This window comes from Roseivirga pacifica, assembly GCF_900111145.1.
GTDB lineage: Bacteria > Bacteroidota > Bacteroidia > Cytophagales > Cyclobacteriaceae > Roseivirga > Roseivirga pacifica.
Genome location: NZ_FOIR01000001.1, coordinates 238,185 through 699,557, shown reverse-complemented (window position 1 = coordinate 699,557; position 461,373 = coordinate 238,185). Strand labels below are relative to the sequence as shown.

Annotated in this window: 430 protein-coding genes, 3 tRNA genes and 1 riboswitch (1 of these 434 cut by a window edge); of the genes, 197 read left to right on the top strand and 236 right to left on the bottom strand. The window is 42.2% G+C overall.

Going from position 1 to position 461,373, the window contains the following annotated elements; translation table 11 throughout:
• Nucleotides 1–165 precede the first annotated feature (165 nt).
• The 10 genes from BMW98_RS20385 to BMW98_RS03215 form a co-directional block, all read right to left on the bottom strand.
• Complete coding sequence (locus BMW98_RS20385; RefSeq protein WP_162844665.1) at nt 166–306, bottom strand: hypothetical protein; 141 nt, start codon at nt 304–306, stop codon at nt 166–168.
• A gap of 213 nt (nt 307–519) precedes the next feature.
• Complete coding sequence (locus tag BMW98_RS03250; protein WP_090256949.1) at nt 520–1,311, bottom strand: cation efflux transmembrane domain-containing protein; 792 nt, start codon at nt 1,309–1,311, stop codon at nt 520–522.
• A 7-nt stretch (nt 1,312–1,318) separates the two neighbouring features.
• Nucleotides 1,319–1,525 carry a GDCCVxC domain-containing (seleno)protein gene (locus tag BMW98_RS20575; protein ID WP_090256948.1) on the bottom strand — a complete coding sequence of 69 codons (207 nt, stop codon included), beginning with the start codon at nt 1,523–1,525 and terminating at the stop codon, nt 1,319–1,321.
• A gap of 16 nt (nt 1,526–1,541) precedes the next feature.
• Entirely contained in the window at nt 1,542–1,628 is an 87-nt protein-coding gene (locus tag BMW98_RS20690; RefSeq protein ID WP_353956743.1) for a hypothetical protein, read from the bottom strand.
• Between the two features lie 29 nt (nt 1,629–1,657).
• Entirely contained in the window at nt 1,658–2,278 is a 621-nt protein-coding gene (gene merTP, locus BMW98_RS03240) for a mercuric transport protein MerTP (RefSeq protein ID WP_090256947.1), read from the bottom strand.
• Nucleotides 2,275–2,649: an ArsR/SmtB family transcription factor gene (locus BMW98_RS03235; protein WP_090256946.1), complete on the bottom strand. Its 375-nt coding sequence runs from the start codon at nt 2,647–2,649 to the stop codon at nt 2,275–2,277. The genes merTP and BMW98_RS03235 overlap by 4 nt, the downstream gene beginning before the upstream one ends.
• 74 nt (nt 2,650–2,723) lie before the next feature.
• The gene (locus BMW98_RS03230; protein ID WP_090256945.1) at nt 2,724–5,228 is read right to left on the bottom strand and encodes a heavy metal translocating P-type ATPase; all 2,505 of its coding nucleotides are present in this window, start codon (nt 5,226–5,228) and stop codon (nt 2,724–2,726) included.
• Between the two features lies 1 nt (nt 5,229).
• Complete coding sequence (locus BMW98_RS03225) at nt 5,230–5,661, bottom strand: Fur family transcriptional regulator (RefSeq protein ID WP_068215923.1); 432 nt, start codon at nt 5,659–5,661, stop codon at nt 5,230–5,232.
• Between the two features lie 12 nt (nt 5,662–5,673).
• A complete protein-coding gene (locus BMW98_RS03220; RefSeq protein ID WP_090256944.1) occupies nt 5,674–6,879 on the bottom strand; it encodes an efflux RND transporter periplasmic adaptor subunit in 1,206 nt (401 codons plus the stop codon).
• Nucleotides 6,880–6,916: 37 nt separating this feature from the next.
• Nucleotides 6,917–11,329, bottom strand: coding sequence for a CusA/CzcA family heavy metal efflux RND transporter (locus BMW98_RS03215; protein ID WP_090256943.1), 4,413 nt, complete (start codon nt 11,327–11,329; stop codon nt 6,917–6,919).
• A 21-nt stretch (nt 11,330–11,350) separates the two neighbouring features.
• Here BMW98_RS03215 and BMW98_RS20380 point away from each other — a divergent pair, with 21 nt between their 5' ends.
• Nucleotides 11,351–11,527 carry a hypothetical protein gene (locus BMW98_RS20380; protein WP_157717485.1) on the top strand — a complete coding sequence of 59 codons (177 nt, stop codon included), beginning with the start codon at nt 11,351–11,353 and terminating at the stop codon, nt 11,525–11,527.
• Nucleotides 11,528–11,650: 123 nt separating this feature from the next.
• Here BMW98_RS20380 and BMW98_RS20670 read toward each other — a convergent pair whose 3' ends face one another.
• Nucleotides 11,651–11,968, bottom strand: a complete 318-nt coding sequence (locus BMW98_RS20670) for a DUF6660 family protein (RefSeq protein WP_317038743.1) — start codon at nt 11,966–11,968, stop codon at nt 11,651–11,653.
• A gap of 286 nt (nt 11,969–12,254) precedes the next feature.
• Between BMW98_RS20670 and BMW98_RS03205 the strand changes: the two genes are divergently transcribed.
• Entirely contained in the window at nt 12,255–14,621 is a 2,367-nt protein-coding gene (locus BMW98_RS03205; RefSeq protein ID WP_090256942.1) for an ABC transporter permease, read from the top strand.
• Between the two features lie 427 nt (nt 14,622–15,048).
• Here BMW98_RS03205 and BMW98_RS03200 read toward each other — a convergent pair whose 3' ends face one another.
• The 3 genes from BMW98_RS03200 to BMW98_RS03185 form a co-directional block, all read right to left on the bottom strand.
• Nucleotides 15,049–15,396 (bottom strand): hypothetical protein, encoded by a 348-nt coding sequence (locus BMW98_RS03200; protein WP_139177378.1) that lies wholly within the window; start codon nt 15,394–15,396, stop codon nt 15,049–15,051.
• A 772-nt stretch (nt 15,397–16,168) separates the two neighbouring features.
• Nucleotides 16,169–16,480: a type II toxin-antitoxin system RelE/ParE family toxin gene (locus BMW98_RS03190; protein WP_090256939.1), complete on the bottom strand. Its 312-nt coding sequence runs from the start codon at nt 16,478–16,480 to the stop codon at nt 16,169–16,171.
• Nucleotides 16,480–16,713: a type II toxin-antitoxin system ParD family antitoxin gene (locus BMW98_RS03185; protein ID WP_090256938.1), complete on the bottom strand. Its 234-nt coding sequence runs from the start codon at nt 16,711–16,713 to the stop codon at nt 16,480–16,482. The genes BMW98_RS03190 and BMW98_RS03185 overlap by 1 nt, the downstream gene beginning before the upstream one ends.
• 108 nt (nt 16,714–16,821) lie before the next feature.
• On the opposite strand from BMW98_RS03185, the gene BMW98_RS03180 reads away from it, so the two are divergent.
• Nucleotides 16,822–17,691, top strand: coding sequence for a hypothetical protein (locus tag BMW98_RS03180; protein WP_090256937.1), 870 nt, complete (start codon nt 16,822–16,824; stop codon nt 17,689–17,691).
• A gap of 205 nt (nt 17,692–17,896) precedes the next feature.
• The gene (locus BMW98_RS03175) at nt 17,897–18,859 is read left to right on the top strand and encodes a hypothetical protein (protein ID WP_090256936.1); all 963 of its coding nucleotides are present in this window, start codon (nt 17,897–17,899) and stop codon (nt 18,857–18,859) included.
• On the opposite strand, the gene BMW98_RS03170 is transcribed toward BMW98_RS03175, so the two are convergent.
• Nucleotides 18,856–19,425: a hypothetical protein gene (locus tag BMW98_RS03170; protein ID WP_090256935.1), complete on the bottom strand. Its 570-nt coding sequence runs from the start codon at nt 19,423–19,425 to the stop codon at nt 18,856–18,858. The two genes, BMW98_RS03175 and BMW98_RS03170, sit on opposite strands and share 4 nt — an antisense overlap.
• Nucleotides 19,426–19,774: 349 nt before the next feature.
• On the opposite strand from BMW98_RS03170, the gene BMW98_RS03165 reads away from it, so the two are divergent.
• Entirely contained in the window at nt 19,775–20,059 is a 285-nt protein-coding gene (locus BMW98_RS03165; RefSeq protein ID WP_139177376.1) for a helix-turn-helix domain-containing protein, read from the top strand.
• A 5-nt stretch (nt 20,060–20,064) separates the two neighbouring features.
• Here BMW98_RS03165 and BMW98_RS03160 read toward each other — a convergent pair whose 3' ends face one another.
• The 4 genes from BMW98_RS03160 to BMW98_RS03145 form a co-directional block, all read right to left on the bottom strand.
• Nucleotides 20,065–20,424, bottom strand: coding sequence for a type II toxin-antitoxin system RelE/ParE family toxin (locus tag BMW98_RS03160; protein WP_090256933.1), 360 nt, complete (start codon nt 20,422–20,424; stop codon nt 20,065–20,067).
• A 2-nt stretch (nt 20,425–20,426) separates the two neighbouring features.
• Nucleotides 20,427–20,687: a ribbon-helix-helix domain-containing protein gene (locus tag BMW98_RS03155; protein WP_090256932.1), complete on the bottom strand. Its 261-nt coding sequence runs from the start codon at nt 20,685–20,687 to the stop codon at nt 20,427–20,429.
• A 108-nt stretch (nt 20,688–20,795) separates the two neighbouring features.
• Nucleotides 20,796–22,016 carry an MBL fold metallo-hydrolase gene (locus tag BMW98_RS03150; protein ID WP_090256931.1) on the bottom strand — a complete coding sequence of 407 codons (1,221 nt, stop codon included), beginning with the start codon at nt 22,014–22,016 and terminating at the stop codon, nt 20,796–20,798.
• 1 nt (nt 22,017) lies between these two features.
• Entirely contained in the window at nt 22,018–22,485 is a 468-nt protein-coding gene (locus BMW98_RS03145; protein WP_090256930.1) for a hypothetical protein, read from the bottom strand.
• A gap of 460 nt (nt 22,486–22,945) precedes the next feature.
• On the opposite strand from BMW98_RS03145, the gene BMW98_RS03140 reads away from it, so the two are divergent.
• From BMW98_RS03140 to BMW98_RS03095, 11 genes are all read left to right on the top strand, one after another.
• Nucleotides 22,946–23,161, top strand: a complete 216-nt coding sequence (locus BMW98_RS03140; RefSeq protein ID WP_090256929.1) for a hypothetical protein — start codon at nt 22,946–22,948, stop codon at nt 23,159–23,161.
• A gap of 55 nt (nt 23,162–23,216) precedes the next feature.
• Nucleotides 23,217–24,377: a DUF4221 family protein gene (locus BMW98_RS03135; RefSeq protein ID WP_090256928.1), complete on the top strand. Its 1,161-nt coding sequence runs from the start codon at nt 23,217–23,219 to the stop codon at nt 24,375–24,377.
• Nucleotides 24,367–24,819: a hypothetical protein gene (locus BMW98_RS03130; RefSeq protein ID WP_090256927.1), complete on the top strand. Its 453-nt coding sequence runs from the start codon at nt 24,367–24,369 to the stop codon at nt 24,817–24,819. Before BMW98_RS03135 ends, BMW98_RS03130 begins: the two co-directional genes overlap by 11 nt.
• Before the next feature lies 1 nt (nt 24,820).
• A complete protein-coding gene (locus BMW98_RS03125; protein ID WP_162844664.1) occupies nt 24,821–25,969 on the top strand; it encodes a 6-bladed beta-propeller in 1,149 nt (382 codons plus the stop codon).
• 290 nt (nt 25,970–26,259) lie between these two features.
• Nucleotides 26,260–26,670, top strand: a complete 411-nt coding sequence (locus BMW98_RS03120; RefSeq protein WP_090256925.1) for a hypothetical protein — start codon at nt 26,260–26,262, stop codon at nt 26,668–26,670.
• 188 nt (nt 26,671–26,858) lie between these two features.
• Nucleotides 26,859–27,287, top strand: coding sequence for a single-stranded DNA-binding protein (locus tag BMW98_RS03115; RefSeq protein WP_090256924.1), 429 nt, complete (start codon nt 26,859–26,861; stop codon nt 27,285–27,287).
• A gap of 59 nt (nt 27,288–27,346) precedes the next feature.
• Nucleotides 27,347–29,164 (top strand): ParB/RepB/Spo0J family partition protein, encoded by a 1,818-nt coding sequence (locus BMW98_RS03110; protein WP_090256923.1) that lies wholly within the window; start codon nt 27,347–27,349, stop codon nt 29,162–29,164.
• A gap of 60 nt (nt 29,165–29,224) precedes the next feature.
• A complete protein-coding gene (locus BMW98_RS03105; RefSeq protein ID WP_090256922.1) occupies nt 29,225–30,139 on the top strand; it encodes an ArdC family protein in 915 nt (304 codons plus the stop codon).
• Entirely contained in the window at nt 30,136–30,870 is a 735-nt protein-coding gene (locus BMW98_RS03100) for an N-6 DNA methylase (RefSeq protein ID WP_090256921.1), read from the top strand. The genes BMW98_RS03105 and BMW98_RS03100 overlap by 4 nt, the downstream gene beginning before the upstream one ends.
• A 21-nt stretch (nt 30,871–30,891) precedes the next feature.
• Entirely contained in the window at nt 30,892–31,059 is a 168-nt protein-coding gene (locus tag BMW98_RS20375) for a hypothetical protein (protein WP_162844663.1), read from the top strand.
• Nucleotides 31,043–31,516, top strand: a complete 474-nt coding sequence (locus BMW98_RS03095; RefSeq protein WP_090256920.1) for a JAB domain-containing protein — start codon at nt 31,043–31,045, stop codon at nt 31,514–31,516. The genes BMW98_RS20375 and BMW98_RS03095 overlap by 17 nt, the downstream gene beginning before the upstream one ends.
• A 7-nt stretch (nt 31,517–31,523) precedes the next feature.
• On the opposite strand, the gene BMW98_RS03090 is transcribed toward BMW98_RS03095, so the two are convergent.
• Complete coding sequence (locus tag BMW98_RS03090) at nt 31,524–34,199, bottom strand: SIR2 family protein (protein WP_162844662.1); 2,676 nt, start codon at nt 34,197–34,199, stop codon at nt 31,524–31,526.
• 82 nt (nt 34,200–34,281) lie between these two features.
• On the opposite strand from BMW98_RS03090, the gene BMW98_RS03085 reads away from it, so the two are divergent.
• A complete protein-coding gene (locus tag BMW98_RS03085; protein ID WP_090256918.1) occupies nt 34,282–35,034 on the top strand; it encodes a hypothetical protein in 753 nt (250 codons plus the stop codon).
• Nucleotides 35,035–35,230: 196 nt separating this feature from the next.
• Here BMW98_RS03085 and BMW98_RS03080 read toward each other — a convergent pair whose 3' ends face one another.
• Nucleotides 35,231–35,602 carry a hypothetical protein gene (locus tag BMW98_RS03080; protein WP_139177374.1) on the bottom strand — a complete coding sequence of 124 codons (372 nt, stop codon included), beginning with the start codon at nt 35,600–35,602 and terminating at the stop codon, nt 35,231–35,233.
• 120 nt (nt 35,603–35,722) lie between these two features.
• Between BMW98_RS03080 and BMW98_RS03075 the strand changes: the two genes are divergently transcribed.
• Nucleotides 35,723–35,983 (top strand): pyocin activator PrtN family protein, encoded by a 261-nt coding sequence (locus tag BMW98_RS03075; RefSeq protein ID WP_090256916.1) that lies wholly within the window; start codon nt 35,723–35,725, stop codon nt 35,981–35,983.
• Here the strand turns inward: BMW98_RS03075 and BMW98_RS03070 are convergent.
• The gene (locus BMW98_RS03070; protein ID WP_090256915.1) at nt 35,970–37,031 is read right to left on the bottom strand and encodes a tyrosine-type recombinase/integrase; all 1,062 of its coding nucleotides are present in this window, start codon (nt 37,029–37,031) and stop codon (nt 35,970–35,972) included. The two genes, BMW98_RS03075 and BMW98_RS03070, sit on opposite strands and share 14 nt — an antisense overlap.
• A 553-nt stretch (nt 37,032–37,584) precedes the next feature.
• On the opposite strand from BMW98_RS03070, the gene BMW98_RS03065 reads away from it, so the two are divergent.
• The 4 genes from BMW98_RS03065 (at nt 37,585) to BMW98_RS03050 (ending at nt 42,166) form a co-directional block, all read left to right on the top strand.
• The gene (locus BMW98_RS03065) at nt 37,585–38,664 is read left to right on the top strand and encodes a hypothetical protein (RefSeq protein WP_090256914.1); all 1,080 of its coding nucleotides are present in this window, start codon (nt 37,585–37,587) and stop codon (nt 38,662–38,664) included.
• A gap of 150 nt (nt 38,665–38,814) precedes the next feature.
• Nucleotides 38,815–39,267, top strand: a complete 453-nt coding sequence (locus BMW98_RS03060; protein ID WP_090256913.1) for a three component ABC system middle component — start codon at nt 38,815–38,817, stop codon at nt 39,265–39,267.
• Nucleotides 39,264–41,126: a DUF3732 domain-containing protein gene (locus BMW98_RS03055; RefSeq protein WP_090256912.1), complete on the top strand. Its 1,863-nt coding sequence runs from the start codon at nt 39,264–39,266 to the stop codon at nt 41,124–41,126. Before BMW98_RS03060 ends, BMW98_RS03055 begins: the two co-directional genes overlap by 4 nt.
• Before the next feature lie 2 nt (nt 41,127–41,128).
• The gene (locus tag BMW98_RS03050) at nt 41,129–42,166 is read left to right on the top strand and encodes a nucleoid-associated protein (RefSeq protein ID WP_090256911.1); all 1,038 of its coding nucleotides are present in this window, start codon (nt 41,129–41,131) and stop codon (nt 42,164–42,166) included.
• Nucleotides 42,167–42,182: 16 nt separating this feature from the next.
• Here BMW98_RS03050 and BMW98_RS20735 read toward each other — a convergent pair whose 3' ends face one another.
• From BMW98_RS20735 to BMW98_RS20370, 4 genes are read right to left on the bottom strand one after another with little or no spacing between them, the layout of a single operon-like run.
• Nucleotides 42,183–42,605 (bottom strand): type II CBASS E2 protein, encoded by a 423-nt coding sequence (locus BMW98_RS20735; RefSeq protein WP_090256910.1) that lies wholly within the window; start codon nt 42,603–42,605, stop codon nt 42,183–42,185.
• Nucleotides 42,589–43,764 (bottom strand): nucleotidyltransferase domain-containing protein, encoded by a 1,176-nt coding sequence (locus tag BMW98_RS03040; RefSeq protein ID WP_090256909.1) that lies wholly within the window; start codon nt 43,762–43,764, stop codon nt 42,589–42,591. The genes BMW98_RS20735 and BMW98_RS03040 overlap by 17 nt, the downstream gene beginning before the upstream one ends.
• Before the next feature lie 2 nt (nt 43,765–43,766).
• Nucleotides 43,767–44,531 (bottom strand): SMODS-associated NUDIX domain-containing protein, encoded by a 765-nt coding sequence (locus tag BMW98_RS03035; protein ID WP_121505220.1) that lies wholly within the window; start codon nt 44,529–44,531, stop codon nt 43,767–43,769.
• Nucleotides 44,532–44,538: 7 nt separating this feature from the next.
• A complete protein-coding gene (locus BMW98_RS20370; RefSeq protein ID WP_090256907.1) occupies nt 44,539–44,712 on the bottom strand; it encodes a hypothetical protein in 174 nt (57 codons plus the stop codon).
• A gap of 135 nt (nt 44,713–44,847) precedes the next feature.
• On the opposite strand from BMW98_RS20370, the gene BMW98_RS03025 reads away from it, so the two are divergent.
• Genes BMW98_RS03025 through BMW98_RS03010 form a run of 4 tightly spaced genes read left to right on the top strand, consistent with a single transcriptional unit; the run spans nt 44,848 to nt 47,077 of the window.
• Complete coding sequence (locus tag BMW98_RS03025) at nt 44,848–45,435, top strand: hypothetical protein (RefSeq protein ID WP_090256906.1); 588 nt, start codon at nt 44,848–44,850, stop codon at nt 45,433–45,435.
• Nucleotides 45,428–45,838, top strand: a complete 411-nt coding sequence (locus BMW98_RS03020) for a hypothetical protein (protein ID WP_090256905.1) — start codon at nt 45,428–45,430, stop codon at nt 45,836–45,838. The genes BMW98_RS03025 and BMW98_RS03020 overlap by 8 nt, the downstream gene beginning before the upstream one ends.
• Nucleotides 45,839–45,844: 6 nt before the next feature.
• On the top strand, nt 45,845–46,621 hold the full coding sequence (locus BMW98_RS03015; RefSeq protein WP_090256904.1) for an ImmA/IrrE family metallo-endopeptidase: 777 nt from the start codon (nt 45,845–45,847) through the stop codon (nt 46,619–46,621).
• 30 nt (nt 46,622–46,651) lie between these two features.
• A complete protein-coding gene (locus BMW98_RS03010) occupies nt 46,652–47,077 on the top strand; it encodes a hypothetical protein (RefSeq protein WP_090256903.1) in 426 nt (141 codons plus the stop codon).
• A gap of 192 nt (nt 47,078–47,269) precedes the next feature.
• On the opposite strand, the gene BMW98_RS03005 is transcribed toward BMW98_RS03010, so the two are convergent.
• On the bottom strand, nt 47,270–48,481 hold the full coding sequence (locus BMW98_RS03005) for a site-specific integrase (RefSeq protein WP_090256902.1): 1,212 nt from the start codon (nt 48,479–48,481) through the stop codon (nt 47,270–47,272).
• Between the two features lie 107 nt (nt 48,482–48,588).
• Between BMW98_RS03005 and BMW98_RS20365 the strand changes: the two genes are divergently transcribed.
• Together BMW98_RS20365 and BMW98_RS03000 are read left to right on the top strand one after the other, a co-directional pair.
• A tRNA-Leu gene (locus BMW98_RS20365) sits at nt 48,589–48,678 on the top strand.
• Nucleotides 48,679–48,731: 53 nt separating this feature from the next.
• Nucleotides 48,732–48,953: a GIY-YIG nuclease family protein gene (locus BMW98_RS03000; RefSeq protein WP_090256901.1), complete on the top strand. Its 222-nt coding sequence runs from the start codon at nt 48,732–48,734 to the stop codon at nt 48,951–48,953.
• A 160-nt stretch (nt 48,954–49,113) separates the two neighbouring features.
• Here BMW98_RS03000 and BMW98_RS02995 read toward each other — a convergent pair whose 3' ends face one another.
• From BMW98_RS02995 to BMW98_RS02960, 8 genes are all read right to left on the bottom strand, one after another.
• Nucleotides 49,114–49,722, bottom strand: a complete 609-nt coding sequence (locus BMW98_RS02995) for a YkgJ family cysteine cluster protein (RefSeq protein WP_090256900.1) — start codon at nt 49,720–49,722, stop codon at nt 49,114–49,116.
• A gap of 77 nt (nt 49,723–49,799) precedes the next feature.
• Nucleotides 49,800–51,041 carry a purple acid phosphatase family protein gene (locus BMW98_RS02990; RefSeq protein WP_090256899.1) on the bottom strand — a complete coding sequence of 414 codons (1,242 nt, stop codon included), beginning with the start codon at nt 51,039–51,041 and terminating at the stop codon, nt 49,800–49,802.
• An 89-nt stretch (nt 51,042–51,130) separates the two neighbouring features.
• The gene (locus BMW98_RS02985) at nt 51,131–51,838 is read right to left on the bottom strand and encodes a hypothetical protein (protein WP_139177372.1); all 708 of its coding nucleotides are present in this window, start codon (nt 51,836–51,838) and stop codon (nt 51,131–51,133) included.
• Nucleotides 51,839–51,862: 24 nt separating this feature from the next.
• Nucleotides 51,863–52,621 (bottom strand): LytR/AlgR family response regulator transcription factor, encoded by a 759-nt coding sequence (locus BMW98_RS02980; RefSeq protein WP_090256897.1) that lies wholly within the window; start codon nt 52,619–52,621, stop codon nt 51,863–51,865.
• A complete protein-coding gene (locus BMW98_RS02975) occupies nt 52,618–53,640 on the bottom strand; it encodes a sensor histidine kinase (RefSeq protein ID WP_090256896.1) in 1,023 nt (340 codons plus the stop codon). The genes BMW98_RS02980 and BMW98_RS02975 overlap by 4 nt, the downstream gene beginning before the upstream one ends.
• A 20-nt stretch (nt 53,641–53,660) precedes the next feature.
• Nucleotides 53,661–54,359, bottom strand: coding sequence for a hypothetical protein (locus BMW98_RS02970; protein WP_139177370.1), 699 nt, complete (start codon nt 54,357–54,359; stop codon nt 53,661–53,663).
• Nucleotides 54,360–54,373: 14 nt separating this feature from the next.
• Nucleotides 54,374–55,018 (bottom strand): hypothetical protein, encoded by a 645-nt coding sequence (locus BMW98_RS02965; protein WP_090256894.1) that lies wholly within the window; start codon nt 55,016–55,018, stop codon nt 54,374–54,376.
• Between the two features lie 697 nt (nt 55,019–55,715).
• A complete protein-coding gene (locus tag BMW98_RS02960; protein ID WP_090256893.1) occupies nt 55,716–57,890 on the bottom strand; it encodes a TonB-dependent receptor in 2,175 nt (724 codons plus the stop codon).
• Nucleotides 57,891–58,158: 268 nt separating this feature from the next.
• Here BMW98_RS02960 and BMW98_RS02955 point away from each other — a divergent pair, with 268 nt between their 5' ends.
• The gene (locus BMW98_RS02955) at nt 58,159–59,292 is read left to right on the top strand and encodes an ATP-binding protein (RefSeq protein WP_338060831.1); all 1,134 of its coding nucleotides are present in this window, start codon (nt 58,159–58,161) and stop codon (nt 59,290–59,292) included.
• A gap of 2 nt (nt 59,293–59,294) precedes the next feature.
• Here BMW98_RS02955 and BMW98_RS02950 read toward each other — a convergent pair whose 3' ends face one another.
• From BMW98_RS02950 to BMW98_RS02940, 3 genes are all read right to left on the bottom strand, one after another.
• Entirely contained in the window at nt 59,295–60,047 is a 753-nt protein-coding gene (locus BMW98_RS02950; RefSeq protein ID WP_090256891.1) for a LytR/AlgR family response regulator transcription factor, read from the bottom strand.
• Nucleotides 60,044–61,090 carry a sensor histidine kinase gene (locus BMW98_RS02945; protein ID WP_090256890.1) on the bottom strand — a complete coding sequence of 349 codons (1,047 nt, stop codon included), beginning with the start codon at nt 61,088–61,090 and terminating at the stop codon, nt 60,044–60,046. The genes BMW98_RS02950 and BMW98_RS02945 overlap by 4 nt, the downstream gene beginning before the upstream one ends.
• Nucleotides 61,091–61,291: 201 nt before the next feature.
• Nucleotides 61,292–61,987 (bottom strand): LiaF transmembrane domain-containing protein, encoded by a 696-nt coding sequence (locus tag BMW98_RS02940; RefSeq protein ID WP_162844661.1) that lies wholly within the window; start codon nt 61,985–61,987, stop codon nt 61,292–61,294.
• Between the two features lie 1,428 nt (nt 61,988–63,415).
• On the opposite strand from BMW98_RS02940, the gene fumC reads away from it, so the two are divergent.
• The 5 genes from fumC to BMW98_RS02905 all read left to right on the top strand — a co-directional run bounded on the left by fumC (nt 63,416) and on the right by BMW98_RS02905 (nt 69,582).
• On the top strand, nt 63,416–64,816 hold the full coding sequence (gene fumC / locus BMW98_RS02925; RefSeq protein WP_090256886.1) for a class II fumarate hydratase: 1,401 nt from the start codon (nt 63,416–63,418) through the stop codon (nt 64,814–64,816).
• A 39-nt stretch (nt 64,817–64,855) separates the two neighbouring features.
• On the top strand, nt 64,856–65,509 hold the full coding sequence (locus tag BMW98_RS02920) for a hypothetical protein (RefSeq protein WP_090256885.1): 654 nt from the start codon (nt 64,856–64,858) through the stop codon (nt 65,507–65,509).
• Nucleotides 65,510–65,599: 90 nt separating this feature from the next.
• Nucleotides 65,600–67,300: a single-stranded-DNA-specific exonuclease RecJ gene (recJ, locus tag BMW98_RS02915; RefSeq protein ID WP_090256884.1), complete on the top strand. Its 1,701-nt coding sequence runs from the start codon at nt 65,600–65,602 to the stop codon at nt 67,298–67,300.
• Between the two features lie 20 nt (nt 67,301–67,320).
• Entirely contained in the window at nt 67,321–68,052 is a 732-nt protein-coding gene (gene lptB, locus BMW98_RS02910) for an LPS export ABC transporter ATP-binding protein (protein ID WP_090256883.1), read from the top strand.
• Complete coding sequence (locus tag BMW98_RS02905) at nt 68,053–69,582, top strand: GH3 auxin-responsive promoter family protein (RefSeq protein ID WP_090256882.1); 1,530 nt, start codon at nt 68,053–68,055, stop codon at nt 69,580–69,582.
• Here the strand turns inward: BMW98_RS02905 and BMW98_RS02900 are convergent.
• From BMW98_RS02900 to mazG, 3 genes are all read right to left on the bottom strand, one after another.
• A complete protein-coding gene (locus tag BMW98_RS02900; protein WP_090256881.1) occupies nt 69,579–70,208 on the bottom strand; it encodes a redoxin domain-containing protein in 630 nt (209 codons plus the stop codon). The genes BMW98_RS02905 and BMW98_RS02900 overlap by 4 nt on opposite strands.
• A gap of 552 nt (nt 70,209–70,760) precedes the next feature.
• Nucleotides 70,761–72,527: a chloride channel protein gene (locus BMW98_RS02895; protein WP_090256880.1), complete on the bottom strand. Its 1,767-nt coding sequence runs from the start codon at nt 72,525–72,527 to the stop codon at nt 70,761–70,763.
• Nucleotides 72,524–73,336, bottom strand: a complete 813-nt coding sequence (gene mazG / locus BMW98_RS02890) for a nucleoside triphosphate pyrophosphohydrolase (protein WP_090256879.1) — start codon at nt 73,334–73,336, stop codon at nt 72,524–72,526. Before mazG ends, BMW98_RS02895 begins: the two co-directional genes overlap by 4 nt.
• Nucleotides 73,337–73,423: 87 nt before the next feature.
• Between mazG and BMW98_RS02885 the strand changes: the two genes are divergently transcribed.
• The 4 genes from BMW98_RS02885 to BMW98_RS02870 all read left to right on the top strand — a co-directional run bounded on the left by BMW98_RS02885 (nt 73,424) and on the right by BMW98_RS02870 (nt 76,619).
• Nucleotides 73,424–73,654: a hypothetical protein gene (locus tag BMW98_RS02885; RefSeq protein WP_090256878.1), complete on the top strand. Its 231-nt coding sequence runs from the start codon at nt 73,424–73,426 to the stop codon at nt 73,652–73,654.
• A gap of 95 nt (nt 73,655–73,749) precedes the next feature.
• Nucleotides 73,750–75,135, top strand: a complete 1,386-nt coding sequence (gene glmM / locus BMW98_RS02880; RefSeq protein WP_090256877.1) for a phosphoglucosamine mutase — start codon at nt 73,750–73,752, stop codon at nt 75,133–75,135.
• Between the two features lie 11 nt (nt 75,136–75,146).
• Nucleotides 75,147–76,286, top strand: a complete 1,140-nt coding sequence (locus tag BMW98_RS02875; RefSeq protein WP_090256876.1) for a cysteine desulfurase family protein — start codon at nt 75,147–75,149, stop codon at nt 76,284–76,286.
• 15 nt (nt 76,287–76,301) lie between these two features.
• Nucleotides 76,302–76,619 (top strand): hypothetical protein, encoded by a 318-nt coding sequence (locus BMW98_RS02870; protein WP_090256875.1) that lies wholly within the window; start codon nt 76,302–76,304, stop codon nt 76,617–76,619.
• Between the two features lie 94 nt (nt 76,620–76,713).
• Here BMW98_RS02870 and BMW98_RS02865 read toward each other — a convergent pair whose 3' ends face one another.
• The 4 genes from BMW98_RS02865 to lepB (BMW98_RS02850) form a co-directional block, all read right to left on the bottom strand.
• Nucleotides 76,714–77,943 (bottom strand): M14 family metallopeptidase, encoded by a 1,230-nt coding sequence (locus BMW98_RS02865; protein ID WP_090256874.1) that lies wholly within the window; start codon nt 77,941–77,943, stop codon nt 76,714–76,716.
• Between the two features lie 75 nt (nt 77,944–78,018).
• Nucleotides 78,019–79,395 (bottom strand): M28 family peptidase, encoded by a 1,377-nt coding sequence (locus BMW98_RS02860; protein ID WP_090256873.1) that lies wholly within the window; start codon nt 79,393–79,395, stop codon nt 78,019–78,021.
• A 77-nt stretch (nt 79,396–79,472) separates the two neighbouring features.
• Nucleotides 79,473–79,898: a hypothetical protein gene (locus BMW98_RS02855; RefSeq protein WP_090256872.1), complete on the bottom strand. Its 426-nt coding sequence runs from the start codon at nt 79,896–79,898 to the stop codon at nt 79,473–79,475.
• Nucleotides 79,898–81,088 (bottom strand): signal peptidase I, encoded by a 1,191-nt coding sequence (lepB, locus tag BMW98_RS02850; protein WP_090256871.1) that lies wholly within the window; start codon nt 81,086–81,088, stop codon nt 79,898–79,900. The genes BMW98_RS02855 and lepB (BMW98_RS02850) overlap by 1 nt, the downstream gene beginning before the upstream one ends.
• A 180-nt stretch (nt 81,089–81,268) precedes the next feature.
• On the opposite strand from lepB (BMW98_RS02850), the gene BMW98_RS02845 reads away from it, so the two are divergent.
• From BMW98_RS02845 to BMW98_RS02815, 7 genes are all read left to right on the top strand, one after another.
• The gene (locus BMW98_RS02845; RefSeq protein WP_090256870.1) at nt 81,269–81,901 is read left to right on the top strand and encodes an ABC transporter ATP-binding protein; all 633 of its coding nucleotides are present in this window, start codon (nt 81,269–81,271) and stop codon (nt 81,899–81,901) included.
• Complete coding sequence (locus BMW98_RS02840; protein ID WP_090256869.1) at nt 81,901–83,154, top strand: ABC transporter permease; 1,254 nt, start codon at nt 81,901–81,903, stop codon at nt 83,152–83,154. Before BMW98_RS02845 ends, BMW98_RS02840 begins: the two co-directional genes overlap by 1 nt.
• Nucleotides 83,147–83,623: a hypothetical protein gene (locus tag BMW98_RS02835; protein WP_262922750.1), complete on the top strand. Its 477-nt coding sequence runs from the start codon at nt 83,147–83,149 to the stop codon at nt 83,621–83,623. Before BMW98_RS02840 ends, BMW98_RS02835 begins: the two co-directional genes overlap by 8 nt.
• A gap of 28 nt (nt 83,624–83,651) precedes the next feature.
• Nucleotides 83,652–83,879, top strand: a complete 228-nt coding sequence (locus BMW98_RS02830; protein WP_090256868.1) for a hypothetical protein — start codon at nt 83,652–83,654, stop codon at nt 83,877–83,879.
• Nucleotides 83,839–84,168, top strand: coding sequence for a type II toxin-antitoxin system RelE/ParE family toxin (locus BMW98_RS20685; RefSeq protein ID WP_090256867.1), 330 nt, complete (start codon nt 83,839–83,841; stop codon nt 84,166–84,168). The genes BMW98_RS02830 and BMW98_RS20685 overlap by 41 nt, the downstream gene beginning before the upstream one ends.
• A gap of 73 nt (nt 84,169–84,241) precedes the next feature.
• Complete coding sequence (locus BMW98_RS02820; RefSeq protein ID WP_090256866.1) at nt 84,242–84,661, top strand: hypothetical protein; 420 nt, start codon at nt 84,242–84,244, stop codon at nt 84,659–84,661.
• 46 nt (nt 84,662–84,707) lie between these two features.
• On the top strand, nt 84,708–85,439 hold the full coding sequence (locus tag BMW98_RS02815; protein ID WP_090256865.1) for a hypothetical protein: 732 nt from the start codon (nt 84,708–84,710) through the stop codon (nt 85,437–85,439).
• 30 nt (nt 85,440–85,469) lie between these two features.
• On the opposite strand, the gene BMW98_RS02810 is transcribed toward BMW98_RS02815, so the two are convergent.
• The 7 genes from BMW98_RS02810 to BMW98_RS02775 all read right to left on the bottom strand — a co-directional run bounded on the left by BMW98_RS02810 (nt 85,470) and on the right by BMW98_RS02775 (nt 90,226).
• Nucleotides 85,470–85,907 carry a c-type cytochrome gene (locus tag BMW98_RS02810; RefSeq protein ID WP_090256864.1) on the bottom strand — a complete coding sequence of 146 codons (438 nt, stop codon included), beginning with the start codon at nt 85,905–85,907 and terminating at the stop codon, nt 85,470–85,472.
• Nucleotides 85,900–86,538: an SCO family protein gene (locus BMW98_RS02805; protein WP_090256863.1), complete on the bottom strand. Its 639-nt coding sequence runs from the start codon at nt 86,536–86,538 to the stop codon at nt 85,900–85,902. The genes BMW98_RS02810 and BMW98_RS02805 overlap by 8 nt, the downstream gene beginning before the upstream one ends.
• A gap of 1 nt (nt 86,539) precedes the next feature.
• On the bottom strand, nt 86,540–87,082 hold the full coding sequence (locus BMW98_RS02800; RefSeq protein WP_090256862.1) for a CopD family protein: 543 nt from the start codon (nt 87,080–87,082) through the stop codon (nt 86,540–86,542).
• Between the two features lie 55 nt (nt 87,083–87,137).
• Nucleotides 87,138–87,968 (bottom strand): MOSC domain-containing protein, encoded by an 831-nt coding sequence (locus BMW98_RS02795; RefSeq protein WP_222843595.1) that lies wholly within the window; start codon nt 87,966–87,968, stop codon nt 87,138–87,140.
• 18 nt (nt 87,969–87,986) lie between these two features.
• Nucleotides 87,987–88,580 carry a leucine-rich repeat domain-containing protein gene (locus BMW98_RS02790; RefSeq protein WP_090256860.1) on the bottom strand — a complete coding sequence of 198 codons (594 nt, stop codon included), beginning with the start codon at nt 88,578–88,580 and terminating at the stop codon, nt 87,987–87,989.
• A gap of 457 nt (nt 88,581–89,037) precedes the next feature.
• A complete protein-coding gene (locus BMW98_RS02780) occupies nt 89,038–89,646 on the bottom strand; it encodes a TIGR04282 family arsenosugar biosynthesis glycosyltransferase (protein ID WP_090256858.1) in 609 nt (202 codons plus the stop codon).
• A 94-nt stretch (nt 89,647–89,740) separates the two neighbouring features.
• A complete protein-coding gene (locus tag BMW98_RS02775) occupies nt 89,741–90,226 on the bottom strand; it encodes a rhodanese-like domain-containing protein (RefSeq protein WP_162844659.1) in 486 nt (161 codons plus the stop codon).
• A gap of 91 nt (nt 90,227–90,317) precedes the next feature.
• Here BMW98_RS02775 and meaB point away from each other — a divergent pair, with 91 nt between their 5' ends.
• Complete coding sequence (gene meaB / locus BMW98_RS02770) at nt 90,318–91,310, top strand: methylmalonyl Co-A mutase-associated GTPase MeaB (protein ID WP_090256856.1); 993 nt, start codon at nt 90,318–90,320, stop codon at nt 91,308–91,310.
• Nucleotides 91,311–91,318: 8 nt separating this feature from the next.
• Here the strand turns inward: meaB and BMW98_RS02765 are convergent, their stop codons facing one another.
• Nucleotides 91,319–92,161 (bottom strand): DUF3298 and DUF4163 domain-containing protein, encoded by an 843-nt coding sequence (locus BMW98_RS02765; RefSeq protein ID WP_090256855.1) that lies wholly within the window; start codon nt 92,159–92,161, stop codon nt 91,319–91,321.
• A complete protein-coding gene (locus BMW98_RS02760) occupies nt 92,158–92,625 on the bottom strand; it encodes a DUF6702 family protein (RefSeq protein ID WP_147407713.1) in 468 nt (155 codons plus the stop codon). The genes BMW98_RS02765 and BMW98_RS02760 overlap by 4 nt, the downstream gene beginning before the upstream one ends.
• A gap of 114 nt (nt 92,626–92,739) precedes the next feature.
• Between BMW98_RS02760 and BMW98_RS02755 the strand changes: the two genes are divergently transcribed.
• Both BMW98_RS02755 and BMW98_RS02750 read left to right on the top strand, forming a co-directional pair.
• A complete protein-coding gene (locus BMW98_RS02755; protein ID WP_090256853.1) occupies nt 92,740–93,324 on the top strand; it encodes a HupE/UreJ family protein in 585 nt (194 codons plus the stop codon).
• A 21-nt stretch (nt 93,325–93,345) separates the two neighbouring features.
• On the top strand, nt 93,346–95,682 hold the full coding sequence (locus tag BMW98_RS02750) for a M1 family metallopeptidase (protein WP_090256852.1): 2,337 nt from the start codon (nt 93,346–93,348) through the stop codon (nt 95,680–95,682).
• Between the two features lie 96 nt (nt 95,683–95,778).
• On the opposite strand, the gene BMW98_RS02745 is transcribed toward BMW98_RS02750, so the two are convergent.
• From BMW98_RS02745 to pdhA, 8 genes are all read right to left on the bottom strand, one after another.
• On the bottom strand, nt 95,779–96,213 hold the full coding sequence (locus BMW98_RS02745) for a VOC family protein (protein ID WP_090256851.1): 435 nt from the start codon (nt 96,211–96,213) through the stop codon (nt 95,779–95,781).
• A gap of 93 nt (nt 96,214–96,306) precedes the next feature.
• A complete protein-coding gene (locus BMW98_RS02740) occupies nt 96,307–96,516 on the bottom strand; it encodes a hypothetical protein (RefSeq protein ID WP_090256850.1) in 210 nt (69 codons plus the stop codon).
• A gap of 15 nt (nt 96,517–96,531) precedes the next feature.
• A complete protein-coding gene (locus tag BMW98_RS02735) occupies nt 96,532–97,095 on the bottom strand; it encodes an RNA polymerase sigma factor (RefSeq protein WP_090258194.1) in 564 nt (187 codons plus the stop codon).
• On the bottom strand, nt 97,088–97,471 hold the full coding sequence (locus BMW98_RS02730) for a hypothetical protein (protein ID WP_090256849.1): 384 nt from the start codon (nt 97,469–97,471) through the stop codon (nt 97,088–97,090). The genes BMW98_RS02735 and BMW98_RS02730 overlap by 8 nt, the downstream gene beginning before the upstream one ends.
• A 147-nt stretch (nt 97,472–97,618) precedes the next feature.
• On the bottom strand, nt 97,619–98,938 hold the full coding sequence (locus BMW98_RS02725) for an aspartate kinase (RefSeq protein ID WP_090256848.1): 1,320 nt from the start codon (nt 98,936–98,938) through the stop codon (nt 97,619–97,621).
• 9 nt (nt 98,939–98,947) lie between these two features.
• Nucleotides 98,948–99,424 (bottom strand): 6,7-dimethyl-8-ribityllumazine synthase, encoded by a 477-nt coding sequence (ribH, locus tag BMW98_RS02720; RefSeq protein WP_090256847.1) that lies wholly within the window; start codon nt 99,422–99,424, stop codon nt 98,948–98,950.
• 68 nt (nt 99,425–99,492) lie between these two features.
• Nucleotides 99,493–100,176, bottom strand: a complete 684-nt coding sequence (locus BMW98_RS02715) for a tetratricopeptide repeat protein (RefSeq protein WP_090256846.1) — start codon at nt 100,174–100,176, stop codon at nt 99,493–99,495.
• 56 nt (nt 100,177–100,232) lie between these two features.
• Nucleotides 100,233–101,264, bottom strand: coding sequence for a pyruvate dehydrogenase (acetyl-transferring) E1 component subunit alpha (gene pdhA, locus BMW98_RS02710; RefSeq protein WP_090256845.1), 1,032 nt, complete (start codon nt 101,262–101,264; stop codon nt 100,233–100,235).
• 91 nt (nt 101,265–101,355) lie between these two features.
• On the opposite strand from pdhA, the gene recF reads away from it, so the two are divergent.
• Complete coding sequence (gene recF / locus BMW98_RS02705) at nt 101,356–102,462, top strand: DNA replication/repair protein RecF (protein WP_090256844.1); 1,107 nt, start codon at nt 101,356–101,358, stop codon at nt 102,460–102,462.
• A gap of 12 nt (nt 102,463–102,474) precedes the next feature.
• Here the strand turns inward: recF and BMW98_RS02700 are convergent, their stop codons facing one another.
• Nucleotides 102,475–108,996, bottom strand: a complete 6,522-nt coding sequence (locus tag BMW98_RS02700) for an alpha-2-macroglobulin family protein (RefSeq protein WP_090256843.1) — start codon at nt 108,994–108,996, stop codon at nt 102,475–102,477.
• Between the two features lie 132 nt (nt 108,997–109,128).
• Here BMW98_RS02700 and BMW98_RS02695 point away from each other — a divergent pair, with 132 nt between their 5' ends.
• From BMW98_RS02695 to BMW98_RS02660, 8 genes are all read left to right on the top strand, one after another.
• A complete protein-coding gene (locus BMW98_RS02695; RefSeq protein ID WP_090256842.1) occupies nt 109,129–109,629 on the top strand; it encodes a DinB family protein in 501 nt (166 codons plus the stop codon).
• A 324-nt stretch (nt 109,630–109,953) separates the two neighbouring features.
• Nucleotides 109,954–110,295 (top strand): PadR family transcriptional regulator, encoded by a 342-nt coding sequence (locus BMW98_RS02690; RefSeq protein WP_090256841.1) that lies wholly within the window; start codon nt 109,954–109,956, stop codon nt 110,293–110,295.
• Nucleotides 110,288–112,945 (top strand): FtsX-like permease family protein, encoded by a 2,658-nt coding sequence (locus BMW98_RS02685; RefSeq protein ID WP_090256840.1) that lies wholly within the window; start codon nt 110,288–110,290, stop codon nt 112,943–112,945. Before BMW98_RS02690 ends, BMW98_RS02685 begins: the two co-directional genes overlap by 8 nt.
• A gap of 138 nt (nt 112,946–113,083) precedes the next feature.
• The gene (locus BMW98_RS02680) at nt 113,084–115,444 is read left to right on the top strand and encodes an ABC transporter permease (protein WP_090256839.1); all 2,361 of its coding nucleotides are present in this window, start codon (nt 113,084–113,086) and stop codon (nt 115,442–115,444) included.
• 81 nt (nt 115,445–115,525) lie between these two features.
• Nucleotides 115,526–115,783 carry a DUF4212 domain-containing protein gene (locus tag BMW98_RS02675; RefSeq protein ID WP_090256838.1) on the top strand — a complete coding sequence of 86 codons (258 nt, stop codon included), beginning with the start codon at nt 115,526–115,528 and terminating at the stop codon, nt 115,781–115,783.
• Between the two features lie 2 nt (nt 115,784–115,785).
• Entirely contained in the window at nt 115,786–117,462 is a 1,677-nt protein-coding gene (locus BMW98_RS02670) for a sodium:solute symporter family protein (protein ID WP_090256837.1), read from the top strand.
• A 203-nt stretch (nt 117,463–117,665) separates the two neighbouring features.
• Nucleotides 117,666–119,567, top strand: coding sequence for an acetate--CoA ligase (acs, locus tag BMW98_RS02665; RefSeq protein ID WP_090256836.1), 1,902 nt, complete (start codon nt 117,666–117,668; stop codon nt 119,565–119,567).
• A 52-nt stretch (nt 119,568–119,619) separates the two neighbouring features.
• Complete coding sequence (locus BMW98_RS02660; RefSeq protein WP_090256835.1) at nt 119,620–119,874, top strand: hypothetical protein; 255 nt, start codon at nt 119,620–119,622, stop codon at nt 119,872–119,874.
• 56 nt (nt 119,875–119,930) lie between these two features.
• Here the strand turns inward: BMW98_RS02660 and BMW98_RS02655 are convergent, their stop codons facing one another.
• The 4 genes from BMW98_RS02655 to BMW98_RS02640 form a co-directional block, all read right to left on the bottom strand.
• On the bottom strand, nt 119,931–120,815 hold the full coding sequence (locus tag BMW98_RS02655; RefSeq protein WP_090256834.1) for a DMT family transporter: 885 nt from the start codon (nt 120,813–120,815) through the stop codon (nt 119,931–119,933).
• Nucleotides 120,816–120,911: 96 nt separating this feature from the next.
• The gene (locus BMW98_RS02650) at nt 120,912–121,385 is read right to left on the bottom strand and encodes a YcxB family protein (RefSeq protein WP_090256833.1); all 474 of its coding nucleotides are present in this window, start codon (nt 121,383–121,385) and stop codon (nt 120,912–120,914) included.
• A gap of 97 nt (nt 121,386–121,482) precedes the next feature.
• Nucleotides 121,483–122,352 (bottom strand): carboxylating nicotinate-nucleotide diphosphorylase, encoded by an 870-nt coding sequence (gene nadC, locus BMW98_RS02645; RefSeq protein ID WP_090256832.1) that lies wholly within the window; start codon nt 122,350–122,352, stop codon nt 121,483–121,485.
• Between the two features lie 41 nt (nt 122,353–122,393).
• On the bottom strand, nt 122,394–122,765 hold the full coding sequence (locus BMW98_RS02640) for a DUF4783 domain-containing protein (protein WP_162844658.1): 372 nt from the start codon (nt 122,763–122,765) through the stop codon (nt 122,394–122,396).
• Nucleotides 122,766–122,923: 158 nt separating this feature from the next.
• Between BMW98_RS02640 and gpmI the strand changes: the two genes are divergently transcribed.
• Both gpmI and BMW98_RS02630 read left to right on the top strand, forming a co-directional pair.
• Nucleotides 122,924–124,441, top strand: a complete 1,518-nt coding sequence (gene gpmI, locus BMW98_RS02635; RefSeq protein ID WP_090256830.1) for a 2,3-bisphosphoglycerate-independent phosphoglycerate mutase — start codon at nt 122,924–122,926, stop codon at nt 124,439–124,441.
• Nucleotides 124,438–125,010 (top strand): hypothetical protein, encoded by a 573-nt coding sequence (locus tag BMW98_RS02630; RefSeq protein ID WP_090256829.1) that lies wholly within the window; start codon nt 124,438–124,440, stop codon nt 125,008–125,010. The genes gpmI and BMW98_RS02630 overlap by 4 nt, the downstream gene beginning before the upstream one ends.
• Here BMW98_RS02630 and BMW98_RS02625 read toward each other — a convergent pair.
• Nucleotides 125,007–125,933, bottom strand: coding sequence for a universal stress protein (locus tag BMW98_RS02625; RefSeq protein WP_090256828.1), 927 nt, complete (start codon nt 125,931–125,933; stop codon nt 125,007–125,009). The two genes, BMW98_RS02630 and BMW98_RS02625, sit on opposite strands and share 4 nt — an antisense overlap.
• A 145-nt stretch (nt 125,934–126,078) precedes the next feature.
• On the opposite strand from BMW98_RS02625, the gene BMW98_RS02620 reads away from it, so the two are divergent.
• Together BMW98_RS02620 and BMW98_RS02615 are read left to right on the top strand one after the other, a co-directional pair.
• Nucleotides 126,079–126,399, top strand: coding sequence for a DUF6787 family protein (locus tag BMW98_RS02620; RefSeq protein ID WP_245733471.1), 321 nt, complete (start codon nt 126,079–126,081; stop codon nt 126,397–126,399).
• Nucleotides 126,400–126,415: 16 nt separating this feature from the next.
• Nucleotides 126,416–126,832 (top strand): Fur family transcriptional regulator, encoded by a 417-nt coding sequence (locus BMW98_RS02615; RefSeq protein ID WP_090256827.1) that lies wholly within the window; start codon nt 126,416–126,418, stop codon nt 126,830–126,832.
• On the opposite strand, the gene BMW98_RS02610 is transcribed toward BMW98_RS02615, so the two are convergent.
• The 5 genes from BMW98_RS02610 to BMW98_RS02590 all read right to left on the bottom strand — a co-directional run bounded on the left by BMW98_RS02610 (nt 126,829) and on the right by BMW98_RS02590 (nt 130,537).
• Nucleotides 126,829–127,041, bottom strand: a complete 213-nt coding sequence (locus BMW98_RS02610; RefSeq protein ID WP_090256826.1) for a hypothetical protein — start codon at nt 127,039–127,041, stop codon at nt 126,829–126,831. The two genes, BMW98_RS02615 and BMW98_RS02610, sit on opposite strands and share 4 nt — an antisense overlap.
• A 64-nt stretch (nt 127,042–127,105) precedes the next feature.
• A complete protein-coding gene (locus BMW98_RS02605) occupies nt 127,106–127,402 on the bottom strand; it encodes a type II toxin-antitoxin system RelE/ParE family toxin (protein WP_090256825.1) in 297 nt (98 codons plus the stop codon).
• Nucleotides 127,399–127,803, bottom strand: a complete 405-nt coding sequence (locus BMW98_RS20570; RefSeq protein WP_245733470.1) for a type II toxin-antitoxin system ParD family antitoxin — start codon at nt 127,801–127,803, stop codon at nt 127,399–127,401. The genes BMW98_RS02605 and BMW98_RS20570 overlap by 4 nt, the downstream gene beginning before the upstream one ends.
• Nucleotides 127,775–129,316, bottom strand: a complete 1,542-nt coding sequence (locus BMW98_RS02595) for a sodium:proton antiporter (protein WP_090256824.1) — start codon at nt 129,314–129,316, stop codon at nt 127,775–127,777. Before BMW98_RS02595 ends, BMW98_RS20570 begins: the two co-directional genes overlap by 29 nt.
• A gap of 153 nt (nt 129,317–129,469) precedes the next feature.
• Complete coding sequence (locus tag BMW98_RS02590) at nt 129,470–130,537, bottom strand: anhydro-N-acetylmuramic acid kinase (protein ID WP_090256823.1); 1,068 nt, start codon at nt 130,535–130,537, stop codon at nt 129,470–129,472.
• Nucleotides 130,538–130,786: 249 nt separating this feature from the next.
• On the opposite strand from BMW98_RS02590, the gene bamG reads away from it, so the two are divergent.
• From bamG to rsmI, 10 genes are all read left to right on the top strand, one after another.
• Nucleotides 130,787–132,163 (top strand): BamG family beta-barrel-assembly machinery protein, encoded by a 1,377-nt coding sequence (gene bamG, locus BMW98_RS02585; RefSeq protein ID WP_139177368.1) that lies wholly within the window; start codon nt 130,787–130,789, stop codon nt 132,161–132,163.
• A gap of 13 nt (nt 132,164–132,176) precedes the next feature.
• Nucleotides 132,177–133,496 carry a hypothetical protein gene (locus BMW98_RS02580; protein ID WP_090256821.1) on the top strand — a complete coding sequence of 440 codons (1,320 nt, stop codon included), beginning with the start codon at nt 132,177–132,179 and terminating at the stop codon, nt 133,494–133,496.
• A 68-nt stretch (nt 133,497–133,564) separates the two neighbouring features.
• The gene (lptC, locus tag BMW98_RS02575) at nt 133,565–134,119 is read left to right on the top strand and encodes an LPS export ABC transporter periplasmic protein LptC (RefSeq protein ID WP_090256820.1); all 555 of its coding nucleotides are present in this window, start codon (nt 133,565–133,567) and stop codon (nt 134,117–134,119) included.
• The gene (locus tag BMW98_RS02570; RefSeq protein ID WP_090256819.1) at nt 134,103–134,312 is read left to right on the top strand and encodes a hypothetical protein; all 210 of its coding nucleotides are present in this window, start codon (nt 134,103–134,105) and stop codon (nt 134,310–134,312) included. Before lptC ends, BMW98_RS02570 begins: the two co-directional genes overlap by 17 nt.
• A complete protein-coding gene (locus tag BMW98_RS02565) occupies nt 134,312–135,595 on the top strand; it encodes a hemolysin family protein (protein ID WP_090256818.1) in 1,284 nt (427 codons plus the stop codon). The genes BMW98_RS02570 and BMW98_RS02565 overlap by 1 nt, the downstream gene beginning before the upstream one ends.
• 81 nt (nt 135,596–135,676) lie before the next feature.
• On the top strand, nt 135,677–137,788 hold the full coding sequence (locus BMW98_RS02560) for a peptidylprolyl isomerase (RefSeq protein ID WP_090256817.1): 2,112 nt from the start codon (nt 135,677–135,679) through the stop codon (nt 137,786–137,788).
• Between the two features lie 68 nt (nt 137,789–137,856).
• A complete protein-coding gene (locus BMW98_RS02555) occupies nt 137,857–138,120 on the top strand; it encodes a DUF493 family protein (protein ID WP_090256816.1) in 264 nt (87 codons plus the stop codon).
• Nucleotides 138,120–138,809, top strand: a complete 690-nt coding sequence (locus tag BMW98_RS02550; RefSeq protein ID WP_090256815.1) for a class I SAM-dependent methyltransferase — start codon at nt 138,120–138,122, stop codon at nt 138,807–138,809. Before BMW98_RS02555 ends, BMW98_RS02550 begins: the two co-directional genes overlap by 1 nt.
• A gap of 1 nt (nt 138,810) precedes the next feature.
• Nucleotides 138,811–139,041: a 4a-hydroxytetrahydrobiopterin dehydratase gene (locus BMW98_RS02545; RefSeq protein ID WP_090256814.1), complete on the top strand. Its 231-nt coding sequence runs from the start codon at nt 138,811–138,813 to the stop codon at nt 139,039–139,041.
• Nucleotides 139,041–139,718, top strand: a complete 678-nt coding sequence (gene rsmI / locus BMW98_RS02540; protein ID WP_090256813.1) for a 16S rRNA (cytidine(1402)-2'-O)-methyltransferase — start codon at nt 139,041–139,043, stop codon at nt 139,716–139,718. Before BMW98_RS02545 ends, rsmI begins: the two co-directional genes overlap by 1 nt.
• Nucleotides 139,719–139,733: 15 nt before the next feature.
• Here rsmI and BMW98_RS02535 read toward each other — a convergent pair whose 3' ends face one another.
• Nucleotides 139,734–140,330 (bottom strand): RNA polymerase sigma factor, encoded by a 597-nt coding sequence (locus tag BMW98_RS02535; protein WP_090256812.1) that lies wholly within the window; start codon nt 140,328–140,330, stop codon nt 139,734–139,736.
• A gap of 49 nt (nt 140,331–140,379) precedes the next feature.
• Here BMW98_RS02535 and BMW98_RS02530 point away from each other — a divergent pair, with 49 nt between their 5' ends.
• The 8 genes from BMW98_RS02530 to BMW98_RS02495 all read left to right on the top strand — a co-directional run bounded on the left by BMW98_RS02530 (nt 140,380) and on the right by BMW98_RS02495 (nt 148,323).
• Nucleotides 140,380–141,099: a C39 family peptidase gene (locus BMW98_RS02530; protein WP_090256811.1), complete on the top strand. Its 720-nt coding sequence runs from the start codon at nt 140,380–140,382 to the stop codon at nt 141,097–141,099.
• Nucleotides 141,096–142,547, top strand: coding sequence for a RimK family protein (locus BMW98_RS02525; protein ID WP_090256810.1), 1,452 nt, complete (start codon nt 141,096–141,098; stop codon nt 142,545–142,547). The genes BMW98_RS02530 and BMW98_RS02525 overlap by 4 nt, the downstream gene beginning before the upstream one ends.
• Nucleotides 142,544–143,812: a carboxylate-amine ligase gene (locus BMW98_RS02520; RefSeq protein ID WP_090256809.1), complete on the top strand. Its 1,269-nt coding sequence runs from the start codon at nt 142,544–142,546 to the stop codon at nt 143,810–143,812. Before BMW98_RS02525 ends, BMW98_RS02520 begins: the two co-directional genes overlap by 4 nt.
• Nucleotides 143,791–144,501, top strand: a complete 711-nt coding sequence (locus tag BMW98_RS02515; protein WP_090256808.1) for an N-formylglutamate amidohydrolase — start codon at nt 143,791–143,793, stop codon at nt 144,499–144,501. Before BMW98_RS02520 ends, BMW98_RS02515 begins: the two co-directional genes overlap by 22 nt.
• A 176-nt stretch (nt 144,502–144,677) precedes the next feature.
• A complete protein-coding gene (locus BMW98_RS02510) occupies nt 144,678–145,463 on the top strand; it encodes an inositol monophosphatase family protein (protein ID WP_090256807.1) in 786 nt (261 codons plus the stop codon).
• A complete protein-coding gene (locus BMW98_RS02505; RefSeq protein WP_090256806.1) occupies nt 145,460–146,392 on the top strand; it encodes a WD40 repeat domain-containing protein in 933 nt (310 codons plus the stop codon). The genes BMW98_RS02510 and BMW98_RS02505 overlap by 4 nt, the downstream gene beginning before the upstream one ends.
• A 35-nt stretch (nt 146,393–146,427) precedes the next feature.
• Nucleotides 146,428–146,595, top strand: coding sequence for a FeoB-associated Cys-rich membrane protein (locus tag BMW98_RS02500; protein WP_090256805.1), 168 nt, complete (start codon nt 146,428–146,430; stop codon nt 146,593–146,595).
• Nucleotides 146,596–146,715: 120 nt separating this feature from the next.
• On the top strand, nt 146,716–148,323 hold the full coding sequence (locus tag BMW98_RS02495; RefSeq protein WP_162844657.1) for a TlpA family protein disulfide reductase: 1,608 nt from the start codon (nt 146,716–146,718) through the stop codon (nt 148,321–148,323).
• On the opposite strand, the gene BMW98_RS02490 is transcribed toward BMW98_RS02495, so the two are convergent.
• From BMW98_RS02490 to BMW98_RS02465, 6 genes are all read right to left on the bottom strand, one after another.
• Nucleotides 148,320–149,501, bottom strand: coding sequence for a PHP domain-containing protein (locus BMW98_RS02490; RefSeq protein WP_245733469.1), 1,182 nt, complete (start codon nt 149,499–149,501; stop codon nt 148,320–148,322). The genes BMW98_RS02495 and BMW98_RS02490 overlap by 4 nt on opposite strands.
• 160 nt (nt 149,502–149,661) lie before the next feature.
• Nucleotides 149,662–150,798, bottom strand: a complete 1,137-nt coding sequence (locus BMW98_RS02485; protein ID WP_090256803.1) for a formimidoylglutamase — start codon at nt 150,796–150,798, stop codon at nt 149,662–149,664.
• Between the two features lie 91 nt (nt 150,799–150,889).
• On the bottom strand, nt 150,890–151,498 hold the full coding sequence (locus tag BMW98_RS02480; RefSeq protein ID WP_090256802.1) for a porin family protein: 609 nt from the start codon (nt 151,496–151,498) through the stop codon (nt 150,890–150,892).
• A 72-nt stretch (nt 151,499–151,570) separates the two neighbouring features.
• Nucleotides 151,571–152,428: a sugar phosphate isomerase/epimerase family protein gene (locus BMW98_RS02475; protein ID WP_090256801.1), complete on the bottom strand. Its 858-nt coding sequence runs from the start codon at nt 152,426–152,428 to the stop codon at nt 151,571–151,573.
• A 166-nt stretch (nt 152,429–152,594) separates the two neighbouring features.
• Entirely contained in the window at nt 152,595–154,406 is a 1,812-nt protein-coding gene (locus BMW98_RS02470) for an alpha-L-fucosidase (protein ID WP_090256800.1), read from the bottom strand.
• A 149-nt stretch (nt 154,407–154,555) separates the two neighbouring features.
• Nucleotides 154,556–154,628 (bottom strand) — tRNA-Met (locus BMW98_RS02465).
• 90 nt (nt 154,629–154,718) lie between these two features.
• Here BMW98_RS02465 and era point away from each other — a divergent pair.
• Nucleotides 154,719–155,606 (top strand): GTPase Era, encoded by an 888-nt coding sequence (era, locus tag BMW98_RS02460; RefSeq protein ID WP_090256799.1) that lies wholly within the window; start codon nt 154,719–154,721, stop codon nt 155,604–155,606.
• Between the two features lie 68 nt (nt 155,607–155,674).
• Entirely contained in the window at nt 155,675–156,982 is a 1,308-nt protein-coding gene (der, locus tag BMW98_RS02455) for a ribosome biogenesis GTPase Der (RefSeq protein ID WP_090256798.1), read from the top strand.
• Here the strand turns inward: der and BMW98_RS02450 are convergent, their stop codons facing one another.
• Nucleotides 156,983–157,654 (bottom strand): DUF4136 domain-containing protein, encoded by a 672-nt coding sequence (locus BMW98_RS02450; protein ID WP_090256797.1) that lies wholly within the window; start codon nt 157,652–157,654, stop codon nt 156,983–156,985.
• Between BMW98_RS02450 and BMW98_RS02445 the strand changes: the two genes are divergently transcribed.
• Nucleotides 157,653–158,252 (top strand): hypothetical protein, encoded by a 600-nt coding sequence (locus BMW98_RS02445; RefSeq protein WP_090256796.1) that lies wholly within the window; start codon nt 157,653–157,655, stop codon nt 158,250–158,252. The genes BMW98_RS02450 and BMW98_RS02445 overlap by 2 nt on opposite strands.
• 65 nt (nt 158,253–158,317) lie before the next feature.
• Here BMW98_RS02445 and map read toward each other — a convergent pair whose 3' ends face one another.
• Together map and hemH are read right to left on the bottom strand one after the other, a co-directional pair.
• A complete protein-coding gene (gene map / locus BMW98_RS02440; RefSeq protein ID WP_090256795.1) occupies nt 158,318–159,082 on the bottom strand; it encodes a type I methionyl aminopeptidase in 765 nt (254 codons plus the stop codon).
• A 33-nt stretch (nt 159,083–159,115) separates the two neighbouring features.
• A complete protein-coding gene (gene hemH / locus BMW98_RS02435; RefSeq protein WP_090256794.1) occupies nt 159,116–160,135 on the bottom strand; it encodes a ferrochelatase in 1,020 nt (339 codons plus the stop codon).
• Nucleotides 160,136–160,371: 236 nt separating this feature from the next.
• On the opposite strand from hemH, the gene BMW98_RS02430 reads away from it, so the two are divergent.
• Nucleotides 160,372–161,583 carry a bifunctional alpha/beta hydrolase/OsmC family protein gene (locus tag BMW98_RS02430; RefSeq protein WP_090256793.1) on the top strand — a complete coding sequence of 404 codons (1,212 nt, stop codon included), beginning with the start codon at nt 160,372–160,374 and terminating at the stop codon, nt 161,581–161,583.
• A gap of 27 nt (nt 161,584–161,610) precedes the next feature.
• On the opposite strand, the gene BMW98_RS02425 is transcribed toward BMW98_RS02430, so the two are convergent.
• Nucleotides 161,611–162,153, bottom strand: a complete 543-nt coding sequence (locus BMW98_RS02425; protein WP_139177366.1) for a DUF2911 domain-containing protein — start codon at nt 162,151–162,153, stop codon at nt 161,611–161,613.
• 132 nt (nt 162,154–162,285) lie between these two features.
• On the opposite strand from BMW98_RS02425, the gene BMW98_RS02420 reads away from it, so the two are divergent.
• Nucleotides 162,286–163,836: a glycine--tRNA ligase gene (locus tag BMW98_RS02420; protein WP_090256791.1), complete on the top strand. Its 1,551-nt coding sequence runs from the start codon at nt 162,286–162,288 to the stop codon at nt 163,834–163,836.
• Here BMW98_RS02420 and BMW98_RS02415 read toward each other — a convergent pair.
• From BMW98_RS02415 to rho, 12 genes are all read right to left on the bottom strand, one after another.
• Nucleotides 163,833–164,195, bottom strand: a complete 363-nt coding sequence (locus BMW98_RS02415; protein WP_162844656.1) for a type II toxin-antitoxin system RelE/ParE family toxin — start codon at nt 164,193–164,195, stop codon at nt 163,833–163,835. The two genes, BMW98_RS02420 and BMW98_RS02415, sit on opposite strands and share 4 nt — an antisense overlap.
• Nucleotides 164,195–164,455 (bottom strand): type II toxin-antitoxin system ParD family antitoxin, encoded by a 261-nt coding sequence (locus BMW98_RS02410; protein WP_090256789.1) that lies wholly within the window; start codon nt 164,453–164,455, stop codon nt 164,195–164,197. Before BMW98_RS02410 ends, BMW98_RS02415 begins: the two co-directional genes overlap by 1 nt.
• A 70-nt stretch (nt 164,456–164,525) precedes the next feature.
• Nucleotides 164,526–165,572: a PA0069 family radical SAM protein gene (locus tag BMW98_RS02405; RefSeq protein ID WP_121505219.1), complete on the bottom strand. Its 1,047-nt coding sequence runs from the start codon at nt 165,570–165,572 to the stop codon at nt 164,526–164,528.
• A gap of 190 nt (nt 165,573–165,762) precedes the next feature.
• A complete protein-coding gene (locus BMW98_RS02400) occupies nt 165,763–165,921 on the bottom strand; it encodes a DUF1328 domain-containing protein (protein ID WP_090258190.1) in 159 nt (52 codons plus the stop codon).
• A gap of 173 nt (nt 165,922–166,094) precedes the next feature.
• The gene (locus BMW98_RS02395) at nt 166,095–166,970 is read right to left on the bottom strand and encodes an aldose 1-epimerase (RefSeq protein WP_170836500.1); all 876 of its coding nucleotides are present in this window, start codon (nt 166,968–166,970) and stop codon (nt 166,095–166,097) included.
• Nucleotides 166,971–167,370: 400 nt separating this feature from the next.
• Entirely contained in the window at nt 167,371–168,153 is a 783-nt protein-coding gene (locus BMW98_RS02385) for an HAD-IIA family hydrolase (protein ID WP_090256786.1), read from the bottom strand.
• Nucleotides 168,154–168,168: 15 nt separating this feature from the next.
• Nucleotides 168,169–169,122: a Gfo/Idh/MocA family protein gene (locus tag BMW98_RS02380; protein WP_090256785.1), complete on the bottom strand. Its 954-nt coding sequence runs from the start codon at nt 169,120–169,122 to the stop codon at nt 168,169–168,171.
• 645 nt (nt 169,123–169,767) lie between these two features.
• Complete coding sequence (locus BMW98_RS02370; protein ID WP_162844654.1) at nt 169,768–170,130, bottom strand: response regulator; 363 nt, start codon at nt 170,128–170,130, stop codon at nt 169,768–169,770.
• 62 nt (nt 170,131–170,192) lie between these two features.
• Nucleotides 170,193–170,582, bottom strand: coding sequence for a response regulator (locus tag BMW98_RS02365; protein ID WP_090256782.1), 390 nt, complete (start codon nt 170,580–170,582; stop codon nt 170,193–170,195).
• Nucleotides 170,583–170,635: 53 nt separating this feature from the next.
• Nucleotides 170,636–172,672, bottom strand: a complete 2,037-nt coding sequence (locus tag BMW98_RS02360) for a tetratricopeptide repeat-containing sensor histidine kinase (protein WP_090256781.1) — start codon at nt 172,670–172,672, stop codon at nt 170,636–170,638.
• A 13-nt stretch (nt 172,673–172,685) separates the two neighbouring features.
• Nucleotides 172,686–173,297 (bottom strand): response regulator transcription factor, encoded by a 612-nt coding sequence (locus BMW98_RS02355; RefSeq protein WP_090256780.1) that lies wholly within the window; start codon nt 173,295–173,297, stop codon nt 172,686–172,688.
• Between the two features lie 127 nt (nt 173,298–173,424).
• Entirely contained in the window at nt 173,425–175,044 is a 1,620-nt protein-coding gene (rho, locus tag BMW98_RS02350) for a transcription termination factor Rho (RefSeq protein ID WP_090256779.1), read from the bottom strand.
• Between the two features lie 252 nt (nt 175,045–175,296).
• Here rho and serS point away from each other — a divergent pair, with 252 nt between their 5' ends.
• The 3 genes from serS to BMW98_RS02335 all read left to right on the top strand — a co-directional run bounded on the left by serS (nt 175,297) and on the right by BMW98_RS02335 (nt 179,522).
• Nucleotides 175,297–176,568, top strand: coding sequence for a serine--tRNA ligase (gene serS / locus BMW98_RS02345; protein ID WP_090256778.1), 1,272 nt, complete (start codon nt 175,297–175,299; stop codon nt 176,566–176,568).
• Between the two features lie 120 nt (nt 176,569–176,688).
• Entirely contained in the window at nt 176,689–179,043 is a 2,355-nt protein-coding gene (locus BMW98_RS02340) for a T9SS type B sorting domain-containing protein (protein ID WP_090256777.1), read from the top strand.
• Nucleotides 179,044–179,063: 20 nt separating this feature from the next.
• Nucleotides 179,064–179,522, top strand: coding sequence for a GNAT family N-acetyltransferase (locus BMW98_RS02335; protein WP_090258189.1), 459 nt, complete (start codon nt 179,064–179,066; stop codon nt 179,520–179,522).
• Here BMW98_RS02335 and BMW98_RS02330 read toward each other — a convergent pair.
• Nucleotides 179,519–179,821 (bottom strand): DUF4286 family protein, encoded by a 303-nt coding sequence (locus BMW98_RS02330; RefSeq protein WP_090256776.1) that lies wholly within the window; start codon nt 179,819–179,821, stop codon nt 179,519–179,521. The genes BMW98_RS02335 and BMW98_RS02330 overlap by 4 nt on opposite strands.
• A gap of 72 nt (nt 179,822–179,893) precedes the next feature.
• Between BMW98_RS02330 and BMW98_RS02325 the strand changes: the two genes are divergently transcribed.
• The 9 genes from BMW98_RS02325 to BMW98_RS02285 all read left to right on the top strand — a co-directional run bounded on the left by BMW98_RS02325 (nt 179,894) and on the right by BMW98_RS02285 (nt 187,335).
• Nucleotides 179,894–180,544 (top strand): carotenoid biosynthesis protein, encoded by a 651-nt coding sequence (locus BMW98_RS02325; RefSeq protein ID WP_162844653.1) that lies wholly within the window; start codon nt 179,894–179,896, stop codon nt 180,542–180,544.
• Nucleotides 180,545–180,629: 85 nt separating this feature from the next.
• Nucleotides 180,630–181,064 carry a sterol desaturase family protein gene (locus BMW98_RS02320; protein WP_090256774.1) on the top strand — a complete coding sequence of 145 codons (435 nt, stop codon included), beginning with the start codon at nt 180,630–180,632 and terminating at the stop codon, nt 181,062–181,064.
• Between the two features lie 5 nt (nt 181,065–181,069).
• Complete coding sequence (locus BMW98_RS02315) at nt 181,070–181,981, top strand: MerR family transcriptional regulator (RefSeq protein WP_090256773.1); 912 nt, start codon at nt 181,070–181,072, stop codon at nt 181,979–181,981.
• 241 nt (nt 181,982–182,222) lie between these two features.
• On the top strand, nt 182,223–182,729 hold the full coding sequence (locus BMW98_RS02310) for an RNA polymerase sigma factor (RefSeq protein ID WP_090256772.1): 507 nt from the start codon (nt 182,223–182,225) through the stop codon (nt 182,727–182,729).
• A gap of 16 nt (nt 182,730–182,745) precedes the next feature.
• A complete protein-coding gene (locus tag BMW98_RS02305) occupies nt 182,746–184,221 on the top strand; it encodes a phytoene desaturase family protein (RefSeq protein ID WP_245733468.1) in 1,476 nt (491 codons plus the stop codon).
• A 21-nt stretch (nt 184,222–184,242) separates the two neighbouring features.
• On the top strand, nt 184,243–185,079 hold the full coding sequence (locus BMW98_RS02300; protein ID WP_420820073.1) for a phytoene/squalene synthase family protein: 837 nt from the start codon (nt 184,243–184,245) through the stop codon (nt 185,077–185,079).
• A gap of 66 nt (nt 185,080–185,145) precedes the next feature.
• Complete coding sequence (locus BMW98_RS02295; protein ID WP_090256771.1) at nt 185,146–185,991, top strand: 4-hydroxy-3-methylbut-2-enyl diphosphate reductase; 846 nt, start codon at nt 185,146–185,148, stop codon at nt 185,989–185,991.
• Between the two features lie 15 nt (nt 185,992–186,006).
• Nucleotides 186,007–186,711: a fatty acid desaturase gene (locus BMW98_RS02290; protein WP_090256770.1), complete on the top strand. Its 705-nt coding sequence runs from the start codon at nt 186,007–186,009 to the stop codon at nt 186,709–186,711.
• Nucleotides 186,712–186,759: 48 nt separating this feature from the next.
• On the top strand, nt 186,760–187,335 hold the full coding sequence (locus tag BMW98_RS02285) for a hypothetical protein (protein ID WP_139177364.1): 576 nt from the start codon (nt 186,760–186,762) through the stop codon (nt 187,333–187,335).
• A 450-nt stretch (nt 187,336–187,785) separates the two neighbouring features.
• Here BMW98_RS02285 and BMW98_RS02275 read toward each other — a convergent pair whose 3' ends face one another.
• The 4 genes from BMW98_RS02275 to BMW98_RS02260 form a co-directional block, all read right to left on the bottom strand.
• Nucleotides 187,786–188,298: a hypothetical protein gene (locus BMW98_RS02275; protein WP_139177362.1), complete on the bottom strand. Its 513-nt coding sequence runs from the start codon at nt 188,296–188,298 to the stop codon at nt 187,786–187,788.
• A gap of 153 nt (nt 188,299–188,451) precedes the next feature.
• On the bottom strand, nt 188,452–189,126 hold the full coding sequence (locus BMW98_RS02270; RefSeq protein WP_090256766.1) for an ABC transporter ATP-binding protein: 675 nt from the start codon (nt 189,124–189,126) through the stop codon (nt 188,452–188,454).
• Nucleotides 189,127–189,269: 143 nt separating this feature from the next.
• Nucleotides 189,270–191,675 carry an ABC transporter permease gene (locus BMW98_RS02265; protein ID WP_090256765.1) on the bottom strand — a complete coding sequence of 802 codons (2,406 nt, stop codon included), beginning with the start codon at nt 191,673–191,675 and terminating at the stop codon, nt 189,270–189,272.
• Between the two features lie 40 nt (nt 191,676–191,715).
• Nucleotides 191,716–192,942, bottom strand: coding sequence for a Pycsar system effector family protein (locus BMW98_RS02260; protein WP_090256764.1), 1,227 nt, complete (start codon nt 192,940–192,942; stop codon nt 191,716–191,718).
• Between the two features lie 263 nt (nt 192,943–193,205).
• On the opposite strand from BMW98_RS02260, the gene BMW98_RS02255 reads away from it, so the two are divergent.
• From BMW98_RS02255 to BMW98_RS02245, 3 genes are read left to right on the top strand one after another with little or no spacing between them, the layout of a single operon-like run.
• Nucleotides 193,206–194,078: a hypothetical protein gene (locus BMW98_RS02255; protein ID WP_090256763.1), complete on the top strand. Its 873-nt coding sequence runs from the start codon at nt 193,206–193,208 to the stop codon at nt 194,076–194,078.
• 44 nt (nt 194,079–194,122) lie between these two features.
• Nucleotides 194,123–194,953: an SdiA-regulated domain-containing protein gene (locus tag BMW98_RS02250; RefSeq protein WP_090256762.1), complete on the top strand. Its 831-nt coding sequence runs from the start codon at nt 194,123–194,125 to the stop codon at nt 194,951–194,953.
• A gap of 55 nt (nt 194,954–195,008) precedes the next feature.
• A complete protein-coding gene (locus BMW98_RS02245; RefSeq protein ID WP_139177360.1) occupies nt 195,009–198,692 on the top strand; it encodes a metallophosphoesterase in 3,684 nt (1,227 codons plus the stop codon).
• On the opposite strand, the gene BMW98_RS02240 is transcribed toward BMW98_RS02245, so the two are convergent.
• Entirely contained in the window at nt 198,689–201,718 is a 3,030-nt protein-coding gene (locus BMW98_RS02240) for a PAS domain-containing protein (RefSeq protein WP_090256760.1), read from the bottom strand. The genes BMW98_RS02245 and BMW98_RS02240 overlap by 4 nt on opposite strands.
• A 113-nt stretch (nt 201,719–201,831) precedes the next feature.
• On the opposite strand from BMW98_RS02240, the gene BMW98_RS02235 reads away from it, so the two are divergent.
• The gene (locus BMW98_RS02235; RefSeq protein ID WP_090256759.1) at nt 201,832–202,599 is read left to right on the top strand and encodes a response regulator; all 768 of its coding nucleotides are present in this window, start codon (nt 201,832–201,834) and stop codon (nt 202,597–202,599) included.
• Here BMW98_RS02235 and BMW98_RS02230 read toward each other — a convergent pair.
• The 4 genes from BMW98_RS02230 to BMW98_RS02215 form a co-directional block, all read right to left on the bottom strand.
• On the bottom strand, nt 202,596–203,510 hold the full coding sequence (locus tag BMW98_RS02230) for a hypothetical protein (RefSeq protein ID WP_139177358.1): 915 nt from the start codon (nt 203,508–203,510) through the stop codon (nt 202,596–202,598). The two genes, BMW98_RS02235 and BMW98_RS02230, sit on opposite strands and share 4 nt — an antisense overlap.
• A gap of 85 nt (nt 203,511–203,595) precedes the next feature.
• On the bottom strand, nt 203,596–204,012 hold the full coding sequence (locus BMW98_RS02225) for a c-type cytochrome (protein ID WP_090256757.1): 417 nt from the start codon (nt 204,010–204,012) through the stop codon (nt 203,596–203,598).
• Nucleotides 204,013–204,034: 22 nt separating this feature from the next.
• Nucleotides 204,035–205,270: a diaminopimelate decarboxylase gene (lysA, locus tag BMW98_RS02220; protein ID WP_090258186.1), complete on the bottom strand. Its 1,236-nt coding sequence runs from the start codon at nt 205,268–205,270 to the stop codon at nt 204,035–204,037.
• 102 nt (nt 205,271–205,372) lie between these two features.
• The gene (locus BMW98_RS02215; protein WP_090256756.1) at nt 205,373–206,365 is read right to left on the bottom strand and encodes a T9SS type A sorting domain-containing protein; all 993 of its coding nucleotides are present in this window, start codon (nt 206,363–206,365) and stop codon (nt 205,373–205,375) included.
• A gap of 165 nt (nt 206,366–206,530) precedes the next feature.
• Here BMW98_RS02215 and BMW98_RS02210 point away from each other — a divergent pair, with 165 nt between their 5' ends.
• The 3 genes from BMW98_RS02210 (at nt 206,531) to BMW98_RS02200 (ending at nt 209,630) form a co-directional block, all read left to right on the top strand.
• Nucleotides 206,531–208,069, top strand: coding sequence for a sensor histidine kinase (locus tag BMW98_RS02210; RefSeq protein WP_162844652.1), 1,539 nt, complete (start codon nt 206,531–206,533; stop codon nt 208,067–208,069).
• A complete protein-coding gene (locus BMW98_RS02205) occupies nt 208,062–208,766 on the top strand; it encodes a response regulator transcription factor (RefSeq protein WP_090256754.1) in 705 nt (234 codons plus the stop codon). Before BMW98_RS02210 ends, BMW98_RS02205 begins: the two co-directional genes overlap by 8 nt.
• Before the next feature lie 141 nt (nt 208,767–208,907).
• Nucleotides 208,908–209,630 (top strand): 1-(5-phosphoribosyl)-5-[(5-phosphoribosylamino)methylideneamino]imidazole-4-carboxamide isomerase, encoded by a 723-nt coding sequence (locus BMW98_RS02200; RefSeq protein ID WP_090256753.1) that lies wholly within the window; start codon nt 208,908–208,910, stop codon nt 209,628–209,630.
• A 26-nt stretch (nt 209,631–209,656) separates the two neighbouring features.
• Here the strand turns inward: BMW98_RS02200 and BMW98_RS02195 are convergent, their stop codons facing one another.
• Together BMW98_RS02195 and BMW98_RS02190 are read right to left on the bottom strand one after the other, a co-directional pair.
• Nucleotides 209,657–212,038, bottom strand: a complete 2,382-nt coding sequence (locus tag BMW98_RS02195) for a TonB-dependent receptor (RefSeq protein WP_090256752.1) — start codon at nt 212,036–212,038, stop codon at nt 209,657–209,659.
• A 95-nt stretch (nt 212,039–212,133) separates the two neighbouring features.
• On the bottom strand, nt 212,134–212,523 hold the full coding sequence (locus tag BMW98_RS02190) for a hypothetical protein (RefSeq protein ID WP_139177356.1): 390 nt from the start codon (nt 212,521–212,523) through the stop codon (nt 212,134–212,136).
• Between the two features lie 122 nt (nt 212,524–212,645).
• Here BMW98_RS02190 and BMW98_RS02185 point away from each other — a divergent pair, with 122 nt between their 5' ends.
• Nucleotides 212,646–212,981 carry a tRNA-binding protein gene (locus tag BMW98_RS02185; RefSeq protein WP_090258185.1) on the top strand — a complete coding sequence of 112 codons (336 nt, stop codon included), beginning with the start codon at nt 212,646–212,648 and terminating at the stop codon, nt 212,979–212,981.
• Nucleotides 212,982–212,986: 5 nt separating this feature from the next.
• Nucleotides 212,987–215,413: a bifunctional UDP-N-acetylmuramoyl-tripeptide:D-alanyl-D-alanine ligase/alanine racemase gene (locus BMW98_RS02180; RefSeq protein WP_162844650.1), complete on the top strand. Its 2,427-nt coding sequence runs from the start codon at nt 212,987–212,989 to the stop codon at nt 215,411–215,413.
• Here BMW98_RS02180 and BMW98_RS20360 read toward each other — a convergent pair.
• On the bottom strand, nt 215,410–215,577 hold the full coding sequence (locus tag BMW98_RS20360; RefSeq protein WP_162844649.1) for a hypothetical protein: 168 nt from the start codon (nt 215,575–215,577) through the stop codon (nt 215,410–215,412). The genes BMW98_RS02180 and BMW98_RS20360 overlap by 4 nt on opposite strands.
• 45 nt (nt 215,578–215,622) lie before the next feature.
• On the opposite strand from BMW98_RS20360, the gene BMW98_RS02170 reads away from it, so the two are divergent.
• The 3 genes from BMW98_RS02170 to feoB all read left to right on the top strand — a co-directional run bounded on the left by BMW98_RS02170 (nt 215,623) and on the right by feoB (nt 219,353).
• Nucleotides 215,623–216,948 (top strand): HTTM domain-containing protein, encoded by a 1,326-nt coding sequence (locus tag BMW98_RS02170; RefSeq protein ID WP_245733467.1) that lies wholly within the window; start codon nt 215,623–215,625, stop codon nt 216,946–216,948.
• Nucleotides 216,949–217,016: 68 nt separating this feature from the next.
• Entirely contained in the window at nt 217,017–217,238 is a 222-nt protein-coding gene (locus tag BMW98_RS02165) for a FeoA family protein (protein WP_090256748.1), read from the top strand.
• A 12-nt stretch (nt 217,239–217,250) separates the two neighbouring features.
• Complete coding sequence (gene feoB / locus BMW98_RS02160; RefSeq protein WP_090256747.1) at nt 217,251–219,353, top strand: ferrous iron transport protein B; 2,103 nt, start codon at nt 217,251–217,253, stop codon at nt 219,351–219,353.
• Here the strand turns inward: feoB and BMW98_RS02155 are convergent.
• Genes BMW98_RS02155 through BMW98_RS02145 form a run of 3 tightly spaced genes read right to left on the bottom strand, consistent with a single transcriptional unit; the run spans nt 219,346 to nt 222,455 of the window.
• Complete coding sequence (locus BMW98_RS02155; RefSeq protein WP_090256746.1) at nt 219,346–220,821, bottom strand: carboxypeptidase-like regulatory domain-containing protein; 1,476 nt, start codon at nt 220,819–220,821, stop codon at nt 219,346–219,348. The two genes, feoB and BMW98_RS02155, sit on opposite strands and share 8 nt — an antisense overlap.
• Nucleotides 220,822–220,829: 8 nt before the next feature.
• Complete coding sequence (locus BMW98_RS02150; RefSeq protein WP_090256745.1) at nt 220,830–221,828, bottom strand: FecR family protein; 999 nt, start codon at nt 221,826–221,828, stop codon at nt 220,830–220,832.
• 45 nt (nt 221,829–221,873) lie between these two features.
• Nucleotides 221,874–222,455, bottom strand: a complete 582-nt coding sequence (locus BMW98_RS02145; RefSeq protein ID WP_162844648.1) for an RNA polymerase sigma-70 factor — start codon at nt 222,453–222,455, stop codon at nt 221,874–221,876.
• Nucleotides 222,456–222,582: 127 nt separating this feature from the next.
• On the opposite strand from BMW98_RS02145, the gene BMW98_RS02140 reads away from it, so the two are divergent.
• From BMW98_RS02140 to purE, 3 genes are read left to right on the top strand one after another with little or no spacing between them, the layout of a single operon-like run.
• Nucleotides 222,583–224,379, top strand: a complete 1,797-nt coding sequence (locus BMW98_RS02140; RefSeq protein WP_090256743.1) for a MutS-related protein — start codon at nt 222,583–222,585, stop codon at nt 224,377–224,379.
• A 53-nt stretch (nt 224,380–224,432) separates the two neighbouring features.
• Nucleotides 224,433–225,569, top strand: coding sequence for a 5-(carboxyamino)imidazole ribonucleotide synthase (locus tag BMW98_RS02135; protein ID WP_090256742.1), 1,137 nt, complete (start codon nt 224,433–224,435; stop codon nt 225,567–225,569).
• On the top strand, nt 225,566–226,075 hold the full coding sequence (gene purE / locus BMW98_RS02130; protein WP_090256741.1) for a 5-(carboxyamino)imidazole ribonucleotide mutase: 510 nt from the start codon (nt 225,566–225,568) through the stop codon (nt 226,073–226,075). Before BMW98_RS02135 ends, purE begins: the two co-directional genes overlap by 4 nt.
• A 7-nt stretch (nt 226,076–226,082) precedes the next feature.
• Here the strand turns inward: purE and BMW98_RS02125 are convergent, their stop codons facing one another.
• The 3 genes from BMW98_RS02125 to BMW98_RS02115 all read right to left on the bottom strand — a co-directional run bounded on the left by BMW98_RS02125 (nt 226,083) and on the right by BMW98_RS02115 (nt 229,731).
• Nucleotides 226,083–226,307 (bottom strand): hypothetical protein, encoded by a 225-nt coding sequence (locus BMW98_RS02125; RefSeq protein ID WP_090256740.1) that lies wholly within the window; start codon nt 226,305–226,307, stop codon nt 226,083–226,085.
• 73 nt (nt 226,308–226,380) lie between these two features.
• The gene (locus BMW98_RS02120; protein WP_090256739.1) at nt 226,381–229,110 is read right to left on the bottom strand and encodes an AsmA family protein; all 2,730 of its coding nucleotides are present in this window, start codon (nt 229,108–229,110) and stop codon (nt 226,381–226,383) included.
• Between the two features lie 87 nt (nt 229,111–229,197).
• Nucleotides 229,198–229,731, bottom strand: a complete 534-nt coding sequence (locus tag BMW98_RS02115) for a PepSY-associated TM helix domain-containing protein (protein WP_090258183.1) — start codon at nt 229,729–229,731, stop codon at nt 229,198–229,200.
• 214 nt (nt 229,732–229,945) lie between these two features.
• Here BMW98_RS02115 and BMW98_RS02110 point away from each other — a divergent pair, with 214 nt between their 5' ends.
• Nucleotides 229,946–230,803, top strand: a complete 858-nt coding sequence (locus BMW98_RS02110) for a hypothetical protein (protein ID WP_139177354.1) — start codon at nt 229,946–229,948, stop codon at nt 230,801–230,803.
• Nucleotides 230,804–230,806: 3 nt separating this feature from the next.
• Here the strand turns inward: BMW98_RS02110 and BMW98_RS02105 are convergent, their stop codons facing one another.
• The 9 genes from BMW98_RS02105 to BMW98_RS02065 all read right to left on the bottom strand — a co-directional run bounded on the left by BMW98_RS02105 (nt 230,807) and on the right by BMW98_RS02065 (nt 247,489).
• Complete coding sequence (locus BMW98_RS02105) at nt 230,807–233,047, bottom strand: OmpA family protein (RefSeq protein WP_090256737.1); 2,241 nt, start codon at nt 233,045–233,047, stop codon at nt 230,807–230,809.
• Between the two features lie 89 nt (nt 233,048–233,136).
• The gene (locus BMW98_RS02100) at nt 233,137–235,452 is read right to left on the bottom strand and encodes a patatin-like phospholipase family protein (RefSeq protein WP_162844647.1); all 2,316 of its coding nucleotides are present in this window, start codon (nt 235,450–235,452) and stop codon (nt 233,137–233,139) included.
• Between the two features lie 77 nt (nt 235,453–235,529).
• Complete coding sequence (locus tag BMW98_RS02095) at nt 235,530–236,819, bottom strand: peptidoglycan DD-metalloendopeptidase family protein (protein WP_090256735.1); 1,290 nt, start codon at nt 236,817–236,819, stop codon at nt 235,530–235,532.
• A gap of 87 nt (nt 236,820–236,906) precedes the next feature.
• Nucleotides 236,907–238,925, bottom strand: coding sequence for a protein-disulfide reductase DsbD family protein (locus BMW98_RS02090; RefSeq protein WP_090256734.1), 2,019 nt, complete (start codon nt 238,923–238,925; stop codon nt 236,907–236,909).
• Between the two features lie 13 nt (nt 238,926–238,938).
• Entirely contained in the window at nt 238,939–240,327 is a 1,389-nt protein-coding gene (locus BMW98_RS02085) for a dipeptidase (protein ID WP_090256733.1), read from the bottom strand.
• Between the two features lie 77 nt (nt 240,328–240,404).
• On the bottom strand, nt 240,405–245,093 hold the full coding sequence (locus BMW98_RS02080; RefSeq protein WP_139177352.1) for a hypothetical protein: 4,689 nt from the start codon (nt 245,091–245,093) through the stop codon (nt 240,405–240,407).
• Nucleotides 245,094–245,124: 31 nt separating this feature from the next.
• A complete protein-coding gene (prmA, locus tag BMW98_RS02075) occupies nt 245,125–245,955 on the bottom strand; it encodes a 50S ribosomal protein L11 methyltransferase (protein ID WP_090256731.1) in 831 nt (276 codons plus the stop codon).
• Complete coding sequence (gene tpiA / locus BMW98_RS02070; protein ID WP_090258182.1) at nt 245,955–246,716, bottom strand: triose-phosphate isomerase; 762 nt, start codon at nt 246,714–246,716, stop codon at nt 245,955–245,957. Before tpiA ends, prmA begins: the two co-directional genes overlap by 1 nt.
• Before the next feature lie 368 nt (nt 246,717–247,084).
• Nucleotides 247,085–247,489, bottom strand: a complete 405-nt coding sequence (locus BMW98_RS02065; RefSeq protein ID WP_090256730.1) for a hypothetical protein — start codon at nt 247,487–247,489, stop codon at nt 247,085–247,087.
• A gap of 99 nt (nt 247,490–247,588) precedes the next feature.
• Between BMW98_RS02065 and BMW98_RS02060 the strand changes: the two genes are divergently transcribed.
• A complete protein-coding gene (locus BMW98_RS02060; RefSeq protein WP_245733466.1) occupies nt 247,589–248,161 on the top strand; it encodes a regulatory protein RecX in 573 nt (190 codons plus the stop codon).
• Between the two features lie 20 nt (nt 248,162–248,181).
• Complete coding sequence (locus tag BMW98_RS02055) at nt 248,182–248,652, top strand: hypothetical protein (protein ID WP_090256728.1); 471 nt, start codon at nt 248,182–248,184, stop codon at nt 248,650–248,652.
• Nucleotides 248,653–248,662: 10 nt separating this feature from the next.
• On the opposite strand, the gene BMW98_RS02050 is transcribed toward BMW98_RS02055, so the two are convergent.
• Complete coding sequence (locus tag BMW98_RS02050) at nt 248,663–249,838, bottom strand: lipoprotein N-acyltransferase Lnb domain-containing protein (RefSeq protein WP_090256727.1); 1,176 nt, start codon at nt 249,836–249,838, stop codon at nt 248,663–248,665.
• An 87-nt stretch (nt 249,839–249,925) separates the two neighbouring features.
• Between BMW98_RS02050 and BMW98_RS02045 the strand changes: the two genes are divergently transcribed.
• Nucleotides 249,926–250,948: an SPASM domain-containing protein gene (locus BMW98_RS02045; RefSeq protein WP_090256726.1), complete on the top strand. Its 1,023-nt coding sequence runs from the start codon at nt 249,926–249,928 to the stop codon at nt 250,946–250,948.
• Nucleotides 250,949–251,017: 69 nt separating this feature from the next.
• Here the strand turns inward: BMW98_RS02045 and BMW98_RS02040 are convergent, their stop codons facing one another.
• The 5 genes from BMW98_RS02040 to BMW98_RS02020 all read right to left on the bottom strand — a co-directional run bounded on the left by BMW98_RS02040 (nt 251,018) and on the right by BMW98_RS02020 (nt 256,335).
• Nucleotides 251,018–251,743, bottom strand: a complete 726-nt coding sequence (locus BMW98_RS02040) for a pentapeptide repeat-containing protein (protein ID WP_090256725.1) — start codon at nt 251,741–251,743, stop codon at nt 251,018–251,020.
• 145 nt (nt 251,744–251,888) lie between these two features.
• Entirely contained in the window at nt 251,889–252,377 is a 489-nt protein-coding gene (locus BMW98_RS02035) for a DUF4920 domain-containing protein (RefSeq protein WP_090256724.1), read from the bottom strand.
• 63 nt (nt 252,378–252,440) lie between these two features.
• Nucleotides 252,441–252,767, bottom strand: a complete 327-nt coding sequence (locus BMW98_RS02030; protein ID WP_090256723.1) for a hypothetical protein — start codon at nt 252,765–252,767, stop codon at nt 252,441–252,443.
• On the bottom strand, nt 252,764–253,879 hold the full coding sequence (locus tag BMW98_RS02025) for a DUF4249 family protein (protein ID WP_090256722.1): 1,116 nt from the start codon (nt 253,877–253,879) through the stop codon (nt 252,764–252,766). The genes BMW98_RS02030 and BMW98_RS02025 overlap by 4 nt, the downstream gene beginning before the upstream one ends.
• Entirely contained in the window at nt 253,879–256,335 is a 2,457-nt protein-coding gene (locus tag BMW98_RS02020; RefSeq protein ID WP_090256721.1) for a TonB-dependent receptor, read from the bottom strand. Before BMW98_RS02020 ends, BMW98_RS02025 begins: the two co-directional genes overlap by 1 nt.
• 198 nt (nt 256,336–256,533) lie before the next feature.
• Between BMW98_RS02020 and BMW98_RS02015 the strand changes: the two genes are divergently transcribed.
• The 5 genes from BMW98_RS02015 (at nt 256,534) to BMW98_RS01995 (ending at nt 262,508) form a co-directional block, all read left to right on the top strand.
• On the top strand, nt 256,534–259,173 hold the full coding sequence (locus BMW98_RS02015; RefSeq protein WP_090256720.1) for a WG repeat-containing protein: 2,640 nt from the start codon (nt 256,534–256,536) through the stop codon (nt 259,171–259,173).
• An 11-nt stretch (nt 259,174–259,184) separates the two neighbouring features.
• Nucleotides 259,185–260,816, top strand: a complete 1,632-nt coding sequence (pafA, locus tag BMW98_RS02010; protein ID WP_090256719.1) for an alkaline phosphatase PafA — start codon at nt 259,185–259,187, stop codon at nt 260,814–260,816.
• Nucleotides 260,817–261,023: 207 nt separating this feature from the next.
• Complete coding sequence (locus BMW98_RS02005) at nt 261,024–261,263, top strand: GIY-YIG nuclease family protein (protein ID WP_090256718.1); 240 nt, start codon at nt 261,024–261,026, stop codon at nt 261,261–261,263.
• A tRNA-Ala gene (locus BMW98_RS02000) sits at nt 261,254–261,330 on the top strand. The genes BMW98_RS02005 and BMW98_RS02000 overlap by 10 nt, the downstream gene beginning before the upstream one ends.
• Before the next feature lie 77 nt (nt 261,331–261,407).
• A complete protein-coding gene (locus BMW98_RS01995) occupies nt 261,408–262,508 on the top strand; it encodes an adenylate/guanylate cyclase domain-containing protein (protein ID WP_222843594.1) in 1,101 nt (366 codons plus the stop codon).
• Nucleotides 262,509–262,628: 120 nt separating this feature from the next.
• On the opposite strand, the gene BMW98_RS01990 is transcribed toward BMW98_RS01995, so the two are convergent.
• On the bottom strand, nt 262,629–263,096 hold the full coding sequence (locus BMW98_RS01990) for a C40 family peptidase (protein ID WP_162844646.1): 468 nt from the start codon (nt 263,094–263,096) through the stop codon (nt 262,629–262,631).
• Nucleotides 263,097–263,235: 139 nt separating this feature from the next.
• On the opposite strand from BMW98_RS01990, the gene BMW98_RS01985 reads away from it, so the two are divergent.
• On the top strand, nt 263,236–263,850 hold the full coding sequence (locus tag BMW98_RS01985) for a CAP domain-containing protein (RefSeq protein ID WP_162844645.1): 615 nt from the start codon (nt 263,236–263,238) through the stop codon (nt 263,848–263,850).
• A gap of 8 nt (nt 263,851–263,858) precedes the next feature.
• Nucleotides 263,859–264,458 (top strand): hypothetical protein, encoded by a 600-nt coding sequence (locus BMW98_RS01980; RefSeq protein WP_139177350.1) that lies wholly within the window; start codon nt 263,859–263,861, stop codon nt 264,456–264,458.
• 83 nt (nt 264,459–264,541) lie between these two features.
• Here the strand turns inward: BMW98_RS01980 and BMW98_RS01975 are convergent, their stop codons facing one another.
• From BMW98_RS01975 to BMW98_RS01935, 9 genes are all read right to left on the bottom strand, one after another.
• Entirely contained in the window at nt 264,542–265,732 is a 1,191-nt protein-coding gene (locus BMW98_RS01975) for a M20 metallopeptidase family protein (protein WP_170836499.1), read from the bottom strand.
• A complete protein-coding gene (locus BMW98_RS01970) occupies nt 265,729–266,256 on the bottom strand; it encodes a hypothetical protein (protein WP_090256715.1) in 528 nt (175 codons plus the stop codon). The genes BMW98_RS01975 and BMW98_RS01970 overlap by 4 nt, the downstream gene beginning before the upstream one ends.
• Nucleotides 266,249–269,599 (bottom strand): preprotein translocase subunit SecA, encoded by a 3,351-nt coding sequence (gene secA / locus BMW98_RS01965; protein WP_090256714.1) that lies wholly within the window; start codon nt 269,597–269,599, stop codon nt 266,249–266,251. Before secA ends, BMW98_RS01970 begins: the two co-directional genes overlap by 8 nt.
• Nucleotides 269,600–269,662: 63 nt before the next feature.
• Nucleotides 269,663–270,436, bottom strand: a complete 774-nt coding sequence (gene dapF, locus BMW98_RS01960) for a diaminopimelate epimerase (protein ID WP_090256713.1) — start codon at nt 270,434–270,436, stop codon at nt 269,663–269,665.
• Nucleotides 270,437–270,514: 78 nt separating this feature from the next.
• The gene (locus BMW98_RS01955) at nt 270,515–270,937 is read right to left on the bottom strand and encodes a hypothetical protein (RefSeq protein WP_139177346.1); all 423 of its coding nucleotides are present in this window, start codon (nt 270,935–270,937) and stop codon (nt 270,515–270,517) included.
• 105 nt (nt 270,938–271,042) lie between these two features.
• Nucleotides 271,043–271,405 (bottom strand): 50S ribosomal protein L19, encoded by a 363-nt coding sequence (rplS, locus tag BMW98_RS01950; RefSeq protein WP_090256711.1) that lies wholly within the window; start codon nt 271,403–271,405, stop codon nt 271,043–271,045.
• 85 nt (nt 271,406–271,490) lie between these two features.
• The gene (gene trmD, locus BMW98_RS01945) at nt 271,491–272,168 is read right to left on the bottom strand and encodes a tRNA (guanosine(37)-N1)-methyltransferase TrmD (RefSeq protein WP_090256710.1); all 678 of its coding nucleotides are present in this window, start codon (nt 272,166–272,168) and stop codon (nt 271,491–271,493) included.
• A complete protein-coding gene (gene rimM, locus BMW98_RS01940; RefSeq protein WP_090256709.1) occupies nt 272,158–272,700 on the bottom strand; it encodes a ribosome maturation factor RimM in 543 nt (180 codons plus the stop codon). Before rimM ends, trmD begins: the two co-directional genes overlap by 11 nt.
• A 9-nt stretch (nt 272,701–272,709) precedes the next feature.
• Nucleotides 272,710–273,273 carry a 30S ribosomal protein S16 gene (locus BMW98_RS01935; RefSeq protein ID WP_090256708.1) on the bottom strand — a complete coding sequence of 188 codons (564 nt, stop codon included), beginning with the start codon at nt 273,271–273,273 and terminating at the stop codon, nt 272,710–272,712.
• 256 nt (nt 273,274–273,529) lie between these two features.
• Here BMW98_RS01935 and BMW98_RS01925 point away from each other — a divergent pair, with 256 nt between their 5' ends.
• From BMW98_RS01925 to lpdA, 3 genes are read left to right on the top strand one after another with little or no spacing between them, the layout of a single operon-like run.
• Complete coding sequence (locus BMW98_RS01925; protein WP_090256706.1) at nt 273,530–276,280, top strand: 2-oxoglutarate dehydrogenase E1 component; 2,751 nt, start codon at nt 273,530–273,532, stop codon at nt 276,278–276,280.
• 11 nt (nt 276,281–276,291) lie between these two features.
• Nucleotides 276,292–277,830 (top strand): 2-oxoglutarate dehydrogenase complex dihydrolipoyllysine-residue succinyltransferase, encoded by a 1,539-nt coding sequence (gene odhB, locus BMW98_RS01920; protein ID WP_090256705.1) that lies wholly within the window; start codon nt 276,292–276,294, stop codon nt 277,828–277,830.
• Nucleotides 277,831–277,866: 36 nt separating this feature from the next.
• Complete coding sequence (gene lpdA / locus BMW98_RS01915; protein WP_090256704.1) at nt 277,867–279,267, top strand: dihydrolipoyl dehydrogenase; 1,401 nt, start codon at nt 277,867–277,869, stop codon at nt 279,265–279,267.
• Between the two features lie 3 nt (nt 279,268–279,270).
• Here lpdA and BMW98_RS01910 read toward each other — a convergent pair whose 3' ends face one another.
• On the bottom strand, nt 279,271–279,738 hold the full coding sequence (locus BMW98_RS01910; RefSeq protein ID WP_090256703.1) for a hypothetical protein: 468 nt from the start codon (nt 279,736–279,738) through the stop codon (nt 279,271–279,273).
• Nucleotides 279,739–280,059: 321 nt separating this feature from the next.
• Here BMW98_RS01910 and BMW98_RS01905 point away from each other — a divergent pair, with 321 nt between their 5' ends.
• Nucleotides 280,060–281,709: an LVIVD repeat-containing protein gene (locus BMW98_RS01905; protein ID WP_090256702.1), complete on the top strand. Its 1,650-nt coding sequence runs from the start codon at nt 280,060–280,062 to the stop codon at nt 281,707–281,709.
• Between the two features lie 76 nt (nt 281,710–281,785).
• Here BMW98_RS01905 and BMW98_RS01900 read toward each other — a convergent pair whose 3' ends face one another.
• Nucleotides 281,786–282,196, bottom strand: a complete 411-nt coding sequence (locus BMW98_RS01900) for a hypothetical protein (RefSeq protein WP_139177344.1) — start codon at nt 282,194–282,196, stop codon at nt 281,786–281,788.
• A 196-nt stretch (nt 282,197–282,392) separates the two neighbouring features.
• Between BMW98_RS01900 and carB the strand changes: the two genes are divergently transcribed.
• Together carB and BMW98_RS01890 are read left to right on the top strand one after the other, a co-directional pair.
• The gene (carB, locus tag BMW98_RS01895) at nt 282,393–285,206 is read left to right on the top strand and encodes a carbamoyl-phosphate synthase large subunit (protein ID WP_090256700.1); all 2,814 of its coding nucleotides are present in this window, start codon (nt 282,393–282,395) and stop codon (nt 285,204–285,206) included.
• Nucleotides 285,206–285,469: a DUF4834 family protein gene (locus BMW98_RS01890; protein ID WP_090256699.1), complete on the top strand. Its 264-nt coding sequence runs from the start codon at nt 285,206–285,208 to the stop codon at nt 285,467–285,469. The genes carB and BMW98_RS01890 overlap by 1 nt, the downstream gene beginning before the upstream one ends.
• 55 nt (nt 285,470–285,524) lie before the next feature.
• Here BMW98_RS01890 and BMW98_RS01885 read toward each other — a convergent pair whose 3' ends face one another.
• From BMW98_RS01885 to BMW98_RS01870, 4 genes are all read right to left on the bottom strand, one after another.
• Complete coding sequence (locus BMW98_RS01885) at nt 285,525–286,418, bottom strand: response regulator (RefSeq protein WP_090256698.1); 894 nt, start codon at nt 286,416–286,418, stop codon at nt 285,525–285,527.
• A gap of 55 nt (nt 286,419–286,473) precedes the next feature.
• Nucleotides 286,474–288,912, bottom strand: coding sequence for a tetratricopeptide repeat-containing sensor histidine kinase (locus BMW98_RS01880; RefSeq protein ID WP_090256697.1), 2,439 nt, complete (start codon nt 288,910–288,912; stop codon nt 286,474–286,476).
• Between the two features lie 314 nt (nt 288,913–289,226).
• Nucleotides 289,227–290,294: a 3-oxoacyl-ACP synthase III family protein gene (locus BMW98_RS01875; RefSeq protein WP_090256696.1), complete on the bottom strand. Its 1,068-nt coding sequence runs from the start codon at nt 290,292–290,294 to the stop codon at nt 289,227–289,229.
• A gap of 1 nt (nt 290,295) precedes the next feature.
• Entirely contained in the window at nt 290,296–290,877 is a 582-nt protein-coding gene (locus tag BMW98_RS01870) for a TetR/AcrR family transcriptional regulator (protein WP_090256695.1), read from the bottom strand.
• A 179-nt stretch (nt 290,878–291,056) separates the two neighbouring features.
• On the opposite strand from BMW98_RS01870, the gene accD reads away from it, so the two are divergent.
• On the top strand, nt 291,057–291,902 hold the full coding sequence (gene accD, locus BMW98_RS01865) for an acetyl-CoA carboxylase, carboxyltransferase subunit beta (protein WP_090256694.1): 846 nt from the start codon (nt 291,057–291,059) through the stop codon (nt 291,900–291,902).
• Between the two features lie 60 nt (nt 291,903–291,962).
• Here accD and BMW98_RS01860 read toward each other — a convergent pair whose 3' ends face one another.
• On the bottom strand, nt 291,963–292,991 hold the full coding sequence (locus BMW98_RS01860) for a BF3164 family lipoprotein (RefSeq protein ID WP_090256693.1): 1,029 nt from the start codon (nt 292,989–292,991) through the stop codon (nt 291,963–291,965).
• Nucleotides 292,992–293,294: 303 nt separating this feature from the next.
• Nucleotides 293,295–293,420: riboswitch (SAM riboswitch) on the top strand.
• A gap of 159 nt (nt 293,421–293,579) precedes the next feature.
• Here BMW98_RS01860 and BMW98_RS01855 point away from each other — a divergent pair.
• The 5 genes from BMW98_RS01855 to BMW98_RS01835 all read left to right on the top strand — a co-directional run bounded on the left by BMW98_RS01855 (nt 293,580) and on the right by BMW98_RS01835 (nt 299,575).
• Entirely contained in the window at nt 293,580–294,647 is a 1,068-nt protein-coding gene (locus BMW98_RS01855) for a homoserine O-acetyltransferase family protein (RefSeq protein WP_090256692.1), read from the top strand.
• On the top strand, nt 294,648–295,925 hold the full coding sequence (locus BMW98_RS01850; RefSeq protein ID WP_090256691.1) for a homoserine dehydrogenase: 1,278 nt from the start codon (nt 294,648–294,650) through the stop codon (nt 295,923–295,925). It begins immediately after the preceding gene.
• Nucleotides 295,926–296,051: 126 nt separating this feature from the next.
• Nucleotides 296,052–297,356 (top strand): NADH:ubiquinone reductase (Na(+)-transporting) subunit F, encoded by a 1,305-nt coding sequence (gene nqrF, locus BMW98_RS01845; protein ID WP_090256690.1) that lies wholly within the window; start codon nt 296,052–296,054, stop codon nt 297,354–297,356.
• 199 nt (nt 297,357–297,555) lie between these two features.
• Nucleotides 297,556–298,194, top strand: a complete 639-nt coding sequence (locus tag BMW98_RS01840; protein ID WP_090256689.1) for a Crp/Fnr family transcriptional regulator — start codon at nt 297,556–297,558, stop codon at nt 298,192–298,194.
• Between the two features lie 172 nt (nt 298,195–298,366).
• Nucleotides 298,367–299,575 carry a hypothetical protein gene (locus BMW98_RS01835; RefSeq protein WP_090256688.1) on the top strand — a complete coding sequence of 403 codons (1,209 nt, stop codon included), beginning with the start codon at nt 298,367–298,369 and terminating at the stop codon, nt 299,573–299,575.
• A gap of 52 nt (nt 299,576–299,627) precedes the next feature.
• Here BMW98_RS01835 and BMW98_RS01830 read toward each other — a convergent pair whose 3' ends face one another.
• From BMW98_RS01830 to BMW98_RS01815, 4 genes are all read right to left on the bottom strand, one after another.
• Nucleotides 299,628–300,353 (bottom strand): LytR/AlgR family response regulator transcription factor, encoded by a 726-nt coding sequence (locus BMW98_RS01830; protein ID WP_090256687.1) that lies wholly within the window; start codon nt 300,351–300,353, stop codon nt 299,628–299,630.
• Complete coding sequence (locus BMW98_RS01825) at nt 300,343–303,147, bottom strand: sensor histidine kinase (protein WP_090256686.1); 2,805 nt, start codon at nt 303,145–303,147, stop codon at nt 300,343–300,345. Before BMW98_RS01825 ends, BMW98_RS01830 begins: the two co-directional genes overlap by 11 nt.
• Before the next feature lie 233 nt (nt 303,148–303,380).
• Nucleotides 303,381–306,065: a carboxypeptidase regulatory-like domain-containing protein gene (locus BMW98_RS01820; protein WP_090256685.1), complete on the bottom strand. Its 2,685-nt coding sequence runs from the start codon at nt 306,063–306,065 to the stop codon at nt 303,381–303,383.
• 33 nt (nt 306,066–306,098) lie between these two features.
• The gene (locus BMW98_RS01815) at nt 306,099–306,953 is read right to left on the bottom strand and encodes a GLPGLI family protein (protein ID WP_162844643.1); all 855 of its coding nucleotides are present in this window, start codon (nt 306,951–306,953) and stop codon (nt 306,099–306,101) included.
• A 129-nt stretch (nt 306,954–307,082) separates the two neighbouring features.
• Between BMW98_RS01815 and BMW98_RS01810 the strand changes: the two genes are divergently transcribed.
• Nucleotides 307,083–308,597 carry a sensor histidine kinase gene (locus BMW98_RS01810; RefSeq protein WP_139177342.1) on the top strand — a complete coding sequence of 505 codons (1,515 nt, stop codon included), beginning with the start codon at nt 307,083–307,085 and terminating at the stop codon, nt 308,595–308,597.
• Complete coding sequence (locus tag BMW98_RS01805; protein ID WP_090256682.1) at nt 308,584–309,264, top strand: response regulator transcription factor; 681 nt, start codon at nt 308,584–308,586, stop codon at nt 309,262–309,264. The genes BMW98_RS01810 and BMW98_RS01805 overlap by 14 nt, the downstream gene beginning before the upstream one ends.
• Nucleotides 309,265–309,269: 5 nt before the next feature.
• Here BMW98_RS01805 and BMW98_RS01800 read toward each other — a convergent pair whose 3' ends face one another.
• Nucleotides 309,270–310,796, bottom strand: coding sequence for a serine hydrolase (locus BMW98_RS01800; protein ID WP_090256681.1), 1,527 nt, complete (start codon nt 310,794–310,796; stop codon nt 309,270–309,272).
• A gap of 112 nt (nt 310,797–310,908) precedes the next feature.
• Nucleotides 310,909–311,733, bottom strand: a complete 825-nt coding sequence (locus BMW98_RS01795; protein ID WP_162844642.1) for a universal stress protein — start codon at nt 311,731–311,733, stop codon at nt 310,909–310,911.
• Nucleotides 311,734–311,972: 239 nt separating this feature from the next.
• Between BMW98_RS01795 and BMW98_RS01790 the strand changes: the two genes are divergently transcribed.
• Nucleotides 311,973–313,145 carry an MFS transporter gene (locus tag BMW98_RS01790; RefSeq protein ID WP_090256679.1) on the top strand — a complete coding sequence of 391 codons (1,173 nt, stop codon included), beginning with the start codon at nt 311,973–311,975 and terminating at the stop codon, nt 313,143–313,145.
• Here BMW98_RS01790 and BMW98_RS01785 read toward each other — a convergent pair.
• Nucleotides 313,140–314,225 (bottom strand): glycoside hydrolase family 43 protein, encoded by a 1,086-nt coding sequence (locus BMW98_RS01785; RefSeq protein WP_090256678.1) that lies wholly within the window; start codon nt 314,223–314,225, stop codon nt 313,140–313,142. The genes BMW98_RS01790 and BMW98_RS01785 overlap by 6 nt on opposite strands.
• 163 nt (nt 314,226–314,388) lie before the next feature.
• Between BMW98_RS01785 and BMW98_RS01780 the strand changes: the two genes are divergently transcribed.
• The 3 genes from BMW98_RS01780 (at nt 314,389) to BMW98_RS01770 (ending at nt 318,716) form a co-directional block, all read left to right on the top strand.
• On the top strand, nt 314,389–315,873 hold the full coding sequence (locus BMW98_RS01780) for a xylulokinase (protein WP_090256677.1): 1,485 nt from the start codon (nt 314,389–314,391) through the stop codon (nt 315,871–315,873).
• An 11-nt stretch (nt 315,874–315,884) separates the two neighbouring features.
• A complete protein-coding gene (xylA, locus tag BMW98_RS01775) occupies nt 315,885–317,210 on the top strand; it encodes a xylose isomerase (RefSeq protein ID WP_090256676.1) in 1,326 nt (441 codons plus the stop codon).
• An 84-nt stretch (nt 317,211–317,294) separates the two neighbouring features.
• Nucleotides 317,295–318,716 (top strand): sugar porter family MFS transporter, encoded by a 1,422-nt coding sequence (locus BMW98_RS01770; RefSeq protein ID WP_162844641.1) that lies wholly within the window; start codon nt 317,295–317,297, stop codon nt 318,714–318,716.
• A 476-nt stretch (nt 318,717–319,192) separates the two neighbouring features.
• Here BMW98_RS01770 and BMW98_RS01765 read toward each other — a convergent pair whose 3' ends face one another.
• On the bottom strand, nt 319,193–319,555 hold the full coding sequence (locus BMW98_RS01765; protein ID WP_090256675.1) for a coiled-coil domain-containing protein: 363 nt from the start codon (nt 319,553–319,555) through the stop codon (nt 319,193–319,195).
• Between the two features lie 57 nt (nt 319,556–319,612).
• Nucleotides 319,613–320,515 (bottom strand): mechanosensitive ion channel family protein, encoded by a 903-nt coding sequence (locus BMW98_RS01760; RefSeq protein ID WP_090256674.1) that lies wholly within the window; start codon nt 320,513–320,515, stop codon nt 319,613–319,615.
• An 87-nt stretch (nt 320,516–320,602) separates the two neighbouring features.
• Here BMW98_RS01760 and BMW98_RS20625 point away from each other — a divergent pair, with 87 nt between their 5' ends.
• From BMW98_RS20625 to BMW98_RS01725, 8 genes are all read left to right on the top strand, one after another.
• A complete protein-coding gene (locus BMW98_RS20625; protein ID WP_262501580.1) occupies nt 320,603–320,734 on the top strand; it encodes a hypothetical protein in 132 nt (43 codons plus the stop codon).
• A gap of 22 nt (nt 320,735–320,756) precedes the next feature.
• A complete protein-coding gene (locus tag BMW98_RS01755) occupies nt 320,757–321,554 on the top strand; it encodes a DUF6503 family protein (protein WP_090256673.1) in 798 nt (265 codons plus the stop codon).
• Nucleotides 321,555–321,712: 158 nt separating this feature from the next.
• Nucleotides 321,713–322,765: a WD40/YVTN/BNR-like repeat-containing protein gene (locus tag BMW98_RS01750; protein WP_090256672.1), complete on the top strand. Its 1,053-nt coding sequence runs from the start codon at nt 321,713–321,715 to the stop codon at nt 322,763–322,765.
• A gap of 288 nt (nt 322,766–323,053) precedes the next feature.
• Nucleotides 323,054–324,592, top strand: coding sequence for a hypothetical protein (locus tag BMW98_RS01745; protein WP_090256671.1), 1,539 nt, complete (start codon nt 323,054–323,056; stop codon nt 324,590–324,592).
• 155 nt (nt 324,593–324,747) lie between these two features.
• Nucleotides 324,748–325,773 carry a sensor histidine kinase gene (locus tag BMW98_RS01740; protein WP_090256670.1) on the top strand — a complete coding sequence of 342 codons (1,026 nt, stop codon included), beginning with the start codon at nt 324,748–324,750 and terminating at the stop codon, nt 325,771–325,773.
• Entirely contained in the window at nt 325,770–326,828 is a 1,059-nt protein-coding gene (locus BMW98_RS01735; RefSeq protein ID WP_090256669.1) for a histidine kinase, read from the top strand. Before BMW98_RS01740 ends, BMW98_RS01735 begins: the two co-directional genes overlap by 4 nt.
• Nucleotides 326,825–327,604: a LytR/AlgR family response regulator transcription factor gene (locus tag BMW98_RS01730; RefSeq protein WP_090256668.1), complete on the top strand. Its 780-nt coding sequence runs from the start codon at nt 326,825–326,827 to the stop codon at nt 327,602–327,604. The genes BMW98_RS01735 and BMW98_RS01730 overlap by 4 nt, the downstream gene beginning before the upstream one ends.
• A gap of 132 nt (nt 327,605–327,736) precedes the next feature.
• Nucleotides 327,737–329,869 carry a carbohydrate binding family 9 domain-containing protein gene (locus BMW98_RS01725; RefSeq protein WP_170836498.1) on the top strand — a complete coding sequence of 711 codons (2,133 nt, stop codon included), beginning with the start codon at nt 327,737–327,739 and terminating at the stop codon, nt 329,867–329,869.
• Between the two features lie 14 nt (nt 329,870–329,883).
• On the opposite strand, the gene BMW98_RS01720 is transcribed toward BMW98_RS01725, so the two are convergent.
• The 8 genes from BMW98_RS01720 to mutY form a co-directional block, all read right to left on the bottom strand.
• Complete coding sequence (locus tag BMW98_RS01720) at nt 329,884–330,261, bottom strand: ASCH domain-containing protein (protein WP_090256666.1); 378 nt, start codon at nt 330,259–330,261, stop codon at nt 329,884–329,886.
• Nucleotides 330,258–331,793, bottom strand: a complete 1,536-nt coding sequence (locus BMW98_RS01715) for a PIN domain-containing protein (RefSeq protein WP_090256665.1) — start codon at nt 331,791–331,793, stop codon at nt 330,258–330,260. Before BMW98_RS01715 ends, BMW98_RS01720 begins: the two co-directional genes overlap by 4 nt.
• A complete protein-coding gene (locus BMW98_RS01710) occupies nt 331,794–332,312 on the bottom strand; it encodes an ATP-binding protein (protein ID WP_090256664.1) in 519 nt (172 codons plus the stop codon).
• A 78-nt stretch (nt 332,313–332,390) separates the two neighbouring features.
• Complete coding sequence (gene recG, locus BMW98_RS01705) at nt 332,391–334,484, bottom strand: ATP-dependent DNA helicase RecG (protein ID WP_090256663.1); 2,094 nt, start codon at nt 334,482–334,484, stop codon at nt 332,391–332,393.
• Between the two features lie 101 nt (nt 334,485–334,585).
• Complete coding sequence (gene gldD, locus BMW98_RS01700; RefSeq protein WP_245733461.1) at nt 334,586–335,149, bottom strand: gliding motility lipoprotein GldD; 564 nt, start codon at nt 335,147–335,149, stop codon at nt 334,586–334,588.
• Between the two features lie 27 nt (nt 335,150–335,176).
• The gene (gldE, locus tag BMW98_RS01695) at nt 335,177–336,511 is read right to left on the bottom strand and encodes a gliding motility-associated protein GldE (protein WP_245733459.1); all 1,335 of its coding nucleotides are present in this window, start codon (nt 336,509–336,511) and stop codon (nt 335,177–335,179) included.
• A 21-nt stretch (nt 336,512–336,532) separates the two neighbouring features.
• A complete protein-coding gene (locus BMW98_RS01690; RefSeq protein ID WP_090256662.1) occupies nt 336,533–336,979 on the bottom strand; it encodes a single-stranded DNA-binding protein in 447 nt (148 codons plus the stop codon).
• A gap of 37 nt (nt 336,980–337,016) precedes the next feature.
• Complete coding sequence (gene mutY / locus BMW98_RS01685; protein ID WP_090256661.1) at nt 337,017–338,072, bottom strand: A/G-specific adenine glycosylase; 1,056 nt, start codon at nt 338,070–338,072, stop codon at nt 337,017–337,019.
• Nucleotides 338,073–338,227: 155 nt separating this feature from the next.
• Here mutY and BMW98_RS01680 point away from each other — a divergent pair, with 155 nt between their 5' ends.
• The 3 genes from BMW98_RS01680 to BMW98_RS01670 all read left to right on the top strand — a co-directional run bounded on the left by BMW98_RS01680 (nt 338,228) and on the right by BMW98_RS01670 (nt 341,103).
• Complete coding sequence (locus tag BMW98_RS01680; RefSeq protein ID WP_090256660.1) at nt 338,228–338,530, top strand: HU family DNA-binding protein; 303 nt, start codon at nt 338,228–338,230, stop codon at nt 338,528–338,530.
• A gap of 24 nt (nt 338,531–338,554) precedes the next feature.
• Nucleotides 338,555–339,373: a tetratricopeptide repeat protein gene (locus BMW98_RS01675; RefSeq protein ID WP_090256659.1), complete on the top strand. Its 819-nt coding sequence runs from the start codon at nt 338,555–338,557 to the stop codon at nt 339,371–339,373.
• Nucleotides 339,374–339,546: 173 nt separating this feature from the next.
• On the top strand, nt 339,547–341,103 hold the full coding sequence (locus BMW98_RS01670) for an Rne/Rng family ribonuclease (protein WP_090256658.1): 1,557 nt from the start codon (nt 339,547–339,549) through the stop codon (nt 341,101–341,103).
• Between the two features lie 48 nt (nt 341,104–341,151).
• Here the strand turns inward: BMW98_RS01670 and BMW98_RS01665 are convergent, their stop codons facing one another.
• Entirely contained in the window at nt 341,152–341,796 is a 645-nt protein-coding gene (locus BMW98_RS01665; RefSeq protein WP_090256657.1) for a porin family protein, read from the bottom strand.
• Nucleotides 341,797–341,840: 44 nt separating this feature from the next.
• On the opposite strand from BMW98_RS01665, the gene BMW98_RS01660 reads away from it, so the two are divergent.
• Entirely contained in the window at nt 341,841–343,127 is a 1,287-nt protein-coding gene (locus BMW98_RS01660) for a gliding motility protein GldB-related protein (RefSeq protein WP_090256656.1), read from the top strand.
• On the opposite strand, the gene BMW98_RS01655 is transcribed toward BMW98_RS01660, so the two are convergent.
• From BMW98_RS01655 to BMW98_RS01640, 4 genes are all read right to left on the bottom strand, one after another.
• A complete protein-coding gene (locus tag BMW98_RS01655; RefSeq protein ID WP_090256655.1) occupies nt 343,093–344,322 on the bottom strand; it encodes a glycosyltransferase family 4 protein in 1,230 nt (409 codons plus the stop codon). The genes BMW98_RS01660 and BMW98_RS01655 overlap by 35 nt on opposite strands.
• Nucleotides 344,323–344,405: 83 nt before the next feature.
• A complete protein-coding gene (gene nth / locus BMW98_RS01650) occupies nt 344,406–345,059 on the bottom strand; it encodes an endonuclease III (protein ID WP_090256654.1) in 654 nt (217 codons plus the stop codon).
• A 17-nt stretch (nt 345,060–345,076) separates the two neighbouring features.
• Nucleotides 345,077–345,310, bottom strand: coding sequence for a hypothetical protein (locus BMW98_RS01645; protein ID WP_090256653.1), 234 nt, complete (start codon nt 345,308–345,310; stop codon nt 345,077–345,079).
• Nucleotides 345,285–345,884 (bottom strand): RNA polymerase sigma factor, encoded by a 600-nt coding sequence (locus BMW98_RS01640; protein WP_090256652.1) that lies wholly within the window; start codon nt 345,882–345,884, stop codon nt 345,285–345,287. Before BMW98_RS01640 ends, BMW98_RS01645 begins: the two co-directional genes overlap by 26 nt.
• A gap of 275 nt (nt 345,885–346,159) precedes the next feature.
• Between BMW98_RS01640 and uvrA the strand changes: the two genes are divergently transcribed.
• Nucleotides 346,160–348,973: an excinuclease ABC subunit UvrA gene (uvrA, locus tag BMW98_RS01630; RefSeq protein ID WP_090256650.1), complete on the top strand. Its 2,814-nt coding sequence runs from the start codon at nt 346,160–346,162 to the stop codon at nt 348,971–348,973.
• A gap of 129 nt (nt 348,974–349,102) precedes the next feature.
• Entirely contained in the window at nt 349,103–349,414 is a 312-nt protein-coding gene (locus BMW98_RS01625) for a GIY-YIG nuclease family protein (protein ID WP_090256649.1), read from the top strand.
• Between the two features lie 209 nt (nt 349,415–349,623).
• Here the strand turns inward: BMW98_RS01625 and BMW98_RS01620 are convergent, their stop codons facing one another.
• The 3 genes from BMW98_RS01620 to BMW98_RS01610 are packed head-to-tail and all read right to left on the bottom strand — an operon-like array spanning nt 349,624 to nt 355,002.
• Nucleotides 349,624–350,571, bottom strand: coding sequence for a pyridoxal-phosphate dependent enzyme (locus BMW98_RS01620; protein ID WP_090256648.1), 948 nt, complete (start codon nt 350,569–350,571; stop codon nt 349,624–349,626).
• A 50-nt stretch (nt 350,572–350,621) separates the two neighbouring features.
• Entirely contained in the window at nt 350,622–353,429 is a 2,808-nt protein-coding gene (gene polA, locus BMW98_RS01615) for a DNA polymerase I (RefSeq protein WP_090256647.1), read from the bottom strand.
• A gap of 46 nt (nt 353,430–353,475) precedes the next feature.
• Nucleotides 353,476–355,002 (bottom strand): S41 family peptidase, encoded by a 1,527-nt coding sequence (locus BMW98_RS01610; RefSeq protein WP_090256646.1) that lies wholly within the window; start codon nt 355,000–355,002, stop codon nt 353,476–353,478.
• A gap of 562 nt (nt 355,003–355,564) precedes the next feature.
• Here BMW98_RS01610 and BMW98_RS01605 point away from each other — a divergent pair.
• Nucleotides 355,565–357,043, top strand: coding sequence for a DUF5723 family protein (locus BMW98_RS01605; RefSeq protein WP_090256645.1), 1,479 nt, complete (start codon nt 355,565–355,567; stop codon nt 357,041–357,043).
• A 155-nt stretch (nt 357,044–357,198) separates the two neighbouring features.
• Here the strand turns inward: BMW98_RS01605 and BMW98_RS01600 are convergent, their stop codons facing one another.
• Genes BMW98_RS01600 through BMW98_RS01590 form a run of 3 tightly spaced genes read right to left on the bottom strand, consistent with a single transcriptional unit; the run spans nt 357,199 to nt 358,414 of the window.
• A complete protein-coding gene (locus tag BMW98_RS01600; RefSeq protein WP_090256644.1) occupies nt 357,199–357,561 on the bottom strand; it encodes a hypothetical protein in 363 nt (120 codons plus the stop codon).
• Entirely contained in the window at nt 357,558–358,001 is a 444-nt protein-coding gene (locus BMW98_RS01595; RefSeq protein WP_090256643.1) for a DinB family protein, read from the bottom strand. The genes BMW98_RS01600 and BMW98_RS01595 overlap by 4 nt, the downstream gene beginning before the upstream one ends.
• Nucleotides 357,998–358,414 (bottom strand): hypothetical protein, encoded by a 417-nt coding sequence (locus BMW98_RS01590; RefSeq protein ID WP_090256642.1) that lies wholly within the window; start codon nt 358,412–358,414, stop codon nt 357,998–358,000. The genes BMW98_RS01595 and BMW98_RS01590 overlap by 4 nt, the downstream gene beginning before the upstream one ends.
• 62 nt (nt 358,415–358,476) lie before the next feature.
• Between BMW98_RS01590 and BMW98_RS01585 the strand changes: the two genes are divergently transcribed.
• The 4 genes from BMW98_RS01585 to BMW98_RS01570 all read left to right on the top strand — a co-directional run bounded on the left by BMW98_RS01585 (nt 358,477) and on the right by BMW98_RS01570 (nt 361,997).
• Nucleotides 358,477–360,168, top strand: a complete 1,692-nt coding sequence (locus BMW98_RS01585; RefSeq protein ID WP_245733457.1) for an amidase — start codon at nt 358,477–358,479, stop codon at nt 360,166–360,168.
• 47 nt (nt 360,169–360,215) lie between these two features.
• Nucleotides 360,216–360,989, top strand: coding sequence for a type III pantothenate kinase (locus tag BMW98_RS01580; protein ID WP_090256641.1), 774 nt, complete (start codon nt 360,216–360,218; stop codon nt 360,987–360,989).
• Nucleotides 360,979–361,224: a hypothetical protein gene (locus BMW98_RS01575; RefSeq protein WP_090256640.1), complete on the top strand. Its 246-nt coding sequence runs from the start codon at nt 360,979–360,981 to the stop codon at nt 361,222–361,224. Before BMW98_RS01580 ends, BMW98_RS01575 begins: the two co-directional genes overlap by 11 nt.
• A gap of 212 nt (nt 361,225–361,436) precedes the next feature.
• A complete protein-coding gene (locus BMW98_RS01570) occupies nt 361,437–361,997 on the top strand; it encodes a hypothetical protein (protein WP_147407712.1) in 561 nt (186 codons plus the stop codon).
• Nucleotides 361,998–362,132: 135 nt separating this feature from the next.
• Here BMW98_RS01570 and BMW98_RS01565 read toward each other — a convergent pair whose 3' ends face one another.
• A complete protein-coding gene (locus BMW98_RS01565) occupies nt 362,133–363,629 on the bottom strand; it encodes a M28 family peptidase (protein WP_090256638.1) in 1,497 nt (498 codons plus the stop codon).
• A 24-nt stretch (nt 363,630–363,653) separates the two neighbouring features.
• On the bottom strand, nt 363,654–365,282 hold the full coding sequence (locus BMW98_RS01560; protein WP_090256637.1) for a M14 family metallopeptidase: 1,629 nt from the start codon (nt 365,280–365,282) through the stop codon (nt 363,654–363,656).
• A 123-nt stretch (nt 365,283–365,405) separates the two neighbouring features.
• Here BMW98_RS01560 and BMW98_RS01555 point away from each other — a divergent pair, with 123 nt between their 5' ends.
• Complete coding sequence (locus BMW98_RS01555; protein WP_090256636.1) at nt 365,406–366,305, top strand: MBL fold metallo-hydrolase; 900 nt, start codon at nt 365,406–365,408, stop codon at nt 366,303–366,305.
• 136 nt (nt 366,306–366,441) lie between these two features.
• Here BMW98_RS01555 and BMW98_RS01550 read toward each other — a convergent pair whose 3' ends face one another.
• The 10 genes from BMW98_RS01550 to BMW98_RS01505 all read right to left on the bottom strand — a co-directional run bounded on the left by BMW98_RS01550 (nt 366,442) and on the right by BMW98_RS01505 (nt 375,346).
• Complete coding sequence (locus BMW98_RS01550; RefSeq protein WP_090256635.1) at nt 366,442–366,891, bottom strand: hypothetical protein; 450 nt, start codon at nt 366,889–366,891, stop codon at nt 366,442–366,444.
• A 73-nt stretch (nt 366,892–366,964) separates the two neighbouring features.
• On the bottom strand, nt 366,965–367,498 hold the full coding sequence (locus tag BMW98_RS01545; RefSeq protein ID WP_090256634.1) for an RNA methyltransferase: 534 nt from the start codon (nt 367,496–367,498) through the stop codon (nt 366,965–366,967).
• 163 nt (nt 367,499–367,661) lie between these two features.
• Nucleotides 367,662–368,321, bottom strand: a complete 660-nt coding sequence (locus BMW98_RS01540; RefSeq protein WP_090256633.1) for a hypothetical protein — start codon at nt 368,319–368,321, stop codon at nt 367,662–367,664.
• 153 nt (nt 368,322–368,474) lie between these two features.
• The gene (locus BMW98_RS01535; protein ID WP_090256632.1) at nt 368,475–369,386 is read right to left on the bottom strand and encodes a Cbp1 family collagen-binding glycoprotein adhesin; all 912 of its coding nucleotides are present in this window, start codon (nt 369,384–369,386) and stop codon (nt 368,475–368,477) included.
• Nucleotides 369,387–369,678: 292 nt separating this feature from the next.
• Nucleotides 369,679–372,204, bottom strand: coding sequence for a M14 family metallopeptidase (locus BMW98_RS01530; RefSeq protein WP_090256631.1), 2,526 nt, complete (start codon nt 372,202–372,204; stop codon nt 369,679–369,681).
• Nucleotides 372,205–372,294: 90 nt separating this feature from the next.
• Entirely contained in the window at nt 372,295–372,900 is a 606-nt protein-coding gene (locus BMW98_RS01525) for a hypothetical protein (RefSeq protein WP_090256630.1), read from the bottom strand.
• Nucleotides 372,887–373,831 carry a BF3164 family lipoprotein gene (locus BMW98_RS01520; protein ID WP_170836497.1) on the bottom strand — a complete coding sequence of 315 codons (945 nt, stop codon included), beginning with the start codon at nt 373,829–373,831 and terminating at the stop codon, nt 372,887–372,889. Before BMW98_RS01520 ends, BMW98_RS01525 begins: the two co-directional genes overlap by 14 nt.
• 195 nt (nt 373,832–374,026) lie before the next feature.
• The gene (locus BMW98_RS01515) at nt 374,027–374,323 is read right to left on the bottom strand and encodes a hypothetical protein (RefSeq protein WP_090256628.1); all 297 of its coding nucleotides are present in this window, start codon (nt 374,321–374,323) and stop codon (nt 374,027–374,029) included.
• Nucleotides 374,324–374,423: 100 nt separating this feature from the next.
• Nucleotides 374,424–375,053, bottom strand: a complete 630-nt coding sequence (gene lepB / locus BMW98_RS01510) for a signal peptidase I (protein WP_090256627.1) — start codon at nt 375,051–375,053, stop codon at nt 374,424–374,426.
• 86 nt (nt 375,054–375,139) lie between these two features.
• Nucleotides 375,140–375,346 carry a hypothetical protein gene (locus BMW98_RS01505; protein ID WP_139177338.1) on the bottom strand — a complete coding sequence of 69 codons (207 nt, stop codon included), beginning with the start codon at nt 375,344–375,346 and terminating at the stop codon, nt 375,140–375,142.
• 67 nt (nt 375,347–375,413) lie between these two features.
• Between BMW98_RS01505 and BMW98_RS01500 the strand changes: the two genes are divergently transcribed.
• Nucleotides 375,414–375,965: a 2'-5' RNA ligase family protein gene (locus tag BMW98_RS01500; RefSeq protein ID WP_162844639.1), complete on the top strand. Its 552-nt coding sequence runs from the start codon at nt 375,414–375,416 to the stop codon at nt 375,963–375,965.
• A gap of 81 nt (nt 375,966–376,046) precedes the next feature.
• Here BMW98_RS01500 and BMW98_RS01495 read toward each other — a convergent pair whose 3' ends face one another.
• Nucleotides 376,047–376,748: a head GIN domain-containing protein gene (locus BMW98_RS01495; protein WP_090256624.1), complete on the bottom strand. Its 702-nt coding sequence runs from the start codon at nt 376,746–376,748 to the stop codon at nt 376,047–376,049.
• A gap of 184 nt (nt 376,749–376,932) precedes the next feature.
• Between BMW98_RS01495 and BMW98_RS01490 the strand changes: the two genes are divergently transcribed.
• Nucleotides 376,933–378,267, top strand: a complete 1,335-nt coding sequence (locus tag BMW98_RS01490) for an NAD(P)/FAD-dependent oxidoreductase (RefSeq protein ID WP_090256623.1) — start codon at nt 376,933–376,935, stop codon at nt 378,265–378,267.
• Nucleotides 378,268–378,269: 2 nt separating this feature from the next.
• Nucleotides 378,270–379,688 carry a 4Fe-4S binding protein gene (locus BMW98_RS01485; RefSeq protein ID WP_090256622.1) on the top strand — a complete coding sequence of 473 codons (1,419 nt, stop codon included), beginning with the start codon at nt 378,270–378,272 and terminating at the stop codon, nt 379,686–379,688.
• Here BMW98_RS01485 and BMW98_RS01480 read toward each other — a convergent pair.
• The 5 genes from BMW98_RS01480 to BMW98_RS01460 are packed head-to-tail and all read right to left on the bottom strand — an operon-like array spanning nt 379,685 to nt 381,971.
• The gene (locus BMW98_RS01480) at nt 379,685–379,981 is read right to left on the bottom strand and encodes a cupin domain-containing protein (protein WP_090256621.1); all 297 of its coding nucleotides are present in this window, start codon (nt 379,979–379,981) and stop codon (nt 379,685–379,687) included. The genes BMW98_RS01485 and BMW98_RS01480 overlap by 4 nt on opposite strands.
• Nucleotides 379,978–380,430, bottom strand: a complete 453-nt coding sequence (locus BMW98_RS01475; RefSeq protein WP_090256620.1) for a hypothetical protein — start codon at nt 380,428–380,430, stop codon at nt 379,978–379,980. Before BMW98_RS01475 ends, BMW98_RS01480 begins: the two co-directional genes overlap by 4 nt.
• Nucleotides 380,420–380,821: a group III truncated hemoglobin gene (locus BMW98_RS01470; RefSeq protein ID WP_090256619.1), complete on the bottom strand. Its 402-nt coding sequence runs from the start codon at nt 380,819–380,821 to the stop codon at nt 380,420–380,422. Before BMW98_RS01470 ends, BMW98_RS01475 begins: the two co-directional genes overlap by 11 nt.
• A gap of 59 nt (nt 380,822–380,880) precedes the next feature.
• Nucleotides 380,881–381,471 (bottom strand): Crp/Fnr family transcriptional regulator, encoded by a 591-nt coding sequence (locus BMW98_RS01465; RefSeq protein ID WP_090256618.1) that lies wholly within the window; start codon nt 381,469–381,471, stop codon nt 380,881–380,883.
• A gap of 17 nt (nt 381,472–381,488) precedes the next feature.
• Complete coding sequence (locus BMW98_RS01460; RefSeq protein ID WP_090256617.1) at nt 381,489–381,971, bottom strand: DinB family protein; 483 nt, start codon at nt 381,969–381,971, stop codon at nt 381,489–381,491.
• Nucleotides 381,972–382,124: 153 nt separating this feature from the next.
• Between BMW98_RS01460 and BMW98_RS01455 the strand changes: the two genes are divergently transcribed.
• Nucleotides 382,125–383,129 carry a DUF4407 domain-containing protein gene (locus BMW98_RS01455; RefSeq protein WP_090256616.1) on the top strand — a complete coding sequence of 335 codons (1,005 nt, stop codon included), beginning with the start codon at nt 382,125–382,127 and terminating at the stop codon, nt 383,127–383,129.
• Between the two features lie 38 nt (nt 383,130–383,167).
• Here BMW98_RS01455 and BMW98_RS01450 read toward each other — a convergent pair whose 3' ends face one another.
• From BMW98_RS01450 to BMW98_RS01415, 8 genes are all read right to left on the bottom strand, one after another.
• Nucleotides 383,168–383,905, bottom strand: a complete 738-nt coding sequence (locus BMW98_RS01450; RefSeq protein WP_090256615.1) for a DJ-1/PfpI family protein — start codon at nt 383,903–383,905, stop codon at nt 383,168–383,170.
• Between the two features lie 13 nt (nt 383,906–383,918).
• A complete protein-coding gene (locus BMW98_RS01445; RefSeq protein ID WP_090256614.1) occupies nt 383,919–384,368 on the bottom strand; it encodes a carboxymuconolactone decarboxylase family protein in 450 nt (149 codons plus the stop codon).
• A gap of 74 nt (nt 384,369–384,442) precedes the next feature.
• Nucleotides 384,443–385,039, bottom strand: coding sequence for a Crp/Fnr family transcriptional regulator (locus BMW98_RS01440; protein ID WP_162844638.1), 597 nt, complete (start codon nt 385,037–385,039; stop codon nt 384,443–384,445).
• 119 nt (nt 385,040–385,158) lie between these two features.
• Complete coding sequence (locus tag BMW98_RS01435; protein ID WP_090256612.1) at nt 385,159–385,647, bottom strand: hypothetical protein; 489 nt, start codon at nt 385,645–385,647, stop codon at nt 385,159–385,161.
• Between the two features lie 105 nt (nt 385,648–385,752).
• Nucleotides 385,753–386,175: a PaaI family thioesterase gene (locus tag BMW98_RS01430; protein WP_090256611.1), complete on the bottom strand. Its 423-nt coding sequence runs from the start codon at nt 386,173–386,175 to the stop codon at nt 385,753–385,755.
• Nucleotides 386,176–386,416: 241 nt separating this feature from the next.
• Nucleotides 386,417–388,045 (bottom strand): L-glutamate gamma-semialdehyde dehydrogenase, encoded by a 1,629-nt coding sequence (pruA, locus tag BMW98_RS01425; RefSeq protein ID WP_090256610.1) that lies wholly within the window; start codon nt 388,043–388,045, stop codon nt 386,417–386,419.
• Nucleotides 388,046–388,122: 77 nt separating this feature from the next.
• On the bottom strand, nt 388,123–388,815 hold the full coding sequence (locus BMW98_RS01420) for a YjjG family noncanonical pyrimidine nucleotidase (protein WP_162844637.1): 693 nt from the start codon (nt 388,813–388,815) through the stop codon (nt 388,123–388,125).
• Nucleotides 388,816–388,826: 11 nt separating this feature from the next.
• Nucleotides 388,827–389,210 (bottom strand): ArsR/SmtB family transcription factor, encoded by a 384-nt coding sequence (locus tag BMW98_RS01415; protein ID WP_090256608.1) that lies wholly within the window; start codon nt 389,208–389,210, stop codon nt 388,827–388,829.
• A gap of 123 nt (nt 389,211–389,333) precedes the next feature.
• Here BMW98_RS01415 and BMW98_RS01410 point away from each other — a divergent pair, with 123 nt between their 5' ends.
• Nucleotides 389,334–389,999 carry a carboxypeptidase-like regulatory domain-containing protein gene (locus BMW98_RS01410; protein WP_090256607.1) on the top strand — a complete coding sequence of 222 codons (666 nt, stop codon included), beginning with the start codon at nt 389,334–389,336 and terminating at the stop codon, nt 389,997–389,999.
• 129 nt (nt 390,000–390,128) lie between these two features.
• Here BMW98_RS01410 and BMW98_RS01405 read toward each other — a convergent pair whose 3' ends face one another.
• Nucleotides 390,129–390,851, bottom strand: a complete 723-nt coding sequence (locus BMW98_RS01405) for a DUF6503 family protein (protein WP_090256606.1) — start codon at nt 390,849–390,851, stop codon at nt 390,129–390,131.
• Nucleotides 390,852–390,940: 89 nt separating this feature from the next.
• On the opposite strand from BMW98_RS01405, the gene BMW98_RS01400 reads away from it, so the two are divergent.
• Genes BMW98_RS01400 through BMW98_RS01390 form a run of 3 tightly spaced genes read left to right on the top strand, consistent with a single transcriptional unit; the run spans nt 390,941 to nt 393,431 of the window.
• Complete coding sequence (locus tag BMW98_RS01400; RefSeq protein ID WP_090256605.1) at nt 390,941–391,657, top strand: CPBP family intramembrane glutamic endopeptidase; 717 nt, start codon at nt 390,941–390,943, stop codon at nt 391,655–391,657.
• The gene (locus BMW98_RS01395; protein ID WP_162844636.1) at nt 391,657–392,640 is read left to right on the top strand and encodes an SDR family oxidoreductase; all 984 of its coding nucleotides are present in this window, start codon (nt 391,657–391,659) and stop codon (nt 392,638–392,640) included. Before BMW98_RS01400 ends, BMW98_RS01395 begins: the two co-directional genes overlap by 1 nt.
• A complete protein-coding gene (locus BMW98_RS01390; protein ID WP_090256603.1) occupies nt 392,640–393,431 on the top strand; it encodes an SDR family NAD(P)-dependent oxidoreductase in 792 nt (263 codons plus the stop codon). Before BMW98_RS01395 ends, BMW98_RS01390 begins: the two co-directional genes overlap by 1 nt.
• Nucleotides 393,432–393,499: 68 nt before the next feature.
• Here the strand turns inward: BMW98_RS01390 and BMW98_RS01385 are convergent, their stop codons facing one another.
• Both BMW98_RS01385 and BMW98_RS01380 read right to left on the bottom strand, forming a co-directional pair.
• Nucleotides 393,500–394,000, bottom strand: a complete 501-nt coding sequence (locus BMW98_RS01385; RefSeq protein WP_090256602.1) for a DinB family protein — start codon at nt 393,998–394,000, stop codon at nt 393,500–393,502.
• Nucleotides 394,001–394,250: 250 nt separating this feature from the next.
• Entirely contained in the window at nt 394,251–394,652 is a 402-nt protein-coding gene (locus tag BMW98_RS01380) for a hypothetical protein (RefSeq protein WP_090256601.1), read from the bottom strand.
• Nucleotides 394,653–394,758: 106 nt separating this feature from the next.
• Here BMW98_RS01380 and BMW98_RS01375 point away from each other — a divergent pair, with 106 nt between their 5' ends.
• Nucleotides 394,759–395,241 carry a hypothetical protein gene (locus BMW98_RS01375; protein ID WP_090256600.1) on the top strand — a complete coding sequence of 161 codons (483 nt, stop codon included), beginning with the start codon at nt 394,759–394,761 and terminating at the stop codon, nt 395,239–395,241.
• A 32-nt stretch (nt 395,242–395,273) separates the two neighbouring features.
• Here BMW98_RS01375 and BMW98_RS01370 read toward each other — a convergent pair whose 3' ends face one another.
• Genes BMW98_RS01370 through BMW98_RS01345 form a run of 6 tightly spaced genes read right to left on the bottom strand, consistent with a single transcriptional unit; the run spans nt 395,274 to nt 401,292 of the window.
• A complete protein-coding gene (locus BMW98_RS01370; protein WP_090256599.1) occupies nt 395,274–396,608 on the bottom strand; it encodes a DUF58 domain-containing protein in 1,335 nt (444 codons plus the stop codon).
• Entirely contained in the window at nt 396,605–397,597 is a 993-nt protein-coding gene (locus tag BMW98_RS01365; protein WP_090256598.1) for an AAA family ATPase, read from the bottom strand. The genes BMW98_RS01370 and BMW98_RS01365 overlap by 4 nt, the downstream gene beginning before the upstream one ends.
• Entirely contained in the window at nt 397,584–398,780 is a 1,197-nt protein-coding gene (locus tag BMW98_RS01360) for a DUF4350 domain-containing protein (RefSeq protein WP_090256597.1), read from the bottom strand. The genes BMW98_RS01365 and BMW98_RS01360 overlap by 14 nt, the downstream gene beginning before the upstream one ends.
• Nucleotides 398,777–399,463, bottom strand: coding sequence for a DUF4129 domain-containing protein (locus BMW98_RS01355; protein WP_090256596.1), 687 nt, complete (start codon nt 399,461–399,463; stop codon nt 398,777–398,779). The genes BMW98_RS01360 and BMW98_RS01355 overlap by 4 nt, the downstream gene beginning before the upstream one ends.
• A complete protein-coding gene (locus BMW98_RS01350) occupies nt 399,450–400,364 on the bottom strand; it encodes a DUF7847 domain-containing protein (protein WP_090256595.1) in 915 nt (304 codons plus the stop codon). The genes BMW98_RS01355 and BMW98_RS01350 overlap by 14 nt, the downstream gene beginning before the upstream one ends.
• Nucleotides 400,342–401,292 (bottom strand): stage II sporulation protein M, encoded by a 951-nt coding sequence (locus BMW98_RS01345; protein ID WP_338060830.1) that lies wholly within the window; start codon nt 401,290–401,292, stop codon nt 400,342–400,344. The genes BMW98_RS01350 and BMW98_RS01345 overlap by 23 nt, the downstream gene beginning before the upstream one ends.
• A 62-nt stretch (nt 401,293–401,354) precedes the next feature.
• Here BMW98_RS01345 and BMW98_RS01340 point away from each other — a divergent pair, with 62 nt between their 5' ends.
• Entirely contained in the window at nt 401,355–402,065 is a 711-nt protein-coding gene (locus BMW98_RS01340; RefSeq protein WP_090256593.1) for an RDD family protein, read from the top strand.
• 2 nt (nt 402,066–402,067) lie between these two features.
• On the top strand, nt 402,068–402,298 hold the full coding sequence (locus tag BMW98_RS01335) for a cytochrome b5 domain-containing protein (RefSeq protein ID WP_090256592.1): 231 nt from the start codon (nt 402,068–402,070) through the stop codon (nt 402,296–402,298).
• 546 nt (nt 402,299–402,844) lie between these two features.
• Here the strand turns inward: BMW98_RS01335 and BMW98_RS01325 are convergent.
• Entirely contained in the window at nt 402,845–403,630 is a 786-nt protein-coding gene (locus tag BMW98_RS01325) for a zinc metalloprotease (protein ID WP_090256590.1), read from the bottom strand.
• 131 nt (nt 403,631–403,761) lie between these two features.
• Nucleotides 403,762–405,006: a dipeptidase gene (locus tag BMW98_RS01320; RefSeq protein WP_090258174.1), complete on the bottom strand. Its 1,245-nt coding sequence runs from the start codon at nt 405,004–405,006 to the stop codon at nt 403,762–403,764.
• Nucleotides 405,007–405,242: 236 nt separating this feature from the next.
• Between BMW98_RS01320 and BMW98_RS01315 the strand changes: the two genes are divergently transcribed.
• The 4 genes from BMW98_RS01315 (at nt 405,243) to BMW98_RS01300 (ending at nt 407,418) form a co-directional block, all read left to right on the top strand.
• Nucleotides 405,243–405,650, top strand: coding sequence for a hypothetical protein (locus BMW98_RS01315; RefSeq protein WP_090256589.1), 408 nt, complete (start codon nt 405,243–405,245; stop codon nt 405,648–405,650).
• A 302-nt stretch (nt 405,651–405,952) separates the two neighbouring features.
• Nucleotides 405,953–406,375, top strand: a complete 423-nt coding sequence (locus BMW98_RS01310; protein WP_090256588.1) for a hypothetical protein — start codon at nt 405,953–405,955, stop codon at nt 406,373–406,375.
• Between the two features lie 138 nt (nt 406,376–406,513).
• On the top strand, nt 406,514–406,930 hold the full coding sequence (locus BMW98_RS01305) for a hypothetical protein (protein WP_090256587.1): 417 nt from the start codon (nt 406,514–406,516) through the stop codon (nt 406,928–406,930).
• An 86-nt stretch (nt 406,931–407,016) separates the two neighbouring features.
• Nucleotides 407,017–407,418: a hypothetical protein gene (locus BMW98_RS01300; RefSeq protein ID WP_139177336.1), complete on the top strand. Its 402-nt coding sequence runs from the start codon at nt 407,017–407,019 to the stop codon at nt 407,416–407,418.
• Nucleotides 407,419–407,574: 156 nt separating this feature from the next.
• On the opposite strand, the gene BMW98_RS01295 is transcribed toward BMW98_RS01300, so the two are convergent.
• From BMW98_RS01295 to BMW98_RS01285, 3 genes are read right to left on the bottom strand one after another with little or no spacing between them, the layout of a single operon-like run.
• On the bottom strand, nt 407,575–408,123 hold the full coding sequence (locus BMW98_RS01295; RefSeq protein ID WP_090256585.1) for a hypothetical protein: 549 nt from the start codon (nt 408,121–408,123) through the stop codon (nt 407,575–407,577).
• 50 nt (nt 408,124–408,173) lie between these two features.
• Nucleotides 408,174–408,461 carry a winged helix-turn-helix domain-containing protein gene (locus BMW98_RS01290; protein ID WP_090256584.1) on the bottom strand — a complete coding sequence of 96 codons (288 nt, stop codon included), beginning with the start codon at nt 408,459–408,461 and terminating at the stop codon, nt 408,174–408,176.
• On the bottom strand, nt 408,451–409,032 hold the full coding sequence (locus tag BMW98_RS01285) for a hypothetical protein (protein ID WP_090256583.1): 582 nt from the start codon (nt 409,030–409,032) through the stop codon (nt 408,451–408,453). The genes BMW98_RS01290 and BMW98_RS01285 overlap by 11 nt, the downstream gene beginning before the upstream one ends.
• Nucleotides 409,033–409,146: 114 nt before the next feature.
• Between BMW98_RS01285 and BMW98_RS01280 the strand changes: the two genes are divergently transcribed.
• Nucleotides 409,147–409,983 carry an N-acetylglucosamine kinase gene (locus BMW98_RS01280; RefSeq protein WP_090256582.1) on the top strand — a complete coding sequence of 279 codons (837 nt, stop codon included), beginning with the start codon at nt 409,147–409,149 and terminating at the stop codon, nt 409,981–409,983.
• A gap of 103 nt (nt 409,984–410,086) precedes the next feature.
• Here BMW98_RS01280 and BMW98_RS01275 read toward each other — a convergent pair whose 3' ends face one another.
• Nucleotides 410,087–411,622, bottom strand: a complete 1,536-nt coding sequence (locus tag BMW98_RS01275) for a M20/M25/M40 family metallo-hydrolase (RefSeq protein ID WP_090256581.1) — start codon at nt 411,620–411,622, stop codon at nt 410,087–410,089.
• A gap of 46 nt (nt 411,623–411,668) precedes the next feature.
• Between BMW98_RS01275 and murQ the strand changes: the two genes are divergently transcribed.
• Nucleotides 411,669–412,475: an N-acetylmuramic acid 6-phosphate etherase gene (murQ, locus tag BMW98_RS01270; RefSeq protein WP_090256580.1), complete on the top strand. Its 807-nt coding sequence runs from the start codon at nt 411,669–411,671 to the stop codon at nt 412,473–412,475.
• Between the two features lie 6 nt (nt 412,476–412,481).
• Entirely contained in the window at nt 412,482–413,054 is a 573-nt protein-coding gene (locus BMW98_RS01265; protein WP_090256579.1) for a hypothetical protein, read from the top strand.
• An 84-nt stretch (nt 413,055–413,138) separates the two neighbouring features.
• Here BMW98_RS01265 and BMW98_RS01260 read toward each other — a convergent pair whose 3' ends face one another.
• The gene (locus BMW98_RS01260) at nt 413,139–413,852 is read right to left on the bottom strand and encodes a pirin family protein (protein WP_090256578.1); all 714 of its coding nucleotides are present in this window, start codon (nt 413,850–413,852) and stop codon (nt 413,139–413,141) included.
• Between the two features lie 218 nt (nt 413,853–414,070).
• Between BMW98_RS01260 and BMW98_RS01255 the strand changes: the two genes are divergently transcribed.
• Genes BMW98_RS01255 through BMW98_RS01245 form a run of 3 tightly spaced genes read left to right on the top strand, consistent with a single transcriptional unit; the run spans nt 414,071 to nt 417,577 of the window.
• Nucleotides 414,071–414,772, top strand: coding sequence for a glycosyltransferase family 2 protein (locus BMW98_RS01255; RefSeq protein ID WP_090256577.1), 702 nt, complete (start codon nt 414,071–414,073; stop codon nt 414,770–414,772).
• Complete coding sequence (locus BMW98_RS01250) at nt 414,772–416,259, top strand: cellulose synthase family protein (protein WP_090256576.1); 1,488 nt, start codon at nt 414,772–414,774, stop codon at nt 416,257–416,259. Before BMW98_RS01255 ends, BMW98_RS01250 begins: the two co-directional genes overlap by 1 nt.
• Nucleotides 416,252–417,577 carry an MptA/MptB family glycosyltransferase gene (locus BMW98_RS01245; protein ID WP_090256575.1) on the top strand — a complete coding sequence of 442 codons (1,326 nt, stop codon included), beginning with the start codon at nt 416,252–416,254 and terminating at the stop codon, nt 417,575–417,577. Before BMW98_RS01250 ends, BMW98_RS01245 begins: the two co-directional genes overlap by 8 nt.
• On the opposite strand, the gene BMW98_RS01240 is transcribed toward BMW98_RS01245, so the two are convergent.
• Both BMW98_RS01240 and scpA read right to left on the bottom strand, forming a co-directional pair.
• The gene (locus BMW98_RS01240; protein ID WP_090256574.1) at nt 417,569–418,696 is read right to left on the bottom strand and encodes an N-acetyltransferase; all 1,128 of its coding nucleotides are present in this window, start codon (nt 418,694–418,696) and stop codon (nt 417,569–417,571) included. The genes BMW98_RS01245 and BMW98_RS01240 overlap by 9 nt on opposite strands.
• Before the next feature lie 104 nt (nt 418,697–418,800).
• Entirely contained in the window at nt 418,801–421,968 is a 3,168-nt protein-coding gene (gene scpA / locus BMW98_RS01235; protein ID WP_090256573.1) for a methylmalonyl-CoA mutase, read from the bottom strand.
• A 270-nt stretch (nt 421,969–422,238) separates the two neighbouring features.
• On the opposite strand from scpA, the gene dnaA reads away from it, so the two are divergent.
• Complete coding sequence (dnaA, locus tag BMW98_RS01230) at nt 422,239–423,663, top strand: chromosomal replication initiator protein DnaA (protein WP_090256572.1); 1,425 nt, start codon at nt 422,239–422,241, stop codon at nt 423,661–423,663.
• Here dnaA and BMW98_RS01225 read toward each other — a convergent pair.
• The 5 genes from BMW98_RS01225 to BMW98_RS01205 all read right to left on the bottom strand — a co-directional run bounded on the left by BMW98_RS01225 (nt 423,660) and on the right by BMW98_RS01205 (nt 431,679).
• Nucleotides 423,660–424,346 (bottom strand): potassium channel family protein, encoded by a 687-nt coding sequence (locus BMW98_RS01225; RefSeq protein WP_090256571.1) that lies wholly within the window; start codon nt 424,344–424,346, stop codon nt 423,660–423,662. The genes dnaA and BMW98_RS01225 overlap by 4 nt on opposite strands.
• Nucleotides 424,339–427,452, bottom strand: a complete 3,114-nt coding sequence (locus tag BMW98_RS01220; RefSeq protein ID WP_090256570.1) for an efflux RND transporter permease subunit — start codon at nt 427,450–427,452, stop codon at nt 424,339–424,341. Before BMW98_RS01220 ends, BMW98_RS01225 begins: the two co-directional genes overlap by 8 nt.
• A 30-nt stretch (nt 427,453–427,482) precedes the next feature.
• Entirely contained in the window at nt 427,483–428,568 is a 1,086-nt protein-coding gene (locus BMW98_RS01215) for an efflux RND transporter periplasmic adaptor subunit (RefSeq protein ID WP_222843592.1), read from the bottom strand.
• An 8-nt stretch (nt 428,569–428,576) separates the two neighbouring features.
• The gene (locus BMW98_RS01210; protein WP_090256569.1) at nt 428,577–430,931 is read right to left on the bottom strand and encodes a TolC family protein; all 2,355 of its coding nucleotides are present in this window, start codon (nt 430,929–430,931) and stop codon (nt 428,577–428,579) included.
• A 169-nt stretch (nt 430,932–431,100) separates the two neighbouring features.
• On the bottom strand, nt 431,101–431,679 hold the full coding sequence (locus BMW98_RS01205) for a hypothetical protein (RefSeq protein WP_139177334.1): 579 nt from the start codon (nt 431,677–431,679) through the stop codon (nt 431,101–431,103).
• Between the two features lie 211 nt (nt 431,680–431,890).
• On the opposite strand from BMW98_RS01205, the gene BMW98_RS01200 reads away from it, so the two are divergent.
• On the top strand, nt 431,891–432,778 hold the full coding sequence (locus tag BMW98_RS01200) for a helix-turn-helix domain-containing protein (protein WP_090256567.1): 888 nt from the start codon (nt 431,891–431,893) through the stop codon (nt 432,776–432,778).
• A 102-nt stretch (nt 432,779–432,880) separates the two neighbouring features.
• On the opposite strand, the gene BMW98_RS01195 is transcribed toward BMW98_RS01200, so the two are convergent.
• Entirely contained in the window at nt 432,881–434,362 is a 1,482-nt protein-coding gene (locus BMW98_RS01195; RefSeq protein WP_162844635.1) for a trypsin-like peptidase domain-containing protein, read from the bottom strand.
• Nucleotides 434,363–434,825: 463 nt separating this feature from the next.
• On the opposite strand from BMW98_RS01195, the gene BMW98_RS01190 reads away from it, so the two are divergent.
• The gene (locus BMW98_RS01190; RefSeq protein ID WP_420820072.1) at nt 434,826–435,980 is read left to right on the top strand and encodes a 1-deoxy-D-xylulose-5-phosphate reductoisomerase; all 1,155 of its coding nucleotides are present in this window, start codon (nt 434,826–434,828) and stop codon (nt 435,978–435,980) included.
• Between the two features lie 5 nt (nt 435,981–435,985).
• Nucleotides 435,986–437,320, top strand: a complete 1,335-nt coding sequence (rseP, locus tag BMW98_RS01185; protein ID WP_090256565.1) for an RIP metalloprotease RseP — start codon at nt 435,986–435,988, stop codon at nt 437,318–437,320.
• Here the strand turns inward: rseP and BMW98_RS01180 are convergent.
• Entirely contained in the window at nt 437,317–439,371 is a 2,055-nt protein-coding gene (locus tag BMW98_RS01180) for an OmpA family protein (RefSeq protein WP_090256564.1), read from the bottom strand. The genes rseP and BMW98_RS01180 overlap by 4 nt on opposite strands.
• A gap of 182 nt (nt 439,372–439,553) precedes the next feature.
• Between BMW98_RS01180 and lon the strand changes: the two genes are divergently transcribed.
• From lon to hslU, 3 genes are read left to right on the top strand one after another with little or no spacing between them, the layout of a single operon-like run.
• Entirely contained in the window at nt 439,554–442,019 is a 2,466-nt protein-coding gene (gene lon / locus BMW98_RS01175; protein WP_090256563.1) for an endopeptidase La, read from the top strand.
• A gap of 35 nt (nt 442,020–442,054) precedes the next feature.
• Nucleotides 442,055–443,086, top strand: coding sequence for a type IX secretion system protein PorQ (gene porQ / locus BMW98_RS01170; RefSeq protein ID WP_162844634.1), 1,032 nt, complete (start codon nt 442,055–442,057; stop codon nt 443,084–443,086).
• Entirely contained in the window at nt 443,079–444,485 is a 1,407-nt protein-coding gene (hslU, locus tag BMW98_RS01165) for an ATP-dependent protease ATPase subunit HslU (RefSeq protein ID WP_090256561.1), read from the top strand. Before porQ ends, hslU begins: the two co-directional genes overlap by 8 nt.
• 73 nt (nt 444,486–444,558) lie before the next feature.
• Here the strand turns inward: hslU and BMW98_RS01160 are convergent, their stop codons facing one another.
• The 3 genes from BMW98_RS01160 to BMW98_RS01150 all read right to left on the bottom strand — a co-directional run bounded on the left by BMW98_RS01160 (nt 444,559) and on the right by BMW98_RS01150 (nt 445,860).
• Nucleotides 444,559–445,020 (bottom strand): hypothetical protein, encoded by a 462-nt coding sequence (locus tag BMW98_RS01160; protein WP_090256560.1) that lies wholly within the window; start codon nt 445,018–445,020, stop codon nt 444,559–444,561.
• Between the two features lie 5 nt (nt 445,021–445,025).
• The gene (locus tag BMW98_RS01155) at nt 445,026–445,235 is read right to left on the bottom strand and encodes a hypothetical protein (protein ID WP_090256559.1); all 210 of its coding nucleotides are present in this window, start codon (nt 445,233–445,235) and stop codon (nt 445,026–445,028) included.
• Between the two features lie 127 nt (nt 445,236–445,362).
• Nucleotides 445,363–445,860: a SixA phosphatase family protein gene (locus tag BMW98_RS01150; protein WP_090256558.1), complete on the bottom strand. Its 498-nt coding sequence runs from the start codon at nt 445,858–445,860 to the stop codon at nt 445,363–445,365.
• Between the two features lie 80 nt (nt 445,861–445,940).
• Between BMW98_RS01150 and BMW98_RS01145 the strand changes: the two genes are divergently transcribed.
• On the top strand, nt 445,941–446,132 hold the full coding sequence (locus BMW98_RS01145) for a cold-shock protein (protein ID WP_090256557.1): 192 nt from the start codon (nt 445,941–445,943) through the stop codon (nt 446,130–446,132).
• Nucleotides 446,133–446,241: 109 nt separating this feature from the next.
• Here the strand turns inward: BMW98_RS01145 and BMW98_RS01140 are convergent, their stop codons facing one another.
• The 3 genes from BMW98_RS01140 to BMW98_RS01130 all read right to left on the bottom strand — a co-directional run bounded on the left by BMW98_RS01140 (nt 446,242) and on the right by BMW98_RS01130 (nt 449,268).
• A complete protein-coding gene (locus tag BMW98_RS01140) occupies nt 446,242–447,087 on the bottom strand; it encodes a hypothetical protein (protein ID WP_090256556.1) in 846 nt (281 codons plus the stop codon).
• Between the two features lie 66 nt (nt 447,088–447,153).
• Nucleotides 447,154–448,101, bottom strand: a complete 948-nt coding sequence (locus tag BMW98_RS01135; RefSeq protein ID WP_090256555.1) for an aldo/keto reductase — start codon at nt 448,099–448,101, stop codon at nt 447,154–447,156.
• A 138-nt stretch (nt 448,102–448,239) separates the two neighbouring features.
• Nucleotides 448,240–449,268 carry a glycosyltransferase family 15 protein gene (locus BMW98_RS01130; protein ID WP_090256554.1) on the bottom strand — a complete coding sequence of 343 codons (1,029 nt, stop codon included), beginning with the start codon at nt 449,266–449,268 and terminating at the stop codon, nt 448,240–448,242.
• A gap of 235 nt (nt 449,269–449,503) precedes the next feature.
• Between BMW98_RS01130 and BMW98_RS01125 the strand changes: the two genes are divergently transcribed.
• From BMW98_RS01125 to BMW98_RS01100, 6 genes are read left to right on the top strand one after another with little or no spacing between them, the layout of a single operon-like run.
• Nucleotides 449,504–450,487, top strand: a complete 984-nt coding sequence (locus BMW98_RS01125; protein WP_090256553.1) for a glycosyltransferase family 2 protein — start codon at nt 449,504–449,506, stop codon at nt 450,485–450,487.
• 8 nt (nt 450,488–450,495) lie between these two features.
• Nucleotides 450,496–451,317, top strand: a complete 822-nt coding sequence (locus BMW98_RS01120) for an ABC transporter permease (RefSeq protein ID WP_090256552.1) — start codon at nt 450,496–450,498, stop codon at nt 451,315–451,317.
• Between the two features lie 5 nt (nt 451,318–451,322).
• A complete protein-coding gene (locus tag BMW98_RS01115) occupies nt 451,323–452,051 on the top strand; it encodes an ABC transporter ATP-binding protein (protein WP_090256551.1) in 729 nt (242 codons plus the stop codon).
• Nucleotides 452,052–452,071: 20 nt separating this feature from the next.
• Nucleotides 452,072–453,010 (top strand): sulfotransferase domain-containing protein, encoded by a 939-nt coding sequence (locus BMW98_RS01110; protein ID WP_170836496.1) that lies wholly within the window; start codon nt 452,072–452,074, stop codon nt 453,008–453,010.
• Nucleotides 453,011–453,062: 52 nt separating this feature from the next.
• Nucleotides 453,063–454,499: an MBOAT family O-acyltransferase gene (locus BMW98_RS01105; protein WP_090256549.1), complete on the top strand. Its 1,437-nt coding sequence runs from the start codon at nt 453,063–453,065 to the stop codon at nt 454,497–454,499.
• A gap of 6 nt (nt 454,500–454,505) precedes the next feature.
• On the top strand, nt 454,506–455,465 hold the full coding sequence (locus tag BMW98_RS01100; RefSeq protein ID WP_139177332.1) for a hypothetical protein: 960 nt from the start codon (nt 454,506–454,508) through the stop codon (nt 455,463–455,465).
• On the opposite strand, the gene BMW98_RS01095 is transcribed toward BMW98_RS01100, so the two are convergent.
• Genes BMW98_RS01095 through BMW98_RS01080 form a run of 4 tightly spaced genes read right to left on the bottom strand, consistent with a single transcriptional unit; the run spans nt 455,462 to nt 459,574 of the window.
• Nucleotides 455,462–456,571, bottom strand: a complete 1,110-nt coding sequence (locus BMW98_RS01095; protein ID WP_090256547.1) for an O-fucosyltransferase family protein — start codon at nt 456,569–456,571, stop codon at nt 455,462–455,464. The two genes, BMW98_RS01100 and BMW98_RS01095, sit on opposite strands and share 4 nt — an antisense overlap.
• Nucleotides 456,568–457,413 carry an FkbM family methyltransferase gene (locus BMW98_RS01090; protein WP_162844633.1) on the bottom strand — a complete coding sequence of 282 codons (846 nt, stop codon included), beginning with the start codon at nt 457,411–457,413 and terminating at the stop codon, nt 456,568–456,570. Before BMW98_RS01090 ends, BMW98_RS01095 begins: the two co-directional genes overlap by 4 nt.
• On the bottom strand, nt 457,410–458,507 hold the full coding sequence (locus tag BMW98_RS01085; RefSeq protein ID WP_090256545.1) for an O-fucosyltransferase family protein: 1,098 nt from the start codon (nt 458,505–458,507) through the stop codon (nt 457,410–457,412). The genes BMW98_RS01090 and BMW98_RS01085 overlap by 4 nt, the downstream gene beginning before the upstream one ends.
• A complete protein-coding gene (locus BMW98_RS01080; RefSeq protein WP_139177330.1) occupies nt 458,504–459,574 on the bottom strand; it encodes an O-fucosyltransferase family protein in 1,071 nt (356 codons plus the stop codon). The genes BMW98_RS01085 and BMW98_RS01080 overlap by 4 nt, the downstream gene beginning before the upstream one ends.
• Before the next feature lie 247 nt (nt 459,575–459,821).
• Here BMW98_RS01080 and BMW98_RS01075 point away from each other — a divergent pair, with 247 nt between their 5' ends.
• Nucleotides 459,822–460,787 carry an NAD-dependent epimerase/dehydratase family protein gene (locus BMW98_RS01075; RefSeq protein WP_090256543.1) on the top strand — a complete coding sequence of 322 codons (966 nt, stop codon included), beginning with the start codon at nt 459,822–459,824 and terminating at the stop codon, nt 460,785–460,787.
• 11 nt (nt 460,788–460,798) lie between these two features.
• Nucleotides 460,799–461,373, top strand: partial view of a glycosyltransferase family 2 protein gene (locus BMW98_RS01070; RefSeq protein ID WP_245733456.1) — the 5' portion only. Its footprint extends 226 nt past the window's final position; only the first 575 of its 801 coding nucleotides appear in the window; its start codon is at nt 460,799–460,801; its stop codon lies off the right edge, out of view.

The following is a 461,373-nucleotide window of genomic DNA, read 5'->3' as shown; positions in this document are numbered from 1 at the left end:
GAAATGGAGGAGGTAAATTATGATAATATCTTAATTGGCTAAAATCCCTTTCCAGTTTCTGCTCTGTGAGGGAAGTAGCTGCATGAAATAACAACACCTTCGTTGCCGATTGGAAAGTATAACTAGGTACTTTCTCTTTTATTAGTTGCGAAAAAAATTGAGACGTTACATCACCACAACAGTTATCATCCCCATGTGTTCCATGGCTATGATCTCCAGAATGCCCACCGTCATCATGGCTATGCTCATCAGAATGATGAGTAGAAGCACTTGCTTTAAGAGATGTTGGTTCGATTCCAATTTCACAGAATAGGTTCAACAGGAAAACCCCCAAGATGGTAAACATCAGGGAGTAGCTCAGGCCAAACTTTTTTCTATGCAGGGTATTGATCATTGTATCAAATATACGGAGCAAAGGTGATTTTAAAAAATGTTAAACGATTCGGCCTTAATAAGGATAAAAATTAAAATGGGGACTCAAGGGGGATTTTGACTTTTTCTTCCGATACACCTACTTTTTTACCTCGCCAATTTCAATATCCTAATTGCCCCTCGCATCACAAAGGCGAAAACAATGCCTCCAATCGCCAGATCCGGCCATTTGCTATCCAGAAAATAAACCAATACCCCAGCCAGAATCACTCCTCCATTAACGATGATGTCATTGGAGGTAAAGATGGCACTGGCCTGCATGTGGGCTTCCTCACTCTTGGCTTTGTTAATCAGCCAGAGGGAGACCAAGTTTCCAATGAGGGCCAGTATTGAGATTATGACCATCCATTGAAACAAGGGTGTTTCGCTTTCATTGAAGAACCTGCGCAATACTTCTGAAAAGCCTAGGAGTGCCAATCCTATTTGAAAATAACCACTGATTCTGGCTACCTTTTTCTTACGAGATATGGCTGCACCAACAGCAAGTAAGCTCAGGCCGTAAACAATGGAATCAGCCAGCATATCCAGTGAGTCGGCCACCAAGCCCATAGAGCGGGATATCCATCCGGTAGTCATCTCTACTACAAAGAAAGCGAAATTGATGCCCAGCACCCACCAAAGTATTTTTCGCTGGTGCGATTCGTCAGCAACTAAAGGCATATCAGCTTCTTCCGTAGCCTCCAGCCTGTCTTTGAGGTTGAGTTCGCTAATGGCTCGATGGATTTTTCCAACTTCTTCAGTGTGATATACCTCCAGTTTGCGATTGGGGATATCAAATAAAAGTCGCTTTACCTCATTATAAGGTTCCAGCTTCATCCGGATCATCTGCTCCTCAGAAGGGCAGTCCATTTTGGTGATATGGAAGGTACTTTTTTTCATAGCTTTTTTAGCAACAACCCTTGTCTCGCTGAATGGGCGGACATTTTTCCGAACCATAGCTGCAAAATACACAGCAGTCCCCTTGCTTTGGTTTCAGAACGGTTTTACAGTTTTCGCACTTATAGAAGAATTGACAAGCGTCAGTTGGCATTTCCTCTACTTTTTGATGCCCGCAGTTTGGACAAGTGATTTTTGATTTTAAGATGACCTTCATTTTTCTATAAGCTTTTTTAAACCATATGTGATATGTCGGAAGAAAGGGTTGGGTAAGAGAATACCATGCTTTTCAGTTGGCTGGTTTTCAAGCCAGCGTTCATCGCCATTGCAAACAGGTTAATGGTTTCTTCTACTTTTGGCCCGTAACCTTATAGCCAGTTGAGTTAATTGCCTTTTCAATTTGTATGTTGCTGGTCCTTGTTTGGTCAAATTCGACAATTGCATTTCCATTTTCGTAGGAAGCATTGACTGATATTATTCCGTCAAGTTTGTTCACTTCATGTTTTACGTGTTCTGCACACCCGTTGCAGGTCATGCCGCTGATTGTAAACTCAATGGTTTGTATATCCGCCTTGTCAACAACCATTATTTGTTTATTATACTTTGGGTAGAAAACATCGGCATACAGAGGAAATGCAAGCATGAGTGCTGCAAAAACAGTAACGATTCCCAGAAATGTTTTGGATTGCCAAAAAGAAGGTTTTCCTGCCTTGCCGGCAGGCAGGTCATCGTCCTCGCAAGCACATTCTATCTCTTCTTGTGATTGGGGTTTCAATCTCTGATACCAGGCAAAGCCAAGAACCAAAACGGTCAAACCAATTAAATACGGCCTGAAAGGCTCAAGCCAGGAGAAAGTTGAAGCAATCCCGCTTGTTCCCGCAATAAGGGCTAAGACCGGTGTTATACAGCACAATGAAGCTGCAATAGCTGTCACGAGCCCGGCTCCGGCTAGTTTTTTATTTGATCTCATATCGTTTCCAATATTTGGTTTTCATCAAGAATGTTGAAAAACGGGATCATCAGTTCTTCGTAAGTTTTTGTCAAAGAGTAAAAAATGGTTTGTGCTTCCCGTTCAGTCTGAATGAGCTTTCTGTCTTTCAGTTTACGTAAATGTTGGGATACCGCTGAGATGTTCATTCCAAGAATGTCACTCAGGTCGCAGACACAAAGCCGTTTTTCTTCGTAAAGTAGGTATAGGATTTTTAACCTCACATTGTTACCCGCCAAAGCTAGTCCGTTGGATAAATAGTGGAATGTGTCATTAAGCTCTGAAACCCTGTCTTTACAGCGGCTTATTTGTTCAGGGTCTGCCTGTTGTCTTACGCAAGAGTTGTGATCCATGCTTACAAAGGTAGTTTATTTGCTTATTTAAGCAAATTCTTAAATACATTCCTCAAGAGGGCAATAGAGAATCCTTAGTTTCTCTTATACCCCAACAACCTCAGCGCATTAAATACCACTACCAAAGTGGAGCCTTCATGGATGAGTACTGCAATACCGATATTGGCAAAACCGAAAACCGTGGCGGGTATCAACAAGGCTACTATTCCCAAACTAACCCAGAGGTTTTGCTTGATAATGCCTTTGGCCTTTCTGCTTAAACCGATAGCAAAAGGTAAAGTCTCAAGCTTGTCGGCCATCAGGGCAATGTCGGCTGTTTCCAGGGCTACATCACTGCCTGCTGCTCCCATGGCAATACCTACGGTGCTATTGGCCATGGCCGGGGCATCATTTACGCCATCACCTACCATCGCCACTTTGGATTCTTTTTCCCTGAGTTTTTTGATGGCTTCTACTTTTTCTTCAGGCAGCAAGCTGCCCCAGGCATCCGTGAGTCCAATCTCCTTGGCCACTGCATCGGCTACTTTCTGGTTATCTCCCGTAAGCATGATCATACGCTTAATTCCGATTTTTTTGAGTTGCTCCAGGGTATTTTTAGCTTCCTTTCTAGGGGTATCCATCAGGGCAATGATGCCAATGTATTCGTCATTTTGACGGATCAGCATGGTAGTATTGCCATCTGACTCAAGTGACTTTACTTTTTCTTCTATTTCATTGGATGGCTTTTTGTCGTCCAGGGATTCAAACAGGTCCAGGTTGCCGATGTACACTTTGTCATCACCCAGGGAGGCCTTAATCCCTTTGCCAAGCACCGCTTCCAGGTCTTTCGCCTCGGGTATGTCAACACCATCCAATCGCTCTTTCCCATCCCGAACCACGGCTTTGGCCAGTGGATGGTCACTGAGGTTTTCTACGGCTACTGCTATTTTCAACAGTTCTTCCTCGTTTACATCACCCAAAGCAACTACTTTAGTGAGCTTGGGCTTACCTTCAGTTAGCGTTCCGGTTTTGTCAAAAGCCAGGGCGGTGAGTACCCCCAGATCTTCCAGCGGACGGCCACCTTTGATCAGCACCCCGCCTTTGGCTGCCCGGGCTACTCCGCTCAGCACTGCGCTCGGAGTGGCTATGGCCAAAGCACAAGGGCTGGCTGCCACCAATACGGCCATTGCACGGTAGAAGCTTTCGCTAAAGCTCTCATCTATGACCAGAAAAGCGAAATTGAGCAACACGACCAGTACCAATACGGACGGTACAAAATACTTCTCAAATTTATCAGTAAGCCGCTGCGTAGGTGATTTCTGGGTCTGGGCTTCATTAACCAGCTTGACCAGTCGCGAAAGCGTAGAGTCCTTCGCCACTTTAATCACTTTGATTTCCAGCGTATTGTTGCCATTGATGGTACCCGAAAAAGCTCGGTTCTCGTCTTTGATGTCTTTTTCCTGCGACCAGTCTTTTTCGGGATTATCCACCGGTTCTTTATCTACCGGCACACTTTCCCCTGTTATCGGGGCCTGATTAACACTACTTGTACCGCTGACCACCACCCCATCGGCTGAGATTTTGCTATTGGGCTTCACCACGATGATGTCACCGATGCTCAATTCCTCAATACCGACTTCTTCGGTCTTACCATTTCTCTTGAGTAATGCTGTTTTAGGAGCGAGCTCTGCTAAAGCAGCAATGGATTTACGGGCTTTGTTCATGGCGTAGTGTTCCAGCGCATGGCCCATACTGAAAAGAAATAGCAATAAGGCACCTTCTGCCCATTCGCCTAAAATTGCTGCACCAATGGCTGCCACCAGCATGAGAAAGTCAATTTCAAAACCTCCTTTGGCCACTGTTTGAATGGCTTCTTTGGCCGTAAAATATCCGCCAAAGAAATATGCTCCGATGTATAATGCGAGGCTCACCCAGGAAGGCACAGCCTCTACATAAGACAATCCAAAGCCAATTCCGAGCAATGCTCCACAGATAATGGAAAAAATCAGCTCCGTATTTTTACCGAAAATGCCACCATGCGAATGTTCATCATCTTCACCTTCCTCATGGTCATTGCGGTCTTTTTCTTCATTTTTTCGCACTTGTTCATCGTCTTCAGCAGTCTTTCTTATGTACCGTTCGACTTCTACTTCTGTGGTAATGATGTCTAGGCCGTCTTTACGCAATGATTTAAGGATTTCGGCTTCATCTATTTTTGCGGTTTCAAATTCTAATCCAATCATGCCCGAAGCAGACACTGATGATTGAAGAACACCATCTAATCTATTGAGTGTTTCTTCAATTTTTCTAGCATGACGGGTATGACGAATTCCTTCGACTTCAATCATTCTATGCCCATATTTATCACCAATGGAAGCCCCAGCCCGTTTAGCTAATTTTTGAATCTGATCAATCGAAATTAGTTCGTGGTTATAATGAATGCAAAGCTGTGGCACACCATTATCTGTTACATCAGCCACATGCACTTTTTCCAGCCCGTTTTTACCCTGAAGTTGCTCGATGAGTTTTTCTACGCATTGGTCTTTTTCATCAGTCACTTCGGGAAGTATCAGGGGAATTTTTATCTGTAGTTTTTTCATGTTAGTTGTTTTTTGGAATGGTTGAACAGACATCACAAACTCCTTTCACTACCAGGTTGGCTTCCTCCGGTTGATATCGTTCAGGCAATTCTATATTGGGTATTTTGTAGCTGGTCAGGCATTTGGTTTGTCCGCATATTCTACAGTGAAAATGCAAATGCAAATCCCTTTCTATTTCACATTTACAACCATCTTCGCACAAAGCATACTTGGGCACACCGGTACCATCATCAATACTATGTACCATCCCATTTTCTTCAAACACCTTCAATGTTCTATAGAGGGTTGTCCGGTCAGATTTCTCAAATGCCTCATAGATATCTGTAAGGCTCACGGCAGCTTCTCTTTCAAGCAAGTATTCCAAAACCAGCAGGCGCATGGCTGTTGGCTTGATACTGTGTGATTTTAAATTTTCTTCTAATGCTCTGATCATGATTTTTCTATATTAATGGCCATGCTCAGTTGAGCCTTTTTTCATTTCTGCAATTAGATAATAAGCATTGTTCCAGGCTACCCTCGCTCCCTGCGGCAAAGGTTCCAACAGGTTGATCTCTACCCAACCATCGTTGCTAACACCAGTTCTTATTTCTATCGCCCTAAATTCCCATTCTGTTTCTTCTTCTTTTCGTGCTTCAGCCAGAAAGATGTAGGGCTTACCTTCCTCTTCAATAATGGCTTCTTCCGGTAGCGCCTTAACTGTTTTACTTTCAGTATGGATTTTTCCATTGATGTACATACCCGGTATTAGAAAATCTTCTTTGCTTTTTATTTCGGCATGCACATGCACCGCCTTGGGATTTTGCTCAAATTTTTTACCTACCGAATAAATTTCTGCCGAAAGCTGAGAGTCCGGCACAGATTCTATGGTAAAGGAAATTTTCTGTCCTTCTTTCACTTTATATACATCTTTCTCAAATACCATAAGGTCGGCATGCACATGATCTGTATTAACAATCATGAACATTTTGGTTTGGGGTTCTACAAACTGCCCTATCTGTATCAGCACTTTTTCAATGTTGCCACCAATGGGGCTGACTACCGGCACATTTTGGTAAATGTCACCTTCTCTCACTGTTTTAACATTGATACTCAATTGTTTTAACTGAGCCTCTAGTCCTTTTACCTCACCCTGTATAGACTGATAATCGGCCAGGGTTTCCTGATAGGCTTTTCCCGAACCTACTTCTTCTTCATATAGCCTTTTTTGCCGCTGCATTTCCTTCTCAAGGTATTGCAGTCGACCATAAGCTTTAACATAATTGGTTTGCAACTGGGTAATATTAGGATGAGAAATGTAGGCCAATACCTGCCCTCTTTTAACCTTATCTCCTTCGATTACTTTAATTGAAGTCACGTTTGCACCAAGTATGGCCGTTACCGTGGCCTCATACTGAGGGGGGACTTCCAGTTGCCCGTTGGCTTCTACTGTGCCGGTCAGCGCCCGGGTAGGCAAGCTGTCCACTTTCATCCTGAGGCTGTTAAACTTGAGAGCCGACAAATGAACCACTCCCATTTCTTCTTCACCATGACCTCCTTCCTCTTCGGTATGGCTTTCTTGTTTATCCTCAGTGTCAGCCGACTTGCTGCCGCAGCCCGTAAATACCGATACCATAAGTGCCAGTGCCACTATATATATGATTTGCTTTTTCATTGTGCTTCTATTTTTATATCTGATGATCAGTTTACTTTTAGTTTGATGTTCTTAAGTAGTATTCCAATTGGTAGCGGCTATCCAGGTAACTACCAAAGGCATTCCAGGAATCAACTTCTATGCGAATGGCATCCCGGATATTTTGCAGGAAGGTCACATAATCAATAGCCCCTTCCCGGTAAGCCAAAATAGCTCCGTCCCGTTGCTCCTGAGCCAGCGGGAGTGCTTCATCCCGGTAGTAGTTCCATGAATTCAGCCACTTCAGGTATTGTTCTCTCATGTTCTGATAGGCGGCATTCAGTTCCAACTGGTTTTGGCGCAGGTTTTGACCGGCAATATCCCGTTGGATTTTGGCCGACTGTGTCCTGCCCAGCTCAGGTCCGAAAAACAAAGGGATTCTGACACCTACCTGGTACTGATAAAATCCAGATTGCCCGGCAATCTGCTGTCGCCCATACTGCCCCTGTAATTGAGGCAAGAACTGCGAACGCCTCTCTTTTATGGTGGCATCCGCTACATCTACCTGTTGCTTTGATACATTCAGCAAAGGATGGTTCATCAATGAATCAGCTACATAATTGAGCGGTTCGTCCAATTGACTGGTTGGGACATCCGGTACGGTATACAGCGTGTCATTGGCAAACCAAAGGTTCAGGCGCTGTAAGGCACTCAGATAATCCCGATATGCCTGCTCTTTTTGTATCTGTACCTGATTGGCCTGGTTGGAAGTAGCCAGATATTCCAGTTTAGATGTGGCTTCCGTTTCCAAGCGAATCCTGGCCGCTCTTTCAATATCTGAAAATACCGAATCCAACTGTTCATAAACCTGGTAGTTGTTTTTGGTAGCATAAACCCTAGCCCAGGCTTGGCTTACTTCCCGCTCCAGTTCAATGACGGATAGGTCAAGTGCCTTCTCGGCAAGTGCTACCCGTTCTTTTTGCAATTTCAGCTTTGGGGCTATTCCAAACACATCTATCTGTTGTTGTTGAATTCCAAATTGTGTGTAAACTCCATCAGAGCCATTGCCCACTTCTTCCTTTCCGGTAAATACCTGCGTATTCCCAAAGTCCCAGGCTGTTTTCTTAAGCACTTCCTGGTTTTCTATCTCTAGTCTTGCCGATTGGATTTTCGGATAGCTTTCTACCGCTCGTTTTCTGGCCTGATCCAGCGTGATCGTTGGCAAACTGTCTTGTGGTTGTTGTTGGTTTTGGGCATTGGCCAAGGCAGGCAGCCCGAATAGACCTCCACAAACCAGCAGTACAATAATCACGTTGGCATTTGGCCCTTTCAGGCTTTTTCTTTTGTCACTTCTGCTTTCCACAAAAGTGTAAAGCACCGGAAGCACCACCAATGTGAGCAGTGTAGCTGTAAGCATTCCGCCAATTACCACTGTGGCTAACGGCCTTTGTACCTCAGCTCCGGCAGAACCTGAAAATGCCATCGGTAAGAAGCCGAATATATCTGTAGTAGCTGTAAGCATGATCGGCCTGATCCTTTCTTTGGTACCGGTAAGAATGCGGTCTCTGATGCTAGTGACCCCTTCTTCTTTCAGGGAATTGAATCGGTTAATCAAGACCAAACCATTCAACACCGCTACTCCGAAAAGAACGATAAAGCCCACACCCGCTGAAATGCTAAATGGCATATCTCTAATCCATAAGGCAAATACACCACCGATGGCTGCCAGTGGAATGGCGATGTAAATCATGATAGATTGTGAAAAGGATTGTAAGGCGAAGTACAGCAGCACAAAAATCAGGAAGAGCGCAATAGGCACTACGATCTGCAACCGGCTTTTCGCCCGCTCCAGGTTTTCAAATTCACCGCCATAAGTGATGTAATAGCCAGGAGGCAAGTCTAGTTGTGCATCCAGTTTGTCCTGTATATCATTGACCACTGATTCCACATCACGGCCTCTGGTATTGACTCCAACATAGGTTCGTCTATACGTGTTATCACGGGAGATCTGCATGGGGCCCGGCACATAGCTGATATCTGCAACTTCTTTAATAGGAACTTGTGTACCATCCGGCAAATCAATATAAAGTGTACGCAAGTCGTCAATGCTCTTCCGGTGTTTTTCATCAAAGCGGATGACCAGATCAAACCTTTTTTCTCCCTCAAAGATTACTCCGGCAACACCACCGGCAAAAGCAGAACTTACATACTCATTGAGCTTTTGAATATCCAGGCCGTATTGTGCAATTTTATCTCGGTTATAACGAACGGTCATTTGGGGGAGTCCTGATGTCCGTTCAGGGTTCACATCACCGGCCCCGGGCACGGTAGAAATGATATCGGCCATTTCCTGCACTTTTGCAGAAAGCACTTCCAGGTCTTCGCCATAGAGTTTTACTGCTATGTCTTCCCGTACTCCTTCCAACAACTCGTTAAAACGCAACTCAACGGGCTGGGTGAATACCAGATTTACACCAGTCAATTGCTCATCCAGCTTATTCTTGATGGCCTCAATCAGTTCATCTTTGCTTTCTGCTGAAACCCATTTGTCTTTATCTTTTTCTAATATGAGGTACATATCCGCAATATCCATGGGCATGGGATCAGTAGGAATATCCGCCACTCCGATTCTGGCAGTTACTGTTTTTATTTCAGGGAAACTTTCCAGCAACAGGTTCTCAATCTTGATGGATACTTCTTTTGATTCGCTTAGTGAACTTCCGGGCCTGATGAGTGCCTGCATGGCGATATCTCCCTCATCAAGCTGAGGAACAAACTCACCTCCCATCCGTGAAAAAATGAATCCGGCTATTCCCAGCAGAACTATAGCTACGATAATCACTATTGCTTTAAAACGCAGGGCACTTTTTAGCAGGGGCAGGTAGGCTTTTTGAATACCACCAATGATTTTATCACTTACCCTTTCCAGCCAGCGTTCAAACCGGCCAAACCAGTTCTTTTTATTTTGAATGGGCTTCATGAATAAAGCCGACATCATAGGCACATAAGTCAGGCACAGGATAATGGCACCAATCATGGCAAACCCAAAGGTGTAGGCCATGGGCTGGAACATTTTACCCTCCACACCGGTGAGGAATAAAATAGGGGCAAATACAATAAGAATGATAATCTGTCCGAAGAAAGCCGAACTCATCATGGTACTTCCTGCATCATAAGCCACTTCATCCATCACACCCTGATTGAATTTGATTTTACCGGAGCGGATGCGCTTCTGGATTTCGTATACCGTACCTTCAATAATGATCACCGCCCCATCTATGATAATCCCAAAGTCAATAGCCCCCAGGCTCATGAGGTTGGCCCAGACATTAAACTGTTTCATCAGGATAAAAGCAAAAAGCAAGGAAAGCGGAATAGTGGTGGCGGTGATAATGCCACCACGGACGCTACCCAAAAGTATTACCAGAGCAAAAATCACAATTAATGCGCCTTCCAATAGGTTGGTTTTTACGGTATCTGTAGTTCTGGAAATAAGGTCACTTCGGTCTATGATTGAGTTAATCGCTAGCCCTTCGGGAAGTGACTTTTCTACCTCAACCATTCGCTCTTTTACATTTTGGATCACCGCATTGGGATTAGAGCCTTTCAGCATCATAATAATGCCCCCGACAGCTTCTTTTCCATCCTGTGTGAAAGCTCCGTAACGTACCTGACTCCCAAAATGAACTTTTTCAGCCACGCCCCCTATGGTTACAGGAATACCGTTTTCATTTTTAATAACGATTTTTCTGATATCATCCAGAGATCGCACCAAGCCTTCTCCACGTATAAAATTGGACATTCTGTTCTTCTCAATGTAAGCCCCACCTGTATTTACATTGTTTCTGGCCAGTGCCTCATACACTTGAGAGATGCTCACATTCTGTGCATTGAGTTTTTCCGGGTTGATGGCCACTTCATATTGCTTGATATAGCCCCCGAATGAATTGACTTCAACTACTCCATCCAGCAATGTCAATTGGCGCTTGACAATCCAATCCTGAATGGTCCGTAACTCCATAGGAGAATACAGTGAGTCAAAACCCTCTTGCGGTTGAATGGTGTATTCGTAGATTTGGCCTAAACCAGTAGAAATAGGACCCATTGATGGGCTTCCGAATTTCTCTGGAATGGTTTCTTTTAATTCGTTCAGTTTTTCCTGCACCAGTTGCCGAGGCAGATAGGTACCCATATCGTCTTCAAACACAATGGTCACTACCGATAGGCCAAACCTGGAAATAGACCGGATTTCATCTACCCCCGGTAGGTTGCCCATTGCAAGCTCTACAGGATAGGTAACAAACTGCTCTATATCCTCGGTGGCCAGGTTAGGAGAGACAGTGATTACTTGCACTTGATTGTTGGTGATATCGGGAACAGAGCCCAGGTTGACCGTGGACATGGAGTAGATACCTACCCCGATGAGGGCCAGCGTAAGCAAGCCCACAATGAATTTATTCTTTATTGAAAAAGAAATGATTTTATTGATCATACGAGTTATTAATTATTTGACATGGACAGAAAAGAAGTGATGGACACGAGCCACCATCGCTGCGAGCAGGATGAGGCAGAACAGCACAATGAAAAACCATTTGATTGCCCATTTGGCAGTGATTTTATTCCTTCTCTTTTTTCTTTTTTTCCTATTCAGTTTTTTCAAGCTGTACAAATAGTATTGAACATTGAATGAAAGGATGCCTTTGAGAAAAGACATCTGAAGGAGTGCTAACAGGCTATCAGAATGACTGCTGACTTGAAATCTTGTTTAAAGACTTTTTCGATGAGACATACTTCTCCTCCTAAACACTGAAAATTATGACCTTGGAGGCTTGAGGAATTCAGAGATTTCAACACTTCTGAAATCTTGAAAATAAGATGAGAAAGTCACAGGTAATTTAACAGGCAGCGTGAAGTTGTATGCTGATATTGATAGAAAATGAGCGTGGCAGCAGTGACATACACATATCGGAGAACATCCATCCCAACTACTCTGCTGGTTATTATGGTCACCATCATTGCCCTCAAAAATTGAAACTGTGTCTTCTTTAGTGTCTAAGGGTTGCGTGTCCGCACATGCTAGCCCTGCGAGAGCCATAAAGTAAAAACTTAATATGAAGCACCCTATTTTCATTTCACGCAAATATACGCGGCTAAACAATGCAATGGCATTGCAAAGTCTAGATTCGACATTGATTTCTAACCTAAACTTTTTCTAGATCTATCTTCTTTTGGAATCATATTGCATTTCAGATTAAGCTGTTTTTCCGTCTGGGAGTGAAATTACTCATTACATCAATGGGAAATTGAAAAGTCACACGTAGATGCTTCAGTTAATAAAGAGTTGCTTAAATTGACCTGCCTAAAAATTATCATCTCAAGTTTTAAGGAGTATTTTTTATATCTTCTAAGAATAAATCATGCTTTCAAATGCAAGATATTTTATCCGCACATCCATTAGGCAAATTTTTGGTAAGAGACTCGGGTATAGCGCAATCCATATTTTAGGGTTAAGCGTGGGGCTTGCCAGTTTTTTAGTGGCCTCCCTATATAGTATAGATGAAGTTTCCTATGATAAGTTCCATCCATCACACGACAGAATATACCGATTGGTTGTAGACTGGGATGGCGATGGGGTTCAAAGAAACTGGGCGAGGTCCAGTTTTCCCGTTGGCCGAGTTGCAGATGGCGCAATTCCTGAAATTACTGAAAGGGTGAGAATAAGGAAGAACCCCGGTACTGATCTGATTACAATCGGTAAGGTTCCTTTCTATGAACCAGATTTACTGATGGTTGAACCAGAATTTTTTAACCTCTTTGGATTTCAATTGATAGCGGGTAATGTTGATGATGTATTGGCAGAAAAGAACGGAATTGTTTTAACACAAGAGATCTCCCGCAGGTATTTTGGTGACGAAAATCCTATCGGAAAGATCGTGCGTTTCGATGATCGGTTTGATCTTAAAGTGACTGGCATAGCGAAAAACCCTCCTTCTCAATCTCACATCCAATTCAATGTGCTTGTTTCGTTCAATTTATTGGATGATATTTTTGCAGATTCACGACTAAACCATTGGGGGCAATTCGATCATTACACCTACCTCAAGATTGCTGATGGCTCCATAAAAATGGATGTTGAAGCAAAAATGACGGGCTTTTTAAGCTCACAAGCACCTGAATGGGTCTCAGAGAAAATAACACTTAAACTTCAACCTATTGAATCCATCCATTTAGGCTCTAACCGCCAAAGTGAGTTGAGACCAAATAGCAACAGTACCTATTATTTGGTTTTTATTTCAGCCGCTCTTTTGATTTTGGTTGTCGCCTCTTTCAATTATATCAACCTGTCATACGCCATATATATGTCGCGTATCAAGGAGATAGCAATTAGACAGATTCTAGGGTCTAAAAAGACAGCACTATTGATCAGCCTTGTTGCCGAATCTGTTTTGGTGAGCATGTTGGCTTTGGTTATTGGGATGACCACAGTTAGCCTTTCCATCGAAGAAATAGGCCAGTTAACGGGTAAAAACCTAACTCAATTCTATGAGCCGTGGTTCTGGCTGCTTGCCATTTTAATAGCACTGGGTACCGGGGTGCTTTCGGGTATTCCACCAGCGTTCAGGCTATTGCGAAACAATAACCTTGCGGTTGATAAAGGACTGAAACCAAAGGCGAAAAGTGCCCATTGGCTAATTTTCACACAATTGGGCATATCCTCTCTGCTCATTATGGCCATGCTGGCGGTTACCCAACAGCTAAACTTTCTACAGGAGACCTCTCTTGGCTTTAACGGGGCTTCCATTTTGGTGATACCAATTAAAGACCGTACTCATAATGCAGACTACAAGACAATATTGAGTGAGATTGAGTCCGTTTCAGGAATAGACGGTGCCTCATTCTCATCCTCCACACCGGGAAGCAGTAATGCATTGACCTATACCTACACCATTTCTGGTGCGAATAAGGCTGATGTGGCCCTCACAACTGTAATAGCAGATGAATCTTTTTGTAAGCTCTATGATATTAAGCTGATCAGGGGACGCTTAAACTCCCTTTCATCAAGCGATGGACATGTGGGAATACTTTTGAACCAATCAGCAGTCGACTTTCTGGAGCTTGATGAACCAATAGGCAAACAGGTGAGTGGCAAAATAACAGGTGAAATTGTGGGGATTGTAGAAGATTTTCAGGTTAATTCTTTGCACAATTTGGTTGAACCGGTCATCATCTACAATTTTCTACCTACGCTCCGTTATGTGTCGGTACGCTCGACTACCGGATTTAATAGGGAGAAAATCGACAACCTGGCCGAGGTTTGGTCAAAGAGGTATGAAAAATATCCGATGGAATACAGTCTTCTGGAAGATGACAATTTAAAGCTCTATAGCTATGAAAAGGGCGTTTTACATTCTATTAATATTTTGGTCTGCGTTGCCGTGTTTATTGCTGTTATCGGACTGATTGGTCATGCAACACTTTTAAGAAAAAGCAAGGCACGGGAATTCAGTATACGCAAGGTCCTTGGAGCCAGCCCACTTCTTGTTTTAAGAAGTACCGCTGGAGTTGTTTGGAAATATTTGCTCTTTGGAGCCATGTTGGTTTGTTCATTAGGCTTTGTGGCCATAGAGTTTTGGTTGCATAACTTCCCTTATCGACCGGAAATTGATGTTTGGGTCTATGTGGCTCCTGTAATTATTGTGTCAGTCTTGTTTTTGGTTATTGTAGGAGCCTTGTTGGTCAGACAAGCAGGTAACAATCCGATTAAGTATTTAAGGGATCTATAGACCATAGATAATCAATCCCTTTGTTAGGAAATATTTGGTTGTCCTGCAAAAAAATGTTCGAACCTTTCTTACTCATATTATTAAGCAGTCTCCGTCAGTTAACAGCAAGACTCCTTCATAAAATCAGGGCTCAAAAAGGCTATGCATGTTTATTGCGTTTCCTCTTGGTTTATTCCTTGTACTTAGCAATTGGCGGCCTAAGGAAAGAAAATGGGGAGGTGTGAAGGTAATGTCAGGAATCTTTGTCAGTCTAGGGTTAGTTAAGTTAAAAAGTTGGATGCCTTACGCGTGTAGTGGAAATGATAAATTGATCAACTGAATTTTTCGATATCCTTTATTTCAAATAAGTTGTTTATCCATGCCATTTTTTAATAAGTGGGCTACTCTTTTGCCACACTTTGTTTGTGACTGCAGGACATGGATAGCATCAAACTGGGGTATATAAGTCTCTTCTAAGGAGGTTAGATGATTTATAAATAATTGTTGAAAGATCACTTGGGATACCCTGGTAAAAATCAGCTTTGTCCTTTTGGACAGCCTTGCTCCTAACAGCTAAGATTACAAGCATTAGAACAAAGCCTTTGGTGAGTAAGGCTGGCGGTAGAGACTGTTTTGTTTGCCCTTCTAATTTTGTGCAGAGCTCTTCGAGCCATTTTTTGGGGTGATAGCCATCGCTTTCGTTTATTTCTTTTAAAGAAACTTTTAGACAAATGTTCACCTCCTCTGAATCTAAGGAGTTGATCCATTTTGGTAGTTGAATTTGCTCATATCTCAAAAAAGCCTCAAAATTTGAAAATATGCTGAGGGCATCTTTTTGACTGGTTGCTAACCACTTGGATACTAGCGCATATGTTAGGTGCTTCAGGTGTTCTGGCGAAAGTGAGTCGAACGAAAAATTACTATTCATTTTGGTTCAGTTCTGATGGGAGAGTAACCTACAGGAGTTAATCAATGTTAGATGCTCATGTTAAATTTCACCCTAGCGAGTTGAGTTTTTGAATTAGCCCATTTAATTAGCCAAGCACCTAATAATTTGATATACACTTGATCTAGCCTACTATGACAATTATCGAAGGCGCGAAGTTCTCCCCACCCTCCTTTTCTGTATCAAACAGGAGTCCCTCTGAGCGAAGTGTTACTATCTATAGAAGCTGAGTATGTAGCTACTTTAATTTAAGTTATATCAACATTAATACCTAGTCATTTCAGGCTTAAGCTCATAAAAGCAATCCCTCTTATTTAAACTAACGGAATTGTCTAATTCATAGGTGGAATTATGCTTTTTTAAAACGTCAATGTTTATCATTCAAAGCCCTATCAGATGGAACTCCACAGTTTCAAAACCAATTCAATATGAGCTTTTTTTGCCGTTAAGTCCGAGCCATTCTTCCCTATGATTCTATATATCGTTCCAGAGGTAAGTCCCAGTTCACGTGCTTCTTTATTTCCCTTCAAAATCCGTTGCGGCCCTATTCCCGTACGCTCAATTTCTGATTTAATAAGGTCTTGGATTTCTTTTGTAATGGGCATATAGCCATTTCTTATTTTCACTCATTTTCCCCCAGGAAGTTGATCATATCACGGCTTCCGTGCAGAACACGGATAACGCGTATATAATCATCGTTAACAGAGTAGAAAACGACATGCGCTTCCTTGGCTATGCTTCTTAAACCTGCCTTAAGCTCAGGTCGCAACCGGCCTAACTCGGGATTGTCCAAAAGCATGTAAAAAAGCTCATCAAGACCGCTTAGGTAAGCTACAGCTTGATCCATTCCAAATTCTTGTACTGTGTAGTCGAATATGTCTTCAAGGTCGTGGTCAGCCGATTGAGAAAGCACATAGTGCCTTAATTGCCCCATCAATGCTGCCCCTCTGATTTTTTTGCCTGAATTATATCCTGAACGCTCCTTTTGCTGTCAGGGCTGTTCCAGCCTTTTTCTATTTCCAGTCGCAAATCTCTGATTACTTTGTCACGGTAGAGCTGATGCAAGCGAAGGGCATCACGCACCAATTCGCTGGCATTCTGATAATCGCCTGATCCGATCTGTGCGGCTATATATTCCTGTTGTTTGTCTGTAAGGCTAACATTCATAATGACTCCTTTGTCTATACTTCAATATATCAAATATGTCCAAAATTAGCAAATATGGATATAATCTAAAACTGGACGTCCGCCCCTTTATTATGGTAATATACTTCGATGAAACAAGCTGCTCGAAAGTATCTAAAACCAATTTTCAAAGCGATTTCCAAGCACGGCTTGGGCAATCCCCATACGCCATATGAGGCCGAATTGCTTTGTGCCGGAGTAAAGCCGGTGGCAATTATGTCGCCCAATGATATTGATGCCAAAATGCAGGCGCACATTGATTCAGGGGCTATTGTTAAGGTTGGAGAGAAGTCATTCGAAAAGACTTATCGCATCTATCACACCCCCAAAGTGAAGGATAGCGCAGCGCAGGTTTCAGGGATTCTAAAGTCTTTCTTTAAAACAAGGGTTCAGCCAGATGCGAATGATGTGAGTTTGGTTATTGATTTCTATAACCTTCCAAAAGATGGTAAAAAGGCCGAGGACTGGGCGCAAATATTACATGCGAAAATATCAGCGTTCCAAATGGCACTCTATGAGACGAAAACCACCCCAAATATGATTGCTGTGCTAAAAGGCTCCATTCCTGCATTAGAACCGATCCGGGTCGATGAAGGCATGCCGATAAGCGATGAACTGGAACAATCCGTGGAGCGCGGTGATTTAAACGCAAGTGATTTTCAGATAGAGGAACTGGTGCAGGTTTATGCGCAGAGCAATAAGGTTGCCGAGGGAAAAGAGCTATATGCGCGCTATTACGGTGTCGGGGAAGAGAATTATCCACCTTTGCATGGCCTTAACAGCCACAAACGAATTGCCCAATTGTTGGGATTTACCGACAATGACTTTGCGTGGTTTGCTGGTGCCAAATACCAAAACCCATTGATAAAATCAGTGCTACTCCGCACAGAGGATATCCGCAAATGGGCCAGAAAACAGTATTTATTGTCCGATGCTCCAAATGAGCTCAGGAATGAATAATTAGCCCACGCCAACACCCCTGGAACACCCTTAAGCATTAGATAAAATTTTAGACAAATACGGTGGTTTAATAACCTTTTGTAAACCATTGAAAATCAAAAATAAATAGATAAAATTTTAGATAATATTAAATCCGTATTTACCTCACTTTGTTACCATTGTTGTGTCTGAAAAGAACAATTGGGGCAATTGTAAGGGGAAAACAATGTCTAGCAACGATATCAATAAGGCCCAGCAAGAGGCTGATAAACTAAGCAGGCAACAATTCGACTTGACCTTGAATGGTCAGGCCGAGAATGCCGGTATTCGTGAGGTGTCTTCCGCAGCTGACGGTAATGCGAATGACACACTGGGTTCAAAAGAGAAGAAGCAGAAAATGAGCTGGGACATGCTTCAGCTTATCACCGATTTCGAGAATGATATCGGGGACATGCTGGATAACTTAAAGGATCTGCGCGATGAAATGAACCGGGTCGGAAACCGTATCAACAAAGATAGGGCAGCCCTTGAGAGCGGAAACATGGATGCCATCACTTTCCAGTTAATGAGTGAGCACGACTATTCTCAGGGTAAGATTGACGGCATGAACGATTGGCAAAAGACCGAAGCGTTAAGGGGGCATTTAGAAAGTGATGTACTGACATTCGGTCAACTCAAGGAACAATACATCAAAGAGGAACAGGCGCTGCAGCAGAAATTGAACAGCGATGAATTTCATGCACTCCCTCAAGAAGCCCAGGAGCGTATGAAAGAACTCTATAAGGCGGAGAGCCAAGCCCGGATTGTAGAAATCGATGCACAAGCAGGCCATCTTGATCGAGAACGGGCAATGACAGAGGTTCGGGTGGAGAATGATGGAAACTCATCACTGTTTAGCGGAGTTGTTGATACGAAGAAGGCTGATGAATACTCAATGGCCACAGAGCCAGATGGATTTGATGATTTTGCTGCTTTTGATGAATTTTCTTCCGTCTCTTCTTCTTTTGCCGACACATTAGATGAAGACAATCAATTTAGCCCTTCTGCGGGCAGCATTACCCAATCATTCAATCAGGCCGGTGGCTTAGAGGGCAAAGTGCCTGATAATACGGTGACTGAGGAATTGGAACAACAGGTACAAGATGCCACATACGGTGGCCAGTCTTTCAATAAGGGTATGAATTTCTAGTTATTCTCTAAATTATTAGAAGCAACAACCTGATTGGATTCATCGGGCTTTGTTGTATTTAGTGTGATTAGGCCGTTTTTCTCTGCGTGAATCTTGGTGATGACAGGAATCAACTTGACCATTTGTGTCGGGTGAAGCACACCATCACCATCCTGATACGCTCCACCATTCTTGTCGTAGGTATAGCCATTGGTATAAACGGAACCGAATGTATGACGGTCACCACCATCTTCGTCATAAACGACCGAGATATCAGTGGGGAATTCCGTACGCTTAGGGTCTCTAAACATAACTTGTAACATACGTGCGTATTGTTCAGCCGTGTAACGATCATCCTTTTGACCGCCCGAAATATGAATGACCAAGGCTGAGTTTTTAATCGATAATGTTTGGGCTTCACCGGCACCACCCGTTTTAATAACAGGAGTGTAAGAGCGAATTTCGGTTTTGGCGGCGTTGTTAAACGCAACGGCATTACCGTTATCATTGCTCTGTGCCTGAGTATTCAGGGTGAATATCAGCCCTAATGCGGCTACGCCTGTTGCTATCTTTTTTGCGGGATTCATAATCCTTATCCTTTTTACTATATTATTTGTATCATTTATTGACTCGTTTGCGCAACGAAATCATTAAAACCTCTTAAAATCTTAATCATTCTTGTGTGTGCAGTTTTGGAAGATAGGGGAGCCGCATTTTGTGACTCCCCCGACCATTTTCCAGGCTTTGCACATCACACGCTTTAGAGATAGTTATATCCCTTGCCCTGACAGTCTGGACAGGTCACCATTCCTTTTGAAGGACTATGAATGCTACCTGTTCCCTTACACATTGTACATTTCACTTTTTTCATGATGTTGTGTTTAAGTAGTGACTTATAAGACACAAGGTAGGTAATTTTTATCACTAGTGACACATATGTCGCTGACTTTTATGACTCTTTTCTTCTCCTTGATCGGAAAAATGCAGGACGAAAAGGCTATGGATGACCAGCTTAAGGCGATTGGAAATCGGTTGAGGGAATTAAGGGTGAACGGGAAGTACAAGTGTGGTTATGCTGTGTTCGCAATTCAACATGCCAATATTCAGCCGAGACAATATTGGCGTCTCGAAGCGGGAGAAGCAAACTTCACTATAAAGACCTTGCTTAAAGTTCTGGATGTTCACGAATTGTCGCTTGAAGAATTCTTCAAGGGGCTGTAAGCGCTTTAATCTCTCTTACTGGATAGTTTTTGATAAAGGAAAGCGGCCTCTTCCTCTAACATTGGCTCCAAATGCCCTAGTCTATCTAGCAGGTTCATTGAAAGATGCTTGATCGTTAAAATAAAGATGTCGCTTCCAATCATATCGCAAATCAACCAATGTGAGCCCGATTGATAAAGCTTGAAGCGGTTGGATATTTCTGGCTTTGCGAGAAGTAGCTTGGGGTTTTCTTGAAGCAGGAGCAATGAATCCTGTATCTGATCCAAATAGCGCTCAGCCGTTTTCACGCCCCATTTCTCAACAGAGTATTCATAGATGTCTTCGATATCCAGAAATGCCCGGTCTGTTAAGTGAATCTGCGGCATTTCTATTTAGAGCCTTTGAAAGCTTTCAAGTCCTTACGCAAATCACCGGAGAACTTTGTGGTACGACCATGAATAGCATCTTGATATCCTTCAATAATTGATGCTCTTAGCTTGGAAGCCTCTTGGCGCTCTCTGTCATGTCGAATGAGATCCCTCACATACTCACTTGGGGTCGAGTAAAGTGTCCCTTCTCCTGATTGCGAGGCAATAAATTGCTTCATTTCATCGGTTAAAGGGATATTTAGTGATTTTGACTTGTTCATTTGAAACCTTTCATTCGTATACAAATATACACGATTATTCAAATATTGTCAATATATGAATGACTTGCTAGATGCTAGAGATACCATTAGCAAACTATATCCAATCGCCTATCGATCACCCCTCCTCCATATCTCTGAGCCATCGGATAGGAAAATCATGTCTCCGTCATTGTTCGTAATATACAGAGCGGCTTTAGAGGATACGACCTCCCATTTGCCCGAGCTTCTGTTATACGCTTCAAGAGAGGTTTCCATACCGTTTCGTTGCCCCAGATAAGGAATAAGATTGTTGACTGTAACCATTCTTGGATGTTTATGGCTAACATTTGTTCCGACCGTTTCCGCACCACAGGAAATGGCTGCTATTGTTGGTGTAACAACATTGAGAAACGTTGTATCGCTAGAAGAATGGGAACCGTGATGGCCTACCTTAAGAAAGTCTACATCAAGCAGGGCTGCAGTCTCTGGATCATTCATGAGTTTATGCTCCATTTCTCTTTCCGCATCCCCTGTGAACAGGAATGATGACCCACCGTAATCGACCCTTACTATGACAGAATAGTCATTGGGATCCATACCCTCTTCGTCATAACCTGCAGGCCTTAATATTCGTGCATTTACATCTTCTCTAGGACAAAAATCAATATCTGGGATGACACTGTCATTCAGTTGTTTTCTGTTAATATTAGCGTCTATGATTTTTTGCTCCAATGAACCATATGTGCCAGATGTGTTTTTCATCCCATTATCAACATAAAGGCTGACCTGATACTCTGAAAGCACCCAACTCATACCGGCAATATGGTCTGAATGCGGGTGTGTGGAAATGGCCACTTCTATTGGATTGTTCTCTTGCTGAAATGCTGAAATGTAGTTTCTGAATTCTGTTTGAGAGCCTGGGTAGCGAAAGCCTGCATTGAGCTCAGCTGCATCGATTAACATTTCATGATTACCATCGGGACATCGGATAATAATTGCATCACCCTGCCCCACATTAATGACGTGAACCTCTAAATTCCCTGATGTCGTGAGCTCATTGGTTGTTTGGGGAGTAATTGTTTCTGCCGGAATATCACCTTTTATGATCCGAACCCAGGATTTATAAATGAACCCTGTCTTTCCTAGGGGCGTGGTAACTTTTAAATAACCCGTCCCAATCAGCTCGTTAGATAATAGAGGCAACAAGGTGCCTGCCTCAACCCTTTCTATAATGGTTGCTGAACTATTGCCTTCAGCCCTGATAACCGCGTCCCTTGAAACCTTTACATAGTCTGCTTTTAAAGCAGAACTAAAACATACTGCAATTAGAATAATTAGGGGAGCTCTCATCTTAATGGGTTTGTGTGTTAAACTCTTTTCTTCTACGCTCTACATCGCTTCTGAAATCAAGAACATCATTAAACAACTTGATCGACCCTTTACTTCCACCGGCAATGATCAGACCTGTGATGAAGTACCCTAGCTCAGGAGAAAGACTTTCATCTTTCATAAGAACTGCAATCGCATCAAAATCAATGTTCCAAACCAATATGATAGACACGATGATCGCCACAATTTCCTTAGCCCCTTTCTTTTTCTTCTTGGGTTTTGAAGGTGGTGTAATACGGTCATCTGAAGGTGTGTTGTCTCCCTTGTTGCGTTGATCTTCCTGACTAAACTCAGGGTCATACCAAGCAATAAAAAAGGAGGATTCAAAAATTACGGAGAGTGCGCGCTCTACTAAAAGGGACAAAACCACGATTAGCACCAAGACATCGAATAGCACAGAGAAATCGACTGCAAATTCTAATAAGTCCATGATTGTGAGTTTATTGTCTAATAAATTTCGTGGTTCCAATCCTTAAAACCAATACCCTAAAAACGGTATTAACGATCTACTGCATAATTCATTAAACCAGAACTTTATGTGTTAGTCATGTGAGACTTAGGGCCTATAGTATATCAGTTACAGAATACATTTCAAACGACCAGTGTATAGACTGATTATTTTAAAATAAAATATATAACAATGGATATGTCTGTTATATAAAACAAATCCTGCTAAAATTTGGATGATATCGGTCTATTTTATAGTTTTAAATACTTACAATAACACAAAGTATTTGACTTAATGACAGCTTTTGTTTGAGAGTCTTGGATTAAAAATACACACAGTTTTCCTTAGAGCTAAGTTTTGTGTTCATACCATTCTTTGATGAAATCATGGGGATTGCCGAACCCCCTTTAACACAGTAGGCACAACATTAAACCAATTAAAAATGAAAAAACATTTAAAAAAAGTTGCATTAGGCTTTGCCGTTGCTGGACTTTTCGCATTCACTAATTCCTTTGCTTGTGATTGGAATCCATCAGACCCTAATACAAGACGCGGTACTTGCACTGGAGGTGGTGAAGGAGGTGGTAATTATTGTGAACTTATAGTTACTCCTTATTACAGCTGTACAGTTGTGCAAATTATAGAGGTTGAGGAATAAACAATTATTAGACTAGAAACTGGGCACATCAATCATTGGTGTGCCTCTTTATTTTATGAAAAAACTTATCAGTGTTTCGTTTCTGCTTTATATCGTTTTGAATTGTTTTTCATGTGGAGAGTCCACTGATGATGACCATTTTGATTCAAAAGTGATTTTATCCAAAGTAGGTCAAATTGAGCTTAGTTTAGATTCTTTAACCGCTAATGTGGTGACATCTTATTTCCATTTAAAAACGGATTCAACAGACTACTTTGCTTTACTCAATATCTACACCAATTCCATTTACTTGTATGACCTTGAAACCAGCCTGCTGGATAGAATAATCTCATACCCAGAGGAAGGCCCAAATGGCGTTGGAAAGTTTACTAATGTAACAGAGTTCGTTATGGACGGAGACACAACCTTTTTTTATGATAGAACAAAAAAAGTGTTGTATGTTTCGGGAGCCGATAAAGAACTCCTTTTAAAGCATCCTTTTGGTATGATGAACCCTGAAAGCCCATATGGTATGTGGGGGGACTGGATATCAAAAACGGATAGGAATATCTATAACCTGTCTGGAGCTGTAGTTAAATACTCATTTCAAGATATTCCGTATGGCTTGGACTCGCTTGAGTTTGAATTAAATTTGATGACCAATGAAGTTAAAAAGTCTTTTCTTCCCATCCCTATAGAATATGTCAATGGAAGCTGGTTGACAGAGTCATTGAGGTACTACAGGGTGTTTGATTCAGGAGATCGTTCTTTTATTTATAGTTGGCCAATAAGTGACAGTATTTTTGTTAAGGCACCCGATAATAAAATTTCATCGTTTTATCTGGGATCTGACAAGGTGAAACAAAGGATACCCCTTCCTCAGAATAAAGAAAAGGTACTAATGGATTTTCAAAGGAAGGCATCATTCTTATATGAACAAGGCTCTTATGCAAATCTTTATTACAGTCCTGAACAGTCTCTTTTCATGCGCTTTGCTTATTCTGGGGTCAAGGATGGACAAGTTGATGCTAACGCCCCATATGCCGATACAACATTGTATGAAAAATATATAATTCTGGGTGATGAAAACTTTAATAAGGTTGGAGAATTCAGGTCAAATCAATATTCACCCAATGCTGTACTGTTTAGAGAGGGGTATATTTACCTTCTTAGAAATACAGATGATGAAGATCACTTAGTATTCGATAAATTTGAACTAATTAGTAATGAGAATTAGGTTAATTTTATTCACACTACTGTTGTTCTGGGGGCTTAATGGTTGCTCTCTTAAAGAAAAGGCAATCAATGAGTTTGAAAGTAAGTGCGGTCTTTTGGGAATTGAGGAAGAACTCTCAGGCTTTAAATATGTTCTGCTATTGCCAGGGGAAGGGTGTTCTGGTTGCATTTCATCAACAGAAAAGTTTGTTAAAACCCTTGATTCTTCAGATGAGATACTCGTGATTTTTACGAGCATTCGTTCCAAGAAGGTCTTAAAGCTCAAAACTGGGATTAATCTTGACCAAGAATTCTTAGTGTTTGATGAGAATAGTATTTTGAATGAAGGAAGGACATATAGCATTTATCCAACACTGTTTAATTTAGAGAAAGGCAAGGTGTCTTCTTTTGATTATATCAGCCCCAACTCCCCGATTAACTTAAATGATTTAAAATCCAATTAGTTTGAGATCAGCAACTCGTAATGTAGTCATTTCTTTATCTATCATTACAATTCTTTTTATAAATCAGGCGTGCCAGTTTGCCCAAGAAAACACCAAAAACACTGCTTCAGAAAACTATAAGATAGAGAATGACTTGATTGATAATCCGACCCCACTTGATATGGTGGTTGAACAAGTGCATATTCTTTATCTAAATTCCAATGGCTTACTTTCAGGGCCATTGAGTGCTCTTGAATATAATGGGTTGCATTATGTCGCAGACCTTGGGGCGCCGAATGTATATATTTACAACAAAGAGGGTAAAAAGATTGGAGATTTTAAGTCTTTAAACTCTGGGGAAAATGAAGGCACATTCTTTTTTATCAGTCAGTTTTGGAGGCATAATGAAGAGTTATATTTATATGACGCCACATCAGCTAGTATTTATATATTCGATATTAAAGGGCTTTTTAAGAAGAAGATTCGTGTAAAAATAACTAATGCGACAAGTGTCATTGGTGATGATGGGAATTATTACTTTGATATGAACAGAATGCCGCCATTTGGGTTGAAAAACAGCCTTCACAATATCGAAGTATTTAATAACCAAATGGAGCACGTAAAGTCATTAGATCCTTTTAAGTACCAGCTGCCATTTAATACTGGGGCAGGTCTTTCAAATTTCAACAAATTAGATGACCAATTATTTTACCATCAACCACATTCGGAAACCATATACCGAATTTCTAAAAGAGACCTCAAACCGGCATTTAACATAGATTTTGGAGAGAGCTGGCTCTTGAGGGATGAAACATTACTTGATGGTCTTTCGCAGAATGAGTTTTTGAAATTAACCAATAATCCTGAGAAGGTTGCTTCTTTCAATTCTTGGGTTTCAACAGATTATTTGCTACTTCAGCCTTTAAAGAAAGGGCATATAAACCATATACTTATTGATAGAAATGATGGTCTGATTCAGGGTTTTATTTTTGGAACAGACAGTGTCCCCTTTACTGTTCTTGAATGGGTTAACAATAGACTCTTAGTGAGCGCTAACCCAAAACAATTAAAGCAAATTTTATCTACTCTTAGGGGTTCAAACATCCCATTCAATGAGAGTGGTGAAAGTTTGACGGGTTCCTTTGGGTTAATTTGGATAGAATTTAAGTAGTATCTATTATAAGTTTCGGCATCGCTGGTTTTGAGTGAAATTACAAATCTTGTTGTTTCATATCTTAGTGTGTAATGAACTCTTGTCTTCTCTTTACTTTGAGCAGGTTAAATTGCTCCAAACTTTAAAACACATTTGTCATTATAAGCACCTAATTCAAGGCTCTTAAGTTCAACACACAATCGTAGGAATATTTTCCCCTTTCTTCTTGACGTATCAGTCTGATGCAGTTAAACACACCTTCTCGACTGCGTCTAGGAAAATAATCCCAAATCAAAAAGGAATAAACAATGACAAACACTATGTACTTCGGAGAGCTCGTGGCCAAGATATCAGGGTATATGCACCACGATCCATGTATTCTCAAAATGCTACATCAAAACCTAAAGAAATCTCAAGGCAATCATGCAAAGGACGAGTTATGGACGATTTGCTCTGATGCGGCCATGGTCTTTGATAAGATCGAAGACCTCAGCGGGGAGCATTTTGTTGATTGGCATAAAGCCCTTGATACCTACATTCAGAAATTGTTGAACTTTCTATTAAAAGGAACGATACCGGCAATGACAGACTTTGTTGCCTTGGTCTCCAATTCAATCGAAGAATGCCGGGTCACACAATGCGACAAGAGCGGTAAAACACTCGAACACGACTATTCTCATCATACTTTAGGGAGTTCCCCCTCGCGCAGGCAAGGCTGATACGAGCTGTTCAAACCGTATCCCCGCTTTTCCGCACCCTTCGGGATTGTGCAAAGCGGGTGATCCCCCTCGGTTTGTCCAGGCCTTGTCCCTTGCTCACCCCCTGTTCGCCACATGGCAGGGGTTATGGCGACCCCATAACCCTTTTACCAAAGGGATTTTTAACCAACGACATAAAGGAGAAAAACATGTCAAACACTGAAACCAACGAAAAACAATCACTAGAAAACCTTTTTGCGGATACCAACATCAGCATGAAGTCAGGCCACCTTGTAAAAGATGCCGAACTGATCGGTGATGGAAAATTTGCCAAGTTCAGAATTGCAACAAACAAGGAGTTTTTGGACACAGAAGGCAAAGTTCGAAATATGGCCAACTATTTCAATATTATAGTCTCAAGCAATCTCAAGGATGCTTTTGCCATAGCACAGAGCCTCAAGAAAGGTGATTGGGTCTATATCAAAGGTGAAGACAGCTCACGCTCCATCGACACCGTTGAAGGCTACAAGGATACGGGCGTCACCACATTTGCCTATAAAGTGGTTTTGAAGAAAGAGAAAACCGAACAAGTTCCTGATGAAGGCGAAGCCTCAGAAGCTAATCCACAACCAGCCTAAACCTAAAAGGGAAAGTCATTTTAATGGCTTTCCCTCTTTTTTGAAGAAAGGAAAATCAAATGCAACAACAAACCCCCTTGAACAAACTACAAGTAGCACCGGAAAACTCGCGCAAAACCAATGTCACCGCAAGGCAAGAAGAACTAAAAGCCTCTATCAAAGCTTATGGACTGCTACAGCCCTTGTTGGTCAGGCCTGCGGATCAAAAAGGGCATTTTTTTGTGGTGGACGGGCAAAGAAGACTTTTGGCACTGAAAGCCCTCGCAAAAGACAAGGTCCTGAAACCCACAATTTCGGTCAAGTGTGAGCAGATTGACCCCGAAATAGCGCAGGAACTTTCATTGACTGCCAATGTCCAAACACAGGCCATGCACCCCGCAGACCAGTTTGATGCATTTTTTGAGATGAGCCAAAAGAACATTTCTATTCGCGATATATCGGCACGTTTCGGAATTTCAGAAAAAACGGTCAAACAAAGGTTGAAACTGGCCAGCGTTTCGCCACAATTTCTTGCACAGTACCGCGAAGGGGAAATGTCGCTTGAACAACTGGAGGCCTTTACCCTGAGTGAAGATCAGGAAAAGCAAGAAACCGTTTGGTCACAATTGAACGACTGGCAGAAAAACCCACATCAAATCAAGGCCATGTTGACCGAAAAAAAGGTCAGCTCCAGTGACCACCGTGTCAGGTTCATCACCCTCGAAGCCTATAAAAAGGCTGGCGGCCATATGGAGGCGGATTTGTTTTCCGAAGACATTTATCTCTCAAACCTAGAGCTTATCGAAAAGCTTGTCAGCGATAAAGTCTCCAAAACCGCCAAAGCAGTGGAAGCTGAGGGATGGGGCTTTGTTGAGGTTTCATCAAAATATGAATATGACTTCGTACAGCAATATAACCGTATCTGGCCTGAACCAGTTGAATTGGGAGATAAGGATGCTGAAAGGCTCAAGGCCGTTGAAGACGAAATCGAGCGCCTTCAAGATATGTACAACGAAGCTGACGCTGACAATCAAGACGGGCTTGATGAAAAGTTGGACACCCTTGAAATCGAGAAGGAGCAACTCGAAGAGAAAAAAGAGGCTTATACCAAAGAACAAAAGGCAAATGCCGGAGCTTATGTGTCTTATCGTCATGGTGAAATCTTTATCACACGCGGACTTGTTGAGGCCTCCGCCCCGACCAGCGCCAACAAGAAAGAGGCAAGACCGAAAAAGGAAATTTCAGAGCGTTTGCTTGAACGCCTGACAGCCCACAAAACACTTGCCTTGCAGGACGTCTTGAGCAATTCACCACAGATTGGCTTTGACCTCATGCTGTGCGAAATGGTGAAAAACACTTTTCAGGACAATTTGGGGCAGAGCGGCTCATGCTTTCACCTCCGAATGGATTCGGCAAGCCTTCCACGTGATGATGAAAGCCTGAAAGACAGTTTTGCGACCGCAAACAGGCAAAAAGCCTTTGAAAAATGGGCTTCGATCCTCAGGACCGATAATGGGGCTGTGCTCTATGAAGCCGTTTCTTCTATGAAACAAGAGCAGAAAATGAAGTTGCTGGCCTTTTGCTTTGCGGGTTGCCTTGATGTGGTCATTCCCCCAAAGGCACATTTTACCCAAAGCCGACAGGACACGGTCAATTGGCTGGCCGATCTTCTTAAACTGGATATGACACAATACTGGAAACCGACCGCGGCACTTTATTTTAACCATATCGCCAAGGACAACATTTTGAATGCTGTCAAGGATGTGAAAGGCGTGAAGGTAGCCGACACACTCAAAAAGCTCAAAAAAAGTGAACTGGCCAAAGAGGCAGAAAACAGGCTCGAAAACAGCGGTTGGTTGCCCACCCCCTTACAGGTAGGCCTTTACGAGCCGGAATGATCAACCGAACCAAGGAGGGCAAGCTTTGCCCTCCTCTTTTCCCGAAAGGAACAATACACCATGCCCCGTGAAGCCCCCAGAACTGATATTCACCAGAAAGTCACAGATCAAATCATAAGCCTACTCGATCAGGTTGACTTGAACAATTATCAGCCACCCTTTGCGAGCCTTGCCGCAAAAGGTTTACCGGTAAACCCAACCACAAAAAATCACTACCAAGGGATCAATATCCTAAACCTTTGGTTTAACCAACAAGCCAAGCAGTTCAGTTCGAACCATTGGGCGAGTTTCAAGCAATGGAAGGACAAAGGCGCGAATGTCAAGAAAGGGGAGAAAGGCACACAGATCATTTTTTACAAAAGTCTGATCAAAACAGAAGAGAACAGCAAAGGCGAAACTGAGACCCATAAAATCCCGATGCTCAGGCTATACACCGTTTTCAATGCCAATCAGGTCGAGAATATTGAGCCGGACACGACTCCAGCGGATATTCAGACTGATAATGTTGAGCACATATCCTTAGTCGATGAGTTTTGCAAAGGCACAGGGGCAGACATTCGCCACGGTGGAGACGAAGCCTATTTCAGCCCGATGGAAGACTATATCCAGATGCCTGAGACACGGCTTTTTCTGGATAGCGAGCAATCCACCGCCACAGAAAACTACTATTCCACCCTCCTCCACGAACTGACCCATTGGACAGGAGCAAAGCATAGACTTGAGCGCGACTTGGCTCACAACCAAAAGGAGCGCGAAAAATATGCCTTTGAAGAACTGGTTGCCGAACTCGGTGCCGCCTTCCTCTGTGCACATCATGGCATTGCTCAAAGCCATCCCCCCAATCATGCCCTTTACATCAAGAGTTGGTTGAAAGCCTTGAAGGATGACAAAACATTCATCTTCAAAGCATCTGCACAAGCAGCCAAAGCCGTTGATTATCTCGATAAACTGGTCATGGGAGAAACCCAACCATGACCGATTACTTTAATGAATTGACCAAGCAAATGAACCAATTGGGCAGAAGGTATGATTTAGCACGTGTTTTCAACGACCTTTTGACCATGGGGATCTGCTCATATCATTCCACCAACATCAAAAGCCGGTTGCAGGAAAAGGACGAGGTGAATGAACGCCTCTACCTTGAAACGATCAAGCCCTACAAAAAAGAAGAGCTTGAAGAATTCACCAAGGCCTTAAGCCTTATACAACTGAATGTCTATGAAAATCAATATTCCGATATTCTAGGAGAATTCTTCATGCAGCAGATAACAAGAGGCCAGAACGGGCAGTATTTCACGCCCGAGCCTGTGTGCGACATGATGGCAAAAATAAACCTTGAAGGCATTGAGGGCGAAGGCAAAAGGATTCAAGACCCTGCCTGCGGATCAGGTCGCATGCTTTTGAGTGCGGCCAAGATTAACCACCGCAATTATTTCTACGGTGCAGACAATTCAAGCACCTGCGCAAAAATGGCAACCCTGAATTTCTTTCTTAACGGGCTAAAGGGTGAAGTCGCATGGATGAACTCTTTAAGCATGGAGTGGTTTGGAGGCTGGCATATCAACATGAATGGGCTTGGCATCACACCCATTGAAAAGGAACAATCTCAACTCTGGCTTGAGCCCCCGAAAATCAAGACACCTGAATTTGACAAAAAAGTTCAGGCCAAGACCACAGAGCCACCCCATCAGCTCACACTTTTCTAAATCAAAACGAAAGGAAAATGAATGAAAACCTACATCGCCAAGGCTGAAATGTGCACTTACCTACAGGTCAAAATCATAGCCAACTCGGAGGAGGAAGCCTATCAAAAAGCAAAGGAGCTGTGCGGTAGCAAATTCACAGAAATTGAAGGTACCGGAAACTGGGAGGTCTACAATGTCGAAGAAGAATAAGTTCGAATTGTCCAACAAGTTCGAAGAAGTGAAGCTTGTGTATCGAAATAAAACCCGAGCAAGTGAACGACCAAAAATTGATTGTGCAGAAAGTGCTTACAAAATATTGCGAGCTCATTGGGATGATGATCAGATCTCATTGGTCGAGGAAGCAAAGGTTATGTTTCTCGATAATCAGTTAAGAATGATGTCAATAGCAACAGTCTCAAAAGGAGGTATGTCAGGCACAGTGATCGACCTTAGGATCGTATTTGCTACCGCCCTCAAAAGGAGGAGCTCAACAATTATCCTTGCCCATAACCATCCTTCGGGCCTTTTAAGGCCGAGTAGTGCCGATATTTCCCTCACCAGGAAATTCCATGAAGCCGGTCGCATATTGGAAATCACTCTTGCCGACCACCTTATTGTCAGTGAAGAAGGCTATTACTCTATGGCAAATGAAGGGTTAATTCATTAATCACAGTCTACAACCAACAATTCCAATTTTCTTTTGTTTCTATCCGATTGTTTTTACTTAGCTCCTCTACTTGAGACTTAAAAAGGTTCAATACAAACTTTATATTACTCGGCTCATTTAAATAAACCGGATCAATTTCCTGTGAAAGCCCCCATTTATAGTAATAAATAGCCTGAAAATCGTCATTCACTGATTTTTGAGTAAACTTTCCGTTATCCATAGAGGCAAAAATGGTCATATGATGGTTATGTTGCTCTACGGGTGAATACAATATTCTCAAATGATTCTTAATCCACTCGTCATTATTTTTGTCTTTGAAGAAATCAGAATCGACCTGCTCGAAATTATGTCTCGTTATCTGCATCTGAGCTTTGTAAAGCTCAGAATTTTCGTCAGTGCTCGATTTTGATTTTCCTTTTCGATTCTCCTGAGCAATTAAAAAAACGATAGCCTGAGGATTGTTCTCTTTGATTAAGGGTAGGAATTTAGCCACTCTTAAGCCATAATCTGCCACAACCGCAATATGCGTTAATCTATGCTTCGTAATTGCCAAATAGTAAGTGGCGTTGATTGACAGCTCCGTTGGCAATAGGTCTACGACACTATACTTCTCGAAAATATGATATCGAGCACTGCGATACTCTGATTTGATTTTAGCATTATCTGAAAAAAATAGGTTTCGGAATGCACTTTTCAAACCTTGAACACATATTGCTCCCTGCTGGAAAGTATCATCCGTCATGTGACTAAAATATTTTTTTAGAGTAACTGAAAACCCTTTTTTACTTTGTAAATAGTAGTCTACTACCTTGTCAATTACGGTTTGTATATCCTCTGATTTCTCATTGAGCCTAGGTAAAAACCTAGTGCTAAATTTATTTTGTGGGTTTCTAGGAAAGAAGTCTAAAGAATTTAGTAATTCGTTGAATGTCTTTGGCTTCTTTTTTTCTTCGGTACTTAGTTCATAATATTTTGAATAAAGGAGACCTACATAACCATCCATCAATGAGAAAGAGTTAACCTTTCCATGATTAGTCGCGGCAATTATTAAAACCTCAATTAAAACTCTATCCTTATAGTAGTCTGACCTATGAAAATAGGATGGGAGTTTTATCTTGTTAAAATCAGAAAATGATCTGCCTTTAAGATCGTAATTGTTTGCGACACATCTAAATAGCTTATTCCCAAAGATTTTAGATATTATGAGATGCCGATATATTCCTCTTGGTTTGAATTCATTGTTGAAAAATTGACTTATTTGATCAAATAGAGATAAGAATATTGTATCAAGGCTATTATAAAAATCTTTAGAATGAAAGTCCCTTGAAATTTCCAACTCCCCATCTTCTGGAATGTGTGATTCATGTGGTATTCCTACATAACGAGGGCAATAAGTATCCAACAAATGATCTTTTGATTGTTTGTGTCTTTCGTGAGACGGTACAAAAATATCAAACAGGTCTTCTTTCTTCCTTATATCAACCTCAAACAAATCATCATCATCATCTTTGTTGTGATAGAAAAAATTGAAGATTTGAGAATCAGCATTTAATGTTTCACTAAGTATTTCATTGAATTCAATACTTTTTAGTTCGAATCCAACCGTTATCAGATTAATTTTTTTCTTAGGTTTTTCACTAGACGTTTTTAGAAAGTCTGTGATCATTATCCTCATATCAGAAGGTAGCTCATGATATTGATCCTTAGTAAACCGTAAACTACTTTTATGGCTAGCTGTTCCATGTGGTTTAATGTAAAGCGGTTGCCTTAATCGCCCATCCTTAACTAAGTCTTTTAACGGCTTACAATCACCATCAGACAAGACTTTATCATAACTATTAGCTCCAATTTCTTCATCAAGGATTTCGTCTAATAGCTCATCAAAATTAAAGTTTATAATTGCATCGATAAACCTATGCTTAAGCAAATGAGCCACAAGGTGATAAAAAAGGGTTGGGCCATTTGAACACTGATATAATTTTTGGATTGCATCTCGAACTTGAGATAATGGAATAATCTCAGCTAAAATGCTTAAAGAAGTTTCGAAATCAATAGCTTGCTCTTTGTCATACTCTGATTTCATAAGTCGAGCTTTTCTGACCTCAGAGTAATATTTTTGACCTAGACTATTGAGGTAACTGTTTTCATTCCAAAGCTCTCGAATTATGTGGTCGTTAAGTGTTTTGTTATCTAGCTCAGAAGATAATTCCTTATTAATCACATTTAGATTTTTACTCTTCTTCGCCTCTTCTCGGGTGTTACTATCTATTCCGTGCCAGCACTTATAGAATTTTAGAAAGTAATTAAGGTTTAAGGATTCTTTAATCGGCTCACCAGAATTTTTACGACGCCGTTTTGGGTGAATTATTTGGTCAGTAATTATTATTCTTTTTTCGATTTCTTCCTGAGCATCACTTGCTAAATACAGATCTGAAAATGCGTTTTGAGAAGCTCCCGCACCGATCACGAGAATATTTCTTGTTTTCCCCAAATGGTCTTTGACTCCTTCCGGGGTCTGAATACGGTTCAATTTTTTTGTGAAAACATCTTCTCGAAGCTTGGCCTCTTCAATTTTAAATTTCGATTTGCGATTGTTACAAATATCTAATGAAGTGCCATAAAAGTGATTAAGTGCTAATTGAGAAGCTAAATACTCTAAGCTCTTGTGCGGAAAGTAATTCATATCGTATAGTTTATCACTTGACATATTAACACCCCTTGTGATTAATATCAATTTTTAATCCATCAATAGGGAGTATTATGAAGTGCCTAAAATTCTTGAAGAATTTGAAAACTCAAGTTCAAATGACAAGTTTGAAGGACTTAACCAATACATCGCAAAACTCTCTAAAAAGGGAGAATATGCGATTAATGCATGCTATATAATTGCCTTGCACGATCTGTGTAAAGATCTTCCTAAAGAGCATTTACAACATCAAGAACTCATTGATATCGTACCAAGGTTGGCAGTTAATTTTTTCAGCTTCTTCAGAAGCCACCTTCCTATAGACACCCTTGCAGGAAAGTCTGAAATCTTTGAAAAGAGGTGCTTGGCCGGAGATTTTAACTGGAGACCTGAAAAATTTATTGAGATCATAGAAATGTTTGATCCAAAGTCGATCTTCAAAATACTGACCGAACTTAAAAACGCTAATACTCTACTATCCTTGAATTGCTCAACCAGCTACAAGTATTGGGGTCAACGTGAAGATGAAATGGAAGGTGATATAGATAAACTTATCGGGAAAATGTCACCTGAAGATCAATATACCTTTATTCGAGAGAATGTGTCCGTTGTATTAGAGCAATTAATAGGTAAAGACTTCATTGACGGACCGATACTTAGCCGCTACCGAGGCTTGGTGAAAGATTTTAAATGTCATTTAGATGATAAGAATTACTTGGACAGGTTGCTGGGCAACAAGTTTTACTCTAAACAGAATCCACACTTAAAATGGCTTAAGCTCTACGATGATGAAAAGTACAAAGAAGCGTGGGATTTAGAGTTTGGACTCTAAAAATCTTACCTGCTAAGAAAATCTTCGGATCTGAAGAGGTGCAAATAAATAACAAGTTATTAAGCTCAACTCGTGAAATGTGAGTCATCAATGAGCTCCCATAGAACGGTTCATAGACTGTATACTGCACCAATTGCAAAATGAGAACCGCATTACTTTTCTACACACAGACATCACGTCTAAGACGATCAATCGCTTAGAAGAATATTGGATCAGATATCGTAAGTGAGTCGGTACATCCTTCAATTTTCTTTTCCATCTCATTGTAAAAGGCATCGTCAAACTCTTTCAACATATCCTTCAATCTGTATGCGTCTGCTTTACTATTTTCATTGCTAGCATCAGAATTCAAAACGGTTGTTTGAAATAATTTTGAGCTTAATTGAATTTCGATCTTCTTACCTTCACAGAAAAAACTGCTTATCGAATTGTGGAATTTCAAAAGGTATTCATCTTTAACTATAGGACTTTTATCTGCTGATATTTGCTTATTTTCATAGGTAAACCTTCTCCTACCTCTCCACTCTACGATAACTTCTTGAATGGCTTTTAATGCTTCTTTATTCATGGAATTTTGATTTTGTTTATTCCTAAGATACTTTGTACCATCATTAGAACAAATTATGTACATCTCATTGACCCAAATTAGATTTAGGAGTATAATCCTAACAGTGAAAATGAGGTATGAATGAATAAAATTGAAATGATGCTATTAATGAAATTTGAGTCGCCTGTAATACCATTAGACAAAATATGCTATGATTATTTTGGTTGTAACAAAAACACAGCGAAGCAAAGGGCTAAATCAGGCACACTCCCTATCCCTGCCTTCAGGCTTGGTAAATCTCAAAAGCTCCCATGGATGATAAATATTCAAGACTTGGCTTACTTCATTGAAGAAAACTCTAATGAAGCGAAGAATGAATGGGTTGGAGTTATTTCAGAGTAAGTCGGTCTGGGTTAAGGTCTGTATAAATTCGCCAAAGAGTATTCAAATCCTTGTGGCCGGTGACCTGAGCAACTTGATCGACAGAATAACCTAATTCAAATAGCCTAGATGCTCCCTCTCTTCTCAAATCATGATAACGCAAGTCGGAAATTTTCAGATCATTTCTTACTCTCTGAAATCCAGCCGTTACTGAACGAGAATTATAAGGAAAAATTCTGTTATCCTTTTCATTTCTCTTTTGCCTCACTACGATCTTAAGAGCATCCCCTAAAAGAGGTACTTTCATATGATTGCCGATTTTCTTCCTAGGGTCCTTTCTATTGCGCACCCAAACCCAACTTTCATCAACATTCAAGTCTTCCCACACAATCGAACATACCTCAGATATTCTCATGCATGATAGAATTGAGAAATCCAGAATATCTGTGAAGGGTATAGACGAATAGGTGTGCCCCTGCCTTACGGCCAATCCTTTTCTGAGCTTTTGAAGCTCATTATTTGACGGCCTTCTTGTTCTAATATTTGACTTCCCAATTAATCCCAGAATTCGTAGGGTTGGCATTGCCTCTACGATTGAAGAGGCATTAACATCTATTTCATATAGCGCCTTTGCAGATTTCAAAACTGCTCTTATATGGCTTATGTCACATGCAATGGTAGCCGGAGATGCGCCACCCGATTTTCTTTCCTTACAAAAATCCACGATATGCTTTGGCTTAAGATTTGAAAGCTTTGTGCTCGCTATATTAAATTCCTTAATTGCTTCTAAAGAGTATCTTTTAGAACGCCCCATACCTATGTGTTCATCAGATAGATATTTTTCCAATAAGTCTCTAAGAAGTAATAAGGATGTATGATTGTTTGAGAAATCTTGACCTTGGGAAATGCTCTTTTCAATCAGATTAACCTGAAGCTTTCCCCATGCTTTTGCGGATGCTTTATTTTTAAAGGTCTTGTTTTTGGATTTACGCTCATCACTTTCCGGCTGAACCCACCTAACCTGACAACAATATTTACCATTTCGAGGAGAAACACTAAAGTACGGCACTAGCTAATATTCCTTCGGTTATTACACTGCCTACTGTAGGCAATATGTAGGCAAATTGTCAAGAAAATGTACTAAAATGTGTGAAAATGTATGAAAACGGATAAGAACAAAAAAGCTCAAAAAACCCAGTATTCAAGCACTTTAGTAGGAAACATTAAGAACAAGCACATTTCCGTTGCGCCGATGATGGATTGGACAAGTTCTGCAAATAACCTATTGAAATAAAACAATTCTGAAAAAGCTGTAGGCAATATGTTGGCAAAACTCATCCATCATATAGATTGAGTTACACTGTGGGGGCCTAGTTACAATTTACATATTAACTGAAAAGTAACTGTCCTACACATCCTTAAGTTTGTTGTTTAAATTCTTTAAACTGCAACATTTGTTCTTGGACTTCTTTCAAGTTCGATTAAAATTATTGAAATTATGTCTTGAATGCTGGGGTTCTCTAGCATGTTTGAGGTTGGGGTTGAGTTTTATGAAACCCTTCGATTTGGTTATGTGAATTGAAGCTAAACCCTTTCGGGATTATCGCATGCAAAACAATTAAATGACGAATACACAATCAATACAAAAACAACATACCGCTGCGGCACAGGGAATAGGGTTTGATTATCAGTTTTACTTATTTATGTATCTATCACTTGAACTTCGTTATGGCCAAAAAATTGGTTTTGAAGTCAAGGATGATATTCACATAGATCTTCCTGATGGGAGTACAATTCTATTCCAAGCCAAACACACAGTGCTAACAGGCTCGTACGATAAATCACAAAACCTTACTGAATTAGACGTAGACTTATGGAAGACTATAAGCAATTGGGTTGATTTTATAAAGTCTAGTGATGACCACGAAAAGTTCTTAAACTCTCACAATTTTGTTTTAATCACGAATAAAAGCGATGGAAACAATAATTTTATCACTTCCTTACTTCAATTCAAAAATGATGAGAATCTAGAAGTGCTAGTTAATTTTCTTAAAGAGCTATTAGGCAAAACAGAGAATAGCACAATCAAAAAGAACATAAAGAACATCTTGAGTCTAGGTAAACGAAAAATGAAACGCTTCTTTAAGAAGCTAACTATTGATACTGAAGTCGATAATATTACCGAAAGAGTCAAACAACAAATATGGGGTAAATGCAATCAAGCTGAGCTTGTTGATCCAATTTTTGAAAAATTATCCTCAAACATGCATGAGGCAAAATACTTGGGTATTAAGGGTCGCAAACAGTTTGAAATTACTTTCGATGATTTTTCAAAAAGATTTGGAAGGTGTTTTCGACCAGCGTTTCAAGATAAACCACTGCCTAAAAGAGAACTTCGTATTCACTTAACTGAGGATTTAGAGAGCCAAACTTTCATTAAACAGCTATTGGATATTGGTGAGGTAAAAAGTGGATCTAAATATATCGAGGAGTATACTGCAAAAATGCTCAAGACACTTAATCATTTTTCATACTGGGTAGACGAAAACTTTGTTTTACCTACGGAAATGGATGACTTCAGAAAGAATAGTATTGAAATCTGGGCTAATGAATTTAAAGCGAAATATAGGCGGATTGAGCGTAAACTTGAAACCGGGGCTTCACTTGGAGACTTGGAATCTGAAATTAGAGACTTAGGTTAGCGACCTAATTGATAGCTTGCGAAAAGAAGACCTTCAAATTTCTGAATTCCCCAATCTTGGAATTGAGTTTAGCAACGGTCATTTCTATGCGTTATCCGACAAATTAGAAATAGGTTGGCACTTTGATTGGGAAAGAAAATATCAAAAAACATGAAAGAAGTATATTACACATACAATAACGAAGCTCTATCTAGCTGTATATTCTTATCTGTTCTTAGTAAAACTGACAAACTAGAAATGGGTATCGCACCTCTAATATTACCATTGCTTTTGGACGATAGAAGCGTAAATTATATAAATAACGTGGAGGACAGTGAAATATCGTTGAATATCTTGATTGAGCAACAACCTAGATTGTTCACTTCATTTAATCAAAGGTTCTTGTCTTTACTCCCTGTCATGATCAATTCACTCATGATTCTTAAGCAAAGTGGTCAAATAGAAATTGGAACACATATAGAAGCCCGTAACAGTATCTTACTTAAGGATGATAATTTGGGAGAGAGGTATACGAAAATTGAAAAGGCCATACCTGCGGTTCTTTATATGTTTAGCCTACTTAGTATTTCTGAATTATATAGCCTCTTAAAAATACAATTATGAGATTCGTCCTTCATGAGATAAAATTATGGTTTCAGAATGGTGATGATCCAAAGAGTTACAAGTTTTTAGCTGATAGAGTTAATGTAATTACAGGTGATGCAACAACTGGTAAAACGAGTTTCTGGAGTATAATTGACTATTGTCTCCTTTCTGGCAAGGTTAATATAGCAAATACCATTTATGAAAAAGTCGAATGGTTTGGCATACACCTTAGTGTCGATGATAAGGAAGTTTCTATTGCCCGAAAAAGCCCAAAGAGAGGCACTGTAGCAGCAGATGTATTTTTCGATTCTAAGGCACTTCCTGAGACCCCAGAGGTAAATAGTACTATACCTGAAATAAAGACATTCCTAGATGCTGAATTTGGTATCGATGATTCACTGCGATTCCCCTTCGGCAAGGATTTGGGACAGTCATCATTCAATATTTCCTATAGGCACTTTCTTCTTTTCAACTCTTTAACCGAAACCGTTATAGGTGCCCCTGAAACGTATTTTGATACAACGTTCTATGGGAAGACTGAATATGATGATGCCCTGACCCACATATTTAATTTAATTATTGGGGTGAATGATATGGCAATTATCAAAGCCAAGGAAAGACTTGTGGAAATTGAAGCTGAATTGAAGAAAATCCAGAGACAACAAAACAAAAATGTTAGAAAACAGAAATCATTCGAAAGCTCTGTATTAGCCCTCTTTAATAGATGCAAACAATATAATTTTATTGAATACACTACCTCCTTTAGAGACCCAGAATGGGCAATATCATTCATGAATGATATTGTAAGCACAAATAAAGAAGTAATTCAGAATTCTAATTTGTTTGAGGAGATAGAAAATTTGGATAAAAGACGAATTCAGATTCAAAGTGAAGTCAACTCAATTGACCGGTATCAAAGGGAGCTTAAATCATACTACAGGAACCTAAAAAAATCTTCTGATAGTCTTCAACCCATTGAATTTTTAAACTCTAAACTCTCTGATCAACTTGTTGATTCTTATGAGACAAGAGTGTTCGTAGACACTCTGGAAGAATCTCTTCAAAAAATTAAGGCCAGTCTATCAAGGAAGGTTACTCCTTCACCGGAACCATCAGGTAATTTAGCTGAACTTAAGAAAGAGTTGGAGGACGTTACAAAAAGGTTGGCTGAACTTCTTGAAATAAGGAAAGACTACTTCTCAAGAGGAGAGAAGTTTATGATTCTTGGCGAAATTAAACATGCTCTTCAAAATCTACCTCTTTACGACCCAAAACCCATAGATGAAGTACAACTTAATAACTTGAACGAAGAAAAAGGTCAGCTTGAAAAAATCCCTGCTGAATCCTCTCAAATTAAGCACAACATGAGGTCTATGTTAAATGAGAGTATCCAAAGAAATTTCAATTTATTGAATTCTCTTCCAGCTTATCAAAATAGCCGAATTGATTTCAATCCAGAGAGAATGATTCTACAGTTGTATCCAGAAGGACAACTGTTCCCTCTAGATAATGTGGGAAGTAAATCAAATTATATGTTCATGCATCTTTGTGTCTACTTGGGTCTCCATGAGCATATGATTAACATTGAGCAAACTCATGTACCGCAGTTTCTCTTTATTGATCAGCCTAGCATTCCATATTATACAGGTGATAATGACAAAGGAAATGATGATAAAACAAAATTGCTTGATGCCTTCAAATTACTAAACACCTTTCTGGAATATATAATAGTGGATAAGCAGGATCATTTTCAAATTTTTATGGTAGAACATGCTCCAAGAGACTACTGGGAAAATAATGATTTACAATACTTCCATACCGTTGATGAATTTATTAATGGAAAAGGCTTAATTCCAAATAATGTATATAGCAGTTGATTATGCATGTCTTTAGACCTGGAGAATTTCAAAAATTCATCGTTCATCATATTGGAAATAAAAGTAACGGGGACGGGGCACGCTTTTCCGAGACCCTCACTGACACTTCGCGCATTAATGGTTGCTTAAACCAATTGATCGAAAGTAATTTCAAATCGGAGGAACTCTATCAATTTCACTTTATTCATGATGTGGAATTGAACCCCATGAATCATTTTGCGAGTTTAGTCTTTCAGAATTCGGACTCATTTATTGAGCAATCCAAGAATATTGGCAGACTCCTTTATGACAAAAGTACTCACCCACAAATTAAGGGTGGTGAACTGTGTCTGTTCTATTTAAAGGATTGTCAACTTAATGATGATATAGTTGACTGTATTGGTTTATTCAAGTCCGAAACAAAGGACACAGTCCTAAAAATTGATGTTACAAATGACGGATATGGCTTGACTGACGTCAAAGGCATAAATACTCGAAAAATCGACAAAGGCTGCCTTATTTTTAATACTGAAAGCCAAAATGGTTATTTAATTTCGCTTATAGACAATACAAATCGAAACACTGAAGCTCAATATTGGAAGGATGATTTTTTGGGCATTCAAAACAAGAAAAACGAATACCATTATACCAACCAGTTTTTAGGCTTAACCAAACAGTTTGTTACCAAGGAACTTTCTGGAGACAATGGAATAGAAAAGGCAGATCAGATCAATTATTTAAATCGTTCAGTAGAATATTTCAAGAATCATGAGTGTTTTGACAAAACTGAATTCGAAAATCAAGTCTTTCAGAATGCAGATGTAATTGAATCATTCAACAAGTTTGACCAAATCTACCGAGAACAAAATGAAGTTACTTTTTCCAATGAATTTGGCATCTCAAAACAAGCCGTCAAGAAACAAGCTCGTTCATTTAAGAGTGTTCTAAAGCTTGATAAAAATTTTCACATATACATTCATGGTAACAGAGATATGATTGAACAGGGAGTAGATTCAAAAGGAAGGAAATACTATAAAATCTACTATGACGAAGAGAGCTAAAAAACATAAAAAAAGCCTAATGCTTTATCTCCTTACCGAGCCAAACGCCGTATTTTTTCCACTGTTCATAAAATACGATCCATTCCGATATCCAGGGAATCATTTCAAATAGGTTAATCTTTTTGAAAGCAATTTGATCGATCAGCGGATGATAAAGACATAGAGAAAGGTCATAATAGAGATGAATATCTCTATGAAATTTTATTTTATAGTCATTTATATAAATCCTATCGTATCTAAATTTATTAAATGGAGAGTATGATATTAAAATTTCATAATTCTTACCATTTACATCTAAAATGCCCTTCCCTATTAAAGATTTTCTATCTGAACTAATCATTAACCTCAACCAATCAAAGTGCTGTTCTGCTAGAAACTTTTGAAAGCTTAAGAACAAATGGCAATTGTTCTGGTGTTCTTTTCTAATACTCTCCTCCATAGCTGTGATGGGTCCCATTTTTAACACCTCTCTCCCTATTAATTTGTCCATTAGAATCTGTATATGCCATGCCTCCGTTTATGAGACTACTGGATTTTGTAAGAACATCATCCGTACTTTTTGAGAAACTCATGAACTGTTCATTTAATGATTTCTTGTAGACCCCTTCTCCAAAAAGCTCGATATAGTCGTTCTTACTGGTTTCAAAGGAACCTTTTAACTTCTGCCATTTTGAATAAAGGTGTGTAATAAAGCGATTGAAGCTTTCATAGTGTTTATTTGTCCAGGAGTCCGTAAAGTCCTCATCCTTGTTAACTGGATTAAGAACTTTGAACCTGTGACCACTCCTTATTGAATCAGTATAGCTGCCCGTCACTCTTGTAAGAATATGATCCATCGCATCAAAAATTGAGCTTTCACCTTGATAGAATCTGGCAGCTAAAGTGGTAATAACTATACTGGATACCCTATAATCTCGATTCTCATAATAGATATCTCTATACCTCTTTAACAGCTGAACCACACGTTGAAGAGGTGTTTTCATATAAAGCTCTTGAGGGAGTGGCTCTGTATCAATCTGGGCTTCCAAAAGGACATCAGCATACCTTTTCAACATTGGTTCCTCTACTGAGTTAGCAATATTTAAGAACCATTTAGCGAAGCCCTTTGGATTCCCTGACGACCAATTCTTAAGGGCCTTTTCGGGAATTTTAATTATTTCCTTTTCAAAAGCATTTGGCATACAGGCAGGTAGAATGTCCATATGAAAGTCTCCCTTGTAGTTTAACCTGATACAACGTGTTTTCTTCTCCATAATCTCCTTATAATAGGAGTCCTTTTGCAGTGCTTTTACAAGCGCGTTGTATATTTCTTCTGGGGAATGATTGAAATACGGATCATAAATGTGTAATACTGTATCTAAATCAAAATCTTCATTGTTGATTGGCTTTACGGTTGCTTCTATACGCTTTGATCCCTGTGCATAAATTTCAATTTGGAATCCATCAAAAAACTCTTCATCGCTCTCAAGTAGTTTCGACACAGCGTTGTAAGCGGAATCCATTCTATCTAAACGAGTTTGGTCAAGTTGTAGCTCTTGAGCAATTCTTGCTAAGAGTTCTTCCCGTTGTAGATCATAATTCTTAAATATATCTATCATGGTTAAAAGCTTTGATTGATTAATAACTTAGCATGTTGTCCGATGCGAGCAATTTGTTTACCGCCTGCCATAAGCCGTAGCTGTTCTATGTCGTCACAACTCACCACAGCATATCCTTTTGTGATATCTAGTTCTTGATTAGCTAACTCTATTAAGGATAGTTTTTGTGCTTCATCAGGAATCATCTCAAAAATGTCATAAGTCAAAATCTCATAACAACTGAAGTAATCGCTCCATGACAGCGTTTTAGAAAACCGTCTAATATGTTTAAAGTCAAAGTGCGAAAAAGTTTTAGAGTCAAGAATACCTGTCTCCAATAGCTCCTCATTAAATTCACGCTTTGGGTTTTCTTCTCTTTCCCTACGGCTTTCAAACCAGTTAAGTACTTCACTAGCATATCGGCCTTCAACGGAAAATCTTAGGTCTGATGAGCTTTTTTCATCAACATCTAATCCGTTTCGCGAGCTGTCGGGTTTATATCCCCAATTATTAAACAGACTATCATCTCCATAGCGTTTATAGGCCCCTCCGACTGGCTGCAATTGATTCTCAATTCTCCTGTTAAAAACAAGCAGGTATTTGTTTGTACCAGGAATTTGTATCTTGAAAAGACCGCTCATTGAGAAACGAATACTCATGTTTTTGTACTTACCAAACTTTGTCTTCCTCAGCAGGTTAATGTGATTGCGATTTTCCCATACGACAGCGGCTCCCCTGGATAGGAGCGGTTTTGCTGCAGTAAGTAATATTGTCGAAGCTACTCCCATAATCTGTTTAGTTTTCTTTTCGAACCCCTTTGAAGGGAGTCCCATCCTTTTTTCCATCCATAAACTTGCCAGTGCCGGTATCTCTTTTAGTCCACTGTCCTGTTTTTGGGTTAAGGGTCTGAGACCTACCTCTCACTTGCCCTTTTCTGGCGTTATCGCCATATGGTTTATTTGTTGCCATTGTCGCTATTTTTTCTTTCTTTAAAGTTTAATCGAAATCATGTTTTGACCTCTACTATCTAATGCTGACCATTTAAAAAAATTTACAAGACAGTTTGTGTTTTTTTTAACGTTCTCAGCATTTGTTATTGAAAGGATGGAAGTATCCAACAATATAATATCAAAAAATGGCCTTCAGGAGGCTGCTCAAAAGGAAGATTGGGAACAGCTTTGGATTAACCTTATTGCCTTCTCTATAAAGCGCCTGATTACTCGATATGGAATTAAAGGAAGTAAGGATGAATTGTTAGCACTAGCAGAAAAAAAGCTGAGTGAGGTCTTATCTCTTACACTTGTTGAAGGCACTCGAAATTGGAATACAGATGAATATCCAACATTCAAGGATTTCTTGGAGAGCGTCATAGATAGCCATATCAATAACTCATTTAGAAAGGCTTCACCAAAGGAAAGTCCGGATTTGGATATACCTGATGCCTCTAATGACCTGAGCCCCGAGGACTCAGTATTATATAAGGAGCTAAGAAGTGAAGCCTATGACTTCCTCCTTGAAAATGGTGCATCAGATGATGAACTGATGATATTTGAATGCATGGCAGACGGTATAATTAAACCTAAAGCCATTAGAAAGGATCTTGGTATGAGTGAAACTGACTTCCATAATGCTTGGAGACGATTGAAACCAAGAATTTTGAAATTAAGAAAGAAACTGTCCAGTCATGACTAAAAATTTAAGCATATCGCTTTTCGAAAAGTTTGATGAGCTATCGGCCAATGTAATTATGGAGGATTTAGATGCTGCAAAGGAATTCTTGGCTGAGTTGAAAATTGATTCTGAAAAAGTAAGTTTAAAAGGCGTAAATGAGATTAATAAAGCACTATTTCTTGCTAAAGCCAAGGCTAACCAGGCACGTGATACATCCCTTTTAGAGAAGTTGCGTTCTAAGATTAAAGAATCTATAGAACACAATGCCACTTTAGCTGGAGAAGTTTTAAAGAATACCTTGTCTGAAAGAAGAGCCTCATTTCAATTCAGAAATCTTGAAAAATGGTCAGATGACGAACTTCGGGAAGTATTAGGAGATGCAGATATAGCAAAGCTTTTAGAAGATTTAGAAGACCTAGAGTAAAGCACAATGGAATTAGGCCAAATTGCAGCTAGAAAGCTTATGAATCAGCACGGTCTTCAGGATTTGTCAGAAACTCCCTTAGAGCTTGTTGCTGCCGGTTTGGGGGCTACTGTCGTTGAAAAACCAATGAACTCTGCAGACGGAAGAATTGTTTTTGGTAACCGTAAGACATTAATCACTATAAACTCAAACATAGAATTTTTAGGAAAAAAACGCTTTACATTAGGACACGAAATTGGACACCTTTGCATGCATAGGGATCATTTTTTAATGCACAACGATACAGATGCGACTCTAGAATACTTCAAGTCTGGTAATCAGGAGACAGAAGCTAATGAGTTTGCGTCCGAATTGATTATGCCGGAAGCAAAATTTAGAGAAATATCCGACCAGTATGAGTTCGGCCCTGATCTCTTAAGGTTTTTAGCAGACTATTTTAAGAGTAGTATTACTTCTGTAGCATACAGGTACTTCAAATACGGTAATCACCCTATTTGCCTTGTTTATAGTTTTGCTAACAAAGTAAAATATTGGATGCGTCCAGATAATTATGACCACTTCATAAAAGACTGTAGGAATTTAACCCCACCGTCAGACTCTGTGGCAGCAGAGTATTTTAATAATGGTATAATTTATAGTAAGAATGAGAGTCAACAAGAGGTTTGGAAGTCAACTTGGTTTGAGTTGAAAAATTGGGAAAATGATTCTGACTTCTCTTTTTATGAATATTGCATTGTAACTCCAAAATACAATACGGTTCTTAGTGTTATATGGGAAGAATGAATACCCCACTATTTAATATTCTAAATTAGCATGGAGAGTAAAAATATCGGCTTATCAGGAACCGGGAACAGCCCCGAACATCAGCTTTTAATTGCTGATTTAGTTACTTTCTTGAACAATCGCCTTGCAAATAATAAGAGGTATAAGAATATAGTTGCGACTCCAGAGACACCATACTCTGGTAAAGTGCCAGATTTACTAATATGGAATAGGCGTAAAGGCATAGATAGTACTTCAATAATAATTGAAATTTGTTGGGACTCAGAGCTGGAGAAGGACAAAGCGAAAGTACTCAATCTAATATCCAATAATTTAGGTATCGTAGAGGCTTTTGTGATAACATTTGATACTCTTCAGTGTTACAAGGTTTGGAGAAAAAAGGATGGTAAGGTTTCAAGATTCCAGCGAAGAACCACAATTACATCGCTGAATTCAGATTTTAGTAAGATTCTGTAGGGTTTGGGGTTCCTGAAATGGGATAATGAAAGTCGTCAACTTAAAAAATTTCAAGCCTAAAGTAGAACCCGTATTGAGGTTGCCAACAGGACAAGCATAAAGCCAGACAGCTTATCAAGAAATCGTTGCAACCTTTTTTAGGTCTAATGTTGCTTTGTAAGTGCTGGGTAAGATTAGTCTGTTTTCTTTCTTTTAGAATTCCACTGTTTGATTCAACGCTTCATCTGCATCTTTGTGTTTAAAATTCGATTGATACCCTATCGTGGTTGTAACAACCGTATGTCTATAGAGTTTTTGAAGCATTTGAATAGGTATACGGTCGCCTGAAATATTGCCGAACGTATGTCTAGCTATATGCATTTTCAGTGGTTTTGTTAAGCCAATTTCCTTGGCAATATTCTTCAAGTGTGTATTGAACTTCCTGTCTGCATTCTTAATTCTCTTTTGAGTTAAATCTCGATCACGCAAATCTGTCATTCTTAACTCGGGAAAAATTGTCGGCGAGATGTCGTTGCTTCCGGGTTCGTAAAGGTTAATTACCTGAATAGCTTTGGGTGGTAGCTTCAAAGAGTCTGCTTTATTATTTTTTCCCATGGAATAATAGAGCCTCCCATTTTCCACATCAGTCCACTTGATTCTTAGAGCATCTGATACTCTCATTCCTGCCAAATAGAAGCAAAATAACCATACATTCTTAGCATGCCATGCAGGACTGCCTGTTTTAAGTGATAAGCCCTCAAGTTGCTTAACTTCTTCTTCATCTAAACCAAGCTTCGTGGTTTCGGGGAATTTTATAACAATTTTACCTTTCCCAAAGGGATAGTATTTTCTATCAACTAAACCATCGGTAATGGCTCTATTATACAAGGTTCGGATGGGGATTAAGTGGTTTATTATAGTTCTATCAGAGACTTTTCTAGTTGAGGATAAATAAGCTTGATACTTCCTTAATAAACTCTCATTTATCTCACGGAAGGTGATGTCGCCTTTGTTGAATTCTCGAAAGCGGTTGATTAGTGGCGTTTCTGCAGAAACTCTATTGTGTTTTCCTTGAAGCTTGAGTTCGTGTAAATAAATTTCAGAAAGCTTAAAGAATGATTTGCTTCCATAGTTGCCTTTAACCTGTTCTTTAATGGTTTTTGCCGAACTAAATGGTTGTGTTGTCTCTAGCTCTAGAAGGTTCTCATTTGCCGCAGATATTTTTTTAGCTAGCAAATTATTTAAGCGCCTTGAGTTTGGGTGCGACTTCTTAACCCTTTTTAGTTTTTCATCCCAATGTTTTTCGAGTACATATTGACCGGTGTAGATATAGGAGGACTTTCTTTCTTTGGTTACCCTAACTGCTAGAGGGTACTCCCCCTGTTTATTTGGTTTTTTTCGAAGAACTGCAACTATTGAGGCCATGAGATAACTTAGGTGTTTTTAATGGGTACAACATAGGTACAACATTTCTCGGTTTTACTCAAATTCATACATATCAAAGTGTACTAATTATAGCTATTAAGCACTATATAGAGCTATTTTGAACTGTATGGAACTGAATAACGCAAGACTTAAAATCTTGTGAGCATCTGCTCGTGCGGGTTCAAGTCCCGCCTCTGGTACATTAAAGCCTTCTTGAGAAATCGAGGAGGCTTTTTTGTTATATTCCCATGTGTTTTGGGTTTATGCTATTTCAAGTATTCGTAGAAATTATATCTATGTTGGTTTAACATCAGATTTAGACGGTAGAATTGATAGACACAACAAAGGGTATGAAAGAACAACAAAGCCTTACGCCCCTTTCAAACTGATTTATTCAGAGACGCATTCGACTAGAGCTGAGGCTAGAAAAAGAGAAAAGTATTTTAAATCGGGAGTTGGTAAAGAGTTTTAATCTAAAATCTTGTGAGCATCTGCTCGTGCGGGCCTGCCTACCGTGGGAAGGCCTGTCTACCGACAGGTAGATTCAAGTCCCGCCCCTGCCTTTGCCGGCAGGCAGGTCTGGTACATTAAAGCCCCTTTTTAGGGGCTTTTTTGTTTTTATTCCCTTGTGCTTAAGCCACCTTTCTTCCTTTCAGTGGAGGCCTTCTTCTATACGCATAATGAGCCAATACATATTCCAGCGCCTTTTTAATTGCATCGTTTATAGGGAGTCTTTGAGTGCCTAACTCAGGATCGATAGACCGTAGCCTAAAGTAGTAGTCGCTCATAAATGGCGGGTTCTCTCCCTTGGTTATGGCAGCATCTACTGCTGCTACTTTTTCGGCTTGGCTTAGTTTAATGGTCCTGCAGGTAACAAACTTTGGGTTGCCCAGTTTGTCCCTCATTGCGGCATAACCGAAAAGGCGGCAAATTAAGCCGCGGTAGTTGTATTGGTCGCAAGTTCCCTTGTCGAGGCTCAGGGCTTTTGGCCGAAACAAGCTGCAGTACGGTCCCGTGTTTTGTGTAAGCTCAATGTAAAAGCCTTCTATTCGTTTGGTTAAGAATAGGTCCAAAGCCAATGGAAGAAACTCTAGGGGACTGGCCTCAATATCGGGGTTTAAGCAGCATTTGCCGCAGCCTGCCAAGCATTGAATTTGTGAACGATTCTGAAAGATCTTGATTTCACTATCGAGTACAGCAAAAACCTTTTCCACCGCCCTCACTTTGCGCACTACCGACATAAAAAGCGCGCAAATATAGAAGAGGGGTTTGCTTTTTGATTCAGCCGTGAGCCGAATAATTTTCGGTTTAAACGTGCTTAGTTCTTCTCAATACTAAACCTATCTACCACCTGATTACCCTCTGTAGTAATGGCCGTTCCGGTGAGTACTTTGCCATTTACATCGAGCTTTAGAAAGGCCCAATCGTGCGTGTAGGCCGCTACAAGATTTGGGTAGTCGCAGTTTTCAGGACTTGGCTCCCATGGAGTTGGGTCGGAGCCAATGCCGCGCAATTTACCTCCGCTACCCACGGTTATGCTCACGAAACCAGTTGGGTTAGAATAAATGGAATCTTGCAGCACTTGTTCCATCGTTGGGCCGTTGGCGTTCATTGGTCTAAGCCTTTCATAGGTGTGGGCATGGCCATTCAAAACTAGGTCAACATCGTATTCATCGAATAGCGTGTAAAGGCTTACCACAGCTTCGTAATCGTCTTTATAGGTGCAAGACCTGCCATTGTGGTGGAGGAAAACCACGCGCCATTCAGCCGACTCGGGAATATTGGCAAGATCTTCTTTCAGCCATTCTACTTGTTTGTCATAATCATGCATTTCGCCATTCTTGGTGTCTAGTGCAGTAAAATGAACGTTTCCGTAATCGAAGCTATAGTAATGCTCGTTACCCGGTAGCTTCCACTCCTTCATGTAGTTTTGTTGCGGCTCATGCCAGTCGTGATTTCCCAAAACGGTGAAAACAGGCACATACGGGAACACCGAACCGAAGTACTGAAAAAGATTTTCATCATACACTTCGCTTTTTCCATCAGGGTAAATAATGTCGCCAAGTAACAGGCCAAACCTTAGGGAATCGACAAAAGGAGCCAGTGCTTCGCCCAGTTTATCTGGTGTTCCGCCATCATCTACCGGCTCGCCAATATCACCCACGGCAAAGAAGGAAAACACCGAATCGGTGGCAGACACGGGAGAAGTAAAGTGATAAGGAGACTTGTTTAGTGGGCTTTCGTGGTCTGTAAAAACCGAGTATTCATAAATGGTGTTTGGCTTGAGTTGCTTTAAAACAACCTCATTTTCTATCAGGTTGGTGTTGGTTTTTCGAGTCAAGCCTTTTGCTGTTTGCCAGTTGTTTTTGCCTTTTACCCTGTAATCAACACGCGCTTCTTGCCCAATGTTGGTTCTCCATAAAATGGATACGCTATCGGCAATAGCGCTTTGTAAATAGGGTTTTCTAACCAGCTCAGGCAACACTTCACTTTCCTTTTTAGGGGAACAAGAACAAAATAGAATTAGAAGGAGACAGAAAGAAATCGCAAGTCTTTTCATGAGGTTGAAGCCAAAAGTTGAAATTCAAAGCTAGTGGCTACAATGCGTTTGAAGTAGCGGCTGTTGTTAAGCTTTTGTCACGATTTCGCTCAGCGTTTTAACTTTAAAGTGCGCCTGTAAGGCGGCTGAGTATCGTCTTGCGATGGATAGAATACACCTTCTACCACCTTTCTTTTGGTTTGAAATAAGTAGACAATGCCGTATTCCTGGTCTTGCGCTTCGGGCGAAGATGGAGGCAAACTGTATTCAAAAGCTTTCATTGGCCCGAGATCGATTGGCTTGTAGGTGAATGGGGCATCGTTTGGTTGAAGGCTGAAGCGCAGGGTTTGGCCATCAAAGGCTTGATCTGTTACCGATGCCTCCCAGCCAAAGCCTAATAGTGCTGGTTCATCGTATTTCTTTTCATCAAACGGATCGAAATGGTATTCCGTTGGTCGGTCGTCTAAGGTTGAGCTCAGAATGATTTTTTGCTCATTGAATACACCAAAAAGGGTGTCGAGCTGGCCATAAAGGTAAATGCTATCACGAACGGTTTTAATTCCCCAGCTTTCTTCTCCTTCCCAAGAATAGCTTACGATGTCGTTGTTCTCGAATGAGAAAGTCATTAAACCTGGAGAGAATAAGAAGGTAGAATCCTGTGGCACTTCATCGGCCAATGCGTAGCTGCCATCTTCTTGCACCATGGTAAAAATGGGCTGTTTGGCTTTTACATAGGCCATTAGCCAAGTGCCTTGGGGTTGTTGGGCAAAAGCAGAAAAGGAAACGAAAAGAGCCATTAAGGCGATAGTATTGCGCATGCCTGAATATACGGCAAGTTTAGTTTAACGGTCGAGCCATTTCTTAAAATCCTGCACTTTTTCGCGGCTTACAATGGCGTCCATGCTGTCGTCATGCTGAAGGATAAGGCGCAAACGGCTGTTCGAATAGGTTACTATGTCTTTAATGGCTTCTAGCGAAACCAAGTATTTGCGGTTAATGCGAAAGAACTTTTCTGGATCTACTAACTGCTCCACCTGCTCCAAAGTATAGTCGATTATGTAGCGGTTTTTCTCCAGTGTTTGTAAATAAGTAGCCTTCTCTTGACTAAAGAAATAACCAGCATCGGTTGTAGCAATGGTTTTAATATGCTCACCAATTTTCACCACAAAACGCTCTTTGTACTTTTTGGTCATTTGCTGCATGGCCTGTTCAATCATGGCGAGGTTTAAGGTCGGTGCCTGATTGTCCGCATACAACTTTTGATACTTGTCCAGTGCTGCCTCAAGCTCATTTGGGTCAATGGGCTTTAATAAGTAATCCACACTGTTCAACTTAAAAGCACGGATGGCATATTCATCGAAAGCGGTTGTGAAAATAATGGGTGATTTTACCTGGACTTGCTCTAAGATCTCAAAGCTTAACCCATCAGCCAATTGAATGTCAAAGAACAGTAAATCAGCACTATTACTGCCGAGCCATTCTACTGCGCGTTTTACAGAATCGAGCTGAGCGACAATCTGTGCGTTAGGCAGTGTTTGATTGAGCAAGGTGGTTAGCCGCTTGGCGGCCATGTTTTCATCTTCAACAATTAAGATGTTCATAAAGCTAATTTTAGTAAAGGAAGTTTTACAATAAATTTTGACGGGCCATCTATTATCTCAACTGCTTTTTCACTTAGAAACTCGTACCGCGCTTTAATATTTGCTAAACCCATGCCCGAAGATTCTTCAATTGGAATGTTCTTTTTTTGCAGGTTGTTTTTCACCACTAAGTACTCGTTTTCGATGCTTACGTCAATCGTTAACGGGTCGTCTTGAGCAACCACATTGTGCTTTACTGCATTTTCCATCAGCATCTGTAGTGCGATGGGGGGAATCATGTCTTTTTCGTGCCCGGTAATATCTATGTTCACTTTTAGCTTGTCGTCAAACCGTGCGCTTTGAAGCACCAAATACGACTCTACAAACTTTAGCTCCGTTTCGAGCGGAACGAGTTCTTGCGAACGAGTGTCGAGAACATAGCGATAAACCTTGGAAAGCTGGCGGATAAAATCGGCAGCACGGTCTTGGTCTTCGTAAACCAGGTTGGTAAGGGCGTTCAGGCTGTTAAAAAGAAAGTGTGGGTTCACCTGATTTTTAAGCGACTCATACTTGGTAGCCATTTGCTCTTTTTTAAGCTTTTCGGCATCGAGCGCGGCTTTTTTCCAGTTGTTAAGAAAATGTGCAGCGTTTAAAAAGAAACTGATAACAAAGGTTACGCCTACGGCAACGAGTGCAATTTCGCCTATATCGTAAATGCGAATGCCAGAAAGGACCCAAACAAGTATGTACAAGAAATAGACAGCAGCGGGCGAATAAACAATTACGCCAACAATGCCCCAAATGAATCGTTTTTGAGGGTTTTCGAGCCAGGGAATTTTGTAGGAAATGAAATCGGAAAGATGACCGTTACCTTGCCAAAGCAATACCCACATAAGCCCTGTAAACAGCATGGAATACCTTTCAGACCATGGGTCTGCCCAGCAATTACACCAGAAGAATACGGTTAACGATCCGAATAGGAAGATCAGAAAGGTATCCCTAATCTCTTTTTTCCAATTGATGGTTTTCAGGTAACTCATTGACTAAAGCTAAGTAAAAATCAGTTTTGTGAAACCGCGTATTTGCCAAGTTTAAATTGCTTGCGGTATTTATTCGCCCAAAAAGACATAAGCGGTATGCCTACAAAGGCCGGTAGCACCCATAACGACCAGCTGTAATTGTTGGGCATGTTGAATATTTCTCCGTTCTGAACCAAAAAGGCAGTAATGCTGGAGATTAAAGCGCCACACATTGAGTTCATGTGCGCAAACCACCACCACATTCTTTCTTGACTATTTACCCTCAGAAAGCCTCTCAGGTTTAAAGCACCAGTTTGGGCAGTGAAAAATCCGAAGAACAGACAGAGGTAGGCGATCATTTGACCTGTACCACGCGTGGCAAAAATATTAATGCCTACCCCGAAAAGGCTTAAGCCAAACAGAGTGGTGATAATGGCTGCGGCCCAATCGTACCACATGGGTTTTAGGCTGTGGCGTAACTTGAGTACGCGCACACCAGAAAAATTCATGTAGTAGCTGAATACGGCAATTATGAGTAGGAAGAAGTTGAAGCGAACAAAGGAGATGATAAGCAATGCGCTAACAAGGATCCAGGTCATTGACCAATAGAAAACCTGACCTACTTGTCTGTGCAACTTCCCTCCCTTTTTACCTATAAAGGCGGCAGCCAGGCCCGAAATTAGAGTGAGGCTACCGGCTACCACGTGTGATATGATGAGTATTTGAGAAAACAGTTCCATGACCTTTGGGCTGCTTAGTTATTACATTTTTGTGCCATTTCTTTGGCCACATCTACTCCCCAGGTTGGGTCGAAACTCTGACCTTGCTTTTCGGCTTCGAACAACGGCTCTGATTTTTTAGCCAGCGCACAAGCATTTTCTACTGGTGACCCGAAGAACTCTGCCATTCCGTATTGCATTTGAGCCAATAGTACCATTGCGCGTGGGTTTTCTTTATCCATTGCCAATGCTTCGTTAAGCGTTTGCATAACCTTTGGCGATAGCATTTGGCCGCGTGTGTTTGGGTCGGCAGCTAATTGCGCTAGATAAACGAAGCCTTCTAGTGCTTTAACCTCTGAGTTTTTTGGTTGAAGCTCCAAAGCCTTGTCTACATGTTGTTTTGCCTGCTGAATGTATTCGTCTTTGGTTGAAATGCCATCGGCCATTAGCCCAATGCGTGTGTAGGAAAGTGCGGCATAATAGGGAGCGTACCAATCGTCTTTGGCTACGCCTGCAATGCGTTCGAACTGGCCAGCGGCAGACTGTAGGTCTTCAATAGATTGCGCAGCGCCAAGGGTTTGTAATCCTTTTACCATCGCATTGATGTAGGCTTGCTGGTTTTGTGCTTTTAGACTAAAACCGGCTACGATTAATCCGAGAATGATGATCAACTTTTTCATTGTATTGAGTTTTGATTGTTTGCTAAATGATTATGAACCAAAGATGCAGGCTGGCGCGCTCCTATATAAATAAGACTTACCGAACCGTAGAATTTGCAAGATGAGTTGTAGGAGGGGTTTGATGTTGATTGATAAAGCATCCAACCCCCCATGTCTGCGGCATGCAGGTCTACCTTTACTTGGAGGAGGGGAATAGGCCTAGTTTGTTTTCAGTTAAACAGATTATATAAAGTTATTCTCTTACTAAAAGTGGTTTCCTTGCAAGGGGCACATCTATGAAATTCTATCCAAGAATTTTTGCACAAACACTCCTCCTTGGTGAAGGAGGTTGGGAGGATTGGCTTTTGAAGTAGAATATTTTGTTCTAATCCCCCTTTTCCAAAAAGGGGGAATTAGCTCTGCTAGATTGAAGAGCAGAACTTAAGATATTTCTATTAATACTTTTTGGTTAAACGCCTTGCTCTAGGAAACTACTCGTAATAAAGAGTAGTTGCTCGAACTTTCTAAACCTAAAAGAGGCTGTCTCAAAAGCCAACTATTTTCGTCATTCTCAGCCTGCCTGCCGAAGGCAGGCTTGACTGGGAATCTCATTCAAGCTCTAAGTCTAGTTTGAGGAGATTCCCGATCGGTGTCGGGAATGACGTTTAGCTTTTGAGGTAGCCTCCCAATTACTATTCAACTAATTTTTGATAACCGACTATAGGTTGTCCAGTTGGTTTTCTGTGCCATCTTTGGTGAGTGTGATAAACAGGCCGAAGAAAACGAATCGTTTAGCCGACTGAATGATCTCTTGGCTTTCATAAACACCATTGCCATTTGCTTGGTCGGCAAATTCATAACCGAATACATTGTTTCTACCCAACACATTGGATGACGACATGTATAGGATGATGTTCTGTTTAATGAGCACAGCTGCATTCAAACTCAGGTCGGAGTAGAACGGACTGCTGTCGTTCATAAAACCTGGTTTGTTCGGGTTGTGAAACATGCGTTCGCTGGCATAAGAGTAAGTAGCACCAAATTGGGTCCTTAGCGGCTGCACAAAGTGCTTTATAACAAAGCTGAAATTGTGTTTCGCCAAGTAATTCGGCACACCTTTTTCCGGGTAGTTCAAATACATGCGCTCAGCATCCGTATAGCTGTAGCTTACCCAATAATCGGTTTCCTTAAATGTGTCGCCATCTCTCCAAAACACGTCAATTCCCTGTGCATAACCGCTGCCAGCATTGGCGTAATTATTCGGGTTAAAATCGTTTGGCGTATTGTAAGTAACCAAATCATCATAGTCCTTTTTGAAAGCCTCTATTCTCAAAATGCGATTTGCTTTTATACGCTGATAATTCAACACCCAATGCGTAGCCATTTCGGGTGTTAGGCTGTTATTTACTACGGAATAGTTGTTCTGTGCCTGCTGGTAAAACTGCCCATGCGCAAAAGAGAACTGCCCGAATTCACTCACTTTGTACGATGCAGCAAAGCGTGGCGCATTGTAATACTCGCGCAACAGAGATGAATAAGTAGAGCGCAAGCCAGCACGGAAAACCAGTTTGTTAGAAGCGAAATAGTCTACTTCCATAAAGCCCACGCTTAGGTCATCATGAAAATTCATGGAGCCACTTTCCGCTTCGGAGCCAGCATAAACCTGCTTGAATTTTTTGGTGTATTGTTCCGAACCAAAGTTTACGGAAACCTTGTCGCTGGCATCCCAATTAAATGCGAGTTTAATGTGTAAACCATCTTCGGTGGCGGTGTAATTGTCTTGATTTAAATCGAACTTGTCTCTATTGTAAGTGTAGGTAACGCCACCACGTACGCTCCATTTTTTATGTAGAATGTCTTTGTACGAAGCATTGATGTAACGGTATTTGTTATCGAGCCCTACGGTGTCCTTATCCCCACCTTTATTCACATTTGGCTGGCGCAAAGCCATGTACGAATTGTCGAAGTTGGTGTAGACTTTCAAAAGTCCGTCCTTATTAAATTTTTGGCGGAAAACTATTTCGCCAATGGCGCTGTGTGGTGCGGTTTTCCAATCGAAGTTTTGGGAAATTACTTCCTGATAAGGTCTCAAATCGGTGTATTGTACTTTGCCCGAAACAGAGGTTTTATTCTCATTAAATAGCTCTGTATGGCTAATATCGGCCCCCACCGACATTACCGAGATTTCGGTTTTGTCTTCATCGGCAATATCGAAAGAGTTGAGGATAAGCACCGAGCTCAGCGCTTGACCGTATTCTGCAGAGTAACCACCCGTGCTAAAGTTGGTGCCTTTGAACAAAAACGGGCTAAAACGACCGCGCGTTGGTACATTAGGTACGGTGCTGTTAAAAGCATTGCGAACCTCAAGGCCATCTATAAAAACTTTGGTTTCGTAGCCTTCGCCACCGCGCACGAACAACCGACCAGACTCGCCCACAGTTGTGGTTCCTGGCAATGTGTTGAGTGCCCCCATAATGTCGCCTGCTGCACTAGCGGTAGTCACAATGTCTAGGGGCTTGAGCACAGTGGCGCGTTCATCGCTGGCATCGTAAGCTCCGGCCGTTATGGTTACGCCATCCAATTTGTTGATACTCTCCTTCAAGACTATCTCAATGGTCAGCACATCGCCTTTAATATCGATGGTCTTTTTGAAAGGCTCAAAGCCAATAAAGCTGGCAATAAGCTGCTGAGCGCCTGTTTCTGTTGTTTTGAATTCGAATGATCCGTCTGGTTTGGAGTTGGTGCCATCAAAAGTGTTTTCGATGTAAACATTGGCTCCAGGAATGGAAGTTCCGTTTTGATCGGTTACGGTTCCCTTTATAGTTGTTTGTGCAATTAACTGATTAACCAGAAGTAAAAGTATGGCTGTAATAATGGTGCGTTGACTTAGCATAATGTTTTGTTTTTGACAATGCTAAGGTGCACCAAAGCCCAGCGGCTTCTAAAAAGGACTTACCGAACCGTAGAATTAGGTGGATGAGTTGATGGATTTAATATGTATAGAAAGTATATCAAAACTATACACGTCACTGACGACATGTATAGAATTTGCGATTTTCTATACATGTCATGAAAGTAATCGCACCAATAATCCAAAATTATTATGTTTATTTTGGATTGAAATCCAATAATATTATGATTATTTTGGAGTCAAATCCAAAATGATGATAAATCGCTTCCAGCTTTCTTACGCTAAGGATAGGCTTTTCAATGGAAAAGCACTGATTATTTACGGTCCTAGACAAGTAGGCAAGACTACTTTTGTTGAGCTATTACTTCAAAATATTAAAGGTCAGAAAGTACTGTCACTAAACGGGGATGACTCTGATACCCGAGAACTACTGTCAAATCCGAATGTCACTTTATTGCAGTCAATCATTGGTGATAATACATTACTTTTTATTGATGAAGCTCAGAGAATTGATAATATCGGTATCCTAATAAAGATAATAGTCGATAGAATAAAGATTGTTCAGGTTATAGCCACGGGTTCTTCTTCCTTTGAATTGGCAAACCATATTAACGAGCCACTAACTGGAAGAAAATACGAAATGCTACTACTCCCTTTTTCATTTCAGGAATTGGTTAGCGATAGTGACCTGATCACAGAGAAAAGAAAGCTAAATGAAAGGCTGGTTTTTGGTTCATATCCTGAAATTGTAATGAAACCAGCAAAAGCCGAAGAGCACCTTAAGCTTCTAACGGATAGCTACCTTTATAAAGATATCTTCACATTAGACAGGGTAAACAAACCCCAATTGTTACAGAAAATAGTAAAGGCACTTGCTTTACAAGTTGGAAGTGAAGTAAACATAAATGAACTCGCACAACTTGTCAGAGCAGACAACAAAACAGTAGAAAAATATATATCTCTACTCGAAATGTCTTTTGTTATTTTCACTTTGCCTGCATTGAGTAGAAACGTTAGAAACGAAATTAAAAAAGGTAGAAAAATCTACTTCTATGATAATGGGGTTTTGAATACTGTAACAGCTAACCTAGCTCCTGTCCAGAAAAGAACAGACATTGGTGCACTTTGGGAGAATTACTTAATTAGCGAAAGAGTAAAAAGGCAATATCAACTTCAAATCCCAAGTCAAAACTACTTTTGGAGAACGACACAACAGCAAGAAGTGGACTTTATTGAAGAAACTGGTTCGGAAATGAATGTTTATGAATTTAAATGGAGTCCTAAGTCTAAAGCCAAGATTCCAACTACTTTTTCAAAGAACTATCCTGCAGCAAATAGGGCTGTAATAAACTCCGAAAACTATTATGAGTTTTTACTTCACTAACCCTAATACTTCAAAACCTCTTTCAACTTGCCATGGCCACTGCGGCTTACGGGTAGTTGAGCACCACTTTTCAGGGTGAGCAGATAAGAGTCTTTTTCGTAGAGTTCCAGCTTCTCAATCATCTTTACATTCACCATATGCGAGCGGTGAATGCGCACAAATTCGCCATCGGGAAGGCCGTCCTCTAAGTGCTTCATGCGCATCAACTTTAAGAATTTGCCGGCCTCGGAGTGAATGGCTACGTAATCGTCTTGCGCTTCAAAGTGATGGATTTGCTCAATGGGCAAGATTTGGATTTTGTTGCCTGTTTTTACTACAATGCGGTCCAGTTGTTCTTGCTGATCTCTGCGGGTTTCGGTGAGCGATTTAATCTCTTTGCTTACATTTTCCCTTTGGTCAATCTTTGCCTTGGCTTTTTGCACAGCTTCATCAAAACGGCTTTCTGAATAGGGCTTTAGTAAGTAATCGGTAGCATTTAGCTCGAAAGCCTTAATGGCGTACTGGTCGAAGGCAGTGCTGAAAATTACCGCTGGTGGTTCGTCTAGCAGCTCCAACATTTCAAACCCAGTGATCTTTGGCATTTGCACATCTAGAAAAATCAAGTCGGGCTGGTGTTCCTGCACGGCCTTTAATCCTTGAAAGCCATCGGGGCACTCTGTCACCACTTCTATTTCGGTATGCTTGGCCAAATAGGCTTTTATCAGCTCTCTGGCTAAATTCTCATCGTCAATAATTATGGCTTTAATCGTGCTCATGCTAGCTGTGGTATTTCAAGGCGTACTGTAAAAATATGATCTGTTTTGTGAATAAAAACTGCTTGCGAAACGCCATAGATCAGGCGAATTCGGTCGCGGATGTTCTGCAGCCCAATTCCCTTCCCTTTTTTGGTTACAGCATTGGGGTCGTACTCATTACTTACCGATACTTTCAGAATGTTTCCTTCGCAGCTTGCCCTTAGCTGGATGTTGATTTTTTCCAGGCTTTCGTAAATACCGTGTTTAATGGCATTTTCAAAAAGTGGTTGAAGAATAAGGTTGGGCAGCACCATTTTCTTGCAGGCATTGTCCATGTCGGTTTCAACACTGAGTCTGTCGCCAAAGCGCACCTTTTCAATTTCCAGGTAAAGTAGAATGTTGTTCACCTCATCTTCTAGTGTATTCATTTGGTCATTCTCTTTGCCAAGTGAATAGCGCAAAAAGTCTGAAAGCTTCACGATCATTTCGCGTGCTTTTTCGGGCGAAATAATGGTGAGCGATGAAATAGAGTTGAGGCTATTGAAAATAAAGTGTGGATTGATCTGCGACTTGAGCATTTCCAGCTCCGAGCTTTTCAGCATAGACTCCAACTGCGATTGGCGAGTACTTTTCTCCGTCAGGTCATCGTAGTAAAGAATGAGGTAATAGACCAAAGTAATTACCGCATAGTAAAGCACACCCAGCGCCACGCGCCATGGTAGCGAGTCGGCCAAAAACAGCGTGTACTCATCATTTACAGAAAGACTTTTTAGAATTGTTTGGCTTAGAAAAACTACCAGAGCAACAGAAATGGCAGCCGCAGCAATGTGGCTAATAAGCAGGTTTACCAATTGCGATTTTTGGTACGAACTATACCGCACATTGAACCAGTAGGCCAGCCCTACGCCCATAAATAAACCATTAAAAATGGCGCTGTCTATGGCCGATTGTTTCCACGTAAATCCATAGAAGAAATACAGAGCAAAGGTGAAAACACCTCCTGTAAGCAGCCAGAGGACTGCATATACAATAATGTTGTTATTTCGGATAAAGGGATGGTTCATAAAAAATCCGCGCTAGGCGGAAATTAGTAAAAAGTAAGAAGCTTTTACGAAAAAAGAGGCTGTCTTCAAAAGCCGATTGTTTTCGTCATTCTCAGCTTGACTGGGAATCTCATTCTAGCTTTAGTTCAACTTGAAGAGATTCCCGATCGGTGTCGGGAATGACGTTTAGCTTTTGAAACAGCCTCTTGGTTGTTGATTTGGCTATTTCACTTCGCCACCACCAAAGAGTACCAGTCCTTTAATTACCAGTTCTTTTCCGGTATTGGCTTCGTTTTCGTTGATGATCTTACGTTCATCGGAGAAGCCGCCAAAAATGGCTGTCACTTTTACTTTCACGTTCATATCTGCCGGAACCCTAATATCGCAGCCTCCAAAGAGAACAAATACATCCAAAACATTCGTGCCGTGGTCTAGGTCTGCGTTGATAAGGTTTAGCTCCGTACCTCCGAAAATCGAAGTGAGTTTTCCGCCTTTAAAAGTCTTTGAGGTTACTACTCTTTCCGCCCCGCTAAAAACAGCGAGCTCGTCTACAAAGTCTACCTCGTTTTCAAAACTTTTTTTTTCGTAGTCGTCTTTTTTATTTCTACGCGTTATCAGCGATACGCCAATGGCTACAAATACTAGCGGCCATAATCTGAAAATATCTCTGAAATCGAAGTCCCAATAGTATTCATAGGCCATTTCATCTAGTAGGAATATGCCACCAATAATGATCAGTGTAATTCCGAAGCCTACTTTTTCTCTTACTGTAGAAAGGAAAATACCCACTACAATAAGGATGGTGTACCAACCGAATAGGTAATCTGGCAAACTAAAGCGTAAAATATCCAGATTGTCTAGTGTTAAGAGCACTCCCAATAGTAGGAAGATGCCCCCTGTAACCATCCGTTTGTTCATTTTTGAGTCCATGTTTTAAAAATTAATGTTGCTTTTGAGTTTTTAGTGGCTGTTGTGAGCCTTTGCCTTTGGGCTGAATTACTGCGACCAAACAGTAAATCGTTGACCAAGTTGTTTTGTTGTTTTTGACTATTCAAATGTACGCCAAGTATGCCCCTTAATGTTGACGCAAATCGGTAAACGAACGCCAGCCATCGGTAAACGAACTTTTCATTCGACCATGTTTTGCCCTCAAATGGATATATCGGTGAATTGCGCCTTGTTAGCTAACTTTTGTTGTGAGGTTTTTTGAGTGTTATTGGAACGAGGGGCTTGGAGTGGCTTTAAGGTTACTTCTTTTGCGGGAGTAAAACTGTTCTGTGAGGAAAGTATTCAAAATGTGTAAGCACTAGTTAGGTTAGTGGACTAGTGAGCACAGATGGAGATTCATCTTGGGGGAGCGAATAATGGCAAGATTGTGAAGAATAAAACAAAGGTTAGAACAACATAAACCCAAAATGCAATGGTCCTTACCCTCTCTCTCCTTTTATCACTAATAAAAAGTCGCTCATAATTCTTGTACTTCCCTTTAAACAAGAATAAAAAATAATTCGAAGACATAAAAAGCATGGCTATAACGGTTGCACTAGTTCTGGTAAAGTACAAATCAACTTTAAGAAGCTGATTTAATAGAACAAAGGCTGTCATTATATTAAGGAACATCAGTACACAAATAGAGCAAAAAGCAATCAAGTGCGGTATTCCTCCATCTGTAGAATGTTTAGATTCTACTATTGTCGCATACTTATAAAGTTTGAAAAATATATATCTATAAGCCCGTGTCATTTCACAATTAAAAGAATCATAATTTACTTAAATCCAATCAATTACATTGTTCTTCTTATCTAATAAGAACCAAATTGAAAAGTCCAATTGGTCGATAGTATAAGTTATTTCAACTAGCTTTTCTTTGCCTGCAGATAAGTGATGCTTAACTATGATAGGGAGGGTGTGAAAAAGAAGGCAACCAATGTCGCAAAAGTCAAAACTATAAAGGCACCTAGCGTAAAGTTAAGTTTTCTTTGTCTTAGATCCTCGGTGCCATCTTCATTTTCAAAGTACAATTTCAAGGGCTTTCTTTTTCTCCGATAATAAAATGCCCATCTAAAAAGTCCCCCAATAATAACAACTACTCTTCTTCCTATTACTCCCATAATTACCTCTGAATCTCTAGTTTAGATGTAAGCCGTAATCATTCTACTTTATTTGCTTTTCTCAACTACATCAACAAACCTCTTCCTCGATTGCATCGAGGATGTTCGAGATGTGGGTTTGTAACCCACAAGATAATACCCACAATTCCACAAAGCAGACAATTGCGCACATTTCCTTTCTAAAAGCGCCTTGCAGTGGCTACATTTGTTGCCCATCTAAAACCATTCAGATCTTATGGAATTCAGAATTGAAAAAGACACCATGGGCGAGGTTAAAGTACCTGCCGATAAATATTGGGGAGCACAAACCGAGCGTTCTCGCAACAACTTTAAAATTGGGCCAGAAGCCAGCATGCCGCTAGAGGTGGTTTATGGCTTTGCTTATTTAAAGAAGGCTGCAGCGCACACCAACTGCCAGCTGGGTGTTCTTACTGAAGAGAAAAGAGATTTGATCTCGGCCGTTTGTGACGAGATCTTAGAAGGAAAGCATGACGATCAATTTCCATTGGTGGTTTGGCAAACAGGTTCGGGTACACAGTCGAACATGAATACCAACGAGGTAATTGCCAATCGCGCACATGTAATAAACGGTGGTACATTAGGCGAAGGCGATCGTGCTATTCACCCAAATGACGATGTGAACAAATCGCAATCGTCTAACGATACTTACCCAACGGGCATGCACATTGCTGCCTATAAAATGATAGTGGAAACTACCATTCCGGGTGTTGAGCAATTAAGAAATACCCTTAAGGCCAAGTCTGATGCCTTTATGAAAGTGGTGAAAATTGGTAGAACGCACTTGATGGACGCTACGCCACTTACTTTGGGTCAGGAATTTTCTGGCTACGTTTCTCAGCTAGACCATGGCTTGAAAGCATTGAGAAATACATTAGATCACCTTTCGGAGTTGGCGCTTGGTGGTACTGCAGTAGGTACAGGAATCAACACCCCAGAAGGTTATGCAGAATTGGTGGCTGAGAAAATTGCTGAGTTTACCGGTTTGCCTTTCGTAACTGCCGAAAATAAATTCGAAGCACTTGCAGCCCACGATGCTTTGGTGGAGGCACACGGAGCCTTGAAGCAACTGGCTGTTTCGCTAAATAAAATCGCTAACGACATTCGTATGTTGGCTTCTGGTCCTCGTTCTGGAATTGGCGAGATCATTATTCCTTCAAACGAGCCGGGTTCATCTATTATGCCGGGCAAAGTTAACCCTACGCAGTGCGAGGCCATGACAATGGTTTGTGCCCAAGTAATGGGTAACGATGTGGCTGTAACTATTGGTGGTACGCAAGGGCATTACGAGTTGAACGTATTCAAACCTGTAATGGCTTACAATGTATTGCAGTCGGCTAGATTGATTGGCGATGCATGTGTTTCTTTCGAAGAGAATTGTGCCATCGGAATTGAGCCAAATTACAAGAGCATTGAGTCGCACTTAAACAACTCATTGATGCTTGTAACTGCCTTGAATACAAAAATTGGCTATGAAAAGGCAGCTAAAATTGCCAAGACCGCTCATGAAAATGGCACTACTTTAAAAGAGGAGGCTGTAAACCTTGGCTACCTTACTGCAGAGGAATTCGATGAGTGGGTACGCCCTGAAGATATGATTGGTAGCTTGAAAAGCTGAATTTAATATCCTAATTTGTCGTAATTATCAGCTAGAAAGATGAAAAACACCAGACCATATATTTTGCTTTTAGTCGGAGTATTTGTGGCCACTATTGCATTGGCGCAAAGCTCTGAGCAACGTCCGCTTACCAGAAAAGAAAAGAAAGAGTGGAAAAAGCGCAAGAAGAAGATGTCGGTAGAAGACTTCCGAACGCTTTATGAAGAAAATTCTTCGCAAAAAGCAGCACTCGCTGCGCAAGAAGGCGAAATCAATTCTTTAGAGGAGCAAGTAACGTCTAAGGATCTTCAGATTAGCGATTTGCAAAAGCAAGTAACCCGCATGCAAGCAGCTTACCAAGCTGCTCAGCGCGAGCTCGAAAACCTAAAAGCACAACTAAAGCAACCGGCCTATAATCCGAATATGGTAAATGGCGAAGACTTTAGTGTTGGTGTGGTATTCAAAGTTCAGGTAGGTGCTTTCCGCAAAATGGATCTTGAAAAGTATGCTGAAACCTCTAAGGAGTTTAGTGAGGAAGAAGCACAAGAGCTACGCAAGTATGTAATTGGTAACTTCAGAAACTATGAAGATGCCAACGTGCTTAAGAGATATTTAAGGGAGATGGGTGTTGAAGATGCCTGGATCGTTCCTTACAAAGACAACCAACGCGTTCCTCTCAAAGAGGTGATAGATCTTCCTGAAGGGTCTAAATAAGTTTTACAGTTTTTTGTTTTGAGCAGTGCCCAAAAGCGTGGCACTGCTTTTTTTATGCGTGTGAAAATATTTATTTGTTAACTTGGAGTTATGCAAAAGCGCTGGATTTTTGAAGAGGAATTTGATGGTGATGTAGTAAGCACTTTGCAACAAGAGTTAAACGTTTCGGAGAGCTTAGCAAGAGTTTTAAATCAGCGTGGAATTGGCGATTTAGATGGTGCAAAGTCCTTCTTTAAGCCATCGCTCGAGCAACTGCACGATCCATTTCTAATGAAAGATATGGATATAGCCGCCAAGCGCTTGTCCACAGCAATTCATCAGGGCGAATCTATTTTAGTTTATGGAGATTACGATGTAGATGGTACTACGGCCGTGGCTACTTTCTTCGGCTTTTTATCAGAATTTTACGACAAGCTAGCCTTTTACATTCCCGATAGATATCAGGAAGGTTACGGTGTTTCTGAGCAAGGAATTGAATATGCTGCTGAAAACGGCTTTTCGCTAATAGTAACGCTCGATTGCGGGATTAAAGCTGTTGACCGTGTTAATCAGGCAAATGCTTTAGGTATAGATGTAATCATTTGTGATCACCATATGCCGGGCGATGAACTGCCCGCTGCTACGGCAGTGCTCGACCCCAAAAGAACAGATTGCGATTACCCCTATAAAGAGCTTTCGGGTTGCGGTGTAGGCTTTAAGTTGTTGCAAGCCTATTGCCAATTGGAAGAAATTGAGGAAAACAGGCTCTTGCAATACCTGGATTTATTGGCGGTAAGTATTGCCTCCGATATTGTGCCTATTACCGGTGAAAATCGCGTGCTGGCTTACTTTGGTCTGCGCAAACTCAATGCTGCGCCAAGGCCGGGGCTTCAGGCACTTGTTAATCTTTGCAAAAGTAGGAAGGAGCTCACCATTTCTGGTATTGTATTTGGGATTGGTCCGCGTATAAATGCTGCAGGCAGAATGGACCATGCCGGAGCTGCCGTGGACCTGCTATTGGCCAAAACAATAGATGAGGCCGAGGCATTAGCCGATGCCATTAACGATAAGAATGACGAGCGAAGAAACTTTGATAGTACCATTACCGAGGAGGCCTTGGACATGATTTCATCTAGCGAAACCATGTTGAATGCCAAATCTACCGTGCTTTTCAAAAACGACTGGCACAAAGGCGTAATCGGTATTGTGGCTTCTCGCTGTATCGAAAAGTACTATAAGCCAACCGTAATCCTTACCGAATCGAACGATATGGTTACCGGTTCGGCTCGTTCGGTTCACGGTTTTGATGTGTATTCGGCCATTACGGAATGTTCTGAGCTATTGGAGCAGTATGGTGGCCATATGTATGCTGCAGGTGTTACCATGCCATCGGAAAATGTAGATGCCTTTAAGAAGAAGTTCGAGGAGGTGGTTTCGAGCAGAATTACCCAAGAGCAGCTTAAGCCTGTAATTACTATTGATACGGTGATTTACCTGGACGAAATCAACGAACGTTTTTTCAATATCATCAATAAAATGGGGCCGTTTGGTCCTAAAAACATGCAGCCAGTATTTGTGGCTGAGAATGTACATGCAACTAATGCCAAGGTGCTAAAGGGAGAACACCTAAAGTTCACGGTGAACCAAGAAGGTACCGATGCCGCCATTGAGGCCATTGGTTTTGGCTTTGGTGAATATGTTGATCTGATTGATAGTGGTATGCGTTTTCACCTCGCATTTACCATTGAAGAAAATGATTTCCGTGGCATCAAATCGCTGCAGCTTTTTGTGAAAGATATTAAGTTCGACTGATTCCATTATTTTTACGCCCTATGAAGCTGAGCGCAGAGCACCTCATTAAGATTTATAAGAAAAGAAAGGTTGTTAACGACATCTCAGTAGAGGTGAAACAAGGCGAAATTGTTGGTTTGCTAGGGCCGAATGGTGCTGGTAAAACCACTTCTTTCTACATGATTGTGGGCCTGATTAAGCCAAATGAAGGTCATATATTTTTAGATGGAAAGGACATTACGCCACAGCCAATGTTTAAGCGTGCCCAAATGGGTATTGGCTATTTGGCGCAGGAGCCTTCGGTTTTCAGAAAGCTAACTGTTGAGCAAAACATTATGGCTGTTCTGGAAATGACGGACCTTTCCAAACAAGAGCAAAAAGAGAAAATGGAATCTTTGCTCGAAGAATTTAGCTTAACTCATGTAAGAAAAAATTTAGGTCGTGTGCTTTCGGGTGGAGAAAGAAGAAGAACGGAAATAGCTCGCGCTCTGTCAGTTGACCCTAAGTTTGTGTTGCTCGATGAGCCTTTCGCTGGTGTAGATCCAATTGCTGTTGAAGAAATTCAGACCATAGTTGCTAAACTAAAAGACCGCAATATTGGTATATTAATAACCGACCATAACGTTCAAGAAACGTTGTCGATTACTGACCGTGCTTATTTAATGTTTGAGGGCAAGTTGCTAAAAGCAGGTACTGCCGAAGAATTGGCAGCCGATGAGCAGGTGAGAAAAGTATACCTAGGAAAACACTTTGAACTAAAACGAAAGATCTGATTGGCAATCATTAATTCCATCATCACTTGGGTAATGAAAAAGCGGATGCACGACATCGAGCTTTTTATGAAATACCCATTGGAAGTACAAGACGAGTTATTTACGAAACTTATTTCCGAAGCAAAAAACACTGAATTTGGCAAAACACATGGATTCGCTGAGGTTTCTAACCAAGAACAGTTTAGAAAGCAAGTGCCTGTTTTTGCCTACGAAGATATTCACCCTTACATAGAACGTAATATGAAGGGAGAGCAAAACCTGCTTTGGCCTTCGGATATTAAGTGGTTTGCCAAGTCATCGGGTACTACCAATGCCCGCAGCAAATTTATCCCTGTTTCTTACGAGGCGTTAGAAGACTGCCACTTTAAAGGTGGAAAAGACATGCTCTCCATTTACTGCAACAATTTTCCTGAAACGGAAATGTTTGATGGAAAGGGGCTAACTATTGGCGGTAGCCAGCAAGTCAATCAGTTCGATAGCGAAAGCGAATCGTTTTATGGAGATGTGTCAGCGGTTATCATGTCTAATTTACCGTATTGGACGCGTTTTGTGCGTACCCCAAGCTTAGACATAGCCTTAATGGATGAGTGGGAGGAGAAGATTGAGAAAATGGCCAACCACACCATAGAAGAAAATGTAACGAGTATTTCTGGTGTGCCTACTTGGACAATCGTTTTACTACAGCGCATTTTAGAGATAACCGGTGCTAAACACATTAAAGAAGTGTGGCCAAACTTAGAGGTGTTCTTTCACGGAGCGGTTGCTTTTGGCCCTTATAAAGGTATTTTCAAAAAACTTACTGGGCCAGAAGGCATCAGTTATCTAGAGACATATAATGCATCGGAAGGATTTTTCGGTATTCAAGACCAAAAGAACTCAGACGAAATGCTGCTGATGCTGGATTATGGCGTTTACTACGAGTTTATTCCTTACGAGGAAATACATAAGGACGATCCGAAAGTAATCGGGCTTGGCGATGTGAAAGTTGGTGAGCAATATGCCATCCTTATTTCGACCAATGCGGGTCTTTGGCGATATAAAATTGGCGATACGGTTCAGTTTACCTCAGTAAGTCCTTATCGCATAAAAATTTCTGGCCGTACCAAACACTTTATAAATGCCTTTGGTGAAGAAGTGGTGGTGGAAAATGCCGAACGCGCAGTTTCAATAGCTGCTGAGCAAACCGGTGCTGAGGTTATCAACTTTACGGCTGCACCAAAGTATTTTGGTGAGAACGAAAAGGGTGCCCACGAATGGGTGATTGAGTTTACAGATGAGCCTAACGATTTAGAAGAGTTTACTAAGGCTTTGGATGCATCGTTGCGTAAGATCAACTCCGATTACGATGCTAAAAGGCACAAAGGATTGGCGCTCAGTTTGCCAATAGTGCATAAGGCCGAGCCTGGCTGTTTCTACCGATGGATGAAAAAGCGAGGCAAGCTTGGTGGTCAAAACAAAGTGCCGAGGCTTTCCAATACTCGAGAATACCTTGACGATTTGCTGGAAATGCTACAAGGAGCAGAGGCTTAATAGGTAATGTGGCAGCCAATGCTTTTGGTTTGCGGCTGTCGCAATGTTCTGTTAGCAAGAATATCATCCATTGCTTCTTCAATATACTTACGGGTAACAGAGGCTGGTCTGCGGCTGTTATTATCAATGCTGCCAGAGTAAATGAGTCTTAAACCATCTGTGGTTCTTACCAAAATAAGTGCCTGCGGACTGCTCTGCACTTGGAACGACTTGGAAATGGAATTGTCCATGTCTATCAGGTAGTCGTAAGTAATTGCATTCTTTTTAATGTAGTCTGGCAATGCGCTGGTAGAAAGCTCAAACGATTCTATTTCCGCTTCGATGGCTATTAGCGGGTAGCCCATCTCACGGTATTTAGTATCGAGTGCTTGGATTCTCGATTCGTATAAGTTCACATATGAGCACTGCTGATTGGTAAATACGATGATGTAGCCTTTGCTGTCATTGTCGAACGCATTGATCATTTGGCCATAAGCATTGGGCAAGCTAAAAGGCTCCACTTTGTCGCCAATGCTGTACGACTGCTCGTTTTGCGCAAAGGATTGAAAACTTAAGGTAAGCGCTAAGCAGAGGGCGGTAGTTTTAAGCCACCTACCTAAACCAATCATGTGTGTATTTTCTATCATAAATGAATTGGTTGAAATTGGGTATGAAGATAATGATTTCTATTGAAGGCGCAGGATGTTCAAACATAGCAATTGTACTATTTTAAGTTGACTTACAGCGATACACTTAAGTGTAATACACAGAACTTAAACTGCCGATAATATTACTAACTTTTGAGAGATAAGCGGGTAATATACGCTTAATGAGGCTCCTTTAAGCTTTTGCAAAATCCCGCTGTGGGAAGTTTCAAATTGGGAAGTAGGAACAATGCAATTTGTGCATTCTAAAATTAAGCCTATGCGCTTAGTTTATGGCTGCTAAAATGCCTTTAAAATGGCCTGAATATTAGACAAAAAAAAGAATCAATTTTTGCGGATAGTTTTTTTCCACATTTTCGCTTTTTTATCCACAGTTTTCCACTGATTCAATGTAACTACCTGTTATTCAGTTGATTATGTGTGATTATTTAAAGTCGATTTCTGTTGATAACTTTATGAAGGGTTTGCTTTTCTCAGGAATGTAGTGTATAATTTAATGTGCTGAGCATGTGATAGTTATTGCCCTCTTTCTGTCTACTCTTTGTTCTGGCGCTTAAGCTGAATGCGGTAGGCGTTAAAGATCCTAGACTTGGAAACAATTCCCACGTATTGGCCATTATCTACCACAGGTAAATTCCAAGCACCCGTCTTTTCGAACTTACTCATCACTTCTAGCATTTTATCCTGAGAATTAACAATGTCTGGTGGCTTATGCATTAGCCTGGCCACAATTACATTTTTCTGAGATTCAGCATCAAACATCATCTCCCTAATATCGTCAAGCGTGATAATGCCTTTTAGGTGGTTTTCCTCATTCACTACGGGGAAAATGTTTCGGCTCGACTTCTTTACTATGGCTACCAAGTCTTCTAGTTTTTGCTCTGGGTGAATGGTCAAAAGGTCTTTTTCAATCAGGCGTGTAATCTGCATCATGCTGAGCACTTGCTTATCCTTGTCGTAAGGAATTAGGTCGCCCGATTTAATGAGTTTACTAGCGTAAAAAGAGTACTTCTCAAAATAGCTACTGGTACTAAATGCAATGGCCGAAACGAGCATTAGCGGTAAAAACAACGTATAGCCCGAGGTGATCTCCGCAATTAAGAATATGGCCGTAAGTGGGGCGTGCATTACTCCGCTCATTACTCCACACATGCCCACCAAAGCAAAGTTGCTAATAGAAAGCCCCTTGCCCAAGTTGAGCAAGTTGGTAAACGTGGCGAAAACAAAGCCCGTAAGTCCACCAACAAACAATGAAGGCGCAAAAATACCACCATTACCACCAGCGCCAATGGTTAGCCCAGTGGCAAATGGTTTTATAAGCAATACCAACAATGCAAAAACAAGCACCACCCATTGGTCATTAAACTCATTAAGCCAGCGGTTCTCCAGCAATATTTCATGGGCACGGCCATTCAAAATAAGCTTTATAAACTCGTAGCCTTCACCATAAATTGGGTTGAAGAAGAGGATGATGAGGCCTAGGCCCAAGCCACCAACAATTGCGCGAACATACACCGACTTAACTCCGCCAATAAACTTTTCGGCAAAAAGCGTGAACCTTGTAAAGTAAACCGAAGCCAATCCGCACAGAATACCAAGTGCTATGTAAAACGGAAAGTCAGAAGCTAAAAAGGGGTCTGTAAGGTTAAAAGAGAAGAGTACATCTTCACCCAAAAGCAGCATAGAAACCATAGAGCCAAGTACCGAAGCGATAAGCAGCGGAATGAAAATGCCCACTGTAACATCTGTGAGAATTACCTCTACGCTAAAAATAACCCCCGCAACGGGCGAGTTAAAGATTCCGGAAATAGCCGCTGCCGCACCACAACCAATCAACAGTGTGCGTTGCTTGTAATTTAGGTGCATTAGCTTACCAATGTTCGAGCCAATGGCCGAGCCTGTAACCACAATAGGCGCCTCTAGCCCCACAGAACCACCAAAGCCAACGGTAATGCCAGAGGTAATCATACGGCTGAACATTTTGTTCTGGCTGATTTTACTCGATTTTTTGGAGATAATATAAAGTATGGTGGTAACACCATGGCCTAGCTGCTCCTTAAGAATGTTTTTGGCTAAAAAAGCGGTGATGAAAATACCGATAAGCGGAAGTACAATATAGAGCCAGGGTAAGTTCAGTCCCTCAAAAGTGGCTTGCAAAAAGTGTACGGTGCTCTTAAGCGTAACTGCTGCCAAGCCGCCAACTATACCGGTTATGCCACCCAAAATAATCACAAAGCTTTTGGTGCTTAGGTGTCTTATTCTCCAAACAAGAAATTTCGAGAGTAGGTGTTTAAAACTCATTTCAGTTTTTTGGCTTCTTCCCAGTAAACATCCATTTCAGCTAGACTCATTTCTCCTATGTCTTTTCCCGCAGCTTTGGCTGCCTTTTCTAAATATTGAAAGCGCTTAATGAACTTAAGGTTAGTGCGTTCTAGGGCTTCTTCAGGGTCAATATCGATAAATCGAGCGTAGTTTACCAATGAGAAGAGCAGGTCGCCAAATTCACCCATGGCTTTCTTTTTATCAACCTGTTGCCCGTTTTCAATGTTGAATTCATTCTTGAATTCTTGCATTTCCTCCTCAACCTTTTCCCATACTTGTTCTTTCTCTTCCCAATCGAAGCCTACTCCTCGGGCTTTGTCCTGAACACGCACTGCTTTTACCATAGCCGGTAGCGATTTGGGTACACCGCCTAAAACCGACTTATTCCCTTTTTCTTTCAGCTTGATTTTCTCCCAATTGGCCTTTACAGCTTCCTCATCATTGGCCTCCACATCGCCATAAATGTGCGGATGACGGTGCACTAACTTATCGCAAATGGCATTTAGCGCATCGGCAACATCAAATTTGCCTTGCTCATCGGCTATTTTCGAATAGAAAACCATGTGTAGTAGCAGGTCGCCAATTTCTTTCTTTACCTCTTCCAAGTCTTCGTTCAGAATAGCATCGGAAAGCTCGTAGGTTTCTTCAATTGTGAGGTGGCGTATACTCTCCAGTGTTTGTTTTTTATCCCACGGGCAGTTAAGTCGCAGCTCGTCCATTATGGTGAGTAAGCGGTCGAATGCCGCTAGTTTTTCCTGTCTTCGTGCATCTTTGGCCGGTTCGATCATACGCTTAAAGGTATAGTAGAGAAACTTCTGGCGCAAAGGTAGTGTTATGAGGCCAAGTATGTTATTTTTGCACCAAAATACTCGGGTATGACAACGTTAATTTTGACATTGGTTTTAGTAGGATTGTTTTTTGTAGGGATGTCTGTTCGTCTTATCCTGCTTAAGAATGGTGAGTTCAAAGGAACTTGCGCCTCTCAAAGCCCATTTCTGAATAAAGAAGGCGTAAAATGTGGTTTCTGCGGAAAGGAAGTGAACCCAGGAGAATCTTGCGGAAACCCAGGCAACGAGGTAGATAAAGTATTAGCGAAATTCAAATAATTTCAACCCTCTCCCACCATTTGTTTTCTAAACCCATATTGGGTCTTTAGTAGAGTAGTTTTTACTACTTTTGTCCCACAATAAATTCGACCAAGGTGACATTAATCAAATCAATTTCCGGTATTAGAGGTACTATCGGAGGAAAAGTAGATGAGGCCCTAACACCAATTGATGCAGTAAAATTTGCTGCGGCATTCGGTACTTGGGTAAAGGAAAAATCAGGTATCTCAAAAATCGTTATTGGCCGCGATGCACGCCCTTCAGGCGAAATGATCTCGAATTTGGTGAGCTCTACGCTTATCGGTTTGGGTATCGATGTGATCGATTTGGGGCTATCCACCACGCCAACTGTTGAAATGGCCGTGCCTGCCGAAGGTGCTGGTGGAGGAATAATCCTTACCGCAAGCCACAATCCTGTGCAGTGGAACGCGCTTAAACTTTTAAATGCCAAAGGCGAATTTATAAGTGGCGATGACGGAAAGGAAGTTTTAGAAATTGCCAAAGCCGATAAATACACCTTTGCCGAAGTGAAGAAACTGGGCAAAATCTCAAAGAACGATACTTACATTGCTAAGCACATAGAAGAAGTGCTTAAACTACCTTTGGTAGATGTTGAGGCCATTAAGAAAGCGAAATTCAAAGTAGTTATCGACTGCGTTAATTCTACTGGTGGCATTTCCCTACCACCGCTTTTGAAGGCACTTGGCGTAGAAGTAATCGAAGAACTTTACTGCGAACCAAACGGCCATTTTCCGCACAACCCAGAGCCACTGCCTGAGCACTTAGGGCAAATCTGTTCTGTGCTAGAGAAGGGGCATCACGATTTGGGTATTGTAGTAGATCCAGATGTAGATAGACTTTGCTTTATAGATGAAAACGGTGTGCCGTTTGGCGAAGAATACACCTTGGTGGCTGTGGCAGACTACATTTTATCGAAGCAAAAAGGGAATACGGTTTCCAACCTATCTTCTACCAGAGCTTTGCGCGATGTTACTGAAAAACATGGTGGCACTTACCAAGCCGCTGCAGTTGGCGAGGTAAACGTGGTTACTAAAATGAAAGAAACCAATGCCATAATTGGTGGCGAAGGCAACGGAGGTATTATTTACCCAGAGTTGCACTATGGCCGCGATGCATTGGTGGGCATAGCGCTATTCCTTACACACTTGGCTAATTTTGGCAAGCGTGTATCCATGTTGCGTGCGAGTTATCCTAACTACTTCATTTCGAAAAACAAGATTGACCTATCTCCAGATATTGATGTAGACAAGGTTTTGGTTGAAATGAAGGAGCGTTATAAAAAGCAGCCAATCAACACTATTGACGGTGTGAAAATAGAATTTGACAAAGAGTGGGTACACCTGCGCAAGTCGAACACTGAGCCAATCATAAGAATTTATGCAGAGTCGGAAAGCCACGCTACAGCCGACCATTTGGCAAACAAAATAATTGCAGATATTAAAGAGATCGTTTCGAACTAAATAGCTTAGTCATGAAGGTATATTTTGACAATGCGGCAACTACTCCATTAGACCCCGAGGTATTTGAGGCTATGAAGCCTTTAATGCTCGACATGTACGGCAATCCATCTTCTACCCATGCTCACGGTCGTGAGGTGCGTACGCAGATTGAACACGCCCGTAGAAAGGTTGCCGAATTGTTAAATACCATTCCGAGCGAAATCTTTTTTACCTCTGGCGGAACCGAGGCTGATAATACGGCTTTGCGCTGCTCGGTCGATGAGTATGGCATTGAGCATATTATTACTTCCGAAATTGAACACAAAGCCGTTGGCCAAACCGTAGATCGATTAGTGGCCGAAGGAAAAGTGCGTGCAAGTTTTGTCAATCTGGATGCACAAGGGCATGTAGATATGGCGCATTTGGAATCGTTGGTAAAGGACAATCCGAAAACCATGATTTCGCTAATGCACGCCAACAACGAGATTGGTACCCTAAATAACATTGAAGCGATTGGTGAATTGGCCGCTGAACATGGTGCTCTTTTCCACTCGGATACGGTGCAAACGATGGGGCACTACGCACACGATTTGAAAAAGCTTAAGGCTGACTTTATAGTAGGCGCTGCCCATAAATTCCATGGCCCGAAAGGAGTTGGATTCCTTCGTGTAAACAAAAACAGACCAATTGGTAGGTTTATTGAAGGTGGAGGCCAAGAGCGCAATCACCGCGGAGGTACTGAAAACGTGTATGGTATTGTGGGCTTGGCGAAGGCACTAGAGATTGCTTACCGCGAAATGGATGAGCACCAAAGCCATGTGCAGGGCCTAAAAAGCAGCATGATTGAGCAGCTAAAAGAAAAGGTGCCGGGCGTTGATTTCAATGGCGACATAAAGCCAGAAAATAGTCTTTACACAGTGCTGAATGTGAGTTTTCCCGAGCATGAGGATAACGACATGTTGCTTTTCAATCTTGATATTAATGGCATTTCAGCTTCTGGTGGTAGTGCTTGTTCTAGCGGTGCTAATACAGGTTCACACGTGCTTACAGGTATAAAAGCAGATCCTAACCGTCAAGGTATCCGTTTCTCTTTTAGCAAATACAGCAAGCAAGAAGAAGTTGACTTTGTTGTGGCTAAAGTGGTTGAAATTCTGGAACCAGCCGTTGTTTAATCCGTTGCATTAAACATGAACTGGAAAGCGGCTTTTCTAATCATTATTTTCCCCTTAATGTTTGCTTGCTCCTCGGACGATCAGGAGCCACAGGCGGAATTCGTTTCGGGTACGATTGTAGATGCTGCCAATGTAGGTGCTTTGTTTAACTGCGAATGGTTGGTAGAAATTGAGGGCACCTATTACGTGCCCAAATACCTGAATAATGGTTATAAAGAAGATGGCCTAGAAGTGCTTTTGAAAGTAGCATTTCTAGAAGAACTGGCCGATTGTTCCACCACCAATCTCCAGCCCAATTACATTAGAATAGAACAGATTAGGCCTGCGGAGTAAAGGTCTATTATCTCTCTTCTAAAGCATTTTTCCTCTTTGATAAGAATTTGAGCTTCCATTCTCCTCCTAATTTTAGGAGGAGCTGGTTTAGATATCAATACTTATTCAAAAGCAGCTTCATCATTTCTTGGGCGCCAACTTGGCCTTTTTCTTTGATTAAATCGCGAGGGGTTTGATCGCCAATTTCGTAGGTAATGCCCTCTGCTCCGAACTGGCTGTAGAACCAGTTTTTAGAAACAGGAGAAGTTACAGCAAATGGGCTAATGCGTCCTTGATCTTCTGGCACACGCTCAAAAATATTGCCAATCCATTCTCTGGAAAAACCTTGAATTGATGACTGCACCGTGTCTTCGTAGATGTAGTATATGTCGGACCAAGTGGAATGGAAATCTAGGCCTAGCTTTACCTCTGCTTGGGTTTCATTCACTTTGGCTATAATGTCTTCGCAAATCTGTCTTACTTCGGGTTGACGATAGTAGGCCCAATCGCGGTTAAGGTCAATTCCACCTTCATTGTGGCGCCAATGGCCCAAATCCACTCCATCAGGGTTTAACATTGGGTAAACCAGTAACCTGTATTGATCGAGAAACTGATTGCTCAGTTTGGTGTCACTAATTATTTCTTCCAGAAAGGCCATCATAGCTAGGTTACCGGTAACCTCTGGTGGGTGCTGGCGGCTCAACACTACCACAATATCTTTATCTTCTTTGCTGCCATTAGTAATGTCCATATGCAGTAAGTCGCGGCCCAAACGAGTTTTTCCAATTACGGAGTGTTCAATTTTATCGCTTTTTAAAGAGGAAGTCCATGCTTTCATATCACTTGAGCTGATGATCTCTTGTGCGGCCACCCACAGGGTGTCAGGGCTAATGGAAAGGTTCATGGTAAAGGTAAGCGAATCTACTCCAGATGAGAATAAGGTGCTATCCATTGGTGTCCATGTTTTGCCATCAGCGCTCAACTTAGGCCAGTAGCGATGACGCCCTTTGCCATAGTTTATGGTCACTTTTACGTCCTGCTCTTCTTCGGCATAAATCCGAAAAGCGTACCATGGGCTCATATTGATAGGGCTATTTTCTGGGTTGATCTGCACCTGATAATGATTGGCTTCAATTTTCGAAAAGTCATTCATTCTGGCGGCATCAAATAGGTTGTCAGCTGTTACGCCATCGCCCATTATGGTATAAGTTCTTTTTTCTTGTGGGTCAATTGGATGGTCGCTGGTGTCAATCTTATCGGGGTATTCAAACTCAGTGAGTTTATGCTGCTTAGAACAAGCTAAAGTGGTGATGGCGAGCGCCAGCAGAATTGTGGTCTTTTTCATAGTAGGGTAATTCGGTTAGTGGAAAGTAGTCTCACCAACCCTTCATTCAAAACGAAAGGTTGATGAGAGGCAGACTTAAAGTCCGTATTGGTCAATAAGGTAGATAACTGAGGCCATAGCGGCCGCTCCAAGCTCTAGTTCGCGTTGGTTTACCGTTTCAAAATTATCGATGCCAGTGTGGTGATACTTAAAATAGCGCTGGCTATCAGGTATGTACCCAATTAGTGGAACATCCTGCACCCTTAGCGGACTAATATCGGCTCCACCGCCACCATTTTTAAACTGGAAAATGTTGTATGGCTCAAAGAGCGATTTCCAGCCCATGAATTTCTTTAGCTGCTTGTCGGTACCTGTCATACCAAAACCAATCGGTAAGAAACCACCTCTGTCCGATTCCATGGCAGCAATGTGTTTTTCGCCATTTTCTGCAGCTAGCTCAGCGTACTTTCTTCCACCACGTAAACCGTTTTCTTCATTCATAAACATTACTGCACGCAGTGTTCTTTTCGGTTTGTAGTTCATTGCCTTGAAAAGGCGAAGCACTTCAATGGACTGCATACATCCGGCTCCATCATCATGCGCACCTTCCGATAGGTCCCAAGAGTCTAAGTGGCCACCAACTACAATGATTTCGTCAGGCTTTTCAGTTCCTCTTATTTCCCCTACAACATTGTAAGAAAGTACTTCCGGCAGCATTTGAGCGTGTGTCTCAAAGTAGAATTTCAGTTCGTCATCGTCCTTCAAAAGACCGCTCAGCAAATCGGCATCGTTGGTGCTAATGGCCACAGCAGGAATTTTCGGAACATTGAGCGCATAGTTGGTACTGCCGGTATGCGGAACATCATCTTTGAACGAGCTCATTGAGCGAACAACCACGCCAATGGCTCCATACTTTGCTGCTTCCGAGGGGCCAGCTCCGCGTTGGTTTACCGCCCCGCTGTAAGCCGCAAATGTGTCCATTAACTTAGGGTCCATTGGTCGGTTAAAGAATACGATCTTACCCTCTACGGCTGCTCTTCCTAGTTTTTCCAACTCATCAAAATCCTGCACTTCAACAACTTCGGCTACGGTTCCGTCAGGTCCAGTGCCAATAGAGTTGCCAAGTGCAACCACTTTTATGGGCATTGAGCCAATTTTCTGTGAGTTTACAATTCTGCCCTTTTCCTGCTTGCCACGCACCCAGTGGGGCACCATTACCGGTTGTAAGAAAACAGTGTCGAAACCATAGCTCATCATTTGCTGGCGAGTCCATTCTACGGCAGCTGCTGCACCTGGTGAACCGGCCAATCGTGGGCCAATGTTTTTGGTAAGAAAGTGAAGCATTTGATAGCTTTCACCTCTTTCTAGGGCTTCGTCAAAAATGGCGCGAACCATTTTTGTGTCTTTGTCTGACTGTGCTTTTAGAGTAAAAAATGTGCAGATGAGTGCACTGAATAGTAATAGCTTTTTCATAAGGTCGAATGAGTAAAAACCTAAAATAAGTGTAAATCAGGTTTTGACCTAATGCGGCTACTCCAGAAAGGCTTGGTTTAGTCGGTAACCTCGGCTTTACTCATTACATACATAAGGCGCGATGGATCATCGGCATTTAGGCTAAGTGTACCCGTTACTTTCACCCTGTCTTCTGTAAAATCGAACCCTTCTGTGGTAAAAACTTCCACTACCGTTTCGGGCCCTGCGCCACCACAGAAAAAGCAGTTGGCAAATGGCAAGGCCGAAAGCACAAAGTAATTTTCACCTCTAAGTTCGTCCAAAGGAATCATCCAGCCTTCAAGCGAAATCTCTTTGCCATCAAGAGCTTTTACCTCTTCGCTAAAAGTTGGGTAGTCAATTTCAAAATTCATTAACTCATCAAACTTCTTTTCAATGGTTACTTTAGCTAATGTTTTCCAAGTGCTTTTTTCTTGCACAGGGTTTATGAAAAGTAGTGATAGAGCGACTAACAGTATGCGCATTATTTAATTAAGTCTAGAATTCTGTTGAATCTAATTTTCTCGAAGAAGCCAGCGTTCGGGTTGGTTCTGTCAACAGACCAGAAGATGAAAAGCGGCTTGCCAACAATATGATCGTATGGCACAAAACCCCAAGAGCGAGAATCTTCTGAGTTGTGGCGGTTGTCACCCATCATCCAGTAGTAACCTTGCTTAAAGGTATATGTCTCAATTTTTTGGCCGTCAATTAATACTTCTCCAGGCTTGATCTCTACATTATCGTTTCCATCAAAAAACTCAATAATGTTTCGGTACAAATCGATGTTTTTCTGAGTCAATTCAATGGTCATGTCTTTGGCAGGCATAACGAGCGGCCCAAAGTTATCAATGGTCCAATCAAAGTCTGTTATTGGCTGATATGCCGTGTATTCTGAAGAAAGGTAGCCTTGGCGTTTAGGGAAGGCGGTGTCGCCTTCGCCCTTATTGTAAACTACTTTTTCAACACTTTTTACAAAGTTGTAAGCGGCTAGTTTGTCGGCTCTTGCTTGTGTGGTGTTCATAAAGAAGCCGATTTTTCCATTGTAAGTATATCTTGGTTCAGCATCTGTAGCGTAGGTGTCGCCAGGGTTTGTGTCGTAGTAATCTGTAATGCCAAGCTCTCTCATATACCTAGCGTTTACACCCCTGTCTGTTTCTACAAAGTAGCTGGTGAGCATTTCTGGTGGGTTTTCAAGTGCCTCACCATTTATGTAAACCTGCTGATCCACTATTGTAAGTGTATCGCCCGGAACGCCCAAACAGCGCTTTACATAAAATGTCTTCATATCTGTTGGGTGCGCCATGTCTGGTGGGTAGTTGAACACTACAGGCTCGCCTCTTCTTGGCTTTCTGAAACCTGGTAGCCTAAAAGAAGGCAACTGAATAATGTCTGAATAAGAAGGAACGCCAGAACCCCAGAAGGTTTGGTGCGCTAAGGGGAATTGGATCAAGGTTTTTGGAGTTCGAGGGCCATAATGCACCTTGCTCACAAACAGGTGGTCGCCAATGAGCATGGAGTTTTCCATGGACCCCGTAGGAATGGCGTATGCCTCAATAAATAAGCCTCTGATGATGGTAACCGCAATCAGTGCGAAGAGTACATCGTTAAAAAGCTCTCTGAAGAATCCCTTTTTTTGTCTTTCTTCTTTCTTCTTTCGCTTCAGAAAATCAAGCATGATAAAAAGTAATTTGGGCGTAAATGTATTATTTATTTGGCAAACTTTTGGGGATGGCCGCGTTCTGTTGGGCTAAATTACGATGAAACCTCTTTTAAGGTTTTTCAGTAATCATTTATCAGCGGTTTTCAATCTTCAAATGCCTTGCGTTATTTAGCCGCTGTAAATAAACATCCCTAGATGATATTTATCGAAAACCTCAATTTTGGCTATTCAGACCACAAAGTGCTTTCTATTCCAAAAATGGAAATTAAGGAAGACCAGCAATTGTTAATTCTTGGTAAAAGTGGAAGCGGTAAAACTACGCTGTTGCACATTTTGGGTGGCTTGCTCGCCCCAAATGAAGGCAAAGTAGTTATCGGCAAAACCGATATTTACAAACTTTCGCAAAGCCAGCGAGATAAATACCGCGGCCAAAATATTGGTCTAGTATTTCAGAAGGCGCATTTGGTGAGTGCACTCAATGTAGGCGGTAACCTTTTATTGGCGCAGTATCTGTCTGGTGCTGCACAAGATAAGGGGCGTGTAAAAGAGGTTTTGGAAGAACTAAACTTGGGGCATAAAGTGAGGAGCAAGGTAAAAGCATTGAGCCAAGGCGAGCAGCAAAGGGTAACCATTGCGCGAGCTTTGCTTAACAGGCCTCGGGTGATTTTGGCCGATGAGCCAACCGCCAGCCTAGACGATGACAATGCCTTTAAAGTAATTGAATTGCTAAAGAGGCAAGCCCAGAATTATGGGGCTGCACTGGCCATAGCCACGCACGACCAGCGTGTAAAAGACGAATTTGAAGTACAACTTAACCTGAACATGTAATGAACCTATTCTCCTTAAGTTGGAACTACATAAAATCAAAGCCACTCAATACACTGCTGAATGTTTTGCTATTGAGTTTGGGTATTGCCATTATTTTGGTGCTCATTCTTTTGAGCAGTCAACTGGAAGAAAAATTAGCTAAGGACAAACGAGGAGTAGACTTGGTGGTAGGTGCAAAGGGTAGTCCTCTGCAACTTATTCTGGCCAATGTATATCATATCGATTTTCCTACCGGTAATATCAAGCTGGCCGAAGCCAAGTCGCTTACCCGCAACAGGCTTATTGAATCAACCATTCCGTTGGCTTTGGGTGATAATTACCAAGGCTTCAGAATTGTAGGGACTAATCACGATTACATAAATCTTTACGAAGGAAAAATTGCTGCTGGCGAACTTTTTAAATACAATTTAGATGTTACGCTAGGATCGAATGTGGCCAAAAGACTTGACCTAAAGTTGGGAGACCATTTTCATGGGGCGCACGGCATGTCGGTAACCGATTTGGAGCATGACGAAAAGGACTACATTGTTGCCGGTATTTTGGAACCGTCTGGCAGTGTGTTGGACAACCTTATTCTTACAAATATTGAAAGTGTTTGGGCCGTGCATGAGCATGAAGAAGAGCATGCGCACGAAGAAGGCGAAGAACATGCTCATGAAAAGGTACTGGGTAGCGCCTACGAAACTGGCTTGCCAGCTGGTGATGAGGGTGCAGAAGTGACCTCTTTATTGGTCAAATTCCGTTCGCCAATGGGGGCTGTAACCTTGCCACGCATGATCAACAGCCAAACCAATATGCAAGCCGCTTCTCCGGCTTTTGAAACGCAGCGCTTATTTTCCTTGTTAGGTATTGGTGTAAACATGCTTCGCAGCTTTGCTTACATCATTATTTTCATTTCGGGGCTAAGTATCTTTATATCGCTCTACAATGCGTTGAAAGATAGAAAGTACGATTTGGCAATTATGCGTTCATTGGGCGCATCGCGTAGCAAGTTGTTTGTGCATGTGGTGCTAGAGGGCATTATCATTACCACTTTGGGTGGTTTGCTTGGCTTGCTTTTTGGCCACGGCCTTATGGAATTGCTTGCCGGTTATTATGAGAAGTCGGACGAAGTTGGCGTAACGGGCCTTATTTTTGTTCAGGAAGAACTATATGTATTGCTTATAAGTGTAGGTGTGGGTATTGTAGCATCGTTGCTACCGGCCTTCAACGCATACAAAACAGATATTTCAAAAGTATTAGCAGATGATTAACCTAAGAACAGTATTGATGCTTTGCCTTTTTGGTTTAGGACTTTCGGCCACCAAAACTCAGGCGCAAGAAGTAAAAATGAAGGGAGCAGCGCTTTGGAAGACCTTAGCCGATGTGAGCTTCGAAATTAAGAAAGATGAATATGGAGACCTTTACGTTCCTGTTTTTAGTGAAGCCATAAATGGTGTAGAAGGCGAGGTAGTAGAGGTTGAGGGTTTTATTATTCCTTTTGATGGAATGTTTAAGCCAACTGAGCTGATTCTTTCTTCGCTACCTATTAGCGAGTGCTTTTTCTGTGGTTCGGGTGGGCCAGAAACCGTGATGGAAATTTCTATGAAGGAGAAGATAAAGTACACAACCAAGCGCGTAAAAATTAGAGGGAAACTAAAGCTAAATGCCGATGATCCTGACCAGCTAATGTACTTGCTTACAGACGGGGTATTTGTTGGCCTTGCAGATGATAGTTATTAATTAACCATCTGTTTTAGTAAATTCAAATATGGATACCCAATCGATAAAACTTGATTTAATTCAGTGGTTAACAGAGCTGAAGGATGCGGAAGTGCTAAAGCAGGTACAACTAATCAAAGAAAATGAGGATTGGTGGAATCAGATTTCCGATCAGGAAAAAGAGGCTATAGACTACGGCTTAAAAGAACTTGAAGAAGGCAAGGGCATTCCGCATAATGTTGTTATGGAAGAGACTCGCAAGAAGTATGGTCTCTAGAATTATTGAGTGGTCGCCAAGGGCTCGAAATGAATTCGACAAAATTGTAGCATATTTAATTAACAAATGGGGTAAGAGTTCGGCAATCAAGTTTATAAATCGGGTAGAAGAAGTCCTAGCCCACATTAGTAAATCACCAAATATCTATCCGCAAAGTGGGCAAAGAAAGCATGTTCGCAGGTGTGTAGTTGCAAAACAAGTTAGCTTGTATTTTAAAGTAGATGAATTAAAAATAGAGCTAGTTACTTTCTTTGATACTAGGCTGAACCCCTCCAAGAAAAAACTCTAAAGAACTTTCTTAAATCCCTTTATTTCTTCCAAAATACTTATTGAGCCATTACCTTTGCCGCAAATAAATCGGCATGAAAAAGGTTTTAGCAGTATTGGCAATTTTTGTTTTTGCAGTGGCTTGTGGCGAGTCGTACAACACGCAAGAACACATCGATAAGGTATTTAATGTACACGATGAAGTAATGCCAAAAATGGGTGAAGTAATGGCCTTAAAAAGGCAAGTACTTGAGAAAGCCTCTGCCCTAGAAGAAGCCAATGGCGATAGTACCAAAGTAGCTGAGCTAAAAGATATAGCCGATAAACTTGAAACCGCCAATGACGGTATGATGAAATGGATGCGTGCTTGGCAAGCCAACGCTCAACCGCATATTAATGAACAAACTACCGTAGAGGAAAGAAAAGCCTTTTTGAATAGTGAAATGGAAAAGGTTGAGAAAGTCCGTGAGGATATTAATTCTTCCATTGAAGCAGCAAAATCTGTACTTAAGTAAACTTTTTCCGACTCAAATTCTTTTATTGTCGTAAGCTTTATAGGGCATGCGGCAATATTTATCATATGGTGGGCTGCTAATTATTGCAGTTTTGACTACTACCTGCAGTGGTTTCGATCGTGCTGTGGTTGCTAATGCCTTTGAGCAACGCGTGCCGATTTACAAGTGCCCCAGCCAAATTCCAGTAAGAGATTCTGATCCGCTCCAGGTTTTTGGCTTTAACATGGACAAGGAAACTAGCATTGACCTTTTGACTCCCCAAGTCATGCTGGGCTCGAGGCACCTCAAAACCAAAGATGATTCAATCTATTTCGATAGAATGCGAGTACTCATCGCTTCGCGCATCGAAAATAAGTTTTTAGGCGAAAAATGGTCTGGAGAGCTTATTCCCTACTCCATGCCCCAAACGGTTGATAGCGAGACCGGCCGTAATGTACTTTGGGACGAAATGACCAACAAAGTAAGAAACAAAGTTGGCGTAGATTACAACTTGTGGTCGGTAGGTAAGCAAATTCTTAATACTGATAAGCCAGGTTATACTGCCATGGTGCTAATCAACGGCCAAATTGGTTACGATAGAGATAACCAAAACATGAATGAGGTTTACTTTTATATAATGGATAATGAGGCTAAAAAGGTAGCCTATGCTGACTATCTTGCTTACACTTGTGATATACGCAATACGGATGCATTGGACAGGGTACTTAATTACACCTTTTTAAAGTTTATGGCCGCCCGATATCCTGAGTTTGTGGAAAAGACGGAGACTCCTCAATAAAGCGGACACCCCTTTTCGCTCTCAATAGATTTACTGCTCTTTTAAAGCTTCCTGTACTTCTGGCAAGGTCATAATGTCGGCCTCGTTGCCCCAGGTGTTCGAAACGTAAGCAAGAATTTGAAGAATCTCTAATGGGGTTAACTGCGGGTTTGCAGGCATGGGTTGGTTGTACTCCGTGCCATTTACTGCGATAGGCCCCTTTTGCCCATACTTCATAATTTTAGCCGCTCTGCCAAGGTCTTCCATCAGGTAGTCCGATTCGGCCAAAGGCGGGATCAGTCGGCCAAGTCCTTCGCCATTATCCATATGGCAGTTGTTGCAATACTGGGTGTAAAGGCGCTTGCCATTGGTAAAGTACTTCAGCTCTTTGGTGTTCAGCCTGTCCTGAACGCCTTCGTTTTCTGACTTGGCTCCACCACAAGCGGAAAGTAAACAAGCTATCAACAAAGCCATTGCCAGCTTATTCATACTCAGCCAATAGTTTAGGAATGTCACTCATTAAGGCATCTACCTCAAGTTTTTTGGTGCCATCGTAGTAGCCACGAATTCTGCGCTCTTTGTCAACTAAAATAAAGGCGCCACTATGAATAAAACCGCCCGGAGCAGCACCATCTTCGCCAACAGGTACCATATAGCCAGCTGCGCTCCCCATTTCGTAAATTTCGTCTTTATTGCCAGTTACAAAGTGCCAAACCTTGTTGTCCATTACACCAATTTTCTCAGAGTAATCTTTTAAGTAAGCCACTGTGTCGTGTTCCGGATCAATAGTGTGCGAAAGAATGGCAAAGTTGGGATTGTCTTTAAACCTGTCGTAAATGCGCAACATTTGCTGTTTCATAACTGGGCAAATGGTTGGGCAAGTACCGAAGAAGAAATCGGCTACGTAAATCTTATCCTCAAAGGTCTTTTCATTTACAATGGCGCTGTCCTGGTCTACAAACTGAAAGTTTGGAATAGTATGATAAATGGTGTCAATTTTACCATTTACCTCCTTAAACTCTTGGCGGCCCATTATGGGTAATTTTTTGGAGCCACTACCACCGCAGCTTACTACCAAAACCAATAGGCCAACTACAAATGCTTCTTTCCACAATTTCATATCAGCTATTCTTTTTTTCTCTAATGCGCTTATAAATTTTAATGGCAATCATTAAGGCTACCGTTACCAAAATAAAGCCCAAAGTACCCTTTATCCAGTCGAATTGATTCTTGAGAACGATAATGAAAACGACAGAAATAAGGATGAGGGTTGCGCCCTCATTTATAATTCTTAGTTGGGTTGAAGAGTATTTTGCTATGCCGTTTTGCAGTTGCTTATAAATGCGATGGCAATAGAAATGATACACATAAAGTAAAAACACAAAAGTGAGCTTAATGTGCATAAATGGCAGCTTTAGCATTTCTGGAAATTGGGCGATCATGGTGCCCCCTAGAATGAGCGTGATAACTGCCGAAGGCCAGGTAATGATGTACCATAGCCTGTTGGCCATTAAGTTGAGCTGTTTGGCTAAAATAGTCCGCTCGGGCTCGGCCTTGGCCAGTGCTTCAGTTTGATATACAAAGAGTCTTACAATGTAAAACAAGCCCGCAAACCAGGTTACAATAAAAATAATGTGCAGCGATTTGATATACGGATCAGCCATGCTGGCGCAAAGGTAAGCATCAAAGGCTTAGAGTGTAGGTAAAAAGGCCGTTATTCTATTGAATTGCCGCTTCTTTCCGCTCTTTCACTTCCACAGCATAGCCGACTTTCAGTTGCCCGGCAGAAGCAGGAATAAAGTTTTCACCAAAAAGGATTTTGCTCCCAGTTTTGCGATAAGTCGCCAGTGTTTTGAGCGGCTCTTTGCCCTTTTCTGCTGTTTCAGGATTTACGGTAGTGAGTACACAACGTGCGCAAGGTTTTACTCCGTGTAGCGTTAGGCCGTTAATTACAATCTCTTTCAGCGTATCTTCTTCGTGTGGCGCCAAACCTTTTAGCACAATGTTAGGGCGGAAACGATTCATTGAAAGCGGTTCGTTCACTTTGCTGTTGAGCAAGTCCAAAGACTCTTCCGAAATAATAAGTATGGGGTAACCGTCTGCAAAGCTTACTTGGTCAGCTTCAGACACCGCATAGTGTTGGTCTGCCTGCCGGTTGCTGTCTTCATGCATGTAGCACAATCTTACGGGCATTTTCAGGTAGTCAGAAAAGAAAGTATCTGCTGCTTCTGAAACAGGTTTGGCCAAGCAGCTGTCGTCCCAAACGGTTACTTCAAATGGGGTGGTATTAGGCTCTTCCATGCTAAAGTCGAGTAGTTCCTCACCCGTTTGGCTATGGCTAATGTGTATTTCATTGCCTTTAATTTCTTGCTTAAGCAGTGCCAAACTCGGATGCTTTCTTTGGCTGATAAAAGTGCCGTTTTCATCAACCAACATCCACCTCCTGTCGTTTGCCAAACCCCGGTTTGTAACATCAACAGTGCTAAGGTGAATACCTTTTAAAGATTTGATAGGGTAGATTATAAGGTCGCTAATGTGTGGTGTCATCATATTAATTTCCTTTAACTTTTATTTTTTTAACTCCTTTTCCAGAGATGGATTCCAACCATAGAATTCAATACCTTTCTTCTTCATTTTATCTCTTAATTCCTTGTTTGCCCAAAACCATACATTTGTGGATAATACTGTTTTCGAGCTTAAAATCACTTCAAAAACTTGGTCTAAGAGCGCTTTCTTCTGACTAGCATTAATCTTCTCGGGAAAGGTTAGTATAATTTTATTTAATGCTTTTAACCCAGATAATCCACTAATGTCAATCAACTTTCTGTTATTCTCAATGCGAATTTCAGACAGCCTGCTGAGTTCGGATAAGTTAGGTAGCTTTTCAAGTTGTGACATGCCCTCAAGGGTTAAAGACTTTAAATTCTTAAGCCCATTAAGAAAGTCGTAATTGGGTATTTGTCTGGTTCTACTAATTTCTAGACTTTCTAATTTGGTCAGGTTGAAAATCCCATCTAAATCTTTATAGCTCCCAAAAAGTAAGTTTAAATGTCTCAAAGAGCTCAAATCCTTAATGAAGTTTAGACTCTTCATTTTGATTCCTCTTAAAGTCAATGTTTCGAGACATGGTAAGTGCTGAATGTTTTCAAGCCCTTTCTTCATTCCATCAATGTAAACCGATTCAAGCTGTTTAAATTCTTTTATGAAAGAAAGGTCAGTCGTGGTTGACTTTGTTTCTTCTATTCCTAAACTCTTGAGTTCCTTGTTGAATAGAAGAGGGGTAAAATCTTTAGTGTTGTACGAGGCAATTGAAACTCAGTCTGACTGAAGGGATTAACTCATAAAATGAAAAATTTAATTTTTCATGATTTAGCACTCTCAAACCTATGTCAGGATTTTTTTCGAACAGCTTGTTTAATGACTGCCAAGTACTTTTAGATGGCTGCGTAAATTCATACAACTGAATAGAATGAATGCCCTTTTCAGATAGAATTTTAGAAATGTCACTATCATTAATGTTGGACAAGATGTTTATGTTGCCATCAAAGTTTTTCCATTTGCCTTTTCTCTTAAAGGTTTCAAGAAAGCTTGGTTTGGAGAACATACCTAGTCTTATGGATTATTCAATCTTCAAAATTTCATCGGCCCAATTGCCCAAATCTGCTTCCACATCTACATCGTTTAGAGTCGTGAGCTGATGTGCCTGCAAGTTAAGATTTTCGGCATCTTTTAGAGTATCGGCTGCTACGCTTTCTGTACTCCAGGCTTTGTTCGCAAAAAGCTCGGGAATTAATTTTTTCATTCCGAGCAGATAGTAGCCGCCATCTTCAGAAGGGCCAATAACCAAATCGTTTTGGGCTAATGCCGCAAAAGCTTCTTCAAGAATTTCCTGTGTTATGTCGTAACAGTCGCTGCCGATAATGCATACTTGTTCGTAGCCGCTGTCAAATGCTTGCTGAAAAGCATGTTGCATTTTTTCGCCCAAACCAGCACTTATCTGTAATTGCTTGCTGTAAACATCATGCTGCCACAAATCATTTTCATTGATAAAATCATTGTAGTGCACCTGTTTGTCGCAGGTTAAGCTTATGGTTTCGGCCTTGGTTTTAGCCAAAAGTGCACGGTAAACTTCCATGGCCTTTTTATTGCCAATGGTTTTGGCCAAACGCGTTTTCGCCTTACCCTCAATAGGGTTTTTTACGAATATTATGAGTGCTGATTTTTTCATTTAACATTTCAATTAATCAAGCCTAAAGGGAAGTTCCGATACTTCTTAATCCCTTTAGGGAATTCAAGGGTTTTGGGGAATATTTAGGGCAATCTTAATAAACGGCTTCTCCCTTTCTTAAAAGCGGTGCAAACCATTTGGAATAAGTGTGTACTTGATTGGTCAATGCTCCGCTTTCGGTTATTACCTCACCACCCTTGTTTACCCAGTGGATTATGCCGCCCTTTAGGTCATAAACCTCTTTAAACCCCGCTTTTGAAAGTTTTTTGGCCAGTTTGTTACTGCGTACATCTACGGTGCAATACACAAACACAGGTTGGTTTTTATCGAGCTGCTGGGTAAGTGATTCTGTAAATCTTATGGCGTTTGGAATATGGCTGGTTTCAAACTCTCTGGCTTCGCGAACATCTACAATCTGAACACGGCTATTTTCCAGCAAAGCACTGGCCTCTGTTTTATTTATTCGCTGAATATTCCCCATAGTTGCCAAGGTGTAAAAGCCGCGATTTCTCACTACCCAAATGGTAAAGAAGAGGATTGCGAAAACAATAAAGGATTTGGCAAATCGCGATCGAAACATCTTCACGAATTTACGAAGCGCTTGCCTAAATGGATGTTCCATTCCCTATATTTCGAGTGAATTGTCAGAAGAGCATCAAAATTAAAGCGATTTGAAACGCAAAAACCGACTTTCTAAAGCAGCATATGTTGAAGGGATACTGGCAGGAGACCGTTTGGTCTTGAGCCGTGCCATTACTTTGGTGGAAAGTACCAACCAAGCCGACCTGGCTTTGGCTGATGAGGTTTTGAGCGATGTGTTACCGCATACGGGCAAAGCCATGCGCGTAGGCATTACAGGTGTGCCTGGCGTAGGTAAAAGTACCTTTATCGAAGCTTTTGGCAGTCATTTAACAAGCAATGGCCAACAACTTGCGGTGCTCACCATAGACCCCAGTAGCCAAAAAACCAAAGGGAGCATTTTGGGCGATAAAACCCGAATGGAAGAGCTGGCCCGCGACCCCAATGCTTTTATTCGTCCGTCTGCTTCGGGTAGTACTTTGGGTGGTGTAAGCAACAAAACCCGAGAAGTGATGCTGCTATGCGAAGCTGCCGGATTTGATGTGATTTTGATAGAAACAGTTGGGGTCGGTCAATCCGAAACCTTGGTACATGGCATGGTAGATTTCTTTTTGCTGCTTATGCTGGCCGGTGCTGGCGATGAACTACAAGGCATAAAGAAAGGCATAATGGAAATGGCACATGCTGTAGTAATCAACAAGGCCGATGGTGATAACCTAAAGCCTGCCAAGCGCGCCAAAGTAGAATATCAGAATGCGCTTCATCTCTTTCCGGCCGATCCTTCAGGCTGGGTTCCACAAGTAAAAATTTGCTCTGCACGAGATAAAACGGGAATTGCCGAAGTATGGGAAATGATGCAAAAGCACTCTGAACAAGTAACCACCAACGGTTTTTTACAAAGTAACAGGCAAGCACAGCAACTCAGTTGGTTTAAAGAAAACGTGCAAGAACTGTTGGGTAGCAAATTCTACCGATCGGAGCAAGTGAAGGCTGAGCTGGAGATACTCACCCAAAAAGTTAAAGCCGGAGAGGTTCCGGCTTTAAAGGCAGCTCATCAGCTGGTTGATGTTTTTTTTGGAGGTTAAAACTGCTTTTATTCTTCACCCACCAAATTACCTAGTACTCCGTTTTTATTCAGCAGCTTAACGTAATCGGTTAACTTTAATTCAAGCTCTGTTGGGCCTAGTGAGTATGGGCCTATTTCATAAGCATTGAAGTAGAAGATCAGGCTCTTATTGATGATTGCAAAGTTGTTGTTCAACCTAAACTCTCCATCTTCAAACCAGTAGCCCTCCTCTTCCAAAGAACGACTTGGCGGAATTTTCTTCAACATTCTGAATTCTATTTCGGCCGATTCGTTTAGGTTTTCTTCATAACCATCAATCATAACTTGGTCGAGCGTAATTGGCTCGCCTGTTTTTAGGTTGTAGCTACGGTAAATCTGCTGTCCGTTGGGGTGGGCACCACCGGTGTATGTAAAAATGGTAGTGGCTATGCTAATGAATTCAGGGGCTTGGTATAGAATATCGCCATTTACCTCAACCAGCCAGCTGCTTTCATAGTCTTCGAACTCCTTGATTAGACTATCGTAAGAGGTTCCCAAGTCATTCATTAGTACTTCGAATGTTTCGGCTTGCGAATCGCCCATCATTACAAAGCTGAAAATCTCGTTTTGAATGTCTTGATTGATTTTCTGGCTCACCTCATCGGGTACCATGCCGGTAATTACCGGGTACTCAATGTTAAACTCTACACATTGCTTAGATGCCTCATTGGTGGCACAGGGGCCACTTTTTTCATCAATTTTCTTAACCTCGTATTCTACATACTTGGGAACGGGCTCGCCTTCAATTTCGCGAACAGGCTCTTTTTTAGAACCAAATTGACAACTAGAAATTGCGCCTAATAATATGGCTGCTAGAAATGCTTTCTTCACTTAGTAAAATTAAAAGTATAGTGTTTCGTGTCTCTGTCCAGTTTATAGCTTCTCTGCTTTTTACCCGACTTAAAGTGGATAATGTTTTGCTGATCTTCAAAAACCTCCATCAGGGTAACGTTTGTTACCTCAGCTTCTTTTATTGCGGACACACCTTCTACCTCGTAGTAGCACCAGCGCGCATCGCTCTCTACCTCAGACCCCAGAAAGGTAAACTCAACCTGCTTACCCTCTAGCAAAATGAACACTTTTGACTTTAAGTATTCACCAATAAGGCTATCAAGCTTAGCAGCATCGGTAGGATTGTAGGTGTCCACATACTCCATGTTGTAGTGCTTTTTTAGGCCCTGCTCAAGATCGTCAATGAATATGCGTTGGCTTATTTGCAGCGATTGCGTATCGGGGTTATGCTCAATATCTGTCACGCTTACGTGAAAGGGGTGCACTCCTAAGAATGCTGTCAAAATAACCGAATATAACAGTTTGAGGGGCATGCAACTAACTTTTATGGGTCGATTCAAAATTAACGGTTATTATTGCAATCCTTGTAGAAAGAGACCATTAATTAACCGCAATATATGAGCCAATTCGGCATATACTTCGACTTAGGAAGAGAACATATTCTCGACATCAACGGGTACGATCATATTCTATTTGTTATTGCCCTATGTGTAATTTACCAGCTGCAAGACTGGAAGAAAGTGCTTATCCTTGTTACCGCCTTTACCATTGGACACTCCATTACCTTGGCGCTTAGCACCTTGCAGATCGTAAGCTTCAGAACAGACATTGTGGAGTTTTTGATTACGGTAACCATATTTATTACGGCTTTTGTAAACCTTTTCAGGACCAAAAGCGCCTTAACTCCCTCTAATTTTAACATCAATTACTTCTTTGCCTTGTTCTTTGGGCTTATTCATGGCCTTGGTTTTTCAACCTATTTAAAGAGCATGCTGGGCAGAGAAGACAGCATAGTAACACCTTTGTTGGCCTTTAATTTAGGCCTTGAATTGGGGCAGCTAATCATAGTACTATTCTTTATGGTTGCGGCCTTTGTGTTCGTAAGTCTTTTCAATGTTTCGCGAAGAGACTGGAACTTAGTAATTTCATCGGCTGTGGCGGGTATTGCCCTCACATTGATGATTGACGCAAGATTTTGGTAACAACAACTACTTAATTTTAATATGAAAAAACTGACCTATTTAATCATTGCGATGGGCTTTTTTGCCACTGCCACTTATGGGCAGGTGGTAAATAGCAACCATGGCAAGCGCTTTGAGCAGTTAGAAAGAATGCTACGTGACCCTAGTGTGTACAGAACAGCTTCTGGTGCACCAGGGCCTAAATACTGGCAGCAAAAGGCTGATTATAAAATTTCGGCTACTTTGGACGATGAGAACCAAAGACTGACAGGTTCTGAAACTATTACTTATTACAATAATTCGCCAGATCCGCTAGAGTACCTTTGGTTAGCTTTGGATGAAAATGTAAGACAACCAGATAACGATTCTTACAAGTTCGACCCAAGCAGCATTCGCCCAAGAATGTCTTATGGCCAAATTGATGCTTTAGATGGACACGACAACGATTGGGGTTTCCACATTACCAAAGTGGCAGATGCCAAAGGGCAGCCAATGACGTACATCATTAACCAAACAATGATGCGTATTGACTTAGCCAAAACGTTGAAGCCAGGCGAAAAAATAAGCTTTAACATCGATTGGTGGTACAATACTACCAACCGTTCTGAGTCTGGTGCACGTGGCGGTCACGAGTACTTTCCTGAAGATGGCAACTACATCTACACCATTACGGGCTGGTTCCCGCGTATGGCTGTTTACTCCGACTTCCAAGGTTGGAACAACAAGCAGTTTACCGGTCGTGGTGAGTTTGCCCTAACCTTTGGCGACTACGATGTAGAAATGACAGTACCTGCCGACCATATTGTGGGTTCTACAGGTTCGTTGCAAAATGCTAAAGAAGTACTTACCAGCGAACAACAACAAAGATGGGCGCAAGCACAGAAAGAGTTTGTTGAGCCTGTGAAAATCGTTACGCTTGAAGAAGCAAAAGAGAACGAGAAAGAAGGTACTACAGCCACTAAAACATGGAATTTTAAAGCAGAAAACGTGCGTGACTTCGCATGGACTTCTTCTAGAAAATTTGTGTGGGATGCTATGGCAGCCGACATTGAAGGTAGAGAAGACCACCCAATGGCCATGTCTTACTACGCTAAAGAGGCTTATGGAATTTATGAGCGTTACTCTACCAAAGCTGTAGCACATACGCTTAAAACCTACTCTAAATACACCATTCCTTACCCATACCCTGTGGCTATTTCTGTAGAAGCTTCGAACGGTATGGAGTACCCAATGATCTGCTTTAACTACGGTAGAACATTGCCTGACGGTACTTACTCTGAGGCGACCAAATATGGTGCTATTGGCGTAATTATTCACGAGGTGGGTCACAACTTCTTCCCTATGATTGTGAACTCTGACGAGCGTCAGTGGACATGGATGGACGAAGGCTTGAACACTTTTGTGCAGTACTTAACCGAGCAAGAGTTTGACAACAACTACCCGCACAGAAGAGGTCCTGCAGCTAAAATTGCGCCTTACATGGCTTTGCCAAAAGATCAGTTGGAGCCAATTATGACCAACTCTGAAAACATTATTGGTTTCGGTAACAACGCTTATGCTAAAGCCGCTACTGGTTTGAATATTCTTCGCGAAACCATTATGGGTCGTGAATTATTCGACTTTGCCTTTAAGCAGTATGCTAAAAGATGGGCGTTTAAGCACCCAACGCCAGATGATCTTTTCAGAACTTTGGAAGATGCATCGGCAGTAGACCTAGACTGGTTTATTAGAGGCTGGTACTTTACTATTGACAACGTAGATATTTCGGTAGACAATGTGAAGTGGTTTAAGTTAGACACTAAAAATCCTGATGTTGAATACCCAATTGCTGAAGCAGCATTTAAAGAGGCTAATACGGATGTTGCCGATAAGCGCAACAGAGAAGAAGGCTTGGAATTCTATGTAGAAGAGGACGAGAGGCTTCAGGATTTCTACTATTCTTACAACCAATTTGAAGTGACTGACGAAGCAAGAACTGCTTACCAGCGCTTTACAGCTACACTTTCCGATGAAGAAAAGGCGCTTTTAGGCGATGATAAAAACTTCTACGAAATTGAATTTAGCAATGTTGGTGGCCTTGTAATGCCAATTATTATTGAGTGGACGTACGTTGATGGTTCTACTGAAGTAGAGACTATTCCTGCTTACATCTGGAGAAAAAATGAGGATAAAGTGACCAAAGCCTTCATGAAGGATAAAGAAGTTGCGCAAATCCGCATTGACCCTTACAGAGAAACCGCAGATACTGACGAAGCCAATAACTACTGGCCAAGAAACAACCAACCAACTCGCTTTGAGCTATACAAGAGCCGAGGTGGAGGAGCAAGGGGTCAATCTTTCGGGGCTAACCCAATGCAAAAAGCAAACGGTGGTAACTAATTGCTTTCATAAAACACTAAATAAAAAGAGGCCGCAATTGCGGCCTCTTTTGTTTCCCTTATGGTTTAAGGGATGAATTGAATCATGGGTAAAATCTTATTGCTTTTCGTTAAAGCTTATCATCCAGTTAATGCCAAACTTATCGGTTAGCATGCCAAAGTAGTCGCCCCAAAAAGTTTGTTCCATTGGCATTTTTACTTCTCCGCCAGCGGAGAGCTCATTAAAAAAGTTATCGGCCTTGGCCTTGCTATCAGTGCTAATGGAGATTGAAAAGTTGTTGCCCTGAATATGAGAAGCAGCCCATTCGCCACCAGTATCGCTACCCATTAACACCGTTTCTTGGCTAATAGGTAGACTCACGTGCATAATCTGATCTTTCATTTCATCGGGCATTGGTGGCATACCTTCTTGTGGTGGCATTTCCCCAAAGGTGCTTTCCGAGGCGAATTCTCCGCCAAAAACCGAAAGATAAAAGTCGAATGCTGACTTACAGTTGCCATTAAAAGTGAGGTAAACGTTGATTGTTGTCATAATGAAAATGTTTGAGTTTGATTGTTTCAATCAATTTACCGAATCTCTTTACCAATTCCTCGGTCCATTTTGTGTTAGAATGTACCGAGTTGGTTACTCTAGCTCATTGCACTCAAAGCCTTGACTGTTCAAAATGGTAATCACTGTTTCAGGCATTAGGTCTACTGTTTCTACTCGCAAAATTCTATCTGTGTCCTCCAGATCGAAATTCCAGGCCTCGTAGGGCAGCAAAATGTTGAGAAAGGCGCCAACGAGGCTAACCTGTTTTTCACTTTTTACCGATGTTTTAAAAACGTGTATCATTGTTAGTGATAATAATTATTGGTTGATCAGCTCTTCGTAGGTAGACTTTAGCCGTTTACGAAGGTACTTTACTGCGTAGTGTTTTCTTGATAATAGTGTGTTTACAGGCACCCCTGTAGTTTCAGCAATGTCTTTTACCGGAAAGCCCTCCATTTCGGTTAATTCAAATATTTCGCGCTGCTCTACTGGTAGTTCGGCCAGTGCTTGCTCTAGTTCTTGCCACATGAGCGAGCGTATGTATACATTTACCGGGCTATCGGACTCTTCCGTTTGAGGAAATAGGGACGAAATAATATCACCGTCTTCGTCATAATCTGCCTCCATGGGCAAGCTGCTCTCTTTCCGCTTCTTGCCTTTATTAATAATTAGGTTTTTGGCCACACGAAACAACCAGCCCGAGATATTCTCAATGGGGTTGTGGGTTGTCTCCATGGTTTTAACAAACTGGAAAAACACATCCTGGGCAATATCATCCGCATCTTCTTGCGAAGTAACCCTGGTTTTAATGAAAGAGCGAATACGAGGCTGGTGCTCTCTAATTTGCCTTTCAAGGTTTTCCCTATGTTCGCTATTACTCACTGTCAGAACCATTCTTTTCTTTGGTGTCTGAATCTGCAAAGCAGTTGCTGCGGTGTTCCATCCACTCCGCAAATCGTTTTTTCTTAAACCACTCTTTGCGCTCTTCTGAGCTCATTTTCATCCATTTTTCACGGCCTTTTTGGTCGCCCCATTTATGTTTATGGGTATGTTTCTTTTTGCCTCCCATTCCTGAGAAAAGAATTCTGGATAGAATGAACAAGCCCAATGCTTGCCAGAAGTTAATGGTTGTAAGGCCAAAGATTTCGGGCATTAGCCAGTTCCATAGCAGCATAATTACCGAGCCGAACAAAAACAGGGCAACAGCCCCAAATAGCGGGTAAAAGAAGTACTTGTATTTATGTATAACCTTTTTCATTGTCGTACTATTAAAATGTGCGCTTGCTTAGGTAGACAAATGAAAGAGGAAAATATTTTAAGCTTTTTGATTTTTTGTAAAAAAAGAAAGGCCGGCTCCAAAGCAAAACACTTCTGAACCGGCCGCTCATTATAAAATTATTAGCTCCTAAAGCCCAAAAAGGTGCTCATTCAATGTTTTGAGCGAGGTTACTTTGTGCTCTTCATCTGTCAAAAGCGAAATGTTATGTCGGCTACCACCGTATGAAATCATACGGATTGGAATATGTGAAAGCGATTCGAAGATTTTGTTCACAATTCCCTTTTGCTCTGCTACAAAGTTGCCCACCACACAAATAATGGTCTGCTTATAGTCTACTTCAACCTGACCAAACTGATCGAGTTCCTTCACGATTTTCTTCAGGTTGGTGGCATCATCTATGGTTACAGATACAGCCACCTCAGAAGTGGTGATCATATCGATAGGCGTTTTGTACTTCTCAAAAATCTCGAAGACTTTTCTCAAGAAACCATAAGCCAAAAGCATGCGCGAAGACTTGATCTTAATAGCGATAATGCCATCTTTTGCCGCCACGGCTTTCACATCGTCCGAAATGGTTGACTGGCTAATCATGGTGCCTTTCGCTTCGGGCTGCATGGTATTCAGCAATTTTACCGGAATACCGTATTTCTGTGCTGGCCAAATGGATGCTGGGTGCAAAATTTTAGCACCAAAATATGCGAGCTCGGCAGCTTCATCAAAGCTTAGTTCGGCAATAGGCATGGTTTTATCCACAACCCTAGGGTCGTTGTTATGCATGCCATCAATGTCCGTCCAAATTTGTACTTCTTCTGCACGAATGGCCGCACCAATTAGCGAAGCGGTATAGTCGCTACCTCCACGCTGTAGGTTATCTATTTCGCCTTTGTGGTTCTTGCAAATGTAACCTTGCGTTACAAACAACTTGCAATCGCTGTGCTGTGCTAGTACTTCTGGCAATTTAGTTTCTGTAAAAGCCAAATCAGGCTCGCCATCCTCATTGGTACGCATAAAATCTAACGCAGCCAATAGCTCCGCACGAATACCTCGCTCCTCTAGCAACAAGGTGAAAAGCTTGGTAGACATTAGCTCTCCTTGTGCCAAGATATCGCGCTGAAGCGCCTCGTTGTAAGAAATCTTAAGGGTAATGAGTAAAAACTCGAAGTGCTCCTCAATAATCTCTTCGGCCTCTTTTCGCTTAGCTTCGTTTGATAGCAAATCGCCAATGAATGCCTCATAGTGATTTCTGAGTGTAGCTATTTTCTCTTTGGCCTCTTGCTTGTTATCTGCTGCTAACGATTCGCCAATACCCACTAGGGCGTTGGTGGTGCCAGAAAGCGCAGAAAGCACAACAAGTTTTGGGTTGTCATCGCGGGTAATCAACTCAGCGATTGACATCATTCGCTCCGGCTTGCCTACCGAAGTACCTCCAAACTTTAATACTTGCATGGTTTTAAATTAGAAACCCAACATTTTAATAGCAGTAATAGCAGCTTCATCGCCTTTGTTGCCATGTTTTCCTCCTGCTCTGTCAAGGGCTTGTTTTTGCGTGTTTGGTGTGAGCACACCAAAAATTACTGGCTTGTTGTACTTAAGCGACACATTGGTGATGCCTTGGGCTACAGCATCGCAAATAAAGTCGAAGTGTTTGGTTTCACCCTGAACCACACAACCAATGCAAATTACTGCATCAATATCTTCTTGCTGAGCCATCCACTGGCCACCCAAAGAAAGCTCAAAGCTACCCGGAACGGTCTTTCTAACAATGTTTTCCTTTTTAGCTCCATGGGCCAATAGGGTTTCGTAAGCACCGTTGTAAAGTGCTTCGGTTACCTCTTCATTCCATTCAGACACTACAATACCGAACTTCTTTTCGGCAACGTTTAGCACGTTTGTGCTGCTGTATTCGCTTAGGTTTTTAATGCTTGATGCCATGATTTTAAATAAAAAAAGGTAAGACTTCCGCCTTACCTTATATAGTTAATGTTTTCTGTTACTAATCATTAACGACCGGCAAGGGCTTCTAATCGAGCCTTGTGTTTTCGAGCGGTCTTAATTTCTGCTGCCTGCTTGTACTTTTCAATTACAGTTTCGCATGCTTCGATAGCGTTATCGAAGTCAGAAGCTTTTTCGTAAGCCAAAGAGGCACTCAAAAGATAACCTGGAGAGAAGTACTGATCGTCTACAGTATTCGCAGCTTTTGTGTAAGTATCGCCAGCAGTGCTGTAGTTACCAAGCTCCATGTAAGCATCGCCCAAAAGCTTTTGCGCTCTTGCTTGTACAATTACTTCTGATGTAGAGAAATCCTCTAGGTAGTTAACAGCCTCTTGATAGTTACGCATTTTTAGGTAGCTAGCACCAGCATAATAGTGCGCCAAATTGGCTACTTCGGTACCGCCATAAATGTCTATGATTTGAAGGAAACCAAGGTTTCTTCCATCACCATCCAATGCAAATTCTAAGCTGTCTTTCTCGTAATAGTATTGTGCTTGGAAGATCTCGTTTTGAGCGTCTTCGTTACGCTGGTCATTTCTGAAGTTTAAAAAGAAAATAACACTTGCTCCCACAAGTACTACTAAACCTACTATCGCTCCGATAAAACCAATTGGGCCAACCTCGTTTTTGAACTTGTCAATTGCGCTGCCGCCTTTTGGTTTTTGCTCTTCTGAAGAAGTATTCTCCGCCATCTCTTGAAAATTAGGTCGCAAATATAAATAAAATGTTGAAAAATAAAGCCTTAAGCTTATTCAGTTATATAAGGATAGTCTTCCTGAACGTAAACATCTTTGAAAGCTTCGCTAGGATCTGGGTATGAAGACTCTTCAGCGAATTTAACGCACTCTAGTACGTCATCCTTAATTTTTTTGTCAATGCCCTTCAATTCGTCTTCAGTAGCCCACTTGTTGTCAAGAATTTTAGCTCTTACATATTCAATTGGGTCTCTGTCTTTGTACTCCTGAAGTTCCTCTTTGCTTCTGTATTTAGCAGGGTCCGACATTGAGTGGCCTTTGTAACGGTAAGTTCTGAACTCCAACAAAGTTGGTCCGTCACCTCTTCTGGCGCGATCTGCAGCTTCTTCTACCGCTACGTGAACGTTCTCAGGGTTCATGGCATCTACAGGAGCAGACGGCATGTCGTAAGATTCGCCCAAAGTGTAAAGCTCTCTAACGTTAGACGTACGCTCTACTGAAGTACCCATAGCGTAACCGTTGTTTTCAATCACAAAGATTACAGGCAACTTCCATGTCATGGCCATGTTTAGCGCTTCGTGGAAAGCACCTTGGCGCACAGCACCGTCACCCATCATACAAATACAAAGCTTACCAGTTTTATTGTACTTTTCTGCAAAGGCAATACCAGCACCCAATGGCACCTGACCACCTACAATTCCGTGTCCGCCAAAGAAACCATTCTCTTTATCGAACATGTGCATAGAACCACCTTTACCTTTAGAAATACCGGTTTCTTTAGCCATTAGCTCGGCCATAATAGCCTTAGGGTCGGTACCCAATGCCAATGGCTGGCCGTGGTCGCGGTAAGCAGTAATCCACTTATCACCTTTTTCTAAAGCGGTTACAGATCCACTAGAACAAGCCTCTTGGCCAATGTACAAGTGACAAAAACCTCTAATCTTCTGCTGGCCATAAAGCTGACCCGCCTTCTCCTCAAACCTTCTTTGTAGAAGCATGTTTTCAAACCAAAACATGTAAGTCTCTTTTGAGAACTTTTCCTTCTTTTCCGCTTTTGCTTTAGTAGTTTTTTTCGTTGCTGCCATGAGCGATTATTTGAAAGGGTTTAACCCCGACTAATTCAATTATTTAAATAGGAGTGCGAAAATAAGACAAAAACGTTCAACTTTGAAATTAATGCACCTGGAATCCATCAGACTTAGCAATTTCAAAAACTATTCAGAAGCTGAACTGGCTTTTTCTCCGCAAATCAACTGCTTTTTGGGGCCAAATGGCAGTGGCAAAACTAATTTGCTCGATGCCATTTTTTACCTCGCATTCACCAAAAGTGCAGAGCAATCGCAAGACGCCCAATGTATTTTACATGGCGAGTCATATTTCTCAATTCTCGGTAGGTTCAACCTAAATGAAAAGCAGCGCAAGGTTTTGTGTGCTTTACAAACGGGCAAGAAAAAGCAAATTAAACTAGACGATAAGCCTTATAAAAAAGCTAGTGAACATATTGGAAAGTTTCCGGCTGTGCTAATTGCACCAAACGATACGGATGTAATACGTGGTGCTAGCGAGGAACGCAGAAAGTTTTTTGATGCCATTATTTCTCAGGTCGATGCTGTGTACCTGAATAACTTGATAGCCTACAACCATGCGCTAAAGCAGCGCAACAGCTTGCTTAAGCGCTTTGCCGAAAACGACCGTTTCGATAAAGACCTACTTGAACCATTTACCCTGAAGTTGATAGAATTGGGAGAAGCTATTTATAAGGTAAGGAAGGATTTTGTGCAGTTTTTCACCCCTTATTTGGAAAGGCACTATCAGGTTTTGAGTGAAGAAAAGGAACAGGTTTCCATGGTTTACCAGTCTCATTTTCATCAGTCGGTTAAGGAACAGTTCGAGGCAAGTTTGCAAAAGGACCGCGTACTGAAACGCACCAATGTTGGCGTGCATAAAGACGATTTTGACTTTGAAATGAATGGTAGGGCAATAAAGAAGTTCGGATCGCAAGGCCAGCAAAAGTCTTACTTAATAGCACTCAAACTCGCCAATTTCGACTTTTTGAAAGCGCGTACCGGAATGAAGCCGCTGCTGTTGCTTGATGATATTTTTGACAAACTGGATGACTTCCGCATTGCAAAGCTCATCGAAATGGTAGCCTCCGAATCATTTGGTCAAATATTTATTACCGATGCCCGCCCAGAACGTTCCATCAACTTTGTAAAAGGCATCGATCAGGAATCGAGGTTTTTTAAAGTGGAGGAAGGGAAAGTTCAAGCGTTCGATTATTAAGTCCTTAACGGTTTATTGTTTGATTACTTTCAAGATGCCTCCTTTACTTCTCGCATTAAATTCTGGAGCGTACATGCTCTCAATAGTAGCTGGAGCTCCTGAAAATGTACCAGCATTATTTATGACTACATCGTAGCTCAATTGATGCTGTCCTTTACTTAGTTCATCGAAAAAGAAGTGCGTGCTAGCATCTTTGGTGCTTTGGTAGGCCCAAACATTGCCAAATCGCTGATGGCCAGAAAGCACATCTAGTGGCTCAAAGCTGGCCGAACGCCCATCTTTCAAATGGATAAAGTCCATGTCTCTATCTATAGAAATTAGCAGCTGAACTCTAACTTTATCGCCAACCTTTAGGTTTGTGGACGGGGTGACTTCTTTTTGATCACCATTTTGCTCGATTACGTAAAGGCGTTTGTCCACTTGCAGTGCACCGCCTTGGCGAACTATCTCGTCTGAATTCTGTAAAAACTGGTAATGCAATGCACCCCAAACTGGTGTATCATTCATTTTGCTAATTTCAACGCCCCCTAGCTCAGCTGAAATTTCCTCTGATGCCCATGTTTTTTCAATAAACAAATCGCTAGTTGAGCTGCTTGTGTCAATATTCTCACTTCCTACTTTTATGGACCTCAACTGCGCTGGTTCAGAAGAATTTGAGTTTTGAAGCACAGCATAAATAGCCAAAGTAGTTGCTTTGGTGGTTGGCCAGGCATTCACCCTCTTGTGTTGTAACAGCCATTGGTTCAAAAGCTTTGATCGATTAAGTTCTGGAGAGATTTCTTCAAAGGCTTCCATAATAATAGCATGAGTTTCTATTTGCGCACTAAACCAGCCTCCGTTGAATTCGTTTTCGAGCCAATACATGCCACGCTCCTCGGAAAATGTGGCATTTTCGTCTAGTGACCTTATAAGTTTTTTAGCTAGGGTATTTTTGTCAAATCTTTTGAAAACAAGAGCGCTCATGGCCTTTAATTGCAAGCTTTGGTCATTCCATTTTCGCTCTAGTAAACCAAGGTAATAGTCTAATGCTATTTGCAATTCAGCCGTTGGCACAACCTCCATAAAGTAGCTTCTGGCATATAGATAATAAATTATGGCTGGGTTAAGATAGGTGCTTGTGGAGTCTCGTGAATTACGATTGTAACCAGAAATAAAGGCTTCATCCAAGTAGCTCAACCCGTTATATGCGAGTTCTTCTAAACCCAGTGAATCCAAAGAAAAACCGAGTGACCTCATTTGGCCAAGACCGGAAACAATGTGGGTTGTAATTGTTCGGTTAGGAAAACGGCCACCTTTGAACCAAGGAAAAGCACCGTTCGACATTTGCATTTCCTTTAGAGAAGCGACCGCCTCGTTCAGGTTTACATTGAGAGAGTCGTAATTGATTAATCTGGCAATTGAAGCCTTTCTTTCTGCAGCCGATTGACCCGCTTTTAGCCAAGGTGTTTCCTCAAGTGCCAATTGTTTTAGTGTGGCATTTCTGGTAATGGGTGTTTCTTGTGTTTCAAGTTTTGACCAATCGCCAACGAGACTTTCTAGCTGCGGGTGTTCCTTTAAAATTTTGTTACCTAGAGCATTTGCAAAGATTCTGGCAAATGTTTGTTCGCTGCATTCAAAAGGGAATTCAATCAGATAAGGTAATGACTGAATTACATTCCAAACCGGATTTTTTGTCAGCTCGAATTTCAAAGAAACATCTGTGACGTTAGCCGGTTTATTTAGCAAAGCTGGTAGTTCGAAGGTAAAACTACTATCAGCCGCAGCGGCCCAAATAGGTATACTTTCTGTGACTAAAATCTTTTGGGGTAAAACAGGTAAATAGTTTTCCTCGCCATCGCTAAAATTGTCCGTTGCGGCTACAACTCTGTACTGAATTCCATTTAAGCCTTCTGGCACTGCAATTTTCCATTGTACTTCTACACTACTGTTTGCCGCTATATCGGTTTGTTTTACTGGTTGGTCTTGCTGAGATAAAAGCTCAATTGGCTGGTTGGTAAACGGATCTGTAGCTGTAAACTGGGCCGTGGCTCGAATGGCACTGTCTTGCATATTCACCACTTTAGCACTTACAAGCAGCGAATCTCCAACTCGAATAAATCGTGGAAGGTTTGGTACAACCATCAATTTTTTGCGGGTTTGGATTGTACTTACAAGCTTTTTTGTCTCATACTTTTTGGTATGTGCCAAAAGCTGAAGCTTCCATTCAGTGAGTGACTCTGGCGTTTCAAAACTGAAGTTAACATTGCCCTTAGCATCTGTTTTTAGGTGAGGATAAAAAAAGGCGGTTTCTCTAAAATTGGTTCTTGCCGGAACCGCATCTAATAGCTCTTTTTGTTTTGTAGCCGCTTTTTTGCTGGTAATTATTACAACTCCGTTGGCTGCGCGTGCCCCGTAAATGGATGTTGCCGCAGAGCCTTTTAACATAGACATATCGGCAATTTCATCAGGACTCAATTGACTTGCATCCACAACAACCCCATCGACAACAAACAATGGTTGGTTTGCTGCACTCAATGAGCTAGCACCTCTAATGGTTAAATTAGATGAGTTACTGGGTGACCAGTTAACTCCGGCTACTTGAACTTGGAGTGTTTCAGGTTCTTCTTCAAAGACAATATCAAGAGATTCTTCATCGGCAACTTCCATTAAGAGAACTGAGCTGGTTAGAGACTTCTTTTCTTGCTTACCATAACCAACTACTACAACCTCGCTTAATTTTTGTGTATCGGGTGAAAGCATAATATCCAGGTAATTATCCTTGGCTATTTTGACCTGAACACTTTTGTAGCCTAAAAATCTAAAGATCAGCACATCGCCTTCTTCTGCATTGATTGAGAATTCACCTTTTCTATTTGTTGGAACAACGTTGTTAGTGTCTTCAATAACTGCTGCTCCTGGTAGTTCGGCACCAAACTCATCTCTTACTACTCCCTGAATTTTGCCTTTGGGAATACTCGCATCAACCCTAGAAATGAGGTGACTTTTGCGGCTGGTTATATAGGTAGTTAGGTAGTTAGACTGTGCACTTTTTGGATCAGTAAAACTATAGCCGAATGCTTCGAACGCTGGCGTCCTTTTAAATGTAATGTCGGGATAATAGTTGTATAGGAGTGATTGACCATTTGTCTGGCGGAAGCTACTACTTACACTAAACCTGCTATAAACGTTATAACCACTGATGGCCATTGGAGTAGCGCGCCAGTTATGCGGAACAAATTGGTCGAGCGATGCATCGTACATTGACGCGAGCACTTCAGCTTCAACATTTTCCTTTTTGGCTCCAGTGATATTAAAGCTCCATGTTTCCTGCTCACCTGCTTCCAGTAAACTTCTAAAAGAAGAGGTTTCTATATTCAGTTCTGTTGTAGGCTCAGGAACATTAATAGAAAGTGACCCGGTTTCTGCGTGATTTGTGCCGACAGCCATGTAGTGAAATTTGAAACCTCCCAAGTCGTATTCCTCAATAGGAATTCGGATGGTCCTTTTCCTATTTTTTAAATGAAACACATATTCCTTTTTAGGACCCTTTCTGCGTGTAGGCAATACGTATACCGTTACTTCTTCTGCATCTGATGCAACAGTAAGATTGGCATTTTCTCCTACTTTATAAGCCGTTTTGTCGGCAGTGATGTTGATAAAACTAGGTGTTAGTCGTTCCTCTAAATTTTCCAGTAGGTCGAAAGTTGTGGTTACCTGTTTTTCACTTTTGGAGGACGGAGTATATCGAGCATAGTATTTAGCCGATTTCCAGTCGTTTATTTCTTCAACAGTAACTTTGGCTTCGCTTAGACTTACAGCTTTAATAAAAATTAATGTGGTATCGGGGATTAAAAGAGGCTCATCAAATGGTTCATTTGGAAAATATTCCTCAAAGCTTTCTTGCGACATAAGTGGCATGTCTGGAGCGTCCCAAGCACGCTCGAAAAGGAACGCCTGATTAAAGTCTAGCCTAAAGATTTCAAGCTTTCCTTCAGTAGTTGTCGGTTCTCCATTCAGGCTGTTGCTGATAATATTTACGGTTAGACTCCCATCACTTTTAACCACTGGTTGCTTTAGCATTAGGGTAGTGTTTGCACTATGAAAGCCAACCATTATTGTTTTGGTTAATTCATGTGATTCCCCATTAAGGTCAGTAACAGTGAAGCTTGCTTCATATTCATATTCGGGCCATTTGGTCTTATTTACACCGTCCTGTAAACTAGTAGGAAAGGTTATGGTAAAGGTTCCATCAGGATCAACCGTAAGCTCACCATCTAGAATGAGTTTTTCATCGTTATGCCAATTGTTCTCCCAATAATAAGCGGCTGGGTCGGGCGCTGTTCTATAGCCTTTTTGGTGAACTGCATATTTTACTTTTGCACCGCTAATACTATTGCCTGCAAAGGCTGTGGCTTTGCCACTAAAAGACACGCTGTCGCCCAAAACGTATGCTGAGTCTATTGCATTTGCAGTGACTTCAAACTTAGGTCGCTTGTAGTTTTCCACGCTAAAAGTCTCCCAACCATCATTAAAATTATCCGTACGGTACTCAAAAAAATCGCTCGGTCTATCACCTTCTTCTACCTCTATGGTGAATTCTCCTGTTAGCGTATTCGTAGGAATTTTCAATGAATCGGAATACGAACCGAATTCATTTGTGATATGATACTCTTCGTATATGGTTTCATCATTTGCATCGTAGATGCTCACCAACACTTGCTCGTTGGCAACTATTCCTCTTTCAGCCCCTTTTCTTTTGGTAAGTAATCCCTTAAAGTAAACCGTTTGACCAGGCCGATAAATCGACCTATCGGTAAAGATCTGAGACATTACATCATACAACTCCTCTTCATCCTCATCGAAATATCGATTGTAATAGAGGTTGATATTACCGAAATAGGCCGTGTCGCCCGCATAAACTACCCGTGCAGTATTGTTGTAATTATTCGAACCTCCATTCACCATAATACGCCCGTTATTATCGGTTTTGAATGCTGTTTCTTCACCTTTTCTAAGGCTGAAAGTAACTTCAGCGTTGGCTAGCCCTTCTCCAGAAAGCCTATCGGCAATAAGAAATTGGTTCTGAGTTTCTGAGCCAATGTCGAGCAAGGAAAGATTGGTGACTTGAAAATTAGAAATAGCGCTAAGTTTATTTTCCTCATTGTTGAAAACTGCCAAAGCGTATTGGCCTGGGGGGAGTGGGTCGACTAATATTTCAGTGGAGTGCAGTTGATAGTCATGAGTTTCTGGAAGGCCATAGGCTTTCGCACTAAAAACATCAATTTTGTTTAATAGGCTATCAATGTTTGATTGATTATATGATCTACTTAAAAAATCAAGTTGTCCCTTATCTACTTTGTACAGTTTAAGGTTTATTCTTCTTAAGTTCCTAAAAGTTAATAGAAAGCGGGAGTAGGTGTTCTTCGGTACAAAAGCCTGTTGTTTGAGTTCCAGCTCAGTCCGTTCAATTTTTTGAATCAGTTTTTTTGCTTGAGTCGCCTCGAAGCTTTCAGGACTGGTTTCAAGTACTTCAGTAGCTAGCAGATGAGCCTCTTCAAGTACATTATCGTTAATCGAATGTTTGTTTTCAAAATCGTACATGCTGCTTTTCTCTTCGTTCACAGCAACAAGCAGCTGAGCAAGCTTTATCTTAATGAGGTCTTTTTCGAGGGTGTCATCCTGAAGTAGATTACGGTACGATTCAATAAATTTTTCTACTTCTTCACCATAAGAAATGTCCTCCAAAATTTGCAAGCGCATTAGCTCCCAGTAGGTGGCTAAGTTTTTATTACCAGAATTTCGGCTGTCCAGTGACCGCATTTGAAGAAGATAGAAGCCGTTTGCTTTATTAAAGCTATCGGACGGGGTAAAATCAATTTGTGAAAACTCCTTCCAGTCAAGAAATTTGCGGAAAGATGACTCATAAAAGTCTGTATAACTTCTTCCATTACTATTCAGGTAGAAGTCAATTGCTTCTGCAGTAATCCAGTCTTTTAGGCTAAGAAAGTCATACGCATCCCAGCTGGGATATTCGAAAAGATCAGCTAACAGTTTATTATCTAGCTTAATATCAGAGCTACCGGCTAAGGCCTTCTGAAACTCATGATGAATTTGATTTAGAAACTGCTGTTCACCCCAAAAGTTAAAATCGGTAGTGTCTGTTTCTTCTAAGTCGTTACTATTGATTTTATAGGTGTTTCTCTCTAAATAATCCTTTAAGGATTTTGCTTTCAAATAATGATACAGCCTTTTGTAAGGCTCATCTGATGTTGCAATAAGGCTATCAAGTCGCTCAAGCACTTTTTGTTGTGCATTTTCTTCAAGCAACAACTGATATTTATTCTGATAGATACTGGCTCTGAAAAGTTCTTTTTGGTAATTCCCCCTTTTTGCCACCGCATAAATTGAATCTACTTTTACCCAGGCAGACTTAGTTAAACCATCATTTTCCAAGCGATAAACAGACCTCCAAGCTTGTTCGAAGCTTATATTTTGGGCATTTAATGAAAGTAGGCTTATAAGAAAGAGTGCTAGTGTGCAAATTGTCTTTTTCATAAAAGAGTAGTTCAAGGCTGTTATTAATATAACAAATCACACACGCAATGACCTAACCCTTTAGTTTAATTATGACAAAACCTTTTAAGTAAGCACTTACGTATAAACGAGTTAACCAAACAAAACTCAAATATGAAAACTCGTCAAAAACTCGCAGTGCTGTTAGCTGCATTTACCCTTGTTATTTTTGCAAGCTTTATGTCGGTGGCACCAGCCAAAAAAGGTGGCTACGATTGGATGAAAGCCCGATTAGACGCTTCGAAAACATACACCATGGCCGTACTTGAGGCCATGCCCAAAGATGCCTACACCTACAAACCCAATGAAGATCAGCGAACTTTTGCGGCCCAAGCTTACCATATTGTCTATAGTATTGATTATTTTCATCGCGCCTTTGCTAATGGAGGCAACGCCCAATGGCAACCCGGAGATGAGGAAGCCATGTCGAAAGCCGAGCTTATTGATTGGGCAAACAAGAAATTCGATGAAATGAATGATTTCATCTTAAAGCAAGAAACTAATGATAGATTGACGGCTGGCGTAATGTCCTACCTCGATCATAATGCGCACCATCGCGGGCAAATTGTCACTTATTTGCGCATGAAGGGCATTCAACCACCCAACTATCAGTAAAGCACTCATCTTCAACCTTAACTATTGCGTCAACCTTACCAGGGTTGGCGCTTTTTTTATGTCCATTGGTTGAGGTTCATAGTCTATGAACAGCCACACTACATTGGTGACAACACAAACAACTAAAAAACAACTGCCACTTTTGGTGTCCTCACCAAAAGCATGAACCCCAAATTCCAGTTTAAGTGACACGGCCCAACCACGTTGGTGTTGTCACCAACGAAGGAAGGAGCAAGACCCTATTCTAAAGTTTTCTCTTGAAGCAAAATTCATAAATGTAGATTTTGTAAATTATAATTTCTACATTTACGAAAATTGATTGCAATGAAAGGGACGCAACTTGGTGAATTTGAAGAACTGGTACTGCTAATTGTTGGCGTGCTTTACCCAGAAGCATATGGGTTGAACATTCGTACAGAGATTATAAACCAAACCAACCGAAAGGTGGCCATTGGCGCTGTGCACTCGGCACTAAGTCGTTTAGAGGAGAAAGGATTTTTAGAATCGAAACTAGCGGACGCCACGCACGAACGAGGTGGCCGTAGAAAGCGCCTTTTTAATATTACTGCTGCAGGAAAAGGAGCCTTGGAAAAGAACCACGAACTAAGGAATTCACTTTTCAACCAGATTCCTGAATTGGCATTAAAAGGCTTGAAAATTGGCTGATCAAAACCCGCTATATCAGCCGCCAAAACTGGCAGAAAGAATCTTAAGCCTTTGCTGCAAAGGAAGGTTGCTCGAAGAAATTGAGGGCGACCTGTTTGAATACTATCAAATTGAGCGAGAAGAAAGGTCCAAGTTCAGGGCAAACATTAACTATTGGTTTCACCTCCTGAATTTTCTTCGCCCGTTCGCACTCAAAAAACTCGGTCAAAACTCAAATACTATCATTATGTACAGAAGCTACTTAAAATTCGCTTGGCGCGGAATGATGCGTCAGAAACTCCAAACGGGCTTTCATTTGCTTGGGCTAATTTTGGCCTTTACCGTTTGCGGATTTATTTACCTGCATGTGCAGTACGAAACCTCGTACGACAAGCACCACCAACATGCCGATGATATTTATCGGATTGCTTTTATGAATAGCAATCCGCAAACAAGAACTCCACACCCAATGGCACAGGCCATGGTAAATGATTTTCCGGAGGTAAAAAGGGCGGTAACCCTATCGCCAATTTATGGCCCTGGCATGACCAAGCAGCCTGTAATACTAACCCAAGATGCTACCAATGTTACTCACGAGGTGGCAGAAGGCTACTTTGCCGACACCACGTTTTTCGATGTTTTTAGCTACGAACCAGTATTCGGAAACCCTAAAGATGCACTTACAAAAGAGTGGGCAGTAGTACTTTCTGAATCTACAGCCAAACGATTTTTTGGCGAAGAAGACCCCATAGGGCAAAGGCTTTCTTTTAACGGAATGGTAGATCTTTTGGAAGTGGCCGCAGTAGTGAAAGATGCCCCGAAAGCTTCGCACTTTCGATTCAATTTTATGCTTTCTTACGTAACGCTTAAGACCTTGCCGTTTAACGAGCCGTGGCTTTCTTGGGATGATTTTGGGCACTTTAACTATGTGCAGTTGCAAAGCGGTGCAGATGCCGAGGCGCTAGAAGCGAAAATTCCAGGCTGGGTTACCACTTACCTCAATTGGTCTGGAGGTGACTTGGAAGCCTTACAAAATGGCGATGATCGTTTTGCCTTGCAACCGATTAGAGACATCCACTTACACTCTAATTTGCTTTGGGAGCTAGAAGCCAACGGCAGCTACACCTACTTGCTGATTTACGGTGTGAGCGCCATTTTCATTTTGCTTATTTCCATTATCAACTTTGTTAATTTAAGCACCGCCAAGGCAGCTCAGCGACTTAAAGAAATTGGTGTAAAGAAAACGCTTGGCGCGAACAGAAGAGAAGTTTTTAACCAGTTTATGACCGAGGCCTTTGTAACCACTTTTCTGGCTTTGGTATTGGCAGTTCCTGCAATGATATGGCTTGAGCTACCATTTAATAGATTGGTTGATGGCAACATTGAAGTACAAAACCTATGGACTGCCGATGCTGTTTTGGTACTATTCGGCATTACTGTTTTTACGGCAATTGTCAGTGCGCTATACCCGTCTTTTTATCTTAACTCTTTTGAGGCGGGGAGTATTTTGCGTGGCCTAAAGCTAAGTAAACTCGGTGGTTCAAACATTCGAAACGGGCTATTGGCGGTACAGTTAGTCGCTGCCATTTTAATGATTAGCGGAAGTCTTATCATCAAAAATCAGATTGAGTTTATTAATAGTAAAGACCTTGGTTTTGAAAAGGAAAACCTCATGGTGATGGATATATCGGGCGAGCCATTCAGCAATAAAATAGAAACGCTAAAAACAGCATTGGCAGCGGTACCAGGTATTTCAGGTGCCTCCGCGGTTTCAAATGTGCCTGGCGGCCAGTTCAATCAACATTCATTTTACCTAGAAGCGCAGCCAGATGTAGAAGTAGATTCGTACGAGATGTTTGCCGATGAAAATGCAGCCAAAGTGCTTGGCATTGACGTGTTGCAAGGCAGAATGCTTGACAAAGCTTTTGCAGCAGACTCGGCCGGAACAGCCTTTGTTTTGAATGAAACGGCCATAAAAGCACTAGGCATAGAAGATGTTGTTGGCAAACCACTGGTTTGGGCAGAAAACGACAATAAAGTAAAAGGAACAATAGTGGGTGTGGTTAAAGACTTCAACTACAATTCGCTGCACGTGCCAATTAGGCCACTAATTATGATGGTTGCCGAAAACAACTACAACTATTTAGTGGCTAAGGTAAGCCCACAAAACCTTCAGGCAACCATTGTATCGGCCGAAAAAGCCTTTAAAGAAGTAATGCCAGAAGTGGATTTTAGCTTTAGGTTTTTGGATGGGCAAATTGAAGATTTATACCGCGAAGAAGCGCGCACCCTGAGGATTACCATTATTCTTTCGGCTATCTCTATTTTTCTTGCTTGTGGAGGTTTACTAGGCATTATTTCCATAGTAATAAAGCAGCGTGTAAAAGAGATCAGTATTAGAAAAGTACTTGGTGCATCGGCCAGACAAATCCTTTGGTTGGTTAATTTTAAGTACCTACTTATTGCGCTTTTGTCACTGGCCTTGGCTGTGCCTATTTCAATTTATTTAATGAAAGATTGGCTCAGTAGCTTCACGTACCAAGCAGGAATTAGCCCATTGGTTTACGGTCTAACAGCACTTGGCGTAGTGCTGCTCATTGGTATGACAATTAGTGCCATTTCCATGCGCGTAATCCGGGCTAACCCCGCCCAAACACTTCGAACAGAATAGGTTTTTTAGGGGCTGCTGCAACCACTCCTGAGTTTTTGAAGTCATTGGTGTAATGATTGATTTAGAAGTTCGTCTTCTTGGTCAAGGTCAAAAAAGGTCAACGCTGCCCAAGGCAAGCAAACTCAAAACAAAATCGCCATGTTCAAAACAATCATCAAAACCGCCCTTCGTGTGTTCTGGAAGGAGCGCGCTTATGCATTTCTAAATATTCTTGGGCTTACCGTAGGCCTTACAGCCAGTATGCTTTTGCTGGTATATATAGATGGGGAGCGCTCGGTAAATCAATTTCACGAAAAGATAGACCGGATGTATCAAGTAATGGAGCACCAGAATTACTCCGGCACTATTTTTACCACTACTGCCAACCCTGGCCCATTAAAAGATGCCCTGAAGGCAGAAATGCCCGAAGTGGAACACTTTGCCCAGTTTACGTGGGAACAAGAACGGCTCTTTAAACTGGATGGTCAAAGTTTTAAAGAAAGTGGACGTGTGGCCAGCGAGGATTTCTTCCATGTTTTCTCCACCAAATTTATCGAAGGAACTAAAGAGAATTCGCTTACCGAGCCTTCTGTATTGTACATTTCGGAAAGTCTGAAAAAACGCATGTTTGGCGAAAGACAGGCGCTGGGCGCTTCTGTAACAGTAAATGGCTGGGGCGAATACAAAATAGGCGGTGTATTCGAAGATATTCCGAAAAACACCACATTGGAGTTTGACTTTGTAATACCATATGCCCCTTGGGGAGAAAGAAATGATTGGTTGGAAGACTGGGGTAACAACGGCATTAGAGGCCTTTTAACCTTAAACCAAGGTGTTGATTACAAGCAATTCAACGAGAAGATTAAAGGCTTTGTAAAAGAGAAAAATGAAGGATCGGTTGTAGAGCTTTTTGTGCATCCGTGGAAGGATGTTTACCTAAAAGGCAGCTTTGAGGACGGTCAACAAGCGGGTGGCAGGATAACCTATGTAAGGCTTTTTACTGCGGTGGGCATATTTATATTGGTAATTGCCTGCATCAACTTTATGAATTTGGCCACGGCCCGTTCTACCAAACGAGCTAAAGAGGTGGGTGTAAAAAAGGTAGTAGGTTCTTCAAAGGCTCAGCTCATTTTACAATTTATGGGCGAATCGGTAATTATGTCTACCATTTCGGCACTGTTGGCTGGCTTGCTCATTATGCTGCTAATGCCATCGCTCAACGAATTGATTGACAAGCAACTCACCTTCTCATTTTCGGATCCCAACCAAATGGGTACGCTCTTAGGCTTAGGTTTAATTGTTGGGCTGCTAGCAGGTAGTTACCCTTCACTTTTCCTTTCCAACTTTAAACCGGTAAGTGTTTTAAAAGGCAGTTTTAGAATTTCGGGTTGGTCCAACGGCATACGCAAAGGCTTGGTGGTTTTCCAGTTTTTGATTTCTACATTTCTAATTATTGCCACGCTCATCATTCACGATCAGGTGAATTTTGTGAAGAACAAAAACCTTGGTTATCAAAAAGAAAACATTGTTTACTTACCAATTGAGGGTGACTTAGCCAATGAAGAAAGTGCCTATTTGTTTATGTCTCGCGTGCTGGACAACCCAAATTTTAGCAATGTTACTGTGGCCAGCAACACACCAATAAGCATTGGCTCGTCAACCTCGGGCGGCTACAGTTGGGAAGGAAAAGCTGAAGACAGCGAAACACTTTTTAACGTGCTTCAGGTAGGCAATGGCTTTATAGAAACCTTAGGAATGGAAATACTTGAAGGAAGGGCTTTCGACCCCAGCCTTAAAAGTGACACCATGAATGTGATTATTAATGAGCAAACGGCTAAAGCCATGAATGTGGAAAATCCGTTGAATTATCCTGTTACTTTTTGGGGGCGAACCGGAAAAGTAATTGGTATTGTAAAAGATTTCCATTTTAGCTCGCTTCATAGCAGCATAGACCCTATAGTAATTAGCCTTAGGCCAGAAAGTGCTTCTTACTTTATTGCCAAAATGAGTACTAATAATACGGAGGAAGGCATTCAGTATTTGGAAAGCCTAACGGCCGAAATGAACCCTAATTACCCTTTTAATTATCGCTTTTTAGATGAAAGTTACGAGAACCTTTACCGAAGCGAAACCACAGTTGGCGTGCTGGCCAATGCCTTTTCGATTATCGCCATTTTCATTTCGTTACTAGGTTTATTCGGCTTAGCCAGCTTTGCTGCAGAGCAGCGCATTAAGGAAATTGGTATAAGAAAGGTGCTTGGGGCAGGCATTGTAAACCTAATAATGATTATGAGCCGAGGCTTTATTGGCTTGGTTGGGTTTGGCTTTATAATCGCAGCCCCACTTGCCTATTGGTTTATGGACGATTGGCTGAATGATTTTGAATACCGCATACAAATTGGTGCTTTTGCCTTTCTACTGGCTGGTTTTGCATCATTGATTATCACCATTATCACGGTGAGCTTCCATTCGGTAAGAGCAGCTAGGGCAAACCCCGTTAAAAGCTTGAGGTATGAGTAGGCTTTACTCGAGCCACATGTGATACTCGGTAATCTTAAAAAAGTGTATCTTATGAGTTGATCTTTTCAACCGAGATACACCATGGATAAAAACCTGAAAAAATACTGGCGTACTAATTTGCGCTACCTAGCCATACTGTTATCAGTATGGCTAGTTGTTTCTTATGGCTGCGGAATTCTGTTTGCCGACCAACTTAACCAATTCCAATTAGGCGGTTTTCCGCTTGGTTTTTGGTTTGCCCAGCAAGGCGCTATTTATGTTTTTGTGATACTGATCTTCGTATATGTGAGGCTGATGAACAAGCTTGACAAGGCATACGATGTAGACGAAAAGGAATAGCCATGGATACGCAAATCTGGACTTACGTAATTGTAGGCGTTACTTTCCTCATTTACATTGGCGTGGCTATTTGGGCCAAAGCCGGTAGCACCAAAGAGTTTTATGTGGCAGGTGGTGGTGTTCACCCCATTGCCAATGGTATGGCAACCGCTGCCGACTGGATGTCGGCCGCCTCGTTTCTTTCTATGGCTGGGCTCATCTCCTTTATGGGGTTTGGCGGTGCACAATACCTTATGGGTTGGACGGGCGGCTATGTGTTGCTCGCACTATTGCTGGCTCCCTACCTCAGAAAATTCGGCAAGTTTACCGTGCCCGATTTTATTGGCGATAGATACTATTCTAAACAAGCCCGATTGGTAGCACTTATTTGTGCGCTCTTTGTTTCGTTCACCTATGTGGTAGGCCAAATGAAAGGCGTGGGCGTGGCCTTTGCCCGCTTTTTAGATGTTGACTATACCACGGGAGTGCTAATAGGCATTGGTATAGTATTCTTTTATGCCGTTTTGGGTGGAATGAAGGGCATTACGTACACTCAAGTGGCGCAGTTTTGCGTGCTGATTTTCGCATTTACAGTTCCTGCCGTATTCATTTCCTTTCAAATGACAGGCAACCCAATTCCTCAAATGGGTTTTGGGGGTACCACAAAAGGTGGTGCTTATTTACTAGAAACGTTGAATGAGCTTTCTGTAGAGTTAGGCTTTGCCAAGTACACCGAGGTGAACAAAGGGAATCTTACCAACATGTTCTTTATAACTGCGGCACTCATGTTTGGCACAGCTGGTTTACCGCATGTGATTGTGCGGTTTTTCACCGTCCCCAAGGTTAAAGACGCACGGATTTCTGCAGGTTGGGCACTATTGTTTATCGCCATACTATATACCACGGCACCTGCGGTGGCTGCTTTCGCCAGAACCAACTTGATCAATACTATGTCAGAACGTGCCTATAATGATGTACCAGAATGGTTCACCAACTGGGAGAACACAGGACTTTTAGGTTTCGAAGATAAAAACGGAGATGGCCGCATTCAATATGTTGCCGATGCCGAAAAGAACGAGTTGACCATTGATAGAGACATCATCGTGTTGGCGAACCCAGAAATTGCCAAGCTACCGGCATGGGTAGTGGCGCTAGTGGTGGCAGGCGGATTGGCGGCTGCACTTTCTACTGCGGCAGGCTTGTTATTGGTAATTTCCACCTCTATTTCGCACGATTTGCTCAAAAAGTATCTGAAGCCAGATATTTCTGAAAAAGGCGAGTTAAAAGCTGCACGTATAAGTATTGCTGTGGCCGTGGTGGCGGCAGGTTTGGCGGGTTTAAATCCTCCTGGTTTTGTGGCAGAAGTAGTTGCCTTGGCTTTTGGTTTGGCTGCTAGTTCCTTCTTTCCCGCGATCATTTTGGGCATTTTCGATAAAAAGATGAATAAGGAAGGTGCCATTACTGGAATGGTTGTAGGCGTACTTTTCACCACCTGCTACATCTTTTACTTCAAACCACAATTGGGTGGAGGCGGCACTCCCGATGGCTACTGGTTTGGCATTTCGCCAGAGGGCATCGGTACGCTTGGCATGTTGATCAACTTTGTGGTAGCCCTAGTGGTATCGCGGTTTACCCGTCCTACTCCACAGGCCATAAAAGAGTTGGTTGAAATGATACGATACCCCAGAATGTATGACTAATACTATCATTATTACGAGCGGTGCTTTGGTTTGAATCAGTTTGCAATAAATTAAATCAGCCTTCAGTCATTAGAATTTGATTGGAAAACGTTTTCACTCAGATAGGCCAAACCACTGATAAGAGAAGAATAGAGCCTTCTCAGCGAATTAGATTTGACCTCCGGTTCAAATCGCGTATATTTTTCAAGCATTAAATAATACCTATGAGCCATAAAATTCAAACCCTATCCGGATACATTCACGAGTACCAAAAAAGCGTGCTTCAGCCCGAGGCATTTTGGGCGCGCATTGCTGAGTCTTTTCATTGGAAGAAAACTTGGGACAAAACCCTCGATTGGGATTTTGAAGGACCGGATGTAAAGTGGTTTGTAGATGGTAAACTGAATATTACTGAAAACATTTTCGAGCGATACCTGCATACCAAAGGCGATACCCCTGCCATTATTTGGGAACCGAATGACCCTAAAGAAGACAATAGAATTATCACCTATCGCGAGCTGTTTGAGTTAACAAACCAGTTTTGTAATGCGCTCAAAGCGCAAGGCATTCAAAAAGGCGATCGCGTAATTATTTACATGCCTATGGTGCCCGAAGCGGCCATTGCCATGCTGGCCTGTGCGCGTTTGGGTGCTGTGCATTCCGTGGTTTTTGCGGGTTTTTCCAGCAGCTCACTAGCCGACAGAATTAATGACTGTGAGGCCAAAATGGTGCTTACTTCCGATGGTAACTTCCGCGGTGCTAAGCAGATTCCGGTAAAAGCTGTGGTGGACGAAGCCATTGAAAATACCCCGAGCATCGAAAAGGTGATTGTGCTAAAACGTACTGGCGAGGAAGTGACAATGAAGGCCGATCGCGACATTTGGTGGCACGATGCTATTGCGGGTCATTCAGCAGCTTTCAAAGCGGAAGAAATGGACTCGGAAGACATGCTCTTCATCCTTTACACTTCTGGTTCTACTGGTAAACCAAAAGGTGTAGTGCACACTACAGGCGGCTACATGGTGTACACGCAATATTCGTTCGAAAACGTGTTTCAATACACGCAAGGCGATGTGTACTGGTGTACTGCTGATGTAGGTTGGATCACAGGCCACTCTTACATAGTTTATGGGCCGCTATTGGCTGGTGCAACCACACTAATGTTCGAAGGTGTGCCTACTTTTCCTCACGCTGGTAGGTTCTGGGAAATTTGCGACAAGTATCAGGTAAATCAGTTTTACACCGCCCCAACGGCCATTCGTGCCTTGCAGGCCCATGGTTTAGAGCCTTTAGAGCCGTATTCCTTGCAGTCGCTTAAGGTAATTGGTTCGGTAGGTGAACCGATTAACGAAGAGGCCTGGCACTGGTATCACGATCATGTTGGCAAAGGAAATTGCCCGTTAGTCGATACTTGGTGGCAAACCGAAACAGGTGGAATTATGATTTCTGCCCTAGCGGGAATTACCCCGAATAAACCGGCTCATGCTTCGCTGCCGCTGCCGGGTATTCAACCAGTAATTGTAGATGCAGAAGGCAATGAGCTAACAGGCAACAATGTGGAAGGAAACCTCTGCATTAAATTCCCGTGGCCATCGATTTTACGCACCACTTATGGCGACCATGAAAAGTGCAAAAACGTGTACTTCTCTACCTATAAAGGCATGTACTTTACAGGCGATGGTGCCAAACGAGATCATGATGGCTACCTCAGGATTCTGGGCCGTGTAGATGATGTGATCAACGTTTCCGGTCATAGAATGGGCACTGCCGAAGTTGAAAATGCCATTAACGAGCACCCTAAAGTAATAGAGTCGGCCGTGGTTGGTTTCCCGCATGAGGTAAAAGGCCAAGGCATTTACGCCTACGTAATCTGCGATATGGAAGGTAGAACAGAAGAAAGCTTGAAGAACGAAATAAAGGATACGGTTAGAAAAATTATTGGGCCTATAGCTAAGCCGGATGAAGTGCAAATTGTACCTGGTTTGCCAAAAACACGTTCGGGAAAAATCATGCGCAGAATCCTTCGAAAAGTAGCCAGCAAAGACCTGTCAAACCTAGGAGATACCTCCACATTGCTTAACCCTGAAGTGGTTGACGACATTATTAAAGGGGCCGGATTGAAGTAGTATTGGGTGGATGATAGTATCTGGTATTGAGTAAATAGTATGGGGGCTGGTTATGGCTATTAAGGAAAAGTCTGTTGAAGAGATTAAAGCTGAAATTAAACTAAAGAAAGGCTCTGATAAGAGAAAGCTTATTGGTTTAGCTAAAGTGGCAGGTGGATGTCTTATTCTAAGGGCTATCCTTTATATAGTTTCTCCACAACTTACCGGGCTGCTTACCTCAGCTTTATGGTTTCCGCTGGGAATATTGATTCTGGCATTTCCTTTCTATGCATTTGAAAAGCTGCTAGATAGAATAAAGCCTGATTGAATCTTTAAGGGATGGGTTTAGGTTAAAACTACCTTGCTGCAGTAGGAATTTAGTGCCTACTTTACAGATGTACTTTTTAGCTTCTTTCTACTCCTCGAAATAACGCCCAACACATTTGCAGAGATAATTAGTCCCGCACCAATTACTTTGGAGGTTCCCATAGGTTCATCTAAAAAGAAGTAACTGCAGGTCATGGCGATTGGCGTGCCTAGGTAAAAAATTAAACTTGTGGTTGTTGGCTCTAGCATGGTTGTGGCTCGCAGCCAAAGTGTATGGGCCACTACCGTGCAGAGTGTACCTAAAATAATTAAGTACCACCAGTCTGTGGTACTGAGCGTCCAGTTGGTTTTATGGGTGAAAAGCAAAAAGACCGGTAACGCAAATGCATATTGACCGAAAGCACGCGAAAACGAAGAAATTGACTGATGTTTTTGCTGTAAAAAAGGAAGCCCTGCAAAGAGTAAACCACTTACTAAGCCAATAAGAATACCGGCCGTAAGATTGTTCTTCAATGTGAATTCGGGTACAATAAAGAAGATTCCCGTAACGGCCAATAGCACTGTAAACAAGTCCATAGCCTTAGGCTTTTGCCCTTTAATTATCCAGTTAAGGTAAATCATGTGCAGGCCAAAGGAAGAGACCGCCAAGATACCCATGGAAGGTGTGGCCAACTTAATGCTAATGAAATAGGTGATCCAATGAACTCCGAAAAGCAAGCCGATAAACACCAAGGCTTTCCACTCAGACTTATTAAGCTTTTTGAGCTTGCTAGGCTTAGCCATTACAAACAGAAAACTGCTGCCAATTACTAGCCTTACTAAACCAATGGTGTAGGCGTTAGCCGATACTTCTTTTATAAAGAGCGGTGTAATACCAAAGATTAGCACGGCCAAAAGTCCTTCTATGTAGTAGCGAGAGTTCAAGTGATTGATTTCTGCCACAAAGCTAATCCAACCAGCCGAGATAAAAGGTTATTGGATAAAAAAAGCACAGCCTTTTGGGCTGTGCAGGTAAGTTCTTATTGAAAAAGTTATCCTTTATTTAATGTACCCTTTTCGCTTCAAAATTGTTTCAACAAATTTTACTTCGTTTTGAGTTTTGAAAACGTTGTGAGGGAAAAGCATCAGCTGTGCCTTGCTCACCACTAGTACAATTTGATTTTTATCAATCCAAGCTTTCTTAATCTGTTCCCATTTCATAGGCATGCCTTGCTTAGAGTTGAGTTTAATTAAGATTTGTCGGCTATCAATTTCGTAAGAAAGCTTTTCGAAAAGCATTTTACTTTGCTCTAGTTGCGTTACACCCGCAAACTGAATTACCCAGAAAAGAATGTACAGGGTTAGTGCAATTAGCGCACCGATCCACCACCAGTTTGACGGCACCACGAATGTCATGGCCGAAATAGCAATGGCGATTAGGAATACCCACCACTGATCACTCAGCACATTTTTCAACCCGGCCTTCATATAGGCTTTCTTATCGAGTGCGTATTTCTTCGTTTTAACTATCATTTTTTGGAATTTCTAAACACAGTGTCTGAAAAGGAACACAAACATAATGATCAAAACCAAGGCTTCAACCAACATGACTAAAAAATTCCGTTTATTCTTATTTTTCAAATGAATCGGCCTTTAAACTGATATCCAGACTCTTTATAGAGTGGGTTAAAGCACCAACGGAAATATAGTCTACTCCGGTTAGCGCAACGGCCCGAATGGTGTCAGCGGTAATTCCACCGGACGCCTCGGTTTCTGAGCGGCCATCTATAAGTGCCACAGCATGAGTCATTTCCTGCGGGCTCATGTTGTCCAGCATAATGCGGTCTACGCCACCTACTGCCAATGCTTCTTCTACCTCTGCTAGGTTACGCGTTTCCACTTCAATCTTTAAGTCCCTTCCTTCAGTTTTTAGGTACTGCTTGGTAGCATTTACAGCCTGGGTTATGCCCCCGGCAAAATCATTGTGGTTGTCTTTCAACATAATCATGTCGTACAAACCATACCGATGATTTACGCCACCTCCTAGTACCACAGCCCATTTTTCGAGCATACGCATGTTGGGGGTGGTTTTACGCGTATCTAGCAATTTTGCTTTAGTACCGCGAATAAGTTGTGTCAATTCGTGTGTTTTTGTGGCAATGCCGCTCATGCGTTGCAGGCAGTTTAAAAAGAGCCTTTCTCCGCTTAAAATGGCTCTGGCATTTCCCTTCAATCGGAAAATCACATCTCCCTTTTTTACTAAATCGCCATCCTTTACCAAGGCAGTAAGTTCCATGGCAGGGTCGAGCTTATGAAAAATAACGGCTGCTAACTCGAGACCAGCAATCACGCCATCTTCTTTCATTAAAAGGTAGCCAGAACTAACCGCTTCAGCCGGAATTGAAGCCAACGAAGAGTGATCTCCGTCACCCAAGTCTTCGGCTAAAGCGCGGTCAACAAATTCGTGTAAATCCTTATCAGTTACATAGGTAGGTCTCATGCTACAAAAGTAGCACAAACGAGGAGAAGCGCAGAATTAGGCTAGCGTTCTTTGGTGAATTCGAGGCGGTAAACCTTAAATTCCTTGCTGAATTTTTTGGCCCTTACCACCACACGGTAGCTCACCGATGAAGTTTGATAAGAACCAATAGCGTAGATTATTCCACCTGCGTTGTTGTTACCTTGATGTACAAACTCGCAGCTTTCTGCCGTATTGTCCTGAAAAAATTGTTTCAGTACTACTTCGGCTTGGTTCTTACTGTACTCGTTTCTTTCGCCATCAAGCTTTATCTCAACTTTGTTATGAAGGTGCTTAGAAATCTCGCGTGAACTGCTCGATTTAAGGGCTTCTTCTACCAAATCAATAATCTCTGCCTCTTGAGCAAAGGCACTTGTGGCTCCAAAAAGGAGCATTGTTACTAAAAAATATCTATAGACTGAAGTCATTTCTTTCTGTTCGCCAGAAGGTTAACGAAAATGATGCCAATGTTCGTTCTTACCAGTAATGGAAATTTAAATTAATACAATGCCCCGTGCCATACAAACCCCTCATTAATATTTATATTTATGGCATGAATAAGCGTGTATTATTAATGATTCTGGATGGCTGGGGGTTGGCGCAAGACACCACTGTTTCGGCCATCGACAAAGCAGAAACTCCATTTATAGATAGTCTTTATACTAAGTATTCTCACAGCAAATTGGAAGCTTCCGGTTTGGCGGTTGGTTTGCCCGATGGACAAATGGGTAACTCAGAAGTTGGCCATATGAATATTGGCGCTGGCCGTGTTGTTTACCAAGATCTGGTAAAAATTAACAAAGCTGTGGAGGAAGGCACTCTGGCGCAGAACGAAACATTGAAAGCAGCCCTCGCTAAAGCGAAACAAAGCGGAAAAAGAGTTCACCTAATCGGTTTAGTATCCGATGGTGGTGTGCACAGTCACATTGGCCACCTTAAGGGGCTAATGAGCATTTGTGCCGATGCTGGAATTGATAATGCTTTTGTACATGCCTTTACCGATGGTAGAGATACCGACCCTAAAGGTGGCTACAATTACATGAATGATGTAATTAACCATGGCGAAACTACCGGTGTAAAAGTAGCTTCGATTACGGGGCGTTATTATGCCATGGACCGTGATAAACGCTGGGAGCGTGTAAAATTTGCCTACGATGCTATGGTTAATGGCGTAGGTGCCGAAACGGAGGATTTGCTCGTAAGTATTAAAGCCTCTTACGATGAGGGTGTAACCGATGAGTTTATCAAACCGATTATTCAAACCGAAAACGGTGCCCCAATTGCGAAAATTGAAGAAGGTGATACCGTAATCTGCTTCAATTTTAGAACAGACCGAGGCAGGCAAATTACCCAAGCCTTGACTCAAGAAGACTTTGCTGACTTTGGTATGAAAAAACTGGCGTTGGACTATGTAACAATGACCAACTATGACGATACCTTCAAGGGCGTTCAGGTAATTTTTGACAAAGACAATTTGGAAAAAACTCTGGGTGAGGTTTTGGCAGACAATGGCAAAAAGCAGATAAGAATTGCAGAAACTGAGAAATACCCGCACGTAACGTTCTTCTTTAGTGGAGGTAGAGAAACTGAGTTTGAAGGAGAGAAACGCTTACTTTGCCCATCGCCAAAAGTGGCTACTTACGATTTGCAACCAGAAATGAGCGCTGCAGATATTAAAGATGCCATCATTCCTGAATTGGAAGCAGGATCTGTAGATTTTACTTGCCTAAACTTTGCCAATGCCGACATGGTTGGCCACACTGGCGACTTTAATGCAGCAGTAAAAGCTTGTGAAACGGTAGACGCTTGTGCCAAAGAGGTGATTGATGTAGCCTTGGCTACTGGCTACACTACCATTGTGATTGCCGACCACGGTAATTCCGATATTATGGTAAACCCTGACGGAAGCCCAAATACTGCCCATACCACGAACTTAGTACCGTGCATTTTGGTTGATGAAGAGCTACGTCCTGAATTGAAAGATGGTAAACTGGGTGATTTGGCACCAACCATTTTGAAATTGATGGGTGTAGAAATTCCTGCAGAAATGACAGGCGATATTTTACTATGATCAGAAAAACATTAGCAATATTTCTACTGGTCGCTTTGTTTGGCTGCGCTCCTAAAGAGCAAAATGCTGAAGCAGAGCGACCAGACCTTTATTTCGACATTGAGCAATTGCTCGATGAGCAGCAGGGGCTGTTAGCAGCTGAAACACTTACGCTAAATAAACGCGTAACCATTAACGGTGAAACGGAGAGCTTTGAAGCCGTAATTGCCAATGAAAAAGAATGGAAAAGCCAGTTTCAACTGTTCTATGCGGCCAACATTAACAAGTTTGGCCTAGTAGACGCATATAATAAGGAGACTCTCGCTGTTGGCGATGGCATTACCAAAGACATTTATACCAGCAAAAGCCCTAAAAATTTGGTGCAAGTAATTGAATGTGCGTATCAAAATGAGTCACTCACCGAAGTGCGTGTTCAAACCAAAGACAACAACATCATTTACCAGGTAGAAAACGAGTATTTGTTACGATTTAACCAAGGCCTGCTTACTAGCTACACCATTACGGCTAATGAGTCGATGATTTTGAAAAAGGATATGCAAATGGAAATGGTGGCAGAAATTGTCCACTAAATTCTGAACAAGGCTTCAAGCAAGCCGATATTCTCATCTCTCTTTTTTACCAGCAATAACGGAATATCATTGTCTTCCATTACCAGTCTTTCCGCTACACTACCAATAAGCATTGAAATAGCGCCAGAGCGACCTTTAGAGCCTAGCACAATCATATCGGCCTTTTCTTCAACTGCGGTGCGATAGATTTTATCTGCCGGATGCGGGTCATCATCCAGTGCGTAAGTGTGCTCGTAGTCCACGCCATCAAGCTCCATATTGCTAAAGAATCTGTCGCAATCCTTTTTGGTGTTTTCCAACATAATATCGGCAAATTCCTCGTAGGTTTTTCCCGACTTATAATAGCCTGTTGGCACACGGTAAACGTGGTTACTCAATAGTTTGCAGCCAAAGTGCTTCTGAATATCAACCCCTAACATAAAGGCCATTTCCGAGTACTTAGAGTAATCAATCGGAATAAGTAGCTTTTCTAGTTTGAGAATTGGCTTTTCAGGCACAAATAGAATGGATGCCGAGGCGCTTTTGGCAATCTTTTTAGAGTGAAGCCCAGAGCCAGTCAATTCAGCCTTTCTACCCAAAAGAATAAGATCCACCATTTTTACTTTTGAGTACTTAAGCACCTCGTTGGTAATGTTGCCTGTGGCTACATGTACTTTTACATCGCAGGCATCGGGTGCATCAAAAAACTCTTTAATGGTCTGATTCATCTCCGTTTCAAGCGTCTCGTCCACAGGAGCCATCATATCACCATACTTCTCATGAATTTCCTGAGGTAGCTCAAGCGAGGTGGTAACGTGTAAAAAATAAACCGAATCGAAATTAAACGCACGTGCTATCACACTGGCATAACTCACCACGGACTCGTCCATTTTTGTCAAATCCATGGCTACTAGCATTCTAGAATAATCACTTAGTCGGTTCATAGTTTTTGGTGGTTAAGAGTCCTAAGATATTGAATAATCATGCGCTAGACTACATTTGCCACTATTTTTTGGATGGAAGGCGAATCGCTCCAAAAGTTTTATAATTCTACAAGATGCTTACCTTTGTTCGGTAAAATTAAAAGCCGTGGCAAAGCAGAGTTTTTTAGAAAGAATGAAAGAGAAATGGGGGCTTGAGTCGCTATTTCAAGTGGTGTTGATTTTGGTGGTGTTTGCGCTGACCGGTTCTTCTGTACTTTTTCTTAAAAAAGTGATTTTCAGTTTCCTAGGCCTCGATCATTTTCATGGTTGGAAGGGAACGGCCCTCTATTTGATCTTCATATTCCCACTGTACCAAATCTTACTTTTGGTGTATGGATTTATTTTTGGACAGTTTTCGTTCTTTTGGGAGAAAGAAAAGAAACTTGGCAGAGCAATTAAACGTCTGTTTGTCAAGAGTAATACTTAATGTTTACATTTAAGCAGTGAATACGCAGATCAAACAAATATTAAAAGACCACTCGTTGCGCCACACGCAAGGTCGTGCCGATATTATTAGTGTTTTCTTGAACAAGAATGTGGCCATTTCGCATAGCGACATTGAAGCGGAAATGGACAGCCAGTATGACCGGGTGACCATTTACCGTACCCTAAAGTCTTTTTTAGAAAAGGGGTTAATTCATAAGGTGCTTGACGATACTGGCACCATGCACTATGCCCTTTGCGATGATGCCTGCTCTGAAGTGGAGCATCAGCACGATCATATTCACTTTAAGTGTAACAACTGTGGTGAAACTACCTGCCTTGAAAATGTGCATATTCCTAAGGTGAGTTTACCTAGCGGGTTTTCTTACGAGGAAAGTAACTATCTAATTACCGGCACTTGCGACAAGTGTAACTAAACGGGGATATCTTCTTTTTGCTTTAAATCGCTGTGCCAGATTATACCAGGCGGTAAATCTAGTATCGGGGTTTTTGGAGCATTCCTTTGGCCACCATCATCTCCACCTATGTTCGGCCTTTTGCGTTTTCGCATTAGCCTAAAGGCTAAGTAAACCAGTATTACATAAGTAAGCCCACTTAAAAACATATCGTAGTAGAAGCCATTCATACTATAAGATACTCGCTTTTAAACAGAATTGTTCCTGAAAGACCAGAGGTATTTGATAAGGTGCTTATTCAATGTGCTTTTTTACATCCATTCGTTGGTGGAGAATTCTGACAATTTCGACCACCTCACCTTCGGCTTTTCGGTAGAATACCAAATGAGATTTAACTGGTGAATATCGATAGTTGTGCCGTGCGTGCTCCAGCGATTTTCCAGCATAGAAATTTTGAGCCACAAACTCTATTTCATCAATAATTTGCTGGTAATACCTGTCGGCTTGTGCTTTGGACCATTTCCTAAATGTAAACAGCCAGATATTATTTAAGTCGTTAATAGCCTGTGTGCTTATCCGGTATTTTCTCATTGATGTTTTTGATGTAGCTGCTTAAGATTTTCTTGAGGATCAAAATCATCAACAAAGCCACTTTCTTCACCAGTTACCAAAGCTTTTATGAGCTCTTTTTCTTTCGCTTCTTCCTTTTCTAATAAACGAAGAGCAGAACGTACAACCTCACTTACAGAACTATACTTACCTGATTTAACTTCAGCTTGAATGAATTCTTCGAAATGACTTCCAAGTGAGATAGATGTGTTTTTGCCCATTTTTATAGCTTTTATTAAAAGTACCAAATTTTGGTAACGAATACAATCGCTTTGGGTTGAGCCAAAAAAGGGGACTAAACAAAAAAACCGGCTTAACACCGGTTTTTCTTTTAAAGCTTTTTTTGAGCTGCGCTTAAAGCACAAAGAATACCAACCAAACAATAAAGAAGATTGGTAATAGAATTGGCACCGAGTACCTAAGGATATAACCAAAGAAAGATGGCATATGGATACCAGTTTGCTCTGCAATTGACTTAACCATAAAGTTTGGTCCATTGCCAATGTAAGTCATGGCGCCAAAGAATACGGCTCCAACTGCAATGGCTGTAAGGTTGACAACCGAATCTGCAAAGGTACCTCCGGCAGCATAAGCCTGAACATCTGAGATGGTGCTAATGTCGCCACCCTGGGAGGCTAAAGCAGCAGCCAAGAAGTTCAAATAAGTTGGCGCATTATCTAAGAACCCTGAAAGAAACCCTGTTCCCCAATAAAGGGAGTTAGCATTGATTAAAGAAGCACCAGTTTCCGATTGTGCAAACTCACTTACCAATGCTAAGGCAGGCATCATAGTACCGAATATTCCGATAAAGATAAAAGCTACCTCACGGATTGGCTCAAAGTTGAACTCGTTACCATTAATGGCATCCTTATTCGCGAATTTGAAAGAGAAGAACCCTACCGCGAACATGATCAACTCACGAAGAAAAGAGAATTTCTGTCCATCGTATACAATTGCTGGCACACCTTCAATTACGTTCGGATCTAAAAATACCGAAGCAATTACAACTGCAAGCCAAAAGAAATTCTTGGTGCCTATAATGGTGATTTTATTCGTAAAAGTGGTTTCCTGAACTAGTGGATCAACCTCTTTATTCCTATTATCGAAGAAGTAGAAGATTACGGCTAAAAGAGCCAACGCAAAAGCCCACTCCACAAAGTTGTGTTCTACGGTCCACATAAATGGCACTCCTTTTAAGAACCCTAAGAACAGTGGTGGGTCACCAATTGGTGTTAAAGCGCCTCCAATATTACTCACCATAAAAATGAAGAAGATAATATGGTAAGGCTGAATTCTACCTTTGTTCAACCTTATAAAAGGTCTGATTAATAGCATTGAAGCTCCCGTAGTACCAATTAGGTTGGCAATAACAGCCCCAACCAATAGCAGAATTACGTTGGCCATTGGTGTAGCACGCTTGTCCACATTAATCATTATACCCCCAGAAGCAATATATAGGGAGCTTAAAAGTGCAATAAACTGCAGGTATTCTGCCAAAGCGTGAACTGGACCATGTGTATCATGTAATACAAATAGGTAATACAATACCACAATACAGGCCAAACCAACTGCTATAATTGGATAGTTCTTATGCCAAAAATGTTCGTAGAAAAGCGGGCCTGTGGCAATCATACCCAATAGCAGCACAAAAGGAATTACCGTCCAGCCCGGAGGTGCCCCGTGTGCATCTCCTTCGTGTCCGCCTTCTTCATGTTCGGCAGCCTCCCCATGCCCTTGGTCCTCTCCGTGTTCTTCCGTGCCGTGCTCACTACCGTGCTCGTTTTGCTCAACGATTGCATTGGTTTCGGAAAAAAAAGGAGCGGCAACGATCTGGTTTTGAGAAAATACAGTAAGAAGTATTACTGCTAAATATGTGAATAAAGCGCTGCGTCTCATGTAGATTGATGTGAATCGCTAAAATAGACTTCTTAGTTAAGATTTCAAATCCCGTTCATGTAGTCGGGAGAATTGGTGAAGCTTGCTAAATCTTAATGTGCTTATAATCAGATTGTAAGCGAATATTCGGAAAGATTAAGATTATGTTTCGTTTCAGAAACCAATGAGTTTTCCACCCGAATTATTGCGTTTTGCCCCAGTTACAGAGGCCAAACAATTGGGTTGGTTTCTTACTCTTAGCACCCCTAAATAGGCAAAAACCAAGGCTTCTTTAAAGCTGATAAGCTCTTCAGTTGGTACAATTACCTGACCTTTAAAGTGGCTTTTCAGCCTTTCAATAAAGTGTTGGTGAAAAGCACCGCCACCGGTTACCAGCATGCTACCTTCCGCTTTACTGCTTCCAGCTTTGGCAATTTCTATGGCAGCATACTCACAATAGGTGCACATTAAATCCTCTGGACTGTTTTTGCTTGGTTCCACCAGCGGTTTCCAGTTCTTTTCGCAGTCTTCGGCACCTAAAGATTTTGGTCCTAACTCATTATTATAAGGTATAGCTTGTAACTGCTGTAAAAGTTCTGGAACGATTTGCCCTTGGCTGGCGAGCCTTCCATCTGCATCATAGCTCAACCCTATTCGTTCGGCCAAGCTGTTTAACACCATATTAAAAGGGCAGATGTCAAAGGCAATCATTTCCTCATTTTGCTTAGTGCTAATGTTCGCTATTCCGCCAAGGTTTAAGCAAAAATCAAATTCATGAAAAAGGTCTCTATCGCCAACAGGAACTAGCGGAGCGCCTTGGCCGCCAAGCGAAACATCGAGCGAGCGGAAATCATTGACCACAGGAGTTTTAGTGATTTGATGAATAAACTCACCACTCCCAATTTGCAGGGTTATGCCTTTTTCGGGCTGATGAAATATGGTATGACCATGTGAAGCAATAAAGTCAATTTGGGACAGCTTTTCTCCCATTGATAATTTTATGGCCTCGCCAATAAACTCACCAAGTGTTTGGTCCAAATCTTTTATTTCAGAATCTGTTAGCCTGATCCCCCTCTTTAATTGGCCCACTATGGTTTCAGGATAAACCTCCGTTTTGGCTTCTTCAATTTCGAATGACCAAAGGTTGTTGTGCAACTGAAAATTGGCTAACACAATATCGAGGCCATCGAGCGAGGTGCCCGACATGACGCCTATAACCTTATAACTATCTCTGTTCTCCATTCTGTAGCAAGGTACAATGAAAGCGGCTATTTAGCAGATGTTAAAAAAGTGTAAATCGGCCCAATGGGTTAGTGGTTCTGCTTTCAAAGCTTGTATTTAGGGTGATGATTTAGGCGCAATGCCTCAAATACAATAGAATTAAATAAGTTCTAAATAGTGGTGAATTGGGCAGATGTATGCCATACAGGTTTTCAAATCGCCCCCTTCTCCCAATTAATGTTAAAAAATCCTGATTTAAAGACCATTAAGATGGCAGCAAATGTCAAATTGTTTGAATCTAAAATAAAATCTGACATCTTTGTAGCCCTCGAAAAAGTGCTGGTTGGATTGAATCGGGTTAACTTTACAATGCTTAGAAGTCAGAAATTTATAGCTGCCCTACTTTTGGGCTTTTTTGTATTAATGCCTGCTATGGCACAAAATACGCAGTCGGCCTACTCGGTTTATGGTGTCGGAGACCCTAACTGGGGCGGATATTCTCACAACTCTTCAATGGGCGGTTTGGGTGTTACCTACAATAACAGGTTCTATACCAATAACATTAACCCAGCCCTTACAGCAACTACCAACGAGGCCATTTTCCAGTTCGATGCAGCCTTAGATTATAGGACTCACGCCAATGGTGTTGAAAAATATAGCGGAACTACCGCGGGGTTTAAAGATCTTTCAATCAACCTGCCTATAAAGCTTACTAAGTGGAATATCGGAATCAATTTGAGCCCATATTCCAATGTAAAATATGCCTTTACACAGTCTGAGCCGGGGCCAGAAGGTTCTACTGCAATTACGGAAGTGTCGGGTGTTGGCGGCCTTGATGAGGCTGCGGTAACCAATGCTTTTCGTTTTGGTAACTTATTAATTGGAGCAAAAATTTCGTATATTTTTGGTTCTATTCAAGAAGAAGACCGCTTCTACCTTGAAGGATTAAGACCTACTTCATTTGGTACTTCGGTAGTAAATGGAGTGGTTAACTTTGGCCAAATTACGGCATCGGGTGGCTTTGTTTACAAAGCGCCAATTTCAGATTTAAGTAGATTAAATATTGGAGGTTTCTATAATCCTGAAGTAACTTTAAAGGAAACTGCTTTCATCACTTTAGAGAATCAGGCTTCTGGTGGTAATGTATTCAGTACAGATACACTGGTAAATAATTTGGAAACTCAGGTGCTTGTGCCAGAGCGATTTGGTTTTGGTATTAGCTACGAGCGATTTCAGAAGTTAGCCATTGGAGTAGATTTTCAAACTCAGGACTGGACAAAGTACAGAAGAGTTAATGGAACAGAGGAGCCAAACTTCGGTCAAGCCTTTAGAATTGCCGTTGGTGGAGAATTACTCCCAAATTTCCAATCTCCTAAGTATTTGGGAAGAATTAGTTATAGATTCGGGGTTCATTACGAAAGGACTCCTTATTTGGTTAATAATGACGAGGTTAATGATCTTGGCATAAGTTTTGGAGCAGCATTACCGTTGAACGCCTTTTGGGGGCTTAGCCACATAAATGTTGGCGCAACCATAGGGCAGCGTGGTGATACTTCGAACGGAAAAATAAGAGAAGATTACATTAAGGTATATTTAGGATTCAGTTTACAAGACGTAACCTGGTTCGCAAGACAGAAATTTAACTAAAACTACTAGAATCATGAGATTAAAAGCTCTTTTAATAGTGGCTTTTTTGGCGGTTGGTTTTGTGGCAAACGCCCAATTCAACTTTCCAGAAGATCCAGAACAAAGATCAGAAGCGCAAACTTTGTGGACCCTATTTGACGATAGCTACAAGCAGGGCAACTACGAAGCAGCAAAAGCTCCTTTAGAAAAACTGATCACCAAATTCCCGAAATTGAGTAGTTCTGTTTACATCAACGGAATTAAAGTTTGGGACGAATCGGTTGAGTCGGCTAAAGACGATGCGGCAAGAATAGCTGCAGCAGATAAAGTAATGCAGTTATATCAGTTGCGTTACGATAACTTCCCAGGTGATGAAGCAGAAGTAATTGACCGTCAGGCTAACCATGCATTTAGATACTACTTCAAAGATGCAGAGAAGACAAACTACACGCTTGACTTGTTTAAAAAGACTTATGAGCTAAAAGGAAATGAAGCATTCTACCCTGTAGCCAGATATTACATGCAAGCTGCCGCTTTGGCGTTTACACGTAAAACAGGCATCACGGATCAGGAGATTCTCGCCATTTACGATAGAGTTTCAGAGCATATCGATTACCAAATTGCTCAAGCTAAGGCTGCTAATAAATCAACTTCTCGTTACGTAAAAACTAAAGAGGATATTGATAACAAGCTTGCTGACTTGAACCTTATTGACTGTGCATTTATTACAGAGAAATTGGTTCCTGAATTCCAGCAAAATCCTAATGATGCAGAACTAGCCAACAAAATCTTTGCTTTTGCTTATTCTGGCGGGTGTACTGATGAGGCTTGGTTTACTCAAGCGGCCGAGGTTGTATTTACTAGCAGCCCGAACTACGGTGTAGGCTACATGTTGGGTGTTAAGTTTGGTGCCGACAAAGAATTTGATAAGTCTAAAGAGTACTTCTTAAAGTCTGTTGAATTGACTGATGACAATACCGACAAGGGTAAAGCATTTAAGCAAATTGCAACTACTGAGAGAATTCAGGAGAACTACAGCGAGGCAAGAAAATATGCGATTCAGGCAGTTGAAGTTGACCCAACTTTGAAGGAAGACATGTACACCATGATTGGTGATATGGTAATGGCTAGCTCTAGCTGTGACAAACTTCAGAGTCAGGTAGATGATAGAGCACGTTTTATTGCAGCTTACGATTATTACGCTGCTGCCGGTAACGCGGCAAAAATGTCTCAGGCTAAAGCACAATTCCCGACCATCGGTGATATCTTTACTGCCAACAAAGAAGAAGGACAAACTATTCAAGTTGGCTGCTGGATTCAGAAGTCTGTGAAGCTTCAGAGAAGACCTGAATAATAGATTCACTTGATAATAGAAAATATAAAGTGGTCTTCTTCGGTTATCGGAGAAGACCCTTTTTGTTTATGAAACAGTTTTTTCAATTAGTTCTGTCATTGGCCTTTTTGGCCACGCTAAGCGCCTGTGTGGGCGAGCAACAGAAGCTTGCCGATATGGAAGAGTACACCGGTCCTATTTTCGAGTCGACCGATGTTGAGGTTTATATGAGTGACTCAACTGTACTCAAGCTGATTCTTAGAGGCAAAAAGCAGATTCAGCAGCAAAACGGAGACATTGAATTTCCGGAAGGTTTTAGAATCACTTTCTTTGATAAGAATGAAAACACTACCACAGAAATCACGGCTTTGCAAGGCTACAAAAAGGCCGACCAAAACGTATATCAAGCAATAGGCGATGTACTGGTTCGTGACCTGATCGAGAACAAAACACTGAGCTCGGAAGAAATGTACTGGGACCCTACCAAAGAAATCATTTATACCGATAAGTTTGTGACGATTGAAACAGAAGAGCAACTGGTGCTTGCAGAAGGCATGAAAGCCCCTCAGGACTTTTCAACTTATGAGTTAATCAATGTTAGAGATAGTGAGATTATTTTAAAGGACAATGAAGAATTTAGGTGATACCATACTCTTCTCGCTGTGCGTGGTATTCTTTGTAATAGGCGTACACCAAACCATGGTTTTTGGCATTGAGTTTTCCTACTTCATTTTTATGCTATCGTTAGGAATGCTATTTTTAGTAAGATATAGGAGAATGAGGCGAAAAGATAAAGAAGAAAATACCACACCAACTAAGCGCAGACGTAAACCCTAATGGATACATACAGCGTAACGATTATTCTTGCCACGCTAGTTTTTTCAGCGTTCTTTTCAGGAACCGAAATAGCCTTTATTAGTGCTAGTAAGCTGCAAATTGAGCTACAAAGCCAGCAAGGCAAACTTAGCGGAAGAATACTCTCTTTCTTTACACAAAGGCCTTCGCGATTAATAAATACCGCTTTGGTGGGCAACACCATTGCCCTAGTGATTTACGGTATTTTTATGGCTTCCTTACTAGAGCCATGGATTGCTTCCTTTTTGCCCGAAGCCATTAATTCCGATACAACTGTAGTGCTTATTCAAACAGTGCTGTCTACACTGATAGTATTGATTACGGCCGAGTTTACACCAAAAAGCATCTTTCTAATAAACCCAAACAGCCTGCTTAATTTTCTGGCCCTACCAATTATTCTCATCTATTGGTTTATGTTTCCTTTGGTGTGGATCATAGAGCAGATGTCAAAGTTCATCATCATTTTTGTATTGCGACAAACCTATTCTGCAGACCGTCAGGTTTTCGGGCTTACCGACTTAGGAAATTACATTAAGCGAAACACCCAGAAAGACATAAAAGAAGCCAAGGTTGAGCTAGACACTAAGATTTTTAACAATGCGCTCGAATTCAAAACCATTAAGGTGCGCGAGTGTATGATTCCCCGAACGGAAATATCGGCAGTAGACGCTGGCGATACAATGGACGATTTGCGCAACGAATTTATTGAATCGGGCCACTCGAAAGTTCTGGTTTATCGCGACTCTATTGATGACGTGATTGGCTACTGCCATGTGCAAGACCTCTTTAAAAAACCCAAGGAAATTGAAGAGATGCTCACGCCAATTAACATTGTGCCAGAAACCATGTTGGCCAATGAGTTGCTGATTCAATTTATTCAGGAGCGAAAAAGCTTGGCACTTGTAGTGGATGAGTTTGGAGGAACCAGCGGCCTGGTAAGTATTGAAGACGTGATTGAAGAAATCTTTGGCGAAATTCAGGATGAGCACGATGAAGACGAAGACTGGGTAGAGCAAAAAGTAGAAAAGAACAAATTCATTTTAAGTGCGCGGCACGAAATAGACTACCTGAACGACAAGTACCGTTGGGGCATTCCGGAGGGCGATTACGACACCCTCGGTGGGTTTATACTCTCTATTACCGAGAGCATTCCTGCCGTTCATGACATTATTGAATACGAGCCATTTAGTATCAAAATCATTTCTATGGAAGATGCTCGAATCGATAATGTTTTATTCACCTTACAAACCGAGCAAGAAGACTGATTTTTAGGCTGTTTTGTCACATTTTTCCTTTGACTTTAGAGGATAATTCAGTTATGTTTGCGCCTATTTAAAATAGATTCGATGGCAATTATCAATACGCTTCGTGAAAAGATGGGACGACTCGTGGTAGTCGTAGTGGGAATTTCAATTCTAGCATTTGTATTAACCGACTTGGCTTCTAACCAAAACCTATTTGGTGCTGGTGCCAGAAATGTTGGTGAAATTGATGGGGAGGAAATCTCTCAAGAAGAATATGCTCAGCTAGTAGAGAACCTCAAGCGTTATTACGGAATTACAACAAGCAATGATCAAACTATGCAGTTTGTACGCGATCAAGCGTGGAACCAGTTGGTTTCTGACATTGCATTTACACAAAAACTTGAACAACTAGGTCTTGAGATCGGTACCAACGAAAGAGTTGATATGGTGCAGGGAAAAAACATTTCTCCAACCATTTTACAATTCTTCCAGCAGAGAATCGGTACTGCAGACCCAACTGCAATTCGTCAGTACTTGCAGTCCATCGAGTTCGACCCGAACGAGCAATACATTTTTGCTAGTGCCGAAGCACAGGCTATGGGCCAACGCAGAATGAACAAGTTCCAAAACCTAATTACCAAAACAGCTTACGCTACTTTGGAAGAGGCCAAAAGAGCTTACCAAAACGAACTGGGCTTTATAGATGTAGACTATGTTTTCGTTCCATTCTCAACTGTTAGCAACGACCAGATCGGTGCTGTTTCTGAGAGCGAGATTAGAAACTACCTTAGCGCGAATGAAGACGAATTTACTGTAGAGGAAACAAGAGCGATTGACTACGTTACTTTCCCGGTTGTTCCTTCTGCTGCCGATACGGCCGATTACCAGCAGCAAATGGCTGAAATCAAGGCGCGTTTCGAAGATGAAAACAACAACGATTCAACTTATGCTATTAGCATAACAGAGCAAGGTTTAGGTTTTACAACTTACGACCCTACTGCGCTACCTACTGCAGTAGCTAGCCAACTATCAACTGTAAAGGCAGGCGACATTATTGGTCCTGACTTGAACAATGGTATCTTCTCTATCCATAAAGTGGTTGATATTGTTCCTTCAGAAAATGAGTTTGCTAGAGTAAGCCAAATCGTATTCCCTAAAAACAACCTTACTCCTGCTCAGCTGTCTGAAACTAAAAAGACTGCCAACGATGTGTTGCGTCAGGCAAGAGGCGGTGCAGACTTCGCTCAATTGGCACGTCAGTACAGCAAAGGTGCTTTTGCCAACACTGGTGGCGATATGGGCTGGGTTAGAAAAGGCCAGTCTAGCATTCAGAATATTGAAAGCGAATTGTTCGCTGCAAGAAGAACAGGTGTTGTAAACAAGTTGATTGAAAGCGATAACAACATTTACATTATCAATGTAACCGAAACTAAAATGAGCAACCGCTACAAAGTGGCTCAGGTTATCATTGAAATGGCACCTTCTTTCGAAACTACTAACCAAGTATACTTGCAAGCTGCAGAATTTGCTGCTTCTGCTTACGGTCCTGATGAGTTCAACAGCAAAGCTGGTGAGCAAGGTTACTCAGTATTCTCTGGCACTGGTATTTCAAATGCGGCTACTTCAATCGGTCAGTTGACCAACGCGCGTCAAGTAGTTTCTTGGTTGTATGGCGAGGCTGAAATGGGTGATGTAAAAGAGTTCGAATTGGAAGATCAGTACGTTGTAGCTGTTTATGCTAACAGAACGCCAGAAGGGTTGAGATCTTTCGAGTCTGCTAGATCTGAAATTGAAGGTATTATTAGAAACGAGAAGAAAGCTGATTTCATTAAGTCTAAATTAGCAGCTGCCTCTGGCGATGTTAATGCAATGGGTATCTCTTCTTCTTACGGTCCTGAGGCGCAGGTTTTCAACAACCCGAACCTTAAGATGAGCGATTTGGCACTTGGCCAAATTGGTGGCGATTCTCCAGAAGCTATTGGTGCTGCTTTTGCCTTGCAAAACCCAGGCGACAAAACAGCGCCACATATAGTGGATGAAAAAGGAGTGGTTGTAGTTATTCTTAAATCGAAATCTACAGCAGCCGAAATTGGCGACTATACCAGCTACGAAAATCAGCTGATAAATTCACAAGCCGCAACTGCCGCAGGAAAACTCCAAAACTCGGTAATTGACAAAGTGGATGTGGAAGACCAACGATACAAATTCTACTAAGATATCAATCGGCCTTCGGGCCGATTTTTTTTGCGTAACTTTTCTTTTCTTATTTGTGTTCTATCAGCATGAGCAAGTTTACCACCGATGATTTTAAGGAAAAGCTGGATGTCACAATGGACTTTCCGGCTTTATACATGTTCAAATTTATTGTTACTGAAGACAAAAGGCCGCAGGTTGAAGCGCTGTTCTCAAACACCGAGCTAAAGTTCAAACCATCGAGCAAAGGCAAATATGTAAGTGTAACAGCTCAGGTTATGATGCCAAATTCCGAAAGAATTATTGACATTTATAAAGAAGCACACAAAATTGAAGGGCTAATTGCGCTTTAATGAAACTCAGGCTGTTCATATTATCGCTCCTTATTTTAGGCTGCCAATCGGCTAAAGAAGAAAAGTCTACCGAAATAGAACAGCCCAAAGAAGAGGTTGTTGCTCCTTCTGAAATAGAAATAAGAACTGTTCCGGGCCAAAGCCCGCTTAAGGAAGACGAGGAACGAACTGACTGGCAAAACCCAAACCTAGTGCTGGATGTATTGGGTAATTTGGAAGGTAAAACCATTGCCGATATTGGGGCAGGGTCGGGTTACTTTACCTTTAAAATGGCAAAAAATGCCGAGAAGGTAATAGCACTCGATATTGATCCCAATGCTTTAGAATACATTGAAAGCCAAAAGCGCATAGTGGGCGATTGGGCAAATAACATAGAAGCAAGGTTGACCCCACCAGACGTGCCAAACCTATTGCCTCAGGAAGTAGATGCGGCTCTTTTAGTGAATACCTATCATTTTCTGCCAAACCAACAGAAGTACCTGCCACGCTTGTTAGAAGGTATAAAGCCAGGTGGCTTGTTTGTATTGGTAGACTTTAAGTTGGGCGAAATTCCTGTTGGTCCGTCAGATCAGTTTAAGGGTAAGCCGGAAGATGTAAGGCGAGACCTGAGAAAGGCTGGATTCCGATCGATTGACATTGATACCAAGAGCTTAGAATTTCAGTACATTATTACCGCAAAAAAGAAGTAGTATGTGGCAAGAAAAAGACAATAAACTAACCAAAACATTCGAGTTCAAAGACTTTACAGAGGCCTTTGGTTTTATGACCAAAGTGGCCATTGAAGCAGAGAAAATGAACCACCACCCCAACTGGTCGAATGTATGGAATACGGTAAGCTTTGAGCTAACTACCCACGATGCTGGCAACACCGTAACAGAGAAAGATCGTAAATTGGCCGAAATCATAGATTCACTGGCCTAATGCCTCAAGAAGTTAACCTTTACCTGGTGCCAACTCCCATTGGCAATTTAGATGACATCACTTTGCGCGCCATTAAGGTGCTAAAGGAGGTTGATGTAGTACTGGCTGAAGACACCAGAACTTCTGGCAAGCTGCTAAAGCATTTGGCTATTTCTAAGCCGCTGCAGAGTTATCATATTCATAATGAACACAAGGCGGTAGAGCAGCTCGTTAGCCGCATGCAAAATGGCGAAACCTTCGCACTGGTAAGCGATGCAGGTACTCCGGCCATTTCCGACCCAGGTTTTCTATTGGTAAGAGAAGCCATAGCGGCCGGACTTGAGGTGAACTGTTTACCGGGAGCAACCGCTTTTGTTCCGGCATTGGTCAACTCTGGTCTACCAGCCGATAAGTTTGTGTTCGAAGGTTTTCTACCCCACAAAAAAGGCCGCCAAACGCGACTGAAAAAACTTGCTGAAGAAGAGCGTACCATCATTTTGTACGAATCGCCTCACCGGCTGATAAAGTGCCTAGAACAGTTGAAAGAATTCTTAGGCGATCGCCAAGCTTCCGTGTCTCGGGAGTTAACGAAAATGTTCGAAGAAACTGCTCGTGGTACTCTGTCCGAACTGATTACCTACTTTACCGAAAAAGGTGTAAAAGGCGAGTTTGTAGTGGTGGTTGAAGGGGTGAGCTGATTTGTCAAATAAGAATTAACCCTCACTCAATTTTTGCTGTGCATTATAGAGCTTATTCACCTTTTCCTTAGCTCTTTTTAGTCTCATTTTTACGGCACTTTCAGAAAGCTTGAGTGTAGCTACAATGGCCTGCAACGGCTGCTTCTCCTTATACTTCAGCATAAGTAAAAGCTTTTCTTCTGGGGTGATTTTTTCCAAAAGCTGCTCTAGTGCTTGTAGCAATAACTCCTGATCCACCTCATCGGTATCTATTACTTCGGCAATTTCTTCCGCTAGCTTTTCCGAGATAATATCGTGCGTACTTTTCTTCCTTTTGCGCAAATAATCTAGGCAGGTGTGATAAATGATTGTGTATAGCCAAGTTTTGAATTTGGCTTCGCTCCGGAACGATTTAAGCTGCATAAACACCTTAATAAATACCTCTTGCGATAAGTCTTCAGCCTCATCATCGCTCTTCACAAAGCCTTTACATTTTCTCAGTACATAAGCTTGGTGCCTATCGGCCAGAACGGAAAAATAGCGTTCAGGGCCACCATTCTGAATGAATTGAATCAATTCCTCGTCACTCAAACTGCTAGTTTTCAGTCCACTAAAAATATTTTCTTCTGCCATGTGACTTTTTGCAAAACCTGCGTCTAATCAGCACTAATGTATAAAGAAGATGCTGGTTTCCGATAAGGTTACACTCGATATAAATATGTTGGCTCAGCCCAACGACTTTACTTGTGGCCCCACTTGTTTGCAGGCTGTTTACGAGTATTACAACGATGGTATTCAGTTAAACGAAGTGATTGCCAAAGTAAAGCAGTTGAAATCGGGAGGAACATTGGCCGTGAACCTTGCTAACCATGCGCTAAAGCGCGGTTACGAGGCTACCATTTACACTTACAATCTGCAAATTTTCGATCCTTCATGGTTCGAAGACCCAGATACCGATTTGGTAAACAAACTGGCCATGCAGTGCCACTATAAGCCGCAGCGAAAGATTAGGTTCGCTTCTACGGCTTATCAAAAGTTTTTGCGCTTGGGCGGAAAAATTAAGTTTCAAGACTTAACCCCCGATTTGCTTAAACAGCACTTGCTATCGCACCAGCCCATCTTAACAGGCCTAAGTGCCACCTACCTATACGGCAGCCCTCGCGAGATTGGGGATTTTAAAGTGGAGTATGATGACTTGCGAGGCGCTCCGGTAGGGCACTTTGTGGTATTGGACGGTATCTCTCTCGATGAGAGTACCGTCTCAATTGCCGATCCGTTAAAGAACAACCCAACGGGTGAGGGCCATCATTACGAAGTAGATATTCACCGATTAATCAACTCCATCATGCTGGGTATGGTAACCTACGATGCCAACCTACTGGTGATAAAACCTAAACAATGAACAAAATAATCGTACTGGAAAAGCCTGAGAAATGGCAGTTCGATATACCAAATACCGACTTGGTGTCGGCACATGAATACCTGTCGAATACAGCAGGGCAGCTTGGCAAACACACCAAAGTAATTAACCTGTGCAAATCGTACCAGTACCAAAGCGTTGGCTACTATGTATCGCTGCTGGCCGAAGCCCGTGGCCACAAAGTATTGCCAGAGGTTGCCACCATTCAAGATTTCCGCTTTCCGAGCATGATCAAGGATGATGCGCAAGACTTTGACAACGCGATTCAAAAATGCCTGAACTCTAAGTTCGGTAGCCGATTGGAGTTTAAAGTATACTTTGGTTATACAGATAACCCTTCTCTAGCCGCAGTAGGTACGCTATTGTTCAATTTGTTTCAGTCGCCAATTCTTAAGGTGGTGTTTGTAAAGCAAGATAAATGGGTGTTAGATGGTTTAAAGCCACTTAACATTTACGATCTGGTGACTGAAGAGCGCCAAAAGCTACAGCACTTTTTGGGCTTGTTTTTAAGCCATAAAAAGGTGGTGAGAAAGAACCATCAGAGAAGGAAGTTTGACTTGGCCATTTTGGTAAACCCGGACGATCCGAACCCACCATCGAACGCCAAAGCTTTGCAAAAATTCATCAAAGCGGCAGAAGATGTTGGCTTTAACACCGAACTGATTACCAAGAACGATTACGCCAAAATAACGCAATACGATGCGCTGTTTATTCGCGAAACCACCAACGTAAACAACCACACCTTTCGCTTGGCAAAGAAAGCCCAGGCCGAAGGCTTGGTAGTGATTGACGACCCACAGTCCATTATGCGCTGCACCAACAAGGTGTACCTTAATGAATTGATGAGGAGCCATGGAATTCTTACCCCAAAAGGAGCCATAGTATCGAAAGAGAACCCGATGGCCGCGGTAGAAAAAATTGGTTTTCCTTTTATTCTGAAAGAACCAGATGGCGCCTTTTCTAAAGGCGTAAAAAAGGTTCAGAATGAAGAAGAATTGAATGAGCTGCTCAAAGGGTTTTTCAAAGGCTCGGAGTTGTTAATAGCCCAAGAATTTATGCCAACGCCATTCGATTGGCGCGTGGGAATTTTCAACGGCCAGCCATTTTATGTGTGTAAATACTTTATGGCGCGCAATCACTGGCAAATCATCGATTGGAAGAAAACCGGCAAAGTGTACGAAGGAAAAAGCGAAACCTATGCCATTGCCGATGTGCCAAAAGCACTGATTACTACTGCCCTAAAGGCCACTAAACTGATTGGAAACGGGCTTTACGGAGTAGACATTAAAGAAGTAAACAAAAAATTCTACGTGATTGAGGTGAACGATAACCCAAACCTCGATGCTGGAATTGAAGACAAAATATTAAAGAATAGACTCTACGAAACCATAATGGAAACCATGATGGAGCGAGTTAAAACAAAACAATGAAAACGGAAAATAGCCGCCTGCAACTGTTCCAAGCATTCGGAATAGAGCTGGAATACATGATTGTGGACAAAGATACACTTGATGTAATGCCCATTGCAGATCAGGTGTTAGCCTCTTTGGCCGGAGAAATAACCAATGATGTGACCTTTGGCAATGTTACGTGGTCCAACGAGTTGGCCCTGCATGTAATTGAGCTTAAGTGTGCTAACCCAACAGCCGACTTATTGGCTTTGGCTACCGATTTTGAGGAAGCAGTGCAGCAAATGAACACCATTTTAGCCGACTTTAACGCCAAGCTGATGCCAACTGCTGCGCACCCATGGATGAACCCCGAAACAGAAACAGTGCGCTGGCCACACGACAATGCAGAGATTTACGCTAAATACGATAGCATATTTAATTGCAAGGGCCATGGCTGGAGTAACCTACAAAGTATGCACATAAACTTGCCATTTGCCAACGATGCCGAGTTTGAAAAACTTCATGCGGCTATACGTTTGCTGTTGCCAATTTTGCCAGCACTTGCGGCCAGTTCTGCCATTTTGGACGGTAAAGACACCGGCTTTTGGGACAAGCGACTAGACTTTTATCGCAGCAACCAAAAGGCTGTGCCCATGCTTACCGGGCAGGTAATTCCTGAACCAGTCTTTAGCGAAGCGGCTTATCAAGCGCAGATTTTCGATCAGATTGCCGAGGCAATAAGGCCGCACGATCCAGAAGGTGTTTTGGAACCGATATGGCTGAACTCACGCGGAGCCATTGCCCGATTTGACAGAGGCGCCATTGAAATTCGTGTGCTGGATATTCAAGAGTGCCCAAGTGCTGACTTGGCAATTGCCACTTTCATTATTCACGCCATTAAGCTTTTGGTAACAGAACAGATTGCGCCTTTGGCAGCACAGCAATCTGCTAGTACAGAAGGCCTAGCAAAGATTTTTCGCCAAGTAATTAAGCATGGCGAACACAGCGTGATTGATGATGCAAACTACCTACAATTGCTAGGCATTAAATCGGCAGAAGAAATGACAGCAACGGACGTGTGGAAGTACTTATACAAACGCATTAAGAAAGTCTATGGCAACGAAATAGCGCCATGGAAACAGCAAATTGAACTGCTGCTGGATGAAGGGTCGCTTTCAACCCGAATTTTAAACACGCTTGAAGCCAACTACGAGCATGCCAACTTAAAAATGGTGTACTCAGAGCTTTGCGATTGCTTAGAACAAAACCAAATGTTAACAGAATGTCTAGAAGAAGCTTTTTAATTACCTGCGAGCATGCCGGTAATTATGTACCGAACAACTATAGGTACTTGTTTTTGGGCAGCGAACCCGTGTTAGAGTCGCACCGAGGCTATGATATTGGCGCGGGCGAGGTGGCGCAGTTCTTGGCCGATTCGCTAAAGCTACCGCTTTATGTGCATATGGTGAGTCGCCTGTTGGTAGATGTGAACCGTTCTAAATTCAATCCGGAGCTTTATTCGGACTATAGCCGTGGGCTGGATTCGGTGGTGAAAAAGTTCTTGATCAAGCGCTATTATACGGCCTACAGACAGCCAGTTTATGAATGGATTAAGGGGCATGCCCGTAAAACTGATTCGGTAGCGCACTTTTCCATTCACTCATTTACCCCTATGCTAAATGGCGAAGTGAGAACTGCCGATATTGGGCTTTTGTATGACGAAAAGAGAAAGAACGAGGTAGACTTAGCCCAGGCGCTGGAAGCTCAGTTGAAAGCTTACTTACCGCAAGTGATCATTAAGCACAATTACCCTTACAAAGGAACTGCTGATGGTTTTACTACGCACTTGCGCAAGGAGTTTAAGGGTGAAAACTACATGGGTTTAGAAATTGAGGTGAATCAGAAATACCATCACCGCACCGAAATGCAGGCCATTAAAGAAGGGCTACGTTTGGCAATTAAATCGGTAATGGAGCCGGTGAACGTGGCGTGATTGAGTGTGATGACTTCTAAGCCTCCAGTAATTGAAAGGCATTAAACTCGCCCGAGGCTTGTAATTGCCTGGGTCAATTGACATTTCCCCTCTCACCGAAACATTTTACCTTTCAGCAACACGCATTGCTATGGCTTGGCAGCGATTAAAACTATATTTGCATCAAACCTAATACTATGCAGCAGCTACTTCAGGAAGTGATTGTTTTGGTGAAAGAAGCCGGAGATTTTATTCGTAAAGAGGCACAAGCTTTCGATAAATCTAAGATTGAATACAAAGGCAAAAACGACTTGGTTTCTTATGTAGATAAGGAAACCGAGAAGTTTATTGTGGCTGGGCTTTCCAAAATTCTTCCTGGTGCCGGTTTTATTGCCGAAGAGGGCACCTCTACCAAAAGGTCCGACTCGTACAATTGGGTGATCGACCCACTGGATGGAACAACAAACTTTACTCATGGCTTGCCGGTATATGCCATTTCAGTGGCTTTGCTCAAAAGAGGAGAACTGACACTAGGCGTGGTTTACGATGTTAGCCGAGACGAGTGCTTTCATGCCACAAAAGGCGGTGGCGCATTCTTAAACCACATGCCCATTAGTGTTTCGCCAGTTAAAACCATAGACAAGGGTTTGATAGCAACGGGCTTTCCTTACTACAACTTTGAGCAGATGAACCAATATTTGGCTATTCTGAACGACTTTATGCAAAGCACCCACGGCTTAAGGCGCATGGGAAGTGCGGCCATCGATCTGGCCTACACCGCCTGCGGAAGATTCGAGGGCTTTTTTGAATATAACCTGAATTCTTATGATGTTGCTGCAGGCGCGCTTTTAGTAAAAGAAGCGGGCGGCATAGTGACCGATTTTAGAGGTGGAGACGACTTTCTTTTCGGTCGTGAAATTGTTGCAGGTAACATTGCGCAGCCTGAAATCCTTCAGATTATTCAAAACCATTGGAACAAATGAGAAAGCTGATTTTTGGGCTGTGCCTATTCACTTCTTTGGCCACTTTTGGTCAAGAACTCCGAACCATCGAAGGTTATATGAATGGTGTGCACCTAATGGCCTTTTCGCCTGATGGCAAAACACTTTTAACAGGTAGCGGTGTAAGCACAAATCAGGCACACCTTGTAGATGTTGCCACAGGCGAGCGCATTAAGGAACTGGAGGGCTTTACCGATGCGGTAACCGAGGGGCTTTGGGCTCCATCTGGCGATTGGTTTTATACTTCGTCAGGCGTAGGGCCTTCCATAAAGATTTGGTCTAAAGCAGGAGAACTGCAAAGAACACTTGAATATAAAGGCTGCGAATTCGGCTCGCACATGGCCATTCGACCAGATGAAAAGCAGTTTGCTGTTTCGTGCGATGATGATGTGATTCTTTTTAATGAAAAGTGGGAACAAACCCATGAATTTGAGGCGCCAGACCTTTATGTGGCAAGCACCTATTGGCCGGATGAATCGCACATTATCATAGCCTCTGCCGGAACTTGGCTTGAAATTGTAGACCTAAAAACTGAGGAATGGGTAAGGGCCGAACTGGATCTAGGCGGCAAAATGCTCGAAATACTGCCTTCAGGAGAATTGATGGCAACGGAATTTTACTTCTTTAAATCAGATGAGCCATACGTGCGCTTCTTTAAAGATGGTGAGGAAAAGAGCAATTTTACCAATGAAGGAAAAATACTGTTTGCCAAATGGGTAGCGGGAAAAGAAAAGGTGCTTTTGGCGCTTAGTGGCGGCCAAGTAAAGTTGGTGAATAAGGACGGTTCAGAGGCGCACGACTTTGGCCGATTGGGCACCGTGGCGCTTTCTGCCGATGTAACCAAAGATGGGAAAACTGCAGCCATTGGCTTTTTGGACCGTATTGTACTCATCGACCTTTCATCCTTCTAGAACTATTTTTAATTTTGAGCCGTTAACCGATTGATATGCAAGAAGTCATTCTCATCATTGTATTTGTAGCAGCAATAGGTTTTATGGCGCGTAAGTTTTACCGCGATTATAAGTCCGAGTCTGGTTGCGCCTCTTCCGGCTGCAATGCTTGCAGCCCCACCGAAAAGAAAGACATCAAATTGCCTGGTCACTTAAAAGGCTAGTTTCATCACATATTGCACATTTGGTATTCTTAGTGAGCCTGAATTGAATAAACTATTTATTTAGTTTATCTTGAGCTTATGGTAAGCTCACACAATATCATTATCCTAATCTTCATACTCTTGTCGCTGAAGATTAACACTGAGCTTTGTGCGCAAGAGCTTGTGTTAAGCGACACCATCACGGTGAAGTTGGAGCGAAGAGTTGGCAATGGTCCGTTCCCTCATGCTTCCACGCTTATCAATCCTGCCACCACGGATTCCACCGATAGAAGTTATGGTCTAACAGAGCTTTACAAAAATTTACCTGAGGGTTTAGATGACCACATATTTAGCATTGGTGTGTGGAATTCTGATGTGCTTCAATCTGCCTGGTCTAGATTGAAAACGGGGCTTATTGACTCTACGCGGTTTCAATCTGCTTGGTACAACGATTTAACAGAAGAAGAGCTTGCTCGGTTTGTAGATGAATTTGTGGATACCCAGGTGTCTTTATTGTATGCTGAGAAAGGAGACGAACACATTTTTATAGTCGATACCGACAATGATGAGGAATTTATAGATGAAGTTCCGCAGTATTTAAAGCGCCCTAAACCGGGGTTAGAGAGCTTAACCTATAACAGCCCAATTACTGCGGCTGCAGTGGAAAGAGTAATTGATGGAAAGGTTGTGCAGGACTCAGCATATCTGGCATTAAACCCTTTCAAAGGTTTGGTTACAATTGGCGTTAGGTCTCATTCCTACACCAGTCTTAACCTTGATGGTGAAACCAAGCACATATACCTCAGTAACAGAGGGGCTGGCATCCGGTTTGATAAAAATACGCTTCGGGTTATGGCATTATCCGACCCATTTAGTGAAGAAGATACTGCTACTATGGCCATGAACCCCGTTTTGCAGCTTGAGTTGGGAGAGCGGATAACCACAGCGTATGGAAGCTATAGAATTGTTGGTGTAAGTGAGAATGGTTTAGAACTTAAGCTACTGCAAGAGGATGAAAATGCACCATGGTATGGAACACAAATTGGTGCAACAGCACCAATGATTGAAGGGGAAACTATTTATGGGGAACCCTTTAAATCGGAAGAAGGCAAATTCAGAATATTAGACTTTTGGGCCACATGGTGTGCACCTTGCCTGGAAGAAATTCCATACCTGCTCGATGTCAATGAGTTTTTTAAAGACTACAACTTCGAGGTTGTAAGTATAGCCGATGATACAAAGGAGCGTGTAGAGAAATTTATAGGAGGAAGGAAAATAACATGGCCACAGCTAATTGCTTCAGAAACTGATGAAGTCCTATCTGACTATAACGTCACAGGCTACCCTAAGTATTTTCTGCTTGATGATAAGAACAAAGTTGTGATGCGTAATTATCTCCTGAGGGGCTATGGTTTGGTTTATGAAGCACAAAAGGCCATGCAGATTTCTGACAAAGAAATGGCCAAACAAGTGCGTAAAGGGAACCTCCTAGTTCGTGTTGCAAACCACCAGTATAGCAAGGTCAAATTTAGTTCTGAATTTACACCTAAAGGAGCTAAACCCATGTATAACCGACATAATCCAGAGCATAACTGGGAACGTGGTTTTGATGTAGAAGCAGGAGTCTACAAAACGCAAATAGTGTATGAAGTGAGGGGAGAATTTTCCACCCGTTATAAAGAATTGGAAATACATGTTACCGGTGAGGCTGGCCAAGTGGTTGAGTTGGATTTTTCCAAAAACAACTAATGCGTTACCGGCTGTGTCCAGGCCGTTTCAAAATCTCCTTCCTCAAACGGGTTTTCTTTTAGCTTTGATGAGGTTATTTTTGCGCGCACAAATAGTACCTCATTGCTTATTTTACAGGTGCCTTTTGTCCCTTTTATGGTGTGAAATACCTCAGACATCTCACTACCTTTCCTAACGCCAATAAACTCAATCTTATAACTCACACCGGGCTCGGTTGCCACTTCTAGGTCTATCTTTCCATTTTGCTGCTTCAGCTTTTTTAATGTTACACCGGTAGAAGCGTAAAATTTGCCGGCTTCCATAGCGTGCACAATGGCATCTGGCTCTAGCGTCTTGGTATTAACCATAACCCAACCACGCCCACTATTGCTAAACTGCGGACCAAACTGGTGGTAATAATGGCTGTCGTCTGTGGCTATGCCATACATAAGAGGCTGGTTTCTGCTCAAATAAGCAATGTTTATCTGATCCCACATTTCCTCCATGCCCATTCTAGTGCTATCACCATAATTATTTACCGATGGGTGCCCATTGAAAACTTCGAAGAACCTTTCTCCCTTAAGCGATTTCATGTCTTCTACAGAAATTGCCCAACCAAAATTAGGGTGATTGATATGGGGCATTACGGGTTTGCCAGTGGCTTCACGCTGTTCCAAAACAGCATTAATGTTGTTTTGTAGCACATCGGCTACACTATTGCCATGGCGAGGCGCTATCATGCCTTGCACGTTAGTGGCATTCATATGCAAGGGCTTACCGTCATAACTATCGGTAATTTCTTCACCACGCATTATCATAAAGCTGTCATCGGCAAAAAGTGGTAGGTATTCCGCTTCCGTCTTTAGTTTTACCCGTGTGCCGGTTGAGTCCTTTTCGTAGTTCACCCAGTCTTCCCCATATTTTGCCAAGTAATCGTCAAATGCTTTTTGGTAAATGTGGCTCTTAGGCATTTTCTTCCACTTCTCACCTTGCTGCAAGGTGTTGTGGTCGGTTAAGGATACAAAGTCGTAGCCATTGGTTTTGTACCAATCCAGTACCATTTCCGGAAATGCATCGCCATCGCTCCAGTAGGTATGGGTGTGCAAGTTGCCTTTGTACCAGGTTTCGCTTTCAAAGCTATTGCATGCAACCAACACTATGGCAGATGCAAACAATAGTAGCTTGGCTTTTATCGACATTTTTATTGATTAAAAGGGTAAAAAAATCAGCGTTTGGGTAGGGTAAGATTCGCATTTGGAGTACCAAATACAAGTAGTATCTATAAACTATTTATTAAGATATTATTTAAATGACCCAGTAGAGCCTCAATGTTCATATGGAATATTGGGGCTCGTTTTTTTAGATCAGCTTCCCTTGTGCTCTGATCCAACGGTCTGGAAATTCGCCATGTGTTGCTGCGGTATAATCCTCGTAACTGCAGGGTAAATAAGCCCTATCCATGTGCTTTTCACCATAAGTCACCAGCATCCACCATTTCTCAGAACGGTTGCTTTTGTAGAAGGTCATGGTGTCTTCGGTGCCTTCAAAACTCACCGTGTATTTAGTGTATTGGTCCGAGTTGAACTGGCCTGTATCTTTTCGGTGGTAGTAGCCTTCCACAAAATACCACAACATGGTGCCGATAATGGCGGCTGTCTTTTCATGCTGATCGTCTAGCGTAGGGTTGTATTCCGAAATGCTAACCGAACTCATTTTCTCATTCATTCCGGCATACCACATTATTTGGCAGGCCTCTTCTCCCGTAAGGCCAAAAGGCTCAGCGTTGGCATTTGCCGGTGCATCGGCACTTCGAATAGCCGAAATATCGAACGTGCACATATTGGCCATTCGAATGATTGGCTCTGCTTTTTGAACACCCTCACGAATGTCGCCTAAGCGCACTGCTTCAAAGTAAAGTTTATCTAGTGCTGCCAAGGCTTCTGCATCTACCAAATAGCTTTGGTGCGCCAAATGGTTGTAGCTAAAAAGATAATTTGGTTGGTGTGTTATCAGGTCTGAAAGAAACGTTTCGTTGGCATCTCCTTCATGCTCTACATCTAAGCGTGCATCTATGTTTAGCACAGAAATTAAGTCTTTTTTCGACTCGTACGCGTAGTATTGCCCTAATGAAAGGTCGTGCGTGCCACCAATAATTAGCGGGGTAACTTTAATGCTAAAAAGAAACTCACAAACCTCTCTTAATCTAGCCACAGTATCGGCTAAGCTTTCTCCGTTTTGCAGATTGCCTAAGTCGGCAATTCTATAGTTTACGGCACTCTTCTTTAAGCGATAAAATTTATCACGAATAATGTCGGCTCCTTCAGACACCCCAAGATTTGCTTCCGTTCCACGATCTTCCGTCAGGCCAATTATGGCTATGTCGGTTTGGGCAATGTCTAGGCTTTCATCGGTAAGTGATTTTATGCTGGCGCCAATAGTCGAAGGCTTTAGGGCTTCAACAGTTTTAGGTGCTTTAAAAAAGAGTTTGAGGTTCATGGGCGAAAATAATATTCAAAGCTAAAGATAAGCTAAGTGAATAAAAAAGGGTAAGCCAATTAGCTTACCCTATTAATGCTTTGTTAAAACCTCAGTTGGCGATTTTGAGCATCATGTAGGCTTGCACATAATGCACTTTGGTGTTTTCTATACCCAAGAGCGGATCGTTTTGGCTAACATTGGTAATGGGGTAATTGTATCTTACACCTAGATCCATAAAGTAAGTCATAGAAAGGTTTATACCTGCTAGAGCTGAAAAGACCGTTCTTTGATCAAAATTTCGCGTAACGTCCTCTTTGGAACCATCATCTAGCCTGTTTTTTGCACTGGCCAAATAGCTCATTTCTCCACCCACATTTAGCCTGACAAACGCTACAGGGTAGATGTCTAGCATTATGGGAAGATCCACAAAGTTTAATCGGTAGTCTAGGTTTTCGCTATCAATATTAGCGCCTCTGTTAGAATAGCCCGTTTCTATATTCATCCCGAAAATAGACTCAGGAAACCTATAGTTGTAAGTTAGGGCTACATTAGGCATAATTTTCGGGCTGAGGTTTTCCGCTGGCGAACCATCGTATTGAAAGTCCGACACGCCTACTCCAGTTTTTAATCCTAAATAAAAATCTTGTGCGTTTAGTGTGTTAAATGTGATGATTAATAAAAGTAAAAAGAGCCTCTGAGTTCTTCTTTTCCTTTTCATATCGCGTTGTTAAAGTTACCCTTCAGTTATACTTAAACTGAAGGGTAGCTGTTTTGTTGCTAAATAGCCTTTTTACAGGGTAAGCTTATTCATGTATTTGGCATTTGCCTCTACACTAGCTAGCGGAGTGGTGCCATCGTAGCGCTCTTGCTCTACAATAAAGTACTCCATTCCGTTTTGTTTACCTGCATTAATTATCGATTGAAAATCGATAACGCCTGTGCCCAAAGTGCAAGTTGCCTCGCGCTCATCGGTGCCCTTCATTCTGTCTTTAATATGGCTGCTGGTAAACCTACCCGGGTATTTCTTAATCCACTCAATAGGATCTTGGCCCGCAGTCACCACCCAGTAAATGTCCATTTCGTATTCAACCAAAGCCTTGTCGGTGTTTTCCATTAGAATATCATGCGGAAATTTACCTTCGGTTTCGGTAAACGTGTAGCCATGGTTGTGGTAGGCGAACTTAATTCCGTTTTGCTTACAGATTTCTCCTTTGGCGTTAAAATCTTCGGCAACAGCATAGTAATCATCTAGTTTTTCTTGGCTTCTCCAAGGGCAGATCAAATACTTCATTCCTATTTCGGCAGCTTCGGCAGCTTTGCGCTCAAAGTCCTGATCGATGTTGCAGTGGCTCGAAACGATGCTCATGCCCAATTCGTCCATATAGGCTTTAAACTCCTTGTTTGTCATACCCCAGAACATACCGTTAGGGCCTTCAAAACTCTCTACTTGCTTGTAGCCGTAAGATGCTACTTTAGCCAAAACACCTTTTGGGTCTTTTGGAAAGTCGTCTCTCAAAGTATAAAGCTGAAGCCCAAAAGTATTGGTAGCCGCTTCTTTGGTTGCTGGAGTGCAAGCCATAGGAGCCAAAGCCAAACCGGCTGCAGCCGCGCCTCCTAATCTTAAAAATTCTCTACGATTGTATCCCATAGTTTGTCGGTTGATGCTTTTAAAAATTGAATATAAGGATAAGATGTGTTTTTAGTGAATGATATATGTTAAGAGGGGTATAAATAAAGAGCATTCCGCTGGGGCGGATTGGCATACTTTCAGTTTTGCAATTAAGGTAATTGGCATAGGCTAAAGCCCTTTTGTTCTATTTGCCCAACCTAAACACCCAGGCGTGTTTGCCTTCCACTTTGCTAAATTTGATCTCAGAAGTGTCGATGTAAAGTTTTCCGTTGCGATAGCGCCATGGAAGGTTTGTGGCCTGGTAGCCTAGTAAGTTAACTTTTGTTCCACTAGCAGGTTTCGGTATAGAAAGTACCAGCTCATCATCGGGCCATTCCATTACAATTGCGTAAATACCTCCCTCATTTTGAGTGTAAGCTATGTGTTGCTGCATGGACTGGTAAGTAGCGCGCAAGCCGTTTTGCTGGCCGGATTTGTCTGTAAAGAAATACTTGGTTGGAATGATTTGCTTTTCGATAGAAGCTGTTTTCCAATAAAGTTCCGCTTTTGCATTGTGTGTGCTCTCAAAATATTCCACACGAATGGTATGACGTTTGTTTTGCTCAAGTTTTACTGCGCCTTTGGTGGAATTGGCCGCGTTATTACCCATTACAAAGCCATTCGCGCCTTCGGGGGCATTTTCCCATTTATTAATAATCAGTTGGTTGTCAATCCAAACGCGAATGCCATCATCTGCACTGGCCTCCAGTTCGTAGTTGCCAGTTATTTCTGGGCTTAAGTATCCTTCCCAAATTGCAGTAAAGTTGTCCTCTTTTATAGGACTGCCCGGGCTGTTTCTTACCCAGTTAAAGTTGAGGTTAGGGTCTATTCGCTTCATTTCAACTGGGCGTTCTTCACCAGTGACTTCGTAAACTTTAGCTCCATAAATGGCCTCTCCGTTTATGGCCAGCCAATTGCCCAGTTGCATCAGTCTGTCTTGTTGCAAAAGCGGAATTTGTCCATCGGCAGTTGGGCCAACATTTATAATCATTCCCCCGCCATTGGCCACGGCTTTCACAAAACTATGCACCAACTCAGTGCCGGTCATATAGGCATCTAGCTTCTCAAAACGGTTTAGTCCGAATGAGCGACCGAGCCCACGAACTTCCGCCCAAGGTCTATCAGTAGCCTCAATTCCCGAACTATACTCTGGTGTAATAAAACCCATACCTTGGCTGCCATTTCCCCAGCGGTCGTTCACCACCGCCTCATCTCCTACAAGGTTGAAGTACCAAGAAATCAGTTCGGCAGAGTGCCATTCTTCTGCGGAGTTAAACCATTCGCCATCGGCAAAAATCAGGTCGGGACGATAAGTGCCAATCAATTCTTTGAACTGCGGAATCATGTGTTGATCCACGTATTGCCCAATATTCCTATGTGGGTCGGTATCCCAACGGTGTAGCGGGTGGTTCCATTCGGGCAACGAATAATAGAGCCCCATTCTGAGACCTGCACCTTTCACTGCTTCAGACAATTCGCCAACCAAGTCGCGTTTCGGTCCAACCTCCATGCTGTTCCAGTTGCGGGCATATTTGCTTGGCCAAAGCGCATAACCATCGTGGTGTTTGGCCACCATCATCACGTATTTAGCGCCCGATTTTTTAAATATCTCTGCCCACTCTTTTGGGTAGAAAAGCTTGGCAGTAAATAATGGAGCAAAGTCGTTGTAGGTAAACTTTTCACCATAATTCTTTTTCATAAAGTTGGTGCGCAACGAATCGCCCAACATTAATCCGCGCAAGTACCACTCCGCATAGTCCTCCTTGTTGCTATAGGCTGGCACAGAATAAACGCCCCAGTGAATAAAGATGCCCAGCTTGGCATCGGTAAACCATTCTGGGTACGGCCGCGACTTTAGGTCATCCCAATTGGCGGTGTATTGTTTTTGCTGCCCAAAAAGCGCAGATGCGCTAAAACCAAAAAGTAGTAAGAGTGTGAAAAAAAATCTTTTGTCCATAAAGCTGTGAGTGAACCGACAATTTATAAGGAAAAGAATTTTGCCTGAAGAAAGTGTACAACAAATTGTAAAACAATGGCTGAGAAATGAGCCGATTGATCGTTTTAGGGCATAAAAAAAGCAGCTGTAAGGGCTGCTTTTACTATCTGTAGCGGGAGCAGGACTCGAACCTGCGACCTTCGGGTTATGAGCCCGACGAGCTACCAACTGCTCCATCCCGCGATGTTTACACACTCGGTCATTTCCGAATGGGCTACAAAAGTAGGTGATACTTTCATTTTAAACAAGTACCTTTGCAACATAATTTAAAAAATGTCTGAAAAACCACATAAAGCCGGCTTTGTTGCTATAGTAGGGAAGCCTAACGTAGGCAAGTCTACCCTGATGAACGCATTGGTTGGGGAAAGACTCTCAATTATTACATCGAAAGCCCAAACTACCCGACATAGAATCATGGGTATTTTGAGTGGAGAAAATTTTCAAGTGATCTATTCGGACACGCCCGGAATTATTAAGCCCGAGTACAAACTACATGAATCTATGATGGGCTTTGTAAATAGCTCGTTTGAAGATGCAGATGTTATTTTGTTTGTAACGGACCTCTATGAAAAGTTTGCTGATGAAAAGCAGATTACCTTTTTGAGAGAACTGGGCATTCCGGTAATTCTGGTAATGAACAAAATAGATCAGGCAAAGGGATCTCAGGCGGAAGATAAAGTGGCTTATTGGCAAGAGCTTATTGATTTTGATGCGGTGATTATGGTTTCGGCTTTGGAAAAAACTAATGTGGAGCCGCTATTCGACAAGATCATCGATTTGATGCCGGAACATCCTGCTTATTTTCCTAAAGATGAACTGACGGATAAGCCTGAGCGCTTTTTTGTTGATGAGATTATTCGCGAGAAGATATTTTTAAATTATAAAAAGGAAGTTCCTTACAGCTGCCAGGTGGTAACCAAGTCGTTTAAAGAAGATGATAAGATCATCCGCATTATGTCTGATATATATGTGGAGCGCAAAAGCCAAAAAGGCATTATCATCGGTCATAAAGGCGAGGCGATTAAAAAGGTGGGTATTGCAGCACGCCAAGAATTAGAAAAATTCTTTGGTAAGCAGGTTCATCTAGAAACGCACGTAAAGGTGGAGCAAGACTGGAGGAAGAAAGAAATGAAGTTGAAGAACTTCGGTTATTTGAATTAGAAATATTTGACTGACAATTTTTGGTCAATCCTTTCAAAAATCGTCAGTCGAAAATCATAAATTGAAATATGGCAAATATTGTAGCGATTGTTGGGCGTCCGAATGTAGGTAAGTCTACCTTTTTTAACCGAATGGTAGAAAGGCGACAGGCGATTATGGATAATGAAAGCGGTGTGACCCGCGATCGTCATTATGGTTATGCCGAGTGGGTTGGAAAGCACTTTACCGTAATTGATACCGGAGGATATGTAACCGGGTCGGAGGATGTGTTTGAGGGTGCTATTCGCGAGCAGGTTGAAGAGGCTATGAATGAGGCTTCGGTTATTCTTTTTATGGCCGACTGCCATGACGGGCTCACCGATTTGGATAAAGATTTTGCTAAAGTTGTGCGCGGCTTGAAAAAGCCCGTAATGGTGGTGGCCAATAAGGCCGATACTGCCGAATGGTCTTACAATTCGGCTGAATTTTATGGTTTAGGCTTGGGCGATGTTTTCCCGATATCTTCTGCTAGTGGCTCAGGCACTGGTGAATTATTGGACGAAGTGGTGAAACACTTTGAGGATGAAGGCTCTGAAAACCCTGATGACGGTATTCCGCGTATTGCCATCTTGGGCCGACCAAATGCTGGTAAATCTTCTTTTGTAAATGCCCTTTTAGGCAGAGAAAGAACCATTGTTACCGATGTGGCTGGTACTACAAGAGACACGATCAATTCTCGCTACAAATTATTTGGGCAAGATTTTATTCTTACCGACACGGCAGGGATTCGAAAGAAGTCCAAAGTGCATGAAGATATTGAGTTTTACTCTGTAATGCGTGCCTTGCAAGCCTTGCAAGATTCTGATGTTTGCGTGATTATGATTGACGCAACGCGTGGACTGGAAGCGCAGGATATGAACATTATCAGTTTAGCCCTTAAGTACAAAAAAGGAATTATGCTGATGATGAATAAATGGGACTTGATTGAAAAGGAAACCAATACCATGCACAAAATCAAAGAGGAAATTGATGAGCGCTTGGGTACTTTGAGCTGGATCCCGAAAATATTTACTTCAGTAACCGATAAGAAGAGAATTTTTCAAGCGATAGAATTGGCCGTGAAGGTGTACGAAAACCGAATTAGAAAAGTGGCTACTTCTGACCTTAATGAGGCCATTTTACCAGAAATTGAGCGTTACCCGCCACCAGCACTTAAGGGTAAGTACATTAAAATTAAATACATCACCCAGTTGCCTACACTTACGCCAACAATCGCCTTCTTCTGCAATTTGCCGCAGTATATTAAGGAGCCTTACGAGCGTTATTTGGAGAACAAAATCAGAGAGAACTTTGATTTTGAAGGTGTACCGGTAAAACTGGTTTTCCGTAAGAAATAACTAATACCTGCTAAACTGACTGTAGGGAGAGAATAATTCGTGAATTCTCTTTCTATGGCGGTTTGCGTAGTATGCCTCTTGCGGATGCTGTTCGGTGCTGAGTAAGAAGTTGCGCATGGCATCGTAAACAAGGTAGTTGGCGTAGTCTGCATGAAACTCATTTTCATCTATTATAAAAGTGAGGCTTTGCCAAATAAGGCGATCAGAGTTTCGCTGCCTGAGGGTCATTATTAGCTTTTTCTTGTAATAGGTTTTTTCAACATAGTTTGAAATAAATCGGCTGTCTCGTTTTACAGTTATCTTTTCTTCTTTGCCTTCACTATTCGTTTTGGTGATTGTTTTAACGTCAGAAGGTTCGTAATCCCAATCGTCAATTACTTCGGTTATTCCTTCGCTGAACACATTAAAATGCAGTACAAAGTCGCTTTTACTTTTGTTACTCGTGGTAGTGTACCCCATATCGATTAGCCGCATTTTTATCTTCTGTAAATAGGGTCGAAGCGACAAGTCCATTTCCAGAAAATCATTCTCAACATAAATGTTATTGATTTTAGAACTATTGATGTTTGGAATGCCGTATGCATCGGATGTTACCTTAAGTTTGTAGAACCATTGTGCGTGTAGCGATGGCGTGATTAAAAGCAGTGCGAGAAGTAGTTTTGTGCGAAACATGACGAGTGATTTAAGAGAGTTGTTTGCAAGAAAAGTGCCACTATCGGCAGTTGAGTATTGTGTTTCGCTTTGGGAAGATGCTCCTTTTCGGTTAAAGCTAACGCGCGCTCGAAAAAGCAAATTGGGCGATTATCGCTACGATCCACGAGATAGGTCGCATCAGGTGTCGGTAAATACGGACCTGAATCAGTATCAGTTTTTGATTACCTATGTGCATGAGGTAGCGCACAGGCGGGTACATGACCCCAAGCGTAGGCTAAAGCCTCATGGCGACCATTGGAAACTGGCATTCCGAAACCTAATGCTACCGCTTTTAAACGAGGCTGTTTTTCCTGACGATGTCCTTAGGCCACTTGCCAGGCATATGAAAAACCCTAAGGCAAGCACTGCGACCGACCCGGTTTTGCTAAAAGCAGTAAGCGCTTATGACTTGAATAAAGTGCAAGGCAAAACGCTCAATGAGGTTGCCTTGGGTGAAGTTTTCGAGCTTAGAAAAAGAAAGTTTAAAAAGCTGGAAACCAAGCGCACCCGCGCCCTTTGTCTTGACTTAAGCAATAACCGCAGGTATTTGATATCGCTCGTTGCAGAGGTAGAGTGATTGTAAATTTACCCTATGCTAAGGCTTATGAGCATGATAAGGAGTAGTGCTTACCCTATAGAAGCTCACTCCCAAATCCCATTTGCCTCAGTAAGAATTACCGGTTCGTTGTCGGTAATAAGAATGGTATGCTCATGCTGGGTTACAAAGCCGCCACGGTTGCCTACTAGTGTCCAGCCATCGTTTTGCTGTACCGCTACGGTAGATTTTGTCGATATGAAAGTCTCCACCGCTACGGTAGTGTTTTTTCTAAATCGCTCTTTGTTTGAGCGTACACGATAGTTCAGAATATCTTCTGGTGCTTCGTGGAGGCTGCGACCCACTCCGTGACCAGCCAAATTTTTAATTACTGTAAAGCCGCATTTCTTGGCTTCAGTTTCTATTAAGTAGCCAATGTCGGCAATTTTTACCCCGCCTTTAATGCTGTAAATAGCCTTCTGAAGAATTTCTTTAGAGGCATTAACCAAGGGTTGGTGGTTGTGGATGTCTTCACCCAAAACGAAAGAGCCACCGTTGTCGGCCCAAAAGCCATTTAGCTCAGCCGACACATCAATATTAATAAGGTCACCTTCTTTTAGAATTACTTTTTCGGAAGGAATGCCGTGGGCTGCTGCTTCGTTTACGCTTATGCAGGTATAGCCCGGAAAACCGTATGTCTCGTATGGTGCAGATTTGGCACCGTGGCTTTTTAGTATCTCGCCACCGAATTCATCTAGTTCCTTGGTAGACATACCAATAGCCGCATGTTCGCGCATTAAACGTAGGGTCTTACCAACCACCTCGCTAATGGCCTTCATTCCAATTAATTCCGATTCCTTACTTATTGACATAGGCTAAATAATTTTTTAGGCTTCAGATTTAAACTAAGCCGTTTTTACCAAATCCTCCAGGCATTCTACCCAAACAGGCGAATCGTTAAGGCTTGGTACTAAATCCCAGACTTCGCCACCAGCTTCCATAAACTCTTCTTTAAATTCCTCGCCTACTTCTAGCGTTGTTTCTAAACAGTCGGCTACAAATGCTGGCGAAAAGGCCAAAACCCTCTTCTTGCCTTGGCCGGGAAGATCCTTCAAATACTCATCGGTGTATGGTTGGACCCAAGGGTCTTTACCCAACCGCGACTGGAATGTTGTTGCGTATTCACCCTCTTTCAGCCCAAGCGCTTCCACCAATAGTCTTGTAGTGTAAAAACATTGCGCGCGGTAACAGTAGCGGTTTCGTTCATGAAATTTGTTGCAGCAACTGCTTAGCTGGCATTGGCTGCCAACCGATGCTTTATGGATGTGTCTTTCGGGCACCCCATGATAACTGAAAAGCACAAAGTCGTAGTCCTTTTTATCGAGCATGGCTCGGCCATTTTGGGCAAATGCCTCGATAAACTTGGGGTGGTCTACAAACTGGTTGATATGGGTAATGGAAGGAATGACCTGCCATTTGTTCACTATTTCATTCACCTTTTCGGAAACCGAACCAGTGGTGGCAGAGGCGTATTGAGGGAAAAGCGGAATGACAATAATGCGCTCTACATTAGCAGCTTTTAATTCATTTAGCGCTTCTTTAATACTTGGGCTTTGGTAGCGCATACCAAGCGCCACTTTGTATTCATTGCCCAAAGATTGCTGGAGCATGTCGCGCACATCGTAGCCATAGTATTTAAGCGGAGAGCCACGTTGCTCCCAAAGCTTAACATATTCTTTAGCCGATTTTGGCGCTCTAAATGGAGCAATAATGCCGTTTACTAGCATAAACCGAGAGAAATACGGAATGTCGATTACTCGGCCATCCATTAAAAACTCTCTTAAGTATTTTCTTACGTCTGGTACACTAGGGCTATCGGGCGTACCCAAATTAACCAGTAAAACACCGGTGATCTTTTTCGACATATCGCTTTTATTTCACTGCTAAACTGCGTGCAAAGATATTTGTTTTTGTATTGCACACCTTATTTACTCAGCCGAATAGCACGATAGGCTATTACTAAAATCAATATTGGTTTTATGCGTATTGCTATTGAGCCGACTTAAGCGATAAGCTTTTGGGAACCAAAGCCGTTTGCTGCTGTTTGATTGTTTAAATTGATACGCATGAACTGCGATTTCCACTATTAGACTATCCGCCTATGAAAACTGTTAAAGTTAATTTTAAAAACGAAGAAGGTTTAGTGCTTGCTGCTCGGTTAGAAATGCCCGTGGACCAACGCCCTACTGCATTTGCCATTTTTGCACACTGTTTTACCTGTACCAAAAACTTAATGGCGGTAACCAACATTAGTCGTGCACTTACCAGTAAAGGCATTGCCGTTTTACGCTTCGATTTTACGGGTTTGGGTGAAAGCGAAGGCGATTTTGCTGATACTAACTTTTCGGGTAACGTAAGCGACTTGGTTTGTGCTTCAGCATTTTTGGCCGAAAACTACCAAGCACCTAAGATAATTATTGGCCACTCACTTGGAGGCGCTGCGGTGCTTATGGCTGCCAGCATGCTAGAGAGCATAGAGGCGATAGTCACAATTGGTGCTCCATCAGATCCTCCGCATGTTAAACACCTTTTTCAAAATTCTATTGAAGAAATTGAGGAGACAGGAATTGCTAAGGTTTCTATTGGTGGAAGGCCATTTACGATTAAAAAGCAGTTTATAGACGATTTGGAAAAGAACGACCTGGCCGATACAATTAAGGGATTGCGAAGGCCACTTTTGGTTTTCCATTCGCCACAAGATGAAATTGTGGATATAAAGAATGCGGAAAAGATCTACGTAGCTGCACATCATCCGAAAAGCTATATTTCGCTCGATGGAGCCGACCACTTACTCTCAAATAAAGCCGATGCGAACTATGTGGGTGAAGTGATTGCCTCTTGGGCTACACGCTATGTTACCCTTGCTATGCAGGAAGATGACCTAGAGACAGACCATCAGGTAGTGGTGAGAAACGAAAAGGAGAATGGCTTGTTTACGGAAATAATGGCCAACGGGCATTACCTAACTGCCGATGAGCCCAAAGATGTTGGTGGAACAGATTTGGCTGGCACGCCATACGACTTGCTGGTAGCCGCACTTGGTGCTTGCACTGCGATGACACTCCGCCTATATGCTGACCATAAAAAGATAGCCCTGGACGAGGTGAAAGTGCATTTGACCAGAGAAAAGCGCCATGCCGAACATGCAGAGCAATTGGATGAAGCCAGCAAAATTGAAGTGATTGACAGGCATTTGGAGCTTATGGGCGATCTTACGCAAGCGCAGCGCGACCGAATGGTAGAAATAGCCAATAAGTGCCCTGTGCACAAAACGCTGACCAAGGGATTAGAGGTAAATACGAGTTTGTTATAGTCTTCGGCTCTAAGTGCTGGGGAAGTATCAAAGCACCCTAAACGGAACGCTCACTTTAGTTTTATCCCAAGCCATTATCAGTTGGGGCTGATGGTTGTCTTCGGTTATGTCAATGGTGAATTGTTCTACCACCTCAGGCAACTGCTCTACGGCCATAAAGGTTCTTAAAGCATCGGCACTGTCGTCATAGTCGGTGCCCCAGTCGGGTACTTTGTTGCTAAAAATTAAGACCCATTCCTCTGTATTAGGAATTGTCACCACAGAGTATTTGCCTGCCTTTAAGATGTCATTCTCGTTAAAGGCTACATCGCGAGAGAAGGTAATTGTGGTAGCCTCGTTAGCCCCGGTGCGCCACCACTCGCCAAACGGCACTAGTTCGCCAAAGATATTTCGCCCCTTTTTGTAAGGTCTGTTATAGAAAACATCAACCCGAATATCGCTGGTTACATACTGCACAGTAGCCTCGGGGCTATATTGCTTGGTTTGAAAAAGCATATATTGCTGCCAGCCAATTACAATCAGCAAGGCAAAAATTATAGCACCAATAATCAGTATAACCCGTCTCTTCATTCTTGTAAATATATTGATTTCATTTCCATGCTCAGGGTTTAATTGCCGAACTGCATATTTTTCGTGCAGTTGGCGTGCCAATTTTGGTTTCTTCGCTGTTTTTCTTGCTAGCCTTTTACATATCTTTGCGGCATGGCACAAAATGACGATAATCTGCTAAAGAAAATCACGGCTCACGCAAAAGAGTACGGGTTTATTTTTCCATCGAGCGAAATCTATGACGGCCTTGCTGCCGCCTACGATTATGGGCAGAATGGGGTAGAGTTGAAAAACAACATTAAGCAGTACTGGTGGAAGTCCATGGTGCAAATGCACGAAAATATTGTGGGGATTGATGCCTCCATTTTTATGCACCCAACTACATGGAAAGCTTCTGGTCACGTTGATGCCTTTAACGATCCGTTGATCGACAACAAAGATTCCAAAAAACGCTACCGTGCCGATGTGCTTATTGAAGAGCACATTGCCAAGTACGAAGCGAAGATTGAAAAGGAAGTGACCAAGGCCGAAAAACGCTTTGGTGAGGCTTTCGATAAAGTACAGTTCTTAGCGACCAACCCAAATGTGTTGCGAAACCAAGCTAAAATCGATGAGATTGAAAACCGCTTGGGAACAAGTTTGGAAAAAGGCGACTTGGCCGACATCAAAGCTTTGATTGAAGAGTTGGGAATTGCCTGCCCTATTTCAGGTTCTAAAAACTGGACAGACGTTCGTCAGTTCAACCTAATGTTCTCGACAGAACTTGGTTCTGTGGCTGACGATTCCAATAAAATTTACCTAAGACCCGAAACTGCTCAAGGTATTTTTGTGAACTACCTAAACGTGCAAAAAACGGGTAGAATGAAGATTCCTTTCGGTATTGCACAAATTGGTAAGGCTTTCCGTAACGAGATCATTGCACGCCAGTTCATTTTCAGAATGCGTGAATTCGAACAAATGGAAATGCAATTCTTTGTAAAGCCTGGCGAAGAAATGGAGTGGTACGAAAGCTGGAAAGAAAAGCGCATCAACTGGCACAAAGCACTTGGTTTGGGAGAAGATAACTACCGTTTCCACGACCACATTAACTTGGCGCACTACGCCAATGCTGCGGCCGATATTGAATTCCGTTTCCCAATGGGCTTTAAGGAATTAGAAGGTATTCACTCAAGAACTGACTTCGATTTAAAAGCACATGAGGAGCATTCTGGAAAGAAGTTGCAGTTCTTCGATACTGTTGAGAACAAGTCTTATGTGCCGTATGTAATCGAAACGTCTATTGGTTTGGACCGCATGTTCTTGGCCGTACTTTCTGCAGCCTACACTGAAGAAACATTGGAAGATGGCAGCGAAAGAACAGTGCTGAAAATTCCAGCAGCTTTGGCGCCATATCAGGTGGCTGTATTGCCATTGTTGAAGAAAGAGGACTCTGGCCTACCGCAAAAAGCACGCGAGATCATGAGCGACCTGAAGTTCGATTTCAACTGCCAGTATGATGAGAAGGACGCCATCGGTAAGCGTTATAGAAGACAAGATGCAATCGGTACGCCATTCTGTGTAACGGTAGACCACCAAACCCTTGAGGACAACACCGTAACCATTAGAGATAGAGATGACCTTAGCCAAATTAGAGTTTCTGTGGAAGAACTCAAGGCAAAGTTGAAAGAGGTTACCTCGTTAGAGAAATTGTTGAGGAAGGCTTAAGGCCTTCCTTTTCTTTTTAGCCTATCATAAAGCACTTTTACTTCCGCTTCCAAAGTTGGTTGCAGTACCTCTAAGCGTTCAACTAGGTTTAGAGACATGTGCTTTATTGTTAACACATAAATATCATCACCTACTGTATCGCAAATTAACCAGTGCCTTCCTGATGGATAAAGCTTGAACCTTTTTGAAATTTGATGCTTCTGTAAAAGTAGTTCGGGGTTCTCTTCAAGAGATAGCAATGAATTTTGGATTGCATCTAAGTATTTCTCAGCGGTAGCCTCTCCCCACTTCTTTACAGAGTGGTCGTAGATGTCTTGTATATCCAAGAAAAACCTGTCTGTTAGGTATACAGTACCCACTATTTTGAGCTTTTGAATGCCTTAAGGTCAGCGCGAAGATTGCCTGAAAACTTTCTAGTTCTTCCACTAATAGCATCTTGGTAGCCCTCTAGAATGGACTCTCTAAGTGCTTCAGCTTCCTTTCTCTCCTGATCATGTCGTATCAAATCACGTACATATTCACTTGGGGTGGAATACATTGTTCCATCGCCTGCTTGTTCCGAAACAAATCGCTTCATTTCATCAGTTAATGGTACGTTAATGCTTTTAATCTTACCCATGACTCAATATACGTAATGCACGAGAGTTTTCAATATTTGTCAAATAATAAAATATACCCTCTCACTCCCTTCAGAACAATCCCATTTGCCCACGATTGGTCTTAACAAATAAGTCGGTGCGGAGCTTCGGCCTGCCTGAATGCTGAAAGTATTTGGCTTTACTAAGTTCGAACAGCCGGTGAATGGACTGCACCATGCGTCCTTCACCCCGCATGCGAGCACCAAACCTACTGTCGTTTAGTTGTCCTCCATGGGCTCCTTTGATCTGGTTCAGTATTTTATCTGCCCTATCGGGGAATGCCTGGGTTACCCAATGCTCGAAAACATTGCCTATTTGTCCGTTTAATCGAATCATGGTGAAAGACACGCGTGTTGCCCCAGCATTTTTGGCAGCTTTCATTAGTTCAGGAATTTCATGATCGTTTAGTCCGGGAATGACAGGGCCAATCATAAGTGTTACGGGCACACCAATGCTTGAAAGTAACTCCATTGCTTTAAGCTTTTGGCGTGCCGTGGAGGTTCTAGGTTCTAGTTTTCTACGGATACTTTCCTCTAGTGTGGTCAGAGAAAAGTAAACCGATATTAAATCCTGTTCGGCCAATGGTTTTATCAGGTCTGCATCCCGGGTTACCAGCGCGTTTTTAGTAATAATGCCAACAGGGTGCTTATACTTTACAAATACCTCCAACAAACTGCGGGTGATTTGGAGCTTGCGTTCCAGGGGTTGGTAACAGTCGGTGTTACCAGAAAGTACAATGGTGGCTGGCTGATAATTGGGTTTCTGCAAGTGTTTTTCGAGCAGTTGTGCGGCATTCATTTTATAGAGGATAACCCTTTCGAAGTCGAGGCCAGCATTATAGCCCCAGTATTCATGCGAATTGCGGGCATAGCAATAAATACAACCGTGCTCACAGCCTTGGTAAGGATTCATGGAAAACTCCATGCCCACATCGGGGCTTTCCACTTTATTTACAATGGTTTTGGGGTATATTGGAATGTGCTTGGTAAATGGCGCTTCTTCATCGTATTCATCAACTGCTTCTAAATGTTCTTGCACATATTCATGCATTAAGAACCGATTCTTTACCTGTTTTTGCGCGCCTCTCCCTTTGTACATTTTTCTATAATATTTAGTAAAACTAAAATTAATAGATTAAAACTAAATATTATAGTGTTTTGAGTTTTTGAATAGCGCGTCAATAACACAAAAAAGTCGTTTACAACCTTGCTTTAAGATTACTAAAGTCAGGGATGCAAACGACTCAATATTTATATCGATTTGTTATGCTTTGGTTGTTAGTGCTAAGCTAGGAGAGTACTTGCATAACCAGTGAGATAACAAATAGTACTACGAAAATAAAGAACAGGAATCGTGCGATTTTCGAAGAGACAGATGCGACTCCGCGGAAACCAAACAACCCTGCAACTAATGCGACTACGAAAAATATAATTGCCCAGTAAAGCATAATAATAGTGTTTGGTTTAACATTGATTTTGTACTTCCTATTGTCCAAAAGGCAGTCCAAAAATGAAAAAGGGCATTCCGCTGCGGAATGCCCTTTTTCATTTTGAAAATCTTTGCATTATGAGAAAATGCACTTCAAATCTGTAAAAAAAGACTGTTATTGTTAAGGAGTGTTTACTCCACCCCACTATAGGTAAGTCCAAATCGCATTGACCAGTCGTTGCCTGAGTCTAAGAATTTAAGTTCATCACCGGAATTGAAGGCGTTTACACCACAAGTCATGGGTTCTATTGCGATAGTTTTTCGGTCTGCTGGGGTATAAACCTGAATAAAAGGGAAGAGATCTTCCTGCCAAATATCGAGCAAACTACCATCAGGGTAGTAAAGATGGGTATGGTTCAAGCCTTGTTTGTCGCTTAATTTAAAGCAAGTATCGAATTCCGTTTCCTTTATCTGGGTTGCGGTGTTATATGTGTTTTCTGCTGTGATTTTGCCATTGGGCAATAGCATGTCATCCGCATGAATTTTGTTAACCTTCGGTAACTGTAAAGCACATTCATCTACCTTTTCGACCAAAAAATATGGGTGCCAACCAAAGCCCCATGGCATCATTTGATTGCCGGTGTTTTTGGCCGTTACATTCATTTCTAAACTAGTAGCCTCTAAAGTATATGTTACCTGCAGGCTATATGGAAAGGGGAAATATGGTAAGCTACCATCGTAGTTATATACGAGTGTTACGGAATACTCTGAAGAGGCAGTAACCTCAAATGCTTTATCGTGAACCAAGCCATGCAAGGCATTTGGGCGACCATCGTCATTTTGGGGCAACTCAAAGCTTTGCCCTTGAAAGCTAAATTTGCCTTCGGCCAAGCGATTAGGAAAAGGAAAAAGCAGTGAGCTTTCGTAGCCTAAGCCTTCCATAGGCTGAATGATTGTTCTTCCATTAAGCACAAGCTCGTCTATAGCGCCACCACGTTTTGGGTTTACAGTTAGCTTGCTCAGGTGATTGCTTATTTGCACTGTGGTTCGGTTTGGTTCAGTCAGCAAGGTGCTGAATTTTAACTCAATATTCCAAAAGAATTTGACTAGTGATTATTTATCCAATTAATAATAACAATGGAGAACAGCTCAAGATATTTATTCCAAGCTTCATTAGTATTAGCAATGAAGTGTCCTTTGATCTAATTCTTAAAAACCAAGGAATGAATACTCTGTAGTATTGACTTATACCTGATTGCTCTAAACCACTGACCAATTCTGGCTCTTCTTTCTTTGAAAATTCACCAGTTAAAACGGAGTTAATCAAGCCCAAGAAAGTAAACTCGTTTCCGTCTTCAGATTTAATAAGTGCAAAATGGAGATACGCCTTTATTCCAAGGCAAAGAATAATTGCCGGGAAGATCAATAACTCTAACCAACCACTGAGAACCATCAACCACTGAACTAATTACTTCTCTTCCCACCAAGGCAATGGTAAGGTAAGGTCAGCTATAGAATTAATGATCATGTCTGGCTTGAAAGGGAAGTTGCTTAAATCTTCTCGCTTGCTCATTCCCGTTAGGGTAAGAATTGTGTTGTAACCAACCTGAACTCCTCCTTGAATATCAGTGGCCAAGGTGTCTCCAATTACGGTAACCTCATCGGTGGCCAAGCCAATATGTTTACGTGCCTGGCGCATCATTACTGGGCTAGGTTTGCCAACGGAAAATGCGGTTTTGCCCGTGGCGGCTTCAATCATAGCCACTACAGAGGCAATGCCTAGGTTGTTCCAGCCGGCTTTTCTAGGCGATGGGTCTAAATTAGTAGCAATCAGTTTGGCTCCTCCCAATATAAAGTCAATTGCCTTGCGCACCATTTCCAAAGTGAAGTTGATGCCCTCTCCAACCACTACAAAATCTGGGTCGTTTTGAACGAGGGTAAAACCATGCTCGTGCAGGCTAGAAATAAGGCCACCTTCGCCCAGTACAAAGGCGGTACCGTTAGGGAACTGCTGCCCCATAAAATGGGCTGTTGCCATGGCCGATGTGTACACATTTTCAGGGTCTACTTTTATGCCCATTTTTTGCAGCTTACGCACCGCATCGAGCGGAGAACGTTGGCTATTGTTGGTCATAAAAGTGAAAGGAATCCCTTCTTTCTGAAGCGTTTTGATGAATTTATCTGCACCCGGAATCATTTCATTTTCCACGTACATTACTCCGTCCTGATCAATTAAAAAACCCTTAGGCATGGCACTGTTTTTATTTTACTTGAATATGGTAGAAAGTATGCTTTCAACCAATTTTGCACTCATTAAACTATCGTTAAGCGAGAAATTCTCTGACTCTTGCTGCCCATTGGCTATACACCTGGCCACTTCCTCAATTTCGTGAGCGTAACCTGTGCTCACAAAGGGTACTTCAAAGTGTTCAACTTCTTCTTCCCTTACAATTTCGTACGACTGGGCTTTCCAAAACAAAGGCATCCGCACATACCCTTTGGTGCCATAAATGTATGCCTCCTTATTAGTTTGCAGGGCTACGCTGCCAAAGAGCTGCACCAAACGGTCTTTACCAAAATCGAGCTGAATCTGAATGCTTTCATCCACTCCAGTGCTCGATTTAATAGCATCCGCTTTGAAATCTACTGGTTCCCAGCCAAAGAGGTCTGAGGCAATTGTAAGCGGGTACACACCCACATCGTACAGGGCGCCACCGGCTAAGTCGGGGTTCATTAAGCGGCCATCTTTAGATAGCTTGTCTTCCGAACGAAAGCCAAAACTTGCGGTCATGTGTTTTACTTCTCCAATTTCACCAGCTTTAATGCGGGTAATCACTTGCTTATAGGCAGGCAGAAAGCGCATCCACATGGCCTCCATTAAGAACATGCCTGTTTCTTCTGCTACTTGAGCCATCTTTAACACCTGTTCAGAAGAAATGCCCATAGGCTTTTCGCAAAGCACATGTTTACCTGCTCTTAACGCATCAATTACATTTTGGGAGTGAAAATTATGTGTGGTACTAATATATACCACATCGACTTGTTCGTCAGCCAAAAGTGCATCGTAATTGTCATAAACTTTTACATGCGGAAACTCCTTCTGCAAAGCCGCGGCATTAGAGCGAGAGGCAAACGCATAAGGTGTCTCGCCTTGCACTACTTCAAGGCTGGCTAAAAATTTTCGTGCTATTCTTCCGAATCCTATAAATCCCCATTTCATAGGGCTAAGATGGGAAATTTTGAGGGATTAGGTAAATGGTAGAAGGGAAACTCTATCCTTTATTAAGTACTCGTTTAAATGAGAGTGAAATAGACTGGTAATAGACTATTTCGATGATTAGAAGTATGATATACATACCTAAATCACTTTTTGTGATTTTAGTCCAAGCCCCATTAGTTAGGACTTCGTCTATGACAAAAATTGGAATGCATAATACTATGGCATACAATAGTAGTCTAAGGCCTCTTACGAACCCTATACTAAAATACAGCTGCAGAAAATCTCTACTCTTATTATTTATTTGGCATAGTTTGAAGAAGTAAACACTATAGCCAAAAAGAAGCGCGCCAGAGATTACCTTATAGGTGAAATCCATCCAAAAATAGTCTACACTTCTATTCCCAGCGGATACCAAATAAAAAAATACTGAAGGTATCACCATGTAGTACATAAATTCCTTTGAGGGAACATTATCCCGTCTTAAATCATTCTCAAGGGCTTTAATGTTTGTCCAATTCATGTGTTTATCATTTATCTACTTAAAAATAGAAAAATAACAGAAATAGAAAAGCCACCCGTGCGGTGGCTTTTAGGACTATTTATGACCTCAACCTGTCAAATAGTCGCCAACTCTAATCCAAATTTTTAGCTAAGCGCTTTTTCAATAGTCTGATGCAGCTGAGTAAATAGTGCGGGTTTAGTTAAATAGGCAAAGGGAGCAGTTTGTAGAGCGCTTTCATAAATCTCGGGCTCCAGATTACCACTATGATAAATAAATGGCCTTGCGTGGTTTTTGTTGATGTAACGGGCTACATCAATGCCTGTAAGCTGCCCTTCAAGGTCAATATCTAGTATAATCAGGTCGGGATTGAAATCGTGTATTTGGTTAATGGCTACTTGGTAACTTTTGGCTGTGGCACAGCTGGAATAACCAAAAAGTGCTAATTGCTCGCACAAATTTTCGGCTATTGCACCTTCATCTTCCACAATTAAAATTCGCTTGTCCATTTTATTAAGAACTCTTGGTGAAATTAATTGAATGGTGAAGGCGGGTAAATAGACCTTAAGGTTCATTTCATAGATAAACCCTGTTTCATGGCCATTTTCAGCACTTTATCATCAAATGGTTTGGGTATGTAGGCCAAAGGTTTTGTGTGTATCAGTTGTTTTATTTCATCGGGGTGGTTGGTAACGGTAACGTAAATAATGGGTTTAACACTCTCTTTTCGCATCCATTGGCCAAACTCAATGCCGGATTGCTGCCCCCGTAGTTTGACGTCTATGATAACCAGTTCGGGCTGATAAGAAACAAATTGCTGGATGGCCTGCTGGTAATCGAAAGCAATATGGCAATAACCGACACCTAGCTCATGGCCCAGGCGGGCAATATCATCGGCAATTATCACTTCGTTTTCGACAATGAGTACGCTTTTGTCTCTAAGAGAGATAGGCTTGAGCATTGCGCCAAAGTTAGTAGTGCAATTCTGCAGGGTAAATAGACCTTATGGCCTATTTAGCTGTTTAGAAATTCGCTTTGTTTAAAATAAACTTTGAACACAGCTCCGTTTTCATAGGCATATTCGGACTTACCGTGTAGCTGCAATGCCAATCGGCTTACTAACCACAGCCCCGTACTCTTTGAGGTAGCCAAGTCCAAACCTTTGGGTAGTCCAGGGCCATTGTCCTTAAACATAAGCACTTGAAAACCGCCTTCTTCATATAGGCTAATTTCCAGTTTAAGCTCATCGGTTTGGTCATCAGCGTATTTAAATGAATTCACCACAAGCTCGTTGGCAATTAACCCCAGTGGCACCATGCTGTCCACATCTATGGTGGTTTCTTCGCTTACATTTAGGTTTACTTGCCCGGTACTTCCGGTAAATGATTTCTGAATTTCAGCCACCAAATTTTGCAAATAGTCGTGCAGTTTTACATCCAATGAATCCTTTTGATAGAGCTGTGCATGAATAAGCGCCATGGATCTCACGCGGCTTTTTCCTTCAGAAATGAGTTCTTTTGTTTGCTGGTCATCGGTGCCTTTTGCTTGTAGCTCTAGTAGACTCGATAAAATTTGAAAGTTGTTTTTTACCCTATGATGAATTTCCGTTAGTAGTAGTTCTTTCTGAGCGAGTTCACTTTCAACTTGCGCACTTTTAACCTTTAAAAGTTTGCCCAGCTTTTTTTGCTTTAGCAGGCTATTGAAAACGATTATTGAGACAATTAGAACTAATAGTACGCCAATGATCAGCAGGTTTTTTGTCTTCTTTTGTGCTGCTGCTTCGTATTCCAGCAGGTTTACTTGCTCTAGGTTTTTTAAGCTGTCGGTTACTTGTTGTTGCCTGAACTCATAATTCATTTCAAGCTCCTTTATCTTTCGCACATTGTCTACATCGTAAAGTGAGTCGCGCAGGCTAACATAGGTATACAGGTACCTGTTAGCCTTTTTAAAATCTCCGGTGCTTTCATACAGGTGGCCTAAGTTCCAGGCCATGTCCATTTGTTCTCTCTTTTTGCCCAGTTCAGCCCATATGTCATGCGCTTTTCCGTAGTATTTTATGGCGTTTGGTTTATTTCCGCCTTGTTCCCAATAAAAGCCCTGAGCCACACTTACCAGCCCCGTAAAGTCCCTTTTGTTTATGGAAGGAAGCAGCACTTCAATCTGATCTAAGTAGTATCTGGTGCTATCACGTTTGCCTTCTTCTCGATAAACATCAGAAAGGTGTTTGTAGGCATATGCTAAGCCATAAGAGAAGTTGGCGGCCTCACCATATTCAATCGACTGCCTAAGGATTTGCTTCCGTTTTTCATAAGAAACGCAGTTGCCACAAAGTGAATAGACACTTGCTAAGTTATTGTGCCAAAGGTTGAGTCTTCTTTGGTTGTTCGATGCTTTTAATGCTTCGATTATTTTCTCAATTCGCTCGGCACTTTTGTCAAATTCTTGCAAGGAGTAGTAGATGAATGACTCCCGATTGTAAATGTCTAAAGTAAGGCTGAGGTTATCCTCGAGCATTTCTGCCATCCTGCGGCTTTTGTCTAATTCTTGCAAAGAAGCTTCGTAATTGCTCTGGTGATTGTGTACCGATGAGAGTAAAAGTCGGGCACGAATGATAGAAGCCGTGTCTGCAGCATCTTCAGCCAGCAGAATTAACTGGTTCGAATAGTGAATGGTGCTGTCGTACTCACCCTGAAGCTGCTTGGCGTTCGCCAGCTGATAAGTTGCTGCTATTACGCCAGCAGTGTCATTCAACTCTTCGTAAAGCACAATTGCCCGTTTTATATGCTCTTCCATTTCAAAGCCATCATAATCAGAATTTACACCTAGCTTCACCTCTATTTGGGCCTGCTGTTTAGCATCTCCTAATTTTTCTGCCAGGTCTAGCTGCTGCGATAGTAAGCTAAGGATACTGTCTTTGTTTTGCGTTTTATCTAAGACCAGCTGTATGCTATCGATCTTTGCTTGCTCAGGTGTTTGGGCAAGCAAACCGCCATTGGCTACAAAAAGTAAGGGCAGTATAAGGGTAAGAAAATTCCGAAATTTTGGGCTCATTTGGTGTGTGTTATTAGTTCAATGAGTGCTTGTGTTCTATTGCCCATTTTGACAAAGAATGGGTGCCAGCCGTTAGCTCTAGCTTCACACATATGTTGTGTCGATGGTTTTTTACCGTGCTCTGGCTTATGAAAAGTTCATCGGCAATTTCCTTGGTTGTTTTGTTTTCGGCAATTAACCGCACTATTACCTTTTCCATTGGGGTAAGGTCGAAAACTTCAGATTGGCTAGGTGTAAGCTTCGCACTTGCATACCAGGCATGGTTATTTAAGGCAATTTCCAATGCTGTAAGCACATCGGCCGAAACAAAGGGTTTAACCAAAAACGCATAGGGCATGGTGTTTTTGGCTAATTCTATGGTTTTTTGGTCAGAGTGAGAGCTGAGGTAAACAAATGGAATATTATGGTTGGTCCTAATATACATGGCCACATCCATTCCGGTTTTTTTGCTGCCCAAGTCAATGTCTAAAATGGCGATGTCTACATTTTCTGAATCGAGTGTATTTATTGCCGCTTGGTAGGTAAGCGCTGGTTCGAACACGGCATAGCCCAAATCCTCTAAAGTATCGCAAAGATCATCTGCGATCAGCACTTCGTTTTCCAGCACAAGTACATTCTTTTTCATTTGGTTGAGCCTATTTGCATTAACACATAAAAGTTGTTGATAGTAAATTTTATGTGGTTAACAGTTACAATATAAAAAAAGCCCCTCAACTTTCGCTGAGAGGCTTTCACTTTATAACTATTCTTTGTTATCCGTTCATAGAGATCAAGAACTCTTCGTTGTTCTGAGTGCCCTTCATTCTTTCTAGCAAGAATTCCATGGCCTCTACAGAGTTCATGTCATTCATAAACTTGCGAAGGATCCATACGCGCTGAAGTTCCTCTTTGCTCATTAGTAAGTCTTCTCTTCGTGTACCAGAAGCCGGCACATCAATAGCAGGGTAAACACGCTTGTTAGAAAGCTTTCTGTCAAGCTGCAATTCCATGTTACCAGTACCTTTGAATTCTTCAAAGATTACTTCGTCCATTTTTGAACCTGTTTCAATCAATGCAGTAGCAATAATTGAAAGTGAACCGCCATTTTCTACGTTACGAGCCGCACCGAAGAAACGCTTAGGCTTGTGCAATGCGTTAGCATCAACACCACCCGAAAGGATTTTGCCTGAAGACGGAACTACTGTGTTGTAAGCTCTGGCCAAACGCGTGATTGAATCCAATAGAATTACCACATCGTGACCGCACTCTACCATACGCTTGGCTTTTTCCAACACTATGTTAGAAACCTTTACGTGACGATCGGCTTGCTCATCGAAGGTAGAAGAAATAACCTCTGCCTTTACGCTACGTGCCATGTCCGTTACCTCTTCAGGACGCTCGTCAATTAGTAGAATGATCAAATAACACTCAGGGTGGTTTTCTGCAATAGCGTTAGCCACTTGCTTCAATAGCACCGTTTTACCAGTTTTTGGCTGTGCTACAATCATACCACGCTGCCCTTTACCAATTGGCGCAAACATGTCCAGAATTCTGGTCGACATTTGGCTTGGCTTAGTGCTTAGCTTAATCTGCTCGTCTGGGAAAAGTGGCGTTAAATATTCGAAAGGAACTCTATCTCTGATTTCCTCTGTAGTCTTTCCGTTTACAGACTCTACTCTCAATAGGGCAAAGTACTTTTCGCCTTCTTTTGGAGGTCTGATCTGACCTTTTACGGTATCACCAGTTTTTAAACCAAATAGTTTGATTTGAGAAGGTGAAACATAAATATCGTCAGGGCTGGCTAAGTAGTTGTAGTCCGAAGAACGCAAGAAACCGTAACCGTCTTGCATAATTTCCAACACACCCTCATTTTCAATTAGGCCATCAAACTCTTTGATGTTTTGGTTGTACTGTTGCTTTTGGTTTCTGCGGTTGTCGCGTCTGCCGTTACCGTTTTCTTCGCCACCGTTTTGCTGTCTTTCGCGTCTGTCTTGCTTCTCAGCTCTGTTTGGCTTTTCGCCTTTTTCTTTTTGCTCAGCTTTTGGTGCCTCTTGGGTATCGGCACTTTCTTTCACGTTTTCACGCTTCGGACGGCTGCTTCGCTTGTTTTCTTGGTCTTCCGCAGGCTTTTCATCGTCTCCTTCTTTTTTGAGAGGAGCTCTTTTTCTAGCCTTTGGTTTCTCTTCTGCTTCTACAGCAGGAGTTTCTTCTTCTTTTTTAGTCTCTTCTTTCTTACCAGGTAGTTGATCTTCCGGAGTAATTGCTTGTTGATCGAGGATAGCATAGATGAGGTCTTGCTTCGTCAACTTCTTGTAGTTTTTAACATTGAGAGACTCTGCGATTTCTTTCAATTCAGAAAGAAGTCTGATCTTCAGTTCGTCAATTGTATACATAAATACATTTGTTGGGATTGCTCGAGAATCGAGCGAAAAGTAAAAGGTATAATTAATTAAATGATTTCTAGATACTGATGTCTCTGGGGAAAAGACCGTGAGAACATCTCATAGGGTACTGCAAGTATAGACCAATTGAACGAGACTGGCAACACTTGGTTGTCTTATTTAGAGTTTTCTCCCAAAAAGCCACAGAATGAGCTCATTTATTGGCTCTAAATCATTTATTTTGCCCTCCAAATTTAGAATCTCATGCTACAGGTCGGAAATATTATAGCTAATAAAGAGAAATACGTTGAAGGTTTAAAAAAGCGTAACCTAAACAATGCTGCCGAATTACTTGAAGAAGTAATTGCATTGGATGATGAGCGCAAGCAAAACCAACACACGCTCGATAGTAACTTGGCAGAAGCCAATAGCTTGGCAAAGCAAATTGGCGGCTTAATGAAAGAGGGCAAAAGAGCAGAAGCAGAAGAGGTGAAAGCCAAAACTGCCGAACTCAAAAGCTTGAATAAGTCGCTTTCCGATAAGCAGAATGAGATAGAAGCTAAGCTGCAGCAAGCACTTTACAACATTCCGAATATTCCGAATGAAACAGTGCCTACTGGCAATAGCGATGAAGACAATGTAGAGATTGAACGTCATGGTGAGTTCCCAACCTTGCATGAAGGTGCTAAAGCACACTGGGACTTAATCAAAGACCACGACATCATCGATTTTGATCTTGGGATTAAAATTACCGGGGCAGGCTTTCCTGTTTACAAAGGCAAAGGGGCCCGTTTACAGCGTGCATTGGTTAACTTCTTTTTAGATGAAGCTACTAAGGCAGGCTATGGCGAGGTACAGCCGCCAATTGTGGTAAACGAAGCTTCGGGTTACGCTACAGGCCAATTACCTGATAAGGAAGGCCAAATGTACCATATTACCAACGATGATCTATACCTGATTCCAACGGCCGAAGTGCCGATTACTAACCTTTACAGAAATGTGATTGTGGATGAAAAAGAGCTGCCGGTAAAGCATGTTGGGTTTACACCTTGTTTTAGAAGAGAAGCAGGTAGCTGGGGAGCGCATGTTCGCGGCCTTAACCGTTTGCATCAGTTCGATAAAGTGGAGATTGTACAAATTCAGAAGCCAGAGAACTCTTATGAGGCGCTTAAAGAAATGTGCAATCATGTGGCTAGTCTTTTAGAAAAACTTGAGTTGCCATATCGAGTTTTGAGACTTTGTGGTGGTGACCTTGGTTTTACTTCTGCCCTCACTTTCGATTTTGAGGTGTATTCTGCAGCGCAAGAAAAGTGGTTGGAAGTGAGCTCAGTTTCTAATTTCGAAACTTACCAGGCCAATAGGTTGAAGCTTCGCTACAAAAACGATCAGAAAAAATCGGTGCTGTTGCATACTTTAAATGGTAGTGCCATGGCTTTGCCTAGAATAATAGCAGCTATTTTAGAGAACAACCAAGATGAGCACGGGATTAACATTCCTCAGGTGCTTCATTCATACACTGGGTTCGACAGAATATAAAAACGATTTTGTAGAGCGCGTTCTACATACTTATATTGCGTGCCTTCGTTTTTATAACGAAGTGAATAGAACGCGCTGCTATTGATTTTTACACGACTCCACATTTTGGTGTGCTTACTGATGCTCACTAGTGCATTCAGTTTTGCCCAAACGCTTGAGGTTCAAGCGCAAGATGCCTACTGTTATACAGCAGGGCAGCCAGTAGCTATTTCGGAGTTTGTAACCATTAATGGCGATAACAATGAGCAACTTGAAGGAATTCAGGTAACGATTGAGAATTACGATGTCTCCACAGACCTATTGGCCTACAATGGCAGTGCAGTAAGTAGCAACTTCGACAGTGCTAATGGTATTCTGACCTTAAATGGCCAAGCCACTTTAGATGAATATCGCCAAATCATTACCCAGATAACTTTTTCTTCAACAGATCCAGCTAGCCGTAAGTCTATCAACTTTACCTTATCTGGTGTAGATTTCTTGGTTTCAACGGGGCACTTCTATCAGTTTTTCGCTGCTTCCCAAATTTCTTGGAGCGATGCTAAGGCAGCCGCAGAGGCTAAAACCATATTTGGGTTGCAAGGCTATTTAACCACTATTACAACCCAAGAGGAAAACGATTTCATTCTGGAAAGAGTAAGCGGGACGGCTTGGATTGGAGCCAGCGATGAGGCTCAAGAAGGTACTTGGCGTTGGGTTACCGGGCCTGAAGGAGAAATAAACGGTGGCCTTGGAATGTTACTGACGTCAGGCTATCAGAACTGGAACACTGCTGAGCCGAATAATAGCGGAGGCAATGAGCACTATGCGCATATGATGGACTGGACTTCTCCGCCAGGCAGATGGAACGACCTGCCCGATGGAGGAGGCGCCAATGAATACGAACCAACTGGCTATATAGTAGAGTACGGAGGGCAAACGGGCGACCCTGATGTGCTTTCATCAATTTCTGGAACAACAGTTTTGGACCCACAAAGAGATGTGGAGGTTGCGGGCTCTATCTCTGTTTGTCCCAACATTAATGGTGTGCCGTATACTGCCACCACACTCGATGGTTACACCTATAACTGGACTGTAGATGGCGGAACAATTGACTCTGGCCAAGGAACAAGCCAAATTGTTGTGAATTGGGGAGGTACAAATGCTAATGCCAAAGTAACGGTAGAAGCTGTTTCTGACTTTGCATGCACTACCGTGGTAACATATGCGGTAAAAATCAATGAGCAACTGGAGCCACCAATGCCCGAAGGCCCCGATTTTGTGTGCTATACTGATTTGGTCAATGAGCAAACCTATTCCACACCAATAACGCCCGGTTCCGATTACTATTGGCACATTACTAATGGAACAATAACCAGTGGCGATGGTACCAATGAAATAACCGTGCTATGGAGTGGGTCGGGTACCGGTACACTGTACTTTACCGAATCTACCAGAACAGCTACAGATGTTTGTGATGGTGACTCACCAACCTTGACCATCGATCTTAGAAATGAAATTGTGGTGGATATGAGCCTAACACATGTAAGCTGTTATCAAGGAAGTGATGCCACGGCAGTGGCAACCATAACCGCTGGCAATGGTGCCGCTAGTAGTTTTGTTTGGCAAACAGGGGGGCTCGGTACGCCAAACGGAAACAGTATTTCTGACCTGCCGGCAGGTGATTATGCTGTGGATGTAACTGTTGATGACTGCACCATTAATGTGCCTTTTACCATAACGGAGCCAACCGAATTAACCGCTTCTTTTTCCGATCAGAACGATGTGCTTTGTTTTGGTGAGTCGAACGGAACCATACGAGTAAACGCAACAGGGGGCACTGCACCATATACTTACAGCTGGAGTCACGATGCTTCTTCAACTGGTGCCTTTGTGCAAAACTTGCCTGAGGGCGACCATTCCGTAACGGTAACCGATGCCAACGGCTGTACCTGGAGCGATAGCTTCTACACAGGTGAACCAGACCTTTTAGTAATTGAAGAAATTTATACCTACAAGGTTTCATGCCCTGGTGGGTCAGATGGCGCTTTGGAAGCAGTGGTTAGTGGTGGAACAGCGCCTTATACCTTCACTTGGGAGTCAAACTCAGAGACAGGAGCTTACGCCACGGGATTCAGCCAAGGTACTTATGAAGTGACCGTTGCCGATGCCAATGGATGCCAGGCCACAGGTACTCAAATTGTGGAAGAAGCAATTCCGAAAATTATTTTTCCGAATGCATTTAGCCCAAATGGAGATACAGAAAACGACACTTTTGGGCCGGCCGATGCTTGCCCAGTTACTTTTCAGATGACCGTGTTTAACCGTTGGGGCGCCTTAGTTTACAGAACAACCGATGCTACCAAAGGTTGGGATGGTAACTTTGAAGGCTCGCCCGCTCCCGATGGCAACTATAGCTATGCGGCAACCTGGATAATTGAAGCCAACGAAGTAGTGATTAATGGGGAGAAGCGTGGAGAATTCCAGCTGATTCGATAAACTTGCCAAAAGAACTTACCATGATTAGAACCGGTACCAAAGCAGATTTGCCAGCAATCTACGACCTAATAATGGAGCTTGCCATTTATGAAAAAGCCCCAGAAGAAGTAGAGAACTCTGTAGAAAGAATGGAAGAAGACGGCTTTGGCGAAAAACCCGTTTTTGAGTTTTTTGTGGCCGAAGAAAATGGCGAAGTGGTAGGTACTGCCATTTACTATTACCGCTATTCTACTTGGAAGGGCAAGGCCATTTACTTAGAAGACCTAGTGGTAAAAGAAGCACAAAGGGGTAAAGGCTATGGCAAGCTTTTACTCGATGCTATTGTACACAAGGCCAAAGCTGAAAACTGCAAGCAGGTACGCTGGCAGGTGCTGGATTGGAACGAACCGGCCATTGGCTTTTACAAAAGCTTAGGTGCTACAATTGACGAAGAGTGGTTCAACTGCACGCTCGATGCAGACCAAATTGCCAACTATTAAACAGACTCTAGCAAAGTGCGGAATGCCGCCAGCTGATTTGGGAATTTTAGTGCAACCTTTTGCTGTAGCTCTGGTGCAAAAGCCGACATATACAGTTTGATCTTGTCCATGCTTTCCGCAAAATACTGCACGCTGTAAGACGAGCTCTGTGGGTCTTCACTGTTCAAAACCTTGAAGAATTTATGCGTCTCGAACATATTCGTTTCCATTACTTCAGGAATGTGCACGTTCTTCATCCAAATCAACCACTCTTGCTCAATCTTTTTATCTACCGCAACGGTCACGTTATATAGTATCATCCGCTTACTTTTGCCACAAAGTAAAGACATTCAACCCTAAACATTCTTGCCAGCCCCATGTTTTTGAAAAATATGTTAGCCAAAATAGACGAGTTGCCCTTTGTAAATCACCGCAATGCTTTTGGCCTTTTGGCCGCCATGCATATTGCAGGCGCCATTGGTTTGAGTATTGAAGAAAGCCGAGCAGTTTTTCAAGCACTTACACCTTTCAACCTATTAGCCACTTTTGCTGTGGCGCTTCATTTCGAAAAGGAGAAAAACGCCAAGTACTTTCTATTTATAGCCATTACCTTTTTGGTTGGCTTTTTTGTGGAGGTATTGGGCGTAAGCACGGGAGCTATTTTTGGTGAGTACACCTATGGAAAAACGCTTGGTTTCAAATGGTTAAACGTGCCCTTGGTCATTGGGCTAAACTGGGTTATACTTATTTATTGCACACGGCATTTTGCGGAAAAATTCACTTCGAACATACTCTTACTTTCGATTATAGGCGCTGCGCTAATGGTGGGTTTAGATGTGCTCATTGAGCCTGTTGCCATTCGCTTCGATTTTTGGAGCTGGCAAGAAAGCTCCATTCCCATTCAAAATTACCTTGCGTGGTTTATAGTAAGCTTCTTGCTTCACCTTACTTTCAAAAAACTAATGCCAACCTCAAACAATCCGCTGGCAATCCGACTTTTATATATTGAAATAGCCTTTTTTGCGGTACTCAACTTTGTTTAAGCTTTTGGGTAAAAGCGATGAACAATAGAATTCGCAAAAAATTCTAAAACAATACAAACCACATTTGGTTTGGACTCAAAATAATATGGAAGCGGTACTTTGGATATTGGCAGCGGTGGTGTTCATGGAAGCTTTTTCATGGGCAATTCACAAGTACATCATGCATGGTGTACTATGGAAAATTCATAAAAGCCACCACGTACATACCAAAGGTGTATTCGAGTTAAACGATGTATTTACAGCTTTTTTTGGCGGTTCGGCCATTGTATTGATCCTACTGGGGCTTCCTGCCTTGGACTATCGATTTTGGTTGGGTTGCGGCATTACGCTGTACGGAATGCTTTATTTCGTTTTGCACGATGTGCTCATTCATAAAAGACTTAAATGGTTTGGCAGGCCGAAGGGTAAATTCTTGCGAGCCATTACAGACGCACACAGAGCACACCACAGCACGAAAGAGCGCGATGATGCCGTTTCGTTTGGCTTATTTCTAGTTCCGAAAAGGTTTTACAGAAAGTAGTTGGCATGGCAGAGGCAAGTTATTCAATTAAAGACTTAGAGCATTTATCTGGTATAAAGGCGCATACTTTGCGCATTTGGGAGCAGCGTTACAACCTGATAAATCCCAAAAGAACCGGCACGAATATTCGCTATTACGATCAGAATGACCTGAAACTGATCTTGAATGTTTCTTTGTTGAAAGATCACGGGCACAAAATTTCCAACATAGCTAAAATGTCGCTTGAGGAAATGCACGAGGAGGTGAAGAAACTTGCCGAAAAACCAAGTGGTTTTGCCGATCAGATCTACGCTCTTACGCTTTCTATGATTGATTTGGACGAGGAAAGGTTCGAAAAAATCATCTCAACCAACTCGCTCAAACTTGGTTTTGAAAGAACCATGCTGAACATTATTTATCCGTTTTTGAGCAAAATCGGTATAATGTGGATGACGGATTCTATCAATCCGGCTCAAGAGCATTTTATTTCTAACCTAATTCGCCAAAAGGTTATTGTGGCTATTGATGGGCAGTTTCATTCTGCGCAGTCTATGGACAATGCTAAAAAGTACATGCTCTTTTTACCACAAGGTGAATTGCACGAGCTCAGCTTGCTTTTTGCAAGCTATTTAATTCAATCGCGAAAAAACAGGGTGATTTATTTGGGTCAGAACATGCCTTTTGAAGACCTAGAAGCAGCCTACCAAGTGCACAAGCCAGACTATTTATTAACGGTAATGACAAGCAAGCCTAATGGTTTTTCTGCGCAAGACTACGTTAGTAAACTCTCAGAAGCATTTCCTGAAACGGAGATTTTGCTTTCGGGCAGCCAAGTAATTGGCGAAGATTTATCTATTCCAGAAAACATAACACAAATAGCCAATCCCCATATTTTAGTAAGCTTTATCGAAGAGCAAGTGACGGTCGCTGCTAAATAACTGTTCCTTTTTGTTAAACAATTAGTAGATTTTATCTAACTTACTAATGCCTCATAGAGTTGAATGCAGCCGCATTCAATTAACCAATTGTTTAGCTTTTACGGTGTACATCAATGTTTTAGAGTAGTTTTTAACTATGTTCTAAACTTTTGTTTAATGTTTCCGTAAAAACTTTCTACAAAGATTTCTTGCATTCTGTTTAATAATTAATCATTTTTGTTAAACAAATTTAAAAGCGACCATGACAGCCCTAGAATTTAGTTACTCATTAAGTCAAATGTCCAAGACACTTCAGCCTTTTGCGCTAAAGCTGACCAAGGACAGAGAAGAGGCGAATGATTTGCTTCAGGAAACCATGCTGAAGGCCTATACAAATCGCGACAAGTTTGCGAAAGGCACCAACCTTAAAGCTTGGCTTTACACTATTATGAAGAATACCTTCATCACGAATTATCAGCGAATGATGAGACGCGGTACCTTCATAGATACAACTGATAACCTACACTTTATCAATTCTTCTAAAGTGAAGATTGAGAATAGGGCTTATGGAGACTTCGCGTTAAAGGACATTAATACCTCGATTGAAAAGCTAGACGATGTTTACAAAACTCCGTTTATGATGTATTTCAGAGGATTTAAATACCACGAAATTGCCGACAGATTGGAAATTCCAATCGGAACGGTAAAGAATAGAATTCACATTGCCCGCAAACAACTAAAAGACCAGCTCCGTATTTACCGAGCATAGTTTTAGCTTAGCGTAAATGATGGACAAAAAAGCGCTTGTTATTGGCTCAGGTTTCGCGGGTCTTTCTGCCGCAATTGCCTTAGCAAGCAAAGGTTTTGAAACTACTATTGTAGAAAAAAATAACTCCATTGGAGGAAGAGCCCGACAGTTTAGCGAGTCGGGCTTTACTTTTGATATGGGGCCAAGTTGGTACTGGATGCCCGATGTTTTCGAGTCGTTCTTTAATCGATTTGGCAAATCTGTAAGTGATTACTACGAGCTCATTCGGCTCGATCCGTCTTACCAAGTAGTTTATGGCAAGGGCGAAGAAATGCCCATACCCGCCAATATGGCGGAATTGGAAGCTTTGTTCGAGTCTATTGAAGCTGGCGCAGGTCTAAAACTGCGGGAATTTCTGAAACAAGCGGCATATAAATACGAGGTAGGCATAAACAAACTGGTTTATAAGCCTGGCCGATCGGTAACCGAATTTGCCAGCGTAAAACTCCTGGCCGATGTGCTGCGAATGGATGTGTTTCAGTCTATGGCCAAGCATGTGCGCAAGTTCTTTAAGCATCCTAAACTTATTGAGCTGATGGAATTTCCGGTGCTTTTTCTGGGTGCGCTACCTGAAAACACGCCAGCACTTTACAGCCTAATGAATTATGCTGACATGTCATTAGGTACATGGTACCCAAAAGGTGGCATGTTTAAAATAGTAGAGGCCATGGCAAGTTTGGCCGAAAGTTTAGGGGTAAGCATTCATACGAATTGCGAGGTGCTAGCCATAAATACACAAGGAGGCAAGGTTACCAATGTACAAACCATAAAGGGCGATTTTGAGGCCGATGTGGTAATCGCAGGGGCAGACTACCATCATGTGGAAACGAAATTACTAAAGCCTGAAGACAGAAACTACAGTGCAAAGTATTGGGACAGCCGGGTAATGGCGCCTTCGTCTTTACTTTACTATGTTGGGGTAAAGGGTGAACTCGATGGGCTGCTGCACCACAACCTGTTTTTCGATACGGATTTTGCTCCACATGCCAAGGCTATTTATACCGACCCTAAGTGGCCTGAAAAGCCTTTGTTCTACGCGTCACTCACTTCGAAAACTGACGCTACGGTGGCTCCAGCAGGACACGAAAACCTCTTTTTACTTATTCCGACAGCCCCTGGTTTAAAAGATACTGAGGAGATTCGATCCAAGTATTTTGACCTGATCGTTAATAGAATGGAAGATATAACCGGCAATAGCATTAAAGACAACATAGTATATCAGCGCAGCTTTGCTCATTCTGACTTTGTTACTGACTATCATTCATTTAAGGGCAATGCCTACGGTTTGGCAAACACTTTAACCCAAACCGCAATTTTAAAACCCGCATTAAAAAACAAACGGTTAAACAATCTGTTTTACACGGGCCAATTAACAGTGCCAGGACCTGGTGTGCCACCTAGCCTTATTTCTGGTTTGGTAGTGGCAGAAGAGGTGGCAAAAGAATTTAAATGATCGCTTAAAAACGTAAATTGTATGATGGAGCTTTTTGATCAAACCACATTTGAGTGCAGCCGACTGATAACTCAGCGGTACAGTACCTCATTTACATTGGGTATAAAAACGCTCCATAAGCGCTTTCATTTCCCTGTTTATGCCATTTATGGCTTTGTGCGCTATGCCGATGAAATAGTAGACACTTTTCATTCGCATGACAAGGAAGCGTTGCTTTCAGAGTTTGAAAAAGATACTTACTGGGCCATAGAGAAAGGTATTAGTTTAAACCCTGTGCTGCATGCTTTTCAGCTGGTTGTTAATCACTACGCCATAGACAAGGCGCTGATTGAAGCTTTTTTATACAGCATGCGCATGGACTTGAAAGAAACAGCGCACGATCCAAATAGCTACAACGAATACATTTATGGTTCTGCCGAAGTGGTTGGTCTAATGTGCTTAAAAGTGTTTTGCGAAGGCGACCAAACAAAGTACGATGAGTTAGTTACCCCTGCCCGAAAACTGGGGGCGGCCTTTCAAAAAGTGAACTTTATTCGCGACATCAAAAGCGATTACGAAGAAAGAGGCCGTGTGTATTTTCCTGGGGTAGACTTTAATGATTTTACCAAGTCGAACAAACAGCAAATTGAAGAAGATATTCAGCGCGACTTCGATGATGCATTGGTTGGCATTATGAACCTGCCTTCCGGAGCGAGAATGGGAGTTTACTTGGCGTACCGGTATTACTTGAAGTTATTTAAGAAAATCCAGAATTGCCCTCCAGGAAAAATCAAAGAGGAGCGCATTCGCATTCCGGACATCCGAAAAATGTCCATTCTCGTTTCGAGCTACTTTACTCACCGACTTACACTTAGGTAACGAAAATTTAACAGCTGATTTTCAGGCTAAAAAGAAACATTCAGTCCTACATTCTGTTTACAGCATATGTTCAATCTCAAGGTAAAAACCGACCTTAATTCCGGCTTCTGCTTTGGCGTGGTTTACGCCATTGAAATGGCTGAAGATATATTGGCCGAGGAGGGCGAATTATACTGCTTGGGAGATATTGTGCATAATGATGAGGAGGTGCGAAGGCTTGAGTCGCGTGGTTTAAAAATCATTAACCATGAACAACTCAAGGAGGTGAAAAATGCCAAAGTGCTCATTCGTGCGCATGGTGAGCCGCCAAGCACTTACCAGTTGGCCCTCAATAATAATATTGAACTAATAGATGCCTCGTGCCCTGTGGTGCTAAAGCTTCAGAATAGAATTAAGAATTCTTACGACAAATCGGAGAATATCTACATTTATGGCAAGCACGGCCATGCAGAGGTAGTGGGCTTGCTTGGCCAAACCAATAATGAGGCAGTGGTTTTTCAAGACGTTGCCGAACTGAATATGGCTGAACTTCCGAAAGAGATCACGCTGTACAGCCAAACTACAAAAAGTACCGATAAATTCTACCAGATTAATCAAATGCTGGAAGAAGCCGGAGTGACGGTAAACACCAACGACACCATCTGTCGCCAAGTTTCTAACCGCGACAAAGAGCTCCGTGACTTCGCTAAAAAATTTGATGTTATCGTTTTTGTGAGCGGCACCAAATCATCCAATGGCAAAGTACTTTATAAGGTTTGCAAAGACCAAAACATGCGTACACACTTTGTTTCGTCAATAGCCGATGTGAAAGCCGAATGGTTCGGCAAAAACGAATCTGTTGGCATTTGTGGAGCCACATCCACACCTATGTGGTTAATGGAAGATGTAAAAACGCATCTGGAAAAGCTATAATCCCTATTTTTGAATATGGCTAAGCGCAGCAACAAAGGCATTTACTATGCACTCGTGATTCATATACTCTGGTGGGGCTGTTTGTTATGGGCATTGCAGCTCGATTTTAACCTAGCCAACCCATGGATTTACGTAGCCTTTCTGCTGCAAACACATCTTTACACGGGCCTTTTCATTACTGCGCACGATGCCATGCATGGCACTGTATCGAAAAACAGAAAACTCAACAAAGCTGTGGGGGCTATTTCCGCTCTGCTATTCTCTTTCAATTTTTACAACAGGTTGAATAAAAAGCACCACGAACATCATCGTTTTGTAGCAACCGACAAAGACCCCGACTACCACCATGGCAGCTTTTGGCCGTGGTACTTCAGCTTTCTAAAGCAGTACATTAGCATTTGGCAAATCTTGCTGATGGCCATTAGCTACAACCTGCTAAAACTGTTTATCCCGTGGAAAAACCTAGTTTTTCTATGGATGGCTCCCGCTGTGCTTTCCACTTTTCAATTGTTCTATTTTGGCACATACCAGCCACACAAAGGCGAGCACAGCGCAGCCAATGAGCAAAAATCGACTAGCCAATCGCTTAACCACTGGAAAGCATTTTTCACCTGCTACTTCTTTGGCTACCACTACGAACACCATATTTCGCCCGGCACCCCGTGGTGGAAACTACCCAAGCTAAAAGAAAAGATTGCAGGAGAAGGTTATCCGGGGTGAGTCAGCTATGCAACGCCCCTCTTTCACCCATATTAAACCCATTCGAAAATGTTGCTGAGAGTAGGGAAAAGCGCTTGCGTCATTTATCTTCATTCTAGAAATATGGGATTAAAAATGAAGTATAGAGTATTATGTTTATTTATCTCTTTGATACTAATTTATAATTCTTGCTCTAATATTGAGACTGGGGAAACCTTAACGATAGCGGTTTTTCCAACAAATGAGCTTTTACAGGTGAAAGACAACAGTTTGTTCTTGGGAAGAGCGGATCAAGAAAGAATGGAGGAGAAAATAATCCTTGGTACTAAGTATAGCCTTCACAAAGCGTTAAATGACTCAATCATCAACTTAATAAAATCAAGTGATTTTTATTCTAATAATCTTGGCGATGAGATTATCGGAGGAGAACTGTTTTGTGTAAGCTTGGGCAATAATGTTAATCTTGAAAAAGTCTATCTAACAAATAAGGACATGGGCTTAATAAGAGAACTATTTGCTTTGAACAAAGGTAGGTTAGAAGATGGTGAGCCATATAAAATTCAGTTCGAAGAGGATTTCTGCAGCTTATTTTGGATAGGAGGAGCAATAGAAGATACAATTGAAATTCCAAGAGACTCAATATGAAAGCATCAACTAGCATTAGTTTTGTTTCTCCACTGGGCTTGGCGAGAAGCCAATCTTGGGTCGCGGGCTGTGAAAAAATAATTTTAGGCTTGAATTAAAGCAAATTGAAAAAATGAGTCTTCAAAATTTAGCCCTAATACTTATGGTCATAGGACTATCCAAGGTCGGGATTCGGTTTTATGATCTTCTCTACAAAAAACCTGCATGGGAGACCCGAGTTCCTCAGACCAATATTCTAGGCAAGAGATTAGTTGTTGCGTATATAAAATTGCTAATAAGTGTATTTCCCTTTTTCTCATTCAAGATTTCAAATAAAAGGTTGAGATGGGCTCACAATATATTAGTAATTCTTCTTTGCGTATTTGTCCTATTGGTGAATCTACAACTACAAAAAATGAGAGGGTATTAACTTTACCCTGCTATCAGTCCGAACTTCTGAGACAAAAACTATTAAACAAAACCATCATCCTTATAAACTATACAAAAACCTCTGCCACTTTCTGAAAGAGTGAATTCTACTTTCATCATATATTCAATTCCTTGTACGATTAACTTGTCCTTTTTTCCACCTTCAGACAAGCCAGCTTTGGCCAGCATATCTACTATCTTTGAATAGTAGTCCGCACTAAAGGGGGTTGACTCTGCATCATTAAAGCATCCTTTGAAATCCAGCAAATAGCTCTTCCCGTTAATGCCAGATATATATACCCTTCCTGTATTGCTTGAATAACTAAATGAAACAACGGTATCAATTGCGCTGGCATCATAAATATTAGTGAAGACTTCCAACTGTTTATTTGAACCATCTAGTTCTTTATAGAACTCATGATTTATTCCGCGCTCAAAATAGGAGAGCAATTCATCACTATAAACTGTGGTATCCGATTCACTTCCCAAGAGGACAAAAGAGCTTAATAGAAAAAAGAAGAAGACAGACACTTTGACTAGTCCAAACATACCCATGAAAATAAGGTTTGTACTTAGTTTAAGCTATATAGCGATTGCTTTTTAACAGAAAGTACCCACAAAAAAAGCCCTAGCTCAACACTAAGACTTTGGTATAAGATACAATTCGTCTGACCACTTCAAGTGGTCGGACGAATCGGAGGTATTCAATTAATGTCTATCATCCGTTTCTACTGCACCATCCAATAGGTTAATGGTGCGCTTGCCATAGGCCGCATTGGCCTTAGAGTGCGTTACCTGCACTATGGTCATTCCTTCGGAATTCAGTTTTTGGAAGAGTTTCATGATCTCTTCTGCCTGATCGGTATGTAGGTTACCAGTTGGTTCATCAGCCAAAAGTAGCTTTGGTTGCCCAATTAAAGCACGAGCTACCCCCACCAACTGCTGCTGACCCCCAGAAAGTTGCTCTGGGAAAAGGTCTTTCTTTGCTACCATCTGAAAACGGTCGAGCATCTCAGCTACCAAGCTTTTACGCTCGGCAGACTTTACGCCCTTGTACAAAAGTGGCGTTTCAATGTTTTCATAAACTGTCAACTCATCAATCAGGTGGTAGGCCTGAAACACAAAACCAATGTGGTGCTTGTGCAGGTCGGAACGCTTGCGCTCTTTCATGCGGTGAATTGGCTCATCAAAGAAGTAGTATTCTCCTTGAGACGGCTCATCGAGCATTCCAATTATGTTCATTAGGGTAGATTTTCCCGCCCCACTAGGTCCCATAATGGTAACAAATTCACCTTGTTCAATTTCTAAATCGATGCCTTTCAGAATGAAAGTTCGCTGATATTTTGAGTCGATATACTTATCGATGTCCTTGAGTTTAATCATTTGTTTTAATTAAAGAGTTGACCAATCGTTCTGACCAATTTATATGCCAATAGCGAATATATTCATTTTCAGGTGTATGCCGCATTTGTTGTAATTAATTGTGTACACTTTCGACCACCTTTGTTCGAAAACGACACGGATTTCTATTCCGACCTTAATGCCTTAACAGGGTTTGAACGTGCCGCAGCAAGGGTTTTGTAGCTTACTGTGAGCAATGCAATAAGCAATGCTCCAAGCCCCGACAGTACGAAAGTGAGCACCGATACATTAACTGAAAAAGCAAAATTCTGTAGCCACCAGTCGGCCAAGTAATAAGCCAAAGGAGCAGCTACCACAAAAGCCAAAACAACCAACAAAGCAAAGTCTTTAGACAGTATGAAAAGTATCTCGCTCACTGATGCGCCCAACACTTTTCGCACGCCTATTTCTTTTATGCGCTGTTCGGTAGAAAAGGATGCCAAACCGAACAAGCCTAAGCTGGCAATGAGTACGGCTAAAAAGGCAAAGTAAATCACCACTTGACTCAGTTGCTCTTCGGACTGATATAGGCTGTTCAAATCGTCTTCTAAAAACGAATATTCAAAAGGTTGGTCGGGTGCGAATTCCTGCCAAACACGCTCAACTTCTTGAATGGAAGCATTCACCATTCCAGGGTTGAGCTTAATGTAAAAATGCTGATATACAGGAAAGAAATTAGCATAAAAGCAAGACTCGGTCCCCCGCTGAAGCGGCTCAAAGTTAATGTTGTCAATTACTCCAATAATCTGTTTTCTGTCCCAGTTACCCTGAAAGCTCTGCACATCTATGTATTTGCCAACGGCACCATCCTGCATGTTCAGTTCCTGAACGGCCTTTTTGTTTACAATAATGGCTTGGGTGGAATCGGTAGGAATATTAGGATCAAAGTTTCTACCCTCCACCACTTCAATATTCATGGTGTTGAAGTAATCCAAGTCGATGTTGATGCCAGCCAAATTCAGCCCCTCATCATCTACCACGGTTTCGGAGCGTATAAAAATGATGGGGCGCAGGCCACCCGGCTTACTCAGCGATGCAGATACCGACTCGATACCGGCAAACTTCATGAGCTCTGTTTTGAAGGTTTTGATCTGTGGAGTTACGGCCTGATTGGTGTTAGACACCAACATAATGTTCTCCTTCTCGTAACCCAGCGGCTTGTTTTTCATATAGGTAAGCTGGTCGTATACCACTGCAGTACCAATAATCATAACTATAGAAATAGCGAATTGGAACACCACAAGCGCCTTTCTGAAAATACCTGAACTGCCCATGCCAGGCACTAACTTGCTTTTAAGTACAACTACCGGCCTAAAGCTCGAAAGGAAAATGGCTGGGTATATACCGGAACCAAAGCCAATTATTAAAACGATGAGCAGTGTTACCAACAGCACTGGCGCCTGAAGTACTGCCGACCAGCCAATACTTCTATCGATAAAGCCTGAAAACGGCCCAATAAGTGTGCTAATAATAACTAAAGAAAGCACAGCCGAAAGACCTGTAAGAATGATTGATTCGCTTAAAAACTGCGTCATCAATTGGTTTTTCACAGCGCCAAGCACTTTTCTAATCCCTACTTCTTGCGCTCTTTTGGCCGACCTGGCCGTGGCCAGATTCATATAGTTAATACCTGCAATAACCAGTATAAAAATGGCCACAGCAGAGAATATGTAAACAAAATCGATGTTTCCATTTGGCACAATTTCGTTCCTGAGGTTGGAGTGTAAATGAATATCGGCCAAAGGAATAATCTCCGGATTAAACATGTTTTGCCTGTCTTCCGGAATATTCTGTGCCTTAAGCTCGGCCATGGTGCTGAGTACACGTGCCTCACTAGTGCCTTCCTTCAACTTAAAATAGGAGTAATAGCCATCACCATTCCAATTGAACAGCACATTATTGTCGTTATTTACGCGCAGCGTTTCGTTAGAAAAAAGGAGCTCAAATTGAATGTGAGAACTTTCTGGAAGATCCTTCAGCACGGCCGTTACATTGTACTGGGTTACTTGGTTGGCATTAGCCTTAAAAGTTTTGCCCACGGCATTGGTAGTGCCAAAATATTTAATGGCCGCACGCTCAGTGAGCACCGCGCTATTCGGGGCGTTAAGCGCCTCTGCCGGATTTCCACTCAGCAATTCAAAATCGAAAAACTGAAGAAAGTTTTTATCGGCAAAGAACAGTTCATCTTCCTTAAAAAACTCAGCATCAATTTCAATAACTACCTGCTGGCCACCACCGCTTAGACGGGTGTAATCGTACACTTCGGGCATGGCTTGCTGTAGCCCTGGGGCCAATGCAGAGGTACAGGTTGGGTACTTATAGTTGCCACTGCTAAGTTGTAGCTCATTGTTAATCCGATAAATATTTTGCCAATCGGCATGTTGTTTATCGAAGCTAAACTCGTATTGAACTACCAGGAAAATGAGCAAAAAAGAGCTAATGCCAAGCGTTAGCCCAAAGATGTTTACAGCCGCATAACCGGGGTTTTTCTGAATGGTGCGAAGCGCAACCTTAAAGTAATTTTTAATCATAGCCGAAGGAGATAACTCCTTAAGCTAAAACTTTTTACCATTAAAAAGTATAAAAACCTGTTTGGTCGGTTGGCGGATAAAGTAACATGGCCACCACAAAGGCAATAATGGAAACTACAAAGCCAATCATAAACGTGGTATAGCAAATACGTAGTAGTTTGTACTTTTTGCCCAATACAACCCCAAGAAAGTAAATGTCTTTTATTAAACTGCCGTAGAGGTAATCGCCATCGCGCATCATTTCTTTCATTCCCCACTCATAGCGCTCAAGTTTCATTTTATGAAAGTTGCCAAAAAACAACAGGTTGGTTCGCTTGTTTAGGACTTCATCATCGGTAAAAGTTCCTGAAGAAACATTCGGTCGTGTAGCCAAAATGGCCAAAACAATGGTAACCAAACAAACCACAATAAGTAGAATTGTCGGAAGAATTAGGTTTGGGTATTCGTACAGCTTTCTGATCAATACCGACACTACAACCGATAGAATAATGGTATTCACTGAAATCATGATGTTGGCCTTATTGTCGGCCATGGCACTCAATTCCAAGTGATTTTTAGAGGTGGTTCTAAACATGGTCTCAATACCACGGTCTGGCTTTTTTTCGGCCTTAGCCTCCAATTTGGCCAGCTTTTTCTCGAGCTTCTTTACGTATTTTTCGTCTACTGCTTTGTCGCTCTTTGCCTTTTTAATGGCGCTTAGATTTTCCTCTTTCACTGGTTGTAAGTGTTCTTTTGCAAATGGCGTGAAATACTCATGATCCTTAAAAAAGGCATAGTTCATTTCGTTCCATTTTTTGGTCTCTATTTGCTTGTCGTGCACTTTTTCAATTTCCTTGTGCATGCGCTCCGACATATCTGTGTAATCTTCGCAGGCCAAGTGCGCCAAGTCTGCATCGCAAAGCACCTGCTCCATTAGGTTGCTAGGCTTTTGCGGAACCCGTGTAGCCATAATGCAGTCAATCACCTGGGTAATCTTGGCATTATCAACGCCTTTTTCTTCAAGAAAAGTTCGTGCTATTTCAGCACTCGATTTTTCGTGCTGGTTGCAGCCCAAAGAATAGCCCGTATCGTGAAACCAAGCGGCAATGTCTACTACTTCCTGCTCCTCGCCCGATAAGCCACTGGCTTCTCCAATCATTTTGGCCGCCTCCACAACACGTTGGGTATGGTTCAGGTTGTGGTAAACAAACATGTCGTCCAGCTGATCTTGCAGAATTTGGCTGGCATAAGCCTTCGACTGTTCCAGTATACTACCGTTTTGACTCATTTTAAAACCTTATCGAGTAAGTGAACTCGTAATTTACACATCTTCAATTCAATAGAGCAATTTACATTTTATGCGAATTGTTCCAACCCACTAACAACGCCAACGGCCGCAACATCATTTCTTTTAGCACTTTTAAATATTGTTAAAAAGAGTAAACGCACCCTTAAACATTAATTAGTACTATTTATTCGTTGAATAAGAAGAATTCCCTTCACATTCCTTATTTTCAAAAAGTAGAATAAGGTCATTAAAACCGCTCAGCTATGAAACTCAAACTCTTTATCGGTCTACTTTTAGTACTTCTTTCATTCAGCAGTTTTGCTCAAGAAACCATCAGAACGGGCAAAATTTACAAAGGTGGCGACTACATAGACATTCCCTGGCACGGAATAAAACTTACGATTCCGCCCAAATGGAAAGGTTATGCCACCGAAGGCACCGAAATGCTAACGCTTAGCAACGACACCGCCAATGTAACCTTGCGCGGCTTTCCGGTAGAAGACAATCTGCAGATAATTAAAGCTGAATTGGTAAGTGGCATGGAGCTAACGCCCGGCATTGAAATTAAGTCGGCTGGCGAAGTAAAAACCACGGCTACTTCTTTAAAGAGTGAATTGAAGATATCATCGAACAGTCAAAACAACGGCTATTTGCAAATTGAATGTGGTGAAAGTGGCCAATGTGTTGGTTTATTAATCAATACCAATGCTCGGAATCATGCGTCCTTTGAGTCGACTCTGCAAACATTTTTCGACAATATGGAAATAGGCGAACCTACCGCTCCCTCGGCCAGTGGCACCTATGTTTGGAGCGAAGAACTAAACGACAAACACATATTCCACTACGACTCATCTTTAAAAGGAACATTGGACAATGAGTTTTGGCTTTGCCCCGATGGTACCTTTACCGCACGCATTAAACGCAAAGGAACATTTAAAAACTATTCAGGCAGAACGCTTCGTGGCAAGCAAAAAGGCACCTACAAAATTGAGGGAAAAGGCGAGGAAGGCCGAATAATCCTCACCTTTAGTCATTCGCCCAATACACAGGTTATTTTAGAAGGCAAACAGCAAAATGGAGAAATCTATTTTAACGATGTAAAGTACTTTCTGGCTTACCACGGCAACTGTAAATAGCCTCTTTGGAATTTTCTGTACATTGTTGCTGTTGAAAGCTCAATATGCGAAAACTCACGCTTCAGGTCACTTTTACTCTACTTAGCACAGTCCTTTTTGCGCAAGCACAAATTGGCGAAAAACCGCCCTACGATTTTGAGTCGCCAGACCAAATTTATGTGCTGCCTGATTATTTAGAGGAGGTATCGGCACTTACTTACTACCAGCCTAACCAGTTGGCTATGCTAAATGATGAACACGGCCGAATGTACGTTTATGATCTCTCAAAAATGGAAATCGTGCATCGTGTACGGTTTCATGGAGATGGCGATTTTGAAGGCATAGAACGCGTTGGCGACTTTATTTATGCGATAGAAAGTACTGGAAAAATGCACCGTTTCAATATTTATATGGAAGGTGTTGTTGAAGCCATAAAAACTCCCTTTGACAAGAAGAATAACGTAGAAGGTTTGGGTTACGACCACGTGAATAATCGTTTGCTAATTGGGCTAAAAGGCAGTGGAGACGTAAAAAACATAGACGTAAAAGGCAAAGCTGTTTACAGTTTTGATTTGGCAACAGACGAATTTGATAAGCTGCCAGCATACGTCATTCTCAATAAAGATTTAGAACGTGTGGTTGGCGATGATTTTCGCTTTAGTCCATCGGGTGTGGCTGTGCACCCGCTTACAGGCGAGGTTTATGTGCTTTCTGCCGTTAAAAACGCTTTGATTATATTTAGCAATGAAGGCAAACCTAAAAACCTAACGCGTTTAGGCAAGCGCCTTTTCCCCCAACCAGAAGGTATTACTTTTTCGCCCAATGGCGACCTATTCATTAGCAACGAAATCGACAGTGACGGTGGTACGATACTGAAGTTCTCGCAAAAAAATTAAGTAGTTGAATTTTAAAGCATTAATTGCTGTTTGCTTTTTTAATAACCCATTAGCCTTGAAAACTCGCCTTTTATTTTTTCTGATGTTGTTTCCTTTTGTGCAGCTTTCTGCCCAAAACGGAGAGATTGTTCACAGTGTTTTTCTTATTGGTGATGCCGGTGAACCTTACGAAAACCCGGTGTTGGAATTGCTTAAAACCGAACTTCAAAAGGTCGGTAACAAAGGCTCTGTTGTTTTTCTGGGGGACAATATTTACCCAAAAGGAATGCCACCAAAAGGGCACCCTTTGCGAGCTGAAGCAGAAATTGCCATTAATGGCCAAATAGATGCAGTACGAGGTTTTAACGGAAATACCATTTTTGTGCCCGGTAACCACGATTGGAAGCAAGGTGCAGATGAAGGGCTCGACTGGCTCAACTTGCAGGAACAGTATGTAGAAGCGGCCCTCGATTCTACCGATGTTTGGCTACCTTCTAAAGGCTGCCCTGGACCAGTAGAAGTGCCTATTCATGACAACATAACACTCATAATTGTAGATACTCAGTGGTTTTTGCACCGCGGCATAAAGCCCGACAATGAAGACTGCAACGCTACCTCTGCAGTCGAAATTGCTGATGCTTTAAAAGATGCCCTGCTTAGAAATGCCAATAAAAAAGTAATAGTGGCATCGCACCACCCTATGTACACCTATGGAATTCACGGTGGCGTATTTTCGGCCAAAGATCACCTCTTTCCGCTTACCGCCTCCAAAAGCATGAAGAACCTGTATATTCCATTGCCAGGACTTGGTTCTATTTACCCGCTTTATCGAAAAATCTTTGGCAATATTCAGGATACTTCGCACCCTATTTACAAGCGCTTTAGCCAGTCAATGGTTACGTTAATGCAGCAACACCCAGACTTGGTGCATGTAGCTGGTCACGAACATGCGCTGGAGCATATTAGAAAGGACGGGGTAAACTATATTGTAAGTGGATCAGGCTCTAAGAATAATGCGCACGTAAAGCAAAAGGGCGATGCGCTTTATGCCGATAACACCATGGGATTTGCTCGTTTAGATTACTATGCAAACGGCAAAACAGAACTCACATTCTTCACGCCAGAAAACAACAGCCCAAAAACCCTATACAGCGCCTCGGTTTCCGAAAAACCATTTGCCCCAGCACCAAAAGATTTAATGGCTGAATATGCCAATATATCATTTGCTGGCCGCGACACCATTTTTGCAGCCAGCAATAAATACAATGGCAGAAGTAAGCTTCACCAAGCAGTGTTTGGGGAAAACTACAGGGAAGAATGGGCTACCAAAATAAAGGTACCAATGTTCGATATAGCCACGGTAAAAGGTGGGCTGAAAATCATAAAAAAGGGTGGTGGCCACCAAACTTTATCGCTTAGGTTAGAGGCTGAAGATGGCAAACAATATGTTATCCGTTCAATGGACAAAAACCCAGCGCTTACCTTGCCGCCAGAGCTTCGCAGAACCATCGTAAAAGCCATTGTACAGGATGGTATTTCGGCATCGCACCCATATGCGCCAATGGTAATTCCTCCGCTGGCAGAAGCAGCAGATATATTTCACGCCAACCCTAAAGTTTATTATGTACCAGATGATCCAAGATTGGGCATTTACCGAGAAGATTTTGCCAATACTTTGGTGCTATTTGAAGAGCGCGCCAATAAAGAGCAGGTAAGGCAACAAGCCTTTTTTGGAAAGGGAGAGGATGATCTTTCCAGCATTGACCTATATGAGGAGTTGCGCGATGATAACGACAATCACGTTGACCAGACATTTGTAGTGCGCAACAGGCTGTTCGACATGTGGCTGGGCGACTGGGACCGCCACGATGACCAATGGCGTTGGGTAGAATATGATTTGCCAGACGATGAAAAGCTTTACAAGCCAATTCCTCGCGATAGAGATGTGGTGTTTTTTGCAGGAGAAGGTGCCTTTAAAAAAGTGGCAGCCTCTAAGTGGGCTCAGCCATCGCTCAAGGGCTTTCACGATGAGATCAGCTACACGCCCTCTTACGGGTTTTACCGCATTCGCTGGTTCGATCGGTACTTTATGACAGAGCCATCGGAGGCAGATTGGGTAAAGCAGGCCAATGAGCTAAAAGCAGCCCTAACAGACGAAGTAATTGAGCAGGCGTTTGAAAATTGGCCTGAAGAAATCTATGATCTGCATGGCGATGAAATTATCAGAAAACTCAAAAATCGCAGAGACCTATTGGATGTTTATGCCGCTGACTACTACAAATTTTTAAGTAAGGATGTGACCATTTTAGGGAGCGACAAACGCGAACTATTCAAGGTTGAAAGGCTGAATGATGAAGAAACGAAAGTAACGGTTTATAAAATCTCCAAGAAAGACAATAGAGACAAAGTGCTCTATGAAAGAACTTTTAAAACAGCCGAAACTAAAGAAATCAGGCTCTTTGGTTTTGATGGTGAAGATGAGTTTGAAGTAAGCGGAGACGTTTCGAAAGGCATAATAGTACGCATAATTGGCGGAGACGACAAAGACCTGATTGTAGATAAAAGTGCTGTTTCGGGGCTAAAGAAAAACACGGTGGTTTACGACACCAAGGCAAGTACCATTCTGGACACTAGTAAAGAAACAAAGGACAAAACCAGCGACAAGGATCCGAACATAAACCGTTACAACATGCAGGAGTACGACTTTGATGTTTTGATGCCTTTGGTTGCTGCCAATTATAACCCCGATGACGGCATATTTATTGGCGGTGGATTTATGCTGAAAAAGGATGGGTTTAGAAAAGAACCATACGCCAGCAAGCAAAGCTTTACAGGCGTTTATGCCTTTGCAACTTCTTCCTTCGGGCTGTTTTATAATGGCGACTTTAAAAAGGCCATTGGCAATGTAGACTTACTATTGAAAGCCGAAGTGCGCTCTCCAAACTTTGTAAACAACTTTTTTGGCCTTGGTAATGAGTCGGATTATAATGAAGAGCTCGGCTTAAACTATTATCGCACGCGCTATCAGTCTTACCTACTCAGCCCATCGCTGGTATTCAACCTAAGCCCGAACATTGAGCTGCGACTGGGAACATCGTTTTTGGATGTACAAATTGAAGAAGAGGAAAACGAAGGACGCTTTATTACCGATTTCCCAAATAATGGACTTGCTCCAGATGGTTTGTTTGAGCACAAAAGATATTTAGGTAGCTCAATTGGTTTTCATATTGACAACACCGACAATGAGGTACAGGCCAGAAGCGGTGTTACCTTCAACACAGAGTTTCGCTACAACAATGGTATTAACGAGTTTGCCGATAACAGTGGTAAGTTCTTGACCAATGTAACATTCCGATGGACCCCAGGCATTGCCCAAAGAACTACCATTGCTACTCGTGTTGGCTACGAAAAAAGCTTGGGCGATTATGAATTCTTTCAAGCCAGCCAACTAGATGGATTTAACACCTTAAGAGGTTATAGGCGTTACCGCTTTGCTGGTGAAAGCAGTTTCTACCAGCAACTTGACGTACGCGTAGAACTTTTCCATTGGCAAAACTACATTTTGCCAAGCACGGTGGGGCTAGTTTTCTTTAACGACATAGGCCGAGTTTGGTACGATGGAGAAGACTCCAATACCCTGCATCATGGTTATGGTGGTGGCGTTTATTTTACGCCATTAGGCCGAGTGGCCATTAATTTATTACTGGCCAACTCTAAGGAAAACTTGTTGCCGTTGGTTAAGCTGGGCTTTTACTTCTAGTCAAGCAAGGGCAAACTTACCGTAAACTCAGTGCCTTTGTTTTCTTCAGAAGTAAAGCTGATTTCGCCACCGTGCATTTCTACAAACTGTTTTACGATTACCAAACCAAGGCCTGTTCCTTCAATATCGCCAACATTCGATGCTCTACTGAACGACTCAAACAGCTCCTTTTGATCCCTTTTAGGAATTCCGATACCAAAGTCGCGAACCTTCAACTGCACACCTTGCTCTTGGAATACAATTGTTAATACCGGATCTTTTTTGTCTGGAGAATACTTAAGCGCATTCGAAATAAGGTTAGACAATACATGTGAAATCAGCTGGCTATCGAGCAACACTTGTCGCTCTGTGCCTTCCACTTTTATCTCTACATTTCTTCCTTTGTAAGGAATAGAACTTTCGAGTACAACCTGCTTGGCAATGGTACTAAGCGAAGTAATGTCTTTCTTTAGCCTGGCCTTCCCAACATCTAGTCTACCTAAGGTAAATACATCTTTTAGTAAAGAATTCAGCCTTTCCAGTTCGGTGCGAATACGCGAAACGTGCTTTCCGAGCTTATTGTCAACTGGTGAATCGGACTTATCCAGGTACATACTGATCAGCTCATTACTAGATTGAATAGTAGTAAGCGGTGTTCTGAATTCGTGCGATGCCATTGAAATAAAGCTGGACTTTAGCTTGTTTAGCTGACGCTCCTTTTCAAGCGCTTTTATTCGCTCAGAAATATCGCGGGTAGAAGTCTGCATCATATGCGCCTCGCCTTTGCTGTCCAGAATTACAGAGAGTGAGGTTTCAACCCAAATAAAGCCCTGATCCTTATGTCTTATCTCAAAGGTCATCTTTACATCGCGTCCTTTCTCTACAGCTGTGGTAGCAATTACAGTATTCACATACTCACGATGTTCTTCTTTAATCAACTCTATCGGGTCGGTTCCTACTAACTCTTTCTCATCAAAACCCAGCAATCGCTTACAAGATGGCGATGCAAAGTCGATTGTACCGTCCATTCTGTGCAGCGCAATTACATCGCCAGAATTTTCCGAAACGAGCTTGTACCTTTCCTCTTGCTGACGAAGTTTTTCCTCCGTTTTCCGCTTTTCGGTAACATCAATTTTATTGGCCCTTAAATAGATTGGCTTGCCTTCATCGTCAGTAATTAAACCTCCGCTGGCCGAAATCCATCGCCACTCGCCACTTTTATGTCGGTAGCGAAAAACCGAATTAACCTCTCGAGAGTTTTCTGAAATCGACCCAGCAATTTCCTCATCCACTCGTTTAATATCGTCTTCGTGCAGAAAGTCTCGGTAGTTCATACCAACCATTTCTGCAGGGTCGTAGCCTAATGCGTCTTTTACAGATGGGGTAATGAAGACATAATTGCCCTCCAAATCCATTAGCGATACAATGTCGTGCGAGTTTTCGGTAATGAGTTTATATCGCTCCTCGCTTTCGCGCAGCATCTCTTCGCTAAGTATGCGCTCCGTTACATTTCTTGTCGAAGTTTGCAGGTACAATACATTGTCGTCATCGTCAAAAATGGAACCGCCCATTGTTTCTAACCATACGGCATTACCATTTTTGTGAATGGCCTTATATACCACGGTAGCAGATTTCTGCTCGCGGTTTAGCACCTTAAGCATGGTGTCCGAAACCTTCTGCAAATATTCAGGGTCAATAATCTCTCTAAGTCGAAGGCTTACGAGTTCTTCTGGGGTGTAGCCCAAAATTTCTTTTGACGATGGACTTACAAAAACAAAAGTGCCGTCAATGGCCTGTAAGCAAATACAATCGCTGGAATGCTCCGAAATGATCTTGTACTTAGCCTCACTTTCGCGCAGCTTAGCCTGGGCCAGCTTAAGCGATGTGATATTGGACATGGAACCAACCACCCTTGCTGGTGCGCCCTCTTCATTATAAATAATGCGAGCCTTAATTAACGCCCAAATAATGCGCTCGTTCTTGGCTACCAAGCGCGCTTCTAATGTTAAATCTTGTTCTCCATTGGCCACTTTATGGCTGTAAAGCGACAAAAAGTCACTTCTATCTTCTGAATGTAAATAGGCAGCAATCAACTTATCGTCAAGCGGGTTTTGCTCGGGTTCAATTTCCATTCCCTCCCAAAACTGTGGCGACAAATAGGACGACTTAAGACGGAAATCGTATTCCCAAACCACATCGTTGGTGCCCTCAACGGCCAAGTGGTAGCGCTCGTTGGTCTCCTTTATTTCATTCTCAAGCTTTTTCCTTAGGGTAATATCTTGCAGAATGGTGATGTAGCAATCCTGATTATTGAACTCCAAAGGCATGGTAGAAGCACTTACCCAAAAGGTTTCTCCCTTTTTATTCTTCAATACCATTTCGTGGTTTTGAATATGGCCTTGGAGGTTCAAAGTATCTAAATAGCTTTTTCTACTCTGAAAATTCTGTAAGAAGTGAATTACCTTTTTGCCCAAAAAATCGGAAGGAGACATTTCGTACACCTTAAAAAGCACCTCGTTTGAGAAGATAACCTTACCTGATTCTTTTACAGAAATGAAAACCGGATCGGGCAAAGCATCTACAATACTTTTAAGGCGCTGCTGGCTCAGCTCCAAATTCAATCGATTTCTCCTTACGGTATCAATATCAATGGTTATACCATCTAACCTTATTGGTTTATTGTTTTCGTAAAGCACACTTACCTTATCTCGAAAATAAGCGTATTCGCCATTCCCATAGGCCATTCTGTAGGCATAGCTGCCCACTTTATTGCTCAGGGCATTCACCAGCTCTTCTAGCACTCTGTCTCTATCTTCTGGGTGAATATTAGCCTGCCATTCCTCCACAGTTTCGGGGAATACCGTAATTTTGCTGTGTGTGCCGAGGTTTTCGGTAGGGTTATTATGATAGGTATACCTATATGGTTCGTTGGTTAGGTCAATAGACCATATGACTTCTGTGAGATTAGATAGGACTGAGCTTAAATCAGTAGTAATGATTTTCGCATCGCTTAAATTGTCTAATGTATCTCGAAAAACGTTATCCATCACCTATTGTCCTAATTATGAGTTAAATAGAGTATTTTTAAATTACAATTTTAGTAGTTTTCGCCCAAGAAATTAGACCTTGGGCTTCACCTGAGCAAACTAAATCATCAACCATGGAGACTTCATACAATAATAGTCCAAAAATATTGATTGTTGAAGATGAGCCGTTTATCGCGGAAAACCTGCAAGAAATGTTAAGTATTTTCGGCTACGATAATACTGAAATTGCAAATTCTGCCAATCAGGCCATTAAAGCAATAAAAGCCGCGAGACCTGACCTGGTTTTGCTTGACGTAAAGATTAAAGGCGATCAGGACGGAATAGAATTAGGTGGCATTATTAAGGAACAATATCAGGTTCCGTTTGTATACATCACATCTTATTCTGACAAAGACACAGTAAATAGAGCGAAGCATACCCAACCGCTGGGCTTTATTGTTAAGCCGTTTACTAAAGACGATGTATATGCAGCCATTGAAGTGGCTCTATTCAGCAAAAACAGAATTGCTGTTAAGTCTGGCGACAACCTTGTAGCCAGCAACCCAACCACTTACAACAACGACTCTATCTTTATTAAAAAGAAGAGCATGTTGGAAAAAGTGAAGTACGATGACCTTTTTTGGATCGAGGCTGATGGTAACCACATTACCATTAATGCTTCTGATGGTAGAACATTCACTATTAGAAAATCTTTGAAAGAGATTACCGATCGTTTGCCAAAAGACAGGTTCCTAAGAGTGCATAAATCGTACGTGGTGCTTGTGGATGCCGTAACGGCCATCGACACCAACTTTGTGTACCTAAACGAAAAGAAGATTCCGATCGGAAGATCGTATTACAACGCATTTACAGCTACGCTGAACACCATTAACGCAAGTTAATTTTTGTTGTAGGAATAGATAATAGCGGCATCGCTATTATCTATTTCACTCAAAGTAAAATAGCCTGAACCATCGCTTTTCCAGCCAATTCCCTCTCCTTGTGGTTCTGCAGTATAAACCAATCGGTTCGGTTCATTCGCCAATAACTCAGCAATTGTTTCATTACCTGTTTTTGCCCAATAGTAAACGTTTTGGTAATTCTTAATGAGCACCTCGTTGCCGTTAGCTGATATGTCGCCCCCAGTGGCAAAAGTAAAAGGTAGCACGAGCACGCGCCTTGCGGTATCTGGTTCTACCAAGTTTTGTGGGTAAGGCAAAGCGTAAAGAATTACGCTAGACTCTCGTTTTGTTACAATGTAAAGGTCTTTAGTAGCTGGATCAACCATTAGTGTTTCCGCATCTCTGGCGCCATCCTCGTACACAAACTCAATAGCCTCAACGTTTGTCAAAGTTGATGTAGCAGGAATATCCTCAACATTTAAATCTGGCTCCGGAACACGGTAAATGGTAAGACTTTCTCTTCGTGCGTTGTTATCGCCAATGTCTGCAGCGTACAGGTACGTCAGGGCATCGTCTGGCCCTGGACCAATGGCAAAATCTTCCCAATCGATATTTTGGGCACCTTCCAGTTCAAATCGGCCTGAATCTGCTCCCTGCTGCGTTAAAAGAAACAACACAGGATCGCCACCACTATCGTTATGCGACCATAAATACAGGTCGTTAGAGCGGCTGTTTCCAAGCCCTGAAGCTTCATCTAAATCAGTAGGAGCTACTGTTCCTGCTGCTTGAGGGCTGCCAAAAAGGTTGGAAAAGGCTTGGTCGTCTTCCTGAGGGTCAGAGTCGGAAATTGGGCTTTTGCACCCGTTGGCCATAAGACCAATTAAAGCAATAACTAAAACTGTGTTTCTCATGACCACCTTGAGTTGTTTGTTGGAAGGAATAATCTCCTTACGTTTCAAAGTATTAACCATAATGTAAGGAGATTATTGTAAGGGTTTAGTCTAAGTCTGCTCGCACTTCGGCCACCTTAGCTTTGGTAACCATTTTTTCTGCCTTGTTTCCCCAAGAGTTCATTACATAGTTCAATACGTCTGCAATATCTTGATCGTCAAGACCGGTAGGAGGCATTACTTGGTTGTATTTTGTTCCATTTACGGTTACTTCTCCACTCAAACCTTTAATTAAGGTTTCAATGGCTCTGTCAGTATCTTTCATTAAATAGTCTGACTTGGCCAATGGAGGAAATACACTTGGAATTCCCTGACCTTCGCCTAAGTGGCAAGCCATACAAATTCCGTTATAAACTCCCTTTCCGGCATCCATACTCTTTTTCAACTTATCGTCTTGCGTTTTAAAAGTGAAAGAAGAAATGAAAAGGGCTAGCACTAGGCTAAGTTGAATTACGCGTTTCATATATAGTTTGTTTTTCGGACGTCTAATCTAAATCTATTTCAACTTGATTTCTCAGCAAATCCTCAAATTCTTCGCGTTTACGAATTAAATGAGGGGCTCCTTTATAAATTAGTACCTCTGCTGGGCGCAAACGAGAGTTGTAATTAGAAGCCATACTAAATGCATAGGCTCCGGCATTTTTAAACATCAGAATATCTCCTTGTTTAACCTCGTCTAGCTTTCTATCCAAGCCGAAAGTATCAGTTTCGCAAATGTAACCAACCACCGTATAAACCCGCTTGGTACCACCATGGTTAGAGATATTTACAATCTCGTGGTAAGCATCGTACATCATTGGCCTTATCAGGTGGTTCAAACCAGAGTCTACACCGGCAAACACCGTAGCTGGCGTAGTTTTTACCACATTGGTTTTTGTTAAAAACACGCCCGACTCACTTACAAGAAACTTGCCAGGTTCGAACCACATTTCTAACTCTCGCCCATAGCTTTTGCAAAAGTCTTTAAAAGCTGCGCTCAACTTGGCACCAACTTCCTCAATATCGGTAACAATATCGGCCTCTTTGTAAGCCACCTTAAAACCGCTACCGAAATCAATAAATTCCAAATCGGAAAAATGCTTGGCTGCATCAAAGAGGATTTCTGCACCACGAAGAAACACCTCTGCATCCAAAATATCGGACCCGGTGTGCATGTGTAGGCCTGTAACATTTATGTTATAGGTGCTCACTACCTTCTCGATGTGCGCCATTTGGTAAATAGAAATACCAAATTTTGAATCGGCATGCCCGGTAGAAATCTTCTTATTACCACCCGCCATAATGTGCGGATTCAGGCGAATACATACCGGCACGGTTCCATGAAACTCGTTACCAAATTGCTCTAGCAAAGAGATGTTGTCCAGGTTGATCATTACACCCAAAGCCACGGCTTGCTTTACTTCATCAAAGCTAACGCAGTTTGGTGTGTACAAAATTTGGTCGGCCGTAAAGCCAGCCTTCAAGCCCATGTGCACCTCTTGAATAGACACACAGTCTAGTTCAGAACCATAACTTCTTAAAAGCTTAAGAATTGAAAGATTGGTTAGCGATTTTCCGGCATACTTAATTCTAACCTTTACCCCATCAAAAGCAGATTTGAGTTTGTCGAACTGCGACTTGATCTTATCAGCATCATAAACATAAAGCGGTGTTCCATACGTATTGGCCAACTCTAGCAAGTCAACCCCTTGGATTTGATAACGGTTGTTAGAAATATCCATGCCTTTTAAAATATTGAGCGCCAAATATACGGCTCATTGGCACAAAAAAAGGGAAGTACCACTAAATACTTCCCTTACAACTAATGAAAATGATCTACTACTTTATTCTACTATTATTCTTTTTGTCAGGGCTTTACCGTCTTGCAGTACTTTCATTACATAAATGCCCTTGCCTTCTCTAGATAAATCAACGCTAAAGTTGAAATAACCCGACTTAGGACTGCTTAACTTATTAAAAACCTCATTGGAATTTTTGTCTACAATAATTACCTGAACTTGCGAATCGCTAACCGTCTCCATCTCTACATCAAAGCGGCCATCGCTAGGGTTTGGGTAAAAGCTAATGTCTCTGATTTCCAGCGCTTCCATTGCCTCGGTGCCAGCCACGGCCTTATCTTCTGCCCTGGCCGAGCGCACAAATACTTGCGCCCTAGTGATTACGCGGTGGTCTTCATCATCATGGTCGTAATCCCAGTTTCCGCTAAAACTGTCTTGCCAATCACCGAAGTCAAAATCGAACTTAAAAGCCCCAAACTTGTCTCGCATGGCTTCTCTTAGCGAATCAATGTCCATTACTTCTTCACCATTAAAGAAAAACCGACCATTCTTATTACTAAAGCGGAAGCTGTTCATCAAAGAATCCATGTCCATAAAGGCATCATCATCAAACCCAAAGCTGCTACCAAAGCCACCGCGCATCATTGGATGAATGCGGTTTCGGAGCGAATCCAGGTCTAGATCATCGTCCCAAAACTGTTGGCCTGGCCCATTATGAAAAAAGAATTTAGGGTTTGCGCCAAAGCCCGAAGCACCACCTCCAAAGCCAAAGTTATTCGGGTTTACACCATACTTTTCCAAATCCGGATCGTTCTGCATGTCCTCATAAGAATCGTAAGTCTTCTCAAAGTTGGTTTCATCGTTGCCCATGCGCTTGGTTACCTTTAATGTCACCTTACCATCGGCACCAGTACTTATCGAAACGGACTTGCTTTCGCGCATCTCATCTTGCGCATTTGCGGTAAAAGAAAACGCACACAACATGCTCATAATAAGCAGCGTGCTAAAAACATACAATTTTAATTTCGACCTATTCATGACCTTGTGTTTAAATCAGTTACGAATTTATCGAGTTATACTATTGTGCTATGTTAAAGGGTGGTTAAAGGATGTTAATAATTGTTAAGCAAGCTATACTAGCCTAATAATTGGAGTACTTTTGAAGCGATGAGCCGGTTTAGGATACGTTGGTTGATAGGACTTATGAGTGTAGCACTGTTGGGTTTAATTGCCTTTCAGTTCTACTGGATTACCGAGGTTATGAACGTGAACAACGAGCGCTTTAACCAATCGGTGCAGAATGCCCTAAACGAAGTGGCCAGCAAAATGGCTTTGCAAAACGACTACAACTTTTTGCAGAACGATGTAAACAGCATTATGCCTTTTCCGCAAGCCCAGCTGGAATCGATAAGGGACACCTTAAGAAACATAAATAACGCACCACAAATGGGGCAAGGGGGTAGCATGCAGCCCCCCATAGAGTTTATGGAAAGTGTGATCAACTTTAGTGTTGATGAACGCACCAGGCAAATTTCCTTGAATATAGACTTTGGCGCCTTTGCACGTCATATGCAGGCCTTAGGGCCTGTAGACCAGCAAAACCAGCAGCTGATGATCGAAAGACAAATGAACCAGCGCATGCAAAGCCTTAAAAACAGCTGGGCAAACCACCTGATGGGCAGCGACAACCTGTTTGAGCGTGTAAACCTTTCTCAGCTAGACGAGGTACTCGATTCTGAACTTAAAAACAGAGGAGTTGCATTGCCATACAACTATGGCATTTATCAAAAAAAGACGGATAAATTCCCTTTTAAAAATATAGACAAAGAAGAGGACACTGAAGGCCTACGTAGCAGCGATTTGGAAGCAAAACTCTTCCCGATGGACATCATTGAAAAGGACTTTTATATTACAATCGACTTTCCGAACAAGCGCAACTACATATTCAAACAGGCGCTTATGCCGCTATCGGCTTCTGGCCTGTTAATGCTCATTGTTATTGGTTGCTTTGGCTATGCGGTTAAGGTTATTCTACAGCAAAAGCGCATTTCTGATATTAAGAATGACTTTATCAATAATATGACTCACGAGTTTAAAACGCCAATTGCTACGGTTTCGCTGGCGACAGAAGCGCTTCAAGATCATGACATTCGCAAGAATGATGGCATTGTAGATCGCTACGTGGGCGTAATTCGGGACGAAAACAAGCGCTTGGGCTTACAGGTAGAAAAAGTGCTACAAATTGCCAGCTTGGATAAAAAAGACTTTAAGCTCAAGATTGAGCAAACCGAAATTCACGATATCATTCAGAAGGCTTTAGTAAATGCTAGGCTTTCTGTAGAAAAGCGCCAAGGCAGTATTTCGAGCCAACTTTTGGCCAACCAAACAATGGTGGAGGGCGACAAAGTACACCTTACCAATATTGTGAACAACTTGCTAGACAATGCGATTAAGTATTCTAGCGATGCCCCAGAAATAAACATTCGCACCGAGAACATTTCCACAGGTATCATTATTAAGGTTTCCGACAAGGGAATTGGCATGGCCAAAGAGGCTATTGAGAAAATTTTCGATAAATTCTATCGCGTTTCTACCGGCAACGTGCACGATGTAAAAGGCTTTGGCCTTGGCCTTTCTTACGTAAAAAAGGTGGTAGACATGCACGAGGGAGACATTAGCGTGAAGAGTGAATTAGGCAAAGGCAGCACATTTAAAATATATTTACCGTTTACACATGGCTAGTTTTAAAATTTTATTGGTTGAAGACGACCCGAATCTTGGGCAAATTCTTCATGAATATTTGAGCGTAAAAGGTTACGAAACCAAACTTTGCCGTGACGGTGAAGAAGGACTAAGGGCATTTAAATCGGATCCTTACGACCTTTGCCTTTTTGATGTAATGCTGCCAAAAAAGGATGGCTTTTCTATGGCCAAAGAAATTAGAAAGAACGATTCGGTTACGCCAATCATCTTTTTAACGGCCAAATCAATGAAGGAAGACACCATTGAAGGGTTTAAAATTGGTGGTGATGACTACATTACCAAGCCATTCAGCATGGAAGAATTGCTGCTACGTATTCAGGCTATTTTAAGAAGAACTGCTGAAAAGAATCCTCAAATCTCCGATCAGAAAGAGTTTGAGTTCGGCTCTTTTCACTTTGATTACGACAAGCAAGTGTTGAGTCAGAGCGGTAATCAAACCAAGCTTACTAGTAAAGAATCGGAGCTTTTAAGGCTTTTGTGCTTGCACATTAACCAACCACTAGACAGGTCTACTGCGCTAAAAATTATTTGGAGAGACGATAGCTACTTTAACGCCCGTAGTATGGACGTTTATATTGCCAAGCTGCGTAAACACCTTAAGGTTGACGAAACCGTACAGATTATGACCTTGCACGGAAGTGGTTTTAAACTAATTACCGATGCTCAAGCCGGATAAACGCTAAGTTTTTCGTTGCTCAAGTGGCATTTTTTTGGTATATTTTTCTGCTCTACAAGTAACAAATATTTAAAGCATTGCGTGTAGCGCGTGAAGCGAATATGCTTATTTTTGGCGCACACTAAACCCTAAAATTGCCACATGATTCAAATAATCCCTTCCATTACCATAATAGATGGTAAGATTACCAAACTGAAGCAAGGAGACTATAGCAGTGAAACTGTTTATAAGGACAGTCCGGTTGATATTGCTCGCCAGTTTGAAGACTACGGGGTTAAGCGAATTCACTTGGTAGACCTTGATGGCGCAAAAAAGGGTTCGCCTGTTAACTACCACATTTTAGAGGCAATTGCTCGCTACACCAATTTGCATATCGATTTTGGTGGTGGTGTTTCTACCGATGGAGACATTAGTAAAGCCTATGAGTTTGGTGCAGCCTCTGTAACTGCGGCTTCTGTTGCTGTATTAAAAAAGGAGCTTTTCTCGTCATGGCTAGTTTCTTACGGTCGCGAAAAAGTTACGCTTTCTGCCGATGTAAAAGAGGGCAAAGTAGCCATTAAAGGATGGCAAAAAAGCTCTAACACCAATGTAGATGACCACATTGATTACTATTACATGCGTGGCATTAAGTATGTAAAAAGTGCCGATACCGCTAAAGACGGTATTCAAGAAGGACCAAACTTTGAGCATTACGAGCACTTAGTAAAGAAATTCCCTGAAATTCACTTTATGGCCAGCGGAGGCGTTCGCTCTGTAGACGACATCAAAAAGTTAGCCGACATTGGTGTAAAGAGTGTGATCTTTGGCCGAGCTTACTTCGAAGGAAACCTTACCCTTAAAGACATTGAAAGCCTAATTAAATAATTAGGCTTTTCTCTTTCCAGCACTTTCTAGAAGCTGTAGTTAATTCTTAGGCTTACATTTCGCCCAACATCATCAGCATAATACCTAAACCTGTTGAGGTAGTTTCTGTAGCTATTGTTAAGGGCATTTTCTACCGATAGAAAAACATCTATTGGATTGCCGCTTTTAGTAGGAATGCCAAAACCAGCACTAATGTTAAAGTTTACGTAACCATCGGGCACTTCCATTATATCGAAGATGCTACCGTCCATTGCAAATAGGTCTTCATCATTCTGATCGGCCTCTCGAATTTCCGCTATCGTCACCACCCTTGGGTCATTCCATTGCCTTGCCACACCAATCACATCCAATCGCACAAATGGTTCAACCAGCTTCTGGCTTACAAATTTATGCTCGTAACCTAGTTGTGCTTGGCTTGCCGGAATGTTAATCAACGGAGCATTCGTATTCAAATCCTCTGCTCTGATGTACGAAAGCTTAGCACTTATGGTAGAAGGGTTAGCAACTTGATATTCAAAGTCCGTATCGAAGCCAAGAAAACTGGCATCGGTTTGCTGATAACGCAGCACTGGGAATGCTCCACGAATAGTCAGCGCAACATCTTCCGGCCTCAGGTAAATGTAGTCGTTAATCAGGTTATAGTAAGCGGTAAACTCCATTCTCCACTTTGTGGTTTGCTTGGAAAGTGTGTTGATCCATTTTACTGCCTTTTCGCTTACCAATTGGTCGTTGCCCTCTTCAATAGCTGCTGCGCCATGGTGCAAGCCTTCACTATATAATTCGTTTACGTGTGGTGCGCGCCAGGCCGTTCCTACATTTGTTCTGAACATCCAACTGTTCTGAAGATAGAACAACCCGCCTATAGATCCGGTAACGTTATTAAAATCGAACTCCGGCTTTTGCAATTGGTTGTTTTGGTCGAAACGCTTTACCAAATAGTGCTTCATGTCATAACGAACTCCGGCTTCTAGCTCATACTTATCGCGCACATATCGCATAATTCCATGGGCACCACCAGTCCAGTTTTCAAAGTCTGGAATTAATGGACGAATGCCTGTTTCCGGATTGTTCTCATTATTCTGATACATAAAGCTAAAGCCTGCATCGCCTCGCCAGTATTCTCCTGCGGTAAAATTCAAATCGAGTTCCACCGTGTGGGTATAAAGATCGAGCGATAGGCTTGGCGTTTCAGACCTGCCGCCCCTTCTCACATCAAACTCCTTTCTATTGTTATGCTGAAAGCCATACTGTACGTTAAACTCGCCCAAGCCATCAACAGTTTTGTGAGCATTTGCTTTCAAAAGCTGATGTTTTACATCTTGATATGGGTTATTGATATCGTAGCTAAAGTCTTCAATGAACAAAGGTCTATCGCTGCCAATGGCATTTTCCAAGTCCGTTAGGTTACCGATGTGTGCACTACGCAAAATGCCATATTCGGCACTAAAACTACTGTAGAACAACTCCGCACCGCCATCGGCTTTGTGGTAACCCAAGCCCACAGAGTAATTCAATTCCTTCATTCCGGTATTGGTAAGGCGATAGTCTGCTGCCTTTGCATCTCCCGCACGTTTATAAGTACCCTGCACGCGCCAGCCAAGGCCATCAATACCTTTAAAACCTCCTTCTAACAAACCCGAACCAGAATAAAGCCCATTGTTGCTAGCACCAATTAAACTGGCCTTTCCGCTAATACCGGCCTCACTTGGCAAGTCATCTGGGTTTACCAGAATAACTCCACCAATTGCATCAGCTCCGTATTTTACTGCAGCAGCGCCCTTTATCAGCTCTAAATTGTTCGCTACAAAGGGGTCAATTTCCGGAGCATGCTCTTGCCCCCATTGCTGGCCCTCTTGGCGAATTCCATTGTTGAGAATAAGGATACGGTTACTGTGCAAGCCATGAATTACGGGTTTGGCAATAGTAGGCCCGGTTTGCAATACATTCACCCCTGTAAACTCAGAAAGCACTTCGCCCAATGACTTTGCTGGAGCTTTATTAATTTCTTCAGCACCAATTTTTGAAAGTTGTAGAGAAGCGATCTCCTCTGCTTTTTCACCCTCTATGGTTACTTCATCGAGCGATTGCGAACTAGGATCCAGCAATATCTCCAATTCATTATTGCCGGTCTTAAGCGTATAGTCTTTTATTAGGGTTTCGAAGCCAACATACCGAATGCGGATTTGAATGTTCGACTGACACAACTCCTTTATTTCAAATTTGCCTTCAACATCGGTAATGGCCGATTTCTCATTGATTACAAATTCGAGTGTTGCTAATGGCAGGGTACTTCCGTCTTCAGAAGATTTAACAACCCCACTAACATTGTAAGTGCAGTATTTTTGTGCATTTAGGGAAAACGCACTAATGAGAAGTAGCGAAAAAAACAGCGAATTCAGGAGTCTCATAAAGAGGTAATGAAAATATCTGCAACATTATTGCAAATGGACTCCAAATCAAAAAGAAGCTTTAATTATTCTACCAGTGGTATGATAATTAGGTATTAATCGTAGTTTTCTACCTTCTTAAACTTATAGAAGATGTAGTAAAGAATATTGAAAGACATATCGTTGCGTGTGTCCTTCTTTTCTTTCTCGATAACAGTGGTTTTAGCGGGTTCCGACCTTTTTGGAGTAGGAATCGGAATAAATGGAGTGTTTAACTGAGGCTGCTGGTGGTCTCTTTCCAAGTTATTAGTAGTAGATTGAGTATCCCTCATTTCATCATAGCCAGCTTCTTTCGGCTCTACTTGACGGGCAGAATCAGGCAAAATAACTACTTCACCAGGTCTCTCTTCTGGTTCAATCGGGTCTCCTTCTTGCGCCTTAGCTTGAAAAGCAACACACGAACCTCCAACAAAAAGGACTAAGAAAAATGTCTTTTTAATGTTCATAAGCTTCTCCACGAGGGCTCCAAAAATAATAAAATTTTCGTATTCGCTTAACATCAAAGATATTATTTTGGCCAGAGTTGAGTAAAAAAGAACTATAGCCACGCAAAATGGCCAAAAACAGAATGCAAATGATTAGTTGGGAAGATTTTGAAAAAGTTGAAATAAGGGTAGGAACCATAGTTTCTGCCGAGATTTATGCTGAAGCTCGCAGGCCAGCATATATTCTTCAGGTAGACCTTGGTGAATTGGGGATTAAGAAGTCTTCAGCACAAATAACAGTACACTACCAGCCAGAAGAACTAATTGGCAAACAGGTAGTTTGTATTACCAACTTTCCGCCAAAGCAAATTGGAAAATTAATGTCTGAAGTACTGGTTACGGGCTTTCCCGATACAGATAAAAATGTGGTTCTTTGTACTCCAGATAAGGAAGTGCCGAATGGCGCGCGGTTATTCTAACAATTTTGCAATTAAAAGAGCTAGCACGAATCATTGGTGGGACATTCAACAACTCACCAGAAAATACTGAGGTCAACCATATATCGATTGACAGTAGAACTATATTGGGCTTACCAAACGAGGTATTCTTTGCCATTAGCGGCCAGCAGCACAATGCCCATGATTTTATTCCGGAATTAATTGAAAAAGGAATAAAATTCTTTGTGGTAGAGGAACATTTGCATACCGAGAAGACCGCAACCTTTATTAAAGTTAACTCGACAGTAGACGCATTTCAAAAGCTGGCTCAGTTTAAGCGACAGCAATTCAATGGCAACGTAATTGGCATTACCGGCAGCAATGGAAAGACAATTGTTAAGGAGTGGCTGAGCACCTTGCTATCAACGGGGAGTAAAGTTTTAAAAAGCCCGAAGAGTTATAACTCACAGTTGGGAGTTCCGCTTTCGGTTTGGCCGATTGATAACAGCTATCAGATAGGCATTTTCGAGGCTGGTATTTCTCAGCCCAACGAAATGGAGAAGTTGGGACAAATCATTCAACCTACTATTGGCATTTTCACCAATATAGGGTCGGCTCACGGGGAGCACTTTGAATCACAAACCCAAAAAATTCAAGAGAAGCTCAAACTCTTTCGCAATACAGAGCTGCTCATTTATTGCCGTGACCACCAATTGGTGCATGAACAGATTGAAGCCACTTACTGCTGCAACAGCCTTAACTGGGGTATTAATACAGATTCGGATATTCCTGTGCGCATTACAGGAAAAAAGCTGCAAGTGAGCTTTTTGGGTAAGGACTACGCATTTGAATTACCATTTACTGATACCGCTTCGGTTGAAAACTTGTGCCACTGCATAGTTGCATCCTTACATATCGGTCTTAGCCAAGCCCAAATTTCCGATGGTATACGAAAGTTGAAATCCGTAAAAATGCGGCTTTCGCTAAAACGGGGCCTTCGGAACAATTACCTGATAGACGATAGCTATAACAATGATTTTGAAGGACTGAAATTGGCGCTGGACTTTATGGAACAGCAAAAGCTGAAAGAAGACAGAGTGGTGATTCTTACAGACTTTGTGCAAACCAAGGCCGATGCTCAGTTCTATCAACAGGTAAATGAGTTGTTAAAGCTGAAAAAAGTAGCACAGCTATATGCTATCGGCCCAGCTCTATCTGCCGCCAAGGCGCAATTTGGAGCCAGAGCTACCTTTTATGAGGATACTCGGGCTTTTCTGAAATCGGATGTGCTGGAGGAACTGGAGGACAAGCTGATTTTAGTAAAAGGAAGTCGAAAGTTCGGCCTGGAAAGAGTGATGCATCGCTTGGTTGAAAAGATTCACAAAACCGTTCTGGAGGTTAGTCTTGAATCCATTGCACATAACCTTAAGGTATTTAGAGGCTTTTTAAAACCCGAAACCAAGGTAATGGCCATGGTAAAAGCTTTTGCCTATGGAGCAGGAAGTATAGAGATAGCCCGTTTGCTGGAATTTCATGGCGTAGATTATTTGGCGGTAGCCTACACCGATGAGGCCATAACACTAAGGAACAACGGCATAGACTTACCAATGATGGTAATGAACGCTACGCTTGACGACCCTGCCACGCTGATGAAGTATCAGCTGGAGCCAGAGATATACAGCATTAACCAGCTGAAAGCCTATTTGAAAAAGTACAAGCGTGCGCAGCAAAAATTGCCGGCTCACCTAATTGTAAATACCGGAATGAACCGATTGGGCATCAATCCTTCAGAATTAGCAGCTCTAAAAGAAGTTATTGCCCAAACCGAGTGGCTAGAAATAAAAAGTATTTTCACTCACTTAGCCGCTTCGGACGACTTGGGCGAGCGTGATTTCACGCTAAAGCAAATTGAAACTTTCAACCAATTTAGCGCAGAACTATCAGCGCATTTAGATCATGAGCCGATGAAGCACGTACTCAATTCTGCCGGAATTGTTCATTATCCAGAACACCAGTATAACATGGTGCGCTTGGGCATTGGCCTGCATGGACTAGAAGCTGACGGTATAAGAAAAGGTAGCCTGCGTTTGCCTGCTCAGTTAAAAACCTTGGTGTCTCAAATTAGAACAGTTAAGCAAGGCGAAACCATTGGTTATGGAAGAAAAGGTAAGGCGGAAAAAGAAATGCGCATTGCCACTATTGCCATTGGCTATGCCGATGGATACCTCAGAATTTTCGGTAACGGAAATGCCTATGTGAGCATTAATGGGCAACAAGCTCGTACCATTGGCAATGTTTGCATGGATATGACCATGGTGGATGTAACTGGCCTAAATGTAACCGAAGGAGATGAGGTAATTGTGTTTGGTGAACAACCTACAATTAACGATTTGGCCAAGTGGGCCAACACTATTCCTTATGAGATTTTGACAAATGTGAGTACGCGTGTACAGCGCATTTTCCACACCGACTAACCTCCGCAGCCTATATTTCTGTCGAAAGGGACATCCTTCGGCAGTCCTCCAAAGTCCATTTCATCCGCTTCATCTTGGGTCTCTTCAGCTTTAGGCTCCTCGATTTTACTAGTCTTAGGTTTCTGCTCCTCAGCCTGCTCTTCTTTCTTTTTGTTTTTTGGCATATTGAATAAACGTATTTTTACCCAAAACATTCAAATACCACAGCCTTGGATATCCTGAAAAGACAGTTCGAACAAGTTGACAATGCCCCACTTATTCTGTTTCGAATGGCTTTTGGTCTGCTCATTTTTCTCGAATCTGTAGGCGCCATATTCACTGGCTGGGTACGTAACGCTCTTATAGCGCCAGCTTACAACTTTACCTTAATTGGCTTGGAGTGGTTGCAACCGCCAGACGGCTATTTTATGTATGGCTACTTTGCCACCATGGGATTATGCGGTTTGGGCGTAATGCTCGGGTATCGTTATAAAACCAGCATAGGGCTGTTTACCATCCTTTGGACACTCGTTTATTGGATGCAAAAAACACACTACAACAATCATTATTACCTACTTATTCTGCTATGCCTTTTTATGCTCAGCGTACCAGCAAATGCCTATTGCAGTCTTGATGCCAAACGCAGTAGCAGTAAAGTTTCGCTTACCTGCCCGCGCTGGTGTTTAAGCATTTTCATTATCCAACTATGGATCGTCTATTCTTTTGCTGCCATTCATAAATTTTATCCCGGTTGGCTTAATGGCGACTTTATTGCCATGAATTTAGGTGGCAAAAAGAACTACTGGTTGATTGGCGACTTGCTTCAAAATGAACTCTTGCAGCAAATGGTAGTGTACGGAGGCATTCTCTTCGATGGCACCATTATTTACTTTTTGCTATTTAAGAAAACACGTAAGACAGCGTTTATAATTAGCATCTTCTTTCATCTATTTAATTCGGTAGTGTTTCAAATCGGAATTTTTCCGTACCTCATGATTGCCTCGTGTGTATTCTTTTTCGATCCAAATAGCGTCAGAAAAACCTTCTTTAAAAAGAAGCCAGCAATCAATTTCTCTCAAAATAGCACGGTACAATTCAGTAAGAAACACTACGCGATAATGCTGGTTTTCGGCTTGTATTTTGCCCACCAAATTTATTTGCCGCTGAGACATCACTTGTATAAAGGTGATGTGTTTTATACCGAAGAAGGCCATAGACTTTCGTGGCGAATGATGTTGCGCTACAAACAAGGCACACTCACTTTTAAGGTACACAGTCCGGCCAATGATTCTACATGGCTAGTAAACCCAAGGCATTTTGTATCGATTAGGCAAGCACGATCGATGGCGGGCAAGCCCGATATGATCTGGCAAATGGCCCAGTATTTAGATAAGCAGTATGCCATTCAGGGCATAGAAGATGTAGAGGTAAGGGCCGAGTCCTTCGTGAGGTTAAACCGAGGAGAAAAAGTAAGGTTGATAGACGAAAACACAGACCTAACAAAGGTTAAGTGGCAGCCATTCAAACATTCAGAATGGATATTATCGCCCAATTAAAAACGGCCTTTTTTGCTTTATAAAGGCCATAAGCGTACCTTCGCGTTTATAATTAATCTAAATAAGAATTGAGGACTTTAAGACATCTAAAACGGAATGAAAAAGGTGTGATCAAGGGTTTTACAGACGATGAACTTTCTGTAAAGCTGATGGAAATGGGATGTCTACCGGGTGTAGAAGTCTCTCTCCAGCTCATTGCACCATTAGGCGACCCAATCGCTATTGAAGTAGCTGGCTATCAGCTCTCTCTTCGCAAAGAAGAAGCCTCAAAAATATTGTTAGAAGACTAATCCCCCACTGCCTTGCCTGACTTAACCGTAGCCCTCATTGGTAACCCGAACTCGGGAAAAACCACACTTTTCAATTTACTTACCGGCCTAAATCAAAAAACCGGAAACTTTCCTGGTGTTACAGTCGACAAAAAAACCGGTACACTTAAACTACCTGATGGCAAAAGGGCAGAGCTGGTAGATTTACCAGGCACATACAGTATTTATCCCAAAACGCTCGATGAGCAAATCGTTCAAGAAGTACTTTTGGACGAAAAGCACCCACAACACCCCGATGTTATTGTGGTGGTGGCAGATGCTTCGAACCTTAAGCGAAACCTGCTCCTATTTACACAAATAAGAGATCTGAATATCCCATGTCTGTTGGTTTTGAACATGATAGATGTGGCCGAAAAGCGTAAGCTAAAAATCGACTTAAGGAGTTTGTCCATCGATCTTGGCGTTAAAATTATCCCCACAAACTCAAGAAGTGGTGATGGCATTTCCTTACTAAAGCAGGCGCTTACCGAAACTATTCGTGTGCCTAAAATGCCATTCTATAATGTGCGCGAATTGGCAGACCAAACCATTGATGATATTCGCAGAGAATTCAGTTTAGATAATGACTACAGAGCTTATCAGTTAGCACAGCAAAACCTAAAACTGACCTACTTAGGAGAAGAAGAGCACAATAAAATAGAGGCAATTAAAAACGAAAATGGCTTCTACGATGTGCCCACACAATCGAAAGAAACACTCGAGAGATACGCACTTATATCTGATATAATTGATAGAAACTTATCTGAAGAAGATCCATCTAAGCGTGCTATCAATGCAAAAATTGATAGAGTAACCACTCACCCCATTTTCGGGTATGCCATTTTCTTAGGCCTATTGCTGCTAATTTTCCAGGCCATTTTTGCTTGGTCCGAAGCACCAATGACGCTCATCGAAGATTCAATTGCTGGCTTTGGAGATTGGGTAAAAGGCGTGCTCCCTGAAGGCATAATCAACGATTTGCTTACTGACGGTATTATTGCTGGATTGGCCGGAGTACTGGTTTTCATTCCACAAATCGCCATTTTGTTCGGCTTTATTGCCATCATGGAAGAGTCGGGCTACATGTCGCGGGCGGTTTTCCTTATGGATAAACTTATGCGCAAGTTCGGCCTAAATGGTAAAAGTGTAGTGCCGCTTATTTCGGGTATGGCTTGTGCCATTCCGGCAATTATGGCCACCCGAAACATTGATGGCTGGAAAGACAGACTCATTACCATTTTTGTAACGCCATTTATGAGCTGCTCTGCAAGGCTACCTGTTTACACCATTCTTATCGGTTTGGTGGTACCAAACGAGCCAATTTGGGGCTTCTTTAACCTTCAAGGCCTTGTTTTAATGGGCTTATACCTGTTGGGTTTCCTTGCTGCGATTCTTTCTGCTTGGGTAATGGGCTTTATTGTAAAGGCCAAACACAGAGGCTATTTTGTAATGGAGCTACCTAGCTATAAAGTGCCGAAATGGAAAAACGTTGGCCTTACTATTTATGAAAAAACCGGAACCTTCGTTTTGGAGGCTGGTAAGGTAATTATTGCCATTTCCATCATTCTTTGGGTTATGGCATCTTACGGCTTTGGCGATAAGTTTGAGAATGCCGAGGAAAACGTAAAAACACAACTTGGTGCCAATTATACGGAAGAAGAATATGATGTGGCCCTAAGTGCTTATAAGTTGGAGCATTCTATGGCTGGTAGTTTCGGTAAGTTTATTGAGCCTACTATTGAGCCATTGGGCTACGATTGGAAAATAGGCATTGCTTTAATTACTTCTTTCGCTGCGCGCGAGGTGTTTGTTGGTACCATGTCAACCATTTACAGCATTGGTGCCGAAGATGATGATGAAGTAACAATCCGTGAGCGACTGAGACAAGAAATCAACCCTAAAACAGGCGAGCCAATGTACAACAAGGCTGTTGGGTTCTCACTTATGGTGTTTTATGCGTTTGCCATGCAATGTATGAGTACACTTGCCATTGTTTATAGAGAAACTAAGGGTTGGAAATGGCCAATTATACAGACTGTGTACATGAGTGCTGTTGCTTACATTTCGGCCTTTATTGCCTACAATATTTTTAGTTAGGCGGCTTATAGGTAAGGGGCACCATATCTGAAAAAGAGCCCCAGTTCCACCAACCGGCAAACCGTACATCGCGCGAGTTTTCGAACTGGCCCGGGTAGCTAATTACTGTTGTTTTGGAATTGAAGAAGATGATCGACTTTTGGAAAAGCTCTACATCGGATAGATCGTAGCCCATTACCTGGTAACTAGTAATGCTCTGGTTATCGCCTAAGTCAATAGACGAACGCGACTTTTTATCCGTGTACTTGTAGTTACCACTTTTAGAGTTGCTTCTAAACTGCTTTTTGTAGCCGTCATCTTCGTACTCATTCACATATGTTACCTCAATGTCTGAAGTAGTCGTAAGCGTATAGAAAAATTCATCGGCATGCTGTTTAAGGGTTATAATTTCCTTCACCTTTGGAGGATTGAGCGGAGTGGTATATTCTGAAGTAACAGAATCGTACTGCACCACATTTACCTTAAAACCTTCTTGCTCTAGGCTGTCAAGAATTAGGGCATTCAAAAAGTGCTGAATAGAACCACGATAAGCCCTTGCTCTAGCTTCTTCCCATTGGCGGTTCTGCCTTCTAGAGCGTGGCTCAAGCTCTTTGAACTGTGCCTTGCCGATGTTCATTTTTTGCCCGTTTACAAAACGGAACTCTTCAAGCAAATAGCCAATACGATAGCCAAGGGCATAGTTTTCTACATACAAAATATCATCTGCGGTTACAGAATAATTATCCAGCGAATCTAAACGCTCAAAATTCAAGATCTCGGGATTTACAATTTCACAGTCTTTCGCATTGTCGGACCTTCCTAAAAAGGCATCTTCAAACCGCCTATACAGTCGCCTTTCGTTGCGAGTTTTGCGCTCCTCGCTCTTTCCTATCACCTGAATACTTTCTAAGGCTACAGCGTCCAAATCCATGGCTATTTCAAGGTTTTTGGCCGTATCCAGTTCATTGTAATTAATAATGGTGGTTTTGGTTTTATACCCCACATATGAACTTACTAGGTTGAAACTAATTGCCGGCACGTTCTCAATTTCAAAGTATCCGTTCACGTCCGTAGCCGAACCAATGGTACTGTTGTCGATAAACACGTTAGCAAAAGAGAGCGCTTCGCCTGTTTCGGAGTCCACGACTCGGCCACTAATGGTGGTGCTCGAAAACTCATTTCGCAGAATAATAATTGTGCCTTTAAACTCTCGATAGTGCAAGCCCGCACTCTTCAACAAATCGTCTAAAATATCCCTTAAAGGTACATTTTGATAAGTTGACGAAATCTTTTCGGCCTTGGGAATTATGCTGCTGTTATAGGAAAAGCCAATGTTGGTTTGGCGATTTAAATGCCGAAGTGCCGAAGGTAACGACACGTTTGTAAACTCAATAGAAACCTGTTCATCAAGAATTGATGTTTGTCTTTGTTGAGCGAGGGTAACGAGGCAATTAAAACAGTAAATGGAAATCAGAAATTTCCTGAGCATGCAGCAATTTAATTGTTACACGCAAATCCTTCTAATTTTATGTGAGAATCTTTAGTTGTTACAGAAGTGATGTTCAGATTGGTCTGTTGGAAGGTCTCCAAAAACTCCTGTAGATTGTAGTTTTCAAGTACCGCATTATAACGGCAATTTTCCATAGCCTCACTGTACTCAATCGTTACATTGTAGGCTTTTTCAATGTCCTTAAAAACTTCTTTAAAAGGGGCATTATCAAATTCTAGGCGCTTTGTCCACCAAGCTGAATAGTTCTTATTCTTAACCTTTTCTCTGGTAAGTTTAGAACCATCGGTAGCAAGTACTGCTCTTTCGCCAGCAGTAAATACTTCCTCAGTTTCTTTTTTCGCTTTGTGGCCAAATTTCACGCGACCTTCGGTTACGTTAAGTTCCACCTCTTTGCCTTCATAAGCTTCAAGGTCGAAAGAAGTACCCAAAACTTCAATTACGCCAGTCGATGCATCGATAATAAATGGTAGCTCAGGATTTTTCGTTACATCAAAGTTGGCGCCACCGGTAAGGGTTACATTTCTATTACCTTTGCCAAAATCTTTGGCCAAGGTAAGTGTAGAATTTGCATTTAATTTAACCGCGGTGCCATCGGGCAGGACTACATCTTTAATTCCGTTTGTAGTGGTGTAAAAAATCGTTTCGTCAGAAACTGTAGCGCCACCGTCTTTAGCAATGTAGTCGTTCACAAAATAGCCAGCGGTTAGCACTATAAGCAAAGTGGCAGCAATTTTCATAAAGCTGTACTTTGGTTTGCTCGGCATGTGCACCACCTTGGCTTGTTTTTGCTTCAATTGTGGAGCAACTTTTTCCCAAGCGGCATTTGCGTTAAACTGCTGTTGTGGTTTTTCAATCAGGTATAACAGATCCAGTTGCGCCTTCAGCTCATTCTGAAGCGCATCATCCTCTACCAACTGACGCTCAAACGCCAGTCTCTCATTCTCCTCTAAATCGTTGGCCAAATATTTAGCCACTAACTGTTCCATTACCTTGCGGTTTTCAATCTGTGTAAAGGTAACAACCTGTACCTTCTATACCCCTATATTAAAAAGTGTTAAAAACACAAAAATTGTTAAATAGTCGCTCAAATGGTCGCGAAGTATCCTAAGGGCCTTACCCATGTGTACTTCAACTGTCTTTTTAGAGATGCCCAACTCATCGGCAATCTCGTGGTATTTCATGCCATCTTCTCGGCTTAGCCTAAACACCCTTTGGCATTGCGGAGGTAACGACTCCAAAGCATCATCAATTCTCTTTTGCAACTCAAAGTCTGGCTGGTGACTTACATAGCTCTTTTTGACTACATCAATATTTTCTTGCTTACGGCTAACATAAGTAGCCACCACCTTTTGGTGCTTTAAATAGTTGAGTGCGGTGTTGTAAACTGAACGAAACAAGTAAGATTTAAAAGAAACATCTGCCTTGATCAGGTCTCGTTTCTCCCACAAATTCACAAACGTGGCTTGTGCTATTTCTTCTGCGGTATCTTGATCGCGAATAATACGGATGATGTAACGACAAGCATCATCGTAATACATTTGAAAAAGCTGGCTAAAGGCCTGTTCATCGCCTTTTATAAATGCCTCTAATAACTTCTCTTCGTCTAGATTCACAGTGTAGTCCAGTGTCGGGTGATGAAGATATTAAGAAATTTGAAATTGTACGAAACACACAATTGACTAGCTTCGTGAAACCACTTTCTGAATACCTAAAATCGATTAACAACCTAACATTATTTTTTTGAACTCTAGCAACGAAATCTTCGAAAAGCGAAAAAGTCAATTTCAATCAGAATCTAAGTCGCTCAAAACCAAGTCTACCAATATTGCATGGTTTCGTGTAGCGGTTTTTGTTGCAGGACTAATCGGTATTGTTTGGTTTGCCAATAAAGGCCTGATTGAAGCCGTAACCATAGTAACAGTCGCTTTACTGGTAGCATATGTGGCATTATTAAAACACCACAATAGGGTAAAAACCAAGCTCAAGCTTTACGAAGCACTAGCCCAAGTAAACGAGGAAGAATTACTACGTGCCACCAACCAATTAAAGGCATTGAAAACGGGGGATACATTTTATGATGCCCAACACCCTTACCATGAAGATTTGGATGTTTTTGGCAGACATTCTCTCTTTCAATTACTCAATAGGTCTGCCACTACAGAAGGCGAGGCACTTTTAGCCAACTGGCTGAGCAATCCTGCAGGTATTGCTATGGTAAATGAGAGACAGTCTGCCGTTAAAGAACTTGCCGGACTACTAGATTTTAGGCAGTATTTTGAAGCCTATGGTAAAGCCGCTGAGAAAGAAGCCGGGTCGAAAGAACCTTTTATCAATTGGTTGCAGCAAGAAGAACGCCTAAAAGGCAAAATCGCTTATCAAATCTTGTTAGCCGTTGTTCCGCTAAGTATTCTCAGCACCATTGTATTGGCATATATGGGCACCGTGCAAACCGGCCTACCCATTCTGCTCTGCTTTGTGAGCATTGGTATTTTAGGAACGGTTTTTAATCGCATAATGGAAATTACCAAGCAGACTGAAAACGGTTATAAATCGTTGCAGTCGCTAAAGGAGCATTTGGTGCTAGTAGAACAGCAGCAGTTTAAAAGTCAATCCCTCCAAAATCTTAGACACCAACTTATAGCTGAGGAAAGAAAAGCATCCAAAACACTTTCCGAACTCAAGTTTATACTTGATAGTATGCAGAACCGCGCCAACTTTCTGTATGCAATTTTCGATATGATCTTGCTGCTCGATGTTTTTTGGTTGCTCAAAATATTAAAGTGGAAGCAAGATAATCGCATCGATATCACGGCTTGGTATGCTACCATTGCTCAGTTCGATGCGCTAAATAGCTTGGCCGGCTTTGCCTACGCCAACCCGAGCTTTGCTTATCCCGAGCTGGTAGATCAGCCTTTCTATATTGAAACCAAGGAAATGGGGCACCCATTAATTGATGGAAAAAAACGCGTAAGCAATGATTTTCTATTTAAAGGAAAAGGCGGAATCTGTTTAATTACCGGCTCGAATATGAGTGGTAAAAGTACGTTTTTACGCACCCTTGGAGTAAACGTAATTTTAGCCCAAATAGGAGCGCCCGTTTGTGCCACCCAGATGAAACTTGGCCCAACAGATGTGTTTACCAGCATGCGCACTAAAGACGAGCTAGAAGAAAGTGTTTCTTCTTTTTATGCCGAATTAAAGCGATTGAAAAAGCTTTTAGCTTACATAAACAGTGAAAAACCAACGCTCTTTATGATTGATGAAGTACTAAAAGGAACCAACTCTGAAGACCGACACAAAGGCGCTATTGCCTTGGTGAAACAGCTAAACAAAGCGCACGCATTCGGTTTGGTTTCTACCCACGACATTGTGCTGGGCAACCTAACCAACGAATTGCAAGGGGTGAAAAACTACAGTTTTAACAGTCAGATTGTAGCAGACGAAATCATTTTCGATTATACGCTTACCGATGGTATTTGCCAGAGCTTTAATGCCACCAAGCTAATGCAAAAGATGGGCATCGAAATTCCCGAATAGGCCAGCTTTTTTAAAGAATTAAATACCTTTGCAGCAATAATTCAGAATTGCTTATGGCTTTTGATTCAAACATTAAACTTGGCGTTTTAGGCGGTGGCCAGCTAGGGCGCATGCTCATTCAGTCAGCCATCGACTTCAACCTCGATGTTCACATTATCGATCCGGACGAAAACGCTCCTTGTAAGCACATTGCTACGAGTTTTACCGTTGGTAAGCTAACGGATTACGATAGCGTAATGGCTTTTGGAAAGGACAAAGATGTGCTGACCATTGAGATTGAAAACGTAAACACCAAGGCATTAAAAGACTTGCGCGATGCTGGCAAAAAGGTTTACCCACAGCCCGAAATCATTAAATTGATTCAGAATAAGCTACATCAAAAGCAATTTTATGCCAAAAACGGAATTCCGACAGCAGATTTTAAAGCTACAGCTACCAAAGCTGCCGTTGCCGAACTAAAAGAGATGCTGCCGTTTGTGAACAAATTGGAAACCGAAGGCTATGACGGTCGCGGGGTTTCAGTAATTCGCACCGAAGCCGACTTGGACAAAGCCTTCGACAAACCGAGCTTTGTTGAAAAACTGGTTGACTTTGAGAAGGAGTTAGCCGTAATAGTTGCCAGAAATGAAGCCGGTGAAGTAACCACCTTCCCAACAGTTGAAATGGTTTTTCACCCTGTGCATAACTTGGTAGAATACCTTATTTCTCCCGCAAGCATTTCACCCGAAGTAGAAGAAAAAGCCCAAACTTTGGCAAAAACTGTTGTAAACAAGCTCGAAATGGTCGGTTTGCTCGCTATCGAAATGTTCTTAACAAAAGACGGTGAGATCTTAGTGAACGAAATTGCCCCAAGAACACACAATAGTGGTCATCAAACCATTGAAGGCAATGTTACATCTCAGTTTGAACAACACCTGAGAGCTGTACTCAACTGGCCTTTGGGCAATACCGAAACCGTGGTTCCTGCAGCTATGGTAAATCTTTTGGGCGAAGATGGCTATACTGGAGAAGCGCAATACGAGGGCATGGACAAAGTGCTGGCGCAAAAAGGCGTGCATATTCATTTATACGGTAAAAAGCTGACCAAGCCCTTCCGCAAAATGGGGCACGCTACAATTAGCGACCACGACATAGCGCAACTGAAGGAAAAAATTAACTTCGTAAAAGAACACTTAAAGATAAAAGCATGAGCAAGGCAAGCGTAGGCATAATAATGGGCAGTACTTCCGATTTACCTGTAATGAAGGAAGCTGCTGAGGTTTTGGAAGAGTTGGGAGTAACCTGCGAGGTTACTGTAGTTTCGGCTCACAGAACACCCGAGCGCATGTACGAATATGCCCAAGGTGCCAAAGCCAAAGGTTTAAAAGTGATTATTGCTGGTGCCGGTGGTGCCGCTCACTTGCCTGGCATGGTGGCCTCTTTAACCACGCTGCCGGTAATTGGTGTTCCGGTAAAATCTCGCAATTCTATTGACGGTTGGGACTCTGTACTTTCTATTCTGCAAATGCCGGGCGGTGTGCCTGTAGCCACAGTGGCTTTAGATGGTGCCAAAAATGCCGGTATTCTAGCTGCGCAAATGATTGGCGCATTTGACGAAACCGTTGGCGACAACTTGGCCAAGTTTAAAGAGAACCTGAAGACTAAGGTAATTGATGGCGTGAAAACGCTTGACGAAAAAGGCTGGAAGAACTTTTAATTTCGGCCTAAACCTCAAAGTCTGGCTCTTTTACACTTGCAAAGTAAAAATCGAACCAGTATTCATATTCGCTGTACTGAATGGCATCAGCCACATAACCTTGTGCGGTTTTGAGGCTGATGAAACTCGTTTGGGGAATCCAGCTTTTTAGCTCCAATGCCTGATCGAAGGGAAGCTTGGACAGTTGAACATAACTAGTTCCTAAGTCGATATGTGGGTGTGCCTTTGCCATTGATTCTGCAAGTTTAATCAATAGACGTTAGCAAATTGCTTATGTTAATTTAAGCCTGTATTAATTTTTTGTGCTAGTTATTATCGTTCTTCTTTTTCTTCTTTTTCAGCAAGTTCTCTAGTGCGTTTTTGGCCTTATCCTTGGCTTCTTCCAGCACCTTCGCACTATCCTTTTTTATACCAAGTTTTTCGGCAATCACAGTAGATAGGGTGTCTGCTTTTTTGTTAACCAAACTATCAAGCTGATTTTGTAAGCTGTCCTTTTTGGCTTCAATCACATTGTTTAGAGAGTCTTTTGCCTCTTGCTTTTTCTTTTCAAGTTCTTTCTCTAGCTCCTGCTTTTTCTCTTCTACCTTAGCTTCAAGGCTAGCTTTTACGGCACCGCCAACACTTTTCCCATCTTCCGTTTCTACACCTTTTAGTTTAAACTGAGGGTCGTTAAACTGGCCTGTCATACCTAAGTTCATCACTACGTTTTTACCCGAAAGCACATCGCTGCCTGTAAAGCTCGAAATCAACGAATTAACCTGTGCACCCACTTCACCAGCAGGAACGATTACACGGAACTCGTAATCAACGCTGCCGTCAATTCCGGTGCTACCAGCAATGGTGGTCATGTAATCGCCAAGTTTTATATCGAAGGGTTTAATGAACAAACGCCCTGCGCTAATTTCAGCCTGCATTTTAAGTTTATCGAGCACCGGATTATCTAGCTTCTGTAATTTGGTAACAGTGCTTAGTTTAGAGAAGAGCTCTGGGTTGTCGAAGCCTGCTTTGGCCAATTCGATCAATCCAGAACCATTAAGCGTAGTATAATCTGGCATCATGTCGGCAGTAAGGCCACCAGAAATGCTAAAGCCCATGCCAAACATTCCAGAAACCTGCTCGGCAATTGGCGCCAACTTTTGCACCATGTCCACACTCTCGAAGCTTTGTGCAATTGACATTTGCTTGGCCGAAATATTCATATCAAACTCAGGTTGTTCTGGTTTGGTGTCATAAGAGCCATTAAGTACCAAATCGCCTCCTAAAGTTTTCAATCCAGAGTTTACCAGTGATATTTTTCCTTCGGCCACATCTATATTTCCTTGAAGGCTGTTCAGGTTGAGTTTATTATAAACTACCTTATCGATAGTAGAACGCAGTTTAAAGTTGATGTTTTCTGGAATACGCACCACCTCAGTTGGCTCATCAGCAGGAGCCTCTTCTGATTCCGCTTCTGCCTCTTCAGCACCTTCTTCCTCAGTCATCCATTCCGACACGATCAGTTGGTCGGCATGTGCGGTAAGTTGGCCGGTTAACACTTCATTATTAAAAGCAAAGCCCAACATATTCTGCAGCTTACCAGTTACATCCAAGTTTGTAGAGCCAAGGCTTCCTTTGTATTCACTCAAAACAACCTCATTGTTGTTAAAAGAAGCTTGTGTAGAAGCGATGGTTACGGCATGCGGCAAATCTGGACTGGCGTATTCAAAGCCTTTAAGACTAAGCGTTCCTTGAGTAGGTAACGCCTGATAACGTTCCGCTTCAAGATCGCTCATTTTACCCTTTGAGCTCAAATCGGCTACTATCTGGCCTTTAAGCACCAAACCTTCTTGTTCTAGCAGACCAACAAATTCCTCCAAATTAATCTGGCCATTTGTCTTAAAGTCCCACTCAGGGTTATCCAAATTCTTTAAAGCCAATGTGGCATCGAACGGATTATTGCCAACCTCTAAGTGAAGCTTAGAAAGATCGATATAGGTTTTGTCCATTGTACCTTTTTCACTTTGCACCTGCAAGTTCATGGCCGCATTCTGGATAGGTTTTGGTAGTTGTGGGTGCTGAATATTTCCGTTTGCTACAGCCAAGCCCAAGTTGAAAGAAGGCATTTCTGTATCGGAATAGGCACCACTAATGGCACCATCGAAAGTTACGTTTCCATTGGCTTGCAAGCCTTCCAGCGAAGAAGCATAAACACCAGGGATGAGCGAAATAAGACTCTTAATGGTTACGCCTGGTGAACCGAACTTAAAGTCCATGTCCATGCGATCGTCCAACAACTGTAAATACCCATCAATTTCGAGCGGCAGCGAATTCAGTTTAAAGCTATTCTCTTTAAAGGTGTATTTGGAATTGGGCAAGTCCATGCTAATAATGGCCTCCAAATCGAGTGATTTTCTTGAGAGGTAATAAGTGCCATCATAGGCAACTTCAATGTCCCCAATACGCCCCTTGGTCACTAGGTCGAAAATGTCGTCCTCAAAATTACCTGTCCCTGATAAATCTAGCTGGGCCAGTTCGGTAAGCACACCAATTGATTGGTCGTAGTAAATAAAGTTTCCGTTGGTAATGTTGATTGACTGAATTCCGAAATTGACAGAGCCCCCTTCAGCCGGCTCTTCGATGGCCTCTGGAACCTCCTCGCTTGGGCGCATAATGTCGTAATTGGCCAAGCCATCCTCTAGGGTAAGAATGGTGATGTTGGGTGAGTTTAAATCGATATTCTTCACCACAATTTGGTCATCGAACAAATATTCTCTCAAACCAACTCCGGCAGCAAAGCTTTTGGCGCTCACCAGTGTATCGCCTTCAAACACGCCCGTTCCTACAATTCCAAAATCGCCCAAACTCACTGTTAGGTCAGGGAAGTTGCCAAAAAGAGAAACCTTAAATCCATCGAAATACAGCGTGCTAGTAGTTTGCTTTGCAAACTCCTGAATCACAATTTCTTTGATCTTATTCTTGAATAAAATGGGAATCAGAACAATTGAAACTATAAGGAATAGTATAATTCCCAGAAATATTTTGAAGGCCTTTTTCATATCAAATTAACGCTCTAAGGTGAATTTAGTTATTAGAAAGTTCAATTGTAAACCGAATGTCCTTCTTTATAATTTCTTAACTGTCCATTATTTGTTCTTGAGTTTTTTGATGCGCTTGGGACCATACCAAAGCCACAGTCCAGAGATTAACAACACCAACAGACCGATGCCTAATACATTCATTGAAATCACTTTGAATGTCTCGGAAATGATGGAACCATCGTGCAAATGCTCAATCCAATCGGAGTGACGTTTGGCAACCGATAGCACCTCTAAGTTTGTGGCATCAATCTGCACCTCCCAACTACCAGTGTCAAAAATCACTTTGGCAATACCCTTTGTAGGACGGTATTCAATTCTATCGAAGTTGCTAGCGGTAAGCCCAAGACTGTCTACCGCCAAAATAGATTTAGCGGCAAGCTCCTCCACCGGGCGGTAGGTGGCCATATCTAAATTCACTCCTTTTTGGGTAGGTGGCTGAAGCAAGGCTACATTCTTTTTCCAGCCAAGTAGAATTCCTGTTAGGGCGCTGATAAAAATAATAACACCGAGCACCAAGCCAATGTATTTGTGAATCTTACGATAGCCTCTTAAGGACTTAGCGAGGGAAGTGGTTTTCATAAGCTTTGAAATGGCCCTAATAAGCCACTTTTTTCGTATCCCCACAACAAGAATTATATATTACGCCAATGTTAATCCATAAATGAAAATCAACTACAAAAGCGTCTATTAGTAGCGATTTCTTTACTTTATTAGTTTAAATGTTAAGAAATTGTTAACTTAGTGTTACCTAGTACGTATATGAGCCACTACGTGACAGCATATAACAGATCGCATGAAAGGGTCAATTATCATATTGATGGCCTGTATGGCCTTGCTCGCACCAAGCGGTTATGCTCAACAAACTTCAGTTGATCAAGGGGATGGCTATATCCAATCACTAAATCAATTTTTGCTACATAAGAATGTAGATAGCAATTCGAACCTAACCTCTTTAGAAGAACTGATTACCAGACTTGAGAAAGTTCGTTCGAGAAGAAGTTCCGATCTGGCTTTTCTTAAGGCAGTATTCTACAAAACACACCAGCGATTATTAGTGAAGTACGATCGTCTTGCTTGTATGGACGAAACGCTAGAATCTGGCAAATATGGCTGCTTAACAGGCACCGCACTTTACAGTATTATTCTTGAGCACTTTGGATTTGAGCACCAAATAATGGAGCTACCAAACCATGTATACTTACAGGTAATGGTGGGAGAAAAAGTGGTAATCTTCGAATCGACCCAACCAAAAGAAGGATTTATAACCGAAGGGTACGAGGTTACAGAAAGAATAGAACAATATTTAACCGATGCACGTAAATCAGTACTACACAGAACTATTGGAGACGGCCTAGAGGATGGAGAAAAGTTACAAACATCGCTAAGTAAGCCAATCGGTAATCAGCAATTGGCAGCCTTACAGTACTTCAACGAATCGGTTAAGAATTACAACAACAGTAGTTTCGGAGAAGCCGCAGATTATGCCATGAGTGCATATGAGCTTTATCCGAACAGAAAAAATGAAATGCTTATGCAGTTAGTTATAAATAAAATAATGAATCAGAAGAAGCTTAAAGATGAGCTTAAGAATACCTATTTGAACAAATACATTCAGTTTATTCAAAAGACTAAATTGAGCCAGACCAAGTAGCGGTTAATCCAGCTTAATTATTTTAAACTCCACACGCCTATTTAACGCTCTGCCGGCTTTCGTTCGGTTACTTGCAATTGGCACTTCTTCGCCATACCATATAAACCTCAGGCGTTCTTCTTTAATGCCGAGTGTGGCTAAACCTCTTTTTACAGATTCTACCCTCCGTTTAGATAGGTCGACATTATAAGGGTCGGTGCCGTAGCTATCGGTATGACCCGCCAGCTCTACAATAGCATTGGGGTAATCATTCATAAACTTAGCCAGGTTACGCATTTCTATCCACGATTGCGGTTTAAGGAAAGTGCTATCGAAATCGAAGAACACATTTCGAATTATGAATGAAGCGCCAGGAGCAGCAGCTACCACCTGTGCATTTACATCGTTAATTACCGGAACCGGGGCGCTACTCAAAATTGCATTTTGGCTTATTGGTGGCAAACCAAGTTCTTGTCTCTGTGCATTCAGTATCTCAAATGTATCGCGTTTTAACTCTGGCATTGCTAGGGTAATTGCTACGGCCTTTACCACATCTAGGGGAACCGAAATTGGCTCACCTTGCTGAAGCTGCGCGCTATCCAAATCCAAGCGGTCAAGCGAAACGGCATATACATTCAAATCGGAAACATCTAGGAGGTCAATTGTAGAGCCTACAGGAACATATCCCGGTATGTCCGCTCGGTAAGAGTAAATCTCGTCTGCTGGTAATTCGATACAATAGTTTCCAGCAGGATCTGTGCGTACTCTACCAACTTCAACACCATCTCTCAAGCGAGAAAAAACCACTTCCGCATCTAACGGCTCTTGTGTTTCAGGGTCAACTATTCGGCCACATAACGAAACCAACCTTAGCTTTTTAGAAACTAGCGGCAAGGTGAAAGAATGAATATCTAAGTCGTTGCCTTCAACCTCTCGGCAGAAATAACCAAAAGAACCATCTACAGGCACAAAAAGGAACATATCATCCACCTCAGAATTTACCACAGGACCAAGGTTCTCAGGCTCTGTCCAGCTCTGCCAAGAGTTGTCCAACCTTCTGGTCATGAACATATCTTTCTTTCCGTATCCACTATGCCCATTAGATGAAAAGAAAAGCGTTTTCTTATCTGGCATTAAAAAGGGGCTTTCTTCCTCTCCTGCAGTATTAATTACAGCACCCATGTGCACTGGCTCAGTCCAAAGACCATCCTTTTGTAAAAAGCTCACATACAAATCTCTTAATCCTTCAGTACCTCTACCTTCTTCAGAAATAATCAATACTTCCTCATCAGGCGTCAGCCAATAGTTTACGCTTTCATGCACATTCAAATCATTGTATATGCGCATGTTCTGCGGGTAAGTCCACTGATTTTCACCAATTCTGATACTTTTAGAAATACCATAATTCATGGTACCAACCACGCCCTTAGGAGTATATTCATTCCCTAGAATGATGTACTCTTGGTCTTCTTGCAAAAACGCACTGATAAAGTTCGGGTCGGCATTGTTCAATGGCTCTCCAATGTTAGTTGCTATGCCCCAATCAGTGGTAGATGAGTCAAAATCCGAATACCAAATATCTTCCAAATCATCTAACCCACCCATGTTATCGGGATGGCCTCTTCGACTAAAGTAAAGGGTACGTTTGTCCTTAGTTACTAGAGGTTTAATCTCACGCGCTTCGCTGTTCACTAAGTCGTTGAGTCGAAACACCTCAAGCTTGGTATTAATGTTTGGCATTAGGTTAATGCCTGCAGTTATCTTATCCGTTGAATTAGAAACGCCAATACAGTCTATTTCAGAAAAGCCATCAATGGCCGTTCCATCAAACACAAGCTTTAACGATGCAACGTTATAGTCGGTTTTATCAATATAAATATTGAGCATGCGCCATTGTTCCCGTATAGGTCCCGGCTTTTGTTCAAATACCAAGTGTTCGTTGTCATCCTCGTCATATGCAAAGATTTTAGCGATAGCACCCGGGTTATAGCTTTCCCCAACAGCAATTTGCACTATGGGCATTGGCAGCTCAAAACCCACTCTTATAAACTCTGCCGTGTTGGGTTTATATGGCCTCCAAGCATTGGGATTTGTTCCGCCAGCAGGTAAAACATTGGGTTTGTCTAGCACTTGGCGTGCGGAATGCTCTAACTCCGTAAGTTCTGAGGAAACTTCTTTGATTGAATTAGCCCATTGAACAGTAGTTTGCGCATAACCTACCTGTAGAACTAATAGCAAAAAAACTAGTGGTGTTATTTTCTTCATGGGTGAAAGTGAGCGATTCACTCCCTCAAAAATAACTTTTTTTTGCTTCCACCAACCTTAATTAAGTCATGAATGGCGTTTATCTATATTTATTCTACCGATTTTTGGTTGAATATGGTATAGCCGATGGATAGCATTAGACCAAAATTCTTCTCCTCACCATCCAAATAGTTAAATCTAAGGCTAATTGGCCCCAAAACAGTACTATACACAAAGCCGGCCATACCCATAAATTGGGGTTTTGAAAAACCCGTATTTACCACCGCTTCTTGATCTAGACCTTCTTCTAACCATTTCAGTGCTTCAAACCCGTAAAGCTCTAACCGCAACTCCAATGAACGCGCAATCTCGAAAACATTGATAATGCCCGCACCAACATAAAACTGAGCTCTAAAATTTGGAAGAAAGTACGTTTTGGAATCGAACATAGGTTCAAAGCTTGGTAAATAAAGTAATGTACTCTGATAATTGAACAGCGGATTAATCGTACTTAATTGAGCGTCCACTGTCCAGCCAAAAGTGTACTTTCCCTTCGGTAGGGAGAACTCCTCAAAACTTACCTGAGCGTTTATCCAGTTTGAGTTTTTATTGATGAATCTATCGCTGGCCGGGTTATAATCTACCGAGGTGGTACCTGGCAACCAATCGGATGAACCATTATAGTACTGCAAACTGGCATAAAACCGCGAGCCTCCTTTAGGAAACAATTTTCTGTCAAGGCTATTTCTTTCGTACCGAATACCCGCATTGTATGCTTTCATCTCTAGGTTGTCCAGATAGTCGTCCGAGGAGAAATTGGCCGTATTACTAAACTCATCTGTATTCCTTACATAGGCCATTTCGCCACTAAAAACACCGCGCTGGCCTGTACCAAACCCTAGTGCACCACCAACCTTTCTATCTATTCTGTCTAATAGAATAGTCCTTCTATTAGGGCTAATTATATCTTTTGAGTTTACATAGTCCCAATGGTTGTAAACCAATTTTGGTTGAAAGTAAAAACGGGTTTTGGGGTTGTAGTTAAATCGGGCACGCATTAGAAGCGACTCGTAGAAAAGCCCCGTAGTAGCGTTAACCTCGTAAGTATTCAGCCTTCTGTTGAAGCTATTGAGTCTTGCCCCCAATTGTAAACTACTAATTTGGCGAGTAGACAAATTTCCACCTACGTCTATCGAAAGGGCATTTCTGGCGGTGGGCTTTAAATAAAGCTCTAGCACAAAATATTGCGACTCGCTATCGTATGAAAAATTTGGATAGATATTCTTAAAGTAAGGTTCGCTAACCAACTGGAAGTAGGCAGACTTTATTTGCTCTAAGTCGCGGGTTCCGTTTTTAAAGTTGATGAGCTTTTGTACAAACTTGCTCTGCTTATCATCAAAGCCATACAATTCTAGCCGCCCAAAGGCCAAGTCTTTAAAGCCCGATCGAAACTCATTTCGCTGTAGCTGCACCAAGGATTTATTAATGGTATCCTTAATCATCGGTTTAAAGGCAAGAAGTTCTTTCTTAGCGGCCACATAGCCAGAGTCTATAAACTGACCAACTTTCGCAAAATCAAGCGCTGATTCCTCCACAATGTTTGGCTCTATGTAAAGGTTACCCTCACCAATTCTACTTGGATCAGTTTTGTCCAACACCATAAAGAGCAGCATGTCATTCATTATGCGTTCATCCTTGCCAAAGGGGTATTCAGCGCTAATTTTCGTGCCTACATTTGAACCGATAATTACATCTGGCTCAAATGATTTCTCCATTATATCAACCGGAAAGTTATTGTAAATACCACCATCGAAAAGGTACTTGTTGGCCACCTTAATGGGTCTGTAAAAAAGCGGTACCGCCATGGATGATCGGGCTGCCTGCATTACAGAGCCCGAATCGATAGGAATAGCGTTTTGCGTAAACAAATCGGCCGCTACAGCTCTATACGGAACAAATAAGCCGTTAAACCTGTCTTCGGCACGCTGCGATGCTTGGGCCAAATACTCATTCAGAATAAAATTAATGATCAGGTCGTTGGCCAAAGGTGTATTAACGGTTGGTCCCGAGCCCTTATCTAACAACAAATCGAAAGTAAACCATGAGGCGTTGTCTTGCGCCCTGGTATAGTTGTAATGATAGCGCTCCGAGTTCGTTCCATTTACCCAATTGGTAAAAACCGGATTACGAATAATACTCTCAATTTCCTCCGGGCTATAGCCAGCAGAATAGAAAGCACCAACAATGGCCCCCATCGAGGTACCAACAATGTAGTCAATGGGAATTCCCTCTTCCTCCAGCGCTTTTAATACACCAACATGGGCGGCTCCTTTTGCGCCTCCACCACTTAAAACAACTCCAACACGCTGCGCCTTAGCAGTATGTGCAACTAGGATAATTAATAAAAGAAAGAGGATATTTCTCACCTTGCAAAAGTTAATAAAGGGATTGATACCCTTCACCATTGCAAGGTGATTTTTGTGTTACCAACACAGAAAAACTGTTATTTACTGCTCGCAGAATAACTCTGGTCAGCGTATGGCATGGTAATGTCAGTCAATTTCTTTTGAGTAAGCGACATTACTGATTCAAAGCGAATGATGTACTCATCAGCCAATGGTTCTTGTGCAGGAAGTTTTTCCTTTAAGAAATCTACCTGCTGGCCTCGTTTCCAAAAACGGAAGCATAAGTGGTAACCTGTAGCCAAGCCTGTTTTACCTACATAACCAATTACATCGCCCTTTTTAACACGCTGCCCTTGCTTAAATTTGCCGAAGCGACTCATGTGCAAGTAGCCGGTAGTATAGGTGCCATTGTGCTTAATTTTTACATAATTACCATTGCCACGTGTGTAACCGCGTGCCGTAATTACACCATCGCCAGCGGCTTTAATTGGCGTACCTTTGCTTGCTGCATAATCGGTACCAAGATGTGGCGTTCTTCTTTTAAGTACCGGGTGAAAACGCGTTGGATTATAGCGTGACGAAATTCTTGAATATTCAACTGGGTAACGTAAAAAGGCCTTTTGCATACTCTCACCTTTTTCGTCATAATAGTTCAGGCCATCACCTTTATCGAAGGCATAGGCCATGTAAGAGTTGTTCAAATGGTTGAACTCTGCACCAAGAATATTGCCTACTCCAATTGACTCTCCGTTTACGAGTTTGTCTTCGTATACAATTTTGAACCAATCGCCTGGGTGCAGGCTGCGCATGTCCATTTGCCAGCCATAGAGGTCGGCCATAGCATTTACAAGCGCTGGCGTTCCGCCCTCTTGGCGGATTGAATGATCGAGCGATTGCGTAATAATGCCGGCCATTGTGCGCTCAACAATCTCAACCGGCCTGTTCTCTTTGTAAACCGCTAGCGAGTCTTGCAACTGGTACATAATGTACTCCGTTTGGTTTGGCTCATACACTAAGTAAGCAGCACGCTTAAGCGAATCGGTGGTATAAAAAATGGTATAGTTCTTTCTAGGAATGAAGTTCCGAACGCTAAACACATCGCTCGAAATTTTATCGATAGTGTATATATCTTGCAGGCTTAGGTTGTAGCCTTCCAGAATTTCTGCAAAGGTTTGGTTACGCTTAACCTGTCCTTCTTCAATCTGATACTCGTCTAGTGAAAGTCCGTAACGATATTCCGGCTCAACAATTGGTTCCGGCTCTTCAAGCACCAGCTCTTCTTCCGGTGTATCATTTGAATCCGTTTTCGATTGAAATACGAATACATAAGTCAAGATGGAAATGATAACAACAGCACCCCCTACAAATCCCAGCAGTTTCTTATTCATTTGTTTAATTTTCTACCTCGAACGACAAAAATAGTATTTTCGCTTACTTTTCCTCAATATTTTCAAAGAGACTGAAAATCAGCGTGTTTAACGCTTTTCAAATTCTGCCTTTGCTTTGTCCAAAAACATCACAAAATTATCGATGCTAGGGTCGTAAGCCTTTGGCTGAATTAGCGGTTGTTCCTCGTTATCGAGCAGTACATAATATGGCTGAGCATTGCCATTGAACTTTCTGATCTGAAGATCGAAATTCTGTTTTCCCACAGTCTTCTTCACCTTATTATCGAAAGGAGAAGTGTACCATTCTGACTCAGGCAGCTCCGTTTTATCGTCCACATAAAGGGCCACAATCACGTAGTCGTTTCGCAGTCTCTGCAACACTAACGGATCACTCCAAACATATTGCTCCATCTTACGACAATTTACACAGCCATGCCCCGTAAAGTCGATAAATAGCGGTTTATTCACTTCTTTGGCATATTCCAAGGCTTGCTCATAATCAAAGAATCCTTTTAAGTCGTGTGGTAATTCCAGAAAATCCGCATGCTTCACGATCCCATCGAAATCATCTGGAGCAACGGCTGACCGCTCAGGTGGCTCCTTCATGCCCAAGGCTACCTGAAACGAAAAATCCGTTTGCTTTACAGGAGGCAAGTAACCTGCTAACGCCTTTAACTCTCCACCCGAAAACCCCGGAAACAAGTACACGGAAAATGCAATGGCACCAACGGCTAAAGCCATGCGCAAGGGATGCTTAGAGCGCTGCTTGCTATCGTGCGGAAAACGAATAATTCCGAAAAGATAGAGTCCCAGTAAAAACGCAAGAACGAACCAAATAGCGATGAATATTTCGCGATCCAAAATACCCCAGTGATACGCCTGGTCAGCCACGCTCAAGAACTTGAAACCAAGCCCAAGTTCTATAAAGCCAAGCACCACCTTAACCGTGTTTAACCAACCGCCAGATTTTGGCAGTTCTTTCATCATACCAGGGAAGAAAGCGAAGAGCGTAAATGGAATAGCAAAGGCAGATGAAAAGCCCAACATTCCTACCACAGGCTTAATTACCTCGCCTTGAAAAGACTGGATTAAAACGGTACCTACAATTGGTCCGGTGCACGAAAATGACACCAACACCAAAGTAAAAGCCATAAAGAAAACACCTAAAAGGCCGCCCTTATCAGCTTTTCGATCCATTTTATTCACAAAGCCAGTAGGTAAATTAATTTCGAAGTAACCGAAGAATGAAATGGCGAAAATTACGAATACCGTAAAGAAGATAATGTTCGCAACTGCGCCAGTGGCCAAATCGTTGGCAATGCCCACACCAAACAAGCTGGTAAACAACAGCCCAATTAATATGTAAATGAGTATGATGGAAACCCCGTAAAACAGGGCCTTAAACTTTGCTTGGCTTTTAGACTGCGAATTGTTGGTGAAAAAGGCCACCGTCATGGGAATCATAGGGAAAACGCATGGCGTTAAAAGTGCCGCTAAGCCAAAAAGGAAAGCTGCAAAAAAAAAGCCCCAAAGGGACTCTCCCTGATCAGCCTCCAAAAGCTGATCATAATTTCCTGCGACCTTATCGCCTGATTTATCTGCTGGTGTATCCACAGGGTTTTCGTCTGGCGACTCCCCTCGAACAGTAATCATTTTAAAATCGAAGTCTTCGGTACCAAGAATACACAGCCCAGTAACATCAGAGCATGTTTGAAACTCCAGTTCGCCAGCAATGTTCAGGTTTTTGCTCAGCACCTTAATGGTTTGCCTAAACTGGCCCGACCTACCAAAATAACTTACCGTATCGCCCCAAATATCATCGTACTTGCTTTTTGGATCTACAGCGTAGAAGTCTCCAACCAGTTCAAAGGAATCATTCTCTTCAAACAAGGCAGAAGCGGGAACAGCCATTACACTTTCCTTCTGTTCTACTGCATAGATGTACCAATCTTTAATAACCGATACGTTAAAGATCAGCTCAACTTCATCGCCAACCTGTACATCCTTCGGTAGTGCATCAAAAGTCCAGCTAGTGGTTACTTTAACCTGCGCCTGCAGTTGGCAGGCAAAGGCTAAAGCAATTAGGGCAAATAGTAATTTTCTCATAGGTGCAGGTGTGTTACTTATTCATTTCCGCAAAATTCTTGAAGAACTCCGGAATGGTTTCAATGCCTTTAAAGAAGTTGAAAACACCATAATGCTCGTTTGGCGAGTGAATGGCATCGGTATCCAGACCAAAGCCCATTAACACAGTTTTGCTTTTCAATATTTCTTCGAACAAGGCCACAATAGGAATGCTACCTCCACCTCTATTTGGAATTGGTTCTTTGCCAAAAGTAGTTTCCATGGCCTTGGCCGCAGCCTGGTAGGCAATAGAATCGGTTGGTGTAAGGTAAGGCTGCCCACCGTGATGAGGGGTAACTTTCACCTTTACCGAAGGCGGTGCGATCGATTCGAAGTGCGCTTTGAACAGCTCAGTGATCTTCTCTGGCTTTTGGTTTGGTACCAAACGCATTGAAATTTTGGCATAAGCTTTTGATGCAATTACCGTTTTGGCGCCCTCACCAGTGTAGCCGCCCCAAATTCCGTTTACATCCAATGTAGGTCTAATAGAGGCTCTCTCTTTGGTTGAAAAGCCTTCTTCGCCCTCCACATCGCTCAAACCGATTGATTTCTTGTAATCTTCCTGATCGAAAGGTGCCATGGCCATAGCAGCACGATCTTCTGCTGTTACTTCCAACACATCGTTATAAAAACCAGGAATGGTAATGTATTTCTTGTCGTCCTTTAGCGAAGCAATCATTTCTGCCAATACGTTGATTGGGTTTGGCACTGCACCACCGTAAAGTCCAGAGTGCAAATCTCTATTAGGCCCTGTTACTTCAACTTCTACATAGCTCAGGCCACGTAGACCTACAGTGATAGAAGGAGTGTCATTAGAGATCATGTCGGTATCCGAAATTAGAACCACATCGGTTTTCAACATGTCTTTATTCTCCAAAAGGAAGGTCTCCAAATGCTTAGAACCAACTTCTTCTTCACCTTCAATGATAAACTTGGTGTTACACTTAAGCACGCCAGCGTCCATCATGGCTTCAAAAGCCTTAATGTGCATGTACATTTGGCCTTTATCGTCAGCAGAGCCACGGGCAAAAATAGCACCTTCAGGGTGTAGCTCGGTTTTCTTAATTACCGGCTCAAATGGTGGCGAATCCCACAAATCCAATGGATCTGGCGGCTGCACATCGTAGTGACCGTAAACCAAAATAGTCGGAGCATTTTCATCAACTAGCTTTTCGCCATATACAATTGGGTGACCTGCCGTTTCACAGATTTCTGCCTTGTCGGCACCGGCTTCTACCAGCTTTTTCTGAATGTATTCTGCTGCTGTTCTTACATCGGCTTTGTACTTGCTATCGGCACTTACCGAGGGAATTCTCAGCAGCTCTAGCAACTCCTCTAAAAACCGATCTTTGTTAGATGAAATAAACTCGTTGACTTTACTCATATGATTATTTGGTTTGACGCCCAATTTACGCTTTAACTATTAATTGATGAACCAAATGGAGGTTTTCTGCCTGTTGGCTAAAAACCATCACCTTCAATAGTGTCTTTCTTCTTCAATGTTTGGTTAGACTCCGAAGCCATTAACAAGCGATATGGCTCATCAATTCCATAATACAGCTTTCTAAAATCCATTACCCACTGCATTACTTCTGGCTGGGTATTCATAAATGGCCTAAAAGAGCCCACCTTATTCTTGCCACTATTGGCGTTCATTATGGTTGCATTATACGCATCGTTCGAAGAAAAAGATCCCATTACAAAACCATCGTAGTTAAAGTAATACCATGTGCCATCGGTCATTTCCAAAAGCACGGTAAAAACATCACCATCTGGGGTTTTACGTATTTCCACAAAACCGTCCAATTCCATGTTTAAGTTGATGTTGGAAACATTAGAAACACCAATTTTACCTTTGCTATAAAACGCCCTGTTTTGCTTAGACCAGTGCAGCTCTACGTCCGTAATTACTATGTCTTTAAGTAGCTCTTGCCCCTGCGAAACATTAGGCAAGGCAGCAGGCACTGTTTGAAAAGACTTGTCCCATTTGCGGGTGGCTTCATCCCCAATAAATTCCGATACACGATAAATCAACTCGGAGCGGTCGTCCAGAGCTTTCGCAACACCAAGCTCTTCGCCCATTTTAGCCAAATCTTGCCCCATTGCGGCCAAGCCTTCTACCGGCAAACCGAACGAAAGTGCAAACATCGAATTAACCTTAAGAGTGGCTGAATCTAGATTTCCCGTACCCTTTCCGGCAGCCTGCACATTTCCGCCCTGAGGCCCACCGATAAAGTTGAGTTTCCCTTCAAAAGACACCTCTTGTGTGGCTTCTTGGTAAGTAAACATACTGCCCGCGAAGTAAGTACTCGGGTCTTCCAGCTTGTTCGGGTTGTCTATTCTGTAAGAAGAATCGGCCGTATGGAAATAGAGGTTTCCTCCCTTCGGCACAAAGAAGTCATCGTCAAAATGATTGCGTTTTTCCGTGATAAACGACATGTAGATTTCACCCTTATCATCAAAGTGCAAACCAGCATTTAGCGGCTGGCCTTGTTTGGTGAGCGCCTCGTCAAAAGGAATAATTACCTCACTAATGTCGTCATCACTTTTATACTCAATCCAAATATTTCTTTCGCTCAGGCTGGCCAAATCTAGCTTTACCGCACCATCTAGCTCCAATGCTTTCCGGTAGGCATACATGGTAATTTTTCCTTCGAAAATAAAGCCAGAAGACACCTTTACGCCCTGCGAACCCGCCACCGTACCACTGGCTTTGGTGTACGGCTTTTTATCTTTTTCGCTTTCAATAAACTGAAACTCATCAAACTGAATGGCGAAAGTATCTTGTAGTGCGTTGATCAATTCATAAGTGGCTTTTCCTCTAAAGCGCTTTCTTGAAAGAATCTCTATTTCAGCATCGAACATACGGTGGTAGTTGTTGCCCGAATCGAGCACAATTACCGCGTTGGTAAGCGTACCAATTTGCGAGTTTTCCAAAATTGTTAGTGAGTCCCCTTGCGGAGTAATCCTAGCATCGGCCACCTGAATATGAGGTATCCCCTTTACGGTAAGCTCCTTACTATTGATGTCGTAAACGGCATCCGTAGCATTAAATGCAAGCGAGTCGAGCACTTTGTTGGTAGAGTAGAAGAATGACTGCTCCAGCGGAGTTTCCTCCGGCTTGGTCATTACAATCTTTTTGGCCTGAATGTCCCATTCCGCAGAAGGAATGGATGTTTTAAACTCTGCAAAAGGAAATTCTAGAGCGGCCGCCCCGGCTACTTCTGGCTCTACAGTAGCTTTTTGTGCCACCAAATCGTAGTTAATCCGCACATCTTCCGAGCTCAAAATTGGCTTTGAAGAATCTTCAGTTTTAAGGGTAAAAGTTGTATTTCTAGACTCGAAGGAGTTGGTGGAAAAAGCAATAGAATCCGAAAGCACTGTGGAGCCCTCCATTAGCATTTCGCCTTTTCCAAAAAGGCCTGAGGTTCGCAAAATGAGCTGCCCACGCAAATCGGCCTGATCATCGAAAATGCGGAATGGCCGCGCCTCGCTCAGGTTTTCCAACAGCATGCTATCACTTTTGGCCAGCCAGTTCATGGAGTACTCTTCAATATTCATGGAAGGGAAGGAGGTACTGTCAATGGTTGCCGCTTCCAAACTGGCCGAAATCCCTTTTTCCGAAACCATCGAATCGAGAAAAAGCGTGGCGTTTTCGGTTAAGAAATTCCCAGACAAGTACTCAATATGACCTGGCGTGGTAATACCATTGTTATCCAGCTTCAATTCGCCAAAAAGGCGACCACCCGTCTTGTACAGGTTATATCCACTATCGGGAATAGCATGCACAAAACCCAAACTATTATCTTCCATTACGCGCAAGTCTTCTTTAAAATCGGGAAGAATTCCGTTGGTATAAAGTGTTCCTTGAAAGGCATATTTAGTAGGATCGGCATCGGCCACACTGTCGAGTTCAAAAGGCGGCACATCAAAGTAAATGGTGCTGTCGTAAGCCCCCTTTAACACCGTGTTTTTATCAAACTGAACACTGGCACTTTCGCTCGAAGAGAATATCGGATATTGAGGAATTGAGCGCAGTGCCGACTTGTTATCTATCTCGTTGATACGAAGCACCCCACTGGTATTTACCAGCTGGTTACTCAATGCCTCTCGCTCACCCTCAGAAAGCTCCACAGCCAATTTAATAGAGTCAATGTTGGCCAAATTCACTAAAAAGCTATCGTAGCTAAACTTGAATTTGGTGCCATTGAACTGAAAGTTCCCGGCATCCAAGCTACCGTCAAATTCAATATCTCGGTTCTTCAAAAGCTTGATTTCGCCATCGGTAGGGGTAATTACCACTTCCAAAGAATCACTCACCAAGAACTGCTCAACGCCCCGCACAGTCATTACAGAATCTTTAAAACTAATGGTGGCATTTGGCGCAGAAGCAATGATGGAAGGAATCAGTAGATCATCATAATCGTAGGCTTCGCTAAGGGCCGAAGCCTCTTTAAAGTGCTTTCCTTTTTCCAACAGGGTGATTTCGCCAAGCTCGGCATCGTATTTTACCATGCCGTTTGCCATAAGCACTTCCATCGACCGTTTTAACAGTGCTTCCTGAATTTGGTAGTCATTCAACAGTTGACCAACATAGAAAGTATCGCCATACTTTTCGGCCATACTGTTGGCGATAATTAGTGGGTGGAAGCCGAAAACTTCGGCCATATCATTGAACCGTGTAGCGCTAAAGAAGTCCTTCGATTCAATAATAAGCGGTACATCAGCACGGGCAGAATTTACCATTAGATTTAGCGAATCGGCATTCAGATCCCATTGCACCTCGTCACCAATCATGTCCATGTTGTAGTAAGAGCTGCGGAAAGGCGTGGTTTTAAACCCTTTCACTTTGGTTTCTGCCTCCAGGTAATCTGTCTTAAAGTTGTATTTAAGTTCTACTGCCGGATGAACAATCGAGTCGCCATTGTGGTAAAGCGTAAGCTCGGTTCTGTCAGAACTTAGGAGTGAATCTTTGTGGTTAAATTCAAAGTGCTTGCCCCGAGCCCTAAATTTTCTTTCGCCATTTATAGTACCATAAACCGTTGAAGGCTCTTTGAATTTCGACTCGGAATAGAAGTTGTTTCCTTGAAAATATATTCCGCCAACAAACCTGATCTTGTCGCTTTGTACTTGGTTGATCTCGTTATTGGCGTAATAAGAAAGAAAGCGAGGGAAGGTTTTCAATTCAGTTCGGCTCACACTAAAATCGAGCGACAGTTCACCTTGAATCGGTTCACTCAGCTTATCTGTATCCATAAAGAGTACATTTTCGAAGGTGTACTGTAGCTGGCCGGGCTCAAATTCATAAGTTCTTAGTCGGGCAAAACGCTTATTAGCATCCACGCCAACATTCTCCCAAGTAACGCGGCCATCTTGCGCACTAAACCTATTTTGCTCAAAAAAGTAATAAGCCTCTATGCCACGAATGGCAAACGTATCGTAGTAATTGGCCAGGTATAAGTCTCCCTTTTTTATGTGCATAATTGGCCCAAACTCCTCGAACATTGGCGGCATAGGAGCAGTGAGCGGATTATTATCTTGCGGCTGTGCATTGGCATCGGCCGGGGCCGCTTCGCTGGCCTCCCAAACCTCATTGCCTGTAGATTCAGGCGCTTTGTTATTCTTTAGTTCGAAATCTGCGTTTTTAAAAAGCACCGTAACAAAGCGATCTTGATAGAAAATATCTTCCGCCAAAAAGCGCTGCAATTGGGCAAACAAAGCCTGAATACCCGCTTTATCTTTTTCGGCACTTAGCGTTTTCATCAGCCCCAACAGCTCTACTTGCTGCGTGGTGCCGAAATTCTTTTCTTCCTTGGCTGTAGCTAAAAGCTGTAACAGCGGCTTAAAATCATAACGGGGGGTAAATCGTTTTTCAGTAAGAATTTGCGCCAACTCGAGCATTTCTTGCTTGCCTTCGGCACCCAAAGCATTTTGCTGCACTATGTTAAAAAACTGCTCGTATTCTGGCGGATAGACCGATTTATCGTCAGCTTCAACCATGGTCTTTAGCGCTGGAGACAGCACCAAAGAATCTGCTTGAGTACCATTTTGCGCATGCAGCATTACCGCACTGCAAAGCAGCAACAAAAGGCTACAAGCTAGCCTCACCGACCATATGATGGGTGCACGCAATTCCACTATTCTAAACAAACGAATAATTTGAGAATATCTTGAATTAATCTCAGCTTTTCTGAAGCACCAAAGCTGCCCACTTATTTCGCTCCGAATCCTTCACCTTTTTTAAACCAAGCGACTCTGCTTTTTCAAGAATTTGTTCCTGATCGAAACTGTAAAAGCCGCTTAGCAGTAGGTACGCTTCATCGCGCATCAGGTTTACATAGTGCTCCATTTCTTCCAACAAAATATTGGTATTGATGTTGGCCAGCACTATATCGTAGGTTTCAGTAAGTTTTAGGTCGGCTATAACACCCTGCTTTACAAATGCGGGCGTTATGTTATTCAGCCCGAAATTCTCTTCGGCATTTTCTATGCACCAATCGTCAATATCGGTAGCGGCTACCGATTTAGCGCCTAGCTTGGCAGCCATAATGGCCAAAATACCCGTGCCGGCTCCAATGTCTATCACATCCTTGTCTTGGTGATCAATACCCATTTGTAATGCTACCATTTGGTGCGTGGTAGCATGGTGGCCTGTACCAAAAGACATTTTAGGGTTGATGACAATGTCGTATGGCACCTCGGGTTTAGGCGCATGAAATGTTGCCCGAATGTATACCTGATCGCCCACTTCTATCGGGTCGTAGTTTTTTTCCCACTCCTCGTTCCAGTTTACTTTCGGTACTTTTTTCAATTCGTACCAAATTCTGGTTTGCTTTCGGTAGCGGTTAAAAAGGGTCTGTACAGCAGGGTGGCTAAACACCGCCTCGTTAATGTAAGCTTCAAAACCAGCTTCGGTTTCTACAAACGAGTCGAAGTCTAGCAACCCCATTTCTGCAATGAGAATTTCTGAGAAAGGCTCATCACAATGTACATTGATCAGGATATAGTCCATTAATATGACTTAGCGATATCTATAAAGTCTCTAGATTTTAATGATGCGCCACCAATTAGGCCACCGTCAACATCTGGTTGTGCCAAAAGCTCTGGGGCGTTGCCCGGCTTCATGCTACCACCGTAAAGGATTGAGATCTTCTCTGCAACCTCGGCTCCGAACTTGCTCGCCAAAGCTTCGCGAATGCTTTTGTGCATTTCTTGTGCTTGCTCTGTGCTAGCCGTTACCCCTGTACCAATTGCCCAAATTGGTTCATAAGCAATTACTACTTTTTCCATTTGCTCTGCAGAGAGTTGGTAAAGGCTTTCTTCCAATTGCTTTGTTACAAAGCTTACGTGGTCGCCAGCCTCTCTGGTTTCCAAAGACTCACCACAGCAGAACAATGGCGTTAAACCTTTGGCCAAAGCCAATTCAACTCTTGCTGCCAGTTGCGCGTTTGTTTCAAAATGATACTCTCTACGCTCAGAGTGACCAATGATCACAAACTCAGCACCGGTTGATAAAGCCATATCGGCAGAGATATCGCCAGTGTAAGCGCCAGACTCATGCTCGCTAATGTTTTGCGCACCAACATGCACGCTGGCTACCTCTGCAGTAAGTTTGCTTACCGCAGCCATGTGAATGGCCGGAGTACACAACACCATAGTGACATCACTTGCCAATTCGTCTTTTGCCATATTTACAACTTCAGAAGCCAGCGAAACGCCTTCTTCTAGAGTCAAATTCATTTTCCAGTTACCTGCTATTACTTTTTTTCGCATTGTTTTTTTCAGTTGAGCCTCAAATATACTTTTTCCCATAGAAGTATGTAATTGATTTGAGGATGATTTGACTTAAGAGGGTAGAGATTTGGCGTTTGGTGGTGGGTAGGGTTGGTGTTGGCTCATTATATAAACCAAGGTAAGGTCTAAAGCCGCGAATAAGCTTTGACAAACTTTTACTTCGTGGTTCTGCAGAAAATTAGGCTGTAAAAGGATTGGGGGCTTAAAGTTTGTCAAAGCTTGGTAGGTGCCATTGGCCGACCCCTAGATGAGCGATTTCCGCTACCCTAACCCTGAAGGAGGCTAATGGATTCAGTTTCTAAGTATAATCACTAATTGGTCTTAGCGAGACAAAAAGACCTGTCGGTTTAGTAAACCACAACTGATAACAGATAGGGAGGAATGAATAGCAGAACAAAACCAATGACAATAAAATGCCAAGCTTTAATCCACCTATTGACCGGGCTATTTTTATAATTCACAGTTAGTTTTTCTAAAAAACCCTTTCTTCTATACCGGAATTGATTGCAAATATCAATCAAAACATAAAGTCCTATTGCATAAAAATACCCGCCATCTCCCAAAGAGCGAAGCAAATCAATAAGAGAGAAACTTTTAGAAAACAACATCTCCAAGATGAACAAAAAAGCATAAATCACTAAAAATTGAAGAAAGGATAAATAGGTAATAGCCGAACCCAGAGGCCCATAATTCTTCTCTCTCTTTTTATAGAATTTATAAATAGTTAAAAAAGTATGATCAAATATGCCCATACCACTTACGTGAACTGTTGCCCTTGCTATCGCTCTTCAATCACAAGTTATAACAAGTTTTTAGTTTGGCCGACCCTTCGGCCGCGCTCAGGGTGAAAAATGAAGAGGGCCCAACCCCAAGGGGAGCTAAATGGGGTCTGTTTCTTTCAATCCCTTATCTTTGGAATGATGTACTACGAGCGACAGAAAAAGCCAAAACCTCCTTTAGACTATAAATCGGCACTGCAAAAGGTTGCGGATTATTGTGCTTATCAGGAGCGGTCGCAGCAGCAGGTACGCGACAAGCTTTACGACTACGGCCTACACCACGATGAAGTGGAAGAGGCCATTAGCGAACTGATTACCCAAGGCTTTATTAATGAAGAGCGCTTTGCCCGTGCCTATGTGCGCGGCAAATTCAGAATGCGCGGTTGGGGCAGGAACAAAATTCGCCAAGGCATTCGGCAGCACAAGATATCGGACTATTGCCTGCGCAAAGGTTTTGAGGAAATTAACCCCAAGGCTTACTACGAAAAGCTATTAGAACACACCGAAAAGAAGTATTGCAGCATTAGCGCTAATTCGGAATACATCATCAAAGGTAAACTGACCCAGCACCTAATGGGCAAAGGCTTTGAAGGCGACTTAATTCGCGAAGCAATTGAAGAGGTTTTGAGTAAGGGGGGTGATTAAATCTACATCATACTAGTTCTATGTCGAGAGAGCACTCATTTAAACTGACCATATCAAATAATGCTACTGAAAAGGAAGGTATTAATTACTTAATTAAGCAACACACTGGTTTTTTCAAGATAGATAAAGAGATGAAGAAAGTTCTTTTGGACAAGGTGAGTCAACCTTACCGATTTCTTCAATCCTTTGATGTTGTTTACATTCCTAGACTAAAAGGAATTGAATTCAAGGAACAACACATTGAAACACATCTTGACGAATTACTTTTTATTGAATTGAAGACCACGAAGAAATTCCTACCTGAAAACCCTAAAGGGTTCTTTTTTGGAGCAACCGAAAATGAATTTGACTTTGGTCAGGCGCTTGGAGATAAATTTAGGTTCTGCTTTGTTTGCCTAAACCCGGAATCTTTATCCTATAAACTTCTGACTCTAGAAGAGCTTGATAAGATCATCAAAAATAAGAGAATTCAGTTTCAAATTAACTTATGAATTTGAATTTCTATTTCCTAGCCAAACCTTGTTGCCATAAAAACACATAGCGGAAGGCAAACATGACCATTAGTGGTAGCATGCCAATATTGAATACCTGAAAACGGGTAATCCACACAATGGCCATAGCCACTAGCAGAATCACCAAAAATCGGCTATAAACGCGTGCCCAAACAGGTGGGGTTCTTTTTAGTAAAAAGAATGCAACCACAATGTTCGGCATAAATGCCCAAAGGATGTTCATGTTGTTTACCGTGGTGGTATGGTGGGTGCCAAACCAAAGAAAAACCACCAGGGTGCCTACCAAACCAGTAACAAAGAAAATGGAGAAGTCGACTGCTCGGCTGCGCTGCTTTTTCAGGTAATCGCGTAAGGTGAGAGCAATTACTAAAATGGATAAAACGGTAAACACTATCCAAGGATCGAGCGTGTCTTTGCGCTGCTCGTAAAAATCGGTGGTGTTGAGGTCTCTTGCGTATTTTATTGCTAGTCGCTCAGAGCCATTGCGGGTAATGGTTGCGTGCTCGTAGGCCGAATGCACATAATCGGGCAAATACATGCGGTCTTCAATACTGGCTTTCTTATCAACCAAATTGCCCAAACCAATGTCGATACCCAAGTCCCACCATGGGTGATTAAAAGCATTTTCGTCTACCAAATCGCGCAGTGTGGCTTCTTCAGTCAAAAAGTCATCGTGAAAAACCAGCTTATCGCCCAGCACATCTTTTACCACATCGCGCAGTTTGGTGGCACAGTTATCGTAAAACTGATCGTAGCGGTAGTACATGTTTTCCGGCTGGCGGTTTGTTTCCAAAAAGTTGAAAATCGCCTGCTTCTCTTCCGCAGTTATATCCAGCACTTGCTCCTTAACCCAACGGTTTTGGTATTCATAAACATAGAGAAACCGATCAAAATCAGTGGTTGCCAGTTTATAGTCGGCATTCCCCATGGCGAATTTCACATAAAATCCTTCCTCGAAAGAGTCGTAAGAGCCATAATTATAGGCGCGATCTAACCCCAAGGCCGGATCTTTTATCCTGAACGCACTGTGCCCAAAGCAATCGTACAGATATTTTCCCGGCCCAATGGTAATTAGGCTCACCTCAGCATCTTCAGAAAGTGTGGGGTACTGCGCTTGTGCCTGAAAGCCAAGCAAGAGCAACAATAGACATACGATTTGCTTCATCCACCAAAACTAATTGTTTTACAAAAAACGAAGGTCAAAAAGGTGGTGCAATTTTGTAGCCCAAAGTCGCGGGCGTAACTTGTCGCTGTGAATCGCAATTGGAAAGACGGACTAAACTACGCTAGCAAACTGAGCCCGCTCCGTTTTTGGAACATGCTGCAGTTGGTAGGCAGCTACTACCTTTCCAAGGCTTTGAGACGCCCGATTCACTATGGTATGCCCACCAGTATTTCGCTAGAACCTACCACCAGCTGCAACTTGCGCTGCCCCGAATGCCCCAGCGGACTGAGGCAGTTTTCGCGCCCCACGGGCATGCTGAATGATAAGGTTTATGAACAGGTAATAGATGAACTGGCGCCACGGCTTACTTACCTCATTTTCTATTTTCAGGGTGAACCCTATTTGAACCCTAAATTTTTAGAACATGTGGCTTACGCCAACAAACGAAAGATTTATACCGCTACTTCTACCAACGCGCATTATTTGAATGATGATGTAGCTAGAAAAACGGTGGCTTCTGGCCTGGATAGGCTCATTATCTCTATTGATGGAACTACACAAGATGTGTACGAGCAATATCGCAAGGGAGGAAAACTAGCAAAGGTGATTGAAGGAACGAAAAATGTGGTGAAGTGGAAAAAGGAGCTAAAGTCGAGAACGCCACACATCATCTTTCAGTATTTGGTTGTGAAGCCGAATGAGCACCAGTTAGAGGATGTGAAAAAGTTGGCAGACGAGCTAGGGGTTGATGAAGTAGCCTTTAAAACCGCGCAGATCTACGATTATGAAGATGGCTCAGAGCTTATTCCGACAATCGAAAAATACAGCCGCTACAAACAGTTAAAATCTGGAAAGTGGGCTATTAAAAATCGTTTGGTTAATCACTGCTGGAAAATGTGGCATTCTTGCGTAATCACCTGGGACGGCAAAGTGGTGCCCTGCTGCTTTGATAAAGATGCACATCATCAATTGGGCGAAATGAGCGAAACTTCTTTTAAGGCTGTTTGGAAAGGATCCTCTTACCGCAACTTCCGCCAGGCGCTTATCCGCTCTCGCAGCGAAATTGAAATTTGTAAAAACTGCTCTGAAGGCACTGAGGTTTGGGCTTAGTACACTTCGGCAAAAAGAAAAGGCCGCTCTAAGAACGGCCCTGTCGGTTGTATCTATAGGTAACTTAGTTTAGTTGTCAAGTAAAGCGCGGTTAAAGCTTCTGCCATTTACTTCTGCGTATTTTGTGATTAGGTCCCAACGAACGTTCATTCCTTTCGATTCGAAGTCACCACGGATTTTAGTGTATTTCATATCCAAAGAACCATCGAATTTAGCTGCGGTAAAGTTGGCGCCATCTCTGAATTCGGTGTATTTGAAAATGGCATCATCGTCAAAGTAAGTATTAGAGAAGTCAGCGCTGCGCTCGAATTCCGCGTACTTAAAGGTGTTGTCATCGTTGAATTTGGACCCAGCAAAAGAAGCGTTTTCCTCGAAGGTAGAGTACTTAAACATAGCGTTGCGCTCGAAGGTACAGTTCTCGAAAGTCACCTCTTTTTCAAAGTCGGCAGTAAAAGTGTACTCTGAGCGATTATCGTGATAGTAAGCGATTACGTCATCTTCAAAAGTTACGTTCTTAAAGCTCACGCGCGACTCTATCCATTCGTTCACGGTGTTGTCCCCACCATCTCTCCACCATCTTCTTCTGGTAGGCAGGTCTTCTTTCTTTTCGTCCATAAAGGTAAAGTCTAGAGCTCCCTTTACAGTTACGTTTTCATAGCTCACATCTTTTCCTGCTTTAATGGCAGCTATAATTTCATTGGCATCAACCGTGTTTTGTGCTTTTGCACTAAAGGCAAAGAGCAAACTGAATGCGAAAATGGTTAAAAGTGATTTGATTGTTTTTTGAGTTTTCATGACCAATTAGTGTTTAATATGTTAGACCGATGTAAACGTGCTTCGTTACATCAAACAGCTAAAAGATGTTGAAAACTCATAAAGGGTTGCACAAAAAAAGCCGACACTTAAAAAAATGTCGGCTTAGAGTTTCTTCAGGCAGGTCTTACTCCGTTGTTTCTTCGGTAATGTCGTAAATGATTACGCCATTGGCTACAAAGGCAAGCTCTTCCTTATCTTCTGTAATCTGCTCTATTTCTTCTTGTGGTTTGCCGGCATCTTCCGCATAATGGCGAAGTGTCTCTACATCGGTAATGGTTTTGGTTAGTATGCCATCAATAATGGCTACATTACCCTCCATACCTTCGCTTGGTACAAAGAAACCGTAATCCTTAAAGGTTACGCGCATTTCTTCACCATCAGGCATTACTAGGTTCATCCAGCAGCCCTTCATAGCGCATGTGGCTGTAATTTCGCCTTTCACTTTTACGTTTACCGAGTCGGCCTGCTCAAGCTTGGCTAGCATTTCTGACGGGGTAATTACACCCTCTGTAGTGATTTCTTCACCATACTTGCCTACCAAAGTGCCTTCAGACTTTTCTTGCTGACAGCTAAAAATCGTTGCAATAATTGCTATAAAAAGTAAGTTTCTCATTGTTCTCGTGTTTTCCTCAAAAATATTAATAAAGCCTGCTTTAGAGAAGCCAGAAGTAAAATATTATTCACTTTTCGAGTTTTTTTGTAACTCCTCTATGGTAAGCCTCAGGTATTCTAGCGCTTCTTGAGGCGAAGCAATAGCTTGTTGATGATTTGAAATGTAAGGCTCGCCTTCACCACGCATTAACCATTCGGCTGAAATTTTCTGACCGTCTTTTTCCAATGCCAACAGTTTTTCCAATACGGGGCCACTCGGGTAGCTCAACCTTCCTTTAGGGTTAACAATATTGAACATAACGGAGCTGGAAACCTCCAGTCGCTTTGCAAATGCATTTTCGCTGTCTCCAAAATCCTGAATTAACCAGGCAACACGTGTATTAATACTCATTCGAAATAGCTCGGCCGCTGTTGGCTGTGGTATGGTTGTCGGTCGCAAAATATGCAAACTTCGGGAAGTATCTTCTCATCAACCAAACAAGATGGGCACATGTAAGGCACACTGGTAATTCTGCGGTACATTTCTGAGCCAGTGGTTTGGCAGGGTCTTTCAAAGAAAATATTCAGGTCATCGTTGGTTACCAATGTGCGGGCGGTATCTAGCGCAATCACCTCAAAAAAGCCCAGCACATTCTCGTTTGGATCGGAACTGGTAATGTTGCCAGGGACAGAAGCGGGCGGAATATCAAATATGGATCCCGACCGTGCGGTAATGGTATTCACCCGACTCCAATATTCGTGTGCCTCTTTGGTAATGGAAGATTGAATTACGCTGAAATAGTGCTTTCTATCGAAAGTATAGTCTAAGAAACGAATGGCCATTTCGCGCGGAGCGATAAAATCTGGTCTAACTTCGGTTCCGTCTAGCAGCATTATTTCCTGCTGATTTAGCGGAATTTCGGCATAGCAAACCATGGGGGTATAAAAAGGAAAATGGCTATTAGGCAGTGATGCTCCAACTAACGGATAGGTTTCTTCTACATGCCAGCGCAAAAAGAATTCGTTCGGTTTATTATAAATATTGGTGCTAGCTGTAACCCTGATGGCGTCTCTAACCACAGTAACTCCGGTAGAGGAAATAGTGGTGTGCTCTATGCGCTCCCAAGAAACATCGTCTTGCCCGACTAACTCAGGCATTTGTTGCAAGGGGCTTGTATAAGTAGCACCATCTATGTTTACTTCTAACCTAAATTGGCTGCCCACTTGTTGGTTCAACACGCCATAGGGTAATTCGTAAATGCCATTGCCAATGTAGTTGAGTTGGGCGGCATTGTCTTGTTGGTCGAAAATCAATACACGGGCACTTTCTATTGGCAAAGGATCTTCTCCATTGGGTTGTGTGCGCGTAACAGTTACGGTATTGCCTACAGAACTATTGCTCACGCGGCCAAAGATCACCAGTTTTCCGCCTACCTCATCTGTGTCCAAGTCTATTACCTGAGTGCAACCAACAGCCATTAGTATAAGGGCCAAAGCGTAAATGAATATGTACTTTTTATGCATCAGAATTGGAAGTTATAGGTTAAGGTAGGGAAGGCAGCTCCGAGTACAGTAAGTCTGTGCGGTCGGGGCAAAAGACCAAAATCGTCTGGTCTTTTAAAGAATACAGAGTAGGCATTCTTTCGGGCCAGCACATTGTAAATACCAATTGTAAGCGTGCCCTTATATCGCCTATCGGCAAGCTTATCGCGCAATTCCGCTTTCAAAATATCTCTGCCAAAAGTAAAGCTTAGGTCAACCCTGAAGTAATCGGGAATGCGGTAAGCATTGCGGTCAGAGAAATCAGGAATAATGGTGCCATCAATTCTGTAGTTCGACTCTATGGCATTAATGGGACGGCCTGTGTTGTAAACAATATTCCAATTGAAAGAACTTGAGCCTCTTAACTGCACGGTAGACACAAAGGAGAAACTATGAGTTCTGTCAAAGTTGGCAGGGTACCATTCGCCATCGTTAATGGTTTCGTCTGGCTCATCGCCAACCATTTGTACTTCGGTACGACCAAGCGTGTAGGCCAACCAACCAGTGAGTACTCCCTTAGATTTTTTGAGGAAAAGCTCCAACCCATAAGCCCTTCCCTTTCCGGCCAATACATCCGTTTCCAAATGGTCGTTCATTAACAAATCCACAAAATCCTTATAGTCCAGCAGGTTATCCATTGCCCTGTAATAAACCTCTGCCGAAAGCTCATATTTATTATCTGCATAGTTTTTAAATAGACCAATGGAGTAGTTATTACTAATCAGCGGTTTAAAGTAGGTGTTGCTTAGCTGTAGTTCGTCAGTAGGTGTTGCCGCAGCACTGTTGGATAGCGTATGAATAAATTGCTGTGTTCGATTAAAGCTAAGCTTAACCGAAGTAGATTCATTGAACTTATAGCGAACGCCTATTCTCGGTTCCAGACCACTATACGATTTTATTTTATCGCCCTTTCCATAGGCAATGGTATCTGTAATGTTCTCAACCAAAATTGGTTTTGTTGGGTCATATTGATACACATTGTATGGCCCCACATTTTGAAAGAAAGCATAGCGCAGGCCTAACGATACACCCAATCGCTGTCCTATTTCCATTTCATCATTGATAAAAAGCGCATACTCGTTGCCACTTTCTTTGTCAACTGTTTCGGGCACAATGCCTGAGTTATCGCCAAGTGGAGTAGAGGTTTCGTCCTTCAAATCGTACCGAACGTAGTCTGCGCCAAAGGTTAGGTTGTTCTTTTCAGATACATTGTAATAAAACGTCTGATTGGCCTGCCAATAGTCTACGCCATTGTTGACTTCGGCTGCATCTACACCAGAAGGATCAAAAAGCTGACTTCGATAGTCGCCCTTTACCACCCTTGTGGAAGAGACCAACCTATCGGAAATGGCGCTGCGCCAGTTTAGGTTGAAAATATCGGTGTTCCACCTGAAGCCAAATTCATCGGTGTATTTAAAGTAATCGCCACTTTTGTAATAGCTCAAATTCAGTCTGTTCGATGCGTTTATCCTCTGGGTGAGTTTTAGGTTCACATCGTGGAAACGCGCACTACTGTTTACCACATCTATGTTCTTAGATTGCTTCAAAACCCAATCGGAGTAGGATGCCCTTGCTGCCACCAGAAAGCGTGTACTGCCTTTGTTAATAGGGCCTTCGGCCAATAGCCTACTGGCCACCAACCCAAGGCCACCTTTTACATTTACCCTTTCTGTGTTGCCTTCCTTCATGTTTACATCTAGCACAGACGAAACGCGGCCACCATAATTTGCGGGCATATTGCCTTTATACAGCGTGAAATTATCAGTAGCATCTGGGTTGAAAGATGAGAAGAAACCTAACACATGGTTGGCGTTAAAGAGTATGGCGCCATCTTGCAAAATCAGGTTCTGATCTGTTCGCCCCCCGCGCACATTAAACCCACTGGCACCTTCGCCAACAGAGCCAACGCCAGGCAGTGCCTTTAAGCTGCTAATCACATCAACCTCGCCCATAAATGTTGGCAGGCTTTCAATTTCTTTAATGCTCAATTGATTTACCCCGGCATTAATCACTGCTATGTTTCGGTCTTCTCCTTGAGCCTCAATGGTTACTTGCTGCAGGGCGGTCACCTCGTCTTTCAAAGTAACCTCAATGCTTCCGTTGCCAACAATTTGTACTGGAATCGTTTTCGATTGTTTACCCAAAAACTGGAAAATAAGCGTGTAGGAGCCTGTATTTATGGTGAATTCGAAACTGCCGTCTTCTGTAGTTATTACACCTATGTTGGTGTTTTTTACGGCTACAGTAGCCGAGAAAAGCCCTGAGCGCTCTTCTTTACCCAATACCTTGCCCTTTACCAGCACCCGCCCGGTAGAGGTTTTGTTCGGGTCACCTATTAGTACTCGGGTGTCCTCGGTTTGTGCCCTTACTGAAAAGGAAAAAATAAGGCACAGCGATAAAAGTAGTACAGTCAGTACAGCGTGCAATCGTTTGTTCATGTTAGCGCGTTAATTATGAACTTACTGTAACATACTCTTTTTCAGTTAAAACTTATGCTGGCTAATCATACAAAGGGGTAATTTATTGTGTGAATGCCGCTACTACCAAATACTATACCCGATGTAACAAGTTTTAACGGGCTAGTTAATGGCATTTGCTTTGCGTATTATTATTTTTGCACGCTTAAAGATTTGACGTTGAGGGGAAAGCTACTAATTGCCGTGTATTTGACGAGCCTGTTTACGGTTTGGAATATCGACATTCCAAAGCGGGCGTTCCGTCATTACGAAAAGGGAGACTTGGATAAAGCCAGAGAGGACTTGGATAAGGCCGTAAAAAAGGACACCCTAAACCCAGCGGCTTACGCTTTGTATGCCCAGCTTTTTTCAGATTCTACCTACACCGCATACAATGTGGATACGGCCTATTGGGCAGTAACAAAATCCATTAGCCAGCTAAAGCTTATTAGCGACCCTAAAGACCTTGAGGATTTAAAGGAGTATAAAACAGACTCGGTAAGTTTAGAGGCACAAAAAGATAGAATTGATGCCTTAAAGTTTGAAGAGGTTAAGGCCATTCACACCATCGACAAGTACAATGTTTTTATAAACAGGCATACCGATGCTAATCAGGTGCCGCAAGCCATCGATTTAAGAGATCATATTGCATTTGAAGACGCGCAGCGTATTAACCTATGGCAAAGCTACGAGTCTTTTATGGAGGAGTACCCAGAAGCAAAAGACTATCCGCTTGCCGATAGCCTTCACAAAAAGCTGCTTTATGAAGACCTAACAGCTGATAAAACACTAGACAGTTATATCGACTTTTTGGAAGAATACCCGCAGTCGCCTTACCGCGATGAAATTGAAGTGGAGATATTCAACGCCACTACTGGAGTTAACACTATTGAAAGCTACGTGCAGTTTTTGAACCGCTACCCAAGCACCGCTTTAGCCGATAAAATTGCCAACAGGGTTTACCATTTGTACAAAGAACAATATGGTTCGGAAACATTCTTCGAGCATTTTAGCATTGGCAGCCAAATGGATTCGCTGGCCAATAGTGCATCGTTAGAAGCTGGTTTTTGGGTGCCAAAGTTTGAGAGTGGTCGCTACAGCCTTATTGATGCTAAGGGCGAAGTGAAGGTGATTACTTTCTTTAAGGAGTTACCGCAAAGCTACTTGTGCGAGCCTATTCTTACCGACTTTGTTTATGGCAGAATTAACGGACATAGCCGCATTCAGGGCAGAAATGGTCGCACTATTTACGAAGACGAATTTACCAGTGCCGAAGATGTAGGTTACGGATTGGTAGTAATCCAAAAGGCAGAAGGACAAATACTCATTCATAAGTCGGGCGAAGTAATTATTGAGGCGCCACAAGATGAAATCACGGTACTTTCAAACAGCTTTATTCGGACTTACGATAATGGCTTTTATGGACTAACCACGGTAAACGGTGTGCCTTATTTCGAAAATGAATTTTCGCAGATTGACACACTGCAGAGCTATTTATGGCTTGAAAAGGAAGAAGGAATAGCCTTGGTTCACCCTGAACAGTTACACGCTATTCTTTTAGGCAAAGACGAACCGCTGGCATTTGAGTATACAGATATAGACCTATTACCGAATGGCAGAATTTGGGCTGAAAAGAATGGTGAAGAGGGGATTTTAGATCTCAATTTCAATGAGGTAATTCCTTTTCAGAAAAGAGAAATTTATGACCGTGCCTATGGCTGGAAGTTTCAAGGCCCAAATGGTACCGAGGTTTGGCACGATGCATTTCCAGAACTGAAAGGGCAGCTTTTTGATGCAGTAAAAGACAACGATCGTTGGTTGGCGGTATCCAAAGACTCAAGTTGGACGCTTTACAACCAGTTGGCAAATGTTAAACCACAGCAGTTCGATTCGCTGCACCTGATGGGCGAAAACATGGTAATGGCCACCCGAAACGATTCTACTTGGGCGGTTTTCAAAAACGGTAAGCAAGTACTAATGACCAAGGAGTGGACACCGAGTTTGCTGGTGCCACAGAGCTACATAAAAACTGGCGAGCAGGCTAACCATGACTTTTTTATGCTGAGTAACTTTAAGAATTACCGCAAGATTTATAACGACAACGGCAAGGAAATTTTGGCCGCTACTTATAAAGAAGTAACTGCCTTAGACCCAGACATGCTTCGCTTGCAAAAGACCAACGCTGCGCTGGTAGATAGCCTAGGTGTGTTCTTGCTCGACTTTGTGTACGATGGCATGGGCTCCAACGAAAATGGGTATGTGAGCATTTTGGATGCTGGCAAAGTTGGCGTTATAAACCCCGCTAAAAGAATTTTGATAAAGCCGAACTACACTAAGCTAATTGAGCCTTATACCGATACCGTACTTGTAGCCGAAAAAGCGAATTTTAAGGGTTTTATCAATAAGCAGAACAAGCAGCTTTCGGGCTTCGATTTTGATGAAGTGCGCTACTGGAACGATACCCTCGCCATGGTACGGATAGAAGACGAGTGGATTCTACACAACATTGGCTTAGAAACCGCCCAGTATGAAGGCATGCTGGATTATACCTTAACCAAGGCCAACGATACCGAAAAGGTTATGCTGGTAACCACCGAAAATGGCCAGGGAATTTACAGCGATGTGCGAGGCGAAATAATTGAGCCAACCTACGATGTCATTAAGGTATTGGGAACAGAAGCAGAAAGCCTGTATTTTGCAGTGAAAATCGTAGAAGAGGCAAACATCTACGTAATTATCTACTTTGATGGTAATGGTAACAAACTATTTACCCAGAGCCTTAGCCAAGATGAGTATTTTCAGATAGCTTGCCCTTCTTAATAAGAAGACCAATGAAAAAATTATTTTTTGGCGCCCTGTTGGCACTTTTTATTGCCCAACCAGTTAGCGCTCAAACCCAAGAAAAACCCAAGATCATAGTTGGTATTGTAGTAGACCAAATGAAACAAGAGTACGTTTGGCGATTCTACGATCACTTTGGCGAAGGTGGCTTTAAGCGCCTTGTTGAGGGCGGCTTTATGGCCAAAAACGGGCATTATAATTATGCCTCAACAAGCACTGGCCCTGGCCACGCTTCGGTTTACACCGGAACTACACCATCGGTACACGGCATTGTTAATAACAGCTGGTATAGCCGCAGGTTGAAAAGAAGTGTTTACTGTGCGGAAGATACTACCGTGCAGGCCGTTGGCGGTTACAACCGCAATGGGCTTATTTCTCCGGCCAACCTTTATAGCTCTACCATTACCGATGAGCTAAAAATGGCAACCCAACAACGCGGAAAAGTAATTGCTATGTCCATAAAAGACCGTGGTTCTGCCTTGCCTGGCGGCCACCTATCTGACGGTTCTTACTGGTTCGATACCCAAACTGGTAACTTTATGACATCTACTTTCTACATGGATGAACTACCGAAGTGGGTGAGCGATTTCAACGCACAGAAGAAACCAGATGAGTATTTGAGCAAAACTTGGAATACCCTTAAGCCGATTGAAACTTATGTTGAAAGTGGTGAAGATAATTCTAAATACGAAGGTGGTTTTAGAGGCAAAGACACTCCAACTTTCCCATATGACTTGGCTAGCCTAAAAGGCAGCAATGGCAACTGGGGCATGCTGCCAAGCACTCCTTTTGGTAATACTATTTTGGCCGATCTTGCCCTAGAGGCAATTAAAAGCGAAGATCTTGGCGGTGACGATATCACCGATTTCCTAGCGGTAAGCTTTTCCAGTACCGATTATATAGGTCATAACTTTGGGCCACAATCCAAAGAGGTGCAAGACACTTACATTCGTTTGGACAGAGAAATTAAGCGTTTGCTAGACGCACTAGACGCTAAAGTTGGCAAGGGTAACTATACCGTGTTTTTGAGTGCTGACCATGCTGTGGCCGAAAACAGCATCCGCATGAAAGACCTTGGTTTTAAAGCCGACAACATCAGCACAAGAGCTGTTGCCGGTTTTGTTAATTCCGAATTGGTAAGCAAGTATGGTGAAGGCGACTGGATTGAAGCGCGTGGAACGGACATCTTCTTAAACCACGATGTAATTGACGAAAAGAAGCTTGACCTATACGAACTTCAGCTTTTTGTAAGCCAAAAGGCAATGGAGTTTCCGGGCGTATATTTAGCCATACCAGGCACCGATTTGGTGCGCAATAGCTACACTGAAAAAATGCGCGCACTTATGCAGCGTGCTTACCACCCAAAGGAGTCGGGCGATGTAAAGCTTATTTTAGAGCCGGCTTGGCAAGGTGGAGGAAGCACCGGCACAGGCCACGGCAACCCGTGGAATTACGATACACATGTACCGGTAATTTTCTATGGCTGGGGCATTAATGAAGGTGCGCAGTCTGTGCGTGAGATACACATTACGGATATTGCACCAACCATAAGCATGTTAATGAATATGCGTTTGCCAAGTGGTGCAACAGGGCAGCCTGTTTTTGAGGCATTGAAAGACTAATTAGCAAGCCATCTCGAAGGTAATGTTAGTGTTGAACCAATCTACGGTAGCACATGCTTTACTTTTGAGATGGCTTTTTTACTGAATCTGTTTCCAGTATTCAGTTCAACTACTATATTTGCGAACTCTTCGGGGGGGTAGCTCAGCTGGCTACCCGCCCGATACGTACCGTCTCGGTACAGACGGGGAGCGCTACACTGGCAGTTTATGTACGTATATGTGTTAAGAAGTGAAAAAGACCAGACCCAATATGTGGGAATGAGTAAGGAGCCTGAAAGAAGGCTCGAAAAAGAACATAATGTAGGAAAGGTTAAATCTACCAAGTCGAAGATGCCTTGGAAGATTATTTATATTGAGTACTACGAAACAAGAGAAGAAGCTCGCCAGCGAGAAAAGTATCTGAAAAGTGCTGCTGGTAGAAGGTTTCGAAAAAACTTGGGGGTTTAGCTCAGCTGGCTAGAGCGCTACACTGGCAGTGTAGAGGTCACCGGTTCGAATCCGGTATCCTCCACCAAACCAAAAGCCTTGCAGTAATGCAGGGCTTTTTTGTTTTCTGTCACACAATTGTCACACTTTCCCTATTTTAGAAAGATGTTTTCCTTTTACTCTCCTAAGGCCAAAAGAAATATTGCTCGGATTATTCCCTTCGCAATTATTTGGGTGGTTATGGGCTGGATCATCCTTTATTTGGAACATGTAGCCAGTATAAACGGGGTTGTGGATGACGAAACCGCTATACACCTAAACTTCCCCGTAGTCCTTTTTGCTACTGTTTCTGTGGCCCTTATTGGCTTATTGGTGGGTGTTATGGAGGTAGTTTGGCTCGAAAAGGTTTTTCGAAAGCGCAGCTTCGCCCAAAAGCTGTTCTATAAGTTCGGCCTCTACGCGCTAACAATGCTTGTCATCATCAGTATTGCCTATCCGATTGCCGCTAGTATTGAGCTCAAAACAGGCTTGTTTAGCCAAGCTGTACAAGAAAAGTTCTTTGGTTTTATGCTAAGTCCTGTGTTTTGGAGCACCATGGTGGGTATGGGTACAAGTTTGTTTCTGTGTCTTTTTTATGCCGGAATCAGCGAAAACCTGGGGCATAAAGTAATGCTCAACTTTTTTACCGGCAAATATCACAGCCCGAAGGAGGAGGAGCGCATTTTTATGTTTCTCGATTTGAAAGCCTCTACAACAATAGCAGAAAAGTTAGGGCATGTACGTTACTTCAACTTCCTGCAAGAGTATTACGATAACCTGAGCGATGCCATTATAGCCCATCAAGGGGAGGTCTACCAGTATATTGGCGATGAAATTGTGGTGTCTTGGCGGAATGAATTGGGCCTTAAGTCTAATAACTGTATAGAATGCTTTTTTGCCATGAAACGCGATTTGCAAAAGCGCTGGCCCTTTTATGAGGCACAATATGGTTTTAAACCTAGTTTTAAAGCAGCCATGCATTTTGGCAGGGTTACAACGGGCGAAATTGGAGCACTAAAAAAAGAGATTTTTTATACAGGTGATGTGTTGAATACTACCGCTCGCATTCAAGGGCTATGCAATGAGTATGGAGAGGAACTGTTAATCTCTGAGGCATTACAAGCACAGCTCTCGCTTGATACAAAGTACCAGACTAAGTCGCACGGAACGGCAGTGCTTAAAGGCAAAGCCAGCAGCTTAGAAATTGTGGGGGTGAGGAAAAGTTAATCTCTAGTCATTCTGAGAATAGCGAAAAATCTTATCAGAGCTGTAATGTGCCAATAGGCGCTGCGCTCAGTATAACTTATGTATTGAGCTTGTACCGCTCCGTTGGACTAACGGGAGCTCTTAAAGCACTCTCCTGGCTTTGCGGAAACGCTTTTTGTAGTAATCGCTGTAGAGGTTGCTTTCCGTAACCCCAAGCGAGGTTGATGCATGAATAAAACGGACATCGTTTCTCCCCTTAACTGAAGTTACAATGCCGGCATGCGTAATTTGTCTGCGTTTTTTCCCTGTTGCAAAAAACACCAAATCACCTACTCTAAGCTCATGTAAGGCCACGCGTTTGCCTTCCTTTGCTTGTTGCTCAGAAGTGCGTGGTAGTTTGATATTAATAGATCCGTAAGAGTGATAAAGCAAGGCAGAGCAGTCCATTCCGGCACGCGTGGTACCGCCATATTTGTAGGGTACACCAGTATAGGAACGTGCTGTTTGAATAACGGCATCGGCCTTTTTGGCTCGGCCACCGGCACATGAGGACAGAAAAAGACATACGGCCAAAATAGCCGAAAGCGTGTAAACTGGTGAAATTCGCACGTTCGAGTAGTTATTGGTGATAAACAAAATTAAAAGATTTCATGGAATATCCTTTTTAATCACGTCTAATCCATTCATTTAAGTATCTTTCAACATGCTAAAAAGGGTGTGCCTTGTACTGTTAACTAGTCTGCTTTGCTTGCAATTAGCCGCTCAAAAAAAGTGGAAGGATGCGTATTATGAGGAGCTGACTGACGAAACCTTTCGCGATTTCAAAGGCTTTAACCAACCTATTGACATCAAGAAAATTCAGTATAAGTTGCTTAATGCAGCAGTGTTTTTTTCGACCAACGAAGCACGCTTAGAACAAGGCTTAAGTGCGTTGTCGTTTCAGGAAAACCTAGAGATTATGGCATGGAATCATTCCATAAAAATGGGAGAGGACGACTTCTTTGCACATGAAGACCCTAAAAACAGAAAAAGGAAAACCCCAAGGCAACGCGCGAACCTGGCCGGAATAACCAACCCACAAATTGCCGAAAACCTAACAGCGATAGGAGGCAAGAATTATGGCACTTATATGGAATTGGCCGATGCTTTGGTTGACAGTTGGATCGATTCTCCACCGCATAGAAAAACTTTATATTCTGCTGATGCACTACAACTTGGCTGTGGCGTTTACTACTACGATGGTGTTTGGCAGAAAAACAGAGACATTCACAAACAAGGGAACGGTTTTTGGTTAGCTACTCAAAACTTTCAGTTGTTTACAAAAGTGAGCGCGAGCTCGTCAAAAGAAAAGAAACCTAAATAAAACTACCCATGAGGAAAATTATAGTGATGATGGTATTGAGTTTGGTAGCCACCAGTTTTTATGGTCAAGGGCTCAATCAGAAAGATCGACAACAGATCGATCAACGTGTTGGCAGTTTTTTGCAGCAGATTTCAGATAAGAATTACACTGGCTTGGTAGACTATATCTATCCGAGAGTATTTGAACATACCAGCAAAGATCAGATGTTTAAAACATTTGCCATGTTGGAGCAAATGGGAATTACCCTAAAGTTTCAGAACATGGAAGTGCTTGAGGCAAACTCCCTGTCTACGGTGGACAATATAGAGTATGCCATGATTAAGTATAACCTTGACATGACGCTGCCGCTTACAACGGACGATCTAAAAGGCTTTGCCCCACTAATTGTTCCTTCGCTTGAGTCGAACTTCGGTAAGGGCAACGTGATTTATAATAAGGCCGAGAACTACATTCGTGTTAAGGGCCAGAAGTATTTAATGGGTGTAAAAGACCCTGAATACAAGAGCCAATGGTTGTTCTTGATTTACGATGCCAGTTTTAAATCTGCTATTACCAAAATAGTACCTGCTAAGGTAAATCAGCAAGCTGCTGCAATTGCTGGGGAGTAACTATAGAACGCTAAAAAAATGGCACTCAAATTAAAATTCGAGTGCCATTTTTTATTTCTCGCAAACCCCAAGGTCGCTTTTGACTATTGACCCAACTGCTTAAGTGCATTCCAAGCCATAAAGCCGATTCCTAGCTCTATGGCATCTTCATCTACATTAAAGCGAGGCGTATGCGCGCCAAATGTTGTTTCCTTGGCCTCGTTGCCTGTACCTAATCGGTAGAAACATGCTGGCACCTCGTGGCTGTAGTAAGCAAAGTCTTCAGCGCCTAACCATAGGTCAAGGTCCACAATGTTCTCTTCGCCAATGTATTCGCAAGCAGCTGCTCTGGCAATGGCGGTTGTATCCTCATCGTTGTGCAAGAATGGATACCCCACATCAATGTTTACATCGCAAGAACCGCCCATTCCTTCGGCCACACTTGTCGCTAGTTTGGTAATGAGGTCGTGCGCCTTAAAACGCCAGTCTTCATCCAATGCGCGGAAGGTTCCGTCAATTTTCACCTCGTTAGGAATAATGTTCTGCGCACTGCCGCCATGAATCGCCCCGAAGGTTAATACAGTAGGTATTTTAGGATCCGCATTTCGGCTAATTACCGTCTGTAGTGCGGTAATAATCTGTGCAGCAATCACTATTGGATCGATGGCCTTATCTGGCAATGCTGCGTGTCCTCCTTGGCCTTTTACCGTTAAGTAAACTTCATCAGCACTGGCCATGTATTTACCCGAGCGGAAGCCCAGCTTACCTGTGGGGATGTAAGGCAGTACATGCTGCCCTAGCATGGCAGCCGGACGCGGGTTCTCCAAGGCACCAGCTTTGATCATAAGGGAAGCACCTCCCGGGTTTTTTTCTTCCCCAGGTTGAAAAACCAGTTTGATGGTTCCCTCAAATTCGTCCTTCAGTTCGTTCAGAATGGTAGCAGCACCCAAAAGGCATGCGGTGTGCACATCGTGACCACAGGCATGCATTACGCCATCGTTGGTCGATTTATAAGGCACATCGTTTTCTTCCTGAATAGGCAGTGCATCCATATCGCCACGAAGGGCGACAACTTTAGTGTCTGGGTTTTTTCCTTTAATAAGGGCTGTAATTCCTGTATCGGCTACGCCTTCTGTAGGTTCTATACCCAGTTTGCGCAGCTGTTCGGCTACATATTTGGCGGTTTCATGCTCCTCGAACGAAAGTTCTGGGTGCGCATGAATATGACGCCTAATAGCTACAATCGACTCAAAGTGTTTTGCAGCTAGTGATTTTACTTGCTCGGCTGAAATCATTCTTCAATGCTGAATTTGTCTGGCACGATGGAAGCTGTTGAGTAGTGCTCACGAATCTTTCTGTATAGCGGTTGTGCTTCTACTTGTTGAAAGAACTCGCCCACCTTAACAAAGTAAGTGGGTAGCTTATAACTAAACTTTGCCTCCAATTCAGGCACAATATCGAAAAGGCGGTTTCGCACACGGCCTGCCTCAATTTCGTTGTTGCCTGAATACACCAAAATGGTGTAGCCACTGTATTCACGAATGGTGTCGTTGCGCACCACCATGGTATCAATTACCGCTTGCAGTTCATCTTTCAAATCGAAAGAAGTCTGAAGCGGTTCATTGTCAATCACTTTTTCGGTAGCAGTAACCTGCGTTGTATTAACCGTAACTTCTGGACGGTATTTTTTCAAATCGTCAGAGTAGTTTAAGTCGGCTTTGGTTGTGGTAGTCTTCTGCGGAACAGAGGGGCCTGCACAACCAACTGCCAAAAGCATGGCCCCAATGAGGGCGAAAATATAGGTGCTTTGCTTATTCATCTATTAATACACACTTGTTACTCTTCAGGTCTTCTTCAACCACCTTAAACTTAACGTCTTTTTTCACGGTTCCGTCTGAGTACTGTACAGAAACACGGTCGTTTCTACCATGTACCTTCTCTGACTTGGCCGGAGCTACCTTCTCGGCAGGTGGTCTGTTACGGGTGTCTTGGCGGCCTGCCAATGCACTCTGCGATTCTTCCTTAGATTCGTTGTAAGCCTGACGTTGCGTTTGTCTTGCCTCTTGCACCCTGTTAGGGTCTTCAGTTGGCAATGCGGCTTTGGTTAAGAAAGAAACCGTCTCTTCGTTCACCTTGTTCAAGAAACCTTTGAACATCTCGAACGCTTCGAACTTATAGATCAAAAGTGGGTCTTTCTGCTCGTAAACGGCATTCTGTACCGACTGCTTCAAGTCGTCCATGTCGCGCAAGTGCTCTTTCCAAGTTAAGTCAATTACGCCTAAAGTAATTGATTTTTCTATGGCTTTAATCAGCTCGGCATTTTCGGTCTCAATGGTTTTTTCAAGGTTTACTGCAACCCCAATTTGGCGCTTACCATCAGTAATTGGCAACAAAATGTTCTGAACAGTAGCTCCTCTTTCGCGCTGAATGTTCTTCAACAACGGTAGCGTGGTTTCGGCAATCATTTTGTTTTTAGCATTGTATGCAGCATAAGCTTCCTCATACAAATCGTTGGTAAGGTCGTTCATGTTGGTGGCACCAAATTGGTCTTCCGTAATTTTGGTGTCCATTCCCAACGTACTAATGCAGCTTAACTTAAACGCATCGAAATCCTCGGCACCTTTGGTGTTATTTACAATCTCTTCGCAGGTATCGTACATCATACTCATGATGTCGAGCTGCAAACGCTCACCTTTAAGGGCGTTCTTTCTACGATCGTAAATTACAGTACGCTGCTGGTTCATTACGTCATCGTACTCCAACAGGCGCTTACGTATACCGAAGTTATTTTCTTCTACCTTTTTCTGAGCTCTTTCAATAGACTTAGAAATCATAGAGTGCTGAATCATTTCGCCCTCTTTCAAGCCCATTCTATCCATTAGTTTGGCTACTCTGTCAGAGCCAAACAAACGCATTAGGTTATCTTCTAACGAAACAAAGAACTGCGAAGAACCTGGGTCTCCTTGACGACCAGCACGACCTCTTAGCTGTCTATCGACACGTCTGGATTCGTGGCGTTCTGTACCAATAATGGCCAAACCACCAGCCGCTTTAGAGTCTGGATGAAGCTTAATATCCGTACCACGACCCGCCATGTTGGTAGCAATGGTTACCGTACCCGGCTTACCAGCTTCGGCTACCACATCTGCCTCACGTGCGTGCTGCTTGGCATTTAGTACCTGGTGTTTAATTTTCTTTAGGTTGAGCATTCTACTCAAAACCTCAGAGATTTCTACCGATGTAGTACCCACCAATACTGGTCGGCCTTGCTCGGTAAGTTCTACAATTTCGTCAACCACTGCGTTGAACTTTTCGCGTACCGTTTTGTACACTTTGTCATCGCGGTCGTCTCGCTGAATTGGCCTGTTGGTAGGAATTACTACGGTGTCTAGCTTGTAGATTTCCCAGAACTCGCCTGCTTCAGTTTCTGCAGTACCCGTCATACCAGCTAGTTTATGGTACATTCTAAAGTAGTTCTGCAAGGTAATAGTAGCGTAGGTTTGTGTAGCGTCTTCCACTTTTACGTTTTCCTTCGCCTCAATGGCTTGGTGCAAGCCATCAGAGTATCTTCGGCCATCCATTACACGACCAGTCTGCTCATCCACAATCTTTACCTTGTTCTCCTGAACAATGTATTCAGTGTCTTTCTCGAACATGGTGTAAGCCTTAAGCAATTGATTCACGGTGTGAATTCGCTGTGCTTTCACACTGTAATCGGCAATGGCTTCGTCTTTCTTTTTTAGCTTTTCTTCGTCAGAAACACCGTCTTCTTTTTCCAGTTGCGCTACAATGTCACCAATGTCGGTTAGAATAAAGAAGTTAGGATCCTCACCCTCTCCGGTAATCAAATCGGTACCTCTTTCAGTAAGGTTTACCGCATTCGACTTTTCGTCTATGGTAAAGTACAAAGGCTCATCAGCCTTTGGCATGTTCTTCTGGTTGTCTTGTAGGTAGAAATTCTCTGTTTTCTGAAGTGTGATTCGGATACCCGTTTCACTCAAGAATTTAATCAAAGGCTTATACTTAGGCAATCCTCTGAAGGCTCTGAAAAGTGCTAGGCCACCTTCTTCTTCGTTACCTTCTTTAATAAGTCTTTTTGCATCGTTCAAATACTGGCCACAAAGCTTGCGCTGCGCTTCTACCAATTTTTGAATGCGTGGTTTCAATTCGTGGAATTCGTGCTCATCGCCTTTAGGCACTGGACCCGAAATAATCAACGGTGTTCTGGCTTCATCAATCAGTACTGAATCCACCTCATCGACCATGGCGAAATGATGACGACCCTGAACAAGCTCTTGCTCTTCTCGCGCCATGTTGTCTCTTAGGTAGTCGAAGCCGAATTCGTTGTTGGTACCGTAAATGATGTCGCAGCGGTAAGCATTTCTTCTTTCCTCAGAGTTTGGTCTGTGCTTGTCGATACAGTCAACCGTTAGTCCGTGGAATTGGAAAAGCGGTGCCATCCATTCGGAGTCACGCTTGGCCAAGTAATCGTTTACCGTAACCACGTGAACACCACGGCCTGCAAGTGCATTGAGGTATGCTGGCAAGGTGGCTACCAAAGTTTTACCTTCACCTGTGGCCATCTCAGAGATTTTACCTTGGTGCAGTACAATACCGCCAATTAGCTGCACATCATAGTGAAGCATTTCCCAAGTCACCTCGTTTCCGGCCGCCATCCACTTATTCTTCCAAATGGCAGTATCGCCATTTACTTCTACCTGCGTACCGGTTGCAGCAATCTGTCGATCGTGCATGGTTGCCGACACGGTAAGACTACCATTTTCCTTCAGTCTTCTGGCAGTTTCTTTTACCACCGCGAAGGCTTCAGGAAGGATGTCCATTAATATTTTTTCAAGCTCTTCGTTTCTTTGTTCTTCAAGCTTGTCTATGGCTTCAAAGGCTGCTTCTTTCTGGCCAATCTCTAGGTCAGTATTGTTGGCAATGCCTTGTTGTTCTGCAATTTGATCATCGATGGATTTAAGCCCAGCGTTGATTTTATCTTTGAGCTCCTGCGTTTTATTTCTTAGGTCTTCATCACTAAGGCTCTTCAGTGTTTCATAAACCCCGTTTATCTGCTTCACGAAAGGAGTTACCTCCTTTACATCTCTATCTGATTTACTTCCGAAAAGCTTAGCAAGCCCTTTTGTTAGTACGCTCATAATTGAAAATTAAGTGCTAAAGTTAAATTCTTGTGCTTTAATAAAGAAAGCATGTGTGTATTATCTTCAAATGGAAATTGATCCGGCAAAAACCTGCTTTGCAGGGCCAATTAGATAAATGTTTTTAAAGCCGTTATCGGCCTTTTCAAAAGTTACTTTTAATGTGCCGCCAACAGCCTGAAGTGTTACTTCCTCAACATTGTTTTTTAGGCCTAAGGAAAGCGCTGCAGCCGTGCAGCCTGTTCCGCACGAAAGTGTTTCGCCTTCCACACCGCGTTCGTAGGTTCTTATCTTAAGTTCGGCATCGCCCAATTGTTGAATGAGGTTTACGTTCACGCCTTTTGCTTTAAAGCGTTCAGCGTAACGAACGGACTGGCCTTCGGCTATCATGTCGAGTTCGGCTACATTGTTATTGTAGCGAATGTAATGCGGAGAACCAGTGTCTATCAAAAAGTCTTCGCCAATTTGTTCGTAGCCGGCTACATCGTTCATCAATAGCCTCACTTCATCACCTTTAATGGTGGCTTTGTGCATGCCATCAATGGCCAAAAAGTCAGTTTTGTCTGCAATAATGCCAAGTTGTTTGGCAAACATTACGGCACAACGGCTGCCGTTGCCACAAAGCGACTGGGAACCATCTGGGTTGTAGTAGACCATTTCGAAGTCGGCATTGGCTGCGTTTTCGATAAGGATCACGCCATCGGCACCAATCCCGAATCTGCGATCGCAGAGTTGAGCGATTAATTTCAGGTCGTCTTTCGGGAAAACACCCTCCCTATTATCGACCATTACAAAATCGTTACCGGTACCCTGATATTTATAAAAAGATAAGGCTCGCATTGCAAAAGTTTGTCTCCTGATTGCAATTTACGAGCCTAAAGTTTTTTAGTGACAAAATGTCCTAAGGGATTGTACTAGTTATTTACTTTTCTTGATAAAGTAACGAAAGCCAATCGCTCCTTTCAGAAAATCATCTCCATCGACTGCGCCAGAAACATATGCGCCTTCGGCATGAAAGGCGAAGTTTCGCATTTTTTCGAATGGTTTTACAGTAAAACCCACTGCGGGAATCACAGGGCCTTCCGCAAGCTTGAAGCGATAGCCCAGGCCTCCGAAAAGATTGAAGTCTTCTTTACGAATGAAGTTGTAGAAACCCATTATTTCAGGAGAAAACTCAGAAACGTCCATGTCGATTCTTCCTTCGCCCCAAATGCGCTTTTCTGGATTAGTGCTGATACCAAAACTACTCACGGCCTCTGAGTGTAAAAAACTAAGGCCAACCTGTGCTTTTGCTTGATTAAGTGCGAATAGACAAAGCGCGATTAAAAATACTTTCTTCATAAGAATGGTGTTTAATGTTTTTTTAGAAGTCAACTTAACAAAGTTTAGACCAAAAAAAACCTCGAACTATTAAGTCCGAGGTTCTTATATTTTCAAAAGGCTCGATTATCTACGAGTCAATTTTTCTTTAATTCTAGCAGCTTTACCTTGTCTACCTCTCAAGTAGAACAATTTAGCTCTTCTCACTTTACCTTTTCTCAACACTTCGATTTTATCGATGTTTGGAGAAAGCAATGGGAAAATTCTTTCTACACCAACTCCACCAGAAACTTTTCTTACTGAGAAAGTCTCACCGTTAGTACCTGCATTTCTTCTCTGAATTACAGTACCTTGGAACTGCTGGATTCTCTCCTTGTTTCCTTCTGTAATTTTAACGTGTACGTTAATAGTATCGCCAGGAGCAAAAGAAGGTAGCTGAGCTCTTCTTTCGTTATTTTCCTCTTCTATAAATTTAATAAGCTCGCTCATGATTTTTTTCTGTATAAAGCCAGTCTTTCAAAACGGACTGCAAATATAGGGATTAGTTTTTGATATTTAGAACCTTACGCCAAAATTATTCTTTAAAAATATCTGGTCGCCTCTGTTTGGTTCTTTCAACTGCTTGTTCGTGTCGCCATTCTTCAATTTTGGCGGCATGGCCCGAGAGCAATACATCAGGCACTTTCATGCCATTGTATTCCGCGGGTCTGGTATAAACAGGTGGTGCCAACAGGTTGTCCTGAAATGAATCAGTTAAAGCCGAGGTTTCGTCTGATAACACTCCAGGGATAAGCCTAATAAGGGCATCGGACAATACTGCGGCTGCCAATTCGCCTCCTGAAAGCACATAGTCACCTATGCTGATTTCGCGGGTTATGAATGCATCGCGCACGCGCTGGTCTACTCCTTTGTAATGGCCGCACAAAATGATGATGTTCTTTCTTAATGAAAGTTCGTTACAAGTCCCTTGATTGAGTTGCTCTCCGTCAGGGGTCATGTAAATTACTTCATCGTATTCGCGCTCAGCCTTCAAAGCGCTAATACATCTATCGATTGGCTCGATCATCATTACCATGCCTGCACCACCACCATATGCATAATCGTCAAGCTGTTTTTTGCGGTTAACCGCATACTCGCGCAAGTCGTGCACATATACTTCTGCAAGGCCTTTGTCTTGCGCTCTCTGTAATATGGAGTGCGAAAACGGGCTGTCGAGCAGTCGTGGCAAGCATGTAATAATGTCAATTCTCATCTTCCGATGTATATATATCGAGTAATCCTTCCGGGATTTTTAGGCTAATTGATGTGGCCGATTTATTAAGCGCTACAAGCAGCTCTTCCTGATAAGGCAAGAGAATCTCTTGATCGTCTTCGTTTTCCAAAACCAAGATCAGTTGTGGGCCACTTTCTAATAGGTTCACAACTTTGCCAACGGTTTGGCTTGTCGCGGCATCAATTACCGAATAACCAGCTAACTCGTGCAGGTAAAATTCATCATCTGGCAATTCGGGCAGTACTGCTAGTGGCAAGTAAAGCTTAGCGCCTTTTAGCGCATTGGCTTCTTCTACTGTAAGTACTTCTTCCAAAGCCACAATGGCCCGGTTTCCCTTTAGACTTATCGACTCAATAAAAAAAGGAACCAGTTGTTGTCCTTGCTGAACAAAAACTGATTCCAAATCTTGATAAGCCTCCGGGCTGTCAGCGTCTATTGCAACCTGAACCTCGCCCTTTAAGCCATGTGCTTTGATGATGTAACCCAGAAGATAACATTCATCAACTGTCATAGCAGCTGCTTAGTCGTTTTTCTCTTCTTCTGAAGTTTCCTCTGTTGCTTCAGCTGCAGGAGCCTCCGCTTCGTCAGTTGCTTCTTCTTCAGCAGGAGCGTTAGCTGCTTCTTCTTCAGCTTTTTTAGCAGCAAGTGCTTCTGCTCTTGCAGCGCTTACTTTAGCTTCAGCCTCAAGTTTTGCTTTCTTAGCATCTTCTTTCGCTTTAGCCAATTGCTCAGATTTACCAGCAATTTTAGCGTCTTTGTCAGCTACCCAAGCATCAAATTTCTTGTCTGCTTCTTCTTGCGTTAAAGCACCTTTGATTACACCAATTTGAAGGTGTTTTTTCAACATCAAACCTCTGTAAGAAAGCATTGCTTTCACAGTGTCAGTTGGTTGAGCACCATCCATTAACCATTTGAACGCTCTATCATTATCAATGTTGATAGAAGCTGGGTCGGTGTTAGGGTTATAGGTACCGATTTTTTCAATAAAGCGACCATCACGTGGTGCTCTAGCGTCAGCGATTACTACATCGTACATCGCTCTTCTCTTACGGCCTCTTCTGGCCAATCTGATTTTTACTGCCATTTTATTTTATATGGTTTATGGGGATCACGTCCCCGCTCTTTCTGAGAACACGTCTCGAAAAAGGACTGCAAAGATAATTGATTATTATTTAATTCGCGACAGTAGGTTAATTATTTTCAGTACAGCGAGTTATAAAGCCTTTTGGCAAAGAGTTATTTTGAAAGTGAAATATGAAAATCTTATAATCGCTTAAACGATTTTTGATAGTATTTTTATTCCCATACCTTTGTTTCAGTGATTTAGCAAAGTAGCATCCATGGATAACTATACTTACCTAAGTAATGCCGACCCAAAGGCCATAGAGTCGCTTTACGAACAATATAAAAATGATCCCAGCAGTGTAGATGAAGGCTGGAGGAAATTCTTTGAAGGATTCCAGTTCGCGCAAGAGGACTATCCTTTACTACCAAATGGTAAAAGTACTGCAACCGCTTCAGCACCGTCTAAAGGTGGTGGCAACCTTTCTGAAAAGGAAGTGGAAGTACAAAAGCTTATTCATGCGTACCGCTCGCGTGCTCACTTGCGCTCTCATACCAACCCGGTAAGAGAAAGAAGAGACAGACATCCTATTTTGGACCTGCAGTACTTCAACCTATCCGAATCTGATCTTGACACTGAATTTCAGGCAGGTGAAGAATTAGGGATAGGAAAGGCTTCTCTTCGCAAAATCATCGAGACACTTAAGTATATATATGAAGGAGCTGTTGGCTTTGAATATATGTATGTGCGCAACCCAGAGAAATTAAACTGGCTGCGTCAGCGTATTGAGAAAGATGCATTGGATTTTAATCCTTCGAAGGACCAACGCAAACGAATTCTGAGCAAATTGAACGAGGCTGTTGTTTTCGAAAACTTCCTCCATACAAAATATTTAGGCCAAAAGCGCTTTTCATTAGAAGGTGGCGAAACCACTATTCCTGCCCTTGACGCCATTATTAATAAAGGTTCAGAACTAGGTGTAGAAGAAGTAATGATTGGTATGGCTCACCGTGGCCGACTAAACGTTCTGGCCAACATAATGGGCAAAACCTACGAACAAATATTCAATGAGTTCGAGGGTGGCGCTACTCCTGACCTTACCATGGGCGATGGTGATGTGAAATATCACCTTGGTTTTTCTAGCCAAATTAAAACGCACAACGGTAAAGACGTTGAAGTAAAACTTGCTCCTAACCCTTCGCACTTAGAGGCTGTAAACCCGGTGGTTGAAGGTTTTGTGCGTGCCAAAGGTGACGAAGAGTACGATAGAGATAGGTCTAAGATCCTCCCTATCCTTATTCATGGTGATGCTGCAGTTGCTGGCCAAGGCATAATGTACGAGGTAGTACAAATGAGCCAGTTGGAAGGCTACAAAACAGGAGGAACTATCCACTTTGTGATTAACAACCAGGTTGGTTTTACGACCGACTTTGACGATGCCAGATCGGCTATTTACTGTACCGATGTAGCCAAGATGATTGATGCACCGGTACTTCACGTAAATGGTGACGATCCTGAGGCAGTGGTGTTCTGTGTGCAGTTTGCAACTGAGTACCGTCAAAAGTTTGGTGACGATATTTTTGTGGATATGGTTTGTTACAGACGCCATGGCCACAACGAGAGTGATGAGCCTAAATTCACACAGCCATCACTTTACAACAAGATTTCGAAACACCCGAACCCAAGAGAGGTTTACAATAAATTCTTAATTGAAAAAGGTGAAGTAGAGGCTGCTTTAGCCAAGTCGATGGATAAGGAGTTCCGCGCTTTGCTTCAAGACAGATTAAACCTAGTAAAGCAAAAGCCTTTGCCTTATGTGTATCAGCCGCTTGAAGAGGAGTGGAGAACACTTAGAAGGTCTAAGCCAGAAGATTTCGATAAATCTCCTGAAACAGGTGTAAGCCAAGCAACAATCGATAAGGTTGCTGAGGCACTTACCAATATCCCTAAAGGCTTTAAGCCAATTAAACAAATTGAAAAGCAGCTTAAGCAGCGTAAGGACATGTTCTTTAAGGACAAGCAGCTTAACTGGGCTGGCGGTGAGCTTTTGGCTTACGGATCGCTTTTGCTTGATGGTAAAATGGTGCGTCTTTCGGGGCAAGATGTACAGCGTGGTACATTCTCGCACAGACATGCCGTATTGCGCGATGCAAATACAAACGAGGCTTACAATAGCTTGAACCACCTAGAAGGTGCCAAATACAACTTTGAGATTTATAACTCGTTGCTTTCTGAGTTTGGTGTAATGGGCTTTGAGTTTGGTTATGCCATGGCTAACCCTAACGCACTTACAATTTGGGAAGCGCAGTTTGGCGACTTTGCAAACGGTGCACAAGTAATGGTCGATCAGTTCCTTTCTTGCTCAGAAACTAAATGGCAAAGAATGAATGGCTTGGTGCTATTGCTACCGCACGGTTACGAGGGGCAAGGTCCTGAGCACTCAAATGCAAGACCGGAGCGTTACCTACAGCTTTGTGCCGAGTACAATATGGTAGTGACTAATATTTCTACCCCAGCCAACTTATTCCACGCTTTGCGTAGACAGTTAACATGGGACTTCAGAAAACCATTGGTAAACATGTCGCCTAAGTCGTTGTTAAGACACCCAAGAGTAGTATCTGATGTTTCAGAATTCACCACCGGGTCATTCCAAGAGGTGATTGCTGACGCTACGGTAAAAGCGAAAGATGTGAAGAAAGCAGTGCTTTGTACCGGAAAAGTATATTACGACTTATTGGAGCGTCAGGAAAAAGAAAAGAGAAAAGATGTAGCCCTCATTCGTGTAGAGCAATTGCATCCGTTCCCTAAAGCCCAAGTAGATGCTATTTTGGGCCAATATAAAGGTGCCGAAATGGTTTGGTTGCAAGAAGAGCCAGAAAACATGGGCTATTGGAGCTTTATAGAAAGAGCTTACAAAGAAAGAGCCCTTACATTGATCTCAAGAAAAGCCAGTGCATCGCCTGCAACGGGTTATGCCAAAGTACACAATCAAGAACAAGAAGAAATTATCAATAAAGCCTTCGCTTAAAATAGAAAACTATGAGTTTGGAAATCAAAGTACCTACCGTTGGTGAATCAGTAACTGAAGTCACCATTGCACAGTGGTTCAAACAAGATGGAGACCATGTAGAGATGGACGAGGTGATTTGCGAAATGGAGTCTGACAAAGCCACATTTGAATTGCCTGCCGATGCTGCTGGAACCCTCAGTATTAAAGCACAAGAAGGCGATACGCTTCAAATTGGCGACCTTATTTGTACTATCGATACCGATGCCGCAGGAAGCTCTTCTGATGCTCCGAAAGAGGAGAAAAAGGAGGAGTCTTCAGAAAAAGCAGAAAGCAGTGAGCCAAAAGCGACTGGCGAGGTGAAAGAAATGATTGTGCCTACCGTAGGCGAATCAATTACCGAGGTAACTATTTCGAGCTGGTTGAAAGAAGATGGTGACTACGTAGAACTAGACGAAGTAATCGCTGAAGTTGATTCTGACAAGGCTACCTTCGAACTACCTGCAGAGGCTTCTGGTATTTTAAGAACCGTGGCCCAGGAAGGCGATACCATAGAAATTGGTGCGTTAATCTGTAAGATTGAAGTGATGGAAGGCGGTGCTCCTGAAGCAGCCAGTGCTCCAAGCACAAGCTCAGAAACTTCATCTGCTGCTCCATCTGGCGAGCAAACTTACGCTACAGGCCATGCCTCTCCGGCCGCAGCTAAAATTTTAAGCGAAAAAGGAATTGATGCTTCTACTATAAAAGGAACAGGCAAAGATGGCAGAGTTACTAAAGAAGATGCCATGAATGCTGAAAAGCCTGCGGCTAAACCTGCAGCTTCTGCTCCAAAAGAAACCGCTGCTCCAAGTGCACCAGCAGCAAAAGGCGAACGCAACTCTCGCAGAGAGAAAATGAGCGCCTTGCGTAAGACAGTTTCAAGAAGATTGGTTTCTGTTAAGAATGAAACCGCCATGTTGACCACGTTTAACGAGGTGAACATGAAGCCAATCATGGACTTGAGAAAGAAATACAAGGAGAAGTTCAAAGAGAAGTACGAGGTAAACCTTGGTTTCATGTCGTTCTTTACGAAAGCCGTTACCATGGCTTTGAAAGACTGGCCAGCGGTAAACGCTCAAATTGACGGAAACGAGATTGTTTATAATGACTTTGTAGATGTTTCAATTGCTGTTTCTGCTCCTAAAGGTTTGATGGTTCCGGTAATCAGAAATGCTGAGGACATGAGCTTTGACCAAGTTGAGAAAGAAGTAATTCGTTTGGCAACCAAAGCCCGTGACGGCAAATTGACTATTGACGAAATGACTGGTGGAACCTTCACTATTACTAATGGTGGTATTTTCGGTTCTATGCTTTCTACCCCGATTATCAACGCACCACAATCGGCAATCTTAGGAATGCACAACATTGTAGAGCGCCCAATGGCGGTAAATGGCGAGGTTCAAATTCTTCCTATTATGTATGTAGCCCTTTCTTACGACCATAGAATTATCGATGGCCGTGAGTCTGTAAGCTTCCTCGTTAGAGTGAAAGAGTTGTTGGAAGATCCAACTAGATTACTACTCGGAGTTTAATCTCAATACTAGGTACTCACTACTAAATACAAGAAAATGAAATACGATGTAACAGTAATCGGTTCTGGTCCTGGTGGATATGTAGCAGCTATTCGTTGCGCACAGCTGGGTATGAAAACCGCCATCATCGAAAAATACGATACCCTTGGAGGAACTTGCCTTAATGTTGGCTGTATTCCTTCAAAAGCACTTTTGGATTCTTCAGAGCACTATCACAATGCTGAGCACACTTTTAAAGCGCACGGCATTGAGCTTGATAACCTGAAGGTGAACTTGGAGCAAATGATTGAGCGCAAGCGCGGTGTAGTTACCGACAATGTGAACGGTATTGCTTTCTTAATGAAGAAAAACAAGATCGATGTTCACACAGGTGTGGGTTCGTTTGTAGATAAGAACAACATCAAAATCACAGATAGCGAAGGAAAAGAAACGCAAATTGAGACCGATAAGGTGATCATTGCAACTGGTTCTAAACCAGCTTCACTTCCTTTCATCGAAATCGACAAAAAGCGCATTATCACTTCTACCGAAGCTTTGGAATTGAAAGAAGTGCCAAAACACATGATCGTAATAGGCGGTGGTGTTATCGGCATGGAGCTTGGTTCTGTTTACGCACGTTTGGGTGCCGAAGTATCTGTGGTTGAGTTTATGGATGACCTAATTCCTTCTATGGATAAAACCATGGGTAGAGAATTGAAGAAGTCATTGAAAAAGCTCGGCTTCAACTTCTACCTAGGCCACAAAGTTACCGAGGTAAAAGGCACAGCTAAAACAGTGACTATTAAAGCTGAAAACAAGAAAGGCGAAACTGTAGAAATCAAAGGTGATTACTGCTTGGTTTCTATTGGTAGAAAGCCTTACACTGATGGTCTTGGCTTAGAAAACATTGGCTTAAAAACTGACGATCGCGGTAGAATTGAAGTGAACGAACATTTGCAGACTACGGTAGACAACGTTTACGCGATTGGCGATGTAATTAAGGGTGCTATGTTGGCACATAAGGCGGAAGAAGAAGGTGTTTTTGTGGCTGAAACTATTATGGGACAAAAGCCGCACATCAACTACAACCTAATTCCTGGCGTGGTGTATACTTGGCCAGAGGTTGCTGCTGTAGGTTATACTGAAGAGCAATTGAAAGAGCAAGGCAGAGCTTACAAAGCTGGATCATTCCCTTTCAAAGCATCGGGCCGAGCCAGAGCATCTATGGATACTGATGGTGTAGTAAAGGTATTGGCAGATAAAGAAACGGATGAGATTCTTGGCGTGCATATGATTGGCCCAAGAACAGCCGACATGATTGCTGAAGCCGTTGTTGCTATGGAATATAGAGCAAGCGCAGAAGACATTTCTAGAATGTCTCACGCTCACCCTACATATACCGAAGCGTTTAAAGAGGCGTGTTTGGCAGCTACAGACAACAGAGCCTTACACATATAAAACTTAGTCGTTCTTTTTGGAACGTTTATCATTTAAGGAAACTGCGAGAGTGGTTTCCTTTTTTACTTTCTTAAGGCTAATAGGCTCAATCATGTCCGATTGACCACCACTAAGCGGAGTCAACACCAAAGCTGTTCTGTCATAACTGGTAAAGTGCCCGAAATATTTTTCTGTATTTCCAGATGCACTAGCCAAACTCAAAGTAAAGTTTAGGTCGCCAACCAATTTCAAATTGGTCATTTTGTACAGCGAATCGTTCATGGCAATGCTGAAGCCATCATTCGTTTTATTTATGGCGTAAATAGCAACATCCTTATGCTCAAGGTTGATCCATTCGCCCTCAAGTGCCATAGATTGGTTCTTTGCAGTGGCTCGCTCTTCTTTAGAGATAAAAAGCTGCGCATCCTTTTGGCATGACTGTGCTGCCAAGCCGATAAGCAGGATGAATGTAAGGTTCTTTAGTGTTGTCATGTTGAAATTGTTTGAAAAACAATAGGCAAACCAAGAGCCAAAATTTTAAAACACTGATAATCAATGTTTTGATTATTGTTTTACAGTTCCTATTTTGGATTAAGTCTCTATTTGGGAATTAATCTCTATTTGATCTTCTCGAGAAGACTGGTGTGTTGAACTTTTTGGGTTGCGAAATGCTTGTCTAATTAATCTCAACTATGGCCGTTCATTCCCAATTTGGAACCAGTTAAATCCAGTAAAGGGTCATTAAATCACAAATTAGGGGATTTATTAATTGGCACGTAGTTGGTAAAAGAGACGATAAACTAACTTTGCAGAATGAAAATGAGGAAATTACATGTACGCGCTCTACTCTTGAGTATTTCTGGAGCTCTATTGCTTCAGGCATGTAACGATGCGCCAAGTGCAGAAGGAGAAGAGACAAGGCTTGCCGTGTCGAACGATGTGGCTTCTTTGAGCAGTCGCGTGGCAATGAAAAACCAGTCTGTTGGCCTAAATACTAATGGTGGTGGTTCTAAAGGAGCAGCTAATCTAGCCGCTAGTACAACGGACGATTCTACCTATGAATTGATTGCAGAAATCGCTTCCCCTAGTTTAAAGGGAAATACCCTTTCAGCTACACACGTAAGGCTCGATGGTGATCAGGCATTCGTTACCTATCACATTAACGGAGCAGAATATGGTGGTGGATTTGAAGTGATTAACCTAGCTAACGAGGCAAATATCAGCATTACAGGTCAGGCGCTTTATAACGATACCAACATGAATGCTTTGGCTGTAGATACCGAAGTAGACCTTGATGGAAATACGCAGCGGGTTTATTTGGCTGGTGCCAACGGCTCTGGAGCAATTGTAGAAAAACTAGACATTACAAACGGTTTGGTTACTGAAAACACTCAGACTTTGGAATTGCCTGGCCCAAATGCCAACGGAGTTATTAGAACTCGCCACATGCTATATGTAACCGCTGGTGGACGCTCTGGCGATGGTGGTGTAGTTGCAGTAGATGTTAGAAATGGAAGCAACCATTTTACCATTAACGAAACAGAAAACTACGCTGATGCCAAAGATGTAGCAACTACAGGTGGCGATGTAAATGATGACATGGTGGTACTTAAAGGTGGTACAAACTCTAGCATTGAAATTTACCGTGTGGCTGCTAACGGGCTTAACAAAAGAGGTAATTCTGCTGCGGGTAGTATGAATGTAGTAGATGGTAAGAACACCGTAGTGATTGACGCGGGCCTTGCTTACACCGCGATGAGTGATTTAGGTGTGAAAATTTTCGACTTAAATAGCAGTAGCGCAACCGAAGAATATCATTTACCAAGCACTGCTTTTGGTGGTGGACTAAGCAACGGAATTGCTGTAGATGAAGATAAGATCTATATCGCCAATGGTACTTCTGGTTTATTTATTGCCGACAAGCCAATTGGCAGTAACCTTACTGTAAATGGCGTATTGAACCTTTCTGGTTCTGCCAACTTTGTTGCAGCCAACGATAGCTACATTGTTGTAGCCAACGGTACAGGTGGTGTTAAGGTGCTTAAAAGAATTGCTCCGGAAATCGATGCTTGTGCTAATGGTGACACATGGAATATCAATACAAACCCTTCGGCTAAAGTTGAAAGAAATCAGACTATCATTAAATCAGGTAGTATTGCTTTCAGAAACGACCTGAATGTAGAGGGTGAACTTTACTACTGTGGTGCTATGCAAGTTGGTTCTAACCTGCTTGTTCAGAATGGTGGTAAGTTCGATATGAACGGGTCGCTAGTGGTAAACAGAGACTTGAACCTAGGTTCTAATTCTACTTTGGTTATTGAGGGTTCGCTAACAATTCACGGTAACTTTAACTTTGGTGGAACCATCATCTTTAAAGGAAGTGGATCGAGCTTGCAGGTAAGCGGAAACGTGAATAACAACGGTGGTAAATCCGAAGGAACCTGGAGCGGAAGACAGCTTTAAACTAAAAGTACATAAATAAAAAGGGCTGCCTCCCGATATTTCGGGCTGGCAGCCTTTTTTTATACCCGCTGTACAATTATTTACTTACGCGAGTTGCCTCTATTGGCAGTGCATCATCGCCTAGGTAAACAGTGCCTTGCATAGAGTCTCCATCAAAAGAGCAGTCAATATCTGCAGACATACCCATTACTTCTAGGTTGGCAGTCATTTGGGTTCCCTGAACGTCCAAGCCAGACATTTCTAATTCGCCAAACTGATCGGTTTGTAAAACCCCCACATAGGCTCCTGGCGCTCCAGTTATAACCATTTTTCCTGCGCTACCGCCATCGGGAGTGCTTACATAGTAATCCCATGTTCCGGTTGGATCATAAGTTTTTGCTTTTGCCTTACTGCCAGAGGTAGTTCCGTCAGTTGCAGCGCAGCCTACAGCAAATAGCATAACTGCTACTAGCATTAGGCCAAATTTCATTCGGATGAGTGCTTTCATTTCTTTTTGAATATTTAAATAATGGCAAATTAATTTAAACAATTTTTCCCTTCGTCTTGTCTTAAATATGGCAATTTTAGCCTCTTTCAAGCCCTTGTGCATTATCTACTTATATGGGTTTTGATTGTAAGCTTTATGCCCTAACTTTGTGCCAATTTATACCCTAGTCAATTAAGTAAGTCGTTCTTCATTTAACATGCCTAAAGACAATAGCATTAAATCCGTCCTGATCATTGGTAGCGGACCAATCATTATCGGCCAAGCCTGTGAGTTTGATTATTCTGGATCTCAAGCTTCTCGTTCATTAAGAGAAGAAGGAATTGAGGTAACTCTTATCAATTCCAATCCGGCAACAATTATGACCGACCCGGTAACTGCCGACAATGTTTATCTAAAACCATTGACCAAGAAGTCAATTGTAGAAATTCTTCAAAAGCACAAAATCGATGCAGTTCTGCCTACTATGGGTGGTCAAACTGCTTTGAACCTTGCCATTGAGTGTGACAAGGCTGGCATTTGGGAAAAGTTTGGTGTGCGTATAATCGGTGTTGATATTAACGCCATTGAAACCACCGAAGATCGTGAGCTTTTCCGTAAGAAAATGATCGAAATTGGAGTGAACGTGTGTAAAGGTGAAACCGCCACTTCATTCTTAAAAGGAAAAGAGATTGCCCAAGAAATTGGCTTTCCATTAGTTATCAGACCTTCGTACACCCTAGGTGGTTATGGTGGAGGTTTTGTAAACAGCCAAGAAGAATTCGATACTGCGCTAACCCGCGGTTTGAATGCCTCTCCGATTCACGAAGTACTTGTAGAGCAAAGTATTTTGGGTTGGAAAGAGTACGAGGTAGAGCTTATTCGCGATAACATCGGCAACGTTATTATCATCTGTTCTATCGAGAACTTCGACCCGATGGGCGTGCACACTGGCGACTCAATTACTGTGGCACCAGCCATGACATTGCCAGATACCGTGTATCAGGAGATGAGAGATCTTTCTATCAGAATGATCAACGGTATCGGTCAGTTTGCAGGTGGATGTAACGTGCAGTTTGCCGTTAACCCAGAGAATGATGACATCGTAGGTATCGAGATTAACCCAAGGGTTTCTCGCTCTTCTGCACTTGCATCTAAAGCAACGGGTTATCCAATTGCAAAAATCGCGGCTAAATTGGCTATTGGTTACAACTTAGATGAGTTGAGCAACCAAATCACAAAAACAACTTCTGCCTTCTTTGAGCCTGCCTTGGACTACACCATTGTAAAGGTGCCAAGATGGAACTTTGATAAATTCAAAGGTTCTGACAGAAGACTAGGTTTACAGATGAAGTCGGTTGGAGAAGCCATGGGTATTGGTAGAAACTTCCAAGAAGCACTTCAGAAGGCTTGCCAGTCGCTAGAAATTAAGCGAAATGGACTTGGTGCCGATGGCAAAGAAGTTACAGACCAAAACACCTTGTTGGAAAGCCTTGAGCATCCGAGCTGGAACAGATTGTTCCATATTTACGATGCCTTTAAACTAGGTATTCCATTCAAGACTATTCAGAAAAAGACTAAGATCGATAAGTGGTTCTTACAGCAAATTGAAGATTTGATTCTGCTTGAAAACCAAATCGAAAAATATACGCTCGATACGCTGCCAACTGAATTGCTTAGAACAGCAAAAGAGAAAGGTTATGCCGACCGCCAAATCGCTCACTTATTGAAATGCCTTGAAAGCGAGGTATTCAACAAAAGACACGATGTGGGCATTAAGCGTGTTTACAAAATGGTAGACACCTGTGCAGCAGAATTCGAAGCAAAAACACCTTATTACTACTCAACTTTCGACCAAGAAAACGAGTCGGTAAGATCTGATAATAAGAAAATCATTGTGCTCGGTTCGGGCCCTAACCGAATTGGTCAGGGTATTGAGTTCGACTACTGCTGTGTGCACGGGCTTTATGCAGCCAAAGAATGTGGTTACGAAACCATTATGATTAACTGTAACCCGGAAACTGTTTCTACCGATTTCGATACGGCCGATAAGCTGTACTTTGAGCCGGTGTTCTGGGAGCACATTTACGATATCATTCTGCACGAAAAGCCAGAAGGTGTAATCGTTCAGTTGGGTGGTCAAACTGCACTGAAATTGGCTGAAAAGCTAGACAGATACGGCATCAAAATTATCGGTACAAGCTACGAGGCGCTCGATCTTGCAGAAGACAGAGGTCGTTTCTCTACATTGTTGGCAGAGAACAACATTCCTTACCCTAAGTTTGGCGTAATTGAAGATGCTGAAGAAGCACTTGAGCTGGCCAAAGACCTAGGCTTTCCGCTACTTGTTCGTCCTTCTTACGTGTTGGGTGGGCAAAGCATGAAGATCGTGATCAACGAGCAAGAGCTTGAAGAGCACGTGGTGAATATACTAAGAGACATTCCTGGCAACAGGGTATTGCTCGATCACTTCTTAGACGGTGCCATTGAGGCTGAAGCAGATGCGATTTGCGATGGCGAAGATGTGTACATCATAGGAATTATGGAGCACATTGAGCCTGCGGGTATCCACTCTGGAGACTCTTACGCAGTGTTGCCTCCATACAGCTTGGGCGACTTTGTAATGCAGCAAATTGAAGCGCATACTAAGAAAATCGCCTTGGCCTTGGATACAGTTGGCTTGATCAACATTCAGTTCGCCATCAAGGACGATAAAGTTTATATCATTGAAGCGAACCCTAGAGCATCTAGAACCGTTCCTTTCATAGGTAAGGCTTATCAGGAACCTTATGTGAACTACGCCACTAAGGTGATGTTGGGAGAGAAAAAGTTGAAGGATTTCGACTTTAAACCAGTGAAGAAAGGATACGCGATAAAAGAGCCTGTATTCTCATTCCATAAATTCCCGAATGTTAACAAAGAATTAGGACCTGAAATGAAGTCTACCGGGGAGGCGATTTACTTCATTGATGACTTGATGGACGATTACTTCCTCGATATTTATTCGAAACGCAATTTGTACTTAAGTAGATAATGTTCTTCAAATTCCTCCTTTTCGCATTTGTTGGCTACTGGATCTTTAAAGGTGTTTTCCGATACTTTTTCGGAAACATGATAAAACAAGCCCAGCAGCAACAGCAACAATTTCGTCAACAACAAAGCCAAGCCAGCAGACAAAAAACCAGGCCGGCAGGTGGTAATGTAGATGTAGAAATGAATGCACAAAAGAAGAAGCCCCGCAAATCCTCCGAAAACTATAAAGGAGGAGAATATGTGGATTACGAGGAAGTAAAATAAATTAGAAACAGCCTCTCGAAGTATCGGGAGGCTGTTTTTTTATGATGCTTAAGCGTTATTTATATCCCAATATAAAATCCCTTAAATCTTCGTCTACAGTTAATTCGAGCTTCTTTTTGAGGCGGGTAAGCGCCCTGCGTACCGAGGCAGACTCTATGTTTGCTAGTAGCGCGATTTCCTTATTGTTCAAGCCAATTTTTAAATAGGCGCACACTTTGAGTTCGTTGTGTGTAAGAGAGGTGTATTTGGCGGCCAGGCGTTCCAAATAGCCTGGGTTCACTTCGTCAAAGTGTAGTTTAAAGTTAGTCCAGCTTTTCTCTAGGTCTAGATAGGATTTTATTTCTCTTGAGATCTTCTTGATCTCTGGCGCGTACATTTGATTGGTTACCGAATCTAATCGCGACAACTCATTCATGAGCTTTGCAAGTAATTCATTTTTCTGATAATCGAAAATGGCGGCAGAGGTCAATTCGCGTGCTTTGGCCTCAATGTTTTCTTCAAGTAACTTTTTTTCTTGCTCGGCAAAAGCCTCAATTTCTTGCTTTTGCTTTTTAATTTGTTGGTAAGATGCTGAAAGAGAAAGTGCAGAATTTAGCCGTGCTTTAAATTCTATTGGATTGAGCGGTTTAGCCAAAAAGTCGACAGCACCCATGTCCAAAGCGGTTTTCAGGTCATTCGACTCTGTCATTATTCCAGTGGCTACAATAATCGGGATGTCGGCAGTATCTGGGTTCTCCTTTATTTTTAGAATTGCATCAATACCGTTCATTACAGGCATTTCCCAGTCCATAATTACCAAGTCGGGTAGTTTTTCGGTAGTCAGCTGAACGCCCCGCTCTCCGTTCGATGCATAAAGCACCTCGAACTCTGTACCTAACAGGTCCAAAATCAGCTCTAGGTTAACGGGTTCATCGTCAACCACTAGTATGGTTTTCTTTTCCCGGTTCATTGGTTGAGGTTAAAAAGTATTCGGTTTTAAGGTACTAATCTAGCGAAATCTATGGCTATTCTTTCGCTATCGGTTTTATCAGGTTTAATAGTTCATCAAACATGGCTTCATCGGCTTGGTAAACGGCCTTCAGTAACTCGTCCTTCCAGGTTGATTTTATGCCTTCAGCATCTAACTGTTTGAGTATTCGCTTTACGGCACTTACCTCGTAAACCTTTAATGTTGAAAGCGCCTCCCAATAATTTTGAAGTATTTCAAAATCTTCATTGAGAATAAAACCCAACTCTTGGTGCTCCTCTGGTCGCTGCTTACTATTGATTTTTTGCCCTTCATACGGTAATGCGAAAACCATTTTTGTGCCCTCGCCTAAAACCGATTGTGCTTCAATCGTACCTCCGTGCGCTTCTACCGCAAGCTTGCAATATGTAAGCCCTAAACCATTTGAAGTTGCCAAACCAGACTGGCGCTGGTTGGCCTGCCAAAACTTATCGAAGATGAAAGGAACACGTTCTTTAGAGATTCCCACGCCTTCATCTTCAATGGTTATAACCACCTTATTTTCTTCGTGACCATGGTAAATTTTTATAGCCCCACCATTGCCACTATACTTAATAGCGTTGGTTAACAAATTCACCAGCACGCGCACCATTAATTGCCTATCGGCTTCAATAGCCAATTCTTTAGGTAGAAAATTTTGTAATAAAATGCTCTTGGCGGCCACCAGCAGTTCTACCTGCTCGCGAGCCTCTTTCATAAGCTCATCTACAAAGAGCAACTCCTTTTGGGGATCAATTTTTACCTCCTCCATTTTCTCAACCTCCAGCATGTTGGTAATAAGGTTGAGCAGTTGGTGACCCGACTTTGAAATGTTGCTTACCCGCTCATCTTGCCCCATTGAAGAAGATATGCCAATGATAGAATTGAGCGGATTCTTCATGTCATGGGCAATCATTCGCGTAAGGTCTTTTCTAAAATCGAAAAGTGATTTGAGTTGTGAATTGATGATTTGAAGCTTGTCAGTTTTAAACTGTAACTCGTCTTTCTGCTCCGAAATAATTTCGTTCTTAGACGCCAACTCGTGATTTAGTTGCTGCTTACGCCTGTAGCTTCTATAAACCAACAACACTATAATCAGCATAAGACCAGACACCACAATGAACACAATTTGCAGTATGGTTTTTTGCTTCAGTTCGGCTTCTTTCAAGTTCAAATCTCCTTTTAGCAGCAAGTTCTGCTTTTCGGTTTGCTCAGTTTCGTATTTTACTTGTAGTTCTTGCAGGCGCTCTTTGGCGTCTTTGCTTTGCAGCGAATCTTCAATATTTCGGTAACGCTGATAATGCCTAAGCGAGGCGCGGTAGTCACCCTTGGTAGAATCTAGTTTGTATAGAACACCAAGTGCATCGCGTTCGCGATAGGCCAGCCGGTTTTCCAACGCTTCAGCCAATGCTGGACGCACCAAATTTTCAGCAACAGAATAGCGTTTGTTTTTAAAGTGAATTTTGGCTGTTTCAATCTGTATGCGCGCTATGTAATCAACACTACTACTTCCATTGAAAAACGTCAATGCTTCATCTAACGCTTTTAGTGCTTGTGCATCTTTGTCGGCTTGCTCGTACAGTTTGCCTAAAACTATAAGCGTGCGGCCTTTGTAATACTTATACCTTTCGGTTGTGTCTTGAGTAACTCTGAGGTAGTTAGCCTCGCTTTTTTCAAAGTCGTAATAATCAGACTTGGCATACAAATTACCCAAACCATAAGAAGCCTCGTAAATCATGGCCGGACGGTCAGTATCTCTCCCTAACTTTAGTTTTGCTTCGTACTGTTGTTTGGCCTTTTCGTACTCGCCAGTGCGGCTGTAATAGTCCCCCAGGCCACCATATGCCATGGCGCGCAAAGAGCCACGCCCATCGTACTCTGGGTTGATTTCTAACTCCTCGAGCATCTTAATGTAGTAGCCCATTTCTTGCTCTTCGTCACCTACTAAGCCGTTGATAAAACCCATGTTGGCGAGCGTTCTCGGATAATCCCGTGGCACTAATGAGTCGGCCAAAACCATCGACAGATGAAAGTATGTTCGGGCGCTATCGTAATTACTAGTTTCGAAGTAGGAGTTGGCACGCAAGTCGTTTACTCTAATTGCTAGTCTGGCCGTATCGTTACTCAAGGCCATGTCATACGCAACGTCAAGAATCTCTCTGGCTTTTGCTTCTTCTCCCTTCAGGATATAGATTTTTGCCAAAGAGTAACGCGTATTGATGTGTAGCGTGGGGTGCTTTTCAAAAGCCTTTTGCGCGAACAGCGAGTCGGCCAATGCAATTCCTCTATCAAAATTTCTGGATGAAAAATAATACTCTACTGAATCGGAAAGTGCTGCTAGTCCTTCTGTAGGATCGCTTTGGGCAGATAGACGGATTGGAAGCGTAACTGCTACAATAAAGAACAGACATTTAAGGCTGTTTATGGTACGGGTGAATGAGGGTTTTGAGGGCTTCAACTTAGCATGTTTTTATAAAAATAGTAAAACTGGCCATCACTTCTTGAGGGCCAGTTTTTCTTCACCAAAACATCTATAGTTATGCGCCTATAGATACATACAACAAGTAAGACGCCTAACACGTCACCAATTACATAGGTTGAGGCTACTCTATTGGCTTACTTAGTTGAGACTGGTACAAAGAAAAACTCAAACAACTAATATACAACACCTTATGCGTAGACAAGGTGTAGACAGGGGTGAGTGCTTCCAAAAAAAATCAGCCTCTCACTAAAGTAAGAGGCCGATTGTTCTTCGATAAATACTTTATCGGTCTACATTTCGTAAACCATGGCATTAATGTGCATGCCGGCCCCAACTGAGGCGAATACTACTTTGTCGCCTTTGTTTAATGAGTGGCCTTCGATTTTACCCTGTTGCAATAAGTCGAGCATGGTAGGAATAGTAGCCACAGAGCTATTACCCAGCCATTCAATGGTCATTGGCATTAATTCAAAAGCATCGCGCTTTACACCATAAAGCTTAAATAACTTAAGCAGAATGGCCTCGTCCATTTTAGCGTTAGCCTGATGAATAAGCACCTTACTGATGTCGTCTAAACCAAGGCCTGCTTTATCGATAGCGCATTTAATGGCGCTAGCTACTTGCACTAAAGCGTATTCGTAAATTTTTCGGCCTTTCATTTTTATAAATCGGCTTGGCGATTCGGCCACATCGGGCTTAAAGCTCTTGCCCATAGCCAAGTAGTTCAACTCTTCCTGTGCATCGGTTCTAGAGCATTGGCTAATATAACCGCCCGGTGTGTTAGAGGCAGTAAAGATTGTAGCGCCAGCACCATCAGCAAAAATCATCGAGTCGCGATCGTGGTCATCTACAATGTTCGAAAGGGTTTCGGCACCAATTACCATCACCGCTTTGGCATCCCCACTGCGAATCATCTGTGTAGCCTGAATGGCGCCTTGCAGCCAACCTGGGCAGCCAAAAATCAAATCGAAGCAGGTGGTGTTTGGGTTTGTTATTGCTAGCTGCTCCTTTACCCTTGCGGCAAGGCTTGGCATCATGTCGGTACGGTTGCCGTTTTTGTCTAAGTTGCCAAAGTTGTGCGCCACAATAATGTAGTCTAGGTCTTCGCCAGTAACTGAGCTATTGGCAATGGCATTTTTTGCGGCAATGGCAGCAATGTCCGAGGTGGTTTGCCCTGGTTCTACATACCTGCGCTCTTTTATGCCTGTTATCTTTTCAAATTTTTGAATGATTACCTCATTGCTATTCGGAAAAGGCTCTCCATTTTCCTGATAAAAATCGGCATTCAAAAAATCTTCATTCTTCACTATTCGGGTAGGAATGTAACTTCCTACACCATCTATAATCACTCCCGCCATATTACTCTTCTTTTAATGAAACCGCATCCCAGCAGGCTTCTGCGGCTTGTTCTATTCTTTCTTTAGTTAAAGTTTGATTACTATCTATATGTAGTTTGGCCAAAGAAACTATTGGCCCATATAACAATGCTATTAGTGTGTAAAGTGGAAAGTCCTTCATCGCTTTGGCTCTTTTCGACTCTATAAAGAACTGCATGATAGGTGCCAGAATGATAAAAGTTTCTTCTCGTGTTCCATTCTTCATAAAGGGAGCATACCTGTACTGCTCTACAAAGTGAAATTCAATAGGATGGTTAATGCAATATTCTACCAAGTTGGTCCATAGGTGCTTAAAACGCTCCTTGTAGGTGCCCTCTTCCCTGTAATCTTTCAGCATGGCTTTTATTACCCGCTTTTTAATTTCAGTAAAGAGCTCGTTTATCAATTTCTCTTTATTCTCGAAGTAGCGATAAATGGTGCCCGCACCCACTCCGGCATGCTGTGCAATTAGCGAAATAGGCGTTCCGTGAAAGCCGTGCTCACGCAAAAGCAGTAGGGTTGACTCTAGAATTACGGTCCGTTTGTCTTGTTTTAGCTCCACCATGGGTGATTTTACACGCGGAATGAACGTTCATTCCGCAGCAAATTAACTAAGTAAAACACAGGGAGTCAATCATTCATTTAACTATTTGAGCAATGGTTGCACAATTACTGGTGCAAAGAGTCTTTGGCGGTAGAAAAGTTTTGACCTATTTTTGTCGTCCTATTTAGAAACAATAGCTTATGAGTTGGTTTCAAAGAAAAGTACAAGGAATAACTACCCCTACGGAACAAAAGAAAGATGCCCCTGATGGCCTTTGGTATAAAACCCCGGGTGGAACTATCGTTCATACAAGAGAATTGAAAAACAATGCTTATGTGAGTCCGGAAGACGGCTTTCATGTAAGAATTGGTTCAAAGGAATATTTCGAAATTTTATTCGATAACAATAAGTTTACCGAGCTAGATGCTGACATGACTTCTGGCGACCCGCTAAAGTTTGTAGACAGCAAGCCTTACCCAAACAGAATTAAGGCCACTACCGAAAAAACCCAATTGAAAGACGCTGTGCGTACTGTATACGGTAAAATGAACGGGGTTGACTTGGTGGTTTCTTGCATGGACTTTGCCTTTATTGGTGGTTCTATGGGTTCTGTTGTAGGTGAAAAAATTGCACGAGGTATAGACTATGCCTTGAAAACAAAGACACCTTTCTTGATGATCTCTAAGTCGGGTGGAGCACGTATGATGGAAGCAGGTTACTCGCTAATGCAAATGGCGAAAACCTCTGCAAAACTTGCCTTGCTTGCCGAAGCTGGCGTACCATACATTTCGCTTTTAACTGACCCAACAACCGGTGGTGTTACAGCATCTTATGCCATGTTGGGCGACTTTAACATTGCTGAACCTGGTGCTTTAATTGGTTTTGCGGGCCCTCGTGTAATCCGCGATACCGTAGGAAAAGACCTACCAAAAGGTTTCCAAAGTGCGGAATTCGTGCTAGACCATGGTTTCTTAGACTTTATTGTTGACAGAAGAGATTTGAAAAAGCAGTTGACCACGCTTTTGAGAATGTTGGAACAGAAGTAAGTATTTTCTTTTAAGAATTTGAAAGCCCTAATAAGTAACCTTGTTAGGGCTTTTTTAATACTAAAATTCAAACTGAACCACTTTGGCGTCATCATTTACATAGCTTGTTAAACCATAAATTGTATTGGTATTTTCATCAATTGAAAATGCTTTCAAACTTACATCAAGCAAAAAGTGATGGACTAGATTTCCTTTTAAATCATAAACCAACAGGTCGTTGGCCATTTTACCGGTTTGTGTAATCTCTTTGGGTGAAAGCCCAGAGTACAACAGATAGACATAATCATCAGACAAAAAACTATCTATAAAGCCAAACTTCGTGTCTGGGCTGGGTGCAAACACGGAAACGCCTCTATCTGGCACTGTACCAAATTCAGGCTGAATATGGAATGGACCCTGAAACTCTTCCATTTCCATTTTGACCAAATCCAATAGCATAAAACGATCTAGAGCTATGCAGCTGTAGAGCACCTGATTGCCATTGGTTCTTAGTCGGCCTTCATACAAAGCGGAAACGACATGGGCTGGGTATTCTCCAAACTCCGTTTTTTCAGACCAATCTCCTAGGCGCTCAATTATTTCACCCTCTCGATTGAAAACAGTAAATATGGACTTGCCATCTAGGCTAGAACCAATCAACAGGCTATCGTTTAAGGCTAGGGGCTCCATTATTACAGTGGCCTCTCCCTTTAGTTTAATCTGTTCTTCCGCCAACCTATCACCACTTGCTATGTTGAATTTAGAAAGCATCTTTTGCCCAATACTCGCGACCCAAACTTGGTCGGGTTCTTTACTTTTCTGCAGACTCCAAGGGTTGCGGATCTCACCTGGCCCATCACCATACTGCCCCATTGTCGTTCTGCTGCTTGAGGCCAAATCATAAACTAATATTAACTCCTCAGGAAGGTTCTTGGTGACCACCAGTTTATTTGCCTGAAAGAGGATATGTTCTGCTTTTCCGATGCCGACATCATCAAAAACCACTTTACTTGTAAGAGAAGTAGGCGTTACTATAACCTTGTCTTTAGTAGTGTTTGTGCAGCTCAAAGCAATGGCAAATGAAGCAAATAGGAGCGTGTGTATTTTCATCACCTATAAATAACTAAATAGATAGTTTTATCAAAGCGCAACAGTCCAAAAGGCTTTAAAAGCTTTTTCAGTATTTATCTTTTGCCCGTCCTATTTTGTGTGTCCCCTTGTTGGTGTTGTCACCAACAAGCTGATATGCAATGGATGTTGGTGAAATGATGTTGGTGACAACACCAACATCGGCTCTGGTACTACACCTTAATCAGGGTTCGGAAACAATTTTTCAGAATTTCATTTTGAATATAATTTTTCAGCCCTTACGTTTGTGTCATCAAGTCATTCCTTCCCACACGGGATTGAATCGATTTATAAAGAAGCGTGGAGAGACAGGCTCTTTGAAGCGCTAGCAACCATGCCGACACATCGGCAAAGGTGCTAAATCCTGATCCCAAAATGGATGTCAAGTTGGCATTCGGGAGAATATAAATTGGTTAACATGCGAGTTCAAAGAATCTTACTTACCAATGTATTAGCACCTTCTAAGGTGTTCAGTAAGCCTTTTATGTCTTTTTGTTGCGCTATGCGAATGTGTGCCTAATTCAGGCCATCGCATCAGATTTTCTTTTCTCAACAGCTAATTCATAAAACATGCTTACAGCAAACAAGACCGCTGCGTCTGGCATTCGCTTGTCAGGTGGTAGCAGACCTACATATTATAAATACAAAAACACCTTTCAGCTAGAAGGAGGCGAAAGCCTACCCGAACTGAGAATAGGCTACCAAACATTTGGTGAGTTAAATAAAGACAAGAGCAATGTGGTTTGGGTATTTCATGCCTTAACGGCCAACACCAATCCTTTGCAGTGGTGGCCGGGCCTCATTGGAGACAACGAGCTGATTAACCCAAAAGAGCATTTTATAGTGTGTGCCAATGTAATTGGTTCGTGCTATGGAACAACCGGTCCAAAGGACTTTAACCCTGTAGATGGTGAACGCTTTCTTACGCGCTTTCCGAAAGTGACCATCCGCGATATGGTTAAGGCACATCAACTCCTACTTAAGCATTTGCAAATTGACTCAATCAAGTTGGGGATCGGTGGCTCTATGGGTGGTCAGCAATTGTTAGAATGGGCTGTTCAGTCGCCCAACCTTTTTCAAAAAATAGTAACGGTGGCCACTGGTGCCCGAAGCACCCCTTGGGGTATTGGTATTCGTGCAGCACAGCGCATGGCCATTGAGGCTGATCCTTCTTTCTATTCTAGCTCTCCTAAGGGCGGATGGAAAGGACTAGAAGCAGCCCGCGCAATGGCCATGATCTCTTATCGCACTAGCGAATGCTTTAACGAGTCGCAGCAAGATGCGCCAAATCAGCTGGACAATTACAGAGCCGAAAGTTACCAACGCTACCAAGGTGGCAAGCTAAACGAGCGCTTTGACGCACGAACTTATTACACCCTTAGCAAAGCAATGGATACCCACGATTTGGGTAGAAAGCGTGGCTCAGTAGCAGCTGCTTTGGCCGCCATTAAATCCAAAACCTTGGTGATAGGAATCGAGGGAGATATTCTCTTTCCAGAAACAGAACAAAAAATTATAGCCGAAGGAATTAAAGGCGCAAAGCTGGCTTTCATCCCTTCAAAATACGGTCACGATGGCTTTTTGGTAGAAGCCCCGACCATTTCAGTACTAGTAAAGAAATTTTTAAACGAGCAGTAAATGCAAGCAATTAAAATCGGATTATTTGGATACGGATGTGTAGGGCAAGGACTTTACGAAACCATTAATAACTCCAAAAACTTTGAAGGCGAGATCAAAAAGATCTGTATTAAAAACCCGAACAAGGCCAGAAGCCTTTCGGCAGATCTTTTTACTACGGACAAAAACGAGATTCTGAATGACGAGTCTATTGACGTGATTGTAGAGCTGATAGATGATGCTGAAGCTGCCTTCGACATTGTAACTACAGCCTTGAAAAACGGAAAGTCTGTGGTTACTGCTAACAAAAAAATGGTAGCAGAAAACCTGGAGTATCTGGTAAAGCTGCAGGAGGAAACCGGCCGAGCAGTACTTTACGAAGGGGCAGTGTGCGCCAGTATTCCAATCATCAGAACTTTGGAAGAATACTTTGGCCACGAACCCATCAATGAGATTAAAGGGATTTTCAATGGGTCTACCAATTACATTCTTACCCAGATTTTTTCGAAGAACACTAACTATAAAGCCGCCCTTGCTGACGCACAGAAGTTGGGTTTTGCAGAAAGTGACCCTACGCTAGATGTAAAAGGCTACGATGCCAAATTCAAGCTCAGCATTTTGCTTACGCATGCTTTTGGTATTAACGTGCCCCCAGCACAAATCATCAACTTGGGCATTGACCACCTGAAACCAGCTGACCTAGAGTACGCGCGCGAAAATGAATTAGAAGTAAAGCTAATTGCCCGAGCCAAACGTATTGGCGATAAGGTTTATGGTTTTGTAGCGCCACAATTTACCAAAGCCGACAACCGCCTACAGGAAGTGCGCAACGAGTTTAATGCCGTAAGTTTAACCGGAGAGTTCTGTGATGAGCAACTTTTTATAGGAAAAGGCGCTGGCAGCCTACCGACTGGCGCAGCGGTGCTGTCAGATATTTCGGCACTTAGCTACGATTATAAATACGAGTATAAGAAACATTTTAACCAAGCCACGATCAAATTTAGCAGCGATTCGCTGGTGCAGGTTTATGCCAGTTTCGACAACCCAGACACTATTGACCTGAATGATTTTGAGTCAATTCACGAAAAGTATTTCAGTTTTGACCATAGCTATGTTATTGGCAATGTGTGCATTAATAAGCTGAAAGATGAGAAATGGCTAAACAATAAGAATCTCAATGTTGTTCTGTGCGAAAATGGCGTGGAAGACACTTTGGGCAAGCTTTGCGTAGAAGACCTAAAGGCCGAAGTGAGTGAACTTAAAAAGGGTCACGATTTGCTCGTAAAAATCAGTCGTTAACAAATAATGACCATTTATATCTTTTTTGTGGTTCTCTTACTGTTTTAACCATTTAGTAAATATATTTGTAGCCCTAAATCAAGGCCTCGAAATAGGCCAAATTGTTGATACAAAATACATTATTCAATGTCATCAGTAATTATCACATCTATTGTTGCTTTTGCAGTTGTTATCCTGTTACTGGTTTTAGTACTTCTTTATGCCCAATCTAAGTTGGTGCAGTCAGGAGATGTTAAGATCATTGTTAACGGAGACGAAGACAATCCTATTGTTACAGCCGCTGGGTCAACACTATTAAATACATTGTCCGGACAGAAGATTTTTCTTCCGTCAGCTTGTGGAGGTGGTGGTACTTGCGCTATGTGTAAGTGTACCGTGAAAGAAGGAGGAGGCGATGTATTGCCAACAGAGGTTGGTCATTTAAGCAGATCTGAGCAAAAAGAAGGTGTGAGACTTTCTTGCCAGGTGAAAGTGAAAAGCGATATGCGTATTGCCATTCCTGAAGAAATCTTCGGTATTAAGAAGTGGGAATGCGAAGTTGTTTCGAACTACAACGTGGCCTCATTCATCAAAGAATTCGTTGTAAAACTTCCTGAAGGCGAAACACTAGATTTCGAAGCAGGAGGATACATTCAGGTAGATGTTCCGCCTGTAGTATGCGACTTCAAAGACATTAACATTGAGCCGCATCCGGAAGATCCGGCTGGTCCAGAAAAGTTCAAAGGAGACTGGGATAAATTCGGTCTTTGGGATCTTAAAATGGTTAACGATGAGGAGATCTTTAGAGCTTACTCAATGGCTAACCACCCTGCAGAAGGTAACATCATTATGTTGAACATTCGTATTGCTACCCCACCATGGGATAGAGCGAACAACAAGTGGATGGATGTTAACCCTGGTATTTGTTCTTCTTATGTATTTACAAGAAAGCCTGGTGATAAAGTAACTATTTCAGGTCCTTACGGTGAATTCTTTATTAAGCCGACTGACGAAGAGATGCTTTACATTGGTGGTGGTGCAGGTATGGCGCCAATGCGTTCGCACTTATTCCACCTTTTCCACACCTTAAAAACTGGTAGAAAAGTAACCTACTGGTACGGTGGTAGATCTAAGAGAGAGCTTTTCTACCTAGAAGACTTCAAGAAGATCGAAAGAGAATTCCCTAACTTCCAGTTCTTCTTAGTGCTTTCAGAGCCATTACCAGAAGATAACTGGGTGGAGAAAAAAGACATTAACGACAAAGATGGAGACGGTTTCTTAGGCTTTGTTCACCAAGCGGTGATCGATCAGTACCTAAGCAAGCACGATGCTCCTGAAGATATCGAATTCTACTTCTGCGGACCTCCAATGATGAACGCAGCAGTATTGAAAATGTGTGAAGACTGGGGTGTGCCAGACGAAAACGTATCGTTTGACGACTTCGGTGGATAATCACTGAACAACTTTTACAAAGGCCATTCACCCAAAGTGAATGGCCTTTTTTTATGCCCACAAGACACATAAAAGGGTGACCTACTGTTGATGCATTGCGTTTATGTAAGAACATACTTGGCTAAAAAATCCTTTACATATGCATAACCCCTAATTGAATTAGGTAAACTAAAATTGTCATATCAAACTCAACTCAACTATGGCAATACCTGTAAGACCTAACAACGAATCGTACTTAGCATTTAAGTTTTACGAATACATTTCTACTGCTAGTCAGGTAGAATCGCTCATTAATGTGCAAGAGCAAGTAATTAAAAAGGGGGAATATGTTTATGACCCTTCTTCCGATCACAAGTACATTTTTGAGGTTGTAGAGGGTGCTGTAAAACTTGGTAGCTATACGGATGCTGGTGATGAATTCACTTTTGATGTGCTATTCAAAAACGATTTTTTTGGAGATTTAAAGTATCTAAACAATCAGTTTTTTGAGTTTTCTAAAGCACTTATCGATACCAAACTGAGAGTATATAAACGCGACTTCTTCAAAAAAATGGTTGTGCAAGATCCTCAGGTAGCAGAATGGTTTATTTCTTACATAGTGAAGCGGTGGTGCAGTACGGAGAAAAAACTCAAAAAGCTCCATGAAAAACAGGCTGACGAAAAGCTTTCTTTTATGAGTACCTTCTTTGACATACGTGTAGAAGATGTGCATCAGAACAGCTACGCACTAATAGATTTGCTTACGCAGAAGGATTTGGGAGATTTGATAGGCGTTACCAGGCAAACGGTTGCTAATACCGCCAAAAGAAGAGCCAATGAGCTTATTAAAACATCTTAATTTAATCGATTACTGATAGTCTAATTGGTCGGAGAAATCTTAAGTCACTTTAGTTCAGTTTTAATGGGCTAAAGACAATGCAATTTGCTTTAGCAATTAAGACTTGCAGCTTAGCAGTTAAGTATTGTCATGGCTCATGTTGTGTCATTTTTTTGCGCAAAAATTAATCAACATGAGAAAAATCACAGCCCTAGCATTATTGCTTTCTATGTTTCTCTATCAATGCGATAGCGAAGACAAAGAACCGGTGCCAGTTCCTGAAATTACCATTACTGCACCAACACTTAGCATTGATGAAAACCCTGAACAAGGTGCCGTTATCGGTACTATTCCGGTAGATGTAGTAAACGGAACGGATGTAACTTTAGCCATTACTAGTCAAACTCCTGCAGATGCAGTATCACTAAACGCCAATAATGAATTGGTTGTGAACGATGCCAGCATTTTCGATTTTGAAGTGAACGAAAGTATTTCAGTAACACTTTCGGCTACTGTAGACGAAGTAACCGAAAGTGCTACACTTAATATTGCCATTAACAACTTGGCAGACTATGTGGGCTTTAACAGCGATTCTCACACTTATACCATCAAGGAAAATACACTTTCTGGGGAATTTGAAGAGACGCTAAGTGACTTACTCACTGCAGAGCAAGGCCTAAATTATAGCTTTGACTACGATGAGAACTTGAGTCCGCTGTTAAAAGGTGATGCTCGAGTATTCGATTTTAATAACCTAACAGGATTACTGGAATTTTGGAATTCTGGAAATTGGGATTTTGAAGAAATCACTGGTTTTACTTCAGAAGGAGATGGTCTTAAAACTTGGTCTGACACAATTTATATTCTTGATGTTGAAGGCGAGGTTCTAGATCAAATGACCTTAAATATTCAAATTGAAGATGTTGAGGGTGAAAATGAATTCGATGAGCGCGTTAACCATCAAGGTCAAACCATTAGCCAGATTAGAAATTTAATTGGCTCTGATATTTATGGACAAACCTATAAAGGTGGAAGAATTATTCGAGTTAATGCGGACTATAGTGTTGTACTAGTGGCTCCTGAAAAGATTGAGGCAGGTACGTACTCTGAACTGGTAGCAGCTGTGGAAAGCTATAGCAATGATGGCAATGACGAATGGTACATTCCGCCAACAGCTGAGTACCGCGGTGGCTTGACTTATAGAATAGCACCTCTTTTTATCTCAGTGGGGCAGCACGAAACAATTGTGACTTCTAAGGAAAATGGCGAGCACGAATTATTCTTAAGATACTATTTAGGAAAAAGTTCTTCTGGCGCAATTGTGATTTCTCATGCGCAGTTTGGCATAAGCGCTAACTTCCCTTTCATATCAAGACCGATTAGCTTGGTAGATAAGCCATAAAGAGTAATCATAGTTTTTGATTTGGAATAGCCCGGCATATTGTTGGGCTTTTTTATTTCCATTTACTTTTGAACTCATTCATTTTTGAGCGTGCAATTGGTATTGACTGCCCATTTACAAGCTTCAATTCTTGTCCTTTGGCTTCTTCTACCAGTTTCATGTTCACCAGATACCCGCGGTGAGAACGGAAGAACGTCTCTGGTAGCATTTGTTCAAACTCTTTCACTGGCTTCGAAGCTACTACCTGGCGCTCTTGCAAATGGAAAACTGTATACATACCCGAAGCTTCTAGAAATAAAAGATCGCTGATAGGAACGTATTCTATACCTGTTCTTGAGGCAACGGCTACTTTTTCAACCTTGTGTAAATTAGATTTTAAGGCATCAAATTTTGGTTTAAAGTTATCCTCTAGTTTTTCATTTAAGCGTTTTACACAGTCGCTTAGCTCATCTAGGTCTACAGGTTTCAATATATAATCGAAGGCAGAAAGTTTTATGGCTCGGATAGCGTAATGATCATGAGCTGTAACAAATACGACAAGCTTATTTTCTAAGTCAGGGTAAACCTCAAAAAGCTCGAAACTCAATTGACCATCGAGTTGAATATCTAGAAATACAACATCTGGATTGTTCGTTTCAATGCTTTGAGCGGCATCCATTATAGTGGCTACTTCGTCAACCACTTCAACCGAGTCGCTAATGAACTGCAATAACCTGCGAAGCGATTCTCGTGCCTGTCCCTCATCATCTACTATTACCGCTGTTATTTTATTGCTCATGCTCAAATGTTAATGTTACGGTTGTTCCTTCACTGGCCGAAGAAATAGTACTGCCTACTTTTAGCTTGCTAAGCTTATTTACTCTGATAATTCTATTTTCAATGGCTTTTAAAGCAAAAGATCCTTTTTCTTCATTATACCAAGTGGTGGGGTCGCTGCCTAAGCCGTTGTCTTTGATTATTACTTGATAGCCCTTGATTACCCTGCTGAAAGCAATAGATATGTGTTTTGCCCCTTTTCGCTTAGATACGCCATGTTCTATCGCGTTTTCTACAAAAGGCTGAGTAATAAGAGTGGGTATTTTTTCGAATGCAGTGTCTATTTCCTTCTCACAAGCAATTTCGTATTCGAATTCTTCGCCAAAACGCTTTTTAGAGAGTTTGAGGTAGTTGTGCAAAAAGTCTATCTCCGCCTGAACTGAATGCATTTCCATAGAAGACTTATGTAACACATCTCTTAGTAGTTTAGAAAGGCTCGAGAGCCCGTCTAATGAATCTTTCAAGTCTTTTTTGAGAATGGCATTTTGAATGGTGGCCATGGCATTGAACAAAAAGTGCGGGTTCATTTGCGATCTGATGGCCTTTAATTCGGCAGCAGCCAATTGGTTGTTCAGTCTTACCTTTTCTAACTCTGCTTTGTTTTTTCTCACAAGCCTCAATCTATTCAGGTAAAAGGAAGTCCAGAAGATGCCGCCCAGTATTACTACGTAAAGCAGTAGCATACTATTCTGACGCCACAATGGAGGTTTGATGGAGAAGGGGAGGAGGAAAGCCTCAGATGTTACCCCGTCTTCATTTTCTGCCATCAATTCCAACTCATATTGGCCATTGGCAAGGTTGAGTAGGTCTATATTATAGCTGCCCTTAGTGGCATAGAGCGGTAACCAATCTTGGCTCAGCCCTTTGATTCTATACATTACACTGGTTTTTCCTTGAGCGCTAATGTTAGGATATACCCCGAACGCGAACCTCAAATCGTTTGATGAGTAGTCTATCGATGTGAGTTTTTCTGGCAGTAGATCTCTATTGAGCAGTTTAATGGTTGGTTTAACTAGGTTGCGCTCTGGAAAACTAGAAAAAGCACTCATAAATTGTTGATGCAAGAACAGCAGTTGACCATCGAACTCTACAACAGCAACTAACTTGTTGGTGTCAATTCCTTTTGAGTTGAAGAAGGAGTTTCGCTTTTCAAAAGTCTTGAGATCGAAAACATCGGCTCTTTCAGAATTGATCACGAATAGGTAGTTGTCGGTCAGGAAAATGTCCGAGTAGTCTTCTCCTGACTGAATGATAGGTTCGAGCTTATTTTCCTTTAGTTCGGAAACACCTCCAGTGGTGGTAAGTATGAAGGTTCGACTTCCGCTATAAACTACTTTTTCAATATTCTGATTATCGAGAATAAGCTTTAAGCTTTCATCTTCAGCTATTTCCCAGAGCTTATTTGCTGAGTAACAATATTGTTGACCTTTTTGCCGAAAAAGACCTCTTAACCTATGTTTTGGTAGAATCAATTCCGCTAACTTTCCTTCTGAGTGGTATACATAAAGTCCGCTAGAAGTAGCCATAAAGAGCTTTTCTCTACTGGGTAAGAAGCCTTTTATCGCACTTAGTTTAAATGATTCTAGCGTTACTAAGCTTTTGGCGTCTAGCAATTCGGCAAGGTTGCTGCCAAAGTATATCGTTTTGGTTGTGCTATCTGCCAAAAAACCTTCTATCCTGTTGGGAGAAGGTACTTTTCTTTTAAAGGTTAGAGAGAAATCACTATAGTCTAATTCATATAGTTTTGAGTCGTTGGTCAGTAGGAGCGCATTGCTAGGTCCATTTTGTTGACTTTGCAAAATGAGACTTTCGTCTAGCCTATCTTCAAATTTGATAACCCTTCGGGTAAGGGAAGGAATCATAAACACACCATGAAGTAAGCTAGAGCACCAGAGGTTTCCTTCTACATCAAACATGGTGTTAGAAATTTGAATATCGGATAAATAGTGTTCAGCTTTTCCCGAAGCCAGATTGAAAACCCACAGGCCGTTGAGGGTAGAAAAATATAGCGTGTTTTCATGGATGTAAAGGTTGTTCACCTTTTCAGGAGTAAAGGATAAAGATTGAATAAGTTGCCCCCTTACATTAGTAATACCCCCTACCGATGGCCTGTAGAAAAGAATGCCTTCGTTGTAAGCAAAAGGGATATCTTCTTTAGTCATGGAAAAGCCTAAGCTTATGGTGCTTAATCTATCATTGGTTTCTAATTTATAGAGAGTGTTTTCCTGAGTATCGCCAGCAGTAAACCAAGTTGTGTTGCCATGCTGTACTATGTGGTACAAGAAATCGAAAGAATTTTTGAAGTGAATGGTGTCTTGTTGATCAAGAGAAATAAGGCCGGTTTTTACATAAAGTAGTTTCCGATCACCAAGCGGGATTACCCTAGGAAAGTCTAGGCCAGACTTGTTTATGGCCAGAACCTGGGTTGTGTCTTTTTTAAAAAAGACATACTCCCAATCGAAGTTAGTACCAACATAGGCCCCTTCTCCTATTTGGTATACATCGTTTAGCGCATTGCTAGCACCAACATAAGTTCTGTTGTTAAACGTGAGACCATTGTAGATGCTTAACCCTCTATCCGTTCCGAAGATGATTTCACCGTTTTCGTTCAGGTTGATATCGTAAACAGTGTTAGAAAGTAGTCCATCACTCTTTTCAAACTGATGATAGAAGACCTCTTGTTGTTGCACTTCTTTTCCGCACAAACAAGTGTGCACAACAAGCAGCAGAAAAATTTTTAACGCACATCTAATCATATCACTTTAGCCGCTTTCAGCCAATCAGCGCTAAATGTCATTGTAAAAGTTGAGTCTAATCCACTTTTTTTAGAGTGCTTCGATTTAGTGATTTTTTAAGAAGAATCAGAATGAAAAGTGATCATGTTTTTTAGTCTTTGAACCAATTCGCTGCAATTCAGAGAGATATTTTGAAAATGGAAAAGGGAACCTCAAAGTGAGATTCCCTTGCTAGTATTACAGTTTGGTAGTTACTACAAATCGTACATTACGCTGAAAAGCCAGTAGCGTTTTTGAATGTAATAGGCGTAGGTGCTAATTAAACTTTCGCTAAACGAGTCCCTTCTAATGGACGTAGTGTTGAACAAGTTCATACCTTCTACTTTAAACTCCCACGGGCTGCCTTCTTTTCTGTAGCGCAGCTCCGCATCTAACAAATCGAAGGTGGTCTCGGTATTATTACCTGTGTTTACATAGCGGTTGTACTCGTATTCAGTTTCGAAAGTAAAGCCTTTTAGAAAGTCGAAACTCAGTTTGGCTTTTGGTTGATGGTTCTCAAACTTATTGCTGGTGGAGTTACCACTATAATTGCTAAAGCTAAGGTTGTAATACAGGTTTAGCTGTAGTGCCTTCCACAAGCGTGTTCCAAAATCTACATTGTAGGTTTGCACAAAATTCTTGTTCTGATTGCTCACATCGCTAATGATATTGTTGGTAATGCTGCTTGACCAGTTTCCTCCAACACCCACTCGAAAATGATCGAAGCGCTTGTTGATGTTGGCAAAACCAGACACCACCTCGTTCGGTGAATCAATGTTTATTGGCAGATTAATGCGCTCCACACCGTCTATTTGAATAATGTTGCTCACATCATTCATTCTACGACTGTAATTCAAGCCTCCATAAATGTTCAAAAAGTTATACATATTGAAGTTGTTGTAATTCAGTCGCACGTTGTGATACCAACTATTTCTGAGGTCGACATTTCCTTGAAAAAGGGCATTGTATCCATTCACCACTATTCCTTGTGCGTAGTTTTCAATATCTGTAAACTCCGCATTCAAGTTGTAATTGAGCGCCAGCGAATGCGAGTTGGTAAAGTTGTATTCAGCGTTGAATGATGGAAGCAGCAATGTTTTGTCAAAGCCGTCTTCAACACCAAGTTGTGTATTGCTTACGCGATAGTGATGCATGTTTAGGCTTGGCGTTAGTTCAAAATCTCCCAGCTTGGTTTTGTAGAGTAAGCCCAAGTAATAATCCTCAAAGGTGAAGTCCACATTGTTTGTAAAATCGTCATCTGCAATTTCGCTTTCCGTACCATCTCCAAACCTTTCGGCAAGGTTAGAAAGCATACTTTGGCGATTGTAGACATTCCCCACTTTAAGATTGATATGGTTAGTCTTATTTAGAATGCGGTAGTAATTCACCGCTGCTTCTTGCTTAGCCGTTTCCACTTTTTTGTATTGCAAAAGGTTGAAAGGGCTACTGCCAGTAGTTGGAATAAGCGCAGCAAATGGGCGTTCGGTGGTCAATAGGTCGTATAGCGGGTCTTTCTCTTGATACTTAAAAGAACCTTCGAACGAGACTACATTTTTCTCATCTGGCGCATAAAATGCCCGCAATTGTTGGTCTACCGAAAATGGCTGCTGCGTAGTGCCCGAGTTAATTTGGTTGTTGTTTCCTTCGAAAACCGAAAGCTGATTGGCGGTATTGCTAATGTCGGCAATTCGGCCAAATGCGCTGTAGTCTACCTGAAGATCAGGGTTAGGAATGTACTTGGCACCAAACTTAAAAAGGCCAGATGTACTTGTTACATTAGAGCTAGAAGCAAGCGTTTCTTGACCTGACTGTTGCACGTAGGTGCGGTCGGAAATAGAGCCGAAGTTATTGTCTACTTTGGAGCCAATAGCAAAGCCTGAAAGCATCCATTTGCTACTTGGTGTAAAGTTGTAGCTCAGCGCGGCCAACTGGTTGTTCAGGTCTTGTGCATTGTTACGTTCGGCCATCGGTATGCCCATGTCGCCAGAATTAATAGAGAAGGAAGAACCACTGCTGCTGGCCAAGGAGCGAAAGCCTCCGCTAAAGCGAAAATAGTCGCGCATGGTAAAGGCCAATTGCCCTACATTGTTGGCATCGGCAATTAAATTAATATTGGTTTTGGGGCTGTAATAGAAAGCATTGGCGTGTGCCAGGTATCGACCTTCGGGGCCTCCGCCAGCCGTAACATCACCAAAAACCATCTCCTTTTTATCGGCCTTAAGCTGAATGTTTAGTGCTAATTGGTCGCTATTGTTTACGCCACCCAGCGGACCTACATCGTTGTAGTTTTGTAGTACCTGCACCTTGTCTACCACGTTAGCGGGTAAATTTTTGGTAGCTAGTTTGGTGTCGCCTTCAAAAAACTCTTTTCCATCTACCAACACTTTGCTAACGGACTTGCCCTGCACTTTTACGCCACCATCTTCATCTACCTCAAAACCGGGCAGGTCCTCCAGCACGTTTTCCAACTTTCGTTCGTTACCTTGGGTAAAAGCCTCTGCTTTATATGTTACAGTATCTCCCTGAATGAGTACAGGCATTTCGGTAACTACCTCCACATCGCTAAGCTGGGTTACATCGTTTTTTAGGGTAATTAAAAATGGCACCTCGTTGCTTTCGGTAAGGGAAATGATTCGCTCAAAAGGCACGTAGCCAATAAAGCTGGCTTGTAGCTTATACACTTTGCCTGGTTCTATGTTCAGGCGGAAGGCACCGGCTTCGTTGGTTACCCCAAACGAGGCCATTTTTCGTGTGGAGGTATCCAGTGCCATTACATTGGCGAACTGCAAGGGAATACCGAGGCTATCGCGTACTTCGCCCAGAAGCGCAATTTTTCCTTGGGCATGGAGCTGACCGGCAACTGCCCCAAAAAGCAGTAGCGTTACTAAAAATCTTCTCATGTGATTTGTGTTGTTTTGACCTTTGGGCTGCTATTACTCGTTGCCACCAATTTTTATGGTAATGTTGCCATCGCCACCATTGCTGTATTTTTGCATCATTTCTTGCGTTTTCTCCTCGCGTATGGCTTCAAGCTCTTTGCGTGTAACCATCTTTCCTTTCTTCAGTGGTTTTATGTCCACCCCATCTTCCGGGTTCAGAACCACTTTGGTACATAGGTAAGAGGTAGTACCATTGCTTACTTCCAAAATAAGGCCTGGCAGCCCCCAGTACTCTTCTGGCCCTTGCGAAACAGGAATTTGTGGTGTGTACCAAGCTTCTACTTTTAGGGTGTCGGTTACCATTTCCATGTCTTTAGAGTCATCGCCTCCTTCATTAGAAAACGAGATCATTTTACGCTCACGGATGTCGGTGTAAATGGCTTTCTGAGCCGTATAGTTGCCAATTTTCTTGGTCTCGGAAGTAATTTCCCAATCCCTAGAAATCAACGCATCATCAATAAGAAAAGGCTTGCTGAACACCTCGGTTTCTTGCAAATATTGGTTTTCGGCAGTGTTCTTATAGGTAGCGCCACCACCTGTCGACATTTTGATCATCATGCCACCGCTGCTCACTGTGGCAGGGCCGCCATCTAGGCTTTCTACCTCGCTCCACAGCGACTCGGTAAGATTAAACTTTAGCGTGTATTCTTTCTGAAATTGCTTTTGCATCCGCTGCTTTAGTTGCTCTTGCATTTCAGGGGTCATGCCTTCACCTTTAATATTAAAATCGCCCATTTTTCGAGACGATTGGTAGGTGGCTATGCCAGTAAAATTTTGTGCATTGGCACCAATTACTATGGCTACCATTATGCCTACTATAAGTGTAAATTGCTTGAGTACTTTTTTCATGGTTTTGCGAGTTTTTCGATTGATACAAATCAACCACCATGAGTGCAAACACATAGTTAACCAGTGTTAACGTCTGTTAAGCAAGCAATCAGCACTCGGCAATCTGCGTATATTTGAATTGTGAACGCCTTGAAATTCAAACGTATAATCTATCTTATTTCGGCCACCGTGGTAATTACCGTGGCGGCACAGGTGTATAATAACATTGAGCATTATAAGGTAAACAAGCAGCGTTTTATCAACGATGTGCAGTTGGCGCTGGACAGTGGGGTGGAAAGTTACTATGCCGACAGGGCAAAAAATGACATAGTAATTTATGCTTCTGAAGAAGGGATGGACACGCTTGACTTTTCTTTTAAAAGTGGCTTCGGCACCTTTAAAACCAAGCTCGATTCAAGCTTTAGCATTCAAACTACATTCTCGGCAGATTCGGGCGAATGGCATAGTAAATCGGGGATATCGAGGGGCGGAGTAAAAGGGCTTTCTATAATTAATTATAGCGATAGCACTTCGGTAAAGCCGCGCATGATCATGCCGAAAGATGTTAAACACATTGAGGTTAGAAACGATGTCTTTATTGCCGATTCGAGCAACAATTTTAAGAGCTTTGCTAAAAAGATAATGCTTTCATTAGCCAACAATTCTGTTGAGCTAGATTCCATAAAACCTTATGTACAAGAAGAATTACAGCGCAAAAGTATAAACATTGATTTCTCGCTTAATCACTTTTTACCAGATGAAAAGGTACCCGCAAGCAGCACTGCCGATACACGGTACAGTCTTGCCTCTTTCTCAAAGTCGACCTTTTTACCGCGCAACCAAAAGTTGGAAATCACCTATGAAAATGCTTCGCTGGCCATTTTGAAAAGAGGAGCGTTCGATTTGGCCATTTCACTGCTTATTACGCTTTCTGTAATTGGGTCGTTGCTGTATTTATACCGTATCATTTCGGAACAAAAAGCCTTGGCCGAAATCAAAAACGATTTGATTAGTAACATCACACACGAATTCAAAACGCCCATAGCCACCATTTCCACTGCTATTGAAGGGATTGCTGTTTTCAACCAAGAGAATGACCCTAAGAAAACCAGCAAGTATTTGGACATTTCTTCTGGCCAGTTGAAAAAACTGAATACCATGGTAGAAAAGCTTTTAGAAACTGCCACGCTAGATTCTGATGAATTGGAAATTGCGCTGGAAGAAACAGAGGCGGTTCAGTTTACGCAGGCTTTAGTAGAGCGCTATCAGGTTTTAAAGGAAGACAAAGCACTTTCTTTAGTAACCAAACTAAAAGAGCGATGGCTAAATGTGGATGCTTTCCATATGGAAAATGCCATTAGCAACCTGGTAGATAATGCACTGAAATACGGTGGCGATGTAATCACTGTTCGTTTAAAGGAAGCAGGAGAAAGCACAATTTGGGAGGTAGAAGATAACGGTGGAAAGATTGATAAGGCTCAGAAAAGCCGCATTTTCGAAAAATTCTATCGCATACCAACTGGTAATTTACACAACGTAAAAGGCTTTGGCATTGGCCTGTACTACACCAAAACTTTGGTGGAAAAACATGGCGGAACGATTGACTTGACCACCGCACCAAACTTAACCCGATTTACAATTAGCATTCCGAATGGCAACGCATAAAATACTTTTGGCAGAAGACGAATTGGCGCTTGGCACTATTGTGAAGGAAAGCCTGGAAACCCGTGGTTTCGATGTGGTTTTTTGTGGCGATGGCGAGGAGGCCAAAACCCAATATACTGCCCAAAAGCCTGAGCTGCTGGTGCTGGATGTAATGATGCCCAAGAAAGACGGCTTCACGCTGGTAAAGGAAATTCGCCAAATGGATGAGCACATCCCGATCATTTTTCTCACGGCCAAATCGCGCACCGAAGATGTGGTGGAGGGCTTTGGCTATGGTGCGAATGATTATGTGAAAAAGCCTTTTAGCATGGAAGAGCTCATTGTCCGAATCAAAGCGCTTTTAGATAGAAAATCAGGACAGAATAATGGCTCGGAATCTGTTGAGATTGGTCAATACAGTTTCAATTTTGCCAAGCAAACGCTCACTTATAAGGGCAGCGACCAAATGCTTACCCACCGAGAGGCGCAACTGCTGCAGGCCCTTTACGAACACAAAAATGAGTTAACCGACCGCAGTTTAATCCTCAATACCCTTTGGGGGAATGACGACTTCTTCAATGCCCGCAGTATGGATGTATTTATTACCAAGCTGCGCAAAAAACTGGCGCAAGACGAACAGATTCAAATTCTGAACGTGCGCGGCTATGGCTATAAGTTGGTTTGCTAGCAGAGCTATTTACTCTCTACCTTTTTCAATTCCAGTTCATGGAAGAAGATATCGTTGTTGGGTACATCTATTTTAATACCAGTGATATTTCTGGACTGATCGAACTCAAACTGCACCGTACCAAAGTCGAACCAGGCGTGTTCAACATCCCACTTAATTTCGAAAGTATCGTAATGCCAATGGGTTAATGAAGCCATTAAAAGTGGCGCATCTTCAAACTCTAACAGTAAACCATTTGAGCCTTTTTTAATGTGAATGTCGCCATACATTGGCGTGTAAAAAGTGCCAACATAATCATCAAGACTTAATGATGGTTGTGTGTTTGGAACATGCTTGGCTTTTATGGCATCAATGCGGTCGTACATCGGGTACGACATGTTTTTCAAGGCTTCTTCCGAATAATTGATCTCTTCTAAGCCCAAGTATTTATCAACCACAAAATCTGTAATAGTGCCAGATATTCCGCGCATGCCGTTGGTTAGTACTACTATGCCTAGGTTTTCCTCTGGCACCATAAGTACTCGTGAGTACATGCCGTCATAACCGCCTCCATGGGCAATAACCCTTCGGCCATGGTAGTCGCTTACTGCCCAGCCTAGGCCGTATCCTCTAAAGTTTACACCAGGCCTATTTTGCTTCTGCGATTCAGTTACCAAGTAGCTGTTATGTGGTGTCCAAAGGTTGGCTTGTGTGTTGTATTCCAGCACTTGCTCATTGCCAATTTTGCCATTGACAAGTTGAAAGTTCATCCATTTGGCCATGTCGCTTACGCTAGAAATTATGCCACCGGCAGCGCCCATATTGTCCCAGTTCACCCAGTCAACTACAATGTTTTCGTTACGCACGGCTTTGTGTGGTGTGGCGTAATTGCCCTTGGCCAACAAATCGTTTGTGGAGGTAATGGTTCGGCTCATTCCCAAAGGCTGAATAAAGGTTTGGTCAACGTATTCCGCCCAAGTTTTTCCTGTTACAGATTTTATCACTTCACCTGCTGTTATAAACATAAGGTTGGAGTAACCATAGCCATCTCTAAAACCATAAGCCTGTGGCACATATTTTATTCGTCTTACTACTTCTTCGGCACTAAAAGTAGACTTATACCAAATGGCATCTCCGCTGTAGGTACCCAGTCCCAATCGGTGGCACAGCAGATCTTCCACAGTGGCCTCTTCGCTCGCATAATGGTCGTACAGTTCAAAGTAAGGTAAGTGGCTTTTCACCTTGTCTTTCCAATTCAGTTTGCCTTGGTCTACTAGTGTTCCAATGGCCGAAGACACAAAGGCCTTAGAGTTTGAGGCAATTGCAAAAAGTGTATGCTCATCTACTTTGTCGGCTTTACCCAGTTCCTTTACGCCATAACCTTTGGCATGAACCACTTTTCCGTCCTTAACAATGGCCACGGCCAGTCCCGGCACATTCCAGTCTTTTTGTGCCTTGTTTATATAGGCATCAATGGCCTTTAAATTTGCTTGCGCGAAAGACTGGACGCTAAAGAATACAAATAGTAAAAGTGAGATGAAGAGCTTTTTCATAATGCGTGGGAAATGATTGGCGCTAATCTAAGGCATTATGAGCAAGAGGTAAAGTGAATTTAAAAGAGCGTTTTGCCTGTGGTTTTTTTAACAGGCAAAACGCTAGGGGTAACTACTCATGCAATACCATCAATGGCATTGGTATATCCATTAGCATCTGTTTGGTGTGGCTACCATGTCGCAGCCTATCAAAGAAACCATGGTGTTTGGCAATCATTACCAAAAGCTCAATGTTTTGTTCTTTGGCAAAGGCTACGAGGCCTTCTTCCACATCATCAAACTTTCTAAAGTGGAAAGTATGCTCTGTGTTTTTGAGGTATCGCTCCATACTACGGGCAATGTCTATCTGGTCTTTCACCACTACATCGCCTTTATCTATATGAATGATATGAATCTGTGCATAAAAAGCACGCGCAAAGTCCATTACAAACTGAAGTACATCATGGTTGGGTACACTTTGGTAATCGCCTGCAAAGGCAATGTGCTTCATTTTAGTAATGTCTGAATTTTCTGGAAGCGCGATCACCGGGCAATCTACATGCTTCATTACGTGGTAGGCATTACTGCCGAGCAGAGCAGCCTCAAAGCCGCTGGCTCCATGTGTGCCCATCAAAATTAACGATACCTCTTCCTTCTCTACCAGTTCACTAATTGACTCCTGAAGCGAGCCGTATTGCAGCATATTGCTGTACTTAACCCTTTTTAGGTCGGGAAACTCCGCTGCCAATTTTTGCATACTGCTTTCGGCATGTGCTTCCATTTCTTCAAAGCCCATGTCCACGGCAGTTATTGGAGCGCCATCGGCAAAGGCCACCGGTACCACTACAGAGTGGTAGAGCATAAGCTCCATATTCAGCTTTTCTGCAATTTTAATGGCGTTTTTCAATGCGTTTCTAGAACAGTTCGAAAAATCTATGGGGACTAAAATCTTTTTCATGGCTACCTCCTTTTTTATGGTTTGTACACAAGTGCTGTGCGATTGATATGAAGGTAGAAACCGCAAAGACCAATTCATATGACCTAGGTCAGGTTCTGGTGTGATGTCGATCAACTAGTGGAGAAAACTGGGTTGAAAAAATCTTTCTATATTCAATCGAATGCAGTGGAACTTAAAATGGAGATAAGCGCTTTTATGCATTCATTTGCCCAAAATGGGGTAAATACAACCGTGATAATATGAAAAAAGCACTTATAGCATTGGCCATTGGCGGCTTTGGCATTGGTATGACAGAGTTTGTCATTATGGGTATTCTCCCAGATGTGGCCGAAGCACTTAACATTTCCATTCCTAAGGCTGGGCACTTTATTTCGGCCTATGCGCTGGGCGTAGTGGTTGGCGCGCCAATCTTAACGGGCATTGGTGGCAAGTGGCCAGCTCACAAGGTACTGCTTGTGCTCATGCTTTGGTTTACAATTTTCAATACCATTTCGGCTTTTGCGAATAGTTATACTACCCTTTTGATTGCACGCTTTTTATCGGGCTTTCCACATGGTGCCTTTTTTGGTATTGGCGCTGTAGTTGCCGGCAAGCTTGCTGATAAAGGCAAGGCTGCGCAGGCCATTGCGGTAATGTTTTCTGGGCTTACGCTGGCCAACTTAATTGGTGTGCCATTGGGTACTTATTTCGGTCACCACTTCCACTGGAACATTGCATTTATGATTGTGGGTGTGATTGGCATTTTGGCTATGGTAGGTATTTACTATTGGATGCCCGAATTACCTCAATCGTCAAAGCAAGGTATGCGAAAGGACTTTGGTGCTTTAAAACGTGCTGAAATTTGGTTGGTGATTCTATTGACTACTATTGGAACGGGCGGCTTCTTTGCCTGGTATAGCTACATAGCACCATTGATTACAGAGGTAGCTGGTTATCCAGAAAATGCTGTTGGTTATGCCATGGTTTTGGCTGGTGGCGGAATGGTAATTGGTAATATTGTAGGCGCCAAGGTAGCCGACAAATACTCCCCTATTAATGCCGTGATTATCTTTTTGAGCCTTATGGTGGTGGCTTTGGTTGTGAATACCTTGGTAGCCCATAACCAAATTGCTGTAATGGTAATGACCTTCTTAATTGGTGGGTTGGCCTTCTGTATTGCTTCACCAATTCAAATGACCATGATCAACTCAGCCAAGGGTTCCGAAATGTTGGGTTCTTCGCTAAACCAGAGCGCCTTTAATATGGGTAATGCTTCTGGCGCTTACTTGGCAGGTTTGCCTATTGCTATGGGTTATGGTTTTACCTCGGCCGATTTAGTAGGAGCTGCAATGGCTGGTGGAGGCATTATTATAGCCTTGGTAATTGTGCGGGTTAGGGCTAGCAAGCGAAAAGCCTCAGTGGCAGTCTCATAATTCATTTTTGGGCTCTACCATGGCATCTATTGTTTGAATGGTGCCATCTGGGTTGTACTTCAGTTCTGCCATTTTAATGCTTCTAAGGTGTGTTTTTCCTTCAGAAAGCGAGCTGTCGTGGAAGAATAAATACCATTTACCATTGTACTCCACAATAGAATGATGGTTTGTCCAGCCCAATACTGGCTTTAAAATCACGCCAGCGTATGTGAAGGGGCCATAGGGGTTGTCACCAATGGCGTAGGCAATGTTGTGCGTGTCACCAGTAGAATAGGAGAAGTAGTATTTGCCTTTGTAATGATGCACCCAAGCAGCTTCAAAAAAGCGTTTGTCATTTGCTCCTGCGGTAATCGGTTTTCCATCTTTTGCCAGAATCACAATGTCTTTTGGCAATTCAGCGAATTGCTTCATGTCATTACTCAACTTAGCTACTTTAGGGCTAATTGCCGGGTCATTATCTGCAGGGTAAGTGTCTTCAGCTATGTATTCGCCCGACTGCCAGCGCTGTAGCTGGCCACCCCAAATACCCCCAAAGTACATATAATAACTGCCATCGGTATCTTTAAACACTGCTGGGTCTATGCTAAAACTTCCATCTATTGGCTTGGCTTCTGGGTGAAATGGCCCCGATGGTGATTTACTGGTAGCAACCCCGATTCTGAAAATGTCATTTTCGTCTTTAGCAGGAAAGTACAGGTAATATGTACTATCTTTTTTAGCAGCATCGGGTGCCCACATTTGCCTTTTTGCCCAAGGCACATCGTCCACCCTCAGCGCAACACCATGGTCTTTTAGCTCTTCGCCTACCGATTCCATTGAATAAACATGATAGTCCTTCATGTTGAAGTGACTGCCCAGGTCGTCCTCAGGTATACCCGATTCAAAGTCGTGAGAAGGGTATATGTAGAGATTTCCCTCAAAAACATGGGCGGAGGGATCTGCAGTGTACAAATCGGTAACCAGCGGTTCTAAGTGATGCGCTGAAGGCTGGTTCTTTGTTTGTTTTGAATCTGAACAAGCGTAGCACAGTACTAAAGCAAAGAGTAAAGTGCCAAATGAACGAATTGGAGTTGAGCGCATGAGTGGTACTGTTTATCGATAAAATCTAAGTCTAGCTAAAAACCTACATCACTAATGTTTGAACGGTTTGAAAGATAAATTAAGACCTTTTAATTTATTTTCATTAATATCGAAAACAAACGTTTGTTTTACGTTTAATTAAACTTTTTAACCCATCAAACCTATGTATTGGATAGGATACGATATCGGAAGTTCGTCCATAAAAGCAGCCTTAATTAATGCCGATGATGGCCGTGTAAAAGAAACGGTACAGTTTCCCGATCGCGAAATGAAGATAGATTCTCCTGAGGCAGGATGGGCTGAACAGGATCCGAATTTATGGTGGGAAAACGTATGCATGGCAACTGGTAAATTGCTAGAAAAATCGGCTGTTCGGGCGAGTGAGGTCAAGGGAATAGGTATTTCTTACCAAATGCATGGTTTAGTATTGGTTGACAAGCAGTATGATGTTCTGCGGCCTTCAATCATTTGGTGCGATAGCCGTGCAGTGCAAATTGGCCATGACCTTTTTAAGCAAGTGGGCGAAGAAAAAAGCATAGCTCATATGCTCAATTCGCCTGGAAACTTTACGCTTTCAAAATTGAAGTGGGTAAAAGAGAATCAGCCCGAAATATATGAGAAGGTGCACAAGTTTATGCTGCCAGGCGATTACATCGCCCTGAAATTAACAGGCGAATGTACTACCACTATTTCTGGCCTTTCAGAAGGCATAATGTGGGACTTTAAAGCAGATAAACCGGCCAGTTGGCTGTTGGAGGAAGCTGGTATTGACAGCAGTTTGATTCCGGAAGTTTTGCCAACATTTTCTAACCAGGGCAAAGTAAATGCACAAGCCGCTGCAGCAACTGGTTTGCCAGAGGGAATTCCAGTAATGTACCGCGCGGGTGACCAGCCAAATAATGCCATTGCGCTTAATGTGCTAGAGCCGGGCGAAATTGCGGCTACAGGGGGGACATCGGGGGTAGTTTATGCTATTTCCGACCAAGCTTCTACTAAAGAAGGGGAACGCATTAACTGCTTTGCCCATGTAAATCACACCAAGGAGCAAACACGTATTGGCAAAATGCTTTGTATAAATGGTACGGGTATTCAGTACAGTTGGATACGAAACCAAATGGCTAAAAGCTTTTCATATGGAGAGTTGAATGCCATGGCAAGCAAAGTGCCGGTTGGCTCAAAAGGGCTTAGAGTGCTGCCATTTGGCAATGGTGCCGAACGCATGCTCTACAACCAAAGCCGTGGTTCGCGTATTCTTAACCTCAATTTCAATACCCACGGCTTGGAACACTTGTTAAGAGGTGCATTGGAAGGAATTGCGTTTGCCTTTGTTTATGGTATTGATATACTTGCCAAGGATGGTGTTGATCTTTCATTGATACGGGCTGGCAACGACAATCTTTTTCAGGCTGAGCTTTTTTCGGATACCATTTCTACTTTAACAGGAGCCCCGATTAAAATTGTAGAAACCACGGGCTCGGTAGGAGCAGCAAGGGCAGCGGCTTATGCCTTTGGCGATTTTAAAACTTTTGATGAAGCTACCGCTACCGATGAGATCAGCTTTATCAGTGAGCCTTTGGCCGACAAGGCACCATTTCAAGAGGCATACGAATTATGGAAAAACGACTTAACCGATTATATAACTGATTAAAAAATACACTCATGACGCTTATAGGTGATAAAGAATATTTTAAAGGAATAGGCAAAATTGGCTTTGAAGGAAAAGGTTCTGACAACCCTTTGGCCTTTAAATACTACGATGAAAATAAAGTAGTGGCGGGTAAAACCATGAAGGAGCACTTCCGCTTTGCCATTGCTTACTGGCATACTTTCAATGGTATGGGTGGCGATCCGTTTGGTGCTGCAACCCAGCAATTCCCGTGGATGGAAAACCCGAATGTGGAACAACAGGCTAAGGATAAAATGGATGCTGCATTTGAGTTTATTACTAAAATTGGTGCTCCGTACTACTGCTTTCACGATGTGGACCTAATAGACGAAGGCGCAAATTATGCGGAGTCTACCAAGCGATTGGAAATGATTACCGATTACGCCCTAGAGAAGCAGAAGGCATCGGGTGTAAAGTTGCTTTGGGGTACAGCCAACTGTTTTAGCAACCCGCGCTATATGAATGGTGCTGCTACTAATCCAGACTTTGATGTGGTGGCCTATGCTGGTGCCCAGGTAAAAAATGCTTTGGATGCAACCATTAAGCTAGGTGGTGAAAACTACGTTTTCTGGGGTGGTCGCGAAGGCTATATGTCCTTGCTAAATACCGACATGAAGCGTGAACAAGAACATATGGCACGTTTTCTTCATATGGCGAAAGACTATGCCCGTGCTCAAGGCTTTAAGGGCACATTCTTTATTGAACCAAAACCTGCCGAGCCATCTAAGCATCAATACGATTTCGATTCGGCAACCGTATTGGGCTTTTTACAGAAGTACGACTTAATGAACGACTTTAAGTTGAACATTGAAGTGAACCATGCAACATTAGCACAACATACTTTTGAACACGAGCTACAAGTAGCTGCCGACAACGGCCTTTTGGGTAGTATTGACGCCAATCGTGGCGACTACCAAAATGGTTGGGATACAGACCAGTTCCCAGTAGATGTTTATGAACTAACGCAAGCCATGTTGGTAATTCTTGAAGCTGGTGGTTTTCAAGGTGGAGGTGTAAACTTCGATGCTAAGATTAGAAGAAATTCTACTGACTTGGAAGATATCTTTCATGCACATATTGGTGGTATGGATACTTTTGCGCGTGCCTTGGTGGCAGCCGATAGCATTCTTCAAAACTCGCCATATAAGAAGATGAGAGCAGATCGCTATGCGTCTTTCGATGCAGGTAGCGGAAAAGATTTTGAAGACGGAAAGCTTACTTTGGAAGACCTGATGAAGCATGCAGAGGTTAATCAGAATATTGCTGCCAAAAGCGGTAAGCAAGAACTCTTTGAGAATATCATCAACCAACACATTTAATTATTCAGTTTAAAGGCGGATATTTAGCTATCTGCCTTTTTTGTGTTAAACTGGGTAGATTTTTTAGACCAAACCTTAACTATTTTGAAGACTGAAGAAAAAGTAAATAACCTCTATGTCGTAGGGATATCGCTGGTGGCTACGCTTGGTGGCTTCCTATTTGGATTTGACAGTGGTGTGATCAACGGAACGGTTGATGGCCTTCAAGTGGCATTTAATGCCGAAGATATTGGCAGCGGTTTTAATGTTGCCTCCATGCTATTAGGATGTGCCGCAGGTGCATTTTTTGCTGGAAGACTTTCCGATTTATATGGGCGTAGATCAATGCTTATCGTATCTGCGCTTTTCTTTATTGTTTCCGCTTTTGGATCCGGCATAGCTACCTCATCAGGCGAATTTATTGTGTATAGAATTCTTGGTGGACTAGCTGTAGGTGCTGCTTCGGTAATGGCACCGGCTTATATTAGTGAAATTGCCCCGGCCAAATACCGCGGTGCACTAGCCACTATTCAGCAGATTGCAATTGTTTTAGGGCTCTTCTTTTCATTCTTGAGCAACTATGAATTAGTGATCTTTTCGGGCTCATCGAAAAACGTACTGTGGTGGGATTATGAAACATGGAGATGGATGTTCTGGATGGAGCTTGTTCCGGCCGCTGTATTCTTAATCAGTCTTTTCTTTATACCAGAAAGTCCGCGCTACTTAGTGGCTAAGCAAAAGCAAAGTAAAGCCGAGCAGGTATTGAGCAAGTTATATGGTGCAGTGGTTGGTAAGCGCAAAGTGGCAGATATTGATGCTTCGCTAGCTAAGGATGGTCACAAACCTTCTTTTAAAGATTTGTACGATAAAGTAAAAGGCAAGGTAAAACCAATTGTTTGGGTGGGCATTGGCTTGGCCGTTTTTCAGCAGTTTGTAGGTATAAACGTTGTGTTCTACTATGGTGCTGTGCTATGGCAGGCCGTAGGCTTTGGCGAAAGCGATGCTCTTCTAATCAATGTACTTTCCGGGGCATTGAGTATTGTGGCGGTAGTTATTGCCTTGCTACTTGTTGATAAAATTGGGCGAAAGCCATTATTACTTATAGGCTCTATAGGTATGAGTGTTACGCTGGCTTTGGTGGTAATTGCCTTTACCAGCGGATCGTTGGTGGCGGACCCTGTAACTGGAGAGGAATCGTTGCAGCTAAGCGATGCTATGGGTATGCTCGCACTTATTGCCGCCAATGCTTACGTAGTATTCTTTAATGCATCTTGGGGGCCAGTAATGTGGGTAATGTTGGGCGAAATGTTCCCTAACCAAATTCGTGGTGTAGGACTGGCAGTAGCTGGTTTGGCGCAATGGGGAGCAAACTTCCTAGTAACACTTACCTTCCCTGTATTGCTAGGCTCGGCCGGGCTTGCATTCGCTTATAGCTTATACACCATTGGAGCCATCATTTCCATCTTCTTTGTGGCGAAATATGTGTATGAAACCAAGGGTAAAGAGCTGGAAGAAATGACCGCATAATATTGAGAGTGTACAGTCATACATCGCCTCGAAACCTTGGTGGAATCTGCTGAGGTTTTTTAAGGAAGCGCGTTAAGTCCATCGGGGTGATTATGACGGTACATGTACCATTAAATAGGTTGTCAAAGCCAACTAGTTTCGTCATTCTCAGCCTGCTTGTGGCAGGCAGGCTTAACTGGGAATCTCCTCTAGATATTAGCCTGATTTAATGAGATTCCCGATCGGTGTTGGGAATGACGTTTAGCTTTTGAGACAACCTCTTCTTTTGGTTAATAACCAGGTATACTACTGTTTGCTTTTGGCAAAAAATAGTGGAGGGGAAAAATTTTTCGAGTTTTACAGTCATTGATTTTCTGTGTTAATCTTTCTAATAATGAAAGACCAATTATCATTTTGCAAAAGGTTTAAGAGGCATTGGTGCATAAAAAAAGCGGTATGAATTTCATACCGCTTTCGATTTATGTTGGTTCGGGGGATTATATGTTCAAGTCTCTAAAAAACTCTTCTACTGAATTATAGGTCTTTTCAGCCCAGTTCTTGGTGTCTTCCCAAGTTTCTTCAGTAGCGTTTGCTACATCATCTTTAGCCTCCTCTAAAGCCGATTTTTGGTCTAAAAGATCCTCTTTAGTCTCTGTAAGTGACTCTTTTACGTCTTCTGAGGCGTCTTTTAGGTCATTATTGATTTCGCTCAATTTATTGTCAATATCATCTAGTGTATTGTCAATGCTAGCGCTTAATTCAGCCTTTTCTTTCTCCCAATTACTTTTGGAAGATTGGCTGCAACTGATGGCAAATACTGTTAATAATAAAGCTGTTAAGTATATGGTTAATTTTTTCATGGTATTAATGTTTTAATGTTTGCCTATTTAAATCCAAAGCCTGTGCCAGACTTGGATTTACTGGTCTTCATTGGTGCCAAGGTGCTGGCGTAGTTGCTCTCCTCCTTTAATGCCAAAATCCAAAGTGCGGATAGGGAATGGAATGGTAATACCTGCTTCTTTGTAGGCTTTATTTATGGCCATAATGGCATCGCTTTGTGCTTCTAAATAATTGGGCTTGCTAGGCGAGTAGTTTACCCAAAACATTACCCGGTAATTGATGGAAGAATCGCCAAAACCTTCATACACCAACTTTACATCTTTTTCAGGGGTAAGGTATTCATTCTGTAAAACGGCCTTTTCGGTTACCTCTTTTACTTGCTCCAGATCCTCGGCATAAGAAACGCCCACATACAGGTCAACCCTTCTGCGATGGGTTTTGGTGAAGTTGGTCAGTGCATTCTCAAAAATCAGTCGGTTGGGAATGATCACATGCAGCCCTTGAAAGGTTTCTAGCACTGTGGCCCTTAGTTGAATTTCTTTTACAAAGCCCGTATGCCCGTTGGTTTCAATAATATCGCCAACACTCAATGGCTTTTTAAAGGCCATAATAATTCCTGAAATGAAGTTGGCCGATATGTCCTGAAAAGCGAAACCTAAGGCCAGACCGGCAATTCCCGCCCCAGCTAAAATGGAAGTAACGGCTTTGCTAAGGTGTAATAAGTTAAGTGCGATAACTAAACCAGAACCTACGGTAATGATTGATATGATGGTGGATAAAAGGCCGATAATGGCTGTTTGCTCTATAAAGCGAGACATTACCTTTTTGGCTCCGTAGCGCACTATTTTCGATAGAAAATAAAAAATGATCACTACGAGAATAGCCACCACAAAATTCGGTAGCATTTCGGTAAGCGTTTCCAGCCAGCCTTCTAGCTTTCCTTTTACTATTTCAAAAGCTCTTTTAATGTTAAAGTCCATGGTTAAAAAATTGATTGCTACTTATTACAATCAATAAATGAGGGATTGGTTTGCGGCAAGCCAATTTTTGGAAGAAAATTGGAGTTAATGAATGGATTGCCAGCAGCATGCCCAATTCCCGAATCGGTTTGCCTAATTGAGTTTGTTCAGCCTTGGTTTCTAAACCCATTCAACAATTCTCATAAAAAGCCAGTTGTGCTTGGCGAACTAAAACTGTAATTTGACAGACAAATCAATCGCTATGAAAAAGCTCACTCCACTTTTCGCCTTGCTACTGGCTTTTGCCATTGTGGCCTGTGGCGAAACCAAAGAAACTACTACCGAATCAGACTACGGAAACCCAGCAGCTGAGGGCTTCAACGAGGCTGCATCAGATGCCAAAGCCATCGCCATTGCCGACAAAGTGATGGAGGCTATGGGCGGGCGCCAAGCATGGGACAACACACACTATGTAGCTTGGAAATTCTTCGGTCGCGATGCGCTGGTTTGGGACAAATGGACCGGCAATGTGCGTATCGATAGACCCAATGGCACTACACTGTTGACGAATATTAACGATGGCAGCGGAACGGCTTACTTAAACGCTACGGAAATTACGGATGCAGATTCGGTTGGGCAATACATGGAAACCGCGAAAAGCATATGGATCAACCACTCTTACTGGTTGGTAATGCCATTTAAGCTGAAAGACTCTGGCGTAACCCTGAACTATGTGGGCGAAGAAAACACCATGGATGGTAAACCGGCCGATAAACTGAAACTTACTTTTGAAGGCGTGGGCCGTACACCACAAAACATGTATTACGTGTGGGTAGATAAAGAAACTAGTCTGGTTAGCCAATGGGAGTATTACAGCGCAGCTGATAAAGATGCAGGTTTTACCTTGCCTTGGGCAGGCTACACCAAGCATGGTGAGATTTTATTAGGAGGAAACCGTGGCGAACGCTCTATGGAAGATATCATGGTGTTCGATGAGTTGCCAGCAAGCGTATTTACTTCACCCGAAAAACCTGATTTGGCTAGTTTAGCTGCCAAGTAATGTTTGTTGCCAAGCTATTTGTTACGTCATTCCTATGAAAACGGGGATCTCAGTAATTGGCTAAATGGCTTGCCTGATTTTCGGAATACGCCAGCCGGAAATTATTTTGAACAAAACGTTTAACAAAAACTACTTTTCTTAAATCACACCCTGGATCAATGAAGAACTTTTTAGCCTTATCACTCCTTATTTTAATCGTTTCGTGTAACTCTAAAGAGGAGAAGAGAACCGAAACAGCTGAAGCCAAAAAGCCTTATTGGCAAGCACAAAACGCTAATACCACTGCTGGATTTCGTGGGCTTTCGGCCGTTAGCGACCAAGTGGCTTGGGCGAGCGGTAGCGAAGGCACGGTCATCCGGACTGTAGATGGTGGCCAAACTTGGGAGGATGTCTCTGTGCCAGACACCGACACCCTGCAATACCGCGACATCGAAGCTTTTGATGCCAATACGGCCATTGTGCTGAGCGCAGGCCTGCCGGCTGTTATTTACAAAACTACAGATGGTGGCCAGTCTTGGGAGCAAAAGTATTTTAGCATGGCTGAAGGCACTTTTTACGATGCCATGGATTTTTGGAATGAGCAAGAAGGAATAGCCTTTGGAGATGCCATTAATGGTCGATTGTTGGTACTGAAAACCAAAGATGGTGGCGAGACTTGGGAAGAGTTACCTTTTGAACAAAGACCACAAGCGCTCGATGGGCAAGGCGGTTTTGCGGCAAGTGGTACTGTAATGCGAACGGTGGGCGAAAGTCAGGCATATATTGGTTTGGGAGGAAATGAAGCCAGCATTTTCTATAGCTTCGATAAAGGAGAAACCTGGGCCAAAACTGTAACACCGCTACAGTCGGGTCAGCCAACGGAAGGCATCTTTTCCATCGATTTTAAGAATGAAAAGGAAGGCTTGATTGTAGGAGGTGACTATCGTGGCGATTCACTCACTAAAATCAACGCGGCATATACTACCGATGGCGGCCGCAACTGGTTCCCAGTAATGGCTGGCATGAAGCCGAATGGTTATCGTTCTGGCGTGGCCAATTGGAAAAATTACGTGTTTGCCGTAGGTCGCGAAAGCTGCGATTACTACAAAGAAGGCGACAAAGCCTATACGCCAATGGAAGGTCAATACTATGCGGTAGATGTCTCTCGCGATGGCGAAGCTGTTTGGGCTAGCGGGCCAAGAGGAGCCGTGGCTAAGTTGGGGTTTAAATAAGTTATTAGGCTATGAGCTATGAGCCTTTAGCGTTCGCAGCTCATAACTTTCTACTCATAGCTACTCTCCATTCACTACAAAATCTTACGGTTCAGTTCAGAAACTGTACGGTTCAATTCCAATCGATTTTTTGTTGCACCCAATCTTCTCATCATTGTATTGTCAATACTGAGCAATTGCTTCGGTATTCACCAAAGGTCAAAAATATCAGCACTTGGTTGGTGGGTTGGTCGCCCACCCAAAACCGGTGCAAAACAACAAAAGGGTTAAAAAATGAAAAATCTAAGTATGAAACGTAACAGTTTAATCGCTGGAATAATTGTGGCAGTTTTTGCCATTGTGTGTTCGGTAAATCAAGTACAAGCACAAAGCACTTCTACCTCGGTAAGCATTAATAATGGTGTTCATAAATACTCGCACAGGTCGGGTTCGCAGCGCCTAAGCATTGAGTACGATGGCGAAATTAAAATTGCTGATGACGATAAAAGCATCGAGTCGATTTCTCGCGGAGGTTATCTTTTAATTAGAAAAACTTCTTTTGGCGAGCGAAGAGAAATTCTTGCCGAACCATCTTCTAGCGGTGTGTCTTACGAGTACCGTGTTGGTCGCAGGGTGCAAGAGTGGAACCAAGAGGCGCAAGAGTTCTTGGCCGATGTACTGTTGGACGTAATCAGAACCACAGGAATTGGTGCAGAAAGCCGCGTAGAGCGCTTTTTCAAAAAAGGCAGATTAAATGGTGTGCTCGGTGAGGTAGATAATATTCGCAACGACCATATTAAGCATGTTTACTTAAAAATAATGCTCGATGAGTACGAGCTGAACGATCAGGAGTTGGTGAAGTTAGCACAATATGTGCCGAGCGAACTTGATTCCGACCACTACATTTCGGAGGTATTTAAGGACTACAGCGACAAGTTTTTAAAGAATGATGCCACAACTAATGCCTTTTTGGGCGCGCTACGCAGAATGGATTCTGACCATTATGTTACGCAAATTCTTACCAGAGCGCTGCGTGAAGATTTGAACGATGATGCCTTGATAAAGGTAATTGAGGCAGCTGATGTAATGGATTCGGACCATTATAAAACCAATGTACTGAAAGAAGTTTTGGACAGAAGAGACTTAAGCGACAAATTGGTTGACGCGGTAATCAAGGCATCTACCGAAATTGATTCAGATCACTACGCCACCCTTATTATTTCCGATGCCTTGGACAGACCAAATCTATCGGATGAGGCTTTCAATAACTTGATGGATGCAATCTCACGCATCGATTCAGATCATTACGTGACTCAAACATTCCAGTCGATGTTGCGCGATAGAGACGTTTCGGACAAAGTGATTGAAGCCATTTTAAATAGATTGGAATACATGGATTCGGATCACTACCGCAATGTAATTATCTCGGATTTATTCGAGCGCCAGTCAATTTCTTCAGAACACTTTACTTCGCTTTTAAACACGGTGGATGATATTGATTCGGATCATTATGCCAGCCAAATTTTAATGAAAGTACTGCGTAACAATAGCCTGAATGATGCACAGTATGACCAAGTATTGCGCAAGGTAGAAGACATTGATTCGGACCATTACAAAGTGGTGATTATTAAAGATGTATTGGGCGCTAAGCTTACTGAAAAGCACCTAATGAGCATTTTGGATGCAGCCGAAAGCATTGATAGCGATTACTATAAATCGGAGGTTCTGAAAAATGCTTGCAACTTGGTGCAAGACGCATCGGACGATGTGAAGTCTACTTTCAGAACTGTTGCCCGTGGTATTCGCAGCGACACTTACTACGGCCGTGTAGCTAGGTGTATCGACTAGAAAATTAGGATGGAAACGTCATTCTCAAACATGACTGGGAATGACGTTTTCTTTTTTTGGCTAAATGCTCCATTCACATTAGCCCTGAAACAAGTTCAGGCTGACGCTGCCAACATTTGTCCTTAATTCTTTAACTTCCCTCAAATACCCAAATCATGTCTAAGCTGCTAAGGCTACTCTTCTATTTGGTGGTAGGAATGTGCTTCTTTTACTACCTGTTCTACTCGGAGTACGACCGCGTGCCCAATTGGGGCGAAGACCTCAATCTAATGCTCTTTGCATTGGTTACTTCTATTGTGGCAGGGTTTGGCATTACGGGTATTAACACCCTGCTTAATAGAAAGCTGCCGTGGCGCAAAAATGTGTTTGTGCGATTTATGGCTGGGTTGGGCAGCGACTTCCTCTTCTTAGGCTTTGTACTTATTCTATTCGGTTGGCTGGCCAATATTACCGGCATTATCGAGTACGAAATGTTTCCAGAAGACCTCTTTATTCGCCAAATCGAGATCAAATTAATGGTGCTCAGTTTCATTACATTTTTTGTGATTACGCTGGTAGAATTTAATGGCTACAGCTACAACGAATACTCCGTGGGTCAAATTAGAAAGCTGCGTGCTGAACGTAAACAACTGGAGCTGCAATTCGAGGCGCTAAAGAGCCAGCTTAGCCCGCACTACTTGTTCAATAGCATGAATACCATCTCGTCTTTGGTGTATCGCGATGCCGATGTGGCCGAGTCTTTCATTCGCAACTTGGCCGATACTTTTAATTATGTGCTGCATACAAAAGATGTAAAGTCGGTACCGCTAAAAGAAGAGATTGAGGCCCTGAAAGACTACCGCTATCTATTAATGATTCGCTACAACGATGCGATTGGGCTGAACATTGAAGTGGATGAAGCACGATTGGAAGACCCTATTCCCCCACTTACGCTACAGCTTTTGGTGGAAAACGCGGTTAAGCACAATATCATCAGCTCAGATCAGCCGCTGAAGATCAACATTCGCAATACGGAAACGCACTTGGTGGTGTTGAACAACAAAACAGGCGCTCCTTCAAAAACGGCTAGCCATCGGGTGGGTTTAGACAATATTAGAAAGCGATATGCCTTCTTTAGTAAAGAAGAGATCAGCATTCGCAACGAGGATTATTTCGAAGTAAAACTGCCGTTACTCTCATGAACCGAAGCATCCTCGACCAACCATTGTTCCGCATAGTTGTGCCGCCCTTTTACGGTATCATGATGTACATTCTCATTCTGCTGATCAACAATAGTTTGGCAGGTTTGGCCGATTCGGTTTTTACCAATGAGTTACTGATTTGCGTGGCTTTGGCTTATTTAATTTCAGAGCCTATCCGTTTGTCCATTCACTTTTTTGAAAAGCGATATGGCAGCGAGCTACGCAAGGCCTCGAACATTGCAGCAATGATGTTTGTGAATGTTTTGTTGGGGGCAATTATCGTTTTTGTGGCCACTTACTCATACCACAAGTTTGTGGTTGGCTTCACCTACTTCTCAACATTTCAGCGCACCACTTATACGCTTACCGCGGTGTATAGCATCAGTGCTATTTTCTACACCCTGTTCTTTCTAAGCGTGTATTTTCTCACCATTAAGAATGAAACGGAGCTGAAGAAAGAAGACCTAAAAAGGCAAAATTTAGAGCATCAACTCGAGATTTTTAACAACGAAATAAACCCTGACCTGCTTTTCCAAAGTCTCGAAACGCTCATCACCTTAGTGCACCATAACTTAGATGCTGCCGAAGACTTTGTAGACCATTTGGCGCAGGTGTATCGCTATATTCTCGATAATCGAAAGATTGAATTGGTAGGACTGGATCAAGAAATTCGGGCATCTAAAAATTTGATTTACCTATTTCAGGAAAAATTTCCGGATCAGATAAAACTAACGGTGAAGAATGGCCAGAAAAATCAGCATAAGAAAGTAATTCCAACGGCCATTCCTATGGTGCTCGATTGCATGATCAATGGCAGCATTATCTCTAAATTTCAGCCTTTGGAAATTACCATAGATTGTGACGGTGATGAAGGCTATGTGGTCATTCAACACAAACAAAATGACAAACTGAGCAATAGTAAGTACCTTAAGAAGCGCAGGGGGAATTTGCATGAAGCCTATGCCTATTTTACCGACAAACCGGTGATTGAAATTAAGGCCTATGGCGATGCATTTGTGAAATTACCATTGCTCGATGTGAACGAAAACGTATGAGAGTATTTATCATAGAAGACGAAATTCCGGCAGCAGAAAAGATTGAACGCTTGGTAAAGCGCTACGATGACAGCATAGAAGTGGTGGGGCGTGCCATGAGCGTTAAGCAGGCCGTTACTTGGGTGCAAGAAGATGGTGATGCCGACCTGCTCTTTATGGATATTCAGCTTACGGATGGTTTGAGTTTTGATATTTTCAAAGAGGTAAACATCGATATTCCGGTAATTTTCACCACAGCTTACAACGAGTACGCTATTGAAGCTTTCAAAGCCAATGGCATTGATTATCTGCTTAAACCAATCACTTTCGATGCGCTCTCTGAATCGATTGATAAATTTAAAAATCTGAAAACACGCTTGCAAGAGCCGGGACAAACCACAACCGACTCGGTAATTGATTTGCAAAGTGCCTTACAAATGCTGAGTAAGCGCGAGTATAAAACGCGTTTTATGGTCAAAATTGGTGAGCACATAAAGTCCATCACCACAGATCAGATAGACCTGTTTTATGCCGAAGGTCGCAATGGCTACATAGTGACCAACGAGAGCCGTAGACTCATTATCGACTATAAGTTGGAGACGCTGGAAGAGTTGCTCGACCCAAAGAAATTCTTCCGCGTGAACCGTACATTTATCGTTGAAATAAATGCCATCAAAGATGTGCTGGTGTATTCGAACAGCCGCCTAAAAATCATCCTGAACAAAGAATTCGACCGAGAAATCATTGTTAGCCGAGAGAAAGTTGGCGCCTTTAAAACCTGGTTTGACGGGGAGTGATTGTGATGTTGAGTTATAAACTAGACTTTCAACACTATCCTTTGATAAACTATATAAGTGGTTACATAAATTCCTTCTGACCTATTAATATTGCTCTTACACTTATGGGGAGAGGTCATGGTCAAAACTCGAATGCTGCTGCTAGGCAGTTTACTTTTTATTGCTAATTTTTTACATGCACAAGTTCAGTCGGCTAGGGCCGATGTTGCACCAAATATTGATGGAGTGCTAGACGATGAGGTCTGGCAGCGCAGTCCGCAGCTTACGGGCTATAAGTCCTTTGTGCCAGACTTTGGGGTAGATATGCCCTTCAAAACCATTGCCTATATAGCCCACGATGAAGACAATCTGTACTTCGCGTTTAAGTGCTTTGACGAACCGGATAAGATCAAAACTTCCATTGCGGCACGAGATAAAATTGGGGCGGACGACTGGATATGTATCAACCTCGATTCTTTTAATAGTGCGCAGTCGCTTTATGGGCTATATGTAAACCCAAGCGGTATACAAATGGACACCCGCTTTGCCGCTGGCAAAGAAGATGTGGGGCAGGATTTGATTTGGTACAGTGCCGCTAAAATTGTAGACGATGGTTATATCGTTGAAGCAAGAATTCCTTTTAAAAGTATTCGCTATTCGGCCAAAGATGGCAACGTTGAAATGGGCGTGATCTTCGAACGAAAAATCAGCCGCTTCTCTATGCAGGGCACATATCCAGCACTAGATCCGGCCCAAGGTTTTGCCTTTCTAACCCAAATGATGCCCATAAAATACGAAGGCGTAAAAAAGTCGAAACTAGTGGAAATTCTACCTGCCATAACCTATGCCGTAAACAAAGAGCAAGTGGAGGGCGAGACCGTGCGCTCCGATGATTTTGAGCCTAGTTTGACCACCAAAGTGGGCATTACATCAGAGTTGGTTTGGGACGCTACCATCAACCCAGACTTCAGTCAGGTAGAATCGGATGTGCAGCAGGTGGAGGTAAATCAGCGTTTTCCTGTCAATTACCCTGAAAGGAGGCCCTTCTTTTTGGAGGGGAATGAAAACTTTAATTTTGCGGTAACGGGTGGCTTTGCACCAGTAAACAAAGTGGTGAATACGCGTTCGATTGTTTCGCCAAAGTTTGCGACCAAATTGGCCGGAAAGATTGGCGATAAGAATATTATTTCAACCATTTATGCGATTGACCGTGCCGATAGAAACCTGCCCGATTACGCTGCGGACGAAACGGCCGATGTGGGAGTGTTCCGTTACATGCGCTCTTTCCAGCAAGACAGTTACTTGGGTATGGTGGCTACCAACCGGTCTCGCAATGGCGGGCACAACACGGTGTATGGTGTAGATGGCCAGTACCGTTTTAAGCAAGCAAATATTGTAAGCGGGCATTACCTCAACTCCATGACAAAGGCAGGTGCAGGAGCTGATGTAGTGAATAGCGGAACGGCATCTGTGAAAGTGGAAAGAAGTACACGAAACTTTGATGGCGACATCACGCTCATAGATATTGGAGAGGACTTTCGTTCTGATGTAGGCTACATTACCCGCACGGGAATTTCTCGGGCAGCCATTGGCCTTACCCCAAAATTCTATCCTAAGGAGGGTGTTGTAAAACGAATTGATCAAACAGTATACGCTTCCATTACCAAAGACAAACCGAGTGGCTTAAACGAGAGCATCCTTTATTATTCCATAGGAGCCACCTTGCCGAGAAACACGCGCCTTTCGGTTTCGGCCGATCGCTCCTCGGAGATTTACAATGGCCAAAAGTTTAGAGATGGAAGCATCAGCCTTTCGGCACGATCGCAGATTACTAAGCGTATTTACTTTAGAACTAGTTACGATTGGGACAATGGTATTTTCTACGAATTGGAGGAGCAAGGCTATGGCAAGCGCATAAATAGCAACCTTACGCTACAGCTTTCGGATAAGTTTAATGCTGAATTCAATCACACTTTTGCATCGCTGTATAGCGAAGAAACAGACGAAAAATACTACGATATACATATTGTACGCGGCAAAGTGGTATACCAAATGAACAAGTATTTGTTCTTTAGGGCTATTGGCCAATACAACAGCTTATCGAAAGTTTGGGCACCTAACTTTTTAGCCTCATTTACCTATATACCAGGAACGGTGCTGCACATTGGTTATGGTACGGTGCTAGAGAAAATCCGCTGGGATGGCTCGGCCTATGTACCTTCCGATAGCTACCTAGAAACCAATCAGGGCTTCTTCTTTAAAGCGAGTTATTTGTGGAGGTGGTGATTATAATTTGCTAATCAACTTACTTTTGCATAGGCAAAAGATTGGGGAGGGTGAATTCCGAAAGCTTCTTGGATACACAAGGGGTTTTTGTAGAGCTCTGCTTTTCGAACTGAAATGGCATATCCTTTATTTTTGCCCTTGAAATACTCCCTATAATAGGTTTCTGATATCCCAGAAAACTCATTCGTAATATTCCATAGGGAACTCAGTTCTTCATGGAGTACATCACCAATCTCAAATTCGCCAATGACTTTACTTATTGGAGCAGAGGCATAAACTATTACTGAAGTTACTTGATCATTTTTATGAACCCTTCTCCTAAACTCGAATTTCTTAGTCCCATCGAAAATCTTATTGGCAAACTCAGGTTTAATAGATAAAATGACTTTCATGTTCGGGTGATTTTGTAGGCAAAATTAACAAGCCGATTAAATTGATCATTATTTATCTCAATAAAACCTTTCGGCATGTTTTTTATATCTTTAATAACGCCTAATTTAATTAAATCATTTAACGTTGGTTTAGGTGTTGGAAAGGAGTGAGCATATAAAAATTTGATAACGAATGGCTTGTAGGTTGGGAATCTGTTCCACCATTTCGTTTCCAACTCAGCTCGTTCAATTAAAGTCCTTCTTACGCAAACGGAATAGAAATCATCAAATGATTTGAAACTATTAAATACTTCTTCTACTATACAGATTGAGGTTACAGTACTAGAATACCTTTTTGGAGTACTCTCTCCCATCCTGTAAATAATGATAATATCACCGGGTTTTAGGAATCTATCTTTTGAATGAGATATATATACTTTACCAATTCTATTTCGGTGAGGTTGATTATCGAGATAATTCGATTTGTCTTCCCTAGTGTTTATACTATCTGGGAAAAGTTCGGTATGATATTGTGGTTCTATTTTTACTATATACTTGCGAGTTTCTCTTGAGAAGAAGGGGAAAGTCTTCTTTGGATCTTTGATATTTACTGACAGACTTTTGCCAAATGTTCTAGTCAATACAAGCTCTTCTCCATTGATCGTAGATTTAATACCAAATTTAACAAAGCCCCATTCTTCAAGCATATCAATTAAGTCAGCTTGCTCTGGTCGTTTATTGAAAAGTGTAACGTATATCTCATCTACTTTATATTGAATTGCATTGTCAAAGACTATTTTCAAGAACCTTTCGCCAATTTTATAACCATTGCTTATCACCTTTAATGTTCCAATCTTTAGTCTTTTCTTTTTTGAAAAAGTAGGGTTTATATCATTATAGGACTCATTTTCGTTTTCTACCTTGATATACAAGAATGCAGATAGGTCATTTTCATTGCTATAACAGACATAACAGGAATCATTATATTTCTTTCTGAACCACTTGTTGAATGGTGGTTCTTTATAGTCACTCCTAAATGTATCGAAGAAGGAATCCGCTAAATTCACCTCACCAAAATCAACCTTCTTTACCGCTAAAATATCATAGCCTTTTTGGGTAGGGTTTTCATGGCTTACTTTCTCCAGGTATGATTGAATGGTGAAAACCTTTTCCTTTAATCCTATTTCCGATGCTTTGAGGTATAGCTTTTTGTCTTCTGTTATTAGTAGATCGACAGTTCCTTCATGCACTTCATTTAATAGCATTGTATCATTGATATCATTTTGGTTTTGATCAAACGACTTACTAAGAGCATGTATAGTTTCTGAAAAGGGTAGTGGGTATTTTATTAAATTATAACTGTCGAGTTTTATGGTGAAAGAGTTAACGACATCCTTGTTCTTATAAGCTTGAATCTCATTTATGGTTACAGGATGAACGTACTTGTCCACTTTAAGGTCATTTAGCCACCTAAACAGTAATCCTATTTCTTGGCGAATCACCCTATGAGTTTCCCTATGAATAATGATATTAGTATCAAGAAGTACTCTCACTTATAATTTTTTTATTGTGTTTACTATTCCAGTAATCTCATGTCGAATTTCACAAAAAGGAACTTTTAGTAGCTTTGACACCTCTTTAGCCCGTTCATACTCTACCTCTTGCATTCTGGACAGGAGGTCTATAGGGTAGTTTTGGCTGTCTCTTTTTTTTAGCCGATTGACGATATGGCTTGGGTCATCCAACACAACCCCAATTGCTGTAGGGTTTATCTTTGAAAATATTGTATATGGAATGGTCTCGATTTCACTAGCGGAATTAAGAAGACAAAAATGACCATCTAATAAAACTTTGCCATTAGTAACTAACCCAGCTAACCCCCTAAGTAGTTTTATTTGAGTATTTGGGATGTCTTTTACCTTTTTATTTTGTAGGTCTTGAGATTCTTCATCCCATTTTAAGATGTCACTAGCGGAGTAATGCTCTATTGAAATTTCACTACAAATCCTTGAACAAATTGTCCCTTTTCCTGAACCGTGAATACCCCCAATAAAAATAATCTGATTCGACATGAGTTGTGTGAGTTATTGTCATTGTAAAATAGGAAAATTTAAGTTGATACTTATTCAATATAGTTCTAGTCACAATTACTAACTAATCCTCCCCCAATTAACTACCGACTTTTTAAGCGACTGAATATGGCGCAGGATATTCTGGTTTTCGGGTTTGGTGAGGTCTGGGTCATCTTCTAGCAAATCGCTAGCGGCATTTCTGGCGGCTTGTAGAATGGGAGCATCTTTGGTAATGTCGGCAATCAGCAGGTCGAGCACTCCGCTTTGTTGTGTGCCTGTAATATCGCCAGGCCCGCGCAGTTTCAGGTCTACATCGGCAATATCGAAGCCGTTGTTGGTACGCACCATGGTTTCTAAACGCGTGCGTGCTTCTTTGCTCAGCTTAAAGTCGGTCATCAGAATACAGTACGATTGCTCTGCTCCTCGACCAACGCGTCCGCGCAGCTGATGCAACTGCGCCAAGCCAAAACGCTCTGCATTTTCAATCACCATCACAGAGGCATTTGGCACGTTTACGCCTACCTCTATCACCGTGGTGGCTACCATTATCTGCGTTTCGTGACGAATAAATCGTTGCATCTCAAAGTCCTTGTCCTGCGGCTTCATTTTACCATGCACAATGGAAATATGATTATCAGGAAAGGCTCGCCTGATGGACTCATAACCATCGTCCAAGTCTTTCAAATCCAGCTTAGCCGATTCTTCAATAAGCGGATAAACCACATAGATTTGTCGGCCTTTGGCAATCTCCTGCTTCATAAAACCAAAGACCTGCAAGCGCTTAGAATCGTACTGGTGAATAGTTTTTATAGGTTTTCTACCGGCAGGCAACTCATCAATTACCGACACGTCCAAATCGCCATAGAGCGTCATGGCCAATGTTCGTGGTATTGGTGTGGCGGTCATCACCAGTACATGTGGGTAACTGGTGGCGTTTTTGCCCCAAAGTTTAGCGCGCTGTGCTACGCCAAATCGGTGTTGCTCATCAATTATTGCCAAGCCCAAGTTCTTAAATTGAACAGTGTCTTCAATAAGGGCATGGGTGCCAACCAGAATTTGAATTTCGTTGTTCAGCAAGCCCTCGTGTATGCGCTTGCGTTCGGCAGTTTTGGTCGACCCTGTGAGTTTAGCAATGCCAATGCCCAGTTTTTCGGCATATTCTTTCAAACCCTCAAAATGCTGGTCAGCTAAAATTTCGGTAGGCGCCATCATTGAGGCTTGTGCGCCAGACCCCACCACCAAAAGCATGCAGATAAAAGCCACAATGGTTTTGCCCGAACCCACATCTCCTTGCAGCAGGCGGTTCATCTGCTTACCCGATTTCATATCGAAGTAAATCTCTTTGATCACCCGTTTTTGTGCATTAGTCAAATCGAATGGCAAGTGGTCGTTATAGAAATCTGTGAGGAGCTTTGAATCGTTAAAAACTTGCCCTCTGTACTTATCAATGCGGGTTATTTTTAGCTTTAACAAACGCAGTTGTATGTAGAAAAGCTCTTCGAACTTAAGCCTGTATTGTGCCTTTTTAAGCAGTTCGGGGTTCGATGGAAAATGAATATGGTACAAGGCCAAAGCCTTATTGATCAAGCCAAATCTGGTGATGAAGCTTTCAGGGAGTGTTTCGTGAATGTGACGTTCCGCCAGCACCATCACCTGGCGAATCATTTTTGAAAGTGCTTTGCTGTCAATAAACTTAGCTTTCAGCTTTTCGCTGGTATGATACACCGGCTGCAAAAAGCCAGCATTGGCATTTTGTGTAGTAAGAATTTCCACCTCGGGGTGCGCAATGTTCACTTTGCGACCAAAAACGGCCGGCTTACCAAACACCACATAGTCTACGCCCAGCTTCAGCTTTTTCGAAACCCACGGAATGCCTTTGAACCAAACCAATTCCATGTCGTCAGTTCCGTCAGAAAACCGCGCGACCAAGCGCTTTTTTCTTCCTTCGCCAATGGTTTCCATGCGGGTTATTCGCCCCTTTATTTGTACAAAGGGCATGTCGCCATGTACTTGGGCTATGGGATAAAATTTAGTGCGGTCTTCGTAGCGAAAAGGGTAATGCTGAATGAGGTCGCCATAAGTAAATATGGACAACTCAGTGCCAATGAGTGCTGCTTTCTGTGGGCCTACCCCTTTTAAAAATTCGATGCTGGTGTCGAAGAACGAAGGCATGCTGTGAAATTAAGGCAGATTTCTAAAACTCACGCCCGAAACTTCCTTTTTCGGAAAGTAATTTATGAGTGAAGATGCTGAAACTGGTTCAGCGTGATGAATCAATACTTCCACTCAAAAGAGCCGAGCATGTGGATTACATCTTTTTTGATAAACTCAATTACAGGAGCAAGCGAGTCATTTTTCATGGCAGTGTTGAAATACAAGGCACCGCGGAAGAAGTGATGCGTGCTATCCGAAGTGTAAAACTGAAACTGTGTTGGTACTTCGCCCTCTAATTCTGCTACACTGGCAATTTGGCCATTAGGCATGGCCACCAAGCTTTCCTCTATGGCATAAGCCTTTACCATATGCTTTTTGGTTAGTTCGAATGCTTCATTGAGCAAAACATCTGGCTCGTTGCGTGGGTCTTGCAGGTTTTTGTAAGTCAGCTCCAGCTCTGCATCAAAGGCCTCGTAACGCAGGTTAATCCAATACCTATCGGCATAAGGGTTGTCGTCTGGACTTAAATCCGCAAATTTTGAATATTCAAATTGGTACGGAAAAGTGTCGGGCAAAGCCTGATAAGTTGACTCGGGCAAATCAATGCGGTTAAAGCCCTTGGGTTTTGGTAAGTACACTTCTTCACAAGCCAGCAGCCCAAAGCAGCTGACTAAGAGTATCAATAAGAGTTTGTGAGTTGTTTGTCGCAATTAAGCAGTGGGTTTTAATAGTACTCTAACGCGTTTAATGCGCCTTAAGTCTACGGCTACTATGGTAAAAAGAAAACGATCGAAATGAATCTTTTCACCTGCTCGTGGCAACTTGTTGTGTAGCTCAAGCAGCAAGCCACCTAAGGATTCGCTTTCACCTTTTACACTGTCGAAAAGTGCAGGTTCTACACCCACAACTTTGCAGAAGTCGTTCAAACTGGTTTTTCCTTCGAATACAAATGTGGAGTTATCGAGCTTGTTGTAAGCGATCTCTTCATCATCAAATTCATCGTTGATCTCGCCAACAATTTCCTCAATAATATCTTCTAGCGTAATTAGTCCCGAAGTACCTCCGTATTCATCAACCACAATGGCCATGTGTACGCGCTGGTCCTGAAAGTCTTTTAAAAGTGTATCCACCTTTTTGTTTTCCGGCACAAAAAAGCCCGGGCGCAATAGGGTTTGCCATGAAAAGTCTTCCTCTTTGTCAATATGCCCAATCAGGTCTTTGATGTAGAGAATACCTTCAATTTTGTCAACCGTTTCACGATAGATCGGAATTCTAGAATAGCCACTTTTATTGATCTTATCCATCAATTCGTGGAAATCCATTTCGATGTCTAGCGCAGTAATGTCCATGCGCGACTTCATTACCTGCTTTACACTCAGCGTGCTGAAGTTCACAATTCCTTTCAGAATTCCTTTCTCTTCATCGGTTGTGTCGTCACCCGTGGTAATTTCTAGCGCTTGGTTCAGTTCATCAACGGTAATGTTATGCCCCTTCTTCTCTACATTTTTTTCAATAATGTTGGTTACAGAAATAAGCAATGATGAAAGTGGGCTAAAAATCTTCTCGAAGGCAAAGAGTGCACGTGCCGTAGTTTGGGCAAAGCGCACATTGTGCTGGTTGGCAAAGTTTTTTGGTACTACTTCGCCAAAAAAGAGAATAATAAAAGTTACCACGGCCGAAAGAATTACCACGATTTTGCCTTCGGTAGTTTTACTGCCTACAAGCGACCAAGTAAAGAAGGTGGAAAGCGTAACAATAGCAATGTTTACCATATTATTGAGAATTAATATGGTAGCCAGTAGTTGTCTTTTTCTATCTAAAAGAGAGAGAATGGCCTTGTTAACCTTCGTTTTAGAATTCTCTAAGTCGGCCAAATCGTTAGAGCTAAGCGAAAAGAAGGCAACTTCAGAACCCGACACGAGCGAACTGGCTACGACCAATAAAATAAAGGCCACCAAATTCACTATCAGGTACGATGGGCTGAGTTCTGAAAGTTGTGCTAGTAAAGTTAAACTAGGTTCCGGGTCGTCTGTGGGCAAGTCCAAATTGTAAACGTTAGTTCAACATTAGAACGGAAGGTCGTCCGTATCGTCTTCAGGTATGTTCGATACTGGGCTTTCCGTTTTTGCAGCTTGTTGTTGAGGCGCAGCAGATGATCCGCCACCAGCGTAGTCGCCATCTTGTCTGCTACCAAGTAAAGTCATTTCACGGCCTACTACTTCGGTAGTGTAGCGCTTGTTGCCATCTTGGTCGTCCCAAGAGCGGGTGGAAAGCTTGCCTTCTATATATACTTGGCCGCCTTTCTTTAAAAATCGTTCTGCGATTTCAGCAAGCGGAGTCCATAATACTATGTTGTGCCATTCGGTATTGGTTACGCGCTCACCTTGCTTGTTCTTGTAGGTTTCGCTGGTAGCCAAAGAAAAGTTAGCCACCGCACGACCGTTGTCTAGGTGTCTTACTTCTGGATCTTTCCCCAAATTGCCCACTAATATTACTTTGTTAACTCCTGCCATATGTCTTGTTAATTGCGAAAAATTAAAATCAATTTACTCAAAATAGGTTCTCCTTCAAATAGTTGTTTACCAATACTGGTTTTGGCAAATCGTGTATAGCCTTAAGACTAAAGGATTTGAGCTCCAAATCATTTGAAAGAGCAACAAATTTATTCATTTCCTTTACCTCGAGCCTAATGAACTGTGCAAAAATCTGCTGATGCGTTAAAATATGTTTCACTGGCTCTGAAATATCCCCAACAGTTATTCCTTGCAAGTCTACTTTGGCTAAAACGGACTCAACGGCTATGGGTTTCTTCTCTTCTATAAGGTGGAAATCATTTAGCCCCTGCCAAATGTCTTTTGGGCCGCGCTCCTTCATTAGTAACTTACCCTTGTGCTCAAATAACAAATAATAAAAGTATCGTTTCCGCACCTTTACCTTTTTAGTTTTTACGGGCAGTTGGTCAATCATGCCTTTATTAAAGGCAAAGCATTCTGCCTGAAATGGGCAGGTAATGCAAAGCGGCTTTTTGGGAGTGCAATGGGTAGCACCAAAATCCATCAGTGCCTGATTAAAATCACCTGGCTGATCTGCCGGAATCATCGCATTTGCTTTCGCTTCGAATACCTTTTGCGTTTTTGCCTCGGATATATCGTTGGTTATGCCAAACACTCGGCTCAAAACTCGGTACACATTGCCATCTACCACGGCATTAGCTTTATTAAAGGCTAACGAGGCAATGGCGGCAGCGGTGTATCGGCCAATTCCTTTCAATTTTAACAGCTCGTCAAAGTTATTGGGGAAACTACCATTATACTCATTTACCACCATTTTTGCACAAGCATGTAGGTTCCTGGCCCTACTATAGTAGCCTAATCCTTGCCATAATCGTAATACTTCAGCCTCGCTGGCATTGGCCAAATCTTGTACGGTTGGGTAGGCGGCTATAAACCTTAAATAGTACGGTAAACCTTGGTTTACACGGGTTTGCTGGAGAATAATTTCCGAAAGCCAAATTTTATAGGGGTCGGCAATGCCACGCCAAGGTAGCTCTCGCTTTTGCGTTTGATGCCACTTAATAAGTTGATTAACAAATACTTCTGCTTGCAATGAATTGATGAGATTAGATGCTTTGGGGCAATATGCCGCTAAGGCAAATTTTTGAGTAATACTTTTAATATTAAAGATGAACTCTTAATTTTGCGCACCAAAATAACTGGGAATAAGTTTTTTACATAAAATTATCAACCTAAAAATAACGAGCAGTGACGAAAGCAGATGTTATAAATCAGATAGCTGAAAAGACGGGAATTGACAGATCTGATGTTACTACAACTGTTGAGACTCTTTTCACCGTGGTGAAGGATTCAATGGCAGATGGAGAGAATATTTACGTAAGAGGTTTTGGTAGCTTCGTAAACAAGAAGAGAGCAAAGAAAATAGCTAGAAACATTTCAAAGAACACTGCTATCGTAATTGACGAGCACTTTGTGCCTAGTTTTAAGCCTTCTAAAGTTTTTATCGAGCAGATTAAAACTAGCGATCGCGTTAAAACTGCGAATAAGTAATTATTTTCAAGCCTAATTGGGCTAATGAATAAAGGACAGATCATTTTAGTGGTTATTGCTGTTTTGGCGGTTGTGGGACTGTACAACTTGCCTAAAGTAGTGGTTGACAACGATAATGATAACGATCCGCAATCTTTCGTTGACGAGTCTTCTCCCAACGGAGTTGTAGATCACAGTTCGGAAATACCGGAAGAGGCAGCGCCTCGCATCGATTATTGGAAAAGTGAACTCAATATCGGTGATAACCTGAAAGAAAACGATTCGGCACTCGATTCGTTAATGAAGGTTTACATGGAGATTAACAAGTATGACAGTGCAGCTTATTTTGCTGAACTGTATGCTGAAAAATTTAATACAGTCGAACACTGGCAAAAGGCCGGTGATGCTTATTTTGAAGCGTTTTCATTCGCTTTGGAAGAGCAAAAAGTACGTTCGATGGGAACGAAGGCAAGAGCCGCTTACGATAAAGTGTTAGCAGCCCAGCCCGACAATTTTGATGTACAACACAATGTTGCCATGATTTATATATCGGGCAGCAACCCAATGCAAGGGATTATGATGTTGCGAGAAATTCTGGAGAAAGATCCTGATAATCGCCAGGCATTAATGAGCATGGGTCGTATGTCAATTCAAACCGGGCAGTTTGAAAATGGTGCTAGCCGATTTGAAAGCCTACTGTCTTACTACCCAGAAGATGTAGAAGGAAACTTCTTTTTGGGCGTGTGCTATTTCGAATCTGGGCAACTGGTGAAGGCAAAAGCACAGTTTGAAAAGGTGAAAACATTGGGTGCCAGCGAGCAGGTAATTACAGCTGCCGATGAGTACCTAGAAAGAGTTCAGTAAAAAATTTAAAACATTAAGATTATGCCTTGCGGTAAAAAAAGAAAAAGACATAAGATTTCTACTCACAAGAGAAAGAAGAGACTAAGAAAGAACAGACATAAGAAGAAGTAATTCACTTCTTCTTATGCTTATACGCATCTAGAGTTCTATTCTTAATATAAACTTCTTTCAAATTGAGTAACGAATTAATTATCAATTCGACTCAGGATGGATGTCGTATAGCCCTTCTTAAAGACAAAAGTTTAGTTGAGTTTCATCATGATAATGATGAGACCAAATTTAAAGTCGGTGATATTTATCTGGGTACAGTCAAAAAGATTGTTCCCGGACTAAATGCAGCGTTCATTGATATTGGGTATGAAAAAGACGCATTCCTGCACTATTTGGACTTAGGTCCGCAGGTGAAGTCTTTAAACAAATACACAAAGCAAGCCCAGTCCAACAAGCACACATCAGGCTTGTTGAACAAATTTAAAGGCGAGCCAGACATCAATAAACTCGGCAAAATGAATCAGGTGCTCTCAAAAGGGCAGCAAATTCTGGTTCAGGTTGTTAAAGAACCGATTTCTACAAAAGGGCCACGACTCACCTGCGAGTTGTCTATGGCTGGGCGCTACATGGTGCTTGTGCCATTTTCTAATTCCATCAATGTATCTAAAAAGATCGCTGATGGTGAAGAACGAAAAAGACTAGTTCGTCTCATCTCATCTATTAAGCCCGAAAACTTCGGGGTAATCATCCGTACGGTTGCCAAAGGAAAAAGCGTAACCGAACTCGATAAAGATTTAAGCAACTTAGTAGACTCCTGGAAAGCAGGTATAAAGAACTTAAGTTCAGCCAAACCTAGAGATAAGGTAATTGGCGAGATGAGCAGAGCATCGTCATTGTTGCGCGATATTCTCAATGAATCGTTCGATAGCGTAGTTACTGATGACAAGGAAATTCACGATGAAATTCGTGCCTACATCAGAAAAATTGCCTCGGATAAAGAGAAGATCGTAAAACAGTACAACGGTAAGGCCAAAATTTTCGAGGCCTTCGGGATTGAAAAGCAAGTGAAGTCGCTTTTCGGTAAGTCGGTAAGCTTACCAAAAGGTGGTTACCTGATCATAGAGCATACAGAGGCATTGCACGTTATCGATGTAAACAGCGGTAACAAATCGAATGCTGGCGAAGATCAGGAGTCAACGGCTTTAACTGTAAATATGGAGGCAGCCAAAGAAGTTGCGCGCCAGTTGAGACTTCGTGACATGGGAGGCATTATTGTGATCGACTTCATCGATATGAGAAGGGCCGAGAACAAGAAAAAGCTTTACCAGTTTATGAAGGACTGCATGAAGGACGATCGTGCTAAGAACACCATTCTGCCAATTACCAAGTTTGGTTTAATGCAGATTACGCGTCAGCGTGTTCGTCCTGAAATGAATATTACCACCCGCGAAACTTGTCCTACCTGTGGTGGAACAGGAAAAGTTGGGGCAACTATTTTGGTGTCAGACCAAATAGAGAAAAACCTAGAGTATCTAATGAGCTCGCAAAACGAAAAGGGGCTAACCATAGCGGTTCACCCATTCTTGCACGCTTATTTCACCAAGGGCATCTTTAGTAAAAGATGGCAGTGGTATAGAAAATTCAATACGTGGATTAAGCTAGAAAAAGATAGCTCGCTTAGTTTGAGTGAATATACATTCTACAACAAACTAGGAGAAGAGATTGAGTTGAAAGCTTAAGCACTTAAAGCCTAAAGAAAAGCCTCGCATTGCGAGGCTTTTTTATGTTTAGAACTTTATGGCAAACTCTAGTGCCAGTAAGTTACTTTTTACTGAAAACTCGTCTAGGGCATCGTTGCGGTCCTTCACCATATTAAAAAATCCGATATTATAGTTGAGGCCTACGGAAATGCTGGTAGTAGTGCCAATTCGCTTTTCCACACCACCACCTAGCGTGCCAGAGAGGTCTACAGGCCTGAATTTTTCAACCAACTTAACGGTAACGTTGTCGCCTTCTTTAGTCTTAAGTCGTACCTCAGGCATTACTCCAAAGTTGAAAAACACCTTAGTGTCTAAAAGTACTTCGTTGGTGTAGAGTTTTAGCAATGCGGGAATTTGCAAATACTCGTGGTCGTAAGACTCAGTAACAGGTCCACCAAGCGCACCACTGTCGGCCGTTATGTCTGTATTTTTCGATGCAAAGCTAAGCCCAGTATGGAAGAAGTAGTTCTCTTTGAATTCATAATCTATAAAAGCACCAACCAAGAATTTTACATCGGTTGAATTTCTGTCTACTTCCGTGTCGTCACTTTCAGTACTAGTTCGGGCATAAGATAGTGTTGGGCCAATTTTAACACCTATTTTGTAGTCTTGTGCCGAAAGCTGAGATGCAAAGAATAAGCACAAGAGTAAGGCTACAATGGTTTTTTTCATGTCGGTAAAAATAAATAAATAGTTTTGTCATTTAAAAGATGGAGATGTTCAAAAAAGGGGTATTCTTTTTAGTGTTATTGAGCCTGTTTGGCTGCGGTAGCGATGATTCGTGTGAGAATTCGGTAGATATTTCAGGTGTTGCCTTGAATTTAGATTTCGAAGACCTTACACACCAAATTCATGAGATTGAATCGGAAGAAGAACTTTCGGTCTTTTTGAGCGAACATCCGATTTTACGCAATTACTTTTTTGGGTATAACGAATTACAGCCTGAAGCTGCTTTTCATGCGCAAGTGCTTAGATTGGCTACTACTCCAAAAGTGCACCAAATGTTTACCGCGCCAACTTTTGAGCAGTTTTCAACGCTTATTGACCAAAACCGGGACATACGTGAGCTGTTGGTTACACCCTATTTGAGCAACAATAGAACCAAGGGTTTGGAAGACTTTTATGCTTTGGTGCGTAAATCCCGAATAACCAGGATCAAGAACCTAGAGCAGGTGGGCATGTACTTGGATGATAATACTGAAGAAAGAAATCTGTACGCCATAGCCTTTGCCTATCAAACACCGGCCGAGCTTCTTACGGAAAACTTTGAAACCATAGAAAATCCGTATGTTGATACGTTGTATCAGGAAACAATGAGCCTGATAGATGTAGGCAGCATGCGTTATGAGTTGGAGAATGCTTATAAGCGATTAAAAACCTTTTACCCAGAATTTGAGGCACCAAAAGTCGAAACGGTTTACTCTGGTTTTGGGAGCGATCTGTTTATTTCGGACACGCTTTTAATAGTTGGGTTAGACTACTACTTGGGAGAAGAAGCCAGTTTTAGGCCGAATGTTTATGAGTACGTAAGAACCCGCTTAACACCCGAGCATTTGGTGCCTCAGCTTGTTCAGTTCACTTCATTAAAGTTTAATAAAACAGATAATAAGAAGCGTTCTCTTTTGGAAGAGATGATCTATTACGGCAAAGCGCTTGAGTTTACTAAACAAATGCTGCCATGCGTACCCGATAATATCATAATGGGTTACACTGCACAGCAAATGGCAGATTCTGAAGTGAGTGAAGCCGTAATTTGGAGTCACTTTATGGAGAACAAACTCTTCTACAGCCAAGATCCGCTTAACATTACTAAATATGTTGATGAGCGACCGGCAATTCCAGAAATCGATAAGGTTTGTCCTGGTAGAATTGGTCAGTGGCTGGGCTGGCAAATAGTGAAGGCCTATAGGGAAGAGACTGGTGCCGACTTTGTGGAGTTAATGAATGAAACTGACGCCCGGAAAATTCTTACGCGGTCAAAATATAGACCTCGTCCTCGCTAGCTCTAAAATGTTGCTCATTGTTGAGCACTTTTGCCAGCTTTTCGATTTGTAGCCGCTTGGAGTAAAGCTTCTCGGCAATGCTTCGGGCGTTGGTTTTATAGGCTTCAAGTTTGTCCTTTTCGCTCATAAACACGCTGATTTGTTCCAAAAAATCATCAGGGTTCAGCGGGTCTGCATAAAAGCCGCATTTGTATTTTTCAACAAGGTCTTTTGTCCAGCCAGGAGTGTTCACAATGGTGAGCTTGCCCGATGCCAGGCTATCGAAAAGCTTATTTGGGCTGTTGGTCGCCAATACTGGCAAGTTGTTGAAGCAGACATAGGTAGCATCTGTAATATTCAAGATTCTACGTACCCCTTCTTTATCCTGATGCCCAATAAACTCTACATTGTTAAGTTTTTTCAGGTATGCTTGCAGCTTAATAGCGCTAAGCCTCGAGCCTTGGCCTACAATTTTAAAGTTTATATTTAGCCCTTTTTGCAGGCTCTTTTCGGCAATATCTAGTAAGAATTCTAAATGGTTGGTTTGGCCAATACTACCAAGGTATGTAACTACAAAAGGCGTTTCGGCATGGTAGAACTCAATCAGTTTAGGGTCTTTTATCTCTTTTTTAAAGAACTGGCAGTCGGCCATGTTAGGGATCATGTATACTTCCTTGTCGGCAACCACTTCTTTTATCCAATCGCGCATACCTGGAGAAAGTGCCACAATTTTCTCGGCACCACGGTAAATCTTTGCTTCCATTCGGTACAAATACCTCTTTAGCAAAGCACCTTTAATAGCGCCAATCTGAATGGGTGCCTTTGGCCAAAGGTCGCGCACCTCGAATATGTAAGGAATGTTCCTCTTCTTTTTTAGCCAAAGCCCTATTAACCCTACTGTTAGCGGAGTAGAAGAAATATACGCTTTTTCAACCCCTTCAATTTTGGCTGCCAGTTGTTTGGCCTGACGCACAAACTTTAAAAAGGAGTTTATACGTTGAACAAAGCCCATTTCGTTGGCGTATTTCACCGGCAGATAATGCACTTTGATTCCATCTATTTGCTTTATTGTATAGTGACTGTCGTTGTGAGAGGTAATCAGTTCTACTTCAAACCCCTTCTCTACCAAGCCTCTTGAAAGGTAATACGAACGTATAGCCCCGCCTTCTTGCGGAGTTTTAAAGTATTGATGAATGTATAAAATCTTGGTAGCCATCTTCTTTCGGGTGTCTGCCGAACCCAAAAGGAATGAAACATGTATCCTCTAGGGTTAATCGTGCTTAATTTACGAAAAACTGATTAGCGTTGGATTCCCTGTTCTTTTTCGAAGTAACGGCAAAAGTGTGTGATATTGCATGCCTCGCACTTAGGCTTTCTGGCCAAACAGGTATAACGACCATGCAAAATGAGCCAATGGTGTGCCAGTGGAATAACGTCCTTGCTGAGGTGACTGACCAATTGCTTCTCTACAGCCAATGGGGTAGATGCATTTTGGTTTACCAAACCAAGCCTTTTTGAGACACGAAACACATGGGTGTCAACAGCCATGCTGGGTTGGTTCCAAACTACAGAGGTGATTACGTTGGCAGTCTTTCGACCTACACCGGGTAATTTCTGTAAATCGGCAATGGTTTCGGGTACTTCAGAGTTAAAGTCTTCTACCAACATTTTGCCTAGGCCAATAAGGTGCTTGGTTTTATTGTTGGGGTATGAAACGGATCTGATGTAAGGAAAAAGCTCATCGAAATGCGTGCTCGCTAAGTGCTCTGGAGTAGGAAAGTCTTCAAAAAGCTTTGGAGTAACTTTATTGATACGCACGTCTGTACACTGGGCAGATAAAACAACAGCAACCAGTAATTCAAACGGGTTGCTGTAATTCAATTCTGTTTCAGCCTGTGGCTGATGCTTACTAAAATATGCTACAAATTCCTGATACCTTTCCTTTCGCGTCATCGTGCTAAAATAGCAGATTAAGCTGAATGAAGATGGTATGACTTGGAATAACTTAAAATGGCATCAACCGAACTTTGAGCTGGCGCTACCTGCGCACCATCTAGCGCCAAAACCACACTGCTTAGTTCAGCATAGTCTTTGGCAAGCGCATCGTCAAATAGCATTGCTTGCTCAATTTCTGAGTTTTCTTCGGTCGTTGTTTCCTTGTAAATGTAACGTACTAAGTCATCTTGGGTAAAGGTTTTGATCATAGGCAATATTCTTTTTGTCCATCTTCTTTCTCAAGTTGATGAGTGCGTAGCGCATGCGCCCCAAGGCAGTGTTAATGCTTACATCTGTAGCATCGGCAATTTCTTGAAAACTCATGTGCATATAATGCCTCATCATTAAGACTTCTCGCTGGGCATCTGGCAATTCTTTGATCAAATCGCGTAGAAGCGCATGCGTGTCTTGTTGTATTTGTTTCGATTCAATCGAAACTTCTGAAAACTCTAGCGTATTGAATACGTTCGAGCCATCTTCCATTACAATAGTTGGGTAACGTTTTGCTTTTCTGAAGTGGTCTATAGCCAAGTTATGTGCTATTCTAGACACCCAAGGTAAAAACTTTCCTTCTTCGTTATAACGCCCGGACTTTACTGTGTTCACCACCTTTACGAACGTATCTTGCATTAAATCTTCAGCCAAGTACTGATCCTTCACGATCAGATAGATGGTTGTAAAGATTTTCTTCTTGTGACGATTTACCAGCGTAGAGAAAGCCTCTTCGTTACCATTTTTATACTGCGATATCAACTGACTATCGCTTATAGCATATTTCCTCATGTAAGTAATTGTTAGGTTAACGTAGAGGTTTATATCATATTGTACTGGTTAGGATTAGACTTAATTTTGTTAGAAGTAAACTCAAAAGTATTAATTCTGATATACAAAGCAAATTTTAATTGGCCGAATCATTCGGTTGATTCTTGCCATTCGCTTGCAGAATTACTTCGCCAAACAAAGCGCAAGGATGATGCCAAAAACCGAGGTTTTGTTCTGATTTTTCAAATAAAATAAGATTAACATTTAGCCTTTTGCTCTGTTATCTTTGCATTCTTATGTCTACAACAACTGCCAGCACCAATACACCTATTGACGAACTCGACCCAAGAGAGTTCATTATAATTAAAGGAGCCAAAGTAAATAACCTGAAGAGCCTTAGTGTGGCCATTCCAAGAAACAAATTGGTGGTTGTCACAGGCTTATCTGGTTCGGGAAAATCCTCTTTGGCTTTTGATACATTATTTGCGGAAGGCCAGCGAATGTATGTTGAAAGCTTGAGCAGTTATGCGCGCCAATTTCTTGGCCGTATGGAAAAACCCGAAGTAGACTATATTAAAGGCGTTTCGCCTGCCATTGCTATTGAGCAAAAAGTGAGTACACGTAACCCCCGTTCTACGGTTGGTACTTCTACCGAGATTTACGATTACCTTAAATTGTTGTTCGCTCGAATAGGAAAAACCTATTCGCCAGTAAGTGGTGAGGAAGTAAAAAGGGATAGCGTAACCAGTATAGTAGACTTTATAATGAGCAAGGAAGAAGGCGCTCGTCTAATGATTCTTTGCCCGTTGATTCATAAAGAAGACAGAACTTTTGAGCAAGAGTTGAACGTGTTGCTGCAGAAGGGTTATACCCGTGTGCTGGTAGATGGTAGTCCATTCTTTATTGAAGATTTGTTGGAAGATGAAAGCAAGGCGAAAGAAGGAAATATAGAAGTCCTTATCGACCGTGGTGTGGTGCAACACGATGAGGATACACAGTTCCGTTTTTCAGACTCTGTGCAAACAGCATTGTTCGAAGGAGAAGGAGATTGCATTATCGACCTGCCAGACGAAGGGCGCTTCGCCTTTTCGGACCGATTTGAAGCCGATGGCATTTTATTCGAAGAGCCTTCTGTAAACCTCTTCACTTTCAATAACCCTTATGGTGCTTGCAAGCGTTGCGAAGGTTTTGGGAAAATTTTGGGCATAGACAAAGATTTGGTGATTCCAGATAAATCGCTTTCTGTTTACGATGGAGCCATTGCACCATGGCGAAGCGAGACCATGCGCAAATGGGTACAGCCGCTGCTAAAGCACGGTATTGAGTTCGACTTTCCAATTCACAGGGCTTATAACGAACTGACTAAAGCCGAACAAGAGCTGCTTTGGACAGGTAATAAATACTTTAAAGGGTTGAATAAGTTCTTCGAACATTTAGAATCGAAGACCCATAAAATTCAGTATAGGGTATTGCTTTCGCGCTATCGCGGAAGAACCGACTGCCCCGAATGTAAGGGCACCCGCTTGCGTGGCGATGCGTCTTACGTAAAAATAAATGACAGCTCAATTACGGATTTAGTGTTACTGCCAATAGAGCAGGTGCACAACTTCTTTTCTGAGTTGAAGATTACCGCGCATGAGGAGAAAATTGCAGGGCGATTGGTAAAGGAAATTAAAAATCGGATCGATTACCTATCGCGCGTTGGTTTAGGTTACTTAACCTTGAACCGCCTAACGAGCACACTTTCAGGTGGAGAGTATCAGCGCATTAAGCTATCTACTTCTTTGGGTAGCGCCTTGGTTGGTTCTATGTATATTTTGGATGAACCGAGTATAGGTTTGCACCCGCGAGATACGGATAGGCTAATCTCCGTTTTGCTCTCACTTCGCGATTTAGGCAATACGGTTGTGGTAGTGGAGCATGAAGAAAAGGTAATGCGTGCAGCAGACCAGATTATAGACATAGGACCCGATGCCGGTTCGCATGGTGGTGAGCTGGTTTTTCAAGGCACTATTGACGAAATGCTAGGAACGGACACCACCTATACTGCCAAATACCTTAATGGTACAGAAAAACTCGAAGTACCAACACAAAGAAGAAAATGGAATAACAGTTTGTTGATAAAAGGCGCGCGCGAGAATAACCTTCAAAACCTAGATGTAGAGATTCCTTTAGGGGTTTTGAGTGTAGTGACTGGCGTAAGTGGTTCTGGAAAGTCGACCTTAATTAAGCGCTTGCTCTACCCTGCTTTGGGCAAAACTTTGGGCACAGTGAGCGAACAAACCGGAAAAATGGATGCACTTGAAGGCAGCCTTAAAACGGTAACTCAGATTGAGTTTGTAGACCAGAATCCAATTGGAAAATCGTCTCGTTCAAACCCAGTTACTTATGTGAAGGCCTACGATGCCATTCGTCAGCTGTTTACAGATCAGGGTTTGGCAAAGCAACGTGGCTACAAACCAGCATTCTTCTCCTTTAATGTAGATGGGGGACGTTGCGAAACTTGTCAGGGAGAAGGCGTTGTGAAGATTGAAATGCAGTTTATGGCCGACATTCAATTGACTTGTGAGAGTTGTAAAGGCAAACGTTTCAAGCAAGAGATCCTAGAGGTGAAGTACAATGAGAAGAATATTTCTGATGTACTTGAAATGACCATTGACGATGCGATTGACTTCTTTGCCGAAGAGAAATCAGTGGTGAATAAATTAATTCCACTACAGGAAGTTGGCTTAGGCTATATCCGTTTAGGACAGTCGTCAAACTCGCTTAGTGGTGGCGAAGCCCAGCGCGTTAAGCTCGCTTATTTCTTGGGAAAAGGTAAGGGCACTTCTAAAGACCACATCCTCTTCATTTTTGATGAACCAACCACTGGTTTACACTTCCATGACATCGCTAAGCTGATGAAGTCCATCAACGCGCTGATTGAGCAAGGCAACTCAGTGGTCATCATTGAGCACAATACAGAAGTAATTAAATGTGCCGATTGGATCCTAGATTTGGGCCCTGAAGGTGGAGACAAAGGTGGCAAGCTGTGCTTTGCCGGTACACCTGAGGATATGATAAAGCTTAAGGATAACTACACTGCGCAGTATTTGGCTGAGGTGTTGTAGTGCTATCCTTACGTCATGCTGAGCTTGTCTCAGCATCTCTCTCGGTAGACCCTGAAACAAGTTCAGGGTGACGTTTCCCTTACTTTGATTCGTCATCCCGAACTTGTTTCGGAATCCTTAATTTTATCTATGGCTAAAGGAGGAAGCACATACATCATGTCTAACAAAAACAGAACTGTGCTTTACATAGGGGTCACATCCGATTTAATATCAAGAGTTTTAGAGCATAAGTCTGGCAACGGGTCGAAGTTCACAAAGAAGTATAATTGTACGGATTTACTCTATTACGAGCCTTTCGCTTTTATTGAGGAAGCTATATCCAGAGAAAAACAATTGAAGAATTGGCATAAGGACTGGAAATGGAACCTAATTAGGGAGTTCAATCCCACGCTTATTGATCTTTCTAAGTCTATTGGAATCAATCTTGAGCATGATTTGTGAGAGTTAGTACGTCATGTTGAACTTGTTTCAGCATCTCTCTCGGTAGACCCTGAAACAAGTTCAGGGTGACGTTATCCTTACTTTAACCCGTCATTCCGAACTTGTTTCGGAATCTGTTAGATTAATAACGGGTTTCGATAATTGAACTTGAAGGCTCTGAAATAAATCGGCCAACTGGTAATTATGGGTTTAAAGTAATGTCAGCACGGTTAAAACGGCAGCTTGGCCAAGTCTACATTTCCTCCAGAAAGAATTACGCCTACGCGTTTCCCTTCAAAAGTTGCTTTATTATCGAGAATGGCGGCAACTGGAACCGCAGCCGATGGCTCAATAATAATTTTCATGCGTTCCCAGATCATGCGCATTGCTCCTACTATTTTAGGGTCTGTCACCAAAAATACGGCTTCAATTACCTCTTTTATAATGTCGAAGTTTTTGTCGCCCATAGTGGCTAATAGCCCATCAGCAATAGATGAAGGGCTTTCTACTGGGGTGAGTGTGCCATTTTGAAGCGAAACGTAAGTATCCTTTGCTCCATCTGGTTCTCCGGCATAAAGCTTGGTTTTTGGGGAAAAGTAATGCGTAACCAATGCGGCTCCAGCGGTTAGTCCACCGCCACCAACAGGTGTTATTAGGGCGTCAAGATTTTCTACCTCGTCATACAACTCCAGCGAAGCAGTGGCTTGGCCTGCAATCACATCGTAATCGTTGTAGGGCGAAATGAAAGTGGCTCCCGTTTCTTGCTGAATATTTGCAGCGGTTTCTTCTCGCGACTGTTGCGTTGGTTTGCAAAAAGTGATTTGTGCTCCATAACTGGCTACACCCTTCTTCTTAATTTCTGGAGCTGTTTCCGGCATTACAATATAGGCCGGAACGCCAGCCATTTTGGCCGCCATTGCAATGGCTTGGGCATGATTGCCCGAACTATGTGTAACCACTCCGCTTTGGCGCTGTTCTTCTGGTAAAGAAAGTACGGCATTCAGTCCGCCACGCGCTTTAAACGCCCCGATTTTCTGAAAATTCTCACACTTAAAAAACAGCTCACAACCTGCAATTTCGCTTACGAGTTCGCTGGTCATCACCGGAGTTCGGTGAATGAAAGGGCTTATGCGCTGGTGTGCAGACTGTATATCGGCCAGGGTAAGTGGAAACTTCATGGGTCAGGGGTTTTATTTAGGTTAATGTTGAATTTTTGAGTTGCTTACAATCAATGTGCAATTAGCCAGTTTTCGCCCATTCCAACCTCTACTTCCATTGGCACATCCAATTCTATGGCGCCTTTCATCAGCTCAGGAATTCGCGTTTTCATTAGTTCAATTTCCGATTTATGCACATCAAAAACCAATTCATCGTGCACCTGCATAATCATTTTCGACTTCAGGTTTTCCTTTTTCATCCAGTCATGAATGTTGATCATCGCTATTTTGATCATATCGGCAGCACTACCTTGAATAGGCCCATTAATGGCGTTTCTTTCGGCATGGCCACGCACGGTCATGTTCTTTGAGTGGATATCACGCAAATACCTTCTTCTACCCAAAATGGTTTCCACATAAGTATGCTCGCGCGCTTTGTTCACTTGGTGATCCATGTACTTTTTCACACCCGGGAACTCGTTAAAGTAAGCGGTGATGATTTGCTGCGCCTCTGTTCTAGAAATACCAATGTTCTGCGCCAAACCAAAGGCTGAAATACCGTATATCAAACCGAAGTTAACCTCCTTGGCCTTTCTTCTCATATCTCGGTCTACTTCTTCAATTGGCACACCAAACACCTTTGAAGCCGTGGTTGAGTGAATGTCCCGGCCCGATTTGAATGCCTCAATCATGCTTTTGTCTTCAGCAAATGCGGCTACAATTCTCAATTCTATTTGAGAATAATCGGCAGCCATTAGTGTAAAATCTTCGCTGCGCGGAATAAAGGCTTTTCGAATTTCTCTGCCTTTTTCGGTTCGAATAGGAATGTTTTGAAGGTTCGGATTATTGGAACTTAGACGTCCGGTGGCTGCAACTGCCTGGCGATAGTCGGTGTGCACCAAGCCATCTACCGGACTAATCATATTCGGTAGCGCATCTACGTAAGTGGACTTGAGTTTCTGGTATTCCCTGAATTCCAAAATTCTGGCAGCAATATCATGCTCTACAGCGAGCTTGCTCAAAATGTCTTCCCCAGTAGCATATTGGCCTGTTTTGGTTTTTTTAGGCTTATCTACCAACTGTAATTTGTCGAAGAGAATTATGCCCAGTTGTTTTGGCGATGCTACGTTGAATTCTTCGCCTGCCATTTCGAAGATCTCGGCTTGCGCTTTGGCGCTAGCTTCTTCCAGCTCTTTTGACATAGTAGCTAGCGTTTCGGTATCAATTCGCACGCCATTGTACTCTATGTCGGCCAGTACATGCATAAGCGGCACTTCTACCTCGGCAAATAATTTTTTTATTCGGCCGTCTTCTAGCATTGGTGCCAGCTTGTGCTTCAGTTGGAGTGTAATGTCGGCATCTTCCCCAGCGTATTCGGCCACCTTTTCAATGGCCACATCTTTCATGTTGCCTTGCTTGACCCCTTTCTTGCCAATTAGCTCGGTGATGGAAACCGGAGTGTAGTTCAAGTAGTTTTCGGCCAACACATCCATATTGTGACGTGTGTCGGGGTCTACTAGGTAGTGCGCCAACATGGTGTCGAAGATCTCTCCTTTTACTTCCATACCGTAGTTTTTCAATACCTGTAGATCATATTTGGCGTTTTGGGCGATAATTGTGAGCTCTTCTTTTTCGAAAACCGCGCGGAATTCTTCTACAATTTTTTGAGCTCCTTCTTTATCTAATGGTGTTGGCACATAAAAAGCCTCGCCAGTTTTGTAGGCAAAAGCCAGCCCGACTAAGTTGGCTTCAATTGGTTCGAGATTGTCGGTTTCTGTGTCAAAACAGATTTCGTCTTGAGCCAATAGATATTTAACCAGTCGCTTTCGCAATGCAGGGGTATCGATCAGCTGGTAATCGTGAGGTGTATTGGCAATAGTGCTTTTTTCAATGGGTTTAGCAGCCGGCTGATCTTCAATTACTCCTGTAGTTTCGCTAAACAAGCCCATTTGTTCTGGAGCGGCCGATTTTGGTTTGGCGGTTTTGGTTGTAGTGGGGTCTTCGCCCAAAATTCTTTTAAGTGTAGTGCGGAATTCGAGTTCTTCAAATAAAGTTTTGAGCGCATCAACATTCGGCCCCTTGTACTTCATGTCTTCAATCTCGAATTCAATTGGTACTTCTATATTTATGCGAGCGAGTTCCTTGGATAGAATACCTTGGTCTCCGAAAGTGGCAATTTTCTCCCCGAGCTTACCTTTTACTTCCGAAGCGTGCGCTACAATTTCTTCTACCGAACCATACTGCTTCAATAGCTTGGAAGCAGTTTTTGGCCCAACCCCCGGAATTCCAGGAATGTTATCTACAGAGTCACCTTGTAGCCCGAGCATGTCAACCACCTGATCGATGCGTTCAATGTCCCACTTGGCGAGTACTTCTGGCACACCCATTATATCCACACCATTGCCCATAAAGGCTGGTTTATACAGGTAAACATGCTCCTCTACCAGCTGGCCATAATCTTTGTCTGGCGTCATCATAAACACCTCAAAACCTTCGCGGGCGGCTTTTTTTGCAAATGTCCCGATGATGTCATCTGCTTCGTAACCATCGAGTTCAAGCACGGGAATATTGAATGCCCGCACGATGTCCTTCACAATGGGTGTCCCGATTTTGATATCCTCAGGCGTTTCGTCTCTGTTGGCCTTATATTCTGCAAATTGTTCGTGGCGAAATGTAGGGGCAGAGGTATCGAAAGCCACTGCAATGTGCGTTGGCTTACGTTTATCAATAATTTCGTAAAGACTATTGGTAAAGCCAAAGGGTGCTCCGGTATTGAGCCCTTTTGAGCTGATTCTTGGGTTTTTGCTAAAAGCGAAGTGTGCGCGATAGATAAGCGCCATGGCATCCAATAGGAAGAGTGATTTCTCGGGTTTACTCATTTTATAAAGGTAAGTAATCCGAAAAATTACGGAAACGAGAAAGTGATTAATTCGCCCCTTGCAATTGCTTCTGCTGAATAAGGTCTAGTGTGAATTCGAAGGCTGAATCTTTTTTCGCCAGCAGGTCAGGGTAAGTTTGTGTAATATGAAAGTCGGGGAAGGTACCACGGCCTTCGTTTTGTTTGTTGGCGTTTACAAATTCCTCGTAAATCACCGGAATTTGAACCATAGTGTGCGTGTTTGGCAGGTCGTAATTCAGTAACATATTGGCGGTGCGGCCAATGTGTGCCCCGCCAGTTTCTTCGCCCACCAATATTACATGATCCAACTCAGCTAAAATTCTCGCCAAATCTGCGGCAGCACTAAAGGTTTTGCCTGAAGTAAGTACATAAACTTGGCCATTAAAGGTTTGACCCTGCCAGTTTATACCAGCATCAAAGGTATCGTACCAGTTTTGCTCTGCACTTTCGAACCCTTCCTCGTTTGCATAGGTAAAGTGCTGGTTTAAATAGGTCTCTGCCTTTTCAATTGCCTCTTTTGAACCAACAGCGCCATTAATGCCGAGTAAGTAATCTTCAAACTGGATCTGATTGCTGCGAATGGAAGTGTTTGAAGGGTCAACCAAGTGCTCACCCGCCACAAACTGATAAAGTAGTGTTAAAAGTCTGCGATCGCCCCCTTCATTATTCCTTAGGTCAATTACGAGGTTATCGAATTCGAACTTTTTCGATTCCTGATCATAAAGAGCTGACAAACGCTCAGCGAACCAGTCAGGGTTTGCCTGGAAAGTATTGAGCGTAAGCACTAGGGTTTGAAGGGAGTCAATCGCATCGAGATGAGTGAAGTGGTAGTATCGCTCGTTCGTTTTGTAAACTGGGCGATAATAGTTGTTGGCTAACATTTGGTTGCCGGCAACGCCACTAATTGTTGTTTTGGTTTGAATGCCTTTGGGCGTAAGGTATGTTACTTCAAAGCTGTTGTAAGCTCCATATTTAAGGAAGAAATAATAGCCGAACTTGGTTTCCAGCTCTCTTAAAGGTTTGGCTTGGCTAAACCCATCGGTTACGGTTAATAGCAATAGCTCGTTTATAACTTCACCAATTTCCTGTCCATTAATTGCCATTAATTGAGCCCCATGGGGAATGGTGCTGTCTTCAAAATCTACATAAACCTGCTCTTTGATAAGGGCAATTGGTAGCGGGAAGAAGTGGTTCGCTTCAGATGCAGACTTGATGAGGTTGGCGTCTAAATTAATGATGGTATGCCCGCATCTAATAAGGTTATTCAGCTTAGAAAGCGTTACTTCAAAAGCTTTAAATTCTATTTGCTCAGGAAGGTTATCGATTGTGGTGTTTAGTGCATCCAAAAAAGCTGATCGACTAATAAACTGGTAAGGATTACCATGTTGCTTGTCGATCAGCTCGAAGTAAATGCTCAAATCCTCAGTGGCTTGTTCACGACTGAGTGAACGATTTATGTTGTCGTTTGATAAAAGGGGTCGCTCGCTCAAAACCAGCAAGCTGGCAAAAAGCACTAGGCGTAACTTTAAATATGTTGATGCCTTTTCGTTCATCTCCCTGTCGATTGGTTAGTCAGGGCGATGACTGCTCTTTCCATGTAACTGCTAAAAATCACATGGGCAAAATCCTCAACTGTTAGTTCGATTGGTTGAGGGGATTCGCTAAATCAATATTTTGGAGAACTACCTAGTTCGATCAGTAATTCGCCTATTACACCCTGAAAATCAGCGTGTAGAATTCATAACACATTTGAGTACGCTAGTTAGGCGTTCCGCTAGTTCAAATACAGGAGTTGTTGGATCAAGTAGACCGGGAATAGAAATGAGTAATGTGTGCAGGTGGATGTGAAAGTGTTACAAATATACTAAAAAATGTATTTGATATGTGTTTAAGATATTTTCACATACAATTATTTGCAGTTTATGGATTTAAGTGTTTTGCGTGTTCAAAAGATAATGCTGGGCGGGTTGGTTTTTTCGGTATTTAATATTGTCTTAACTAAATAGTTCAATCGCTTTTGCTATAAAGTGCAAGGATTTACAAATCGCTGATTTTTTGAAATTTTTCTGATTTTCTTACGTAATTGGGGTGTAATTCCTTTAAAATCAGGTCGGAATGAGGGCAGTCGCCACTCTTTTTTGCTTTCTTTTCTTTGGTCTTTTAGCTCAAGCTCAGCGGTTTAATGGCTACATTCAGTCCGATTATTCGGGCATTTTGTCTGCTCAAATTCAGCCTGCGGCTATTGCTAATAATCCCTATAAGTACGACCTGAACATTCTGCATGGAAATTTCTATGTAGTGAATAATATAGCTTACACCAGAAAGAATAGCGAGGGCAATACTGGCTTAGCCCGATATTTAGATAGTGGCACACGCTATGCCAATGGTGATATTACATTTGGAGGGCTGTCGGGCTTGCTATCGCTAAAAAACAGAGACGCTATTGGCTGGCATATTCAAATGCGTGGTGCCCTAACTGGCGATGACATTACCCCAGAGTTTATCACTCAAGTTGGACGATTTCAAACAAACAACTTTGCCAATAATACTGTGAGTAATCAACGCGGAGATGCATCTTTTGGCTTTTGGTCGGAGTTTGGTTTAACATATGCCACCGTATTGAGCGACAATGGTTATACCCGCTGGAAAGCCGGTGCGACTTTAAAGTTTGTAAATCCGCTTGGTAATGTGTGGGTAGAAATGGACGATTTGGATTATTCTACCGACCAAGATGGCTACGCAACAATTACCAATATGCAAATGCAGGTTGGGTATTCAAGCAATATGGACAGCTTTGAACAATTTGATGGTACTGATCCATTTAGCATACCAAATGGCACTGGGTTTAAGCCTGCACTTGATTTTGGAATAACCTATGAGAGCGTTTCGTACCGAGATGACCCAAAAACAAAACAAGGCACTAGCTATTATGCCGATATTCAATACGAGCATCGGTTGAGTTTTTCCATTACCGACTTTGGCAAAATGAACTTTAGTCAGGGCAGTGCATCTTTTCAGGTGCTGGGTGTGTTGCCTGGTCAAGCGACAACTATTAGCATGGACTCGCTTTTAACGGGGATTGGGAGTGTGCGTGAGTTTCGTGATTCTTTGTCTACAATTGCTCAGGTGATAGATAAGCGGGGAGATTATACGGTGAGTTTACCTACCGCCTTTAATGCCAGTTACGATTATAACATGAATAACAATTGGTACTTCAGTATCAGTATGCAGATCGATTTGTCATCATTTATGAAGGCCGATTATAGGTTGGCATACTCCAACAGCGTAACGCTTATGCCACGGTACGAAGTTGGCGAATACGGCCTTTATGCGCCATTATACTATAATTTTGATGGAGATACAGAGCTTGGCCTAGCCGCGCGATATGGCCCTGTAACCATAGGTACTCAGAGCATTGGTTCACTACTCAACTCAGAAAAGGACTCGATGGGTTTTTTCTTTAGCATAAGTATTAATAAGCTGAAGGCGAATAGTGAAAAGCCCTATTGTTTTGGTGGCAAGAAAACCGGAAGTGCCTATGTGCGGCAAGAACGAACGCCTCTTTACAAAAGGAAAAAGTTTCTGTTTTTCTAGTGCCAGCTACTTTTCCGTCTGACCTGCGGTGCTGACGGAAAGCCCCATCAGTACCGCAGGTCGGATGGGTGATTTAGAGGCATACCATTGCTGAAATTTAGAAGTCTTGGCCGAAAACAATCAAGGTCTCACTCAAAGTGAGGCCTTGATTGCAACTAGCGTCCATGAGTAACGACATTCTTAGAATATACTTTGTCTCTATCATCAATAACTAAATATTTTGGGAGCCTTTCATTAACCTCCCATATGAGCTTAAGCGTTTTGATATGAGAAAGGTCAATATTCTCCTTAGTGGCAGACTCCTTGAGAAACCTCTCATAAAAACCCATGGATCTCTTAACTCTTCCCTTTTCTAAGAAAACTGGAATAATGGTTTTTTGTAAAAAATCAATTTCAATATGGCCTCTTCTAACTTTTGTCAACTCATCAATTACATAGTCGCCATCTACATAATTCATGAGGCTCAAAAAGCTATGACAAAAATTATGTGCAAAAGCGTTTATGTTTTTGTATTTCATCTCACAAAGAATATAAAGTCTGAAGCAGGAGGGGTAATCTCCTTTTTTCTTAACAGTGTAGCGATTTGCCCGCGGTGATGTGTGCCATGATTTGCCACATGTGTAAGAATATCGCTGGCGCCCGTTTCGAATTGATGCCCTTTGGAGTTTTTGTACACCACCGTATTGTCAAAAGCCTCGGCTTGACTCACAAATGTCTCCAAAGCCAGGCTGCTTTCTTTTGCCATTTCAATGGCTTTTTCTGTGTTGTATTCGTCCCAAACACCAACAGTGTTGTACTGGTCTTGCAGTCTTTCTAGCCAAATAACTTGCGCATTGGCTATGTGCGAAAACAGTCTTAAAATTTCTGTGTCAGACACTTTCATTTGACCAATTACTTCCGCAAAGCGATCATTAGCCCATGTGTTGTAAGCAAAAAGTTTTTGGTAATGTGCTTTCACGACTTCAACTTTTTATAGGCAATTGCTTTTATGCCAATATAGATCAAAAGCGGAATCCATACGGTATCGTTAATTAGTAAATGGAATATGGCGTGGTTGTTTATTTGTTTTTCCAATACCACAAAATAGAACCAAATACCTCCGGCCAATTTGGTGAAAGCGCCAAAAAACGGGAAGAACCAGACCTTGTTAGGATATAATGCCGAGGCAAAATAAACCACTGCCATTAGCAGCACGCCCCTCCCTTGCCACGGAATAATAGCTGGAGCGGTTAAGTCGGAACCTTCGAGCACCCAAGTGTAAAATGAATCGGGCGAAGAATAGATCAAAATTCCCCACAAAACATTGTAAGCGGTGGCCGCCAAAAGTACTCCTCTCATCCACGAAGGAAATATGCCTTGTTGCGTCTGCATCGATTTTATAACTTATCTGCTTTTAAAAAGTTAATTGCATTCAAAACTACTAAACTACATCCATGCAAACCCCATTCAACAGATTAAAACAGCCCAAACTGCTGCTATTGGTAGTGCTTGTTTTGGCCGCCTTCTCGCTTGGTTTTAAAGTAGCACAAGACATGGCCATTAAAAGTGCCGATGTAAAGACTGCGCAGAAAATATTAGACCTCGATTTCAACGATCAGGAAATTGAGCAAATGCTACCGAACCTAAACCGTAGCTTGGGTGGAACACAGGAACTTCATGCCTACGAACTGGACAACAGCACACCGCCTGTACTTTGGTTCAATCCGCCTAAAGGGTCAAGGCCAATTCCTACCAAGCAAGAAGCCATTGCCTGGGGTTTTCCGGAAAATGTGCAGTTACCTGCCAATCGTAATGATTTAGCTTTTTATACCGTAGCGGAACTTTCTGTACTCATTCGTGAGAAGAAGATCAGCTCGGTTGAATTGACGCAATTTTTTATTGATAGGCTGAAAACCTATGGAGATACGCTTCAATCTGTAATCACAATTACAGAAGAGCGCGCTATGGCACAAGCCAAACGTGCCGATGAGTTATTGGCCGGTGGCACTTACCTTGGCCCCTTGCACGGTATTCCTTACGGAGCGAAAGATTTGCTGGCCGTGCCAGACTATAAAACCACATGGGGAGCGGGGCCTTTCCAAGAGCAAAATCGTGGAGAAGAGCTGGCTACAGTAGTAAAGAAATTGGATGATGCAGGAGCTGTTTTAGTGGCTAAATTAACGCTCGGTGCTTTGGCGATGGGTGATGTTTGGTATGGCGGAACCACCAAAAACCCATGGAATTTGGAGCAAGGATCTAGCGGTTCTTCGGCAGGTTCGGGATCGAGTACAGCGGCAGGCTTGGTGCCGTTTGCCTTAGGTACGGAAACCTTGGGTTCTATCGTTTCGCCATCTACTAGAAACGGGGTTACAGGCTTGCGCCCAACTTTTGGCCGCGTAAGCCGAGCTGGAGCAATGGCATTGAGCTGGAGCATGGATAAGATTGGCCCAATGGCACGCAATGCCTTCGACTGCGCCTTGGTTTTTGATGCAATTCGTGGGGAAGACCAAATCGATTTAACCGTAGAAGACCACCCTTTCAATTATAAAGGCAAAGCGGACCTATCGAAATTGAGAGTGGGATATTTGAAAGAGTTTTTCGACAACAATCGGGAAGGGCAAAAAGAGAAGGACAACCAAGTGTTGACCGTATTGAAAAAGCTAGGCGCGAACCTAGAGCCGGTAGAATGGGTTTCGGATATGCCCTTTGGAGGTATGCAGGCTATACTAACCGCTGAGGCAGCTGCGGCATTCGATCAGTTGACTCGCTCTGATAGAGACTCCCTTTTGGTACGCCAAAATGCCGGTGCCTGGCCAAACCTTTTCCGTAGTGCTAGGTTTACCTCGGCTGTCGATTACATTAATGCCAATCGTGCCCGATATGAGCTGGTGCAAAAAGTAAATGAGCTGATGAAGGAATACGATGTGATTGTTACCCCAAGCTTTGGAGGTAGCCAATTGCTTACGACTAACCTCACTGGTCATCCGTGCGTAGTGCTTAAGAACGGTTACAATGAGGCAGGCAGCCCAATGAGTATTTCGTTTATCGGGAACTTGTTTGATGAAGCCACCATTTTAAGCGTAGCACGCGCTTACCAAGAGGCAACCGAGTTTGATGAGCAACATCCTCCAATGTTTATTGATTAATATTGGGTTCCTTTTGAACTTGTAAAAAACTTAGAACCAACACCTTTATGCTTTTAGCAATAGATGCCGGAAACACCAATGTGGTTTTTGGAATTCATAACGGAGAAAAGTGGATTCATGAGTGGCGAATGAATACGCTTCCCGTCAAGCGGGCCTCGGAATATGAAATGTTCCTTAGGCTGAATTTTCTTGAGAACAACCTCCATTTTGATGATATATCCAGGGTAGTTATTTCTTCTGTGGTGCCACAATTGAATTCCGTGTTGGAAGAATTCGCTGCCGCATCAATTAAAGACGAGCCTGTATTTCTCGGACCTAAATGGTACGATAAACTACCAGTGCGCACCCAAAATCCTTATGAAATTGGTACCGATTTGCTCGCCAATGCGGTGGCTGCCAAAGAAATCTACGGTGGCGATACCATCGTAGTGGATTTCGGCACGGCACTTACCTTTACCGTGGTGGACAAGGACGGCCTTATTTTAGGTGTAAACATTGCGCCAGGCCTTAAAACAGCTATAAAGGCGCTGGTTGGGCAAACGGCTCAGTTGCCAGAAGTTCCGCTTGAATTACCTGAATCTGTGTTAGGTAAAAACACCATTCACGCTATTCAGAATGGCGTGCTTTGGGGCTACATCAGTATGGTGGAGGGAATGCTTGATAGAATTCAGCAGGAGCTCGGCAGGGAAATGAAGGTAGTGGCTACTGGAGGGCTTTCCTCTATTCTGACCCCACTGCACAAGCGCTTTGATAAAGTAGATAGACACCTTACCTTGGACGGGCTAAGAATAATTCACCAATTGATGAAAGATGGAAAATAAGCGTTGGATTTGGAAGGGCCTTGCATTTGGCCTTTTTCTGTGGGTATTTATGTATGTGGGGTTGCCTTATTTTGATGAGAAAATTCCGCTAGAGCCAGAAAAGAACTTGCTGCATTTACTCTTTGCTTTGCCAGCAGGTATTGCTTGGGGCTACTTTAGGTTTGTAGTTATTCCCAAAAAAGCAGGAAGGCTTCAGGAGTCAGAAGACGGGAGCCGGAAGTCGGAAAATAAGTAACGGAAGTTGAATTGGTGCGAATTAATTAAACTTAATACACTTACAAAATGAGAGGCCTTGCCTTTATTCTAATTTTTTGCTCTACTAGCCTTTTTGCTCAGCAAACAAATGATTGGTTAGCATCTTTAGAGAACCCACCGTTTTCGAGTGAAAAACTGGTTGCCCAGAATAAGTTAGCATATTACGTTAAGCATGACCTGTCAAGTATTTTAATGCCTAGCTCTGAGATTCTTGGCTATATTGGAAATGACTACCAACGGATCCACGTTAATTTTGAGTCAGTTGAACGTAGTAAAAGCCTTTCTAACCTCTATTTCATTAAAGGTAAAACTGTGGTTTCAGGTAATGAATGTGACTTTGAAGGAACCGTAACTATTGAGCAATTTAGAAAGTTTAGGCATATGAGTTATGGACTAGATAGCATGTATTCTGCTGCTGGAATTAAAGCACAAGGAGTTGCTATTGGAAGTTATAAATTCAGTGAAAACCCGAATCAAAAACATGTAGGTGTGTTTCAAGGAGTAATGACCCTTTGGTGGTATCTTGATAAGAATGGCGAAATTCAGTTTTTTGACATTGATAAGCACTCTGATCGGTTTAAAAACAATCAGTATGTGGGAACATGGAGTGAGTATGGAAAAGAGAACACAAGAGTTTGTAATTGGGGAGAGTTTCGCATCCCCTTTTCAGGAGATCTAGATTGGGGAGCAGGAGGCTTTTCTGTTAACCCCAAATATTATAGCAAAGGCTGGGAAGCTTTTGATAAGTATTAGAAACAGCACCTCTCCGCCACAATCGGTGTCCCCACCGATTTTAGTTACTCCCTAAACTGGATGAATTATTAGATTTGCTCAGACAAAAAAAGCCCTCAAACGAGGGCTTCTTCATTTACAATTGATTATTAACTATTAATCAAGTCCGTAGAGTGCTTTGCCTGCCTCATAATATGGGTCACCTTCTACCCAGAAAGGTCTTTCTGGTGCGTTACCAATTAGGCGCGAAGCATAAACATAGCTCTTAAAGAATTTCTCTAAGTAGTCGTAGTCTACACTATTTGGGTTGTCTGTCTGCTTGTGATAGTATTTGTTGATCTCATCATCAAACTCCCTAAACCCTAGGCTGTAAGTTGGTGCAGGAATCCCCTTTCGAGCAAAGTTCACATTGTCAGATCGGTTAAACAGTCCCATTCCACTTTGGTCTTCAACTGCTTCTAAACCAAAAGCTACGTTAGCTTCCTTAATAAACGGTGTGGCAGTGGTTCTCTCTAAACCCACAATGGTAGAAATAGAAGTATCGTTATAGCCACCGTTGTCGCTGTTCCAGCAGAACACAATCTCGTTGTTCGGAATTATTGGATTGTTTGCCATATAGCGACTTCCCAAAAGGCCTTTTTCTTCAGCCGTATATAGCACAAATAGTGCTGAACGCTTCATTGGGTATTTGGCAATGTTTTCAGCAGCAGAAAGTACTGTTACTGTACCAATCGCATTGTCGCGGGTACCGTTATAGATGGAATCGCCCTCTGCGTTTGCTGGCCCAACACCTACATGGTCGTAGTGTGCAGAAAACATTATGAATTCCTTCTTTAGCTCTGGGTCGGTTCCTTCTACCATAGCCAGCACGTTTTTGTCGCCAGTAAGCTCGTTGGTCATGCCTTCAATGCTCAGCTCTGCACGCTTAATGCTGCGTGTCATCATAAAGCGCTGGTTGGCATTGTCCATATCTTTCAGCCACAAGTGCGGAATAATTGGGTCGGTAGAAAAGGCATTAGCAGACTGATCCAAAGTAATGCCCACACGGTTGAACATTCTGCCTAGGTTGTCCCAAGGCAGTGAAGGCACACTGTAGAACTCCACCAAACCAGCTGCGCCTTTTTCGCGTGCTAGCTCGTACTTTTCGCGGCTAAGCTGAAGAATAGCTCTTCTGTCGGTATTTTCGCCATCGCCCACTTTGGCAAACACAAACTTGCCAGCTACCTCTGCATTTTCATAGTCGCTTTCCAGTCCGTATTCTAGGTAAACCACTTCGCCATTGAAGTTGCCGCTCTCGCCATCAACTACAATAAAGTCTTTGTTCAGTTCGAAGTCTCGACCGCCATAACTAAAAGCGCCAGCAGTAGCAGGTGTTTTCTTCCTTAATGGTACTTTTTGAAAAAAGCCATCGGCACCAGGTACTTGCTTGGCACCATACGATTGAAGTTGATCAGCCAAATAGTCGGCAGCTTTCAAAATTTCAGGAGAACCCGTATCTCTACCGCGCATTTCGTCTGACGCTAAGTAGTAAATGTGGTCCTTAATGGTTTGCTGGCTCACCGTGGCCTTGGTCTTTTCCAAGTCGTTGGTAGGGCCGCATGAGAGACTTCCGATAAGCACGGAAGCCAGCGAGAGTTTGGCTAAAATTTTCATTGGTTCTAATTAATTGTATCCAGGTTAGTTGAGTTCGAAGTATTTAAAAATAGGATATGCCACCGGTTTTTCTTCAAGACCAGCTTGTTGGAAATACTCGTCAAAGAAGTTCCATGTTACTAGTCCATCATCCGACTCAGGCTCCAACATATAGAAGATCAGGTTGGCCAAAGGTTGCGCTAGGTCTACATAATAGTCTCCTTTTTTGAAGCGCTTTTTAGCAGCTGAAAAACTTCCTTCTATAGTGGCCATATTGTGTTGTTCAAACGGGCGAGAAGACTTGTTTAGTGCCGTAGCAGTGTACTCTTCTCCAGTGGCACGCGCATTTTTGGTCAACGTTTCAACCGTAACACCGTGCATTTTTAGGTGCTCAACAATGTGCGTAAGCTCTTGCGGAATTACATAACCACGCGGCAACGTAGCACTAGTAGTTGGTTTAAACGCACTATAATTCACTACATCCTTCAGGGTAATGATTTCGGGCTTTCTCAAATAAGTAGTTTGGCCTTTTTCATTCGTGGTTTCCAAATAATTGTAAATGCGATAGTTGTCCACAGGCTCGTCTGTCGGTACCATTTCAAATCGAACGCCTTTCTGCACTTTTCCGGCATCGCTAATTACATCATCAATTGCGGCTTGTTCGGCTTCTGCATTAATCCGCAGCATTTCTTGGCCATTCTTGTTGGTGAATTCTAAGATTTCGCGCACAAACGCGTAGGTAGAATTCATACGCTGGTAAAGCCTTTCATGAGCGAAAGCTTCGCTCAAAATCGCCATTCTGTTTCTAAGCCCAAATTGATTTACCAAATAGCGCGGGTGGTGGTTATAAGTGTAAATCGATTTGATTGGCCAGCCTTCCCTACGGGTGTAGAAGTAGCCGTATGGTCCTAAATGCACATCGTCCTTTTCTAATACCTTATCGGTTACTTCTGGCAAAATTTTGTCCCAAGTGTAATCGTAAGGTGCCTTTTGGCCAGCGGTGTGGTAGCTTGGTGCCCAAGTAAGCGAGTAGCCATGCCATACACCGTTGGTGGTGTGTAGGTCAACAAACAAAGCGGGATCCCAAGGCACAATTATGTTTTGAATTAGCGCTTTGGTTTCAATCGCATCCATTTTAATACCGTCTCGGTTAAGGTCCCAGCCTTGGCTATTCGGGCGAATACCGGTTTCTACAGGGCTATCTTCTTGCGAAGGTCTACGCCCTTGCTCCATTTTATCGTTGCTATCGGCACTATAAATCGGAGCGAAAAGCAAAATCTGATTATCAAGTAAGTGCTTCTTGTCTCCTTTTAAAATTTCTCTTAACAGCACTTGCAAAGCTTCTTTTCCTTCAACCTCGCCAGAGTGAATATTACCTTGAATGTAAATGATTGGTTTGCCGCTGGCTTTAGCTTCTTCAGCACTGTTTACCATTGGGCTGGCCAGTACCACAACCGGAATGTCTTTTCCGTCTACACTTTTTCCCATGGAAATTAGGCGTGCAGCATCTTCGCCAGCAATGGCGACATCTATAAACGCCATTACATCGGCATAGGTAGAGGTTTCTTGGTAGTTAGTTTTTTCAGGTGTCGTAATCAATTCCTGAGGCCATTTTTGAGCTACTGCAGTTGAAAATAGGCAGCAGATCAAAAGCGAGGAGAGGATAAATTTCATATAAAGAGTGTTTGCCGACCAAAATACCAATTTCCACCTGATTCAAGTGCAATTCGAACTTTCAATTACATAAATGGTTGGTTAAATCGATAGGTGATTTTTAAATTGATAAAAACCGATTCCATGACTAACCGCAGAACATTCCTGAAACAAGCTGGCGTAATTGGCTCAGCATCACTTATTCCTACAAATACCTTGTGGAAGGCCCTTTGGCAAGATGGCTACCAAATGAAGTCTTTGCGCAACAATGTGGGCATTTTTACAGAGCGAGGCGGCACCATAGCTTGGCTGGTAGAAAGCGATGGACTGGCGGTGGTCGATTCACAATTTCCCGATCAGGCCAACCACTTAATTGCCGAGTTAAAAAAGCAGTCGGACAGAAGAATCGATATGCTCATCAATACGCATCACCATGGTGATCATAGTGCGGGGAACATCGCCTTTAAGGGCAAAGTAAATAAGGTCGTGGCTCATGCAAATTCTTATATCAACCAAAAGAATAGTGCCGAAGCTGGCGGTAACCTAGACAAGGTGCTTTTGCCCGACACTACTTATGACAAAAAGAAGTGGACAGGTAAAGTGGGTTCCGAACAAATTACATTACACCATTTTGGTGCAGCGCACACCAATGGCGACTCGTTTGTGCATTTTGAAAACGCCAATATTGTGCATGCTGGCGACTTGGTTTTTAATCGCAGAGCACCGTATGTAGATAAATCGGCTGGCGCGAATATGGCCAATTGGCAAACGGTAATGGAGAAAGGCTACAAACAGTTTGATGCAGACACAATTTTTGTTTTTGGCCATTCCGGCAATGGCTTCGATATTACTGGAACGCGAGAGGACTTAAAGGCTTTTCAGAACTATTTGAGCAAAGTAGTAGAATTTGTAAAAAAGGGTGCTGCTGCAGGTAAAACGCAAGAAGAACTGGCAGCTGCTACTGAAATACCTGGTGCTCCCGAATGGAATGGCGCCCAAAGCCGACCGGTAAATGCCGCCTGGACAGAGCTTTTTGAGGAGTAAAAGTAGTGTAGAGGTTATGCTTGAACTCGAAGAAAGCTTTTAATATATAGGGAGAGATCTTATCCACGAAGAACATTTCTCAGTGGTGCCTTCTTCGAAATGACTTATAAATAAAACTTGGTCTCAATGCGCTGTATTACTTCACCGGAGCATATGGGTTGATTTCCCTGAGCTTTTCTTCTAAAGCGCGAAGGTCTTTTAGGCGCATCCAGCTCACTTTTATTTTATGCTTTTTAAGCTTGTCGTTTTCGTCTAGCACATTCAGACCAATGTGTAGATGATCTGTTTCAAAATAACTATCGAAGTTGTATTTGGTGACCAAAAGCGAGGTCTGCTTTTTGGAGAACAGCTTCTGCGATTTAATGAGCAGACCTTCCTCAGCTTCGGCAGCCAATATGTAAACCGGCCAGTTAATAAAGGACGACATAAAGCCAAATAATGGAGCAAATGCAGCTATTAGAATTAGATTGGGTAGCTCAGGCGAAATGATAAAGCGGTAGACGAAAATGAATACTACGAACAGACCGTAGAAATAAAGTAAAAACTTAAAGCGGTTTACTTTGCCCTTGTTGCTTATGTCTTTCATTGATTTTTAACCTTTTAGATACTCAAAGATATGGCAACATTCCAATTGACAAACCACTAAAAGATTTTGCCAATCAACTATTCCCCATTTTACTCACAACATCCCAAACCACTACGCCAATACTCACCGATATGTTTAGTGAATGCTTGGTGCCATATTGCGGAATTTCAAGGCAACCATCGGCCATAGTGATAACCTCATCGGCTACACCAAAAACTTCGTTACCGAAAACTAGGGCCAGTTTTTCATCGGCTTGTGGTGAAAATGTCTCTAAGGAAGTAGAATTATCAGCTTGCTCAACGGCTAATAGTCTATAGCCTTCAGCCTGAAGTGCCTTGCATGCTGCTACAGTGTCTTTTTCGTGTTTCCATTTTACCGTGTCGGTAGCGCCTAGGGCAGTTTTATGGATTTCACGATGTGGAGGTGTAGCGGTAATTCCGCAAAGCACAATTTCTTCAACGGCAAAGGCATCACCAGTGCGAAAAGCCGAGCCTACATTGTGCATGCTGCGCACATTGTCGAGCACCAAAACGATAGGGTTTTTCTCAGTCGACTCAAATTCTTCCGGGCTTAGGCGGTTAAGCTCCTCGTTCTTCAGTTTTCGCATGGCGCAAAAATAGTAAAAGCTTTTGGTGTTGATACCAGAATACCCTTCAGGGATGGAGAAATCAAGGGGACCTCATTCCGTTGTTGGTGTTGTCACCAACAACTCGTTGCCCGTTGATGATAACACTAACAGAGGGTGAAGGCAGCAATTGTATCAGGCGTCTTTATAATTTGTCGGAGGCCTTTTTTAATTCCTTTAGAAACTTCGTTGTGGTGTATCCGGAAGAATTTACAATGGTTAGCTTTTCTGTTTCATTTATGCATAGGGGTAAAAAGCTTTCGTCAATTGAGTCTTTAGTAATGTAAAAAATGTACATGAAGCCCGATAGCTTTAGTGAATAGTAGGTCTTGTAAGATTTTCTATGCCTCCTAGGGGATTCCATTGTTCCTTTGATTATTTTATTTTGAGATCCGATGTCCATGATTAGGACTGGATACTTATCAGAGCTAAGGGTATCAAAATTCAATATAATCATGCGCATTGCCTCTTCATGTATACCAAGGTCAACCTCTTTAAAGAAGTCTTCCGTGGTAATACTCATTCTCCAAATTAAACTGAGAAGAAAGACTTTGAATTTAGTGTAATGAATATTGAAACATTCTTTGTATGTGATGCCATCCTTTGAAACAAGACTCTGGCAATTGATAGGGGCAAACTTTTTGGAGCCATATAGTACATGTGCCGCATAATCTTCCAGTTTTTGTAGTTTTTCCTCACAGTCTCTACATAATAATCTTTCCCAAAAGCCAGCGGGTCTTTTTTTGGGATAAGAGTCTTCACTATAGGACTTCATGATACCATTATCTTTGATATCCTTAAGCATAAAGTTTGGTACGATGTGAGACTTGCATAAAACGCTTTCTCGATGGCATAGTTTGCAGGTGTTCATTGAATTTAAGTTAACAAAAAGTGTCTGCCATTGCTAGCAGACACCAGGGTTCCCGACTTGTTCGGGAAACACCAACCAACACTCAACTCAACTTTTCTTCGATATCACCAAGTATTTAGAGATCTGCCAGAAGGCTTCAGGGTCAACAATCTCCAATACTTTTTCTGTTTCATTCGCTCCTGGTAGTATGCGGTACGAATTACTAGGGTGCTCGCTTATTAATGCTAGGTCGGTAGCCGCTACCGGAATACGGTTTATTTCGCGCTTATCGATGGTCATAAACTCTGTGATTTCCGCATCTTCTTGTAGGGCTACTTTACGACCCAGCAAACCCAAGAATCCGCCTTCTTTATCTACTACGCCTTTGGTTTTTAAGTCTTGAAATGTGCCAATGGCCAAGTATCCTTTATTCAACTCGTTATTGGAGGCTGTAAGTTGCGTGATTTCAAGACGCTTTTGACCAAGGTCGGCCATATACTGGTCGATTGACTGATTAAGCGAATCGGTCTGATTCATTAAAAAGGCCAGTGCTTCATCTTTGGCTACCAACTCTTCTTTCAAGCCAGTGATTTGCGTTACCCTATCTGTTAGGTCTGCTTGCAAGGCATTAATGCGCTTTTGAAAAACGCCCAGCTTCAAATCAGAACTTTTGATCTTGTCATTTAAAGAAATAATGTTCTCGTTAGAACGAACAATCAGTTCGTCAATGGCGCCAATTTCCTTGAGCATTTTAGTTTTCTGGTCACCTTGAAAAGCCTCCGTTCTTTGGCCGTAAATCAGCGATTCTCGCGTTACGATTTCATCTAACTGCCCCTCTACTTCATCTATCAGGCCAATCATTTCTTCATACACCAATTCCTTCTGTAAACTCTTTCTTTCGAGCTGCTCTATATTGGCGCTTAGGGCTTCTTTTTTTTTGTTGATGGAAGACATTCCGAACCACATGGCAATGGTTAATGCGCCCAGCAATACCATACCAACTTTCATTGTTTGTTTCATTTGATTCTCAATTTTACGGGTTAAACATAGCGTGCTAATGCCGTGGTTGGCAGCAGTAGAACAGGCGTGATGTAATGGGGTTTTGGGTTTGGTGGTTGAGTCTTTCCGGAAGTCTCGATTATATAACGAAATAATTAGTTATAGATTGCTACGGAGTGCAAAAAAAGTGAAGAAATTTTAGGAAATTTTTCGAGGGTGTGAATAAAAGAAAACGACTCGAGAAGTTGGCGCGTCATTCCCGGGAATCACGGTCCTTTTAACTTCTCGAGTCGTTAAATAGTGTGGTTAAGCCTTACTGCCCAACCATAAATAATGCGTTGGCTACAAACATTTTTCCGTTTTCCCAGAAGGCACGGAAAAGCGGGTTGTCGGCAAAGTAAATTACTGCGCCACCGCCCATGTTTTCAACACCAAATACAACCGATTTGCCAAGGTTCTCTTTCACCTTTTCTCCGGCTACACCAGCCACATGCGACTCGGCACTTTCTATAATGCCTACGTTCCAACCATTTGGCAGATATTCGTATGGCGTGCTGTTGTTTTTAATGGTAAAGTAAGTGTCCTCATAACCAAAGCCCATTGGGTGCGTGTTGTCCACTTTCAGTTTGAAAATAGCACCCGGCAAGCGGAAATCTTCGTACTTATCGCCCCTGTCTGCATATGGTGTAAGTGCATCAGCTTCTTTTTCTTCATCAGACTTTTTGTCGTCACTGGTTTTGCGCTTCAATTGGAAACCATCTTTTCCGGCAAAAGAACCAATGGCTCTTTCGAAGGCCAATACTTTTCCGCCACCGCGAATCCATGATTTCAAGTCATTCATTTGACTTTCGTTAAATGCTCTGCCGTAAGAACCAGAAGGCAACACCAACACATTGTAATTGCTCATGTCGGTTCTTCCAATGGCATCTGTATCAATCATAGTGATTGGGTAACCCAACTCTTGCTCCATAAAGTACCAGAACTCACCAAAGGCCAATGAAGAAACGCCATCGCCTCGTAGCACAGCAATTTTTGGCTTATGCATGAAAGGCACATTGTTGGAACCGAAGTCTTTACCGCCATCAACAAAAGTGGTCGGTGTGGCGTAAAGGTCCCTTCCTAGTTCGGCAGCCTTACCTTTTACAATCTCGTCAAATTTACTGCCCATGTGTCGGTTGCCTTTGCGGGTAATGATCAATGTACCCGGAGCGTAAGTTCTTCCGGCCACGGTAAACTCTTCAACCGCAAACCTTAGCTTAATATCTGCCTCTAATAGGTCACCTAAGAATTTCGCGTCCTGCAATGTCTCCCACTTAGCTAAGTAAGCCGCAGGAGTTCCTGAAACTTCTACCTGGCGCTCGTGCTGAAGGAATTCGCCTTCTGATACCGGAATTTCCATTTCGGTAGCGTAAGCTTCTAAACCTAACATATAAGGTACAGACCATGCTGTGATGTCGTAAGTATCGTTAATACTGGCGTAGGTTTTTGGTTCGAAGAAAGCTTGCACCAAAACCGCTTTTGGTTGGTTAGCCGAGATTAAGATGTCACCATTCTCAATGCTCACACTACCATCTTCACCCGTTTTAAAGTCGAATGCTGAAAAGCCTTTTTTGCTAGAGCCAGTTCCGTAAGCAATCTGATGCGTTTTTAAGAACTGCTCTAACTGCTTCAGCTTGTCTGGGTGATTAGTGCCTCTAATTACATAAGTTTTATACTTTGCTTTTGGGTTGTTCACCGCATTGTCGAAGTAAGTAGCAAACTCATCTACCATGCGCTCAGAATTCTTCGCAGCCATTTCCACAGTACTCATACCAGTGGTATGGTGATGTGCAATTCTATCGGCAAGCGTTAGTGTATCGCCTTCTTCTGTCTCCACAGCTACACCGCCCATGCTGTGTCCACCTTGCTCGTAAGTCATACCAATGGCACCGTTGTACATTGGGTACGAGTCGCCATAACTAGGGTAAAGAATATCGAAGCTTTCTTTGGTAAAGAACAACCAGCTATTCTCATCGAAGTATTTGGCGTGGTTTCTACCAATCATGTCTTGGAACTCGCGCTGCCAGTCGGTTACCTGCTCGTGAATTGGCTCTGCAGCCGGAGCGAAGTAGTATGGGCTGTTAAATCCTTGCTCGTGAAAATCTACGTGAACGTGCGGCATAATAGTGTTGTACAGCTTCATGCGCTGCTGCGACTCTATTTGCTTTTGCCATGCCCAGTCGCGGTTTAGGTCGAAAAGGTAGTGGTTTGGTCTACCGCCTGGCCACGGCTCTTGGTGCTCTTTGGCATCTAAGCTAGGGTTTGGTGTGGTACCAATCACTTGGTTGATCCAGTTGGCATAACGGTCGCGACCGTCAGGGTTGATACATGGATCCATAACAACCACAGTATTTTCTAACCATGCTTTAGCCTCTGAATTGTCAGGTCTGGCCAATTCATAAAGCGTTTTCATGGAAGTTTCAGTAGAGTTGGCCTCGTTGCCGTGTACATTGTAGCTCAACCAAACAATTCCTTTTTTAGGACCAACCGGATCGCCATCTATTAGGTGAGTGCGCTTAAGGTTGTCGGTTCTTATTTGTTCCCAGTTGTCCATGTTTTCCTGAGAAGACAGGTAGGCAACCATTAATGGGCGAAGTTCATTGGTTTGGCCGTATCGCTCAGTTTTCACATTAGAAAGCTGTGCGGCTACATATTCGTAATAGGCCACTACTTTGTGGTGTGGTGTAAAGCGCGTACCGAGTTCATAACCCAAAAACTCATCGGGGCTTTTGAGCGACTGACCAAATAAGCCAGTACTAACCAGGCATAGCGATAATGCTAGGAGTAAGATTTTTTTCATGTTCAAAAAAGTTATGAGGAGCGGAATTTACGTGAAAAACCCCTAGCGCACAAAAGGCTTGTGGGTTAGTGGTTCACTTGTTGAATAAAGCTATTTAAACAGAAAATACTTAGGCAGAATTTTGCCAAAATATTCGTACCTCATGTCCTCGAACAAATCAGGGAAAAACATTGACTGAACCTCCCATTTAGAGTTTGCCATAAAAATGAATGGTTGATTTAGTTCTTCACTGTTTAATCCTAGTGACTCAACATAAAAAACAGGGAATTCATAGGATTCCGGATCGACTAGATCAGATTCATACTTAGACGGGGTAAAAACCAATATATTATCTGGAGAAATATTTTCAGATAGTGCCAAAAGGTCTTGAAATGCCTTCAAAATACAACTTCCACAGCTTCCTTCATTGAAAAAGAAAACTACCTTGTTCTCATCAATTTCAAGTAACTGTTTTCTTTCGGGGTATTGTTCCTTTACACCATTAATTACTTCGATACTAACTTTTACATCAGATGTGCTAGCACGGATAATGCTTTCATAAAAGTCAATATTGTTCTGATGACTAACCTCCTTTTGATTTAGGGTGTTTTGCAGTGTTTCTGCTTTTTTTCGGGAACTCGATACTTGATTTAAACAAATGGCATTAAGTATTAACAATAATATCAAGCTGAAGATAAGAAGCTTATTGGTGTTCATTTAATTGATTAAGATTGATTTTATATACTAGACTATCCTTTTCTGGGTGCATAAAATATAGGAGGGAATCATCTGGAGATACGTTATAAATTCCCATCCATGTAGGCATTGTAATTTTCATCACCGGATTACCGTTCCAGTCATATACATGTAGTGCTGGTGGTTGTTCGGATTTATAAGATAGCTTACCGGTACCTGAATCTCTTATCAAAATGCTTTCCTGATAGAGAGCATAAATTCTGTTGTCCGAAACCTCAACGTTGAAGTAATAAGAGAACATTTTTGAATTGTCCACAGACTTTCCATTACCAGCAACCTTAATGTTTTCAATCTGTTTATTTTTTGGTTGGAATTCAATGTATTTGGATTTTTGAGATTCAATATCAAATATTCGAACCATGGGAAATCGCATATAAGCCAAAACACCATGTTTAGCGTCTATGCTAGTATCAAAGTGACTCCAATAAAGATGGTGATTTGCCTCTTTGGGAATGTAATTAACTCTTTTTGGGTAGTCAATTACATCAGAAATAGAGGCTTGAACGGGTAAGAATTCCTTAAAATGCTTAGGCGAGAATCCTACTTTCCCTAAAAAATGAGTTGAACCTATTAAATAGACATCATTAAAGGGAATTAGACTTCCTGGGATTGTGAACTTGTACTCAATGGCGAGATTATTATTAGCTAGTTTATTCTCAATATCATTTATTGGAATGGTCCTTAGGTACTTATAGTCCTGTACTAAAAGTGTTTTTCCATTGTTTCCTAAATTAAACCCTGAGCCATTAAGTCTGTAGAATTCAAAATCCCCAGGGCCCTGACCTTCATATCCAAAAGAACCGAGATACCTGAGAGAATCTGTGGAGTAGACTTTTATAGATTCATAAGGGGCTTTATTAAGGATAAATGTGTGCCTTGATGATATGGCCATGGCCATGGGTTGTAAAGTAGTATGAATAAGTTGAATTGAATCGATGTAGTCCGAAGCATCAATTTCAATGGGGAAGGAATCCACCAAGCCATTTCTTTTTTCTAGAGTACCTTTGTTGCAACTAATTAGAAAAATGAACAATAGATACTTAGCAGGCTGCATTAGTTTGTACATGGCTTGATGGTAAAGTTCTTCTTAATATGGGCCTACAATTATCGGATTATCGACACAGTCATTGAGTTCACTCACATCAATGGCATCATCCCAATAAGTGCAGTTTACTCCATCTTCGCACCAAATAACATTATAAAAATTTCCTCCTGGTATAATGTTTTCCCAACATGGCTTTGGATCTTCACCAGTGGCTTGGGCAAAAGCCAAGTTTTCAGTGATGTTAAAGCTAAACTCACCATCAGCGGAGAGTACATTAACGTTTAGGGCCATTACAGCTACTATTACCGCAAACCCAAGTACAAGTTTTAATTTTTTCATGGTATTATGTTTTAATTTTTGTTTAATGCATTATATGAATATTTATTCATAAAAAAAATACCATTTAAATAACTTATAATTAAGTAATGGTGTTTTTGCCTCATTTGTTAAATAAAAGATATGCTCTACCAAAGATGTTATTAGCAGGAATTGGACCGAAATGCCGTGAGTCGAACGAGTTATCCATATTGTCTCCTACAAAAAATAGATAGTTATTTTTGAAGGTATATTCTTGAATAGGTTTTCCATTAAGCAGGTATTCGTCAAATCTCTTTACCAATATTTCACCTTCGTATAGGCGAATTGTTTTTTGAAATTGATCGTAGAATACTTGGTTAATCTGGTATTTTCTGTTCTTAGATGGTATTTCAATTGTTATTAGTCCTTTTTCAAAGCTACTTTCAGCAAGAGTTTTTGGGAAGACATTAGGTTTTATTTGAAAGTGATTTTGTAAACTATCTATTCTAACGATGTCTCCTGCGGTTGCTACACACCGTTTAACTAGCTTGTTGGAAGGTTCGGAAATATTGAATACTGTTATTTCTCCTTTTTTAACTTCTCCATGGAGCTTATTTACTAATAGAATATCTCCTTTCGTTAGGGTATTCTCCATGGAAGATGAAGCAACAGTAACTATTTCTATTACAAATAGCCTTAAGCAAACTAGTAGTGTGACAAAGCTGAGTGCTTTTAAGAGTGGGATTGGAGATTTTCTTTTAAAACGAGTCACGCAATTAGTGGTTAAAGGGTTGGAGGAGAGGTTAAATCATCAACGCCCTATGCTTTTGTCAGGAACTTTTCCGAATGGAAATTATTTTATGAATCCACAGTAAGCAAGTTTCCGGTCTCATCATGTACATCAACTATTGGAAGGTAACTTGCGAGAATATCAATCTGCACAGAATCAACAATTGCTAGTTTATAGTTTTCAGATGCTTTAGTTTGCACTTGTTCTTTTGGATTGTTTGAACAAGAGATAAATAGTAAGGGGAACAAAAAGAGCGGGAGAATTTTCTTGAGCATGTTTATTTTGTTTTTTCCTAAACTAATAATGAAATAATTCAATTCGAACGTTGCTCCATTAAAAATTGTGAAAAGTACTGAAGCCCGATATTTCCTCGCTATTATTCCGCCAAGCCCTTTGGCAGAAGAAATAGTGGGTGTTAAAAAGCTGTTTGCTGAAAAGTATACTTCAAAAGCTGCATTGCGTTCGCCTGCGCACCTTACATTGCATATGCCGTTTTTGTGGAAAGAACGGAATGAAGAGAAATTGATTCAAAAGCTGGAGCAAGCTGTCGATTTCGAACCTTTTCAATTAATGCTTAATGGTTTTGGGGCTTTTCCTCCACGTACCATTTTTATTAAAAATGAATATTCGGAAGCATTAATAAGTTTTGAAAAGGAGTTAACAGCCTTTACAAAACGTGAACTCAAACTGCTTAACAGCACACACAACCGGGGTTTTCATCCACACATTACCGTAGCCTTTCGTGATTTAAAGCCTGATCAGTTTACCCTTGCTTGGCAAGCATTTGAGCACAGGCCTTTTGATGCTGAATTTGCTGTAAACTCCTTTTGGTTGCTAAAGCATGATGGTAAAGTTTGGCAGGCGCATAAGGAGTTTTGTTTCAAACGAGATTAAATCTCATAAAATTACCCTTGCCCCGGCAAACCAGAACAAGGGACTAACCGGTCATGGTTAGTGGGTGCTTGGCACCCGAAATTACTGTCCTTTTCTTACGCTAGAAGCGCCCGAAGTATTAGAGTTCACCTGAGCATCTCCACGATAGCGAATGCTTGAGGCACCCGATGCACGAACGTCTAGCTTGTCGCTGGCATATACGCTGGCCGAACTTGCACCGCTAACGCCAATTACTGCCACTTCCGTTTCGAAATCGTACGCGCGATAAACGGTTGACCCCGATATTTTAACGCGTTGCTCTTTTGCCGAACCTTCTATGCTTACCACACAAGCACCTGAGGCTTCGAATGAGAAATCCTCTATATCTAATTCTAAATTAATCACTGAAGCACCAGATAAGTCAACTGTAAATCTGTTAGCCTTAAGAATGTCGAAGGTTTTGATGTGAACAGCACCACTTGCGCTAATTCTATCAAGCGATTTTACGGTAAGGTAAGCACGCGGAGAATCCTTCATGCGTCTGTTTCTTCGCGAATCTTTCATTTCAATGCGAAGTGTACCACCGCGCACTTCGGTAATAATATCATCCATGTATTCGTCATCCGCCTCAATCTCCAACGACTCTGTGCTGCCCACACTAATCTCAACTACAAATGCATCCGAAACACTCAAAGCATCAAAGCCCGAAACATCTCTCTTCTCTCTTGATTGGGCGTAAACCAATTGGCTCAATACCATCAGCACCACCATCAAACTCAACTTTCCGAATACCTTACTTTTCATTGTTTTTTATTTAGAATGTGCCTTAAAGATATGGGCAAAATACAAAGGTTGCACACCACTAAAATATTGTTTTTAATTAGCGGCCCGATTGAAATGGCTAAATTAACCTTCATTGTGGCAACTGGTCGTTTTTCCGACAATCAAATGCAACAATTGCGCGCTATTTGCGCTTAAGCATCTATTCATGGAGCACATTGTAATTATTGGCAACGGTATTTCTGGCATTACTGCCGCAAGGCATGTACGCAAGTTGAGCGACCATAAAATCACCGTAATTTCGGCCGAGACAGATCATTTCTTTTCACGCACTGCGCTCATGTACATTTACATGGGGCATATGAAATACGAGCATACCAAGCCATATGAGGACTGGTTTTGGGAGAAAAACAGGATTGAGCTTAAACGCGGATATGTAGAAAGGGTGAACACAAACGCCAAGCTTTTAACCTTTGTTGGGGGCGAAACCATGCCTTACGATAAGCTAGTGCTTGCCACAGGTTCAACGCCAAATAAATTTGGCTGGCCAGGCCAAGAGTTGAAAGGGGTACAAGGGCTTTATAGCTATCAGGATCTGCAAATGATGGAGGCGAATACCAAAAACATACAGCGTGCTGTAGTTGTAGGCGGTGGGCTTATTGGTATAGAAATGGCCGAAATGCTGCTGTCACGCAATATTCCGGTTACTTTTTTGGTGCGCGAAAACAGCTTTTGGAACAATGTGCTGCCTAAGGAAGAGTCGGAAATGATTAACCGACACATACGTGAGCACCATGTAGACCTTCGGTTAGCGGCCGAGCTTGATGAGATAATTGGTGATGAAAACGGAGGTGTGAAAGGTGTAAGAACCAAAACAGGAGAAGAAATCGCGTGCCAGTTTGTAGGGCTTACGGTTGGTGTTTCTCCAAACGTTAACTTCTTAAGAGATTCGGGGGTTGAATTAAACCGTGGCGTTTTGGTCGATGAATTCCTTCAAACCAATATTGCAGATGTTTATGCTGCTGGAGACTGCGCTGAGTTTAGAAAACCCAATGGTGAAAGAAGGCCAATTGAGCAGGTTTGGTACACCGGCCGAATGATGGGAGAAACGCTGGCCAGAACGCTTTGCGGAAGGCAAACAGCCTATCAGCCGGGGCATTGGTTCAATTCTGCCAAGTTCTTCGATATTGAATATCAAACCTATGGATGGGTTTGGCCGCAGGCGAAAGACACCGAAGGCGACTTTTATTGGGAAGAAGCCGGAGGCAAAATATGCTTGCGTTTGCGCTGGGACAAAGCCAGTAGAAAACTAACCGGTGTGAACAATTTTGGATTTCGCCTAAGGCATCATGCCTTCGATAAATGGTTTGATGAAGGCCGAACAGTCGACTATGTGTTGGAGCATTTACGTGACGCCAACTTTGACCCAGAACTTTACAAAACACACGAAACTGCTATTCTCGAGCAGTTCAACCGAGAGAATGGAACAAGCCTTCGCCTGAAAAAGAAGAGCTGGAAAAGAATTTTAGACTTTGTTTCTTAGCCATGCAGAAAGATGCTAACCTATCCATAGCCAACCCCCACCCAAAAGATGCCGATGTTTGGCAAAAACTAGGGCTAGCAATAGCCGGTGTTGGCCTGCTGGTGCTTTTCCTTTCGTGGGGCAATGTGCCAATTCCTGCAGCCATGGGTTTAACCATTGCTTTAGTTGGCATAATTGGCGGTACCACTTTGTATGCCTATCGTTTGTACATGCGCCAGCCAGCGGGAATAAAGAACAATGGCGTTTGGTTTAAAAGCCTGATTAACCGTGGGGCGCTGGGCTGGATTGCCGGAATTATTCTCACTGGATTTTATGTGCTGCTGTATTGGTATCCGGAATATATAGGCTATAAACCGAATGGTGCCAATGAAGGCTTTGTGGCTCTTTTCGATCCGTTGAGCCAGTTTTTTAAAGGTAAACCGGCCAGCCAATGGTTTTTGTATGGAACACTTTATACGGTTTCAATTCTGGCACTTGGTATTAAATTTTTGTTTAAGTATCGGCATAATTCCTATCAGCTTAAGCGAACTGTTTCGGTAATTATAGCACAGCTCTTTCTGGCCTATTTGGTGCCTGAGATTCTTGAAGGATTAAACTATAATGGACAAACAATTGATGGTCACGGCATTTATTATGATGCCGATATAAAAAACGTATGGCCGCTAGATTACGATTTCTTCTACGGTTATCATTTAGATGCCATGCAGCAAGAGGCTTATCAGCCAGTTGGAGTTTTGTACTTGATCATTGGTATTGCCATGTTTTTACTGGTAACACCAATTCTGACCTATTACGTGGGCAAGCGCTGGTATTGCTCGTGGGTGTGCGGTTGTGGAGGCTTGGCCGAAACTGCTGGAGATCCATTTAGGCACCTTTCTTCCAAAAAACTAAGCGCCTGGAAGCTGGAGCGATGGCTTATTCATGGCGTAATGGTGTTCGTATTTGTAATGACTGCCGCCACCGTTTATGGCTATTTTTGGAATACGGGCGAAGTATTCGGTTTGAATATTTATAACACCTTCCAAAAGCCTTATGGATTTTTGATCGGTGCTACTTTTTCTGGAGTAATTGGCGTAGGTTTTTACCCGATGCTCGGTAACAGGGTGTGGTGCCGCTTCGGCTGTCCAATGGCTGGTTATATGGGGATCATCCAACGATTTAAGTCCCGTTTTAGAATTACAACCAATGGCGGCCAATGCATCTCTTGTGGCAACTGTTCTACCTATTGTGAACAGGGAATTGATGTACGTGCTTACGCTCAAAAAGGGCAAAATATTGTGCGTGCGAGTTGTGTTGGCTGTGGCATTTGCTCGGCAGTTTGTCCACGCGGTGTGCTTAAACTGGAAAACGGTCCAGAAGAAAAACGCCACGATTTACCACCAATTATTATTGGGAATAAAAGCGTGGAGCTGCAAGACTAACCTTGAATGAGTAAAATCACACTGTCACTATTGGCCGTTACGGCATGTGTGGTGTTTACCGGAATCTCATATTCATCGAATAAGCTTAGTGTTTGGTTGATTTCGTCTTGATGATAAGTAACGTTCCCCTCAACTACGAGCAGGCGGGTAGGCACTTTAGTCTGATGGTCAGCTAAGTGCATGCCCTCGCGAAAGCCGATGGCCAATACTCTTCCGTGCTCAGTTTTTCGTAGCACGCGCACCACAGGTTTTGTAGCTTCTTTAAGCAATGATTTAATGGTGTTAATTGTCATTTTGAAATTGGTTTTAGGCCAACGCTTTTAAAATTGACTAGTGTTAGCAGAAACAGGAGCGCTATTTTGATGAGCTCGAGGCCTACATAGTAAAAGTGCATATTACTTTCTTCTACTGGCTTTCGGGCAATTACCAAGGCAGCGCGTTCATCAAGAATTGGCAATAGATAGTAGGTCTGGATTAATAAAATCGAGCATAATACAAGCCCAAGAACAAATGGCTTTCGGTTATTTTTACTCAGCATAATGCTGCTAAAAGCAATGAGGAAAAAGACCCATTCTACCCTGTTTAGTGCCGAAAAAACGAGCTTGCCAATGTCGACCCCAATGGCTAAGTCTACCGATGGCGCCTGAAACTTTAGCGGTGCCTCCATTAGGCTAATGGCCGAAACAAAACCTAGCCAAAGGACTGGCACGAACAACTGAAGGAAAAGTACGCTACGCTTCATTTCTTCTTTCCCTTTCGTTGAAAATTCTCATGAACATAATGTGCGACATGTTTCGGGCGCGTTCTTTGGCTAGCTCACAATTCTTGCCCTCAAAATTTTCGTCTAGGGTTTCGAACCAAAGCTGAAGCCAGTGCCCAAAGTGCAGTTGTTCTATGGTATGATCGTGCTCTGTTTCTACTTGTACGTGAGCCTTTAGTGGGTTGCCTTTGTACTTTCTAACAAAAAGCAGGTTGGTTTCCCAAAAATCGGTGAGCTTAACCAAATGGCTGGGCCAGTCTTTTATTACATCGTTAAAGATTGGGCCTAGCAATTCGTGCTTTCTTACCTTGACATAGAAACTTTCAACTTGCAAGGCAATGTCTGCTCGTGTGGCTATGTCTTTTCTTTTCATAATACAAGACTAGCATGTACCAAGAAAAGGTGTTTATGACATAGGTCACAAGGAAGGAATTATCTGAGGATTTTTCTTTCCTTAATTTCGATTTCGCCTTCTTTTTCCAACTGTTTTACTGTCCTAATCACTGTTTCAACCCTAATGCCGAGCAGCTCTGAAATTTGTTGGCGCGTAAGGTTTACCTCCATTTTTTCGCTAGGCTGACCATACTCACTTTTTAGGTGATCGATGAGTGTGAGGATACGGTGTTTGGCATCGTGGCTAGAGATTTCACGCAATATCATCGATTTGTACATAAGCCTTTTGGTGAGCATTGCGGTAAAGGCCAAGTGTACATCGAAGTGGTCTTTGAGCAGCTTAAAAAGCTGGTCTTTTGGTAGTGCGTACAGCGTGGTATTGCTCATGGCTTGTGCCGATGCGGGGTAGTCGCTGCTCTGAAAAAGTGGGGGCTCACCAAAGCTTTGTCCTGCTTCAAACATTCCCTGCACAAACTCCTTTCCATCCAGGTTGGTGTTGAACATTTTCACATTTCCGCTTACAATCTGAAAGTAAGTATGGGCAGTATCACCTTCTAAAAAGATAACTGTTTGCGCAGAGATTTCGCGCTTTGTGGCTCCATACTGTTTAAGAAGTGTTAACGGTATCAATGTATTAGAAATGTTTTTTACTCTTCAGCGCTAATCAAAGTCCGAATTTGCCCCAAATGATGCTTCAGGTGGGCAACATAATCTTCCATTAGGTAGCCCAAAGTGTTGGGCGTTTCTTGCAGGTTTTTGCCGTAAGCCTGAAAACCGCTAATGCTATCTGCTTTTTCGCGCGTAGCGGGTGGCGTGTTAAACATTAGGTTTGAAAGCAGTAGATTATATTGACGCCACATAATCAGTAAATCTTGCCAATCTTGGTTTTGGTAGTCCTGAATTTCTACCCACTCATTTTGGGCATACGATTCAATTTCCAATTGTTCTGTAAACTGAGCGCGAACAAAGCGGCCATGGTTATTGCAAGCGGAGTCAATCAAATGTCCAAGAACCTCTTTGGCAGACCATTTTTCTGGCGTTGGCTTATAATTCACTTGGCCTTCTGTAACCATCAAAAACTCTTCAAAAGCCGCTAGGGTAATCTCCTTCAGTTTATAGTCCGTTCTCATGCTGCAATATTACAGATAACTTCGGTTTGAAATGAAGAAATATGTTCTGCTCCAATCATTCAACTACTATGTATAAAAAGGTACTAAATATAACAACATAATGCATGGCAATCCGTTGGAGTAGAAACCAAGGTCACTCAAAACTCAAATACTATGAAATCAATCAAACATTTCTTTTGGTTCTGTTCTGGAGCCAACCGCTCACTATTAAACCGCTGCCCAACCGAAGCCTCTAAGTTTACGGGTATTGGTGCAGCTGTTTTTTTCACTGGAGTACTCGCTGCGCTTTCCGGTGGCTACGCTTTCTACACTGTTTTCGAAAACCCTTGGTGGTCGGCTGCCTTTGCATTGCTTTGGGGCGCTATCATTTTCAACCTTGATCGGTTTATTGTGGCAACTATGCGTAAAAAGAAAGGGAAAAAGTGGCTGGAATTTGTTCAGGCATCTCCCAGGATTTTACTCGCTGTTTTATTGGCTATTGTAATTACAAAGCCCCTTGAGCTGCGCATTTTCTCTAAAGAAATTGATAGAAAGCTGGTGATTTTAGAAGAGCAGATTTATCAAAAAGAAATTGCTGAAATAGACCGAAGATATGTGGCGCTTCAATCGGAGATAAATAGCCAGATGGAAGGTTTTAAGTCTGAAATTGCTACCAAGGCTGCCCAAAGAGATAGACTATATGAGGAGGCCCGCAAAGAAGCAGATGGCACAGGTGGCTCTATGCAGCGGAACGCAGGCCCAATATATCAACTCAAAAAAGCCGATGCGGATAAAGCACAAACTGAATTGGAAGAACTTTCTGCGCGCTATGTGCCGCTAATCGCAGCTAAGCAAGCCAATCTTGATTCGCTTGCTCAAGCGCGGCAAACAGAAATTAATGCGATCAAGCGAAACCCATGGAATGGCCTTGCGGCTCAGCTTGAAGCCCTTAAGGTACTGACGGCAGAAAATCGAGGCATTGCCATTGCTAACTACTTTATTATTGCGTTGTTTATAATGCTGGAATGTGCACCCATCTTGGTCAAGCTGATTGCTCCGCGCGGACCATACGATAACTTGCTGGAAATCCGTGAGCATTTTTACAAGAACCACAACCTTGAACAGATTTCGGCCATGGATCATTCGACTTACGAGAAATTGAAGTATTTCACCCATTAAAAGTTGGGGCTGTTTAATAAAAGGAACAGCCCCATGTTTTACTGCTCCCATTCTTGCAACCTGTCTAGGTACAGGTAGCTTTCTACAAACTTGCGATGTTCCTCGTTGGTGAGAATCTCCAGCAATTCTAGGGCAGAAATATAGCTGGCCAAGTTGCCGTTTGAAGACAAAAACTTACCGTCTTTTACATAGGTTACTTGGCTATCGTCCTGCACTTTTAAGTTCGGGTAGTCCTTTTGAAGCTGCTCCCCACCACCAATCCAAGTAACAATCTTATGGCCGTCAGCAATGCCTGATTTGCCAATTAGCTGCGCTCCTGCACAATTGCTCACCGTATACGATGTTTCGGAATTCTTCGCCTTAATAAAAGAGACAATCTTGTCATTATGAACTTGTGCGTACATGTCGTATGCGCTAGGAACGAAGAGTGCCTCTAGTTTAGGGCAGTTGTCAAATGTATAGTCTGGAACCAAGTGCAAACCTTCTTCTGTGGTAATTGGGTTTTTGGTTTCAGCAATTGTGATGACGTTAAAAATCTGCTTTCCGGCTTCAGTTGGCTTGGCAAACACATCAGAGGTGGCAACCACCTCGCTTTGCAACACACCGTTGTACATAAGCAAACCAATGGTCGGCAGGTTCGGGTCGAAGGGTTTTAGATGTTTGGTAAGCGTATCGGATGCCAGCACATTTTGCTGCCCGGTTGTAGTTTGCTGCGTATTGCAAGCGCTAAAAATGGCGAAAATTGCCAATGTGACTAGTGTAGTGAGTTTTCTCATTTTTGTGTACTGTTTAGTCTGCTTTAAAGTTACCCGGTTCAAACCTAAAGGCATCCATTAGCCTATTCCATGTGTTAATTTGAGCCACGGCCAAAGTTAAGTGAGCTACCTCTTCTTGCGTAAAATAGTCCGATAATCTTTCAAAATCTTCATCGCTTACTACAGTACTATTTAGTTGAGTGAGTTTTTCGGCAAAGTGCAAAACAGCCCTCTCTTTTTCAGAATAGTACGGGGCTTCTTCCCAGCCCGAAACGGAGTAAAGCCTTAGGTCGGTTTCTCCAAATTTTTTAGCGAGCTTAAAATGCATATCGAGGCAGTATAAGCAGTGATTGATTTGAGAAACGCGGTAACGCATAAGCTCCAGCAAGCGCACATCGAGTCCCGATGATTCTACATACTGTTCTACGGCAAACACTTTTTCATACAGGCCTTTTGGTAGTTGGTTAAATTCGATTCTAGCCATTGCTTTTGGGTTTTGTTTAAGACAAAATTCGGCTTGAATGGCAAGAGAAAAAATAAACTAGTTTAAGAAGCAACTTATGTTTTGGCCTTTTTCTTTTTGGCCCTAATCATGCTCAAAAACTCTGGGGTAAAGCCAAGGTAAGAGGCGATCATATATTGCGGAATTCGCTCGGAGAAAGGGTAGGTAAGTATTTCGAACTTTTCATAAGCCTCTTCTCGCGACATGGTCATCATATAAACCACGCGCTGTTGTGCGGCAATGCTGGTTTTCTCTGCAATAATTCTGAATAGCCTTTCAATGGATTGATGCTTGTCAAACAGTGCTTTGAGCTTTTCTTTGCCAATACTTAGTGCGGTGGCATCTTCCAATGCCTGTAAGTAGTACTGGCTGGGTTTGTTGGTAGCGTAGCTAACGGACTCTGTCATCCACCAATTTTCTATGGCAAAGTTGAAGGTTTGTTCCGTGCCATTTGGCTTGATGAAATAAGAACGAAAACAGCCGTTTAAAACAAAGTATTGCTTGGTGCAAAAACTGCCGGGAGAAAGCAGAATTTCCTTCTTTTTGAAATGTTCTTCGGAAAGCGATTCAAAGAAATCCTCAAAGGCTACATCGCTTAGTTGAACATACCTGTTGGTGTAGTTTTTTAATATGGACCTGTAGTTTTGCTCCATAGGTGCTAAGGTAGCAGGAAAATACATTCATCGTTTCACTTTAAGTGAAGCGATGATTGAACACGGAAACAAAAAAGGCCGACCATGCGGCCGACCTTTATACTGATTTGCTAACTAGACTATCTTCTGCGCAGGTAAACGTCCTCATTTTCGGCAAGTCTACCTCTTCTTGATTTTTCGTAAGGCACTAGGTGATCTTCGTCTTTATCGAACAGCCAAACATCAGAATCCGATAGCGTGAAGTGATCATCGTCCCTATCATCAAGGTCTTCAATAATCAGTTCACCGTCACGGTTAATGTACCAGCTGGCCCACTCTACTTCTCTGGCACCAAATACGTTGGCAGTAATTTTTAAATCGCCATCGTCTTTAAAGTCCATCACAATGTCGATGCTTTCTACAATATCAAGGGCAAAGTTGCTTACGCTTTTGGCAAACCTGCGGGCGAGCCAGTTGCTTTCTTCTTCAATCTCTTCTTCGATTTCTCGTCTGTCAATGTCTATTACGAGTTCCCATTCGCCTACAACATCGCGTTCCTTTACTTTTGACTGTGCGGCTAGGCTACCGCTAATGCCGACCAACAGCATTAAAGTGATTAGTTTTTTCATTTTTGACCTGGTTTTTGATTTGGTATACTAGAAAGACTCTACCAAGCCAGAAAAGTTACAGTCTGACGCTGAGCGGAACATAAAAATGACGAATGCAGGATAAGCCTAGTTAAGCTCACCAATTTTAGTGCGGCTTTTAGCAAACTCACCTCGGCCTTGAGCCACAATTTTGCCTTCTTCGTTTTTAATAACTGAACTGGCGATGTAGCCATTTTCGGTAACTTCTTCCAAGATGCCTTCGGCAAAAAGCTTTCCGCCAAACACCGGCCGCTTAAACTCAATTTGGTAATCCTTGGTCAGTAAAAAGTATTCCTTTTCGATGGAGGCTGCGGCAAAGTAAGCGGCATCGTCTAATAGTTTAAAGTACACGGCTCCGTGCAAGCTTTTGCCCGCATGAAACATATCTTCGGAGATGGGAAGGGTAATATTCGCCTGCTTTTCAGAAACCTTCAGTTCGCTGGCTTCAAAGAATTTTTGATTGATAGGCGCTGCTTTGTACAGCTTTTCTAAAAAGTGGAGGTGGCTCATTTTATTGTTTGTGGTAAAGTTTAAAGACCCTTAAATCTAATTCATATGATTTACCCTTTAGGGCTGAGACAAAGTTTGATTCGTGGTTTCTAAAATAATTCAAAAGCGCGTCACCCTGAATTTATTTCAGGGTCTATTAGTGACAGATTCTGAACCCTTCCTGCTAGCGCAGTCATGTTCAGAATGACGGTACAGTATTAATTAGGCATAAAAAAGGCCTCGCAAGAGGCCTTTTAAATATTTATTCTCCTAAGAAAGGATATCTGTAATCGGTTGGTGAAACGAAAGTTTCTTTGATCAGGCGAGGAGAAACCCAACGCAACAAGTTGATCATTGAACCTGCTTTATCGTTTGTACCAGAACCCCTGGCACCACCAAATGGCTGCTGACCTACTACCGCACCAGTTGGCTTATCGTTTAGGTAGAAGTTACCTGCAGATTGCTCTAGGGCTTTTACTGCTACCTCAAGCGCGTATCTGTCTTGAGAGAAAACAGCACCAGTAAGCGCATATGGAGAGGTTTCGTCAACCAACTTCAATGTTGCTTCAAATTCTTCTGGTTCGTAAACGTAAATGGTAATTACCGGACCAAAGATCTCTTCGCACATGGTAGTGTACTTAGGGTCTGTAGTCAACAATACAGTTGGCTCTACAAAGTAACCTTTAGACTTATCGTGGCCACCACCTGCAATTACTTCTACTTTGTCGCTCGCTTTTGCATCGTCAATGTATTTAGCAATTCGGTCGAAAGCTTTCTCATCGATTACTGCGTTAATAAAGTTTGAGAAGTCTTCGGTACCACCCATTTTGAAGGTTTTCAGGTCTTCCTGAACGTATTTCTTCACATCTTCCCAAATATTAGAGGGAATGTATGCGCGAGAGGCAGCAGAACATTTCTGGCCTTGGAATTCGAAAGCACCACGTGTAATGGCTGTAGCCACTTGCTTAGCGTAAGCCGATTTGTGCGCAACAATAAAGTCTTTACCACCAGTTTCGCCTACAATTCTTGGGTAAGATTTGTACTTGTAAATATTTTCGCCAATGGTTTTCCAGATGTGCTGGAATACCGCTGTACTACCTGTAAAGTGAATACCAGCGAAATCAGGGTGTTGGAAGATAATATCTCCAGCAGTAGGTCCATCAACGTAGAAAAGGTTGATTACGCCCGGAGGCACACCTGCTTCGTTAAACACTTCCATCAGCACGTGTGCTGAGTAAATTTGTGTGTAAGCTGGTTTCCAAACCACAGTGTTACCCATCATGGCCGGAGCAGTAGGTAGGTTACCTGCAATTGCGGTAAAGTTGAACGGAGTTAAAGCAAACACAAATCCCTCCAATGGTCTCTGCTCTACTCTGTTCCAAATACCTTCTGAAGAAGCAGGCTGTTGTTTGTAGATCTCCGTCATGTACTGCACGTTGAAGCGCAAGAAGTCTACAATTTCGCAAGCAGAATCAATCTCGGCTTGGAAAGCATTTTTAGACTGCCCCAACATGGTAGCAGCGTTGATTTTATCTCTGTAAGGACCAGCAATTAGCTCAGCAGCTTTTAAGAAGATGCTGGCTCTGTTTTCCCAGCTCATATTTGCCCAAGCGGCTTTAGCAGCCAACGCAGCATCAATCGACTCTTTTACATGCGATGCATCACCTTCAGAAAAGTGACCCAAAATATGCTGGTGATCGTGCGGAGGAGAAAGCGGAACCTTCTTATCGGTTCTTACTTCTTTTCCGTTAATGAACATTGGAATATCTACTTGCTTAGATCTAGCCTCGGCAATTGCCGCCTGTAAGCTTTCACGCTCCTTAGTGCCTGGAGCATAAGAGTTTATCGGTTCGTTTTTTGCCACTGGCACATTAAAGAATCCGGTCGCCATAGTTTACTTTTTTGTGTTATACATTTCTATGCTGACAAAGATAAGGTTTAGCGTCAGGCCGCAAAACCCATCCTTGCTTACAGAATGCTTTTAAGTTCTAGAAGGTTCGAAATTTGGTGCTGAACAGTAACATTTGTAGCCAGCTTATTTGGGTTGAACCAAACATGGTCCATGCCTACAGCCACCGCACCAGCAATGTCGGCTTTTAGGTTATCGCCAATCATCATTGAGGTGGCCAATGCCCCACCTGTTCTTTCCAGTGCTAGATTAAAAATATCGGGGTTGGGTTTTCTTGAGTTGGCGGTTTCCGAGGTTATGATTACATCGAAATAGGGTGCTAGATTAGAGTATTTGAGCTTTTTGGCCTGAATATCGTCAAAGCCATTGGTGATTATGTGTAGCTCGTATTTTGTTTTTAGGTAGTCCAAAACCTCAAGCGCATCGGGGAAAATATTGGGCTTGGTTGGAGCAAGTGCAATGTATTCTTGCTCAATGTTTACCGGCATATGGCGCTTATCAATGCCAAGTCGCTTAAAAATGAAAGGGAACCTACGTTCGCGAATATCTTTTCGCTGAATTTTATGGCTGTTGTATAAGTCCCAAAGCTCTTCGTTTACCTCAAAAAAAGTGCTTACCAGCTGTGTGGAGGCGATGCCTTGCTGTGCAAACTGATAGTGTTCGAACAATTCGCAAAGTGCTTCTGATGCATTGGCATCGTAGTCCCAAAGTGTGTGGTCTAGGTCGAAAAAGATATGCTTGTACTGTTTCAAGAAAGTTGGTTTTAGCCGAGTAAGTGGCGGTTTTGAATTCTGCTTTTGGCGAGCTCTCGGTTCGATTCTAATATGCTATAAACCTCCTGGTCTTTTATAAGCACGCTGTCTTTGTTTAAAAAGTTGAAGATTTGGTTTATAATCTCTTCCACTTCTTCGCGAATGCTGTAAAAAACCCATTGGTCGGCTTTGCGGGCATTTATAATTCCTGCATTCTTTAAATAGGTAATGTGTCGCGAGGTTTTTGTTTGGGTAAAGTCGAGAATGTGCTCTAAATCCGAAATGGTTAACTCACCATTTTTGTAGAAAAGATGAAGCATTCTAACGCGTGCTTCTTCTGAAAAAGATTTAAAGATTTGACTACCGAAACTGAGACTAAAATTCTTGAGTCGCATGCAGTTAATAATTGTTAAGGGCTGAGAATAATTAAGTTGTCATGATAATGTTCCGCCCCGATGGTGTTATTATTGTACCCGAAACGAAATTAGGATATTTAAATCTATTTAATATCTTTTTCGTTGGAATTAGCAATTGAGGAGTCTGTGAGAAATTCTATCAAAAAATATTTACTAAGCTTTTTTGTCATCATAGCCATGCTGTCGGGTATCGATTTGTCTGCTCAAGACAAAGAAGACCTGCAAATTGTTCAGCTTTCGGGTTTGGCAATGAACTCTGATAGTACACAGATTATTCCTGGGGTGCACATTTACGACCCAAAACGTGGCCGTGGTATTCCAACCGACTACAAAGGCTGGTTTAGCAAGGCTTTCTTAGCAGGTGACACATTGATGGTTTCGGCAATTGGGTTTAAGAATATTCAGTATGTGGTGCCCGATGATCAAGGAGATAGAGTTACGGTGATTTTTTCTTTGCAAGAGGAGGTTACTGATCTTGCCGAAGTTGTGATTAATCCTTTCCCTTCGGAAGAGATTTTTAAGGAGGCAATATTGGCCATGAATCTTACCGAAGACCAGCAAAATGTGCTGAATAGTTTTCAGCCTGATGTGGTGCAAGACCTTGTCCGGAACATGTCCATTGAAGGGTCGCCCGGTATGAATTACCGCTACATGATGAACCAGCAGTTTGTTAATCTGCAACAGCAAGCCGGCCCACAAACTAACCCGCTATTGAACCCATTTGCTTGGGCGCAGTTTATCAATTCCCTTAAGCGGAAGAAGAAGTAACTTGAATAAGTATAAGGAGTATTGAAGGGATGTCTCGAAAGGCTTTCTCTATTAAACTTGTGTTTGTAAAGCTCTTAGTTTCTAAGAGTAATTTTCACTCCAAATTACTATCTCACAACAGCTTCAATCTTAATAAGTCACCTTAAAAGACTTTAAATAATCCGTTCCCAACAGCTTATCATCAGCATTCATGTACCAAGTTCTGTCCTTTGGTATTCTAATGCCTTTATGAATTTCCATACCTGATAAAACGATGTATTCGCCATCATTTGCGGCCTCATCATGATAAAAACGATAGCCCACCATGGCATAAGTTTCTGGATGAAAATAGATGTACCAAATATCGCTGCCAACGGATGCATCGTAAGTCACTTTTATGGCTTTTACAGGCTGGCCTGCAAACTGTGTGTCGGTTACTTCCGGAGAAATAATGGTGCCGGGGTCGCTCAATTTCATGGGCAAACCGTACAAGTAGCCGTAATAGTCGCGCCACCTTTTTACACGGTCAAGGTTTAAGTTTAGCGAATCTGTCATTACGGAATCAGGCTCAATAAAATTGAGCGTGAAAGTAGCTGAATCGCGCGCATCTAAATGCTGAGTAATGAAGTTGCCATTTTGCACCATTTCTAAGCTAAATTCATTCGCTTTATTGTCAAGCACCACTTTGCTTGGTCTGGTAGGTCTGCCGGGCACCTCCATGTGAATCACCAATGCTATACGGCTGTCATTCCATCGGCCCATTGGGTCGTGAAATTGCTGGCTGCGTTGTAGTAGTTCATCGGCAGTAAGTTGCTGTGCCTGCACGGCTACAGAGAAAAAAGCAATAATAACGAGCGAAAAGAAAGCCTTCATTAGTCTATTTTAACGTCAATTTATAATTCTCCGGGGTAGTATTCCATTATATGTTTTTATTTTTGCCGAGTTGAAATTCGCCCTACAGCATGAACATTCCCCCTTGGACATCCGAATATTTAGAACCCGCATTGGCTATCGCTTTGGTAACCATTGGTTTTAGCGTATATCATTTCGTTTCTATTTCGGAAAAAGTAAAAGCGAATTTTGCGCGAAAGTATGGAGAAGTTCGGGGCAATACTAAAGCTCAATGGTTTTACCGCTATTTGGGCTGTATGACAATAGGTGTAATTCCTGCCATTTTAATGATGTTGATTTTGGATAAATCGCCAGCCGAATACGGGGTAGCGTTTAAAAACCATGCAACTTCACTTTATTGGATTTTCGGTTTGGCGCTTATCATCATTCCTATGAATTTCTTCAATTCTAAAAAGCCAAAAAACTTGGCTTTCTACCCGAATGTGCGCGAAAAGGAATGGACAAAGAAAATGGTAGCACATAATGCCTTTACATGGATGAGCTACCTTTTTGGCTATGAGTTGATGTTCCGTGGTTTGTTGCTTTTTGCCACAGTGCCATTAATGGGCGAATGGCCTGCCATTATATTAAATGCAGCAATTTATGCTTTGGTACATGTGCCAAAAAACCTTGAAGAAACCATTGGAGCAGTGCCTTTGGGTATAGTTTTATGCTTGGTTACCTTAACAACGGGCACTATTTGGGTGGCATTTTTTGTTCATATCACACTCGCTTTGTCGAACTTTTTCTTTTCGCTGAAGCATCACCCCGACATGAAAGTAATCTGATGAGTAAAAAGATATTTATAACAGGTAGTACCGGTTTTATTGGTCGAAAGCTCGCCATGAAATTGGCGCAAGAAGATAATAGAGTGGTCGCCTTAATCCGATCGAAGCAAAAGGCGAAGGACCTACAGCACGACAATATTTCATTTGTTGAAGGTGATCTGTTCAGCACCGATGCCATTGCCGAAGGTATGGAGGGTTGCGATGAAGTATATCACCTAGCGGCCTTTGCCAGCGTTTGGGCAAAAGACGATACTTTCCACCGAGTGAATATTCTAGGAACCGAAAACATTCTTGACATAGCGCAAAAACAAGGGGTTGGCAAATGTGTGGTTACCTCTACTGCTGGCGTAATTGGCCCAGCCATTGATGGCCCTGTGAATGAAGATACGCCTCGCCAAGTAGACTTTTTTACAGATTACGAAAGCACCAAGTACGAGTCGGAATTAAAGATTAAAGAACGCGTAAGGAACGGTCAGCATGTGGTGATAGTGAATCCTACGCGTGTGTATGGCCCTGGTCCTTTGAATGTTAGTAACTCAGTTACTAAATTGGTAAAGCAGTATATTGAAGGTAAGTGGAAGTTTATGCCTGGTGATGGCATGAGTACCGGTAACTACGTTTTTGTAGACGATGTAATTAACGGACATATACTTGCTATGGCGAATGGCCGTGCAGGAGAGCGTTATTTGTTGGGTGGTGAAGATGCAACTTATCATGAGTTGTTTGATACCATTGCAGTGATTGGCGGACAAAAACACAAGCTTTATAAAATGCCTTTGGGCGTTATGCTGACCTTTGGGAAACTGCAGCTTTTTATGGCCGAAAGATTCGGAAGACAGCCAATGATTACCCCGGGATGGGTTAGAAAATATTTGTATAAATGGAGTGTTTCTAGCGCAAAGGCGGAAACTGAGCTTGGCTATAAAATCACTTCGCTGAACGATGGTATTCAGCAAACGGTAAACTGGTTAAAGGCAGAGTAATGGCAACTACATACACACTAGTAACAGGCGCAAGCAACGGCATTGGCCGCGGCATGGCCGAAGAATGTGCCGCAAGAGGTCGCAACGTATTGCTGGTTGCTTTGCCCGAGCCAAAGCTCGATGAAGTAACCGATGCCCTAAAAGCTCAATATCCTGAACAGTCATTTCACAGTCTTGGGGTAAACCTGATGGACAGGGAAACACCGCAGCATATTTTCGATTGGTGTAAAGAGAATGATTATACAGTAGACATTCTGGTGAACAATGCCGGACTCGGAAACTCAGGGCCATTCTCAAATTTGCCAGCCGACTTTTACTATGGCCAAATGCAGCTGAATATGATGGCATTGGTTTCGCTTACTCACCATTTTTTGCCAATGCTAGAAGCGCAGCCTAGAGCTTATATTCTGAATGTGGCAAGTATGGCAGCCTTTTACGATATCCCATTTAAAGGCATCTATTCGGCTAGTAAAAAATTCGTTTACTCTTTCTCTCGCTCGCTCAACAAAGAGCTTGAAAACTCTTCAGTAAGAATTACTGTGCTTTGTCCGGCATCGGTACCAACCAATCCGGATGTAGTGCAGCGCGAAAAAGAGTTAGGGCTTATGGCTAAGCTGACCAGCCAAACTCCGGCTCAGGTAGCTAAATACACTTTGGACATGATGTTTAAAGGCAAACCAGTGGTTATTCCAGGTTTTTTCCCAAGGCTGTACAAGCGACTGGGTAGTGTGGTGCCTTATAATACACGCCTTAGAATTCTCGCAAAGCAATTTATTAAGAATAGTAAGTAAACAATTAAGGCCGCACCGTGCGTGCGACCTTGAGTTCATGAAGTTGTGAGCTTTTATCGCTAGCGGTTTTACCTTTCCCAGAAAAATGGTGGCTCAATGCCCAGTGCTCTAAGGTAAACATAGCCTTGACCACGGTGATGGATTTCATTGTCCACAAAGTAAAGGAGTGTAGCATAGTTCGCGTTTTCATATTGCCCAAAGGCAACTTGCACTTTTTGGAAATGCGCTGATGAAATACTAGGCCATTGGGCATCTATCTTTTCGGTTACGTTGTCCCAAAGCTTTAACATGTCCTCTTTGGTTTTAGGCATGTTCCCGTTATGATCGAACGACTGAACTTCCTCCCAGGTGCCGCTGGCCAATCCGTCCATTCCTCTGTCGGCAATATCAATTACTTCCATGACTAACTCCGAAAATGGGCGCATTCCCCCAATTGAAAAGTCGAAAAGCTTGTCTTCGGGAAAAGCCTCAATTACTCTTCTGGTTAGGCTTCTGTGGCCTTGCCAATGTGTGCGCATTGCCTCGGTTGAGATGAACATTTCTTGTTTGGTGGCTACTTGTGTTTCCATTGTTGTTTGAATTAATAGTGTTAAAATCAATTTGTTCAACAAAGAAAAAGCGCCTTAGTGACAGCCCTATGTCAGTAGGTTTTAGCGAATGGAAATATTTTGAAAGTTGGTGATTTCAGGTGTTGAAATATCTGACCTCTCGTTGGTGACAACACCAACGAACTAGAATTATCTTTCGTTGATGTTGTTACCAATGAGTAAAAGACATGACCAATTTGCGTTTTGGCGGATAAGTTAAAATGCCTGCAAATTAGTCCATTGGGTATTTCCGAAAAGAGGTAAGTCCAGAGGCGTTCTTTTCGTATTTGCCGACTACGGCAATGTTAAATTCAGCAGGGAAGTAAGGAGCCGTGCTATTGAGCTTAGTTGGTGTTTGGCTTCCTTTCAGAAAGAAAAACACCTCAGTTGTGCCCAACTTGTTATGTGGCTGAAAGTTGCCAAAGGCCTCCAGTTCCGACCAAGTGGTGTCGCTTACGGTAACAACATACACGCGCTTAACTGGGCCTGTGTTGTTCTCATTTCGATAGAAAGCTACTTCTCTAAATTCTGTTTCCAGGTCGTTTACGCCTTCTTGTGTAAAGGCATTCCAAAGCATTAAAGAAACTACTAGGGCAATAACTAAAGTGACTTTTTTTCTCGATGGGCTAATCATTCTTGGATTAATTTCTTTTGAACGCTTTGCAAGTTTAGGCTGTTTATAGAGTCGAATTACTAAACAACAGTCGGTAAAATCTAAATTTTATTATTTGTAATGTGATATGAAAACACATATTTATTCCATAGAGGGATATGATCCGGAACAAAATACAACGGACTACAGTTCAGAGCATTTTGAAAAATACGAACATACATATGTTGTCAATGGTGATTACATCCCCTCTGGGACATATGGTGTGGTTATTAGAACTGAGGATAATGAAAAAATAACCCTACTTGTCAATAAGCACAATCCTGCCAGTGTATTACCAAATCGTGAGATTCATATCAGGCTGGCTTCTTATCAAGAAGGTGATATTCCTTGTTTTTGGTTGAATAATATAGTTGACCCCTTGCATGAGGAGCAGGTTGCAAAGGAAGACAAAAGGGTACAAGACGAATTATATCGAGCAATTAGAAGTTTCTATAGATCTCACCTTAATACTCAAGATATCGGCTCTGCAATTGTTACTATTCTTAATCGTTTTGAAGGAATTGAACCCAATGATGTTTGTTCTGCTTTAGAGGACGAATGGAGGGAATGATTTTTTTTAATTTCAAGGATCATTTAATCTCATTAAATCAATCCCCTCGACTTTAGTTCCAAGTACTTGTTAATGGTGTTGACACTAAGCTCTTTTGGTGGGGTTAAAATGGTATGGATTCCATGAGACTTCAACTCTTTCACGATCTGCTTTTTCTCGAATACAAGTTGCTCTGCAATTCCCTTGGTGTAAACATCTTCAATATCGTTTGCCGAAGTGTTAATTAGTCCGTCCACTTCGGTATTCTCGAAGAAAATACAAACCAGTAAGTGCTGCTGCGCTATTTTTCGCATGGAAGGCAGCTGCCTACGCATTGATGATAGGGACTCAAAATTGGTATAAAGCAGTACCAAAGCCCGTTGGTTCACCTTGCGTTTTAGCGTTATATAAAGCCGGCTGAAGTCAGATTCTTTATAGGCTGTCTTTTGCTTATAAAGGTGCTCTAAAATCAGGTTGAGCTGCATGTTGCGATTGGAGGCAGGCAGCATGGAATTCACCTTGTCCTGAAAAGTAACAATTCCTGCTTTGTCGCCTTTTTTAAGCGCAATGTTCGATATGGCCAGCGATGAGTTAACGGAATAGTCAAGCAAACTCAAGCCCTCAAAAGGCTGCTGCATAACGCGGCCCTTATCTATTACGCTATAGACTTGCTGCGATTTTTCTTCCTGATATTGGTTCACCATCAGATGGCCTTTTCGGGCGGTGGCTTTCCAGTTCACTTTACGGTAGTCGTCTCCGCTAACATAGTTTTTGATCTGCTCAAACTCCATATTGTTACCAATGCGCCTGATCTTTTTTACCCCAAATTCTTTCAACTGATTGGAAATAGCCAACAGCTCATACTTGCGCATTTGCACAAAGGAGGGGTACACCGCAATGGCTCTTTCAGTACCCAATTGGAAACGCCTGCGCACCAAACCGGCTGGGCTAACCACAAGCACATTGATAATGCCGAACTGATAGCTGCCACGTTTTACAGGTCTTAAATTATAGCTCAGTTCAATAGGTTCAAGTGGCTTTAATGCCGTGTGAAATTGGTGATCTCTGATTTGAAATTGTTCGGGCAGCTCATCGTACACCGTGGCTTGTACAGGGAAGTTAAAGCGACTTTCCAGTACCAGCTTAACCAGGTTTTCATCGCCATTAGAGAATTTTTCGGCACAAATTCGCTCTGCCGTAATGCCTTTTTTATTTAAGAAAAGCACCAATGAATCGCCAACTATGGCCACCAAGAATAGGTAGGTGAGTATTTCGGCAGGGTAGAATAGCCAAGGCACTACATATGCCAAAATAAATATGGCGATGAGCACGCCTAGCCCACCATAAACGCGAGGTGTTAGGTAATATGATCGGAAGAATTGCTTCAACGTGGTACTTCAGTTTTGGCTACCAATTGGCTAATTACTTCGTGCGGAGTGGCACCTTCCATCTCTTTTTCTGGTGTTAGAATAATGCGGTGCTTTAACACCGATGGCGCCAAGAATTTGATGTCGTCTGGGGTTACAAAATCCCGGCCTTGAAGGGCGGCAAAAGCACGTGATCCATTCAACAAAGCCAGTGAAGCCCTAGGCGAGGCACCCAAGTAAATGGCCGAATCGTGGCGGGTTTGGTTTACAATTTCTGCAATGTACTTCAGAAGCTTTTCATCTACCAAAACCTGCTTAACCGCGCTGCGATATTCGAGTATATCGGCTGCACTAAGTACAGCAGATATTTCGTCCAGCTGCTTGCCAGCTCTTTGGCTTTCGCGAAGCAGAATTTCTGTTTCTTCCTCAAGGTTAGGGTAGCCAATTTCAATTTTGAAAAGAAAACGGTCTAGTTGTGCCTCGGGCAAACGGTAGGTGCCTTCTTGCTCAATCGGGTTTTGCGTGGCCAAAACAATGTAGGGCGCCTCCATTTTGTAGGTATTGCCGTCTACCGTTACTTGCTTTTCTTCCATTACCTCGAAAAGTGCAGCTTGTGTTTTGGCTGGTGCACGGTTGATCTCGTCAATTAGTACAATGTTGGCGAAAACTGGTCCGCGTTTAAACTCAAACTCAGAGTTTTTCATGTTGAAAACGCTGGTTCCCAATACATCTGATGGCATAAGGTCTGGCGTGAACTGCACACGCGAATAGTCTACCGAAATACTCTTAGATACCAGCTTTGATGCGAGCGTTTTGGCAACGCCTGGCACGCCTTCTAACAAAATGTGTCCATCGGCTAGTATGGCGGTTAAGATTAGGTCGACCATTTGCTGTTGGCCAACAATTACTTTACCGATTTCGGCTTTTATTTTCTTTACGCCCTCGTTGAGTTTTGTCAGGTCAACTCGATTGGAGAATGACGCTTGGTTTTCATTTTCAACTGATTCCATAGAATTCGTTTAGTTTTTTCTCAAAGTTCAGTAGCAGGTCTTCAGAAACATGTTCGCCTGCCTGAATGAGTTGTATATGTTTTACGAGCACTTCAACCTGTGCTTTTTCTTTTCCAGATTTTTTAACGAGCTCATTTGTAAAAGCTTCGTTTAAATGTTGCGTAGGTAAGTTATAGTGCGAACGCACAAATTCCTTCCAATAAAGTATTCTTTTGGCTGCAAGGTTCTGGTGGTCGCTCTGGCGGTAGTACAAGCGGCCGAGCGTTTGCACAAACTCTAGTGTAAGGTTGGCCAATGGCCTAACCACCGGAATAATGCGTTGCTTTCTTTTGGCTTGGAAGATGAGAAAGGCCAGTAAGCCTAACAACAGCACAAAAGTGGCCCAGCGTAAAGCTGGTATGGCCAATACTGCCCGCAATGGGCTGCCCGATTCCATTCGGCCCAGTTGGTAATATTCATTGTGCACTATGGGTTCACCTTCTGGAAATAAGGAAAGTTGGGCTTCAGTAAAGCCAGTGGTTTCTGAAAGTAGGGTAAAGTAATTGGTAAAAGCCAATGGCAAAGAACTGAAAATGAGTTGGCCATTATTGCGGTACCTTAAAAGCACAGGGTTTCCAGCTTCGTTTTCGGCCAAAATTTCCAAGCTATCCGACTCAATTGGCTCGAAGGAGCTGGTTGCACCTAGTTCAGGATATTGAAAAGTTTGATTCGTGCCCATTTTTAGGTTGATAGAAACGGAGCTTTCTCCCAAAAGTGCGGCTTCAATTTCTTTTGGCGGCATTAGGCGAATCACATCCTGAGTTTCTGAAACTAGGCCAAAGGTATCGGCCAGCATTCCACCATAGGCAAAGGCACTTAAAAGTACGGTTTTACCTTCGGCAACTTGGTCTAAAATTATTTCGGTGTCTTCTTTGCCCAAGCCAATGCCGCTTGCCACAATCAGCATATTGTCTTCAATGCCATCTTCCTTATACAGTTCGAAAACGGTTCTATTGCTGCTGTTTAGCGTGTTGCCCAAAAACATATTTGGTGCCAGCTCATGCAAAGCTTTTGACCCAAACGGAGTGGAAGAATGATGAGAGAAAGTGACACTCCAATCGGTTGGTTTTGGTTTGTTTAACTCATAAACAATGTAAATAACCACCAGAGCAACCAGAGCAATTATGTACTTACCGTTTTTCATTGTTTGCCCCCTTCCTTAAACATGGCATTTAAATGCTCTTCGGCCTTGTTGGCCAGTTTTTCATTTGCCTCGAAATGGCCGTACCAGGTGTAGTCGAATAGGTAACTAAGCTCCGTGAACTCCGTTTCAATTGGCTTGCCCGATAGTTCGTAGAGGTATTCTCTGTTGGTTTTTCCTTGTTTTAACTTTATTAAGCCTGCGTCTGAAGCAAGCTTTAACGATCGTAAATAAGTTAGGCGAATGGCAATTCTGTATTGACCAGATAGTAAGGCCTTTTTACTTTCTGTATCAAAATCTATTTCGTGAATCGCTTCTTCATCTACTTGATAGTCGAGCGTAGTTGGTTTTTTTGCTGGTTTAAAAATAGTGCTGACTTCCACTCCAAATATCTTAATGAGGAAATAGATAAAAGCAGTAGCAAGCAATACATAAAACAAAATCTCAAGTACATCGCCTGTGGTTCCGTTAGAAAATAGGCTGTAAAACCAATTTGTTATCCGGTTCCAAAGGCGTGAGATAAAGTTTTCGGGTTCGGGCTTTACCAGCTCATATTGATAGTTGCTGTCTTGACGTAGTTCGTTGAGTTGACTTTCATCAAACGAACGAATAACGTCTTGCCCCTGCAACAGGCCAGTTGCGGTAATAAGAAAAAATGAAAGTAACAGGCACTTAGTAAACCTCATCGTCTGCTTCCTGCGCCTCGTTATCCATCCCCTCAATTTGACTCATCAGACCTCTCGATTCTTTTCTTTCCACCAGGTTAAAATATTGAAAAGCTATGGCGATAAATGAAAGCGAATAAGTAATGATTGCACCGAATGTTTCAAAAACGGAGAAAATAATGCTCAATACTTGCTCGCCTGTAGACATATCGGCCATGCCCGAAAGGTCTGGGGCACCTTCTTCAAAAGAGGTGAAGGCTTTGAGTCCAAAGAGAATAGTTCTTGGTAAACCGAAAAGTAGGCTAATTACATAGCCTAAAATTCCCATTACAACCAATAGCCCAAATGTGCTCCACCATTTTCCACCTATTAGCTTAAAGCATCTTCCGTACGCATCTAGCGGGTTTTCATCTTCAAAAATGATAATGGAAGAGCCTAGCGATAATACCACACCAAGGTATAGGGCAGGAATTAAAAAGAAGAACATGGAGATAAGCACCGTAATGGCCACAAGAATATTGTAAGCCACCAAGTTGAATATTTTTGAACCTAGGGCTTCCGTCACATGGTTTACTTGAATTTCATTTGGCGGATACTTTTGATAGGCTTTCATGTAGCCGTAAGTAACAGCCGGCATAATGGCGCCAGTAACAATGGCATTTAGGAAGATTACCCCATACAGCTTGAATATGCTAGAGAGCATGCCCATGTCAAAAGACTCAGGATTATCCATGTCGAAATTGAAGATGCCAACAGAGATCTGATTCATGAGAATATTGAGCAAAAGCAAAATAACGCCTGAAATCATCAATTGCATTTTGAGATAAGGCACTGCGTTTTCGCGAATAAAAACGAAAGTCATGTTTAGCTTATCGCCAAACTGACGCTTTTTGTAGAACTCAATTTGAGGTATGTATGCCATTTTTGAAGAGTTTTCTTGGGTAAATAATGATGTACCAAACCATAAAGGCCAAAGAGCCTAAGATAATAAATGCTTTTAATGCGGTGGGCATATCGAAGAGCCTAGTTACGTAAGATTCGATAAAACCAGCCGTAATGAATAGTGGCACTAAGCCGAGTACCACTTTAGCTCCGGTTAATGCTCCTTTTTTTAGCGACTCTAGTCGGCTGTAGGTGCCGGGAAAAAGCCATGAGTTACCCATAATAAGCCCCGCACCACCTGCTATTACTATGGAAATAATCTCAATGGTTCCGTGAAGCCAAATAGTGAGCAGCGAAGTGAGCAGAAGGCCTTTTTGGTAGAAGAAGTACTGAAAGGAACCAAGCATTACTCCGTTCCTGAAAAGTAGAAAGCCGGTGCCAACCGATGCGAAAATACCTGCTCCAAAGGCAAAAAACGAAACACGAATATTGTTGAACGTAATGTAAAGAAGCATGGGGAACTGGCCCATTTGTGCATAAACACCCAAAGGTTCGCCCTTGTCGATATTACGCAATGTCATTTCTACATATTGATCGCCAAGAATAAGGCGCACAAAGTTTTGGTCTTTTGCCGCAGAAAAAGCTCCGATAAGGCAAGACACCAAAAAGATGATGAGTGAGTAGCCGAATTCTTTTCGGTGGTTCCAGAATATTTCTGGTAGTTCAACCTTCCAAAAGTTAGCAAAGCGGTTTTTCTGCTCCTTTTTATTACGGTAAATGTATTGGTGAACTTTGGTCGAAAGGTTGTTCAGATAAACCGTTACATCGGCCTTTGGATAGTGCGTGCGGGCATAAGAAAGGTCGTCCGTAAGCTCAATAAACAGGTCAGCGAGCTCGTCAGGGTCCTTGCTGGCCTTTGAGGAAATAAGTCTTTCGAACTCTTCCCATTTATTTATATTTGCTTTCACAAAAGCAGATTCCCTCATCTTATTTTAGTATCTCTGCCAAAAATTATTCAATAAAACTTCTTATGCAAGCCGTAAGTATTCGAACCACTCAAAACGTTCAGTTGGAATACCCTTTAGCTGGGGTGGCCGACCGCGTGCTAGCTTATATAATCGACCTGTTTATTGTAGTGAGTTTCTTCCTGGTTGTTCAGTTGTTTTTAATGACAATGAACGCAGGCTTGGGTATGATCGGAAACCTACTGATTGGTATTGTGGCTTACTTGTACCGCTTTGTTATGGAGGTATTTTTCAACGGGCAAACCGTGGGCAAAATGGCCTTGAGTATAAAAGTGGTAAAGCTCGATGGAAGTACTCCATCCATTGCTGCATACTTTCTACGCTGGTTGCTAGAATTGATTGATTTTACGATTACTGGTTTGGCAGTAATACTCATTATTCTGACCAAAAATGGCCAACGATTGGGTGACTTGCTCGCTGGAACTACCGTGGTTAAAATAAAGAAAATAAGTGCCACCAATATGCAGAATAAAGTGCTGATGGATCCTGTAGATGAGGATTATCAGCCAGTATTTGCCGAGGCAGCTAACCTTACCGATGAAGAGGTGCGACTGATAAAGGCAAGTTTGAAAGCATTTAGGGAAGATGCGATTGCAAAGCCAATTACCATATTGGAAGATAAGCTGAAGGAGAAATACAATGTCTCTAGCGAGCTCACTACAGTAAAGTTCCTATATACTCTTTTAAGGGACCACACCTACTACGTGTCCAAATAGTAATGAAGACCTTTACCAAATCACAACTGGCTTTGCGCAATGGCCAAGACAGGGAAGAAATTTGGGTGGCCTACCAAGGTGTTATTTACGATGTAACGGACTCTCGCCTTTGGCGGAATGGCAAGCATTATGAACACTGGGCTGGCCAAGACCTAACCGATGAACTACCCGATGCCCCACATACCGAAAAGGTTTTTGAACGCCTTCAGCAGGTTGGTGTATTGGGTGATTAGGAAAATAGTAAATTAGGGAATTAGGTTATTGGTAAATTGGCTGAGATGAGAACGACCTATAGATGATAATTAAGCTGCTAATTAGTCTGGCCTGTGTAGTGTCCGCTTATCTGTCTGTCAAACAAAAAGCCAGGCCATTGTTAACATTGGCTTTTTCAATTTCTATTCTGCTAGGTTGGCTATCAGTCTATAGTTTATTGCTTTATGAACTGGCCTTGATAGTTCTGTCAATTCTTATTCTTAAAGAGTTAAAGTTGAACAGGTGGGTTGATCTTTCTGCTCTTACTTTGGTAGTTTATAGTATGCTAACGGTTGTCCTTCAACTTGGAGCTTGGTCGGACTATTTTATCGTTAGAATTTTGGCGGTTGTTCCATTGTTGGGAGTGTTGTATTTCTCAAGAGAAATATCAAAAACCGCTACGCGTTACTGCATTTTAATGATCTGGATAAATGTGCTTATATACTTCTTTAGCGTATTCAAGTTTTATTAGCTAAGGAAATTGCTGAACACCTTCAAATTATCAAATCAGTCTATTTTCAAATCAATTACTTGCCACCATTTGCGCGGAGGTCAGCTAGGCAGAGGTCGTCAAATGCTGGTGGTTGGCTCATGCCTAATAAGTCGCTAATGCCTGCTGCACTTTCCACAGCATAATACATCAGGCACTCGTCAACATTGCAGTGCTTGCCGTTGGCTTCGTCTTGGTGAGGCGTTTGCATATCGGTGCCAACATTCACGAGCCCCATAATGTGGCCCATCTCGTGTGCCATTACCGAAGAGGTGAGCAATTGTGTGCTGGCTTGGCCAATGCCTCCAGAGAGCTCTTCAATACGTTTTTGAAATAGCACCATAGAAGTGTTTCTGTGTGCTATGCCTAATACGTTTTCGCTGGTGTAGTTGCCATCGGCAAAGTAAAAGTACACAGCTAGCTGATTATCCTTTGTGAATTTTGTGCGGTTGTCATCTTCAAAGTTTCGTAGGTCTGAGGTGCTATACGAAGCTTTCCCTTCTCCGCTTACTTCTTTGGTTTCAATTTGAATTCCACCGGGTTTGTTCAGGTGGTTTTCTAAAAAAGACTGTAAGTAGCTAATGCTGCCATTGGGTGGTGCATAACCTGCCGCATACTGAATTTCTACATAAAGTGAGGTGTAATTATTGGCAGAAAGCAAGTCGTTGGCCGATTCGCCAACTGCTCCCTTATTCAAGTTCGGGTTGCCAGTAACCGGGCCATTAGGGTTGTTGTCGGCTGGGGTGCTGTCGTTGCTGCTGCAAGCCAAGCAGGCTAAAAACGATAGGCTTAAAAGAATGTGGGTGACTTTTACTCTCCTCATAACAATTCAACTAACGATGCGAGGAATGGTTTGGATTACCAGCGCTAGTAAATTGGGTTTATTGTTACAGGGTGTTAATTATAAACTGGGTGAAAAGCTAACGGCCAGTCACCCAGTTTTTGTTTTACTAATTAACTATTCGCTGCTACTTCTTCTACCTTGTTCCAAACTCGGAACACGTTTTTGTAGCAAATTTTTGCAATGTCTTCTTCGGAATAGCCGCGCTCTAAAAGCTCTTCGATTAGGTTCGGGTACATCGAAACATCTTTCAGGCCTGTTGGTAGTGAGTCGCCAACGCCATCGAAGTCAGAACCAATGCCTACATTGTCCGTGCCGCCAGTAAGTTTCACTACGTGGTCAATGTGATCGGCTACCTTTTCTACGTTACTCCAAGGGTCGTTTTGCTTGGTGTATTCCTCCAAATAGGCCACGGCTTCAGGGTCGTTTTTTGAAAGTTCTCTTTCAGCCAACCAGTTAATTACATGTTCGTCATATTCGGCTCTTCTGGCGCGGTATTCACCGTCCAAAAAGCTAGAGCCAAAGTTGATCATTATTACACCATCGTTTTCACCCAAAGCTTTGATCATGTCATCGCCCATGTTGCGTTCAAAACCAGGGGTGAATTTTCTGGCAGAAGAGTGAGAGGCAATAACTGGCGCAGTGCTCAGTTCCATTACCTGCCAAAAAGTGTCGTCAGAAACGTGTGAGATGTCTACCATAATGCCCACGCGATTCATTTCGGCTACCACTTGCTTACCGTATTCACTAAGGCCACCGTGGGTGCGTGTGGTGTCGTAAGAGGAGTCAGAAATTTTATTGTCTTTTCCGTGTGTAAGGGTAATGTACCTAATGCCCTTTTTCTGAAACTCTTCCACCAAGGTAATGTCGTCTTCTACCGGAGCACCGTTTTCCATACCCATTGGCAATGAAATTTTGCCTGCCTTAAAGTTAGCTTCAACATCGGCTGGGCTGTAAGCCATGGCAAACTGGTCAGGGTATGTGTTGGCCAATTGCTTGGTCATGGTGATGAGCGAATCGGCAAACTTTTTAGCGTAACCATCAATGTATTGGTACTGCGATGGAATATAAATTGACATGAAAGGAGCATCTAGTCCTCCGGCTTTGGCACGTGGGTAGTCAAAGTTACCATCGGCTGCATCAACCGAAACATTCAGTACTTTTTGCTGTACCATAAAACCACCTTGCTCCATGCGGTATGGCAAGTCAACATGGCCATCTACAATGATAAATTCTTGTGCCAATTCTTTGGCTTTGGCCGAAAAGTCCGCTTGGTCGGTTTGCTTTTCTTTTGGTTCGGAGCAGGCCGAAATGAATAAGATTAAGGCAAGAGATGCCAGTAGGTTTCGTTGGTTCATATTAAAAATTTTGTGGAAGATAACTAAGCTTGCGTCAAGACGAAAATTTCTAAGCGCTGTAAAAGTTTTAGCACTTTGTAAAGCCGACTTATTTTTTGGACTTGTTTTATAGTGTTGCTTCATGTTATTATTGTGTATTCCAAACATTTCAGTTGTGCAATAGTTGTTATGAATAACACCTTCTTGTATTTGAACTGAAAGGGAGGTGGTGTGCTAACTTTTGTATCAATCAAGCAATGGTTTCTTTAACAAGAAGTACTGCCAAGTCGTGGAGAAAACACTCTTTTAGTATAGAAAAGGATGTGTTGGTTGTTCATACGTCTGGCAATAGAGGGGGAGAAAAAGTAGATGAACATGCAATTGCCATGTGGAAAGAAATTGAGGCTGAGTGCCAAAAACATGCCCTTCATAAAGTAATGATAGTGTCTGATGTTGAAGGAAGACTCAGTCCTTCTGATTCCAGCAAAGTGGTTGACTTTTTAAGCAAACTGGATATTCAACCTCATCTTAAACTAAGTATGGTAGACCTAAGTTTTGGGTCTTATTTGGATAACCTTCTAAGTGAAAAGATAGCCTATGAAAAAGGTGTAATTGGAAAAGTTTTTCACGATGAAGCCAAAGGCCGGGAGTGGATTGGTCTCTAAATTTTAGCTTGCCAAGTTAGGGCAGATTTCCTTTCTGTAAATCATACAATTCATTAGGTTTGTTAAAGCCAGAGCGCTAACTCAACTACCTAAAATTATACGATGAATTATCTGGCTGACTTTCCATTTCAATTACTCAGGAATTTTGTGAATGCTCTCTTAAGGTTTAAAGCAAAGGCTTAACATAGAAGTTAAGAACCGCTAAAGCCCATTTTAGAGCAGTGGACACTTTTGTTTATCAACTGATCTATTCAAATGGTTAGCTTCAACTCAATGCTGTGAAATCTTAAAAAGAATATCGGTTGAAAACTCAAAAGACGATTGCCCTAGTAGAGGGGTACGTATATGCTAATTATCATGTTGAAAAGGATGTTCTTGTAGTGGTGGCCTTTGGTAAAAGGGCTGATTATTCCATAGAAAATCACATCGTATCGATAGAGGCATATCAGCGAGTAAAGAAGGTATGTGTGGAGCTTGGGTTAAAGAAGATGCTTATCGTTTCCGAAGTTTTGGGTCGCATATTCATAACTGAACTTAAGGCTATGAAGGATCATATAATGCGTATTGATCCTTCTGTCTCAAAAGGTATAAAGGTGGTGTTGGTAGATACTAATTACGGGTCTTACCTCGATAACTTATTTGTTGAACAAACGGTGATTTCCAAGGGAGTTGAGTTTAGGGTTTTTCACGATGAAGCCAAAGGCCGAGAGTGGATTGGGTTGTAGGGCGGAATTATAGGAATGCAAACGTATTCCGAATTATTTTTTATAAAAACGTGTGTAAACAGCTTTTAATTTGGTTTTAAGTACTTACTTTTGTGTTAAGTAAAAGAATATTCTTTTATCACCGCCAACACAAACCGAATGAAAACACTGTTAGTTTCAAGTCAACTTGCCAGTAATAGGAGTTGTACTTTTACTGTAGAAGAAGATGTACTGGTTGTTCAGTCTACTGGGCATCGTACGCCAGGCATGGTGCTGCAACAAGCGCTGAATTTCTATGATCAGATTCATAGAAATTGTTTGGAGAAAAGGCTGCACAAAGTGCTTATTATCTCTGAAGTAACAGGCAGACTGACTGAAAATGAGTCCGAGCAAATAGTTAATTACATCAGCAGGCTTGAGTTTACAGAAAAATTCAAAGTTGCTTTAGTAGACCTCAATTTCTCTTCTTACCTAGATAACCTGTTTGCAGAGCAAATGTCGATAAAACTAGATTTTACCGGACGGGTTTTCCATCATGAGGAGTCAGGCCGAGGGTGGATTGGCTTACCTTTCTAGAAAACTATCGGTTTAGTTGTAAAATTGAGCTAAGATTTTATCTTGAAAGAAGTTTTGTGCCAACAAAACTTAACCAAAACAATTTAATGAGTGCTGTTATTACCGGTTCTTGGAAATCCTATGATTACCACAGGGAGCATGATGTGCTAGTGGTTAGCACTAGAGGTGAGCGTGGTTTCAGCAAAGTTGCTTCTCAATCGATTGATATGTGGAGGCAAATAGAAAAAGAGTGCCAAGTGAATAGCCTGCACAAAGTACTGATTCTGTCTGAAATGAAGGGGCGTCTCAAGCCCTCAGACTCTTTTCAAATAGTAGAATTTATTAGCAAGTGTAAGATTGATCCGATTTTGGTTTTGGCCATTGTAGCGAGCGATCCACATGCTTATGATGACATTAAGTTTAGTGAAGCCGTAGCCAAAAGAAGGAGAATGATTTTTAGGGCCTTTGATAGCGAAAAGGCTGCCAAAGCGTGGCTAAAAATGAAATAGAGGTTGTCTCAAAGGCCAACTATTTACGTCATTCTCAGACTGCCTGCCGCAGAAAGGCTTGACTGGGAATCTCATTCAGGCTTTATACATAGTTTGAGGTCATCCCCGATCGGTGTCGGGAATGACCTTTAGCTTTTAAAACAGCCACTTAGGTGTTTACTTTATCTTTTTCAATTTCATTTCTAAAATAGGGTACCATTGGCTTCCGTCAGGGCTATAAGCGCCTTTCTCTGTCCAAGTGTCGTCATCCAAACTGATGGTATAACGAATTTGCCCGCCCGGAACTTCAAAGCCCCAGATAAAGTTTCCGTCTTCATCAAAGTTGGCTTTGCTTCTGGTGGCATAACCTTCTTTTGTTAAACTTTGAAACACGTACTCGTTCGTGTCTCTATTGAAGAAGATAAGCCCAATGGCGTGGTGACCAAGTGATCCATCGGTTTTGCTCGTGCCTTTGCCTTCTACGCTAATTGCTAATCCGTTCAGCTCGCTTTTAACTACTTCGCTTACTTTGAATTCGGTGCGTTTTTGCGTTTGATCCATTTGCCAGCCTTCACCTTCCCAAGTGCCAACCCAGTTCGAGAGTTTGTCTATTCCGGCTTTGGAGATACGTTCACTTTGAGCCAATGCGGTTTGTGCAGATAGTACGGTCACTATTGCTAAAAGCCACACCATGCTTACTGTTGTTTTGAGTTTGTTTGTTTTCATGATTTTTGATTTTAAACTAGTTTATAAAGTAAACTTAATTGAGAAAAAAATTATGGTTTGATGTACTGTTGAAGCGTTTTTACATAGGCCTCGAAAGCATCTACTCCTTTTGATGTGACCTTGCAGGTGGTCTTTGGCTTTTTGCCTTCGTAGCCTTTGGTTACCGTTATATATTCGGCATTTGAAAGTTTGTCAATTTGAACGCTCAAATTACCCGCAGTAGCCCCTGTTTGTTCTTTTATATATACAAAGTCAGCACTTTCTACACTTATCAAAAGCGACATTACGGCCAGCCGAAGTTGTGAATGTAATAAAGGATCTAGTGCTTTAAATGCCATGCTTCTTCGCGTTTGCTTTCATTATATATCCGGGCAGCAAATAACCTACAATAACGCCTAACGCCATCAGTAGCATCTGGTAAATTTCTGGTAGTCTAAATGCCACAATGGCCAATACCCAAAACGCAATGGCGCCAAACTGTAAGGGTTTAAAGCCCATCATAGCACCAGAAACTGCCGTGCCAACGCCTGCAAATAAAAGCACAAAAGGAACGGTATTCCAATTTATGAGTTGCCCATTGAAAATTATGGTGAACATGGCAATTCCTAGGCACATCCAAAGCCAGCCGTACATCTTGTCGGTATAGTTGTGTACCACAGCTTTGTCGCGTTGTTTACTGCCGCGAATGGCAGAGATTACTGCTCCTGCTATAGTCAACGTCCAACCAATATACGGGTGTTCAAAACTGGTGTACATGCCCAAAATATAATGGGCTAAACTGGCTACGGTTACAATCCAGCCCCATAGTAAAAAGTAAAAGCTGTTGTCGGTGTACCTTTTTCGCGCTCGGCCAATCATGTTATTGATCAGGCTCAAACTCTCTTCAGGCGTTAATTCTTTGTCTTCCATGAGTTTTTGTTTTTACAATTATAAAGTAGTTTATTTTATAAACCTAATATTCAAAACGGAAGACTTCCTTTAGGGTTACGGCCGAATTAGTATTTTTGGGCTTTTAGAAAATTTATGGGTGTAAGACTGATAGCAGATAGTGGATTTACTAAAACGGATTGGCGATTAGTAAATGAGGAGGGTAAAATTGAGCAGGCACGAACGGCAGGCATCAATCCGTACTACCAAACGGAAGGAGAAATGCTTGAGGTGATTAAAGACTTGCACGCCCAACTGCCTCAAAAGGTGGATGAAATATTCTACTACGGAACGGGGTGTTCCAGCGGTACTAACCGCGATAAGATCGCGAAACTATTGGCGCAATACTATCCAGAAGCGGTTATTGACGTAAATCACGATTTGCTTGCGGCCGCCCGTTCGCTTTGTGGCGATGAGCCTGGTATTGCTTGCATTATTGGCACTGGTACTAATTCTTGCCTGTACGATGGGCAGAAGATTACCCATAATGTGCCCTCGCTGGGTTGGGCCATAGCCGATGAAGGAGGAGGAACGTATCTGGGTAAAACCTTGGTAACCGATTATTACCGCAAGGACATGCCCGAACATTTGCGAAAAATCTTTAAGGAAAAGTTCGCCCTGACCAAAGATGACTTTTTGGTGCAGATCTATCAACAGCCAATCCCGGGACGATTTTTAGCCACCTTTGCCAAGTTTATTGGCGAGCATATTAAAGACCCTTATATGTACAATTTGGTAGCAACTGGCTTCGATACCTTTATTACCAAAAACGTACTGAAGTACGAGGGTGCTGATAAACTTCCAATTCACTTTACAGGTTCAGTAGCTTATTATTTTGGTACAATTCTTCGTGCTGTAGCGCAAGAAAAGGGACTCTATGTAAAGCATATCTCAGAGCACCCAATCGCTGGATTGACGCTTTTTCATCAATAATAGTATTGGGTAACTGGTATTGAGTAATGAGAAGTTCGCTAGCTCAATCTTTATTTGTAACCAATTCCCCTCCTGATTCAGGAGGGGTTAGGGGTGGTGCCTTCTATTTTATTGGGCTATTAAGAATCGCCAAAGCCGTTTTAATACCGTTTTTGTAATGCCCTAGTCTTAAGTTTTCATTCGGGCTGTGCTGGTTGTTATCGGGATTAACCACCGGAACAAGAATGGCAGGAACACCCAAGCCGTTTACAAAAAAGGCAATCGGTACGCTGCCACCCGCCAGTCGAATTCGAGCAACTTCTTCGTTATGCGCTTCTTTCAGAGTACTATAAAGCCACTGCCCGGTTGGCGAATTGATAGGCGTGTTAAAGGCCTTCCAGGTTTGGTCGGCATCGTAGTCGAAGCGGATAATTTTTCCGTATTTCATGCGCTCTTCTTCAGTTGGTTCACGACCCTCAATAATGTAATAACCAGCATCTTCAATATGTTGCTTAACCAAACCCACCAAGCGATTGCCGTCAGTTTCAGGTACCAAGCGGATGTCAATAGTAGCGGTGGCTTTGTCAGGCACAATGGTGCGGGCTTCATCGCCTACCCAACCCGAGCTCATGCCACGAATATTCAAACTCGGATACTGCATGGCTTCTTGGTAGTTTCTGCCAACTTTATCAGTTTCGGCAATGCCCACCCGCTTTTTAATCTGAACGGTATCGTCAGGCACAGCCGCCAGAATACTTCTAATCTCAGGTGTCAGCTCTATGCCATCATAAAAACCGGGAATTGTAGTTACACCAGTTTCGGATTTCATTGAAGCCAGTAGTTGCGAAAGTCTCAATGCTGGATTAGGCGCATAGTTGCCGAAATGGCCGCTGTGCTGTGGCAATCGGGGGCCAAATACTGTTAGTTCGAAGGTGGCAATACCGCGGCAACCGAATACCAAAGTTGGTTGGTTAGAATCGTGAATAGGCCCATCTAAAATGACCATATGATCTGCAGTTAACTTCTCCCGATACTTGTCAACTGCATCAGGCATGCCTTTGGAGCCTTGCTCTTCTTCAGGGTCCAAAATCACTTTTACATTGAATTTTGGCAGATGCTTTCTGTCTTTTAGAATGTCCATTGCCTGCAAAAACATGGTGATAGGCGATTTGTCGTCCGAAGCGGAACGAGCAAAAACACGAAGTTCATCATCGTAGCCTTCTTCCAGCACATTCCACGAAACTTCTTCCCAACCATCGGCTGTTCTTTCTTTGAGTACAGGCTTATAAGCATCCTCTTGAAGCCATTTGGTCGGGTCAACTGGTTGACCATCAAAGTGCATGTAAAAGAGTACAGTTTGCTCAGCCTTCGGTACATTCAGCGAGGCGAAAAACGCTGTTTTACTTACGGTGGATAGCAGTTCTGTTGTAAAACCTCTCTTCTCAAACTCCTTCTCCAGATAGGCCAAATTGTTTTCTGCATGGCCGGGAATCAAAGCATTGTTCGGGATGGAAAGAAAGTCTTTCAAGTCGGTGGCTACCGACTTTTGCGCATATTCCAAGGCCAGTGCATCATAATCCTTTGGTTTTATCTTTTGTGCATTCAGGGATAGGGAATAGCAAAAAATCAAAAGCAGGCTTAGGCGTGAAAAGTAATTCATAACATGTAAGTTTGAAACAAGATATGCTTTTTGAAAAGGATTTAAAATGAACGTAACTGAGTCATCATCGAACCACGACCATCTGGAACAAATGTCAATCAGCGAATTGTTGACAAACATCAACAAGGAAGATCAATCTGTTCCGAAGGCAGTGGAGAAGGTTATTCCACAAATTGAAGCTTTGGTAAAAGAGATTGTGCCACGCATGCAGCAGGGCGGCCGTCTGTTTTATATAGGTGCCGGTACCAGTGGTAGACTGGGGATTCTAGATGCTTCTGAATGCCCACCAACCTATGGAGTGGAACATGGCATGGTGGTAGGTCTTATTGCCGGTGGTGATAAAGCCATTCGCAAGGCCGTAGAGAATGCCGAGGATGATGAAAATCAGGCTTGGGAAGATTTAAAGGAGCATATGATTAATCATAAGGATACGGTAATCGGTATTGCAGCCTCTGGCCGTACGCCATATGTTATTGGTGGCCTTAAAAAGGCAAAGGAAAACGGTGTGCTTACCGGTTCTATTACCTGCAATCCCGATTCTGCAGTAGCCTGGGAAGCAGAATATCCTATTGAACCGATTGTAGGGCCGGAATTCGTAACGGGCAGCACGCGTATGAAAGCCGGAACGGCTCAAAAGCTGGTACTGAATATGATCTCAACCTCAGTTATGATTCAGTTGGGACGTGTAAAAGGCAACCGTATGGTAGATATGCAGCTAAGCAATAAAAAGCTGGTAGACCGCGGAACCAAAATGGTGATGGAAATGCTGCAGATTGATTACCCAACTGCCGAAAAGCTGTTGAAGGAGCACGGTTCGGTTAGAAAGGTGATTGATCATATAAAAAATAGTTAAGCTTTCATGCACCAAATAGAGCCCTATTACAACTGGCTTAAGTTTTACAACGTTTCCAAAGACCCGAACTCGCCTTACGATGGCAAAGAGTACAACTTTGATTTGTACTCGGAGAATATCTATGGTTATTACATCGATCCGCATTGGGACTTCATGGGCTCGGAAACGCTCTACATCAAAATTCTATTTGTGGATTATGAACAGGCCTATATTGTGATTGAATTCATCGGTGAGTGGAACGATGCCATTAACAATGACATCATGCATTTTAAGCGCAATATTGTCGATCATTTCAATGCTTACGACATCAACAAATACATTTTGATTGGTGAGAACGTGTTGAACTTTCATGGCTCGGACGACAGCTATTACGAGGAGTGGTTTGAAGATATGGAGGATGGCTGGATTTGCGCCATTAATTTTCGCGACTTTGTGCTAGATGAGATGCAACAGTACAATATCGACAGTTACCTCAACTCAGGTGGCGAGCTGGATGTGGTGAATTGGCGAACACTGAAACCACAAGTGCTCTGCAGTCGCATTAATGAGGTGATCAGCCGAAGAATTGATTTGGTTTAAGCCAAGTAAAAAGCCCCGAAAAATTCAGGGCTCTTTAATCAGGGATTGATTACTATACTTTAATTAAGGTACTGTTCGATTGCATCAATCGAAAGCCATTGGTACTTCAATGGCAAGTACTTCGGCATAAGAGCCTGCTTTTACCTCAAAACTGTCTGTTTCGCTTACACCAACGGCATCGCGCGTATCTAGTTTTTCGCCTGCGGCAGTCACTTCTCCGTTGAGCACAAACAGATAAACGCCATTGCCGGCTTTGTTGGTTTTGTATGTCAGCGTTTCACCGGCATCAAGGTTGGCCAAGCTGAAATACGCATCTTGGTTAATCCAAAGTGCTTCGCCTCCTTCTGGAGAAACCACTGTTTGCCATTTATTCATTCTGTCCTCAGCGCTATAAGATTTTTGCTCATAGCGTGGCTCAATTCCGCGCTCTTTGGGGAATACCCAGATCTGCAAAAAGTGTACATCTTGGTCGGCATTGTGGTTGTATTCAGAATGCTGAATACCTGTACCTGCCGACATGATCTGCACATCGCCTTGCTTAATTACTTTGTGGCGGCCAGTGCTGTCTTTATGTTCCAAATCACCAAACAACGGTATGGACACAATTTCCATGTTGTCGTGCGGGTGAGTGCCAAAGCCTTGGCCAGCAGCCACCTCATCATCGTTCAGTACGCGCAAGGCACCAAAATGCACCCTTTCCGGATCGTAATAGCCAGCAAAGCTAAAGGTGTGTCTACTTTTTAACCAGCCATGATTGGCATAGCCCCGACTATCAGCGGTGTGAACTACAGTTTTCATTTTTTACTCCTTTCAAAAATATGTATGTACATACAAAATACATTTATCTATTCGCTTTGGTTCCTAAAGTAGCCGAAAAAAGATTCATTTAAACCTCGGTACTTTTATTCGTTGAGGTACGCCAAGCGACATTTCTCGTGCCTCTTTTATAAATGGGTGAACTATCCCTGTATAAATAGGTTTTCCCCTAGGTCTAATTTTCTACTTTTGCACTGAAATTGAAAACCTTAAACACAACTTCCATTAAAGTGGTGATTCCCGCCTTTAACGAGGAGCAGTCTATCGCCAAAGTTATAGCCGACATTCCAGCTGGTTGGGTTGAGGAGGTTGTAGTGGTGAACAATGGTTCTACCGACAACACCAAGCAAGTAGCTTTGGCAGCTGGCGCCACGGTGTTAGATCAGCCCAAACCGGGCTATGGCAATGCCTGCCTTAAGGGAATTGAGTACTTAACCGACCCAGAGAGAAGCCCTGAGATTTTGGTGTTTATGGATGGAGACTATTCTGATTTTCCACAACAGTTGCCAGAAGTGGTTGAACCGATTTTGGAGCATGGTGCCGAAATGGTGATTGGTTCGCGGGCTTTGGGCGATAGGGCCAAGGGCTCAATGACTTTCCCTCAAGTGTTTGGTAATTGGTTAGCTACCTCGCTACTCAAGCTGTTCTACGGAGCGCAATTTACCGACCTGGGCCCTTTTAGGGCGATTAGGTTTAATAGACTGTTAGACTTGCAAATGCAGGATAAAACCTATGGTTGGACGGTAGAGATGCAGGTGAAAGCTGCCAAAATGGGACTGAAATTTACTGAGGTACCTGTAAACTATAAAAAGCGAATTGGAGTTAGCAAGGTGTCGGGTACGGTGAAGGGCACCGTGCTGGCAGGTTATAAAATTCTTTGGACTATTTTTAAGTCAATTTAGTGTACTGGCTAGAACTACTCATATTGACCCTTTATACCGGAGCGCTGTCCTTTATTTTTGTGTACAGTCTTTCGCAACTCAGCTTGGTGTACAAGTTCCGAAAGGCCAAGCGCAACGGCAGGCTTAATCAATCGGTAGCACTTTCGGCCGATTATGATTATCCGCATGTAACCGTTCAGTTGCCAGTTTACAATGAGTTGTATGTGGTGGAGCGGTTGATAGATGCCGTGGCCAATTTTGACTGGCCGAAGGATAAATTGGAGGTTCAGGTTTTGGATGACTCCAATGACGAGACAGTTGACCTTATTGCCGAGAAGGTGGCTGAATGGCAACAAAAGGGCATCGATATTCAACAAGTGAGAAGGCCAGACAGAAAGGGTTTTAAAGCCGGTGCTTTGCAATATGGGCTTACCATAGCCAAAGGGGAATTTATTCCAATTTTCGATGCCGACTTTGTTCCTGAAATGGATTTTCTAAAACAGACCATTCCGCATTTTGATAAGGACGATAAAATTGGAGTAGTGCAAACCCGTTGGGGGCATATCAATGAGAACTACTCCATCCTTACCAAGCTGCAGGCCTTTGGCTTGAATACGCACTTTTTTGTTGAGCAAAATGGGCGTTCTCAAGGTGGGCATTTTCTTAATTTTAATGGTACAGCTGGAGTGTGGCGAAAGTCGTGCATTGCCGATGCCGGTGGCTGGAAGGCCGATACGCTTACTGAAGACCTGGACTTAAGCTATCGTGCACAGCTCAAAGGCTGGCAGATTTTCTACACGCCAAATACAGTGGCGCCTGCTGAACTGCCTGCTGCCATGAGCGCCATTAAATCCCAGCAATACCGGTGGACAAAAGGTGCTGCAGAAACCTCGCGCAAGCTGTTGCCAAAGGTGCTAAAGGCAGACCTTTCTTTCGCTACCAAGTTTCACGCTACTTTCCACTTGCTCAACTCAGCGGTGTTTATATGCATTGTGCTTACGGCTATGCTGAGTGTGCCGGTGCTATTTATCAGAAATCTGTCTGACAGTTGGCATCTGCTGATGCGCATTTCCATGATATTCCTGATGGGCTATGTTTTCTTAGCCATTTTCTATTGGAATGGATTTAAGGAAGAACGCAAAGGTTTTTGGAAAACGCTAAAGGAGTTTGTACCACAAATGTTGATGTTGTTGGCTGTGTTTTTGGGACTTAGCGTACACAATGCCGTGGCTGTTTTTGAAGGTTTGATCGGCAAAAAGTCACCATTTGTTCGCACACCAAAATTCAATATCACAGACAAAAAAGGCACTTGGAAGGGGAATAAATATTTCGCCAAAAAAATCAATGCGCTTACTGCTTTAGAGGGGCTTTTAGGACTCTACTTTTTAGGAGGTCTTGGCCTTGCATTTTATTTTCAAGACTTCGCTTTACTTCCTTTTCATTTATTACTTAGCTTAGGGTTCATACTGGTATTCTACTACTCGGTGCAACATACCCGCAATGCCTGATAAGCGAAAAAATCTCCTGTATTCCTGCCTTATAATTCTGGCGGCTTTCACGGTTTACCTTGGCTACTTTGTGCCTCGCGAAGAAACCATTCCGCTAATGGTTGGGGTGGGCTTAATGTTTGCTGCGTTCTTTATCGTTTTACGCAAAACGGAAGACGAAGAAGTGGACCTGATGTACTATTGGTCCATACTGCTGCGGGTTTTGCTTATTGCCTCAATTCCTAAACTAAGCGATGATGTTTACCGCTTTATTTGGGATGGAAGATTACTTGTAAACCTTCAGGATCCTTACAAATATTTGCCAGCACATTATCTGTCAGAGGGAATTGAAGGCATAGATTACAGTTTGTTCGAGTTGCTAAATTCGAGTAGTTATTATTCTGTTTACCCGCCCTTAAATCAGGTGTTTTTCTTTCTTTCAACCTTACTATCTCCAAACTCGGTTGGTTGGTCGATTGTGATTTTAAGAGTGCTACTGTTTGTGTTTGAATTGGGCAATATTCGCCTAATCAGAAAGCTTTTAGCGCACTATAATTTACCTGAGAAGTATGGCCTTTTATATGCCCTCAACCCATTAGTGATTTTTGAGCTCACGGGCAATTTACACTTTGAAGGTGTGTTGGTTTTCTTTCTGCTGTTGGCCATTCTTAAGTACGAAGAAGGCAAGTTGCATACATCGGCCATTTACTTTGGTTTGTCAGTGGCTACCAAGTTTATTCCCTTCATTTTGTTGCCGCTGCTTTTCAGAAAAATTGGCTTTAAAAAGACAATGGTTTACGGGCTGATAGTAGCTGCAACGGTTGCTATTACTTTTCTGCCATTAATTAATACCGCTCACATTTGGGCTATTTGGGATAGTGCCGAACTGTACTTTCAAAAGTTTGAATTCAATGGCAGCTTTTACTACTTGGCGCGCTGGTATGGTTTTGAAACGGAAGGGCATAACATTATCGCCAAGTCCGGTATTTGGATGATGATAGCCACTTTTGTGACTATTATGGCCTATGCCCTGTTGGGTAGAAAGGCCGACTGGCCACGACAAATGGTTTGGGTGTTTTTGCTTTACCTTTTATTCGCTACAACGGTGCATCCTTGGTATGTAATTCCAATGCTGGCCATGAGTGTTTTCAGTACAAAACGTTTCCCGGTTTTTTGGTCGGCTTTGATTTTTCTTACCTACATCAATTATATGGGAGGAGCCTACAGGGATAGAATAGACGTGGTACTTATTGAATACGGATTGCTACTGGTTTTTCTACTCTTCGACCTATTTGGCAATACTTGGAATAGGTTGGTTTTTGGCAGAGAATCAAACTAATTCCAACCTATAAGTAATATGCTTTTTGGAAGGCTTGGCGCCTAGGCCTTTGTGAATGGCCAGCATTTTCTCGTTGAAATCTCCTACCCACGAAAGTTCGATATCTTTCACGTTAGTGTTTTTAATCGTATGCTGAAAAGCTCGATACGTCAAAACAGATTCGAGGCCCATGTTTTGGAACTCCGGCTTGCTACCCATTACCACCACGCGTACACGCTCTATAAAATTGGTCTTCTTTAGGTATAAGAACTTTAGCTTGTTCCAAAGGGTGAGTTTGCCATCAAATTTCTGGAAGATCTGGTTTACGTCAGGCAAGCACATTACAAAACTGGCAGGTTCACCGTTTACGTAGGCAAACTGAATAATGCCAGGATCAACTATGGGCTTTATTTTTTTGAAGGTCTCAATTACATAGTCCTTTTTGATTGGGGTAAAGTTTTCAAACTCAGCCCAGGCGCTATTGTAAATGTTCATGAAATCTTCAGCAAATTTGTCGATTTGCTTAGGGTCGAATGGTTTGGTTTCGAGATTTGGTCGCTTGCTGATTACGTATTCAGCAATCTTCACAAAGCGAGGGCTTAAGCCATTCACAATGCTGAATTCATTGGTGATTTGCTCCATTTTCACCTCAAAACCGTACTGCTCAAAAAAGCTTTGATAGTAAGGCGCATTGTACGCCATGCCGTAGCTGGGTGGTGTGTAGCCTTCAACCAAAAGTCCCCAATATTGATCGTTCTCGCCAAAGTTAATTGGGCCGTCAACCGTGGTTACTTTTCTTTCCTTTAACCACTCTTTGGCCGTATCGAAGAGCTTTTCGGCAGTAGCGTAATCGTCTATGCATTCAAAAAAGCCGACACCGCCAATGCGCTTGCCTTCGTAGTTTGCTTTCTTCTCGTTTATAAAGGCTGCAATTCTACCGATTGTGCGTCCATTAGCATCTTCAAGAATCCAGCGAGTGGCTTCACCGTGTTGGTAAAAGGTGTTTTTATCAGGGTTAAACACTGCTTCTATGTCATTGTCTAGCGGACGCACATAGCTGCTATCGTTTTGGTATATCAAGCGCACCACATTTAAGAATGCGTCTGCTTGTTTTTTGGTTTTTACCGCTGCGATATTCATTAATTTCGACCTGAATTTGGGCGCAAAGAAGTCTGATTTATCCCACACCATGAAACTTTGAGGTGTTTTTTTGCAATCAGCTTCTTATTGCACAGTGTTCTATACTAATCTTCCAATAATTTCTTAAGAATTTCCTGAGCAGCCTTGGCAATAACCGTGCCCGGGCCGAACACAAATGAGACGCCATTTTCATACAAAAAGTTGTAGTCGTTTGGCGGAATTACGCCACCGGCAATCACCATAATGTCTTCTCGGCCAATTTTCTTCAGTTCATTAATCAATTCCGGAACTAAGGTTTTATGGCCGGCCGCTAAGCTCGATGCGCCTACAATGTGCACATCGTTTTCGGCAGCTTGTAGGGCAACCTCCTGTGGTGTTTGAAAGAGCGGTCCTATGTCCACATCAAAACCTAAGTCGGCAAAGCTGGTGGCAATTACTTTTGCACCACGGTCGTGACCGTCTTGGCCCATTTTGGCCACCATAATACGCGGTCTGCGACCATCGGCCTCAGCAAATTCATCGGCCAGGTCTCTGGCCTTAATAAAGTCTTCGTTTTCCTTCACTTCACTCGAATATACACCCGAAATCGATCTGGTCACAGCTTTGTGGCGGCCGAATACTTTTTCCATGGCCATGGAAATTTCTCCCAAGCTGGCCCTTTTGCGTGCGGCATCCACGGCTAAATCCAGTAAGTTGCCTTCGCCAGTTTCGGCACACTTGGTGAGCGCAGCTAAAGCTGCTTGTGTGGCTTCATTATCACGCTCCGATTTGAGCTTTTCCAATCGGGCAATCTGCGATTTTCTTACAGCCGAGTTGTCTACCTCCAGTAGGTCGATCTCTGTTTTTTCATCTGTAGCGTAGCGGTTAACCCCTACGATTACGTCTTTACCCGAATCTATTCGCGCCTGCTTTCTTGCTGCCGCTTCCTCGATGCGCATTTTAGGTAAGCCCTCTTCAATGGCTTTGGCCATTCCGCCCAATGATTCAATCTCTTCGATATGCGCCCAAGCCTTTCTCATTAGCTGGTCGGTAAGGTATTCTACATAATGCGAACCTCCCCATGGGTCAATCACTTTTGTAATGCCCGTTTCTTTCTGAAGATAGAGTTGTGTGTTACGCGCAATTTTGGCCGAAAAATCGGTCGGTAAAGCAATGGCTTCATCCAAAGCATTGGTGTGCAGCGATTGTGTGTGGCCAAGTGCGGCCGCCATGGCTTCCACGCAAGTTCTGGTTACATTGTTAAACGGGTCTTGCTCCGTTAAGCTCCAGCCAGAAGTTTGGCAGTGTGTTCGCAGTGCCATCGATTTTGGGTTTTTCGGATTGAATTGCTTGACCAGTTTAGCCCAGAGCAATCTGCCGGCACGCATTTTCGCAATCTCCATAAAGTGGTTCATGCCAATGGCCCAGAAGAACGAAAGGCGCGGAGCAAAGGCATCGATGTCCAAGCCCGCGGCTATTCCAGTACGCAAATACTCAAGCCCATCGGCTAAGGTGTAGGCCAGCTCAATATCGGCCGTAGCGCCAGCCTCTTGCATATGGTAGCCCGATATAGAAATGCTGTTGAAGCGCGGCATGTGTTGGGCGGTGTACTCAAAAATATCACCGATTATGCGCATGGAAGGAGCAGGAGGATAGATGTAAGTGTTTCGCACCATAAACTCCTTTAGAATGTCGTTTTGAATGGTTCCGCTTAGTTGCTCACGCGAAACGCCTTGCTCTTCAGCAGCAACTATATAAAAGGCCATGATTGGAATTACCGCCCCATTCATGGTCATCGAAACCGACATTTTGTCCAAAGGAATTTGGTCGAAAAGCAACTGCATGTCCAGAATAGAGTCGATTGCAACACCAGCTTTACCTACATCGCCCACCACACGTGGATGGTCCGAATCGTAGCCGCGGTGGGTAGCTAAATCGAAAGCTACGGAGAGCCCTTTTTGGCCTGCCGCCAAGTTTCTTCTATAGAAAGCGTTAGACTCTTCGGCAGTAGAAAAGCCTGCGTATTGGCGCACAGTCCATGGACGTACGGTGTACATAGAGCTGTATGGGCCGCGTAAATAGGGTGCTATTCCGGCCACAAAATCGAGGTGTTCCATTTTGCTCAACTCCCGGGCACTTAGGCTTTCTGGCACATCAATTCCTTCAGCTGTTTTCCAGCTTTGTGCATTGGCTGAATTTGAAACTCCCGATTGTTGCCCCAAGCTAATGCCTGTATTGGCCTGAACTTCCGAAAGTAGTTGGTTGGTAATGTTTTCAATAAAATAGGCGCCTGCTGCCGGGTCTACTACCTTGCCTAGGTAAGATTCGTCTTTTAATATGCTCGAAATGTTTCGGGCTATTCGTTCGGCCAATTGTGGCTTGTTTGGAAAAACGGGATAGAACGGCTGAACCAAAAGTGCGTTGGCACCACCCAGTATTGAGGCCATGGCCTGCGTGGTGGCGTATAGCAAATGACTGTGTGGATCGTCCAAGCTTTCACTCCAATCAGCACTCATGGCTACAATTTCTATGTCACTATTTTGGAGTGTTATGCCATGGTGTGCTGCCAAAGCTTTCACTGCTAGCCTAATGGCTCTCAGCTTGGCTATTTCCTCAAAATAATCAGCTTGTTGAAGGCTTACAATGGCAAGGTTTTGAAAACAGGTCGATGGGTTAACCCCGTTATCAATAGCTTTTTGAATAGCCGATACCAACGCGGAAATTGAATTCGCTAAGTGATCTTTGGCATCACAAACAAATGATGCTGTTTTTAATGCGGGAATTTCGTTTTGAAAGACTTGAGCACCTGAGATGAAGCCTGAAACCTTGGTCTTATCAATGGCCTTTTCATCTAAATAAACCTGATAGTTGGCTATTAGCTCATTTACATCGATTGCATTGTTTGGCTTAAAAGAAACGCTGCAAAAGTTAAGTTCAATGTCGCTTAAAAGGGTGTTGAAATTGGGTCGTGAATTTATTGCAAAGCAAATGCCATCTGCTCCATTTTGTAGTGCTTCAATCGCCTTTTTATTCGCCAGCTCTTCCTTGTCAACATTTATAAGCTGATAGTTTACCCAGTGTCGCGCACCAAATGCTTCTGGGGCTTGGTGTCGGTTTTCAAAATTGTGAAGCGATTCGGGTAAGTCGGCTTTCGAGTAGAATGGTTTGCCCTTCAAACCGGCAGTTTCCCAGTTAAGGGTGTCGAGCGGTTTGTCTTTTAAATCTTTTTTTAATTTCTCAATCCAATCAGCATCTGTCTGAGACTGAAATTCTTGTAGTAATTTTTCTCCCATTTCCAGTAATTTCCTTCTGCTAAAATAGCGGTTTGAGTTGGGAAGATATAAGAAATGCGATGTAGTTTTGCAGGCAGAAATCCATCGAAGGTCGGTGGATAAACGGAGTTATCCACATTTTTAGCTGTGGATAACTCCGTTTTACTTGGGGAAAACTATTTTGTCGGATGGGAGTCAAACGGCTTTCATGTTCGTCAGATTTTTATCATTTTTGTTTCCCCTCTTTTGAAAAACTGAGCATTTTCTTTGAATTCGGGTGAATTAAAATCAATGGTAAAAAGCGACACATCGGTATGGGAAGACTGTCTTGATTTTCTCAAGACACAGGTTGGAGAGCAAAGCTTTAAAACTTGGTTTGAACCGATTAAACCCTTACATCTTTCTGATAAAACCTTGACTATACAGGTGCCTAGCCAATTCTTTTACGAGTATTTGGAGGAGCATTATGTGCATTTGTTGAGGCAATGTATTCATAAAGAATTGGGGCCAGAGGGTAAGTTGGAGTATTCTGTAATTGTTGATAGTGGCAGCGTGCAGAACCAACCTTACATGGTGACTTTGCCAAATAACAACAACCAAAAGAGTAATGGTTGGAATAAGGAGGTTAAAGTGAACGAGGTGAGCAACCCGTTTGAGATGCCATCGCTTGATGAGAACGCTCGTTACTCAAACCTCAATCCGAATTATAATTTCGAGAATTACATTGAGGGAGACTGTAATCGCTTGGCAAGATCTGCCGGTATTGCAGTGGCCGAAAAGCCGGGAATCACTTCTTTCAACCCGCTAATGATTTATGGTGGTGTTGGTTTGGGTAAGACTCACTTGGTGCAGGCCATAGGTAACAAGATTGGTTCTGAGGGTAAGAAGAATTTTGTGCTGTATGTTTCGTCAGAGAAGTTTACAACGCAGTTCACCGATGCCATTAAGAACAACAACATTCAGAGCTTTACCAACTTTTACCTTCAAGTTGATACGCTAATAATTGATGATGTGCAGTTCTTCTCTGGTAAAGAGAAAACGCAGGAAATGTTTTTCCACATTTTCAACCACTTGCACCAGAACGGTAAGCAGATCATTATGTCCAGCGATCGCGCACCGCGTGACTTGAAGGGCTTGCAAGATCGTTTGCTTTCTCGCTTTAAGTGGGGGCTTACTGCTGACTTGCAGATGCCAGACTTTGAAACACGTATGGCCATTATTATGCGGAAAATGCAGTCGGACGGAATTTATATTCCTGACGATGTAGTGGAATACTTGGCTTATAGTGTAGATACTAACGTGAGAGAATTGGAGGGTGTTTTAATTTCTTTGATCGCTCATGCAACGCTTAATAAAACCGACATCAATCTGGAGTTGGCTAAGCAAACGCTCAAAAATATTGTTCACGACATTGAGTCTGAAGTAGGTATAGACTACATCCAAAAATCAGTTGGTGAGTACTTCCAGATTAGTGTTGATGATTTGAAGGACAAAACCCGTAAAAAGGAGATTGTGATTGCTCGCCAAGTAGCTATGTTCCTTTGTAAGGAGTACACCAATCATTCATTAAAATCTATCGGTTATCACTTTGGTGGTAGAGATCACAGTACGGTGATTCACGCGGTGCAGTCGGTAAGCGATATGATTGATATTGACCAGAAATTTGCGCATTCAATTGATGAATTGAAGAAGAAGATGCGCATGAAGCAGGTTTAATCTTTCTTACCCTTTCTTGAGGTTCGGATGTACTTTTCGAGTACTACAGCCATAATTATTACGAGGTAAAATTGCCCAAGTAGGCCTACCATCATTGTGGCCTTTTGGGCCAAAGGAGTTACTGGAGTTATTTCGCCATAGCCTATGGTCATCATGGTAATGTAGCTAAAGTACATTATGGACTCTCCGTTTGCCTTTCCGCTGGCATTTATACCAACACCTTGCAGGGAGCCCGGGGTGTAGGTTTCAATAATTAAGAATATAAAAAAGGCAACAAGCCCAATACAGATATAACCGCTTAGCAGGCCGTACATTACTTTTTTGGTCACTTCTTTAGAGCTCCAAACCTGATTGACGATTTGGAAGGAAACCAATGCATAAAAGCAGAAGTAGATAAAGAGCCTAAGATTGAATACTTGATCACCGAAATTTGAGCTGTCGGTAAGCTTAATAATGTTTGCAATTAGCAGCAGGCACAGAAACACAACGCAAAGCGTTACCAGTCCTTTTTTGTGCTTTAACAAAAGTATTCCGGCAAGTACGTTGATGACCAGCGATGCCTGAGCCAGATAATCATTAAATATTCTGATAGGAACGAGCAGCGACCCGAATAGAATGAGTACCAGGCTGTAAAAGAAAAGCTCGAATCTAACCGGATAAAGCTTGTCGAACAGCTTATTCATTCAATAGGTCTTTGTTGAATTCGTAGCCCTCATAACTCACCTTATATAGTACGCTGAAGAATGAAGGTATAAATACCAAAGTAATGAGTGTACCAAATAATAAACCTACCATGATGGCTATGGCCATTCCTTCCCACATTTCTCCGCCACTTAAATAGAGCGGAATGAGCCCTAGTACAGTGGTGAATGTTGCCAATAGTATTGGCCGGAATCGTTGTAAGCAAGCCATTATAATCGCGTCTTGGTCAGAACGCTGAAATTCGCGCTGCTCTATTTCCACTCGGTCGATTAGTACAATGGCATTATTGATAACGATACCGGCTAACGATATTACTCCTAAGAAAGGCATAAATCCGAATGGTTCTCCCGATAGTAAAAGGCCAATAACTACCCCGATTATTGCCAATGGAATTGTGGAAACTACCATTACCATTTTTCTAACCGAGTTGAACTGAATGATGAGTAATAACACAATGATGAAGCCCGAAAGTGGCAGGTATTTAATAACCGACCCCATGTTTTCTGCTGTGTTTTCCGCATCGCCACCATATTTATAGGTGTAGTATGCCGGCCAGTTTTGGGTTTGCTCTTCAAGCCAAGGAGTAAGCTCTGCGGTAATTGCAGCGGCATTTCCGTCTTCTCTCAATTCGCTCGATACAACTATGGTTCTGTTAATATCAAGGCGTTTAATTTTACCATACTGCCATTGTGGTTCAATATTGGCCACTTGTAGCAAGGGTACATTTCGGCCAGTACTTTGGCTGTAAACATTCATCGTTTCTATGGATTGAAGCGACTGTTGCTGGCTGCCGACACTTCTTAGAATGATGGGGATGGACTTGTCGTCTTCACGATACTCTCCCGTTTGGAATCCGTCTAGTACGGTTTGAACCGATGTAGCAATGTCTTGGCTAGTGACCCCAGCAGCTTGTGCCCTGGCTTGGTCAATATTGATTACGAACTTTTTACTCTTCGGCCCCCAATCATCCTTTACGTTTTTGGTTCCGCTTATTTCGGAAAGCCTTTGCTTTACGGTTTCAGCAATCACTGCCAATTCATCTGGGTTGTCGCCAGAAATTTTCACTTCAATTGGCGTGCCTCCGCCCCCAGAACCAAGAAAGGCCACTTTAATGTCAGCGTTCGGGAAGTTGTTGAAACAATAGCGGTCGAGTTTGTTCACAACATTTTGATTTACTTCAAAATGAGAAGTATTTACCAGCATATGTGCATAGCTAGAGTTTGGTTCGTCTGGCGTGTAGCCCAAATCGTAAGACTCGGGGCCAGCACCAATAAACGATGACCAATCTACGATGCCATCGGGTCTTGCTTCGGATGTTTTAAGTGAGTCGAGAATAAACTGTTCAATACTTTGGACAACTTGCTGCGTTTTTTCAATTCGTGTGCCTTCCGGTAGGTTAATGTCTACCGTAATCATGTTCCGGTCACTATCAGGAAAAAACAGGAAGGTGATTTGTGTAAAGCCATAAATTGAAAGAAAAAAGAACGCTACAATCACTACCAGTACCGTTCTCTTTATGCCCAAGGCAAAAAGTATAAGTCTTTCATAGTAGCCTTTGATCCATTCGATGGCTCTGTCTACTACCGAGGCTTTTTTCTCTCCTTTTTTAGGGATTTTTAAGAAGAGATAACAAAACAATGTGATGACAGTGAGTGCCAATAGCCAGGAGGAGAGGAGTGCCATGGATATAACCACGAAAATTGGCCCAACAATGTCTCCCATGGTGGTTTCAGACATATAGAAGGCTAAGAAGGCGGCAGAAGTCGTAAGTGTAGAAATTAAAAGTGGTGTAAAGAGCTCTCCACAGGCATCGATGGCGGCTTTTTTGGCTTCAATTCCTTCTTCCATTTTCACCATAATGGTTTCGGCAACTACAATGGCGTTGTCTACCATCATGCCAAGGGCCATGATGAGCGCAGCTAGTGTAACTTGATTTAAGCCCATGCTTATGGCGCCCATTAGCATGAGTGTCATAATTGTTACCATAGGGATAAGGCTGGCGATAATACTGCCCGTGCGCATGCCCAGAAATATGAGCATTACTACAAGCACAATCACTATGGATTGGATGAGGTTGACAATGAAATCGCTGATTTTATTGTCAATGTAGGCGTCAAGCGAAGATAGTCGTTGAAGCTCTAAGCCGTAGGGTAGCCTACCTCTCCATTCCTCCATTACGCGGTCTACATCTTGACCCAAGGCTATTACATTGGCGCCATCTTTCAAATTAACGTGAAGCGAGATGGCCTTTTCTCCATTTACCCTCACCAACTGACTGGGCGGGTCAATGTAGCCACGGGTGATTGTGGCAATGTCTTCTAGGTAAATAATTTGTGTGCCATCGCCAACGGGTACGAGTGTCCGTTTGATTTCCTCAATAGAGTTAAAGTTTCCGGTAGGTTCTAGAATTATGCGTTCGTCTTCCAGGTTTAGCTGCCCGCCCGAACTCAAAATGTTCACAGAGTTAATCACATTTTGAAGCATGCCTGATGTAAGGCCGTATTCGCTAAGCACCGCATTGTCGAATTCTACAAACACGCGTTCGTTTTGTGCCCCGCCTAGTTCTACTTTCGCGGCATCGGGTAGTTTTATAAGCGCATCTTTAATGTCATCGGCATAATCCTTCATTTCCGACTCAGGAATTCCATCGCTCCAAAGTCCAACTACGATTCCATAGACATCTCCTATTCCGTCATCATCAAGAAAGGGCGTAATACCGTGTGGCAGGCCTTCAATTGCACTTAGTTTTCTTCTTAATCTGTCCCAAACGGCCTGTAAATTTTCGGGAGAAACTTCTTCTTTTAACTCAACTGTAACAACAGAAAGCCCAGTTCTTGAGGTTGAGGTAACCTCTTTTAGCTCTGGAAGTTCTTGTGTAACCTTTTCCACTTTGTCCGTTACGAGCTGTTCCACTCGCTCTGGACTGGCACCAGGGAACTGGGTAATTACGTTGGCAACCCTAACCGTATAAGGTGGCATACTATCGCGCGGAAGCGATTTGTACAAAACCATTCCCATAACCAATACAGTGGCCAGCACCATAAAGGTTATTCTGTTCTTTTCAATCGAGAATTGGGCAAGATTCATAAGCTGAGTTTTGGTTGATTGAAAAGGAGGTTATTGTTGAATTTTCACTTCTTGACCATCAAGCAGGGTTTGAAGTCCGGCAGTTGCTATTTTTTGACCTTGCGACAGTCCTGAAACAACCTCGAAACCTGCGGTGGTGAGCCTGCCTATCTTAATGTCTTGTCTTTTTACCCTAGGTGGATTGGAAGATTCATCAACCAAAAGCACGTATCTGCCATTGCTATCTTCTCCCACGGCTTTGGCAGGTATAATCAGCCCTTCAGTAATTAGGTGGCTAAAGTTGAATGTTACATTAGCTGCCATACCCGACCTAATTGCTTCAGTGGCGTCTGATATGTCGATTTTAACGGGGTAGGTTGCTGTTTTTGGGTTTACAGCAGGCGCTACCTCGGTAACTTCCCCTTTAAAGGTCTTGTTTTGAATAGCTGGAAAGGCAATTTCTACCATCATGTTTTCCTGCACTTGGTTAATCACACTTTCTGGTAAGCCAAGGCTAATGGTCATTTTGTTGCCGGCATTTAGTACTGCTACTACTTGGCCAGGGTTTACGTTTTCTTCTATTTCTGCTTCGGTGGAGGCTATTACACCATTTTCAGGCGCGTAGATGTAGCCAAAGTTGATCTGCTCTTTCTGAATGTCAACGCTGCGCTGGGCCGATTCAAAACCGCTGACCGCGTTTTGGTAGGAGTTTTTGGCGTTTTCAAAGTCACTCAATGAAGCACTCCCCTTTTCATAAAGCGAGCGGATTCTATCGTAATTCAGTTTGGCGGTTTTCATTTGAGACTCCGCACTGTTCATCTGGGCTATAGATTGCTCGTAGGCCAGCCTCGACTGAACATTGTCGAGTTGTGCTAAAAGCTGCCCCTTTCGAACAACCTGCCCTGTACGGATATTGAAAACCGTAATGATTCCGCTGTTTCGAAAACTCAGATTGATGATTTTATCGGTCTGTGCAGTACCACTAAAGGTTCTTATTTCTTCTCCTGAGTTGAGGCTTACTTCTTGAAAAACCACAGGGCGGAGTAGTTTTTCCTCTGTTTTTTCCTCTTTACAGGCCATGTTTAGGGTAATTATGGCTGCTAATGAAAGTCTGGAAATGTGCTTAAGCTTTTTCATAAACGAGACTAATTTCTTTGCGTGAAGTAGGTGATAAAGCGCTGCATAAAGTCTTGATTTTCTTCCTCGGTATGAAGCATAAAGAAGTAACCGATGGTTCTTTCAAGCTGCAAGGCGCTAATCAGGTATGTGTAAACTGCAGTAGCATTGGCTATTCTGGCTCTTAAATAATTTGTTTGGGCATCGAGTAATTGTACCACGTTTACGGCACCTCTGGAGTAGGCGTCTTGGGTAAGCTCTAAAGTTTCTCTTGCGGCTTCTTCCGAAACTTTTGATACCTCTAAATTGGCTATTTGATTGATGAGTTGCAGCACTGCCACATTCACATTTCGTTCTAAACCAAGCTGTGTGTTTTGCTTGTTGAGCATTATTTGCTCTCGCTGAATGGTAGCGGTTTGCTTATTAATGTTTTGAATATTGCGCTCGAAAATCGGCAGTGAAAGGTTAAGCCCTACATAATAGTTGCTTTCTGGTATTGCAGGAAAACCAGGTATGCTTGGTTCGGCACCTGCGCCACTCCTGTCAATGTAGTACTGATATTGCCCTTGCAGCGCTAGCGTTGGAGCGAACCTGCCATTGGCGGCTCTCCTCAGGCTAAAATCATTGGCGTTCAGGTTATAATCTAATGCCTGTAGTTCGGGAGAGTTCTTTTTTGCTTCTAAGACCAAAAACTCTGAGAAAGCATTGAAGTAATTCGGATTGTCGAGAATGGTTTTGAGCTCATCGTAGTTGTATCGTTCAAAAGTACCTTGATCTAAAAAGACATCTTCAACCTCAATCTCCCTTGTCATTGGTTGATTTAGTAATTGGTTTAGGTCGAAGTAGGTTTGCTTTAACCCAGTTACAGACTCGATGAGAGATTGAGTGTTTTGTGCCAGTTGGCTTCTAAAACGAAGTACATCTGGTTTGCCCGCTTGGCCTGCCTCATAGTTGTGGGTGGCGATCTTCAGGTTATTTTTTGTGAGCTCTAAGTTCTGCTCGTTTATAATAAGCGTGGCTTTGGCCAGTAGTGTGTTAAAGTAAGCATTAGACGCTTCGAAAATGGTGTTTAGCTGATCGGCCTCGTATTGTTTTTGTTGAGCCTCTTTTAGTTCTCTATTTATTCTAACCCCAGCACTGGCATCGGGCGAATAGATGGTTTGATTAAGGGTAACTGCGGTTTGGGTTTGATACTCTGGGTTTTGTCCATTACTAATTTTTGCAATTTCGGGGTCTACGTAAGTACTGCTTGCTGTGGCGGTAACATCTGGCAGGTAATTGCTCTTGGCCGATTTTACATCTTGCTCGCTAAGCGCTACCGACTTACTGCTAGCCTGTAGGTTGAGGTTGCTTTCAATTACCTCATTAATCACCGTTGGCAAATCGTAAGTAACTTCGGCCATAGATTTGCCCAAGTCTCCTACCAATGTGGTAGTGGCAAGTAATGAGTACCGAATAGAAAGCCCAAGTTGTTCAGAGGTATTATAGTTAATGGTAAGCCCCTGTTGGCCGTCAAGAAAGAGTGGTAACTCACTTGGGTTTTCTCCATTAATGATTGCCTCAATGTTTAGTGCTACCCGCCTAATGATTTGGTCATCATTTTCTGTTGATTGATTAGTTGCCAATAGGCCGAGCACTACATCGTTGGCGTGTGTTGTGGTAAAAGAGGGAATTCCTTTTGCAATTAAAGTGTCTGCAAGGATTTTAATCTCGTTGTCAGTTAAAAGAAAGCCTCCGCTCAGATATAGCGCGTCTAGGCTGTCTAGTTCGTTTATAATTTCCTGAGGGTTGCTGAACGGAATGATTTTGTACGAGACATCTAAGTTGGCAAAAGCAGGCTTGATGAGCTCTTCATAGGGTAGCACATCGTTGAGTGATTGGTCTACAGCAATGCCTATGTTAGTATAAGTGTAGAGGTCGTAAAATGTCTTTAGGTCCTCCTTATACGTCATGGGTGTAATAATAAAGGAGAGGTTGTTTATGCCGGTGCTTGTTCGGGTATTGTCAATATTGAGAAAGTCGAAGGGCGCATTGCCGAAAATAATGGTAGGCTTAGCATAAGTTTGAAAAGAGCTGATGGCCATAAAGCTGTTTATGCCAAAGGCTAAAATGATGTCGGGGTCTCCTTCTTCTAATGACTTGTATTGACTTTTTGCTAGTTCGGGGTTGAAGTTGTTGACTAAAAAGTACTCGTCAGGAAAGCGCAGCTCTGCATCTTCTCCAACTACTGCCGACACTTCATTTTTTAGCCTATCGTACAACCGGTTTACTTCGGGAACATCCTCGTCAATTAGTACTCCAATAGTAAAAGAGCCTCTGTTTTGACCGAAAACAATAGCACTAAATGAAAGTAGTATAAATTGAAAAATACCTTTTCGTAACATTATTAATCGGTTGAATGGCGAATAGTTTCGTTACTAAATATGTAAAAAATTAATGTGCCTTGCCCGATGTTTATAGAAAATATAGCTTCAGTATAGGGAGGGATTTGAATAAAAGGCACAAAAAAAGGGGCCAAAGGCCCCCGAATCCATAATGAAATCCTTGGATAACTTAATCCAATGAAACTGATTGTATGAAATTTCTTCCACCAGTTTTTACCATCACTGTGTAGTCACCTTTTTCTAGTCTCGATAGGTCGAAACGCTTAAGAGAACTACCGGCTACTGTTTCAGTAGCAATTTTTCTTGCATTGTTATCGTAGATAGTGACATCTGCTTGCACTTCAGTAGGAAGGATAACATCCAACTTGCCACCTTTTTGGTGTACCAATGGTTTCAAGATTGAAACTTGGCCATCAAACTGAGCAATGGCAGTAAATGCGTTTACTTCAAGCGGAGTAGCAGTAAAAGTTGCTTTGTTTTCTACTTCAAGTACATATTTGCCATTTGGCAAGTTGTTCAAGTCTAATTTCTTTGCGTAACGCTCACCACCCTTAAGAGTAGTTGAATATAGGATGCGACCATCTTGGTCTCTGAACGCGATTTCTGTTTCTCCTTCGTTTAGACCGTAAGCGATAACTGCAAAGGTCTTAACTCCCGTCTTCTCTATCTTAACAGCTGGCTTGGTGTCATTAGCAAGGGCAAAAGTTGATACCATAATCATTACGGCTGTCAACATTACTTTCTTCATTGTTTTCATTTTGCTAAACATTTTAATAACCATTTATGCTACAAAGGTATAGGGTGCCGAAGCGCTGTACTACAACGGATTTCGCCAGTTTATATGCTATTTTAACCTATGTATAGGGTATTGATGGAGTGGTGTGTAATTTTGAACATATATTGGTTAATTTTGCACATGAAATTTGGAACTATTCCATTTAACTTTCATTTATACAGGCATGCAAAGCGTTAGTAACATATCGAAGCCTTCCTTAGAACAGATTGTACCAGCTGTTGGAAGTAGTTTTCTGTTAAGGCGGTTCTCCAAGTCGTGCGAGAACGTACTGGCTAACTGGCACTTCCATCCTGAGCTGGAGCTGATTTATGTTCATGGGGGAAGTGGCAAGCGCCACATTGGTAAGCACATGTCTTACTTTAATGATGGTGACTTAGTGCTTATGGGGTCTTACCTGCCGCACTTTGGTTTTACTGATAGATTAACCGGTAACCGTTCCGAAACAGTGATTCAATTTAAAGAGGACTTTTTAGGAGATGTGTTCTTTTCGTTGCCAGAAATGACCAACGTAAGGCGAATGATGGAGCTTTCTAAAAAAGGCTTGGCCTTTCATGGTGAAACCAAAAAGAAGATTGGCGATAGAATTGAAGCCTTGGCTTGGACAGATCATTACGATCGACTGATCGGTTTGCTAAGTATTTTAAAAGATCTAGCGCAATCTCAAGAGTTTGAGGTGTTGAATGCCGATGGTGTGGCGCTGGCGGTAGATACAAAGGACAACGACCGCATGAATGATGTGTATACTTATATCAGAGACCATTTTAAGGAGCACATTAGCTTAGAGGAAATTTCGGATAAAGTGAGTATGACTGTGCCTGCCTTTTGTCGCTACTTTAAAAAGATATCGAGAAAGACCTTTACCAAGTTTGTGAATGAATATCGTATTGTTCACGCAACCAAACTGTTGGCAGAAACTTCCATGTCTATTACAGAGGTGAGTTTTGAAAGCGGCTTCAATAACTTCTCACACTTTAATAAGTGCTTTAAAGAGTTTACAGATAAGAGTCCTTCGGAATACAGAAAAGGCTTTAAGAATGTGGTGAGGGATTGATTTAGACTGTTAGAGCAGACTAGAGAAGTTCCTTAGAGCTTAAAACAGAAAAGCCACCTTGGTAAGCACAAGGTGGCTTTTCTGTTTTGTTTTATCGGGGACTTATTGAAAAGTATATGTTAGTGTCTTCTCTTTGCCTCGGCTGTCGATTATGTCGATGTAAATGCGACCATAATAGCGTTGCAAGTAATTGGCAACAGCTTCGGGGTCTCCGGCTAATCTTCTGTTTATGGCTACTATAATGTCGCCTTCTTCTAAGTCGAGTCTTCTTAAAAAGCCTCTTTCTTTATCAATGCTGGTAATTTTTACGCCAACTCGAAGATCGTTTTCACTCAATTCGCTTTTTGTGAGCGATCGCATTTCTGCACCCAGGTAGTCAGAGAAGTAGATGTCGTCCGGATTTAAGGCATCGGCACCTAGAATATCGGTGTTACCCAATGCATTTTCCATGGTAACGGTGGTGTTATAAGCATTGCTGCCTCTGGTGTAGCCAACCTCAACTTTGTCCCCTGGTGATAATGCCGAGATAACTTCTTCAAGTTTGGTTCTACTGTTAATGGTTCTTCCATTAATGCTTTTAATCACATCTCCAGAATTTAGGCCGGCTTTATCGGCTGCACCATTTCTTTTTACCGATTGGATAAACACGCCCTCAAGCGACTTGAGTCCTTCTTTGTCAGCCAATTCACTTGTGATATCGGCAAATTCGGCACCCGAATAGGCCATTTGCACTACCTTATACTTCTTCAGGTCTTCCACAATTTTTACTACCACATCAGAAGGAACGGCAAAGCCATAACCCGCATAAGACCCAGTGCGCGAGATAATAGATGTGTTAATACCTACCAAATCGCCATTGGTGTTAACCAGTGCACCACCGCTGTTGCCAGGGTTAATAGCCGCATCGGTTTGAATGTATAGCTCAATTGGGAAGTTTTCTCTCACTGCATTTGCATCGCTGCCAATGGCACTTACGATACCCGCGGTTACGGTAGAGGTTAGGTTGAAAGGATTACCAACGGCCAGTACCCAATCGCCAACACGTACGTTGCTACTTTTGGCCACATCAATTGCAGGTAGGTTTTTAGCGTCAATTTTCAGTACGGCAATATCCATGTTAGGGTCAGTACCTACCAACTCAGCCCTGTAAGTTTGCTTTTCGTGCTGCACCTCAATATCGTCCGCATCTTTAATTACATGGTAATTAGTAATAATGTATCCGTCTTCAGAATAGATCACACCAGATCCTGAGCCAATGGCAATTTCTCTAGAGGGTGTTTCTCTTCCGTAAAGCCAGTCTCTAAAGCTCATGCTTCTGCGGCTGCGTTGCATATTCTTAATGTATACCACGCTGTGTACGGAGCGTTCGGCTGCCGTTCGAAAGTCTGCCGGAGTATCGAATGGCACTGCTGCCGATCTGCGGTCGTCCCTTTCTTCCGAAGGGTAATAATTGGCCTCAGCAACCTGAGGAACCTCACGGATGATCTCTGTAACCTGAGGTTTGGCAACAAACAATTGAATGACAAGAGCTCCTGAGAGCCCACCTATAAATGCTAATAATGTAAGTCGAATAGATTTTTTCATAACATTCAAGTATTTCCAAATACTATATATTAAAGAATGTGCCAAGCCACTAAATACTGACATTTTGTAAGCTTGGATAAACAAACATACGCGAGAGCCTGTCTTTTGATCAGTCGCGCCTGTTAATTAAAGTTAAGAACGAGCTCATTTAAGCATTGGCTGCACAGTATTGAAAGGCTATAAAGCCCTTGAAGTATTTTTACCAGGTCCTTGCCTAACCCTTAAGGGAAAACATTGAGTTTAGGATAATCCCTTCAGGGAATAAAAGGGTAGGTGTCCGACTTTATGGCCACAGTCTTAATAACCAGCTTAGGCTCGGAAGGTTTGTTGAAGCGGTTGAATTAGAACGCACGCTTTTGCCATTCAGAAAACAAATTTGCTGCCCTTTGAAAAAGGTCTAAATTTGCAGCGCTGCGAAATGCCCTTTCGCAAAATCAGATTAAGCATAATTGATTTATCGCTTTTGAGCACATCTAAAAATATCGCCATACTTGGTTCTACTGGTTCAATAGGCACGCAAGCCTTAGAGGTAATTGCTGCGAACCCAGAACATTTTACTGCAGAGGTTTTAACGGCCCAAAACAGTGCAACTTTATTAATTGAGCAAGCCAGAAAATTTAAGCCGAATGTAGTGGTAATTGGTAACGAGGCTAAATACCAAGAGGTGTTTGATGCGCTCGATCCGCTCGATATAAAGGTGTATGCTGGTGCAAATGCATTGTGCAGCGTGGTGCAAATGGATAGTGTTGATTTGGTGCTTACAGCGTTGGTTGGTTATGCTGGCCTAAAGCCTACAATTGCAGCTATTGAGAGTGGCAAAAACATAGCACTAGCCAACAAAGAGACTTTGGTGGTAGCGGGTGAGTTGATAACAAAGCTCGCGGCTGAGAAGGGCATTAACATTTATCCTGTAGACTCTGAGCATTCAGCGATTTTTCAATGTTTGGTGGGTGAATTTCACAATCCAATTGAAAAAATTGTGCTTACGGCTTCTGGCGGGCCTTTCCGTGGAATGAAACGTGACCAATTGTTGCGGGTTAAGAAAGAGCAGGCGCTCAAACACCCTAATTGGGAAATGGGGGCAAAAATCACCATCGACTCGGCTTCTATGATGAACAAAGGGCTTGAGGTGATTGAAGCCAAATGGTTGTTCGGGCTGAAAAAGAGTCAGATCGAAGTGATTGTGCACCCGCAAAGTATCATCCACTCCTTGGTGCAATTTGAGGATGGAAGCATGAAGGCGCAAATGGGCTTGCCCGATATGAAACTGCCTATTCAGTTTGCTATGACTTATCCTGCGCGATTGAAAACGGATTTCCCTCGATTTAACTTTATGGATTATCCGGAGCTTACTTTTGAAGCACCCGATTTAGAGACTTTCAGAAACCTTACACTGTCTTTCGAGGCAATGGATAAAGGCGGAAATATGCCATGTATTCTGAACGCTGCCAACGAAGTTGCCGTGGCAAGATTCCTAAAAGATGAGATCGGATTTTTAGAAATGTCGGACTTAGTAGCGCATTGCATGCAGAAAATATCTTTTTTGCAGCAGCCTACGTATGAGGACTATGTTCAAACGGACGAAGAGACAAGAATTTTAGCAAAAGCATTTAAATAGATTTAATGGAAACCTTAGTACAAGTTGCCCAGTTGTTGCTGGCACTTTCAATTTTAGTGGGAATACATGAAGGAGGCCATATGGTGGCAGCCAAAATGTTCGGAATGAAGGTGGAGAAGTTTTTTATCGGTTTTCCCCCAACCTTATTCTCCTTTAAAAAAGGTGAAACAGAATATGGATTAGGAGCCATTCCGCTCGGAGGTTTTGTAAAAATCTCTGGAATGATTGACGAGTCCATGGATAAGGAGCAAATGGCGCAGCCACCTCAACCTTGGGAGTTCCGTTCTAAGCCAGCTTGGCAACGCCTGATCGTTATGTTGGGTGGAATTATTGTGAATGTTGTGGCCGGTGTTATCGCCATGATCATTCTTGCCTACAATGTGGGCGATGAGTATATTCCTAGCACCTATGTAAAGGAAAATGGTGTGCAAGCGTTTAAGTATGGTGAGCAATTTGGCTTCCAAAACGGAGATAAGATTTTAAACATTAATGGCGAGGATTACGAGAGGTTTTCTGATGTAACCGACCCAGCTATTTTCCTTGATTCAGATGCTTATTATACGGTTGAAAGAAACGGTCAGCAAGTAAAGATCACTGTGCCTGATGGTGCACTGGACTTAATGTCCAAAGAGAAAACCTTTAAGCAGGAGTTTTTGTACCCACGAGCAAAGTTTCAAGTAGCATACCCAGAAGACCCTGAGTATTTGGCGACCAGCAATGCAAAGAAAGTTGGGATATTTGATGGTGACATAATTACCAAAGTTGGTGATACGCCAGCAGGTTATACGGATCAATTCAAATCAATCTTGGGTGCGTATGCAGGTGGTATCGCTTCGGTTGAAGTTTTAAGAGGCAATGAAACCTTAACTTTTGAGGTGCCTGTAAACAAGGATACCACAATAGGCTTTTTAATGGCTAGCCAGATTCCTGTTGAAAGAAATGAATACTCTTTTGGTGAAGCAACTGCAAAAGGAACAGCTGATGCTTTCAATTTGGTGATTGTGAATGCCCGAGCAATGGGTAAAATGTTTAGCGGAGACCTTTCTGCAAGAAGCTTAAGTGGCCCAATTGGTATTGTTAATCTTTTTCCTAAAGCTTGGGATTGGAACCAATTCTGGTACACTACTGCCTTTATTTCTATGATTTTGGCCTTTATGAACCTATTGCCAATTCCAGCATTGGACGGTGGTCACGTAATGTTTTTGCTTTACGAAATGATTTCGGGCAAAGCACCATCTGATAAATTCTTAGAGAATGCTCAGAAAGTAGGGATGATTATCCTGCTAGCGCTGATGGTCTTTGTGTTCGGTAATGATATTCTTAAGCTGTTCGGGATTTAATTATTAATCTCTTCATCAGCTCTTTTCTTAGGCGGGTCGCGATAAATTTCAAATTCGACCCGCCTATTTAATTTTCTATCCTCATCAGTTTTTTCTTCTTTAACCAATGGCTTTTCGCTGCCATAGCCAATAGCCATAATGCGTTGTGGTGCAATACTTGGCGCGCGGTTTACAATAAAATCTTTAATGGCATCGGCACGTTGCTGAGATAGTTTTAGGTTAATAATTGGGCTGCCGCTAGAGTCGGTATGGCCAGAAATATTAAGCTTGAAATCCGGATGGTCAATCAAAAAGTCAATCACTTTTTGTAAGTCGGTGTGCATTTCGGGCAGAATATTCGCTTTGCCATTTTCAAACTCTACAGAGTTGAATTCTATCTTGCTCGAAACACGCTCTACTACACCCTCGTAGGTGGTGTCTCCGTCTAAAAAGAAGAACTTTTCCAGCCTAAAAATGTCATCGCCCTGAATAATGAGCAGGTAGTTTCTTTCATTAATTAGGTCGAACTCAAAGGTGCCATCCTCTCGGGCAAACTTAGGAGCCACTTCTACGCCTTCGTCCAAATCGATAACGGAAATCACCATGTTCTTAGGGATTTTGCCGTAGATGTCTTTTACACTTCCGCTTAGTCTTGTAGTGGCCAGGGGTTGACCTTCCATAGGTAGTGGAAAGGAGTAAAGGTCGAGGTTTTTCATGCTCTCCTCTTCCGACCGAGCATAGTAGATGTACTCAGACTTTCTGTCAATACTAAAGTAAAACTCAGTGCCTTCGCCATTTACCAGTGGGCCAATATTTACGGGTTCGGACCACTTTCCTTCAACCTTGTAAGCTTTGTAAATATCGTAATCGCCAAAGTTGAGCAGTTGACCATTGCTGCTAAAGTATAACACGTTATGAATTGGGTGGAAGAATGGACTTACCTCATTGCCGCGCGTGTTAATAATCGGCCCCATGTTTTTGGGTGCGGACCAATTGCCTTTGCCATTCTTTACACTATAATAAAGATCCGATAAGCCAAAACCACCAACTCTGTCGGAAGAAAAATAGAGTGTGTCTTCGCTGGCATTAAGCGTGGGGTGAGAGTCCCAAGTAGGAGAATTAATTTGTTCGCCAAGGTTAACAGCGGGTATCCAATAGGCTGTGTCTACAGTTACTTTTGTGGTTTTGTAGCTTAGCTGGTCATTCTTGTCCATCACCTGATAGGTGGAGTCAATTTCAATTTCCCCTTCAAAATAAGTGGTGTAGTATAGGTCGCAATTACCAAAGCCATCAGGCGCTCCACAGCGCGAGAAGTAAAGCGTTTTTCCGTCTTTTGTCATAAATCCCGAGCCTTCTTTAAACTGGCTGTGTGCTGCTTCCAATAGTTCGGCTTTTTTCCAGTTTTTTCCATCAAATTCAGAAATAAACAAGTCTTCGTGCTCCCTTCTTCTAAGTCCGTCAATTTCTGTGTTACGCTTAGAGGTAAACAGAATAATGGAGTCGTTCACCCCAACTACTGGTGCATAGTCTTCAAAGTTTGAGTTGATTCTGGCGCCCATACTGGTGAGTACTTTTCGAGGAGGAATCAACGTGTCCACCTGCCTGCGGAATTCTACCAGGTCGTAGTAATAATCTAGCGGCACAAAATATTGCTTCTTGTTGCGGTCTAGCGAATCGTAGCGTGCGAGAATCTCGGGAATATTCAGGCCTCTTCTGTGGTGCTTAAGCACCATGGCGTAAAGTGGTTTGGCTTCTTCTGGCGAAGCGAAGACTTCGGTGAGTTTAGCTAGGCGCCAGATGTAGTAGGTTTGATGGGCAAAGTTGAGTGTACCGAATTTAGAAACATAGGCTTTCAACTCTGGATAAAGTTCTTCCCATTTCTGCTCTCTATCTAGTTTTTCAATTTTGCGTAACTGTTTCTCGTTTACATAAGTTACATTATCAATATTATCAAAAGTCAATGCTGTAACTTCAATGGAAACGGAATCAGAATCGAGGGCCAGCTTTTCGGACTTATTTTTTTTCCAAAACTGTGCTTGGGCAGAGCAAGCAAAGCCTAAAAGTATGAGCAATATAAACGATACCCGTTTGATCAAAAGTCGAACGTGTTTATGGTTGGCGAAAGTATTATGAAATTACTGCAAATAAGTGACATAAGAAAGCGATATACTGACATAGCGTCCTTTGGCATAAGGCTTGCAATTGTGGATACGCACAAATCTAGCAGACTTGTGTGTCACTTTGACATTCTTATATGAAAATAGATAGACAAACAATCGGGACAATTTTGGCGGCAGAAATGGGAGAAGATGAGAATGGCGAGTTCATTCAGATGATCGCCCCGGAAGAGGAGGATGAATCTAAAGCAGCGGATTTGCCAGAGGTGTTGCCGATTTTGACCGTTCGAAATACAGTGTTGTTCCCAGGGGTACTTATTCCGATTACCGTGGGAAGGCAGAAATCCATAAAACTGGTTAAGCAAGCGTATAAAGGAGATAAGATTATTGGCGTTTTAGCACAGAAAAACCCAGAAATTGAAGACCCAAGAGCTAGCGACCTTTACAAGATTGGTACTGTTGCCAAAATCGTAAAAATGCTGGTGTTGCCCGATGGTAATACCACTATTATTGTTCAGGGTAAACAGCGTTTTGAGGTTGAAGAATTTGTAGACGAGCAGCCTTACTTTAAGGCAAAAGTTAACTACCTCACAGAGAATTTTCCTACCAAACAGAATAAAGAAGTTAAGGCACTTATTCAGTCCATTCGCGATGCAGCGAATAAGATCATGAGCTTAAACCCTGAGATTCCGAAAGAGGCTCAGGTGGCGCTTGAAAATATTGAAAAGCCGAGCTTCTTGGTGCATTTCCTTTCTTCCAACATCAACGCAGAGCCGAAAGACAAGCAAGGCTTGCTAGAAACGCATGACGGTATAAAGCGTGCTACCAAGCTTTTGCAATACTTGCTTAAGGAGCTGCAAATGCTGGAGCTGAAGAATGAGATTCAGAACAAAGTACATTCTGATATCGATCAGCAGCAGCGCGACTACTTTTTACGTCAGCAGATGAAAGTGCTTCAGGATGAACTTGGAGAAGATGGCCCAGAACGAGAAGTGGAGGCGCTTCGACAAAAAGGTGCTGAAAAGAACTGGCCTAAAAAGGTGCACGATCACTTTAACAAGGAGCTAGATAAAATTTTGCGCATGAACCCTATGGCAGCGGAGTATCCCATTGCCATGAACTATGCGGAGTTAATGGTTGACTTGCCGTGGGAGAAATATTCAGAAGATGATCTTGACCTGAAGAAGGCGCAAAAGGTACTGAATGACGATCATTATGGCTTAGAAAAAGTTAAGGATAGAATCCTAGAATACTTGGCTGTACTCAAGTTGAAAAACGATTTGAAAGGCCCGATTCTTTGCTTGTATGGCCCTCCGGGTGTTGGTAAAACTTCGCTAGGACGCTCTATCGCCAAAGCTCTGGGCAGACAATATGTCAGAATGTCTTTGGGTGGTGTGCACGATGAAGCGGAAATTCGTGGCCATAGGAAAACATACGTTGGTGCCATGCCGGGTAAAGTGGTGCAGAACATTAAGAAAGCTAAGTTCTCGAACCCGGTTTTTGTGCTAGACGAAATAGATAAGGTAAACTCGAACTTTCGTGGCGACCCATCTTCTGCCTTGCTAGAGGTGCTCGATCCGGAGCAAAACGGTGAGTTTGTAGATAATTACCTAGAGGTAGAATACGACCTTTCGAAAGTGCTCTTTATTGCAACTGCTAACTCATTGGAAACCATTCAGCCTGCCTTGCGCGATAGAATGGAGATTATTGAGGTAACAGGCTATACCATTGAAGAGAAGATAGAAATAGCCAAGCGCCACTTAATTCCCAAGCAGAAGGAAGAGCACGGCCTAAAGGCTAAAGACGTAACCTTCGACAAAAAATCAATTCAATTCTTAATTGAAGGCTACACACGCGAATCGGGTGTGAGAAGCTTGGAAAGAATTGTAGGTTCTGTGGTTAGAAGCGTGGCCAAATCGATTGCTTTGGAAGAGGAATATCCTAAAAAGGTTACCATTGAGTTTATTGAAAAAGTGCTCGGTGGCAAACGCTTCGATAAGGAGATTTACAGCGACAATAACCTAGCGGGCGTTGTAACCGGCTTAGCTTGGACTTCTGTAGGTGGAGAAATTCTTTTCATCGAATCGAGTTTAAGCCGTGGTAAAGGAAAGCTGATTCTTTCTGGCCAGCTGGGCGATGTAATGAAAGAATCTGCCATGGCGGCAATTTCTTTCCTTAAGTCGAATGCCGAGAAATATGGAATAGACCACCGCATTTTCGATCAGTACGATTTGCACGTGCACGTGCCGGCCGGAGCAGTGCCAAAAGATGGACCATCTGCAGGTATTACCATGCTCACAGCTTTGGCTTCCGTTTTCACGCAGAAGAAAGTGAAGGCAAAACTAGCCATGACGGGCGAGATTACCCTACGTGGTAACGTGCTGCCTGTAGGCGGTATTAAAGAGAAAATATTGGCAGCCAGAAGGGCTGGCATTAAAGAAATAATTCTGAGTAAAAGAAACGAGAAGGATATTCTGGAGATTGAAGAGCAGTACAGAAAGAACCTCACCTTCCACTTTGTGGAGCAGGCAGAAGAGGTGCTTTCCATTGCCCTTACCAATCAAAAAGCCAAAGATGCTATTCAGTTTGAATTGAAAGATTGATTGTTTTTGGGTAGAGCTTCGTTAATTTACACATGATGCGAAAAGCCTTTTTTCTCTGTTTTTTGGGTTTTGGTTTGTTTACCAAAGCATTTGCTCAGCTAGGAGGAGAAAGGGCTTTCGAATTTCTAAACATTCCTAACAACGCCCGTTTGGCTGGCTTGGGTGGGGTAAACATCACATCGGGCTGGAACGACCCGACCCAGTTTACTGCTAACCCAGCGCTTATTAATACCAACTGGAACAAGCAGGTGGTCATTTCGCGCCTTGGCTACTTTGCCGATATCAGCAATACGGCCGTTACCTACGCCACCGAAATTGGTGATTATGGCACATGGGCGTTCAACCTTTCTTACTTCAACTATGGCGATATTGAGTCTTATGATGAGAATGGATTTTTAAATGGCGAGTTCAGTGTAAAGGAGTATGCTTTTACCCTTGGGCATAGCCGTCAGTTTGGTGCTTTTTCGGCCGGAGCCAATCTAAAACTTGGTGTTTCCGATTTGGCATCCTTTAGTGCCACGGCATTAATGCTCGATTTGGGCGGAACTTTTAAGCACCCTGAAAAAGACCTAACCGTAGGTATGGCCATTAAAAACATGGGTGTACTACTGGCCGATTACACCGAAGACAATAACAGCCAACTACCACTCGATGTGCAGCTGGGCTTTAGTTATAAACCGGAATTTATGCCGTTGCGCTTTTCCGTTACCGCCAGAAACTTAAACCGAACTAACGCCACTTATTACGACCCTTCCTCCAATAATATTATTGGCGAAGAAAGCGAACCAGGCTTTGGTGATGAGTTGTTTAGAAGAATAGTGATTGGTACCGAATTAATGTTCTCGCCAAATTTTCAGGTGCGACTGGCATACAATCACTTAAGGCACCAAGAGCTGAGAGAACAAAATGCTGGAGGAGCGGCAGGCTTCTCTTTTGGCTTTATGCTGAAAGTAAAAAGATTTGAATTTGCCTACAGCCGAGCGCTTTATCACACGGCTGGTGGCAGTAACACGCTTCAGTTAAATATTAGTACTGAGGGGCTGATAAAAAGAAAAAGTAATGATTGACAATACGTTTTTAACGCCACGCCAAATTGTGGCCGAATTAGATAAATACATTATTGGCCAGGCCGATGCCAAGAAAAATGTAGCCATTGCTTTGCGTAACCGCTGGAGACGCATGCATGTAAAGGAAGAAATGCAGAAGGAAATTGTGCCGAACAACATTCTGATGATTGGTGCTACTGGCGTAGGTAAAACGGAAATAGCGCGTAGGCTTGCAAAAATTGCCGATGCACCTTTTACTAAAGTGGAAGCTTCTAAATTTACTGAGGTTGGTTACGTAGGTCGCGATGTAGAAAGCATGGTGCGCGACTTGGTAGAGCAGTCGGTAAACTTGGTTAAGCAAGGCCAGAAAGAGCAGGTAAAAGAGCGTGCACAGCAAAATGTAGAAGATATTATTCTCGATGCATTGATTCCGCCTGTGCGCAATACGCAGCGTACAACCACGGGTTTTCAACAGCAAGACGAGAACAACAAGCCAGCCACCGAAATGTCGGACAGCGAACTGAATGAAAAGACTAGAGAGCGTTTTCGCGAAAAAATCCGTTCTGGCGAGATTGACGACCGTAAGATCGAGATTTCTGTTCAGGCATCTCCGGCAGGAGGTATGGGTATGATAGGTGGCGGAATGGATGAAGCTTCCATGATCAACATTCAGGATATGCTGAGCAATATGATGCCGAAGAAGACCAAGAAGCGAAAGGTTACCATTGCCGAGGCGAAAAAGCTATTGTTGGAAGAGGAGTCGGCCAAGCTGATAGACATGGATGAGGTGAAGGAAGAAGCCATTCGAAAGGCAGAAAACACCGGAATCATATTTATAGATGAGATTGACAAGATTGCCGGTAGCTCTAAAAAAGGTGGAGGCAGTGGCCCAGATGTAAGCAGAGAAGGCGTGCAGCGTGATTTATTGCCAATTGTTGAAGGTAGCGCGGTAAATACCAAATATGGCGTAATCAATACCAACCACGTGTTGTTTGTGGCGGCTGGTGCTTTCCATGTATCCAAACCTTCTGATCTAATTCCTGAGCTTCAGGGGCGTTTTCCTATTCGTGTGGAGCTGAACAGCCTAAATGTGAACGATTTCTATCAGATATTGAAGGAGCCTAAAAATGCACTTACAAAGCAGTATGAGGCACTTATTGGTTCAGAAGATGTGTCTTTGGAATATACCGATGATGCACTGAAGGAAATTGCCGAGATAGCTTTCCATATTAATGCTGAGGTAGAAAATATTGGTGCCCGAAGATTGCATACGGTAATGAGTAGGCTTTTGAACGATATCCTATTCGATATTCCTGAGCAAATACCGCCAAATGCCAAAGTGGTAGTGACCAGAGAAATGGTGCAAGACCGCCTGGGCAGCCTAGTGCAGAACCGCGACCTAAGCGAGTTTATTCTGTAGTGCGTTGATCAAGGTTTAAAGTTATTGAGTTTGAAGCCTCCCCAGTTGGTGTTGTTACCGATGGGGGAAGCTTTTAATGAACAGATACATTTGTCACGATTCCTGCATTTAATTCAATGTGCAAGAATGACGGATCAATATTAAACATGCCTGGGATATGTCCGATTTCATAAGAAGCATAGTTCTTGTTCCAAGTCGAGTATTCATTACCCAAAATTGTAATAACTTCCTCTTTAGTTTTACCTAATAGAAGTTTACTATTCACAATGTCAGAGGCGTAAATGTATCGCTCCTCTATATTTTCTTTCCAGCCGGTTTGATTGAATTTTTTCTTGGGGTAGTATGAAACTGCGAAAATTATAATTATCCCCATAATTAGGTATAAGCAGAGAGATAGTATTGGAGTTATTGCAAGCGCCCAAATAAGCCGAACTTTGCCCTTTTTATCAATCCATTTTCCAACAATGAACCATGAAATAGCAAGGCCGGCTATAAAAACTGCAACATAACCTATGTAGTGAAGATACTGTCCCATTCGGACTATTTCTGAGTGTTCCTTTTGTTGATATAAAAATGAGTAACAATTGGTGCAATGGCCATTAGAAGAAATATGGTGCCACCTGCAACAAGTGCCGCAATTTTCCAAGTTCCCAAAGTTTTAAACTCGTTCAATAGCTTTGAGGATACGTAAACGCACATTGCCAAAGGAAAAACTGCTGAATATAATAGTTGGTGTTTGTACTTATTCATTGACTTAATTTAGTCATTTTTATTGAAAGCCCATTTCGCCTAAAAAGCCCTTCTTTTTTGTAGGTTCTAACCTTTGGAATTTCCCTCAGTTGGTGTTGTCACCAAGTGGAATTTAATCCAGAAGCCTTCAGAACTTCCTAGACTTTGGGAAATCGTAGAGAAATTTTCTCCCAGTGCGGTGAAGTACTTCGTTCCACTGGTCAATTTCGAATTCAATGCCGCATATGGCACAAGTAGGCAAGTTATCTAGGTAGAAGTTAGAAAGGTCGTTTATGGCATCGGTTAGGCCGGGGTTATGGCCAAAGATGGCTACAGTGTCGTGCCTATCCTCTACATCGGCAACTATTTTGCGAATAGTGCTGGCTGAAGCGTGGTAGAGTTCTTGCTTTTGAATGACTTGCTCTTCTTTATACCCCAAAGCTTTTGCGTGCCCAATGGCGGTGGTTAGTGCTCGGTTGGCTGGTGAGGAAATAAAGGCATCAACTTTAAGATCTAAGTCGGCCAGTCTTGTTGCCATGTCGGGTAGGTCTCTTTTGCCGCGATTATTCAAAGGTCTCTCAAAATCAGAGAGATGCGGCTGGTCCCAGCTGGACTTGGCATGACGAATAATTAATAGTCTTTTCATGTTATCTTGATTGGAAGTCTCAAACTAATCGATACCTTTGATGCATTACATTTAATACTTAATATTTAATACAAATTACAATGAAAACAGGTACCGTAAAATTCTTCAATGATGAGAAAGGTTTCGGATTCATCGTTGACGATGAAAATGGAAGTGAAGTATTCGTACACATTTCCGGTACAGTAGACGAAATCACTAAAGGAGATTCAGTTTCTTATGTGATCACTGAGGGCAAAAAAGGCCCTAATGCAACGGATGTCAGAAAAATATAATAACGAATTATAGATTTTTGATTAAAAAAACCCTGATCATCGATCAGGGTTTTTTCTTTTATATCGGTTCTGTCAAAATTATCTATCAGGCAGAGTTATTCGTTTTTAATTACTGTTCGCAAGCGGTATTCTGAAAATCTGAGTCCCAGCATATAAAGGTGCTTGTTTCGAAATGCGCCTCGGAACGAACGGTACCTTCCTGTGTGTCTTCATTATAATATATGAGTACATCGTAGTCGGCCTCGGTTTCGCTTACAATAGAGATATCGTAAAAGTGTGTATAGCCCGACTCGGTGGTTACACCATATTCAATATAGCTGCCATTTCTTTCAGACTGCTCGTCTACCAAGGTGTAAATAGCATTTACTACATTTTCACCTTGTCTGTCCCAGGTAATGCTCAGTACTTCACCCGACTGTGCCGGGCCTTTAGAAAGGTACCAAGTACCACCGCTGCCATCGGTTTGAGATTCGCCTCTAAACCATAAGTAATCTTCAAATTGACCAGGGGCTGTTAGGTACATCTCCCATTCTATTTGGTCTGCATTGTTGTATTCGGCATAAAGTGTTGCCGTAATGCTTTGATTGTTTACTTGAACAGTATACTCCGATCTCCACTTGGCCTGCTCAGGCAAGTATTCAAATGAATGATTGAAAGCCTCGTGGAAGGCTGCAACCGGAATGGCTAATTGTACATTTAAAATGGTTTGCCAGAAAACCACATTGGTTGCGGCAAAGGCAAAGTTGGAATGTTCGTTTTGCTCCAGATTAGCAGCACTGCCGTTTCCGCTCGATTCTCCATTTGAAGGGAAATTCCCCAAATTGGCAGACATTGATGCCTCTGGCGGAAGTTCCGGAGATGATGGGTTTTGGCTGCCGTCATCGTCAGAACAAGCCGTAAATACTACTAGAACCCCTAAAAGGGTACTTGCAAGTTTTAATTTTAATGTTTTCATGACGAAAAAAGGGTTTGGTTTCTACAGTATAGAAGCCAAACCCTATGCCATGTTAATGGAGTGGAATTATTCGTTCCAGAGTTTTTCGGCTGTGTAGTAGCCTCCTTCTCTTTCCCAAAATTTTCCGTCTAAGAATCTATAGCCTTTGTCGAGTCCATTTAGCTTTTCAAGCTCTTCACCACTCAAAGGTATCTCGGCAGAAGCCAAATTTTGTTTAATACGGGCTGGGGTTACTGACTTTGGAATTACTGCAGTACCTCTTGCTTCAGCCCATTTTATGAGAATTTGTGCTGGATGAACACCGTGGTTGTCTGCAATTGTTTTAATCACTTCATTTTCGAACATATCTGGTTCGTCATCACCTCTGCCTTGGCGATCGCGTGAGCCTAGTGGAGAATATGCGGTATATAAAATGCCGTTTTCTGTGCAGAACTCAACCAGCTCGTTTTGTGCCAAAAGTGGGTGCGATTCCACTTGGTTCATTTCAGGAACGATGTTGGCAGTTTCCATTAGCTTTTTAAGCTTCGGCACGTTAAAATTGGAAACACCAATGTGTTTCACTAGTCCCTTTTCTACCAAAGCTTCCATGGCTTTCCATGTATCTGCAATTGGGTATTCTTCCAAGGTGGCAAAATCCTCAGCAGTTTTTGGTTGAACTACGCCCGGTTTGTGGGCAATAGGCCAGTGAATAAGGTAGAGATCCAAATAGTCTAGCTGAAGAGCTTTGAGGCTTTCTTTTACGGCCTTTTCAACATCTTCTGGAGCGTGAAAAGCATTCCATAGTTTAGAGGTTACGAATAGCTCTTCTCTTTTTATGTCGCCATCAGCAAAGGCATCGGTAAATGCCTTACCAATTTCGTCCTCGTTTTGATAAATCCATGCGCAGTCAATGTGGGTGTACCCTGCTTTTATTGCTTCTCGCACAGCTTTGTAAACCTCTCCTGGTTCCGATTTCCAAGTACCAAGGCCAATAGCTGCAAGTTTATCTCCGTTTCTAAATTTCAAGTAATTCATTTATCGTGGGTTTTTGTTGTGTCAACTATTCAGATAAAGATACAGTTCAAACGAAAATGAATTTACTGATTTAGCCTCTAAGGTTAACTTGTTATTAGGCTTTTTATTGGTGGAGTATGCGCGAGAAGATTTTTCACACTAGTAGCTATTCTTTATTTTGACTTTACCGTATTTCTTTTTGAATTCAAGGACAGCTGGGTTTTCTTCATCACCTACCCCAGCATATATCCCTCCCCAGTCCAGTTTTCCATTTTTTATGGTTGCGTGTTCGTATGTCCAATCGTTGAACTTGTGAACTTTGTTTTCTGGCAGAAAAATTTGTGTTGTAGCTGTTTGAAGTATATGATCTCCCCATCGGTATTTGTAGCCCCCAGCTACTCTATCAAAATAATGTAGAAAAGATTGAACATCAGGCCTAAGCCAAAAGTCAACATGCGTAACTAAGAAGTTTGTGTAAAAGGTCCAACGATTCCACTCATTAGGCTCGGGCCAATTGTTCAAGTCATGGTTAAGTTTGGTAGATATTGAATCAATAACTGAGAGTATCTTCCTTTTTATTTTTCCTTTGAAAGAGAAAGCATCTTTGTTGAGTTGGATAGATGAATCAAAGTTTTCTAAAAAGGTATAGGGTTTAATTCCTTCGGCTTTAATATATGCCAATACCATTTCGGAAAAGCCGTGAGATGTTTTTTCAGGCTCCTTGATAAGAGCTCTGTAACCATATTTATATTCATTTTTTGCCATAAAATCGAAGATGTTATATTCAATCTTGGAGTGTATAAATGAATCATCATCCATTCGCATGAACCAATCATAACCCTTGTTTTTTAGAACATTAAATATTGTAAGAGAATAAAACCTCATCATATGACGATACCCCATACCAAAGAGGCCATCCCATTTATCTGGGATTTCAGAGGGATTCAAAAAATCGGGAAGACTGAACTGTATAGTTTCGAAAGTTATCTCTTTTCGACCACTTATAACCTCTTCCTGGCTTTTCAGATCAAAGTCGCCTTCATGAAAGATGATTATATCATGACCAAATTGGTTGTTGTAATTCTTATAAAGAAGGTTCAGGCTTTTTACAAGCATTGATCTGGAGTCTCGCCCGTATTGTTGGTCTTTTTTGGTGTTTTGAGCAAGGTAAATAATACACGGCTTCATTTATTGGGGTTTAATTCTTAGTAGTCTCTTTGGATTGACAATTTTAGCAAATGAACAGTTAGGTAAAGTGACTTTTATTTTTTTTGTTATCGATGCCCTGTTTTACGTTATTAAATTTTTCTTGAGCCTAATTTTTTCGGGTAATTTGCATCAATTTTAATATTTACAAATCCAATTGAGTAGTACAAGTTCCAAGACTCTTTCGCTAATAATCTGTTCCAGAAATGACGACTATATGGGCGATCCAATGTGGCGATTGGCTACAAGTATCAACTATGTATCTGAACAAATATTCAGTCTTGAAAGAGAAGCGGAAGTAGAGGTGGTAGTCTGCGATTGGGGCAGTGAGATCCCGATTTCAGATGTTATCCAACTCACAGAAAGAGCAGCATCCATAACAAGGTTTATTCAAGTACCGCAAGCGCTAGCGAGTGAACTTCAAAAGGATAGTCCTTTTGGTGAAGTATACGCCTTAAATATTGCTGCCAGAAGAAGTGAGGGCCTTTACATTGGCAGGATAGACCAAGATACTTTAGTGACGATCGAATTTCTAGAGAATTTTTTCGATGCAGTTGAAGCGAAAAAGGACTTTGGTTTTGAGCCTGAGCAATCTTATATGTTTGCGGCACGTAAGCAGGTTCCTTACTCTTTCGTAAAGAAGAAGCCTAGCCTTTGGCAGCTGCAGAGAGTTATCCATAAATATGGGAGATGGATTGGGAGTGAAGAATTAAAATTCTGCCATTGGGCGTCCCCTGTTGGAATCTTAATGATGCATCGTGATTTGTGGGATGATATTGGGGGGTATGATGAAAGGCTGATATACTACTGGTTTATGGATGTGGATTTGGCTACCCGATTAATGAGAAAGTACCATATTGTCAATATTGGAGAGAAATTTGGGTATCATTTTTATCATCTCGAACACATGCCAAATGGGAATTTATTTAGGCATAGTCATAGAAAATTAAATCCAGATTGGTCAAAATCTTTTGACAAACCTGTACTGAATCCAAATGGACCAGATTGGGGCTTGAACACCCATGACTTAAAAAGTACTTCTGCTGCAGAACCAATTGAGCTGCTTGATCAATTAAATGAGGCTAGAATTGCTGGACTCGTACCTAAAATATTAGCCGGTACTATTGGTCGATGGAGTTATTATCAGGTTAAGCATGTATGGTACCTGACTAAGAAACTGAGAGGGAAACCCTACCTGTAAAATGCTGGATGGAAAAGTGGATTAATCATACTGATACCGGGTTCAGGTTTATGAAACCTCCCGTTCTCTGGAAAAGTAGAGGAATACTCTTGCATTTGATCAGGCGTGATATGCTCGTTACTTATAAGCAGACTATTCTGGGCGTTTTCTGGACAGTATTGAAACCTTTGGCAATGGCAATGGTCATTGTGTTTGTGTTTGGTCGATTGGGGAGCTTTCCAGATTATGGGTTGCCCTATATACTCATTGCTTTGCCGGCTCTGTCTTTTTGGGAGTTCTTTTCTAATTCCATTAATCGGGGTAGTATTTGCTTGATTGACGATAGAGGTCTGATTACCCGAATTAGTTTCCCAAGAATTATTCTTCCTCTTAATGCCTCCTTAAGAAATACGCTTGGCCTCATCATTAATCTGGCTGTTACAGTCGGTTTTATGCTTTATTATGAAGTGTCAATAACCTTGAATTTGTTACTTCTCCCAGTTGTATACATTTTCACTTTCCTGTTGAATTTCGGTATCAACTTATGGTTAAGTACTGTCAATGTTTTTTACCGCGATGTAATGACCTTGGTCCCGTTCATTTTGCGGGCTGGGCTCTTTATAAGTCCGGTAGCATTTACACTGCAAAGTGTACCTCCCAATTTGCAAAAACTCTATTGCTTAAACCCCTTGGTTGGCCTTATTGAGAGTGCAAGATTCTGCTTTCTGGGAAAGGAATTTCTCCCAGATTTTCAATGCCTTCTGATTAGCGGAGCGTCCTTATTGGCTTTGTTGCTATCGGGTCTCTATTTGTTTGGGAAATGTGAGCGCAAATTTGCTGATGTAATTTGAGAAAGATGGAGAAGCCAATTATCGAAACATTTGGGCTGGGTAAAAAATATAGGATCAGCAGTTCCGATGTGAAGAACGGAACGGCAGAAAAATCCAATAGTTGGATTAAATCAGCCTTTCCTTTCTACGGTAAGGAAGACTCCTGGGCACTTAGAAATATTGATTTAAGGATAGAAAAGGGAGATGTGGTAGCCATAATGGGGAATAATGGTTCTGGCAAATCAACCTTGTTCAAACTACTTAGTGAAGTTACCGACCCTTCAGAAGGTAGGTTTGTTCTCAGAGGCACCATTTCCAGTATGCTTGAAGTGGGCGTAGGCTTTCACCTTGAACTCACAGGAAAGGAAAACATATTCTTGAACGGCACTTTGTTGGGAATGAAAAAGGCAGAAATCAATAAGCACTTTGATGAAATAGTAGCTTTTTCAGGTGTGGAGCATTACCTGAATGTACCGATCAAAAAGTACTCAAGCGGAATGTATGTCAGACTTGCATTCGCTGTAGCCTCATTTCTGAGAACGGATATCCTCTTGGTAGATGAAGTATTATCGGTAGGCGATAAATCTTTCAAGGAAAAGTCTATCGCCAGAATGAAAGAAATGGCTAGTGAGGGAACCACTATTATGATAGTAAGTCACGATACATCCGTTTTAACAGATTTGTGTAATAGGGCAGTAAACTTCCAGAATGGAAGAATGATGGGAGAAGGACAAGTGAAGGATTTTCTGCTCTGAATATTATGACAGAGATAAATATGAAGCATCCTAATTTCTTTTTGGTGGGAGCGAGTAAAGCAGGAACTACTTCTCTGTATCATTATTTGAAGCAGCATCCAGATATCTTCATGTGTCCTGAAAAGGAGCCGTCTCATTTTCTGTTTCCGTATGGTGTGCCTCCTTTGATGTTTTCAGATGATCTGATGAGTCACTCTTTCAGAGAAAATATTAAGAATGCGCCCAGAGTATTTCCAACGCGCGAGGAATATATTGCGATGTTCGATGGTGTTCGAGAGGAAAAAATTATAGGAGAGGCTTCTCCAGACTATCTCATTGGTCCGGATACTCCTCAAGCTATTTTCGACTTTACTCCATTGGCTAAGATCATGATCATTCTGAGAAACCCTTTTGATGCAGCTTACTCGGAGTTTTTGATGAATCAACGTGATGGTGAATTTAAAGAGGGCACTACTTTTTTAGAGCTTTTGCGTGCTGAAGACCTAAACGACTGTGACTTGCAAAAGCTACCTAAACTCATACGTACTAGGTTTTACAGCAAGCATATCAATCGGTATTTAGAGGTCTTTCCGAAGGATCAAATAAGGTGTTTTTTGTTTGAGGACCTTGATCATATGGACCTGCTCTTAAACGATGCATTTGAGTTTTTGGGAGTTTCTACTCAGGTGAGAATAGATACTTCTTTAAAATATAATGCTGCGAAGGCTCAGAAAATTGACTATAGGACTGATTCAATCAGAAATTTGATTCCTCCCTCAATTAAGAGTGGTTTGAAGAAAACAATACCTGCTTCATTTTACTCCTGGTACTGGAACCGAAGGCTGGGTGTGCATCAATCTGAAAAGTTTCCGGTTAAATGTCCGGAGGATGCTAAGGAGTATCTAATGCCAATTTTTACTCCAGTCATTCAAGAGTTAGGAGAACTGCTCGAACGTGATTTGTCATTATGGTTGAAATAGGCTTTTTGATGGTGATTAGATTAGTGTATACTCAATATTTTAATTAGCAATAATGTTATTCGACTCTTTAGAATTTGCTGTATTCCTACCCGTAGTCTTTGCCGTCTATTGGTCATTATCAAGCAGGAGCCTGAAGCTTCAGAATGCCTTTTTGATTGTAGTCAGTTATATCTTCTATGGATGGTGGGACTGGCGTTTTTTGGCACTTATAATTTTCAGTTCTGGGGTTGATTATTTGGTGGCCAAAGGCCTGTATGAAACAGCCGATTTAAAGAAAAGAAAGACACTGTTGTGGGCTAGTATTTCCATAAATATTGGCTTATTGGGTGTATTTAAATACTTCGATTTTTTTTCGAAGAGTTTTGCTGAGGCCTTCACTTTGCTGGGAAAACCCCTCGATCCCCTGCTTCTGAATATAGTGCTTCCGGTAGGCATCAGCTTTTATACTTTTCAGACCTTAAGCTATTCAATTGATGTGTACCGAAGGAAACTGGAGCCTTCCGAAGACTTAATATCTTTTTTTGCTTATGTGAGTTTCTTTCCTCAACTGGTAGCTGGTCCCATTGAAAGAGCAACTAATCTGCTGCCTCAATTCTATAAAAGAAGAGTCTTTTCGTATGATAAGGCGGTTGATGGAATGCGGCAAATTCTCTGGGGACTATTCAAGAAAGTTGTTATTGCAGATAATTGTGCAGGCATTGTAGATCCTATTTTCAATCATGCATCTGACTTGAATGGAAGTACCCTAGCCCTAGGGGCAATCTTTTTTGCCATTCAGGTTTATGGTGACTTTTCCGGGTATTCAGATATTGCCATTGGCACAGCTCGCTTATTTGGATTCGATCTTAAGCCCAATTTTCTCTATCCTTATTTTTCTCGTGACACAGCCGAATTTTGGCGCAGGTGGCACATTTCTCTATCCACATGGTTCAGAGATTACGTCTATATTCCACTTGGAGGAAGTCATGGAAGCCTCTGGCAAAATGTGCGGAACATATTGGTGATCTTTCTTGTGAGCGGGTTGTGGCATGGAGCAAAATGGACCTATGTGTTATGGGGAGGCCTGCATGCCTGCTGCTTTATAGTAATTATGCTTATCGGAAATCATCGCAGAAATCTCGATGTAGTTGCGCAGGGGAGATACCTTCCTTCTCTTAAGGAGCTACTTCAAATGGGTTTCACTTTCGCTCTTTTGAGTTTCCTCCTGATCATTTTCAGGGCAGAGAATTTAGGTGATGCATGGGTTTATATCGAAAATATGTTTTCCGAATCCATATTTAGGCGCATCCAGATTTATGAAAGCAAAGCCTTCATCCCATTAATAGGAGGTTTGTTTTTAGTCGAGTGGTTAAGTCGTGAAAGGCTTCATGGTTTAGAAGTCTTATCTAGGTATTCCAGGCTTTGGAGATGGGCGATCTATTTAGGTCTTATTCTAATCATTGTAAGTTTTAGAGGTGAAAGTCAGGCATTCATGTATTTCCAATTCTGAGAGAGTATGAGACGGTTTTTAAAGCATTTTCTGATCTTATTATTGCTCACTGCTGGTGTATTAACTCTTGCCGATTTCTGCGTTACAGCCGGACTAAGAAAGAGTAATGCGCTGCTATTTCAGAGTATGACAGGAATTTTCAGCGGAAGTATTAATGCCGACTTGATCATCATTGGCAACTCCAGAGCAAGAAGGCATATAGACCCAGAGATCATGGATTCTGTACTGTCAGTTGACTCATATAACCTTGGCCAAAATGGTACGGGATTCAGAATTCAAAAGATGATTTATGACCTCTACAGACAGCATAACCAAAAGCCAAAATACATTGTACATATTGTTGGCAATGGGATGTTCGAGGAGGAAGATGGTTTGTATGAACGAATTAAGTTTGCGCCCTATCTTAATGATAGTCTAGTAAGGGCGACAACCAGAGATATTAAGGGCTTTGATAAAATAGATTACTATTTGCCTTACTTCAAATATTCTGGGTTTCCCAATGAAATTAAAGGGGGAATATCCAGTTTTTTTGGAATGAGTGGTGTCTCCAACGAAGAAGCTTATAAAGGTTTTCCAAAGACTCATTTCGATTGGAACAATGTGATTTTTGAAAAATTCAAAAAAGAATTCCCTGATGGAACAAGCCTTGCTATTAGTGATAAATTGATTGAATTGATGGACAACTACATTCAGTCGTGCAAGGATGATGGGATCGAAATAGTGTTGGCATATCCACCAATCTATTATGAGGCAAAACCGTACTTTCACAATGATCCACAGATTTTAGACATCTTGAAAGGGCTCGCTCAGAAAAACAAAATCCCTTTTTTAGACTATGCTGATGACTCTTTATCTTACTCAAAAGAGAACTTTGCTGACCATGTACACATGAGCAGTAAAGGAGCTGAAATATTTACAAAGAAGCTCAGTCAGGATTTGAAAGACCTCCTCAAGACGGAGCGTTAGGAACTCAGAATTCGCTGCTTGATTTTTCCCAGATACATTCGAAGGCTTTTGGCTTTTCCTCTGGTCTTATACCAAATAAGCTGCCGAAGGCTTTGCGAATCTGTGTCTTTGGCAATCCGATCAAGACCCCTTTTACTGATAAGCTGCCAGGCAGGCGGATTGGTGTGGTTATCCCAATCTTTGTCGTAAGACTGTCCAAAGGCTTTTTGCTTTTTGTAACCCAGATCAAGACATTCTAGATTAGTGTTGAAGTACATGGCCATTTCCCCCACATTGGAACTTCCTTTGATCAGGAAATCGGCTTTTGACAATAACAGGATGTCTAGCAATACATCTTCCCCTTTTTTGTAAGGACTCAGCTCCGTCCGCTGAAAAGGTGCAACTTCATTATCAGATCTGAAGGAGTCTGAACAGACCACTTTATCTCCATATCGCTTTTCGAAGACAGGAATATACTGTGCCTGATCAGTGGCCAGGAAAATTTTAAGACCGGGCTCTTTTTCTATCTGCTTATCGATATGAGGGAAGTATTCTGCGGGACTTACCGCTGGGGCATAATGCAAATCGGTACCTCTGATATGCACTCCTAAAACAAAGCTGTTTGAAAAATGCTGCTTATAAAATGAATCTACTTTTTGAAGAATATGAGGTTTAGGTTTGATGTATTTTCCAATTGTTTCTCTCCCTTTTTTCCTTTCCTTAGCATACCAAAGATCTAGATCTCCAAGATATTGGGAACGCCATTTCCCGAAGGGGAAGGAATAGACACTATCAGGATCTTCTTCGGATACCTTTATGGCCTCCGCTGAACTTAGTTTTACTAGGTGTTTAGTTAAATCAATCTGATTTGATATTTCTCTGAACTTTCCATAAGACAGGGGCATTACTGGTTCAAAATATTGTTCCCAAAGCTCTCCACACATCGTTGGGTCTAGAAAAGCATTCTTGCATTCAGTTGTATAACAAACAATCGGATAAAGATTTTCACGTTCGCAGTATCGCAATTGATTGATTGTGACTAGAATTATTGCCCCAAACCCGGCTCCTTCCATATTGATTTGAATGGGGTGTATTTTTTTGTATGATTTTAGTATTTCTTCAATCAATGCTTTTCAAGTTTTATTAGGCTCTCTTTTGGGTAAGCGTAATATTCCATTTCTGAGATATTTTCTACTATATATCCATTTTCTTCCAGGAAGTCTTTTGCGGTACTAGGGTTAATTTTGAGAAGCGACATTCTTGGTAGATTATGTTCAAAGAAAATATGCTTAATCCGTTGTTTTTTTATAAGCTGAATGGCTCCCTGAAGTACCCATGTATCGGCTCCTTCTGTATCTATCTTCAGTAAATCAATATTCGAGATATTATTCAGTTGAGCGTAAGTATCAAGTGTTTGAACTTCTACCATCTCAGATTCTCTATCTTTATTAAGTGTAAAACCACCCCACCCAGTTTGTTGCTTCTCTCTTTCATGACAAAAGTTCAATATTCCTTTTTCTCTACCCAGTGCATATGGGACTATATTGACCTGATTAGTCAGTTTGTTCTTGTCAATGTTATTTTTGAGAGGGGCTATGTTTAGTGAAGATGCCTCAAATGCATGTACCTGATTTTTTTTGTTTTGGGCAGCCCAAATGCATGAGAAGTAACCATAGTTGGCACCTACGTCTATAAGAACTCCCCCTTGCTTAGCAAGTTTTAAAACCACCTTGGTAACCTCCTTCTCATAGAAGCCATTGTATATAATTGGAATATGACCAATGTCTTTTTTTGAAAGGTCGAATCGCAAGGATCTATTGAATTCAAAAGAAATATTATGCTCCCCTAGGTCAGGAAAAAGACCTTGCAGTCTATATGATAGCTTTTCTCTCAACTCGAGTGGATATATAAATCTGAGCAGATGCCTTAAGAGTTTTTGCCAAATAGAATCGGATTTTGCCTTGCTCAATGTTTTAGTATTTTTCTTGCTAAAGTCGATCTGTAGTAAATTACTTTACCAATTTTTGACTCGATAAACCTTCTGATAATCCTTTCTCGCAGAATTTGAGTTTTTCTGCTCGTCTTACTTTTGTTTCCGACATTCAATTGGGAATAAGTGCTCTCCAGTTCGCTATACTTTTTTTTGTTGAATTCACTTTGTAGAGCGAAATCTGTGATGTTATTATGATTACAAAACCACAGTGCCAGTTCGCCTGTTGCCGCAGCCCCTTTCAAAATTTGCTGACATTTAGAAAGCAGCAGTATATCCAATAGCACTTCTTCTCCTTTCTGATAGCCACTAATTTCTTCAAAGCGAAATGGAGCAATATGGTTGTCCGATCTAACCGCGTTTAGATAAATCACTTTGCCTGAGTACCGCTTCTCGAATTCATCTAAATACTGACTTTGGTCTGTAGCTACATAAATCTGATAGTCTTTGTCGTTTCTCTCATCAACGAGTCTGTCAACCTCTTCAAAGTATGCTTGAATGGGAGTTGGTTTTGCATAGGCAAAGTCGGACCCTCTAATATGCAATCCAATGATAAATGAGGCTTTGAATTGAGTGGCAATAATGCTCTCAACCTTTTTAAGGATGTGCTCTTTGGGTCGAATATATTCCTGAACATATCTCCTTCCAAGCGCTCTCTTTTCTTTCATCCATGACACCTTGTTTATTGGAGTTTCCCATGCCCAAAAGGTGGCTAGACGCTCAGGGTCATACTGATGAGTTTGAGCTGCCTCTGCCGAACTAATGAAATGAACTTCCTGACCAGAAAGTATACCTTCCTTTATCCAGTCATTTATTTCCTGAAGGGTATGAGAGCTCACTTTCTCAAAAAAATATTCCCAAATATTGGTTCCCCATTTGGCGTCATAAAAATATGGGCAGCTTTTCTCATTGAAATCTATAATGGGAATTGCATTAATAGACTCAGCTTTCCGAATACCATTCAACGCATAAAGCAAAAGTGCTCCATAACCTGCGTGGAGATCATGGTTTTGAATAATAAGAAAGCCATTGCGTGCCTTACCTTTCCAAAAAAGTAGTTCTTCTCTTTTCATTGCTTATCCCACTTTACAAGTCGCTTTATTGGCTTTTTAAGGTTGTGAAGGGCGTGCTGGTAAGAGAATTTAAGAAACTTAAAAAGTTCACCGTTCCGTAGATTGAAAAGGGTGTTGATGTAGGTGGATTTGGAATGGATGTTTGTATGAGCCAGGTGTGGATTTTTCAAAAGAGCAGTTCTTGCTAACCCAGAACCGTTATGGATTAAATAATGGCATTCGCTCAAGAGCAAATAGTCAATCACAGCCTCTTCACCATTTTTAGCAGCCTTTTGAGAGTCATTTGCTAGGTACCCAGGAATTACCCAGCCCGATGGCCCTGTCCCGGTCAAATTTTCCGATGTATGAAAGATACTACTGGTATATATTACCTTTTCACCAAAGTGTTGAATGAGTCCGTTTAGAGCCTTTTCTGAGTCCGTAGCCACGAAAATTTTAGCACCAGAAAATCTACTCAATTGTTTCTGAATATGTTCAATATAAGATTGAAAACTGTAGGAGCCCCTGCGATGAATATTATGTTCGTTGTCATCTGATACATCTGTAGCTCTCATGTGAACCCCAATCACTTTATGCCCTTTCATTTGGCTGTCTATAAAGGAATTTACTCTTTCATTAATGTACAATCTCGGCCGTACATGCTTTTGGATGATTTTGCTTGCCTTTTCTCTTAATTCCTGATCTGGATCATTCCACTTATGTGGTATTGTTAGGGTTTTACCTTTAAAAGCTCTGTGGTTGCCAAAGTTATTGGTTACAAAAACATTCTCGTTGAAATAGTAGCCAGGATATTCAAAGTGTGGGAAATGAGAATTTATATGTTCTACTATTGATTCAGGTAGCTTGGAAGAGGGTTGATCGGCAATAATTGGTTCAAAATAGTATTCCCAAACATTGGTGGCATCCATATAGCCTTCGGCTGTCCAGTAACAACATTTGGTTCTGTATAATGCCACTGGTTTTCTCTCTTGCTCAAGTGCAAGTGGTATATGGCTTATTACTTGTTGAACCAGAGAAAACAGACCAACGTCTTTCTCGCAGATTATATGCCACTTACCGTTACTCACTTGTAGGCGCAATTTAATAAATAGGAGTGATCAATTTTGGATGTAGGGTGTGTGCATATTAAATAATGTTCTAAATAGTCGTTTTTTTGTCGTTTAATATTTTTCTAGGTCTTAATCTTTATTTTCTTTGCGCCTATCAAATTCGACTCAATCAGTAGATTCTCTATCCGTAGTTGGGTGTTATATCAACAATAGCCATACAAACTTCATGAGCATTTATTCTAAGGGATGAATTTAAAATTTGGGAATGAAAAGAGCTATTGTAACTGGTGCAGGGGGCTTTATTGGTGGCCATCTGGTTGTTTTTCTAAAAAAACAAGGGTATTACGTTAAGGGAGTGGATTTGAAACTTCCAGAATTTTCAAGGTCCGGTGCTGATGACTTTGTAGTTGGGGACTTGCGAGATCCAGCCTTAGTAGAGTCATTATTTGAAGGTGGTATTGATGAGGTTTATCAGTTGGCCGCAGATATGGGCGGAGCTGGGTATTTGTTTACTGGAGACAATGATGCTGATGTAATGCATAACTCTGCTCTAATAAACTTGAATGTTTTGAAGTCTTCTGTAAATCATGGAGTTAAACGAGTTTTTTATTCTTCTTCAGCCTGTGTATATCCAGAATACAATCAAATGGATTCTGATAACCCTAACTGCGTAGAGGAGTCGGTTTATCCAGCACAGCCGGATAGTGAATACGGTTGGGAAAAGCTTTTTAGTGAGAGACTATACTTTTCATTTATGCGGAATTATTCCATTGATGTGAAGGTAGCTCGGTTTCATAATATTTTCGGACCACAGGGAACTTATGATGGCGGTAAAGAGAAAGTGCCGGCAGCGCTGGCAAGAAAAGTTGCAATGACCGCTGATGGTGGTGAAATAGAAGTTTGGGGAGATGGAGAACAAACTCGTTCATTTTTATTTATTGATGATTGTGTTCAAGCAGTATATCAACTTATGCAATCTGATTTTAGTGGCCCGGTAAATATTGGATCAGAAGAATTGGTGAGTATTAATCAATTAGCTAAAATATGTATGAGTGTTGCTGGTAAGAAGCTAACAATTAGACATGTTGACGGTCCACAAGGAGTTAGAGGAAGAAATTCGGACAACAGATTAATTGAAGAAAAGCTCAATTGGACTCCAAAGGTTTCTTTAGAAGAAGGCATTAAAAGAACATATGAGTGGATTAATGCCGCAATTAATGCTACCAGATAACATAGAAAAGAGTGATTAAAAAAGACTCTTTTGAGAAGCATATATCTAAGGCAAGGGTGAAAAAAATTTCAATTATCACAGTTTGCTTAAACAGCGAGGCTACCATTGCTGATACCCTAAATAGTGTGGTTAACCAAGGTTATAGCGACTATGAACACATAGTTTTTGACGGAGGCTCAACCGATGGAACTATTGATATACTGAAGTCCTACAAGGACAAAGTGAGGTTAATTGAGGGGAGTGATTCCGGTATTTTTGACGCTATGAATCAAGCAATCTCCTTTGCTTCGGGGGATGTTATTGGAATTCTAAATTCAGATGACTTCTATTCAAATAACGGAGTTTTGTCAAAGGTGATGGAAGTTTTTAAAAACAGTCATACAGCTTCAGTTTATGGTGATTTATGCTATGTAAACCGAAAAGATGTGACCCAAATTAGCAGGTATTGGAAGGCGAGAAGCCTTAATGTTAATAGTTTTAAATATGGCTGGTCAATTCCGCATCCAACTTTTTTTGTTAAAAGAGAGCTTTATGATCTCTATGGAAAGTTTGATAGTAGTTTTAAAGTTTCTGGTGATTATGAATT

Excerpts from the sequence above, each read along its gene's own strand:
- BMW98_RS03250 (WP_090256949.1), bottom strand. The coding sequence starts at position 1,311 with ATGAAAAAAAGTACCTTCCATATCACCAAAATGGACTGCCCTTCTGAG.
- BMW98_RS20575 (WP_090256948.1), bottom strand. The coding sequence starts at position 1,525 with ATGAAGGTCATCTTAAAATCAAAAATCACTTGTCCAAACTGCGGGCAT.
- BMW98_RS20690 (WP_353956743.1), bottom strand. The coding sequence starts at position 1,628 with ATGAACGCTGGCTTGAAAACCAGCCAACTGAAAAGCATGGTATTCTCT.
- merTP (WP_090256947.1), bottom strand. The coding sequence starts at position 2,278 with ATGAGATCAAATAAAAAACTAGCCGGAGCCGGGCTCGTGACAGCTATT.
- BMW98_RS03235 (WP_090256946.1), bottom strand. The coding sequence starts at position 2,649 with ATGGATCACAACTCTTGCGTAAGACAACAGGCAGACCCTGAACAAATA.
- BMW98_RS03230 (WP_090256945.1), bottom strand. The coding sequence starts at position 5,228 with ATGAAAAAACTACAGATAAAAATTCCCCTGATACTTCCCGAAGTGACT.
- BMW98_RS03225 (WP_068215923.1), bottom strand. The coding sequence starts at position 5,661 with ATGATCAGAGCATTAGAAGAAAATTTAAAATCACACAGTATCAAGCCA.
- BMW98_RS03220 (WP_090256944.1), bottom strand. The coding sequence starts at position 6,879 with ATGAAAAAGCAAATCATATATATAGTGGCACTGGCACTTATGGTATCG.
- BMW98_RS03215 (WP_090256943.1), bottom strand. The coding sequence starts at position 11,329 with ATGATCAATAAAATCATTTCTTTTTCAATAAAGAATAAATTCATTGTG.
- BMW98_RS20380 (WP_157717485.1), top strand. The coding sequence starts at position 11,351 with ATGGACAGAAAAGAAGTGATGGACACGAGCCACCATCGCTGCGAGCAG.
- BMW98_RS20670 (WP_317038743.1), bottom strand. The coding sequence starts at position 11,968 with ATGAAAATAGGGTGCTTCATATTAAGTTTTTACTTTATGGCTCTCGCA.
- BMW98_RS03205 (WP_090256942.1), top strand. The coding sequence starts at position 12,255 with ATGCTTTCAAATGCAAGATATTTTATCCGCACATCCATTAGGCAAATT.
- BMW98_RS03190 (WP_090256939.1), bottom strand. The coding sequence starts at position 16,480 with ATGGGGCAATTAAGGCACTATGTGCTTTCTCAATCGGCTGACCACGAC.
- BMW98_RS03185 (WP_090256938.1), bottom strand. The coding sequence starts at position 16,713 with ATGAATGTTAGCCTTACAGACAAACAACAGGAATATATAGCCGCACAG.
- BMW98_RS03180 (WP_090256937.1), top strand. The coding sequence starts at position 16,822 with ATGAAACAAGCTGCTCGAAAGTATCTAAAACCAATTTTCAAAGCGATT.
- BMW98_RS03175 (WP_090256936.1), top strand. The coding sequence starts at position 17,897 with ATGTCTAGCAACGATATCAATAAGGCCCAGCAAGAGGCTGATAAACTA.
- BMW98_RS03170 (WP_090256935.1), bottom strand. The coding sequence starts at position 19,425 with ATGAATCCCGCAAAAAAGATAGCAACAGGCGTAGCCGCATTAGGGCTG.
- BMW98_RS03165 (WP_139177376.1), top strand. The coding sequence starts at position 19,775 with ATGTCGCTGACTTTTATGACTCTTTTCTTCTCCTTGATCGGAAAAATG.
- BMW98_RS03160 (WP_090256933.1), bottom strand. The coding sequence starts at position 20,424 with ATGCCGCAGATTCACTTAACAGACCGGGCATTTCTGGATATCGAAGAC.
- BMW98_RS03155 (WP_090256932.1), bottom strand. The coding sequence starts at position 20,687 with ATGAACAAGTCAAAATCACTAAATATCCCTTTAACCGATGAAATGAAG.
- BMW98_RS03150 (WP_090256931.1), bottom strand. The coding sequence starts at position 22,016 with ATGAGAGCTCCCCTAATTATTCTAATTGCAGTATGTTTTAGTTCTGCT.
- BMW98_RS03145 (WP_090256930.1), bottom strand. The coding sequence starts at position 22,485 with ATGGACTTATTAGAATTTGCAGTCGATTTCTCTGTGCTATTCGATGTC.
- BMW98_RS03140 (WP_090256929.1), top strand. The coding sequence starts at position 22,946 with ATGAAAAAACATTTAAAAAAAGTTGCATTAGGCTTTGCCGTTGCTGGA.
- BMW98_RS03135 (WP_090256928.1), top strand. The coding sequence starts at position 23,217 with ATGAAAAAACTTATCAGTGTTTCGTTTCTGCTTTATATCGTTTTGAAT.
- BMW98_RS03130 (WP_090256927.1), top strand. The coding sequence starts at position 24,367 with ATGAGAATTAGGTTAATTTTATTCACACTACTGTTGTTCTGGGGGCTT.
- BMW98_RS03120 (WP_090256925.1), top strand. The coding sequence starts at position 26,260 with ATGACAAACACTATGTACTTCGGAGAGCTCGTGGCCAAGATATCAGGG.
- BMW98_RS03115 (WP_090256924.1), top strand. The coding sequence starts at position 26,859 with ATGTCAAACACTGAAACCAACGAAAAACAATCACTAGAAAACCTTTTT.
- BMW98_RS03110 (WP_090256923.1), top strand. The coding sequence starts at position 27,347 with ATGCAACAACAAACCCCCTTGAACAAACTACAAGTAGCACCGGAAAAC.
- BMW98_RS03105 (WP_090256922.1), top strand. The coding sequence starts at position 29,225 with ATGCCCCGTGAAGCCCCCAGAACTGATATTCACCAGAAAGTCACAGAT.
- BMW98_RS03100 (WP_090256921.1), top strand. The coding sequence starts at position 30,136 with ATGACCGATTACTTTAATGAATTGACCAAGCAAATGAACCAATTGGGC.
- BMW98_RS20375 (WP_162844663.1), top strand. The coding sequence starts at position 30,892 with ATGAAAACCTACATCGCCAAGGCTGAAATGTGCACTTACCTACAGGTC.
- BMW98_RS03095 (WP_090256920.1), top strand. The coding sequence starts at position 31,043 with ATGTCGAAGAAGAATAAGTTCGAATTGTCCAACAAGTTCGAAGAAGTG.
- BMW98_RS03090 (WP_162844662.1), bottom strand. The coding sequence starts at position 34,199 with ATGAATTACTTTCCGCACAAGAGCTTAGAGTATTTAGCTTCTCAATTA.
- BMW98_RS03080 (WP_139177374.1), bottom strand. The coding sequence starts at position 35,602 with ATGAATAAAGAAGCATTAAAAGCCATTCAAGAAGTTATCGTAGAGTGG.
- BMW98_RS03075 (WP_090256916.1), top strand. The coding sequence starts at position 35,723 with ATGAATAAAATTGAAATGATGCTATTAATGAAATTTGAGTCGCCTGTA.
- BMW98_RS03065 (WP_090256914.1), top strand. The coding sequence starts at position 37,585 with ATGACGAATACACAATCAATACAAAAACAACATACCGCTGCGGCACAG.
- BMW98_RS03060 (WP_090256913.1), top strand. The coding sequence starts at position 38,815 with ATGAAAGAAGTATATTACACATACAATAACGAAGCTCTATCTAGCTGT.
- BMW98_RS03055 (WP_090256912.1), top strand. The coding sequence starts at position 39,264 with ATGAGATTCGTCCTTCATGAGATAAAATTATGGTTTCAGAATGGTGAT.
- BMW98_RS03050 (WP_090256911.1), top strand. The coding sequence starts at position 41,129 with ATGCATGTCTTTAGACCTGGAGAATTTCAAAAATTCATCGTTCATCAT.
- BMW98_RS20735 (WP_090256910.1), bottom strand. The coding sequence starts at position 42,605 with ATGGAGGAGAGTATTAGAAAAGAACACCAGAACAATTGCCATTTGTTC.
- BMW98_RS03040 (WP_090256909.1), bottom strand. The coding sequence starts at position 43,764 with ATGATAGATATATTTAAGAATTATGATCTACAACGGGAAGAACTCTTA.
- BMW98_RS03035 (WP_121505220.1), bottom strand. The coding sequence starts at position 44,531 with ATGGGAGTAGCTTCGACAATATTACTTACTGCAGCAAAACCGCTCCTA.
- BMW98_RS20370 (WP_090256907.1), bottom strand. The coding sequence starts at position 44,712 with ATGGCAACAAATAAACCATATGGCGATAACGCCAGAAAAGGGCAAGTG.
- BMW98_RS03025 (WP_090256906.1), top strand. The coding sequence starts at position 44,848 with ATGGAAGTATCCAACAATATAATATCAAAAAATGGCCTTCAGGAGGCT.
- BMW98_RS03020 (WP_090256905.1), top strand. The coding sequence starts at position 45,428 with ATGACTAAAAATTTAAGCATATCGCTTTTCGAAAAGTTTGATGAGCTA.
- BMW98_RS03015 (WP_090256904.1), top strand. The coding sequence starts at position 45,845 with ATGGAATTAGGCCAAATTGCAGCTAGAAAGCTTATGAATCAGCACGGT.
- BMW98_RS03010 (WP_090256903.1), top strand. The coding sequence starts at position 46,652 with ATGGAGAGTAAAAATATCGGCTTATCAGGAACCGGGAACAGCCCCGAA.
- BMW98_RS03005 (WP_090256902.1), bottom strand. The coding sequence starts at position 48,481 with ATGGCCTCAATAGTTGCAGTTCTTCGAAAAAAACCAAATAAACAGGGG.
- BMW98_RS02995 (WP_090256900.1), bottom strand. The coding sequence starts at position 49,722 with ATGTCGGTAGTGCGCAAAGTGAGGGCGGTGGAAAAGGTTTTTGCTGTA.
- BMW98_RS02990 (WP_090256899.1), bottom strand. The coding sequence starts at position 51,041 with ATGAAAAGACTTGCGATTTCTTTCTGTCTCCTTCTAATTCTATTTTGT.
- BMW98_RS02985 (WP_139177372.1), bottom strand. The coding sequence starts at position 51,838 with ATGCGCAATACTATCGCCTTAATGGCTCTTTTCGTTTCCTTTTCTGCT.
- BMW98_RS02980 (WP_090256897.1), bottom strand. The coding sequence starts at position 52,621 with ATGAACATCTTAATTGTTGAAGATGAAAACATGGCCGCCAAGCGGCTA.
- BMW98_RS02975 (WP_090256896.1), bottom strand. The coding sequence starts at position 53,640 with ATGAGTTACCTGAAAACCATCAATTGGAAAAAAGAGATTAGGGATACC.
- BMW98_RS02970 (WP_139177370.1), bottom strand. The coding sequence starts at position 54,359 with ATGGAACTGTTTTCTCAAATACTCATCATATCACACGTGGTAGCCGGT.
- BMW98_RS02965 (WP_090256894.1), bottom strand. The coding sequence starts at position 55,018 with ATGAAAAAGTTGATCATCATTCTCGGATTAATCGTAGCCGGTTTTAGT.
- BMW98_RS02960 (WP_090256893.1), bottom strand. The coding sequence starts at position 57,890 with ATGCTAAGTCAACGCACCATTATTACAGCCATACTTTTACTTCTGGTT.
- BMW98_RS02955 (WP_338060831.1), top strand. The coding sequence starts at position 58,159 with ATGATGATAAATCGCTTCCAGCTTTCTTACGCTAAGGATAGGCTTTTC.
- BMW98_RS02950 (WP_090256891.1), bottom strand. The coding sequence starts at position 60,047 with ATGAGCACGATTAAAGCCATAATTATTGACGATGAGAATTTAGCCAGA.
- BMW98_RS02945 (WP_090256890.1), bottom strand. The coding sequence starts at position 61,090 with ATGAACCATCCCTTTATCCGAAATAACAACATTATTGTATATGCAGTC.
- BMW98_RS02940 (WP_162844661.1), bottom strand. The coding sequence starts at position 61,987 with ATGAACAAACGGATGGTTACAGGGGGCATCTTCCTACTATTGGGAGTG.
- fumC (WP_090256886.1), top strand. The coding sequence starts at position 63,416 with ATGGAATTCAGAATTGAAAAAGACACCATGGGCGAGGTTAAAGTACCT.
- BMW98_RS02920 (WP_090256885.1), top strand. The coding sequence starts at position 64,856 with ATGAAAAACACCAGACCATATATTTTGCTTTTAGTCGGAGTATTTGTG.
- recJ (WP_090256884.1), top strand. The coding sequence starts at position 65,600 with ATGCAAAAGCGCTGGATTTTTGAAGAGGAATTTGATGGTGATGTAGTA.
- lptB (WP_090256883.1), top strand. The coding sequence starts at position 67,321 with ATGAAGCTGAGCGCAGAGCACCTCATTAAGATTTATAAGAAAAGAAAG.
- BMW98_RS02900 (WP_090256881.1), bottom strand. The coding sequence starts at position 70,208 with ATGATAGAAAATACACACATGATTGGTTTAGGTAGGTGGCTTAAAACT.
- BMW98_RS02895 (WP_090256880.1), bottom strand. The coding sequence starts at position 72,527 with ATGAGTTTTAAACACCTACTCTCGAAATTTCTTGTTTGGAGAATAAGA.
- mazG (WP_090256879.1), bottom strand. The coding sequence starts at position 73,336 with ATGATCGAACCGGCCAAAGATGCACGAAGACAGGAAAAACTAGCGGCA.
- BMW98_RS02885 (WP_090256878.1), top strand. The coding sequence starts at position 73,424 with ATGACAACGTTAATTTTGACATTGGTTTTAGTAGGATTGTTTTTTGTA.
- BMW98_RS02875 (WP_090256876.1), top strand. The coding sequence starts at position 75,147 with ATGAAGGTATATTTTGACAATGCGGCAACTACTCCATTAGACCCCGAG.
- BMW98_RS02870 (WP_090256875.1), top strand. The coding sequence starts at position 76,302 with ATGAACTGGAAAGCGGCTTTTCTAATCATTATTTTCCCCTTAATGTTT.
- BMW98_RS02865 (WP_090256874.1), bottom strand. The coding sequence starts at position 77,943 with ATGAAAAAGACCACAATTCTGCTGGCGCTCGCCATCACCACTTTAGCT.
- BMW98_RS02860 (WP_090256873.1), bottom strand. The coding sequence starts at position 79,395 with ATGAAAAAGCTATTACTATTCAGTGCACTCATCTGCACATTTTTTACT.
- BMW98_RS02855 (WP_090256872.1), bottom strand. The coding sequence starts at position 79,898 with ATGCGCATACTGTTAGTCGCTCTATCACTACTTTTCATAAACCCTGTG.
- lepB (WP_090256871.1), bottom strand. The coding sequence starts at position 81,088 with ATGCTTGATTTTCTGAAGCGAAAGAAGAAAGAAGAAAGACAAAAAAAG.
- BMW98_RS02845 (WP_090256870.1), top strand. The coding sequence starts at position 81,269 with ATGATATTTATCGAAAACCTCAATTTTGGCTATTCAGACCACAAAGTG.
- BMW98_RS02840 (WP_090256869.1), top strand. The coding sequence starts at position 81,901 with ATGAACCTATTCTCCTTAAGTTGGAACTACATAAAATCAAAGCCACTC.
- BMW98_RS02835 (WP_262922750.1), top strand. The coding sequence starts at position 83,147 with ATGATTAACCTAAGAACAGTATTGATGCTTTGCCTTTTTGGTTTAGGA.
- BMW98_RS02830 (WP_090256868.1), top strand. The coding sequence starts at position 83,652 with ATGGATACCCAATCGATAAAACTTGATTTAATTCAGTGGTTAACAGAG.
- BMW98_RS20685 (WP_090256867.1), top strand. The coding sequence starts at position 83,839 with ATGTTGTTATGGAAGAGACTCGCAAGAAGTATGGTCTCTAGAATTATT.
- BMW98_RS02820 (WP_090256866.1), top strand. The coding sequence starts at position 84,242 with ATGAAAAAGGTTTTAGCAGTATTGGCAATTTTTGTTTTTGCAGTGGCT.
- BMW98_RS02815 (WP_090256865.1), top strand. The coding sequence starts at position 84,708 with ATGCGGCAATATTTATCATATGGTGGGCTGCTAATTATTGCAGTTTTG.
- BMW98_RS02810 (WP_090256864.1), bottom strand. The coding sequence starts at position 85,907 with ATGAATAAGCTGGCAATGGCTTTGTTGATAGCTTGTTTACTTTCCGCT.
- BMW98_RS02805 (WP_090256863.1), bottom strand. The coding sequence starts at position 86,538 with ATGAAATTGTGGAAAGAAGCATTTGTAGTTGGCCTATTGGTTTTGGTA.
- BMW98_RS02800 (WP_090256862.1), bottom strand. The coding sequence starts at position 87,082 with ATGGCTGATCCGTATATCAAATCGCTGCACATTATTTTTATTGTAACC.
- BMW98_RS02795 (WP_222843595.1), bottom strand. The coding sequence starts at position 87,968 with ATGATGACACCACACATTAGCGACCTTATAATCTACCCTATCAAATCT.
- BMW98_RS02790 (WP_090256860.1), bottom strand. The coding sequence starts at position 88,580 with ATGAAGAAAGGGCTTGAAAACATTCAGCACTTACCATGTCTCGAAACA.
- BMW98_RS02780 (WP_090256858.1), bottom strand. The coding sequence starts at position 89,646 with ATGAAAAAATCAGCACTCATAATATTCGTAAAAAACCCTATTGAGGGT.
- BMW98_RS02775 (WP_162844659.1), bottom strand. The coding sequence starts at position 90,226 with ATGTTTCGATCGCGATTTGCCAAATCCTTTATTGTTTTCGCAATCCTC.
- BMW98_RS02755 (WP_090256853.1), top strand. The coding sequence starts at position 92,740 with ATGAGCCAATTCGGCATATACTTCGACTTAGGAAGAGAACATATTCTC.
- BMW98_RS02750 (WP_090256852.1), top strand. The coding sequence starts at position 93,346 with ATGAAAAAACTGACCTATTTAATCATTGCGATGGGCTTTTTTGCCACT.
- BMW98_RS02745 (WP_090256851.1), bottom strand. The coding sequence starts at position 96,213 with ATGACAACAATCAACGTTTACCTCACTTTTAATGGCAACTGTAAGTCA.
- BMW98_RS02740 (WP_090256850.1), bottom strand. The coding sequence starts at position 96,516 with ATGATACACGTTTTTAAAACATCGGTAAAAAGTGAAAAACAGGTTAGC.
- BMW98_RS02730 (WP_090256849.1), bottom strand. The coding sequence starts at position 97,471 with ATGAAAAAGGTTATACATAAATACAAGTACTTCTTTTACCCGCTATTT.
- BMW98_RS02725 (WP_090256848.1), bottom strand. The coding sequence starts at position 98,938 with ATGCAAGTATTAAAGTTTGGAGGTACTTCGGTAGGCAAGCCGGAGCGA.
- ribH (WP_090256847.1), bottom strand. The coding sequence starts at position 99,424 with ATGGCATCAAGCATTAAAAACCTAAGCGAATACAGCAGCACAAACGTG.
- BMW98_RS02715 (WP_090256846.1), bottom strand. The coding sequence starts at position 100,176 with ATGGCGGAGAATACTTCTTCAGAAGAGCAAAAACCAAAAGGCGGCAGC.
- pdhA (WP_090256845.1), bottom strand. The coding sequence starts at position 101,264 with ATGGCAGCAACGAAAAAAACTACTAAAGCAAAAGCGGAAAAGAAGGAA.
- recF (WP_090256844.1), top strand. The coding sequence starts at position 101,356 with ATGCACCTGGAATCCATCAGACTTAGCAATTTCAAAAACTATTCAGAA.
- BMW98_RS02700 (WP_090256843.1), bottom strand. The coding sequence starts at position 108,996 with ATGAAAAAGACAATTTGCACACTAGCACTCTTTCTTATAAGCCTACTT.
- BMW98_RS02695 (WP_090256842.1), top strand. The coding sequence starts at position 109,129 with ATGAAAACTCGTCAAAAACTCGCAGTGCTGTTAGCTGCATTTACCCTT.
- BMW98_RS02690 (WP_090256841.1), top strand. The coding sequence starts at position 109,954 with ATGAAAGGGACGCAACTTGGTGAATTTGAAGAACTGGTACTGCTAATT.
- BMW98_RS02680 (WP_090256839.1), top strand. The coding sequence starts at position 113,084 with ATGTTCAAAACAATCATCAAAACCGCCCTTCGTGTGTTCTGGAAGGAG.
- BMW98_RS02675 (WP_090256838.1), top strand. The coding sequence starts at position 115,526 with ATGGATAAAAACCTGAAAAAATACTGGCGTACTAATTTGCGCTACCTA.
- BMW98_RS02670 (WP_090256837.1), top strand. The coding sequence starts at position 115,786 with ATGGATACGCAAATCTGGACTTACGTAATTGTAGGCGTTACTTTCCTC.
- acs (WP_090256836.1), top strand. The coding sequence starts at position 117,666 with ATGAGCCATAAAATTCAAACCCTATCCGGATACATTCACGAGTACCAA.
- BMW98_RS02660 (WP_090256835.1), top strand. The coding sequence starts at position 119,620 with ATGGCTATTAAGGAAAAGTCTGTTGAAGAGATTAAAGCTGAAATTAAA.
- BMW98_RS02650 (WP_090256833.1), bottom strand. The coding sequence starts at position 121,385 with ATGATAGTTAAAACGAAGAAATACGCACTCGATAAGAAAGCCTATATG.
- nadC (WP_090256832.1), bottom strand. The coding sequence starts at position 122,352 with ATGAGACCTACCTATGTAACTGATAAGGATTTACACGAATTTGTTGAC.
- BMW98_RS02640 (WP_162844658.1), bottom strand. The coding sequence starts at position 122,765 with ATGCTCCTTTTTGGAGCCACAAGTGCCTTTGCTCAAGAGGCAGAGATT.
- gpmI (WP_090256830.1), top strand. The coding sequence starts at position 122,924 with ATGAATAAGCGTGTATTATTAATGATTCTGGATGGCTGGGGGTTGGCG.
- BMW98_RS02630 (WP_090256829.1), top strand. The coding sequence starts at position 124,438 with ATGATCAGAAAAACATTAGCAATATTTCTACTGGTCGCTTTGTTTGGC.
- BMW98_RS02625 (WP_090256828.1), bottom strand. The coding sequence starts at position 125,933 with ATGAACCGACTAAGTGATTATTCTAGAATGCTAGTAGCCATGGATTTG.
- BMW98_RS02610 (WP_090256826.1), bottom strand. The coding sequence starts at position 127,041 with ATGAATGGCTTCTACTACGATATGTTTTTAAGTGGGCTTACTTATGTA.
- BMW98_RS02605 (WP_090256825.1), bottom strand. The coding sequence starts at position 127,402 with ATGAGAAAATACCGGATAAGCACACAGGCTATTAACGACTTAAATAAT.
- BMW98_RS02595 (WP_090256824.1), bottom strand. The coding sequence starts at position 129,316 with ATGAGACGCAGCGCTTTATTCACATATTTAGCAGTAATACTTCTTACT.
- BMW98_RS02590 (WP_090256823.1), bottom strand. The coding sequence starts at position 130,537 with ATGGAGAACAGAGATAGTTATAAGGTTATAGGCGTCATGTCGGGCACC.
- bamG (WP_139177368.1), top strand. The coding sequence starts at position 130,787 with ATGGCAGCAAATGTCAAATTGTTTGAATCTAAAATAAAATCTGACATC.
- BMW98_RS02580 (WP_090256821.1), top strand. The coding sequence starts at position 132,177 with ATGAGATTAAAAGCTCTTTTAATAGTGGCTTTTTTGGCGGTTGGTTTT.
- lptC (WP_090256820.1), top strand. The coding sequence starts at position 133,565 with ATGAAACAGTTTTTTCAATTAGTTCTGTCATTGGCCTTTTTGGCCACG.
- BMW98_RS02570 (WP_090256819.1), top strand. The coding sequence starts at position 134,103 with ATGAAGAATTTAGGTGATACCATACTCTTCTCGCTGTGCGTGGTATTC.
- BMW98_RS02565 (WP_090256818.1), top strand. The coding sequence starts at position 134,312 with ATGGATACATACAGCGTAACGATTATTCTTGCCACGCTAGTTTTTTCA.
- BMW98_RS02560 (WP_090256817.1), top strand. The coding sequence starts at position 135,677 with ATGGCAATTATCAATACGCTTCGTGAAAAGATGGGACGACTCGTGGTA.
- BMW98_RS02555 (WP_090256816.1), top strand. The coding sequence starts at position 137,857 with ATGAGCAAGTTTACCACCGATGATTTTAAGGAAAAGCTGGATGTCACA.
- BMW98_RS02550 (WP_090256815.1), top strand. The coding sequence starts at position 138,120 with ATGAAACTCAGGCTGTTCATATTATCGCTCCTTATTTTAGGCTGCCAA.
- BMW98_RS02545 (WP_090256814.1), top strand. The coding sequence starts at position 138,811 with ATGTGGCAAGAAAAAGACAATAAACTAACCAAAACATTCGAGTTCAAA.
- rsmI (WP_090256813.1), top strand. The coding sequence starts at position 139,041 with ATGCCTCAAGAAGTTAACCTTTACCTGGTGCCAACTCCCATTGGCAAT.
- BMW98_RS02535 (WP_090256812.1), bottom strand. The coding sequence starts at position 140,330 with ATGGCAGAAGAAAATATTTTTAGTGGACTGAAAACTAGCAGTTTGAGT.
- BMW98_RS02530 (WP_090256811.1), top strand. The coding sequence starts at position 140,380 with ATGCTGGTTTCCGATAAGGTTACACTCGATATAAATATGTTGGCTCAG.
- BMW98_RS02525 (WP_090256810.1), top strand. The coding sequence starts at position 141,096 with ATGAACAAAATAATCGTACTGGAAAAGCCTGAGAAATGGCAGTTCGAT.
- BMW98_RS02520 (WP_090256809.1), top strand. The coding sequence starts at position 142,544 with ATGAAAACGGAAAATAGCCGCCTGCAACTGTTCCAAGCATTCGGAATA.
- BMW98_RS02515 (WP_090256808.1), top strand. The coding sequence starts at position 143,791 with ATGTCTAGAAGAAGCTTTTTAATTACCTGCGAGCATGCCGGTAATTAT.
- BMW98_RS02510 (WP_090256807.1), top strand. The coding sequence starts at position 144,678 with ATGCAGCAGCTACTTCAGGAAGTGATTGTTTTGGTGAAAGAAGCCGGA.
- BMW98_RS02505 (WP_090256806.1), top strand. The coding sequence starts at position 145,460 with ATGAGAAAGCTGATTTTTGGGCTGTGCCTATTCACTTCTTTGGCCACT.
- BMW98_RS02500 (WP_090256805.1), top strand. The coding sequence starts at position 146,428 with ATGCAAGAAGTCATTCTCATCATTGTATTTGTAGCAGCAATAGGTTTT.
- BMW98_RS02490 (WP_245733469.1), bottom strand. The coding sequence starts at position 149,501 with ATGTCGATAAAAGCCAAGCTACTATTGTTTGCATCTGCCATAGTGTTG.
- BMW98_RS02485 (WP_090256803.1), bottom strand. The coding sequence starts at position 150,798 with ATGAACCTCAAACTCTTTTTTAAAGCACCTAAAACTGTTGAAGCCCTA.
- BMW98_RS02480 (WP_090256802.1), bottom strand. The coding sequence starts at position 151,498 with ATGAAAAGGAAAAGAAGAACTCAGAGGCTCTTTTTACTTTTATTAATC.
- BMW98_RS02475 (WP_090256801.1), bottom strand. The coding sequence starts at position 152,428 with ATGGGATACAATCGTAGAGAATTTTTAAGATTAGGAGGCGCGGCTGCA.
- BMW98_RS02470 (WP_090256800.1), bottom strand. The coding sequence starts at position 154,406 with ATGGACAAAAGATTTTTTTTCACACTCTTACTACTTTTTGGTTTTAGC.
- era (WP_090256799.1), top strand. The coding sequence starts at position 154,719 with ATGTCTGAAAAACCACATAAAGCCGGCTTTGTTGCTATAGTAGGGAAG.
- der (WP_090256798.1), top strand. The coding sequence starts at position 155,675 with ATGGCAAATATTGTAGCGATTGTTGGGCGTCCGAATGTAGGTAAGTCT.
- BMW98_RS02445 (WP_090256796.1), top strand. The coding sequence starts at position 157,653 with ATGACGAGTGATTTAAGAGAGTTGTTTGCAAGAAAAGTGCCACTATCG.
- BMW98_RS02450 (WP_090256797.1), bottom strand. The coding sequence starts at position 157,654 with ATGTTTCGCACAAAACTACTTCTCGCACTGCTTTTAATCACGCCATCG.
- map (WP_090256795.1), bottom strand. The coding sequence starts at position 159,082 with ATGTCAATAAGTAAGGAATCGGAATTAATTGGAATGAAGGCCATTAGC.
- hemH (WP_090256794.1), bottom strand. The coding sequence starts at position 160,135 with ATGTCGAAAAAGATCACCGGTGTTTTACTGGTTAATTTGGGTACGCCC.
- BMW98_RS02430 (WP_090256793.1), top strand. The coding sequence starts at position 160,372 with ATGAAAACTGTTAAAGTTAATTTTAAAAACGAAGAAGGTTTAGTGCTT.
- BMW98_RS02425 (WP_139177366.1), bottom strand. The coding sequence starts at position 162,153 with ATGAAGAGACGGGTTATACTGATTATTGGTGCTATAATTTTTGCCTTG.
- BMW98_RS02420 (WP_090256791.1), top strand. The coding sequence starts at position 162,286 with ATGGCACAAAATGACGATAATCTGCTAAAGAAAATCACGGCTCACGCA.
- BMW98_RS02410 (WP_090256789.1), bottom strand. The coding sequence starts at position 164,455 with ATGGGTAAGATTAAAAGCATTAACGTACCATTAACTGATGAAATGAAG.
- BMW98_RS02405 (WP_121505219.1), bottom strand. The coding sequence starts at position 165,572 with ATGTACAAAGGGAGAGGCGCGCAAAAACAGGTAAAGAATCGGTTCTTA.
- BMW98_RS02400 (WP_090258190.1), bottom strand. The coding sequence starts at position 165,921 with ATGCTTTACTGGGCAATTATATTTTTCGTAGTCGCATTAGTTGCAGGG.
- BMW98_RS02385 (WP_090256786.1), bottom strand. The coding sequence starts at position 168,153 with ATGCCTAAGGGTTTTTTAATTGATCAGGACGGAGTAATGTACGTGGAA.
- BMW98_RS02380 (WP_090256785.1), bottom strand. The coding sequence starts at position 169,122 with ATGAAATGGGGATTTATAGGATTCGGAAGAATAGCACGAAAATTTTTA.
- BMW98_RS02370 (WP_162844654.1), bottom strand. The coding sequence starts at position 170,130 with ATGGACAAGCGAATTTTAATTGTGGAAGATGAAGGTGCAATAGCCGAA.
- BMW98_RS02365 (WP_090256782.1), bottom strand. The coding sequence starts at position 170,582 with ATGCTCAAGCCTATCTCTCTTAGAGACAAAAGCGTACTCATTGTCGAA.
- BMW98_RS02360 (WP_090256781.1), bottom strand. The coding sequence starts at position 172,672 with ATGAGCCCAAAATTTCGGAATTTTCTTACCCTTATACTGCCCTTACTT.
- BMW98_RS02355 (WP_090256780.1), bottom strand. The coding sequence starts at position 173,297 with ATGAAAAAGAATGTACTTGTGCTGGAAAACGAAGTGCTGATCGCAGAT.
- rho (WP_090256779.1), bottom strand. The coding sequence starts at position 175,044 with ATGTATACAATTGACGAACTGAAGATCAGACTTCTTTCTGAATTGAAA.
- serS (WP_090256778.1), top strand. The coding sequence starts at position 175,297 with ATGCTACAGGTCGGAAATATTATAGCTAATAAAGAGAAATACGTTGAA.
- BMW98_RS02340 (WP_090256777.1), top strand. The coding sequence starts at position 176,689 with ATGCTCACTAGTGCATTCAGTTTTGCCCAAACGCTTGAGGTTCAAGCG.
- BMW98_RS02335 (WP_090258189.1), top strand. The coding sequence starts at position 179,064 with ATGATTAGAACCGGTACCAAAGCAGATTTGCCAGCAATCTACGACCTA.
- BMW98_RS02330 (WP_090256776.1), bottom strand. The coding sequence starts at position 179,821 with ATGATACTATATAACGTGACCGTTGCGGTAGATAAAAAGATTGAGCAA.
- BMW98_RS02325 (WP_162844653.1), top strand. The coding sequence starts at position 179,894 with ATGTTAGCCAAAATAGACGAGTTGCCCTTTGTAAATCACCGCAATGCT.
- BMW98_RS02320 (WP_090256774.1), top strand. The coding sequence starts at position 180,630 with ATGGAAGCGGTACTTTGGATATTGGCAGCGGTGGTGTTCATGGAAGCT.
- BMW98_RS02315 (WP_090256773.1), top strand. The coding sequence starts at position 181,070 with ATGGCAGAGGCAAGTTATTCAATTAAAGACTTAGAGCATTTATCTGGT.
- BMW98_RS02310 (WP_090256772.1), top strand. The coding sequence starts at position 182,223 with ATGACAGCCCTAGAATTTAGTTACTCATTAAGTCAAATGTCCAAGACA.
- BMW98_RS02305 (WP_245733468.1), top strand. The coding sequence starts at position 182,746 with ATGATGGACAAAAAAGCGCTTGTTATTGGCTCAGGTTTCGCGGGTCTT.
- BMW98_RS02300 (WP_420820073.1), top strand. The coding sequence starts at position 184,243 with ATGATGGAGCTTTTTGATCAAACCACATTTGAGTGCAGCCGACTGATA.
- BMW98_RS02295 (WP_090256771.1), top strand. The coding sequence starts at position 185,146 with ATGTTCAATCTCAAGGTAAAAACCGACCTTAATTCCGGCTTCTGCTTT.
- BMW98_RS02290 (WP_090256770.1), top strand. The coding sequence starts at position 186,007 with ATGGCTAAGCGCAGCAACAAAGGCATTTACTATGCACTCGTGATTCAT.
- BMW98_RS02285 (WP_139177364.1), top strand. The coding sequence starts at position 186,760 with ATGTTGCTGAGAGTAGGGAAAAGCGCTTGCGTCATTTATCTTCATTCT.
- BMW98_RS02275 (WP_139177362.1), bottom strand. The coding sequence starts at position 188,298 with ATGGGTATGTTTGGACTAGTCAAAGTGTCTGTCTTCTTCTTTTTTCTA.
- BMW98_RS02270 (WP_090256766.1), bottom strand. The coding sequence starts at position 189,126 with ATGATTAAACTCAAGGACATCGATAAGTATATCGACTCAAAATATCAG.
- BMW98_RS02265 (WP_090256765.1), bottom strand. The coding sequence starts at position 191,675 with ATGATTAAAAATTACTTTAAGGTTGCGCTTCGCACCATTCAGAAAAAC.
- BMW98_RS02260 (WP_090256764.1), bottom strand. The coding sequence starts at position 192,942 with ATGAGTCAAAACGGTAGTATACTGGAACAGTCGAAGGCTTATGCCAGC.
- BMW98_RS02255 (WP_090256763.1), top strand. The coding sequence starts at position 193,206 with ATGAAACTCAAACTCTTTATCGGTCTACTTTTAGTACTTCTTTCATTC.
- BMW98_RS02250 (WP_090256762.1), top strand. The coding sequence starts at position 194,123 with ATGCGAAAACTCACGCTTCAGGTCACTTTTACTCTACTTAGCACAGTC.
- BMW98_RS02240 (WP_090256760.1), bottom strand. The coding sequence starts at position 201,718 with ATGGATAACGTTTTTCGAGATACATTAGACAATTTAAGCGATGCGAAA.
- BMW98_RS02235 (WP_090256759.1), top strand. The coding sequence starts at position 201,832 with ATGGAGACTTCATACAATAATAGTCCAAAAATATTGATTGTTGAAGAT.
- BMW98_RS02230 (WP_139177358.1), bottom strand. The coding sequence starts at position 203,510 with ATGAGAAACACAGTTTTAGTTATTGCTTTAATTGGTCTTATGGCCAAC.
- BMW98_RS02225 (WP_090256757.1), bottom strand. The coding sequence starts at position 204,012 with ATGAAACGCGTAATTCAACTTAGCCTAGTGCTAGCCCTTTTCATTTCT.
- lysA (WP_090258186.1), bottom strand. The coding sequence starts at position 205,270 with ATGGATATTTCTAACAACCGTTATCAAATCCAAGGGGTTGACTTGCTA.
- BMW98_RS02215 (WP_090256756.1), bottom strand. The coding sequence starts at position 206,365 with ATGAATAGGTCGAAATTAAAATTGTATGTTTTTAGCACGCTGCTTATT.
- BMW98_RS02210 (WP_162844652.1), top strand. The coding sequence starts at position 206,531 with ATGAGTGTAGCACTGTTGGGTTTAATTGCCTTTCAGTTCTACTGGATT.
- BMW98_RS02205 (WP_090256754.1), top strand. The coding sequence starts at position 208,062 with ATGGCTAGTTTTAAAATTTTATTGGTTGAAGACGACCCGAATCTTGGG.
- BMW98_RS02200 (WP_090256753.1), top strand. The coding sequence starts at position 208,908 with ATGATTCAAATAATCCCTTCCATTACCATAATAGATGGTAAGATTACC.
- BMW98_RS02195 (WP_090256752.1), bottom strand. The coding sequence starts at position 212,038 with ATGAGACTCCTGAATTCGCTGTTTTTTTCGCTACTTCTCATTAGTGCG.
- BMW98_RS02190 (WP_139177356.1), bottom strand. The coding sequence starts at position 212,523 with ATGAACATTAAAAAGACATTTTTCTTAGTCCTTTTTGTTGGAGGTTCG.
- BMW98_RS02185 (WP_090258185.1), top strand. The coding sequence starts at position 212,646 with ATGCAAATGATTAGTTGGGAAGATTTTGAAAAAGTTGAAATAAGGGTA.
- BMW98_RS20360 (WP_162844649.1), bottom strand. The coding sequence starts at position 215,577 with ATGCCAAAAAACAAAAAGAAAGAAGAGCAGGCTGAGGAGCAGAAACCT.
- BMW98_RS02155 (WP_090256746.1), bottom strand. The coding sequence starts at position 220,821 with ATGCTCAGGAAATTTCTGATTTCCATTTACTGTTTTAATTGCCTCGTT.
- BMW98_RS02150 (WP_090256745.1), bottom strand. The coding sequence starts at position 221,828 with ATGGAACAGTTAGTGGCTAAATATTTGGCCAACGATTTAGAGGAGAAT.
- BMW98_RS02135 (WP_090256742.1), top strand. The coding sequence starts at position 224,433 with ATGGCTTTTGATTCAAACATTAAACTTGGCGTTTTAGGCGGTGGCCAG.
- purE (WP_090256741.1), top strand. The coding sequence starts at position 225,566 with ATGAGCAAGGCAAGCGTAGGCATAATAATGGGCAGTACTTCCGATTTA.
- BMW98_RS02125 (WP_090256740.1), bottom strand. The coding sequence starts at position 226,307 with ATGGCAAAGGCACACCCACATATCGACTTAGGAACTAGTTATGTTCAA.
- BMW98_RS02120 (WP_090256739.1), bottom strand. The coding sequence starts at position 229,110 with ATGAAAAAGGCCTTCAAAATATTTCTGGGAATTATACTATTCCTTATA.
- BMW98_RS02115 (WP_090258183.1), bottom strand. The coding sequence starts at position 229,731 with ATGAAAACCACTTCCCTCGCTAAGTCCTTAAGAGGCTATCGTAAGATT.
- BMW98_RS02110 (WP_139177354.1), top strand. The coding sequence starts at position 229,946 with ATGAAAGGGTCAATTATCATATTGATGGCCTGTATGGCCTTGCTCGCA.
- BMW98_RS02105 (WP_090256737.1), bottom strand. The coding sequence starts at position 233,047 with ATGAAGAAAATAACACCACTAGTTTTTTTGCTATTAGTTCTACAGGTA.
- BMW98_RS02095 (WP_090256735.1), bottom strand. The coding sequence starts at position 236,819 with ATGAATAAGAAACTGCTGGGATTTGTAGGGGGTGCTGTTGTTATCATT.
- BMW98_RS02090 (WP_090256734.1), bottom strand. The coding sequence starts at position 238,925 with ATGAGAAAATTACTATTTGCCCTAATTGCTTTAGCCTTTGCCTGCCAA.
- BMW98_RS02085 (WP_090256733.1), bottom strand. The coding sequence starts at position 240,327 with ATGAGTAAAGTCAACGAGTTTATTTCATCTAACAAAGATCGGTTTTTA.
- prmA (WP_090256731.1), bottom strand. The coding sequence starts at position 245,955 with ATGGACTATATCCTGATCAATGTACATTGTGATGAGCCTTTCTCAGAA.
- tpiA (WP_090258182.1), bottom strand. The coding sequence starts at position 246,716 with ATGCGAAAAAAAGTAATAGCAGGTAACTGGAAAATGAATTTGACTCTA.
- BMW98_RS02065 (WP_090256730.1), bottom strand. The coding sequence starts at position 247,489 with ATGGGCATATTTGATCATACTTTTTTAACTATTTATAAATTCTATAAA.
- BMW98_RS02060 (WP_245733466.1), top strand. The coding sequence starts at position 247,589 with ATGAAGAGGGCCCAACCCCAAGGGGAGCTAAATGGGGTCTGTTTCTTT.
- BMW98_RS02055 (WP_090256728.1), top strand. The coding sequence starts at position 248,182 with ATGTCGAGAGAGCACTCATTTAAACTGACCATATCAAATAATGCTACT.
- BMW98_RS02050 (WP_090256727.1), bottom strand. The coding sequence starts at position 249,838 with ATGAAGCAAATCGTATGTCTATTGTTGCTCTTGCTTGGCTTTCAGGCA.
- BMW98_RS02040 (WP_090256725.1), bottom strand. The coding sequence starts at position 251,743 with ATGAAAACTCAAAAAACAATCAAATCACTTTTAACCATTTTCGCATTC.
- BMW98_RS02035 (WP_090256724.1), bottom strand. The coding sequence starts at position 252,377 with ATGAGAAACTTACTTTTTATAGCAATTATTGCAACGATTTTTAGCTGT.
- BMW98_RS02030 (WP_090256723.1), bottom strand. The coding sequence starts at position 252,767 with ATGAGTATTAATACACGTGTTGCCTGGTTAATTCAGGATTTTGGAGAC.
- BMW98_RS02025 (WP_090256722.1), bottom strand. The coding sequence starts at position 253,879 with ATGCATAAAAAGTACATATTCATTTACGCTTTGGCCCTTATACTAATG.
- BMW98_RS02020 (WP_090256721.1), bottom strand. The coding sequence starts at position 256,335 with ATGAACAAACGATTGCACGCTGTACTGACTGTACTACTTTTATCGCTG.
- pafA (WP_090256719.1), top strand. The coding sequence starts at position 259,185 with ATGAAAAAATTATTTTTTGGCGCCCTGTTGGCACTTTTTATTGCCCAA.
- BMW98_RS02005 (WP_090256718.1), top strand. The coding sequence starts at position 261,024 with ATGTACGTATATGTGTTAAGAAGTGAAAAAGACCAGACCCAATATGTG.
- BMW98_RS01995 (WP_222843594.1), top strand. The coding sequence starts at position 261,408 with ATGTTTTCCTTTTACTCTCCTAAGGCCAAAAGAAATATTGCTCGGATT.
- BMW98_RS01980 (WP_139177350.1), top strand. The coding sequence starts at position 263,859 with ATGAGGAAAATTATAGTGATGATGGTATTGAGTTTGGTAGCCACCAGT.
- BMW98_RS01975 (WP_170836499.1), bottom strand. The coding sequence starts at position 265,732 with ATGATTTCAGCCGAGCAAGTAAAATCACTAGCTGCAAAACACTTTGAG.
- BMW98_RS01970 (WP_090256715.1), bottom strand. The coding sequence starts at position 266,256 with ATGAATAAGCAAAGCACCTATATTTTCGCCCTCATTGGGGCCATGCTT.
- dapF (WP_090256713.1), bottom strand. The coding sequence starts at position 270,436 with ATGCGAGCCTTATCTTTTTATAAATATCAGGGTACCGGTAACGATTTT.
- BMW98_RS01955 (WP_139177346.1), bottom strand. The coding sequence starts at position 270,937 with ATGAAGAAAGTATTTTTAATCGCGCTTTGTCTATTCGCACTTAATCAA.
- rplS (WP_090256711.1), bottom strand. The coding sequence starts at position 271,405 with ATGAGCGAGCTTATTAAATTTATAGAAGAGGAAAATAACGAAAGAAGA.
- trmD (WP_090256710.1), bottom strand. The coding sequence starts at position 272,168 with ATGAGAATTGACATTATTACATGCTTGCCACGACTGCTCGACAGCCCG.
- rimM (WP_090256709.1), bottom strand. The coding sequence starts at position 272,700 with ATGACAGTTGATGAATGTTATCTTCTGGGTTACATCATCAAAGCACAT.
- BMW98_RS01935 (WP_090256708.1), bottom strand. The coding sequence starts at position 273,273 with ATGGCAGTAAAAATCAGATTGGCCAGAAGAGGCCGTAAGAGAAGAGCG.
- BMW98_RS01925 (WP_090256706.1), top strand. The coding sequence starts at position 273,530 with ATGGATAACTATACTTACCTAAGTAATGCCGACCCAAAGGCCATAGAG.
- odhB (WP_090256705.1), top strand. The coding sequence starts at position 276,292 with ATGAGTTTGGAAATCAAAGTACCTACCGTTGGTGAATCAGTAACTGAA.
- lpdA (WP_090256704.1), top strand. The coding sequence starts at position 277,867 with ATGAAATACGATGTAACAGTAATCGGTTCTGGTCCTGGTGGATATGTA.
- BMW98_RS01910 (WP_090256703.1), bottom strand. The coding sequence starts at position 279,738 with ATGACAACACTAAAGAACCTTACATTCATCCTGCTTATCGGCTTGGCA.
- BMW98_RS01905 (WP_090256702.1), top strand. The coding sequence starts at position 280,060 with ATGAAAATGAGGAAATTACATGTACGCGCTCTACTCTTGAGTATTTCT.
- BMW98_RS01900 (WP_139177344.1), bottom strand. The coding sequence starts at position 282,196 with ATGAAAGCACTCATCCGAATGAAATTTGGCCTAATGCTAGTAGCAGTT.
- carB (WP_090256700.1), top strand. The coding sequence starts at position 282,393 with ATGCCTAAAGACAATAGCATTAAATCCGTCCTGATCATTGGTAGCGGA.
- BMW98_RS01890 (WP_090256699.1), top strand. The coding sequence starts at position 285,206 with ATGTTCTTCAAATTCCTCCTTTTCGCATTTGTTGGCTACTGGATCTTT.
- BMW98_RS01885 (WP_090256698.1), bottom strand. The coding sequence starts at position 286,418 with ATGAACCGGGAAAAGAAAACCATACTAGTGGTTGACGATGAACCCGTT.
- BMW98_RS01875 (WP_090256696.1), bottom strand. The coding sequence starts at position 290,294 with ATGGCGGGAGTGATTATAGATGGTGTAGGAAGTTACATTCCTACCCGA.
- BMW98_RS01870 (WP_090256695.1), bottom strand. The coding sequence starts at position 290,877 with ATGGTGGAGCTAAAACAAGACAAACGGACCGTAATTCTAGAGTCAACC.
- accD (WP_090256694.1), top strand. The coding sequence starts at position 291,057 with ATGAGTTGGTTTCAAAGAAAAGTACAAGGAATAACTACCCCTACGGAA.
- BMW98_RS01860 (WP_090256693.1), bottom strand. The coding sequence starts at position 292,991 with ATGAAAATACACACGCTCCTATTTGCTTCATTTGCCATTGCTTTGAGC.
- BMW98_RS01855 (WP_090256692.1), top strand. The coding sequence starts at position 293,580 with ATGCTTACAGCAAACAAGACCGCTGCGTCTGGCATTCGCTTGTCAGGT.
- BMW98_RS01850 (WP_090256691.1), top strand. The coding sequence starts at position 294,648 with ATGCAAGCAATTAAAATCGGATTATTTGGATACGGATGTGTAGGGCAA.
- nqrF (WP_090256690.1), top strand. The coding sequence starts at position 296,052 with ATGTCATCAGTAATTATCACATCTATTGTTGCTTTTGCAGTTGTTATC.
- BMW98_RS01840 (WP_090256689.1), top strand. The coding sequence starts at position 297,556 with ATGGCAATACCTGTAAGACCTAACAACGAATCGTACTTAGCATTTAAG.
- BMW98_RS01835 (WP_090256688.1), top strand. The coding sequence starts at position 298,367 with ATGAGAAAAATCACAGCCCTAGCATTATTGCTTTCTATGTTTCTCTAT.
- BMW98_RS01830 (WP_090256687.1), bottom strand. The coding sequence starts at position 300,353 with ATGAGCAATAAAATAACAGCGGTAATAGTAGATGATGAGGGACAGGCA.
- BMW98_RS01825 (WP_090256686.1), bottom strand. The coding sequence starts at position 303,147 with ATGATTAGATGTGCGTTAAAAATTTTTCTGCTGCTTGTTGTGCACACT.
- BMW98_RS01820 (WP_090256685.1), bottom strand. The coding sequence starts at position 306,065 with ATGAGAAGATTTTTAGTAACGCTACTGCTTTTTGGGGCAGTTGCCGGT.
- BMW98_RS01815 (WP_162844643.1), bottom strand. The coding sequence starts at position 306,953 with ATGAAAAAAGTACTCAAGCAATTTACACTTATAGTAGGCATAATGGTA.
- BMW98_RS01805 (WP_090256682.1), top strand. The coding sequence starts at position 308,584 with ATGGCAACGCATAAAATACTTTTGGCAGAAGACGAATTGGCGCTTGGC.
- BMW98_RS01800 (WP_090256681.1), bottom strand. The coding sequence starts at position 310,796 with ATGAAAAAGCTCTTCATCTCACTTTTACTATTTGTATTCTTTAGCGTC.
- BMW98_RS01795 (WP_162844642.1), bottom strand. The coding sequence starts at position 311,733 with ATGAAAAAGATTTTAGTCCCCATAGATTTTTCGAACTGTTCTAGAAAC.
- BMW98_RS01790 (WP_090256679.1), top strand. The coding sequence starts at position 311,973 with ATGAAAAAAGCACTTATAGCATTGGCCATTGGCGGCTTTGGCATTGGT.
- BMW98_RS01785 (WP_090256678.1), bottom strand. The coding sequence starts at position 314,225 with ATGCGCTCAACTCCAATTCGTTCATTTGGCACTTTACTCTTTGCTTTA.
- BMW98_RS01780 (WP_090256677.1), top strand. The coding sequence starts at position 314,389 with ATGTATTGGATAGGATACGATATCGGAAGTTCGTCCATAAAAGCAGCC.
- xylA (WP_090256676.1), top strand. The coding sequence starts at position 315,885 with ATGACGCTTATAGGTGATAAAGAATATTTTAAAGGAATAGGCAAAATT.
- BMW98_RS01765 (WP_090256675.1), bottom strand. The coding sequence starts at position 319,555 with ATGAAAAAATTAACCATATACTTAACAGCTTTATTATTAACAGTATTT.
- BMW98_RS01760 (WP_090256674.1), bottom strand. The coding sequence starts at position 320,515 with ATGGACTTTAACATTAAAAGAGCTTTTGAAATAGTAAAAGGAAAGCTA.
- BMW98_RS20625 (WP_262501580.1), top strand. The coding sequence starts at position 320,603 with ATGAATGGATTGCCAGCAGCATGCCCAATTCCCGAATCGGTTTGCCTA.
- BMW98_RS01755 (WP_090256673.1), top strand. The coding sequence starts at position 320,757 with ATGAAAAAGCTCACTCCACTTTTCGCCTTGCTACTGGCTTTTGCCATT.
- BMW98_RS01750 (WP_090256672.1), top strand. The coding sequence starts at position 321,713 with ATGAAGAACTTTTTAGCCTTATCACTCCTTATTTTAATCGTTTCGTGT.
- BMW98_RS01745 (WP_090256671.1), top strand. The coding sequence starts at position 323,054 with ATGAAACGTAACAGTTTAATCGCTGGAATAATTGTGGCAGTTTTTGCC.
- BMW98_RS01740 (WP_090256670.1), top strand. The coding sequence starts at position 324,748 with ATGTCTAAGCTGCTAAGGCTACTCTTCTATTTGGTGGTAGGAATGTGC.
- BMW98_RS01735 (WP_090256669.1), top strand. The coding sequence starts at position 325,770 with ATGAACCGAAGCATCCTCGACCAACCATTGTTCCGCATAGTTGTGCCG.
- BMW98_RS01730 (WP_090256668.1), top strand. The coding sequence starts at position 326,825 with ATGAGAGTATTTATCATAGAAGACGAAATTCCGGCAGCAGAAAAGATT.
- BMW98_RS01725 (WP_170836498.1), top strand. The coding sequence starts at position 327,737 with ATGCTGCTGCTAGGCAGTTTACTTTTTATTGCTAATTTTTTACATGCA.
- BMW98_RS01720 (WP_090256666.1), bottom strand. The coding sequence starts at position 330,261 with ATGAAAGTCATTTTATCTATTAAACCTGAGTTTGCCAATAAGATTTTC.
- BMW98_RS01710 (WP_090256664.1), bottom strand. The coding sequence starts at position 332,312 with ATGTCGAATCAGATTATTTTTATTGGGGGTATTCACGGTTCAGGAAAA.
- recG (WP_090256663.1), bottom strand. The coding sequence starts at position 334,484 with ATGCCTTCGTTCTTCGACACCAGCATCGAATTTTTAAAAGGGGTAGGC.
- BMW98_RS01690 (WP_090256662.1), bottom strand. The coding sequence starts at position 336,979 with ATGGCAGGAGTTAACAAAGTAATATTAGTGGGCAATTTGGGGAAAGAT.
- BMW98_RS01675 (WP_090256659.1), top strand. The coding sequence starts at position 338,555 with ATGAATAAAGGACAGATCATTTTAGTGGTTATTGCTGTTTTGGCGGTT.
- BMW98_RS01665 (WP_090256657.1), bottom strand. The coding sequence starts at position 341,796 with ATGAAAAAAACCATTGTAGCCTTACTCTTGTGCTTATTCTTTGCATCT.
- BMW98_RS01660 (WP_090256656.1), top strand. The coding sequence starts at position 341,841 with ATGTTCAAAAAAGGGGTATTCTTTTTAGTGTTATTGAGCCTGTTTGGC.
- BMW98_RS01655 (WP_090256655.1), bottom strand. The coding sequence starts at position 344,322 with ATGGCTACCAAGATTTTATACATTCATCAATACTTTAAAACTCCGCAA.
- nth (WP_090256654.1), bottom strand. The coding sequence starts at position 345,059 with ATGACGCGAAAGGAAAGGTATCAGGAATTTGTAGCATATTTTAGTAAG.
- BMW98_RS01645 (WP_090256653.1), bottom strand. The coding sequence starts at position 345,310 with ATGATCAAAACCTTTACCCAAGATGACTTAGTACGTTACATTTACAAG.
- BMW98_RS01640 (WP_090256652.1), bottom strand. The coding sequence starts at position 345,884 with ATGAGGAAATATGCTATAAGCGATAGTCAGTTGATATCGCAGTATAAA.
- uvrA (WP_090256650.1), top strand. The coding sequence starts at position 346,160 with ATGTCTACAACAACTGCCAGCACCAATACACCTATTGACGAACTCGAC.
- BMW98_RS01625 (WP_090256649.1), top strand. The coding sequence starts at position 349,103 with ATGGCTAAAGGAGGAAGCACATACATCATGTCTAACAAAAACAGAACT.
- BMW98_RS01620 (WP_090256648.1), bottom strand. The coding sequence starts at position 350,571 with ATGAAGTTTCCACTTACCCTGGCCGATATACAGTCTGCACACCAGCGC.
- polA (WP_090256647.1), bottom strand. The coding sequence starts at position 353,429 with ATGAGTAAACCCGAGAAATCACTCTTCCTATTGGATGCCATGGCGCTT.
- BMW98_RS01610 (WP_090256646.1), bottom strand. The coding sequence starts at position 355,002 with ATGAACGAAAAGGCATCAACATATTTAAAGTTACGCCTAGTGCTTTTT.
- BMW98_RS01605 (WP_090256645.1), top strand. The coding sequence starts at position 355,565 with ATGAGGGCAGTCGCCACTCTTTTTTGCTTTCTTTTCTTTGGTCTTTTA.
- BMW98_RS01600 (WP_090256644.1), bottom strand. The coding sequence starts at position 357,561 with ATGAAATACAAAAACATAAACGCTTTTGCACATAATTTTTGTCATAGC.
- BMW98_RS01590 (WP_090256642.1), bottom strand. The coding sequence starts at position 358,414 with ATGCAGACGCAACAAGGCATATTTCCTTCGTGGATGAGAGGAGTACTT.
- BMW98_RS01585 (WP_245733457.1), top strand. The coding sequence starts at position 358,477 with ATGCAAACCCCATTCAACAGATTAAAACAGCCCAAACTGCTGCTATTG.
- BMW98_RS01580 (WP_090256641.1), top strand. The coding sequence starts at position 360,216 with ATGCTTTTAGCAATAGATGCCGGAAACACCAATGTGGTTTTTGGAATT.
- BMW98_RS01575 (WP_090256640.1), top strand. The coding sequence starts at position 360,979 with ATGGAAAATAAGCGTTGGATTTGGAAGGGCCTTGCATTTGGCCTTTTT.
- BMW98_RS01570 (WP_147407712.1), top strand. The coding sequence starts at position 361,437 with ATGCCTAGCTCTGAGATTCTTGGCTATATTGGAAATGACTACCAACGG.
- BMW98_RS01565 (WP_090256638.1), bottom strand. The coding sequence starts at position 363,629 with ATGAAAATTTTAGCCAAACTCTCGCTGGCTTCCGTGCTTATCGGAAGT.
- BMW98_RS01560 (WP_090256637.1), bottom strand. The coding sequence starts at position 365,282 with ATGAAATTTATCCTCTCCTCGCTTTTGATCTGCTGCCTATTTTCAACT.
- BMW98_RS01555 (WP_090256636.1), top strand. The coding sequence starts at position 365,406 with ATGACTAACCGCAGAACATTCCTGAAACAAGCTGGCGTAATTGGCTCA.
- BMW98_RS01550 (WP_090256635.1), bottom strand. The coding sequence starts at position 366,891 with ATGAAAGACATAAGCAACAAGGGCAAAGTAAACCGCTTTAAGTTTTTA.
- BMW98_RS01545 (WP_090256634.1), bottom strand. The coding sequence starts at position 367,498 with ATGCGAAAACTGAAGAACGAGGAGCTTAACCGCCTAAGCCCGGAAGAA.
- BMW98_RS01540 (WP_090256633.1), bottom strand. The coding sequence starts at position 368,321 with ATGCTTAAGGATATCAAAGATAATGGTATCATGAAGTCCTATAGTGAA.
- BMW98_RS01535 (WP_090256632.1), bottom strand. The coding sequence starts at position 369,386 with ATGAAACAAACAATGAAAGTTGGTATGGTATTGCTGGGCGCATTAACC.
- BMW98_RS01530 (WP_090256631.1), bottom strand. The coding sequence starts at position 372,204 with ATGAAAAAAATCTTACTCCTAGCATTATCGCTATGCCTGGTTAGTACT.
- BMW98_RS01525 (WP_090256630.1), bottom strand. The coding sequence starts at position 372,900 with ATGAACACCAATAAGCTTCTTATCTTCAGCTTGATATTATTGTTAATA.
- BMW98_RS01520 (WP_170836497.1), bottom strand. The coding sequence starts at position 373,831 with ATGGCCATATCATCAAGGCACACATTTATCCTTAATAAAGCCCCTTAT.
- BMW98_RS01515 (WP_090256628.1), bottom strand. The coding sequence starts at position 374,323 with ATGAAAAAATTAAAACTTGTACTTGGGTTTGCGGTAATAGTAGCTGTA.
- BMW98_RS01505 (WP_139177338.1), bottom strand. The coding sequence starts at position 375,346 with ATGCTCAAGAAAATTCTCCCGCTCTTTTTGTTCCCCTTACTATTTATC.
- BMW98_RS01495 (WP_090256624.1), bottom strand. The coding sequence starts at position 376,748 with ATGAAAAGTAAGGTATTCGGAAAGTTGAGTTTGATGGTGGTGCTGATG.
- BMW98_RS01490 (WP_090256623.1), top strand. The coding sequence starts at position 376,933 with ATGGAGCACATTGTAATTATTGGCAACGGTATTTCTGGCATTACTGCC.
- BMW98_RS01485 (WP_090256622.1), top strand. The coding sequence starts at position 378,270 with ATGCAGAAAGATGCTAACCTATCCATAGCCAACCCCCACCCAAAAGAT.
- BMW98_RS01480 (WP_090256621.1), bottom strand. The coding sequence starts at position 379,981 with ATGACAATTAACACCATTAAATCATTGCTTAAAGAAGCTACAAAACCT.
- BMW98_RS01475 (WP_090256620.1), bottom strand. The coding sequence starts at position 380,430 with ATGAAGCGTAGCGTACTTTTCCTTCAGTTGTTCGTGCCAGTCCTTTGG.
- BMW98_RS01470 (WP_090256619.1), bottom strand. The coding sequence starts at position 380,821 with ATGAAAAGAAAAGACATAGCCACACGAGCAGACATTGCCTTGCAAGTT.
- BMW98_RS01460 (WP_090256617.1), bottom strand. The coding sequence starts at position 381,971 with ATGAGAACGGACTATAAACTGAAGGAGATTACCCTAGCGGCTTTTGAA.
- BMW98_RS01455 (WP_090256616.1), top strand. The coding sequence starts at position 382,125 with ATGAAATCAATCAAACATTTCTTTTGGTTCTGTTCTGGAGCCAACCGC.
- BMW98_RS01450 (WP_090256615.1), bottom strand. The coding sequence starts at position 383,905 with ATGAGAAAACTCACTACACTAGTCACATTGGCAATTTTCGCCATTTTT.
- BMW98_RS01445 (WP_090256614.1), bottom strand. The coding sequence starts at position 384,368 with ATGGCTAGAATCGAATTTAACCAACTACCAAAAGGCCTGTATGAAAAA.
- BMW98_RS01440 (WP_162844638.1), bottom strand. The coding sequence starts at position 385,039 with ATGGAGCAAAACTACAGGTCCATATTAAAAAACTACACCAACAGGTAT.
- BMW98_RS01435 (WP_090256612.1), bottom strand. The coding sequence starts at position 385,647 with ATGAAAAAACTAATCACTTTAATGCTGTTGGTCGGCATTAGCGGTAGC.
- BMW98_RS01430 (WP_090256611.1), bottom strand. The coding sequence starts at position 386,175 with ATGAGCCACCTCCACTTTTTAGAAAAGCTGTACAAAGCAGCGCCTATC.
- pruA (WP_090256610.1), bottom strand. The coding sequence starts at position 388,045 with ATGGCGACCGGATTCTTTAATGTGCCAGTGGCAAAAAACGAACCGATA.
- BMW98_RS01415 (WP_090256608.1), bottom strand. The coding sequence starts at position 389,210 with ATGCGACTCAAGAATTTTAGTCTCAGTTTCGGTAGTCAAATCTTTAAA.
- BMW98_RS01405 (WP_090256606.1), bottom strand. The coding sequence starts at position 390,851 with ATGAAGGCTTTCTTTTCGCTCGTTATTATTGCTTTTTTCTCTGTAGCC.
- BMW98_RS01400 (WP_090256605.1), top strand. The coding sequence starts at position 390,941 with ATGAACATTCCCCCTTGGACATCCGAATATTTAGAACCCGCATTGGCT.
- BMW98_RS01395 (WP_162844636.1), top strand. The coding sequence starts at position 391,657 with ATGAGTAAAAAGATATTTATAACAGGTAGTACCGGTTTTATTGGTCGA.
- BMW98_RS01390 (WP_090256603.1), top strand. The coding sequence starts at position 392,640 with ATGGCAACTACATACACACTAGTAACAGGCGCAAGCAACGGCATTGGC.
- BMW98_RS01385 (WP_090256602.1), bottom strand. The coding sequence starts at position 394,000 with ATGGAAACACAAGTAGCCACCAAACAAGAAATGTTCATCTCAACCGAG.
- BMW98_RS01380 (WP_090256601.1), bottom strand. The coding sequence starts at position 394,652 with ATGATTAGCCCATCGAGAAAAAAAGTCACTTTAGTTATTGCCCTAGTA.
- BMW98_RS01375 (WP_090256600.1), top strand. The coding sequence starts at position 394,759 with ATGAAAACACATATTTATTCCATAGAGGGATATGATCCGGAACAAAAT.
- BMW98_RS01365 (WP_090256598.1), bottom strand. The coding sequence starts at position 397,597 with ATGGAATCAGTTGAAAATGAAAACCAAGCGTCATTCTCCAATCGAGTT.
- BMW98_RS01360 (WP_090256597.1), bottom strand. The coding sequence starts at position 398,780 with ATGAAAAACGGTAAGTACATAATTGCTCTGGTTGCTCTGGTGGTTATT.
- BMW98_RS01355 (WP_090256596.1), bottom strand. The coding sequence starts at position 399,463 with ATGAGGTTTACTAAGTGCCTGTTACTTTCATTTTTTCTTATTACCGCA.
- BMW98_RS01350 (WP_090256595.1), bottom strand. The coding sequence starts at position 400,364 with ATGGCATACATACCTCAAATTGAGTTCTACAAAAAGCGTCAGTTTGGC.
- BMW98_RS01340 (WP_090256593.1), top strand. The coding sequence starts at position 401,355 with ATGCAAGCCGTAAGTATTCGAACCACTCAAAACGTTCAGTTGGAATAC.
- BMW98_RS01335 (WP_090256592.1), top strand. The coding sequence starts at position 402,068 with ATGAAGACCTTTACCAAATCACAACTGGCTTTGCGCAATGGCCAAGAC.
- BMW98_RS01325 (WP_090256590.1), bottom strand. The coding sequence starts at position 403,630 with ATGAGGAGAGTAAAAGTCACCCACATTCTTTTAAGCCTATCGTTTTTA.
- BMW98_RS01320 (WP_090258174.1), bottom strand. The coding sequence starts at position 405,006 with ATGAACCAACGAAACCTACTGGCATCTCTTGCCTTAATCTTATTCATT.
- BMW98_RS01315 (WP_090256589.1), top strand. The coding sequence starts at position 405,243 with ATGGTTTCTTTAACAAGAAGTACTGCCAAGTCGTGGAGAAAACACTCT.
- BMW98_RS01305 (WP_090256587.1), top strand. The coding sequence starts at position 406,514 with ATGAAAACACTGTTAGTTTCAAGTCAACTTGCCAGTAATAGGAGTTGT.
- BMW98_RS01300 (WP_139177336.1), top strand. The coding sequence starts at position 407,017 with ATGAGTGCTGTTATTACCGGTTCTTGGAAATCCTATGATTACCACAGG.
- BMW98_RS01295 (WP_090256585.1), bottom strand. The coding sequence starts at position 408,123 with ATGAAAACAAACAAACTCAAAACAACAGTAAGCATGGTGTGGCTTTTA.
- BMW98_RS01290 (WP_090256584.1), bottom strand. The coding sequence starts at position 408,461 with ATGGCATTTAAAGCACTAGATCCTTTATTACATTCACAACTTCGGCTG.
- BMW98_RS01285 (WP_090256583.1), bottom strand. The coding sequence starts at position 409,032 with ATGGAAGACAAAGAATTAACGCCTGAAGAGAGTTTGAGCCTGATCAAT.
- BMW98_RS01280 (WP_090256582.1), top strand. The coding sequence starts at position 409,147 with ATGGGTGTAAGACTGATAGCAGATAGTGGATTTACTAAAACGGATTGG.
- BMW98_RS01275 (WP_090256581.1), bottom strand. The coding sequence starts at position 411,622 with ATGAATTACTTTTCACGCCTAAGCCTGCTTTTGATTTTTTGCTATTCC.
- murQ (WP_090256580.1), top strand. The coding sequence starts at position 411,669 with ATGAACGTAACTGAGTCATCATCGAACCACGACCATCTGGAACAAATG.
- BMW98_RS01265 (WP_090256579.1), top strand. The coding sequence starts at position 412,482 with ATGCACCAAATAGAGCCCTATTACAACTGGCTTAAGTTTTACAACGTT.
- BMW98_RS01260 (WP_090256578.1), bottom strand. The coding sequence starts at position 413,852 with ATGAAAACTGTAGTTCACACCGCTGATAGTCGGGGCTATGCCAATCAT.
- BMW98_RS01245 (WP_090256575.1), top strand. The coding sequence starts at position 416,252 with ATGCCTGATAAGCGAAAAAATCTCCTGTATTCCTGCCTTATAATTCTG.
- BMW98_RS01240 (WP_090256574.1), bottom strand. The coding sequence starts at position 418,696 with ATGAATATCGCAGCGGTAAAAACCAAAAAACAAGCAGACGCATTCTTA.
- scpA (WP_090256573.1), bottom strand. The coding sequence starts at position 421,968 with ATGGGAGAAAAATTACTACAAGAATTTCAGTCTCAGACAGATGCTGAT.
- dnaA (WP_090256572.1), top strand. The coding sequence starts at position 422,239 with ATGGTAAAAAGCGACACATCGGTATGGGAAGACTGTCTTGATTTTCTC.
- BMW98_RS01225 (WP_090256571.1), bottom strand. The coding sequence starts at position 424,346 with ATGAATAAGCTGTTCGACAAGCTTTATCCGGTTAGATTCGAGCTTTTC.
- BMW98_RS01220 (WP_090256570.1), bottom strand. The coding sequence starts at position 427,452 with ATGAATCTTGCCCAATTCTCGATTGAAAAGAACAGAATAACCTTTATG.
- BMW98_RS01215 (WP_222843592.1), bottom strand. The coding sequence starts at position 428,568 with ATGAAAAAGCTTAAGCACATTTCCAGACTTTCATTAGCAGCCATAATT.
- BMW98_RS01210 (WP_090256569.1), bottom strand. The coding sequence starts at position 430,931 with ATGTTACGAAAAGGTATTTTTCAATTTATACTACTTTCATTTAGTGCT.
- BMW98_RS01205 (WP_139177334.1), bottom strand. The coding sequence starts at position 431,679 with ATGAAGAAAGTAATGTTGACAGCCGTAATGATTATGGTATCAACTTTT.
- BMW98_RS01200 (WP_090256567.1), top strand. The coding sequence starts at position 431,891 with ATGCAAAGCGTTAGTAACATATCGAAGCCTTCCTTAGAACAGATTGTA.
- BMW98_RS01195 (WP_162844635.1), bottom strand. The coding sequence starts at position 434,362 with ATGAAAAAATCTATTCGACTTACATTATTAGCATTTATAGGTGGGCTC.
- rseP (WP_090256565.1), top strand. The coding sequence starts at position 435,986 with ATGGAAACCTTAGTACAAGTTGCCCAGTTGTTGCTGGCACTTTCAATT.
- lon (WP_090256563.1), top strand. The coding sequence starts at position 439,554 with ATGAAAATAGATAGACAAACAATCGGGACAATTTTGGCGGCAGAAATG.
- porQ (WP_162844634.1), top strand. The coding sequence starts at position 442,055 with ATGCGAAAAGCCTTTTTTCTCTGTTTTTTGGGTTTTGGTTTGTTTACC.
- hslU (WP_090256561.1), top strand. The coding sequence starts at position 443,079 with ATGATTGACAATACGTTTTTAACGCCACGCCAAATTGTGGCCGAATTA.
- BMW98_RS01160 (WP_090256560.1), bottom strand. The coding sequence starts at position 445,020 with ATGGGACAGTATCTTCACTACATAGGTTATGTTGCAGTTTTTATAGCC.
- BMW98_RS01155 (WP_090256559.1), bottom strand. The coding sequence starts at position 445,235 with ATGAATAAGTACAAACACCAACTATTATATTCAGCAGTTTTTCCTTTG.
- BMW98_RS01150 (WP_090256558.1), bottom strand. The coding sequence starts at position 445,860 with ATGAAAAGACTATTAATTATTCGTCATGCCAAGTCCAGCTGGGACCAG.
- BMW98_RS01145 (WP_090256557.1), top strand. The coding sequence starts at position 445,941 with ATGAAAACAGGTACCGTAAAATTCTTCAATGATGAGAAAGGTTTCGGA.
- BMW98_RS01140 (WP_090256556.1), bottom strand. The coding sequence starts at position 447,087 with ATGAAAACATTAAAATTAAAACTTGCAAGTACCCTTTTAGGGGTTCTA.
- BMW98_RS01135 (WP_090256555.1), bottom strand. The coding sequence starts at position 448,101 with ATGAATTACTTGAAATTTAGAAACGGAGATAAACTTGCAGCTATTGGC.
- BMW98_RS01130 (WP_090256554.1), bottom strand. The coding sequence starts at position 449,268 with ATGAAGCCGTGTATTATTTACCTTGCTCAAAACACCAAAAAAGACCAA.
- BMW98_RS01125 (WP_090256553.1), top strand. The coding sequence starts at position 449,504 with ATGGGCGATCCAATGTGGCGATTGGCTACAAGTATCAACTATGTATCT.
- BMW98_RS01120 (WP_090256552.1), top strand. The coding sequence starts at position 450,496 with ATGGAAAAGTGGATTAATCATACTGATACCGGGTTCAGGTTTATGAAA.
- BMW98_RS01115 (WP_090256551.1), top strand. The coding sequence starts at position 451,323 with ATGGAGAAGCCAATTATCGAAACATTTGGGCTGGGTAAAAAATATAGG.
- BMW98_RS01110 (WP_170836496.1), top strand. The coding sequence starts at position 452,072 with ATGAAGCATCCTAATTTCTTTTTGGTGGGAGCGAGTAAAGCAGGAACT.
- BMW98_RS01105 (WP_090256549.1), top strand. The coding sequence starts at position 453,063 with ATGTTATTCGACTCTTTAGAATTTGCTGTATTCCTACCCGTAGTCTTT.
- BMW98_RS01100 (WP_139177332.1), top strand. The coding sequence starts at position 454,506 with ATGAGACGGTTTTTAAAGCATTTTCTGATCTTATTATTGCTCACTGCT.
- BMW98_RS01085 (WP_090256545.1), bottom strand. The coding sequence starts at position 458,507 with ATGAAAAGAGAAGAACTACTTTTTTGGAAAGGTAAGGCACGCAATGGC.
- BMW98_RS01075 (WP_090256543.1), top strand. The coding sequence starts at position 459,822 with ATGAAAAGAGCTATTGTAACTGGTGCAGGGGGCTTTATTGGTGGCCAT.